This window comes from Nannocystis pusilla (assembly GCF_020073745.1).
GTDB lineage: Bacteria > Myxococcota_A > Polyangia > Nannocystales > Nannocystaceae > Nannocystis > Nannocystis radixulma.
The window spans coordinates 228,268-689,640 of sequence record NZ_JAIRAU010000001.1 but is presented as its reverse complement, the minus strand read 5'-3'; the positions used below and the strand labels follow the sequence as shown (position 1 = coordinate 689,640).

349 protein-coding genes and 4 tRNA genes (1 of these 353 only partly in view) are annotated in these 461,373 nt (G+C 71.8%); 195 read left to right on the top strand and 158 right to left on the bottom strand.

The annotated features are described in order from the left end of the window. Positions 1–514, top strand: partial view of a hypothetical protein gene (locus tag K7C98_RS02720; RefSeq protein WP_224189910.1) — the 3' portion only. 416 nt of this gene lie to the left of the window's left edge; 514 of the gene's 930 nt are visible here — the last part of the coding sequence; its start codon lies beyond the left edge, outside the window; its stop codon occupies positions 512–514. A gap of 22 nt (positions 515–536) precedes the next feature. Here K7C98_RS02720 and K7C98_RS02715 read toward each other — a convergent pair whose 3' ends face one another. Continuing rightward, positions 537–794 carry a hypothetical protein gene (locus K7C98_RS02715; RefSeq protein ID WP_224189909.1) on the bottom strand — a complete coding sequence of 86 codons (258 nt, stop codon included), beginning with the start codon at positions 792–794 and terminating at the stop codon, positions 537–539. Positions 795–1,190: 396 nt separating this feature from the next. Here K7C98_RS02715 and K7C98_RS44575 point away from each other — a divergent pair, with 396 nt between their 5' ends. Beyond that, positions 1,191–2,108, top strand: coding sequence for a M23 family metallopeptidase (locus K7C98_RS44575; protein ID WP_224189908.1), 918 nt, complete (start codon positions 1,191–1,193; stop codon positions 2,106–2,108). A gap of 28 nt (positions 2,109–2,136) precedes the next feature. On the opposite strand, the gene K7C98_RS02705 is transcribed toward K7C98_RS44575, so the two are convergent. The 3 genes from K7C98_RS02705 to K7C98_RS02695 all read right to left on the bottom strand — a co-directional run bounded on the left by K7C98_RS02705 (position 2,137) and on the right by K7C98_RS02695 (position 6,349). Next, the gene (locus K7C98_RS02705; RefSeq protein ID WP_224189907.1) at positions 2,137–3,540 is read right to left on the bottom strand and encodes a hypothetical protein; all 1,404 of its coding nucleotides are present in this window, start codon (positions 3,538–3,540) and stop codon (positions 2,137–2,139) included. Between the two features lie 117 nt (positions 3,541–3,657). Then, positions 3,658–5,406, bottom strand: coding sequence for a DUF4215 domain-containing protein (locus K7C98_RS02700; protein WP_224189906.1), 1,749 nt, complete (start codon positions 5,404–5,406; stop codon positions 3,658–3,660). 355 nt (positions 5,407–5,761) lie between these two features. Next, complete coding sequence (locus tag K7C98_RS02695; RefSeq protein ID WP_224189905.1) at positions 5,762–6,349, bottom strand: TetR/AcrR family transcriptional regulator; 588 nt, start codon at positions 6,347–6,349, stop codon at positions 5,762–5,764. A gap of 429 nt (positions 6,350–6,778) precedes the next feature. Here K7C98_RS02695 and K7C98_RS02690 point away from each other — a divergent pair, with 429 nt between their 5' ends. The 3 genes from K7C98_RS02690 (at position 6,779) to K7C98_RS02680 (ending at position 12,541) form a co-directional block, all read left to right on the top strand. Next, positions 6,779–7,786: an efflux RND transporter periplasmic adaptor subunit gene (locus K7C98_RS02690; protein WP_224189904.1), complete on the top strand. Its 1,008-nt coding sequence runs from the start codon at positions 6,779–6,781 to the stop codon at positions 7,784–7,786. Next, entirely contained in the window at positions 7,783–10,887 is a 3,105-nt protein-coding gene (locus K7C98_RS02685) for an efflux RND transporter permease subunit (protein ID WP_224189903.1), read from the top strand. The genes K7C98_RS02690 and K7C98_RS02685 overlap by 4 nt, the downstream gene beginning before the upstream one ends. 73 nt (positions 10,888–10,960) lie before the next feature. Then, positions 10,961–12,541, top strand: coding sequence for a TolC family protein (locus tag K7C98_RS02680; protein WP_224189902.1), 1,581 nt, complete (start codon positions 10,961–10,963; stop codon positions 12,539–12,541). Positions 12,542–12,701: 160 nt separating this feature from the next. On the opposite strand, the gene K7C98_RS02675 is transcribed toward K7C98_RS02680, so the two are convergent. The 4 genes from K7C98_RS02675 to K7C98_RS02660 form a co-directional block, all read right to left on the bottom strand. Beyond that, positions 12,702–13,508 (bottom strand): SDR family NAD(P)-dependent oxidoreductase, encoded by an 807-nt coding sequence (locus K7C98_RS02675; protein ID WP_224189901.1) that lies wholly within the window; start codon positions 13,506–13,508, stop codon positions 12,702–12,704. Positions 13,509–13,591: 83 nt separating this feature from the next. Then, entirely contained in the window at positions 13,592–16,528 is a 2,937-nt protein-coding gene (locus K7C98_RS02670) for an AAA family ATPase (protein WP_224189900.1), read from the bottom strand. After that, a complete protein-coding gene (locus K7C98_RS02665; protein ID WP_224189899.1) occupies positions 16,525–17,583 on the bottom strand; it encodes a hypothetical protein in 1,059 nt (352 codons plus the stop codon). Before K7C98_RS02665 ends, K7C98_RS02670 begins: the two co-directional genes overlap by 4 nt. Before the next feature lie 3 nt (positions 17,584–17,586). After that, positions 17,587–18,678 (bottom strand): trypsin-like peptidase domain-containing protein, encoded by a 1,092-nt coding sequence (locus K7C98_RS02660; protein WP_224189898.1) that lies wholly within the window; start codon positions 18,676–18,678, stop codon positions 17,587–17,589. 206 nt (positions 18,679–18,884) lie between these two features. Between K7C98_RS02660 and K7C98_RS02655 the strand changes: the two genes are divergently transcribed. The 3 genes from K7C98_RS02655 to K7C98_RS02645 all read left to right on the top strand — a co-directional run bounded on the left by K7C98_RS02655 (position 18,885) and on the right by K7C98_RS02645 (position 21,943). Beyond that, positions 18,885–19,046 (top strand): hypothetical protein, encoded by a 162-nt coding sequence (locus K7C98_RS02655; protein WP_224189897.1) that lies wholly within the window; start codon positions 18,885–18,887, stop codon positions 19,044–19,046. Between the two features lie 723 nt (positions 19,047–19,769). Then, positions 19,770–20,357, top strand: coding sequence for a hypothetical protein (locus K7C98_RS02650; RefSeq protein ID WP_224189896.1), 588 nt, complete (start codon positions 19,770–19,772; stop codon positions 20,355–20,357). Between the two features lie 350 nt (positions 20,358–20,707). Then, positions 20,708–21,943 carry a hypothetical protein gene (locus tag K7C98_RS02645; protein WP_224189895.1) on the top strand — a complete coding sequence of 412 codons (1,236 nt, stop codon included), beginning with the start codon at positions 20,708–20,710 and terminating at the stop codon, positions 21,941–21,943. 143 nt (positions 21,944–22,086) lie between these two features. Here K7C98_RS02645 and chrA read toward each other — a convergent pair whose 3' ends face one another. Beyond that, entirely contained in the window at positions 22,087–23,286 is a 1,200-nt protein-coding gene (gene chrA / locus K7C98_RS02640; protein ID WP_224189894.1) for a chromate efflux transporter, read from the bottom strand. A gap of 262 nt (positions 23,287–23,548) precedes the next feature. Here chrA and K7C98_RS02635 point away from each other — a divergent pair, with 262 nt between their 5' ends. From K7C98_RS02635 to K7C98_RS02595, 10 genes are all read left to right on the top strand, one after another. Beyond that, positions 23,549–24,097 (top strand): TlpA family protein disulfide reductase, encoded by a 549-nt coding sequence (locus K7C98_RS02635; RefSeq protein ID WP_224189893.1) that lies wholly within the window; start codon positions 23,549–23,551, stop codon positions 24,095–24,097. Positions 24,098–24,196: 99 nt separating this feature from the next. Next, positions 24,197–25,411, top strand: a complete 1,215-nt coding sequence (locus K7C98_RS02630; protein ID WP_224189892.1) for a lanthionine synthetase C family protein — start codon at positions 24,197–24,199, stop codon at positions 25,409–25,411. A 291-nt stretch (positions 25,412–25,702) separates the two neighbouring features. Next, the gene (locus K7C98_RS43320) at positions 25,703–25,831 is read left to right on the top strand and encodes a hypothetical protein (RefSeq protein ID WP_263429142.1); all 129 of its coding nucleotides are present in this window, start codon (positions 25,703–25,705) and stop codon (positions 25,829–25,831) included. Between the two features lie 128 nt (positions 25,832–25,959). Further along, complete coding sequence (locus K7C98_RS02625; RefSeq protein ID WP_224189891.1) at positions 25,960–26,445, top strand: hypothetical protein; 486 nt, start codon at positions 25,960–25,962, stop codon at positions 26,443–26,445. A gap of 26 nt (positions 26,446–26,471) precedes the next feature. Further along, positions 26,472–28,004, top strand: coding sequence for an acetyl-CoA hydrolase/transferase C-terminal domain-containing protein (locus tag K7C98_RS02620; RefSeq protein WP_224189890.1), 1,533 nt, complete (start codon positions 26,472–26,474; stop codon positions 28,002–28,004). A gap of 135 nt (positions 28,005–28,139) precedes the next feature. Continuing rightward, positions 28,140–28,976 (top strand): 2-oxo acid dehydrogenase subunit E2, encoded by an 837-nt coding sequence (locus K7C98_RS02615; protein ID WP_224189889.1) that lies wholly within the window; start codon positions 28,140–28,142, stop codon positions 28,974–28,976. A 39-nt stretch (positions 28,977–29,015) separates the two neighbouring features. Then, positions 29,016–29,537 (top strand): GNAT family N-acetyltransferase, encoded by a 522-nt coding sequence (locus tag K7C98_RS02610; protein WP_224189888.1) that lies wholly within the window; start codon positions 29,016–29,018, stop codon positions 29,535–29,537. 415 nt (positions 29,538–29,952) lie between these two features. Next, positions 29,953–30,462, top strand: a complete 510-nt coding sequence (locus K7C98_RS02605; RefSeq protein ID WP_224189887.1) for a hypothetical protein — start codon at positions 29,953–29,955, stop codon at positions 30,460–30,462. A 66-nt stretch (positions 30,463–30,528) separates the two neighbouring features. After that, positions 30,529–31,371: a hypothetical protein gene (locus tag K7C98_RS02600; RefSeq protein ID WP_224189886.1), complete on the top strand. Its 843-nt coding sequence runs from the start codon at positions 30,529–30,531 to the stop codon at positions 31,369–31,371. 27 nt (positions 31,372–31,398) lie between these two features. After that, positions 31,399–32,094 (top strand): hypothetical protein, encoded by a 696-nt coding sequence (locus tag K7C98_RS02595; protein WP_224189885.1) that lies wholly within the window; start codon positions 31,399–31,401, stop codon positions 32,092–32,094. Between the two features lie 40 nt (positions 32,095–32,134). On the opposite strand, the gene K7C98_RS02590 is transcribed toward K7C98_RS02595, so the two are convergent. The 3 genes from K7C98_RS02590 to K7C98_RS02580 are packed head-to-tail and all read right to left on the bottom strand — an operon-like array spanning position 32,135 to position 35,659. Then, complete coding sequence (locus tag K7C98_RS02590) at positions 32,135–33,496, bottom strand: sigma-54-dependent transcriptional regulator (protein WP_224189884.1); 1,362 nt, start codon at positions 33,494–33,496, stop codon at positions 32,135–32,137. Next, complete coding sequence (locus K7C98_RS02585) at positions 33,496–35,217, bottom strand: protoglobin domain-containing protein (protein ID WP_224189883.1); 1,722 nt, start codon at positions 35,215–35,217, stop codon at positions 33,496–33,498. Before K7C98_RS02585 ends, K7C98_RS02590 begins: the two co-directional genes overlap by 1 nt. Positions 35,218–35,263: 46 nt before the next feature. Then, positions 35,264–35,659: a response regulator gene (locus tag K7C98_RS02580; protein ID WP_224189882.1), complete on the bottom strand. Its 396-nt coding sequence runs from the start codon at positions 35,657–35,659 to the stop codon at positions 35,264–35,266. A 497-nt stretch (positions 35,660–36,156) separates the two neighbouring features. Between K7C98_RS02580 and K7C98_RS02575 the strand changes: the two genes are divergently transcribed. Together K7C98_RS02575 and K7C98_RS02570 are read left to right on the top strand one after the other, a co-directional pair. Further along, complete coding sequence (locus K7C98_RS02575) at positions 36,157–36,759, top strand: hypothetical protein (RefSeq protein ID WP_224189881.1); 603 nt, start codon at positions 36,157–36,159, stop codon at positions 36,757–36,759. 160 nt (positions 36,760–36,919) lie between these two features. After that, a complete protein-coding gene (locus K7C98_RS02570) occupies positions 36,920–38,317 on the top strand; it encodes a sigma-54-dependent transcriptional regulator (protein WP_224189880.1) in 1,398 nt (465 codons plus the stop codon). 4 nt (positions 38,318–38,321) lie between these two features. Here the strand turns inward: K7C98_RS02570 and K7C98_RS02565 are convergent, their stop codons facing one another. Beyond that, complete coding sequence (locus K7C98_RS02565; RefSeq protein ID WP_224189879.1) at positions 38,322–38,759, bottom strand: universal stress protein; 438 nt, start codon at positions 38,757–38,759, stop codon at positions 38,322–38,324. A 104-nt stretch (positions 38,760–38,863) separates the two neighbouring features. Continuing rightward, complete coding sequence (locus tag K7C98_RS02560; protein WP_224189878.1) at positions 38,864–41,401, bottom strand: cation-translocating P-type ATPase; 2,538 nt, start codon at positions 41,399–41,401, stop codon at positions 38,864–38,866. A 478-nt stretch (positions 41,402–41,879) separates the two neighbouring features. On the opposite strand from K7C98_RS02560, the gene K7C98_RS02555 reads away from it, so the two are divergent. Further along, positions 41,880–42,722 (top strand): universal stress protein, encoded by an 843-nt coding sequence (locus K7C98_RS02555; protein WP_224189877.1) that lies wholly within the window; start codon positions 41,880–41,882, stop codon positions 42,720–42,722. A 239-nt stretch (positions 42,723–42,961) separates the two neighbouring features. After that, positions 42,962–44,710 (top strand): ATP-binding protein, encoded by a 1,749-nt coding sequence (locus tag K7C98_RS02550; protein WP_224189876.1) that lies wholly within the window; start codon positions 42,962–42,964, stop codon positions 44,708–44,710. Here the strand turns inward: K7C98_RS02550 and K7C98_RS02545 are convergent. Further along, positions 44,664–45,338, bottom strand: a complete 675-nt coding sequence (locus K7C98_RS02545; protein ID WP_224189875.1) for a PAS domain-containing protein — start codon at positions 45,336–45,338, stop codon at positions 44,664–44,666. The genes K7C98_RS02550 and K7C98_RS02545 overlap by 47 nt on opposite strands. 211 nt (positions 45,339–45,549) lie before the next feature. On the opposite strand from K7C98_RS02545, the gene K7C98_RS02540 reads away from it, so the two are divergent. Then, positions 45,550–46,692, top strand: a complete 1,143-nt coding sequence (locus tag K7C98_RS02540; RefSeq protein ID WP_224189874.1) for a cysteine desulfurase family protein — start codon at positions 45,550–45,552, stop codon at positions 46,690–46,692. 67 nt (positions 46,693–46,759) lie between these two features. Further along, positions 46,760–48,079 carry a cytochrome P450 gene (locus K7C98_RS02535; protein ID WP_224189873.1) on the top strand — a complete coding sequence of 440 codons (1,320 nt, stop codon included), beginning with the start codon at positions 46,760–46,762 and terminating at the stop codon, positions 48,077–48,079. Between the two features lie 4 nt (positions 48,080–48,083). Here the strand turns inward: K7C98_RS02535 and K7C98_RS44570 are convergent, their stop codons facing one another. The 4 genes from K7C98_RS44570 to K7C98_RS02515 form a co-directional block, all read right to left on the bottom strand. Beyond that, the gene (locus K7C98_RS44570; protein WP_224189872.1) at positions 48,084–51,890 is read right to left on the bottom strand and encodes a PEGA domain-containing protein; all 3,807 of its coding nucleotides are present in this window, start codon (positions 51,888–51,890) and stop codon (positions 48,084–48,086) included. A gap of 3 nt (positions 51,891–51,893) precedes the next feature. Then, positions 51,894–52,952: an AAA family ATPase gene (locus tag K7C98_RS02525; protein ID WP_224189871.1), complete on the bottom strand. Its 1,059-nt coding sequence runs from the start codon at positions 52,950–52,952 to the stop codon at positions 51,894–51,896. A gap of 2 nt (positions 52,953–52,954) precedes the next feature. Further along, the gene (locus K7C98_RS02520; protein ID WP_224189870.1) at positions 52,955–55,318 is read right to left on the bottom strand and encodes an SIR2 family NAD-dependent protein deacylase; all 2,364 of its coding nucleotides are present in this window, start codon (positions 55,316–55,318) and stop codon (positions 52,955–52,957) included. Between the two features lie 528 nt (positions 55,319–55,846). Beyond that, on the bottom strand, positions 55,847–56,434 hold the full coding sequence (locus K7C98_RS02515) for a hypothetical protein (RefSeq protein ID WP_224189869.1): 588 nt from the start codon (positions 56,432–56,434) through the stop codon (positions 55,847–55,849). A gap of 654 nt (positions 56,435–57,088) precedes the next feature. Between K7C98_RS02515 and K7C98_RS02510 the strand changes: the two genes are divergently transcribed. Both K7C98_RS02510 and K7C98_RS02505 read left to right on the top strand, forming a co-directional pair. Beyond that, positions 57,089–57,472 (top strand): TfoX/Sxy family protein, encoded by a 384-nt coding sequence (locus K7C98_RS02510; RefSeq protein WP_224189868.1) that lies wholly within the window; start codon positions 57,089–57,091, stop codon positions 57,470–57,472. A gap of 325 nt (positions 57,473–57,797) precedes the next feature. Next, positions 57,798–58,196: a VOC family protein gene (locus K7C98_RS02505; RefSeq protein WP_224189867.1), complete on the top strand. Its 399-nt coding sequence runs from the start codon at positions 57,798–57,800 to the stop codon at positions 58,194–58,196. A 465-nt stretch (positions 58,197–58,661) separates the two neighbouring features. Here the strand turns inward: K7C98_RS02505 and K7C98_RS02500 are convergent, their stop codons facing one another. The 5 genes from K7C98_RS02500 to drmD are packed head-to-tail and all read right to left on the bottom strand — an operon-like array spanning position 58,662 to position 75,273. Continuing rightward, positions 58,662–64,577: a DEAD/DEAH box helicase gene (locus K7C98_RS02500; RefSeq protein WP_224189866.1), complete on the bottom strand. Its 5,916-nt coding sequence runs from the start codon at positions 64,575–64,577 to the stop codon at positions 58,662–58,664. Further along, complete coding sequence (locus K7C98_RS02495) at positions 64,568–65,269, bottom strand: RNA ligase family protein (RefSeq protein WP_224189865.1); 702 nt, start codon at positions 65,267–65,269, stop codon at positions 64,568–64,570. Before K7C98_RS02495 ends, K7C98_RS02500 begins: the two co-directional genes overlap by 10 nt. Beyond that, a complete protein-coding gene (locus K7C98_RS02490; RefSeq protein WP_224189864.1) occupies positions 65,266–65,817 on the bottom strand; it encodes a hypothetical protein in 552 nt (183 codons plus the stop codon). Before K7C98_RS02490 ends, K7C98_RS02495 begins: the two co-directional genes overlap by 4 nt. Continuing rightward, a complete protein-coding gene (locus K7C98_RS02485) occupies positions 65,810–72,037 on the bottom strand; it encodes an AAA family ATPase (protein ID WP_224189863.1) in 6,228 nt (2,075 codons plus the stop codon). The genes K7C98_RS02490 and K7C98_RS02485 overlap by 8 nt, the downstream gene beginning before the upstream one ends. Next, positions 72,034–75,273 (bottom strand): DISARM system SNF2-like helicase DrmD, encoded by a 3,240-nt coding sequence (drmD, locus tag K7C98_RS02480; RefSeq protein WP_263429215.1) that lies wholly within the window; start codon positions 75,271–75,273, stop codon positions 72,034–72,036. The genes K7C98_RS02485 and drmD overlap by 4 nt, the downstream gene beginning before the upstream one ends. A gap of 452 nt (positions 75,274–75,725) precedes the next feature. Between drmD and K7C98_RS02475 the strand changes: the two genes are divergently transcribed. The 4 genes from K7C98_RS02475 to K7C98_RS02460 are packed head-to-tail and all read left to right on the top strand — an operon-like array spanning position 75,726 to position 79,826. After that, positions 75,726–76,727, top strand: a complete 1,002-nt coding sequence (locus K7C98_RS02475) for a DUF2169 family type VI secretion system accessory protein (protein WP_224189861.1) — start codon at positions 75,726–75,728, stop codon at positions 76,725–76,727. Continuing rightward, on the top strand, positions 76,724–77,761 hold the full coding sequence (locus K7C98_RS02470) for a hypothetical protein (RefSeq protein ID WP_224189860.1): 1,038 nt from the start codon (positions 76,724–76,726) through the stop codon (positions 77,759–77,761). Before K7C98_RS02475 ends, K7C98_RS02470 begins: the two co-directional genes overlap by 4 nt. Next, positions 77,758–79,080 carry a PAAR-like domain-containing protein gene (locus K7C98_RS02465; protein WP_224189859.1) on the top strand — a complete coding sequence of 441 codons (1,323 nt, stop codon included), beginning with the start codon at positions 77,758–77,760 and terminating at the stop codon, positions 79,078–79,080. The genes K7C98_RS02470 and K7C98_RS02465 overlap by 4 nt, the downstream gene beginning before the upstream one ends. Continuing rightward, positions 79,074–79,826, top strand: a complete 753-nt coding sequence (locus K7C98_RS02460) for an SMI1/KNR4 family protein (protein WP_224189858.1) — start codon at positions 79,074–79,076, stop codon at positions 79,824–79,826. Before K7C98_RS02465 ends, K7C98_RS02460 begins: the two co-directional genes overlap by 7 nt. 125 nt (positions 79,827–79,951) lie before the next feature. Here the strand turns inward: K7C98_RS02460 and K7C98_RS02455 are convergent, their stop codons facing one another. Further along, on the bottom strand, positions 79,952–80,260 hold the full coding sequence (locus K7C98_RS02455; RefSeq protein WP_224189857.1) for a MerR family transcriptional regulator: 309 nt from the start codon (positions 80,258–80,260) through the stop codon (positions 79,952–79,954). Between the two features lie 522 nt (positions 80,261–80,782). On the opposite strand from K7C98_RS02455, the gene K7C98_RS02450 reads away from it, so the two are divergent. From K7C98_RS02450 to K7C98_RS02430, 5 genes are read left to right on the top strand one after another with little or no spacing between them, the layout of a single operon-like run. Further along, positions 80,783–81,172, top strand: coding sequence for a hypothetical protein (locus K7C98_RS02450; protein ID WP_224189856.1), 390 nt, complete (start codon positions 80,783–80,785; stop codon positions 81,170–81,172). Then, positions 81,169–81,528 (top strand): hypothetical protein, encoded by a 360-nt coding sequence (locus K7C98_RS02445; RefSeq protein ID WP_224189855.1) that lies wholly within the window; start codon positions 81,169–81,171, stop codon positions 81,526–81,528. Before K7C98_RS02450 ends, K7C98_RS02445 begins: the two co-directional genes overlap by 4 nt. 36 nt (positions 81,529–81,564) lie before the next feature. Beyond that, positions 81,565–81,903, top strand: coding sequence for a hypothetical protein (locus K7C98_RS02440; protein WP_224189854.1), 339 nt, complete (start codon positions 81,565–81,567; stop codon positions 81,901–81,903). Positions 81,904–81,939: 36 nt separating this feature from the next. After that, on the top strand, positions 81,940–82,275 hold the full coding sequence (locus tag K7C98_RS02435; protein WP_224189853.1) for a helix-turn-helix transcriptional regulator: 336 nt from the start codon (positions 81,940–81,942) through the stop codon (positions 82,273–82,275). Continuing rightward, complete coding sequence (locus K7C98_RS02430) at positions 82,235–83,362, top strand: hypothetical protein (protein ID WP_224189852.1); 1,128 nt, start codon at positions 82,235–82,237, stop codon at positions 83,360–83,362. The genes K7C98_RS02435 and K7C98_RS02430 overlap by 41 nt, the downstream gene beginning before the upstream one ends. 5 nt (positions 83,363–83,367) lie before the next feature. Here K7C98_RS02430 and K7C98_RS02425 read toward each other — a convergent pair whose 3' ends face one another. After that, positions 83,368–85,074, bottom strand: a complete 1,707-nt coding sequence (locus K7C98_RS02425; RefSeq protein ID WP_224189851.1) for a hypothetical protein — start codon at positions 85,072–85,074, stop codon at positions 83,368–83,370. Positions 85,075–85,202: 128 nt separating this feature from the next. On the opposite strand from K7C98_RS02425, the gene K7C98_RS02420 reads away from it, so the two are divergent. The 3 genes from K7C98_RS02420 (at position 85,203) to K7C98_RS02410 (ending at position 89,022) form a co-directional block, all read left to right on the top strand. Next, the gene (locus K7C98_RS02420; RefSeq protein ID WP_224189850.1) at positions 85,203–86,111 is read left to right on the top strand and encodes a hypothetical protein; all 909 of its coding nucleotides are present in this window, start codon (positions 85,203–85,205) and stop codon (positions 86,109–86,111) included. A 133-nt stretch (positions 86,112–86,244) separates the two neighbouring features. Beyond that, complete coding sequence (locus tag K7C98_RS02415; RefSeq protein WP_224189849.1) at positions 86,245–87,543, top strand: serine/threonine-protein kinase; 1,299 nt, start codon at positions 86,245–86,247, stop codon at positions 87,541–87,543. 33 nt (positions 87,544–87,576) lie between these two features. Then, positions 87,577–89,022: a hypothetical protein gene (locus K7C98_RS02410; RefSeq protein WP_224189848.1), complete on the top strand. Its 1,446-nt coding sequence runs from the start codon at positions 87,577–87,579 to the stop codon at positions 89,020–89,022. A 65-nt stretch (positions 89,023–89,087) separates the two neighbouring features. Here K7C98_RS02410 and K7C98_RS02405 read toward each other — a convergent pair whose 3' ends face one another. Both K7C98_RS02405 and K7C98_RS02400 read right to left on the bottom strand, forming a co-directional pair. After that, complete coding sequence (locus tag K7C98_RS02405) at positions 89,088–90,284, bottom strand: TlpA family protein disulfide reductase (protein ID WP_224189847.1); 1,197 nt, start codon at positions 90,282–90,284, stop codon at positions 89,088–89,090. Positions 90,285–90,515: 231 nt separating this feature from the next. After that, positions 90,516–91,796, bottom strand: a complete 1,281-nt coding sequence (locus K7C98_RS02400; RefSeq protein ID WP_224189846.1) for a hypothetical protein — start codon at positions 91,794–91,796, stop codon at positions 90,516–90,518. A 1,173-nt stretch (positions 91,797–92,969) separates the two neighbouring features. On the opposite strand from K7C98_RS02400, the gene K7C98_RS02395 reads away from it, so the two are divergent. Together K7C98_RS02395 and K7C98_RS02390 are read left to right on the top strand one after the other, a co-directional pair. Further along, complete coding sequence (locus K7C98_RS02395; RefSeq protein WP_224189845.1) at positions 92,970–93,617, top strand: ParA family protein; 648 nt, start codon at positions 92,970–92,972, stop codon at positions 93,615–93,617. A gap of 1 nt (position 93,618) precedes the next feature. Continuing rightward, the gene (locus K7C98_RS02390; RefSeq protein WP_224189844.1) at positions 93,619–94,185 is read left to right on the top strand and encodes a hypothetical protein; all 567 of its coding nucleotides are present in this window, start codon (positions 93,619–93,621) and stop codon (positions 94,183–94,185) included. Here K7C98_RS02390 and K7C98_RS02385 read toward each other — a convergent pair. Beyond that, positions 94,179–95,489 (bottom strand): hypothetical protein, encoded by a 1,311-nt coding sequence (locus tag K7C98_RS02385; RefSeq protein WP_224189843.1) that lies wholly within the window; start codon positions 95,487–95,489, stop codon positions 94,179–94,181. The genes K7C98_RS02390 and K7C98_RS02385 overlap by 7 nt on opposite strands. 101 nt (positions 95,490–95,590) lie before the next feature. Here K7C98_RS02385 and K7C98_RS02380 point away from each other — a divergent pair, with 101 nt between their 5' ends. Then, on the top strand, positions 95,591–96,526 hold the full coding sequence (locus K7C98_RS02380) for a helix-turn-helix domain-containing protein (RefSeq protein ID WP_224189842.1): 936 nt from the start codon (positions 95,591–95,593) through the stop codon (positions 96,524–96,526). Between the two features lie 5 nt (positions 96,527–96,531). On the opposite strand, the gene K7C98_RS02375 is transcribed toward K7C98_RS02380, so the two are convergent. Further along, positions 96,532–97,110 (bottom strand): hypothetical protein, encoded by a 579-nt coding sequence (locus K7C98_RS02375; RefSeq protein WP_224189841.1) that lies wholly within the window; start codon positions 97,108–97,110, stop codon positions 96,532–96,534. Between the two features lie 307 nt (positions 97,111–97,417). Here K7C98_RS02375 and K7C98_RS02370 point away from each other — a divergent pair, with 307 nt between their 5' ends. The 6 genes from K7C98_RS02370 (at position 97,418) to K7C98_RS02345 (ending at position 101,547) form a co-directional block, all read left to right on the top strand. Then, positions 97,418–98,035: a hypothetical protein gene (locus K7C98_RS02370; protein WP_224189840.1), complete on the top strand. Its 618-nt coding sequence runs from the start codon at positions 97,418–97,420 to the stop codon at positions 98,033–98,035. A 176-nt stretch (positions 98,036–98,211) separates the two neighbouring features. Then, entirely contained in the window at positions 98,212–98,910 is a 699-nt protein-coding gene (locus K7C98_RS02365; protein WP_224189839.1) for a Mu transposase domain-containing protein, read from the top strand. Then, the gene (istB, locus tag K7C98_RS02360) at positions 98,894–99,655 is read left to right on the top strand and encodes an IS21-like element helper ATPase IstB (protein WP_096327095.1); all 762 of its coding nucleotides are present in this window, start codon (positions 98,894–98,896) and stop codon (positions 99,653–99,655) included. The genes K7C98_RS02365 and istB overlap by 17 nt, the downstream gene beginning before the upstream one ends. Before the next feature lie 260 nt (positions 99,656–99,915). After that, positions 99,916–100,071 carry a helix-turn-helix domain-containing protein gene (locus K7C98_RS02355; RefSeq protein ID WP_224189838.1) on the top strand — a complete coding sequence of 52 codons (156 nt, stop codon included), beginning with the start codon at positions 99,916–99,918 and terminating at the stop codon, positions 100,069–100,071. A 214-nt stretch (positions 100,072–100,285) separates the two neighbouring features. Further along, complete coding sequence (locus tag K7C98_RS45410; RefSeq protein ID WP_224190595.1) at positions 100,286–100,462, top strand: helix-turn-helix domain-containing protein; 177 nt, start codon at positions 100,286–100,288, stop codon at positions 100,460–100,462. Then, positions 100,459–101,547, top strand: coding sequence for a tyrosine-type recombinase/integrase (locus K7C98_RS02345; protein ID WP_224189837.1), 1,089 nt, complete (start codon positions 100,459–100,461; stop codon positions 101,545–101,547). The genes K7C98_RS45410 and K7C98_RS02345 overlap by 4 nt, the downstream gene beginning before the upstream one ends. 34 nt (positions 101,548–101,581) lie before the next feature. Here K7C98_RS02345 and K7C98_RS02340 read toward each other — a convergent pair whose 3' ends face one another. From K7C98_RS02340 to K7C98_RS02330, 3 genes are all read right to left on the bottom strand, one after another. Further along, positions 101,582–103,891 carry a DUF4215 domain-containing protein gene (locus tag K7C98_RS02340; RefSeq protein ID WP_224189836.1) on the bottom strand — a complete coding sequence of 770 codons (2,310 nt, stop codon included), beginning with the start codon at positions 103,889–103,891 and terminating at the stop codon, positions 101,582–101,584. 697 nt (positions 103,892–104,588) lie between these two features. Further along, entirely contained in the window at positions 104,589–105,896 is a 1,308-nt protein-coding gene (locus tag K7C98_RS02335) for a PQQ-binding-like beta-propeller repeat protein (protein WP_224189835.1), read from the bottom strand. Between the two features lie 336 nt (positions 105,897–106,232). Beyond that, positions 106,233–106,793 (bottom strand): hypothetical protein, encoded by a 561-nt coding sequence (locus K7C98_RS02330; protein ID WP_224189834.1) that lies wholly within the window; start codon positions 106,791–106,793, stop codon positions 106,233–106,235. A 346-nt stretch (positions 106,794–107,139) separates the two neighbouring features. On the opposite strand from K7C98_RS02330, the gene K7C98_RS02325 reads away from it, so the two are divergent. From K7C98_RS02325 to K7C98_RS02315, 3 genes are read left to right on the top strand one after another with little or no spacing between them, the layout of a single operon-like run. Further along, positions 107,140–107,934, top strand: a complete 795-nt coding sequence (locus K7C98_RS02325) for an RNA ligase family protein (protein WP_224189833.1) — start codon at positions 107,140–107,142, stop codon at positions 107,932–107,934. A gap of 31 nt (positions 107,935–107,965) precedes the next feature. Then, positions 107,966–109,084 (top strand): AAA family ATPase, encoded by a 1,119-nt coding sequence (locus K7C98_RS02320; RefSeq protein WP_224189832.1) that lies wholly within the window; start codon positions 107,966–107,968, stop codon positions 109,082–109,084. Positions 109,085–109,124: 40 nt separating this feature from the next. After that, positions 109,125–109,769, top strand: coding sequence for a ubiquinone biosynthesis protein COQ4 (locus K7C98_RS02315; RefSeq protein ID WP_224189831.1), 645 nt, complete (start codon positions 109,125–109,127; stop codon positions 109,767–109,769). Positions 109,770–109,772: 3 nt separating this feature from the next. Here the strand turns inward: K7C98_RS02315 and K7C98_RS02310 are convergent, their stop codons facing one another. After that, entirely contained in the window at positions 109,773–110,777 is a 1,005-nt protein-coding gene (locus tag K7C98_RS02310) for an ornithine cyclodeaminase family protein (protein ID WP_224189830.1), read from the bottom strand. Between the two features lie 341 nt (positions 110,778–111,118). On the opposite strand from K7C98_RS02310, the gene K7C98_RS02305 reads away from it, so the two are divergent. Continuing rightward, on the top strand, positions 111,119–112,078 hold the full coding sequence (locus tag K7C98_RS02305) for an NAD(P)H-binding protein (protein WP_224189829.1): 960 nt from the start codon (positions 111,119–111,121) through the stop codon (positions 112,076–112,078). Positions 112,079–112,091: 13 nt separating this feature from the next. Here K7C98_RS02305 and K7C98_RS02300 read toward each other — a convergent pair whose 3' ends face one another. Then, the gene (locus K7C98_RS02300) at positions 112,092–112,928 is read right to left on the bottom strand and encodes a hypothetical protein (protein WP_224189828.1); all 837 of its coding nucleotides are present in this window, start codon (positions 112,926–112,928) and stop codon (positions 112,092–112,094) included. 238 nt (positions 112,929–113,166) lie between these two features. Further along, complete coding sequence (locus K7C98_RS02295) at positions 113,167–114,309, bottom strand: saccharopine dehydrogenase family protein (protein ID WP_224189827.1); 1,143 nt, start codon at positions 114,307–114,309, stop codon at positions 113,167–113,169. A gap of 55 nt (positions 114,310–114,364) precedes the next feature. On the opposite strand from K7C98_RS02295, the gene K7C98_RS02290 reads away from it, so the two are divergent. Further along, positions 114,365–119,458: a protein kinase domain-containing protein gene (locus tag K7C98_RS02290; RefSeq protein ID WP_224189826.1), complete on the top strand. Its 5,094-nt coding sequence runs from the start codon at positions 114,365–114,367 to the stop codon at positions 119,456–119,458. Positions 119,459–119,831: 373 nt separating this feature from the next. Here K7C98_RS02290 and K7C98_RS02285 read toward each other — a convergent pair whose 3' ends face one another. Further along, the gene (locus tag K7C98_RS02285; protein ID WP_224189825.1) at positions 119,832–120,311 is read right to left on the bottom strand and encodes a host attachment protein; all 480 of its coding nucleotides are present in this window, start codon (positions 120,309–120,311) and stop codon (positions 119,832–119,834) included. Positions 120,312–120,563: 252 nt separating this feature from the next. On the opposite strand from K7C98_RS02285, the gene K7C98_RS02280 reads away from it, so the two are divergent. The 3 genes from K7C98_RS02280 (at position 120,564) to K7C98_RS02270 (ending at position 122,698) form a co-directional block, all read left to right on the top strand. Then, positions 120,564–121,361, top strand: coding sequence for an ABC transporter ATP-binding protein (locus K7C98_RS02280; protein ID WP_224189824.1), 798 nt, complete (start codon positions 120,564–120,566; stop codon positions 121,359–121,361). 88 nt (positions 121,362–121,449) lie between these two features. Next, positions 121,450–122,331, top strand: coding sequence for an ABC transporter permease (locus K7C98_RS02275; RefSeq protein WP_431312825.1), 882 nt, complete (start codon positions 121,450–121,452; stop codon positions 122,329–122,331). Between the two features lie 100 nt (positions 122,332–122,431). Then, positions 122,432–122,698 carry a hypothetical protein gene (locus K7C98_RS02270; protein ID WP_224189822.1) on the top strand — a complete coding sequence of 89 codons (267 nt, stop codon included), beginning with the start codon at positions 122,432–122,434 and terminating at the stop codon, positions 122,696–122,698. A 230-nt stretch (positions 122,699–122,928) separates the two neighbouring features. Here the strand turns inward: K7C98_RS02270 and K7C98_RS02265 are convergent, their stop codons facing one another. After that, positions 122,929–123,354: a SiaC family regulatory phosphoprotein gene (locus tag K7C98_RS02265; protein ID WP_224189821.1), complete on the bottom strand. Its 426-nt coding sequence runs from the start codon at positions 123,352–123,354 to the stop codon at positions 122,929–122,931. Positions 123,355–123,550: 196 nt separating this feature from the next. Here K7C98_RS02265 and K7C98_RS02260 point away from each other — a divergent pair, with 196 nt between their 5' ends. The 3 genes from K7C98_RS02260 to K7C98_RS02250 all read left to right on the top strand — a co-directional run bounded on the left by K7C98_RS02260 (position 123,551) and on the right by K7C98_RS02250 (position 127,061). Continuing rightward, on the top strand, positions 123,551–125,050 hold the full coding sequence (locus K7C98_RS02260; protein WP_224189820.1) for a WGR domain-containing protein: 1,500 nt from the start codon (positions 123,551–123,553) through the stop codon (positions 125,048–125,050). A gap of 155 nt (positions 125,051–125,205) precedes the next feature. Then, complete coding sequence (locus K7C98_RS02255) at positions 125,206–126,099, top strand: DMT family transporter (protein ID WP_224189819.1); 894 nt, start codon at positions 125,206–125,208, stop codon at positions 126,097–126,099. A 239-nt stretch (positions 126,100–126,338) separates the two neighbouring features. Then, on the top strand, positions 126,339–127,061 hold the full coding sequence (locus tag K7C98_RS02250) for a hypothetical protein (RefSeq protein ID WP_224189818.1): 723 nt from the start codon (positions 126,339–126,341) through the stop codon (positions 127,059–127,061). Between the two features lie 86 nt (positions 127,062–127,147). Here the strand turns inward: K7C98_RS02250 and K7C98_RS02245 are convergent, their stop codons facing one another. Continuing rightward, the gene (locus K7C98_RS02245) at positions 127,148–130,276 is read right to left on the bottom strand and encodes an efflux RND transporter permease subunit (protein WP_224189817.1); all 3,129 of its coding nucleotides are present in this window, start codon (positions 130,274–130,276) and stop codon (positions 127,148–127,150) included. A gap of 10 nt (positions 130,277–130,286) precedes the next feature. Next, positions 130,287–131,600, bottom strand: a complete 1,314-nt coding sequence (locus tag K7C98_RS02240) for an efflux RND transporter periplasmic adaptor subunit (protein ID WP_224189816.1) — start codon at positions 131,598–131,600, stop codon at positions 130,287–130,289. A 94-nt stretch (positions 131,601–131,694) separates the two neighbouring features. Here K7C98_RS02240 and K7C98_RS02235 point away from each other — a divergent pair, with 94 nt between their 5' ends. Further along, positions 131,695–132,363 (top strand): TetR/AcrR family transcriptional regulator, encoded by a 669-nt coding sequence (locus K7C98_RS02235; RefSeq protein ID WP_224189815.1) that lies wholly within the window; start codon positions 131,695–131,697, stop codon positions 132,361–132,363. Between the two features lie 173 nt (positions 132,364–132,536). Here the strand turns inward: K7C98_RS02235 and dusA are convergent, their stop codons facing one another. Beyond that, positions 132,537–133,544 carry a tRNA dihydrouridine(20/20a) synthase DusA gene (gene dusA, locus K7C98_RS02230; protein ID WP_224189814.1) on the bottom strand — a complete coding sequence of 336 codons (1,008 nt, stop codon included), beginning with the start codon at positions 133,542–133,544 and terminating at the stop codon, positions 132,537–132,539. Positions 133,545–133,607: 63 nt separating this feature from the next. Then, positions 133,608–134,255, bottom strand: coding sequence for a hypothetical protein (locus K7C98_RS02225; protein WP_224189813.1), 648 nt, complete (start codon positions 134,253–134,255; stop codon positions 133,608–133,610). Between the two features lie 274 nt (positions 134,256–134,529). Between K7C98_RS02225 and ligD the strand changes: the two genes are divergently transcribed. Then, positions 134,530–135,441 (top strand): non-homologous end-joining DNA ligase, encoded by a 912-nt coding sequence (ligD, locus tag K7C98_RS02220; RefSeq protein ID WP_224189812.1) that lies wholly within the window; start codon positions 134,530–134,532, stop codon positions 135,439–135,441. Positions 135,442–135,524: 83 nt separating this feature from the next. Here the strand turns inward: ligD and K7C98_RS02215 are convergent, their stop codons facing one another. Beyond that, positions 135,525–137,060, bottom strand: coding sequence for a hypothetical protein (locus K7C98_RS02215; RefSeq protein ID WP_224189811.1), 1,536 nt, complete (start codon positions 137,058–137,060; stop codon positions 135,525–135,527). A gap of 400 nt (positions 137,061–137,460) precedes the next feature. Here K7C98_RS02215 and erpA point away from each other — a divergent pair, with 400 nt between their 5' ends. After that, complete coding sequence (gene erpA / locus K7C98_RS02210; RefSeq protein ID WP_224189810.1) at positions 137,461–137,856, top strand: iron-sulfur cluster insertion protein ErpA; 396 nt, start codon at positions 137,461–137,463, stop codon at positions 137,854–137,856. An 11-nt stretch (positions 137,857–137,867) separates the two neighbouring features. Continuing rightward, positions 137,868–139,262: an FAD-binding oxidoreductase gene (locus K7C98_RS02205; protein WP_224189809.1), complete on the top strand. Its 1,395-nt coding sequence runs from the start codon at positions 137,868–137,870 to the stop codon at positions 139,260–139,262. Positions 139,263–139,294: 32 nt separating this feature from the next. Here K7C98_RS02205 and K7C98_RS02200 read toward each other — a convergent pair whose 3' ends face one another. Continuing rightward, positions 139,295–139,483: an addiction module protein gene (locus tag K7C98_RS02200; protein ID WP_224189808.1), complete on the bottom strand. Its 189-nt coding sequence runs from the start codon at positions 139,481–139,483 to the stop codon at positions 139,295–139,297. Between the two features lie 459 nt (positions 139,484–139,942). Then, on the bottom strand, positions 139,943–141,019 hold the full coding sequence (locus K7C98_RS02195; RefSeq protein WP_224189807.1) for a type I glyceraldehyde-3-phosphate dehydrogenase: 1,077 nt from the start codon (positions 141,017–141,019) through the stop codon (positions 139,943–139,945). A gap of 217 nt (positions 141,020–141,236) precedes the next feature. Between K7C98_RS02195 and K7C98_RS02190 the strand changes: the two genes are divergently transcribed. Continuing rightward, entirely contained in the window at positions 141,237–142,802 is a 1,566-nt protein-coding gene (locus K7C98_RS02190) for a hypothetical protein (protein ID WP_224189806.1), read from the top strand. Between the two features lie 78 nt (positions 142,803–142,880). Here the strand turns inward: K7C98_RS02190 and K7C98_RS02185 are convergent, their stop codons facing one another. The 3 genes from K7C98_RS02185 to wecB all read right to left on the bottom strand — a co-directional run bounded on the left by K7C98_RS02185 (position 142,881) and on the right by wecB (position 146,563). Continuing rightward, positions 142,881–143,078, bottom strand: a complete 198-nt coding sequence (locus K7C98_RS02185; RefSeq protein WP_096329524.1) for a hypothetical protein — start codon at positions 143,076–143,078, stop codon at positions 142,881–142,883. Positions 143,079–143,843: 765 nt separating this feature from the next. After that, positions 143,844–145,316, bottom strand: a complete 1,473-nt coding sequence (locus tag K7C98_RS02180; RefSeq protein WP_224189805.1) for a glycosyltransferase family 4 protein — start codon at positions 145,314–145,316, stop codon at positions 143,844–143,846. A 53-nt stretch (positions 145,317–145,369) separates the two neighbouring features. After that, a complete protein-coding gene (gene wecB, locus K7C98_RS02175) occupies positions 145,370–146,563 on the bottom strand; it encodes a non-hydrolyzing UDP-N-acetylglucosamine 2-epimerase (RefSeq protein WP_224189804.1) in 1,194 nt (397 codons plus the stop codon). Between the two features lie 33 nt (positions 146,564–146,596). Between wecB and wecC the strand changes: the two genes are divergently transcribed. The 11 genes from wecC (at position 146,597) to K7C98_RS02125 (ending at position 163,097) form a co-directional block, all read left to right on the top strand. Beyond that, positions 146,597–147,868, top strand: a complete 1,272-nt coding sequence (wecC, locus tag K7C98_RS02170; RefSeq protein WP_224189803.1) for a UDP-N-acetyl-D-mannosamine dehydrogenase — start codon at positions 146,597–146,599, stop codon at positions 147,866–147,868. Next, positions 147,865–149,478 (top strand): heparinase II/III family protein, encoded by a 1,614-nt coding sequence (locus K7C98_RS02165; RefSeq protein WP_224189802.1) that lies wholly within the window; start codon positions 147,865–147,867, stop codon positions 149,476–149,478. The genes wecC and K7C98_RS02165 overlap by 4 nt, the downstream gene beginning before the upstream one ends. A gap of 37 nt (positions 149,479–149,515) precedes the next feature. Next, a complete protein-coding gene (locus K7C98_RS02160) occupies positions 149,516–150,109 on the top strand; it encodes a nitroreductase family protein (RefSeq protein WP_224189801.1) in 594 nt (197 codons plus the stop codon). Positions 150,110–150,352: 243 nt separating this feature from the next. After that, positions 150,353–151,093: a site-2 protease family protein gene (locus K7C98_RS02155; protein ID WP_224189800.1), complete on the top strand. Its 741-nt coding sequence runs from the start codon at positions 150,353–150,355 to the stop codon at positions 151,091–151,093. Positions 151,094–151,157: 64 nt separating this feature from the next. Continuing rightward, complete coding sequence (locus K7C98_RS02150) at positions 151,158–152,603, top strand: TIGR03790 family protein (RefSeq protein WP_224189799.1); 1,446 nt, start codon at positions 151,158–151,160, stop codon at positions 152,601–152,603. A 274-nt stretch (positions 152,604–152,877) separates the two neighbouring features. Then, positions 152,878–153,090, top strand: a complete 213-nt coding sequence (locus K7C98_RS02145; RefSeq protein WP_224189798.1) for a hypothetical protein — start codon at positions 152,878–152,880, stop codon at positions 153,088–153,090. Between the two features lie 15 nt (positions 153,091–153,105). After that, positions 153,106–153,237, top strand: coding sequence for a hypothetical protein (locus K7C98_RS43310; protein WP_263429138.1), 132 nt, complete (start codon positions 153,106–153,108; stop codon positions 153,235–153,237). 157 nt (positions 153,238–153,394) lie between these two features. After that, complete coding sequence (locus tag K7C98_RS02140; protein ID WP_224189797.1) at positions 153,395–156,163, top strand: YncE family protein; 2,769 nt, start codon at positions 153,395–153,397, stop codon at positions 156,161–156,163. Positions 156,164–156,402: 239 nt separating this feature from the next. After that, positions 156,403–158,481, top strand: a complete 2,079-nt coding sequence (locus K7C98_RS02135) for an ATP-binding protein (RefSeq protein ID WP_224189796.1) — start codon at positions 156,403–156,405, stop codon at positions 158,479–158,481. 6 nt (positions 158,482–158,487) lie between these two features. After that, positions 158,488–160,770: a cation:proton antiporter gene (locus K7C98_RS02130; RefSeq protein WP_224189795.1), complete on the top strand. Its 2,283-nt coding sequence runs from the start codon at positions 158,488–158,490 to the stop codon at positions 160,768–160,770. An 83-nt stretch (positions 160,771–160,853) separates the two neighbouring features. Further along, entirely contained in the window at positions 160,854–163,097 is a 2,244-nt protein-coding gene (locus K7C98_RS02125) for a cation:proton antiporter (RefSeq protein WP_224189794.1), read from the top strand. A gap of 77 nt (positions 163,098–163,174) precedes the next feature. On the opposite strand, the gene K7C98_RS02120 is transcribed toward K7C98_RS02125, so the two are convergent. From K7C98_RS02120 to K7C98_RS02095, 6 genes are all read right to left on the bottom strand, one after another. Continuing rightward, the gene (locus K7C98_RS02120) at positions 163,175–164,965 is read right to left on the bottom strand and encodes a formylglycine-generating enzyme family protein (protein WP_224189793.1); all 1,791 of its coding nucleotides are present in this window, start codon (positions 164,963–164,965) and stop codon (positions 163,175–163,177) included. Between the two features lie 155 nt (positions 164,966–165,120). Then, a complete protein-coding gene (locus K7C98_RS02115; protein WP_224189792.1) occupies positions 165,121–167,031 on the bottom strand; it encodes an IgGFc-binding protein in 1,911 nt (636 codons plus the stop codon). A gap of 542 nt (positions 167,032–167,573) precedes the next feature. Continuing rightward, complete coding sequence (locus tag K7C98_RS02110) at positions 167,574–167,750, bottom strand: DUF1328 domain-containing protein (protein WP_224189791.1); 177 nt, start codon at positions 167,748–167,750, stop codon at positions 167,574–167,576. A 258-nt stretch (positions 167,751–168,008) separates the two neighbouring features. After that, a complete protein-coding gene (locus tag K7C98_RS02105) occupies positions 168,009–168,203 on the bottom strand; it encodes a CsbD family protein (protein WP_096329507.1) in 195 nt (64 codons plus the stop codon). 216 nt (positions 168,204–168,419) lie between these two features. Continuing rightward, a complete protein-coding gene (locus K7C98_RS02100) occupies positions 168,420–173,396 on the bottom strand; it encodes a translocation/assembly module TamB domain-containing protein (protein WP_224189790.1) in 4,977 nt (1,658 codons plus the stop codon). A 16-nt stretch (positions 173,397–173,412) separates the two neighbouring features. Beyond that, complete coding sequence (locus K7C98_RS02095) at positions 173,413–175,386, bottom strand: BamA/OMP85 family outer membrane protein (protein ID WP_224189789.1); 1,974 nt, start codon at positions 175,384–175,386, stop codon at positions 173,413–173,415. Between the two features lie 323 nt (positions 175,387–175,709). On the opposite strand from K7C98_RS02095, the gene K7C98_RS02090 reads away from it, so the two are divergent. The 5 genes from K7C98_RS02090 (at position 175,710) to K7C98_RS02070 (ending at position 179,184) form a co-directional block, all read left to right on the top strand. Then, positions 175,710–176,573 (top strand): YihY/virulence factor BrkB family protein, encoded by an 864-nt coding sequence (locus K7C98_RS02090; protein WP_224189788.1) that lies wholly within the window; start codon positions 175,710–175,712, stop codon positions 176,571–176,573. A 40-nt stretch (positions 176,574–176,613) separates the two neighbouring features. Then, complete coding sequence (locus tag K7C98_RS02085) at positions 176,614–177,639, top strand: histone deacetylase family protein (RefSeq protein ID WP_224189787.1); 1,026 nt, start codon at positions 176,614–176,616, stop codon at positions 177,637–177,639. 80 nt (positions 177,640–177,719) lie between these two features. After that, a complete protein-coding gene (gene queD / locus K7C98_RS02080) occupies positions 177,720–178,088 on the top strand; it encodes a 6-carboxytetrahydropterin synthase QueD (RefSeq protein WP_224189786.1) in 369 nt (122 codons plus the stop codon). Positions 178,089–178,351: 263 nt separating this feature from the next. After that, the gene (locus K7C98_RS02075) at positions 178,352–178,687 is read left to right on the top strand and encodes an ArsR/SmtB family transcription factor (RefSeq protein WP_224189785.1); all 336 of its coding nucleotides are present in this window, start codon (positions 178,352–178,354) and stop codon (positions 178,685–178,687) included. Next, on the top strand, positions 178,684–179,184 hold the full coding sequence (locus K7C98_RS02070; protein WP_224189784.1) for an SRPBCC family protein: 501 nt from the start codon (positions 178,684–178,686) through the stop codon (positions 179,182–179,184). Before K7C98_RS02075 ends, K7C98_RS02070 begins: the two co-directional genes overlap by 4 nt. 61 nt (positions 179,185–179,245) lie before the next feature. On the opposite strand, the gene K7C98_RS02065 is transcribed toward K7C98_RS02070, so the two are convergent. Next, positions 179,246–180,457: a metallophosphoesterase gene (locus K7C98_RS02065; RefSeq protein ID WP_224189783.1), complete on the bottom strand. Its 1,212-nt coding sequence runs from the start codon at positions 180,455–180,457 to the stop codon at positions 179,246–179,248. Between the two features lie 286 nt (positions 180,458–180,743). On the opposite strand from K7C98_RS02065, the gene K7C98_RS02060 reads away from it, so the two are divergent. The 3 genes from K7C98_RS02060 (at position 180,744) to K7C98_RS02050 (ending at position 183,301) form a co-directional block, all read left to right on the top strand. Then, positions 180,744–181,502 carry an EI24 domain-containing protein gene (locus tag K7C98_RS02060; protein WP_224189782.1) on the top strand — a complete coding sequence of 253 codons (759 nt, stop codon included), beginning with the start codon at positions 180,744–180,746 and terminating at the stop codon, positions 181,500–181,502. Positions 181,503–181,830: 328 nt separating this feature from the next. Further along, positions 181,831–182,010: a hypothetical protein gene (locus K7C98_RS02055; RefSeq protein WP_224189781.1), complete on the top strand. Its 180-nt coding sequence runs from the start codon at positions 181,831–181,833 to the stop codon at positions 182,008–182,010. Between the two features lie 265 nt (positions 182,011–182,275). Then, entirely contained in the window at positions 182,276–183,301 is a 1,026-nt protein-coding gene (locus K7C98_RS02050; RefSeq protein WP_224189780.1) for an aldo/keto reductase, read from the top strand. Between the two features lie 79 nt (positions 183,302–183,380). Here K7C98_RS02050 and K7C98_RS02045 read toward each other — a convergent pair whose 3' ends face one another. After that, positions 183,381–183,812 carry a host attachment protein gene (locus K7C98_RS02045; RefSeq protein WP_224189779.1) on the bottom strand — a complete coding sequence of 144 codons (432 nt, stop codon included), beginning with the start codon at positions 183,810–183,812 and terminating at the stop codon, positions 183,381–183,383. Between the two features lie 370 nt (positions 183,813–184,182). Here K7C98_RS02045 and gyrA point away from each other — a divergent pair, with 370 nt between their 5' ends. Genes gyrA through K7C98_RS02015 form a run of 6 tightly spaced genes read left to right on the top strand, consistent with a single transcriptional unit; the run spans position 184,183 to position 190,080 of the window. Beyond that, the gene (gyrA, locus tag K7C98_RS02040; protein ID WP_224189778.1) at positions 184,183–186,768 is read left to right on the top strand and encodes a DNA gyrase subunit A; all 2,586 of its coding nucleotides are present in this window, start codon (positions 184,183–184,185) and stop codon (positions 186,766–186,768) included. Positions 186,769–186,826: 58 nt separating this feature from the next. After that, positions 186,827–188,176 carry a glutamate-1-semialdehyde 2,1-aminomutase gene (gene hemL / locus K7C98_RS02035; protein WP_224189777.1) on the top strand — a complete coding sequence of 450 codons (1,350 nt, stop codon included), beginning with the start codon at positions 186,827–186,829 and terminating at the stop codon, positions 188,174–188,176. Positions 188,177–188,187: 11 nt separating this feature from the next. Then, on the top strand, positions 188,188–188,496 hold the full coding sequence (locus tag K7C98_RS02030) for an AtpZ/AtpI family protein (RefSeq protein WP_224189776.1): 309 nt from the start codon (positions 188,188–188,190) through the stop codon (positions 188,494–188,496). A gap of 2 nt (positions 188,497–188,498) precedes the next feature. Further along, positions 188,499–188,915 carry an ATP synthase subunit I gene (locus tag K7C98_RS02025; RefSeq protein WP_224189775.1) on the top strand — a complete coding sequence of 139 codons (417 nt, stop codon included), beginning with the start codon at positions 188,499–188,501 and terminating at the stop codon, positions 188,913–188,915. Positions 188,916–188,917: 2 nt separating this feature from the next. After that, positions 188,918–189,706 (top strand): F0F1 ATP synthase subunit A, encoded by a 789-nt coding sequence (gene atpB, locus K7C98_RS02020; protein ID WP_224189774.1) that lies wholly within the window; start codon positions 188,918–188,920, stop codon positions 189,704–189,706. A gap of 41 nt (positions 189,707–189,747) precedes the next feature. Further along, positions 189,748–190,080: an ATP synthase F0 subunit C gene (locus K7C98_RS02015; RefSeq protein ID WP_224189773.1), complete on the top strand. Its 333-nt coding sequence runs from the start codon at positions 189,748–189,750 to the stop codon at positions 190,078–190,080. A gap of 521 nt (positions 190,081–190,601) precedes the next feature. Here K7C98_RS02015 and rimK read toward each other — a convergent pair. The 5 genes from rimK to K7C98_RS01990 form a co-directional block, all read right to left on the bottom strand. Then, the gene (rimK, locus tag K7C98_RS02010) at positions 190,602–191,513 is read right to left on the bottom strand and encodes a 30S ribosomal protein S6--L-glutamate ligase (RefSeq protein WP_224189772.1); all 912 of its coding nucleotides are present in this window, start codon (positions 191,511–191,513) and stop codon (positions 190,602–190,604) included. Further along, on the bottom strand, positions 191,510–191,962 hold the full coding sequence (locus K7C98_RS02005) for an ATP-dependent zinc protease family protein (protein WP_224189771.1): 453 nt from the start codon (positions 191,960–191,962) through the stop codon (positions 191,510–191,512). The genes rimK and K7C98_RS02005 overlap by 4 nt, the downstream gene beginning before the upstream one ends. Before the next feature lie 148 nt (positions 191,963–192,110). Next, positions 192,111–192,542 carry a hypothetical protein gene (locus K7C98_RS02000; RefSeq protein WP_224189770.1) on the bottom strand — a complete coding sequence of 144 codons (432 nt, stop codon included), beginning with the start codon at positions 192,540–192,542 and terminating at the stop codon, positions 192,111–192,113. 155 nt (positions 192,543–192,697) lie between these two features. Further along, positions 192,698–193,315 carry a hypothetical protein gene (locus K7C98_RS01995; protein ID WP_224189769.1) on the bottom strand — a complete coding sequence of 206 codons (618 nt, stop codon included), beginning with the start codon at positions 193,313–193,315 and terminating at the stop codon, positions 192,698–192,700. A 3-nt stretch (positions 193,316–193,318) separates the two neighbouring features. Then, positions 193,319–193,723: a YkgJ family cysteine cluster protein gene (locus K7C98_RS01990; protein WP_224189768.1), complete on the bottom strand. Its 405-nt coding sequence runs from the start codon at positions 193,721–193,723 to the stop codon at positions 193,319–193,321. Positions 193,724–193,789: 66 nt separating this feature from the next. Here K7C98_RS01990 and K7C98_RS01985 point away from each other — a divergent pair, with 66 nt between their 5' ends. From K7C98_RS01985 to K7C98_RS01970, 4 genes are all read left to right on the top strand, one after another. Further along, entirely contained in the window at positions 193,790–195,175 is a 1,386-nt protein-coding gene (locus tag K7C98_RS01985; protein ID WP_224189767.1) for a metal-dependent hydrolase family protein, read from the top strand. Positions 195,176–195,195: 20 nt separating this feature from the next. After that, a complete protein-coding gene (locus K7C98_RS44565) occupies positions 195,196–195,798 on the top strand; it encodes an NUDIX hydrolase (protein WP_224189766.1) in 603 nt (200 codons plus the stop codon). Continuing rightward, the gene (queG, locus tag K7C98_RS01975) at positions 195,717–197,342 is read left to right on the top strand and encodes a tRNA epoxyqueuosine(34) reductase QueG (protein ID WP_346660261.1); all 1,626 of its coding nucleotides are present in this window, start codon (positions 195,717–195,719) and stop codon (positions 197,340–197,342) included. The genes K7C98_RS44565 and queG overlap by 82 nt, the downstream gene beginning before the upstream one ends. 303 nt (positions 197,343–197,645) lie before the next feature. Then, positions 197,646–202,742, top strand: coding sequence for a protein kinase domain-containing protein (locus K7C98_RS01970; RefSeq protein ID WP_224189764.1), 5,097 nt, complete (start codon positions 197,646–197,648; stop codon positions 202,740–202,742). A 109-nt stretch (positions 202,743–202,851) separates the two neighbouring features. Here the strand turns inward: K7C98_RS01970 and K7C98_RS01965 are convergent, their stop codons facing one another. After that, positions 202,852–203,601, bottom strand: coding sequence for a patatin-like phospholipase family protein (locus K7C98_RS01965; RefSeq protein ID WP_224189763.1), 750 nt, complete (start codon positions 203,599–203,601; stop codon positions 202,852–202,854). Between the two features lie 7 nt (positions 203,602–203,608). Further along, positions 203,609–206,803, bottom strand: a complete 3,195-nt coding sequence (locus tag K7C98_RS01960; protein ID WP_224189762.1) for a hypothetical protein — start codon at positions 206,801–206,803, stop codon at positions 203,609–203,611. Between the two features lie 265 nt (positions 206,804–207,068). Here K7C98_RS01960 and K7C98_RS01955 point away from each other — a divergent pair, with 265 nt between their 5' ends. Continuing rightward, entirely contained in the window at positions 207,069–207,428 is a 360-nt protein-coding gene (locus K7C98_RS01955; protein ID WP_224189761.1) for a hypothetical protein, read from the top strand. Between the two features lie 100 nt (positions 207,429–207,528). Here K7C98_RS01955 and K7C98_RS01950 read toward each other — a convergent pair whose 3' ends face one another. The 3 genes from K7C98_RS01950 to K7C98_RS01940 form a co-directional block, all read right to left on the bottom strand. Further along, the gene (locus K7C98_RS01950; protein ID WP_224189760.1) at positions 207,529–208,323 is read right to left on the bottom strand and encodes a CorA family divalent cation transporter; all 795 of its coding nucleotides are present in this window, start codon (positions 208,321–208,323) and stop codon (positions 207,529–207,531) included. Positions 208,324–208,439: 116 nt separating this feature from the next. Continuing rightward, positions 208,440–210,083: an ATP-binding protein gene (locus K7C98_RS01945; protein WP_224189759.1), complete on the bottom strand. Its 1,644-nt coding sequence runs from the start codon at positions 210,081–210,083 to the stop codon at positions 208,440–208,442. Between the two features lie 53 nt (positions 210,084–210,136). Then, the gene (locus tag K7C98_RS01940; RefSeq protein ID WP_224189758.1) at positions 210,137–210,616 is read right to left on the bottom strand and encodes a hypothetical protein; all 480 of its coding nucleotides are present in this window, start codon (positions 210,614–210,616) and stop codon (positions 210,137–210,139) included. A gap of 89 nt (positions 210,617–210,705) precedes the next feature. On the opposite strand from K7C98_RS01940, the gene K7C98_RS01935 reads away from it, so the two are divergent. Beyond that, complete coding sequence (locus K7C98_RS01935) at positions 210,706–211,869, top strand: cytochrome-c peroxidase (protein ID WP_224189757.1); 1,164 nt, start codon at positions 210,706–210,708, stop codon at positions 211,867–211,869. Positions 211,870–211,942: 73 nt separating this feature from the next. Here K7C98_RS01935 and K7C98_RS01930 read toward each other — a convergent pair whose 3' ends face one another. Further along, positions 211,943–212,392: a c-type cytochrome gene (locus K7C98_RS01930; RefSeq protein WP_224189756.1), complete on the bottom strand. Its 450-nt coding sequence runs from the start codon at positions 212,390–212,392 to the stop codon at positions 211,943–211,945. 70 nt (positions 212,393–212,462) lie between these two features. On the opposite strand from K7C98_RS01930, the gene K7C98_RS01925 reads away from it, so the two are divergent. The 4 genes from K7C98_RS01925 (at position 212,463) to K7C98_RS01910 (ending at position 217,069) form a co-directional block, all read left to right on the top strand. Beyond that, on the top strand, positions 212,463–213,140 hold the full coding sequence (locus tag K7C98_RS01925; RefSeq protein ID WP_224189755.1) for an RNA polymerase sigma factor: 678 nt from the start codon (positions 212,463–212,465) through the stop codon (positions 213,138–213,140). A 245-nt stretch (positions 213,141–213,385) separates the two neighbouring features. Beyond that, complete coding sequence (locus K7C98_RS01920; RefSeq protein ID WP_224189754.1) at positions 213,386–214,063, top strand: MYXO-CTERM sorting domain-containing protein; 678 nt, start codon at positions 213,386–213,388, stop codon at positions 214,061–214,063. Between the two features lie 14 nt (positions 214,064–214,077). Then, positions 214,078–215,655: a DUF1592 domain-containing protein gene (locus tag K7C98_RS01915; protein WP_224189753.1), complete on the top strand. Its 1,578-nt coding sequence runs from the start codon at positions 214,078–214,080 to the stop codon at positions 215,653–215,655. 82 nt (positions 215,656–215,737) lie between these two features. Then, positions 215,738–217,069 carry a DUF1552 domain-containing protein gene (locus K7C98_RS01910; RefSeq protein WP_224189752.1) on the top strand — a complete coding sequence of 444 codons (1,332 nt, stop codon included), beginning with the start codon at positions 215,738–215,740 and terminating at the stop codon, positions 217,067–217,069. Positions 217,070–217,181: 112 nt separating this feature from the next. On the opposite strand, the gene K7C98_RS01905 is transcribed toward K7C98_RS01910, so the two are convergent. The 5 genes from K7C98_RS01905 to K7C98_RS01885 all read right to left on the bottom strand — a co-directional run bounded on the left by K7C98_RS01905 (position 217,182) and on the right by K7C98_RS01885 (position 223,165). Next, positions 217,182–218,369 carry an MFS transporter gene (locus tag K7C98_RS01905; RefSeq protein WP_224189751.1) on the bottom strand — a complete coding sequence of 396 codons (1,188 nt, stop codon included), beginning with the start codon at positions 218,367–218,369 and terminating at the stop codon, positions 217,182–217,184. A gap of 4 nt (positions 218,370–218,373) precedes the next feature. Beyond that, positions 218,374–218,910, bottom strand: a complete 537-nt coding sequence (gene orn, locus K7C98_RS01900) for an oligoribonuclease (RefSeq protein WP_224189750.1) — start codon at positions 218,908–218,910, stop codon at positions 218,374–218,376. 15 nt (positions 218,911–218,925) lie between these two features. Beyond that, complete coding sequence (locus K7C98_RS43300) at positions 218,926–220,563, bottom strand: vWA domain-containing protein (RefSeq protein WP_263429136.1); 1,638 nt, start codon at positions 220,561–220,563, stop codon at positions 218,926–218,928. 328 nt (positions 220,564–220,891) lie between these two features. Further along, on the bottom strand, positions 220,892–222,175 hold the full coding sequence (locus tag K7C98_RS01890) for a hypothetical protein (RefSeq protein ID WP_224189749.1): 1,284 nt from the start codon (positions 222,173–222,175) through the stop codon (positions 220,892–220,894). Between the two features lie 24 nt (positions 222,176–222,199). Then, positions 222,200–223,165: a threonine ammonia-lyase gene (locus K7C98_RS01885; protein ID WP_224190594.1), complete on the bottom strand. Its 966-nt coding sequence runs from the start codon at positions 223,163–223,165 to the stop codon at positions 222,200–222,202. 56 nt (positions 223,166–223,221) lie between these two features. On the opposite strand from K7C98_RS01885, the gene K7C98_RS01880 reads away from it, so the two are divergent. Then, the gene (locus K7C98_RS01880) at positions 223,222–225,912 is read left to right on the top strand and encodes a hypothetical protein (protein WP_224189748.1); all 2,691 of its coding nucleotides are present in this window, start codon (positions 223,222–223,224) and stop codon (positions 225,910–225,912) included. A gap of 100 nt (positions 225,913–226,012) precedes the next feature. On the opposite strand, the gene K7C98_RS01875 is transcribed toward K7C98_RS01880, so the two are convergent. Beyond that, complete coding sequence (locus tag K7C98_RS01875) at positions 226,013–226,804, bottom strand: hypothetical protein (protein ID WP_224189747.1); 792 nt, start codon at positions 226,802–226,804, stop codon at positions 226,013–226,015. 351 nt (positions 226,805–227,155) lie between these two features. Between K7C98_RS01875 and K7C98_RS01870 the strand changes: the two genes are divergently transcribed. Then, positions 227,156–227,845, top strand: a complete 690-nt coding sequence (locus K7C98_RS01870) for a M12 family metallo-peptidase (protein ID WP_224189746.1) — start codon at positions 227,156–227,158, stop codon at positions 227,843–227,845. 161 nt (positions 227,846–228,006) lie between these two features. On the opposite strand, the gene K7C98_RS01865 is transcribed toward K7C98_RS01870, so the two are convergent. The 3 genes from K7C98_RS01865 to K7C98_RS01855 all read right to left on the bottom strand — a co-directional run bounded on the left by K7C98_RS01865 (position 228,007) and on the right by K7C98_RS01855 (position 235,037). Next, positions 228,007–229,887, bottom strand: coding sequence for an Hsp70 family protein (locus K7C98_RS01865; RefSeq protein WP_224189745.1), 1,881 nt, complete (start codon positions 229,885–229,887; stop codon positions 228,007–228,009). 981 nt (positions 229,888–230,868) lie between these two features. After that, positions 230,869–233,010 (bottom strand): methylmalonyl-CoA mutase, encoded by a 2,142-nt coding sequence (gene scpA, locus K7C98_RS01860; RefSeq protein WP_224190593.1) that lies wholly within the window; start codon positions 233,008–233,010, stop codon positions 230,869–230,871. A 32-nt stretch (positions 233,011–233,042) separates the two neighbouring features. Next, positions 233,043–235,037, bottom strand: coding sequence for a methylmalonyl-CoA mutase family protein (locus K7C98_RS01855; protein WP_224189744.1), 1,995 nt, complete (start codon positions 235,035–235,037; stop codon positions 233,043–233,045). 80 nt (positions 235,038–235,117) lie between these two features. On the opposite strand from K7C98_RS01855, the gene K7C98_RS01850 reads away from it, so the two are divergent. Continuing rightward, entirely contained in the window at positions 235,118–236,617 is a 1,500-nt protein-coding gene (locus K7C98_RS01850; RefSeq protein ID WP_224189743.1) for a pentapeptide repeat-containing protein, read from the top strand. 53 nt (positions 236,618–236,670) lie between these two features. Here the strand turns inward: K7C98_RS01850 and K7C98_RS01845 are convergent, their stop codons facing one another. Then, the gene (locus K7C98_RS01845) at positions 236,671–237,042 is read right to left on the bottom strand and encodes a hypothetical protein (RefSeq protein WP_224189742.1); all 372 of its coding nucleotides are present in this window, start codon (positions 237,040–237,042) and stop codon (positions 236,671–236,673) included. Between the two features lie 187 nt (positions 237,043–237,229). Here K7C98_RS01845 and K7C98_RS01840 point away from each other — a divergent pair, with 187 nt between their 5' ends. From K7C98_RS01840 to K7C98_RS01825, 4 genes are all read left to right on the top strand, one after another. Next, positions 237,230–237,874, top strand: coding sequence for a TetR/AcrR family transcriptional regulator (locus K7C98_RS01840; protein ID WP_224189741.1), 645 nt, complete (start codon positions 237,230–237,232; stop codon positions 237,872–237,874). Beyond that, the gene (locus tag K7C98_RS01835; protein WP_224189740.1) at positions 237,871–238,323 is read left to right on the top strand and encodes a hypothetical protein; all 453 of its coding nucleotides are present in this window, start codon (positions 237,871–237,873) and stop codon (positions 238,321–238,323) included. Before K7C98_RS01840 ends, K7C98_RS01835 begins: the two co-directional genes overlap by 4 nt. Positions 238,324–238,447: 124 nt before the next feature. Beyond that, positions 238,448–240,568: a cation:proton antiporter gene (locus K7C98_RS01830; RefSeq protein ID WP_224189739.1), complete on the top strand. Its 2,121-nt coding sequence runs from the start codon at positions 238,448–238,450 to the stop codon at positions 240,566–240,568. 29 nt (positions 240,569–240,597) lie between these two features. After that, positions 240,598–241,413, top strand: coding sequence for a helix-turn-helix domain-containing protein (locus K7C98_RS01825; RefSeq protein WP_224189738.1), 816 nt, complete (start codon positions 240,598–240,600; stop codon positions 241,411–241,413). A 333-nt stretch (positions 241,414–241,746) separates the two neighbouring features. On the opposite strand, the gene K7C98_RS01820 is transcribed toward K7C98_RS01825, so the two are convergent. From K7C98_RS01820 to K7C98_RS01790, 7 genes are all read right to left on the bottom strand, one after another. Next, positions 241,747–241,894: transfer RNA gene (locus K7C98_RS01820), tRNA-OTHER, on the bottom strand. Positions 241,895–242,067: 173 nt separating this feature from the next. Beyond that, a tRNA-OTHER gene (locus tag K7C98_RS01815) sits at positions 242,068–242,210 on the bottom strand. A 159-nt stretch (positions 242,211–242,369) separates the two neighbouring features. After that, positions 242,370–243,923 carry a TROVE domain-containing protein gene (locus K7C98_RS01810; protein WP_224189737.1) on the bottom strand — a complete coding sequence of 518 codons (1,554 nt, stop codon included), beginning with the start codon at positions 243,921–243,923 and terminating at the stop codon, positions 242,370–242,372. 236 nt (positions 243,924–244,159) lie between these two features. Continuing rightward, the gene (locus tag K7C98_RS01805) at positions 244,160–245,284 is read right to left on the bottom strand and encodes a hypothetical protein (protein WP_224189736.1); all 1,125 of its coding nucleotides are present in this window, start codon (positions 245,282–245,284) and stop codon (positions 244,160–244,162) included. Between the two features lie 41 nt (positions 245,285–245,325). Next, complete coding sequence (prmC, locus tag K7C98_RS01800; RefSeq protein WP_224189735.1) at positions 245,326–246,240, bottom strand: peptide chain release factor N(5)-glutamine methyltransferase; 915 nt, start codon at positions 246,238–246,240, stop codon at positions 245,326–245,328. A gap of 35 nt (positions 246,241–246,275) precedes the next feature. Further along, the gene (locus K7C98_RS01795) at positions 246,276–246,755 is read right to left on the bottom strand and encodes a hypothetical protein (RefSeq protein WP_224189734.1); all 480 of its coding nucleotides are present in this window, start codon (positions 246,753–246,755) and stop codon (positions 246,276–246,278) included. 78 nt (positions 246,756–246,833) lie between these two features. Continuing rightward, positions 246,834–247,355, bottom strand: a complete 522-nt coding sequence (locus K7C98_RS01790; RefSeq protein ID WP_143140227.1) for a hypothetical protein — start codon at positions 247,353–247,355, stop codon at positions 246,834–246,836. Between the two features lie 113 nt (positions 247,356–247,468). Here K7C98_RS01790 and K7C98_RS01785 point away from each other — a divergent pair, with 113 nt between their 5' ends. Beyond that, positions 247,469–250,303 (top strand): tetratricopeptide repeat protein, encoded by a 2,835-nt coding sequence (locus K7C98_RS01785; protein ID WP_224189733.1) that lies wholly within the window; start codon positions 247,469–247,471, stop codon positions 250,301–250,303. Between the two features lie 125 nt (positions 250,304–250,428). Here K7C98_RS01785 and K7C98_RS01780 read toward each other — a convergent pair whose 3' ends face one another. Beyond that, positions 250,429–251,547: a sterol desaturase family protein gene (locus K7C98_RS01780; protein WP_224189732.1), complete on the bottom strand. Its 1,119-nt coding sequence runs from the start codon at positions 251,545–251,547 to the stop codon at positions 250,429–250,431. A 567-nt stretch (positions 251,548–252,114) separates the two neighbouring features. On the opposite strand from K7C98_RS01780, the gene K7C98_RS01775 reads away from it, so the two are divergent. The 4 genes from K7C98_RS01775 to K7C98_RS01760 all read left to right on the top strand — a co-directional run bounded on the left by K7C98_RS01775 (position 252,115) and on the right by K7C98_RS01760 (position 255,223). Further along, entirely contained in the window at positions 252,115–253,059 is a 945-nt protein-coding gene (locus K7C98_RS01775) for a TerB family tellurite resistance protein (RefSeq protein ID WP_224189731.1), read from the top strand. Beyond that, positions 253,056–253,274: a hypothetical protein gene (locus K7C98_RS01770; protein WP_224189730.1), complete on the top strand. Its 219-nt coding sequence runs from the start codon at positions 253,056–253,058 to the stop codon at positions 253,272–253,274. Before K7C98_RS01775 ends, K7C98_RS01770 begins: the two co-directional genes overlap by 4 nt. Before the next feature lie 300 nt (positions 253,275–253,574). After that, positions 253,575–254,345 carry a M50 family metallopeptidase gene (locus tag K7C98_RS01765; RefSeq protein ID WP_224189729.1) on the top strand — a complete coding sequence of 257 codons (771 nt, stop codon included), beginning with the start codon at positions 253,575–253,577 and terminating at the stop codon, positions 254,343–254,345. After that, a complete protein-coding gene (locus K7C98_RS01760) occupies positions 254,342–255,223 on the top strand; it encodes a phosphotransferase family protein (protein WP_224189728.1) in 882 nt (293 codons plus the stop codon). Before K7C98_RS01765 ends, K7C98_RS01760 begins: the two co-directional genes overlap by 4 nt. Before the next feature lie 65 nt (positions 255,224–255,288). Here the strand turns inward: K7C98_RS01760 and K7C98_RS01755 are convergent, their stop codons facing one another. The 5 genes from K7C98_RS01755 to K7C98_RS01735 all read right to left on the bottom strand — a co-directional run bounded on the left by K7C98_RS01755 (position 255,289) and on the right by K7C98_RS01735 (position 262,746). After that, positions 255,289–256,146: a sigma-70 family RNA polymerase sigma factor gene (locus tag K7C98_RS01755; RefSeq protein WP_224189727.1), complete on the bottom strand. Its 858-nt coding sequence runs from the start codon at positions 256,144–256,146 to the stop codon at positions 255,289–255,291. Beyond that, a complete protein-coding gene (locus K7C98_RS01750) occupies positions 256,143–257,303 on the bottom strand; it encodes an NAD(P)/FAD-dependent oxidoreductase (protein WP_224189726.1) in 1,161 nt (386 codons plus the stop codon). Before K7C98_RS01750 ends, K7C98_RS01755 begins: the two co-directional genes overlap by 4 nt. Before the next feature lie 118 nt (positions 257,304–257,421). Further along, complete coding sequence (locus K7C98_RS01745) at positions 257,422–259,821, bottom strand: DUF1592 domain-containing protein (RefSeq protein WP_224189725.1); 2,400 nt, start codon at positions 259,819–259,821, stop codon at positions 257,422–257,424. A 10-nt stretch (positions 259,822–259,831) separates the two neighbouring features. Beyond that, positions 259,832–261,118, bottom strand: coding sequence for a DUF1552 domain-containing protein (locus tag K7C98_RS01740; RefSeq protein ID WP_224189724.1), 1,287 nt, complete (start codon positions 261,116–261,118; stop codon positions 259,832–259,834). Between the two features lie 266 nt (positions 261,119–261,384). Beyond that, entirely contained in the window at positions 261,385–262,746 is a 1,362-nt protein-coding gene (locus tag K7C98_RS01735) for a cytochrome P450 (protein WP_224189723.1), read from the bottom strand. A gap of 136 nt (positions 262,747–262,882) precedes the next feature. Here K7C98_RS01735 and ruvX point away from each other — a divergent pair, with 136 nt between their 5' ends. Both ruvX and mltG read left to right on the top strand, forming a co-directional pair. After that, positions 262,883–263,338, top strand: a complete 456-nt coding sequence (gene ruvX, locus K7C98_RS01730) for a Holliday junction resolvase RuvX (protein ID WP_224189722.1) — start codon at positions 262,883–262,885, stop codon at positions 263,336–263,338. Continuing rightward, positions 263,335–264,537 (top strand): endolytic transglycosylase MltG, encoded by a 1,203-nt coding sequence (mltG, locus tag K7C98_RS01725; protein ID WP_224189721.1) that lies wholly within the window; start codon positions 263,335–263,337, stop codon positions 264,535–264,537. The genes ruvX and mltG overlap by 4 nt, the downstream gene beginning before the upstream one ends. Before the next feature lie 69 nt (positions 264,538–264,606). On the opposite strand, the gene K7C98_RS01720 is transcribed toward mltG, so the two are convergent. Then, on the bottom strand, positions 264,607–265,380 hold the full coding sequence (locus K7C98_RS01720; RefSeq protein ID WP_224189720.1) for a hypothetical protein: 774 nt from the start codon (positions 265,378–265,380) through the stop codon (positions 264,607–264,609). 96 nt (positions 265,381–265,476) lie between these two features. On the opposite strand from K7C98_RS01720, the gene K7C98_RS01715 reads away from it, so the two are divergent. After that, the gene (locus tag K7C98_RS01715) at positions 265,477–266,553 is read left to right on the top strand and encodes a PEGA domain-containing protein (RefSeq protein WP_224189719.1); all 1,077 of its coding nucleotides are present in this window, start codon (positions 265,477–265,479) and stop codon (positions 266,551–266,553) included. A 145-nt stretch (positions 266,554–266,698) separates the two neighbouring features. On the opposite strand, the gene bioD is transcribed toward K7C98_RS01715, so the two are convergent. The 4 genes from bioD to K7C98_RS01695 form a co-directional block, all read right to left on the bottom strand. After that, a complete protein-coding gene (gene bioD / locus K7C98_RS01710) occupies positions 266,699–267,403 on the bottom strand; it encodes an ATP-dependent dethiobiotin synthetase BioD (RefSeq protein WP_224189718.1) in 705 nt (234 codons plus the stop codon). Between the two features lie 71 nt (positions 267,404–267,474). Beyond that, the gene (locus K7C98_RS01705) at positions 267,475–268,548 is read right to left on the bottom strand and encodes an SPFH domain-containing protein (protein ID WP_224189717.1); all 1,074 of its coding nucleotides are present in this window, start codon (positions 268,546–268,548) and stop codon (positions 267,475–267,477) included. Between the two features lie 54 nt (positions 268,549–268,602). Then, on the bottom strand, positions 268,603–268,980 hold the full coding sequence (locus K7C98_RS01700; RefSeq protein ID WP_224189716.1) for a hypothetical protein: 378 nt from the start codon (positions 268,978–268,980) through the stop codon (positions 268,603–268,605). 120 nt (positions 268,981–269,100) lie between these two features. Then, entirely contained in the window at positions 269,101–269,589 is a 489-nt protein-coding gene (locus tag K7C98_RS01695) for a hypothetical protein (RefSeq protein WP_224189715.1), read from the bottom strand. Between the two features lie 181 nt (positions 269,590–269,770). On the opposite strand from K7C98_RS01695, the gene K7C98_RS01690 reads away from it, so the two are divergent. The 4 genes from K7C98_RS01690 to K7C98_RS01675 all read left to right on the top strand — a co-directional run bounded on the left by K7C98_RS01690 (position 269,771) and on the right by K7C98_RS01675 (position 276,720). Continuing rightward, positions 269,771–272,857, top strand: a complete 3,087-nt coding sequence (locus K7C98_RS01690; RefSeq protein WP_224189714.1) for an MXAN_5808 family serine peptidase — start codon at positions 269,771–269,773, stop codon at positions 272,855–272,857. 136 nt (positions 272,858–272,993) lie between these two features. Then, positions 272,994–274,160 carry a hypothetical protein gene (locus K7C98_RS01685; protein ID WP_224189713.1) on the top strand — a complete coding sequence of 389 codons (1,167 nt, stop codon included), beginning with the start codon at positions 272,994–272,996 and terminating at the stop codon, positions 274,158–274,160. A gap of 20 nt (positions 274,161–274,180) precedes the next feature. After that, the gene (gene cysS, locus K7C98_RS01680) at positions 274,181–275,761 is read left to right on the top strand and encodes a cysteine--tRNA ligase (protein WP_224189712.1); all 1,581 of its coding nucleotides are present in this window, start codon (positions 274,181–274,183) and stop codon (positions 275,759–275,761) included. A gap of 74 nt (positions 275,762–275,835) precedes the next feature. Then, entirely contained in the window at positions 275,836–276,720 is an 885-nt protein-coding gene (locus K7C98_RS01675; protein WP_224189711.1) for an MBL fold metallo-hydrolase, read from the top strand. A gap of 54 nt (positions 276,721–276,774) precedes the next feature. On the opposite strand, the gene moaB is transcribed toward K7C98_RS01675, so the two are convergent. Beyond that, positions 276,775–277,308 (bottom strand): molybdenum cofactor biosynthesis protein B, encoded by a 534-nt coding sequence (gene moaB, locus K7C98_RS01670; RefSeq protein ID WP_224189710.1) that lies wholly within the window; start codon positions 277,306–277,308, stop codon positions 276,775–276,777. Positions 277,309–277,321: 13 nt separating this feature from the next. Further along, the gene (locus K7C98_RS01665; protein WP_224189709.1) at positions 277,322–278,176 is read right to left on the bottom strand and encodes a hypothetical protein; all 855 of its coding nucleotides are present in this window, start codon (positions 278,174–278,176) and stop codon (positions 277,322–277,324) included. 121 nt (positions 278,177–278,297) lie between these two features. Here K7C98_RS01665 and K7C98_RS01660 point away from each other — a divergent pair, with 121 nt between their 5' ends. From K7C98_RS01660 to K7C98_RS01645, 4 genes are read left to right on the top strand one after another with little or no spacing between them, the layout of a single operon-like run. Then, positions 278,298–279,299, top strand: coding sequence for a hypothetical protein (locus K7C98_RS01660; protein WP_224189708.1), 1,002 nt, complete (start codon positions 278,298–278,300; stop codon positions 279,297–279,299). Positions 279,300–279,321: 22 nt separating this feature from the next. Then, positions 279,322–280,587 (top strand): DUF5924 family protein, encoded by a 1,266-nt coding sequence (locus tag K7C98_RS01655; RefSeq protein WP_224189707.1) that lies wholly within the window; start codon positions 279,322–279,324, stop codon positions 280,585–280,587. Then, positions 280,584–281,870, top strand: coding sequence for a 3-phosphoshikimate 1-carboxyvinyltransferase (gene aroA / locus K7C98_RS01650; RefSeq protein ID WP_224189706.1), 1,287 nt, complete (start codon positions 280,584–280,586; stop codon positions 281,868–281,870). The genes K7C98_RS01655 and aroA overlap by 4 nt, the downstream gene beginning before the upstream one ends. 2 nt (positions 281,871–281,872) lie before the next feature. After that, positions 281,873–283,222: a class I SAM-dependent RNA methyltransferase gene (locus tag K7C98_RS01645; protein ID WP_224189705.1), complete on the top strand. Its 1,350-nt coding sequence runs from the start codon at positions 281,873–281,875 to the stop codon at positions 283,220–283,222. A gap of 18 nt (positions 283,223–283,240) precedes the next feature. On the opposite strand, the gene K7C98_RS01640 is transcribed toward K7C98_RS01645, so the two are convergent. Further along, positions 283,241–283,897 carry an HAD hydrolase-like protein gene (locus K7C98_RS01640; protein ID WP_224189704.1) on the bottom strand — a complete coding sequence of 219 codons (657 nt, stop codon included), beginning with the start codon at positions 283,895–283,897 and terminating at the stop codon, positions 283,241–283,243. A 494-nt stretch (positions 283,898–284,391) separates the two neighbouring features. Here K7C98_RS01640 and boxC point away from each other — a divergent pair, with 494 nt between their 5' ends. Next, complete coding sequence (boxC, locus tag K7C98_RS01635) at positions 284,392–286,065, top strand: 2,3-epoxybenzoyl-CoA dihydrolase (protein WP_224189703.1); 1,674 nt, start codon at positions 284,392–284,394, stop codon at positions 286,063–286,065. A gap of 51 nt (positions 286,066–286,116) precedes the next feature. Continuing rightward, positions 286,117–287,541, top strand: coding sequence for a benzoyl-CoA 2,3-epoxidase subunit BoxB (boxB, locus tag K7C98_RS01630; RefSeq protein ID WP_224189702.1), 1,425 nt, complete (start codon positions 286,117–286,119; stop codon positions 287,539–287,541). Between the two features lie 144 nt (positions 287,542–287,685). Here boxB and K7C98_RS01625 read toward each other — a convergent pair whose 3' ends face one another. The 8 genes from K7C98_RS01625 to K7C98_RS01590 form a co-directional block, all read right to left on the bottom strand. Continuing rightward, complete coding sequence (locus K7C98_RS01625) at positions 287,686–288,375, bottom strand: SDR family NAD(P)-dependent oxidoreductase (protein ID WP_224189701.1); 690 nt, start codon at positions 288,373–288,375, stop codon at positions 287,686–287,688. Positions 288,376–288,409: 34 nt separating this feature from the next. Continuing rightward, entirely contained in the window at positions 288,410–289,489 is a 1,080-nt protein-coding gene (locus tag K7C98_RS01620; RefSeq protein WP_224189700.1) for a hypothetical protein, read from the bottom strand. Positions 289,490–289,507: 18 nt separating this feature from the next. Then, positions 289,508–290,407, bottom strand: coding sequence for a TrmH family RNA methyltransferase (locus K7C98_RS01615; RefSeq protein ID WP_224189699.1), 900 nt, complete (start codon positions 290,405–290,407; stop codon positions 289,508–289,510). 223 nt (positions 290,408–290,630) lie between these two features. Then, positions 290,631–292,211, bottom strand: coding sequence for a hypothetical protein (locus tag K7C98_RS01610; protein WP_224189698.1), 1,581 nt, complete (start codon positions 292,209–292,211; stop codon positions 290,631–290,633). A gap of 55 nt (positions 292,212–292,266) precedes the next feature. After that, positions 292,267–295,221 carry a sacsin N-terminal ATP-binding-like domain-containing protein gene (locus K7C98_RS01605; protein WP_224189697.1) on the bottom strand — a complete coding sequence of 985 codons (2,955 nt, stop codon included), beginning with the start codon at positions 295,219–295,221 and terminating at the stop codon, positions 292,267–292,269. A 202-nt stretch (positions 295,222–295,423) separates the two neighbouring features. After that, positions 295,424–295,915: a PaaI family thioesterase gene (locus K7C98_RS44560; protein WP_224189696.1), complete on the bottom strand. Its 492-nt coding sequence runs from the start codon at positions 295,913–295,915 to the stop codon at positions 295,424–295,426. Continuing rightward, positions 295,912–296,388 (bottom strand): PaaI family thioesterase, encoded by a 477-nt coding sequence (locus K7C98_RS01595; RefSeq protein WP_224189695.1) that lies wholly within the window; start codon positions 296,386–296,388, stop codon positions 295,912–295,914. The genes K7C98_RS44560 and K7C98_RS01595 overlap by 4 nt, the downstream gene beginning before the upstream one ends. A gap of 9 nt (positions 296,389–296,397) precedes the next feature. After that, positions 296,398–296,814 (bottom strand): sporulation protein, encoded by a 417-nt coding sequence (locus K7C98_RS01590; protein WP_224189694.1) that lies wholly within the window; start codon positions 296,812–296,814, stop codon positions 296,398–296,400. Between the two features lie 200 nt (positions 296,815–297,014). Here K7C98_RS01590 and K7C98_RS01585 point away from each other — a divergent pair, with 200 nt between their 5' ends. Both K7C98_RS01585 and K7C98_RS01580 read left to right on the top strand, forming a co-directional pair. Further along, positions 297,015–297,809, top strand: a complete 795-nt coding sequence (locus tag K7C98_RS01585; protein ID WP_224189693.1) for a hypothetical protein — start codon at positions 297,015–297,017, stop codon at positions 297,807–297,809. Positions 297,810–297,959: 150 nt separating this feature from the next. Further along, positions 297,960–299,651: a HEAT repeat domain-containing protein gene (locus K7C98_RS01580; protein WP_224189692.1), complete on the top strand. Its 1,692-nt coding sequence runs from the start codon at positions 297,960–297,962 to the stop codon at positions 299,649–299,651. Positions 299,652–299,714: 63 nt separating this feature from the next. On the opposite strand, the gene K7C98_RS01575 is transcribed toward K7C98_RS01580, so the two are convergent. Together K7C98_RS01575 and K7C98_RS01570 are read right to left on the bottom strand one after the other, a co-directional pair. Next, positions 299,715–299,787: transfer RNA gene (locus K7C98_RS01575), tRNA-Phe, on the bottom strand. A gap of 269 nt (positions 299,788–300,056) precedes the next feature. Further along, positions 300,057–301,925, bottom strand: a complete 1,869-nt coding sequence (locus tag K7C98_RS01570; protein ID WP_224189691.1) for a carotenoid oxygenase family protein — start codon at positions 301,923–301,925, stop codon at positions 300,057–300,059. Between the two features lie 183 nt (positions 301,926–302,108). Here K7C98_RS01570 and K7C98_RS01565 point away from each other — a divergent pair, with 183 nt between their 5' ends. Then, complete coding sequence (locus tag K7C98_RS01565) at positions 302,109–302,507, top strand: hypothetical protein (protein ID WP_224189690.1); 399 nt, start codon at positions 302,109–302,111, stop codon at positions 302,505–302,507. Positions 302,508–302,563: 56 nt separating this feature from the next. Here the strand turns inward: K7C98_RS01565 and K7C98_RS01560 are convergent, their stop codons facing one another. Both K7C98_RS01560 and K7C98_RS01555 read right to left on the bottom strand, forming a co-directional pair. Then, positions 302,564–304,363 (bottom strand): hypothetical protein, encoded by a 1,800-nt coding sequence (locus tag K7C98_RS01560; RefSeq protein ID WP_224189689.1) that lies wholly within the window; start codon positions 304,361–304,363, stop codon positions 302,564–302,566. Between the two features lie 421 nt (positions 304,364–304,784). After that, positions 304,785–306,566: a serine/threonine protein kinase gene (locus K7C98_RS01555; protein ID WP_224189688.1), complete on the bottom strand. Its 1,782-nt coding sequence runs from the start codon at positions 306,564–306,566 to the stop codon at positions 304,785–304,787. A 290-nt stretch (positions 306,567–306,856) separates the two neighbouring features. On the opposite strand from K7C98_RS01555, the gene K7C98_RS01550 reads away from it, so the two are divergent. Both K7C98_RS01550 and K7C98_RS01545 read left to right on the top strand, forming a co-directional pair. Further along, positions 306,857–308,167, top strand: coding sequence for a hypothetical protein (locus tag K7C98_RS01550; RefSeq protein WP_224189687.1), 1,311 nt, complete (start codon positions 306,857–306,859; stop codon positions 308,165–308,167). Positions 308,168–308,286: 119 nt separating this feature from the next. Continuing rightward, positions 308,287–309,294: a PDZ domain-containing protein gene (locus K7C98_RS01545; RefSeq protein ID WP_224189686.1), complete on the top strand. Its 1,008-nt coding sequence runs from the start codon at positions 308,287–308,289 to the stop codon at positions 309,292–309,294. Between the two features lie 101 nt (positions 309,295–309,395). On the opposite strand, the gene K7C98_RS01540 is transcribed toward K7C98_RS01545, so the two are convergent. From K7C98_RS01540 to K7C98_RS01530, 3 genes are read right to left on the bottom strand one after another with little or no spacing between them, the layout of a single operon-like run. Further along, positions 309,396–310,646, bottom strand: coding sequence for a hypothetical protein (locus K7C98_RS01540; protein WP_224189685.1), 1,251 nt, complete (start codon positions 310,644–310,646; stop codon positions 309,396–309,398). Between the two features lie 5 nt (positions 310,647–310,651). Continuing rightward, positions 310,652–311,119: a DUF6484 domain-containing protein gene (locus K7C98_RS01535; protein WP_224189684.1), complete on the bottom strand. Its 468-nt coding sequence runs from the start codon at positions 311,117–311,119 to the stop codon at positions 310,652–310,654. Positions 311,120–311,169: 50 nt separating this feature from the next. Beyond that, positions 311,170–313,392 carry a type VI secretion system Vgr family protein gene (locus K7C98_RS01530; protein ID WP_224189683.1) on the bottom strand — a complete coding sequence of 741 codons (2,223 nt, stop codon included), beginning with the start codon at positions 313,390–313,392 and terminating at the stop codon, positions 311,170–311,172. 152 nt (positions 313,393–313,544) lie between these two features. Between K7C98_RS01530 and K7C98_RS01525 the strand changes: the two genes are divergently transcribed. Next, complete coding sequence (locus tag K7C98_RS01525; RefSeq protein WP_224189682.1) at positions 313,545–315,317, top strand: serine/threonine protein kinase; 1,773 nt, start codon at positions 313,545–313,547, stop codon at positions 315,315–315,317. Between the two features lie 12 nt (positions 315,318–315,329). Here K7C98_RS01525 and K7C98_RS44555 read toward each other — a convergent pair whose 3' ends face one another. From K7C98_RS44555 to K7C98_RS01505, 4 genes are all read right to left on the bottom strand, one after another. Then, positions 315,330–317,168 carry a metallopeptidase TldD-related protein gene (locus K7C98_RS44555; protein WP_224189681.1) on the bottom strand — a complete coding sequence of 613 codons (1,839 nt, stop codon included), beginning with the start codon at positions 317,166–317,168 and terminating at the stop codon, positions 315,330–315,332. Between the two features lie 73 nt (positions 317,169–317,241). Further along, complete coding sequence (locus tag K7C98_RS01515) at positions 317,242–319,227, bottom strand: TldD/PmbA family protein (protein ID WP_224189680.1); 1,986 nt, start codon at positions 319,225–319,227, stop codon at positions 317,242–317,244. Between the two features lie 24 nt (positions 319,228–319,251). Continuing rightward, positions 319,252–319,572 carry a ribosome assembly RNA-binding protein YhbY gene (gene yhbY / locus K7C98_RS44550; RefSeq protein ID WP_224189679.1) on the bottom strand — a complete coding sequence of 107 codons (321 nt, stop codon included), beginning with the start codon at positions 319,570–319,572 and terminating at the stop codon, positions 319,252–319,254. 77 nt (positions 319,573–319,649) lie between these two features. Continuing rightward, positions 319,650–320,405, bottom strand: coding sequence for a TlyA family RNA methyltransferase (locus K7C98_RS01505; RefSeq protein ID WP_224189678.1), 756 nt, complete (start codon positions 320,403–320,405; stop codon positions 319,650–319,652). Between the two features lie 6 nt (positions 320,406–320,411). On the opposite strand from K7C98_RS01505, the gene K7C98_RS01500 reads away from it, so the two are divergent. The 7 genes from K7C98_RS01500 to K7C98_RS01470 all read left to right on the top strand — a co-directional run bounded on the left by K7C98_RS01500 (position 320,412) and on the right by K7C98_RS01470 (position 328,418). Further along, positions 320,412–320,603, top strand: a complete 192-nt coding sequence (locus tag K7C98_RS01500; RefSeq protein WP_224189677.1) for a hypothetical protein — start codon at positions 320,412–320,414, stop codon at positions 320,601–320,603. A 127-nt stretch (positions 320,604–320,730) separates the two neighbouring features. After that, a tRNA-Ala gene (locus tag K7C98_RS01495) sits at positions 320,731–320,803 on the top strand. Positions 320,804–320,951: 148 nt separating this feature from the next. Further along, on the top strand, positions 320,952–321,725 hold the full coding sequence (locus K7C98_RS01490; protein ID WP_224189676.1) for a PP2C family protein-serine/threonine phosphatase: 774 nt from the start codon (positions 320,952–320,954) through the stop codon (positions 321,723–321,725). 13 nt (positions 321,726–321,738) lie between these two features. Beyond that, positions 321,739–322,296 carry an OmpA family protein gene (locus K7C98_RS01485; protein WP_224189675.1) on the top strand — a complete coding sequence of 186 codons (558 nt, stop codon included), beginning with the start codon at positions 321,739–321,741 and terminating at the stop codon, positions 322,294–322,296. A gap of 74 nt (positions 322,297–322,370) precedes the next feature. Continuing rightward, positions 322,371–325,979 carry a methionine synthase gene (metH, locus tag K7C98_RS01480; protein WP_224189674.1) on the top strand — a complete coding sequence of 1,203 codons (3,609 nt, stop codon included), beginning with the start codon at positions 322,371–322,373 and terminating at the stop codon, positions 325,977–325,979. Between the two features lie 82 nt (positions 325,980–326,061). Continuing rightward, complete coding sequence (locus K7C98_RS01475; protein WP_224189673.1) at positions 326,062–327,936, top strand: HEAT repeat domain-containing protein; 1,875 nt, start codon at positions 326,062–326,064, stop codon at positions 327,934–327,936. A 65-nt stretch (positions 327,937–328,001) separates the two neighbouring features. Beyond that, positions 328,002–328,418, top strand: coding sequence for a hypothetical protein (locus K7C98_RS01470; protein ID WP_224189672.1), 417 nt, complete (start codon positions 328,002–328,004; stop codon positions 328,416–328,418). 4 nt (positions 328,419–328,422) lie between these two features. Here K7C98_RS01470 and K7C98_RS01465 read toward each other — a convergent pair whose 3' ends face one another. Next, positions 328,423–329,472 carry a GNAT family N-acetyltransferase gene (locus K7C98_RS01465; RefSeq protein ID WP_224189671.1) on the bottom strand — a complete coding sequence of 350 codons (1,050 nt, stop codon included), beginning with the start codon at positions 329,470–329,472 and terminating at the stop codon, positions 328,423–328,425. A gap of 49 nt (positions 329,473–329,521) precedes the next feature. On the opposite strand from K7C98_RS01465, the gene K7C98_RS01460 reads away from it, so the two are divergent. The 3 genes from K7C98_RS01460 (at position 329,522) to K7C98_RS01450 (ending at position 332,545) form a co-directional block, all read left to right on the top strand. Beyond that, a complete protein-coding gene (locus tag K7C98_RS01460; protein ID WP_224189670.1) occupies positions 329,522–331,018 on the top strand; it encodes a PLP-dependent aminotransferase family protein in 1,497 nt (498 codons plus the stop codon). A gap of 215 nt (positions 331,019–331,233) precedes the next feature. Continuing rightward, complete coding sequence (gene pepE, locus K7C98_RS01455) at positions 331,234–331,938, top strand: dipeptidase PepE (protein WP_224189669.1); 705 nt, start codon at positions 331,234–331,236, stop codon at positions 331,936–331,938. Positions 331,939–331,960: 22 nt separating this feature from the next. Continuing rightward, on the top strand, positions 331,961–332,545 hold the full coding sequence (locus tag K7C98_RS01450; RefSeq protein WP_224189668.1) for a hypothetical protein: 585 nt from the start codon (positions 331,961–331,963) through the stop codon (positions 332,543–332,545). Positions 332,546–332,636: 91 nt separating this feature from the next. Here K7C98_RS01450 and K7C98_RS01445 read toward each other — a convergent pair whose 3' ends face one another. Further along, positions 332,637–333,152 (bottom strand): hypothetical protein, encoded by a 516-nt coding sequence (locus tag K7C98_RS01445; protein WP_224189667.1) that lies wholly within the window; start codon positions 333,150–333,152, stop codon positions 332,637–332,639. Positions 333,153–333,329: 177 nt separating this feature from the next. Between K7C98_RS01445 and K7C98_RS01440 the strand changes: the two genes are divergently transcribed. Further along, on the top strand, positions 333,330–334,199 hold the full coding sequence (locus K7C98_RS01440; protein WP_224189666.1) for an SDR family oxidoreductase: 870 nt from the start codon (positions 333,330–333,332) through the stop codon (positions 334,197–334,199). 85 nt (positions 334,200–334,284) lie between these two features. Here the strand turns inward: K7C98_RS01440 and K7C98_RS01435 are convergent, their stop codons facing one another. Beyond that, the gene (locus K7C98_RS01435) at positions 334,285–337,398 is read right to left on the bottom strand and encodes an efflux RND transporter permease subunit (RefSeq protein ID WP_224189665.1); all 3,114 of its coding nucleotides are present in this window, start codon (positions 337,396–337,398) and stop codon (positions 334,285–334,287) included. A gap of 21 nt (positions 337,399–337,419) precedes the next feature. Then, entirely contained in the window at positions 337,420–338,616 is a 1,197-nt protein-coding gene (locus tag K7C98_RS01430; protein WP_224189664.1) for an efflux RND transporter periplasmic adaptor subunit, read from the bottom strand. A gap of 290 nt (positions 338,617–338,906) precedes the next feature. Between K7C98_RS01430 and K7C98_RS01425 the strand changes: the two genes are divergently transcribed. The 4 genes from K7C98_RS01425 to K7C98_RS44545 all read left to right on the top strand — a co-directional run bounded on the left by K7C98_RS01425 (position 338,907) and on the right by K7C98_RS44545 (position 345,661). Further along, on the top strand, positions 338,907–340,358 hold the full coding sequence (locus tag K7C98_RS01425; protein ID WP_224189663.1) for a TolC family protein: 1,452 nt from the start codon (positions 338,907–338,909) through the stop codon (positions 340,356–340,358). 1,000 nt (positions 340,359–341,358) lie between these two features. After that, the gene (locus tag K7C98_RS01420; RefSeq protein ID WP_224189662.1) at positions 341,359–344,004 is read left to right on the top strand and encodes a PEP/pyruvate-binding domain-containing protein; all 2,646 of its coding nucleotides are present in this window, start codon (positions 341,359–341,361) and stop codon (positions 344,002–344,004) included. Next, on the top strand, positions 344,001–344,756 hold the full coding sequence (locus tag K7C98_RS01415) for a TetR/AcrR family transcriptional regulator (protein WP_224189661.1): 756 nt from the start codon (positions 344,001–344,003) through the stop codon (positions 344,754–344,756). Before K7C98_RS01420 ends, K7C98_RS01415 begins: the two co-directional genes overlap by 4 nt. Positions 344,757–345,373: 617 nt before the next feature. Next, the gene (locus K7C98_RS44545) at positions 345,374–345,661 is read left to right on the top strand and encodes a helix-turn-helix domain-containing protein (RefSeq protein ID WP_224189660.1); all 288 of its coding nucleotides are present in this window, start codon (positions 345,374–345,376) and stop codon (positions 345,659–345,661) included. Positions 345,662–345,711: 50 nt separating this feature from the next. On the opposite strand, the gene K7C98_RS01405 is transcribed toward K7C98_RS44545, so the two are convergent. The 6 genes from K7C98_RS01405 to K7C98_RS01380 form a co-directional block, all read right to left on the bottom strand. Then, complete coding sequence (locus K7C98_RS01405) at positions 345,712–347,304, bottom strand: ABC transporter permease (protein WP_224189659.1); 1,593 nt, start codon at positions 347,302–347,304, stop codon at positions 345,712–345,714. Beyond that, entirely contained in the window at positions 347,301–348,206 is a 906-nt protein-coding gene (locus K7C98_RS01400; RefSeq protein WP_224189658.1) for an ABC transporter ATP-binding protein, read from the bottom strand. The genes K7C98_RS01405 and K7C98_RS01400 overlap by 4 nt, the downstream gene beginning before the upstream one ends. After that, positions 348,203–348,886 (bottom strand): TetR/AcrR family transcriptional regulator, encoded by a 684-nt coding sequence (locus K7C98_RS44390; RefSeq protein ID WP_346660260.1) that lies wholly within the window; start codon positions 348,884–348,886, stop codon positions 348,203–348,205. The genes K7C98_RS01400 and K7C98_RS44390 overlap by 4 nt, the downstream gene beginning before the upstream one ends. A gap of 247 nt (positions 348,887–349,133) precedes the next feature. Continuing rightward, positions 349,134–350,099 (bottom strand): alpha/beta fold hydrolase, encoded by a 966-nt coding sequence (locus K7C98_RS01390; protein WP_224189657.1) that lies wholly within the window; start codon positions 350,097–350,099, stop codon positions 349,134–349,136. A 186-nt stretch (positions 350,100–350,285) separates the two neighbouring features. Then, positions 350,286–351,164 carry a class I SAM-dependent methyltransferase gene (locus K7C98_RS01385; RefSeq protein ID WP_224189656.1) on the bottom strand — a complete coding sequence of 293 codons (879 nt, stop codon included), beginning with the start codon at positions 351,162–351,164 and terminating at the stop codon, positions 350,286–350,288. Positions 351,165–351,166: 2 nt separating this feature from the next. After that, entirely contained in the window at positions 351,167–351,685 is a 519-nt protein-coding gene (locus K7C98_RS01380) for a GbsR/MarR family transcriptional regulator (protein WP_224189655.1), read from the bottom strand. Between the two features lie 604 nt (positions 351,686–352,289). On the opposite strand from K7C98_RS01380, the gene K7C98_RS44540 reads away from it, so the two are divergent. Further along, the gene (locus K7C98_RS44540) at positions 352,290–354,515 is read left to right on the top strand and encodes a redoxin domain-containing protein (RefSeq protein WP_224189654.1); all 2,226 of its coding nucleotides are present in this window, start codon (positions 352,290–352,292) and stop codon (positions 354,513–354,515) included. Between the two features lie 520 nt (positions 354,516–355,035). On the opposite strand, the gene K7C98_RS01370 is transcribed toward K7C98_RS44540, so the two are convergent. The 3 genes from K7C98_RS01370 to K7C98_RS01360 all read right to left on the bottom strand — a co-directional run bounded on the left by K7C98_RS01370 (position 355,036) and on the right by K7C98_RS01360 (position 358,705). Then, positions 355,036–355,827: a hypothetical protein gene (locus K7C98_RS01370; RefSeq protein ID WP_224189653.1), complete on the bottom strand. Its 792-nt coding sequence runs from the start codon at positions 355,825–355,827 to the stop codon at positions 355,036–355,038. 1,168 nt (positions 355,828–356,995) lie between these two features. Next, positions 356,996–358,024, bottom strand: coding sequence for a DUF72 domain-containing protein (locus K7C98_RS01365; RefSeq protein ID WP_224189652.1), 1,029 nt, complete (start codon positions 358,022–358,024; stop codon positions 356,996–356,998). A gap of 75 nt (positions 358,025–358,099) precedes the next feature. Beyond that, positions 358,100–358,705: a DUF938 domain-containing protein gene (locus tag K7C98_RS01360; protein WP_224189651.1), complete on the bottom strand. Its 606-nt coding sequence runs from the start codon at positions 358,703–358,705 to the stop codon at positions 358,100–358,102. 134 nt (positions 358,706–358,839) lie between these two features. Between K7C98_RS01360 and K7C98_RS01355 the strand changes: the two genes are divergently transcribed. The 6 genes from K7C98_RS01355 (at position 358,840) to K7C98_RS01330 (ending at position 365,410) form a co-directional block, all read left to right on the top strand. Further along, a complete protein-coding gene (locus K7C98_RS01355) occupies positions 358,840–359,769 on the top strand; it encodes a hypothetical protein (protein WP_224189650.1) in 930 nt (309 codons plus the stop codon). 114 nt (positions 359,770–359,883) lie between these two features. Then, on the top strand, positions 359,884–360,831 hold the full coding sequence (locus tag K7C98_RS01350) for a hypothetical protein (RefSeq protein WP_224189649.1): 948 nt from the start codon (positions 359,884–359,886) through the stop codon (positions 360,829–360,831). Between the two features lie 73 nt (positions 360,832–360,904). Continuing rightward, positions 360,905–361,933, top strand: a complete 1,029-nt coding sequence (locus tag K7C98_RS01345) for an NAD-dependent epimerase/dehydratase family protein (protein ID WP_224189648.1) — start codon at positions 360,905–360,907, stop codon at positions 361,931–361,933. A 57-nt stretch (positions 361,934–361,990) separates the two neighbouring features. Then, the gene (locus K7C98_RS01340) at positions 361,991–362,431 is read left to right on the top strand and encodes a hypothetical protein (RefSeq protein ID WP_224189647.1); all 441 of its coding nucleotides are present in this window, start codon (positions 361,991–361,993) and stop codon (positions 362,429–362,431) included. Positions 362,432–362,469: 38 nt separating this feature from the next. Beyond that, the gene (locus K7C98_RS01335; protein ID WP_224189646.1) at positions 362,470–364,284 is read left to right on the top strand and encodes an ABC transporter ATP-binding protein; all 1,815 of its coding nucleotides are present in this window, start codon (positions 362,470–362,472) and stop codon (positions 364,282–364,284) included. A 172-nt stretch (positions 364,285–364,456) separates the two neighbouring features. After that, a complete protein-coding gene (locus K7C98_RS01330) occupies positions 364,457–365,410 on the top strand; it encodes a hypothetical protein (protein ID WP_224189645.1) in 954 nt (317 codons plus the stop codon). A 52-nt stretch (positions 365,411–365,462) separates the two neighbouring features. Here K7C98_RS01330 and K7C98_RS01325 read toward each other — a convergent pair whose 3' ends face one another. Continuing rightward, the gene (locus K7C98_RS01325) at positions 365,463–366,263 is read right to left on the bottom strand and encodes a hypothetical protein (RefSeq protein WP_224189644.1); all 801 of its coding nucleotides are present in this window, start codon (positions 366,261–366,263) and stop codon (positions 365,463–365,465) included. Positions 366,264–366,452: 189 nt separating this feature from the next. Between K7C98_RS01325 and K7C98_RS01320 the strand changes: the two genes are divergently transcribed. After that, positions 366,453–368,261, top strand: coding sequence for a serine/threonine-protein kinase (locus K7C98_RS01320; RefSeq protein ID WP_224189643.1), 1,809 nt, complete (start codon positions 366,453–366,455; stop codon positions 368,259–368,261). Further along, the gene (locus K7C98_RS01315; RefSeq protein WP_224189642.1) at positions 368,258–368,869 is read left to right on the top strand and encodes an RNA polymerase sigma factor; all 612 of its coding nucleotides are present in this window, start codon (positions 368,258–368,260) and stop codon (positions 368,867–368,869) included. The genes K7C98_RS01320 and K7C98_RS01315 overlap by 4 nt, the downstream gene beginning before the upstream one ends. Before the next feature lie 61 nt (positions 368,870–368,930). Here the strand turns inward: K7C98_RS01315 and K7C98_RS01310 are convergent, their stop codons facing one another. Then, complete coding sequence (locus K7C98_RS01310; protein WP_224189641.1) at positions 368,931–369,320, bottom strand: TraR/DksA family transcriptional regulator; 390 nt, start codon at positions 369,318–369,320, stop codon at positions 368,931–368,933. A 522-nt stretch (positions 369,321–369,842) separates the two neighbouring features. On the opposite strand from K7C98_RS01310, the gene K7C98_RS01305 reads away from it, so the two are divergent. The 4 genes from K7C98_RS01305 (at position 369,843) to K7C98_RS01290 (ending at position 374,306) form a co-directional block, all read left to right on the top strand. Next, positions 369,843–371,426 carry a GMC oxidoreductase gene (locus K7C98_RS01305; protein WP_224190592.1) on the top strand — a complete coding sequence of 528 codons (1,584 nt, stop codon included), beginning with the start codon at positions 369,843–369,845 and terminating at the stop codon, positions 371,424–371,426. A 259-nt stretch (positions 371,427–371,685) separates the two neighbouring features. Then, the gene (locus K7C98_RS01300; protein ID WP_224189640.1) at positions 371,686–371,982 is read left to right on the top strand and encodes a hypothetical protein; all 297 of its coding nucleotides are present in this window, start codon (positions 371,686–371,688) and stop codon (positions 371,980–371,982) included. Positions 371,983–372,096: 114 nt separating this feature from the next. Beyond that, entirely contained in the window at positions 372,097–372,888 is a 792-nt protein-coding gene (locus tag K7C98_RS01295) for a hypothetical protein (RefSeq protein WP_224189639.1), read from the top strand. A 221-nt stretch (positions 372,889–373,109) separates the two neighbouring features. Continuing rightward, complete coding sequence (locus K7C98_RS01290) at positions 373,110–374,306, top strand: peptide-N-glycosidase F-related protein (protein ID WP_224189638.1); 1,197 nt, start codon at positions 373,110–373,112, stop codon at positions 374,304–374,306. Positions 374,307–374,375: 69 nt separating this feature from the next. Here K7C98_RS01290 and K7C98_RS01285 read toward each other — a convergent pair whose 3' ends face one another. Further along, the gene (locus K7C98_RS01285) at positions 374,376–375,209 is read right to left on the bottom strand and encodes a hypothetical protein (protein ID WP_224189637.1); all 834 of its coding nucleotides are present in this window, start codon (positions 375,207–375,209) and stop codon (positions 374,376–374,378) included. Positions 375,210–375,541: 332 nt separating this feature from the next. Here K7C98_RS01285 and K7C98_RS01280 point away from each other — a divergent pair, with 332 nt between their 5' ends. From K7C98_RS01280 to K7C98_RS01265, 4 genes are all read left to right on the top strand, one after another. After that, positions 375,542–378,106 (top strand): adenylate/guanylate cyclase domain-containing protein, encoded by a 2,565-nt coding sequence (locus tag K7C98_RS01280; RefSeq protein ID WP_224189636.1) that lies wholly within the window; start codon positions 375,542–375,544, stop codon positions 378,104–378,106. Next, on the top strand, positions 378,103–379,716 hold the full coding sequence (locus K7C98_RS01275) for an ATP-binding protein (RefSeq protein ID WP_224189635.1): 1,614 nt from the start codon (positions 378,103–378,105) through the stop codon (positions 379,714–379,716). Before K7C98_RS01280 ends, K7C98_RS01275 begins: the two co-directional genes overlap by 4 nt. A gap of 123 nt (positions 379,717–379,839) precedes the next feature. Next, positions 379,840–380,922, top strand: a complete 1,083-nt coding sequence (locus K7C98_RS01270; protein ID WP_224189634.1) for a hypothetical protein — start codon at positions 379,840–379,842, stop codon at positions 380,920–380,922. A 226-nt stretch (positions 380,923–381,148) separates the two neighbouring features. Further along, complete coding sequence (locus K7C98_RS01265) at positions 381,149–382,372, top strand: hypothetical protein (protein WP_224189633.1); 1,224 nt, start codon at positions 381,149–381,151, stop codon at positions 382,370–382,372. An 84-nt stretch (positions 382,373–382,456) separates the two neighbouring features. Here K7C98_RS01265 and K7C98_RS01260 read toward each other — a convergent pair whose 3' ends face one another. After that, positions 382,457–383,746, bottom strand: coding sequence for a hypothetical protein (locus K7C98_RS01260; protein ID WP_224189632.1), 1,290 nt, complete (start codon positions 383,744–383,746; stop codon positions 382,457–382,459). 411 nt (positions 383,747–384,157) lie between these two features. Then, entirely contained in the window at positions 384,158–384,640 is a 483-nt protein-coding gene (locus K7C98_RS01255) for a hypothetical protein (RefSeq protein ID WP_224189631.1), read from the bottom strand. Positions 384,641–384,839: 199 nt separating this feature from the next. Between K7C98_RS01255 and K7C98_RS01250 the strand changes: the two genes are divergently transcribed. The 5 genes from K7C98_RS01250 (at position 384,840) to K7C98_RS01230 (ending at position 390,825) form a co-directional block, all read left to right on the top strand. Then, a complete protein-coding gene (locus tag K7C98_RS01250; protein ID WP_224189630.1) occupies positions 384,840–386,675 on the top strand; it encodes a cytochrome c family protein in 1,836 nt (611 codons plus the stop codon). An 840-nt stretch (positions 386,676–387,515) separates the two neighbouring features. Then, positions 387,516–387,785 (top strand): hypothetical protein, encoded by a 270-nt coding sequence (locus K7C98_RS01245; protein WP_224189629.1) that lies wholly within the window; start codon positions 387,516–387,518, stop codon positions 387,783–387,785. A 44-nt stretch (positions 387,786–387,829) separates the two neighbouring features. Then, positions 387,830–389,332 carry a hypothetical protein gene (locus K7C98_RS01240; protein WP_224189628.1) on the top strand — a complete coding sequence of 501 codons (1,503 nt, stop codon included), beginning with the start codon at positions 387,830–387,832 and terminating at the stop codon, positions 389,330–389,332. Further along, positions 389,332–390,084: a hydrogenase gene (locus tag K7C98_RS01235; RefSeq protein ID WP_224189627.1), complete on the top strand. Its 753-nt coding sequence runs from the start codon at positions 389,332–389,334 to the stop codon at positions 390,082–390,084. Before K7C98_RS01240 ends, K7C98_RS01235 begins: the two co-directional genes overlap by 1 nt. A gap of 33 nt (positions 390,085–390,117) precedes the next feature. Continuing rightward, a complete protein-coding gene (locus K7C98_RS01230; RefSeq protein WP_224189626.1) occupies positions 390,118–390,825 on the top strand; it encodes a response regulator transcription factor in 708 nt (235 codons plus the stop codon). A gap of 268 nt (positions 390,826–391,093) precedes the next feature. Here the strand turns inward: K7C98_RS01230 and K7C98_RS01225 are convergent, their stop codons facing one another. From K7C98_RS01225 to K7C98_RS01215, 3 genes are all read right to left on the bottom strand, one after another. Beyond that, entirely contained in the window at positions 391,094–392,131 is a 1,038-nt protein-coding gene (locus tag K7C98_RS01225; protein ID WP_224189625.1) for a hypothetical protein, read from the bottom strand. After that, complete coding sequence (locus K7C98_RS01220) at positions 392,128–392,895, bottom strand: hypothetical protein (protein WP_224189624.1); 768 nt, start codon at positions 392,893–392,895, stop codon at positions 392,128–392,130. The genes K7C98_RS01225 and K7C98_RS01220 overlap by 4 nt, the downstream gene beginning before the upstream one ends. Positions 392,896–393,052: 157 nt before the next feature. After that, positions 393,053–393,406, bottom strand: coding sequence for a MarR family winged helix-turn-helix transcriptional regulator (locus K7C98_RS01215; RefSeq protein ID WP_224189623.1), 354 nt, complete (start codon positions 393,404–393,406; stop codon positions 393,053–393,055). Between the two features lie 539 nt (positions 393,407–393,945). Here K7C98_RS01215 and K7C98_RS01210 point away from each other — a divergent pair. Both K7C98_RS01210 and K7C98_RS01205 read left to right on the top strand, forming a co-directional pair. Further along, a complete protein-coding gene (locus K7C98_RS01210; protein ID WP_224189622.1) occupies positions 393,946–395,289 on the top strand; it encodes an MFS transporter in 1,344 nt (447 codons plus the stop codon). A gap of 13 nt (positions 395,290–395,302) precedes the next feature. Next, a complete protein-coding gene (locus K7C98_RS01205) occupies positions 395,303–396,814 on the top strand; it encodes an SLC13 family permease (RefSeq protein WP_224189621.1) in 1,512 nt (503 codons plus the stop codon). Here the strand turns inward: K7C98_RS01205 and K7C98_RS01200 are convergent. The 5 genes from K7C98_RS01200 to K7C98_RS01180 all read right to left on the bottom strand — a co-directional run bounded on the left by K7C98_RS01200 (position 396,754) and on the right by K7C98_RS01180 (position 404,100). Further along, positions 396,754–397,992, bottom strand: a complete 1,239-nt coding sequence (locus K7C98_RS01200; RefSeq protein ID WP_224189620.1) for a sensor histidine kinase — start codon at positions 397,990–397,992, stop codon at positions 396,754–396,756. The genes K7C98_RS01205 and K7C98_RS01200 overlap by 61 nt on opposite strands. Before the next feature lie 9 nt (positions 397,993–398,001). Further along, a complete protein-coding gene (locus K7C98_RS01195) occupies positions 398,002–398,553 on the bottom strand; it encodes a heme NO-binding domain-containing protein (protein ID WP_224189619.1) in 552 nt (183 codons plus the stop codon). Positions 398,554–398,669: 116 nt separating this feature from the next. Further along, the gene (locus K7C98_RS01190) at positions 398,670–401,261 is read right to left on the bottom strand and encodes a DEAD/DEAH box helicase (protein ID WP_224189618.1); all 2,592 of its coding nucleotides are present in this window, start codon (positions 401,259–401,261) and stop codon (positions 398,670–398,672) included. Next, a complete protein-coding gene (locus tag K7C98_RS01185) occupies positions 401,258–403,048 on the bottom strand; it encodes a dipeptidyl-peptidase 3 family protein (protein WP_224189617.1) in 1,791 nt (596 codons plus the stop codon). The genes K7C98_RS01190 and K7C98_RS01185 overlap by 4 nt, the downstream gene beginning before the upstream one ends. A gap of 14 nt (positions 403,049–403,062) precedes the next feature. Further along, positions 403,063–404,100: an alpha/beta hydrolase gene (locus tag K7C98_RS01180; RefSeq protein ID WP_224189616.1), complete on the bottom strand. Its 1,038-nt coding sequence runs from the start codon at positions 404,098–404,100 to the stop codon at positions 403,063–403,065. 356 nt (positions 404,101–404,456) lie between these two features. On the opposite strand from K7C98_RS01180, the gene K7C98_RS01175 reads away from it, so the two are divergent. The 4 genes from K7C98_RS01175 (at position 404,457) to add (ending at position 408,328) form a co-directional block, all read left to right on the top strand. Beyond that, complete coding sequence (locus tag K7C98_RS01175; RefSeq protein ID WP_224189615.1) at positions 404,457–405,572, top strand: hypothetical protein; 1,116 nt, start codon at positions 404,457–404,459, stop codon at positions 405,570–405,572. Beyond that, positions 405,569–406,456: a tetratricopeptide repeat protein gene (locus K7C98_RS01170; protein ID WP_224189614.1), complete on the top strand. Its 888-nt coding sequence runs from the start codon at positions 405,569–405,571 to the stop codon at positions 406,454–406,456. The genes K7C98_RS01175 and K7C98_RS01170 overlap by 4 nt, the downstream gene beginning before the upstream one ends. 203 nt (positions 406,457–406,659) lie before the next feature. Beyond that, positions 406,660–407,199: a hypoxanthine phosphoribosyltransferase gene (hpt, locus tag K7C98_RS01165; RefSeq protein ID WP_346660265.1), complete on the top strand. Its 540-nt coding sequence runs from the start codon at positions 406,660–406,662 to the stop codon at positions 407,197–407,199. A gap of 55 nt (positions 407,200–407,254) precedes the next feature. Further along, positions 407,255–408,328, top strand: coding sequence for an adenosine deaminase (gene add / locus K7C98_RS01160; RefSeq protein WP_224189612.1), 1,074 nt, complete (start codon positions 407,255–407,257; stop codon positions 408,326–408,328). On the opposite strand, the gene K7C98_RS01155 is transcribed toward add, so the two are convergent. The 3 genes from K7C98_RS01155 to K7C98_RS01145 form a co-directional block, all read right to left on the bottom strand. Next, the gene (locus tag K7C98_RS01155) at positions 408,320–409,225 is read right to left on the bottom strand and encodes a hypothetical protein (RefSeq protein ID WP_224189611.1); all 906 of its coding nucleotides are present in this window, start codon (positions 409,223–409,225) and stop codon (positions 408,320–408,322) included. The genes add and K7C98_RS01155 overlap by 9 nt on opposite strands. Positions 409,226–409,301: 76 nt before the next feature. Further along, positions 409,302–410,021 carry a head GIN domain-containing protein gene (locus tag K7C98_RS01150; RefSeq protein WP_224189610.1) on the bottom strand — a complete coding sequence of 240 codons (720 nt, stop codon included), beginning with the start codon at positions 410,019–410,021 and terminating at the stop codon, positions 409,302–409,304. A 106-nt stretch (positions 410,022–410,127) separates the two neighbouring features. Continuing rightward, positions 410,128–410,682 carry a hypothetical protein gene (locus K7C98_RS01145; RefSeq protein WP_224189609.1) on the bottom strand — a complete coding sequence of 185 codons (555 nt, stop codon included), beginning with the start codon at positions 410,680–410,682 and terminating at the stop codon, positions 410,128–410,130. Between the two features lie 166 nt (positions 410,683–410,848). Here K7C98_RS01145 and K7C98_RS01140 point away from each other — a divergent pair, with 166 nt between their 5' ends. The 4 genes from K7C98_RS01140 to K7C98_RS01125 all read left to right on the top strand — a co-directional run bounded on the left by K7C98_RS01140 (position 410,849) and on the right by K7C98_RS01125 (position 417,729). Further along, complete coding sequence (locus tag K7C98_RS01140) at positions 410,849–412,096, top strand: family 3 adenylate cyclase (RefSeq protein WP_224189608.1); 1,248 nt, start codon at positions 410,849–410,851, stop codon at positions 412,094–412,096. A gap of 76 nt (positions 412,097–412,172) precedes the next feature. Further along, positions 412,173–414,191, top strand: coding sequence for a hypothetical protein (locus K7C98_RS01135; RefSeq protein WP_224189607.1), 2,019 nt, complete (start codon positions 412,173–412,175; stop codon positions 414,189–414,191). A 175-nt stretch (positions 414,192–414,366) separates the two neighbouring features. Then, complete coding sequence (locus K7C98_RS01130) at positions 414,367–415,224, top strand: hypothetical protein (RefSeq protein ID WP_224189606.1); 858 nt, start codon at positions 414,367–414,369, stop codon at positions 415,222–415,224. 81 nt (positions 415,225–415,305) lie between these two features. Continuing rightward, entirely contained in the window at positions 415,306–417,729 is a 2,424-nt protein-coding gene (locus tag K7C98_RS01125; protein ID WP_224189605.1) for a hypothetical protein, read from the top strand. A 7-nt stretch (positions 417,730–417,736) separates the two neighbouring features. Here K7C98_RS01125 and K7C98_RS01120 read toward each other — a convergent pair whose 3' ends face one another. The 5 genes from K7C98_RS01120 to K7C98_RS01100 form a co-directional block, all read right to left on the bottom strand. Then, a complete protein-coding gene (locus K7C98_RS01120) occupies positions 417,737–419,149 on the bottom strand; it encodes a ferritin-like domain-containing protein (protein ID WP_224189604.1) in 1,413 nt (470 codons plus the stop codon). 216 nt (positions 419,150–419,365) lie between these two features. Continuing rightward, positions 419,366–420,241, bottom strand: a complete 876-nt coding sequence (locus tag K7C98_RS01115) for a DNA-methyltransferase (protein ID WP_263429184.1) — start codon at positions 420,239–420,241, stop codon at positions 419,366–419,368. A gap of 59 nt (positions 420,242–420,300) precedes the next feature. Continuing rightward, a complete protein-coding gene (locus tag K7C98_RS01110; RefSeq protein WP_224189602.1) occupies positions 420,301–420,915 on the bottom strand; it encodes an L-threonylcarbamoyladenylate synthase in 615 nt (204 codons plus the stop codon). A 30-nt stretch (positions 420,916–420,945) separates the two neighbouring features. Beyond that, positions 420,946–421,980: a class II fructose-bisphosphate aldolase gene (gene fbaA, locus K7C98_RS01105; protein ID WP_224189601.1), complete on the bottom strand. Its 1,035-nt coding sequence runs from the start codon at positions 421,978–421,980 to the stop codon at positions 420,946–420,948. 107 nt (positions 421,981–422,087) lie between these two features. Beyond that, positions 422,088–423,461, bottom strand: a complete 1,374-nt coding sequence (locus tag K7C98_RS01100) for a glycosyltransferase family 39 protein (RefSeq protein WP_224189600.1) — start codon at positions 423,459–423,461, stop codon at positions 422,088–422,090. Positions 423,462–423,901: 440 nt separating this feature from the next. On the opposite strand from K7C98_RS01100, the gene K7C98_RS01095 reads away from it, so the two are divergent. From K7C98_RS01095 to K7C98_RS01050, 10 genes are all read left to right on the top strand, one after another. After that, the gene (locus K7C98_RS01095) at positions 423,902–425,329 is read left to right on the top strand and encodes an aminopeptidase P family protein (RefSeq protein WP_224189599.1); all 1,428 of its coding nucleotides are present in this window, start codon (positions 423,902–423,904) and stop codon (positions 425,327–425,329) included. 210 nt (positions 425,330–425,539) lie between these two features. Continuing rightward, positions 425,540–427,030: an Ig domain-containing protein gene (locus K7C98_RS01090; RefSeq protein ID WP_224189598.1), complete on the top strand. Its 1,491-nt coding sequence runs from the start codon at positions 425,540–425,542 to the stop codon at positions 427,028–427,030. Positions 427,031–427,121: 91 nt separating this feature from the next. Then, a complete protein-coding gene (locus tag K7C98_RS01085) occupies positions 427,122–429,563 on the top strand; it encodes a methyltransferase domain-containing protein (protein ID WP_224189597.1) in 2,442 nt (813 codons plus the stop codon). Continuing rightward, positions 429,560–430,699 carry an FAD:protein FMN transferase gene (locus tag K7C98_RS01080; protein WP_224189596.1) on the top strand — a complete coding sequence of 380 codons (1,140 nt, stop codon included), beginning with the start codon at positions 429,560–429,562 and terminating at the stop codon, positions 430,697–430,699. Before K7C98_RS01085 ends, K7C98_RS01080 begins: the two co-directional genes overlap by 4 nt. Positions 430,700–430,916: 217 nt before the next feature. Next, entirely contained in the window at positions 430,917–433,268 is a 2,352-nt protein-coding gene (locus K7C98_RS01075) for a protein kinase domain-containing protein (protein WP_224189595.1), read from the top strand. Further along, positions 433,265–435,094 (top strand): ATP-binding protein, encoded by a 1,830-nt coding sequence (locus K7C98_RS01070; RefSeq protein WP_224189594.1) that lies wholly within the window; start codon positions 433,265–433,267, stop codon positions 435,092–435,094. The genes K7C98_RS01075 and K7C98_RS01070 overlap by 4 nt, the downstream gene beginning before the upstream one ends. Before the next feature lie 15 nt (positions 435,095–435,109). Then, positions 435,110–435,658 (top strand): hypothetical protein, encoded by a 549-nt coding sequence (locus K7C98_RS01065; RefSeq protein ID WP_224189593.1) that lies wholly within the window; start codon positions 435,110–435,112, stop codon positions 435,656–435,658. A gap of 6 nt (positions 435,659–435,664) precedes the next feature. Then, positions 435,665–436,123, top strand: coding sequence for a retroviral-like aspartic protease family protein (locus tag K7C98_RS01060; protein WP_224189592.1), 459 nt, complete (start codon positions 435,665–435,667; stop codon positions 436,121–436,123). A 13-nt stretch (positions 436,124–436,136) separates the two neighbouring features. Next, positions 436,137–438,389 (top strand): hypothetical protein, encoded by a 2,253-nt coding sequence (locus K7C98_RS01055; protein WP_224189591.1) that lies wholly within the window; start codon positions 436,137–436,139, stop codon positions 438,387–438,389. Positions 438,390–438,544: 155 nt separating this feature from the next. Then, positions 438,545–440,989, top strand: a complete 2,445-nt coding sequence (locus K7C98_RS01050) for an FG-GAP repeat domain-containing protein (RefSeq protein ID WP_224189590.1) — start codon at positions 438,545–438,547, stop codon at positions 440,987–440,989. A gap of 399 nt (positions 440,990–441,388) precedes the next feature. Here K7C98_RS01050 and K7C98_RS01045 read toward each other — a convergent pair whose 3' ends face one another. Continuing rightward, a complete protein-coding gene (locus K7C98_RS01045) occupies positions 441,389–442,879 on the bottom strand; it encodes a long-chain-fatty-acid--CoA ligase (protein WP_224189589.1) in 1,491 nt (496 codons plus the stop codon). A gap of 633 nt (positions 442,880–443,512) precedes the next feature. Between K7C98_RS01045 and K7C98_RS01040 the strand changes: the two genes are divergently transcribed. Further along, entirely contained in the window at positions 443,513–444,484 is a 972-nt protein-coding gene (locus K7C98_RS01040) for a DUF2156 domain-containing protein (protein ID WP_224189588.1), read from the top strand. A gap of 132 nt (positions 444,485–444,616) precedes the next feature. On the opposite strand, the gene K7C98_RS01035 is transcribed toward K7C98_RS01040, so the two are convergent. Continuing rightward, positions 444,617–445,627: a helix-turn-helix domain-containing protein gene (locus tag K7C98_RS01035; RefSeq protein ID WP_224189587.1), complete on the bottom strand. Its 1,011-nt coding sequence runs from the start codon at positions 445,625–445,627 to the stop codon at positions 444,617–444,619. 92 nt (positions 445,628–445,719) lie between these two features. Between K7C98_RS01035 and K7C98_RS01030 the strand changes: the two genes are divergently transcribed. From K7C98_RS01030 to K7C98_RS01015, 4 genes are all read left to right on the top strand, one after another. After that, a complete protein-coding gene (locus tag K7C98_RS01030) occupies positions 445,720–446,877 on the top strand; it encodes an FAD-dependent oxidoreductase (protein WP_224189586.1) in 1,158 nt (385 codons plus the stop codon). 325 nt (positions 446,878–447,202) lie between these two features. Beyond that, the gene (locus tag K7C98_RS01025; RefSeq protein ID WP_224189585.1) at positions 447,203–448,228 is read left to right on the top strand and encodes an aldo/keto reductase; all 1,026 of its coding nucleotides are present in this window, start codon (positions 447,203–447,205) and stop codon (positions 448,226–448,228) included. Positions 448,229–448,654: 426 nt separating this feature from the next. Next, entirely contained in the window at positions 448,655–449,851 is a 1,197-nt protein-coding gene (locus K7C98_RS01020) for a metallophosphoesterase (protein ID WP_224189584.1), read from the top strand. Positions 449,852–450,486: 635 nt separating this feature from the next. Next, positions 450,487–450,939 (top strand): hypothetical protein, encoded by a 453-nt coding sequence (locus K7C98_RS01015; RefSeq protein WP_224189583.1) that lies wholly within the window; start codon positions 450,487–450,489, stop codon positions 450,937–450,939. Between the two features lie 119 nt (positions 450,940–451,058). Here the strand turns inward: K7C98_RS01015 and K7C98_RS01010 are convergent, their stop codons facing one another. Beyond that, entirely contained in the window at positions 451,059–452,414 is a 1,356-nt protein-coding gene (locus tag K7C98_RS01010) for a choice-of-anchor L domain-containing protein (protein ID WP_224189582.1), read from the bottom strand. A 357-nt stretch (positions 452,415–452,771) separates the two neighbouring features. Between K7C98_RS01010 and K7C98_RS01005 the strand changes: the two genes are divergently transcribed. Both K7C98_RS01005 and K7C98_RS01000 read left to right on the top strand, forming a co-directional pair. Beyond that, entirely contained in the window at positions 452,772–454,352 is a 1,581-nt protein-coding gene (locus K7C98_RS01005) for a bifunctional 3-(3-hydroxy-phenyl)propionate/3-hydroxycinnamic acid hydroxylase (RefSeq protein ID WP_224189581.1), read from the top strand. 573 nt (positions 454,353–454,925) lie between these two features. After that, positions 454,926–455,849: a hypothetical protein gene (locus K7C98_RS01000; protein ID WP_224189580.1), complete on the top strand. Its 924-nt coding sequence runs from the start codon at positions 454,926–454,928 to the stop codon at positions 455,847–455,849. A gap of 48 nt (positions 455,850–455,897) precedes the next feature. On the opposite strand, the gene K7C98_RS00995 is transcribed toward K7C98_RS01000, so the two are convergent. Beyond that, a complete protein-coding gene (locus K7C98_RS00995; RefSeq protein ID WP_224189579.1) occupies positions 455,898–456,914 on the bottom strand; it encodes a hypothetical protein in 1,017 nt (338 codons plus the stop codon). A gap of 169 nt (positions 456,915–457,083) precedes the next feature. Here K7C98_RS00995 and K7C98_RS00990 point away from each other — a divergent pair, with 169 nt between their 5' ends. Next, positions 457,084–457,566 carry a hypothetical protein gene (locus tag K7C98_RS00990; RefSeq protein ID WP_224189578.1) on the top strand — a complete coding sequence of 161 codons (483 nt, stop codon included), beginning with the start codon at positions 457,084–457,086 and terminating at the stop codon, positions 457,564–457,566. 395 nt (positions 457,567–457,961) lie between these two features. On the opposite strand, the gene K7C98_RS00985 is transcribed toward K7C98_RS00990, so the two are convergent. Continuing rightward, complete coding sequence (locus K7C98_RS00985; protein ID WP_431312824.1) at positions 457,962–458,546, bottom strand: class I SAM-dependent methyltransferase; 585 nt, start codon at positions 458,544–458,546, stop codon at positions 457,962–457,964. 308 nt (positions 458,547–458,854) lie between these two features. Then, complete coding sequence (locus K7C98_RS00980) at positions 458,855–459,571, bottom strand: hypothetical protein (protein ID WP_224189576.1); 717 nt, start codon at positions 459,569–459,571, stop codon at positions 458,855–458,857. A 77-nt stretch (positions 459,572–459,648) separates the two neighbouring features. Here K7C98_RS00980 and K7C98_RS00975 point away from each other — a divergent pair, with 77 nt between their 5' ends. After that, positions 459,649–460,041: a VOC family protein gene (locus tag K7C98_RS00975; protein WP_224189575.1), complete on the top strand. Its 393-nt coding sequence runs from the start codon at positions 459,649–459,651 to the stop codon at positions 460,039–460,041. Between the two features lie 798 nt (positions 460,042–460,839). Here K7C98_RS00975 and K7C98_RS00970 read toward each other — a convergent pair. Next, positions 460,840–461,043 carry a hypothetical protein gene (locus tag K7C98_RS00970; RefSeq protein WP_224189574.1) on the bottom strand — a complete coding sequence of 68 codons (204 nt, stop codon included), beginning with the start codon at positions 461,041–461,043 and terminating at the stop codon, positions 460,840–460,842. Between the last annotated feature and the right edge of the window lie 330 nt (positions 461,044–461,373).

Here is a 461,373-nt window from a genome sequence, read left to right as displayed (position 1 = left end):
TCTGCCCGGCGACAACATGGACCCCTGCAACCAGGACTGCTTCTTCGACGGCAACTCCGGCATGGGCGAAGACAAGTGCAACTGGAACCTCAAGTGTGACCCGGAGAACCCCGGCGGCGACGTCTGCCCCTACGATCCGAACTTCCAGAACTGCCCCGACATGCAGTCGGAGACCTGCGTGACGACGTGCCAGGTGCCGAACGGCTGCGACTGCTTCGGCTGCTGCACGGTCGAGGTCGACGGCATGACCTACGACATCTTCCTCGGCGACAAGGACTGCTCGCTCGGGGACATCGGCAGCTGCGAGCAGTGCACCAAGAACGACGATTGCGACGAGGAGTGTCACCCGGAGCTGTGCGAGGTCTGCTTCGGCCAGACCGAGCCACCGCCGGGCTGCGACGATCCCACGTGCGAGAACGGGGACTCGTGCACGATCGACATGATGGGCAACAGCGACTGCCCCGAGGGCTACTATTGTTCGACCGGCTGCTGCTTTGCGATCGTGCCCGGCTGAGGCCGACCGGGGGGGCGAACGCTCAGTTCGCCCCCCCCTTGACCCAATTGATCACCATGCACTTCTCGGCGTCCGTGAGGGCGCCGTTGACCGGCATGCCGGCCCCGTTGCCGCCCGGCGCCGGGTTCTGCTGGTTCAGGACCTTGAAGACCAGGTAGCTCTCGGCGACGCCGGTACACGCGGCAGACCGGCTGGCACAGTCGGCGACGATCACGGCGAACGCGGCCAGGCCGAACATCAGCCCCACCGCCAGCGTTGAATCGGCGAACCAGAGGGCCAAGGGTGTGGAATTGCGCTCGGTGAAGTGCATGCCCCGTGTCGACCCGTAGACCGCCCCACGGCCGGACCTTCCAAGATCGCCGCACCGGGCCCCGACGATCCCCCGTGTCGCCGACGAGCTCCTGTCCTGTTCCAAAGACCTCATGCGAGGCGCGCTCGCCGAGGCCCCGACTCTCACCACGTCGTACTCACCGATCACACGGTCGAGCTCGCTGGCATCGCTCGCGTCGTCGGTCTCGCCGTAGTAGTCGACAGCCCACATGAGCTCCCGCAATCACAAGACGGAGGAATCATCACTGCCGACATATCGATGATTCCCGCGAACTCGCCCGCTCACGCGGAAACAGCGCAGGTTGACGCCCGACCATCGGCCTGGCGATCGTAGGTCGCGATGCTGGTGGCGACCCGTCTCCCTGTCCTCGTGTGCGTCGTCGCCGGCGTGCTCGTCACGTCCTGTCAGGACTTCTCACAGCCGGATGCCACCATCACCGCGACCGGCGCCTCGCCGGTCACCGCGAGCGCCGGCCCGTCCTCCGGGGGTATGGAGCCGACCACGTCGGGATCGACGAGCGGCACGACCGGCGGCGAGCCGACCACCACCGCCGACCTCTCCACCACCGCGACGAGCGCCGTCAGCTCGTCCGAGACCACCAGCTCGGGTGCGCTCCCCGATCTGCCCGGGCAGTGCCTCGGGGCCACGGAGCCCTGCGCCGACGCCTCCGAGTGCTGCGCCGACGCCGGGCTGACCTGCAGCACCACCACTCTGGGCATGGTCTGCTGCGGCCTCGAGGGCACCGCTTGCGGCACGCCGAACGGCGAGGACTGCTGCGGCGATCAGCTGTGCGTCGGCGGCACCTGCATCGCCCCCGGCGCGGTGCCCAATTTCCAGGCGCCCTACCCGTGCGGTCAATCCTGGACCTACTCGCATCACGACGCCGAGGTCCGGCGCGCCCTCGACTTCATCGACAACGGCGGCAACACCGACGGCGCGCCGGCCATCGCCGCGCTCGCCGGCGTCGCCACCCGCCATTATCAAGAGGGCGGGGCCGGCAACTACATCGTCATCGACCACTGGGGCGGGTGGCAGACCTATTATTTCCACTTGCAGGCGTTCTCCGTCGAGGACGGCACCTACGTCCAGCAGGGCCAGGAGGTCGGCCTCGTCGGCTCGACCGGCGCCAGCAGCGGCCCGCACATGCACTTCGAGGAGCTGCGCAACGGCGAGGGCCAGGACATCTGGCTCAACGGCCAGCTCCTCGCGCCGTACCCGGGTCAGTACTTCCAACAGAGCCACACCAGCGCGAACTGCCCGTGAACCGGGCGCGCCGGCGAGGTCGGGACGCTCAGCGCGGCGCGTTGCAGCTGACGTTGAACAGCGCGTTCCCCGTGAAGTCCGAGTACGTGTACGGGCGATTGAGCCCGTCGTACTCGCCGACCACCGACAGCGCGTCGACGTCGACCTTCATCACCAGCTCGGGCTCGATGGGGTTGTCGGCCTCGTCGGTCTCCGCGTAGTTGACCGCCCACATGAACCCCTCGGCGTCGAAGCTGACCCCCTTGATGAAATACTGCGTGTTGAACACCGGCCCGAGCGTCAGGTCCTCGATGTGCACCGAGTTGACGCCGTTGTTCGAAGACACCCACATCAGGTCGCCTGGCCCTTCGGCCAGGCCGGCGCCGCTGAAGAAGCCCGACACCAGGTCCCAGGTCTCGAGCTCCGGATCGAAGCGACCCACGCCGACCTGCCCGATCGCGTTCGACGACACCCACACGCGGCCGTTGTGGTCGACCGTGATCCCGTACGGCCCGACCTCCGGCGGCACGTCGAAGATCTTGTAGGCGAAGTTGTCGATGTACACCCGCGCCAGCTTGGCCGGCGTCAGGAACCCCAGCGGCGTGAAGAACAGGTCGCCGTGGAGGTTGACCGCCCCGCCGTAGGCGCCGAAGCTGTCGCCCGAGAACGTCGGGATCGTGATCTGCTTGTCGATGTTGCCGGTCTCGCCGTCGACCAGCGACACGATCACCCCGCCCGGCGCCCCGAGCCCCGGGAACAGCCCCGGCTTCTCGCTCATCACCGTCCACACCTTCTCGCCGGTGGTGTTGCACGACCCGGACTGGATCTGCCCCTGCGTCCACGCCACCGGCCGCTGGTTGCTGGTCGGGAAATCGATGTACCACGCGCGGCACTCCTCCATGTCCCACGGAAGCACGTCGTTCTTGCCGGTCGAGGTCTGGATCCCCGGCACCCCGTTGGTGTCCTTGCAATCGGCGATGTCGGCGTGGAACTTGACCAGCCCGCCGTGGCGGTTGGCCACCGCCACGTCGCCCTTCAGCGACACCGACGTGCGCGACGGATTACCCTTCCCGTCGGGCCGCGTCACGTAGCGCGCCTCCTCGACCAGCGTCTCCATGTTGATCTTCGAGACCGTGCCCTCCGCCGAGTTGGCGACCCACACATAATTGAACTCGCAGCCGCACGCGCCCTCGCCGTCGGGCGCGCCGACGTCGAGCTTCGGCCCCGTGTCGGTCCCCATGCTCGTGGTCGGCGTCGAGTCCGAGCCGGCCTCGGAGCCCTCGCTCGCGCTCCCGTCGCCCGTGGTCGGCACCTGCGTCGTCGCGGTGGTCCCCGTGGCCGGCGACACGGTGGTGACCTCGGTCGCGGTCCCCGAGGTTCCACCGGCATTGTCGCCGCAGGCGACCGACGCGAGACACAGACTGACGAGCGCCACGCGGGCTGAGACCGGCATTGGCGCACGGTACCATCGCCGCGCACACAGGTGGATCCACTCGCGTGTGCGCTACGTCCGCAGAGACGCCGGACGTCTACAGCCGCAGTCCGGCTCACGCCCGCGGAGGCGCGTGCATCACATCGGCTGCACGCCGCAGTCGTCGACCTCGCTCGGGACGCAGCCCTCGCAGTCCCAGCGGAAGTTGTCGAGCAGCGTGACCGAGGCGAGGTTCGCGTCGGCCATGTCGGCGAAGAAGAAGCCGATCGTGATCTCGGCGCCCGGCTGCACGCCGCCCTTGGCGGTGAACCAGTCGGAGCACGCGTGGCCCTCGAAGCCGGTGCCGTTCATCTGCGGCTCGTTGTACGTGTAGCCCTGCTGGATGAAGTAGCTGTCCAGCGCCGTGATCGTGATCGGCAGGCCCTGCGTCGGGTTGTTCGGGTTCGGGATGAAGGTGACGTTGCCGCTGTACGGATCGATCGGCGGGTTGGCGTTCGGGTCGTCCGGCGTCGGATCGACCTGGTACGCGATGAGCAGGTCGTTGTAGCCATCGCCGACCCAGTCGGGCCACTCGGACGAGCAGAACGCGAACTCGAACGTGTAGCCGAAGGTGCCGGCCGGGACCACGGTCTTGAACGTGAAGTAGATGCGGTCCTCGGGGTTGTTGTTGCCCTCGATCCACTGGGCCTGGATCGTGTCGGAGCAGTCGTTGTCGCCGGCCCCGTTGTCGCAGTTCATGAACGGCGTGCCGCCGGCCCCGTTGTTGCTGCCGTTCACCGCCTTGAACGGCGCCGGCAGGGCGTTGCCGTCGGCGTTGGGGGTGCCGTTGTTCCCCACCTGCGAGTTCGGCGCCTCGGTGACGATGCCGTTGACCGGCGGCGAGATGACGCCGCTCGACAGGATCAGCATCGACTCGCCCTCGCGCGGGCTGTACAGCCGCTTCATCGGCGTGTTCGGGTCGTTGTCGTGATCGACCATGTGCGTGCCGAAGCCGCGCGCGACCTGCCAGGTGTTGTTGGCGGCCTGCGGGTCGAACTCGAAGGCGGTCGTGATGATCGAGTTGTTCGGCTGCAGGTCGCAGATGCCGATCGCACGCAGGGCGTTCTTCTTGTCGGCCTTGTCGGTGAGGATCGCGTCGCCGCCGTCGCAGACCTCGTACGCGGCCGGCGCGTTGCAGCTGGCCGGGAAGAACGGGGTGCAGTCGTTGAGGCAGAAGTCGCCCGGCCCGCCGTTGGTCTGGTTGCCGTCGTCACACTGCTCGTCGCCCTCTTTCTTCCCGTTGCCGCAGACCGGCGGGGTGATGTTGCAGTCGTTCTCGCAGCCGTCGTCGGGCGTCTGGTTGCCGTCGTCGCACGCCTCGGGCGGCTCGGTCACCCCGTTGCCGCACTCGGCCGTCGGCGTCGCGGTCAAGCAGTCGGCGCTGCACTCGTCGCCGTCCATCGTGTTGTTGTCGTCGCAGACCTCGCCCGGGTCGACGGTCCCGTTGCCACACACCGGCGTGTTCACGCAGGACGGCTCGCAGCCGTCGCCCTCGACCTGATTGCCGTCGTCACACTGCTCGCCGCCCTCCACGACCCCGTTGCCGCACTCGGGGTTCGCCTCCGTGACGCCCTCGGTGGTCGTGTCCGGCTCGGTGGACGTGCCGTCGGTGGTGCCCTGGGTCTCACCCTGGCTCATGCCGGTGGTCGGCTGCTCGGTGGTGCCTTCGGAGTTGGAGATGCTCCCCTGCGTCGGGGAGGTCTCGTTGTCCGAGGTGGTGTCGCCCGAGGTCTGCGGCGCGCTGTTGCTGGCCGTCGCGCCCGCGGTGTCGCCGGCGTCGTCGCCGCAAGCGGCGAGGGTCGCGGCACAGAGGCCAGTCGTGAAGATGCGAGAGATGGAGTACTTCATGGGGTGTCCTGCGTCGCTCGAGGGAAAGCCCCCGCACGCGAGCTCGGCCACGATTTCTCATCTCGCACTCCCGATCAAGCGGACGCGATGGCCCCGGCGGCGCGGCACGAGCGAGGACGCGCCGGCCGCGACGACGTCGCCACGACGCGCACGGCGGACAGTCCCCACGATGGCCGTCGCGGAGCCGCCGCGCACGCGCCCGCGCGTCGCCATCGGCGGGCCAGGCCCCCACGGAGCGCACCCCCGGACGTCCACAGCCGCGCTCCGACCCGACGACCGGGCGCGGAAATTCCCCGGGGCGACAGCGAAGCGGGCTCGACCGCGGGGACCCCGAGCCCTGTCCCGAGAGACAGCTTCAGCCTCGCGGCTCGATGCCCCGCCAGAACATCTCGACGATGCGCTCGCGGTAGTCGGCCCCGAGCTCCGGGGCCGCGTCGCCGAGCGTGTGCCTCATGAAGTGAGGCACCTGCAGGCTCGAGCTGAACGCCATCGCCAGCGCGGGCGGTGAGGGGGCGACGATGCGGCCCGCTGCCGCCAATTGCGTGAACCACCCGACCAGGGCCAGATGCGGCCGCATGCCCGGCCAGGTCTCCTTGTCCCACTTGAGCACCTTGGCCGGGTGCGCGCCCGCGGCCGACAGCACGGCGAAGCACGGCATCTGCTCGATCATGAAGCTGTCGATCTTCGCCGCCAGCTCGCGCAGCTGCTCGAGCACCGGCCGCGCGTCGGGGCCTCGCTCGATCTCCGCCACCCACGGGGGGTTGTGCGGGAGCAACGAGCGCACCATCAATTCCTTCTTGGTGCGGAAGCGCTTGAACAGGGCCGCCTGCGACACCCCGAGCTCCTGCGCGATCAGATCCGTCGACACGCTCGGCCCGTGCTCGAGGAAGCACCGGCGCGCGGTGTCGAGGAGCTCCTCGTCGGTGAAGGAACGCGGTCGCATCGGGCGATTGGAAGGTGCCACTTATCGAGGAACACGCCATCCTTTGCAATCGCCGGTCACTCACGCTCGCGCCGGTCGCGCACACCTGTGCGTCCCCGCTCGCCTGCGGAGGCCCCGGACGTTCGGCCGACCCGCCGCCGAGCTCAGGGCAATCCCGCACATGCCTTATACTGTTATCTAGACTCCATTTTGCACCCAAATTCAAAGTAAGTGATTGCTCATTTATTTTCCTTGCGCAAGGCGACCCGCCGAGTTAGAACGTGCTCACTCACTAACTAACTCCCCGGAAAGGCGCGCGTTCGCGCCTGACCCAAGTCGCCTGACATTGTCATCACCTGTGGCGTCGCGGCCATCGGTCGATGCATTGCGTCGCGTGAATGGTACCCGCGCGCACCCGCTGCAATTCACACTCGAAGCGATCATAGCACCATGACCCACGTGCATCTCTCGCGCTTGCTCGTCACGGCGGCGCTGCTCATTCCAATCGCGTGCGACAGCGGAGGCGAGCCGAAGGTCGGGTTGCCGCCGGTGCGAGGGGCCGACGGCAGCGAGGCGCCCAGGGTGCCCGGGCCGCCGCCGCGGCCCGAGCAGGGTCCGGCGGTCAGCCAGGCGGGGGCCTCGGTGGCCGGCCGCTACGTCGCCACCGCCCTGCCCAAGCACAGCGCCGACCTCAGCCCGCGCATGAGCGGCACGATCACCGCGGTGATGGCCGAGGAGGGCGAGCGGGTCAAGAAGGGCCAGCAGCTGTTCCGCCTCGACGCCCGCGCCAGCCGCCTCGGCATCGCCCAGGCCGAGGCCGCCCTGGAGGGCGCCACGATCCAGCGGGACAACGCCCAGCGCGAGCTCGAACGCCAGCAGCGCCTGGCTCAGAGCGGCACCATCTCCGCCGCGGTGCTCGAGCGGGCCGAGGCCGCCTTCACCTCCGCCAGCAACGGCATCGAGCAGGCCGAGGTCATGCTGTCGATGGCCAGGCGCAACAGCGGCGACTCCACCGTCGCCTCGCCGATCGACGGCGTCGTCACCAAGAAGCTCAAGAGCGTCGGCGAGACCGTGACGATGATGCCGCCGACCGTCGTGATGATCGTGCAGGACCAGTCGGTCATCGAGCTGCGGGCGCGGATCCCCGAGAGCGCGCTCAAAACCATCCGCGAGGGCCAGACCATCACCGCCCACTTCAGCGCGCTCGAGCTGGCCCGCAGCGCCACCGTGGTGCGCATCCAGCCGACCGTCGACGCGACCACCCGCACGATCGAGATCGTCGCCGACGTCGCCAACGCCGACAACTTGCTGCGCCCCGGCATGTACGTCGAGGTCGAGCTGGCCCCGCCGGCCGCCGAGGCCGTCGTCGCCGACGCCGCCGCGCCCGCCCCCGCGAGCAAGGCCCCGGTCGCCCGCGCCAAGCGCAAGCAGCCCGCCGGGGCGGAGGACAAGCTGTGAAGATCGCCGAGGTTTCGATCAAACGGCCCGTGTTCGCGGCGATGCTGATCGCCGCGCTCATGGTGTTCGGCCTCTACGCGCTGCCGCGGATCGGGGTCGAGATGTTCCCCAGCGTCGAGTTCCCGGTGGTCACGACCACGGTCGTGTACCCCGGCGCCGACCCGGCGACCATGGAGTCCAAGGTCGCCGACCCGATCGAGGAGGCGCTGCAGTCGCTGAGCGGCGTCAAGCGCATGACCTCGCGCAACTACGAGGGCGTGACCGCCGTGATCCTCGAGTTCGAGCTCGAGGTCAACGTCGACCAGGCCGTGCAGGACGTCCGCGACAAGGTCGCCGCGATCGAGCGCGAGCTGCCGACCGGCATCGACCCGCCGACGATCCAGAAGCTCGACGTCGGCGCCACGCCGGTGCTCTCGGTCGCGCTCGCCGGCGACCTGCCGATCGGCGAGCTGACGCGGATCGCCAAGGACGAGGTCAAGCAGCGGATCCAGCAGATCCCCGGCGTCGGCATCGTCGACGTCATCGGCGGCCGCGAGCGCGAGATCAAGGTCCTCGTCAACCCCGCGCGCATGACCGGCTTCGGCCTCACCGTCGACGACGTCATCAACGCGGTCAAGGCCGGCAACCTCGAGCTGCCCGCCGGCTACATCAAGAGCGGCGGCAACGAGCTGACCATCAAGACCAAGGGCGAGATCAAGAGCGCCGAGGAGATCGGCGACATCGTCATCGTCGGGGTCGGCGGCGCCGCCATCCGCGTCAAGGACTGCGCCGACGTCGTCGACGACGTCGAGGACGCCCGCTCCGCCTCCTTCCTCGACGGCAACGCCGCGATCGGCCTGATCGTCCGCAAGCAGAGCGGCGCCAACGTCGTCGCCCTGGCCGAGCAGATCCGCGAGGAGCTCGACGAGATGGCGCCGCTGCTGGCGAAGCACGGCGTCCGGGCGGCGATCCCGACCGACAACTCGGTGTTCACCGAGCACGCGATCCACGACGTGCAGTTCGACCTCGCGCTCGGCGCGGCGCTGACCGTCCTGCTGATCTTGATCTTCCTCCACGACTTCCGCGCGACCTTCATCGCCGCGGTGGCGATCCCCACCAGCATCGTCGCGACCTTCGCGTTCATGGACTACCTGGGGTTCACCTTCAACAACATCTCGATGCTGGCGCTGTCGCTGTCGATCGGCATCCTCGTCGACGACGCGATCGTCGTCATCGAGAACATCTACCGCCACCTCGAGATGGGCAAGGGCCGCATGCGCGCCGCCCTCGACGCGACGTCGGAGATCGGCCTCGCCGTCATCGCCACCACCCTCTCGCTGGTCGCCGTGTTCGTGCCGGTCGCCTTCATGAAGGGCATCATCGGCCGCTTCTTCTATCAGTTCGGCATCACCGTCTCGGTCGCCGTCCTGCTGTCGATGCTCGTCTCCTTCACCCTCACGCCGATGCTGTCGTCGGTGCTGATGCGCCACGGCCACGAGCACGAGCCCGGCTGGTTCGCCCGCGCCTTCAACGCCGCCTTCGGCGTGTTCGAGCGCATCTACACCGCCGTGCTCGGCTGGGCCCTGCGCTGGCCGTGGACCACCGTGCTGCTGGCGGTCCTCTCGCTGGTCGGCTCGGTCGCCCTCGTCACCCGCGTGCCCGGCGAGTTCATGCCGAGCCAGGACCGCTCGCAGTTCGCCGTCCAGGTCGAGCTGCCGACCGGTACCGGGCTCGAGGCCACCATCGACACCGCCGAGGCCGTCGCCCTCGACCTGCGCGAGCACCTGCCCGGCGTCCTGCGCACCTTCACCACCATCGGCGGCGGCCAGCAGGCCCAGGTCAACAAGGCCGAGATCCAGGTCATCCTCAACGGCCGCCACGACCGCGGCTTCAGCCAGCGCGACGCCATGCAGTGGGTCCGCGACCGCATGGCCGGCATCGACGGCGTGCAGGTCACCGTCGCCGAGATCAGCCCGATCGGCGGCGACGGCGGCCGCAGCCAGCCGATCCAGTTCTCGATCCGCGGCAACGACCTCGCCGAGCTCACCGCCGCCGCCAACGCCCTGCGCGACGAGCTGGCCCAGACCGGCAAGTTCGTCGACCTCGACGTCACCTTCCGCGGCGGCAAGCCCGAGCTCGCCGTCCACGTCGACCGCAACAAGGCCGCCGACCTCGGCGTCCCGATCGCCTCCGTCGCCCGCACGATCCGCTCGCTCATGGCCGGCGACACCATCTCCGACCTCAAGGACGGCGCCGACATCTACGACGTGATCGTGCAGATGCCCGAGGCCCAGCGGGCCCAGATCGAGGCCCTCAGCAACCTCAAGGTCCGCGCCACCACCGGGCAGATGATCGACCTCGCCAGCGTGGTCCGCGTCGAGCGCGAGTCGGGCCCCAGCGAGATCGAGCGGCAGAACCGCCAGCGCCAGGTGCTGCTGCTGGCCAACCTGAACGGCGCCACCCTCGGCGAGGCCCAGCAGATCCTCGACGAGGCGGCCTCGCGGGTCGTCCCCGCCCACCTCACCACCGGCTACATCGGCAACGCCGAGATGATGAAGGAGTCGTTCGCGGCGATGCTGCTCGCGCTCGGCCTGGCGATCGTGCTCGTCTACATGATCCTCGCCGCCCAGTTCAACAGCTTCGTCCAGCCGGTCGTCATCATGATCTCGCTGCCGCTGTCGGTGATCGGCGCCTTCGGCGGCATCTACCTCGCCGGCATGACCCTCAACGTCTTCTCGTTCATCGGCCTCATCATGTTGATGGGCCTCGTGACCAAGACGGCGATCTTGCTGGTCGACTTCGCCAACGAGGAGCGCGCGCGCGGCCACGAGATCGTCCCGGCCCTCGTCAGCGCCGGCCGCGTCCGCCTGCGCCCGATCGTCATGACCGCCGCCGCCACCATCTTCGGCATGGTCCCCGTCGCGCTGGCCCTCGGCGAGGGCGGCGAGGCCCGCTCGCCCATGGCCGTCATCGTCATCGGCGGCATGATCACCTCCACCGTCCTCACCCTCGTCGTCGTGCCGGTCTCGTACCTCCTGTTCGACCGCATGGTGACCGCCCGCTCGACCCGCTGGATCGCCCGCAAGCTGTTCGGCGACGCGCCGGCCGAGTCGCTCGACTAGTCGCCCTCGAAACCTGTCCCTCAGGACATCCGGACGTCGTCCCCGCGACGACCGTCAGATCGAGCATTGCCGCATGATCGCCATCACCACCCTCCTCGCCGCCGTCCTCGCCGCCCCGCCGCCGCCCGCGAGCGCCGTGCCCGACCCGCGCGCCGCCGTGAGCGCGAGCGACGCCGAAGTCGTGGTCGACCTCGCCGAGCTCGACAAGATCTTGCGCGAGAGCCCGCTCGGCAAGGGCCTCGCCCCGGTGCCCGGCGGGCTCACCGTGAGCGCCGTCGCCGAGCGCACCGAGTCGGCCTCGCCGTCGCTGCAGATCAAGCAGGAGGCGATCGAGCGCGCCGCCGCCAAGGTCGACCAGGCGATCATCAGCTTCCTGCCGCAGATCGGCGTCAAGGCCGGCTACTCGCGCATGAGCAAGGCCGCGATCAACTTCGGCGGCGGCGCCGGGGTCGGCGCGCTCAACGGGCCGGCCGACGGCCAGGCCGCCGCGCCGATCGTCATCGGCGACTGCCCCGGCGGGGCCGGCCAGTGCGCCCTCGATCCGACGGGCGCCCCGCTCGTCATCACGCCGCCGTTCAAGCTCCAGATCCCCCTCAACTCCTACTCGCTCTCGGCCAACCTCTCGGTCCCGATCTCCGACTACATCCTCTCGCTCGCGCCCGCGCGCAAGGGCACGCTCGCCGCCCGCGACGCCGCGACGTACGCCCGCGACGCCGAGCGCGTCAAGGTGCAGACCGACGCGCGTCTCGCTTACTACAACTGGCTGCGCGGCGTCGCCTCGCTGCTCGTGATCGAGGACTCGCTGCAGCGGACCCAGTCGCGCCTCGTCGACGCCCAGCACCTGTTCGACGCCGGCTCGGCGACCCGCGCCGACGTGCTGCGCGTCGACGCTCTGGTGTCCTCGCAGCAGGCCGCGATCGCCGACGCGCAGGCGTTCCGCAGGGTCGCCGAGCGCAACCTCGCCGTCATGATGAACGAGCCGCTCCGCAGCTACGACATCGGCGAGGACATCCTGACCCCGCCGCCGAGCCTCGATCCGCTGCCCGACCTCGACGACCTGATCGCCGAGGCCCAAAACAACCGCCTCGAGATCCGCTCGCTCGAGCGGGCGGTCGACGGCATGCATCAGAACATCCGCGCCACCCGGGCCCAGTACTACCCGCGGCTCGACGCCTTCGCCGACGCGCTGTACGCCAACCCCAACCAGCGCTTCTTCCCGCTGTCCCCGGTGTGGCGCGGGTCGTGGTCGGTCGGCGTGCAATTGAGCTACACGATCAACCAGTCGCTGCGCACCAAGGCGCAGGTCCGCGAGCTCAAGACCAACAAGCGCGAGCTGGCGCTGCAGGCCGAACAGATGCGCCGCGGGATCGCCATGGAGGTCGCGCAGGCCTACCACGACCGCGAGCGCGCCCTCGCGGCCATCCAGCTGACCACCCGCAGCCTCGCCACCTACATCGAGGCGTACCGCGTCGCCAGCGAGAACTACAAGCAAGGCGCCGCGACTACCAACGAGATCATCGCCGCCGAGGGCGAACAGGTCCAGGCGGCCCTGCGCGCCGTGAATTCGCGCATCGACCTCCACGTCGCCACCACCCGCCTGCTCTACGCCACCGGCCGCCTCAACCCGAAGTCCGGCGGCGCCCGCTCGCCGTAGCGCGCGGGTTCCTGTCCGCTTCGTCGACACCATGTACGCCGTGCAGATGACCGTCGAGGGCGACCTGCCGCAGGAGACGGTCGACGCGATCGCCGGCGAGCTGCGCGACAGGTTGTCCGCGCTCGAGAACACGCCCCTCGAGCTGACGGCGCTGTGAGCGTCACTCGTTCAGCTTGTACTCGTCGCGCAGCAGCCACTCGAACGCCGACTCGGGGATCATCTTGCGCGCGCGCGGCACCCACACCGCGTCCTTGCCGAGCCGGTAGCGCAGGCGCGGCCGCTTCGCCGCGAGGATCTGCCACAGCAGTCGGGCGAACAGAATCGGGTCGGGCCCCGACTGCTCCGCGCGGGCCATGATCTCGATCGCCCGCTCGCGCGCCGTCGCGTACTCGGCGAGGCCGCCCGCGACGCGCTCGCGCCCCGCGGTCGCGCCGGTCTTGAAGTCGCCCGGCTCGATCAGCGACACCTCGATCCCGAACCGGCGCACCTCCTGCCGCAGGCCCTCGGAGAGCCCCTCGATCGCGAACTTGCTGGCCGAATACAATGCGTGGAACGGCAGGCCGATGAGCCCCGCGAGCGACGAGACGTTGACGATCCGCCCCTCTCCCTGCGCGCGCATGATCGGCAGCACCGCCCTCACCATCCGCGTCATGCCGAAGAAGTTGGTGTCGAACTGCGCCTTCGCCTCCTCGATCGCCGTCTCCTCGACCGCGCCCGCCAGCGTGTAGCCGGCGTTGTTGACGAGCGCGTCGATGCGGCCGGCGCGGCGCGTCACCTCGGCGACGCACGCCGCCACCGAGGCGTCGCTGCGCACGTCGAGCGGCAGCATCGTGAACCCCTCGCCCGTCGCGCCCTCGCGGCGGCTGGTGCCGAAGACCGTCAGCCCGCGCGACGCGAGCAGCCGCGCCCCCGCCGCGCCGAAGCCCGACGACGCGCCGGTGATGAGGACGACCGCTCCGCTGCGCATGCGCTGCCTCCCGAAGGTCCGCGGAGATTATCCACAAGGCGCGCGGCCGGCAACGCCGTCGAGCGCTGGCGCCTCGTGTCCCCTCAGCGCGGGCGCTCGAGCGCGGCGAGCAGGCTTGCGAGCTCGTGGCGGACCACTTGAGAGGGGGCTGCCGTGATGAGCCCGCGCAGCAACTCGTCGAGCATCTCTCGGTCGGTCACCCAGCGGAGCAGCTGGGCGACCAGCCGCGATCGATCGGCGGGCCTGGAGACGATGGCCTCGAGCTCGACGCTCAGCGCTTCACGGCAGATTGCACGCAGTTGATCGATGGTGAACGCGTAGACGACGAGCGTCGAGAGGCGCGCCGATTCGGACTCCATCATCGACCGCAACTGCGTCGGCCGATGCAGCGGAGCCTCGAGCTCGGCGTGTTGCAAGATGTCCACCGAGCGCTTGAACAGCTCGCTCGTCTTGCGTGCGACGGAGATCGCGCGCTCGCCGTAGATTCCTTCCCTGATCCGCTTGCGCGCGAACTGGCGCAGCTCATGGTCGTTCTTGTACCGCGCGGCCAGGTCGTCCTGTCCCACGTGGCTGAGCGAGTCGATGAACGCGACCAGCTCCTTGCGACCGATCGCATCGAAGGCGTCGTCGCCGAGCAGATCGACGGCGGCGGCGAGCCAGTCCGGGTTGCGCTCGCCGACCTCGGCCGCCAGCTCGCGCACGAGCGAGGGGCGGCCGGCGAGTTTATTCCACTGGATCTGCGACAGCAGGCGGTCGATCTGCTCCTGCTCGGTCTGCGCCTCATCCATGCGACGCTGGCGCCGCAGCACTCGCAATCGACGTACCTTCACTTGCAGGACCAATAGGGGATCGCTCGAGCCCTCGGACCACCGACTCGCCTTGTCGAGGTAGGCCAGCGCGTCGTCCGATCGGCTGCGCTCCGCCGCCCAGGCCATCAGCAGGAACAGCTCGACCGCGCGTTCGGGGTCGCCAGGGTGCAGGCGTGATTCGGCGTCGAGCAGGACCTCCGAGGCGCTCGTGACGAGACCGAGCTGCAGCAACGCCCGGGCCTCGAGCAGGTCGACGGGGCTCGCGGCGGTGCGCTCGGAGCGTTCGCGCAGGACCTTGAGCGCCTCCTGAGCCTGACCCGCGCCGAGGAGCCGCCGGGCCGTGCGCGCGGCCTGCTGCTCCCACGCCGCCAGCTCGACCTGCGCGCGCTCCTCCGGCGACACCGACACGCTGAGCTTGCCCGCCAACCACATCCTCGCCCCGGACGCCGGCGGCAGCTCCTCGAGCGCCCCGCGCAGCAGCGGCGCCGCCTCGGGATCCCACCTGTCCTCGAGGACATCTATTGAGTGCTCGAGCCGAAGGCGATGATAGATCTCCTCCGCCCGCGCCGTCGGTCCGGGCTTGTCGAACCAGTAGGCGACCGCGCGCGCGTCGATCTCTCGCGCCGTCGCGGTCAGCGGCGGCGGCAGCCCTGCGAGCATCGCCCGTCGCACGTCGCCGCGGTGCCGCAGCGACCCGTCGCCGTCGCGCTGCACCAGCGCCACTTCGCGTGCCAGACCGTCGAACAGCTCCTGCGCGCGCCGCTCCGAGATCGCCCCGAGCCCGCACGGAGTCGCGAGGACCTCGCGGACCACCTCGGGCGTGACGCGGCGGACGACCAGGCCCGGCACCGCCAGCCGCGCGACGTCGGGGTCGTGGATGTGCCCGAGCGTGCGCGCGTACAGCCGCGCCTGAAACGCCTCCGCGTGGATGTTGCCGAGCCACCCCTCGTCGGCCGCCACCCGCGCCGCCCCCTCGCGGGCGATCAGCGGCGCGGCCAGGCGCAGCGTCAGCGGGTTGCCGCCGAGGCGTGCCGCCAGGTCCGCGACGATCGCCGCCTCGACCGGGGCCACCGCCGGCTGGACCGCGAGCGTGCGCCCCAGCAGCTCGGCGGCGGCGGGCTGCGGCAGATCCGGCAGCGCCAGCACCGTGCACGATTCTGCAGCAGCCCCGCGCGGCGGCACGCGACCACACACCAGCACGCGCAGGTGCGGGTTGGCCCGCGTGAGCTCGGCGAGGAACCGCATCAACAGCGTCTCGACCTCCTCGCCGAGGAATTGTGCCTCTTCGAAGGTATCGATGATGAGCGACATCGCCGTGTTGCCGGTCAGCCGCGTGAACCACCGGATCGCGTCGTCCAGCAGGCCCTGGCGATCGATCGCCAGCTCGAACGCCTGGTCGTCGAGCGCGTTGCTGGCCCGCGTGATGCGGTCCGCCAGCCCCGCCGACAGCCGCTCGAGCGAGCGATCCTGTCGCACGAGTTGCCCCGCGATCAGGGTGAGGATGCTGAGCGGCTGCTCGGGCGAGCAGGCCGGGTGATCGAGGTCGATGTACGTGCGCAGCCGCCTGGCCTCGCCGCGTTCGGCCGGCCAATCGAGCAGCACTCGCGCGATCAGCGTCGACTTGCCCGAGCCGCCCGGCCCGCACAGGAACAGGATCGGCGGCCCCTCGCCGGTCCCGGCGAGGTGCGTCCCCAGCTGCTGCAGCTCGCCCTCGCGGCCGACGAAGAACTCGTCGGCCAGTCGGCGCAGCGCCACCTCCTCGGCGCGGCGCTCGATCTCCGCGCGCACCTCCTCCGCGCGCGGCACGTCGGCGACGATCCCCGCCAACCATTGACTCACCGGCAGCAGCGCCGCGAGCTCCTCGTGGTCGAGCTGCGAGAGGCGCAGCGGAGCCGCGTCGTCGGCCAGCAGCCGCTCGAACATCTGCTGCGCCGGGCTCTGCACCCGTTCCGGATTGGCCGCCAGCGCCGCGCGCATCGCCGCCCGCGAGCCGAGCCGCTGCAGCTCGCGCTGGCGCCCGCCCGTCGGCAGCGACCACTGCGCCGCGCCGGACCGCGACACCCGCACCAGCTCCGGCAGCAGCTCGAGGCCCGACGTCGTCGTCGCGCCCCCGTCGGCCGGCGCCAGGGTGACCGGGTCGAACGCCGCCAGCACCGCCGCCGCGCGGCGCAGCCCCGCCAGCCGTGCGTCCTTCGCCGCGTCCCCGCTCACGGCAGCAGCTCCTTGGCCACCAGGCCGGCCTCGCGGGAGATCGCCAACATGGCCTCATGGTCATATGGCCATTGTGTGTCCTTGACGATCCGCTGGACCAGCGCCGCCGTCTCGGCCTCGGTCTTCGGGCGCGAGCTGCGGGCCACGCACTCGCGGACGTACCCCTCGACGTCGGCGCGCGACAGCCCCTCGACCTGCTCGTGCAAGATCCGCCCGCGGGTCTGGCGGATCGTCCGCGCGTCGTAGCCGAGCAGGATCAGGAACAGCCCCGGCAGCGCCTGGGCCGCCGCGCGCTTGAGCAGGTGCGGGACCAGGAACCCCGTCACGCCCGCGCACGTCGTCGGCGCGCTCAGCCCGTCGAGGCCGAGCCAGACCGGCCGCGGCATGCTGCGCAGCGCCGGCTCGAGCCACAACGCGAACTTCAGCGCGACCTTCTCGGCGCGCGGGTTGTCGGCCAGCACCTGGCGGCGCAGGCCGTCGACGTCGAGGTCGAGCAGCGTGGCGATGCTCTCGCAGACCTCGTGCAGCCCCTCGTCGCCCGGCAGGTAGCCCTCGCTGAGGTCGAGGTAGGCCGCGCGCGCCTCCTGCTCCTGCGCCACCGCCTGGATCAGCTGCCACGAGAACGTCTTGCCCGACGCCGGGCTGCCGTGCAGCGACAGCGCGTGGTAGCCCGCGTGCTCGCGCGACGCCTCGACGAGGTACTGCCGCAGCGACGTGCGATCGATGAACGCCTCGGGCGGATCGGCGGACACCAGCAACGTCTCGTGGACCCGTCGACCCGGGTTCTTGACCCCCGGCAGCGGCTCGAGCAGGCGCGCGAACGCCTCGCGCAGCTCGGGGTTCGGCTGCACCTCGCCGATCGCCGCGGCCAGCTCGGCCAGACGGGCCTCGTACGCCACGACCAGGCGGAACGCGATCTCCGCCAGGTTGTTGCCGATCGCCACCTGCGCGAGCTGTTGATCGAAGTGCTCCTTGAGCGCGCGCTCGAGGATGAACACCGTGCAGTGGCGCTCGATGATCTCGCAGAACCGGCGGATCCGCATCCCTTCGTGCATGCGTCACTCCCACAGCCGCGCGAGCTGGCGGTCCGCGAGCTCGCCCGCGCGCGTCGTCAGGTCGGCGACGATGGCGGCGATCGGGATCGCCTGGTTGAAGCTCGGCGCCCACGCCGGGTCGCCGGCGTGGTGGAGGCCCACGCACTCGAGGTCGGCGTCGAACACCGGCGAGCCGGACGAGCCGGGCAGGGTGCTCGCATTGTAACGGGTGCGCAGCTCGGCCCACTCGCACGCCAGCGCCGCGCCGATCGACAGCTGCAGCGGTGATTGCGTCGCGCCCTCGGGCTGCGGGTGCTGCAGGATCAGCACCGGGTCGCGCGCCGCCACCGGGCGGGTCGGCGCGCGCAGCGTGAGCCATCCGCGGCGGATCTCGCCGTTCGTCGTGGCTACCGGTTGCTCGCCGACCGGCTCGGCCAGGCGGATCAGCGCATAGTCGAGCTCCGTCGCCTCCGGTCGCTCCGGCGGCGTCTGCAGGTCGCCCTCGCTCCACCGTCGCACCAGCGGCGCCGTCTCGGCGATCGCCACGCGACGGCCGGGGTCGACCGTCAGCTGGCCGTTCATCCGCTTGTAGTCGAACACGCAGAACACCCCGGGCGGCCGCGGCTCCGCCAGCAGCGGCAGCACCACGTGGCAATTGGTCATCACGATGTCGGGCGCGACCAGGACCCCGGTGCCGTTGTAGTCGCCGACGACCACGCGGCAGACCCACCCGCACAGCTCGCGGAAGCGGTCGAGGAATCGCCCGACGTCCTGGAACGAGCTGCGCTGATTGACGATACTCTCGAGGTTGCGCGCCGTCTCGCGGTCGAACGGGAGCGTCGCCTCGCCGCCGGCGATCGCCATGCGCCCGGCGAACTCCGTCAGCTTCGGGCCCTGGCGCTCGGCCACCGCCGCCGCCACGAAGTCGGCGATGAAGCCCTCGCGGTTGATCTTGTCGATCACGCGAAACAAGATCTCCTCGAAGTCCTGGCCCATCGCATAATTGTGCAGCTTGCGGTCGAGCCGCCCGAGCATCATCATCTGCAGCGACGTGGGGTCGTAGACCTCCTCCAGCGCGAGGCGGAGCAGGCGTTGGTCCGGACCGGAGAGCATCATGGGCGTGCATCCTGCAATGCGTGCAGGCTCGCCATGGTACCCCCGGGCGCGCGCCAGCGGCAAGCGCAGGCCGGCGGCCGCGATCCAGGCACGGCGTTCAGGCCCGCCGCCGCCCGGCACGAGCCCCGAAGCCCACCTGCGCCTGCGATCGGCGGGGCGGGTTGCGACCATATCGCGATGCCTGCGGTGTCACGCTCGCCCACCACGTGGACGCGGACGGACTCCTCGAGCACTTCCGCTTCGTCCACCAGAGCATGCGGGACCACGCGTGGGTGCACGGCGCGGGCGCCTCGAAGGCGTCGTGGACCCCGCTGGCGGGCGAGCTGCACCTGCGAGCCACCGCGGCGGTCACCAACCTGAACTCGTAGCGCGCGACGACTGAGGACCGGCTCTCATCTCGGGAGACTCGCGGCCCATGGACCCCAGCCCGACCGAGCGGCGCGTGCTGTTCGTCCGGATCGCCGGCGGGTGCGCGGCCGCGACGGCAAACCATAGCCGCACGAATGCAGCGAATGCTCGCGCGCGACTACTACGATGCGCCGGCGAGCTCCAGCCGGCGGCGGCCATCCTCCGGTGGTCCTCGCGGGGCGTTACCCTTTCTTCATGGAAGGGGCATCCGCGCCTGAACAAACGTCGCGCGATCGTCGAGTCGGTCGTCGCCTGGGGCACGCGTATCCCACAAGGGTGGCGAGTGTGCGGGCGTCGTGATCACTCGACGTTCCGAGGCCGACGAATTCGACCTCGAATGGCCATACGCGCGCTCGTGCCCGACTTCACGTGTCCGGACGAACGTCCACGCACACTCCTCGCAATGGTGCACTCCTACGATTCGGCGGTCGGCGCGCGAACGCGGAGTCGGCGCCGGGCTCATGCATTATTTTTGCGCATGGAGCCACCTCAGACTTGACAAGTCGCGGCCACAATTGAAATGTGTCGATGTTGCGGTCGGCGGATCGATCGCACTGCGATGATTTCGATCGGCGGCTCGATCGTGCGAGGCATTGCGAGCAATGCACGCGCGGCGGCGAATGGGGCTGTCACGCCCGCCCGGGCCGTCTGCACCGTGAAACCGGAGAGGGAGAGCATCATCCATGAGTGAGCCAGGCTTCCAGCGCGCGCGCTACTACCGGGTCTCGGCCAAGGACTGGCCGATCGAGAAGTACATGCTGTGCGACAGCGCAAGGGACGCGGCCGAGGAGTTCGCCGCCTTGTTCGACCTCGGCGACCTGTTCGATCGGGTCGAGATCATGGTGTCGCTGTCCGACGCGCGCGGCAATTGGCGCTCGCAAGAATTCACGGTCCGCACCACGCACATGCGGGTGTACGAGGCGGTCGAGGTCAAGGAGCTGAGCGAGCCCGAGCCGGAGGAGATCCTCGAGTTCGAGGAGCTGGGGGAGATCCGCGACGTCGCGCTCGACGACGTCGCCGCCGGCCCCAGCGTCGACGAGCCGGTCTGCGAGCCCGCGCCGGCCGCCGCCGAGTTCGATGACCTCGACGAGCTCGACGAACCGACCGTGCTGAAGCTCGTCGCCGCGGCGGACGAGGCCGAGCTGCCGCCCGACGACGAGCCGGACGACAACTCGAGCTCCGGTCTGCGCCGCCTGGCCGGCATCGCCTCGCGCGGCTACGGCACCCTCATCAAGGGCCTGTTCGGCCGCCGGCGCGGTCGCGCAGCCTGAGCGCCGGCCAGGCGCGGGTCAGGGGCTGCGGGCATTCGTCGAATGTCCTCGAGGACATGTCCCTGGCCTCGACGACATCGGCGCGTCCGCGTCAGCCCTCGATCGCCTCGCGCTCGGACGCGCCGGGATCGATACTGCCGCGTGGGCTCCCGCCGCACACGGCGTCACCCGGGCGTGGCGGCACATCCTCGTCGCCCAGTCTTGCGCGCTCGTCTCCGATCGACGTTGCCGAGCCGACGAGCTGCTGGGCCTGACACCAAAGTCGTGAGCGTCCGCGGGGCGCTGCTGCGCGCGGTCGCGGCCGGTCCGCGCGGCGTGCATGGCGAACGCGACTGAGCTAAGGTCGCGCCATGGCTTCCATTAACAATTCTTCTTCGATTCAAGCGCTGACCCTCGCCCTGGCGGGCGCGGCGGCCGTGGTGCCGAGCGAGGCCGAGGCGTGTTCGCCGGGCTACTGCGCGTACACCGACGCCTGGCAGTCGCTCGAGCCGATCAACGCCCAGGCGATCCCGACCGACGGCGTGCTGCTGCTGCAGGGCGCGCGGTCCGGCTCCTCGCCCGAGGAGGACTGGCTGGACAAGGTCGAGCTGACGGTCACGCGCGACGGTCAGCCGATCGCCGGCGCGGTCGAGGCATCCCCGGTCCGGGACGTGCTGCTGTGGCGGCCGGCCGCGCCGCTCGAGCCCGGCGATTACAAGGTCGTCGGCAGCCTCGACAACCCCGACGAGGACATCGGCTACGAGTATTGCGCCGTCGACCTCGAGCTCGACTTCGACTTCGCGGTCGAGGCCGGGCCCTCGGCCCCGCTGTCTCCGCCGCAGCTCTCGGCGCAGCCCTTGCTGGACGTACGCGAGAGCGATGCCCTCGAGAACCTCGTGTGCTGCGACGGGGCGATGCCGTACAGCTACGTCTTCGACTGCGGCGGCTCCGACGAGTACGTCGGCTGGGACGAGGGCTTCTGCACCGGCCTCCGCGCCTTCGGAACGTTGCGCGTGCAGGTATCGATCGCCACCGACCTGCCGCAGGCCACCTCCGCGCTGGTCATGCGCGAGCTGCTCGTCGACGGCTCACCCCAGCGCGGAGCGCTCCTCGACGCGCAGACGGCCGGTCTGACGAAGCCGTCCTGCATCACGGTCCGACTGACCAACCTCGCCACCGGCGAGAGCGTGGAGAGCGAGGCGAGCTGCCACGGCGACGAGCCCGAGGTCGCCGCCCAGCTCGGCGATCACGCGATCGATCCCGGCCCCGCCCTGGCCCAGGAATGCTCGCAGGGCGCGTACACGTGCGAGATCAACCAGGAGGCCTGGGATCCCGAGAAGTGCGCGCCGTGGCCCGCCGACGAGCCCACGAGCGGCGATCCGACCGAGGGGCCGACCACCGGCGAACCGACCAGCGAAGGCAGCGAAGGCAGCGGCGAGGGCGGCGACGAGAGCGAGGGCACCGACGGCCCGGCCTCGGGCGGCGCCGACGAGTTGGTCGAACACGGCTGCGCGTGCGACAGCCGCGCGCCGAGCCCGTTCGGGGCGCTGGCCTTGCTCGGACTCGGCTTGCTGCGCCCGCGCAGGCGCCGGCGCCCGCCCCGGTGAGCGCGGGAGAGACGGGAGAGGTCGCGCGCGACGACTCGAGGCGAGCGCGCGCCGCGACTCGCACATGTCTGCGAGGACAGGTCGCTGCCGACGACCGGGGTGAGCACGCGCCGACCGGCAGGTGCTCCCATGGCTGTCCGCCGTCAATTCGCCGCGTGGAGCGCCCAGCCTGCCGCTGCGCCGCCGAGGATCAGCCAGGTCGAATTGACCTTGAAGCGGACGAGCAGCAGGCCGCTGGCGACGGCGAGGCCCGCGGAAGGGACATCGACCAGCGCCGCGCGGCCGAGCTCCAGCGTCACGACGGCCATCAGGGCGAGCGAGGCGACGTTCACCCCGTCGAGGAAGGCGGCCGAGGCCGGTGATGCGCGCAGGCGGGGGACGAGCGGGCCGCTGAGGGCGACGAACACGAACGCCGGCAGGAATATGCCCGCGGTGGCGACCAGCGCTCCGCTCGCGCCGGCGAGCACGTAGCCGATGAAGGTCGCCGTCGTGAACACCGGGCCGGGGGTGATCTGGCCGACGGCGACGGCGTCGAGGAGTTGCGCCTCGGTGAGCCAGCCGAGGCGCTCCACGAGGTCGGCGCGGAGGAACGCGAGCAGGACGTAACCGCTCCCGAACAGCACCGCGCCGGTCTTCGCGAACACCGCGAACAGCCCCGGCAGCGTCACGCCGTGGGCCACGCCCGTCGCCACCGCCGGCGCGAGCGGCAGGATCAGGCTCGCCGGCCCCGCGCTCCGTCCGCGCGCCGCGGTCGACGCGACGAGGGCGGCCACGCCGGCGGCGAACAGCACCGCGACCTCGTGCGCGCCGAGCACGACGAGCAGCGCCGCCGCGCCCGCGAGCACGCGCAGGCCGGTGGTGCGCGCGGCTCTCGGCGCGAGGCCCAGCAGCGCCTGGACGACGACGCCGAGGATCACGGGCTTGACCCCGTACAGCAACCATCCCACCGCCGGCACCGCGCCGAAGCGGACGTAGGCCCAGGCGAACACGCCCGTGATCGCCGTCGCCGGCACGATGAAGGCGAGGCCCGCGACCGCGAGGCCCGCCCAGCGGCGCCGCTCCCAGCCGATGTGGATCGCCATCTCGGTGCTGTTCGGACCGGGGATCAGGTTGGTCGCGCCGAGCAGGTCGAGGAAGCGCGCCTCGGTGAGCCACTTGCGGCGGTTCACGACCTCGTCCTGCATCATCGCGATGTGCGCGGCCGGCCCGCCGAACGCGGTCACGCCGAGCCGCGCGAACAGCACCCCGAGCTCGAGCAGCGAGGTCGCGGCGGCCAGCTCACCCGGCCGCGCGCTCGCGGGCGGTGGTGACGGATCGAGCTGCGTCTCGCTGTCGGCCGCCATCGCTCATCGCCGTCCGCCGCCGCGGCGCGCCTGCAGACGGGCCCATCCGACGGGCATGTCCTGCGGGACATGTCCGTCGAGCCGCGCGAGCGGACGCTTCGGTTCGGCCGGGCTCACCGGCTCGACCGTAGTGCCACGCCCGGGACATTTCAACTCACCCTCGCTCGTTCTCCGCGCTGCGGTCGGTCACCTGTTCCCCGGCCCGCCAACAGCGGCCTCGACGGCGCGCTCCGGTTTGCTATCGTGCCGCCACATGCCCGCGGTGCTGCCTCGCTCCCTCGCCGTCGCAGTCGTGCTCGCCGCGACGGCCTGTCGCTCCGGCCCGGCGACTTCGTCGCCACCTTCCTCGCAGGACCAGGAGCCGCCGATCCTCGTCGGCGACCTCGAGCGCGCCGACGTCGAGCGCCAGGTGCCCGGGTGGATCTCCGACGCGGAGATCGACGGCGAGGCGGCCGCGAAGTTGAAGAGCGTGCCGCCCGACGCCGAGGTGACCGTCCTCTTCGGGACCTGGTGCGGCGATTCGCGGCGCGAGGTGCCGCGCCTGTGGCGAGCGCTCGACGCCGCCGGCAGCCCGCTGCCCTTCGCGCTGAAGCTGGTCGGCGTCGACCTGCAGAAGACCGTGCCCGGGCTCGACAAGGCGGCGCTCGACCTCAGGTACGTGCCGACCGTGATCGTCGTGCGCGACGGTCGCGAGGTCGGGCGGATCGTCGAGAGCGCGCCCGCCGGCATCGAGCGCGAGTTGCTCGCGCTGCTCGACGGCAGCAAGACCGGGCTCGTCACCGGTCGCACCGACCTCGCCCCGTCCTCGTAGCGTTCCTCGGCCGGCCGCCTCGGCGCGCGCTCCGCCGTCCGGCCCTGCCGGGTCCCGACGACGGCGACGCCGCGATCTGCCGCGTGATAGGGTCGCGCGGTGTTGTTCGAGCCGCAGCGACACGAGCCGGTCACCGACCTCGCGTGGGACCCCGCGCGGGCGCACGAGGCGGTGCGGGCGATCGTCGCCGACGCGGAGGCTCAGTTCACGGAGGACGGCTGGTGGCCCGAGCATCCGCTCGACAGCGAGGGGCCGCCGCCGCCGGACAACCACAAGTCGCTCTACCTCGGCGCGGCCGGGATGCTCTGGGCGCTGTGGTACCTCGCGCGCGAGCGGGCGGTGACGCTGCGCGGCGCGCCGGAGCAGCACATCGGGCGGGCGTACCAGGCGTACCTCGCGGCGCCGGACACCGGCGAGGTCGTCCCGTCGTACTTCCTCGGCGAGGTCGGCATCCTGCTCGTCCTCTGGCAATTGACGCGCTCGCGAGCGGCGGCGGACCGGCTGTCGGCGGTCATCGCTGCCAACATTCCCAACCCGACGAACGAGGCGCTGTGGGCCGCGCCCGGCACGATGGTGGGCGCGTGGCACATGCTCCAATGGACAGGTGCGCCGCGCTGGCGCGACCTGTTCCGCGCCAACGTCGAGCAGCTGTGGCGGACCTGGGCGCCGAGCCGGCACGCCGCCTGCCACCTGTGGACGCAGGACCTGTACGGCCACATCCAGCAATACCTCGGCGCCGGACACGGGTTCGCCGGCAACGTGTATCCGTTGCTGCGCGGCGCCGCACTGCTGACCGCCGAGCAGCGCGAGCAGCTGTACCGCCGCTGCGTCGAGGTGCTGCGGGTCACCGCGATCCACGACGACGACGGCGTCAACTGGCCGCCCGAGGTCGACCCGCTGCCACCGGGCCGGGCGCGCAAGATGTTGCTGCAATGGTGTCACGGCGCGCCGGGCATCATCACCGCGCTGACCGACTATACGCCCGGCGTGTCGGCCGAGCTCGACGCGCTGCTGCTGCGCGCCGGCGAGGCGATCTGGCGCGCCGGGCCCCTGCGCAAGGGGGCCGGGCTGTGCCACGGCACGGCGGGCAACGGCTACGCGTTCCTGAAGCTGCACCGCCGGACCGGCGATCCCTCGTGGCTGGCGCGGGCGCGGGCGTTCGCGATGCACGCGATCGTGCAGAGCGAGCGCATGCGGCAGGAGCACGGCCGCGGTCGCCACACGTTGTGGACCGGCGACCCGGGCGTCGCCGTGTACGTGTGGCATTGCTTGACCGTGCAGGACGGCATGCCGGCGCTCGACATCTTCGCCTGACGTTCGAGCAGCAGATCGAGCGCCGTCGATCGTCGCGCGCGCCGCTCTCGGCCTGGACGTCGACCGCTCGCGTCGAGTTCGCTCCTCCCTCGCGGCCGCTGCGCCGACACGGCCGCGTTCGCCATCCTCGCTGCCGTGACGTCACCGGCGTGCCGAGCCGCACGATCTGCAGGGATACGCAAGCCAATCGCCAGGGCTCGCGGTCGAGGCCGCCGGAGCGGCGCGGCGGTCGGTTTGACGAATGGTATGACCCTTGCTGGTTCGCGCGACGAGGATCATCGAATGACCATCATGACCGCCTTGATCGCCTCGTTCCCCGGACTCGTGACCACCATGCTCGGATGGCTGTGCGGCGCGCTCGTCATCATCGGCGTGTTCCTGTTCAACCGCAGCCGCATGCGCGACCACTCGCGCGAATGACCGGCAGCGCGGCTCGAGCGGACCGGCGCAACAACTGCGCCGCGGCGCACCTCGTTCGCCTGCGGAGCGAGCCCGCGATGAAATGGCAGCCGGATCGCCTGGCATGCGGCTTGCTGACCTTGCGGCACATGCACGCCGCCCTTCGCTGTCTCTTCACGACCCTCCTGTTCGTCGCCGCCTGCGACGCCCCGCCGCCGGCGCCGCGCGTCGAGGTCCACGACGCCAACCCGAGCGGCGACCGCAAGGGCCTGTCGACGTGCCTCGACGATTGCACGGCGCAACGCCTCGGCGCCACCGACGCCGCCACCTGTCGCAACAATTGCGAGGTCGCGTTCAAGGTCACGCCCACCGCCGACGAGCCCGAGCTCGACGCCGCGGTGAAGTGCCTCGACGAATGCAAGCAAGAATCGCCGGGCGACGCCGCCTGCGTCGACGCGTGCAAGCAGACGGCGCGGCCGGCCGAGGCCGAGTTCCCCGGCGTGGTCGACCGCCTGGGCGTGTGCGTCGACGCCTGCCACGCCGACCGCAGCCTGAACGCCGACGATCGCTGGACCTGCCTGCGCAACTGCTCGCAGACGGCGAAGCTCGCCGACAAGCCGCCCGCCTCGCCGTGACCGCTCGTGGTATCCGTGAGGGCGCCATGACGAGCGAGCTCCACGAGCGGATCGAGTGCGAGGCGCTGCGGCGCAAGCTCATGCCCGTCGAGGAGGCGGTCCGGCTGGTGCGGAACGGCGACGTGCTCGCGGTCAGCGGATTCACCAAGGCCGGCGAGCCGAAGGCCTTCCTGCCGGCGCTGGCGCGTCACCTCGCCGGCCTCGGCCCCGACGCGAGGATCACGTTGTACAGCGGCGCCTCGCTGTCGGAGGAGGTCGAGGGCCCGCTCGCCCCGTACATCGCCCGGCGCGGGCCGTACATGGCGAGCTCCGCCTCGCGCCGGCTGATCCACGCCGGCAAGATGGACTACACCGACGTGCACCTGTCGCACTTCGCCCGCGGGCTGATGTACGGGTTCTACGGCGACATCGACCTCGCGGTGGTCGAGGTGAGCCGGATCCGCCACGACGGCAGCGTCGTGCTCTCGGCGTCGGTCGGCGTGTCCGCCGAGGCGCTGGCGCGCGCGCGCGCCGTCGTGCTCGAGGTCAACACCGCGATCCCCGACTTCACCGGCGTTCACGACATCGTCCTCCCGCCCGCGCCGCCGACGATCGGGTGGCCGGTACCGGTCACCGGCGTGCGCGACCGGATCGGCCTCCCCCACGTGCCGCTCGACCCGGCCAAGGTGGTCGCAGTGGTGCATTCGCGGCAGCCCGACTTCCCGGTGCCGTTCCGCGCCGACGAGGCGGTCTGCACCCACATCGCCGATCAGGTGATCGCGTTCCTCGGCGAATGCCGCGACCGCTTCGACTGGCATCACTGGGTCCCGCCGCTGCAATCCGGGGTCGGCAACATCGCCAACGCGGTGATCGCCGGGCTGGCGCGGTCGCCGTTCAAGCGCCTGCACTTCTGGACCGAGGTGTTCCAGGAGGGGCTGCTCGGGCTGCTCGCCGACCGCGACCGCTTCGCCGGCGCCTCGGCGGCGGCGCTCTCGCTCGCGGACACCTCGCCCGCGCGGGTCGCCGCGCTGCTCGCGGCCGCGCGCGGCGACCTCCTGCTGCGGCCGATGTGGATGTCGAACAACCCGGAGGTCATCGCGCGCCTCCACGTCGTCGCCATGAACACCCCGCTCGAGGTCGACATATACGGCCACGTCAATTCGACGCACGTCGAGGGCTCGCGGATCGTCAACGGGCTCGGCGGCAGCGGCGACTTCTTTCGCAACGCCTACCTCAGCATCGCCCACACCCCGTCGGTCCGGACGCTCCGCGACGGCCGCACGGTCTCCTGCGTGCTCCCGTACGTCGGCCACGTCGATCACACCGAGCACGACATCAAGTGCGTCGTCACCGAGCACGGGTACGCCACCAACTTCTCGATCCGCTCGCCCCGCGCCCGCGCCCGCGACATCATCGATCGCTGCGCGCACCCCCACTTCCGCCCGCTCCTTCAGGAATACCTGGCGATCGCCGGCGAGGGCGACGAGCCGCGGCTGTCGCCGATGGACCGGCTCGAAGGCTGGTGGCGGCAATACGACGCCGCGTGCCTCGCGTTCCCCCGGGCGGGCGCGACGGGCTGAGACCTCGCTGCCGCGCGCCGGCGCCTCCGCCGCTCGCAACTCGCCCACCGGACCGGGCCGGCGCTCCGACCCGAGGTCCTCGCGCCCCGCACGAGTCGCGCGGCCCGGCGCCGCGACCTCCGCCAATTCGAGGGCATGCGCAACGTCCGTCTCCGACCGGCCGGCGACCTCCCGATCTTCCGTCGACTCGCGCTGGCCGCGTGGGACGACCCGCGCGACCCGTCGATCCACGGCACGCTCGAGCTCGACGCCACCGCCGCGCTCGCCTATTTGGAAACCCTGCACGCGCGCACCGGCGAGCGGCCGACGCTGACGCACCTGGTCGGGCGAGCGCTCGCCGTCGTCCTCGCCGAGCGCCCCGAGCTCCACGTCCTCGTGCGTCGCGGTCGGCTCTATCCGCGCGAGGACGTCGACATCTTCTTTCAGGTCGCCTTGACCGACGATGCCTGCAGCACGTCCGACCTCTCGGGGCTGGTCCTTCGCAACGCCGATCGCAAGTCGGTCGCCGCGATCGCGCACGAGTTCGGCGAGCGCCTCGCGCAGATCCGCCGCGACTGCGACCCGCACATCGCCGCGATGCGTCACCGGCTGGCCGCGCTCCCGAACGGGCTGCTGCGCCCGGTCCAGGCCGTGCTCGACGTCCTGCAGTACCGCCTCAACCTGCGCCTCCCCGGCCTCCCGCGCGACTCGTTCGGCTCGGCCGCCGTCACCACCGTCGGCATGTTCGGCATCCGCTGGGCCTACGCGCCGCTGTTCCCGCCGGCGCACTGGCCCATCATCCTGCTCGTCGGCGCCGTCACGCCGCGCCCGTGGGTCGTCGACGACCGCGTCGAGGTGCGACCGGTGCTGCCGCTGCACGCGACCCTCGACCACCGCGTCGTCGACGGCGTCCAGGCGGCCCGCCTGTCGGCGCGCATCGAGGAGCTGCTGACCCACCCCGAGCTGCTCGACGCGCCCGCCGACTCGCCCTGAGACGCGCGCTCGGCCGCGCGACGCGGCATGATGCGCTCGATGCCCCTCGCCAGCGGTCCCCGCGTCAGCATCCATGCACCGACGGAGAGCGACGAGTCCGAGTTCCTCGACGCCGTCCACGCCAGCCGCGAGCTCCACGACCCGTGGGTGGCCCCGCCCGCCTCGAGCGTCGCGTTCTCCGCCTATCTCGCGCGCCTCCGGGAGCCGACCCACACCGGATTCTTGCTGCGGGCGGAGGGACGTCTGGTCGGGGTCGTCAACATCAACAACATCGTCATGGGCGCGTTCCGCTCGGGCCACCTCGGATACTTCGCCTTCACCGGCAGCGAGGGGCGCGGCTCCATGACCGGGGGCCTGCGCCTCGTCGTCGACGCCGCCTTCGGCGAGCTCGGCCTGCACCGCCTCGAGGCGAACATCCAACCCGGCAATGTCCGATCGATCGCCCTCGTCCGCCGGCTCGGCTTCATGCGCGAGGGCTTCTCGCCGCGCTACCTCTTCATCGCCGGCGAGTGGCGAGATCACGAGCGCTGGGCGATCACCGCCGAGGACTGGAGCCGTTGAGCTGGCGGAACACGTCGATCAGGCATGTCCACCGGTCATGCCGATCCATGTATGGATATTATGACATGTCCACACGGACATGTTAATTCAGTCACTCTCGCTCCCTCATGTCGCCGCCGTCAGGCGGATGGAGGCCCGACCTGCGGGCCCACGCCCTCGCGGGCGAGCTCGCGGACGAGACGGGCTGTGCGGCACGAACACGTAGCGCCGGTGCTGCGACCACAGCTCGCGCAGGCGGAAGACCCGCGGTCACCGCGACCCGCAGCGGCCCGCCGGCCGCGTCCCGCTGCTGCGCCCGGTCCAGCGCGCGCTCGGTCCGCCTGTCGGGCGGAGCCTGGGGGTCCGCGAGCCGCGATGCAAAAATCTTCGAGGCCTCGCAATTTTTCCGGCCGGTTCGGCGACTCAACCCCGGGCCATGGATACGCACTCGTTACGCAACCTGACCTTCCTGATGTCACTGGGCGGCCTGTCGCTGGGCTGCCCCCCGAAGGAGGAGACCACGACCGACGCCACGACCGACCCCACGACCGGCGCCACCGACTCGAACGCCCCGACGATGGGCGGCACGGACGGCGCGTCGGAGACCGACACCGGCATGAGCGACACGACGAGCGCCGAGCCGACCTCGTCCAGCACCACGGAAGGCACCACCGGCGCGGCCGAGCCCGATTACCCGCTGTGCAAGCAGCTCGCCGAGCGCTACGTCGAATGTGACCCGGAGGCTGCTTCCTACTTCGATTACCTCCTCATGGATTGCAACATGTTTTGGGCCAAGGGCGAAGAGGACGGTCCGACCTGCCTCACCGCTCTCGAGGAGCTCATGACCTGCATCCTGAACCTCGACTGCAGGCAATTCAACGGCGACGAGGAGCAGTGCGCGACGGAGTCGGACGCCGCAACCATGGCGTGCCCCACCGCGTACTGAGCGCGATCACGACACCACGAGACGCCTGCATCCTCTCCGACAACCACGATCGATTCAGGGACACTCATGCTATTCGTCTCCGGCACCAAGCGAAGCGGGACCTCGATGTGGATGCAGGTGTTTCGCGCAGCCGGCCTCCCCGTGCTCGGGGAGGCCTTCCCGCGCGGCTTCACCGGCATCCAGGAGGCCAACCCCGACGGCTTCTACGAGACCCTGCTGCGCCACGGGATCTACTACCGGACCAACCCGAACCCGACCACGGGCGAGTACTTCTTGCCGGACCACGTCGAGGGCTATGCGGTCAAGGTCTTCATCCCCGGGGTGATCCGCAGCGAGCGCGCCTATATCACCCACCTCGTCGCCAACGTTCGCGAGTGGCGCGAGTACGAGGCGTCGATCCTGCGCCTCTACGCCATCGAGCGCGAGGCCTTCGCGCGCGCGGGACAGCCTGTCCCCGAGGACAGCTCATACTTCCCTCCGGCGTACGAGTGGTGGATGGAGAACTTCGCCCTCGTCCGCGACATCAGCCTGCGCCGCTATCCCGCGCGCCTCCAGACGTACGACCAGGTCCTCGCCGATCCCGCGCGCGTCGTCACCGAGGTGCTGCGGTGGGTCGGCCGCGGCGACGTCGACGCCGCGGTCGCCGCGATCAAGCCCGGCCGTCGCACCCAGCACCGTTCCGACTCGAACAGCGTCCCGCCCGCGCTCGCCCGCGTGTTCGACGACCTCTACGCGGCCGTCGCGGCCGGCGGACCTGTCCCGGCGTCGCTGTTGCGTCAGCTCAATGACACCAACCGCCAGCTCCTCCCGGAGCTCGGCGAGCTTCAGCGCAAGGTCCTCGCGGCCCAGGCCCGCCGGCCGCCCGGCCCGACCCCGGCCCGGCCCGCGGGTCTGCCCGCTCTCGATTGACAGTTTCCAACAAGAGAGGATCCGATGATGCGTACACCCTACCTCCTGACCCTGACCCTCGCGCTGGCCTGCACTGCCAAGGGCGATGGCTCGACCACCGACGAGACCACCACGGACCCTGCGAGCAGCACGACGTCGGACGACCCGTCGACGACCGGCACACCGACGACCGGGCCCGACGCACCGACGAGCAGCACCGGCGACGCCACCACCGGCGACGCCACCACCGGGGGCGTCGAGGACGCCATCTGTGCCGCCCTCTGCGCGCACGAGGTCGAGTGCGACTCTCCGTTCGCCGAGGGCTGCCTCGAGAACTGCGCACAGGCGCGTGCGATCGCCGCCTATCCTGGCGAGGCCTGCCTCGCCCTGCAAGACGAGATCTTCGCCTGCCAGACCGCCGCGAGCTGCCAGGAGCTGTTGGACCCGGGGGCGAGCCCGTGCGAGGCGGAGAACAACGCATTGATCAGCGACGCGTGCACCAGCGAGCAGTGCGACGCCTACGCCGCGCGCTTGTTCGAGTGCAACTTCATCGACGAGGACTGGCAGATCTCGCGCGCGTACGAGTGCACCTACTTCGTCGCCGAGGCGAGCCTGGTCAGCGCGGCCTGCCTCGAGGCGACCGAGGCGTCGATCGCCTGCGTGTCCGGGCTGACCTGCGAGCAGATCGACGCGGGCGACGGCTGCGACGCCGAGGAGCAGGCGAGCGACGAAGCCTGCCTGTAAAGCTACTACCTGCCCGAATGGACAGGCACGGCGGAGAGCGTCACCGCCGTCCGTACGTGTGCAGGCGGTACTGGATCGTGCGCACGCTGATGTCGAGGATCTCGGCCGCGCGGGCGGTCGAGCCGCCGACGGCGTCGAGCGTGGAGAGGATCGCGTGGCGCTCGATCTCCGCCATCGTCGCGCCGGGGATCCGCACCCCGCCCTGGACATCGGGGGCGCCCTCGAACGGCAGATGGTCGGCGTCGATCACGTCCGCGTCGCACAGCACCACCGCGCGCTCGACCGCGTTCTCGAGCTCGCGGACGTTGCCGGGCCAGGTGTGGCGGGCGATCTTCGCCTGCGCGCGCTCCGTGAAGCCGCGGATCGACGCGTGGTTCTCGGCGACGAAGCGCTGGAGGAAGTGCTCGGCCAGCAGCAGCGCGTCGCGGCCGCGCAGGCGCAGCGGCGGCAGCTCGATGTGGACGACGTTGAGGCGGTAGAACAGGTCCTCGCGGAAGCGGCCCTCGCGGACCTCCTTCGCCAGGTCGCGGTTGGTCGCGGCGACGACCCGGACGTCGACCTTGATCGACTCGCCGCCGCCGACGCGCTCGAACGTCCGCTCCTGCAACACGCGCAGCAGCTTGACCTGCAGCGTCGGCGAGATCTCGCCGATCTCGTCGAGGAACAGCGTGCCCTTGTCGGCCTGCTCGAAGCGGCCGATCCGCTGGCGGTCGGCGCCGGTGAACGAGCCCTTCTCGTGGCCGAACAGCTCGCTCTCGAGCAGTGACTCCGCGAGCGCGGCGCAGTGCAGGGCCACGAACGGCTGCTTCGCGCGCGGGCCGAGGGCATGGATCGCGCGCGCCAGCTCGCCCTTGCCGGTCCCGCTCTCGCCGGTGAGCAGCACCGTCGCGCGCGCCCCCGCCACCTGCTTGGCCGTGCGGTAGACCTGCTGCATCGCCGGGCTCGTGCCGAGCAGCCCCTGCAGACCGCTGCCGTCGCGCTCGCGCAATTGTCGGCGCAGGTTCTCCGCCTCGCTCCGCAGCGCTCGCCGCTCCATCGCCCGCCGGATCGCCAGCACCAGCGCGTCGATCTCGACCGGCTTGGTCTGGTAGTCGTCGGCGCCGGCCTGCATCGCCGCCACCGCCGAAGCGACCTCGCCGAACGCGGTGACCACGATCACCGGGATGTCGCGGTCCTGCTCGCGCAGCCGCTTCAGCAATTCCATGCCGTCCATCTTCGGCATGCGCAGGTCGGTCACCACCACGTCGGGCACGAACTCGGCGGCGGTGCGCAGCGCGGCGGCGCCGTCGGCCTCGATGCGCACGTCGAAGCCCTCGTGGCGCAGGAGCTTCTCCAGCCCCTGGCGCGCGCTCGGCTCGTCGTCGACGACGATGATTCGCGGCTTCTGCTGCTCCTGCGCCATTACGTGGCCTCCGCGCGCGTCTTGTGCGCGCTGTCGGGCGGGCCGTCGAGCGGCAGCACGATGCGGAAGATGGTGGCTCCGCGCTTGCTGTCGACGTCGAGGGTGCCGCCGTGGTCGGTGATGATGCGGTACGAGATCGACAGGCCGAGGCCGGTGCCCTGCGGCTTGGTCGAGAAGAACGCGTCGAAGATCGGCGCGGCGTCGGGGATCCCGGGGCCGTCGTCCTCGACCTCGAACGACACCGTCTGCGGCTGCCGCCGCGCCCGCAGGACCACCCGGCCCGCGCCCGGCTCGCCGGCGACCGCCTCGATCGCGTTCTGCGTCAGGTTGAGCAGCACCTGCTCGAGCTTGGCCGGGTCCGCCTCGAACTCGACCGGCTGCGGCGGGACGTCGAGCGCCACCTCCACGCCGTGCTGCTGCGCCTGCGCGGCGACCAGCTGGGCCGCGCGCTCGAGCAGCGTCTGCACCGACACGCGCTTGATCAGCAGCGGCTTCGGCCGCGCGAACGCCAGGAACTCGGTGACGAGGCTGCCGAGGCGCCGGATCTCGTCGGCCACCACCCCGACGGTCTCGATCAGCTCCGGGTGCGCGCCGGACTTCTTGAGCGAGCGGTCGAGGTACGTGACGTGCAGCTGCGCGCCGTTGAGCGGGTTGCGGATCTCGTGGGCCAAGCCGGCCGCGAGCGTGCCGATGGCCGCGAGCTTCTCTTGCTGCTTGGTGCGGGCCAGCAGCGCCTTCTCGTCGGTGGTGTCGCGGCCGATGGCGAACACGCACACGTCGTCGCCGCTCGACGGCGCGTGCGTCAGCTGCCACAGCACGCTGCGACGCTGACCGGCGCGCGTGGCGATCCCGGTCTCGATCGCCCGGCTCACCACATCTTCGCGCTCGCGCGCCTCGACCTGCGCCGCCGCGAAGCCGCGCAAGATCTCCCGCAGCTCGGCGCCCTCGCCGGTCTCGTCGATCGCCAGGCACTCGAGCAGCGAGCGGCCCATCACCTCGTCGCGGGCGAACCCGGTGATCCGCTCGGCCTCTTGATTGAACAGCAGGATCGAGCCGTGCGCGTCGAGGCCGACGATGATCACGTGCGCGAGCTCCACCGCGTTGACGTAGCGGTGCTCCGTGCGCGCCAGCGAGGCGCCGAGCGCCTGCCGCTCGAGCCGCTCGACCTGCTGGATGCGGGCGACGAAGTTGTCGCGGTAGCTCTCGAGCATGATCGCCAGCTCGAGGTCGAGGAGGCGCGAGATGGCGTCCATGACCGCGAGGCCCGCCGGGCCGTTGGCCTCGGCGATCCGCAGCAGCGACGAGCGGATCAGCGCCATCGCCGTGAACATGTAGCGCTGCGGCAGCCCGACCTTGACGTGGACCCGGCCGATCTGCGCCGTGTCCTCGAAGTAGGCCTCGTCGTAGCGGCCGCCGAACAGCCGCTCCATCCACAGCACCAGCGACCGCTGCAGCCGCGCGATCTGGGCCTCGCCGGTGAACACCGCGTGCGCCTCGTCGTGCTGGCGGATCCGGTCGTAGAACTCCTGCGCGATCCGGCCGAAGTGCGGCGCCGCGACGTCGCGGAACGAGCGCAGCAGCGCCGCGTCCTCGGCGGCGAACGCGACGTAGCGCTTCAGCTCCTCGAACCGGGTCTCTGCGGCGGGGGGATCGCGGGCTGGTAGACCGGGGTGCGGCAGAGGAGACCGTCGCTCTCGCTGTGTCCGCGTGAAAATTACCATCGCCACCTGCACGGCCACAAGGCCCGGCGTTGCCGCGCTCCTCGCCTCACGTGACGGCCTCCAGCAGCCGCAGCAGCCCCGAATAATCGATCGGCTTGGTGACGATCCTGCACCGCGGCGCGGGCCCCAGCGCGAGGCGGTCGGCGACCTGCGGGTGCGCCGTGACGATCACGAGCGGCAGCGTCGGGTGGCGCGCGTGGATCCGCCGCAGCGTCTCCACCTCGCCCGCGCGCGCCGGCGACACGTCCATCACCAGCACGTCCGGCCGCGGGCCGTGCTCGATGCGGCTCTCGGCCGCCGCCGCGTCCGCCGCGACCTCGACGAAGAAGCCGTCGACCCGCAGCAGCTTGACCAACACCGTCGCCGTCTTCGGCTCGCCGTCGACGACGAGCACCGCGACCGGTCGAGCCGTCGCCGCGCCGGCCTGGACCGGTTGAGTCATGGAGCATCGGGTCATGGTATGTGAGCCGGTCCGGGAGCACATTGAGCAAGCGTCATGCCATCGTGCGCGCGCCATCTTTCAGGGCCCGCCTGCGGACCGTCGCCGTCACCCGCGCGAGCGCCTTGCGCGGCCGTGCAGGACCTGCACGTCGCGCCGTATGGCCCATCGCCGACGATGAAGCTCCCCCCGCGTCAGTTCTCGCCCGCCCCCCTCGCGCGACGATATCCGCGGCGCGCCGCCATCGCACGCGCAGATCCTGCACACGAATGCACGCAGTGCACGCACGATCGGTCGCGGTCGCCACGGGGGCGATTCATCACAATCGACGGCCGGCGTGTCGCTCGCGGACCGTCTCGCCCGCGACCATCCCGGCGATCCGCCGCTCGTTCGTCATTCACGCCATCCGACCACGGCGCTCGCCGCGACCGCGAGGCGAGTCTCGCCTGGTCCGCCGGCGATGGCCCGCGCTCCCGCGCGTGGCATGAAAGGAGCCGCCGATGTGGCTCGCCCTCGCCATGTTCCTGGCCCCCGCTCCGCGGGTCGATGCGGTCGCGCCGACCTCGCCCCGCGTCGAGGCGCCGCGGCGATTCGAGGGCGTCGTCGTCCTCACGGCAGGCGCGCTCGCCGGCGCGGCCGGCCTCGGCCTCGGCCTCGCCAGCGCGCAGCAGGTCGCCGCTGTGGACCGCTGCGTCGAGTGCCCGCCGCGCCTGCCGGCCATGGCGCTGGCCGCGGTCGCGCTCAACACCACGAGCCTCGGCCTGCTGACCCTCGGCGCCGGCGTCCGCGGGCGCGTCTGCGGCTCGCGCAGCCCGTCGCGCGCGGGCGCGGCCCCGTGGATCTCCGTCGGCGGCCTGACCACCACGGGCGGCCTCCTCTTCGTCGCCGCCGGGCTCGGCTGGCAATTCGCCGAGAGCTCGCGCGCCTCGGCGACGCCGTGGACCCTGCTGCAGATCGGTCTGTCGAGCGTGGTCGCCGGCTCGAGCCTGCTCGTGTACGGGCTGGCCTACCGCAAGTACGCGCCCGACCGCGAGCTCCGCGTCGACGTGGTCCCCACGGCCGCGCGCGGCCACCTCGGCCTCGCGCTGGTGGGTCGGTTCTGAGCGCCGCGCAAGGCGTGCACCTCGACGCAACCGCTGCACCCCGGGTCCGCGCGATCGTTGCGTCCGCACCGGCCTCCGATCTGGCACGGAGGTTGCTCGACCACGGCGGCCGGCTGCTGCCACACCGGCGCGCCACACCTGTCCCTGAGGACATGTTACGATGCCGAACCCCAGCCCCGCCGCTCCCCGGATCCTCATCGTCGACGACGAGCCGAACGCCCGCTCGGCGCTGTCCGCATTGCTGCGAGAGGAGGGGTACGAGGTCCAGTGCGCGGCCGACGGCTACAAGGCGCTCGGGCGGGCCGACGAGTGGCGGCCCGACATCGTGCTCACCGACGTCAAGATGCCGGCGCTCGGCGGCATCGAGCTGATGGCCCGCCTGCGCGAGCGCCTGCCCGAGGTCGCCGTCGTCGTCATGTCCGGCTTCGGCTCGGTCGAGGGCGCCGTCGAGGCGATGCAGCTCGGCGCCGACGACTACCTCAGCAAGCCGCTGAACCTCGACCAGGTGCTGCTGACGCTGCAGCGCATCGTCGCCGGCCGCGCCGTCGCCGGCGGGCTCAAGGAGGCGCGCGCGACCGCGGGCGCCGCCGACACCGCCGACCTCGTCGGCCAGAGCCGGACCTTCCGCGACCTGCTCGAGCTCGCCGCGCAGGTCGCCGAGGCGCCGGTCGCCCTGCTCATCACCGGCGAGCGGGGCACCGGCAAGCAGCACATCGCGCACCTCGTCCACCAGCTCAGCGGCCGCGCCGGCCGGCTGGTGCGCGTGTGCTGCAGCACCGCCGACGAGGCGACCCTCGCCGACGAGCTGTTCGGCGCCGAGGGCCGCGTGGTCGCGGCCCATCGCGGCACCCTCCTGCTCACCGACGTCGACGCCCTGCCGCTGGCCTTGCAGGCGCGCTTGCTCCGCCTGCTGCAGGAGCGCTGCGTCACCCGCCTCGGCGGCGCCCGCCTCGAGATCGACGTCCGCGTGATCGCCACCACCAGCCGCGACCTCGCCGCCGCGGTCGCCGGCGGCGGCTTCCGCCAGGACCTCGCCGAGCGGCTCGAGGTCGTCGGCCTGCGCGTCCCGGCCCTGCGCGAGCGCCGGGACGACATCGCCCTGCTGGCGACCCACTTCGTGCAACGCCACGCGCGCAAGCTCGGCAAGCAGGTCACGAGCTGCGCCGAGCGGGTGCTGCAGATCCTGTTCGGCCTCGACTGGCCCGGCAACGTGCGTCAGCTCGAGCAATGCATCGAGCGGGCCGTCATCCTCGCGCGCGGCCGCGAGATCGAGCCGCGCGACCTGCCGCGCGAGTTCACGGCCGGCGCGACCGGCCAGCGCGGCGCGCCGGCGATCCCCGGCGCGACCCTGTGGGACATCGAGCGCTACGCGATCCTGCAGACGCTCGAGCACACCGGCGGCAGCACCAGCAAGGCCGCCAGGATCCTTGGCATCTCGCCGCGCAAGATCCAGTACCGGCTCAACGAGTACGGCGCCGCCAGGCCGGGCACCGCGGAGCGACGCAGCGAGCCCTCGCCCCGCGCCGACGACGACGGTCGGCCCGCCGCCGGCGCTTGACCGTTCACGCGCTGCGCGACGGGCGGACGACCATCACGCTGCAATGCGCGTGGTTGACGACGCGCGCCGCGGTGGTCCCGAGCAGGCGATCGAGCACGTCGAAGCCGTGGCTGCCGAGCACGATCAGGTCGCAGGCGAGCTCGTCCGCGAGCTCGCAGATCACCTGGGCAGGTCGCCCCACCCGCACCAGGTCGCGGCCGGGGAGCGGCGGCGACAGGCGCCCGCGCAGCGCCGCGAGGTCGCTGTGGGCGTCCTCGGTGAGCTTCTCCGTCAGCTCGACGCCGGACAGCGCCCACGCCTCGATGGGAACGCCCGCCGGCACATTGATGGCACGACCCAGGTGAAGCGCCGCCCCGTACATGCGCGCCAGCTGCTCGGCGTGGCGAAACACGAGATCGGTGCGCGGAGATCCGTCGAGGGCTGCGAGGACTTGTTTGTACATGCGGAGTCAACCATGGACCTGCGGACGCGAGACGAACAGGACCGGCCGCGCGAAAGTTGTGCCGCTCGCCCGCCCGACGCGTGGGTCGACGACCGCCGATACGTTCAGCTCGCCCGCGCGAGCCGCCGCTTGAGCGCGTGAAATCCCATCACCCCGAGCGGCCCGAGGATCGCCCACTGCGCCAGGTCGACCGCGGACACCGCCTCGAAGTGAAACATTCGCCGCAGCGCCGGGACGCCGACGATGGCGAGCAGCAGCGCCATCGTCCCGAGCACGACCCCCCACAGCGCGGGGTTGGGGGTGCGGAGGGCGCGGAGCAGCGGCATCGTCGTCGAGCGGTGGATGAGGATCAGCCCGAGGTTGCCGAGCACCAGGGTCACGAACATCACCGCCTGGGCCGCGCCGAGCGGGCGACCGAGGTGGAAGTGATAGAACCACAGGCCGCCGAGACACACGACGAGGGCGATCGCGCCCTGGGCCAGGCACAGCACGATCGTGCGGCGATCGAGCAGCGCCGCGGCGGGCGGGCGCGGCGGCCTGCGCATGATGTTCGGCTCCGCCGGCTCGGCCTCGAACGCCACCGAGCAGGCGGGGTCGATCACGAGCTCGAGGAACACCACGTGGATCGGGTGGAACAACATCGGCATGCCGAAGAACATCGGCACCAGCGCGATGCCGGCGATCGGCACGTGGACCGCGACGATGAACCCGAGCGCCTTCTGCAGGTTGTCGAAGATCCGCCGCCCCTCGGCGGCCGACGCGACCAGGTCGGTGAAGTCGTCGCGCGTCAGCACGATCGCGGCCGCCTCGCGCGCGACGTCGGTGCCCCGGCCGCCCATGGCCACGCCGATCTGCGCCGCCTTGAGCGCCGGGGCATCGTTCACGCCGTCGCCGGTCATCGCCACGACCTCGCCCGAGGCCTGCAGCGCGCGCACGATCCGCAGCTTCTGCGCCGGCAGCACCCGCGCGCACACCTCGACCCCGCGCAGGCGCGCCGCGAGCTGCTCGTCCGTCAGCTCCGCCAGCTCGCCGCCGGTCACCAGCCCCTCCGCCGACAACCCGACCTGCCCCGCGATCGCCCGCGCCGTGCCCGGCGCGTCGCCCGTGATCATCACGACCCGCAGGCCCGCCCCGCGACACTCCGCCAGCGCGGCCGAAACCTCGGCGCGCGGCGGATCGTGGAGCCCGAGCAGCCCGACCCAGCGGAACTCGTAGTCGTTCGTGCGCGCCCGCGGCTCGCCGGCGAACTCGGCGCGCGCGACCCCCAGCACCCGCTGGCCGCTCGCCGTCATCTCCTCCAGCGCCGCCCGCATGGCGGCCAGCGCCGCCTCGTCGAGCCGGCACAGCGTCGCCACCGCCTCGGGCGCGCCCTTGGCCGCGACCACCGACGTCTCCGCATCGGTCCGCCACGCCTGCGCGAACACCAGGAGCTCCGGGCTCAGCGGATATTCGCGCAGGAGCTGCCAGCGGTCGTGCTGCTCGGCGCGGGCCGGCTGGTGTTCGCGGACGAACCGCCGGCACGCGGCGTCCATCGGGTCGACCGCGTCGCGCTGACTGGCGAGCGCGGCGACCTCGACGAGCAGCGCCACCGATTCGACCGGCGGCTCGTCGGCGTCGGCGCGCCAGCGAGCCGCCTCGGCGCGCAGCTCGACCAGCGTCATGCGGTTTTCGGTCAGCGTCCCGGTCTTGTCGACGCACAACGTCGTCGCCGCGCCGAGGTTCTCGAGCGCGGGGATCCGCCGCACGAGCACGTTGCGCCGCGACATCCGCCACGCCCCGAGCGCGAGGAAGACCGTCAACACCAGCGGGAACTCCTCGGGCACCAGCGACATCGCCAGCGTGATGCCGGACAACATCCCCTGCAGCCACGCCCCGCGGACCAGCCCCGCCACCAGCACCACGACCGCGCAGCACGACACCCCGAGCCCGCCGAAGATCCGCACCAGGCGGCGGATCTCCCCCTGCACGCGCGACGGCGCCGCCTCGAGCTCGGCCAGCGAGGCGCCGATCTTGCCGATCTCGCTGCGCGCCCCCGTCGCGGTGACCTCGGCCACCCCGTGACCCTTGACCACCAGCGAGCCGCTGAACACCCGCGCGTCCGCCTCGTCACCGGCCGCGTGCTTGTCGACGGGCACCGACTCGCCGGTCAGCAGCGACTCGTCGACCGCCACCGCCTCCGCCTCGCGGAGCACGCCGTCGGCCGGCACGCGGTCGCCCTCGTGGAGCAGCACGACGTCGCCGCGCACCACCTCGGCGCCGGCGATCCGCCGGCTCACGCCGCCGCGCTCGACCAGCGCGCGCGGGCTCGTCATGTCCCGCAGCGTCGCCACCGCGCGCTCGGTGCGGTGGGCCTGGATCACGCTGATCGCCAGCACGAGGACCACGCACGCGAGCAGCGTGATCGCCTCGCGCAGGTCGCCGATCACGAAGTAGATCGCGCCGCACGCCAGCAGCAGCAGGAACATCGGCTCGCGCAGCGCCTCGCCGAGCAGCACGAGCAGACCGCGCTGCTGATCGCGAGCCAGGCTGTTGGGCCCCTCCGCGGCCAGTCGACGCGCCGCCTCGGCCTCCGTGAGACCGCCGAGTGACGATGTCTCCGCCGGCGTCATGGTGTCCTCGCGCGACCGGGCCCGTCCTGACATGCGCGAAGGGTGAAGCAATTCCCGCTCCAGGCGACGCGGCCGCCGACCGCGGCGGGCAAGCCGGGTCATCCCGACGATCGGGCCGACGACGCCGCTCGCCCCGCGGCGCCTGCGGAGCACCGGAGCCCACGCCCGGCGGAGTCGAGGGCGGCGCGCCGCACACGACACCGGGGCCGGCCCTCGGATCGCGGCTCGCGTGGCTGTTCACACATGTCCGAATGAACATCTCATTCTCCGCCCGCGCGGGCCTTCACGCTCGCCGCGCCGCGGTCGGCCCCGGTCCACGAGCCGCGCGCGACCGCCGGCGCAGGAATCGCCGAGGCCGCCGGCGCCGCGGGTCTTGCACGCGCCGTGCACGGTTTGCGCCCCGGCCCCGGCCCTGCCCGCCGAGTCGGCCGAATCTCCAACGATTCTCTCGCCCGACCGTCGAGGTGCGGCGATTGCAACCTCATGTCCGGCGACAGGAGCACGCATACGAATGGCGACAGCACGGCGATGGATCCTCGGCCTCGATCTCGGCGCGCGCTCTCGCGGAGCCGTGGCGTTCGCCCGCTGGCTCCGCGAGGCCGGCGAGCCGGTGACGAGCGTCCACGTGCTCGAGACGTGGACGCGCGGCTACCTCCGCAGCGACGACTACGAGCAGCTCCACGCCGCCCTCGCCCGCGCCACCGGCGAGATGGGGCTCGCCTCGCCGGACGACATTCAGGTGGTGGAGGCCGACCGCGCCGAGGTCGGCCTCGCCCGCGCCGCCGAGGGCGCGACCGGCCTCGTCATCGGCCGCGCCGCGCCGAGCGAGGGCCGGGCGTTGATCCGCCTCGGGGCGACGGCGCGGCGGATCTTGCGTGGACTGCCGGCGCCGGTGATCGTGGTGCCGCCCGAATGGACCGTCGCCGCGGCCGGCCCGGTGCTCGTCGCCACCGACCTCGAGGACACCAGCGCCGGCGCCGTCGCGTTCGCCCAGGAGCTCGCCGCGCGCCACGGTCGCGCGCTCGAGCTCGTGCACGTCGGCGCCGCGCTCGACAACGAGTTCATCGACGAGCTCGACCCGCGCTGGCTCGCGGCCCGCGAGATCTACCGCGCCGACGTCGTCGACGCCGTGCGCGAGTGGGCCGCCGAACGCGGGCTCGCGGGCGCCACCCGTCACGTGCTCCACGGCGACCCGCCGCAGGCGCTCGCCCGCCTCGCCGAGGCCTGCGAGGCCGCGATCGTCGTCGTCGGTTCGCGCCGCCTCGGCACCGTGGCCCGGGCGTTTCTCAGCAGCACCGCCTCGACGCTGGCGAGCTTCGCCGCGTGCCCGGTCGCGGTCGTGCCGTCGCGCTGACCGCTGCGATGGCGATCGACTCGTGCGTGCGATGGCGCGGTCGTTGCGCACGAGCCTCGCATCGCCCCCTTCCACGCCGCGCGCCGTCAGGCGGGGCGAGCGCGACCGGCGAGCGCACGACCGTGAGCGAGTGACACGCGTGGCCTCGCCGCACCTCCCGCGGAGTGAAATGCGCCGAGGACACGGGTGCGACGGAGCTCATTGCGCGTGCAAACAGTGGCACCTACTTCTTCGGGGTCATGCCACGGAAGCGCACCTCGGTCGTGGCGACCCTGCTGCGCGTCGGCCTCCTGGGGAAAGAGGACTGGGACGTCGCGCTGCATCAGCTGCTCGAGATCGCGTGCGATCTCATCGGCGTCGAGCGGGCGAGCTACTGGAGCCTCCGCGCCGACCCTTCGTCGCTGGTGTGCGAGCTCGGGTATGTCGCCACCGAGAAGCTGCTCGAGCGCGGGCATGTCGTGCGCGAGCGCGACCACCCGGAGTACTTCGCGGAGATCCATCGGGTCCAGGTGCTCGACATCGCCGACACGCGCGCCGACCCACGCAGTCGATCTCTCGGCGAGTACCTGACGATCCACGCGATCCGCTCGATGCTCGACGTGCCGGTGTTCTCGCGCGGCGAGCTCATCGGCGTCCTCTGCCACGAGCGCCTGCGCGAGGGGCCCTGGAGCTCGCGCGAGTGCGAATTGGCGTTGACCATGAGCCACATCCTGTCCTCCTTGATCGAGGCACAGGCGCGCACCTGGGCCGAGGAGAACGAGCGCCGGGCCACGTTCCTGGCCCGGGCTTCGACCGCCGTCGCGCAGGCGCTCGACCTCGACGAGGCGTACGCGGCCGCGGTGCAGCGCGCCATCCCGACCCTCGGCGAGCTCGCCACGCTGATCCGGCTCGAGGGCGAGCAAGCGCGCTGCGTCGCCACCGCGCACGTCCGGCCCGAGCGCCGGCGCCAGGTCGAGGAGATGTGCGCGCAGTACTGCCACGGCATCACCAGCTCGGGCATCGGCTTCAGGGCGCTGCGCGAGCGGCAGTCCCTGCTCGTCCCGTGCGTCGACGCCGACACGCTGCGGCGGCTCGGGCTACCGCGCCGGCACATCGACGCGTATCTGCAGCTCGGCGTCCGCAGCACCATGTCGGTCCTGCTGTTCGCCCGCGACGTCGTCACCGGGGTGATGACATTCGCCAGCGACAATCGCCACTACGACCGCGACGACCTCCGCTTCGCCGAGGCCTACGCGCAGCAGCTCGGCGTCGTGCTCGAGAACACGCACCTGCTCGCCCAGACGCGCGAGGCGCTGCGCACGCGCGACGACTTCCTCGTGCTCGCCGGTCACGAGCTGCGGACCCCGATCGCCGCGCTCAAGTTCGCCGTCGACCTGCTGCGCCGCAGGTTGCCCGCGCCGGTCCTGCCGGGGGTGCAGCGCTCCGTCGAGACGATCGCGCGCCAGGCCACGCGCATGTCCCGGCTGATCGACCTCGTGATCCTCGCGCCGCTGCAGGAGGGTCGCGCGCCGCCCCCGCCGACGCTCGAGCGAGTCGACCTCACCGAGCTCGTGCGCGACGTCCTCCACGACTGCGCCGACCTGCCGGCGCAGCGCGGCTGCACCGTCCGCTTCACCGCCGCGGGGCCGGTCGTCGTGCGAGGCGATCGCACCGGCCTCGAGGTCGTCGTCACCAACCTGCTGAACAACGCCGTGAAGTTCGGCGCCGGCCGACCGGTCGAGGTGAGCGTCGGCGACGACGACGGCCTCGCCACCGTGATCGTCCGCGATCACGGCATCGGCATCCCGCCCGAGCGGCTGCCGCACATCTTCCGTCGCTTCGAGCGCGCCGTCCCGCGCAGCTTCGGCGGGCTCGGACTCGGGCTCAGTATCGCTGCGAGCATCGTCACCGGGCTCGGCGGTGAGATCCGCGTCGACAGCCGCGCCGGCGAGGGTTCGACCTTCACCGTCGCGCTGCCGACCCCGCCGCCGCCGTCCTCCAGTGCGTGAGGCGCCTCGGCCCCGTCACGCGAGCATCGCCTGTTCGATCGGCAAGGTGAAGCGGAAGCTCGTGCTCGCCTCGCGGCTCTCGGCCCAGATCTGGCCGCCGTGGGCCTCGACCAGGCCGTGGGCGATGCAATGCGACGGTCTCGAACGACGCCGTCCCGTCGCCCGCGCTCCGCGGCTCGAGCTTCGCCGCGACCTCGGCGCGCCGCGCCTCGGCGACGACCTCGAGCAACGAACGCCCCGCGATCTCGTGCGCGCGCCAGCCGTACATCCGCTCGGCCGCGGCGTTCCAGGTCGTCACGATCCCGCTGCGCGTCACCGTGGCGATCGCCTGATCGGCGACGGCGACGAGGCTGCGCCAGCGGCGAATCTCGCCCGCGAGCACGTCGTGATCACCCGCGCTGGCCCCACCGCGGGCGCTCACCCGCAGCGCCCGGCCGAGCGCCACCGCCGTGCCCGCTGTCGCGACCAGCACGAACGCGGCGGCCCCGGCCGCGCGAGTGTCGACCATCACCAGCCCCAGGCTGGCCGCGAGGATCGTCAGCAGCCTCGGCCCGCCAATTGCCCGTATGTGTGGTCCGATGCGCGTGTACGCGTGCCTGAGGCGGTCGAATGGCGCAGGCGAAGCCATGAGGGATGCCCCCGAGAATGTGAACAGTGTAGGCGAGGCCGCACGAGAGGCGATGACGCGCGTGCCTCGCCGCCAGCGCTCGCTCGCTCGCCCCGGCGCCTCGACCGACCGTCGCGCGACCGGCCGAGCACGTCGCTCGCAACACGAGCACGATGACGGCGAGCCGTCGCGTGGTTGACGATCGCCGCCCCGCCGCCCGAGACTCGGACCCGTGAGCCCGGACGCCGTCATCTACCTCGATCACAACGCGACCACGCCGCTCCTGCCCGAGGTCGTCGACGCGATGCTGCCGTTCCTGCGCTCGCACTTCGGCAACCCGTCGAGCGGCCACGTCTTCGGCGCTCGCGCGCGCGAGGCCGTCGCCCGCGCCCGCGAGCAGGTCGCCGGGCTGCTCGGGTGCGACGACGACGAGGTGCTCTTCACCTCGGGCGGCACGGAGGCCAACAACCTGGCGATCCGCGGCGTCGCCGGGCGGCACGCGCGACCCGGTGCGATCGTCACGACCGCCGTCGAGCACCCCGCCACCGAACGGCCGTGCGCATGGCTCGAGCGCCAGGGCTGGCAATTGACGCGCGTGAGCGTCGACGCCGGCGGTCGCGCCCGCCTCGAAGAGGCCCGCGCGGCGATCGCCAGAGGCGCGGTCCTCGTCACCGTGATGCACTCGAACAACGAGACCGGCGCGCTGCAGCCGATCGCCGAGCTCGCGCATCTGGCCCATGAGACAGGCGCCTTGATGCACACCGACGCCGCCCAGTCGCTCGGCAAGGTCGCCGTGCGGGTGCGCGAGCTCGACGTCGATCTGCTGTCGGTCGCCGGCCACAAGCTCTACGCGCCGAAGGGCGTCGGGGCGCTCTACGTCCGCCGCGGCACGCCGCTCGCGCCGGTGCTGCTGGGCGCCGGCCACGAACGCGGGCTCCGCCCGGGCACGGAGAACGTCGCCGGCATCGTCGGCCTCGGCGCGGCGTGCCTGGCCGCGGCCGGAGATCTCGCAACGACGTCAGCGCGGATCGAGCGGCTGCGCGACCTGCTGTGGGACAAGCTGGCGAGCGCGGTGCCCGGGCTCGGTCTCAACGGCCACCCGCAGCTGCGCCTGCCGAACACGCTCAACGTGCGCTTCCCGAAGGTCCCGGGCAGCGCCGTGCTCGCCGGGGCGCCCGAGATCGCCGCGTCGACCGGGTCCGCCTGCCACGAGGGCCACGAGAGCGCCTCCGCGGTGATCGTCGCCATGGGCGTGCCCGCGGACGCGGCGATCGGCTCGGTGCGCCTGACCCTCGGCCGCGGCACGACCGAGGAGGAAGTGACGCGCGCCGCCGCAGCCCTGAGCGCCGCGTGGCGGCGAGCCACCGGCGAATGAGCCGACGACCGCGTCGCGCGATCTCGTGCCATTGGCAGGCCCGCCGGCATCCACGACACTGCCGGCCATGCCGGCGCTCCCACCTGGACCACGCTCGACGCTATGGACCAGCTTCGCGGTGATGCGCGAGCCCATCGGCGCCATGACGCGGGCCCGCGACAAATACGGCGACCCGTTCACGCTCCCGCTCGCCCACGGCAACCTGGTCCTGACCGCCGACCCGCGGCTCGCCCGCGAGGTGTTCGGCATCACCGACGTCGACCTCTTCGACACCTTCGGGAGCACCACCCTCACCCCGCTGTTCGGCCAGCACTCGCTGCTTTTGATGGCCGGCGAGCCGCACCGGCGCGAGCGCAAGCTGCTGCTGCCGCCGTTCCACGGCGAGCGCATGCGGGCCTTCGGCGCGACGATGGCCGACGCCACGCGACGGGCGCTCGCCACCGTCGCGCCGGGCCAGGAGTTCCGCGCGCTCGACCTCGGCCTGAAGGTCTCGCTCGAGGTCATCATCCGCGCGGTCTACGGCGTGGAGGAGCGCGCGCTGGTCGAGCGTCACACCGCGGCGCTGGTGGCCATGCTCGACGCGGCGCTGCCGATCTTCAACGCTGCGGAGGTGTTCCAGCGGGCGCCGTTCGGGCTCGGGCCGTGGGCGAAGTTCCTGCGCAGGTCGGACGAGGTCGACTGCTTGCTTTACGAGCAGATCGATCGCGTGCGCGAGCGGGCGAGCGAACGCGACGACATCCTGTCGATGATGCTGAACGCGCGCTACGAGGACGGCTCGCGGATGACCGACCGCGACATCCGCGACGAGCTGCGCACATTGCTGATCGCCGGCCACGAGACGACCGCCACCACCTTCGCCGCCGCGCTCGAGGAGCTGCACCGGCCCGAGAACGCCCACGTGCGCGCGCGCCTGCACGACGAGCTCGCGCACGCCTCCGACGCGCCCGAGGAGCTGGCCAGGCTGCCCTACCTCGGCGCGGTGATCGACGAGACGCTGCGCCTGCACCCGGTCGTCGAGATGGTGCTCCGCCGCCTGCGCCGCCCGTGGCGCCTCGGCGACCACGAGCTGCCCGCCGGCACCGCCGTCGGGGTCGCGCTGCCGCTCGTGCACCGGCGCGCCGACCTGTACCCCGACCCGACCCGCTTCGAGCCGCAGCGCATGCTCGACCGCAAGCCGGGCGCGTCGGAGTTCGTCCCCTTCGGCGGCGGCAACCGCCGCTGCCTCGGCGCCGCGCTGTCGCTCTACGAGCTGCGGATCGCCCTGGCGGTGACGATGCGCGAGGCGACGCTGGCGCTGCGCGAGCCGAAGCCGGTGCCGATCGTCCGCCGGCGCATCACGCTCGGACCGGAGACCGGCGTGCGCATGCAACGTGTCGTGGGTGGCTGAGAATTCACTTCGAGGACCTCGACTTGCGCTCGAGCTTCGCTTTCTCGGCGGCTCGAACGATCCCCAGGACGACGCGGACGCGCTGGATGTCCGCCTCGCCGAAGGCCGGGTCGACGGACGCCTCGGTGATGAACCTTTCGTAGTAATGCACGGCGAGGCTCGGGTATCCGGCTCGCTCGTACGCGCGACCGATGCTGGACAGGAGCTCGGCGCGGGCCTTCGCCGCGTACGCGCGCTGGAACGACGCCACGGCGCCGACGTAATTCCCCTCGCGGTACTTCGCGCGCCCCGCCAGGAACTCCGCATCATCGCGATGCGGCTGCACCGGTCGCACGATTGGATCGTCCTGATTCCCGCGCGCCGACTTCTTGACGGCATCGACGCCGGTCTCGTCGTCGCCGGGGGTCGAGCTCGCGTCCGTCGCCTCGCCCGCGTCCTTCTTGTTGACCGGACCCGCGGGCGGCAGGAGGTCGAACGCGATCTCCGTGGTCGGCGCCTTCTTCTGGGTCTTCGTCGCCGGCTTCGCCGCTTTCTCCTGCGTGACGACCAGCGGCTGCAAATCATACCACAAGGTCATGTCGCGCTCCTGGACCTCGATGGTCTTGCGCATCGCCTCGTACCCCGGGGCCATGACGACGAGCTCGTGGGACCCGACGTTCAGCGGCAGCTCGATCGGCGTGTCGAAGACCTGTCCGTCGACGAGCGCCCGCGACGTCGGCGTCGTCTCGATGCGGACGAACGAGAATCGGCGGTCCGGGTCGAGCGTCGGCGCGAGCGCCGAGATCCCCGCCCTCGCCTCGAGGTTGGCGGGATCGAAGTCACGCACCACCGCGTAGATCCGGAGCGCGAAGTTGTTGTCGCCGTTGTCGACGGCCGTGCTCGCCGCGGCGAGTCGCAGCTCCACCTCCGCCCGCTCGCGCAGCTCGTTGGCGAGGACAGCGAGCTCCGGGTCGGCGGCGAACTCCTGCGCGCGCCTGTCGAGCTGGGCCAGCGCCTGGACGTACTCGCCCTCGTCGAGCAGCACCGCGATCTTGTCGAGCAGCGCCGGCAGGTCGACCTCCTCGACGACGGCGGGGTCCGCCGTCGTCTTCACCGGCTCCGGCGCAAACAGGCTCGTCACCCCGTACGCGAGCGCCACGCCGACCATGAGCGGCACGGCCTGGTTCAGCAGGCCCCGCAGCCACGGACGGGCGAACCATCCCGGTCGCGGCGCCGCCTCGGCTTCGTCAGTCATCACGGCGGCGAGCCGCGCGCTCCGCCTCGCGCGCCCGTGGGCGATTGCCGTGAGGCCCAGCCCGAGCGCCCCGACCAGCCCCGCAGCGACCGCGCGCGCCTCGAGCTCGAGCAGCAGCGTCGCCCACGCCGCGCCGGCGAGGCCCGCCACGGACAGCAGCCGCGGCAGGTCCCGCCGCACCCACCACGGCCGGCCGAGCAGGTGCGTCAGCAGTACCGGCCCATCTGTCCCTTCGACCATGTGCTCCTGGACCGATCGCCACTCATGGCCCGGCCCCGGCAGGCGGCCGAGGTGCGCCGCGAGCAGCGCCGCGAGCTCGGGCGCCTCGGCGTTGGCGAAGAACGGCAGCAGCTCGTGCGCGCGGGCCGGCTCGAGCACCGCGCGGTGGAACGCGAAGCGCATCGCGCAGCGGTCGCTCATCCCCCCGGACGTCGGGGTCGCGGCGGCGATCTGCTGCATCACCAGCTCGCGGGCGCGGCGCTCGGCGGTGGAGAGCTGGCCCGGCGCGAGCCCCTCCGCGGCGCGCAGCTCGTCGAGGAGCGCGCGCACGAGGTCGGGCGAGATCGCCAGGCGGCGGCCGTCGGCGCTGATCGGGTTCTCCTTCTCGCTGCGCAGCCAGTCGAGCAGGCGCTGCACGTAGCGCGGGTCCGGCAGGGCCAGCCGCAGGTCCTCGAAGCTGCGGCGGAACGCGTCGAGCTGGGCCCACGTCGGGTCCGGCACCGAGGCCGCGAGCGCGGCCCAGCGGCGCAGGTGGGTCAGCACCTCCGGCCACGGCCGCAGGCCCGGCTCGAGCGCCGGCATGCCTGTCCGATAGGTCATGTGCATCGCCATCGCCCGCAGGCCCTCGGCCGTGAACGGGAAGCGCGCGACCCCGGCGTCGCGCAGGCGGTTCACGACCCTGCGCGCCTCGCCGTCGCGCTCGGCCAGCGGGCGCGGGTCGAGGTCGAGGACCGCGCGAGCCGGCCACGCGCCGAGGTGACGCAGCCACGGCATCGCCCCGGTCTTCTCGGCGAGGTCCGTCATGCGCGTGACGATCAGCAGCGGGGCGCCGTCGCTGCGCCGCGCCAGCGCCCCGAGCTCGCGGCGCGCGGCGATCTCGGTGCGCAGCGCGTCGACATCGGCGTCGACCGGGCGCGCCTCGACGAAGCGCGGGCGGTGCTTGAAGTCGTGGCGCTCGATCTTCACGCCGAGCCGGTGCCAGCGGGTCAGCACGAACAGCACCGCGTGGAAGTACGGGTGGCTGCCGGTCTCCACGTCGACCAGGACGGTGATGTGGTGCTGCTGGCGCCCCGGCGCGAGCACCGGCGTGAACTGGCCGGCGCGGCGGCTGGTCGCGTCGAGGGTCGCGTCGACGTCGAGCTCGTCGCCGCGGGTGAGCTCGGCGACGCGCCCGAGGATCGTCGCGGCGTCGTCGATCGCCGCGAGCGGCAGCGGAGCGACCCGCTCGACCGCGTACGGCAGCGCCTGCGCGTCGTCGTCGCCGGCCTGCTGCCGCCGCAGGTCGAGGGCTCGCCGCCGCTGCTCGTCGCGCGCGACGACCTGCCGCCGCCCCGCGCCCAGCCAGCGGATCCCCACCGCCGCGAACAGCAGCGACACCAGCCACAGCGCGACGCCCGTGGCATAGCGCGCGCCCGGCCGCGCCTCGGGCTCGCCGCGCAGCACGTCGTCCAGCGCGGCGGCCGCGGACGACTCGGCGGCGCGGGAGCTGTCCTCGCGGACATGTTCCTCGTCCGGCTCGCGGGCATCATCGCCGGCGCCGCTCGAACCCTCGAAGGACAGGTCCTCGCGGACATCCTCCTCGGCGCCGGCCGAGCCGCCGGATGACATGTCCTCGCGGACAGGTCCGACTCGAGCATCCTCGCGCGGCCCGGGGGTCACCGGCTCGATGGCGGGCTCCGGCGTCGATCCCGGCGGCTGCGCCGGCGCGGCGCGTGGCCCCGATTGCTTACTGTCCTCGCGGACAGGTTGATACACGACCGACGGCTGGGGCCCCTGCGCCGGCGCCTCCTCGTGCGACCGCGGCACGCCGCTCTCGATCGCCGCGGGGAGCGGCTCGAGCCGCGCCGCCAGCCAGCGGACCGCCACCACCGCGCCGACGACGAGCACCACCGCCGCGGCCGCGCTCACCACCGCCATCGACCAGCCCCACACCGGCCGCGGCAGACGGTGCAGGCGCCGGAGCGAGTCGGCCGCGCGTGCCCGGACGCGGGCGACGAGGCGCTGGCGTCGACTCGCCGGCGCCGTCGACGGCACGAGGACGATGCTCGGCCTGGCGCGCGGACCGGCCTGCTTCGCCTCGATCTCGCGGACCGGCTCGTCGCCCGCCAGGTAGCCCTCGGGGGCTTTAAAAAAGACCTTCAAGCGCGCGTGGACGGCCTGCCACTCGCTCTGGTCGCGCGCCAGCACCGAGGCGATCGCCGCGCACTGGGAATCATACGACCATGGTTCGCCGGCCTCCGCATCGGCGGCCATCTCCTCGAGCAGCGCCTCGACGGCCAGGGTGGCGCGCAGGTCGAGGCCGAGCGCGCGGTCCTGCTCGAGGCGGCGGAGGAAGGCGTGCAGCGTCGGCGCGTCCACGGCTCACCCCAGCGCGTGGAGATCCTCGCGCAGCTTGATCAGGCAGCAGAGGGAGGGCAGGTCGTGCCACGTTCGCGTGCGCAGGCGCGACGACGCCGGGTCGAGGTCGCCGGCCAGCGTCGCCAGGCGAGCCAGCGCGTCGGCGGGTTCGTAGGTCTCGCCGACGACGTCGAGCCAGTCGAGCAGCTCCGCGGTCGACGGCTTCTTGTGCAGCCCCGGCTGCGCGCGCAGGCCCATGAACAGGCTCACCGCGTGATCGAGGTACGGCTCCTCGCCCGCCGTCGCCGTGTCCTTGCGGCGCTCGCGGAGGATCTCCGACAGGCGCTCCTTCCCGGGGAAGCGGATGTGACAGAAGACGCAGCGGCGCAGGAACGCGTCGGGGAGCTGGCGCTCGACGTTGCTGGTGATCACGATGATCGGCCGCCGCTCGGACGCCGCGGGCGGACGCATCACCCGCTCGATCGGGCGCTGCTCGGCCCCCCACGGCGCGAAGTTGGTGACGACGGCCTCGCCGGGGCTGGCGCTCGGGATCTCGGGGATCTCGAACTCGTTGCGCTCGAGCTCGCGGAGCAGATCGTTGGGCAGGTCGCGCGGCGCCTTGTCGATCTCGTCGATCAGCACGACCTGGCGGATCGGTGCGACCAGCGCGAGGCCGAGGGGCTGCAGCTCGACGTAGCGGCGCGGATCCTGGGCCTCCTCGCGCGCCGCGGGTCCGCCGTGCTGCGCGTCGCTGAAGCGGCGCAGGGCGTCGTAGTGGTACAGCAGATCGCGGGCCCGCGTGTCGCTGCGGACATAGCACTCGCGGATGCCCTGCTTCGCCTCGCGCCGGCCGTCGAGGTAATTGGCGATCACGTGGGCGAAGTCGGTCTTGCCGCAGCCCGGCTCGCCCGTGAGGAGCAGGGGCATGCCGAGCGTGATCGCGGCGTTGGCCGCGGCCAGCAGGCCGTCGTCCGGGAGGTACGGCTTGCGGTCGCGGCCTTCCAGGCCGTTCGGGGGGATCCGCGGCTTGCTGGTGCGACGGGTCCGCAGCGGCGGGAGTGCGGGCGGTGGATTCGAGGTCATGGTCAGGCGAGGGAGGGGCTCAATTCGCGGTAGAGGTCGTCGGCGAGGTCGCGATAATTCTTGGCGTCGCCCAGCGCCTGGTGCCGCGCGTAGACGGCGTCGCAGCGGGCGCGCAGCGCCGGCGTGAGGGCCTGACCGCGGTCGCTCAGGAACTTCTCGAGGCTCTCGCGCACCTCGCTGGCGGTCGGAAAGTGGAGCTCGAGCACCTTGCGCTCGCCGCCCGCGACCGCGCGCAGCGCCTCGTCGACGGCGTTGAACAGCTCGTCGGCGCCGGTGTCGAGCAGCGGGTGCTCGACGGCGAGCAGCACGCGCACGGCCCGATGCGGCGCGCGGAGGGTCGCCAGGACGGCCGTGAGGCGGTCGCGGAGGAACTCGACCAGCGCGTCGCGCTCGCCCGGCGTGAGGCCGACGAGCGGCGCGGTGTTCTTGCCGCGCACGAGGAACATCACCGCGTGCTGGGCGAGCGCGCGTTGCAAGTACTCGGCGAGCGGCCTGCCCTTGGCGAACCCCATCGCCCGGCGGAACGTCTCCTCCCACTCCTCCGCGGTCTGCAGGCGCACGTGGTCGCGCTCGAACATCACCTCGCAGACCTGATGCTCGCGGCGCACGCCGTCGCTGGCCTCGTCGTCGAGGAAGCGGTGGGCGCGGTCCATGAACAGCGCGATGTGCTGGCTCGGCGTGCCGTGGAGCAGGAACAGCAGCGGACCGTCCTTGCCGTCGCAGGCGCGCGTCAGCGCGTTCCAGGCGCCGTCGCGGTCCAGCAGGCGACAGAACAGCGAGTAGCTCTCCGCGCCCTGCGGGGCCGCCGGGGCCGCGAGGATGTGACGCGCCAGCGCGTCGAGCTCGTGGCCGCGGTCAGGCCGCGCGTCGCGCAGCGACTGCAGCAATCGCGGCGTCACGAGGTCGTGCCGCGCCAGCCGCTCGGCCACGCGCGAGCACGCGACCGCGAGCTCGCCGAGAAAGTCCTCGTCGTGGTGACATTGCGCGGCGAAGCCACGCAGCCACGCCGCGAGCTCGTCGCGCGTGAACAGCCGCGCGAGCATCCCCGCGAGCGCGACCGCCGGCGAGCCAGAGGGCACGTAGATCGCCGCCGGCGCGGTGAGCTCCGGCGCGGTCGCCACGGGCCCGGTGGGCGCCGCGGGGCCCGGCGGGACCGGTCGTGCCGCGGGTGGCATCGACATCACGGGCGGCGGCGGCGCGACGATCGCGACGGCATCGCAGGCCTCGACGCCGAGCTCCGCGAGCTTGCCGAACAGGCCCCGGTCCCCCGCCTGCAACAACGATCGCAGGCCGCGGAAGTCGGGCGCCGGCGCCTCGAGCTGGAGCTCCCGCGCATGGACACGCGCGCCCCACACGTTGACCTTGACGCCGTAGCTGTCGAGCAGGTCGTCGAGCTCGACGCCGCGACGCCTGGCCGTCCGCTCGTTCGCCGGCGCCGAATACTGCACGGTGAACGCCACCGGCCGCTCGGCCGCGAGCGCGAGCCGCTGCAGGAACCGCGGCACGTCCGCGTGTCGCGGCAGCTCGGCGACCGAGACCGCGACGTCCTTGAGGCGACGGCGGAGCGGCGGCGTCAGCTCGGCCACGATCGCATATCCGCCGCGGATCCCCAGCTCGCGCATGTCGTCGAGCACGAGGTCGAGGTCGGGGTCGTTATGGCCGTAACCGATCCACAGCAGGCGATTGCTCTGGAGCAGCGAGGCGACCGCCCGCCGCGTCGCGCTCTGGCGAAATTCGCCCACGTAGTCGGCGCGCGCGGCGATGATGTCGTTCGGGTGATCGAGGTCGCCGTGGATCTTGAGCACCAGCGGCTTCCTCGCGGCCAGCAGATCGGCGACGTCGGAGCTCGACCACGAATATACCTTGACGTCGCCGGCGGCGGCCTCGAGCAGGTTGTCGTAATTGGTGGTGACGACCGCGCGCAGGCCGAGCTGCATGAACATCCGGTGACTCGCCGTCGGCCACGGCTCGACCGCGCTCGGGCCCTCCGTCACCCGCCACGGCCTCGCGTCGGTGCGCTCCTCCGCCGCCCGCGCGAGCAGCTCGGGCAGCACCTCGAACCGGCGCCGCTGGAACAGCTGGCGCGCGACCGCACCGGCGAATTCGCCCGCCAGGACGTCTTGCTTGAGCAAGTTCGCCGCCTGCAGCGGCTGTCCCTCGCAGATCTGCCACGCCCACGCGATGTCCTTGCGCTCGTTCGGGTGGGTGTCCCACGCCTCGTCGCAGATCGCCCGGATCAGCTCGATCCACCCCGGCAGCCCGGCCGCGCAGGACAGCCCCGATCCGACGATACCGACGACATCCCGGCTCTTCAGGCTCTTCACGAGCTCGGGCGCGGGTTCAGGGAGCGACGCCTCCGGAGACATGGATCTCGACGTTACCGGCGCGTCTCGTGGCCGCGCAAGGGCTCCCGCGCGCCCGATTCGTCGCCTGCGCCGGCCACAGACCGAACGCCGCACGGTGTGCGCTATCGCTCTCGCCTCGACACCGAGCATTGCTCGTCCCGGCAGCAGCCCATTCGCACGGCGCAGTGGATGCGCGGCAGGCCACGGCGGTCGGACGTGTCAGGGATGGCTGGTTCGCCCACACCGCCGCAGAGCGCGGCGACGAACCCGCGTCGCGGCCGGTGACCGCCGCTCGTGACGCGAAGCGACGGATCTCTCCGTGGCGCTGGCGGGCGAGCGAACTCCTGCGTCGCTGGCACGAAGCCGCTCGTCGGCGCCGCCACGCAGGCTGCGCGCGGCTGTCTCATGAGACAGCCACGCGCAGGCCGCGTCGACATGGCGCTCGCACGCGCATCCGCGCAAGGACCCGACGATCTCGAGCCGTCGCCGTCCATTCGTGCCCGGACGCGGCGACGCGCGGCGAACGGCGCCGCGCATCGCCGATTCGGCTCACGACTCGCAGCCGCAGCCGGTCTCGTCGGTGAACGGCGCCTCGTCGCCGAAGCACTTGATCAACATCGCGGCGCATTGCGCCGGATCGTGGCTCACGTAGCGACGCCCGCTCCGCGCCGATTGCGGCGCCTGGTCCTCGCAGATCCCGATGCAATCGGCCCCGCCCTTGAGCGGGTCGCAGTCGTCGCTCGGGTCGTCCACGCACACCTGCCCCTCGGGGCAGGCCGTGCCGGCGAACCCGCCGCAATACGTCACGTCCTCGCAGAACCCGATGCAATCGGCCCCGCCCTTGAGCGGGTCGCAGTCGTCGCTCGGGTCGTCCACGCACACCTGTCCCTCGGGGCAGGCCGTGCCGGCGAACCCGCCGCAGGTGGTGGCGGCGCGGAAGGTGGCCTCCTCGCAGATCCCGATGCAATCGGACCCGCCCTTGAGCGGGTCGCAGTCGTCGCTCGGGTCGTCCACGCACACCTGCCCCTCGGGGCAGGCCGTGCCGGCGAACCCGCCGCAATACGTCACGTCCTCGCAGATCCCGATGCAATCGGCCCCGCCCTTGAGCGGGTCGCAGTCGTCGCTCGGGTCGTCCACGCAGACGAGGTCGCCCGGGCAAGGAGTGCCCGCGAAACCGCCGCAAGGAATGGGCAGTTCGCCCTTCCGCTGCGTCACATCCTCGGAGTCGCACGCAGCGAATGCGCCAAAGGCCAGAGTGAGATGGGTGAAGTACCTAATGTATTTTCGCATGATTCTCCGTAGACCCTTCGAGTATGGAAGGGTTATGGAAGATATGGCCAGCCCGCGCCACTTGGTACGACCAATCTCTGCAATCGATCGAGAGGAACATCCGCTCGAGCGCGTGAAACATCGGAACAATGAGCGTGAACGATCACCCGCTGCTTTGCAGCGATTCGCTGCAGGGCCCGGCCTGACAGCCCCAGGAGGCTGAGGCCCCCAAAGTACAACGTTCCGGGCGCCGGAGCGCCTCGCAATAGGGCGAGCGCCGCCTGGCTCCTGCTCTCGGCGGTTCCGACGGGATCGGCACGAGGCTCGATTGGACCGTGCTGTCCGACGGAATTGTTCGCCCTCGCGACCGACGTGCTCTGCCCCTCGACAACTGGATGCGCGTCGTGGTCATGCTCCTGTCCTCCGAGCCTTTCTCCGGCTGGCTGGCGAACCGTCACGCCGCCGATTCGCGGTCCGCTGCCCCCGCGATTGGGCTACGCTCCCGGCTCACGGAGGACGACGATGCCATACGACCAAGGAGTGGCGGCCCGGCTGCGGGCGGCGGTGATGCGAGCGCGACCCCAGGCCCTCATCGACGAGCGCAAGATGTTCGGAGGCCTCGCGCTGCTGCTCGACGGCAGCATCGCCTGGGGGGTGTTGAAGAGCGATCTGGTGATCCGCGTGCCCGACACCGCCACCGCGCTGCGGCGGCCGCATGCGCGGCCGTTCGACTTCACGGGTCGACCCTCGCGCGGGCTCGTGTACGTGGCACCGCCCGGATTCGCCGACGAGCGCGACCTCGATGAGTGGATCGCGCTCGGGATCGCGGGGGCACGAGCGGCCGCGGCGACCAGGCGGCCCGCATCGCGCGCGAACGCAGCGAAGGCCCGGGCTCGCGCGCGGTAGAGAGTTCTCATCCATCGCCGCGGGGCCGCTGCACCGGCACCAGTCGCTCGCCCACGCACGATCCGAACCACCGGTGCACAGCTCGCAGGAGAAGCCGAAGATTCCCACGGGGTTGAGCGGCAGCTCACAGAGGGCCGGGAGGACCTGCTCGAGGTCCTGGATCGAGAGCGGTTGTCACGTCAGAGAAATGAACGATTCCACATGGTTGCGAAAATTCGCCGGCGCTGGCGTCATCGACCGATGAGTTTGTGGAAGCCGGGAGGTCTGTACGATCGGAACGATGCGGCGGGTATCTCGACCGCGCCCGCCTTCCCCGGAGACCGACATGGCACGCAAGTTCTTCGTAAGCCTCCCCGTCCGCGACCTCCCGAAGTCGATGGCCTTCTTCACGGCCCTCGGCTTCGAATTCGACCCGAAGCTCACGGGCGACCACAGCGCTTGCATGATCATGAGCGAGGGTGCCTCCGTGATGCTGCTGACAGAGTCGTTCTTCGGCGGCTTCACGAAGCGCGAGCTCTGCGACACGCGCACGCAGGAGGAGGCCCTCTTCTCGTTCTCGGTCGCGAGCCGGTCCGACGTCGACGCGATCGTCGCGAAGGCGGTGGCGCACGGCGGCGTATCCGCGGGTCCGCCGGAGGACCACGGCTTCATGTACGACCACGGCTTCTACGACCTCGACGGCCACGGATGGAACGTGGTGTGGTCGGACCCCTCGGCGACGTGACGCTCGCCCGGTGGTCCGGAGCCGTGCATCGGTCACGACCAGCGCGAGCAGGCGCTGGTTGTGGTCGACCTCGCGGCGTTCGGCCGATTCGTCGGAGGTCGCGCTGGAGCTCGCAGATCGCCGAGGGTCGGTGGTGGGTGGCTGCCGTGGCGAGCCACCTCCGCCTCAAGGATCTGCAGACGGCGAGCGACCATGTCGATCGCCGTGGCGGCAGTTCCGGACTCTCGATTTGAATTCGACCCGGCCTCACTGCTCGAAGCAGTAACTACGCGGATTTCTCAACTCTTTGATCACACTCGCAAATTCGCCAAACTCCGCGTAGACATTCACGAATTCGCGCTAAATGTGAGAGCCCGCGAGTCCCCGAGGCTCGCGGGCGTCGACCTGTGTCGTGGAGAGATAGTGGAGACGCTCCAGTTTCGGGCAAAGCCACTCGCACCGCTCGGAGAACAGAGAGCGACGGGTTCACTTATCTTCGATAAGTCCAAGAAGCCTTGCCACCGCGACCACATCGTCGTCGGGTGCCAGCGAGATGGGGCGATGAGCCGGGTTGTTGCTCATCGGCACGAGGCTTCGGCCCTCAGGCATCTCCACGAGCCGCTTGAAGGTGAACTGACCGAGGTCGGGGTCGACCGTGTCGGAACGCCGCACGAGGATATCTTCGCCGACGGCCGGGGGCGACGTGCTGGACGCACTAAGGTGCTGCCACAGACACCAGGCCCCATTCGGGACCACCCGGTCCATGGAATCGCCGACGACCTGGGCGACGAACTGACCCGGCTGCGGCGAGGCCCCTTGTACCCGCGCGAAGCCGATAGGTTCTGGGCTCTGCCCGTCCGAGAAGGCGCCAGCGGCGATGCGCAGGTCGTAGATCGGGACAGCCGCGGCTTCGTCCTCGCCGCAGCGGATGAGGCGGAGAGCTGGGCGTCCAGCCCGCGTCGCGCTCGCCTGTTCGTACCAGCTCGTGTCGTCCCGGAGCTCGCGCTGCCTCTCCTTGCCGACCAGATACTTGGCGATCCGCGCGATCTTCTGGACCATGGCGTTCTTGTCGTCCAGCTCGAAGGAAGGTACGACGACGACCGCATAGTCGAGGCTATCCAACTTCGCTCGAATGGCCCGGTCCCGCTCGGCCTGTTCGGGGTTGCCGTGGATGTGCCCTGCCATACCGTCGAGGTAGATGCAGAGGCCCGGCTCGTGGTCGTTCTCGCCCTCGTAGAAGAAGTCGGGGAGCGTTGCGCCGTAGCCGGCGCCGAGGTCAATGCGGTGCTGGCAGCGCGGCGCCGGCAGACCGGCGGCGGCCAGCAGGCGCTTGAAGCGGGTCTCGATGTGGGTCTGTGGCTGCCCGGTGGTGGAGCTGGTCGAGGGCAAATTTTCGGGGAGCTCGCGGGCCTTGATCAGAGGCCCGCTGGCGCTGCTCAGGACCTTGAAGGCAACGTGCCGGTTCAGGTGCTCGTGGTAGAAGCGGTTCCGGTACGTCCGCAAGCAGTCGATGCACGATGTCTCGCACGCGCCAGGGCACTGTTCGAGCAGCTCTAGCGCGGCCGCGCGGACCTCGATCCAGCGCTCGGTCAACTGCTCCAACAGGCCCGACCCGCCGGGCATCGGGTCGTAGAGCAGCACGTCGCAGCGGTCGGCGCCGAGGTGGCCGAGCGCGAGGACCTGGAGGTCCTCGACCTCCATGTCGAGCACCCGCGCCGCGCCCATGCGGATGGCCTCGGCCACGCTGAAGCCCACGGTGCGATCCTCTACGTCGTGCCATGCGAGGACGTCGACTTCGACGTCAGCGAAGAAGCCGGTCGGCCTGACGATGTGGGCGCACCGCTCCTGGTGGAGCTTCTCGAAGTCCTCCCGGGACTGCTGGCTGGCAAAGGGTGAGTGCGATTGGCCGCAGGCGAGGCACAGCGGGAAGCCGATACGGTTCTTGACCTCGTTGCGCGGACCCACGTTCACGAGCCGAAGATGCACCCCGCGGCGGAAACGGATGTCCAGACTCCCCCACGTCCACACCGCACCACCGCGGTGATAGCCGCGATCGGAGCCGTAAACGGCCACGGGCATCTGAAAGCGAAACTCCTCCTCGTCGGAGATCTGCGACTGCGAGGGCAAGATGACGTCGCAGATCGGGACAGCGCGGATCTCTTGCTGTCCGAGCGGAGCCACGGGGGTGTCGACGCCGACCTCCTGGACCACTTGTTGCTCGACCACGACACGGAAGCGCAGAGTCTCCTCCGGCGTGAGTTGGTACCGGCGCGGCACGAAGCGAAAGCCGTTGGCGTAGATGGCGTTGCCCGGGACGTACTCGCGGAGGGCGAGGGTCGGCGCTCGCGGGAGCTCGAAGTCGTCGAGCCCGTCGGTCATGCGCGGAGGCTCGGCGGTGCCGACGATGCTCCCGGACTCGAGCCCGTAGCCCGGCAAGAAGCCCTCCCGCGCGAGGGCTGCCATCGTGTCGGAGTCCTCGGGGCCGCCCTGTGCGCTCCTGCGCCTGTGGGTGAGCGTGCCCTTGAGGCGGGCGATGATCTTCTCGCAGCGTCGCTCGTGGGCCTTGTCCTCGGGATCGAGGGTGCCCTTCTTGAGCTTGACCTCGCCGAGTCGCCGGAGCTCGCCGACTGCCCAGTCGAGTCGCCGCTTGAGGCGCCGCAACACCGCCTGCAGCGACTCCGGCATCTCGTACACCACGCGCTCGAGCAACGCGGGGGTGACGGCGGCGGCGTCCTCGGCGGGCCATGCTTCGGTGAAGGCGCGTGTCACCGCGGCCAGGACCGCGGTGCGGTGGGTGTGAATGAGCGGGCCGAGTTCGGACACGTCGAGGACCTTGTCGAGGATCTCGCCGCCCGGTGTGAACAAATAGGGGCTCAGGAGCGCCGGGAAGCACCTGCTCAGCGTGCCCTCGATCGTCTGCTTGGTGGCGAGATCGGCGGCGCGCGCGACGCCGTGGAGGGCGGTGAGCACGGTGGCATGCACGTGCTTGCGGATCATCACCCCGTTCTTGAGGTTGAACCGCGGCGGTTCGACCTGCCCGCCGAGTAACTTCAACGGCTCGCGGAAGTAGGCCTGGTCGAAGCCGATCGCCTGGGCGTACGTCACATCCACGGCCATGCGGTGTCGCCGGCCGGCGCGGCCGGCCCGCTGCCAGTAATTTGCGGCAGTCGGGGGCACGTTGCGCATGAGCACCGCGTCGAGCGAGCCGATGTCCACGCCCAGCTCGAGTGTCGGCGTGCAGACCAGCGTGTTGAGTTGTTCCGCGTCGCCCTTGAACTGGTTCTCGATGCGCTCGCGCTTCTCGTGGGGCACCTGGGCCGAGTGCTCGGAGACGCGTAGCATCGCGTAGTCGCCGTCGAGTACGCGCAAGTTGAAGTCGTCGGTATCCTCGGCTTCCCAGGCGACACGCCCGCCGCACCTCCAGGCCGTGCAGATGCCGGTCGGCCCCTTGCGTACCGTGGTGCGGCGGCACTTCTCGCAGCGGTAGCGCCCGGTGTGGCGGTGCATGATGAGCTTGCTGCTGTCGATCTGCAGGGCGCCCGCGCTGCCCTTCAGGGGCTTGCCCCAGCCCTCCAGGACCACCGGCACCAGGAGCTTCGCCTGCTGGAGCGCGTGCCACAACTCCTCAAGAAACGTAGCAAGCGCACGTTCGGGCACCCCCCACGCGGCGATGGCGTTCCACATCTGGGTCGGCTGAGTGCCGACCCACTGGGTCACGCGCGCCGGCTCATCGTCGAGGCCGCGCGAGAGCTTGACGCCCTTGGGCCCGCCGGGGAAGGTCGGCATGTAGCCGTACTGGATCTGTTTGTCGCCGCTGTTCCAACGCCGCTCGAAGAGCTTGGTTGGGTCACGTAGCAGGCGACTCCGGCGCATGTGATCCAGCAGCGCGGCGATGCCCTCGACGAGGGCGTCCGGGGCGAGACCCAGGAGCGGGGCCCACTTCTGCACGAACGCGAGGTCGGGCCCGAGGCCCTGATAGGTCACCTTCAGGCGCCCCCACGGCTCCAGGCCCAGGCGCTGCTTCACGCCGGTGGCGAGCTCGCGGAGGAGCTGGATCCGCAGGAAGTACAGCCGCTCTTCGCGGTGCTTGGTGCCGCTCTCGTCGAAGGGCACGACCTGCCAGACCTCGGGCAGCAGCGCGCGAGACAGGTCGCGATCCTTCTCGAGGACGCCGTCCAATGTATAGACCACGTCGCCGATCGAGGCGCCGCCGTCCGGGATCTGCTGGGACATGAGGGCGCGGAGCCGGAAGCGACGGGCGTGATCCTGCATCCATCCGGCCTGGAACGCGGCATCCTGCCGGTTGTCGGCGAATACGAGCAGGCGCGGGCGCTCGGACAGGTGCAGCATCGACTGCGCGAGCACGTGAACATCCGAGACGCTGACGGCGCGGACCGGGCGCGCTGGTTCGCGGTACCTGCCGCCGCGAGGGCGCTTTCCGGGCGCCTGGCAGGCGATGCAAGAATGGAGCAGCCCGGGGTACTCCTTCTTGTAGCGGACCACCTGGACGGCAATCAGCGACGCCTGCGTGTTGCAGACCGCGCACGCGTGGCGACGGTCCTCGTGCAGTGATCCGCAATGATGGCACACGAACATCGGGTGAAGCCGTCGATGCTCGTAATCGTGGCCGGAGGGCGGTAGGACGTCGCCGTCCTCGTCGACCTCCTCGGTGTCCTCTTCTTCGTCGGGCCGGACGACCATACGGTCGACCATCAGGACCCGGGCCCCATTGACGGCCGGGGGCAAGTGCTCCCACACGCGGGCGGTGCCGATCCGGTCGCCGCCGGTGGGACCCGCCTTCACGCCGGCGAGGAGCCCGAAGTCTTTCACCCACGTCTCATAATAGTGCTGGCCGCACGTCGTGCAGGTCATCACCGGGAAGCGCCGGTAGGCCTCCCCCAGCTCGGCGGCCGCGTCCTCGCCTGCGAGCCACAAGCGTGCCGCGCCGTCCGGCTGTGACAGGGTGACGACGGCGCCGCCGACTCCGCGCACGAACGAATGCACGACCGGCCGCAACAGCGGGTCGTGCCCGCTACGGCCGGTGGCCGCGCCGAGCGCGAGCCAGGCCAGCAGCTCTGGCTCTGGCACCGGGCGACCCACGGCCTCCTCGAGCAATGTGGGCAGCTCGGCCAGCGCACGCGGCCGGGCGAGAGCCGCGGCGAGCTGATAGACGAGCTCGTTGCTGGCGAGCTGGGCGGCGAGGGCCGCCTGCCAGCCTACGCGCGGCAGCCTGGCCCCGCCGAGGGCCACGAGCTGGGCCGAGATGGCGTCGGCGACCTCTGTGTCGGGAGCGTCGACCGCTCGGAGTAGCGCAGCGAGCACGGCGTGGGGGTCGTCGGGCGGGCCGGCGGGAACGCTTCGCCGCTCGTTCCACCGCAATTCATCGTAGTCCTCGCGCACGAGGGTGACGCGCCCGCCGTCTACGCCGAAGAAGCGCCGGGCGAAGTCTCGCGCGTCGTTGTCACCGCCCTTCGGGTCGGCCATGGTGGCCGACGCGGCGATATGGCGCACCTCGGCGTCGGCGCGGCCGCAGAACGTCCGCAGGCGGCGAATGAGACAGGCAGTCTCGGCGCCCTGGGCTCCGCGGAAGGTGTGAGCCTCGTCGAACACCAGGAATTCGAGCGGCGCGTTGGCGAAGATCCCGACGTCCTTGCCGCGGGTCAGGAGCAGCTCGAGCTGCTTCACGTTGGTGAGCAAGATCCGGGGCTGCCCGCCCTCCATGCGCATCGCTCGACGGCTCGCGCGCTCATCCGGCGGCACGAGCGAGATCGCGTGGCCGGCGGCGCGGATCTGGTTGAAACGCTCGTTGTAGGCCGCGTTGGTCGAACCGGCCGGCATGCGCTCGCCGCGGACGCCGGACTCGTCCTCGGGGGTGGTCCCCACGTACATGCCGAAGGGGATGCCGCGGCCGGCGAGCAGTCCGCGCAGACGCTCGAGCTGGTCCTCGGCGAGGGCGTTCATCGGATAGATGAGGACAGCGACGACGCCGGGGGGCGCCCCCTGCTCCTTGAGCTCGAGGCAGCGGCTGATGATCGGATAGAGGAAGGACTCGGTCTTGCCGGAGCCGGTGCCGGTCGAGATCAGGGTGGTGTCGCCGCGATGCACCGATCGGATCGCGACCTCCTGGTGCGACCGCAAGCGCTCGTACGGGACCACCGAACTCATACCTGGGTGAAAGACGCCGTCGTCGATGAGCTGCTGGACCGTCGCGCCTTGCTTGAAGGGGCGTGAAAGGCTGACGAAGGGACCCTTGCGCAGGGGGGTGTCGCGGGTCTGTTCGAGGCGGAGGAGGGCGCGGAGCTGAGAATAGAGATGCTGGTCAGCGAGCGGATAGGTCGTGAGCTGGTAGTGCAGGAAGTCGTCGACCACTCGCTCGGTGAACGTAATCGGATTTAATGCCACTTGTCCCCTCCCGCGTTGCTGGCGAGCGTGTTGGTCCGGAGCGCCCTCCGCGACCAGTGCTCGTCGATGGCCTGGGTGAATTCGCGTCTTACGAGCTTGGCCCGCGCGACGAGACGGTTGCCGTCGTCGCGGCGAAGGTAGAGCCCCTCGGCCGGGCCATCGCACAGCTGCGAGTGGCCGAGCAGCGCGGTCAGGCCGCGCTCGTCGAAGCGACCGGCGCCGAGGCGCGGCACGAGGGCGAGTCCGAGGCTGTGGACGAGCTCGTCGCGCCGGGCGGCGCTCCAGAACTCGCCGGCGCCGCGGTCGTACACGTCGAAGGCGAGGAACCAGTCCGGCAGCCGCGTATACTGAACGCTGTGGACGGCGTAGCACCACTCGCCGAACAACATCAGGTCGGGGAACAGCGCGTCAGCGAGCGGGTCGCGCCGCGGGTCGAGCCAGCGCCGCAGCGGCTTGAACTGGCCGTGCGGGGCGTCGAGGTCGATATAGGTGCCGCGGTTCTGGGCCCGCAGTTCGCCGTCCTCGTCGACGGACAGGCCGAGGTTGGCGCCGTCGACCTTCTCTTCCACCAGCACGTCGCCGCTCAGGAGCTCGCGCGCCTCCTCGGGCGAAAGCACCTTGTCGTCGCGCGGCTGGCCGGCGCCGAGCCAGGCGAGGTGCGGCGTGTGCGGGAAGCGGAAGAAGTCGGTCACTTGCCGGCCTTCCGCGCCTTGACCCGGGCCCACTCCTCGCGGCACCAAACTTCAATGATTTGGTGCACGGAGATGCCGAGCTCCGCAAGTGTCCCGTCATGCAACAGGTCCAACCAATCCGTGTCGCAAGCGTTGGCAATCGGCGCGCCGGACTCCACCGCCGCGGCGACCATCCGCCGATCAGCGTGATCAAAGACCTTGTGGCCAGCGTCGTGCGGGATCCACGGGTCCCCGTTCTCGTCTGGCTCGACGTAGACGGGCCGATAGTGACATTTGGTGAGCTTGTTGGCGATCACCATGCGGCCGTACTCGTCTTTTTCGATCTTGTTGCTGTACTCTTTTTCGATGAAATGGTGCAGGACGTCGAGGACGACGTAGGTGCTCGGATCCTTGTTGACCGCTTCGAGCCATGAGAAGACCTCCCAAAGCTCCTTCTCAGTCGTCACTGGGACGGGGTTTTCGTCGTTTGCAATCCTCCGTGGCGGGCGTCCCTGTTGGGCCGTCGTGGCGATGATGAGAACATTGGTATCGATGACCCACTCAGCCACGTGCCCTCCTTTTTACCATCATGTGCTCGAAGACCTTGTGTGTCTGCCGCTCGACCTCGCCGATGGCGTCGCCGAAGAAGTTGTCGGGCCAGTTGTGCACCCGGCCGTACTCGTCGGCCTCCAGGGTCGTCAGCTTCGACGACGGCTCTTCGCGGTCGACGAAGTAAAGGGCACAGTCGTCGCGGCCGACCTTGCCGTCAGCGATGAGGAATTGCAGGCGCCGGAACAAATGCTCGGAGTGGGTCTCGAGCAGGACCTGGAGCTTGCGCTGCTTGGCGACCTCGACGAACATGTCGGCGAGCTCGGCCTGGGCCATCGGGTGCAGGTGGGCCTCGGGGTCCTCGCACAGGACCACCGAGCCCTCGGGCGCGAAGTGCAGCAGGACGATCACGGGGAGCACCTGCGAGACGCCGTAGCCGACGTCGATCAGGTTCGAGCGGTTACCGCCGCGGAGGACCTGGATCTCGTAGCGGCGGCTCCGGCCGTGCTGCGTGACCTCGATACCGTCGGCGAGGTCGAGCCGCTTGAGCCAGGCGGAGACCGCCGTCTTGAGCGTGCCGCGATCGCGGCCGGTCTCGTTGCTGATCAGGGCCTGGATCGTCTCCTGGCCCATCGAACCGAGGCGCGTCGGGTCTTGCTGCAACCAGGCGACCTCGCGGGCGGGGGGCGGGCGCATCGGGCCGAGGTAGTGGAACTTCTTGAAGGCGTCCTTGACCGCGACCATGGCGGCGCGGAGCTTCGGGGCCAGGGTCGGGCCGAGGTCGTCGAGGGCGCGCTCCGACAGCTCGATCGCCCGTCCGGGGCGGTAGTCCTGCTTGGGCTCGTGGACCTTGCTGGCGCCGTCCCAGTTCGGCAGGCGAAAGCGCGGGCTGGCGAGCTGGTAGGCGTTGTTGCTGCTGTAGCTGACCTCGACCTTGTCGTCGCCGAGCCGGTAGACGAGCGAGGCGATGACGAGGCGGTCGTTGGTCTCGCGGAATCGTATATCGACAGAGATGCCGTGCTCGGGGAGATCGAGGCCGACGCCGAGCTCGCGGCCGGAGTCGTGGCCGTGAACGACATCGAGGAAGCTGCCGAGGTCGAGGCCATCCGTCGCCGAGTCGAGCTGGAGCTGGGTGCCGGCGTCGGTCGCCTCGATGGTCTGTTTGAGCATCCGCAGCGGCTGCAGGATGCTGGTCTTGCCGGCGGAGTTGCGGCCGAGGATCAGGGTGACTGTTTTGAGGGGGATCCCGGTGGTCCAGTGCTCCTCGCCCCAGTTGCGAAAATTCAGTAAACGGATCTGCGAGATGGTCATGGCGAGAGGCTCCGGGGCTGCGAGCGAGACGGCAGGCGACGGATCCGGGGCAGGCACGAGGAACGAGAGCTGCGATTCGGCGGCCGTCGTCGCGGCTTTGGCGTGGACGTCGACCTTGGCTCGAGCCGCGCCAGGCTCGGCCCGCGGGCCAGACGCGGCGCTGCTGTCTTCCGTCGGTCGCTCGACGGGCTGGGCGGGGGCGGATGACTCGGGCTCGGGCTCTTCGGCGAAGCGGCGCTCGAACTCCTCGTCGCCGAGGAGCGCCCGCGCGTGGCGCTCGCACTCGGCCCAGCTCTCCTCGGGGGTCTGGGCGAGCTGCCAGTCGAGGAAGCGCGGGCCGAGGCGGCTGGCGACCGGCTGGGATACGCGGGCGCGAGCGTCGTGGCCGAGGCCGTGCTCTGCCAGGCAGAGGGTGTCGGGCAGCATCCAGCCCTCGCCGCCGTTGAGCTCGGAGAAGGCGCGGATGGCGGCGTCGCGGTCGCCAGGGTGTTCGGCGAGCAGGCGCCCCAGGGCGTCGAAGGCGACGAGGGTGAGGACGGTGTGGCGCAGCTCGGGATCCTGGTCCCTGTCGACGCGCCAGAAACCCTTGGGGTCGAGCGTGCGGCAGAAGGCCTTGTCCGACAGACGATCCTTCGGGTGATCGCAGTCGCGCAAGACCCAGCGCAGGTCGTCGCGCGAGAGGTTGTAAAGGGCGGCGACGACGGCGTCGAGGATGCAACGCAGCCGCAGGCGCTCGTGCGGCGTGATGGCGCGACGCGACCATTGAGCCCAGAGCTCGCGCGGCCACCACGGCGCGAATCTCGCAAGCGGCATGCCGAGCAACGTCGTGACGTGTGACAACGATAGCGCGAGGGCGGGCGGCGGGAGCGGCAGCTCTTCCACCACGTAATAATTCATGTGGGTGCCGGATATACGGATTCTGGCTGTAAAGTCGAATGCGAAGGTGTTCAGCACGCTCGAGAGGGGGAGCGCATTGTCCGTGGTGAAAATCCCGATCACGTTACCGCAAGGGAGGTCCGGGACGAGCGCCGCGATGGAGGTTCGCTCATCGGTCGATCGAGCGATGTCGCGAAATCCGAGCTTCAGGTCATGGGTCGCCTTTTCATTCCCACGATAGTCGGTCTGCTGAAGTAAATATCGTGGCACCCACGACTTATGCGACCACGACAACTCCCCCCACGATGCCTTCTCAACCGTGAGCCACCCCTTATAGGATGGATCGTGCTGATGAATCATCGAGCCTTGGTAAAGCGGCAGGAGCACGTCGTCCTCGGGGCCGATCCAGCGGCCGTATTCGTCCGGCTTATAGCCCGCCTCGTCGGCCTTGTCCCGCGGGATGAAGAGCTTCGAGTCAGCCGTCATGTGGAACTCGGTCCCGTACTGGATGCCCCAGCCATCTGGGCCGTTGTCGCCGAGGATCACGCTGTTCGCGTAGATCTTTGTGAGCACCTCGAGGTCGCGCTCGCTGCGGATCTCGAGCACCGAGAGGCTCTTGGGGCTGAAGGCGTGGACGCGCTCGGCGGGGTACGCGAGGGCACCCTTGGCCTCGGCCCAGTCCTCGAGCTCGTGGCGCATGAAGGCGGCCTGGAGCGTCAAGGTCTTGCCGCCCTTCTCGGCGATGGTGACGGCGAACTTGAAGCTGCGGTGAATGTCGAACAGCTTGTTTCGGTTCTCGAAGCCGTAGAGCCAGCGCCACTGGCAGCGGTCGAGGAGCAGGCGGCGCAGGCTGACCGAGCCCTTGTCGGTGTAGAGGCCGCTGGGGGTGACGAGGCCGAGCTGGCCGCCGGGCTTCAGGAGCGCGTGGGCCTGCTCGACGAACAGCTTGTAGGTGTTGAGGTCGGCCGAGCCCTGGTGGCGGAAGGCGTGCTCTGGGTCGGCGTAGCCGGTCCTACGAGCGCGCTGGCCGGCCCATTTTCGATGGAGCTTGCGCGACTCGTCGACCTTGCGCGGCACGAGGATGATGTGCGGCTTGCCGCCCTCGTCCTCGGTGTCACCGAAGGGCTCTGCGGCGTAGCGGACGAAGTTGCCGGCGTCCTTGAAGCGGCCGACATAGTCGAGCCATTTGCGCTCGCGCTTCGGGTCGGCGGCGAACAGCTCGCGCTGGCGGGTGAGCGCCTCTTGCTTTCCGTACGAGCGATACAGCGGGTCGAGGTCGCTGAAGAACTCCTTGCTGTTGGGCTTGCGTATCTCCCACGGCGGGTTGCCGACGATCGCGTCGAAGCCGGCGCCCTTTTTATTGAAGACGTCGGGGAATTCGAGCTCCCAGTGGAAGAAACGCCGCGAGTGCCGCAGCTCGCGTGAAATCGCGCGAGCTGCTTCCGAGGGCGCGCCGAGGGTCGCCGGGGTTGGGGCCTCGGCGAGTTGGTCGAGCGGCCAGAACCACAGGGCGCACCACAGGTCGCAGGCCTCGCGCACACGCGCGAGGTCGGGGTCGGGCTCGACCTGATTGTGCCACATCTCGGCCCGCTTGTGAGGCATCGACGCGGGGACGTTGCGCAGGCGGCGGTAGAGCTCGCGCACGCGAGTGAGGGCCTTGTCAATCGTGTCGTCGGAGACCTCGGCCGCGTCGGTGCGCTGTTGGCCCGAGATACGCTCGACTTGCTGCTCGAGGACGTTCTTGCGCCTGTCCTTGAGGACAGTTGCCCATTTGTTGCCCTCGTGGGTCACGCCGCGCCACTTCTCGTCGGGGCTCTGGCGCCACCACGCGAGCAAGGGGTAATCGCGGAAGCGGTCGATCCAGGCGCCGACGAGGGCGTCGCCGCAGCGGAGCTTGTGGTCGAGGAAGGTGAAGGGGAGCTTGCGGTCGAGGGTCTCGACCCACAGGGCGACGCGCGCCAGCTCGGTGGCGAGCGGGTCGATGTCGACGCCGTAGAGGCAGCGCTCGACGACAGCGCGGCGGACGAACGCGGTGAGGCGCTCGTCGAAGTTGTCGGTGGCGAGATCGCGGTCGGCGTCCGGCAGGCGGTCGCAGTCGACCATGGTGTGGCCGTTGACGACGTGGATTCGTTTGTGGAAGCGGAGCGACTCTACGACCAGCTCGGTGAGCACGCGCAAGGCGGCGACCAGGAAGCTACCCGAGCCCATGGCGGGGTCGCAGAGCTTGAGGTCGAGGAGCACCTCGGGCAGGTGGATGACGCCGTCGGCGTCGTGGGTGAGCGGCTCGAGGGTGCGCCGCACGGTCGGCTGGGTGAGCTGGGGCCGGGTGTAGAAGGTGCCGGCACCCTTGCGGGTGCCGCCCCAGCGGACGAGGTAAAGCTCGCCCGGGAGCTTGATGTCGGCGAAGAGCCGGTCGGCGGCGCTGTCGAGCTCGGCGAGATATTCGGGGTTCTTGTCGGCGTTGCGACCGGCTGGCTTTTTGACCAGCTTGCCGACGACGACGGCGCGACGGCTCCACTCGACGGCGCGGCGGCGGGCCTCGGCGTGTTCGTCGTCGTCAAGAGGGGCCTCGGCGGGGCTGTCGGAGACCTCGGCGGCTTCGGCGGCTTCAGCGTCGTCTTCGCCCTCGGCGTCCTCACCCTCGGCCTCCTCGTCCTCGGCCTCCTCGGCATCGTCCTCGCCGGCGGGCTTGTTCGTCACCTTGGCCTTCTCGACGAGGGCGGCGAGGGCCTTGTCGGTCATGCCCTCGAGCTGGTCGAGCGGGAGCGCCGGCTGGTTACCGAGATTGAGGAAGAGGATCGGCTGGTCGCCGGCGCGGTGGAGCTCGTAGTCGAGCAGGCCCTCGTAGAGGATGCCGATGTACTCGCTGGTCAGCTCGGTGAAGTTGACCGGCGTCGGCAGGCCCTGCTGCATGGTGCGCGTGATGAGCTCGAGGATCCGGTAGACGATCTCGTCGCTCGGCGGATGTTCGAGTGACTCGATCCGGGTGAGCGCCCGCTGTACGCCGTCGCCTTCGGGGTCGCCGGGCTTGAACAGGTCGCCGCCGTACTTCGGGAGGTTCAGCGCCGGGTGCGGGGAACCGCCATGGAGCAGCTTGAAGAGGGCGAGGACTTGGCTCCACGCCGATACTCGCTCGCGGCGGCGCTCGCCGGTGAGGCGGCCGAGGCGGTCGAACAGCCCGCCGAGCCCGTAGGCCTGGTGATAGACCGGGTTGTCGATGGGGAACAGCTCGCGGGCCTCGGCGAAGAGGATCACGACGAGCCGCATGACGAAGTGACAGGCGGCGTTGTAGGTGTCGGAGCTGGCGTCGGGATCCCAGGTGGGCGCGAGCGCCGACTGGCGGCCCTTGAGCAGGATCTCGACGGCCTTTCGGACCCGCTCGCCGAGCGCGCTCGAGAGCTTCGCTTGGCCCCGCCGCGTGGTGCGAATGGCCTCGAGCAGCCGACCGCGCTCGGCGCCGTCGCGGTCGAGCGCCGGGCGAGCGACGATCCGGCGGAACACGTGGAAGGTGCCGGAGAGCTGGTCGGCGTCGAGCCAGCGATCGGCGTCCCACTCGACCCAGGCGAGGTTGTCCTCGTCGGCCCACACGAGGCGCCACTCGCGGCCGTTGGTGAGGAGCGCGAGCGGAGCGCCGCGGCGTCGACGACGACGGAGGTACTCCACGACGTGGGCGACAGCCTGCTTGCCTTTGCCGACGCCGATCCGGGGCGTGTGCGTGACGAACAGCGGGAGGCTATCGCCGGCCGCTGTCTCCCACACGCGCTGCGGCTTGAGCCGTGTGCCGTCAAGCAAGGTCTCGGCGTCGGGGTCCTTGACGGCAGCGCCCTTGCGCCAGCCGATGCCGAGGCCGCAGGCGTCCTCGAGCACGACGTCAAGCAAGGCGCTCAGGGCCTCGCCGTCGGGCTCATCCGGATCGAGTGCGATGAGGGCCGCGCGGAGGCGCTCGGCGAGGCGGTAGGGCGCCGCGTTGGGCTCGGGCAGGCGCTCGAGCTCCACCGGGGAGAGGAGGTTGCCGCCGTGCCGCAGCGAGATCCAGGCCTCGTGCGGGCTCACGCCGCAACTCCCGGCGTCCGGATCTCGACGGCGACCGGATAGACGTGCGCATCACCTCGCAGCGCATATCGTCCGGGGAGAATGTGCTTCAGGGTCCGCTCCTCCTCGGCCTTCAGGAGCTCGAGTACGACCTTGTAGTGGGTCGCGCGCAGAGCGAGCTCGACGTCGATGTCAACGAGTTTTCGCTGGGCGGCCTGTTCGTGCTCGGCGTACAACTCGAGCTGGTGCCGCTTGGCCTCTTCCGCCTTGCGCTCCTTAAGCAGCTTTTTCTGGTCGCTGTCGCTCATGGCTTTCTTGAGCTCGCGTTCGCGTCGCTCGAAACGCTTCTTCTCCTGCTCGCGGACGACCTTGCTGGCGGCGGCGAGGCGGGCTTTCAAGGCGGCGGTGAGCTCGCGCTGAAGGCGCTGGACGTGTTTTTTTACCTCGTCCGCAACTCCGTCCCACAGGACGCGCGCGGCGTCGCGGTCACCAGGGGTCGGCGACGCTGCCCACCTGGCCGCAGCCCGTTCCGGGAGCGGCTCGCCGAGACTGTCGCCGCGTATCGGCAGGGCGATGGTCCGGACCCAATGGTGGCAGGGCTCGCGCAGCTCGTTGACCGCGAGCTCCTCGACAGTAAGCAGGACGAGGGCGTCGGCACCGGCGGGGACCGGGCCCTGGCGCGCGATCCACCGCGTCGCCGCGCTCGGGCCACCGGGGAAGCGGAAGCTGGCGAATGTGGACATGACGCGGTGATAGATGGCATCGCCCAGGTGGAGCAGGCGCGAGTCGGGCTCGGGGACGTAGACCGGCCGACCGCTGCGCCGCTGGACGTAATGGGCAGGGTCGAACACCAACGCTGGCATGGCGCCGTCAGAGCTATCCTCACGCAGGGTCTGCTCGACGAGTTCTCGCCACAATCGCGGCACTGGAGACACGAACCTGTCACGGCCCTGGCCGTCAGGCTTCAAACGCGGGCGTCCGAGGTCGATTGCCATTGCTGTTTCGAGCGTCTCGCGGATGCTCTCGGGCGAAAGGTCGAGCTCGGAGCGGAGGGAATTGAGGCGGGCCTCGTCGTCCTTGCCGGGGAGCGCCGGGCCGGCGGGGAGATCTTCGACGATCTCGGCGTTGGCCTGCTGCGCGCCGCTGACGACGCGCTCAAGGCGCTGCTCGCTCTGCACGATGTCCTCGTCGTGCTCGAAGTGGGCGAGGATCGCATCGGCGAAGATCTCGTCGGTGACAACGCGGTCCTCGCGGGTCTGGCTGCGCTTGCGCAGGACCTTGGCCATGAAGCGCATCGAGGCGTCGTCGTTACTGTCGAAGTGAAAGACGTGGACGTCTCGCTCCTGGCCGTGGCGATCGAGGCGACCGTTGCGCTGCTCCATGCGGCCGGGGTTCCACGGGATGTCCCAGTGGAGGAGGTAACGCGCGGCGCGCTGGAGGTTAAGACCTTCGCCGGCCGCGTCGGTGGCGAGGAGTACGCGCGCCGGGCCGCGCGGGTCGTTGAAATGGCGCTTGATGTGGTCGCGCTGGACGTCGTTCATGCCGCCGTAGAGCGCGAGCAGCCAGTCGCCATCACCATAACGGAGGTGCAGGCGGGCGCGTAGATAGTCGAGGGTGGCGAGGTACTCGGTGAACACGACGAGGCGCTCGTCGTCGCGCCACCTCTGGTCATTGCGAAGCTTCTCGTCGATCAGGGCCTCGAGCGCACGCATGCGTGCGTCGACCTTGACCTGCGCGGCCTGGTTTGCGACCGCGATCGCGTGTGCGTCAGGGTCGAGCCCGGGCTGCACGCGGGTCACGCCGATCGCCTGCACGAGCTCGGTCACGTGGGCGAGCTCGGCGGCCACCTTCTCTCGCCACGGGCGAAGCCATGCGCCGACCGTACGCTCTGCGAGGCGCTGGCGGCTCTCACGCTCGCCGTCGTCCTCGGTGTCGTCGGCCTGAACGGAACGCAGTCGCACAACGGCGGCAGCGGTAGCGTCGTGGTCTGGCTGGTCAAGGCCTTCGATGAGAGCGAGCCAACTCTGGCCGAACGGCCACGGCCCGGAGAGCAGTCGCTTCTGCAGGACCTCGGTAGCGAACATCGCCGCGGTGCGGTCCTGGGCGCTCGCTCCGCCGAGCGAGCGCTTCAGGGCGCGCTGGAAGTCGCGTACCGCGAGGTGCAGGTCACGCTCCTGGGCGCCGAAGCGGAGCTGAGGCAGGGCCTCGACGAGGCGCTCGGAGAAGCGGGGCGGCTCGTTCGCGGCGGTGTAGCAGGCGTTGATCTCGCTCTTGAGCCGGCGGATGACGGTGTGGGCGACGCGGCGACGGTCCTCATCGCCCAATTCCGACTTGCGTGTGAACCGGACTGGATCCAGCGCCTCAAGCAACCCGGAGAACGAGAATGTGTGGCCATTATGGGGAGTGGCCGTCAAGAAGACGCGGTGCTCGAACCACGGGGCGATGAGTCGCAGCATTCGCGCGACGTCAGAGTCGGCGCTGACGCTGGCCGCCGGGGCGAGGTTGTGCGCCTCGTCGACGATAAGCAGGTCCCAGCGCAAGCGGCCGTCGTCGCCAGGCTCGGCGGCGCTGCGGAATTGCTCGAGAACGTCGGGCTGTTTCAAATAGTGATAGCTGGTGATCAGGCGCTCGTGCGTGCGCCAGGGGTTGGCGTCGACCCCCAGCTCCTTGCGGAGCTTGAGCGTCTCGCCGCGATCGACGACCTCGAAGGAGAGCGCGAACTTGTCGACCATCTCGTCGCGCCACTGGGTGCGCAGCGAGGCTGGGCAGAGGATCAGCACGCGGCGGATCCGGCGCCGGAGCATGAGCTCGCGCAGGATCATGCCGGCCTGGATGGTCTTGCCGAGGCCAACTGCGTCCGCGAGCATCAGCGCGACGCGCGGCATCTCCAGCGCGCGCAGCACCGGGACGAGCTGGTAGGCCTCGGGGTGAATGGCGCCGAACAGCGGCGAGGCGAGCGGCGGCCGATCCTCGTCGAGGCCCGAAAACGGCAGCGAGGGCGTGAGCGCCGACCAGCGCGTCGCGCGGACCATGGCGTCGAACTCGCGCACGTCCATGGGACTGGTGTCCCCGACGCGCGGGAGCGCCGACGGCTCGAGCACATCCGTCCCCGGCTCCACTTCCCACAGGAGCTGGTCGGTCTCGGCGCCGATGCCGTCGCTGTACTCGACCTCGACAAGGTGGTGGCGGCCATCCTCGGCGTCGAAAGGCCGGACGCCGGTGATCATCGCCCGACGACCGCGGACGACCGCCATCATGCCCTCCCTAGGGAGCGCGCTCTGCAAGGGTTGAGTGGTGGACATCGGAGGCTTGCCCCACGGAGGCTGCCCCTGCAGACGCCCGCGAGGGTCTCCTGTGTAGCAGCGTGGGGTTTTTTGAACAACCGGCGCGGTCCATCGACCTCCTGGGCGCGCCTACACCGCCGCCCTCGTACACTCGTCGACCTCGCCTCGATCCACCGCGAGGCGCTAATTCCCGGCCCTTTGCAGCAAAAAGCCCGCGACCACCCCCTTGCGGCGGACAGTCTGGTGATCGACTGGGGCTGCTGGCTGGAGCGGACGGTCTCCGACTCACCTGAGCGCCGGAGCCCGGTCCAGTCTGGCCCATGTAGTCGAAGTCGGCTCGGCCGGCGCGGCGAACTCGCTAGAGGGGCGGCGATGCGCAAGGGCGAGCAGCGGCGGGGTCGTGCTAACCTCGGGGCCCGACTGCGATGTGGTGCCTGACAAACCGGACCTCGTATGCGGCCGCGCGCAACTGGATTCGCGACCGGGACGGGGTCCATTGGTGGCTCGTCGCCATTCGCGCCACCTACGACGTCGACCATCGCGGTCGGCTCACGCTACTCGACGAGCAGGTCCCTCCGGTCCTTGCGCCCGAGCACTTCGGCGAGGCGGGGCGTTCGAGCCTGCGCTACGACTCCGACTTGCTCGAGGCGAAGCCCAGCGCCGATGTCCTCGTGCACGGCTCCGTCGTCGCGCCTGGTGAGCGACCGGCCGCGAGCGTCCCCGTGACGCTCCGGCTGGGGTCCGTCGAGAAGCGCCTCGTGGTCCACGGCGAGCGGGTCTACCGTGACGGCGTCCTGGGGCTGACGACCACCTCGCCACGCCCCTTCGTCCAACAGCCGCTGCGATACGAGTCGGCGTTCGGCGGCGGCGATTTTCGCGACCCCGACCCCGCGCGGTGGCGATTCGACGAACGCAACCCGGCGGGCCGTGGCTTCGCGGTCAACGCCGCCGACGTCGAGACTCCGGCACACACCATCGAGTACGCCTCGGGGCGCCCCGAGACGACCGGGCCTGCGGGGTTCGGTCCCATTGATCGCGGCTGGCTCCCGCGGCGCAAGCTCGCCGGAACCTACGGCGCAGCGTGGCTCCGCGAGCGCAAGCCGCTCCTCCCCCGCGACTACGACCCGGCCTTCGCGCTCGCGGCCCCGCACGACCAGCGCCCGTCGGCGCCGCTCGTCGGCGGAGAGCGGATGGCCGTGTCGAACATGACCCCCGAGGGCATGCTGGTGGTCGAGCTACCCCGCAAGCGCTTCACGCTGAGCTCCCGCTTCGGAGCGACCGAGCGTGAGCACGGCACACGGCTGACCACGGTGCTGCTGGAGACCGACGAGCGCCGTCTCTCGCTGATCTGGCAGAGCGCGCTACGGGTCCGCGCCAGCGACGTGGACTACCTCGACGAGACCTTCATCGAGGAGGCGTCGGCATGATCGACCTGCTGGGCATCGGCGCCCGAACCCCGGTCGGTCTCACGGCGCCGGCCAGCGCCGCGGCGATCCGGGCGGGCATCAGTCGCCTCCGAGAATTCGCCTTCGCCACGATGCGAGGCGAGCCGCTCATCATCGGCGCCGACGCCCGGCTGAAGGACGCCCTGCAGGGGCCCGCGCGCATGGTCGAGCTCGCCACGTCCGCCGTGGCCGAAGCCCTCGCCGACTTCGCTCCGGGCGCGGTCCCCGAGTGTGAGCTCTGGCTGGCCCTCCCGGAGCAGCGTCCTGGTTTTGACGACCACGCTGCGGCCACCGTGGCGCGTGCGAGTGCCGACGCGGCGCGCCAGCGAGGATTTCGCACTCGAGCGACGATCGGCGGTCGAGGCCACGCCGGCGTCATGCAGTGCGTGCGACGGATCCTCGCCGTCGAGGACGCCGAGCGCCTCCATGTCGTCGTCGGCGTCGACAGCTACTGCGACGACGAGTGCCTCGTCTGGCTCGAGCAAGCGCGGAGGCTCGCGCAGGACGGCGTGCGTGGTGGGTTCACGCCCGGTGAAGCCGCGGGCTGCCTCGTGCTCGGGCGACGGCGACTCGGAGCGCTGCTCAAGCGTCGGCCCCTCGCGACGATCTCCGGCGCCGGCGTCCACCAGGAGACGCAGCTGCGCGACAGCGACGCCGGGTCCTTCGGGCTGGCGATGAGCAAGGCCGTGCTGGATGCGGCCGCGGGCCTGGACCTGCCCGCGCACGCGGCGGACGCCGTGTACTGCGACATCAACGGCGAGCGCTACCGCAGCGAAGAGTGGGGTCTGTTCGCCACGCGGGCTCACGCGGCCCTGCGGTCCCTGCAGTATCAGACCTTCTGCGGCAGCATCGGCGATGTCGGCGCCGCCTTCGGCGCGATCGCCAGCATCGCCGCCGCACAGTCGTTCGCCCGCGGCTACGCTCGAGGACCCCGCGCCCTCGTGATGGCCGGCTCGGACTCCAGCACCCGCGGCGCGATGTTCTTGCACGACCCTCGCCTCGAAGGACGCCCATGAAGACGCTCGTCAACGCGCCCAAGACCCCGGTCACGAAGGGCAGCCAGGGCGTGGCCGCGGCCACGATCCCCAACGTCTGCAAGATGCCGGGGCCGCCTGCGCCCTTCGTCCCCACACCACTGCCCAACATCGGCAAGAGCGGCAGCTCTCCCAAGGGTTATTCGAAGAACGTCACGATCGAGGGCAAGCAGGTCGCCGTCAAGGGCGCGACCTTCGGGTCGACGGGCGACATGGCCAGCAAGGGGACCGGCGGTGGCCTGTTCTCCGCCAACACGCACGGCCCCACGAGCTTCGTCGGCCCGGGCTCGCTCGACGTCAAGATCGAGGGCAAGAACGTGCAGCTCCTCGGCGACCCGATGCTCAACAACTGCGGGCCCAGCGGAAAGCCCCCCAACGCCGCCACGCTCGTCGGCGTGCTGCAGAAGGCGGGCCTGACCGCGGTGGTCGGTGACGAGCCCTGCCCCCTGTGCCGCAAGCAACACGGCTTCAACGGCAAGCTCGAGGAGGACGAGGACACCAAGGGGGCCGCGGGGCAGCTTCAGGCCGCCATCGACCGGGCCATCGAGAAGGCGCGCGCGGCCAACGCCCCGCGGCTCGCCGCGGTGCAGGCCGAGATCGCTGCGCTGAAGACGGAGATGGCGGCGCTGCCGAAGAAGCAGCGTGCTCCCTACAGGCAGCAGATCGACGCGCTCGAGAAGGAAGAACGCGGGCTCGCGGTCAACTTCACGGGCATGATGGGCGTCGTCAAGTGCAAGGACGACGGCCTCATCTTCGCCGGGACGAGCCTGTTCCAGTACTCCGACATCCAGGCCGAGATGCCCGGCGCGTGGCACTCGCCCACGCCCTCGGGCAGCCTCGCTAACAAGCCGGACCGCAACGACTTCAAGACCGACGTCCTCGACTTTGCCAGGTACGGCAAGGGCTCGCTGAGCTCGTGGCCCGTGGAGTGGGAGAAGCTCGAGCTACTCGCTAAAAAATCCTATCGAGGCGAAACCGACGAGATGTTCTACCCTCCGGGGAGCTGCGCGGCGCAGCAGATGGCGCTGCTGGCCATGAACCACGGCGACCGCCCCATGGGCCTCACCGAGCGCTACTACACCACAAACCCCGCGGCGAAGCTGTCCAAGCTGTGGATCCGCAAGCCCGGCAAGGGCGGCCCCAAGCGCGCCCGCCTGGCCACAGCTGAAGAGCTCGGGCCGGGCAAGCCGATCCCCCCGTGCGGCACGTGCCAGGTCATTCTCACCATGCTGATGTGCGCCGAGGGTGAGATGCATTGCGACCACAAGACCGCCCACCCCGGAGTGTGTCACAAATGCTAGAGGCCGAACTCGAAGCGCTGCTGCTTCGCATCGTCCCCAACCTCGCGCGCGACTGGTCGGGGGCCTCCCCGGAGGATCTCGAGGAGCTCGAGGAGCGCGTCGAGCTCACCGGGCACGACTTCCCCCCTTTTTATCGGTGGTTCCTCTCGCGCCTGGCCGGCAGCGTGGGCGCGCTCCACCCCATGCTGCGAGGTTTCACCGCCGCGAGCGTCCTCGAGGCCTACCGAACCGGCAGCGTCGACATCGGTCCGACGCAGTTCCTCATCGGGCGTATGCCCGACGCCCTGATGCCGCTCGACGTCTACTACGACCTGGCGCACCCGCTGCGGGACGACGCCATCGTCTTGAGCGCGATCCTCGATGCAGGCCCCGAAAAATGCACCAGCGAGACCTTCCGCGAATGGATCGCAGCCGGGGCCATGACCAGGTTCTGCGTGATGACCGCGCCCCACCGATGCTTTGGCGCTTTCGTCGACTCGGGGAGAGCCGCCGCCGCTCAGCTCGAGACCGTGATGGCCGGGCTCGGCTTCACCAGCCCGATCACGACTGGTCCCTTCTGCCGACTTTACGAACGAGGCGACATGACGCTCGTCGCCGAGTCCACGGTCAAGCCCGAGAACCTAGGCATCCTCATCTACGAGATCGGTGGCCCCAGCGTCGCCGCCATACGCCGGCTCTTGGGGGAGATCGGGCGCGGCACCAGGCTCCAGATCGACGCCGACCGCTGGGCGACGCGCTCCAGATAAGCGCCGCGCCATGCCCCCTGGCGCTGTTGAAATTCAAGATGGCGGCCTCACGCGAGTCGAGCAGATCTTCATACCGGCTGAGAAGGTCGTGGCCAGGCCAGCCGCGTTGCCGTCCAGCGATTGCCTCAGCGACGCGGCGCGTTCGCAGCGCTCCCCTCGCTACGCTGGAGCGCATCGCACTCGGCCAACGCGGCGAGCACCTCGGCGATCGTGAACCCCGCCGCGCGCCGGTGCGCGATATAGCGCGCGCGCTCGACGGCCCAGGCGGGGAAGCGGTTGAACACGCCGCCCGGCGAGCCCTGGGAGACCTTCGTCGGCGCTGGTAAGAGGCCCTGAGCCACCCAGGCCGCCACGGTCCGGCGCGTGACGCCGGCCGCCCGCACGATGTCTTCGGTCGTGGCGAACGCGGGGTCCAGGCGGCGGGGCTGCGTCACGGTCGTGGAGTGTAAGCCGGGCCGGGGGCGACGCGCCACTTGCGGGGCGCGTCGCTCGAGGATAGCTTTTCATTTCCCACTGAAAGGAGATTGAGTTCTCATGGCTCGGATCCGTTCCACGCCTACCGTCACCCGCACCTCTGCCGGCCGTCTGTTGTTCTCCAGCGAGGACCGAAACCTCGCCGCCAACCTCGCGGCGCTCGTGCGCTACGCCGTCGAGTCCGCGCCCAGCGCGGAGAGCTGCGCGGCCCGGCTCGGGGTCTCGATGCAGAAGCTCCGCCAGCTCGCGTGCGCTGCGGGCGTGCCCCTCGAGTTCGGTGCGGCCAAGTCTGCCTCCGCCTCCTCGCCGGTTCCCGGCCGGTCGGCGTCGACGGCGCCCGCTGTACGGCCGCGTTCCTCCACGTTTGCCAGCTCGGTGTCGAGGCCCGTCGCGCAGAAGGGAGGGCGGCGATGAAACCTGCCGCTGCCGGAGAGGCTCTCCCCTCGCGGCCCAAAATTCGATGGAAGGCGTCCGGCCCCGCCATGCGCAACCGCGACGGCACGGTGGACATGGGCGGGACGATCCACGTCGTGCGGCAGGACGACGGGCGCTACACCGTCAAGTACGCCGGGAAGGTCCGTGCCGCGAACCTCGACGACATCGAGACCGCGAAGCAGTGGGCGCGCGACCACGTGGCGGCGTGGGTGGAGGAGGCGGCAGCCGCGCGCAAGATCCAGGAGCAGAACCTGGCGCGCAAGAACGCCGAGTACGCGGCGCACCAGGAGCGCCGCAAGAAGGTCGCCCGGGAGCTCCAGGAACTCGGTGTCCTCGCGCGTGCTGTGCCAGGCCTCATCGTCCTCGACACGTACGTCGCCGAAGACCTAGCCGAGCGGCTCCGAGACGAGCGCGCACGACGGGAGGCCCAGCCATGACGCTCGACCCGGCGACCGAGCCCGACGTCGACATCGTCACGGAGGAGGCGCCGGCGCCCCCGCTCGGAGCACCTGCGGATTTCCGGGAGCGGTTGGTGCTGGCGCTCCGCACGACCGAGCCGAAGGTCCTCGAGGCCGCCGAGGCAGGCTACCGCGGCATCTACCGCTCCAAACACGACTACATCGTCGAGCGGGTCGCCGAACACCTGAACCCGAGTCTTGCCTGGGTGCTGGCGTGCGCCGTCCCCGAGAGCCTTCAGCGTGGCTACGAGGCTGGGGCAGTGGTCGTGTGGTCGATCCCGCTCGGGGAGGGCACCTGCATGGTCTTCGAGACGCGACTGCAGCCCTGGGCCTGACGACCCGGGCCGCGCCTGGCGTACACTCCGCGGACCGTGACGCCGCCGCCACGCAACCTCGATCCGTCGTTCGCCACGACCGAAGACATCATGAATGCCGCCGGCATCACGCGGAAGACCGTGGCGGCGTGGGTTGCTTGCGGCTTCTTGCCCGCGCCGATACGGGTGTCGCAGGGCACCGTCGGCGGCGTGTTCAACCGCTTCCCGGCGTGGGCGGTCGAGCGGGCCCGCTTCGTCGCGCAGCGCCGGGCGGCCGGCTTCACGCAGGACGAAATCCTCGAGATGCTGGCCGAGCTCGACGCGCGACAGGGCATCTCCGGCAAGGCCGCGGCGCCGCCGCGGAAGGACAAGGGGCGCAGCAGCGGCCGGAAGTAGCGCGAACGCCGTCTGGCGGCGTATCCTCGCCGAACCATGACCGAACGCCGCCGGCTGGACCCGTCGTTCGCCACGACCACGGACATCATGGAGGCCGCGGGCATCACCCGCCGTACCGTCACCGCGTGGATCAACGCCGGGCTCTTGCCACGGCCGATCAAGATCTCGCTCGGCAGCCCCGGCGGGGTGTTTAACCGATTCCCAATGAGCGCGCTCGGACAGGCGCGCTTCGTCGCCGCCAAGCGGGCCGAGGGCCTGTCGCTCGAGCAAATCGCAGAGCTGCTCGCCGCACAGGCTGGTGCTGCCGCACGCTCTAAGGTACGATCGCGCGATGCCGCGCCCAAGTCTGCTCGCGCCACTCGCCGTCGCTAGCGTGGCGATTGGGTGCGGCGACTCGACGGCGACGACCGGCTTCACGACCACGCCAAGCACGACGATGCCGTCGCTCAGCACGAGCGGCGTCGACAGCTCCGGCGGCACCAGCAGCACGAGCACCAGCACGAGCACGGGCTCCGGATCCGGCGGTGAGGACAGCACGGCAGGCTCGAGCAGCACGAGCATGAGCGGCGTCTCCGACGTCGGGTCGGTCCCGGACTTCCCGACTACGCCCGGCTGCAAGGGCAAGATCGACCTCTTGTTCGTGATCTCGTCGAACGAGGAGATGGCCTACAAGCAGGTCCAGCTCCAGGAGGCGTTCCCGGAGTTCGTCAAGATCCTCGAGGCCGACTTCGCCGACTTCGACTACCACGTGATGGTCGTGGACGCCGGTGGGGACACGACCTTGGATTTCTGTGACATCTGCTACTCGTGCTCCCAGGTCATGTGCGACGGCCCGGGTTGCTCGCAGTGGGATGGACCGCCGGACTACCCGTGCGACGAGATCTTCGAGGAATGCACCGCGGTCCAGGGCGCAGGCGTCACAGTCATGGGCAACTTCGAGGCATCGAACAAGCGTTGCCTGCCCGCCGATGGCCCGCGCTTCATCACCAAGGACGACCCGGATCTCGAGGGCACGTTCGACTGCATCTCCAAGCTGGGCGCGGGACCGAAGACGCCCGCTGCCGCGCGCATGATGATGCGCGCGCTCGAGCCGGAGATCCTGAGCAAGTGGGGCTGCAACAAAGGCTTCCTTCGGCCCGACGCGCTCCTGGCGATCGTGCTCGTCTCCGGCGACTACGACAACAACACGCCAGGCACTCCGGCGGACTGGTATGAGGCCGTCGTCGAGGCCAAGCAGGGCAACGAGGACGCCGTCGTCATCCTCGCGCTGTCCCACGATCTCGACGTGCCGAACCCGAAGTGCGAGGGCCCCGACTTGACGAGCTCACTCCGCCTGCTCGCCGACGCGGCGGAGCACGGGCACTTCGGCAGCATGTGCGAGCAGAGCTACGTCCCATTCATGAAGGACATGGCGGGGACAATCCTCGAGCTGTGCTCGATCTTCATCCCGCCACAGTGAGAGAATCACCCGCGGATCATCCCCGTGATCCACTGCATGGCGCCGTCGACCTCCTCCGAGCCGGTCCACGCACACATGTACCCGCACGCGAGCCCGAGCACGCGGTCCTGGCCGTTCGACTGGCCGTTGCGCTTCAGGTACTCGACGCGGGGCGAGGCGGCGTCCTCGACCGCGAAGATCCAGATGTTGTCGCCACCCTGGTTCTCGTTGACCGTGGCACCGACGATCGTCGCGCCTTCCATGTTGGTGCCGATCCCGTAGCAGGTCGCTGCGCCGGGCGTGAGCTCGAGCCGCGGGGCCTTCTCTTCCTCGAGGTCCTCACTGAGCCAGCGGATCAGGATCTGCGGCTTGTTGGCCGGGTTCTCGGGCTTGTTCTGCGCGTAGCCGCAGACCACGAGGCCCGTCTCAGAAGGCGCGGAGGCGAAGATCGTGTCGTTGTCCATCTTGTCGGCCGGCGACGTCCACTCGCCGACGCGCTTACCCTTGCCCTCGTAGGTCAGCACCACTCCGCGGAGCCGTTGCTCCTGGATCACGGGATCCACCACCTCGCGTGTGCCCGCGACCGCGACGCGGCCGCTCGGTAGCACCGCGACCGCGTGGCCGCGCTCGCTGCGCTTGTAGGGAGGATCGTCCGTAGGGTCCTTGAAGATGTCGGGCCCGAACGCCTGCTTGTCGGGGCTGTAGACCCACATCGCCATGTCCCAGACGTCGGGCCCCTTCGCCACCCGCACCGCCCCTGCGACGTAGATCGAGCCGTCCTTCGTGATGCCTGTGCCGCGCGCCTCCGTCCCGATCGGTCCGAGCACCTCCCAGATCAGCCCGCCGCCGGATCCGAAGCGCGCGACGTACATCCGCGGTTCGCCGTCGACCTGCGCCGTGCCGACCGCGACGATGTTGCCCTCGGCGTCCACCGCGAGCGCGTTCAGGCCGAGGTTCCCGGTCTTCAGCTCCGCGCGCTGGGTCCAGTCGGTGTGCTGCTGAGTCCACCCGTCGCTCGTGGCGATCCACGTGCCCGACTTGTCGTAGCGGCGCAGGGTCGCCAGGATCTGATTGTTCTCCCAGCGGACGCCGGCGCCGATCGCGTTGTTGCCGTCCAGCGCGACCGCCCCGCCGCTGCTGAACTGGCCGTCGTTCGGCTCGAGAGTGGTCCAGACCGTGCTGCCCGGGTCCTTGATCAGGCTCGGTTGGTAGATGGACGCCTCCGCGGTCTGGCCGGCCGCATCACGCACGACCACCGACAGGTTGCTGCCGGGGTTGTTCGTCGGGCCGCTCGTGACCGGGAAGACGAAGGGCGCTCCTGCGGGGCCGGTGGCGATCACCACGCCGTCGTCCAGGAGATCCGCCTCGACCGCGTCGGCGCTCGTCTTGTAAGTGACGACGGTCGGCCCGACCTCGAACGCCTCCGGCGGATCGCACGCGAGATCTTCGATCCACGGCGGGGGATCGCTCGGCTCGCCCGTCGACGGCGAGGTGCCGCCCGAGGTGTCCGTGTCCCCGCTGCCGCTCCCGGTGAACGCGTCGGACGTCATGATGCCGGGCCCCGAGCTGCTGCCGGACGTGCCATCCGCTCCTTCTCCGGTGCTCCCGGCGTCCGCCTCGCAGTAGGTCATGGAGATGCCGCAAGCCGCCAGATCCGCCCCGTCGAAGCACCCGGGGGTCAGCAACGCGGCAGCATGGATCACGAGCAGGGGGCGGCGCACGGTCCGGATCATGCCTTCCACAGTAGCGCAAGTTCGCCCCCCGTGTCAGCCGGGGGCGGGCAACCGCATGTGATATAATTGCCCACTGAAAGCGCAAACGTGGCGTGTTGCCTGGCGGAGATCCGGTACCATCCGCGGTCATGATGCTTCTTCCCGTGTTCCTGACGGTGCTGCTGGCCACGGCCCCGGCGCCCGCCGAGCCGTGGCAGGTACACGCGGCCGAGTGCCAGCGGCGCAAGGCCGCGGGGGAGCACGCCGAGGCGGGCGACGCTTGCCGCCGGGCGTTCGAGGCCGTGCCCGAAGGACCGGCTTCGTTCGATCAGCGCTCTCTGCTCGCGTTCTCCGCCGTCCGCCTCTACAAGAAGGCGCACAAGGCCAGCAACGACGTCGCACCGCTCTGCAGCGCCGCCACGCTTCTGCGAACGTTCGAGGCGCAGCTCGCCACTCTCCCGCCCGACGATCGTCCAGGAGATCGCGCCGGTGTCGCCGACGCCCTGCGAGAGATCGAGCCGCGGATCGCCGGCATGTGCACGGAGGGATCCGCGGACGATTTGGTCGCTGTCGGTCGTCCGGACGGCAAGCCTAAAACCGAGCCTGCGGCCTCACCCGCTCAAGCGCCGGCGGTGGTGGTCGTCCAGCCCGCGCGTCCCGCGAAGACCTCGACGACCGACCGTCCGGCGATCCGGAGCGGCGAGCGCCGCCTGCTCCGTATCGCCGGATGGACCACGCTCGGCGTCGGGCTGGCCCTCGGCGGTGGGATGCTCGCCATGCTCGTGAAGGGAGCCGCGATGGACGTGCAGGTGGACAGCCTGAATGCCACGTACCCCGCCGGCACCATGATCTCTCACGCGGAAGCGCAGCGCTTCCATGACCTCACACGCCAGGGAGAACGCGCCAACGACCTGGCGCTCGGCCTCGGTGTCCCTGCGCTCGCTCTGTTCATCTCCGGCGTTACGCTGCTGGGGATCGACGCGCATCAACGGCGCACCGATCGCCGCTTCGCGGTGCATCCTGGCCTGGCGGGGCTCCGCCTCACGATGGAGTTCTGAGCATGTTCACGGAACCGGATCAGGGCTTCCGACCGCGCATCGCCCACGATTTCACCGGCGAGACTCTCGGAAGCCGATACCACCTCGACTACCGGATCGGCTACGGCGCCGCCGCCTCGATCTACGCGGCGACGTGCAAGAACACGGGGCGATCTTCGCACTCAAGGTGCTCCACCCCGACCACGACGACGACGCAGTCGAGGTCCAGCGCTTCAAGCAGGAGGGACTGCTCGCCGCGCAGATCCGGCATCCGAACCTGATCCCGGCCTACGACGCCGGGTGGCTGGGCGGGCGCCACTTCATCGCCATGGAGCTCGTCGAGGGCAAGACGCTGGCGGACGTGCTCAAGGACGGGCCGATCTCGTGGGAGCGAAGCGCCTCGATCGTCTGCGATGTGCTCGCGGGGCTCACGGCGCTCCATGAACGAGCGGTCGCCCACCGCGACATCTCGCCCAACAACTGCATCCTCGAGTCCATCGGCGGGTGCGAACGCGCCCGCCTCTCCGACCTCGGCTATGCCCGCGTGGTCGAGGGCATGTCCGAGGCCGAGGGCCTGAAGCTCGGCGTACCGCCCGAATCGGTGCCGACGATGATCTTCGGGACCCCGTACTTCATCACCCCGGAACGCCTGCGCGGCAGCCCAGGAGACTTCCGGGCCGACATCTACTCGGTGGGTGCGCTGTGGTACACGATGCTCACCGGCGAGGCGCTCCCCGATCCGCGCGACTCGGACCCGGTTGCCGTCGCACAACGGCTCGATCTTCCGCCGACGCTGCGCGCCGTGCTGCTCGGCGCGGTCGAGATCCGCATGCGGCGTCACCACAGCGCCGCGTCGATGGCCGACGTGATCCGCAAGGTGCTCGAGGATATCCGAGCTCCATCGAATGACGCGATCCACAAGATGCTCTCGGACCTCCACGGCCAACGCCGACGCGCGCGACGCATCAAGATGTTCGCGCCGCTGTTGGCCATCCCGGTCTGGCTCGCGGTCCAACCCGAGCCGACCTCGCCCGCCTGTCCCGACCCGAAGGCGCTCGTGGCATCGCCGGTGGTGGCTGCCTGTCCCGAACCGCCTGTCGCCACGCCTGTAGACCCGGAGCCTGCGATACGACCGGAGCCCACGCCTTCAACCGCGACTCCGACCACGCCGCCGCCGGAGTGGAAGTCCGATGCGCAGGTGTTGGTGGAGATGCACGCCGACGAGCCGCACGTTGCCTCTCGCCGTGAGGTGGCTGCCTCCGCGCGCGTGTTCAATCTCCGGCGCGCACTGGCGAAGTGCAAGCCGCCCGGACCGATGTCGATCGAGATAGCGATCGTCCCTGGCGAGAAAGCGCAGATCGACGGTGAGCCTGCCGAGGGCGAGCTCGGGCGCTGCGTCGAGGGCGTGCTCGCTTCGCACCCACCGAAACGTGCCGAGACGATCAAGCTCTAAATCAGCGATCGGTCTGAAGGTCACGAGGGACTTTTGCGCCGTCATGGCCGCGCGGGGCCGTGCCGATGGACATCGTGTTGCACCCGGACGTCGGACGCCACGCGGGGCTTAATACCCGCGCCGAACACTGTTCTTGCGCAGGACGCGAGCCCTTCAACAGACTGGCGTCGGACGGGCCTTTCGGCTACGTTCCCGCTAGCCAGCATGTCGTCTCTCTGCGTCTCCATGATGATGTTGCTGCTCGTGGCGCCAGCGGGCCCCACGGCGACGAACGCGGGCGCGCCAGCCGAGACGACCAGGCCGGCCGCATCCAGCGACAGGGCCGAGCGGACCACGCAGGCGGCCGATTTCTTCGAGGGCGGCCGCTACGTCGAGGCTGCGCTCGAGTTCGAGGCGCTCCGACGCGATTACCCCAACGAGCCCTCGCTCCTGTTCAACGCCGCCGCGAGCCGCGATGCCGCCGGTCATTTCGCACATGCGGTCGCCTACGTGCGCGAGTACCTGGCACGTACAGACATCGGGCCCGACGATCGCAAGCAGGGCGAGGAGCAGCTCGAGGAGGCGGCCCGCAAGGTGACGCCGGTGACCGTGACGGTCACGTTGCCGCTCGAAGGTCCGCAGACAGTCAGCGTGGTCGCGCGGCATATCTCCAACAGCCCCGCGGACTTGCGACCCGAGCTCTCATTTCCGCTGTCGAACCCGCGGCAGCCGCTGAAGCTCGAGCTCGACCCCGGCGCGTGGGTCGTGCGGGTGGAGGGTCCCGGCTATCAGCCCGTGGAGCAGCAGGTCGCCGTCGGCTCCGCGCCGCTGGCGATCTCGCTACGACCCGAGCTGGCTCCCGTCGTGCGACCCGAAGCGCCGCAAGCGCGCATGGTGCCGCCCAAGGTCGTGAAGGACACCGCGCGCGGGCTCTACATTGGCGGTGGTGCGGTGGCGGCGGTCGGGCTCGGGCTGATCGGTGGCGGCGTGGGGATGATCCACGGCCAGCGGATCAAGACGTGCGACGATCCTACGCTCGCCGACTGCCGGCGCCGATTTGCCAACGCGTTCGTGATACGCAACGTCGGCTCGACGCTGCTCGGCGCGGGCGCCGGGCTGGCCGCGAGCGCGCTCGTGTGGCGCGCGAACGATGCGCGCCAGCGCATGATCGCATGGAGCGCCCTCGCGGCGGTCGGCGGCGTGGGCGTCATCCTGGGCGAGGTGTTGGCGGTCCGGAGCCCGATCCCGTTCAGTCGTGACAACACGAATCCGGAGGCCGCGCTCGCGGGCTGGCCCGAACACTGGAGAGAGCACCGTCACTCGGCGCTGCCGGCCCTCGGGGCGACCTTGCGCGGGCTCGGCGTCGGTCTACTCGCGGGCGCGGTGACAGGGCTGATCGTCCAGCGCAAGCACCTCAGCCCGGGTGGAGCCCGAACAATTCGCGTCGATCCCAGCGCCGGCCCGGGTCACACCGGCATCGTGCTCTCGGGCAGGTTTTGAGTCGCCGAGCGGCTGGTGCCGAGCGGCACGCGCGAACGGTCGTGACTGCGGCGCCGCAACCATGCTCAGGGCTGCAGGGCCGCGCGGCAGCGAGGCGGCTCCCTGGGGCGCAGGCTCTTGCATACGAAACGGTCGGCGCACGGGCAGTCTTGGCAACAAGTGGTCCGGCTCTCGTGGGGGTCGCAGACGTTGTTGCCGCACGTGGATGAGGACGCTGGCGCGGACACCTGCAGTTCGGGGAGCTTCTGCAGCCGGGAGCACTTGCCATTGCGGAGCTGGGTCTTCGGCGGGCACGTGGTCGGCAGGATCTCGGGCGATGTGACGGCGACGGGCACGGCGGGCTCGGGCTCGACGACTTCTCCGGTGCCGGGGAGGTCGCTGCTGCGACGGCGCAGCGGCCCGCAGTCCTCGAAGCTGTGATGCGCGGCGGTACGCTCGATCGCCTCGCAGCGCCCGTTGCCGGGCCATTCCCGCGTGCACCAGGCGCCAGGGCGGGTGTCCGCGAGCTCGGCGCGGAGCTGGTCGATGATGGGTTCGAGGGCGGCAAAGTCGGCCTCGCCGAGCTGTTCGAACTTGGCCCAGCGGACCCGGCGGTTGCAGTCGAGCACCAGCGTGACCGGCAGGTTGCCGCGGTAAAGGCCGCCGTTGTCGCCGACGGCGAGGGTGGAGGCGAGAGCGTCGCTCATCGTGCGATCGGCGAGGCGGATCGGCGCGGGCGGCATGACGCCGGCATAATCATGATAGGACCGCAGCGGATCGGTGTGGTCCTTGATCTGGATCGGCACGAAGCGGACGTCGTCCCACTCGCGGTGGCGAGTGAACATCGCCTTGAATTCGGGCAGCTCGGCGAGGCATGGATCGCACCAGGTCGCCCACAGGTTGACGACGTGGATCGTCCGCGGCGGCAGGACCTGCGGCGAGCCGAGGCGCAGGGTGTCGAGCGGGAGCTTGCCGGCCTCGCCCGGGGGCAGCGCCTCGAGGTTGAGGCGCATCGCCGGCGAGATGTCCATGCCCGAGGCGCCGAGGTAGCCTGACTTCGCCGGATCCTGGCGCGGCGCCTGCACGGGCTTTGGAGTTGCCGGCTCTTCGGTGAACTCGGCGGGGGTGCAAGCATTTCGTCGCTCCGCGTACAGCCGCACGAATTGCTCGTGCTGGTCAGTCCGCCGATCCATCACCCATAGGGCGATGATGAGCCCCAGCCCCGTGAACACGAGGTTGATGGCGGACCATCCGAGGTAGAGCCTGGTACGATCGGTGCTCACGTCACGGCTCCTGCTCGCATGCGGCAGCGAGCCGGGGCAGCATCATCGTCGGGGTGCATCGTGGGCTGTTCGGATGCGGTATTCATCCAGAACCCCTGGGCATTCTTGCGGCGTCGCGCGCTACGGCGCCGGGGCTGTCGGAATGACAGTCGGGAAACAAGCTGAGCAGCACGACCAGAGTCGCGTGAGGAGGAAGGCGTGCGGGAGCTTGGGCGCGCATGGGCCTGGGCGTCAGGGAGTGTTTTGGAAGCAGTAGAGGTGGAGGGCTCCGAAGCAAGAGACGGGGTTGTCGTCCGCGTCGTTCAGGTCCGCCCAGTCGGTGTTCGTCGCGGTGGCGTCGCCGATGCGGCCTTCCGGGTCGAACTCTGGCGTTGTCCAATTGTCGCAGTGTTCGGCGCTCGCCGTCGCGCCGGCGGCAGTCGTGTTGGACCAGGTGTTCTTGGGCGACCCCGGCGCCGCCCCGTTCTCGGTGAGGTTGATGGCAGCCGCGAGGGTGCCGTCGGTGAGGTCGGACCAGCCCTTGGCGACGGGAGTGCCATCGACGAGCTGGTACCAGCCGATGAAGGCGGTGTCGAAGCGCGTGGAGGGGGAGCCGGTGTCGTCGCTGAGCCAGGCGCGCCAGGCGTCGGCGGGGAGGTTCGGGTTGGCGGTCATGCCGGCCGTGCCGCACTTCATGTCGGCGCCGGCGAGGCCGCCCAGCTCACCGTCGAACTTTCCGCTCGTTACGAAGACGAGGCGGGGCTTGATGCACTCGTTGCTGCACGCGTCGTCATCGATCGCGTTGCCGTCGTCGCACTCTTCGCCCGGCTGCGGGATGCCGTTGCCGCACGTGGTGCAGTTGTTGCGGCACTCGTCGTTATCGACCATGTTGCCGTCGTCGCACGATTCGCCGGCGGCGGGGTTGTGTTGGCCGTCGCCGCACTCGACCGCGGTGCAGTCCGCGTCGCAGGTCGACGTGGCCGAGCCTTCGTCGCAGGTTTCAGGCGCGCTCACGATGCCGTCGCCGCAGGTGCAGTCGGCGCAGGTGGTGTCCTCGTTCGCCTCCTGGCAGACTCCGTCGCCGCAGTGGGGGGCTTGGCCCGTGCACGCGGTGTTGCAGGCGAGTTGATCGGGAGTGTCGTCGTAGGCGTCGGAGTTGTCGTCGCCGTCATCGCAGGTCTCACCGGCCGCAGCGTTGAGGACGCCGTCACCGCACTCGACCGGCGTACAGTCGGCGTCGCAGGTCTGGGTGCCCTCGCCTTCGTCGCATGCCTCCGGCGCTTGCACCGACTGGTCCCCGCACCAGCCGGGATAGAGGCCGGTGCAGGCCGCGTTGCAGTGCTTCTCGGCGGTGTACTCGTCGGAGTTGCACACGCCAGCGCCGCAGTCCTCGCCGTCGTCGCAGGTCTCGCCGGGGTCGACCACCGCGTTGCCACACAGGCCCCCGGTGGTCGAGGAGTCGGTGCTGGTCTCGGTGGTCGTGTCCGTCGTCGAATCGTTCGTGGTACTCGGATCGACGGGGGCCCAGCACACGGCGGTAATGCATTTGCCCGGGATGTCGGCGCAACCCAATGGGCCTGGGAGGACGGCGGAGAGAACGACGACTGAGAGCGCGGCACGTCCGGAGGCGAACATCGGGCCCGACCTTATCGAACGAGACGCTACCGTGCAAGACGCGATCGGTCCCGAACGACGTTCGGCGGCATTTCTCAGGATCTCGGGAGGCCCGTGTCGGGCGGCCGCCGGAGCAGGTCGTCAGGCCCGTGCCTGAACGTCCGGTTTGCGCATGGACGCGCTCGCGCAGAGCTGAGGGCGAGGCAAACGTTTTTTTGTTGGTCCCGTGCCGAGGTGAGCGATGATGGCCGCATGATCTTGGCGGCTCTGCAGGGCCATGTCGGCCGCCACGAGGCGCTCGTCGGAGGCTCCTGCGTGCGGGGCTCTGCTCGTCGCCACGCCTGTCGTCCTCGTGTTGGTGCCGCTCGTGGACAGCGTCGTCGCTCTCTGCTTGGCGACGAGTGGCGCCACGTGTGTGGGGCCAGTGGCCGCCGCGCCGCGGCCCTCGTGGTGGCCATGGGCGTAGCCCGCGAGCGGGGCCCTACAGGCGGCATCTGCCTGCCATCTGACCCGCCTGGCGGGCCTGATCTGGCAGTACGACGCCGACCAACAGCGGTGTCACCTGCCTGCAAGTCGGCGTGCGATCGATGGCCGACAGGTGGGCGCCTACCGGCGGGATGAGGCGCGTCAGCTCGTCGCTCGCCTGTGCGTCGGCTCGCCCGCTGGCTGTCGGCTCCGCGTCGCGACCTGGCGTCGGATGTCGTCCGCTTGCTGGTCGCGCCGCGCGCTAGAATCACCTGCCAGTGCGGCGTTCACCGAACAGCCGGCGCATGGCAGGCGTGCCTTCAGGGCGCGGAGCCTCGACGGCGAGCGCGCGCGGCGTTCCGCGGGGAGCACCAGGTGACCGTCGACCAGGTCCCGCGGGGATCCCTGGCCGCGAGCGTCGAGCGCCCTCGAGAGCCATCACCGCGAGACTGAGCGTGTCCAACAACCGGCGCGCGCTCCATTCATCGCGCGGCGTCCTCGTGGGACGATTGGGCACGGTTGTGATGCAGCGCGCGTGGGACGTTTGGGCACGATCGTGATGGTCCGCGATCTCGAGGAGGACACACGACCCTGGCGGCCAGACGTATCCCTCATCAGGATGACAACATGAAGACCATCATCGTGTACAACAACAAGGGTGGCATCGGAAAGACGACCTTCTCCGTGCACCTCGCGCTGTTCGCCTCGGAGCGGCGGATCAGGACCCTCGTGGTCGGGCTCGATCGCCAGGGCGACATCTGCCGCTGGCTCTCCGGCGGCGACGAGCACCTCATGAACGAGCACTTCTTCCGCGTGAACGAATGCCTCCAGGTGCTCTACAGCCCGATGGAGCTGCCCCAGGACCTCGCCAACTTCGACCTCGTGATCGCGGACTGCCCGCCGCACGTCGAGATCGTCGATCAGGTCGACGCGGACCTGTGGCTCGTGCCGATCGACGGGCGTCTGGCGATGGAGAACATGGGGAACGTCTACGCTGCGCTGCGGCGGGCCGAGGGGATGATCTTGATCGTGCTGAACCGCTGCGATCTCATCGGTAAGCGCGCGCTCGAGGGACTCCGCGAGGCCGCGCACCAGATCCCCCACGCCACCGTGCGAGACGAGCCGATCCCTTCATCGGCGGCGATCGCCAAGGCGTCGGAGTACTTCCGCCCGGTGTGGAAGGTGCCCTACGGCAAGGACACTCAGGGCGACCGCGCGATGCAGGCGATGTGCGGCGACGTGCTGAAGATGTGCGGGTTCGAGGGGAGGCTGTGAGATGGCGTCGAAATCGTCCAAGAACAGCGACCTCCGCTATGGCATGACAGGCTTCGCGCATGCCAGGCAACCAGCGGGAGCCCATCCGGTGGCCATCGTGGCGCTGAAGGAATGCGGGAACATCCGGGAGGCGACGAGTCCCCCTGTCGAGCCGCTCGCCAGCGAGTCATCTGCGCTCGGGTCCGTCGTTGACACCACCGCGACCGAGGTGCGGACCGTCGCCCAGGGCTCCGCTCGCGCGCACACTCCCGCCGCCATCGAGCCGCCGATCCGATCGGAGACGCCCGCTGTAGCTGCGAAGCAGGAGGAGGCGAGCGAGGGCACGAGCCGACGTCGAGCGCGCCGGACCTCCGACGACTACAAGCTGCCGCCGCGGGGAGCCCGAAAGCAGCGGCCACGATCGCATCATTTCCGGTTTCCGGAGGAGATCGGCGCCTACCTCAACACGCTCGCCGAAGCGTTTGACTGCACCCGGACTCACGTCGTTTGTTCGGCGATCCGTTCGGAGTGGCAGCGCCTCCGCCGCAAGCAGGCGAAGGATGCGAAGAAGGCCTCGACCTCTCACTGATCCTGGCGGTCGCCGACGCGACCCTTGCCCGCGCGCGTAGAGAGTCGAGCGATGCACGTCGCGTTCGGTTCGCTGAACCACTCCACGTGGTTCTTCCAGTACGCGATCCGCTTGACGACTGCGCGCTCGAACAGCGGGGATCGAGCGGCGAGCCAGTGCAACGCGCCGCGGCCGGCGCGCTCCTTCGGTGGTGTCCGCATGTCGCCTTGCTCAAGGACCCAGGCGAAGACTTCCGTGTGCGTGCCGACCACGGGAGTCCTGCGACCCCTCGCGTGCGCGGCTACGAGGGCCCAGACCAGATGCCGCGCGTACTCGGTGCCGAGCTCGTCCCGGGCGGCGCGCACGAGCACCGCGAGGTGGTCGCGGATCGCCGGATCCAGCTTGGGCTGGCGTGCGATCGCGTCGGCGACCGTCTCGGGCGTGAAGGGTCGCGGCCGCTCGAGCAGCACGACCGGGACCTCGTCAGGCAGAAGCTCGTGGCCGTTCGCCTGGCTGGCTGTCCCTCGGAACAGGCATCGTGCAGCGCCGTCCTCGCCGACGAGGACGAGGGCGACGTCGTCGTCACCGAGAAGACAAAGGTAGACCTCGCCGAGCGGCGTATGCACGAACCCGGCAAGTCCCGGAAGCCGGACGTACTCGAGCCGATGCGGCACACCGCGGACGCGAACGGCGAACGGCTCGTCGCCGTCGTGCAGGTCGTTCGCTAACTCGTTGGTCAGGTTGCCGCGCCAGAAGTTCGCTAGCGCCGTCAAGTTGTAGTCGGGCCCGAACCCGACCAACACGAACGCGCCCGTGGGGCTGACCAGGAAGAGAGCGTGGTCTCCGTGGAGGTCCGCTCCGAGCGGGCGCACGCGCGCTTCGTAGCCGGCGCCGAACCCCTGCGACCGCGCGCTCTCATGGTTCTTCATCCTCCTGAACTGCGTCAGATGAAGCCGTCGCTGCGGGCGTCCGGGTCGAGCAGGCTCGTCTTCGGTGACGAAGGGCGCGCCATGAGGGCCGCCTCTCCGGCAGATCTGCTGCGCGCGAGCCTGCAGTGCCAGGAGCTCTCCGCGGCCAATGATGCGGGAGCCACCCCGCGGCCAGCGGAACCGGAGCTTCATCTCGCGGCTCCGTGCGCGCCCCGACTCGATCTTGATGTCGTAGTCCTTCCACCACGCGTAGTAGTCGCTCCCGTGGCGTTCCCACTCGAGGGCGACGGCCTGCGACGTGAACTGCCGCCAGTGCCGCAGCAAGTATGTGAACGGCTCCTCCTCGCTCGGAAAGTTGAAGAGCTCTCGGAGCCGTTGCTGGATCTCGAGCATCATCGATGCACTCCTTCCGGGTCGGAGGCCCGGAGATCTCGTTGTTGGCAACTATCTGGAAACTCTAGCAGGGCCATGGCCTTACTTGCCAGATTGATCTAGCTGTGCGCTTTGAAGCGCAGAATTCATGGGAATCTAGGCTGGCAGATAGCTCCGTGAGCGAAAATAGACTCTGGCAAGACGCGGGTAGCCCGGCGATCGAGGTCCTATCCTCACCACATGGGAGGTTGGAGATGATGCGCGAGGAAGGCTTCAAGACGCTGATGGAGTACGTCCGCGGGATGATCCGAGGCGAGCGCCCGGACATCGACGTGGTGACGGCGCGGGCGCTGGAAGCCCTGCGCCGACAGCCGCTCGCGGTCTTCCTGGCCGAGCTCGCGGCGTCGGGCTGCAAGATCCGCAGCGCCCGCGGGAACACCTCCGGCGACGTGATCGACCTACTCGAGCAGGTGCGGGTGCAAACTGGCGTTTCGAAGCAGGAGTTGTCTCGGCGCTCCGGCGTGTCCCGCGGGCACATCATCGCGTTGCTCGGCGACGGCGCCAACCCCACGCTCCAGACCATCGTCCGCCTGGCGATCGGGCTCGGCTTCCCGCTCGAGGTCGTCTGCCAGGCCGGGAGCGACCTCGACGACGGCAAGGTCGAAGACGAGTCCCTATCGAGGATGGACGAGGCCCCGCCCGCGAGCGAGGGCGCCGCGTGGGGGCAGGTCGGCACCTTCGGCGCGACGATGGCAGGCGCGACGTTGCTCCCGCAGTTGTCCGGGGACCCTCGCGCCGCGTTCATCGGCTGCGGTGTGCTCGGGGCCGCAAGTCTGGGCGTCGCAGTGTTCGTCGAGGATCCGGCCGTGCGTCGTGCGTCCGGTCTCGTCGCCGCCGGCCTGCTCACCGGCGCGGCGATCGGCGGCCTCGTCGGTCTCGTACGCGCGCATCGCAGCGCGCAGCAGCAAGGAGTGTTAGCGCCGGCCAGGATCCGCGTGAATTCGCCGACGAGACATGCGACCGGTGACGCAGCGGCTCGGCGGCTCTTGCCTGATGTGTAAGCCAGCTAACCAAGCGGGCCGAGGGTGAACCAGACCAGCTGGTCCTTGGGTTGAATTCGCGGACGGGAACGGCGCTGCGGGTAGAGAGGTGCAGCCGTCCAGAAAAGGGTGAGCGCTGCGGTGTGTGGCAGCCCGCAGCGCTCGGTGTCGAAGATGGCCCAAAGGCCAGACGAGGATCGACGGGGTGAAGGTACCGCGGCGATTTCAGGAAGGCAAGCGGATGTCGGCGGCGGGGTGGAGACGCCCTCGACGAGGACGAACGGGGATTCCGAGCCTTTCTGTGTGGGCGGTGCCGACGGCTCGTCGTGCTGTGCCGGCGGTGCGATCGGGGCGACCTGTACTGTGGGCCAGCCTGTGCTCGGGTGCAGCGGCGAGAGTCGCTGCGCCTGGCCGGTCGTCGATACCAACAAACTACCGCTGGCGCCCATCGGCACGCCGCGCGCCAGCGACGGTACCGCGAAGCGCTCCGGCAGAAAGTGACGCATCAGGGTCTTCCCGCAAGCGAGGGCGTCGGCAGGCTCCGGGGTGACGCGGCCGAGACCACCACGGAGGTGGTCGGCGCGCGCAGGAGCGAGGAACCACATGCTGGAAAGACCATGGCGCTCGGAACTCGTCCTGAAGGACAGCCGAGCGAGGCTGACCGTGAGCTCGCGATCGCGGCGACTGCTCGAAGCGGACCTGCCGTACCTGGGCGAGGAGAGGCTGGCGCTGCGGCACATCCTGGAGGGCCTGGCCTTGTGGCAAGGCCCGCCGCTCATGCTTGCGTGCGATGTGGACGCGGGTCTGACGGATGGATCCGGCAGCGCCCGCGCCGTCCCCGGGCTCCTCGTGCCCCCAAGCCCCCCTGGTGCGGGCGTCGATCGGCGTCCGCGTGACGGACCGAGGTGAGCCATGAAGCGCATGACCCCCGAGATCGAGGCGGAGATCGTGCGTCTCCACTCTGCGGAGCACTGGCCGATCGGGACCATTGCTCGTCAGCTCACGATTCATCACAGCGTCGTCCGCCGCGTGCTCGGGCGCAAGGAGCTCATGGGGCCCACGCTGAGCGAGCGGCCGTCGATCGTCGATCCGTACCTCCCCTTCATTCGCGAGACGCTCGCCGCATACCCGACGCTGTCCTCGAGCCGGCTGCTCGTCATGCTCAGGGAGCGCGGCTATCCCGGCCAGAAGTCGCGCCTGCGCGAGGTCGTGGCGCGACTGCGGGCCCGCCCGAAGGGCGAGGCATACCTGCGACTCCGGACCTTGCCCGGCGAGCAGGCGCAGGTCGACTGGGCCGACTTCGGGACGCTGAAGATCGGCCGCGCCGAGCGCCCGCTGATGGCATTCGTCGTCGTCCTGAGCTGGTCGCGTCGACTGGTCGCGCGCTTCTACCTCGGGCCGCAGATGCCGGTCTTCCTCGCCGGCCACGTCTACGTCCTCGAGCGTCTCGGCGGGGCGCCGCGGGAGCTGCTCTACGACAACCTCAAGAGCGACGGGGTGACGCCATTCGCTTCAACCCCACGCTGCTGAATCTCGCCACCCACTATCGCTTCGCCCCGCGGGCATGCGGGCCGCGGCGAGGCAACGAGAAGGGTCGCGTCGAGCGTGCGATCCGCTACCTTCGTGAGGCATTCTTCGCGGCCCGACCCTTCGACGGACTGGACGACCTCAACGCCCAGCTCGAGGCCTTCTGCGACGGCCCCGCGATGGATCGGCGCTGGCCCGAGGAGCAGACCCGCACCGTCCGCGAGGCCTTCGCCGAGGAGCAGCCGCGGCTACTGCCGCTGCCGGACGCGTCCTTCCCGTGCGAGACGCACGTGCCGGTGCAGGTCGGCAAGACGCCCTATGTCCGCTTCGACCTCAACGACTACTCGGTCCCGCACCGCTACGTCGAGAGCGAGCTCATCGCCGTCACCGGCATCGACCGGATCCGAATCGTCGACGGCGTGAACGTCGTCGCCGATCACCCACGCAGCTACGACCGCGGCGCGCGGGTCGAAGATCCGCGCCACGAGAGCGCGCTCCTCGAGCACAAGGCCGCCGCCAAGCAGCACCGCGGCACCGATCGCCTCGTCGTCGCCGCGCCCAGCACCGGGACGTTTCTGATCCGCGTCGCCGAGCGGGGCCACAACCTCGGCACCGCCGTCGCCCAGCTCCTGCGCCTGCTCGACGAATACGGCGCCTGTCCTCTGGAACAGGCGATCGCCGAATGCGTCCAGCGCGATGTCGTCCACATCCCCGCCGTCCGCCAGCTGCTGCAACAGGACCGGCACGCGGTCCCGCGACTGCCCGGCGCCCAGCCCCAAGATCCGCGGCTCCGCGACATCGTCGTGCGACCGCACGCGCTGGCCGATTACGACCTCCTCACCGGCACCGACCAGGAGAACGATGACGACGAACCATGATGACCCTCTCCGCCGCCGCGCCGCCGCGCTCGGGCTGCACGGCGTGCTGACGCACTGGCACACCCACGCGCGCGAACCGTGGCTGCAGCGCCTCATCGAGATCGAGGAGGTCGAACGCAAGCGCCGGAACTACGAGCGGCGCCTCCGCGACGCGCAGCTCTCCGCGATCAAGCCGCTCGCCGAATTCGACTGGAAGCACCCGAAGAAGATCGACCAGGGCCACATCCAGGAGCTCTTCCAGCTCCACTTCCTCCGCGATGCGACCAACGTCGTCTTCATCGGCCCCAACGGCGTCGGCAAGACCATGCTCGCGCAGAACCTCGCGCTGCACGCCCTCGGCCTCGGGCACACGGCCCGCTTCGTCTCGGCCTCCGCGATGCTCACCGATCTGGCCTCGCAGGACGGCGCCCTCGCGCTCAAGCGTCGACTCCATCGATTCGCCAAGCCTGAGCTCCTGGTCGTCGATGAGGTCGGCTACCTCAGCTACTCCGATCGCTCCGCCGACCTGCTCTTCGAGGTGCTCAATCAGCGATACGGCCGGGTCTCCACTGTCGTGACCACCAATCGGCCATTTAGCGAATGGAGCGCGATCTTCCCCAATGCCACCTGCGTCGGCACCCTGGTCGATCGACTCTGTCACCACGCCGAGATCGTCGAGATCGCCGGCGACTCCTACCGCCTCAAGGAGGCCAAGGACCGCCGCTCACGCCGCTCGCAGCGCGCCAACGCCGTCGCGGCGGAGTAGCCCGCACCACATCGCTCAGGCCGGCGCCCCGCGGGACGCCGGCCTCGGCGCGCGCGCTGACCGGCGAAAACAGGCGCGGCGAAACGCGTCGGCGAGATGCATCGGCGAAGTACGTCGGCAAACTCTGTCGGCGGAACGCGTCGGCGAAATCTGTCGGCGAAACATGTCGGCGTATTCGCGCGGATCGTGCCCGGCGATAACAAGGAGAGGCCCATGCCCGCTGAGACGACGCTCCGGAGTACATCGGGTCCAGCGAGGCCATGAAGATCACCGGGTTCTCGCGCACGACCTTCTACCGCCGGGTCAAGGACGGCGACATCCCGTGCGTCCGGGCGATCCATCGCTGGATCTTCCACCGCGAGACGCTCATCGCGTGGCGCGAGAAGCTGCTGGCGCCCTCACGATCCGCGCCCTGAGCCGCTCGTCGTCGTGCATCTGCATCCGCTCGTCCGATTTGTCGGTCAAGCACTTCCGTCGAATCAGGAGGGATCCGTGTACAACTCCGATCCTTGCGGCAAGGGACCGTCCCGAGTGCGACATGTCCATTCGGACAGGCGCGCTGAGATCGCCCCTGAGCGCCGTTCACCCGTCGTGAGTTCGCGTGAGGCGTCGCCGCTCCCGCCGCCGCTGATGACGGTCGAAGAGCTCGCCGCACTGCTCCACACGAGCAAAGGCGCGGTCTATGCCCGCCATGCCCGTGGCGGGATCCCAGGCGGCGTGCGTCTCGGTCGGACCTTGCGCTTCGACCCCCGGATCATCGCACAATGGCTCTCGGCGAACAGTGCGAGCGCGGGAGGTCGGTCATGACGATCAAGCTGCGCCCGTGGAAGGGAAGGAAGAATGAATTTGAAGTCGACGTCATCGTCAAGAACGCAAGAGGTGACGAGCTCAGGAGCCGGGTCAAGGCGCCTGTCACCGGCAAGACCAGCGTCGAGCGGTGGGCCAGGAATCTGGAGCAGGAGCTGCTCGCGCGGCTGCTCGCGCCGGAGCCCGAGCCCGAGAAGCCGCCACCCCCGACGTTCGAGGAGTTCGCCAAGACCTTCCTCGACCTGTGCCTGGCCGACCGGCTCGGGACCAACACGCTGATGAACTACGACGTCCATCTGCGCCTGTACCTGCTCCCGGTGCTGGCTCGGCGGCGACTCGACGAGGTGACGCCCAAGGACATCACCGCGATCAAGAAGTCGCTGGTCAGCAAGTCGCACAACATGATGTGCGAGGTGCTCAAGACCCTCCGCCGGCTGTTCAACCGGGCGATCGCGGAGAAGGAGATCAAGTGCGCGCCGGTGGACTTCGAGATCCCCCGCCGGAAACGCAAGCCCGCAGTCGCGTATGACGACCAGGAGCAGGTGGCACTCCTCGCTGCGGCCGAAGCGCTCGGTCCGATGTTCGTCGTCGTCGTCCTACTGGGCCTCGACGGTGGTCTGCGCCGCGGAGAGATCCTCGCGCTCAAGTGGGCGGACGTCGATTTCAAGCGACGGCTCGTCACGGTCCGCCACAACATCGTGCGCGGCAAGCTCGATGTCCCCAAGGGCAGGACCGAGGATGAGGTCGGCTTGACTCCGCGCCTCGCCGAGGTTCTGCGGAGTTTCCCAGCCACCGGCCCCTTCGTGCTCGACAACAGCGGGGGCCACTTCAAGGAGCACCGCATCAAGGGGTGGATGAAGGCGCTCGTGAAGCGCGCGGGTCTGCCCTGGCGCGGCACCCACGTCCTCCGCAAGTCGTGCGGCACGCGGATCGCCGAGGGCGGTGGTGGGGTGGCGGCTGTCGCCAGCCACCTCCGCCACAAGGATCTGCAGACCGCGAGCGACTACGTCGATCGACGCCGCGGCAGCGCTGGCGCGATCCACGCCTTGGAGACGTCGGGGAGACGCACTTCCGAGCACTCGTAAGTGCTCGGAATTTTAGCATGAATTTGGCTTTTATCTACTGCTCGAAGCAGTAGATTCGATTCACATCATCACAAGTTTGGTCGACGCGATCGGTCCAGTCGCCGGAGACGCTGTCGTTGCGGCCTTCGCGGGCCCACCAGAAGATGATGCCGCTACTCGTCCAGGCGTCGCAGTTGTTGCCCTCGCTGGAGCCGTCGTGGTTGGTGCCGGTCCAGACGTCGGCCTGACCGAGGTAGACTCCGAGCTCGGTGAGGTTGAAGGCGACGTCGATGCTGCCGTCGGTGAGGTCGGGCCAGGACTGCGCGATCTCGATGTTGTCGAGGCGGCGGTAGCCGCTGGCGGACTTGGTGAGGAAGCGGTTGTTGGGGTTCAGGCTGTCGGTGCTGAGCCAGGCCTGCCAGGTCCCGCCCAGGCCCTGGGCGTTGGCCAGGCCCTGGCACTTCTGGTCGCCGCCATTCAGGCCGCCGAGGTTGCCCTTCCACGCCTGGCTGCTGAGGAACACCCGCTTCGGCACCCTGCACGTGGGGCTGCAGCCGTCGTTGCCGACCAGGTTGCCGTCGTCGCACTGTTCGTTGCCGCTCCACACCGCTCCGTCGCCGCACTTGGCGATCTTGCAGGTGTTGATGCAGGCGTCGTTGTTGCTGCCGTTGCCGTCGTCGCACTCCTCGGCGCCCTGCTTGAAGCCGTCGCCGCACTTGGGCAGCAGGCAGGCCAGGGTGCAGGCGCCGTTGTTGTTGTTGTTCTGGCCGAGGTCGCACTCCTCGTTGAGCTGCTTGATGCCGTCGCCGCAGGTGGCCTGCTTGCACGCGTTGGTGCAGCTGTCCTCGTTGCTGTTGTTGCCGTCGTCGCAGGCCTCGCCGGGGCCGACGTGGCCGTCGCCGCAGAACTGGACGGTGCAGTCGGCCTTGCACGGCTTGTCGTTGCCGTTGTTGGCGCCGTCGTCGCACTGCTCGGTGCCGGCCCACACCAGGCCGTCGCCGCACTCGGCGTCCTTGCAGGCGAGGGTGCACGCGCCGCCGTCGTTGTTCTGGGCCCCGAGGTCGCACTCCTCGGCGATGCTCGGCTGCTCGTGGCCGTCGCCGCAGAACGGGACCAGGCACTGGTCGGTGCAGCCGTCGTCCTGGTTGCCGTTCTTGCCGTCGTCGCACTGCTCGGCGCCCTCGGTCAGGCCGTTGCCGCAGAACTCGAGCAAGCAGGTCGCGCTGCAGCCGTCGTTGCCCGTCAGGTTGCCGTCGTCGCACTCCTCGCCGGGGCCCTTGTCGCCGTCGCCGCAGGTGTTGTTCTGACAGCTGGCGTTGCACGCCTGGCCCGGGCCGTTGCCGCCGCCGAGGTCGCACTCCTCGGGCGATTCGCCGATGCTGTTGACGAGGCCGTCGCCGCACACGCCGACCCGACAGCTCGCGGTGCAGTCGCCCTGGTCGGAGTTGGCCTCGCCGGCGTCGCACTCCTCCTGATTGCTGTCCTGCACGAAGCCGTCGCCGCAGGCGGCCAGCGTGCAGACGTCGGTACACTCGTCGGTGTTGACGGCGTTGCCGTCGTCGCACTGCTCCGCGGCCGCGACCTCGCCGTCGCCGCAGGTGGCCAGCGCGCACTCGTTGCTGCACTCGTCGTTGTCGACGTCGTTGCCGTCGTCGCACGCCTCGCCCGGGCCGACGAGGCCGTCGCCGCAAACATTGGTCTCGCACTGCGAGGTGCAGATATTGTTGTCGCCGTTGTTGGCGCCGTCGTCGCAGCCCTCGCCGGGGCCGAGCACGCCGTCGCCGCACACGTTGGGCACGCACATCGCCGTGCAGATGCTGAGCGGCGTGCCGTTGGCCGCCCCGTCGTCACACGCCTCGTCCGGGCCCTTGTCCCCGTCGCCGCACGTGTTGAGCGTACAGTCGGCCTTGCACGCCTGCCCGGGCCCGTTGGCCGCCCCGTCGTCGCAGGCCTCGCCGCCCTCGAGCAGGCCGTCGCCGCACACCGCGTCGGGGCCGGTGGTGCCGGTCGTGGTGTCGGTGTCGGTCGCCGTGCCCTCGGTCTCCGTCGCCGTGCCCTCGGTCTCCGTCGCGGTATTGGCGGTGTCGGTCTCCGTCGCCGTGACCCCCGTGTCGGTGGTCGCCGCCGTCGCGGTCTCGGTCGTCGTCGCGCCGTCGGTCATGCCGATGCCGGTGGTCGGCACATTCGTCGTCGTCGGCACCGTATCGCTGGTCGGCGCGGTCGACGAGCCGTCGCTCGTCGCATCGGTGCCCGTCGTCGTTTCGGGCGTCGCGGAGGTCGTCGACGTGTCGTCGGAGCACGCAGAGACCAGCGCCAGCAGGGAGACCAGGGCGTAGGACGGATACACGGAGCTTTGAAAACGCATTCGCGGACGCTACCGGCTGGCTCGTCCGCCCGCAACACCCGCACCGGTCGAGGCCCCAGGACGATCGGGTGCACCGACGCACGCGCCGCCCCGCTCAGGGGGACGCCGAGCGGTCCGTGTTCGCGGCCGGCAGACGATCGACCTCGGCGATCGGCGAGCTCCGACAATCCTGAGGCTCGCTTCGTCCTCGTCGGCGTCGAACGGTTCGTCGGCCCGCTCGCGACTGCGACCAGCGGCGAGCCGGCGCGCGTGCCGATCGTGCGTGCCAGCGGTGCGCACGCCGCCGGGCCGCGCCGAAGGCCGCGAGCCTCGACCGCGGCATCGTGATCGCCATTCGGCTCGTCGCGCCGATGACCGGGGTGGAGCGGGTGCGGCGAGGCGGCGAGGTCGAAGCTCTCTGTCAAATGTGAAAGGAGCCGCTCCCGGGTCGAGAGCTCGACCTTGAGCGAGAACAGCGACTCGGTGACGGCGAACATCAGGCCCCCGGGCAGGTCGGCGCGGGCGCGCACGCCGAGTACGCCGACCGCCGGTCGGCTGGCGCCAGGAGCCGGCGGCGGGCGCGAAGCTGCACCGAGTCAGGGTCATGGCATCGCGCGCCCGCGGCGGGCGATTGCGCGCCTGCTGCCAATCGCCCCCGGCGGCTCGCCGCTCAATCACAGCACCGCGGCGAGCCCGGGAACCACGAGCGCGACCCTGGCTAGGGGCTGAAGATCGCCAGCCAGACGTCTTCGACGGAGTCGTCGTCGTCCATGCTGCCGCCGGCGATGATGCGATCCGCGGCGTCGATCGCCACCGTGATGCCGAGGTCGAGGCCAGGGCCGTTGACGGTCCTGGCCCATCGGAGGGCGCCATCGGGGGTCAGCTTGCACAGCTGGATCCCACCGGAGCCGTCGCCGATCACGACGATGTCGCCCTGGCTGTCGACCGCCACGTCGCGGGCGCTCTTGCCGGGGCACTCCTCCGTCGACCACACCGGGTCGCCGGTGCTCGTGAGCTGACGGATGCCCATGCCCTCCAGGGCGCGCGACGCCACGAGCACGAGGCCCCCCGCGTTGCCGGCGATCCCACGAATGAACCCGTCGGGGGCCGGCAGCGTGCTGTTCCACAGCGGCCCGCCGTCGCCCGGGGCGAACGCCGCCAGGTACGCCGGATATTGTTCGTCCCCCGCGTGCCGCGAATAGCCGACGACGACCGCGTCCGGGGTGACCGCGAGGGCGGGCCCGAGCGGCCAGTGGGAGTCGAAGCCGGCGACGAGCGTGTGGCTGGCCGTCCACGCCTCGGTCCCGTCGGCGGCGTAGCGGCGCGCCCAGAGGCTCGAAGACTCGTCCGGCTCGACGCCGAACCCAGCCACGATGACGCCGTCTTCGACCGCGACCGCCTGCGTGAGGTATTCGTAGCCCAGGCCGCTCCGGATGGTGTGCTCCCATTCGACCACGCCATCGAACGACAGCTTCGCGGCCCATCCGTCGTGCTCGTCGATGTCGCCGGGGAAGCCGCCGGCGGCGTAGAGCGACGATTCGCCGACTGCGACCCCGAGCACGAGGCCGTACGAGCCCGGCTGGAACGACTGCGACCACACCGGCTGGAGTTGGTCGTCGAAGCGCGCGACCCACGCGGCGAAGCCGGGGGCTCGACCGCCGACGAAGATCGATCCGTCGTCGCCGACGGCGACGGCACGTACCGCGTCGTAGTCGTCCGTGGCCGGGTGGTGCTCGAACAGCAGCTCGCCCGACGGCACGCAGTCGTTGTTGCAGCCGTCACCGTTGATCGTGTTGCCGTCATCGCAGGCCTCGCCGTCGTCGACCTGGCCGTCGGGGCAGGTCGTCAGACCGCCGGTGGTGGTCCCGGTGGTCGGCGGATCGACGGTGCTCGTCCCGGAGCTCGAGGTCGTGGGCGCGCCCGTGGTCGGCTCGATCGTCGTGCTCGTCGCGTCCGTGCTCGCGAGCTGGTGATCGGTGTCGCTGTCGCCGCTCGACGCCGGACAGGCAGCGCACGCGGCGAGCACAAGAAGGAGAGAGCGAGAATCGTGACAGGTAATGATATGCATGCGGAGATCCGACGGCCGGCGCGAGCGCTGCGAATCAACGGAGCGAATGTCCCATGGCACAGCCGCGGCGGCGTGCCGCGACGAATCACGAGAGTGCGCGGGCTCGACCATCCGCGTGATGGTAACACATTTGGCGACACTTCCACACGCGCAGATCTCGCAGATCGTCGCTGGCGCGCCGATCTGGCTCCGTGGGCTCGTTCTGCAGGGCGTTCGCCGCCCTCGCGCGCGTCCGCGGGCGGGCGAATGCGCGCCTGCTCTGTTGCCAATCACCCCCGAAGGATTCGCCGCGAATCACAGCAACACGGCGAGCGCCCACGCGACCACCAGCGCGATCCCGACCCCGATCTTGAGCCACTCGGTGGGCGGGCGCGTGTCGACGTCGTCGGCGCCGTCGGCGTCGTCGGCCAGGGGGGCGACGCCGCGGGCGGCCTCGGGGTGCTCGGCGCACACGCGGGCGAACAGGGCGCGCACGCGGTCGCGGACGCGCCCGGCGATCGCGTGGTTCTCTTTGGCCCGCTGCAGCGCGAGGAAGTCGGTCCACACGCCGTCGAGGATGCCGTCGAGGCGGCCCCACTGGCGCAGGGTCTCGGGGTCGTCGTCGGCGGCGATCCGCAGCCGCCGCATGGCCTGCTTCATGGCCGCCTGGGCTGCCAGCAGCTCGTCGCCGGCGTGCGCGTTGTCGCGGCGGGTCTGGTCGCCGAACAGCCCCTCGCCGGTCGGCAGCCCGAGCAGGTCGAGCCGCTGCTGCCGCTTCAGAAACTGCGTCGTGCCCTGCACCGACAGCAAGATCCGGTCGGCCGTGCGCAGGTCTTCAAGGGCGGCGCGAATGTCCTCGGCGGTGAGCTGCGACATGCCGGCGCAGCATAGCCGGGCGCCCGGCGCCTCACCACGAATTGACATCCGACATGTTACATGTCCCTACGAACATGTCCGCATGTTTAGCTCATGCCCGCGCCTGCGCGCCTCCCCGGGCGGCGGCTTGACGACTGTCGCGACTTCGGGCATCTTGTCCGCCGCCTCGAGGTTACACCTCATGTTCGTTTCGGTCCGTTGAGCGCCCGCGCGCGCTCCCACCCCGGCAGTCGCCGTTCGCAGCCGTGTCTGCTCCACGCCTCAGGGCCGGGAGCATTCGCCGGCGCGAGCGGGGCGACGCCGGGGTCGACCGGGGAGCGGCCGGCGGCGCGAAGGAGCGTCCGTCATGTCACCGCCCATTCTCAAATATCCCCGCACCCGCCACCTCGAGGGCTCCCGCTTTCAGCACGGCGACCACGACCTCGACGAGGTCCCGTTCCGCGACATCCGCGGGCGCTTCGTCGTGGTCGAGGAGAAGATGGACGGCGGCAACGCCGGCATCAGCTTCGACGAGCACGGCCAATTGCTGCTACAGAGCCGCGGGCACTACCTGGTCGGCGGCGGCCGCGAGCGCCACTTCGACCTGCTCAAGCGCTGGGCGGCCGCCCACGCCGAGGACCTCTACCTGGCCCTCGGTGAGCGCCACGTGATGTACGGCGAATGGCTCTACGCCAAGCACACCTGCTTCTACGACGCCCTGCCCCACTACTTCATGGAGTTCGACATCCTCGACCGCGAGACCGGCGAGTTCCTGTCGACCGCGCGCCGGCGCGAGATGCTGCGCGGCCTGCCGGTGGTGTCGGTCGAGGTGCTGTGGGAGGGCCACCCCGACAGGCTCGGCGACATCACCCGCCACGTCGGGCCATCCCGGTTCAAGACCCCGCGCTGGCGCGACAGCCTGATCGCCGCCGGTGAGGCCGCCGGCGTCGCGGCCAGCCAGGTCGTCGCCGAGACCGACGGCTTCGACGACATGGAAGGCCTCTACATCAAGGTCGAGGAGGAGGGCCGCGTCACCGCCCGCCTCAAGTGGGTCCGGGCCAGCTTCCTCAACGCGATCCTCGACAGCGGCAGTCACTGGCTCGACCGGCCGATCGTCCCCAACCAGCTCGCCGACGGCGTCGACCTCTGGGCCCCCGCCTGAGGCCGCGCCGCCGCGCCCAGGAGACCCCGCCATGCTGCTCCCCTACCCCTGCCCCGCCGATCCGCGCGTGTCGACGGCTGTCCCCTGGGACAGCTTGTCGGAGCCGTGGATCGCCCCCATGGCGAGCTGCCCGCAGGACCCGGAGCACCACGCCGAGGGCGACGTCTGGACGCACACCAAGATGGTGTGCGAGGCGCTGGTCGGCCTGCCCGGCTGGCAGGCGCTGGCGCCGGCCGACCGCGAGGTGGTGTTCGCCGCGGCGCTGCTGCACGACATCGCCAAGCCGGTGTGCACGCGCATCGAGGACGGGCGGATCCGCCAGCCCGGTCACTCGCCGCGCGGGGCGCTGATGGTCCGCGCGATGCTGTGGAAGATGGGCGTCGCGCCGGCCGTGCGCGAGCGGATCGCCGCGCTCGTGCGCACGCACCAGATCCCGTTCTTCCTCATCGACCAGGACGACGCCCGCCGCCGCGCCGCCAAGATCAGCCAGACGGTCCGCTGCGACCACCTGGCCCTGCTCACCCGCGCCGACGCGCTCGGGCGGATCTGCCGCGACGTGCACAAGCTGCTCGACAACATCGACCTGTTCGTCGACTTCTGCGCCGAGCACGAATGCCTCGACCGGGCGTGGACGTTCCCGAGCGCGCACACGCGATTCGTCTACTTCCGCAGCGAGGGCCGCGACCCGCGGTTCGCGGTGCACGACGACACGCGCTGTGAGGTCGTGCTGATGTCGGGCCTGCCCGGCAGCGGCAAGGATCACTGGATCGCCCACAACCTCGACCTGCCGGTGGTCTCGCTCGATGCCCTGCGCGAGGAGCTCGACCTCGATCACACCGGCCCGCAGCACGCCGTGATCCAGGCCGCACGCGAGCAGGCCCGCGAGCACCTGCGGCGCGGCCAGTCGTTCGTGTGGAACGCGACCAACCTGAGCCGCGACCTCCGCGGCCGCCTCATCGACCTGTGCGCCGATTACGGCGCCCGCGTCCGCATCGTGTTCCTCGACACGCCGTACCGGCGGGTGCTGCGACAGAACCGCGAGCGCGCCGCCCAGGTCCCGCTGGCGGCGATCGAGCGCATGCTCGCCCGCTGGGAGCCGCCCGACCTGACCGAGGCCCACCAGGTCGAGTGGATCGTGCAGGACGAATGACGTCAGGTCGCGGCCCGACGCGACTACGATCGGACCCGCGATGACGAGCGAGACCCCGTCCCTGTGGGCGCGCCTGCGGCTGCTGCGAACCCTGCGCGCCGATCCCTCGCGGATCGGCGACGCCTCGGTGCTGCAGAGCGACCTCATGGGCGCGCGCATGCGCGAGGAGATCCGCCAGCAGGTCGAACACCTGTGCGCGCGCAGCCATTGCGACCGCCTGCGCCCGCGGCTCGACCACGAGGCCCTGCGCCGCCTGCCGCCCGGGACGTTCGGCCGCGCCTACGCCGAATTCTGCGCCGCCCATCGCATCGTACCGGCCACCATCAGCGACGCCTTCGACGACGACACGCTGCGGCGCAACCCGGCGATCGCCCGCTACATCTGCCTGCACGACATGTTCCACGTCCTGCTCGGCTGCGACACCTCGCTCCCGGGCGAGCTGCGGATCACCGCGTTCATCATGGCGCAGCGGTGGTTCGCCGCCGGCGAGCTGTTCCTCGCGCTGCTCCATGTGCTCGGGCCGCTGGCGCGACCGCATCAGGCGCGCGAGGTCCTCCGCAACCTCCGGCTCGGTCGCGCGCTGGCCCGCCGCGCGCCGATGCTGCTCGCCGAGCCGCTCGAAGATCTGCTGGGTCACGAGCTCGCCGACGTGCAGCGGCGCCTCGGCCTGCCGGTCACGGCGTGACGTTCAATCGAGCCCGCGGCGGCGACCGCCGAGCTCGACCTGCACGCCCACGCCGGTGGCGAGCGCGCGCCCGTGCAGGTAGTGCGCGACGGCGACATCCTCGACGCCGAGGCCGAGCGATTTAAATAGGGTGATGTCGTCGTCGCTGCGCCGGCCCTCGCACGCGCCGCACAGCAGCTCGCCGAGCTCGCCGAGGATGTGCGCGTCGTCGACGGCCCCCTCGGCGCGGGCCAACAAGAAGTCGCCGGACTCGGCCAGCACCGACTCGCAGCGGTCGACGTACAGCCGCGCGCGCGCCACCGCCTCGGCGTCGAGCTCGCGGGCCGAGGGGACGCACGCGCCGACGGCGTTCACATGTGTCCCCGGGGACAGCCAGGCGCCGGCGAGCACCGGCTCGCGCGCCGAGGTGGTGGTGCACACGATCGACGCCCCCTCGACCGCCTCGCGGGCCGAGCCCGCGGCGCGCACCTCGACCGGGAAGCGCTCGCCGGCCCGGCGCGCGAACACCTCGCGGCTGGCCGCCGTGGCGCTGTAGACCCGCACGCGCCGGAGCGGCCGCACGCACAGCATCGCCTCGAGGTGCGTCCACGCCTGCGTGCCGGCGCCGAGGAGCGCCAGATCGTCGGCTGTCTCTCGGGACAGGATGCGCGTCGCCACCGCCGAGACCGCCGCCGTGCGGATCGCCGTGACCTCGGTGGCGTCGAGGATCGCCCGCGGCGCGCCGGTGTCGGCGTCGAACAGGGTCACGAGGCCCTGGTGCGAATCCAGCGGGGTGCCGTGATTGCCCGGGAACACGGCCACGACCTTGAGCCCGAGCGCCCGCCGCGAGTGCAGCGCCGCCGGCATCATGCCGAGGATCGCGCCGCCGGGCAGTCGCATGCCCCAGCGCAGCGGACTGGTCGCCTCGTCGCGCGTCAGCGCCGTCAGCACCTCGGCCATCTGCTCGATGCATTCCGCCATCGGCAAGAGCTGGCGGATCTCGCGTTGCGTCAGAATCACCGCTGTCATCGGCCGGCGACGGTCGCACGGGGCCGCCGCGCCGACAAGCGCACGCGAGCGAGCAGGCGCGCGCCCGCGCGAGGCGATTCGTGCGAGATCGCTCACCCCCTCGGCAATCGTGACAGCGAGCGCGACCCGCCGTCCAGGCAATCACCTCACCGATCGCGGCATACCATTCGTCGTCCCAGCTCGAGGCCGTCGGCGGTCCACCAGCGAGACAGCAGCCGAGCGCCCGGTCCGGGCGACATGTGTGATTCGCCGCGGTCATGGACCTCGGCGGGCGAGCGGCCGTTCCCCGCGAGCAGGCGCGGCGGTGCGTCCTGCGGTGCGCGTGCTATGCCGTCGCGACCATGGCGCGGATCCTCCTCACCGGCGCCACCGGATTCATCGGTCGCGCGGTGCGGCCGGCGCTCGAGCGGGCCGGCTGGCAGGTCCGCGGACTCAGCCGCGACGTCGGTCGCGCCCGGGCGCGCTGGCACGACCTCGATTGGGTCGAGGGCGACGTCGCCGATCCCTCGGCCTGCGCGCGCGCGCTGGCGGGCTGCGACGCGGCGCTGTACCTGGTCCACGGGCTCGGCGGGGGCGCCGATCTTCGCCGGCGCGAGGTCGCGGCGGCGCGGGTGTTCGCCGCCGCCGCGAGCGCGGCCGGCGAGCTGCGACGAATCGTCTATCTCGGCGGCGTGGCCCCGGCCGGCGCGGCCTCCGAGCATTTGCAGAGCCGGCTCGCGGTCGGCGAGGCGCTGCGATCGGGGCCGGTGCCGACGATCGAGCTGCGCGCCAGCATGATCGTCGGTCACGGCAGCCTGAGCTGGCTGGTCGTCCGCGACCTCGCGGCGCGCCTCCCGGTGATGGTGCTGCCGCGCTGGCTGCGGTCGCGCACCGAGCCGGTGGCGATCGACGACGTCGTGGTCGCGCTGACGCGGGCGCTCGCGCTCGAGCGGACCGACAGCGCGTGGTTCGACATCCCCGGCCCCGAGGCGCTCACGGGCAAGCAGATCCTCGAGGAGACCGCGCGGGTGATGGGCCTGCGGCGGCCGACCTCGCTCGACGTCCCGCTGCTGACCCCGCATCTGTCGGCGCTGTGGGTCCGCTTCGTCACGCGCGCCGACTGGTCGGTGGCTCGCAGGATCGTCGTCGGCCTCGAGCACGACCTGTTGGCCGAGAGCGACCGCTTCTGGACCTTGATCGATCACCCCGTGCGCGTCCCGTTCGCCGAGGCGGCCCGCCGCGCGCTCGCGGCCGAGGAGCGCGAGGGCCTGCCGGTGCGCGGCGCGTGGGGCGTGGTCGAGCGCATGCTCGCCACGCATTGATCACACCGTCACTTCATTCGTGCCAGGGCTCCCACATCGTGCGCAGGCTGACCAGCGCACCGGTGGCGCCGGTGATCTCGGCCTTGTAGGTGGTGCCGCCGGTGAGCCTGAGCCCCGGGTCGTTGTCGTAATGGCGGCCGACCCACGTGCCCGGCGCGATCGGATCGGTGGAGCCGCGCTCCCACCAGCACTCGAGCTCGCAGTCGAAGAATTCGCAGGTGCGGCGGCACTTCCACCAGTCGGTGGTGAAGGTCGCCGTCTGCGTGCCCTCGCGGCCCTGCAGCGCGACCGCCTCGTACTCGCCGGAGTTCATGTCCGACGTCGATTCGGCCCACTCCCAGCCCTGCGTGCAGTGCGTCCGCTCGACGCGGGTGCAGAACGTGTCCTTGAACCACTTCTGCTCCCAGTCGTCGCGCGTCGGCGAGACGGTGACGACCGGCAGATTCGGCGGCGCGACCGGCTTCGGCGACGCCGGCTCGTCGTCGACCTCGCGCTCGGCCTGGCGGTCGAGCGCCGCGGCCAGCGCGGGCGGCATCGCCTGGCCGGGCGCCAGCGTCGTCCACACCGCCGCCGCGCCCTCGCGCATCAGCTCCGGCGTGACCACCCGCTTCGGGTCGTCGACGCTGCCGCGCTCGAGCACGCTGATCATGCCGGCCTCGAGCTCCTCGAACACCACCACGTGGCCCTTGCCGAGGTCGAGCTCGGCGAGCACCCGCGGGCCCATCGGGGGCGCGGGCGCGGTGCCGACGGCCACCGTGGCCTTCGCCTGGGCCGGCGCCTCGTCGGGCGTCTCGGCGGGATCACAGCCGGCCAGCGCGACCGACAACATCATGGCTGCGCGTCGATGCATGCGACGCCTGACCTTGACACACTGACCAGCGGGCGCAAGCGCAGATCGGCCCCGATCGGCGAACTCGACGACGCGGATCTACCCCGTCGCAGTGATCGTCCGCGACCGCCGCGACCCGCGCGTGTCGAGTCGCCGCCGGCGATGCAGCCGCGCCGATGTCACATCGACGCGACGTCCTCGAGCCCGGCGATGTCCGAATCGCCGTACATGCCGGAGACGTTGCGGAAGCACGGCCATCTCACCGCACCGTGAAGCTCATCCCCGCGGCCTGCAGCCGCGCGATCAGCAGCTCGCCGCAGGCGGCCGCGGTGGTCGACACCCCACCTGTCTCTTTGAACATATTACGCTGCAGCACCAGACACAGGGCCGTCTCGCCGGCCATCTTCGCCGTCTCGTCGTAGCCGGGGTCGCCGCCCGAGACCTCGGTGATCACCGGCGCGTCGCTCCCCGCCCGGCCGACGAAGGTGACCTTGAACCAGCTCTTCGCCCGCACCTCCGGCGCGGGCCCGCTGCCCGGCGGATTCATCCGCGTCAGCAGCCGCCGCACCGGCCCGATCTTCGCCGCCCCGATCAGCGCGCCCGCCCCCGCGAGCGCGAGCGGGACCTGCCACAGCCACGGTAACGCGACGTAATGTGCGTAGCTGAATTCGGGCCCGTAGTCGCCGCGCAGCCGGGCCGAGCGACGAGCGATCTGCGGGTCGATGGTCGGCAGCGGCAGAGCCCAGCGCCCGAGCTCGCGCTGGAAGTGGATCGCCGGCCGCTTGCGCGCGCCGGGCCCGCCCGCCCGCGACTTGCGCGGCGGCGGCGGCGAGGCCAGCACGCCGAGCGCGGACGCGAGCGTGCCGCCCGAGAAGCCGCCGCGACCCTCGAGGTAGCCGGCGATCGCGAGCGGTCGGTCGCGCGGGAGCGCCCGCGTGGTCCACAACACCCCGAGGTCGGTGGGGATGCTGTCGAAGCCGCAACACGGCAGCACCAGCACGCCGCGGGCGCGCGCGGCGTCGTGGTGCAGGTCGATGATGCGGTCGACATACGCGGGCTCGCCGGTGAGGTCGAGGTAATCTGCACCCTGCTCGACGCACGCGCGCACCACCGGCTCGCCGAATTGCACGTAGGGCCCGACGGTGGTCAGCACCACCCGCGTGCTGGCGGCCATGCGCGCGAGCGCGGCGGGGTCGTCGACGTCGGCGACGACGATCCCGACCTCGCGCCCGAGCTGCGCGGCCAGCCGCTCGAGTTTGTCGCGGGCGCGACCGGCGACGGCGAGCCGCAGCTGCGGCGGGGCGTGGGCCGCGAGATAGGCGGCGATGAGCCGACCCACGAAGCCGGTGGCCCCGAAGATCGTAATGTCCCAACTCCTCGTGGTATCGACGGGCGGCGTCACCGCGGGAGGATACCCTGTTTCGCGCGCGGCACCTGACGCTACACTCGCCTTTGCCTTGAGCCACTACCTCGTCGTCGAACACCTGCACGACGGCGCCGTGTTCTCCCTCGACCGCGCGCTCGACACGACCGACAACCGGCCGGTCGTGCTGAAGCGGCTGCCCGCGAGCCGCAGCGACCCGCACGAGCGCAGCCGGCTGCGCCGCGAGTACGAGATCTTGCAACGCCTCGAGGTCGCCGGGGTGGTCCGGGCGCGCGCGCTCGAGGAGGAGGACGGCGAGCTGCGGCTGGTCCTGGCCGACTTCGGCGGCGACACGCTCGACGCCCGCCTGCGCCGCGCCCCGCTGACGCTGCCGGAGTTCCTCGACCTGGCGATCCAGCTGGCCGAGATCGTCGACGCGATCCACCGCCGCGGCGTGGTGCACAAGGACATCAAGCCGCGCAACATCCTCGTCGACCACGCCGGCCAGGTCCAGGTGATCGACTTCGGGATCGCCTCCGCGGCCCCGCGCGAGCTCGCGGTCGCCGGCCCGCCGCGCGTGCTCGAGGGCACGCTGGCGTACATCGCCCCCGAGCAGACCGGGCGCATGAACCGACCCGTCGACGCCCGCAGCGACCTCTACTCGCTCGGCGCGACGCTCTTCGAGATGCTGACCGGCGCGCCGCCGTTCGTCGCCACCGACCCGGTCGAGCTGGTCCACGCCCACATCGCCCGCGCGCCGCGGCCGCCCGGCGAGCTGGCCGGCGGGATCCCGGATGTCCTTTCGGACATCGTCCTCAAGTTGCTGGCCAAACAGGCAGACGACCGCTACCAGAGCGCGAGCGGGCTGCGCCACGACCTCGAGCACTGCCGCGAACGCCTGCGCGCCGGCGCGGCGCCGGCCCGCTTCCCGCTGGCGACCCGCGACGCGCCGGCCCGCTTCGAGCTGCCCGCGCGGCTGTACGGGCGCGAGGAGGCGGCGACGCTGCTGTCGTGCGCGTACGCGCGGGTGGTCGAGGGCGCGGCCGAGCTGGTGGTCGTCGCCGGGCCGCCGGGGATCGGCAAGTCGGCGCTGGTCCACGAGCTCGACCGCGAGATCGCCGGCCGCAGCGGGCGCCTCGTCGCCGGCAAGTTCGAGCAGCTGCGCCGCGACCAGCCGTACAGCGCGGTCCGGACCGCGCTCGTGCAGCTGGTCGAAGGCATGCTCGCCGACTCGGAGGAGGGCCTGGCCCGCCGGCGCCTCGCGCTCGAGCGCGCGCTCGGCCGCCTCGCCGGCCCGCTGCTCACGCTCCTGCCCGAGCTGCAGCCGGCCCTGCCCCGCGTCGCCCCGTCCGGGGTCGACGGCGACACCCCGGGGGCCGCACGCGGCCGCCTGCACCGCGCGGTGCGAGGGCTCGTGCGCAGCTTCGCCGACCCGCGCGCCCCGCTGGTGCTGCTGCTCGACGACCTGCAGTGGGCCGACTCGGCCTCGCTCGAGCTGCTGGTCGCGCTGCTGACCGGCGAGAGCACGCCCGGGCTGCTCGTGATCGCGACCCTGCGCGACGAGGCGGCCTCGCCGGCGCTGCAGGCCACGCTCGCCGCGCTCGACCCGGTGTCGCGCCGCATCGACCTGCGCCCGCTGAGCGGCGAGGACACCCAGGCGCTGGTCGCCGACGCCCTCCGCCGCGCGCCGGCCGAGGTCGCGTCGCTGGCGGCGCTGGTCCACGACCGCACCGGCGGGGTGCCGCTGTTCGTCGGCGAGTACCTGCGCGACCTCGTCCACCACGACCTGATCGCCTTCGACCCCGAGCGGGCCCGCTTCGCCTGGGACGAGGCCGCGATCGCCGGCGCCGCGGTGTCCGCGGATGTCGTTACGGTCATGGTTGAAAGGACACGCTCTTTGGGACAGGCGACGAGGGAGGCGCTCGGCCGTGCGGCCTGCGTCGGCGGCGAGTTCGACGCGGCGCTGCTGGCCGACCTCGCCGGACGGCCCGAGAGCGAGGTCGCGGCGGCTTTGGTCGAGGCGGCCCGCTCGGGCTTGATCGTCGCCTGCGGCGGGCGCTGGCGGTTCTTCCACGACCGCGTGCAGCAGGCGGTCGAGTCGCTGCTCGACGACGGCGAGCGAGCGGCGATCCACCTCGCGCTCGGTCGCCGGCTGCGCGGCGCGGACGCGGTCGACGAGCGCCACCCGCGGCTGTTCGAGATCGCCGATCACTTCAACGCCGCGATCGGCCAGGTCGACGACGCGAGCGAGCGCAAGGCGCTGGCCCAGATCGATCTGGCGGCCGCGCGTCAGGCCAGGGCCGCCGGCGCGTTCGCGGCCACCGTCGCCTACGCGAGCGCCGGCGCGGCGCTGCTGGCCCCGCTGGCCGGCGAGGCGCCGCACGACATGTTCGCGCTCGGCCTCCTGCGCGCCGAGGGCCTGTTCCTCGGCGGCGACCACCCCGGCGCCGAGGCCTCGCTCGCGGCGCTGCTCGAGCGAGCGACCGAGCCGCGCGAGCGGGCCCTCGCGTGCGAGCTGTGGGCCGCGCTCGACCTCCACGTCGGCCGGCTCGCGTCGGCCGTCGAGCGCGGCCTGACCGGTCTGGCGGCGATCGGCTTCGAGACCCCGCGCAAGGTCGGCCTGCCCGGCGTGATGCTCGAGTTCATGCGCACGCGCTCGGCGATCGCCGGCCGCTCGCCGCGGGTGCTGGCCGACCTGCCGCCGCTGACCGACCCGACGATCCGCCTGGCGCTGCGCCTCTACTTCGTCACCATCGGCGCCGCGTTCCAGCTCGACACCATGGCGATGATGGCGATGACGCTGCGGGCGACCCGGCTGTCGCTGCAGCACGGCACCTCGAGCCTGTCGGCGGCCCAGTTCCTCAGCTACGGCATGCTGCTGGCGATGGTCCAGCGCGATTCCAGGCTCGGCGACGACTACGGGCGGTTCGCGCTCGAGGTGCTGGCGCGCTACCCCGACCGCGGCGTCGAGGCGGTGGTGAAGTTCCTCTACGGCTCGATGATCCAGCCGTGGCTGCACCCGTTCGCCCGCGCCGTGCCGATCTTGCGCGAGGGCGTCCAGGCCGGGCTCGACTCCGGGCAATTGATGTACGCGGCGCTGTGCGCCAGCTCGCTGGTCAGCACGCGCCTGCAGGCCGGCAGTCCCCTGGAACAGGTCCGTCAGGACATCGAGGCCGGGCTCGAGCTGACCCGCACCGTTCGCGTCGACTCCGCGACCGCGCACTTCCAGAGCGCGGCTGCGACGATCGCCGCGCTGACCGGCGCGCCGCTCGAGGTCGGGCCCGTCGACCCGGCGCGCGAGTCGGAGGAGATGGTGGTGGTGGCGCGCGCGGTCCAGGGCGCGATGGTCCACGCGATCTTCGGCCGCGTCGCCGAGGGCCTGGCCGACAGCGACCGCGCCGAGCCGGCGGCCGCGCGCCTGCTCGGGCAGGCGCCGCTCTACTGCGATCACCTGTTCTTCCGCGCGCTCCTGCTGGCCCGCCGCGGCCCGCCCGCGGGCGCGCTCGGCCGGCTCCGCCTGCGCCGCACGCTGCAGGCCACCGCCGACAAGGTCGCCGGGTGGAGCCGCGCCTGCCCGGCCAACTTCGAGGCGCGCGCCCACCTGCTGCGCGCCGAGCAGGCCCGCGTCGCCGGCGACGGCGCGGCGGCGCTGCAGGCCTACGAGGCCGCGCTCGCGGCCGCGGTGCGGCACGGCCGCCCGCACGACGAGGCGATCGCCTGCGAGGTCGCGGCCCGCTACTTCGAGGTCGCCGGCCTGCGCGACGCCCAGCAGGTCTACCTCCGCCGCGCCCGGCGGGCCTACCTGCGCTGGGGCGCGCTGGCCAAGGTGCGGGCGCTCGAGCACGGCCACGCCGGCCTCGACCGCCGCGGCTTCGACCTCGACGTCCGCGACACCTCGGACCGCGGCCTGAGCCTGTCCCCGAGGACATCCAGCTCCGACTCGACGGTCAGCCGGGTCGGCCACCTCGACTTCGCCACCCTCTTCAAGGCGACCCAGGTGTTCGCCAACGAGCTCGACCTCGGCCGCCTGCTGGCCGCGGTCATGCGCCTCCTGGTCGAGGACGGCGGGGCCGAGCGCGGCGTCCTGCTGCTGGCGCGCGGCCCCGGCCTGGCCGGCGCGCACATGTACGTCGCCGAGACCGAATCCCACCTGCCGCTGCACGACGTCCCGCTCGCCGAGCTCGACGTCGTACCGGCCGCCGTCGCCATCCTGGCGCACCGCAGCGGCCGCCCGCTGGTCGTCGACGACGCCGCCGAGGATGTCCGCTTCGCCGCCGACCCGTACGTCGAGCGCGTCCGCCCGCGCTCCCTGCTGGCCGCCCCGCTGGTCCACGGCGGCGAGCGCCTCGGCGTCCTCTACCTCGAGAACAACCTCGTCGCCGGCGCCTTCAGCCCCGAGCGCAGCGAGACCCTGCGCCTGCTCGCCGTCCAGGCCGCGATCGCCATCGACCGCGCGCTCCTGTTCGCCCGCCTTGAAGAGGCCCGCCGCGCCGCCGAGGCCGCGAGCGAGGCCAAGTCGCGCTTCCTCGCCAACATGAGCCACGAGCTGCGGACCCCGCTCAACGCGATCCTCGGCTACGGCGAGATGCTGGCCGAAGAGGCGGCCGAGAACGGCTACGAGGCGATGCTGCCCGACCTCGGCAAGATCCAGCGGGCCGGCGGGCACCTGCTGGCGATCGTCCGCGACATCCTCGACCTCACCAAGATCGAGGCCGGCCGCGTCGAGCCGGCCCGCGAGGCGATCGACGTCGCGGCGCTGCTCGCCGACGTGGTCACGATCGCCGCGCCGGACCTCGCCCACACCGGCAACCAGCTGGTCCGCGACTGGCCCGCCGACCTCGGCGTCATGTTCGGCGACCCCACGCTGGTGCGCCAGATCCTCGTCAACCTGCTCGGCAACGCCGCCAAGTTCACGTCCGCCGGTCAGGTCACCCTGAGCGCCGCGCGCGACGAGCAGGCCGTCCGCTTCGTCGTCGCCGACACCGGCATCGGCATGACCGCCGAGGAGCTGGCCACCGCCTTCGAGCCGTTCGTCCAGGTCGACGCCTCGTCGACCCGCCGCTTCGGCGGCGTCGGCCTCGGCCTGACGATCTGCCGCCGCCTGGCCGAGGTGATGGGCGGCGCGCTGAATGCCACCAGCGAGCCCGGACGCGGCTCGGTGTTCACGCTCGAGCTGCCGCTCGCGTGAGCCGGCGGCGCCGGAACTGACATGTCCGCGAGGACATGTCGATGGCGCCCACCGCCCGCCGCGCGCGCCGACGGCCCTCCACGTCACTGACCTGTCCCGAAGAACATGCACGAACACCCTGGGCAGAGCCCCCAGGGGCCTCGCCCTGCCCGGACTGCGCCCGTCGCCCGCGCCAGGAGCGCGGCCCGGCCCGCGAGCCTAGATCATTTAAAATGATGTCCTGAAGGACACATGAACACTCGGACCGGCGCCGCGCCCGCAGATCCGGCGGCGAGCGCACAAGCGCATCAGGACATGTCCCCGAGGTCACCCTCGAGAGCATGTCCTGATGTGCCTTCGGGCTCCGCCGCGGGCGCGCCCGATGTTCGTCGCGTCACACTGCCACGGAGGTGGCCATCGGCGAGCGCAGCGCGTCGCCGAGGCGCGCCGCCACGTCGTCGTCGGGGAGGTCGATCCAGTCGTGGACGATCTCCGCCTGCACCCGGGCGTAGGCGCGGGGAGACAGCGCCCTGCGCAGGTCGCCCATCGCGTGCGACGGTGCGACGAGGATCACACGCTGGGCCAGGCGCTCGGCGATCCCGCGGTCGACGAGCGCGGCGATCTGGTTGCTGAACTCCTGCTCCGCCTTGTCGTGGGGGTTGCTGCGCGGCTCGAACGCGTGGCGAGCCACGGCGCCGGCCGAGGCGCGGGCGCGGCCGGGCCGATCGTCACCGAGCTCATGGCTGAGCTCGCGCCCGCTGGTGAACCCGTCGCCGAACGGCCGGGTGAGCGCCGCGCCGGGTGCCTCCTGCACGAGGATCCGGCTGCGAGAGCCGTCCATGAGCACGATCCATGTCGGAGTGTAGGGCTTCATGCTCGAAACCCTGATCGCGGTAGCTCCGTGCGGCCACTGGAAAAATTCGGGTGGCGCGGAGCCGCGCGACTCCAGCGGAGGCCGCGGCTACCCTGGTGAAGGCAGCGAACGGGATCCCCGCGCCGAGCGGGCTCTACGGGCCACAGGAGCCGGCTGACGCCGATCCTACGCGGTTTTCACAGACCTCGCCGGACTTCCGTGTATTGACCAATCGTTCAGCATAATGTACGCCTGACGAACGCCGAGGTCCCGATGAGCGCCGTTTTGCCGCACGCCCCGCTGTCCTTGTCGAGCCCCTCGCCCGCCCCGGTGGCGCTGCGCCTCGACGGCGTGACCAAGCGCCACGGCGCCGGGGGCGACGCGGTCGTCGCCCTCGACACGATGTCGTTCACCGTGAAGAAGGGCGAGTTCGTGTGCGTGGTCGGGGCCTCGGGCTGCGGCAAGTCGACCATGTTGAACCTCGTGGCGGGGCTCGACACGCCGACCGCCGGCAAGGTGGTCGTCGCCGGCGAGCGCCCGGCGTTGATGTTCCAGGAGTCGGCGCTGTTCCCGTGGCTGAGCGTCGAGGAGAACGTGGCCTTCCCGCTGCAGATGCAAGGCCTGTCGCGGAAGGCCCGCGCGGCCCGGGTGGCCGAGCTGCTCGGGCTCGTGCACCTCGAGAAGTTCGCCCGCCGGCGCCCGCACGAGCTGTCGGGCGGCATGAAGCAGCGCGTCGCCCTGGCCCGCGCGCTGGCCCAGCAGGCCGAGCTCCTGCTGATGGACGAGCCGTTCGCCGCCCTCGACGCCATGATGCGCGACCACCTGCACAGCGAGCTCGAGGCGCTGTGGCAGAAGACCGGCCTCACCGTCGTGTTCGTCACCCACAACGTCCGCGAGGCCGTGCGCCTCGGCGACCGCGTGCTCCTGCTGTCCTCGCGGCCAGGTCGCCTCGTCGCCGAGTACGAGGTCGACCTCGACCGTCCGCGCCGCATCGAGTCGCCCGAGGTCGCCCGCCTGGCCCGCACGATCACCGACCGCCTGCTCGAGGCCGCCCGCCATGCCGCAGCGTGAGCTCGCCGGCGACGTCGCAGCCGCCCGCCCGCACCTGCACGCCCTGCCAGGCGGCGAGCAGGCGCGCGAGGGACATGTCCTGATCGACATGCCCGAACGGTCAGCCCACGAGGACCCGCTGCGCGCCGGCCTGCGCGCCGCCACCGGCGAGGGCGAGCCCGCGGCCGGCGAGCGGCCCGCTCGCGCCCGGGCGCTGTGGGCCAGCGCGTGGCCCAAGCTGGCCGCCGTCGCGCTCGCGCTCGCGCTGTGGGAGCTGGTGGTGCTCAGCGGCTGGCGGCCGGAGTACGTGCTCCCCGGCCCCCGCGCGGTGCTCGGCCGGCTGTGGGCCGACCTGCTCGCCGGCGACATCGGCGTGGCCGCGGCGATCACGATGAAGCGGGCCCTGCTCGGCTACGCGATCGCCCTGGTCGCCGGCGTCGGCCTCGGCCTCGTGCTCGCGCGCGTCAAGGTGCTGCGCACGGCCGCGGGCTCGCTGCTGACCGGCCTGCAGACGATGCCGAGCGTGGCGTGGTTCCCGCTGGCGATCCTCCTGTTCCAGCTCAGCGAGGCGGCGATCCTCGCCGTCGTCGTCCTCGGCGCGGCGCCGTCGATCGCCATCGGCCTGCTGACCAGCACCGACCAGGTCCCGCCGCTGCTCGTGCGCGCCGGCAAGGTCATGGGCGCGCGCGGCCTCTCGCTCTACCGCCACATCATCATCCCCGCCGCCCTGCCCGGCTTCGTCGCCGGCCTCAAGCAGGGCTGGGCGTTCGCCTGGCGCAGCCTCATGGCCGGCGAGCTCCTCGTCATCATCGGCCACGCCCCCTCGATCGGCGTGCGCCTGCAGTTCTCGCGCGAGCTCAGCGACGCCGAGGGCCTGCTCGCGTGGATGATCGTCGTCATGCTCATGGGCGTCCTCGTCGACGGCCTGGTGTTCGGCGTGCTCGAGCGGAAGATCCGCGAGGGCCGCGGCCTTACGGCCGAACACGCGTGAGCGGCGGGCACTTTTCTAAAAAGTTAGAAAGAAAGAGAAGCCCGGGAGACGCGGCGACCACGGTTTTGACGCCGCGCTGTGGCCCTGCTAGCTTGAGGTCATGGCTTTTAAATGTCTTAGTCTATGCGGGTGTGCGTTCATCGCGGGGCTCCTCGCCGGCGGCTGCGACGACGATGACGAGTCGGGCCTGAAATGCGCCAAGGGCTGGCAGGCGGCCTCGATCTGCTGCATCGAGCCCGACGGCGACGGCGAGGAGACCTGTCAGGACGTGTGCGCGAAGAAGTGCGAGTCCGACGCGGACTGCAACGCGGAGGGCGACCGCTGTCAGGGCGGCGTGTGCGGCCCCGACGACGACTGCTCGCTGTAGTCGGCGCCCTCGCGCCGGCGCTCGGAGCCGGACGAAGCTGCGCCCTCCACGAAGTCCTTGAAGTCCACGCGTCCGGTGATTTCTGCCGGCTCGGAGAACCCCTCAACAATAAAGGTACTGACAGCGCCCGTGGCGTGAATCCCTGCGGGAGCCCGGCGATCCGTCGACCTGGACCTCCCGCGTCAATCTTGCGAACGAACTCGGGCTATCTCGAATCCCGACCCCGGCTTTCACAGCGCCGCGCCGAGCATCGCCGAGTGATTCACCGCCGTGCTCGCCACGCGGATCGCCAGCCCCGACATCATCGCCAGGTCACCTGCCACATCGATCATGTCCTCGTCGCCAGGGTCGATGTACCAGGTCGCGCGGACCTGGGCGCCGCGGCTCGCCCACTTCTTGAGGCGGCGGAGCAGCGCCAGCAGCTGCGGGCGGGTCGCCGCGCTGAAGAACGTCAGGCGCAGCTCGAACACCACCGAGCCCGGCGGGTTGCCGACGAGCGCGTCGAGCCAGAGGATCAGCGGCGCGTAGAACGAGGCCGCGTCTTCGGGGTGGCTCTCGCCTTCGAGGCGCATCAGCCCCAGCTCTCCGTCGAAGTCCACGCGGGGGGTGGGGAAGCTCCCGCTCTGGGCCGGCAGGTAAAGGCGCTCTGCTACCAAGGGGATTCCCTCCTCGACGCCACCATCACTGAATCACCGGCCATGGGCAAGAGCCCCCAACGGTGGGGTCCCCCGAGCTCCAGGTGTGGAGGTCGTGCGGAGATGACCGTCACCACGTGGAGGGGCGCGGCCACGCGCGCGGCCGTGCGGCGACGTCCGAGGGTGTACCTTCGGCATGGACTCCAGGAGCCATGAGATGAGCGACGAGCGGACGTATCTCGAGCTGTCCGAGGAGGGCGGCGGCTCGCACAAGTTTTACGAGGTCATCGTCAGCGGCAAGCAGGTCGACATCCGCTACGGGCGGATCGGCGACGCCGGACAGACCCAGAGCAAGAGCTACGCGAGCCCGGCCGAGGCCCAGAAGGAGGCGCAGAAAGCCATCCAGGGCAAGCTCAAGAAGGGCTACGCGGCGGCGGTCCAGGGCATGCGCAAGAAGCGAGCGGTCACCCAGCGGCCCGTGGCGGTCAGCCGGGCGGCCGCGGCGGGCACCACCCGGGCCCCGCTGCTGTGGCGCTACGACAGCGGAGACCGCGCCTTCGGCGTGTTCGTCGACGACGAGCTGTGCTGGGTCGGCGACGACGACGGCCAGATCTCCGCGCTCGACCACGACGGCAAGGTCGTGCGGCGCATGAAGGTCCCCGAGGGCGTCATGAGCCTCGTGCGCGACGGGCAGTGGCTCTACTGCGGCTGCCAGGACGGCAAGGTCTACGACCTCTCGGGCGCCCAGCCGTTCGAGGCCTACGAGATCAGCGAAGACGTCAACATCCTCTGGCTCGACATTCACGACGGCTCGCTCGCGGTCAGCAGCAACGACGGACACGTCACGGTCCTCGACCACGACTGCGACAAGCTGTGGGCCAAGAAGAGCGCCGGCGGCGGCGGCTGGATGGTCCGCTGCGACGGCGCCGGCATCTACCACGGCCACGTCGACGGCATCACCGGTTACGACTGGAGCGGCAAGAAGCTGTGGGCCAAGAAGACCGAGGGCAGCGTGCTGTTCGGCTGGCAGGAGGACGGCGAGGTCTACGCCGGCACCAGCTCCGACCACGTCGAGGTGTTCACCAAGGACGGCGTCCCGGGTCGGCGCTACAAGTGCGACGACAGCGTGTTCTCGTGCGCCGCCGCGCCCGGCGGCAAGTACGTGTTCGCCGGCGACAACGCCTCCTCCGTCTATTGCTTCGACCGCGCCGGCGCGCGCCTGTGGAAGCTCGACACCACCTGCGGCTCGGCGCTGTCGATGCAGTACCACGCCGACAAGCTCTACATCGTCACCGGCGACGGCGCCTTCGCCTGCATCGACGTCAGCGAGGCCGCGATCGCCCGCGCGCGCGAGGGCAAGGTCCCCGACCTCAAGCTCGTCAAGGCCGAGCGCGGCGTCCAGGTCGCCACCGTCGGCCAGGCCCTGCCGGTCGCCGCCGCCGGGGCCGCGGGCGTGCTCGTCGAGTGCATCGAGGAGGGCGGCAAGGTGCGCGTGCGGCCGCTGTCGCCGGGCTTCGACGGTGAATTCAACGTGCAGTTCCCGCGCGACATCCGCACCCCGGGGACCCGCTATCTCGTCGACGGACTGACCCTCTCCGGCAGCGGCGGCTTCTACCGCGTGCGCGGGCAGATCCGGGTGGCCCCGGCGGCGGCCGGCGAGGCGGCCGGTCCGGTCGTCGCGCCGGCCAAGAAGACCGCCAAGAAGGTGCGCGCCTGAGCGGTCACCTGACCGCCGCCTCGCATTCGCGGGACATGTCCTGAAGGACATCTCATTCCCGCCTCACGTCTCCGCCCCCTCGTGCGCTCGCGCCGGCGGCGGCGCAGGCGACGGGCTTCGGACCGCGCGGCCGCGTCGGTATACTCGCCGCGCACGTGGCCGCACTCGGGTACATCCTGCTCTGCCTGATCTGGGGCTCGACCTGGCTGGCGATCAAGCTCGGCCTCGACGCCGGCATGCCGCCGCTGCTGGGCGCCTCGGTGCGGTTCGCCATCGCCGCCGCGCTGCTGCTCCCGGCCGCGCGCGTGCTGGCGCCGGCCGCCTTCCGCGACCGCACCGCCTGGCGCCTCGCGCTCATGGTCGGCCTGTTCAGCTTCGGCTTCGGCTACGGTTGCACCTACGTCGCCGCGCTGTGGATCCCCTCCGGCCTCGGCTCGCTCACCTTCGGCTTCTTCCCGTTCTGGGTCGCCGTGCTCGCGCACTTCATCTTGAAGGAGCGCCTCACCGTGCCCAAGCTGCTCGCCATCGCCGTCGGCTTCGCCGGGCTCGCGCTGCTGTCCTACGGCAGCCTGCGCGAGCTCGGCCGCGACACCGCCTTCGGCGTCGCCATCGTCACCTTCTCCGTGTTCGTGCAGGGCTTCCCGCAGGTCGTCGTCAAGCGCGACGGCAAGGACGTCCCGACCGTCTTCCTCAGCGGCGCCGGCATGGCGATCGGCAGCATCGTCCTCTTGCTCGTCGCCGGCGCCGCCGGCGAGTGGTCGCGGCCGTTCCCGTGGAACGCCACCGTCACGGTCTCGGTCGCCTACCTCGCGGTGATGGGCTCGATCGTCACCTTCATGATCTACTACGGCCTCCTGAAGCGGCTGAGCGCCACCCTCATGGCCCTCGTCGCCCTCATCACCCCGCCGATCGCCGTCGTCCTCGGCAGCATCTACCGCAGCGAACAGCTGGGTGCCCTCACCCTCACCGGCGGCGCCCTCGTGCTCGTCGGCGTCGGCATGTTCCAGCTCGAGGAGCGCCGCGCCGCCCGTCTGCGCCGCGGCCGGTGACCCGGTCGGGCGGCCTGCCGCCCGCCTCCTCACCCGCGACATGCGCCTGCGAGGCCGCGAGCGCAGCGCCGAGACCACCGACATCCTCTCCGAGCTGCGGCACTCGTGTCCTCCAGGACATGTCTATTCAGACACTCACATCATTCTCGCCGCTCGCGCGCGAGGCCGCGCGGCGCATGGTGCCGCTCCGATGAATTGAGCGGCCCGCTCGCCCGCGAAGCGCGATACAGTCGGCCGATATGGAACCTTCGACCTGTCGCAGCCTCGCCTTCTTGTTCTCGCTCGGGGCCCTACCGGTCGCCTGCAAGTCCGAGAGCCACGACACCACCGACGGCGGCACGGGAGGGGCCTCGGACGCCACCGACGGCGCCACCTCCACCGCCCCGCCGACCACCTCGACGGGCGGCGCCACCATGGGCGACAGCACCACCGGCCCGGGCACGAGCGAGGGGACGGACACCACCACCGGCGGCGCGCTCGAAGCCTGCGAGGCGTACGTCGCCTACCGGCTCAAGTGCGACCCCGGAGCCACGGGGACCGAGGCCGAGCTCCTGGCCGACTGCACCATGGTGCGCGACCTGGTCGAGACCACCTACGGCCCGACCTGCCTGGCCTTGCACGACGCGGTGAATCACTGCCTGGCGGCCAGCGACTGCGACGCTCCGGACGCGTGCGCGGCGGAGATGGACGCGGCGAACGGGTGCCTGCCGGAGGCCGGCCCTGCGTGCGTGGCGTTCGCCGCGAAGGAGGCCGAGTGCTCCGGCGAACCCGTGCCCGCGTACGCCGCCGGCTCGTGCCAGGCCTACATCAACAACAACGTCTATTACGGCGGGGCCCCGTGCGGCTCGGCGCTGGAGGAGTGGTACGTGTGCCTCGTCGACCTGCCGTGCCCGCAGTTCCAGATGCGGGCCGGCTGCGAAGCCGAGCAGGAGAAGATCGCCGAGGCCTGCGGCGGCGAGTAGCCGCGGTGCTTCAATCTGAATGAAAGGCCATGTCCATCCGGACATGGCCCTATGCACCTGCTCTATCGGACAGGCTCACCGCCGGCTCAGTGGTCGCCGGGCACGGGCACCTGCGCGACCGTGCGCGGCGGCGGGTCGCGGCGGGCGACCACCACGTAGAACACCGGCACCAGGATGATGCCGAGGAGCGTCCCGGCCGTCACGCCGCCGAGCACGGCGATGCCGATGGCGTTCTGGGCGCCCGCGCCGGCGCCGCTGGACAGGGCCAGCGGCAGCACGCCGAGGCCGAAGGCCAGCGAGGTCATGAGGATCGGTCGCAGGCGCTCGCGCGCCGCCTCGAGCGCGGCCTCGACCCCGCTCTTGCCCTGCTCGCGCAGCTCCTTGGCGAACTCGACGATGAGGATCGCGTTCTTGGCCGACAGGCCGATCGTCGTGAGCAGGCCGACCTGGAAGTAGACGTCGTTGGCGAGCCCGCCGAGCTTGGTCGCCACGAGCGCGCCGGCGACCCCGAGCGGCACGCCGAGCAGCACGGCGATCGGGATCGACCAGCTCTCGTAGAGCGCGGCGAGGCAGAGGAACACGACCAGCAGCGACAGCGCGTACAGCATCTGCGCCCCGGCGCCCGACATCCGCTCCTCGTACGACAGGCCCGACCACTCGTGGCCGATGCCGTTCGGCATCTGCGTCATGAGCCGCTCCATCGTCGCCATCGCCTCGCCCGAGCTGTGGCCGGGCGCGGCCTCGCCCTGGATGAGGATCGTCGGATAGCCGCCGAAGCGGTCGAGCTTCGGCGAGCCGAAGGTCCAGCTGCCGCTGGCGAACGCCGAGAACGGCACCATCTCGCCGGCCCGGTTGCGCACGTACCAGCGGTCGATGTCGTCCGGCTGCATGCGATACGGCGCGTCGCCCTGCAGGTACACCCGCTTGGTCCGCCCGAGGTCGAGGAAGTCGTTGACGTACGCCCCGCCCCAGGTCGCCGCCAGCGTCGCGTTGATGTCGGCCAGCCCGACGCCGAGCGCCGCCGCCTTCTCGCGGTCGACGTCGATCTTGTACTGCGGCGTGTCGTCGAGCCCGCCCTGGCGGACCTTGGTCAGCGCCGGCTCGGTCGCGGCCAGCTGCAACAATTGGTCGCGCGCCGCGATCAAGGCGTCGTGACCCAGCCCGGCGCGGTCTTCCAGCTGCAGCTGGAAGCCGGACGCGTTGCCGAGCTCGGAGATCGCCGGCGGCACGAACGCGAACACCGTCGCCTCCTTGATCTTGCTGAAGGCCATCGACGCCCGCTGCGTGATCGCGCTGGCCCGCTTCTCGACCGCCTCGCGCTCGTGCCAGTCGCGCAGGCGCACGAACGCGAGCCCCGAGTTCTGCCCGCGGCCGCTGAAGCCGAACCCGGAGATCGACAGCACCGACTCGACCGCGTCGCCCTCCTGCTGCAGGAAGTAGTCGGTGACCCGCTCCATCACCACCCGCGTGCGCTCCATCGTCGAGCCCGGCGGCAGCAGCACCTGCACGGTGAGCGAGCCCTGGTCCTCCTCCGGCAAGAACCCGGTCGGCAGACGCATGAACAGCACGCCCACGCCCGCGGTCAGCAGCAGGAACGCGAGCATCGCCAGCCGGCGCCAGCGCAGCAGCCCCGCCAACCCGCGGTGGTAGAGCGCCGCGGTGCGCTCGTACGAGCGGTTGAACAGCCCGAAGAACCCGCGCGTCGCCAGCCCCTGGCCCTTCTTCAGCAGCATCGCGCACAGCGCCGGCGTCAGGATCAACGCCACCGCCACCGACAGCGCCATCGACGACACGATCGTGATCGAGAACTGGCGGTAGATCGTCCCGACCGAGCCGGCGAAGAACGCCATCGGGATGAACACCGTCGCCAGCACCAGCGCGATGCCGATCAGCGCCCCCGTGATCTGGTCCATCGAGCGTCGCGTCGCCTCGCGCGGCTCGAGCCCGGTGTCGTGCATGATGCGCTCGACGTTCTCGACCACCACGATCGCGTCGTCGACCAGCAGGCCGATCGCCAGGACCATGCCGAACATCGTCAAGGTGTTGATGCTGTAGCCGAACGCCGCCAGCACCCCGAACGTGCCCATGAGCACCACCGGCACCGCCAGCGTCGGGATCAGCGTGGCGCGGAAGCTCTGCAGGAACAGGTACATCACCGCGAACACCAGCACGATCGCCTCGGCCAGCGTCTTGATCACCTCGCGGATGGAGATCTTCACGAACGGGGTGGTGTCGACCGGATAGACGGTCTTGAGCCCCGGCGGGAAGAACTGCTCGAGCTCCTGCAGGCGCGCCCGGATCGCGTCGGCCGTGTCGAGCGCGTTGGCGCCCACGGCCAGGCGGATGCCCATCGCCGCCGTCGGCTTGCCGTTGTAGAAGCTCTCGACGTCGAAGCTCTCGCCCGCGAGCTCGACGCGGGCCACGTCGCGCAGCCGCACCTGCGAGCCGTCGGGGTTGACCTTCAGGTAGATCGCCCCGAACTCCTCCGCCGTCTGCAGCCGCGTCTGCGCCGTGATCGTCGCGTTGAGCTGCTGGCCCTTCACCTGCGGCAGGCCGCCGAACTGCCCGGCCGACACCTGCGCGTTCTGGGCCTGGATCGCCGCCACCACGTCGAGCGGCGTCAGCTTGTACGACACCAGCCGGTCGGGGTTCAGCCACACGCGCATCGCGTACTGCGAGCCGAACGCCTGCACGTCGCCGACCCCGCGCACGCGGCTGATCGGGTCCTGCAGCGCCGACACCACGTAGTCCGCGATGTCGTTGCGGGTCATGCTGCCGTCCATCGACACGAAGCCGGCGATCATCAGGAAGTTGCTGGCCGACTTGACCACGCGCACGCCCTGGCGCTGGACCTCCTGCGGCAGCTGCGGCATCGCCAGCTGCAGCTTGTTCTGCACCTGCACCTGGGCGATGTCGGGGTCGGTCCCCGGCTCGAAGGTCAGGGTCAGCTGCGCCGAGCCGGTGCCGTCGCTCGACGACGACACGAAGCGCAGCCCGTCGAGCCCGACCATCCGCTGCTCGATGACCTGGGTCACCGTGTCCTCGAGCGTCTTGGCCGAGCCGCCCGGGTAGTTCGCGCTGACCGAGATCGTCGGCGGCGCGATCGCCGGGTACTGCGCGACCGGCAGGGTGGTGATCGCCAGCCCGCCCACCAGCACGACGATGATCGCCAGGACCATCGCGAAGATCGGCCGATCGATGAAGAACCTCGACACGCGCGCGCTCCTACTGCCTGGCCGACCCGGCCGCGGTGTTGCTCGGCGCCGGCGAACCCGTCACCTCGGCGGCCGCATTCGTCTCGGTTCCCGCGCTCGCCGGAACGGCCGCCGCGGCCCCGCCGTCGCCCGCCGAGGCGTCCGTCGGCTGCTTCGCCTCCGGCGTCGTCTCACTTCCGACGGTGCCCTTCGGCAGCTCCTCCGGCGCCGCGGGCACGGTCGTGACCTCGGCGCCCGGGCGGGCCTTCTGCACGCCGTCGAGGATCACCTGCTCGCCGGCGACCAGCCCCGACGTCACCCGCCACGCGTCGCCGACCACGCGGTCGGCGACCAGCTTGCGGCGCTCGACCTTGTTGTCGGCGCCGACCACCAGCGCCCACGCCTGCCCGCGCGTGTCGCGGGTGACCGCGCGCTGCGGCACCAGGATCGCCTGCGGGTCCTGGCCCTGGTCGATGCGGGCGCGCACGAACATCCCCGGCAGCAGCTCGCCGCGCGGGTTGGGGAACACCGCGCGCAGCAGCACCGAGCCGGTGCCCGTCTCGACGGTGACGTCGGTGAACTCGAGCGAGCCCTTCTCGGCGTAGGTCGACCCGTCCTCGAGCAGCAGCGTGACCGTCGTCGCGCCGGGCGGGCGCAGCTTGTCGCTCTCGAGCTCGCGGCGCAGCCGCTGCAGCTCGGTCGTCGACTGCGTCACGTCGACGTAGACCGTGTCGATCTGCTGGATCGTCGCCATCAGCGTCGCCGGCGACTGCTGCACGTACGCGCCCTCGGTGACGAGCGAGCGCCCGATCCGCCCGCTCACCGGCGCCGTGACGGTCGTGTAGTCGAGGTTGATCTTGGCCGACTTCACCGCCGCGCGACCGGCCGCGATCTCGGCCTCGACCGAGCGCAGCGTCGCCGCCGAGCGCTCGGCCGTCTCCACGCTGACCGCCCCCGAGTTGCTCATCAGCTCCTCGTCGCGCTGGGCGATGTCCCGCGAGGTCGCCAGCCCCGACTGCGCCCGCTGCAGGTTGGCCCGCGCCGACTGCAGCGTCGCCACGTAGGGCGCCGACTCGATGCGGTACAGCGGCTGGCCCTCCTTCACGTCGCTGCCCTCGACGAACAGCCGCTGCTCGACGATCCCGCTGACCCGCGCGCGGACCTCGGCGACCCGCCGGGCTGAAACCCGCCCCGGCAGCTCGCGGGTCAGGATCACGGGTGTCGGCACGACCGTCATCACCGTCACCTCGACCGGCCCGGGGGCCGACTTGGGGGCTGCCGCCCCTGGCGAACCACAGGCCGCGAGCGTGAGCAGGACCAGGAAAAGAACTCGACGGGCGAGCATGGAGCGAATTGCGCGGCGTCGGCCGCGACCGCACAAACAATGCTCTGCGGGTGCTTGACGGTCAAGACTGTACCGTTCAGTTTAATCGCGTTCGATGACTCACCCAGACAAGGCGGCCCGCCCGTGCGGTTTGGAGCACTCGCCGAAGCGGCGCCAGATCCTGGCCGGCGCGCGCGAAGTGTTCGGCGAGATGGGGTTCGAGCGGGCCAGCGTCGACCAGGTCGCTGCACGCGCAGGGGTCTCGAAGGCCACGGTCTACAACCACTTCCTCGACAAGAAGACCCTGTTCGTCGCCTGCTTCTCCGAGGAGGCCGACGCGCTGCGCGACGCACTTCGCTGCAAGCTGCTGCGCAGCGAACCGGACGGGGAGATCGGTCCGGCCCTGCAGGCGGTCGGTGAGCACCTGGTGTCGCTGCTCCTCGCACCGGCGATCGTCGCGCTCTACCGCAACACCAGCGCCGAGGTCGCGCGCTTCCCCGAGCTCGGCGCCCTGCTGTTCGAGCGCGGCCCCGCGGCGATGCACTCGGCCATGGCCGAGTACCTGCGCCGCTGGCACGACATCGGCGCCGTCCACCTCCCCGACGTCCACGCCGCCGGCGTCCAGTTCTTCATGCTCTGCAAGGGCGACCTCGCGGTCCGCTCGCAGTTCGGCGTCCTCCCCGACCCGCTCGAGCCCGCGATCGTCGCCACCGTCCAGCGCGCCGTCGCCGTGTTCCTCGCCGCCTACGGCGCGGCGCCGGCCTCGCCGGCCGGCGCCTCCTGAACCCCGGCCGTCCCGGCCCGCCCCATGGGACATGCCCTTTCCGACATGCTCCAAAGGACGAGTGCAGACTCACACGTCCCGCAGGACATCCCGCTCACCTGCCCCGAAGGACATGCCCCGCTCCGCGCCGCCGCGCGCACTCCCTCACATGCCCCGAAGGACATGCCGCGGCTTCACGACTCCGCGGCCGCGCGGTGCTCCGCGGCCCGCTCGTGGGCCCGCCGGACCGCCGCGAGCGCCGCGTCCATGCGCACCGTCGGCGGCCGGTCGTCGCGCGCCTCGCTGAGGATCCGCCTGAACTCGCGCGCCCCCGGCTGGCCGGTGAACAGCCCGAGCACGTGCCGCAGCACCGCGGACGCCTTGCGCCGCGGGTAGGCCCGCAGGTGCGCCTCGGCGTGCTCGCCGTAGCGGCGCGCCACCTCGAACCGGCTCGGCGCGCCCGCGGCCTCGGCGAAGAACCGGCGGTCGACGTCGGCGAAGCAGTACGGGTCCTCGTACGCCGCGCGCCCGATCATCACCGCGTCGACCCCCGCGCGCAGGTGCTCCGCCGCCGCGTCGAGCGTGCGCACCCCGCCGTTCAGCTCGATCACCAGCCCCGGCCGCTCCGCCTTGAGCCGGTACACCTCCGGGTAGCGCAGCGGCGGCACCGTGCGGTTCTCCTTCGGCGACAGCCCGCCGAGGACGGCGATCCGCGCGTGCACGGTGAAGCGGTCGCAGCCCGCCGCCGCCACCGCGTCGACGAACTCGAGCATGTCCTCGTAGCGCTCGCGCCCGTCGATGCCGATGCGGTGCTTCACCGTCACCGGCAGGTTCACCGCGGCCCGCATCGCCGCCACGCAGGCGGCCACCCGGCTCGGCTGTCCCATGAGACATGCCCCGAAGTTCCCGCCCTGGACGCGGTCGCTCGGGCAGCCGACGTTGAGGTTGACCTCGTCGTAGCCCATGCCCTCGGCGATCCGGGCGCACTCCGCAAGCGCCTGCGGGTCGTCGCCGCCGAGCTGGAGCGCCAGCGGCCGCTCCGCCGGGTCGAAGCCGAGGACGATGTCGCGCTCGCCGTGCAGCGCCGCGCCGGTCGTCACCATCTCGGTGTAGAGCAGCGCGCGCCGGCTGATCTGGCGCACGAGCCAGCGGAAGTGGCGGTCGGTCCACTCCATCATCGGCGCCACGCTGAGCGCGCGCACGAGCCCTCGCCTGCCCGCCTGCACCGGGCTGCTTTGACCGATCGCGCCGGCCCCGTCAACCCCTCACGCGGACGCCATGCAGCCGCGCAGCACCTCTTCGGCCGGCGCCGACAGCGTCACCGACGCGTCGACGCGCAGCTCCATGGCGCCCGCGAGCACGGTCACGTGCAACGTCGCCGGCTTGCCGTCGAGCTGCGCCGGATCGGTCAGCCCCGCCGGCAACGACACCGGCGCGACCCCGAACGACCCGGCGAACGACTCCTCGCAGCCGATGTGATAGTCGACCTCGTCGCTGAAGAAGTGCCCGGCGGCATCGAGGTCGAAGCCCTCGACGTCGACCTCGACCGCGAACATCACCTCGCTCGCCATCGGGTCCCAGCCGCCGAGCGACGGGTAGAGCCCGAACATCCACTCCCCGTCGCTGCCGCACTCGAGCGGCCACGTCGACCCGTCGACCAGCTTCTCGCCGCCCACCGCGTACAGCGCCAGGAACGGCGTCGCCGCGGCCGCCTGGAACCCGTGGCAGTAGCTCACCGGCGCCTCGCCGGTCGTCCCGCCCGGGTCCGTCGCCTCGTCCGCCGCCGTGTCCGCGCCGGTCTCGCTGTCCTGCTCCGCCGCCGAGTCGGTCGCGCCCGCCGTCATTCCGCCGCTGTCGTAGTTGCACCCGGCCGCAACGATTGCGAGCCACGCCGTCCGGAGGTTCCGCCGCATGGGGCAAGAGTTCGCGCGCTTCCGCGATCTGCAAGTGACGCAGGCGACGCCGCCGCCGGCGCGGGCCGCCCGCCCCGCCATCACTGTTATGTGACCCGTACGACATGTCCCATCGGTCATTCATGTCATCACGGGCGAGCTCGACCAATTGCTCCACCTGTCCGTTCCGCCATGTGCCGGATCGGCCGCGCGCGGCGGCGCGCCGCGCGTCTGCGCGCGTGGCATCCCCGGGGCGAAAGAGGGACCATGCGACCCTCACGGGGGAGACGGGCGCTTGGGAAAGGCGATCACGACACTGGAGGTCGACGGCCAGAGCATCGAGGTGACGAGCCCGAACAAGCTGCTCTACCCCGACGAGCAGATCAGCAAGGGCGAGCTCGTCGACTACTACCGCGACGTCGCCGGCTTCATGGTCCCGCACCTGACCGGCCGGCCGCTGACCCTGCACTGCTTCCCCTCGGGGATCGCCGCCCGCGGCTACTTTCAGAAGGCCGCGCAGGAGCACTTCCCCGCCTACGTCCACCGCCTCGCCGTCGCCAGCCACAGCGGCGAGACCGTCTACGCCGTGGCCGACAACGCCGCCGCGCTGGTCTTCCTCGCCAGCCAGAACTGCCTGGTGTTCCACCCCTGTCATGTCCTGAGGGACAGGCTCGACCGGCCCGACCTCGTGATCATCGACCTCGACCCGAGCGACGACGACTTCGCCAAGGTCCGCCACGGCGCCCGCCTCCTGCGCGACCTGCTGCCGGCGCTCGGCCTCGTCCCCTTCGTCAAGACCACCGGTTCGCGCGGCCTCCACGTCGTCGCGCCGATCTACCGCGAGCTCGACTGCGACGGCGTCAGCGAGTTCGCCCGCAAGGTCGCGCAGTACCTCGTCGCCACCGACCCCATGCGCTTCACCATGGACATCAACAAGAAGAAGCGCGGCGACCGGGTGTTCGTCGACTATCTGCGCAACGGCCAGGCCCAGACCGCCGTCGCGCCCTACAGCGCCCGCGCCCTCCCGCGCGCCCCCGTGGCCGCCCCGATCGGCTGGGACGAGCTCGACGACCCCGAGCTCGACGCCCGCCGCTGGCACATCCGCAACGTCCGCGAGCGCCTGCGCGACCTCGGCGACCCCTGGGGCGACATCCACCGGCACGCCCGCTCGCTCGCCGACGCCGCCGAGGCCCTGGCGAACCTCTGAGACGCGAGACGCGCCGGGGCCCGCTCACCTGCGCGAACGAACCCCGTCACCCGCCCACGGGACCACCTGTCCCGTGAGACAGCTTACTCCTTCTTCGCGTCGGCCTGGGCCTTGAGCTGCTTGAGCAGCTTCTCGCCCTCGTCGATCGCGTCGTCCTCTTCGGTGCGCTGGTCGCCGGCGAGGACGGCCGTGTTGACCTTGATGTTCTCGAAGCGGGCGAGCATCTGGAAGATGGCCAGGCGCGACGCCGGGGCCGGGCCCTCGGTGTCGAACTCGTCGTTCTTGGCCGGGATCTTGATGTCGCCGGCGGCCCCGTCGACGATGCACTTGTGGGCGATCTTGAGGGCCGCCTCGGAGTCCTTGACCTTCGACGGCACCCCGTTGAGGAGCGGGAACTCGGAGTTGAAGCTGTACAGCATCGTCTCGAGCGCCGCCGTCCCGCCGCAGCTGGCGTACAGCGGGTCGTACTTGTCGGGCACCGTCGCGGTGCCGATGTCGATCGAGCCGTCGAGCCCGCGCTTGGCGAAGTCGCTGCCGGCCGTCGACAGCAGCTGGAAGTCGGTGAGCAGCTGGCGGAACAGGAACGAGTGGAGGAACGCGCGCTTGAGCTCGGTGCCGCCGAGCTTCTTGCTGAACACGAACACGAGGTCGTTGTAGCCGCCGCCGAGGTCCTCGCGGAAGAAGCCGTAGCCGATCTTCTTGTCGATGGCCACGCCCCTGGCCCGCTCGGGCACCAGCGGTCCGCCCTCGATCGCCCACAGCGTGTGCGCCTCGCCGAGGAAGTCGACGCGGTCGCGCAGCTCCTTGTAGTTGGTGAGCATCGTCAGCAGCTTCTCGTCCTTCTCGATCGCGTCGGCCCAGTCCTTGAAGGGCGCGTCGACCGAGTCCTTGAACGGCCGCGGCGGCACCTCCTCCTGGCCGAAGTCCTTGGCGATCTTCTTCAGCACGCTGCGGAACGGCTCGTCCTGGCCGACGAGGCGGCGGGCGTACATCTTGACGCCCATCCACTTCTTCCAGATGTCCTGCTTGCCCTCGGTGTACTCCTTGCGCATCGCCTCGGCGGTGCTCTTCGCCTCGCCGGACAGCTCGCCGATCGCCTTGTCCGCCTCGGGCGAGCCGAAGAAGCTCAGCAGCTTGAGCTCGGGGTACGCGTCGAGCACCTTCGTCTTGGTCTCTTCGCCGTAGCTGTACTTGAGCTTCTCGACCAGCAGCGCGTACTCCTTGCGCGCGTTCTTGCGGAACGTCCACGCGTCGGCCTCGGCCACCCCGAGGATGATCGCGCGCGCCTTGTCGGCCTTGGTGAGCCCCTTCTTGACCGTCACCACCGCCAGCACGCCCGGCTGGAGCACGTAGTTGCGGCCGTTCATCGGCTCGACGTCGCCCTCGGTCACGGCGGGCAGGCGCTCGGTGTTCGAGTAGATCTGGGTCAGCAGCGGCCGCAGCGCCTCGCGCATCTCGTCCGGCGGGATCTCCGGGATCGGGACGCCCTTGTCGTCCTTGCGGCCCGCCTTCGCGTATTCCATCTCGCGCTCGAGCATCTCCTGGCGGCTCTCGCCGCAGGCGGTAAGCGCGCCGGCGATCAGCGCGAGCGTGAGGGTCGTGGCGTGGGTTCGTCGCATGCGTTCTCCGTGCTCCGGCCGACTTCGTGCGGCTGCGGCAAAACTGCCGCATCGCCACGGTAGGGGAAGGCCGCCGTCGCTGTCAAACACCGACCTGCCGCCCATTCTCACCTGGCCGCGCAGCGCGGGTGAAGGATTTCGCTTTACTTGCCTCTGGCCATCGCCTGGCCGGCCGCCCCGGCTCACCGGCCTTGTGCGAGGTCCCGGCGCCGCGGCGTGCTGGATCGCCCGCGCTGTCGTCATTCGCATCGCGCCGCGAGGAATGGTCGGCACGATCCGCCTGCACTGCGGGCGGCGATCGCCGCGGCGTGGCATGCCGCACCCGGGTCCGCGGCGCGGCAGGCTTGACCCGCCCGGCCCAGCGCACCATTCTACCCGAACGTCAACTTTGGGAGCCCTGATGTCTGCAGCTACCGAGACCGCGCCCGCGACGCCGACCCAGCACGAAGCCCACGACCCGCAGATGGCGGGCGCACTCGAGGTCACCGAGACCGCCGCCGCGAAGATCCGCGAGATCCGGGAGACCGAGGCGATCGAGAGCACGTACGCCCTGCGCGTCAAGGTCATGGGCGGCGGCTGCGCCGGCTTTCAGTACGACCTCTACTTCGACGAGCCCGCCGAGGGCGACAACCATTTCGAGAGCCAGGGCGTCAAGCTCGTCTGCGACGCGATGAGCTTCATGTACCTGATGGGCACCAGCATCGACTACGTCGAGGGCCTGCAGGGCGCGGGGTTCAAGTTCAACAACCCCAACACCACCGGCTCGTGCGGCTGCGGCAGCTCGTTCTCCGTCTGATCTGAGCGTCGATGGCCGGCCTCGACCTCGCCGCGCTGCACGAGCGGATCCGCGCCGAGCTCGGTCCCGAGGTCTTCGTCGCCGATCGTGAGCCGTACGCCCGCGACGACGGGGCCGAGGGCCCGTTCTTGCCCGGCCTGGTCGTGCGTCCGCGCGAGCGCGCCGAGGTCGCCCCGCTGGTGCGCCTGTGCCACGAGCACGGCGTCCCGCTCAGTCCGCGCGGCGCCGGCACCGGCACCGTCGGTGGATGCCTCGCCGACCACGGCGGCGTCGTCCTCGACCTCGGCGGCTTGCGGGCGATCGTCGACATCGACGAGCGCAGCATGCTGGCGCTCGTCGAGCCCGGCGTCCTCACCGCCGAGCTGCACCGCGCCGTCGAGGCGCGCGGCCTGTTCTACCCGCCCGACCCGGCGAGCCTGAAGATCTGCAGCATCGGCGGCAACGTCGCCACCAACGCCGGCGGCCCGCGGGCGTGCAAGTACGGCGTCACCGGCAACTTCGTCCTCGGCCTCGACGTCGTCACCGGCACCGGCGCCGCCCACGAGATCGGTCATCGCTCGATCAAGGGCGTCACCGGCTACAACCTCGCCGGCCTGCTCGTCGGCTCCGAGGGCACTCTCGGCGTCATCACGCGGTGCGTCCTGCGGCTCGTCCCGCGCCCGCCGTTCGCCGTCACCCTGCTCGCCTCGTTCGCCGACGAGGCGGCCGCGTGCGCCGCGGTCCACCGCTGCCTCACCGGCGGCGTCGCCCCGGCCGCGCTCGAGCTGGCCGATCGGACATGCACCGAACTACTCGCGCGCAGCGGCAGCCTCGCCGTCGATCTGCCGCAGGGCGCGCGCGCCCTGTTGTGGGTCGAGCTCGACGGCGACTCTGCCGGCCTCGACCGCGCACTGTCGCGGGCCGGCGACCTGTGCCGCGAGGCCGGCGCGCTGGCCGTGGCCGAGGCCACCGACCCGGTCACCCGCGAGCGTCTGTGGGACGTCCGACGCGCCCTCAGCCACACCCTGCGCGCGCACTGGCCGAAGAAGATCAGCGAGGACGTCGCGGTCCCGCTGTCCCGCCTGCCCGACCTCGCCGCCGCCGCCCGCGAGATCGGCGCCCGCCACCGCATCGACGTCGCCAGCTTCGGCCACGCCGGCGACGGCAACCTCCACGTCAACTTCCTGTATGACCCAAAGGCCAGCAGCGACGTCGGCGAGCGGGTCGACCGCTGCGTCGCCGACCTGTTCGGCGCCACCATCGCCCTCGGCGGCACCCTCTCCGGCGAGCACGGCATCGGCCTCAGCAAGCGCCCCTACATGCCGCTCGAGCAGTCGCCCGAGCTGCGCGCCCTCCAGCTGGCGCTCAAGCGGGCCTGGGACCCGCAGAACATCCTGAACCCCGGCAAGGTCTTCCCGCCCGCCTGACCTGTCCCCGGGGACAGCCTGATCCGCGCGCCTCAGCGTCGCTTGCCGAACAGCTCCGCCCGCACCTGCTCCCAGGGGACGGACCCTGCGCGCCCGGCATCATGCTCCGCGGCGCGCCACAGGACCTCGGCCTCCCAGGCCGCCTCGATCTCGGCGAGCTCCTCTGCGCTCGGCTCCGGCTCGTCGACGAGGCTCTCGGCGGGTCTGGTGGGCGCTCCCATCGACCTCTCTATACCACGGCTCTCCGCCCTGGGCCGGCCGTCCTCGAGTTTTTGCGCGAAAATGCGCACGAACGCCGCCTGTCGCTATCCTCGCCCCGATGTCTCTGCCGGTGCGTCTGTCGGACTTCGCCACCGCCGATCTGTCCGCGCTGTATGCATTCCGGGACAACCTGCACCCGCGTGGCAATCATCTCCGCCGCCTTCAGCTCGACCGCGCGATCGATCGATTATTCCGGCAGATCCAGGAATACCCGCTCGCCTATCGCCGTGGCGCGGGAACATTCGCCGTATCGTCACCTCGCGGTTTCTCCTGGCGATCTATCATGTGGTCATGCCTGACCACATCCTCGTCCTGGGGATCGCCGACCAGCGCCAGGACCGCGGCGGCTCCGCTTCACCAGACGCTGAGCGGCCCCGTCGCCGCGCGACGAGGCCGCCCGTACTCATGCCATTCGCGGCTCAGCTCTTGCTGCCGCGATTGGCCACGATCCAGTTGCCAGCGATCGCCGCGAGGTCGAGCACGCGGCCCGAGTAGCCCCATTCGTTGTCGTACCAGCCGACGATCTTCACCAGCGCGCCGAGGCCCATGCAGGCGTCGACGTCGACGATGCTCGAGTGGGCGTCGCCGAGGATGTCGCTCGACACCAGCGCCTCCTTGCGGACGTCGAGCACGCCGCGGAGCGCCTCGCTGGCGGCTGCCTCGCGCAGCGCCTCGATCACGCGGGCCAGCGAGGGCTCGCCCTCGAGCAGGCAGACCACGTCGTAGAGCGAGCCGTCGACCACCGGCACGCGCACCGCGGTGCCGTCGCACTTGCCCTTGAGGTTGGGCAGCACCTCGGAGATCGCCTTGGCCGCGCCGGTCGACGTCGGCACGATGTTGACGGGGGCCGCACGGCCGCGGCGGAGGTCCTTGCCGGCGAGGCCGTCGACCAGGCCCTGGCCGGCCGTGTACGCGTGCGTCGTGCCGACGAGGCCCCAGCGGACGCCGAACACGCGGTCGAGCACCGCCAGCACCGGGGTCAGCGCATTGGTCGTGCAGCTCGCGTTGGACACCAGGCGGTCCTTCGCCGGGTCGAACGTCTCCTCGTTGACGCCGACGACCAGGGTCTTGTCGACGTTCTTGCCGGGCGCCGCCAGGATCACGTGCGACGGCCCGCCGTCTTGCGCGCGGTGGCCGGCCATCTGCTCGCCGCTGGTGAACTTGCCGGTCGCCTCGATGACGATGTCGACGCCGTGAGCGGCCCAGGGGATCTTGCTCGGGTCACGCTCCTTGAACAGGGCCACCGAGGAGTCGCCGACGTGCAGCGCGCCGGCCTCGGCGCGGGCCTTCGGCAGGTTGTTGCGGTGGACCGAGTCGTGGCCGAGCAGGTAGGCCAGCTCGTCGGCGTCGGCGAGGTCGTTGGCGGCGACCACTTGCATCGCCGGCCCCTTGCGCACCCCTCCCGAGGTCGCGAAGTCGGCGCTCCGCGCGAGCGCGTGTCGAAGCACGAGCCGCCCGATGCGGCCCATTCCGTTGATTCCCAGGCGGATCGTCATGACGCGGCGGAGGATAGGGCAACCCCCCCGGCCTCGCAATGCCGCCCACTTGTCCGCCACCGCGTCCGCGGGCCGCGACGTCCGATCGCCCGCGCGAGCGAGAATTCTCGTCACGGCCGCTCGCCCCGAGAATTCGCGGGGCCCGGCGATGACGAGAATTGAAGCCGTGAGCCCGCGCATGCGTCCAGCGCGCTCACCTGCTACCGTAGCCACGCTGATGCCCGGACCTCGCCACGTCGCTCTCGCCGCCGCCCTCGTCACCGCCACCGCCCTGGCCGCGCCGGGCTGCAAGAAGGCCCCCGCGCGCGCCACGACCTCCGCGACCCCCGGTCTCCCGCGCGCCCGCACGCCTGCCGGACCGCCCCTGCCGGCCCCGCATCAGCTGTCCCAAACGCCAGATGCCGGTGCGTTCATCGCCCGGCCCGCCGAGGTCCTCGCGGGCATCGACGCCTACCTGCCCGAGGCCCCCTCGCTCGCCGCCGTCGCCGAGTTCACGCTGCGCACGCAGGTCCCCGTCGAGCTCGCCGACAGGCTGGCCCCGCAGATCGCCGGCGACCGCCCGTGGGCCGGCGTCCACGTCGCCGGCGAGGACATCATCGCCCTCCCGGTGCGACCGGGCTCGGCCGTCGCCGACGCGCTCAAAAGCTTCCCGGCGAGCGGCGACTTCGGGGCCGTCGAGCTGCCGGCGCCCGCGATCGACAGCACGCCGCGCGACGACAAGCCGCCCGGCCCGCGGCTCGCCTGGCTTGACGGACAGACGAACAACCTCGTGTTCGCCGACACCCTGCAGGGCCTCGCCACCAGCCGCGAGCTGCCCGCCACCTACGGCTCGCGCCCGCTCTGGTTCACGCTCGGCGACGCCCGGGCGCGCGCCGTCTCGCCCGCATTCCCGTACGCGCGGGTCGCCGCCGCCGGCCAGGGCCTGCACTCGCTCGACATCGACGTCCTCGAGGCGCCGGGCAAGCCGCTGCCCAGCTCGCCCGACCTCGGCGCCGGCGCGCTGACCGGCATGCTCAAGGTCCCCGAGCTCGCGGTCGGCGTCAGCACCCGCTGGCCCGGCCACAAGAAGGCCGTCGCCGACGCGATCAAGCAGATGAACGCCGGCGTCGACCGGGCCGGGTTCGCGGCCAAGCTGATGCTCGACCCGCTGGTCGACCAGGCCGCGAGGGCGCTGCGGCGGTGGAACGGCCGCGTTTTGCTCGGCAGCGGCCCGGCGCAGCACCTCCGGATCGGCCTCGGCGCCGACGACCCTGCCGCCGGCTTCCGCGACCTCGTCGGCTGCCTGCGCACGCTGGTCGACAACCTCAGCCTCGCGCGCATGTTCGCGGATGTCCCCGGGGCCAGCTTCAAGAAAGTCGGCGACAACCCCACCGTCTACCTGCTCACCGTCGACGGCGTCGCGCGCCACGTCCCCTCCGTCGGCAAGTCGCTGCTCGACGACAAGGGCCGGCTCCGCGTCGCCATCGCCGCCAACGAGCGCGCCGGCGGGCTCCTCGTCGTCATCGGCCCCGAGCCGATCCCCGTCGTCCAGCGCTGGGCCAAGGCCGCCGCCGAGGGCGAGCCGGCCAGGGAGTCGACGGGCGACATCCTCGCCGCCGTACTCGGCGCCGGCCCCGAGCAGCTGCGAGCGCTCCTCGCCAACCCCACCTCGCAGTCGGCGCTGGTGACGAGCGCGCTCAAGCTCGCGGCCGACCGCCCGCCGACGCTCATGGTGTTGCAGCGCAAGCCCGACCGCTACTTCGCCACCGTCCGCGGCCCCGAGCCCGAGAGCCCGAAGAAGTAGCGCCCGCACGCCGCGTCACTCGCGGCCGAATTCACCGTCGACGTCAGCCCGGACGGCCGTCCGGGCCAGCACGTCGCGCTAGTCCTCGTCCTTGGGCTTGCGCTCGAAATCGGCGAGCCCGACGTTCGGCACGAACGCGAGCGCCTCCGACACATAAAGCCCGGTGTGCAGGATCAGGTGCGTCACCGTCCGCACGAGCACGCCGCCGGGTACTTCGGCCGCGTACGCGGCGCCGCGGTTGCCGTCTCCTTCGTGCCTGATCTCGACCCACTTCATGAGGACCTGGCCGGACTATAGACGAGCGCCGCGGTCGCGGCCAAGCCGCCCGCAATTCCGGAGATCCCCGGTCCCCCACGCCGCAATCGGGGGCGCGAGGTCCACGCCCCCCAATTTCTTGCGCAGCCAGCGTGAAACCCCTCTGCGCCTCAAACCGCGTCAAGTCCCCGGAAATCCCGAGGGCCTCGCGGACCCGCGCATCAATGCCATGAGCAGACGTCAGCGACCCGCGAGGTCGAGGGGGGGCTCGTCCTTGCGGGTCGCGTGGGGTGCGGAGCTCCGGCGGTTTCGCGCCGGCGAGTGGTTCACCGCGACGAGCTCGGGTCGCGGTTGCATCGGTCCGCGCCGGATCGAAGCGGCCTCGTGTCCGAACGGACAGCTGTCATCGATGTCCGGCACGGTGATCATGGTGTTGCGAATGGTATGGTCATAGGATTGCAGCGATCCTTGCGGCTACCTCCCTTCGTCGCGGTGGCTCGTGAATTGTGCATGGACTCCGCTGCCTCGCCACGGCCGGACATGACCGGGGCCACGCCCTCCGGCGCCGCGGCCCCACCCCGGCAGATCACGTCGAGCGCCGTGTCTGTCGCCGAATGGCTCGATCCGCCGGCGCCTCGTCGGGTCGCCGCGGCCCGGCCGTGTGCTCTCGATTACGACGACCTCGCGCGTCCATCGATCCCCGGACGTCTGACCGGCGAGGCGACCCACGACACGCAAAACCGACGCGCGGCCGCGGCGGCGCGGCCCTCTCGCTGACGCACGCTGCTATCGATGCTCGGGCGCCTGATCGGCGAGGAGGCCCACGACACGCTCGAGCAGCACCAATTGCTCGGGCTGCAGCTCCGGCAAGCGAGCCACCAGCGCCAATCGCAGCTCCGCGCCTTGCGGCAGCGGCAGGCTGAGGAAGCCCCACGCCCGCGAGTCGTCGCCGCACTTCACCGCCGTGTCCGTCCCGCGCCGCAGCTCGAACCCCGGCACCCCGATGCGCGCCAGGATCGGCGCCAGCGACGGGCTCAGCTCGCGCCAGCGCGCCAGGGCCGGGTCATCAGTGTCTTTAAAGACATGTCCCTTTCGCCTTGTCTCTTCGGCCAGACGATCGAGGTCGGCCAGCAGCTCGACCACCGCGCGCCGGCGGTCGCGCAGCACCAGGCGGTCGCCGGTGAACGCCGGCAGGTGGCGCAGCAGCTCGTGGTAGCCGAGCAGCCCGGCGACCACCAGCAGCCCCGCCCCCGCCCCCGTCAGCGTCCACCAGCCGCCGACGCCGATCACGTTGAGCAGCGCCAGCCCCGAGAACAGCGCCGTCGTCAGCCACAGCACCGCCACCCCGCGCCCGTGCGTGAAGCCGCGGGCCAGCAGGCGGTGGTGGATATGATCGCTGTCGGGCGCGAAGATCGGCTGCCCGCGCGCGGCCCGGCGGGCGATCGACAGCCCCATGTCGAGCAGCGGCAGCGCCAGCACCAGCAGCGGCAGCGACACGTCGATGATCGCCAGCCGCTCCGGCACCGGCGCGATCTGCAGCAGCAGCGCCGGCAGCAAGAAGCCGAGGAAGTAGCTGCCCGCGTCGCCCATGAACACGCGCGCCGGGTGGCGGTTGTGCACGAGGAACCCGAGCACCCCGCCCAGCGCCGCCGCGCTCACCCACCCGATCGCCAGGTCCGGCTGCGGGTGCAGCAGCGTCGCCGCCAGCACCACCGCGAAGCCGATCGCCGTGTTGCCGCCCGCGAGGCCGTCGAGCCCGTCGCTGAGGTTGATCGCGTTGACCGCCGCCACCAGGAACCCGAGCGTGAGCACCGGCTCGATCGCCGCCAGCGGTCCGAGCAGCTCGGCCAGCGCCGGCCAGCGCAGCCCGACGGCGAACACCGCGATCCCGGCCGCGAACAATTGCAGCGCCAGCTTCACCCGCGCCCGCGCGCCCACCAGATCGTCGTAGAGGCCGACGAGGCCGCACAGCATCGCCCCGAGCAGCGCCCCGCTCAGCGGATTGCGCGACAACCACTCGTGGACCAGCGAAAGCTCGCTCGTGCCGACCAATCCGCGGAATGCCACCGCGCCGATCGCCACCATCATCACGAATCCGCCGACTCGCGCGATCTCGCCCTGATGGACCTTGCGCAGGCTGATCTCGCGGTCGGACCGGCCCAGCGCGCCCCAGCCTCGAATGGCCCACGGCATCGCCAGCGCCACCAGCACGAACGCCACGACGCCGGCGATCCACAGCACCCACGTCTCGGCGGTCACGGGACACCCCCGGCATTCCCGCGTCCACGTGCGCCGACGTTCACCCGGCGATCCTACCTCATGTCCGTCGTAGCCCGCTCGATCCGGGCCTCCGGCCACGGCGTCACCGCCGCGGCCGGCAATCCGAGGCGGCGACGCAGCGCCGCGGCGCAGCGCGAAGCCGCGCGACCGTCGCCGTACGGATTCTTGCGCGGACAGACCGCCGCGTAGGCTGCCGGATCGTCGAGCCAGCGCCGCGCCGTGGTCACCAGCAGGTCGGTGTCATAGCCGACCAGCACCGCACAGCCTGCCGCCACGCCCTCCATCCGCTCCGTCGCCGTGCGCGTCACCAGCACCGGCTTGCCGAACTCCGGCGCCTCCTCCTGCAGCCCGCCCGAATCGGTGATCACGAACATGCAGCGCTTCAGCAGCCACACCGCCGACATGTACTCGAGCGGCTCGAGCAGGAACACGTTGGGCAGCCCGCCGAGCAGCCCGCGCGCCGCCGATTGCACCGCCGGGTTCAGGTGCACCGGGTACACGAAGTCGACCTGGGGATAGGCGCGGGCCAGCGTCGCCAGCCCGGTGCACACCGCCGCGAGCCCGCCGGCGAAGCTCTCGCGGCGGTGGCCGGTCACCAGCACGAACGGGCGGCCCTTGGCGAAGCGCACCAATTCCGGCGCGGGTGCTCCTTCGAGCGGCAGGCGGCTCGAGGCCCAGCGCAGCGCGTCGACCACCGTGTTGCCGGTGACCTCGATCGCCTCCGGGGCCACGCCCTCGGCCAGCAGCGCCTCGCGGGCGGAGGGCGTCGGGGCCAGGTGCAGGCTGGCCAGGCGGGCGATGAGCTGGCGATTGGCCTCCTCGGGGAACGGCGCCGCGAGGTCGAGGGTGCGCAGGCCGGCCTCGACGTGGGCGACGGGGATCCGGCGATGGAACGCCGCGAGGGCGCCGGCCAGCGCGGTGGTGGTGTCGCCCTGGACGACCACCCAGTCGAAGCGCAGCGCGTCGAGCACCGGGTCGATGCCGTCGAGCAGGCGCGCCATCAAGCTCGACAGCGACTGCGCCGGCGTCATCGCGCTCAGCTCGACCTCGCACTGCAGCCCGAACGTGTTCAGGATCGGCGGCACCAGCTCGCGGTGTTGCCCGGTGCAGCACAGCGACACCTGCCAGTCGGTGTACGTCCGCAGCGCGCGCTCCACCGGCGCCAGTTTGATCACCTCGGGGCGAGTGCCGAGAACGATGAGGATCCGGGGCCCAGTGGACGGCATCGGCGCGACCCAGATAGCATGCCTGAAAAGCCGGTGACCGCCTCACTTAACGATCCCCAACCCGACAGTTCGCCTGCGCTCGATCTCGACGTCTGCGTCGTCGGCCTCGGCTACGTCGGCCTGCCCACCGCCGCCGTCCTCGCCACGCGCGGTCGTCGCGTCGCCGGCTTCGACCTCCGGCGCGACGTCCTCGACACCATCAACGCCGGGCGGATCCACATCGTCGAGCCCGAGCTCGACGCACTCGTGCGCGCCGCCGTCCTCGCCGGCACCCTGCGCGCCGTCCCGGAGCCCGTCCCCGCGCGCAATTTCCTGATCTGTGTACCCACACCGATCACCTCCGACCACCGCCCCGACCTCGCCGCCGTCGAGGCCGCCAGCCGCGCGCTCGTCCCGGTGTTGCGTCCCGGCAACCTCGTCGTCCTCGAATCGACCGTCCCGCCCGGCACGCTGCGCGACCTCGTCGCCCCGATCTTGCGCCAGAGCGGACTTGTCGTCGGCAAGGAACTGTTCCTCGCCCACGCCCCCGAGCGCGTGCTGCCGGGCGCCGTCCTGCGCGAGGTCGTCGAGAACGAGCGCATCGTCGGCGGCCTCACCGACGCCTGCACCGACCGCTGCGCCGAGTTCTACGAGGGCTTCGTGCGCGCCGAGGTCCACCGCACCAGCGCCGAGGTCGCCGAGTTCACCAAGCTGGCCGAGAACGCCTACCGCGACGTCAACGTCGCCTACGCCAACGAGCTCGCCAACGTCAGCGCCCACCTCGGCCTCGACGTGTGGGAAGTGATTCGCCTGGCCAACCGCCACCCGCGCGTCCAGATCTTGCGCCCCGGGCCCGGCGTGGGCGGGCACTGCATCGCCGTCGACCCGTGGTTCATCGCCGCCAGCGCGCCCGAGCACACCCCGCTTATCCGGGCCGCGCGCGGCGTCAACGACGGCCGGCCCGAGCGGATCCTGGGGCAGGTCCGGCGCCTGGCCGGCAAGCTGCGCGCGCCGACGATCGCCGTCCTCGGCCTGTCCTACAAGCCAGACATCGACGACCTGCGCGAGAGCCCGGCGCTGCACATCGCCGAGGCCCTCCACCGCGAGCAGCTCGGCGAGGTCCTGCTGGTCGAGCCGCACCTCCAGAGCTCGCCGATCGCCGGCTGCCCGCTCGTCGGCCTCGACGACGCTCTGGCCCGCGCCGACATCCTGGCCGTCCTCGTCGCCCACCGCGAATTCCGCCGCCTGCGCTCGGCCGACCTCCTCCGCGTCATGGTCGTCGACGCGGTCGGCCTCCTGGCCGGCGCCGACAACAAGCGCGTATGACCACATCCCGCCTCTTCCGTCACGGCGCAGGCACGCTTTTCCGCACGGCGGCGCACCTGCCTCCGCGGCAGATCGCCTACCAGCTGCGCAGGCGCCTCGGCGGCCCCGCGCGCCGGCCCAGGGCCACCAGCCTCGAGGGCGTCACCGGCCTCTTCGCCCGCATGCCCGCGCCCACGCCCGAGGGCGAGCCGGGCCCCGACGGCGTCTGTCTCTTGAGACAGCCGCCGCACGACCCCCTGCGCGCCGGCTGGGACCCGCCGGTCGGCATGCTCTACCTCTACACCCTGCATTACCACGGCTGGCTGCAGCGCCTCGCGCCCGACCGGGCCCTCGCCACCATCGAGCACTGGATCGCCAACCATACCGCGGGCGTCGGCTGGGAGCCCTACCCCACCGCCGTGCGCGCGCTGCATTGGCTCGGCTGGCTCTCGGGACATATCGACGATCTCGACGGCATGACCCGCCGGCGCCTGCTCGCCTCGCTCGCCGGTCAGCTGCGCCACCTCGAGCGTCACCTCGAGCACCACCTCGACGGCAATCACCTGTGGACCGACCTCGCCGCGCTCGCCTGCGGCGCGCTCGCCCTCGACGGCCCGCGCGCCCACCTGCTCGCGCCCGCGGTCGCCCGCTTCGCCGCCGTCACCAGCGACCAGCTCGCCCTCGACGGCTTCCACCGCGAGCGCACGCCCTCCTATCATTGCTTGCTCGCCGAGCAGCTGGCCGGCGTCGTCGCTCTCGGCCCCGAGCGCGCCGAGCCGCGGGCCGCCCCGGCCCTGCGCGACAACCTCGCGCGCATGCTCGCCGTCCTGCCCGCGTTCACCCACCCCGACGGCGACGTCGCCCTGCTCGGCGACAGCCAGCGCGGCCTCGTCACCCCCGCCGCGCTCGCCGCCCGCTGCGGCACCAGCCTGTCTCAGGGGACAGATTACAACGCCCCCGCCTCCGGCCTGTTCCGCCGCGCCTGGGGCCCGTGGACGCTGCTGTGGAACGCCGGCGGCCTCGGCATGCCGCAGCAGGTCGGCCACATCCACGGCGACTGGCTCGGCTACGAGCTCTCGCTCGGCGGCGAGCGGGTGGTCGTCGACGCCGGCGTCGGCACCTACGAGGTCGGCCCCGAGCGGACCTACGCCCGCAGCACCCGCGCCCACAACACCGTGACCGTCGGCCCCGGCGACCGCGATCAACATGAACTCTGGGCCAGCCACCGGATCGGCGGCCGCGGCGAGCTGTGCGACCTGTCCTTCGCGACCTCCGAGCTGTCGGCCGGCGTGCGGGGCTTCCGCGCCGCGGCCGTGCATCACCGCCGGCTCGCCTGGGACGGCCGCCTCCTGCGCTGCATCGACCGCGTCGTCCCCGACCACGGCGAACCTGTCCCTGCGACCATGCGGATCCACCTCCCGCAGACCTGCGCCCTCGCGGTCGACGGCCCCCGCGTGCGCGTGTCGACCCCGGGGGGGCGCGGCTTCGTCGTCCGCGGCCCCGCCGACCTGCGCTGGCAGGTGACCGCGGCGCCCGGCTGGACCGCGATGTCGAGCCCGGCGCCGCGTCACTGCCTCGCGCTCCCCGTCGGTCCGGGCGGCCTCGAGGTCGGCTTCGCGCTCGACGTCTGAACCTCTTCGTCCACGCGCTGTGCTAGACCCGTCGCGCATGACCGCGACACTTCGCACGCCCGACGCCGCCGTTCATCCCATGTTCCTCGACCGCTGGTCGCCTCGCGCCTTCAGGCCCGAGCCGCTGACCGACGCGCAGCTGGCCAGCCTGTTCGAGGCCATGCGCTGGGCCCCGTCGTGCTACAACGACCAGCCCTGGCTGGTCGTCTACGGCCACGGCCCCGGCACCGACGACCACAAGCGCGTGTTGAGCTGCCTGGTCCCGTTCAACCAGTCGTGGGCCCACGCCGCCCCGCTCGTGCTGATCCTGTTCGCCCGGCGCCGCTTCGCCTCCTCCGGCAAACCCAACCGCCACGCCGGCTTCGACTGCGGCAGCGCCTGGATGTCCCTCGCCCTGCAGGCCCACGCCCTCGGCCTCCACGCCCACGCGATGGCCGGCTTCGACGAGGCCAAAGCCTACACCGAGCTCGGCGTCCCCGAGCCCGACTTCGAGGCGATGGCCGCCATCGCCGTCGGCGTCCACGGCGACCCAGCCGACCTCCCCGAGCCGCTGCGCGCCCGCGAGACCCAGAGCGGCCGCGTCCCCGCCGCCAGCTTCCTCCACCGCGGCCGCTACAGCCCGGCCGCCTGATCCGCTGTCTCTGGCAACATGTCTAAACGGACATGTCCCTTAGACATTGATGACCTCGCGCGGGCGCCAGCTCACCCGCGCATCCCCGATCGCACCGGTCACTTGGCCCCGCGCAGACCTCCGCGAGCGCCATCACCGCCGGCCATCTTTCAAGAAATTCGACGTGCGTCGGGTCGCCGTCCGGCTGCTCGGCGCGGCCCGCGACCTTGACCCTGGCCGACGCGTGCGCATGGTGGCCTCATCATGCAATGGTCATGGTCGCTTGGCCGACTGTTCGGCATCGACACGCGGGTCCACGCGTCCTTCGTCCTCGTGCTCCTCTGGGCGGTTCTGAGCAGCTACGACGGCGGTCCGGCCGCCATCGCCTACGGTCTCGCCTTCCTGCTGGCGGTGTTCGCCTCGGTCGTGGCCCACGAGTTCGGCCACGCCTTGACCGCGCGCAGCTTTGGGATCTCGACGCGACAGATCTTGCTCCTCCCGATCGGCGGCGTCGCCCAGATCGAGGGCGCGCACATGCCTCCGCGCGAGGAGTTCATGGTCGCCGTCGCCGGCCCGATCGTCAGCCTCCTGCTCGCCGGCGCGTTCTTCGGGCTCGCCGCGCTCACCGGCGACCTCACGCCGCATCATTTCCTCGGCGCGCTCGCGTGGGCCAACCTCGGCCTCGGCGTCTTCAACCTCTTGCCGGCCTTCCCGATGGACGGCGGCCGCGTCTTCCGCGCTCTGCTGTCGGCGCGCATGGGCCCGCTGCGCGCCACCGAGATCGCCGCGACCGTCGGCAAGCTCGCCGCTTTCGGCCTCGGCGCCTACGCGATCGCCAGCGGTCGCACGATGATGACCCTCGTCGCCATCTTCCTCTACTTCGCCGCCACCGGCGAGGCCAACCTCGCCGCGCGTCGCTTCGGCCGCGGCCCCGCCGACCCCGCGCTGTGGCGCAGCATGAGCGGCTTCCCGCGCCGCGGCGGCCCCGACCGGCGCGGCCGCTGAGGCTCGCTGCCGCTGCCTCCGGCCCCCACGGCTCGCGTGGGGGTCGGCTGTTACGATGCCCGCGATGCCTCTGCCCGCGCGCGGCCTCTCTGCGGCCCTCCTCGTCGCCTCTGCCTGCAGCCCGAGCACCGGCGGCACCGACGGCGTCGTCGCCGTCGCCGGCACCGACCCCGGACAGACCACCTCCTCGACCGGTCCGACGACCACGAGCGGCGATCTTCCGCCCACCACGACGGCCACCACCGAACCTGTCTCTTCGACCAGCTCGACCTCTCTCGAGCCGACCGGCAGCACCACCGCCGTCGAGCCGTTCGCGCCGACCGTGCTGCTCCCGCGCGCCTCGATCGAGCCCGAGGAGCTGGCCGTCCTCGCCAACGACCAGGATCCGCAGTCGATGGCCGTCGCCGCCTATTACATGCAGGCGCGCGGCCTCCCGGCCGACAACCTCGTCGTCCTCAGCTTCGCCCCGCCGGGCGACGCGCTCGCGGCCGACGTCTTCGCCGGTCTCAAGGGACAGCTCGACGCCGCCCTCGGGCCCGACATCCAGGCGCTGGCGATCGCCTGGACGAAGCCGTACCGCGTCGACTGTCAATCGCTCGTCAGCGCCCTCGCCCTCGGCCACGACCCCGACAAGTACTGCAGCCAGCCGTGCAGCGAGACCGCCCCGAGCGGCTACTTCGATTCCCCCTCGCTGCGTCCGTTCACCGATCACGGCCTGCGACCGGCGATGCACCTCGCCGGCACCTCGCTCGAGAACGTGCAGGCCGTGATCGATCGCGGCGTCGCGGCCGACGGCACCGCCCCGGCCGGCACCGGCTACTTCGTGCGAACCACCGATCCCGATCGCAGCGTCCGCTGGCCCGCCTTCATGGCCACCGTCGACCAGTGGAGCCCCGACAAGATCGCCATGGAGTACATCGACAACGCCATGGGTACGGGCTCGAACGCGCTCGAAGGCGAGACCGACATCCTCTTCTACTTCACCGGCCTCGCCGACGTCCCCGCGATCGCCGACAACACCTACCTGCCCGGCGCTGTCGCCGACCACCTCACCTCGTACGGCGGGCAGATCTGCGACAGCGGGCAGATGAGCATCTGTCGCTGGCTCGAGGCCGGCGCCACCGGCAGCTACGGCACCGCCACCGAGCCGTGCAACTACCCGGCGAAGTTCCCCGAGACCACCGTGTTCGTGCCGCACTACTGGCGCGGCGAGACGCTGATCGAGGCCTACTGGAAGTCGGTGAATTGGCCCGGCGAGGGCGTCTTCGTCGGTGAGCCGCTCGCGCGCCCGTTCGCCGGCGCCGCCGTCGAGTTCGACCCCGACGTCCTGTCGCTCCGGGTCCGCACGACCCAGTTCGCGCCCGGCCTCACGTACACCATCGAATCCGGGCCGAGCGAGCAGGGCCCGTGGACCGCGCTGGGCGAATTCACCCCACCCGTCGACATGGTCCACGAGGTCGACATCCCCGGCGCGACCGAACCTTTCTACCGGATCGTCGGCCCCGGCTGAACTGCTGACATTGCCGGGTGTTTCACCGCCCGCGCGACGGTTCCGCACGAGTGCGCGGCGATCCGGCGCCGCGGCGGCCGTCGCTCATCGAACATCGTTATTGACGGGACTTATTCCCTGCAGCTCGCAGCGAAGTGGCTGCCCCGGGTCGAGGGCGCCCTGCGAGGTCGAGGTCGAGGTCGGCGGGCGGCGGTTCGCCATCGACACCGCTCGGCCCGACTACGATCATTGCTTCGGCGTCGCTCCCCGGCGCGCCTCCTGGCAATGGCTCGCGGTGCAAAATGACGACCTCACGCTCGCCTCGCTCGTCAACCACGGCTCGTACGCGCAGCGTTATACCCAGGTGTACTGGCAAAGATCGTGGCACCGCCTCGACCCCGACGTCGACTTCGACGACGACCGCGACCATCCGGCGGCGTCGTGGCGGGTCCGCTCGCGCGAGCTCGACCTGCTCGTGCGGCCCCGGCGCGCCATCGCGATCATGTGAGCATTCCCGCCACTCGTGCCCTTCCTCGTCGCTCTCCAGCACAATGAATTGTTCGTCGAGGTCGAGGGCGAAGTGCGTCTCGGAGGGGCCCGCGTGCCGCTTCAGGGCCTCACGGGGGTGGCGGAGGAGCACGACGGACGCTGGTGATCGGAGCGCCCTCGTGTTCGGGACGGCCCCGATGCCGCGCGCTTCGCACTGCACATACATGTGCTCTTGGTTCAGTCTTCACATGACATTCAGAATCATCACAGACCCATCAATCAGTCCTTGTCGACAGCGGCGGCGCCTCGGTAATGTGACTGTGATGGAAACTCGCAATCTGTGCATCAGTTCGCTCGTCACGCTCCTCGCCATAGGCGGCACCGTGGAAACAGCACGAGCCGCGACCCCGTTCGCCGCCTTCGAGAGCGGACAGGTGCGTCCACTTGCAATGAACCAGAGCCGCACCCGGCTCTACGCGGTCAACACCCCCGACAACCGCCTCGAGGTCTACAAGATCAAGTCGAACGGCAACCTCGAGCACGCTGCGTCGGTGCCCGTCGGGCTCGAGCCCGTAGCCGTCGCCGTGCGCAACGACGACGAGGTGTGGGTCGTCAACCATCTCTCGGACAGCGTCAGCATCGTCGATGTCGACGACGACCGCCCCTATGTCAAGCGCACCTTGCTGGTCGGTGACGAGCCACGGGACATCGTGTTCGCCGGCCCCGGCAAGTCGCGGGCCTTCGTCACGGCGGCGCACCGCGGCCAGAACGCCCCGTTCGACCCGCAGCTGACCACCCCGAGCGTCGGCCGGGCCGACGTCTGGGTGTTCAACGCCAACAGCCTCGGCAACAGCCTCGGCGGCACGCCGCTGACGATCGTCAACCTGTTCAGCGACGTCCCGCGCGCGCTGGCCGTCTCGCCCGACGGCAGCAAGGTCTACGCCGCCTCGTTCATGTCGGGCAACCGCACCGCGGTCGTCGCCCTCGCCCTCATCCCCGACACCGGCGAGGCCGACGGCGGCATCCCGCTGCCGAACGTCAACCACGCCGGCATCCCCGAGCCCGACATGAGCCTCATCGTCAAGTACGACGGCGCGCACTGGGTCGACGAGCTCGGTCGCTGGTGGGACGACCAGATCAAGTTCAACCTGCCCGACAAGGACGTCTTCGTCATCGACGCCAACGCCGCCACGCCGGGGCTGCTGGCGGGCAACGCCGGCTTCTTCACCGGCGTCGGCACCGTCATCTTCAACATGATCGTCAACCCGCAGAGCGGGAAGGTCTACGTCTCCAACACCGAGGCGCGCAACGAGGTCCGCTTCGAGGGCCACGGCAATTTTGCGAGCACCACCGTCCGCGGCCACACCGTCGACAACCGCATCACCGTGCTCGGCAGCGGCAACGCGGTGCACCCGCGCGACCTCAACAAGCACATCGACCGCGACGACTGCTGCGACGAGATCCCCAACGACACCAACGCCCTCAGCGTCTCGCAGACGCTCGGCATGGCGATCACCAGCGACGGCCAGACGCTCTACACGGCCGTCCTCGGCAACGACAAGGTCGTCCTCTACGACACCGGCGACCTCGAGAGCGACGACCACTTCCCCGACGAGATCGACCAGATCGCCGTCAGCGGCGGCGGCCCGACCGGCCTCGTGCTCGACGAGCAGCGCGACCGGCTGTACGTCCTGACCCGCTTCGACAACGGCATCTCGATCATCGACACCGACGACCGCGAGGAGATCGGCCACGTCACGATGCACAACCCCGAGCCGCCGTCGCTGGTCGCCGGGCGCCGCTTCCTCTACGACGCCGCCCTGACCTCGAGCAACGGCGACCAGGCCTGCGCCTCGTGCCACATCTTCGGCGACAAGGACGAGCTCGCGTGGGACCTCGGCGACCCGGACGGCGACGTCGTCGATCCGCCCAACATCCTCAAGGACGAGTTCTTCGACTTCCAGGTGCCCTTCCACCCCAACAAGGGGCCGATGACCACCCAGAGCTTGCGCGGCCTCGACAACCACGGGCCGATGCACTGGCGCGGCGACCGCAACGGCGAGGGCCAGGGCGCCAACGTCCAGCCCGACGGCGGCGCCTTCAGCGAGAGCGCGGCCTTCAACGCCTTCAACGTCGCCTTCGAGGGCCTGCTCGGGCGCCACGCGCCGCTGACGCAGCAGCAGATGCAGGCGTTCACCGACTTCCAGCTGCAGGTGATGTACCCGCCGAACCCGATCCGCGCGCTCGACAACAGCCTCAACGCCGACCAGGCCGCCGGTCGCGACTTCTTCATGAACGTCGAGACCTTCTCGTTCGTGCCCCAGCGCAAGTTCACCTGCGAGGGCTGCCACGTCCTCGATCCCGACGCCAACCCCGGCGAGCCGCACCCCGGCTTCTTCGGCAGCGACGGCGAGATCGTCGGCGGCGAGTTCTCGCAGACCTTCAAGATCCCGCACCTCCGCAACATGTACACCAAGGTCGGGACCTTCGGCTTCCCCGGCGGCGATCCCGTCTTCAACACCGAGGGCGTCAGCGCCTTCTTCGACGACACCCACAAGGGCGATCAGATCCGCGGCTTCGGCTACACGCACGACGGCTCGAAGGACACGCCGATGCGCTTCTTCAACGCCTTCGTCGCCACGCCCATCACCCCGAACGGCTTCACGAACTTCGAGCAGATGCGCCAGGTCGCCGAGTTCACGTTCGCGTTCGACACCAACCTCAAGCCGGTCGTCGGCCAGCAGATCAGCCTCACCGCCAGCAACGGCGCCGTCGTCGGCCCGCGCATCAACCTCCTGCGCCAGCGCGCCGACGCTGGCGACTGCGATCTGATCGCCAAGGCCCACGTCGGCGGCCTCGAGCTCGGCCTCTACTACACGGGCGGCGCGTATACGACCAGCTTCTCGGCCATCCCCCCGCTCGCCGACATCGCCGTGCGGCTCCTGGCCCAGACGGGCCGACCGGTCACGTACACCTGCACGCCGCCGGGCTCGGGCTTCCGCCTCGGCGTCGACCGCGACGGCGACGGTCACCGCGACGGCGACGAGCTGCTGCATCACAGCGACCCGGCCGACCCGAACGACACGCCCTGAGCGGCTTCGTCGGACCCCGTGGTCCGCGACGCGTCACCGATATGTCCCCGGGGCCATGTCGTCCGCTCGGGACTGACATGTCTCTCGGGACAGCCATCGAGGCTCACCCCACCGCTCCGCGATCGCGCGGCGCGCAGGTGTGCGCCTGTTCAGGGAGCCGCTGATCCGCGCTGTCGGCGCGAGGACGCACATTTCGTCGCCTTCATCGCCGGGAGGTCGCGAGCTGATATCCTCGGGCCGTGATCCTCGACCCTCAGCTCGCCCGGCTGGCTGAGTGGTTCGCGGCGCTCCAGGGGCGGGCCGGCGAGCTGCTCGACCAGCGTTTGCACGGAGATTGCCTCGGCGGCCTCGAGCAGGTCGCCTTGACGCTGGAGCAGCAGATGCAGCCGCCGACCGCGCCGGAGGAGACGCTCGTCACTCTGGCCGACGACGACAACCGGCACCCGCTGTCGCGTACGCGCTGGCGGGCGGTGCTGGAGCACGACATCCGCCCCGCGATCCACGCCGCCCGCGACACCCTCGCCGCCACCGCCGCGGCCTTCGACGGCGGGCTGGCGGCGGCCGGGCTGCTCACCGACCTCGCGCGCACGGTCGCCGACGAGCCCGAGCTGTACTTCATCGACCGCGCCGCCGAGGACTCCGGCGTGACCGAGAAGGCCGGCCCGGTGCAGATGGCGATCCCGCTGCGCCGCTGGCTCGACGAGATCTTCGCCGTCCCCGTCCGCGGGCTGATCGAGGAGCTGACGCGGCGCGCGGCCGCGCTCGCGCGCGAGGCCGCGGCCGAGCTCGAGCGCATCGAGACCGTCCTCGACTATCACCTCTTCATCGTCGAGGACAGCCGCGAGGCCGAGGCCCGCGACGAGTCGGCCCACACCGGCCTCGGCCACGCGATCCGCCTGGTCCGCGCCCTGTCCGAGCGCAGCGCTCGCGACGTCCGGCGCCTGTTCGGGTGGTTCGTCGGCGAGAGCTCGGCGCGCATGGACGACGCCCTCGCTCCCCTGCGCGCCCACCGGCCCGACGAGGTCATGCAGCAGCTGGCGGCGCGCGAGGCCCGGGCCCGGCCGTCGTGGCTCCGCGCCCAGCGCGACCGCGCCCGCGTCGGCGCCTCGGCCATCTACACCCGCGCCGCGCCGCTGGTCCGCGAGCTGGCCCAGGACGTGCGCCGCACCATCGCCGGCGAGGGCCCGCGCGTCGGCTACTGGGACCTCTTGATCGCCGGGGACGACCGCGCGGGCCGCCTGCCCGCGATCTACCGCCGCCTGTTCGGCGAGGTCCCGCTCGGCCTGTCCGACCTCTACCAGCCGCGCCCGCGCCTCGAGGTCCCGTGTCGCAAGGTCTTCGAGACATGGCTCGAAGGACAGCGCACCGCGCTGCTCGTCACCGGCGATCGCGGCGCCGGCAAGCGCACCCTCGTCAACCGCGTGCGCGCCGAGCTGCACGGCGAGCTGCCCGTCCACTGGATCTCCATGGGCCCGCACCTCGCCAGCGAATCGCGGCTGTGCGCCGCGATGTGCGAGGCCACCGGCACCCCCTACGCCACCAGCTTCACCGAGTTCGCGCAGCTGCTCCCGCTGGTCGGCGGGCGGCGGGTGCTGATCCTCGAGAACGCCGAGCAGCTGTTCGTGCGCACGCCCGAGGGCCTCGCGCGCATGCAGGGCTTCCTCGACATGGTGCGCGCCACCGACGAGGCGCTGCTGTGGATCGTGCTGATGGCCGCGCCGGCCGCCACGTTGCTCGCGACCTGCCTGCGGCTGCCGCTGTACTTCGGCCAGGTCGTCGACGTCGCCGCCGAGAGCGGCCGCTTCATCGAGACGATGATCCGCTCGCGCCACCGCGTCAGCGGCTTCGGCCTGCGCTTCCGCGAGCGACGGGCGCCGGCGCTGCAGCGGCTGCGGCGCCCGTTCACCCGCGCCGACATGCTGCCCGACCCCGGCGAGGAGTGGTTCATCGACCTCGAGCGGATGTGCGGCGGCAACCTGCGCCAGGCCCTCGACTACTGGCTGCTCTCGGCCCGGCTCGACGCCAAGACCGAGCACGACATCCTCGTCCGCCCGCTGCCGCGCCGCCGCGGCAACGCCCTCAACGACCTGTCGCTGCCGCAGCGGCAGGTGTTGGTCAGCCTCGTGCAGCACGGCGCGCTCACCGAGGGCCAGCTGCAGGAGATCGTGCGCACCGCCGGCGGCGGCATCGGCCCCGAGATCGACGACCTGCGCCGGCGCCACCTCGTCGACCAGGGCGGCCCCGGCGGCTTCCTCACCCTCCGACCGACGGCCGTCGGCCCGGTCACTCACGACCTCCGCTGGCGCAGCATGATCTGATTCACCATGTTTCTTGGTTCGCCCACCGAGCACCTCACCGAGCCCGCGCTGGAGCTGTCCCGCACCGGCCCGACCATCCTTCAGGCGCTCGACCACCACGCCGTGGTCATCCTGCTGCTGCAGCTCGCGGTGTTGCTGGCGGCCGCGCGGCTCATCGGCGAGCTGATGCGCAAGGTCAAGCAGCCGGCGGTGATCGGCGAGCTCGCCGCCGGCGTGCTGCTCGGGCCCTCGGTGCTCGGCGTGCTCGCGCCCGAGGTCCAGCAGTACATCTTCCCCCCGGTGCAGCACCAGGCCGACCTGCTCTCGGTGGTGTCGTGGCTCGGCGTCCTGTTCCTCATCGTCGTCACCGGGCTCGAGACCGACATCGGCCTGATCAAGCGCCGGGGCAAGACCGCGCTGCTCATCTCGAGCTGCGGGATCAGCATCCCGCTGCTGGCAGGCGGCGCTTTCGGCTGGTACCTCCCCGACGCCTACCTGCCGCACCCCGAGAAGCGGCTGGTCTTCAGCCTGTTCATGTCCGTGGCGATGGCGATCTGCGCCGTCCCGGTGATCGCCAAGGTCCTGATCGACCTCAAGCTGATCCGGCGCGACATCGGCCAGCTGATCCTCGCCTCGGCGATGATCGACGACACGGTCGGGTGGATCTTGCTGTCGGTGGTCGCCGGCCTGGCGACCGCGGGCAGCGTCGACCTGCTGTCGGTCGGCGAGGCTGTCGGCGGCGCGCTGCTGTTCCTCGGCGTCATGCTGACGATCGGCGTGCCGATCGTCGGACGCATCGTCTCCGGCGTCGACAAGCGGATCGGCGGCGCGAGCGCCCAGCTCTCGCTGGTCATCGCCCTCGCGCTCGGCTGCGCCGCGCTCACCCACATGATGGGCATCGAGGCGGTCCTCGGCGCGTTCGCCGTCGGCATCCTGGTCGGGCAGGCGCCCCGCTTCCGCCGCGAGGTCGGCCACAACCTCGAGCTGACCTCCGACGCCTTCCTCGCCCCGATCTTCTTCGCCTCCGCCGGCGTCAAGGTCGACCTGTGGAGCGTCGCCACCCCCGAGGTCGCGACCATCGGCCTCGCCGCGCTCGGGCTGGCCTGCGCGTGCAAGATCACCGGTGTCTACGCCGGCGCGTGGATGGCCGGCCTGCACCACTGGGAGCGCCTGGCCATGGGCTTCGGCATGAACGCCCGCGGCGGCATGGGCCTGGTCGTCGCCACCGTCGGCCTCGGCCTCGGGATCCTCACCATCGAGCTGTATTCGATCATCGTCGTGGTCGCGATCATCACCTCGCTGATGGCGCCGCCGATGCTGCGATGGGCGCTGTCGCGGGTGAAGATCGGCGAGAGCGAGGCCACCCGGCTCGAGGCCGAGGCGATGGCTGCGAGCAGCTTCATCCGCCAGATCCGCCGCGTCCTTCTGGTCAGCCGTCACGCTCACAGCGTCGATCTGCCGGCGCAGATCATCGGCTACCTCAGCCACGAGCAGCCGATCGAGGTCACCGCCGCGTACGCCCGCCCGCAGGCGGTGCACAACCCGTGGTGGAAGTTCTGGAGCGCCCGCGGCCGCCGCTACGGCGCCGTCGGGGCGCGCGCGCTGGCCCGCATGGCCCGGCCGCTGCGGCTGCTGAAGGGCTCGCGACCCGAGCTCAAGCTCATCAGCGACCCTGACCCGGCCGAGCAGGTGCTGGTCGAGGCCCAGCGCGACTACGAGCTGCTGGTGCTCGGGGAGACGCACCGCGGCACCGAGGCGCTGTTCGGGCCGATGGCCGATCGCATCATTCACAAGGCCCCCTGCCCGACGCTGATCGTGCGCGAGCCGTCCGTGGCCGGCGGGGACGACGCCGAACGCGGGGCGAAGCTGCAGGCCACGCTACCGGCGCTCTACCGCGTGTGGTCGCCGAAGAAGATCCTCGTGCCGACCGTCGGCACCGAGTACAGCAAGAACGCCGTCGAGCTCGCGGCCGTCCTCGCGGCCAGCACCCGGGCCGAGGTCACGATCGTCCACATCTCGCGCACCGGCTCCAACGACGTCGACACGGCGCGCCCGCACGAGATCGGCGCGCAGATCGTCGCCCGCGAGGCCGAGCGGGCCAAGAAATTCGGCGCCAGCGTCGAGACCGTCGTCCTCGAGGGCGCCCGCCCCGAGGAGGATATCGTCCGCCTCGCGGCGCAGGGCAGCTTCGATCTCATCGTGCTCGGCAGCAGCTTGCGCGCCGTCGCGGCTCGCGCCTTCTTCGGCCACCGCGTCGAGAACGTCCTGAAGAACGCGCCCTGTCCGGTCGTGCTGCTCAGCGCCGGCTGATGGGTCTGCGAGGCCCCGTCGGGTGCCGGCGTGCGCGGATTCGTCGAGGTGACGCAGATCGATTCGTGATAAACAGTGTGAGCATGTCGAGTTCTGCGTTCTTGCTCACCGAGCCGGCGGCCCTGGTCGCGGCCGACGGCGAGGCCGTCCTCAGGTCTCTCGGGCACCACGCCGTGTTCCTGCTGCTGTTGCAGCTGGCGGTGCTGCTGGCGACGGCGCGCCTGCTCGGCGAGATCATGCGCAAGCTGAAGCAGCCGGCGGTGATCGGCGAACTCGCGGCGGGGGTGCTGCTGGGGCCGTCGGTGCTCGGCGCGCTGGCGCCGGAGCTGCAGCACTACGTATTCCCGCGGGACCAGCACCAGGCCGATCTGCTGTCGGTGGTGTCGTGGCTCGGCGTCCTGTTCCTCATCATCGTCACCGGCCTCGAGACCGACATCGGCCTGATCAAGCGCCGGGGCAAGAGCGCCCTGCTGATCTCCAGCTGCGGGATCTCCATCCCGCTGATGGCCGGGGCCACGTTCGGGTGGTTCTTGCCCGACATCTATCTGGCCGCGCCCGACAAGCGGCTGGTGTTCGCGCTGTTCATGGCGGTGTCGATGAGCATCTGCGCGGTCCCGGTGATCGCCAAGGTCCTGATGGACCTCAAGCTGATCCGCCGCGACATCGGTCAGTTGATCCTCGCCTCGGCGATGACCGACGACACCGTCGGGTGGATCTTGCTGGCGGTCGTCGCCGGCCTGGCGACCGCCGGGAAGGTCGACCCGCTGTCGGTCGCCGAGGCGGTCGGCGGCGCGCTGGTGTTCTTGGGCGTGATGCTGACCGTCGGCGTGCCGATCGTCGCGCGCATCATTTCCGGCGTCGACAAGCGGATCGGCGGCGTCAACGCCCAGACCTCGCTGGTCATCGCCCTCGCGCTCGGGGCCGCCGCGCTGACCCATCAGATGGGCATCGAGGCGGTCCTCGGGGCCTTCGCGATCGGGATCCTCGCCGGCCAGGCGCCGCGGTTCCGGCGCGAGGTCGGGCACACGCTCGAGGTCGTCACCGCCGCCTTCCTCGCCCCGATCTTCTTCGCCTCCGCCGGCGTCAAGGTCGACCTCGCGCGGCTCGCCAACCCCGACGTCGCGCTCGTCGGCCTCGCCGTGTTGGGGCTCGCCTGCGCGTGCAAGATCACCGGCGTCTATGTCGGCGCCGCCTTCGCCGGCCTCTCGCACTGGGAGCGGCTGGCCATGGGCTTCGGCATGAACGCCCGCGGCGCCATGGAGATCGTCGTCGCCACCGTCGGCCTCGGCCTCGGGATCCTCACCATCGAGCTCTACTCGATCATCGTCATGGTCGCGATCGTGACCTCGATGATGGCGCCGCCGATGCTGCGATGGGCGCTGTCGCGGGTCAAGATGGGCGAGAGCGAGGCCAAGCGGCTCGAGGCCGAGGCGATCGCCGCCAGCAGCTTCGTGCGCCAGATCCGGCGCGTCCTCCTGGTCAGCCGGCACGCCCACAGCGTCGACCTGCCGGCGCAGATCGTCGGCTACCTCAGCCACGAGCAGCCGATCGAGGCCACCGCCGTGTACGCGCGCCCGCAGGCGGTGCGGACCCCGTGGTGGCGGTTCCTGAGCCGCCGCGTGCGCCGCTACGGCGCCGTGGGCTCGCGCGCGCTCGAGCGGATCGCCCGGCCGCTGCGGCTGCTCAAGGGTTCGCGGCCCGAGCTCAAGATCGTCAGCGACGCCGACCCGGCCGAGCAGGTGCTGGCCGAGGCCCAGCGCGACTACGAGCTGCTGGTGCTCGGCGAGGTCCACCGCGGCACCGAGTCGCTGTTCGGGCCGATGGCCGACCGCATCATCCACAAGGCCCCCTGCCCGGCGCTGATCGTGCGCGAGCCGGCGCGGCGATCGAGCGACCGCCCCAAGCTCTACCGCGTGTGGACGCCGAAGAAGATCCTCGTGCCGACCGTCGGCACCGAGTACAGCAAGAACGCCGTCGAGCTCGCGGCTGTCCTCGCGGCCAGCACCAAGGCCGAGGTCACGATCGTCCACATCTCGCGCACCGGCTCCAACGACGTCGACACGGCCCGCCCGCAGGAGATCGGCGCGCAGATCGTCGCCCGCGAGGCCGAGCGGGCCAAGAAGTTCGGCGCCAGCGTCGAGACCGTCGTCCTCGAGGGCGCCCGCCCCGAGGAGGACATCGTCCGCCTGGCCGAGCAGGGCAGCTTCGACCTCATCGTGCTCGGCAGCAGCCTGCGCGCCGTCGCGGCCCGCGCCTTCTTCGGCCACCGCGTCGAGAGCGTGCTGAAGAACGCCTCCTGCCCGGTCGTCCTCCTCAGCGCCGGCTGATCCTGCGCTCCGGGACATGCCCTCCAGGGCATGCCCCATTGGACATGCCCGTTTCGATATGCCCTTCCGCCAGGTCGTCAACGCGCGCAGCGGAAGCCGACCGTCCCGTAGCCCCACTGCGGGCTGAGGCCGTAGCGGTACGACGCGCGCAGGAAGCCGGGGCCGTCGTAGTAGCTGCCGCCGCGCACCACCTTGACCTCGCCGCGGTCCGGGCCGCGGGGGTTGCGGTTGAACGCGCGGCGGTAGGTCTGCTTCGCGTACCAGTCGGCGACCCACTCCGACGCGTTGCCGGCGAGGTCGTGGATGCCCTCCGGGCTGGCGCCTGCGGGGCGCTGGCCGACGGCCGCGGTCGCGGGCCCGCACTCGTGCGTGTGGGCGCGCTCGCACGACGGCGGCGCGTCGCCCCACGGGTACTGCGCGCGGGCCTCGGCGCCCCGGGCCGCGCGCTCCCACTCGGCCTCGGTCGGCAGGCGCTTGCGCTTCCACGCGCAGTAGGCGGCCGCCTGCTCCCACGTCGCGCAGACCACCGGGTGGTCCTCGCCGAGGAACTCCGCGGCCAGCGGCGCCCCGCGGACGAACGCCTCGCCGGTCCACACCTCGCAGCGCGACAGCGCCACCTTCGAGCAGCCGCCCCCGCGCACGCACGCCTCGTAGTCCTTCCACGTGACCTCGTCGACGTCGAGCGCGAAGCTGTCGAGCCAGACCGCGTGGGCCGGCTTCTCGTCGGCCTCGCATGCGGGATCTCGGCGGGCCCGGCAGCCCATCATGAAGCGCCCGCGGTCGATCTTGTTCATGCGGTCGTCGACGAACACCCCGCCGCTCTCGGGCGGCCCCGCGTCGTCGACCTGCCCCCCGGCCGATCGCGCACCTGCCGGCACCGGCCCGCGCTCGTGCGCGTCGCGGGCCAGCGTGAGGTCGGCACCGCGCGCTTGCGGTCGCGCGGCGCCCTGCGAACCTGTCCGGAGGACCAGGTCGACGTACGCCAGCGCCTCGGCGGCGCGGACCCGGCCGTCGCCGTCCGCGTCGGCCCAGCCGCGCAGCGCCCCGAGCAGCAGGTACGACAGCGCCGGCGCGTCGGCTCCGGGCAGCGTCGCCCGGCAGCCCGCGCCGACCCCGGGCGTGAACACCACCGTGTCGGTCGGCTCGAGCCCGCGGCGCGTCATGTCCTCCTCCACGCGCTGCCGCGTCGCGGCCACGAGGTCGCCGAGCGACCCCGACCCCGGCACCGCCGGGGCGCCCGGGCCCGGCGGACCGCGCAGCGGCGGCGACGGCAGCGCGGGCGCGGCCAGGCCCGCCGCTTCGGGTGCACCTGTCCCTTCGGGCAGACAGCCGTCGAACACCGCGATCAGCTCGCGGTGCAGCCCGTGGCCGGCCGTCCGCAGCAGCGACTCGACCGGCACCCCCGCGGTCCAGTCGCGCGTCGTCACCCCGGCGGTCAGCAGCGTCCCCATGGCGGCGCCCGGCCGGCTGCCCGCGTGCCCGACGAACACCAGCCACAGCATCGCGTCGCGCCCGACTCGCCAGTGCATCGCCGACAGCGCCTCTCGCACCGCCTTCACCGTGACCTCGCTGCCGCGCAGCCAGCGGATCTGCCGCGCCCGCAGCCCGCGGACCTCGTGCAGGTAGCGGTACCACGCGCCCGCGACCGCGTGCGCACCTGGCCGATCGGCCATGAACGCGTAGTCCTCGACGCTGACGATCAGCGCCGCGTCGCGCCGGCCGTCGGGACGCGCCGGCAGCGGCGCGGCGACGTCCGGCCACGCCTGCGCTCCCCCCTGTGCCTGCGGACGCACGCTGCGCGGCAGCGCCGGCGCGCACGCGAGCGCCGCGGCGACTGCGGCCAGCCCGGCGATGACGCGCGCGGACATCGGCCGCCGATCTTAGGGCCTTTCACCCGCCCTCGCCAGCGTCGGCGCGACGGGCAGCCCCCGTCTCGCGCACACCTCGCGGCTCTCCGAGCCCACATCTCCGGCGCGGGACCGGGGGCATGTCCCTTCGCACATGCCCCCGGGGACAGCTCACATCACTGCGGGTTGATGACCTTCAGCCGCATGCCGCCGGGGTAGGCGTACGAGGTCACGTCGGTGTAGCCGACGCTGACGATGCCGAACGGGTCGGTGCTCTCGGCGAGGTGGCCGCCCTGGCCGATCTTGTAGTCGGCCACCTCGTAGCTGCCGACGGTGTAGTAGTTGCCGACGGTCACGCCGTCGACCTTGACGTCGGCGCCGCCCGCCTGGCGGATGACCTGGACGTAGTCGTGGGTGTAGCCGGTGCCGGTGGCGAACGCGTAGCGGTCGAGGAACTGCTCGACGGGGATCATCTGGTACATCGCCGGGTCGCCGGTGCCGGCGCCGCCGTTCTGGCTCTCGAGGTACTGCACCGGCAGGAACGGCTTGTCGCCCGAGAACATGAAGCTGACGTTGTTGGCGACCACCAGGTCCTTGTACTGCCCCTTGTTGAGGACGAAGGGCGTGCCCGGCTGGACCGGGTTGGTCGAGATCGTCGTCGCGTCCTCGCCGGCGAACACGCGCCAGTAGTGCTTCTCGTTGCCGCGCTTCGGCGAGTGGGCGCCGACGTAGGTCTTGCCCCAATAGTCGAGCGGCAGCATCTGCTCCTCGATGTGGTCGCAGTAGCCGACGGAGGAGGTCGGCACGTTGACGCACTCGACCGCGCCGACCACCCAGATCGGCTTGTCGGCCTCGATGTAGGTGCCGGACACGTCGCTGCCGGCCGCCGGCCCGCGCACCTGCAGCGTGTCGAACCGGTTCATCGCCACCTGTCCGGTCGCGCCTGCGTTCACCGCCGGCACCCCGTTGCCGGCCAGCGTGTTCTGCGGCGGCGTCCACTTGACCGTCGTGCCGTCCTGCAGCGCGATCACGTTGAAATAGCTCGGGTACTGGTTGTGCGTGTCCTTCCACGAGGCAATGATGTAGTTCTGCCGCAGCGCGTACTCGGGCAGCAGCATCGAGGCGTCGTTGGTCGCCTGCTGGCCGAGCGGCGAGTGGAGGTAGGCGATGATCGGGATGTTGCTGCTGACGCGGTAGACCCCGCCCTTGCGCAGCTCCGACTTCTTGTCGAGCGCCGGGTTGTTCATCGTGAACGTGAACGTCATCCCGGGCGCGAGGTTGATCGGCGCGCCCTGGGCCTGCTCGACGTTGGTCCCGTTCGGCACGAAGTACAGCTGGACCTGCGCCGTCTTGGTCGGGTGCGTGTTGCCGACGATCAGCGAGTCGGCCTGCCCGTCGTTGAAGTTGTCCATCTTGTGACCCAGGAACGAGCAGCCGATCGAGCTCGGCGCCGTCTGTACGAGGTCGCACAGCTCGGTGCAGCCGCCGAAGTCGCACTGCTGGGTCGGGCTGCACGCGACCGGCGGATCGTAGCCGTCGCCGTTGGCGTTGCAGATCTTCTCGGCGTCGAGGCCCTCGCACTGGACCTGCCCCGGGTTGCACAGCTTCGTGCCGCACGCCCCGTCCTTGCAGGTCTCGCCGTTGCCGGGGCAGGGCTGCGGCTCGAAGCCCTGACAGTCGTCGGCGCATACCAGGATCTGGTCGCCGTCGCACCCGTTCAGATCGCCGGGGTTGCACACGCACGGGCCGTCGGTCGTGCCGGGGCTCTCGGTCGTGTTCGTCGCAGTGACCGGCCCGGTGGTGTCGCCGGTCGAGCTGGTGCCCACGCCGCTGGCCTCGGTGGTCAGCGCCTCGGTCGTGCCCTCGCTCGCGCTCGCGGTGCCCGTGCCCTCGCTGCCGCTCGACGTCGTCGGCGCGTCGGTCGAGGTCGCCGCGTCGGTCGTCATCGGGCCGACTGTCGCCGCCGTCACTCCGGTCACCCCCGTCACGCCGGTCGCCCCCGCCGTGGTCCTCCCGTCGTCGCCGCACGCAGACAGCAGCGCCGCCGACATCGCCCCGAGTCCGAACAAACTCCTGCACTTCAGCATCGCCCACGTGTGCCACACGCGGCCGAGCCACTCAAACGCAAAGTTGCGTGCACGCCACGCTGCACGGGGATTTGCGGCCAAACCGAGGATAACTGCCGGCCTGCATGTGTGGCCATTCGCTCGCTCGCGCCCGTGCGCTCGCCTCGCAATCCGCGTCTGCAGGTCGATTGTGGTGACCACGGACAGACGACCGCGTCACCTGTCTCTCACGACAGATGGCGTTCGGGGCAGGTCGCCCCAAGCGACGACTTCTGCGAGCGCAGAACATGCCTCCCGAAAGCACGACCCGGCGGGGTCGGCGCGTCGCGCCCCCTGCGCCCGGCACCTGCCCCTTCGAGCATCTGCGGCACCCGCACGCCCGCGGTCGAGCCCGCTACTCGCACCCGCGAGCAGCGCCCGACGGTTCGAGCCGTCGCTCGGACATCCACCCGGGATTGACGCTCCTACGAGCGCTGCCGGCGGGCGCTCACCTCTCGCGGGACCACCGCGCGCCGTCCGGCGCGGCCGTCCCCTCGCGGGACAGCGCGCGCCCGGAGGACGCGTCAGCCGGCGATCTTCTTGCCGGCGACGAGGCCCGCCACCAGCATCACCGCGAAGATCACGATGAAGACGAAGAACAGCACCTGGGCGACGTCCGAGGCGGCGTTCGCCACCCCGCCGAAGCCGAAGATCGCGGCGATGATCGAGATGATGAAGAAAACGGCAGCCCAACGAAGCATGGTCATTCCTCCTGTCTTAGGAGTGGTTCATGATCGCCGGCCGGTCAACCGCGCTCCGGCCGAATTAATCAATCGATTCGCCGTCCCATAAACATTGTGCACAGCTCACCGATTGGCGCGTTCGCGACAGCGAGCCCAGCAGAGCCCGTATTCCGGCCCCTTTTGACTGTTTTTAAAAGTGCCGCGCCCGCCCCCGATCGCGTGAGGGGGCGGGCGCGACGATTCAGCCGGCGGCTGCGTGTCGCCGGCGCTTCGTTGCTATGGCAGATGGAGGTCCTCGAGTTTGCGTTGAATCGCCTCCTTTCCGTCGCCGAAGCGCTCCTGGATGATGCCGTACAGCTTGTCGGCCGAGCCCTCTGCCTTGAGGAAATCGTCGTCGGTCAGCTCGCCCCAGATCCGCTTGGCCTTGCCCTTCAGCTGATCCCACTTCCCCTGCGCTTGATCTTGATTCATCGATCGCATGTCTTCGCTTTCTCCTGCCCACAGTGTGATCGCGGTTGCAACCGGCGCGAACCGGATTACGCCCGTCGAACGCTGTTTTCACGGCCATTCCGGCGCTCACGCGGTCGCGCGCCTGGCGACGCGGCAGGCCCGCCGCGGTCGGCGCCCGGGGCGCTGCAGACATCGAGAATGCATCACCTGGCCTTGCGGGCATTCACCGCAGCAGCGTCAGCGGCGCGCCGTGTTCTTGGTCGTGCCCTTCGCCGGCTCGGCCGCCGCCTCGCCGGGGGCCTGCGTGCGGCCGAAGCTGCGGCGCCAGAACAGGTCGAGCCCGCCGACGGCCGCGTCGCCGAAGAACGTCTCGACCGACCACGACGGTCGGAACCGGTACTCGAACGAGCCCTGGATCCGGTTGGTCCGCGCCGGCGCGTTGTGGTGGTACGTCGTCTCCGCGTAGATCTTCTTCGTCAGGTGCTTGCCGACGCTGAGCACCGGCTGCGTCACGTCGTCGGCGAAGCCGAACTTGATGCGGTCGATGCCGAGCTTCTGGTCGGCGAAGCGCGACAGCGTCGGGTTGCTGAAGTTGACCAGCAGCCCGGCCGCGCTCGCCTGCGTCTTCTTCGGGTCGCTCTCCTGCGTGTCGGCCGTGCCCGTCAGCAGCAGCGCGAAGATCTGCCCCTCGGTCAGCGACGGGCGCGAGCGCAGCTTCAGCTCGGGCCGGCTGAGGCGGCCGCGGATCGCCACCGTGACCTCCGCCTGCGGCGTCGTCGTGTCGGCGGTGAGGTCGAGGTACGGGTCGACCGTCGAGCCGTCCTCCGGCAGGAACACGCGGCCCTGATCGATCGTGAAGCGGTTGCCGAGCAGCTCGAAGCGGCCGCGGTCGGAGCGGAAGCCGCCGGTGACCTCGGCCTCCTCGCCCTTGCGGTGCAGCGCGAGCGCGCCGCTCCAGTTCATGTCCATCGACGGCCCCTTGATGTGCACCGGCGACTTCAGCCGCACCTCGAGGTCGAGGTGGCTGGTGTCGACCTCCTCGAGGTCGACCTCCTCCTTCGTCGGCGGCATCGTCCTCTCCTCGGCGATCACCACCGGCGGGACCCGGTCGGTCGCGCCCGGCTGGCTGCCGAGAGCCGCCTGCAGCCCGGGCAGCGGCCCCGTGACGATCTTGACGTTCTCGTTCTCGGGCAGCGGTTCGGGCGCGCGCGTCGTCAGGTCCGACACCCACACCTCCGCGCCGTCGACGTCGATCGCCACGCCGAGCCCCTGCGGGCCGCGCTTGATGCCGGCGCGCACCTTGGTGTCGACGATCATCTGCGGCAGCCCGGGGCGGACCACCGGGAACTTGCTCAGGGCCAGCGAGGCCTCGGCGTTCAGCTTGCCGCCGCCGGCGAACGTCGCCGCGCCGCTGGCCTTGAGCCGGCCCTCGCCGCTGGTCGCCGTCAGGCTGGTCAGCTCGAGCCGCGGCCCGTCGGCCGCGAGCGAGAAGTTCAGGTCGCGGAACCGCTGCTGCAGCGCCACCACCGTCACGCCGCCCTTCTGCAGCCGCGCCGCCCCGCGGAACGTCGGCTTGCCGAGCGCGCCGCGCACCTGGACCTCGCTGGAGAAGAAGCCGGTGAAGTCGTAGATCGCCTCGGGGAAGAACCCGCTGAGGTAGCGCAGGTCGGTCGCCTTCGCCTCGAGGTCGCCGCGGATCGGCGTCGCCAGCAGCTCCGCCTCGCCGCGGCGCAGCTCCGGGATCGACGCCGTCGCGTCGGCGGTGAACGACAGCGAGCCCTTCTCGTTGCGCCGGCCGAGGCTGCCGCGCACCGTCTGTTTGACGTCGTCGACCGCGACGTCGATCTTGAGCGGCAGCCCGCCGAGCACCTTGTGCCCGATCTCCCCGGCCACCGCCGCCTTGCCGCGCACGTGCTCGGCGTCGACGTCGGCCTCCGCGTGGACGTCGAGGGCGATCAGCGCCTGCTGCGGCAGCGGGCTGAACGGCTCGAGCGCGTCGTGGTCGAGCCCGATCACGTCGAGCCGGACCTTGCCGGGCCGCTCGGTCGCCCACTCGACCCCGCCGGTCGCGAGGTCGACGTCGAGCGGCACGCGCCCGTCGAGCTCGATGCGGGTGTTCTTGCCGAGCCTGCCGCGCCCCGCGAGCTTCGCCCCGCCGTCGCGGTAGTCGAGGTCGACGCGCAGGTTGCCGACCGGCTGGCCCTTGAACGACAACCTGTCCGCGCGGACAGCTCCCTGCAGCTTGGGGTGGCGGCCCGCGCCGTCGAAGGTCACCCCGCCGGTGATCCGCCCGCCGAGGTTGAGCCCGAGCAGCGGCTCGAGCGGCGCCAGCTCGAGCTCGCGCAGGTCGAGGTTCAGCGCGTACCAGCCGTCGCGACGCCAGCGCACGCCCGCGGCGTCGAGCGCGACCGGGGCCAGCGCGCGGACCTGGAAGCGCCCGACCTGACCGCCGCCGCCCGAGAGGTCGACCGCGACGCCGCCGTCGCGCATGGTCGCCGCCAGCGAGACCGAGCCGAGGGCGATCCGCCGGTGCATCAAGCCCTCGCCGCGCAGGTCGGCCTGCAGCGCCGGCGCGGTCGCGGGCCCCGTCAGTTCGGCGCGCAGCGTCAGCGTGCCGGCCGCGTCGTGCCCGGGCGCGATCGCGTCGAGCTGGCGCGCGACGTCGAACTCGTCGAGCTGCAACAGCCCCCGGTGCTCGCGCTCCTTGTGCCAGGCGAAGCGCCCGCGCAGCGGGTCGAGCTCGATCGGCACCTGCACGTCGAGCCGCGCCCGCCCGCCGCTGCGGTGGACGTCGACCTTGCCCTGCAGCCACTCGCCGCGGTGACTGACGCTGACCGCCACGTCGCCGACCGGCGCCTCGCCGACCCTCAGGTCGTGCGCGCGCCACTCGGTCAACAGCCGCGGCGTCGCCAGGTCGCCGGTGCCGTTGGCCTCGAAGAGCGCCATCCCGTCGACCCGCCCGGCGAGCTCCGGCCGCGCCAGCCACGGCCGCAGCCGCGCCAGCCGGACGTCCTGGGCCCGCAGCTCGATCTTCGCATAACCGTCCTGCCCGATAGACCCTGTCCGTTGCGACATGTCCACATGGACCGGCGCCTCGGCGACGACCCGCAGCCGGCGCGCCAGCGGCCCGCGCAGCTCGGCCTCGACCTCGGCGCGCCCGCCCTCGAGCTTCGCCGCGAGCTCGAGGTCGCCGAGCCGCCCGCCGCGCAGCCCCGCGCGCGCGACCCTCACGTTCGCCGCGAGCGCCGGCGCCTCGGGCCGCCCGTGCACCCGCACCTTCGCCGACGCCACCCCGGCCGGCCGCAGCGAGCGCGGCAGCAGCGGCCGCAGGCGCGCCAGCGCCAGCCCCGACAGATCGACGTGCAGATCGCTCGGCTCCTCGGCGTCGACGATCCCGTCCACCGCCAGCCGGCCGCCCGCGACCTGCAGCGCCAGCCCCTCGACCGCGAGCCGCGAGCCCGACAGCACCGCCCGCGCCGGCCGCTCGAGCTCGGCGTGGAAGCCGGCGTGGTCGGCCGCCAGCGCCCGCAGCTCCGCGCCGATCTCCTGACCTGTCCGAACAGACAGGTCGACGTCGACCCGCGAGCCCGGCCCGCGCAGCCCCGCCTGCAGCGTCGCGTGCAGCGGCGGCAGCGCGGCCGGCACCGGCGGGGCCACCGGCCCGGCCGGCAGCTTCTCGACCCCGAGCCGGAGCTCGCCGCGCTCGACGGTCTGCCCGCCCGCGCGCAGCCCGTCGACCGCCAGCGCGAGTGTCCCTTCGGTCATGTTCTTCAGGACATCGACGTCGATCCGCGCGTCCGCGACCTCGACCCCGGCGGCGTCGACCCGGCGCAGCTCGAGCGCGCCGGCGCAGCGCAGCTCGGGCCCGGTGCACGCCCCGCGGCCGCGCAGCGACCCTTCCACCGGCGGCACCTCCGCGAATTGCCGCGCCACCGCGGCCGGCCGCGCCATGTCGACCACCGACAGGCGCCAGTCGAGCCGCCGCAGCCCGCCGTTCATCACCACCACGTCGACCAGCGCCCCGATCCCGGCGGCGTCGAGGGCTGTCTCGAGGGCCAGGCCGTTCTCGGCCACCACGCCCTCGACGTCGAGTGACACCCCGCCGAGGCGCGCGCACTCCGGGCAGCGCAGCCCGCCGGCCACGCCGATCCGCCGGCTCGCCAGCTGCCGCGCGTGCAGCTCGAGCGTCGGCCGCACGCGCCCGAGCCGCGCCGCCGTCCACGGCGCCAGGTCGACGTCGGCCGCCAGCGTCACGTCGGCCTGCGGGGTCCCGCGCCACGCCCCCGTGCCCGCCAGCCGCAGCGCGACGCCCGGCGCCAGCGCGACGCGGACCTCGGCCGCCATGTCCTCCGGGTCACCTTCGCCCGCGACCGCGAGCTCGAGCGTGCCCGCCGGCGCCATCAACTTCTCGACTGTCCCTTCGGGCAGGTAATCGGCCAGCCCGGCCAGCGCCGCACGGGCGCGCAGGTCGAGCAGCCCGCGCCAGGCGCGGACGTCGAGCCGCGCCTGCGGGATCTCGAGCACTGCCGTGTCGAGCTCCACCCGCAGCCCGTCGACCATCGCCACCGGCGCCGCCCAGCCCGCGCGCAGCGTCATCGCCTCGAGCTCCCGCTGCCCGAACAGGCGCCCGCGCCCCGCCAGCAGCTCCGCCTCGGCCACCCGCCCGGCCCCGCGGGCCCGCAGGTCGAGGTCGAGCGCCTCGACGATCGGCGACCCGTCGGCCATGAACACCGCGCCGTCGCGCAGCCGCAGCGTCGCCGCGATCGCCAGCGGCAGATCGGGGCCGGGCGGCAAGGACATGTCCTTCGGGACATCATCGCCCGGCGGCGCGATGTCGGCGAAGCCGCCGCCGAGCCCGGGCAGGTACACGCGCGGCCGCTCGAGCGCCAGCGCGTCGACCTGCAGGTCGCCGGCCAGCAGCGCCCGCGGCGTCCACTCGACCGCGAGCGCGTCGGCGGTGATCAGCGCGCGCCCCTCGCGGTCGGCCAGCGTCACCCCGCGCAGCGCGAACGAGCCGAGCAGCGTGCCCTCGGCGCCCTCGATCGCGACGCTGCCGGCGATCGCGTCGTTGTAGATCGGCAGCCCGATCCGCAGCGCGAGGCGCAGCCCGAGGTTGGTCGTCAGCAGCAGCAGCAGCGCCGTGACCACGACGAGCAGGGCCACCAGGCCCCCCTTGAACGTCGCTCGTGCGATCCTGCCGATCCGCGTCGCCATCACACCCCCGCGATGTTCAGAATGCTTCACCGAGGCCGAAGTGCACGGCCCAGATCTTCTGCCCCAGCGCGTACTCGGTCTGGTTGAGGCGGAAGCCCACGTCAAGGCGGAACATGCCGATCGGCGTGTCGAGGCGGACACCGGGCCCGGCCGAGTAGTTGAATTGGTCCAGGGCGAACTGATTGACGCCGGCGCGCACGTCGCCGCCGTCGGCGAAGACGACGAAGCTCAGCATCTCGGTGGCGCGCACGCGAGCCTCGATGTTGGCGAGGATCATGGTGTTTCCGCCGACGGGGATCCCGCGACAGTCGGCCTCGCCGGGCACGCAGCCCGCGGGGAACATCTGCGGCGACAGGCGCCGCAGGCCCCAGCCGCGCACGGTGTCGGCGCCGCCGAGGTAGAAGCGCATGTCGATCGGCGCCCCGCCCTTGGCCCCGTACGGCACGATCCACCCCATCTCGAAGCGACCGGCCAGCGTGAGCCGCCAGTGCGGCGTCCAGTACAGGCGGACGCTCGGGCGCACGCGGTGGGCGCTGAAGTCGCCGCCCAGGCCCATGATGTCGTAGACGACGCCGAGGATCGCGCCGTTCTTCGGCCGCAGCACCGAGTCGGTGAGGTAGATCCGCAGCGACGGCTCGAGGTAGCTCAGCGTGTACGGGTCGCGGAAGTCGAGCCCGAGGATCGACTTCTCGCCCTTGAGCGTCGGCGACACGTTGAAGAAGTCGACGAAGCGGAAGTTGTAGGCCAGCTCGGCCTCGACGAAGCGGGTGAAGAAGCGCGACAGGCCGGCCCGCAGCGTCGGGCTGTAGAACTGATAGCCCTCCCAGATCCCCAGCTCGAACGACGGCGACAGCGACGCCACCGTGCGCTTCTCGATCAGCCCCTTCTGCCGCAGCGTCGGCTCGAACTTGACGATCGGCCCGTGCTCCTGCGGGTTGAACATGCTCGGCAGCTCGGCGTAGCCGGCGCGGGCGCGCAGGTCGAGGCGGGTCAGGTTCTTGAACAGGTTCTTGTGGGTGTAGAGCAGGCTGGCGCGCTGCTCCCAGCGCACCGGGTCGAGGCCGAAGCCGGCGCCGAGCTTGATCGACTGCGGCTTGGCCGGCCGCGCCTTGACCACCAGGTCGATCGTCCCCTTCTTCGTCTCCGACGGCCGCTCCTCGACGGTGACGGTGTCGAACACGTCGAGCCCGTAGGTGTTCGCCTCGACCTTCTTGACCAGCCGCGGGCTGTACGGCTTGCCCGGCGCGTAGTCGACCTCGTTGGCGACGAAGCGCTCCGGCACCGGGCCGAGGCCCTCGAAGCGGACCTCGCCGATCTTGTAGTGAGGGCCCGGGCGGATCTCGAAGCGCACGCGCGCCCCCACGCCCGGCTGCACCTCGGCCGCCTCCTTGACCTCGGCCTCGGCGTAGCCGGCCTCGCGCAGCGTCTCGAGCAATTGCTCGACCGAGCGGTTCAGCAGCGGGATCTCGAACGCCCGCCCGGTCACCAGCGCGACCCGCTTGCGCAGCGCCAGCTCGCTGACCTTCGGGTCAGGCACCTCGGTGCCCGGGCGCCCGTCGGGGAACTCGAGCGCGATCGTCTCCACCAGCGTCGGCTCGCCCTCGCGGACGATCACCTCGATGGTCGCCTTGCCCGGCGCGCGCTCGCCCGGCGTGCGGGTGAACACGCGCACCCGCCCGGCCTTGACCCGCGGGGTGATCGACACCACCTCGGCGTCGTAGTAGCCGTGCGCCTTGTAGACCTCGACGATGCGCGCGGCGTCGACCGGGATGTTGGCCGGCAGGAACGCGTAGCGGTCCTTCCACGGCAGGCGCGACGTCTCGCCCATGTGCAGGTACTGCAGCAGCTCGTCCTCGGTGAATCGCTCGACGCCGACGAACTTGACGTCTTTGATGTACGCGTCGCTGCCGCGGACATCGTCGAGCTTGCTCGAGCAGCCGACCACGACCGCGAGCACCAGCCCGAAGAGACATGTCCACATTGGGCGCATGACGCGCGAACTATGATCCCGGCCGGTCTCAGGCGCCACGCGCACAATCGGCGTACCCGCGTCGAAGACCGGTCCCGGACCGTTCACGCGTCGCGTGGGTCGCAAAGCGCGCAAAGTCCGCGAGGCCGGCGCGCATCGACTGTTCGAAAGGACATGCCCATGAAGACATGTCTCTTGCGACGAATCCGCGCTGACGTCCACGAATAGCGCGGCCTCGCGGCGACGCTGGCCGCGCCCGCCGATCTGGATCACAATCGCCGGGCCGGCTCGGAGCGACCATGCGGAGACTGCGCGAAACCTTTCTTCTGCTCAAGGATTCGGCCGTGGAGTTCGCGGGCGAGGACCCGTTCACGCAGGCCGGGGCGCTGTCGTATTACACGATGCTGTCGCTCGCCCCGTTCCTGCTGCTGCTCGTGGCGCTCGTCGGGCTGGTGTACGGCGAGGAGGCCGCGCGCGGCGAGGTCGTCGAGCGGCTGGAGCACCTCATCGGCGGCGAGGCCGCCACGGTCGCGCAGGACATCCTCGCGCACGCGCACAAGGCCGGCGGCGGCCTGGTCTCGGCGGTCGTCAGCGGCGTGGTCCTGCTGGTCGGCGCGACCACGGCGTTCGGCCAGCTGCAGGCGGCCCTCGACCACATCTGGGACGCCGGCCCGCGCGCGACCGGCTGGCGCAACACCGTGCGCGGGCGCCTGCTCGGCCTCGTCCTGATCCTCGCCTTCGGCGCCGCGGTGATCACCCTGCTGGTGGCCGGCTCGATCGTCTCCGGCCTGTCGGCGATGCCCGGCGCGTCCGACCTCGGGTGGTTCTGGCGGCTCGTCGACCTCGGCGTGTCGCTCACGGTGATGACCGGCCTGTTCGCGCTGCTGTTCAAGCTCCTGCCCAACGCCGAGGTCCGCTGGCGCGAGGTCCTGATCGGCGCCGCCACCACCTCGCTGCTGTTCACCGTCGGCCAGTGGGCCATCGGCGTCTACCTCGGTCGCGCCGCCGTCGGCTCGGCCTACGGCGCGGCCGGCTCGCTGGTGGCGATGATGGCGTGGGTCTACTACTCGTCGATCATCGTGCTGTTCGGCGCCGAGGTCACGCAGGTCCACGCCCGGCGCTCCGGTCGCGCCATCGTCTCGTGCGCCCCGCGGAAGCCCGCCGGCCAGGCCGCCGCCGGCGACGTCGCCCTGGCGCCGAATCGGTAGCGCCCGCCGGCCGCGGCGACTATGCTGCCGCGCCATCGCCATGCCGCACGAGACGCTCTTAGTCTGCGACGATCGCATGCTCGACCACGAGCAGAGCCCGCACCACCCCGAGAGCCCGGCGAGGCTGCGGGCGATCTGCGAGCGCCTGCGCGGCGCCCCGATCGCCGGCACGCGCTGGGTCTCGGCCCCGCCGGCCACGCGCGCGCAGATCGAGCGCGTCCACCACCCGATCTACATCGACGCGGTCGACTCGGCCCGCGGCGTCGCCTTCGACCTCGACCCCGACGTCCTCCTCAGCGCCGGCAGCGTCGACGCCGCCTACCTGGCCTCAGGGTCAGGTATCGCCGCGGTCGAGGCGGTGGTCGCCGGCGCCGCCCGCCGCGCCTTCGCGCTCGTGCGCCCGCCCGGGCACCACGCCGAGAACAGCGCGGCGATGGGCTTCTGCGTGTTCAGCAACGTCGCCGTGGCCGCCGAGCACGCCCGCGCCGCGCTCGGCCTGTCGCGCGTGCTGATCGTCGACTGGGACGTCCACCACGGCAACGGCACCCAGCACCTGTTCGAGGGCCGCCGCGACGTCCTGGTGTTCAACACCCATCAATCGCCGCACTACCCCGGCACCGGCGCGGCCGAGGAGGTCGGCGACGGCGACGGCCGCGGCTTCACCGTCAACGTGCCGCTGCCCGGCGGCCTCGGCGACGGCGACTACGCGGCGGTCTACCGCGACCTCCTGACCCCGATCGCAGAGCAGTTCGCCCCCGAGCTGATCCTCGTGTCGGCCGGCTTCGACCCCCACCGCGACGACCCCCTCGGCGACATGCAGGTCACCGCCGACGGCTTCGCCCACCTGTGCGGCGTGGTCTGCGAGCTCGCCGACCGCCTGGCCGAGGGCCGCGTGGTCCTGTTGCTCGAGGGTGGCTACGACCTCCGCGGCCTGGCCGACAGCGCCTACGCGTGCACGGCCGTCCTGGCCGGCAGCACCCCGCCCGGCGGGAGCCCCGCGAGCCCCCGCGGCGAGGCGGCCGTCCGCCGCGCCGTCCAGGCCCAGGCCCCCTACTGGCGCCTGTAGAGCCCCCGCCGCAGGCCGTGAGCTCGCCCAGCTCGGCGCCCGCGCCGGCTTCCGTTACTCTCCGCCACCCGCGCCGAGCCATGGACATTTTTAAACAGTTCCGCTTCGAGGCCGCCCACCGCCTCCCGAACGTCCCCCCGGGCCACAAGTGCGCGCGGCTGCACGGCCACTCGTTCTTCGTCGAGATCCACGTCGAGGGCCCCGTCGGCGAGCCCAGCGGCTGGGTCCTCGACTTCGCCGACATCGCCGCCGCCTGGCAGCCGCTGCACGCGCTGCTCGACCACAACTACCTCAACGAGATCGAAGGCCTCGACAACCCGACCAGCGAGCTGCTGGCCCGGTGGATCTGGCGCCGCATGCTGCCGGCCCTGCCGGGCCTGTCGCAGGTGGTGATCCGCGAGACCTGCACCTCCGGCTGCATCTACCGCGGCGAAGACGAGCCCCGCTAGCTCCGCTGCAACGACATGTCCTCGGGGATATGTCTCTCGAGTCAAGCGCCCAAAGGACATGCTCCGAAGAGCATGTCCTTTAAAACTTTTAATCGCCGACATCACCGGACCCGTCGCCGACGGCCGGGTGGGCGCCTCCGGCCGTCGACCCGGAGCCCCGTCCGCTCGCCGAGGCCTGGTGAAGCCACCCGCGCACCTTGCGCTGCAGCCAGGCGGCCGCAGAGCGGCTTGACGCCCCATATGTTCGTTGCTACTTACCGTTCGTGCCCACTTACCAAGCCAACCCCTGGGACGCGCTGGGCGACCCGAGTCGGCGGGCGATCTTCGAGCACCTCGCGGAGCGGCCCCACTCGGTGGGCGAGCTGGCCGAGCGGTTGCCGATCAGTCGTCCGGCGGTCTCGCAGCACCTGCGCGTGTTGAAGGAGGCCGGGCTCGTGGCGTACCGCGCCGAGGGCACGCGGCGCGTCTACACCATCCACACCGCAGGCATTGCCCGGCTGCGGGCCGACCTCGACCGGTTTTGGACGCTCGCGTTGTCGGCGTTCAAGGCGGCGGCCGAGGCTGACGACGACGACGACGACGACAAGGAAGCATCATGAACCAACCGATCCCCGTCCCCTCCCTCGAGGCGCGCGACCTGCTCGTCTCCAAGCGCATCCACGTCGCCACCACGCCCGAGCGGGCCTTCCGCGTGTTCACCGAGAAGGTCGGCACCTGGTGGCCGCTCGTCAGCCACCACATCGGCAAGGCCGACCCCGCCACCGCGGTGATGGAGCCGTTCGCCGGCGGCCGGTGGTTCGAGCGCGGCGTCGACGGCAGCGAGTGTCTCTGGGGCCATGTGCTCGCCTGGGAGCCGCCGACCCGCCTCGTGCTGAGCTGGGAGATCAGCTGCCAGTGGGCCTACGACCCGAGCCTGCAGACCGAGGTCGAGGTCCGCTTCGTCCGCGACGGCGACGGCACCCGCGTCGAGCTCGAGCACCGCCTGCTCGAGCGCTACGGCGACCGCGCCGAGGACATGGCGCGCACGCTCGGCGGCGAGGGCGGCTGGGGCAGCATCCTGCAGTCGTTCGCGCGCACGGCCGGGGCCGCGGGCTGAGCGACGCGCCCGCGAGGAGCGGCCCCCACCGCTCCTCGCGCCGCAGCGGACGCGCCGGCGCTCACTTCATGAACGTGCGCGAGTACAGCTCGTTGCCGTTCTTGTCGTAGATGACGCCGGTGAAGCTGTTGTCGTTGAGCTCGACCCACGTGAAGCCTTCCATCTCGGGCACCTGGAAGTGCATCGGGTTGCTGCCCGGCAGGCCGTTGGCCTTGCTGCCGGCGCCGGCGACGATGAACTCGGTGCCGCAGGTCGCCTGCAGCCACTGCATCGTGTGGTCGTGGCCGCAGATATAGACGTCGATCTTGCCGCAGACCGACTCCTCCATGAACTCCTTGACGTTGTCGCCGGCGACGAAGGGCAGCGGGATCCCCTCGAGATCCTCGTAGTTGCCGGCGTTGCCGTGCTCGCCGTTGGAAAGATAGGGGTGGTGGCCGAAGGCGATCTTCCACGTCGCCGTGCTGGCGGCGACGGTCTGGTCGAGCCAGGCCTGCTGGTCGTCGGAGCTGCCGTTGAACGGGTCGGTCATCACCTGGTTGGTGTCGAGGCCCCAGAACTCCGCGTGGGCCTGCGTCCACGAGTAGTACTTGTCGGGCATCCGCCACAGCTCGCTGTGCTGCGTGTACTCGACCTGGTAGTCCGACTTGTTGTTGTCGAAGTCGACGCCGATGCCGTTGCCGCCGTAGTCGTGGTTGCCGAGCACCGCGTAGATCGGGAACGTGATGCCCATGTACGGCAGCTCGAACTTCTCCTGCCACTGCGGGTCGTCGACGCCGTCGACGCCGCTGTCGTAGAAGTTGTCGCCGGTCAGCATCGCCCAGTCGCAGCCGCGCTGCTCGCACACGGCGATGATCGCGTCGGCGACCTGGTACTGGTCCTCGTTGCCCTCGCCGACGTCGCCGAGCACCACGAAGCGGACCAGGCCGGACGCGCCGCCGGTGGTGGTGTCGTCGCTCGTGGTCGCCGTCGCGGTCGTCGTGTCCGGCGTCGTCGTCGACGTCGCGGTCGTCGTCGTCGTCGGGTTGGTGGTGGGGCCCGCGGTCGGGTCGGGCTCGGTGGTGTTGGTCTGGCCGCCCGACTGGGTCCCGCCCGTCGGGTCGGTGGGGCTCGGCTCGGCGGTCGGGTCGGGGCTCTGCGTCGCCGTGCCGTCGCTCGACGGTGCCGTGGTGTCGACATTCTGGGTGCCCGCGCCCGTGCCCCCGTCGTCGCTGCAACCAGTGGCGAACACCGCCGCGAGCATCGTCCCACGCGCAATTCGGCTGACCAATTTCATGTCCATCGTCCCCTCAGGCCGCGGCAATATACACGAGCGGCCGAGCGTCGCGCGCCGGGAAGGCCACCGCTGCGCGGGCGCCCGGGCATCGTCGACGCACGTGCGCAAGCTCGCGGGTTCACGCTGCTCGCTTCGGGTGTGGCCTCGCCGCGACGGCGGTCGGTCGTCCATCGGGGGCACGGCGCCGGGACCGGCGCGAAGGGTCCGCGCGCGCGAAGGGGCCTCGCCGCGCAGCCCTGCCCGCCCGCGCGACCCCGACCGCCGATTCGTGCTACTCGCGAGGTTGATGTCGTCCGCCCAGGCCGTCCCCTCGAGCCTCCCGCGCGGCCTCCAGCTGGCCGGCCGCGGGCTGCGGCTCGCGCTCGCCAGCACCGAGGTCCGCCGCGCCTACCTGCGCCTGGCCGCGGTGCTGGTCGTCCTCGCGGTCGCGCTGACGGTGGCGCTCGGCGGCCTGTTGTGGTGGATGGTACCTGTCGATGGGGACATGTCCTGGACGACATGGCTCGGAAGATGGGCGCTGCGGCTCGGCGGCGGCGCGCTGGCACTGGTGGCCGCGCCGATGCTGGCTTTCTTCGCCGTCAGCATCGGCCTCCCGTTCCTGGCCGACGGCGTGTTCATGGCCGGCATGCGGGCGACCGACCAGGCGCTGGCGACCCGGCTCGAGCGGCCCTCCGAGCTCGGGTTCGTGGCCGCGACCGTCGGCAGCATCAAGCGCGCCGTGCACTTCCTCGGCGTCACCGTGGCCCTGTTCGCCCTCACGCTGGTGCCCTTCGTCGGCCCGCTGCTCGGGCCGCCGCTGCAGCTGTGGTACGCCGCCCGGACCTTCACCTGGGAGCTCCTCGACCCGTACTTCGAGCGCGTCGGCAGCGACTACGCCCACCAGCGGAGGATCGTCCGGGGCCATCGCGCCACCCTCGCCGGCTTCGGCCTCCCGTGGGTCGCCGTGATGGCGCTCCCGTTCGTGGGCCCTCTGCTCTTTGGTCTCGCCCAGGCGGCGGTCGCGGCGGTCGTCGCCGACGAGCTCGAGGCGGGCGCGGCGCGCTGAGGCTGTCCGCGGGGACAATCGGACAGCAGTCCGGGCGATCGTCCGCGACCTGTCGTAAGGGACAGGTCACGAGCAGCGCCCGCCGGAGGCCCTCGAGCCGCGATCGGGACGGCGCTCGAACCGCGTTCGTCAGGCCCCTGAGGGGCGTGGACGCGGCCCCCCAGGCCGACCGGTCCCACGAGGCCTTCCAGCCCTGTGCACACGACGTGGGATAAACACCGCTATGTCGGCGCGGAAGCCAGCCTACAGGCCCGTTCTCGGCAAATTGATCTTGCTCGAGCTTGGCAAGCTTCTTGCTGTTACAGACCTTGCCCCCCCTGGAGCCGCCATGTCCGCGAAGACCGAAGTTCCCTGGGTTTACCTGTGCCTCAAGGTGCAATACGCCTTTCCGCAGGTCGGTGCCCGCCTGGCTCTGGGGCTTGCCCACACCTGGCCGGCCAACGACAGCGCCGAAGTGCCCGCTCCCGCCGCTCCCGGCAAGCTCGGCGCCCGCCGCGACAGCGCCTAGACTGCTGTCTACCGCCCCCGGAACGGCAAACCCGCCCCTGCTCTCACTCCATGGCCGCGCCCGGGCGGCCAGCTTCCCGGCCCTCACGGGCCCCTGTGCTTCCATCTCCGACTGAAGACCGCGCGTTGCGCTGACGGCCGAGTCCGCCCGCGCCCCGCCCGGACAGAGGATCGACCGACCCGGCCACGATCGGGCCGGCGGCCGTCAGACCGGCTCCAGTCGCCCGTAGAGTCCTTCCGCCCGCGACCGCGCGGGGGAGGACCCAATGGAGTACCGCAACCTCGGCCGCAGCGGCCTGTCGGTGTCGACCCTCTGCCTCGGCACCATGACGTTCGGCGAAGCCGACGAGAATTCGTTCATGCACAAGGTCGGGTGCGACGAGGCCACCTCGTTCCGCATCATGAACCTGGCCCTCGAGGCAGGTGTCAACTTCTGGGACACCGCCGACGTGTACGGCCAGGACGGCCTCAGCGAGCGCGTGATCGGCAAGTGGTTCGCCGAGACCAGGCGCCGCGACGAGGTCGTGCTGGCGACCAAGTTCCGCTTCCGCATGAGCAAGGGCGCCAACGGGACCGGCGCCTCGCGGCGGCGGATCGTCCGCTGCGTCGACGACTCGCTGCGCCGGCTGCAGACCGACCGCATCGACCTCTACCAGATCCACATGCAGGACAGCGACACGCCGGAGGAGGAGACCCTGCGCGCGCTCGACGACCTGGTCCGCGCCGGCAAGGTCCTCTACATCGGCTGCAGCAACTACGCCGCCTACCGCCTGGTCGAGAGCGTGTTCACCAGCGAGGCCAGGAACCTCGAGCGCTTCGTCAGCCTGCAGGCGCAGTACAGCCTCGTCGTCCGCGACCTCGAGCTCGAGCTGGTGCCGGCGTGCGTGCGCCACGGGCTCGGCATCCTGCCGTGGTCGCCGCTCGCCGGCGGCTTCCTGTCCGGCAAGATCGAGCGCGGCGCGCCGCCGCCGCCCGGGACCCGCCTGGAGAAGTGGAAGGAGCGGATGGCCGCCTTCGACACCGACCGCAACTGGCGGACCATCGCCGCCGTGCGCGCCGTCGCGGGCGAGCTCGACGCCACCCCGTCGCAGGTCGCCCTCGCCTGGCTGCTGCACAAGCCCGGCGTCACCTCGTGCATCTTCGGCGCCCGCACCGAGGACCAGCTGCGCGACAACCTCAAGGCCGCCGACCTCGAGCTGTCGAGCGAGCAGCTCAAGGCCCTCGACGACGCCTCGAGCGCCCCGCTGCCGTACCCCTACTCGATGATCCGCAACATCCAGGGCCGCTGGTAGCCGGCCGCGCCGCCGCCGAAAGCGAGAAGGGACAGGTCCCCGAGGACCTGTCCCTTCTTTCATGTCTTCAGAGACCGACTCAGTGCAGCCACTCGTGGCGGCGCGCCCGCTCTTGCAGCGCCTGGACCGAGTCGTTGGTGTAGTCGCCGATGATCTCGCGGACGACCGCCTTCTGCAGCGAGCCCCTGGCGACCTCGCGCATGCGGCCGACGAAGTCGGCCGGGGCCGCGATCACGAGGCGGCCGAACTGACGCTGGTGCTGGGCCTGCGTCAGCCGCTCGACGATCTGGCGCACGAACTTCGAGTCCTGCTCCTCGGCCGCGCCGCGGGTCTCGCTCACCAGGTCGCGCCGGCCCGACGAGCTGCTCTGGCCGCCGCGCCGCTCGTAGCGCGGTCGCTCCGGACTCGCGAGCGTCTCGATCGGGGTCAGCGTGGGCTTCATGCGCGAGCCGTTGACCTCGAAGAGCAGGGCCTGACTGCGATCCGCGACGACGAACCAGGTCGATTCCATTCCGGTACCTCCTCATTTTCGATGCTGTGGCAGGCCGGGGGGCCGTACAAGCCGGAACGGGCCCCCCGGCCGCGTGAATAACCGCGGGGCCGGGCCCGCCCATTCCCGCCTGGCGATCCCCCACCGCGCGTGGCAGACGTCGCACCCGGCCGGCAAAACGTCGTTCTTGCTCGTGAATTTCCCGCCTGAGGTCGGCGCGTCGCGACGTGAGCGGGCGCATCTCCGGCGACACCTCGCAGACCACCGCTGCGGGCCTGCGAGCGGCCTCCAGGCGGCTCAGCGCGGGAGGCGCCGCCGCGGCCCGCAGCGGCCTGCAAAAGCGCGTAGCCGCGTCGGCAGGCCCGCGCTATCCTCCCGCCCCTCACGGCGTATGGCGAGCGAGCAGAAAACCGGGATCAACATCGAAGACGAGATGCGTAGCTCCTTCTTGGACTACGCCATGAGCGTCATCATCTCGCGCGCGCTGCCCGACGTCCGCGACGGACTCAAGCCGGTCCACCGGCGCGTGCTCTACGCGATGGACCAGCTGCGCAACACCCACGCGCAGCCCTACAAGAAGTCGGCCCGCGTCGTCGGCGACGTCATCGGCAAGTACCACCCGCACGGCGACGCCTCGGTGTACGACGCCCTGGTCCGCCTGGCCCAGGACTTCGCCATGCGCTACCCGCTGGTCGACGGCCAGGGCAACTTCGGCTCGATCGACGGCGACGCCCCCGCGGCCATGCGTTACACCGAGGTCCGCATGAAGCGGCTCACCTCGGAGCTGCTGGCCGACCTCGACAAGGACACCGTCGACTGGGCGCCCAACTACGACGACAAAGAGCTCGAGCCGACGGTCCTCCCGACCAAGATCCCGAACCTCCTGCTCAACGGCGCCGTCGGCATCGCCGTCGGCATGGCGACCAACATCCCGCCGCACAACCTGCGCGAGATCGTGGACGCCTGCATCGCCCTGGTCGACGACCCCAAGCTGCCCGCGCGCGATCTGCTGCAGATCGTCACCGGCCCCGACTTCCCGACCGGCGCCCAGATCATCGGCCGCGCCGGCATCCGCCAGGCCTACGCGACCGGCCGCGGCAGCATCACCCTGCGCGCCCGCTGCACGATCGAGGAGGACGAGAAGGGCCGCGAGGCCATCATCGTCCACGAGATCCCCTACCAGGTGAACAAGGTCCGCCTCATCAGCCACATCGCCGAGCTGGTGCGGGAGAAGAAGATCGAGGGGATCAGCGACCTGCAGGACTACTCCGACCGCACCGGCATGCGGATCTGGATTCAGGTCAAGCGCGACGCCTCGGCCCAGGTCGTCCTCAACTCGCTCTACAAGTCGAGCGACCTGCAGGTCAGCTTCGGCGTCAACATGATCGCCATCGCCGGCGGGCGCCCGCAGGTGCTGAGCCTGCACGAGTGCCTCACGCACTTCATCGACCACCGCCGCGTCGTCGTCACCCGCCGCTCGCGCTACGAGCTGCGCAAGGCGCTCGAGCGGCGCGAGATCGTCGAGGGCATCGGCGTCGCCATCGACGCGATCGACCGCATCATCGCCATCATCCGCGCCGCGCCCGACCCGGACGCCGCGCGCGAGGCCCTGTGCGCCGAGCCGCTGTCCGGCTTCTCCGGCTTTTTGGCCCGCTGCGGCCGGCCCGAGGCCGAGGTCGAGGCGGCGAAGGGCAAGCCGTACCACCTCAAGCCGGCCCAGGCCAAGGCGATCCTCGACATGCGCCTGCAGCGGCTCACCGGCCTCGAGCGCGAGAAGGTCGAGGGCGAGTACAAGGAGCTGTGCGCCACGATCGCCTACCTCGAGAGCATCCTCGCCTCCGACTCGATGCTGATGCAGGTGATCCGCGGCGAGTTGGTCAGCATCCGCGACGAGTACGGCGACGAGCGCCGCACCGAGATCGTCGACGACGAGTCGGAGATCGAGCCGATCGACCTCGTCGCCGACGAGCCGATGATCGTGATGCTGACGAATAACGGCTACATCAAGCGGCTCCCGGTCGGCGAGTACCGCGTGCAGGGCCGCGGCGGCACCGGCGTCAAGGGCGGCGTCGGCCGCGACGCCGCCGACTTCGTGGTCGAGCTGTTCGAGGCCAGCACGCACGCCCACGTGCTGATGTTCACCAACACCGGCCGGGTGTTCCGCACCCGCGTGTTCGAGCTGCCGGCCGGCCGCCGCGACCACGCCGGCAAGGCGCTGGTCAACTTCCTCGACCTGCGCGACGGCGAGCGCGTGCTCGGCATGGTCCCCTACCGCGACGAGGACCTCGAGGGCGGCCACTACTACGTCGTGATGTGCTCGCAGCAGGGCTACATCAAGCGCACCGCGCTCGACGAGTTCGCCAACATCCGCTCGACCGGCATCATCGCCGTCACCATCGAGGACGGCGACCAGCTGATCGACGCCCGCCTGACCAACGGCAAGCAGCAGATCATGCTCACCTCGGCCCAGGGCATGGCGATCCGCTTCGTCGAGGACGACGTGCGCCCGATGGGCCGCACCGCCCGCGGCGTGCGCGGCCAGGACCTGCGCGAGGGCGACGCCGTCGTCAGCATGACCGTGCTCGAGCCCGAGAGCGAGCGCTCGATCCTCACCATGTGCGCCAAGGGCTACGGCAAGCGCACCGCCGCCTCCGACTACAAGGTCCAGAACCGCGCCGGCCTCGGCATCATCACGATCAAGGTCACCGAGCGCAACGGCCCGGTCGTCGGCACCCTGGTCGTCGACCCCGACGACCACGTCATGGTGGTCACGAGCCGCGGCAAGGTCATCCGCACCACCGCGGCGTCGATCAGCGAGATCGGGCGCAACACCCAGGGCGTCCGCATCATCCGCACCGGCGAGGACGAGCGCGTGGTCGCCATCGAGCGCATCGTCGACCGCGAGGAGGAGGCCGGCGAGGCCGCCGAGCCGGCCGGCGAGGCCGAGCCCGGCGTCGACGAGTCCGCCGACGAGTAGCCGCCCGGGGCCGCCGCTCATCTGGCCCCGAGAACATGCCCCAAAGGACCTGCTCCCGATGACGACACCGCCCGAGTTCTGGACCCAGATCCCCGGCGACGGCCGCGCCGGCGCCCGCAGCCGCGCGCTGTTCAACGCCGCCCAGTTCGTCATCCCCGGCGGCGTCAACAGCCCGGTGCGCGCCTTCAAGGCCGTCGGCGGCGACCCGCCGTTCATCCGCGCCGCCCGCGGGCCCTACCTGCTCACCGAGGACGGCGTCACCCTCGTCGACTACGTCGGCACCTGGGGCCCGGCGATCCTCGGCCACGCCCACCCCGAGGTCGTCGACGCCGTCTGCCGCGCGGCCCGCGACGGCCTGTCCTTCGGGGCATGTACGGCCGGTGAGGTCGAGTTCGCCGAGCTGCTGGCCAGGCTGGTTCCGGCGCTGCACGGCGGCATGGTCCGCCTGGTCTCCTCGGGCACCGAGGCGACCATGAGCGCGCTGCGCCTGGCCCGCGGGTTCACCGGCCGCAGCAAGATCGTCAAGATCGACGGCGGCTACCACGGCCACGCCGACTTCCTCCTGGTCGCCGCCGGCTCGGGCGCCGCCACGCTCGGCATCCCCGGCAGCGAGGGCGTGCCCGCGGCCACCGTCGCCGACACCCTCACCGTCCCGTTCAACAGCGTCGACGCGGTCGAGCAGGTCCTCGAGCAGCACCGCGGCCACGTCGCCGCGATCATCGTCGAACCTGTCCCCGGGAACATGGGCTGCGTGCCCCCGCGCCCCGGCTACCTCCAGGCCCTGCGCGACCTGTGCACCCGCGAGGGCGTGGTCCTGGTGTTCGACGAGGTCATGACCGGCTTCCGCGTCGCCCTCGGCGGCGCCTCGCAGCGCTACGGCGTCACCCCCGACCTCGTCTGCCTCGGCAAGATCGTCGGCGGCGGCCTGCCGGTCGGCGCCTACGGCGGTCGCCGCGACATCATGCAGCACGTCGCCCCGCTCGGCCCGGTGTACCAGGCCGGCACGCTCAGCGGGAACCCGGTCGCCGTGGCCGCCGGCCTCGCCACCCTGCAGGTCCTCGCCCGCGACGACATCTACCCCGCGCTCGCGGAGACCTCCGCCACCCTCGCCGCCGGCCTGTCCGCGCGGGCCGCCAGGGCCGGCGTCCCGGTGGTGATGAACCGCGTCGGCGCCATGTTCACCGGGTTCTTCCGCGGCGGCGAGGTCCACGACTACGACGACGCCAGGGCCAGCGACCTCGCCGCGTTCGCCGAGTTTCACCGCGAGATGCTGACCTGCGGCGTCTACCTGGCGCCCTCGCAATTCGAGGCCAGCTTTGTCTCGGCCGCCCACGACGCCGTCGCCGTCGAACACACCCTCGCCGCCGCCGAGGCCGCCTTCGCCGCGGTCGCTCGCCGCTACGGCTGACCGATCTCCCCATGACCGAGCGCCGCAAGAGAGAGCCGCTGCTCAAGCAAGCGCGGTGGTTCCAGCTCGCCGAAGCCGGCTCGGTCGGCATCGAGATGGCCGTCGCCATCGCCATCGGGGCGTTCGGCGGCATGTACCTCGAGCGCCACGTCACGCACTGGGCCCCGTGGACCACGTACATCGGCCTCGGCGTCGGCATCGGCGCCGCGGGGCTGGCGGTGTTCCGCACGGCCCGCAAGTTCAGCGCCCGCATCGAGGCCGAGGAGCGGGCTGCTGCGGGGCAAAGTCACGAGTCGACCGACGACCCCGAGGTCCGCTAGCCGTGCGCCCCGCCACCTGGGATCTCGTGCGGCGTCGCGTGTATTTGTGGACGCTCACGCTCACCGCGATCGCGGCCGGTCTGGCCGGCGCGCTGGCGGGCGCGGAGCAGGCGTGGAGCGTCGTCGCCGGGGCCGCGATCGGCCTCCTCAACCTCGCATCGCTCGCGCGGGCCGTGGTGCGTCTGGTGGCCGAGGTCCAGGCCGACCCGCAGCGGGGCCCCGGCGGCGGCGGCGGAGCGGGGCTTGCACTGGTGCGCTGGCCGGTCGCTGCTCTTGCGACCGTCGCCGTCCTTTGGTACATGCCCGGCCGACCTGAGGGGCTCGCAGCAGGGGTCCTGGCGGCGTTGGCCGCCTTCTGCCTGGCGGCGCTTCAGAGCCGCGCGGACCTCTCAAGCGACGATCCCGAACCGGACGCCTGAACATGGGTGATCACGACAGTTGGTACACGCTCCTGATGCCCGAGTTCTGGGCCCACCTGGAGTCCAGCGCCGCCGAGCATCTGGCCCGTGACAAGGCGTTCCTGATCTTCGGTGCCACGCACTTCACGCTGGTGCACGTCGCGGGGGCCGTCCTCGCCTTCGTGTTCCTGATCATCGCCGCGCTGCGCTACCGCGCCAGCTTGCAAGACAGCTCGCGCGGGGTGATCCCGCCGCGCAACTTCGGCCTGGCGGCGATGGTCGACGGCTTCGTCGGCGCCGTCTACAACCTCTCGGCCGACGTCATGGGTGAGGAGGACGCCAAGCGGTTCCTCCCGCTCACCGGCACGCTGGCGCTGTTCATCTTCGTCTGCAACATCCAGGGCCTGATCCCCGGCATGTTGCCGCCGACCGACACGCTGAAGACCAACCTCGTCTTCGCGCTGATCGTCTTCATCGTCTACAACGTCGCCGGCGTGGTGCGGAACGGCTTCGGCTACCTCGCCCACTTCCTCGGCCCGAAGATCGGCGGCTTCCCGTGGCTGTTCTTCCTCTTCCTGCCGATCGAGATCGTCAGCCACATCGCCCGTCCGGTCTCGCTGTCCTTGCGCCTCACCGGTAACATCGTCGCCGACCACAAGGTCGTCGGCGTGGTCGCCCTGATGGTGCCGCTGCTGGTCCCGCTGCCGTTCCTGCTGCTGGGCACCGTCGTCGCCATCGTCCAGACCCTCGTCTTCACCCTGTTGACCATCATCTTCATCGGCCTCGCCGTCGAGCACGCCGAAGAGCACTGAGCCCCCTGACCTCGCGGCCCTGGCCGTTTCGGAGCTGTCCCATGCGCAACATCACCAAGATCGCCTCCTTCCTGTTCACCTTCCTCGTCCCCGCGATCGTCCTCGCTGCCCCCGCCGAGACCTCCGGCTCCGAGCGCTCGATCTACGGCTTCGCCATGGCGGTCGCCATCGGCCTCGCCGCCCTCGGCGGCGGCCTGGGCCAGGGCCGCGCCGTCGCCTCCGCCCTCGAGGGCATCTGCCGCAACCCCAACAGCGCCGGCAAGGTCCTCGTCCCGATGCTCCTCGGCCTCGCCTTCATCGAGTCGCTGGTCATCTTCGCCCTCATCATCGCCTTCACCCTCGGCGGCAACATCGCCCCGACCATCGGCGGCTGAGCCCGGCCCACGCCGCGCTCTTCGGCACCCCACGCGCCCCTCGGACCCCCCGGTCCGCGGGGCTTCGTGCTTGGGTCCTGTCCCCTCGGCCATGTCACCCCGCCATGACGCGAACGACTCGCCGCGGTCGAAGGCTCGCCTCGCTAAAGGCTCGCCGCGCTGAAGCACCGCGCCATGACGCGAACGCCTCGCCGCGCTAACAACTCGCCGCGCTGAAGGCCGCGCCGTCATGACGCGAGAAGCGTCTGTTCGGCGGCCAGCCCTGGCCGCCGAACAGGCGCAGCCGATCTGCTCCACAAGACAACCTCGCATCGAAGCCGACCTCGGCGCGGCGGCCTCTCACGGCTGCAGCCGTGCCAGGGGTCCGGGGAAGGGTCGGACGCGAATACGAGGGCAAGATGACCACGACGAAGTCGGGGTCATCGGCACGCTGAACTCGCGGCCGACCCTTCCCCGGACCCCCCGCGAGGCGCAGTCGGCAATTCGCGAGGCCAGACCCCCCGGCCCCCGACTCGCCGCCCTCAGTAAGGACTGGGCGTCTCGCTCTTCTTGTCGGTCCCCGCCACCGACCGCTCGATGTAAGCGATGATCGTGTCGGCGACGTCGGTCTCGGTCGTGCGCTCGATGCCCTCGAGCCCCGGCGACGAGTTGACCTCGAGCACCACCGGCCCGCGGCGGCTGCGGAGGATATCGACGCCTGCCACCTTGAGCCCGAGGATCGACGCCGCGCGGACCGCCGTCGACCGCTCCTTGGGCGTCAGCTTGATCTTCGTCGCCTTCCCGCCGCGGTGCAGGTTCGAGCGGAACTCGCCCGGAGCGCCCTGGCGCTTCATCGCCGCCACCACCCGGTTGCCGACCACGAACGCGCGGATATCGGCGCCCTCGGCCTCCTTCACGAACTCCTGCACCAGGATGTTGACGTCGAGCCCCCGGAACGCCTCGATCACGCTGCGGGCCGCCGCCGGCGTATCGGCCAGGACCACGCCGATGCCCTGCGTGCCCTCGAGCATCTTCACCACCACCGGCGGTCCGCCGATCACCTCGAGCAGGCCCTCGATGTCCTTGATCGAGTGGCCGAACCCGGTGATCGGCAGGCCGATGCCCTTCGCCGCCAGGATCTGCATCGAGCGCAGCTTGTCGCGCGAGCGCGAGATCGCCTGCGAGCGGTTCGGCGTGAACACCCCCATCATCTCGAACTGGCGGACCACCGCCGTGCCGTAGAACGTGTTCGACGCCCCGATCCGCGGGATGATCGCGTCGACGTCCCTGAGGTCTTCGCCGTGGTAGACCACGTGCGGCCGGCTCGACGTGATGTTCATGTAGCAGCGCAGGTAGTCGACCACCTGCACCTCGTGCCCGCGCTGCTCCGCGGCTTCGCGGAGGCGACTGGTCGAGTACAGCGACGCGTCACGCGACAAGATCGCGATCTTCACGACACCCTCCGCAGCTTGTGACCGCAACAGTAGCTCCGCATCGGGTCGACGAGGAAGCGGCCGCGCACCGCCTCGCGCCCGAGCAGCATGCGAAAGCCGAGCAGCGCGCGGTTCGACAGCGTCAACTCGACCCCGAACTCGTGCTGGCCGACCTTGATCGTCGTCTGCACCACCGGGCGCAGCTCGCTGTGGCCGCCCGACGTCCGGACCACGCGCTCGTCGACCAGCGCCGCCTCCGACACCACCGCGTCGTCGTCGTCGTACTGATGGGGATGGACGCGGAAGCGGACCCTGGCGTTGGGCAGCTTCTCCACGCCGAACGCGTGCAGTGCCGAGGTGCGGGCGCCGGTGTCGACCTTGACCTTGAGCGCGTCGATCCCCAGATCCGGCAACGCGACCCATTCGCGCCAACCGAGCACCACCAGGGCATCGACCCCGAGCGTCGTCATCACCACTCGCTTCACCTCGTCGGCGCAGGCGCCAGTGCTAACGCTTCCCGAACTCGATGACACGGTCAAGCAGACGCCCCCCGGCGCAACGTAGCGCGCACGGGGGGCGTGGGACCTCACGGGATGGTGAGGAGGCGAACGTGTCTGCTCACTCCGCGGCGAACTCGACATCTTCGCCGTGCGTGTCACACGGGGGCGGCTCGTCGGGCTCGGCCGCGAGCACGTCCGTGGCCGCCGCGGGGACCTCGCCGGCGTGCGTCGGGCGCGGCCGGATCGTCAGACCCTCGCCCGCGCCCGGCTCCTGCGTGTGAGTGAACACGATCGGGATGCGGAGCTCCTTCATGCCCTCCGGACGCTCGTGCGGCCGGTGGGTCACGAACCGCTCGGTGGTCAGGTCGAACCCACCGAGCGCCATCTCGGCGTCGAGCGCGTCGAGCTCCTCCGCGGACATCGTCTCGAGGTCCTCGACTGTCACGCCGAGCGCCTCGTACGTGGCGGCATCGTCACAGCCGGGCGCGACCACGATCGCGGCGGCCAGGGCGGTCAGGGTGAGGGTGCGGATGCGGGTGATGATCGACATGGCTCAAGATCCTTTTGTGGTCCGCTGCTGGACCGGATGCCGCGCCCTGTTCAATCTCCGCGCCGTCGCGCTTGTCGCTGAAATTATTCAAAAACCGCCTGGAAACCCGGGCCGCGCCGCAACACCCGTCGCCAGCCAGGGCCGAGGCCGGCCGGCTACTCTGGTTGCCACACGCGGGCGGCCGCGTCCGCCACGTTTGCGCGGATCTCCGCGCTGCGGGCCAGCAGCTCGAACGCCGCCGCCGAGAGCCCGAGCCCGAGCGCCATGAGCAGCCCCAGACCGAGCGCCGTCGGCAGGCGCGAAAAAGGCGCCGTGACCACCCGCAGCCCCGGAATCAACGCTCCGGCCGCGGCCAGGTAGTTGGCGAAGCTCATCCCGAACGAGAACCCGACGAACCACAGGAGCCGCTGCATTTGCGGCCACTCCGCCGGCGCGCGCGGGTCGACCACCCCGAGCGAGACATCGAACGCCGCCAGCGCCACCAGACCGAAGTACGTGAGTGCCAGCGTGAACGTGTAGCGGACCGGCCGCGAATCGATCGCCATCCACAGCGGCGTTTCGCGCGAGCGCTCGCCGTGATCGATGCGGCCCTCGATCGCCCCGGCGAGCAGCAGCAGCGGGCAGCCGGCCCACAGCATCCCCACGTGGACCTGCGCCGGGATCTGCGCCGCGAAGCCGTCGAACCGCGACAGCACCATCGCCGCGAACACCAGCGTGAACGCCCAGAACAGCGGCGCCGCGGCCCCGGCGGACAGGTCCTGCTCGCGCCGCACGCCTCACCCCGTGCGCCGGTTCATCGTCCGCCGCGTCGGGTACGGCAGCCCGGCCGCCGCGCGCAGCCCGGCGCAGATCTCGAGCGCGTCGGTCGGCCGCCACTTCATCGGGAAGCCCACGCACTGCGTCGGCTTGAGCGCGTGCACTTCACACGTGTTCTCGGGCGTGAGGAACACGCACGAGCGTAGCGGGTCGCCCTGGTCGATCAGGCAGGTCGCCCCGTCCTCGCGGCGCCACGTGTAGCGGGCCACGAACGCCTCCTCCGCGAGCCCGAAGTGGGCCGCCAGCCGCGCCACGTCGTCGGGCGTCAGCGCCACGTCGCCGTCGCCGCGGCAGCAGTTGCCGCAGCGATGGCACTCGAACTCGGACACCGCGTAGGGCCACTCGGTTTCAGGAGGCGTCGCCATCCGCCCGCGACTATCGCCGCGCTCGCGGCCCGCGTCGAGCCCCTTGCGGCGTGGCATCATCCCCGCGTGTCACCCCGCCTCCTCCTCGCCTGCGCCCTCCTCACCGCCTGCGCCGCGAGCCCCGCCGCCCCGCCCGCGCCCGCGGCCGTCTGTCCGCTCCCCGACCGCGACGCCCCGGTCGTGCGCGCGAGTGACATGACCCCAAAGACAGCCGACGGCGACGCTTTGCTCCTGCGCAACGCCCGGCTCATCGACGGCAGCGGCGGTGCTCCGCAGGTCGGCGTCGACGTCCTCGTCACCGGCGGCCGGATCTCCGGCATCGGCAAGGGCCTGCAGGCGCCCGAGGGCGCCGCCGTCATCGACCTCGGCGGTCGAACCCTCCTGCCCGGCCTCATCGACGCGCACACCCACCTGCTCGGCGAGATGGCCCCCACGCACGCCGAGAGCGTCATGCGCGACGTCCAGGAGAGCGACGCCGACCGCGCCCTGCGCGGCGTCGCTCACGCGCGCGCCACCTTGCTGGCCGGCTTCACCACCGTGCGCGACGTCGGCGGCACCTTCGCCATCCGCAGCCTGCGCGACGCCATCGCCGACGGTCGCGTCAGCGGCCCGCGGATCGTCGCCGCCAACCACGCGATCGGCATCACCGGCGGTCACTGCGACGACACCAACGGCCTGCGCCCCGACATCTTCGGCGGCCCGCCCGACTTCCGCACCGGCATCGCCGACGGTCCGGACGAGGTGCGCAAGGCCGTGCGCCACCAGATCAAGCTCGGCGCCGACGTGATCAAGGTCTGCGCTACCGGCGGCGTGCTCAGCTCGGGCGACGGCGCCGGCGACCCGCAGCTCACCGTCGCCGAGCTGACCGCGATCGTCGACGAGGCCGGCCGCGCCGGGCGCAAGGTCGCCGCGCACGCCCACGGCACCGAGGGCATCAAGGACGCCGTGCGCGCCGGGGTCCACAGCATCGAGCACGGCAGCCTGCTCGACGCCGAGGCGATCGCGCTCATGAAGAAGAAGGGCACCTTCCTCGTGCCCACCGTCTACGTCGGCCGCGTCATCGAGCAGGCCGCCGACGGCGGCAAGCTCGCGCCCGACAGCGCCGCCAAGGCCCGCTTCATCGCCCCGCGCATGCGCGACAGCTTCGCCCGCGCCGTCAAGGCCGGCGTGAAGATCGCCTTCGGCACCGACGCCGGCGTCTTCCCTCACGGCGACAACGCCCGCGAGTTCTCGGTCATGGTCGACCTCGGCATGGCCCCGAAGGACGCCATCGTCGCCGCCACCCGCTCGGCCGCCGAGCTGCTCGGCCTGCGCGACCTCGGCCAGGTCAAGCCCGGCTTCATCGCCGACCTCGTGGTCGTCGACGGCGACCCGCTGGCCGACATCCGCCTGCTCGAGCGACCCGCGCTGGTCGTGCAGGGCGGCCGCCCGGTGCGCCCCCCCGCCTGGTGATGTGCCAAACTCCGTCGGGCGTGCATCACCTCCCGCGCGACCTCAGCCTGCGGCTCGACGCGATCTCCGGCCCGCTGCCCGATCCCGCCCCGTTCCGCCACGCCGCCGTGCTCGCCCCGATCTTGATCGAGGCCACCCCCGGCGACGGCCCGCGCCTCCTGCTCATCGAGCGCGCCAGCAACCTCCGCAGCCACCCCGGCCAGCTCGCCTTCCCCGGCGGCAAGCCCGACCCCGGCGACGCCGACCTCGTCGCCACCGCCCTGCGCGAGGCCTGGGAGGAGGTCGCCCTGCCTCCGGGACAGGTCACGGTCCTGGGCCGCCTGAACCCCGTGCCGGTCCCCACCGGCTACGTCATCATCCCGTTCGTCGGCCTCGTCGACGGCCCCTTCGTCCCCACCCACGCCGAGGCCGAGGTCACCGCCGTCCTCACCCCCGCGCTCCGCACCGTCGCCGACCCCGCCGTCTACCGCTTCGCCGGCGAGCGCGAGTGGCAGGGCCAGCGCTACGAGCTGCACGAGTTCCAGATCCACCAGCCCCCGCTGTGGGGCGCGACCGCCCGGATCGTCTACGACCTCCTGCAGCGCCTCGACCTCGCCCCCCCGCGCCCGCCAGACCCGCCGTGAACCCGCCTGTCCCCAAAGACAGAATTTTTAAAAGTGCCCCCGAGGACAGCCCAGGCGAGCGCGCAACTCCACCTGTCCCCGAGGACATATCACATGTCTCCGCGGCCACCTCACCCGAGGCCGGCCCCCGAGCCGAGCCTCCGCGCTCCGCGCCACCTGCACCTGTCCCCGCGGACACCTCACCCGAGGCCGCCCCCGCTGGCCCCCAGGCCTCGCCTCCGCGCCCCGCTCCACCGGAACCTGTCCTCGCGGCATCATCACATGTCTCTGCGGACACATCACCCGAGGCCGCCCCCGCCGGCCCCCGGGCCTCGCCTCCGCGCTCCGCGTCACCGGCACCTGTCCTCGCAGACACATCACATGTCTCCACGGACAGCCCCGTCCTCACCCCCGCGATCCTCGCGCGCCTCGCCGCCGTCGCCGAGGCCAACGGCCTGTTGCGGCTCGGCGCCGTCCGCCTCGACGACCCCGGCTTCGCCCCGGCTCGCGCCGCGCTCGACGCCTACGTCGCTGCCGGCAAGGCCGGCGACATGGACTTCATCCCGCGCACCCTCGAGCTGCGCAAGGACCCGGCCGGCATGCTCCCCGGCGCGCGCACCCTCCTCGTCGCGGCCGTCCCCTACGGCGGCGAGCCGGGCCCGATCGCCCGCTACGCCCGCAGCCGCGACTACCACACCGTCGTCCATCAGCGCCTGATCGCCCTCGAGGCGGCGCTGCACGCCGAACTCCCGGGCGTGCGCAGCCTGATCTGCGTCGACACCAAGCCCGTCCTCGAGCGCAGCGCCGCCGCCCTCGCCGGCCTCGGCTTCCTCGGCAAGCACGGCTGCCTCATCGTCCCCGGCCTCGGCAGCTACGTCCTCCTCGGCGAGCTGCTGTGCACCGCCACCTGGTCCGAAGACCAGCCCCGTCCGCTCGCCGGCGCCCCGTGGGACGCCTGCGGCGCCTGCACCCGCTGCCTCGACGCCTGTCCCACGGCAGCCTTCGACGCCCCCGGCGACCTCGACCCGCGGCGCTGCCTCAGCTACCTCACCATCGAGCACAGGGGACATGTCCCCGAAGACATGTCTGAAAAGTTCGGCGAGCGGCTGGCCGGCTGCGACGTGTGCCAGGAGGTCTGTCCTTACAACGCCGGCCTCGGGCGGGTCGCGCGGATCCCCGCCGCCGCCTGGCTCCCGCCCGCCCCGCGGCCCGCGCCGAGCGTCACGGCCATGGCCGCGCTCGGCGGCGCCCAGTACCGCGGCTTCGTCAGGCACACCGCCTTGCGGCGGATCCCCCACCGGCTCATGCGCCGCAACGCCCTCCTCGCGCTCGGCAACCGCAGCGGCCCCGCCGATCGCGGTGAGCGTCACGCCTTCGCCGCCGGCTTGCTCGAGCCCGACCCGCGCGTCCACGACGCCGCTCGCTGGGCCGCCGGCCGCCGCGGCCTCGACGAATCGGACCTCGCGCTCGAGCTCGAGGAGATCCGTCGCCAGCGCGAGGCCGCCGCCGCCGCCGCCCTCGCCGCCGCCGAGGCGCGCGAGGCCGACGACGACGACGACGATTGAGCCGGATTACGCGAGCGGTCGGATCCTGTTTCACCGGCCTCGCGCCTCGCCTGCTTGCAGACCTCGCGAGCAGCACCGACGCACTTCGTTTCGCGGCGCTCCGCGACGCATGACCGCGGGCATCGGCAGCAGGTGCGCCGGCTGACCACGACCACGTCGCCGCGGCGCCACCGCGCCTACATCCTCGTTCGATCTGCGGCGCGACCCACATCGCCTGCGATGGTGCGGCGCGAGTTCGTCCGGCGGCGTTTGCATCACCGCGGCGCGCGACGTTTCGTGGGACACTCGCTCCCCCGAGCGCGCGTGCTGACGACGGCCGACTACGACAGTCCCGAGCCGCTGTACGGCGGTCGACGCACGCTCGTCGTGCGCATGCGGAGGAAGCGGGGCAGCGGCACCGTCGTCGTCAAGTGTCTGCGCGACCCGTCGCCGCCGCGGCTCGAGGTGGCGCGCTTGCGGCACGAGTTCGGTTGCATGCGCAAGCTCGACAGCGACGCCGTCGTGCGGCCGATCGAGATGACGCACAGCAGCCAGGGCGTCGCCCTCGTCATGGAGGACTTCGGCGGCGTCTCCTTGCATCAAGAGCTGCAGCGGCGGCGCGAGCCGCTCGAGCTCGGCCTCGTCCTGCAGATCGGCGTGCGCGTGTGCGACGCTCTCGGCGCCTTGCACGACGTCGGCCTCGTGCACCGCGACGTCAAGCCGCACAACATCATCGTCAACTTCGCCACCGGACGCGTCGCCCTGTCCGACCTCGGCATCGCCGCCGCGCCGACCGGCGAGCCGAGCGGCGAGTTCGTCGGCTCGCCGCACTTCGTCTCGCCCGAGCAGACCGGGCGGATCGCCCGCGGCGTCGACCACCGCAGCGACCTCTACTCCTTCGGCGTCACCCTCTACCTGCTGTGCACCGGCGTCCTCCCGTTCGCCGGCGACGACCCGCTCGAGCTCGTCCACTGCGCGATCGCCCGCGTCCCGACCCCGCCGCACGTCCTCGCGCCGAAGCTGCCCCTCGTCGTCTCACGGATCATCGCCAAGGTCATCGCCAAGGATCCCGAGCGCCGCTACCAGAGCGCCCGCGGCCTGCGGGCCGACCTGCAGCGCTGTCGCGACGCCCTCGCCGCCGGCGGCGAGCTCCTCGACTTCCCGCTCGGCCAGGACGACGTCGCCGAGGCCTTCCAGATCTCCGAGGTCCTCGTCGGCCGCGAGCCCGAACTGCTCGCCATCGACGGCGCCGCCGGCGGCCTCGCCGTCGTCCACGGTCCGCCCGGCAGCGGCCGCTCCGCGCTCGTCCGCGGCGTCGAGCGTCGCGCCGCCACCCGCGGCCATCAGCTCGTGCGCTGCGTCGGCGACGCCGACCTCGCCCGCACCTCCCCGTACGGCCCGCTGTGGCTGCTCCTGCGCGAGCTGCTGCGCCGCCGCCTGTCGGCCTCCGAGGCGGCAGCCGCCGAGTTCCGCGACAGGGTCCGCGAGCGCCTCGACGATCAGCTCGCGCTCGCCCTGCCGCACCTGCCCGAGCTCGCCGCGCTCGTCGACCCCGGCCCCGCGCCCGACCGGCTCCTCCCCGGCGAAGCCGACCAGCGGCTGCGCCTCGCCCTCCTCGCCCTCCTGCGCCTGTGCGCCGAGCTCGAGGGCGAGCTCGTGGTGTTCGTCGACGACGTCCAGCACCTCGGCGTCCCCGCCTTGCAGGTCATCGCCACCGCCCTGCTCGAGCGGCGGATCGCCCGGATCTCCTGGGTCTTCACCGCCCGCCCCGGCGACCTCACCGGCCCGCTCGCCGACCTGTGCCGCGACGTCCCCGCCGCCGGCCTGCCGTTCACCTCGATCGCCCTGCGCCCGCTGAGCGTCGCCGAGGTCGAGCAGATCGTCGGCGACACGCTGAGTCCCGCCGTCGCCGACGCGCCCGGCCTCGCCGCCTTGCTGCACGCGCGCAGCCTCGGCCTCCCGCGCGTCGTCGCCGACCTGCTGCGGACCGTCGGCCGCGACGCCTTCCGCTACGACCGCGACGCCCACGTGTGGCGCTGGGACGCCGCGATCGTCCGCTCCGCCGCGCTCGCCGACGACATCTTCGCCGAGCTGGCCGCCCGCGCCGCCGCCTTGCCCGCGGCCACGCGCGAGGTCCTCGCCCTCGCCGGCTGCGTCGGCCCCCGCGTCCCGCTCGCCGACCTCGCCGTCGCCGCCCGTCGCCCGCTCCCGGCCCTCGCCGCCGACCTCGAGGCCGCCGTGGACCACGGCCTCGTCCGCCGCGACGGCGACGACGACGACGCCGCCCTCGCCTTCGCCGCCCCCGGCCTCGCCGCCGTCGTCGCCGCCGACCTCGACGCCCCGCGGCGGGCCGAGGTCCACCTCGACCTCGCCCGTCACATGCTCCAACGGACATGCCTCAAGGGGCATGAACTTTTCACCATGTTGGAGCACTTCGCGCGGGCCGGCGCGCTGCTGCGGGACCGGGGCGAGCGGCTCGTCGTCGCCGAGCATCACCTCGCCGGCGGGCGCGAGGCCCTGAGCGGCGGCGCCTACGCCTACGCGATCGACCTCCTGCGCCGCGGCGTCGACCTGCTCCCGCCCGACCCGTGGGCCGCCGCCCCGCGCCTCACCTTCGAGCTGCACCGCGCCTGCGTCGAGGCCGAGTACCTCGGCGGCCAGGTCGACGCCGCCCTCGCCCGCTTCGAGCCGCTGCTGGCCGGCGCCGCCGACGAGCTGGAGCGCATGGATCTGTTCGGCCTGCGCCTCGACCTCGAGCTCGCCGTCGGCGACCTCTACGCCGCCTTCCACTCCGGTCGGCGGGCGCTCGCGCTGTTCGGCGTCGACATGCCCGAGCGCGTCGGCCCGGCCCAGATCGCCCTCGAGATCGCGCGCACCCGCTGGGCCTTGCGCGGGCGCAGCCTCGCCGACCTCGAGGCCCTGCCGGTCGCCACCGACCCTCGCGTCCTCCGCCTCGAGCAGCTGCTGCACCGGCTCGTCGGCCCGGCCATGCTCGCCGACCCGGCCTGGCTCACCCTGCTCATGCTGCGCCAGCTCGGCGCGCTGCCGCGGACCGGCCTCACCCCGTACTCGACGCAGGCCTGCGTCTACTACGCCTCGGTGCTGATCGGCGGCTTCGACGACATCGCCGGCGGAGCCGCCTACGCCGACCTCTCGCGCCGCATTCAGGCCCAGCTGTGCGACCCCTACACCATCGGCCGCCTCGACGAGCACCACGGCATGTTCATCACCCCGTGGACGCAGCCGTGGTCGGAGGCGCTCCGCGAGCTGCAGGACGGCGCGCGCAAGTCGGAGGCCAACGGCGACGCCGTCATCGCCGCCTTCTCGCTGCTCTCGCTCCCGGTCACGATGTACCTCGCCGGCGAGGAGCTGACGCGCGTGCGCGCCGTCCGGGCCGAGAACCGGGCCACCCTGCAGCGCCGCCTCGGCCCCGACTTCTACGAGTGTTACCGCATCGAGACCGACCTGCTGCTCAACCTCCTCGACGAGCCGCACGACCCGCGCGACGGCCCGGTCTGGCGCGAGGACGAGTTCCTCGCCGCCCGCGAGCGCTTCCCGGTCGCCCAGCTCGTCTATCACAAGAGCCGCGCCAACCTCGCCGTGCTCGCCGGCGAATTCTCGCTCGCGCTCCCGCACGTCGAGGCCGCGCTCGCGCGCGTGCAGCTGCTCTTCAGCAACGTCGTCCTCGTCGACCTCCACTTCCTCGCCGCCCTCTGCTACGCCGGCCTCCTGCGCGGCGCCGGCCCGCTCGAGCGCCTGCGCCTGCGCGCCAAGCTGACGCGCCAGCTGGCCAAGCTCGACAAGTACGCCGCCCACAACGAGGCCAACTTCGGCGCGCGCCGGCAGCTCGCCCACGGCGCCGCCGCGCGCAGCGACGGCCGCCCCGGCGACGCGCTGCTCCGCTACAACCGCGCCATCGAGCTCGCGCGTCGCCACGGCTCCCCGCACCTCGAGGCGATCGCCGGTGAGCACGCCGCGCGCCTGTGCTTCGAGACAGGTGACGACAGCGTCGGCGCCACCTACCTCCACGGCGCCTTGCGGGCCTACGACCGCTGGGGCGCGCGCGCCCGCGTCCGCGCCCTCCAGCGGGAGTTCGCCGCCCACGTCCCGGCCGAGGTCGACGTCTCGACCACCACCGCCAGCAGCACCACCCCCTCGAACCCCGGCTCGGCCAGCGCGCGGCTCGACCTCGCCAGCGCGCTCAAGGCCGCCCAGGCGATCAGCGGCGAGATCGCCCTCGACCGCCTGCTCCGCACCCTCGTCGCCGTCGTCATGGAGAACGCCGGCGCGCGGCGGGTCGTCATCGCCCTGCGCCACGACCAGCACATCTTCGTCGAGGCCGACGCCACCCTCGAGCCGCACGCCGTCGCCGTCATGCAGGGCGTCAAGCTCGGCGCCTACCCGCGCCTGCCGCGGTCGCTGCTGGCCTACGTCGCGCGCACGCGCGAGCCCGTGGTCCTGCGCGACGCCACCGGCGAGGGCCCCTTCGTCGGCGACCCCGACATCATCGAGCGCGGCCTGCGGTCGGTCCTGTGCGCCCCGATCGTCCATCACGGCCAGCTCATCGGCCTCCTCTACCTCGAGCACGAGCAGGCCACCGGCGTGTTCACGGCCGGGCGCCTCGACCTCCTGCGCCACGTCGCCGCCCAGGCCGCCGTCTCCGTCGAGAACGCCCGCCTCTACGCCGGCCTCGCCGCCGCGCGCGACCAGGCCGTCGCCGCCGCCGGCACCCAGTCGCGCTTCCTCATGCGCATGAGCCACGAGCTGCGCACCCCGCTCAACGCGATCATCGGCTACGCGGAGCTCATCGACGAGGAGGTCGACGAGCGCGACCCCGAGGCCGTGCGCGGCGACCTCCGGCGGATCCGCGGCGCCGCCGATCGCCTCCTCCGCACCCTCAGCAACATCCTCGAGCTGAGCAGCGCCGAGGGCGGGCGGATCGCCGTCAACCTGCAGACCGTCGACCTCACCGCGCTCCTGCACGCCGCGCTCGTCCAGGTCGAGCCGCTCGCGCGCGAGCAGCACGACACCGTCGTCCTCCAGCTCGCCCCCGACCTGGGAAGCGTCGCCACCGACCCCGGCAAGCTCGAGTACTGCCTCGTCTCGCTGCTCGACAACGCCTGTCGGTTCACCCGCCGCGGCCGCGTCTCCCTCGCCGCCGAGGTGTCCGCCGGCGGCGTGCGAATCACCGTCGCCGACACCGGCATCGGCATCGCCCCCGAGCACCTCGGGCGCCTGTTCCAGCCGTTCTCGCAGATCGACGACTCGCCCACCCGCCGCTACGACGGCGCCGGCGTCAGCCTGGCCGTCACGCGCCACTTCTGCGACCTCCTCGGCATCCGCCTCGGCGTCACCAGCGAGCCCGGCACCGGCACGACCTTCGTGCTCGAGCTCCGGCGCGAATTCCACGCCCCCGCCTGAGCAACGTATCAATATAGACATGCCTTTGAGGACACGCCCCATCGGACATGTCCTTTGATGAGTGCGAGCGAGCCCGCACGGTCATCGCGGGCGCGTCCCGTCGTCAGCTTCAGCTGCGCGCTGCCAGCCAGCCGGTCATCGCCGTGTGGGCCCGCTTCAGCGCCGCCGGCCCGGCGTCGAGGCGGAACGGCGTCACGCGCGGCAGGTCGTCGATCACCAGCATCCTCCGCCCTGGCCCCACGAACATGTCCTTTGGAACACCCGGCGTCAGCCCGCGCCACGGGCTGCGCGAGCGCAGCGCGTGGTGGAGCGCGCGCTCGCCGGGCTGCAGCGCGCACAGGCCGAGGCGGTCGGCCACTCCGCCGTCGAGCAGCAGGCGGCCCTCGTGGCGCAGCGGGCGGAACATCAGCGGCACCGTGCACGACGCCTGGATCGCCGGCCCGAGCGGCCCGCGGTCGACCGCGCGCACGCGCCTGGACACCACGTCGTAGACCACCGCCGCGAACGGCAGCCTGCAGTCCTCGACGCGGATCACCCCGCGCGCGTCGAGCAGGGAGCGCAGCTTCGCCGCGAACTTGCCGCCCTTGAGCAGCCCGCCGAGCGGCAGGCCCGGGTCCCAGAAGTCGACCCGGCGCAGGCGCAGCAGCTCGTCGGCCAGCTCGGTCGCCGACAGGCCCGAGGCCCACAACCCGCCCGCCAGCGCCCCCGCGCTGACCCCGACGATCCGCCGCGGAGCCAGCCCGGCCTCCTCGAGCGCCTGCAGCACCCCGGTGTGGGCGAAGAAGCCGAAGAACCCGGCCGACAGGGCCAGCGTGAACGGCTCGGCGGCCAGCCAGTCGCGATTGGAGGCGTGTTGCATGGATGACTCAAGGGACATGTGCGTACAGCAAGGCGAGGACACGATACCCGGCCACCAGCTCGTCGGGAAGCCCCGCGCCGTCGAGCCCGCGCTGACGCGCCTCGGCGAACACCTGGGCCAGCGCCAGCGCCGCGGCCGCGAACAGCGCGTCGTTCGGCGCGTCGTCGACCAGCGCGCGCTGGATCTCCGCGTTGCGGCGGCCGAGCTCGATCGACCACGCGCGGCCCTCCACGTTGCCCAGGCGGGCCGCCTGCCACGACAGGATCGCCCCCTCGACCGCCAGCGGCCGCGTCAGCGCCTGCCGCAGCAGCCCCTCGAGCCGGCGCGGGCCCGGGGCCAGCCGGCGCAGCGGGTGCTGCTTCAGCGTCCCCGCGCACATGTCCGCAAGGACATGCCCGTCGAGACCTGGCCGTTCGCGCATGAACTCCGCGACAGGTGACCCGGGCGCCGCGCAGCGCTCGCGGAACGCGTCGAGCCCGGCCCGCTGCGGCGAGCCCGGCGCGTGCAGCAGCCGCTCGCGCAGCGCCGTGCGCACCGCCTCGCGGGCCAGCCGCTTCACCTGGGCCGCCAGGCGCTCGCTGCCGACGCGCGCCCCCTCGCGGGTCAGCGCCAGGCGCCCGCCGATCCAGTCGAGCGGCGGCGGCAGGTCGAGGTCGTTGATGTGCAGCCCGCCGCCCCACACCGCGATCTTGCTCGGGCGCGCCTCGACGCGCAGGGCCCCGAGGTACAGCGCGTCGGCGACCGGCAGCACCGCCAGCGACGTCGGAGCCGCGCCCGCGCGGCGCAGCGGCGCCCGGCTCGTCCGCGTCGCCGGCATCGCCGTCGTCGCCGCGGCTGCCGCCGCCAGCGGATGACCCGCGGCGTGCAACAGCCGCGCCTCGCCCGGCGTCACCAGCAGCACCGGCCCCGCCAGCGCGCGCGTGCTCGACCCCGGCGGCAGCAGCCCCAGGCCCTCGGCGCGGGCGTCCGAGCGCGACACCGTGCGCACCGGATCGAGCGTGCGCGGGTCGTAGCGGGTCCACAGCGCCATGTCGACCACCTCCGGCGCCGCCTGTCCCAGCGCCTCCGCCACCAGCAGGTGGGCCCGCAGATCGGCGCGGGCCCGCGGTGGCCGCGGCGTCGCGATCGCCCGCTCGATCGCACCTGCTCCGAGGACCAGCCGCCGCTGCCCCGCCGCCGGCGCCGGCTGCAGGTGGCCCTCGGCCACCGTCGGCATGTCCCAGAGGACAGGCTCGCCCGCCACCCGCTCGACCAGCGCCCGGCCCTCGCGGCTGAGCGCCCACGGCTCGTGGCGCGGGTCGGGCGAGCGGAAGGTGGTCCAGCGCTGCTTCGGATCTTCGACCACGATCCCGCCGGCGTCGCGACACCTGACGAGCGCCTGCTGCAGCGTCACCGGCTGCCCGGCCATGTCGTGTCCGACCGCCAGCGCCAGCAGCGGCGACTCGTCCCACGCCAGCTCCGCCGCCTCGCCGCCGGCCGCTTGCCGGTAGCGCACCCCCAGCGCCGCCCCCGTCAGCGCCCCCGCCCGCGCGCGCACCAGCGGCAGCTCCCACGGGCTCTTGTGGGCCAGCGCCGGCGCCAGCAGGCGGTCGATCGCCCGCGACGCCGCCGCTCGGCAGCGCTCCGCGATCGCGTTCAGCAGCTCCTTCTCGGCCCGCAGCCCGTCGATCGTCAGCGCCTCCGCCGTCTCGCCGATCAGCTTGGCCACCAGCGTCACCCCGGCGATCGTGCGCCCCGCCTCGCGCACGTGGGCGACCCGGCGCTCGTGGAACAGCAGCGCGATCGCCCCCTCCCCGGCCGACGCGAACCGGTGCACGAACGCCGCGAGCTCGACCCGCAGCCGCGCCCCGGTCGACGTGCGCGCCGTCGCCTCGGCCCCGAGCTCGACCTGTACTGGGGGCAATGCGCTCTTGTACAGGTTTGAAAGGTCAGCTCGCTCGAGCTGCGGGCTCTCGCCGAGCGCGCGCGCCGGCACCAGGCGCGCCTCCGGGATCGCCGCGCGCACCAGCGCCAGCTCCGACGGCCACAGCGCGAACACCCGCGCGCGGATCGACGACGGCACCGACTCGGCGTGGTGGGGCCACACGTACACCAGGTCGCGGCCCTGGCGGCAGCGCTGGATCACCTGCTCGATCGGCGCCGGCCGGCCGCTCAGCGTCGGCACGTGGCGCAGCTCGCTCGGCCACTCGACCACGAACCCGCCGCGCTTGCCCGGGAAGCTGTGCGCGCGCGCGTCGAGCAGCCACGCCGCCAGCAGCTCGCAGTTTGCGTCGAGCGCCACCGACGCCTCGTCGGCCGTCAAGCGCACGCGCGGGCACTCGATCCACCCGGCGAACTCGCCCGGCGTCAGCCCGAGCCGCGTCAGCGCCGGCGCCAGCGACACCAGCCGCACCCCCTCGCGCACCAGCCACGGCCCGCCGAGCTGCGGCTCCCAGCCCCACGTCCCGACCGGCGCGTCGGCTGTCCCGAGAGACACCTTCATCCCCGGCAGCGGCCGGCCGAGCTCGATCCCCTTGCCCGCCGTCTGGGCCGGCTCCGACCCCGGCAGCGCCGCCAGCCACAGCTCCGTCAGCGCCGCCTCGGCCCCCGCCTGGCGCGCCAGCCAGGTCGTCAGCCGGCGCCCGAAGCCCGGCCGCGGCCACCGCACCTCGACCTCGAACGCCTGCGGCGGGCAGCGGCCCGCCCCGCGCTGCTCGCCGTACGGGTCCTGGCCCGCCGCGTGGCTGTCCTTCCGGACGTATCGCACCGCCCCCGCCGCCGTCCGCACCTCGACCGCGATCGGCCCGCCGGCGAGCGCCTCGTTGACCCCCGCGCCGACCAGCCGGCGCCACAGCGAGGCCGAGGAGCCCGCGGCATGCCCTGCCTCTTCGGACATGTCCGAATCACCATCCGCCGCCGCCAGCACCAGCCCGCGCAGGTCGACCTCCGCGTAGTCGAAGCCCGCCGTCGAGAACGCCAGCGTCAGCACGCGCACCTCGCCGTCGTCGCACTCGCGGGCGAAGCCTCGCGCCCTGAGGGCCACCGCGTTGGCGGCCCGCACCAGCGGCAGCGTGAAGTGCCACGCACCCGGGCGCGGCAGCTCGCGCAGGCGCAGCACCGCCTCGGTGCGCGCCACGGTGAACGCCCGCAGCGCCCCCGCGTCGCCCTCGGCGCGGCAGATCCGTCCGAGCGCCGCGGCCACGCTCGGGTGCAGCTCGCTCACGCCCGCGCCTCCGCGCGCCGCGAGCCGTCCGCCGTCGTCCCCCGCACCGTCACCGCGCCGAGTCTACCGCAAACCCGCGCCCTCGCGCCGAACGCGGCGATCTCGTCGCCGCGCAGCCACGCCTCGCGCGGGCGAGCACGACCACGGGCGACGGCGCGATGCATACGCTCACAAGCCTCGCGGCCGCGCTTCCTCGCACCTCGCGGCGAGGCGACTGCAATGAACCCCGGTGGGCGGCCGGTCACGTCGCGACTATCCTCGCCGCATGAAGAAGATCACTGTCCTGTTTCACGCGCCGATACCGGTCGGCCATCGCGTGCAGGTCGTCTGGTACGAGTGCCTGCAGGGCGGAATCTTCGGCGCGACGTCGGCGCTCCTCGAGCACGAGCCCCAGATCATCGACCTCGTCACCGGCATCGAGTACGTCTCCGACAAGCTGACCGGCACTTCCGGGGAGAAGGTGGCCCTCAAACCGCTCGCGGTCGGTCCGGGGGTCGATGCGCGGGCGAAGCCGAGGTACCAGCTCGTCGGCGTCGTCCAGCGCTGTCGCATCATCAACCACCGGACCTTCGGAGAGCCCGAAGTACAGACCGAGCTGACGATCGCCCCGCAAACCGAACCGTGAGCCAGGCGAGCTCGCGCGAGCGTTCCAGCCGACCGGGACCTCGAGGTTCTGCAGCGCACCAGCGCCTCCGAACCGCCTGTCCCTTCGGACGTTTTTCTTCTCAGCGCTTGCCCTTGCCGGCCTTGGCCTTGCCCTTGCCCGGCGGCTTCGGCTCCTCGGCCGGCTGCGGCCGCGGCATCGACGCCTTGATCCACAGCCCGAACGCGAAGCACAGCGCCAGCGTGATCCAGAACGTCTGCGGCGCCGGCCACGACTCGAGCCCGTGGCGCAGGTTCATGCCCAGCAGCGTCGCCACCGCCGTCACCGGCAGGAACACCGCCGCGATCATGTTGAGGCGGTGGGCCGCCTCGAGCATGTGCTGGGCCCCGCGCGCCTGCTCCTCCGCCTGACGCGCGCTGGTGTAGCGCAGGCCCTCCTGCGCGTGGGCGTGGATCAGCTCGAAAGCCCGCTCCGCGTCGCCGGCCAGGTCGCGCGTCGTGATCAGCCCGCGGTCGGTCTTGGCCGCCTCGCGGGCTTCTTGCAGCGCGCGGTGCATGTTCCGCGCCGTCCGCAGCATCGGCCCGGCCGCCTGGATCAGCGCGAACCACTCGTCGGCGGTGCGGGCATGATCGCCGCGCGTCTCGAGCTTGTTCGCCGCCTCGATGAACGTCTCGACGTGCGCCATCAGCGTCGAGATCCCCGGCGGACCGCCCGCGCTGCACTGCCACGTCCCCTCGGGGTTGCGCCAGAACATCTTCGCCGCCCGTCGCTCCGGCGTCTCCGGGTCGGGCAGCTCGTGCAGGATCAGCAGCACGTGGCCCGCGTGGCTCATCACGCGCTGGCGCCCGGCCTGATGGCCCATGCGCTCGCGAAACACCTCGGGGACCTGCCACTGATGCGGGATCGGGCTCGACATGCGGCGCGAGTATCCGCCGGGCGGCCGGCAAAAAGAAGCCCGCGCCTCCGGTCAGGACCCCGCGGGTCCGACCGCCGATCGTCCACGCGTCGACCCTCGCCGATCGCCACCGCGCATCAATTCGTCGCGCCCGTCACCGCCGCGTCGATCGCCTCCGCCACCCGCTCCGGACTCGGCGCCTCGAGCAGCTGCGCGCGCACGGCCAGCGCCAGCCCGCGGCTCGCCGCTCGCGGCTCCGCGGCGTGGCTCTTCGCCGCCGCGCGCAGCAGCGGCTCGCCGGCGTCGAGCCACAGCGGCGCGCTGCGCCAGGTCGCCGCCGCCACCGGCTGACCTGTCCACAAGACCAGGATCCCCTCGGCCCCGCGTCCGAGCTCGATCCCGACCCCGCCACGCGGTCCCGCCTCCGCCGCCGCCACGTGCAGCCGCACCGGCGCCCCCGCGGCGGTCAGGCCCGCCTCCACCGTCGCGCGCAGGCTCTCGGCCTCGCCGGCGGCCTCGCGGACCAGCGCGCACGAGCGCCCGAGCTCGGCAAGCGCCAGACCTGTCCCTTCGACCAGGCGTCCGAGCCACTCGAGGTCGCCTGTCTCTGCGGCCAGCACCGGCACCCTCGCCGCCGCGGCCGCCGCGAGCAGCCGGTCCGGCGCCGCCTCGCCGCTCGCCGGCGGCGCCCACAGCACCGGCCGCGCCAGCGCCTGCAGCTGCGCCAGCGACACCGCCGCGCCCGCGAGGTCGCGCAGCAGCGCGCGCCCCTCGAGGCGCGCGCCGAGGTGGCCGCGCTCGCGGGCCAGGTGGGCGTGCAGGTACGCGTAGTGGTCGTGGCGGGCGCGGGTCCACGGCCCGGGCTCGGCCGCCGCCTCGGCTGTCTTTTCGACCAGGTGCTCGCGCAGCCCCGCGATCGCCTGCGCGATCTTCCCCAGCACCGCCGCGCGGCCCGGGTCGTCGACCACCTTGTCGCGCGCCATCGTCGTGCGCAGGTGCGGCGAGTCGGCCCACACCTGCAGGTGCTCGAGCGTCGGCCCCGGCGGCGGCTGCAGGTCCGCCAGCAGGTCCGCGGCTGTCCCCTGGGACAGCACCAGCCCGCGCCGCAGCAGCACCGCCTCGGGCGGCACCGCGAACGCCACGTGGATCGCCGAGTCGGCCTGCGCCTCGACCATCGCCAGCGGGCCGGGCGGCGCCGGGGCGTCCTGGATCAGCTCCGGGCCCTCGCCCGAGCTCACGTCTTCGAACGACAGCTCGAGCCGGCAGAACCGGCACCAGCGCCACAGCGAGTCGCGCACCGCCTCGGCGATCTGGGCCCGCTCGGGCGCTCGCCCGCGGCGCAGCAGCGTCACCGTCGTGCCCTCGAACGGCTCGGCGAGCGGCCGCTTGTCGAACCGCCGATCCGGGTAGAACGTCAGCTCCCACGCCTCGCCGGCGCGCCCGGTCTGGACCACCACCGCCTCGGGCTGCCAGGCGAACACGCTGACGAAGCCGATCCCGAACCCGCCGGCCATCGTGCGGTCGTCGGCCTTGCTCGAGGCGAACAGGCGCGTCAGCCCGCCGTCGATGATCGCCTCGTCCATGCCCGCGCCGGCGTCGGCGACCCGCAGCTCGAACACAACCTCGTCGGGGTCCGCCTCCTCGCCGGGGTGCACGTCGAGCGCGACCTCGGCGCGGTCGCTGCCGGCGTCGAGCGCGTTCTGGACCAGCTCGCGCAGGAAGTCGTACGGCCCCTCGAACTGCGCGACCAGCCGGTCGAGCAGCGCCGCGATCGCGCTCACGCCCGACCGACCTGTCGTTTGGGGCCTGTCCTCAAGCGCATGTCCTCAGGTACTCATGTCTCTTCGGCCAGGAGCGCCGCCAGCTCGGGGTCGGCCTGCAGCAGGTCGCGCACGTCGCCGGCGACGTCGAGCTCGAGCGGGCTGGAGATCGCCGGGCGCCCGCGCAGGCCCCAGATCCGCTTCGACTGGTAGCGCACCGCCCCGAGCGGGTCGCCGTGCAGGAGGATGCAGGCGTCGAGGCCGTGATCGGGCTCGCACGACTCGGTGCGGATCTTCACGGACTTGTCGTCCTGCAGCAGCCGCATGCGGGCGCGACCGTCGTGTTCGTCGGGCTGCCACTCGAACAGCTCGAAGGTCCCGCGCAGCAGGGACCCGTGGTAGAGCGCGCCGAACTGCCGCCGGCCCTTGGCCTCGAACACCACGAGCGCCCCGACCACGTCGTCCGCCTTCTTCGGCACGCTCGTCAGCCACACGCGGTTGGTCAGCGGCAGCTGATTCTCGGCGCCGTCACCGCCCCCGCTGCACGCGGCCATGGATGTCAGGGAGACCCCGAAGAGCGCCAGGGTCGCAGTTTGCAGAATGCGCGAAATGCTGGTCACGGTGCGCTATGGTCGCAACAGTCATGGTTCGTCGCAAGCGTCCCGTACCAGTTCCCTGCTCTGGCCCGTTGCTCCTGCTCGGGCTCGCTGTCGCGGCCGCCGGCTGCGAAGGAAGCGCCAACAAGGCCGCGCCGAAGGTCGCGGAGGTCAAGGGCGAGGTCAAGACCGACACCAAGACCGACGCGGCGAAGAAGAAGCCGAGCCGGCCGGTGCCCTCGGCCGCGCAGCTGCTCGAGACCGCGAAGAAGTACTTCGCGCCGCTGCCCGCCGTCGCCGAGTCGGCCAACAACCCGATCACCCTCGAGAAGGTCGCGCTGGGGCGGATCCTCTACTACGACACCCGCCTGTCGAAGAACCACGACCTGTCGTGCAACAGCTGCCACAAGCTCGACGACTACGGCGTCGACCACGAGGCGACCTCGCCGGGCCACAAGAAGCAGCGGGGCGAACGCAACACGCCCACGGTCTACAACGCGGCGATGCACATCTCGCAGTTCTGGGACGGCCGCGCGACCGACGTCGAGGACCAGGCGCTCAAGCCGGTCACCAACCCGGTCGAGATGGCGCTCGCCGACGAGGCCGCCTGCGTCGCCTCGGTCAAGTCGGTCCCCGGCTACGCCGAGCTGTTCAAGACCGCCTTCCCGGGCGACGCCGACCCCTGCAACCCGCGCAACATCTCGCTGGCGATCGGCGCCTTCGAGCGCGGCCTCGTCACGCCGGCGCCGTTCGACGACTTCCTGAACGGCAACATGACCGCGCTCGACTCCGACGCCCTCCGCGGCCTCGAGCTGTTCATCGAGCTCAACTGCGTCAGCTGCCACACCGGCCCGACGCTCGGCGGCACCATGTACCAGAAGCTCGGCGCCGTGAAGCCGTACGAGTCCAAGGACCTCGGCCGCTTCAAGATCACCGGCAAGCCCGAGGACAAGTTCGTGTTCAAGGTCCCCGGCCTGCGCAACGTCGCCAAGACCGCGCCCTACCTGCACGACGGCTCGGCCCAGACGCTCGGCGACGCGCTCGACGTCATGGCCGAGTACCAGCTCGCCAAGGGCAAGCTGTCCGACGACGAGAAGACCTACCTGATCGCCTTCCTCGACAGCCTCACCGGCAAGATCGATGAGGACTACATCAAGCTGCCCGAGCTCCCGGCCAGCGGGCCCGACACCGTCAAGCCCGATCCGAACTGACCTGGCCTCGCGGCCATGTGATTCCCGGCGCGGCCCGGACATGTCCCTGGAGACATGTCCGGGCCGCGCCTCGTCACGGGTGCAGCACCACCTGCGCGGCCGAGTCGGCGTCGAGCGGCGCCGGCCCCGGATCGATGTTGTTGGCCTGGAGGTCGAAGGCCAGGATGTCGAGGTACGCCGCGTCGCCGAGGCTGCCGGGCGCGTTCGGCGGCATGTGGGCCTTCATCCACTGGAACACGTCCCCGGCCGTGCGGAACTCGACGTCGCGCTGGCCGCCGCTCGCCGCCTGCGGCAGCGCCGACTCGCCGACGAGCGCGGGGGCCCGGCCGCCCTCGCCGCTGGCGCCGTGGCAGCTCGCGCAGTGCTCGCCGTAGAGCGCCTGCCCGCGCCGGGCCTGCGCCGCGAAGCTCGGGGCCTCCGCCGGCGGCGTCGCGCCGGCCGAGGATTTCGCCGGCCCGCACGCCGGGGCGAGGGACAGCAGGAGGAGGGACAGGCTCGTGGACAGCGCCGATGTTCGGGTCATGCCCATTCGAGTCGGGACCCCCGCGCGGCGTTACACCGCGCCGCGCCGCTCGTGCGAGACTGCGCCCCGCATGCCTCCCGAGCCCATCGAGCCCCTCAGCGACGAGCAGGCCCTCGCGCGGGTCCGCGCCGGCCAGGTCGACCGCTTCGAGGTCATCATGCGCCGCAACAACCAGCGGCTCTACCGCGCGGCGCGGGCGATCGTCGGCGACGACGCCGAGGCCGAGGACGTCGTCCAGCAGGCCTATCTGCAGGCCTACCTCAACCTCGACCGGTTCGCCGGCCAGGCCCGCCTGTCGACCTGGTTGACCACGATCGCCGTCCACGAGGCGCTGCGCCGGCGCCGTCGCAGCGACCGCGTCGACCTCGCGTGGGACGACGAGCCGCCGCCCGCCGACGCCGCGTTCGCCGACGAGCCCGCGCCCGACCTCGCCCTCGATCGCCGCGCCCTCGCCGACCTGCTCGTGCGCACCCTCGACGCGCTCCCCGAGAGCTACCGCCTCGTCCTGGTCCTGCGCGACGTCCAGGAGCTCGACACCGCCGAGACCGCCGCGTGCCTCGGCTGCAGCGCCGAGGCCGTGCGCGTCCGGCTGCACCGCGCCCGCCAGCTCGCCCGCACCGAGCTGCTCGCGCGCGCCGGGGCCAGCCTGCGCGACGTGTTCGCCTTCGCCGGCGACCGCTGCGACCGCATCGTCGCCGCCGTCCTGGCCCGCCTGCTCGCCGCCGCCGCCGCCGCCGAGCAGGCTTGAATGTTCAGACATGTCCACGAGGACATGCTCATGACGACATGTCCTGGGGGACATTCTCATAACGACGCGGAGCCGCCGCCCCTCGACCGTCCGCGGGCACCGGCGCGGGTGTGACCGCGACATCGCGGTCACACCCGCGCACGCGACCTGTCCTTTCAACCATCTCGACCGCGGCCGGCGGCCGCGTGACCGCGGCATCGGTGTCACACTTGACCGGCCCGAGCGGCCTTGCTACCCCCATCGGCATGCGTTCGCTTATTCTTGGTTCGACTGCTCTCCTGTGCCTCGTCGCCGCCCCGGTGTCCGCCGCCCAGCCCGTCACCACCGGTGAGAGCGACAGCGACATCCCCGTGGCCTCGCTCGCCATCGTCACGCCCGAGACCGGCGCGGTCATCGACGGCTCGCCCGACGCCGTCGTCCCGGTCACCATCGAGTTCGAGATCTTCCTCGGCTCCCAGGTCTCCCTCGTCGTCGACGACCAGGCCCCCGTGCTCTGTTCCGACGACGACACCTTCACGTGCACCCTCGAGGTGACGCTGGCCCCCGGCCTCCACAGCTTGCGGGCCGAGGGCGACAGCGGCCAGTTCCAGGACTCGCACGAGATCTCGATCGAGGTGAAGGACATCGGCGCCGAGACCGAAGGCCCCGCGACCGACAGCGAGACCGGCGAATCCCCCACCGAGACCGCCGGCGACAGCGAGGGCGACAGCGAAGGCGACACCGACCCGACGACCGGGCCCGTCGACCCGAGCGGCGCCACCGGTGCCGACCCCGACGGCAGCACCGACGGTGACACCGATGGCGGCGGCAGCAGCGGCGACAAGGAGGGCTGCGGCTGCAACGCGGCCCCCGGCGCGCCCGACCTGCTCGGCCTCGCCCTCCTCGCGCTCGTCGGCCCGTGGCGCCGGCGTCGGCGCGCCTGATCGCGGAGCCGGCCATGCGACGTCGCGGCTGCACCTGGCGCACACGCGCGCTCGGCGGGGCGCTCGCGCTCGTCGCGTGCGCGCCCGAGGCCGTCGCGCCACCTGTCCCCGAGGTCATGGTCCATCGCCTCACCGCGTTCGAGTACGCCGGCACGGTGCGCGACGTCCTCGGCGTCGAGGCCACGCTCGCGCGCGAGTTCCCCGGTGATCCGCCCGCGCTCGGCTTCGACACCGTCGCCGCCGCGCAGCCGCCCTCGGCGCTGCTGGTCCAGCTCTATCAGCACAGCGCCGAGGCGATCGCCGGCGCCGTGCTGACCTCCGAACCGGCCCGCGCGGCGCTGTTCGTGTGCGAGCCCGATCCCGCCGATCCGCCGCCGTGCCTGCGCACGATCGTCGACTCGCTGCTGACCCGCGCCTGGCGGCGCCCGCCGACCGGGGACGAGCTCGTCCGCTACCTCGCCCTCGTCGACCCGGCCGACCGCGACCCCGGCCTGCGCCGCGTGCTCGAGGCCGCCCTGCTGTCGCCCAACTTCACCTTCCGCTGGGAGCGCGACGGCGGCCCGCCCGGCGAGTCGCACTGGCTCGACGACTACGCCCTCGCCGCGCGCCTGTCCTACTTCTTGTGGAGCAGCGCGCCCGACGAGGACCTGCTGACCCTCGCCATGGTCGGCGCCTTGCAGCACCCGGACACCCTCGCCCGCGAGGTCACGCGCATGCTCGCCGACCCGCGCGCCGGCGGCTTCGTCGACGGCTTCGCCGGGCAGTGGCTGTACTTCCGCGGCCTCGACGACATCTTCCGCGACGCCCACCGCTACCCGCACTACGACGACGCCCTGCGCGACTCGATGCGCGAGGCCATGCGCCGGCGCTTCCGCGAGTTCCTGGTCCCCGGCCGCGACCTCCGCGACCTCCTGCTCGACAGCCACGCCCACGTCGACGCCGAGCTCGCCGCGCTGTACCGCCTCGACGACGACCTCGCCGGCGACGGCTTCACGCGCATCGACCTCGCCGCGCACGAGCGCCGCGGCCTGCTCACCGAGCCGGGCCTCATGACCGTGCTCGCCTATCCGTTCGCCAGCTCGCCGACCCGTCGCGGCCGCTTCGTGCTCGAGCAGCTGCTGTGCTCCCCGTTGCCGCCGCCGCCGCCCGACGCCGCCGCCCAGGCCGGGAGCGACGCCAGCACCGCGCGCGAGCGCCTCGAGCAGCACCGGGCCAACCCCGCCTGCGCCGGCTGCCACGCCGTCCTCGACCCGATCGGCCTCGCCTTCGAGCACTACGACGCCGTCGGCGCCTGGCGGGGCAGCGAGCACGGCGAGCTCATCGACGCCGCCGGCCAGCTGCTCACCGGCGAGCGCTTCGACGGCGCCCCAGGGCTCGCGACGATCCTCGCCGACGACCCTCGCTTCACCCGCTGCGTCGCCACCAAGGTCATGACCTACGCGCTCGGCCGCGAGCTCGTGGCCGACGACGCACCTGTCCTCGAGGACATCCATTCCCGGTTCGTCGCCGCCGGCCGCGACCTCGTCGCCCTCATCGTCGCCGTCGTCCAGAGCGATCCGTTCCGGGCCCGCCGGGCCCAGGAGGCCCCGTGAATTCGGCCTCCACGGCCGCCCGATCGATCATGTCCACAAGGACATGTTCTGTCGCCCAGCCTCACGACCCGCGGGAGGTTTCGTGAAGTCCTCGACCCGTCGCGTCCTCTCGCGCCGCGCCTTCCTGGCCGGCGGCGCCGTCGCGGTCGGCCTGCCGTTCCTCGACGTCATGCGGCCGCTCGCGCGCGGCGCCGAATCGATCGCTCCGCGGCGGCTCCTGTGTTACTTCGTGCCCAACGGCGTCGTCGGCGACGCGTGGTTCCCGGTCCCGCACGCGACCCTGGAGCTGTCGCCCTCGCTGGCCGCGCTCGCGCCCGTGCGGGATCGCGTGCTCGTGTTCAGCGGCCTCGCCAACGCCCCCGGCATGCCTGACGCGCCCGGCTCGCACGCCTCGGGCACGGCCGCCTTCCTCACCGCCCGCAAGGCGCGGCGCTCCGAGGTCGACCTGCACGTCGGCGTCTCGCTCGACCAGCGCTTCGCCGCCGCGATCGCGGGCGCCACCCCGCTCGCCTCGCTGCAGCTCGGTTGCGAGGGCGGTGGGTCCTTCGGCGCCTGCGACATCGGCTTCGGCTGCGCCTATCACCGATCGATCTCCTGGTCGACGCCGACCACGCCCCTGCCCAAGCTCACCTCCCCGCGGCTCGCCTTCGACGTCCTGCTCGCCGGCGACGACCCCGGCGCCGGCGCGGCCGCGCGGGCGGAGCGACGCGCCAACCGCCGCTCCGTCCTCGACGTCGTGCTCGCCGACGTCCACGACCTCGAGGGCGACCTCGGCGTCGGCGACCGCGTCCGCCTCGACGCCTACCTCGACGGCCTGCGCGCGCTCGAGCGGCAGGTCGACGCCCCGGTCGGCCTCGGCGCGTGCAAGGCCGCCGCCTCGCCCGGCGAGCCGGCCGACTTCCTCGCCCACGTCGACATGATGACCGAGCTCATGGTCCTCGCGCTCGCCTGCGACCGCACCCGCGCGCTCTCCTTCATGCTCGGCAACGCCGCCAGCAACCGCGCCTTCCCGTTCCTCGGCGTCGAGGGCGGCCATCACGACCTGTCCCATCACGCCGGTGACCCCGCCAAGAAGGCCGCCCTGCGCCAGGTCGACGCCTGGCAGGTCGCCCAGTTCGCGCGCCTGCTGCAGCGCCTGGCCGACACGCCCGACGGCGACGGCGACCTGCTGCGCTCGACGATCGTCCTGCTCGGCAGCGACGTCGGCGACGGCAACAACCACACCCACCACGACCTGCCGATCGTCGTCGCCGGCGCCGACGACCTGTGGGGCGGCGGCCGCCACCTCATGTACGCCACGGGCACCCCGCTGGCCCGCCTCTACGTCTCGATCCTCCAGGCCCTCGGCCTGCCCGACACCAGCTTCGGCGAGGACGGCGATCGCCCCCTCACCGGCCTGCGCCTCGACGCCTGAGCACCGGGCCATCCGGCCATGTTCTCAAGAGCATGCCCTCAATGACATGTTCATCCAAGCATGTCCCGAAGAACACTCACGGCTTGGCCTCCAGGTCGTTATCGCGGCGCCGTCACCGCGAGCCCCGCAGCGCGGCCTCGACGGCAGGGTCGCGCCACGCGAGCGCCAGCCACAGCGCGGCTGCGAGCGCGAACGCGGCCGCGAGCGCGAAGGCCCATTGCAGCCCGAACTCCGCCGCGTGTCCGGCCGCGCCCGAGCCGACGAAGCGCGCCGCTCCGTAGCACAGCGCCGCGTACAGCCCCTGCACCGAGTTGCGGAAGTCCGGCCTCGCCTTGTGGTCGAGCACCATCGGCGGCAGCAGGTACAGGCTCAGCACCACCGGCCCGTGCAGCACCTGCGTCGCCAGCACCGTCGTCGGCGTCGCCACCACGGCCAGCAGCGCCATGCGCCCGGCCATGCACGCCGCCCCGAACAGCATCAGCGAGCGCACGCTCGCGCGGCGGAGGATCGCCGGCGCCAGGAAGATCCACGGCAGCTCGAACAGCACCCCGAGGTTCGACACCAGCCCCACCCACGCCGGATCGATCCCCACCTCGACCACCAGCCGCGGGTAGAAGGCGTAGAACACGCTGATCGACGCGAACAGCAGCACCAGCGGGGCGATCAGCGCGAGCGTCGGCGGTCGCCGCAATTCGGCCCACGCCGCCGCCGTCGGCACCGCCGCGCTGCGCGGCTCCGGCGGCACCCGGGGCAGCAGGCGCGCGCACACGGCCGCCAGCAGGGCCGCGGCCGCGCTGACCAGCATCGCCGCGCGCCCGCTCGCCAGGCCCGAGTACATCACCGCGAACAGCACGAACGCCGGCGCCATGAAGCCGAGGCTGCCCCACACGCGCAGCGCCCCGTAGGTCGGCGGCGGCGTCCCCGTCGCGCGCGTGCGGGCCATCTCGGCGAACGTCAGCCCGTCGAGCAGCGGCGTCAGCGGCGTGTAGGCCAGCCCGAACGCGGCCGACAGCAGCAGCGCCGCCGCGAACCCTTGGGCCCACGCGAACGCCAGCAGCACCGCGCACGACAGCAGGTAGCCGGCGGCCACCAGCGTGCGACCGGGCAGCTTGCGGTCGGCCAGGGCCGCCATCACCGGCGGGGCGAGCACGACCGCGAGGCCGTAGCAGCCGGTGATCCACCCGATCTGGCTGTCCGGTAACTTCAGGTCATGTCCCAAGAACACTGGCACATAGGGCAGGTATGCCCCGACCACCGCGTACAGCAGGAAGTAGTGCAGCTTGAACGCGGCCGTGCGCATCGGCTCAGCGGAACACGTGCTCGCGGTAGAACCGGAGCTCCGCGATCGACTCACGGATGTCGTCGAGCGCGCGGTGGGTCTCGCGCTTGGCGGGCGCGCTGACGTTGGGGTACCAGCGGCGGACCAGCTCCTTGACCGACGACACGTCGATGTTGCGGTAGCTGAGGTGACCGGTGAGCGCGGGCATGTAGCGGATCAGGAACCTGCGGTCGTGGCCGATCGAGTTGCCGCACAGCGGCGACTTGCCGGGCGGGCAGTGGCGGCGGACCAGCTCGAGCACCTGCGCCTCCGCGTCGGCGAGCGACACCGTCGACGCCTGCACCGCCGCCGTCAGCCCGCTCGCGCCGTGCTGGCGCGTGCACCACTCGTCCATCGCCGCCAGCACCTCGTCGGGCTGGTGGATCACCAGGTCGGGGCCCTCGGCGACGACGTTGAGGTCGCCGTCGGTGATGATCGCCGCGATCTCGAGGATCTGGCAGCGGTCGGGGTCGAGGCCCGACATCTCGAGGTCGATCCACACGAGCGGCGGCGCGGCGTCCATGGCCGCGCGACTCTACTACGGCTCTTGCAGGGCCGCGAGCATCTGCTCGATCTCCGCCAGCTCCTGATCGTCGGGCAGCGCCGCCTTCGCCGCCTTCAGCCGCTCCCACGCCGCGTCGATCGCCTCGGTGTGGCCCGCGTGGTACTGGATGGCCCGCAGCGCCTCGGCGTACGCCAGCACCGCCTCGCCCTTGGCCACCCAGCTCGTGTCGCCGGACAGCAGCTCGGTCAGCTTCCACTCGGCGGTGGCCTGCTTGGGCTCGCCGGTGAGGGCGTCGGTCCAGCCGATCTGGACCGCGATCGCGCCGTTGTGGTCGAGGTCGGCGACGCAGGGGCGGAGCCGGCGGTGCAGCACCACGCGGTCGTTCGGCGCCGCGGTCACGTGGTCCTGGCCGACGACCTCGACGTCGGGCGCCGAACCCACGGCCTCGAGCTGGAGGCCTGGCGGCAGCGTGACGTGGACGTCGACCGACGACGCGGTCAGGCCGACCAGGCCGACGAAGCGCGCGCCGAGCTGGTTCTCCGCCGCCTCCGGGCTGCCGACGTAGACCGAGGGCCCCGCGCCGGCCACGCCGATGGCGTTGATGAGGTCGTCGCGGTACAGCGCCGGGTCGCCGACGCCGACGGCGATCGCGTGGATGCCGGTCTTGAGCGGCTCGTCGGCGGCGCGCTGGGCCAGCAGCAGCAGGTCGTCCTGCGTCGCGGTCGCGCCGCCGTCGCTGATGAAGACCACGCGGTTGATGTCCTTCGGGACATATTGCTGGTCAGCCGCGGCGTAGGCGGCGCTCAGCGCCTGCGTCAGCTCGGCCGCGCCGCCGACGGTGAACGTGTCGATCGCCTGCAGCAGCTTGGCGTCGTTCGGGCCCGACACCATCATCGGCGGCAGCAGCACCGAGCCGATCTGGGACCAGCTGACCACCGCCACCGAGTCGCCGACGCGCAGCTGGGCGGCCAGCACGTGGCTCGCGCTCTTCAGCAGCTCGAGCGCCTTGCCCGCCATCGACCCCGAGTTGTCGAGCGCGAGCGTCAGGTGCAGCGACGGGCGCTCGGTCGCGGTCATCTCCGGCCCGCGGACCGCCACCTGCAGCTCGAACATGTCCCCGAGGTCATCCTGGCTCGCGCGCAGCTGCGCGGCCGCCAGCAGCTGGCCCGGCGGCGCCAGCGGGTAGGCGAACGTGTAATAGTTGAGGAACTCCCACGGCCGCACCTCCACGCCGGTCAGCGAGGGCCACGGCCCGAGCATCGCCTGGCGGGCGTGCGCCGGCGACGACATCGCGTCGGCGTCGCGCACGGCCAGGCGCCACGCGGTCGTCTCGTCGGCGGCGCACAGGTCGGCTTCGGGGACGTTCTGCGGGTCTTTCTCGTCGCTCGGCGACGGCTCGTCGAACTGCGGGGGGGACGGCTCGTCGCCGGTGCCCGAGCTCGAGACCGGCCCCGTCTCGTCGGCGCCCGTCGTGCTGCCCCAGCCGGTCGGCTCCTCGGTGCCGTTGCCGCCCGCCGAGTCGGCCGAGCCCGACGCGGCCCCGGACACGTCGCCGAACCCATCCGTGCCGCTGCCTCCGCTCTGCGCCTCGTCGAGCCCGGCCGCCGACGAACAGCCGGCGAGCAACGCCGACAGTGCCGCGACGCGGACGGTGTCCGCCGCGCGAACCAAGCGACCAGAGGTTGACGAGCACGCAGGGGGGGACCCGCGAAGGGAGGACATGGCGACCTCAGACAAGGAGTAAGATCAGTGGGGGCCCGAAGACCCGAAAAGAAGACCCGAAAAGAAGACCCGAAAAGCAGACCCGGGGAGTAGACCCGGAAAGGCAGTCCCGAGGCTCGGATTTTTGCGCCCAGAGAGCCGAGGGGGCGCGCTGAAATGACGTTCGAGCCTGGCTGCAAGGGGCCGCACGCGGCCCTTCACCAGTATATCGGGCCTGGCGTCGACGCGCCAACCTGCGGCCGTGGGCGGGCGGGCCCCGGCGAGCGCAGACCTGGCGTCACACGGCGGGTCTGCCGAGCACTCTGTCGAGCGCGGCGCGGATCCATGCGATGTGATCGTAGTCGGCGCGGCTGCTGATCGGCTGCGGCGCGACGATCCGCGCGACCACATGTCCGGGTGGGTCATGCGGCTCTGCCGGGCGCTCCACGAGGTGGATCTCCACTTCTTCCGGACACGCGCTGCACCGCGGCAACGCGACCTGGCCCGCGTAGGCGTCCACGCAGTCGCGATAGTGCAGCCCGATGACCTCCGGGGCCTCGACCGCGAAGCCCGAACGGTCGAATTCTCCCAATCGCACCATCACGAGCCCGAGCCCGTGCAAGAAATAGGTCGCCTGCTGCAGCGCCGGCAGGTCGCGCGACAGCCCGTCGAGCTCGAGGTCGACGCTGCCGAAGCGCCGCATGCCGCGGGTCGTGAGGCGGACCGCATCGGGCTGGTGCGAGTCGATGAACGGGACCACGGCGACCTGGTCGGCGATGTTGCCGAGGCTGGCCTGCAGCCGGCGCGCAGCGAACGCCGCCGGCCCGACCGTCTCGAGCGTGTCGGGGTCGTGCACGAGCGCGCCCGTCTCGCCGGCCACCGCCCGCACCAGCGCCTGCAACAGCCGGAGCCCGCGGACCCCGTTTTGGTTGCGGTAGAGCACGCGCAGCAGCACCAGCTGCGTGCGCTCCGGCAGGCTGGTCCGCTCCTCGGGCTCGAGCGCCCGCGTCAGCTCGGGGTCGAGGAGCAGCTTGGCCTCGATCGCCTCGGCCGGCAGCGCCTCGATCTCGAGCCCGAGCAGGTCGGACGTCGCCCACACCCGCGCCGCCGCCTCCGGGTCGCTCGGCTGCTCGTCACTGGCCTTCGGGACAGCTTCGCCCGGCCCGCGCAGCGCGCTCAGGTCCGCGCGCGGCGGCGTGGCCACCAGGTCGAGCAGCAGCTCGACCTCCGCGTCGCCGACGCTCTCGGCGAACATCCGCCGCACGATCGCCTGCAGCTCCTCGCGGGTCGGGGCCGGCCCGGGCGGCCCCGTCAGCAGCAGCACGTAGCCGAACGAGATCCGGTCGGCGAACACGACCCGGTGCGCGGCCGCCTCGGCCCGCCGCACCTCCTCGGCCGTCGGCTCCGGCGACGTCGGCTCCGGCGGCGGCGCCTCCTTCTCCTTCTCCGGCGCCGGGGTCGGCTCGACCGGCGGAGGCGCCTCCTTCGGCTGCGCCTGTTCGACGGTCCGCCCGCATGCCAGCGCGCACGTCAGGACATGTCCCCAAAGACATGTCCGTTTAAACAAGGTCCCTTGCGTCATGTCCTTCACGACCTGTCGCAAAGTTCACACCGTCTCCGCGTGGCGGGCCAGCAGGTCGGCGACCAGCGCCGGCTCGACGTTGCCGCCGGACAGCAGCACCCCGACCCGGCGCCCGCGCAGCGCCCCGCCGAGGGCCGCCGCCACCCCGGCCGCGCCTGACGGCTCGACCAGCACCTTCGCGTGCAGCAGCAGGCCGACCACCGCTCGCCCGAGCGCGGCGTCGTCGACCTCGAAGCTGCCGCGGACCGCTCGCCGGGCGATCTCGAAGTTCTGCCCGCCGACGCGCACCGGCTTGAGTCCGTCGGCCAGCGTCGGCCCGGGCGGCACCGGCACGCGTTCGCCGGCGCGGAGGCTCTGGGCCAGCGCGTTGCAGGTCGCCGGCTCGGCGCTGTAGACCGCCACGTCGGCCGCCTCGGCGACCAGGCAGGCCCCCGCGATCAGCCCCCCGCCGCCGACCGGGACGATCAGCGCGTCGAGCTTCGACCCGCGGGCCGCGACCTCGTCGAGCAGCTCGAGCGTCGCCGTGCCCTGGCCGGCGATGATGTCCGGGTCGTCGAACGGGTCGACGATCGCCCCGCCGGTCTGCTCGCGCACCGCGAGCGCCGCCGCGCGCCGCTCCTCGGACGTGGTGCCCGCGAACACGATCTCGGCCCCGAGCGCCCGCACCCCGGCGACCTTCACCGCCGGGGCGTCGACGGGCATCGCGATCGTCGCCTTGACCCCGAACTCGCGGGCCGCCAGTGCGACCGCCTGCGCGTGGTTGCCGGAGCTGAAGGTGATCACCCCGCGGCCGCGCGCCTCGGGGCTCATGCGGCCCACCGCGTGCAGCGCCCCGCGCGCCTTGAACGCCCCGATCCGCTGCAGGCACTCCGCCTTGAGCCACAGCTCTGTGTCGGCCAGCGCGTCGAGGGCCGGCGAGCGCAGCACCGGCGTCCTCACGACCTTGCCGGCGAGTCGCTCGGCTGCCGCGCGCACGTCTTCGACGGACATCGTCACGCGGGCCAGGCTACACCGGCGGCCGCGGCTTTGGTACGACTCTCCCGCTCGTGGCCTCAAGACCCGTCTTCCGCCCGCCGACGTGGGCGCTGTTCGCACTCGCCGCCCTCGCCGTCGTCGCGCTCAGCGCCTGGTCGATCGCCGCTTGCGGCCCGTGGGACCCGTGGGAGACCCATTACGGTGAGGTCGCGCGCCAGATCCTCGTGCGCAGCGACCCGCTCGACTTGTGGTGGAAGCCCGGCGTCGGCCCCGACGGCAACGCCGAGAACACCTTCTGGTCCAAGCCCGCACTGCCGTTCTGGCTGATGGCGCTCAGCATGAAGCTGCTCGGCGTCGGCCTCGGCGCCGCTCCGGACGAGATGGTGCGGGCGCCCTGGCCGGAGCTTGCGATCCGACTGCCGAGCATGCTCACGGGCCTCGCTTGCGCCGGCTTTCTCGGCTGGTCATGCGCCCGCCTGCTCGCCGCCGCTCGCCCCGACGACCGCGCCCGGGCCACGCGCGCCGGCTTTTACACCGCCCTCGCCCTCGTCACGATGCCGCAGTGGGCCATCGTCAGCCGCCAGGCGCTGACCGACATGTTCTTCGTCGCTCCGGTCACCGTCGCCATGGCCGCCTGGGGCCTCGCCTGGCTCCGCCCCGACCGCCCGCTCCGGCGCCGCCCCCTCGTCGACCTGCTCCCGCGCCGCCTCCGCGTCCGATTCGTGAACCGAGCTGTCGGTCCCGAGGGCCATGTCTCTTCCGACATGCCCGATCGGTCAGCCGCGATCACCGCGCCCGCTGGCCCGCCCCCACCGCGCGCGACCGTCGAGCTTTCATCCCCGTCAGCTTCGCACCGCGCGCCCGCCGATCCGGCCCTCGCCGGGGACGACGGCCCCGCCCGCGCGTCCACCGACCTGTCCTCTCATACAGCCTCGCCCGCCGGGTCATCCTGCGCGCCGCGCGACCTGTCCTCTCCTACAGCGTCGCCGCCGGCGACCGCCGCGCCTCGCGCGTCCGACCTGTCCGCTCATCCAGCCCCTTCTCCCGCCGATCTGTCACCCGTCGACGCAGCTCGCGCGCCGGACCAGTCCGCGCTCCCCGCCGCGGACGACGCGCGACGCGTCGAACTCACGGCTGGGCTCGCTGGCCGATCTCCCGCCTCCGGCTGGCGCGCGCGGCTGGCAGCCTTCGCTCGCCGGGAGCTGCCGTGGGACCGGGCGTACCTCGGCTTCCTCGTCCTCTTCCTGCTCGCCGTCGTCGTCCCGATCGTCGCCCTCGACCTCCACGTCAGCAGCGACTACACCGTCGCCCGCGTCTCCCGCTTCGTGAAGAAGCCCGGCGTGCCGAACTTCGGCACGCTGGTGAAGATCCACCTCGTCATGCTCGGCTACGCCGCCGTGGCGCTGCTGGTGCTGCTGCGGACCCTGCGCTGGCGCACGCGCGCGCAGGCGTGGATGGGCGTCCTCTACATCGCCGCCGGCGTCTCGCTGGTCGGCAAGGGCATGATCGGCCCCGGCCTGGTCGGCCTGCTCGTGCTGCTCCACCTGCTCGTCAGCGGCCGGCTCACGTTCGCCAACCTGTGGCGCTGCGGCCCGCTGACCGGCCTCCTGCTGTTCGCCCTCGCCTCGCTGCCGTGGCACCACGCGATGTGGATCTACCGCGGCGACTCGTGGCTCAACGAGCTGATCATCGTCAACAACCTGGCCCGCTTCGGCAGCGGCGAGCAGGACCAGGCCGTCGGCGGCTTCGCCTACTACCTGCGCACCCTCGGCATCGCCGCCCTCCCGTGGTCCGCCGCCCTCCCCGCCGCCCTGTGGGCCGCCGCCCGCCGCCTGCGCCCCGAAGATCCTGCAGGACATGTCCCCAGCGACATGCTCTCTCCGACAGGTCCTCATAGACCTGCCCCTTCGGCCAGCCCGAGCACCATCGCCACGATGGACGTCGACCTCGCCGACCCGGCCCCCACCGCACCGCACCCGGCCTCCTCCTCCTCCGAGGTGTGGCGCTTCGCCCTGCTGTGGTTCTGCGCCACGCTCGCGCTGCTGACCACCAGCGTCACCAAGTACTACCACTACCTCCTGCCGGCCCTGCCCCCGTTCGCCCTGCTGCTCGGCTTGTGGCTGAGCGAGCCGGCCCCGCCGGTCCGCGACCGCAAGCTCGCCTGGGCGGCCGCGGGCCTCGGCACCGTCCTGCTCGCGCTCGTCCTGCGCGACGCGATCGTCGAGCCGGCGTGGATCACCCACCTCACGACCTACCTCTACGATCACATGTGGCGCAACGGCGCGCCCGAGACCACGGGCCTCGTCGCCTGCGCCTTGCCGTTCGCGCTCGGCCTCGGGCTGTGGGCCGCGCGGCGGCAGCAGGCGGCGCTCGTCGCCATGCTGCTGGCCGGCTTCATCACGCTGCACTACACCCTGAACAGCTACTTGCCCGCCGTGTCGGAGCACTGGTCGCAGCGCACCGCGCTCCGCCACTACTACGACCACCGCGGCCCCGACGACCCGCTGGCCAGCTGGTGGTTCTACTACCGCGGCGAGACCTTCTTCACCAAGGCAGCGGTGTGGGTGCGGAAGGAGGCCGACCGCGAGGCCCTCGGCGAGCTCGTCGACGCCAACCGCGGCCAGGGCCGGAGCGTCTGGCTCATCACCACCGGCAGCCACAGCGCCCGCGCCAGGAGCTCGCTCCCCTCCGACGTGCGGGCCAAGGTCGAGGTCGCCTACGAGAACGCCCACTACACCCTGCTCAAGATCCCTGTCCCCTAGGACCTGTCGCAACGGTCAGTGAGCTCTCGCCTCGCCCTCCGCGTCAGCAGCATGTCCCATGGACCATGCCCTCACGGACATGTCCTGAAAAACATGTCCTTCAGGCCCGCAGCGCCGGTCGCTCGCGCGCCGGGGGCAGCGCCGCCACCACCTCGCTCGCGCACGCCTCGAAGCACTTTTTAAAGGCCGTCTCCTGCGTCGTTTCGAGCTGCTTGGCGGCGGTGCGGCGGGACAGGCCCTTGCGGTGGGCGTCGAGGGCCAGCGCGTAGCTGGCCTCCGGCAGGGACAGCCCGGCCCGCATGTTCCGCAGGTCGATCCCGCAGCCGCCGCCGCAGCAGGCGTTCTCGAACATATAGGCGCCGTTGGCCACCCACACCCCGAGGCCGAGGGAGATCGCCGCCAGTTCGGCCGCCGCCTCGCCGTCGATCTGGGCGACCGCCGGCGACGGCGTCGGTTGTATCCACAAGCCGATCCGTCCCAGCTCGCGCGCCAGGTTGCCGAGCAGCAGCGTCGGCGCCTTGAACACCTGCGGCATCACCACCAGAGCGAGTTCGGACCCGCGCACGAACGTGTGGATCAAGTGTCCCGCGGGATCGCCGAGCACCTTGAAGCCCGGCGGTACTGCCGCGGAACCGGCTCCCGGCGGCGCCAGCGTGATCTCGACATCGCCCTGGCCGATGTGTTCTTGTGCCACGCACACCAGGTCGAACAGCGCGTCGAGGTCGCGCGGCGCGGCCTTCTTCAGCGGCGACTCGGACACCCACTGCTGCTTGCGGGCGGGTGGGCCGAGATGCGCGACCACGGCCGCGAGGCTCTGCGCCAGCCAGGTGCGGGTCTCCGGGTCAGGGACGAATTCTGGAGCCTTCGCGGCCCGCTCTCCGAACTGCAGCATGTCCAGCGCCAAGATAGCAGCACCCGCGCGCGCTCGCAGGTCCGCCGTGACGTCCGCGGCCTTGCGGCGGCGTCACGTACGCGAATCGTGGGCCGCGAACACGCCTGCGGACCCGGGCCGCAGGACCGCGAGCACGGCCGCCGGAGCCGCGGATTCGGCGGCGCGAGCACGGCCACCCGAGAGGCGCGGACACCTGTGTTGCTCGCGGCACCATGACGACGAGGACCCGAGGTCTCCGTTCGCTGCACGCTCGTGTTCACCCGTGCGATGTGCTGCGCACCCCTCGGTGCGCACCGCGCAGTTTTCTTCCGCTGCGTTTCGGGTACTGTCGATCCTCGGGTGATACTGGCCTTGCGTCTTGGTCGGCACGTCGGTCCGCGCTTCGCAGCGCTGGCGGTCCTCTTGTTCACCGCGTTGTGGCTCACGCCCGTGCGCGCGGCCGACAAGCACGTCGTCCCCGACATCCGCGGCGAGTCGCAGCCCGACCTCCGCGCCGGTCTCCGCCTCGTCCGCCTCCCGCTGACGGTCCACGTCGCCACCGGCGGCGCCAAGGTCGTGTTCGACCTGCGCCGCCTCAACCGCGCCGTGTGGCGCGCCAACGAGGCCCTGCGCGCCTCCGGCATCGAGGTCTACATCGCCCGCGTCGAGCTCCTGCCCGACGGCTTCGCCTCGATCCGCCACCGCCGCGATCGCCGGCGCCTCGCCACCTTCGCCCCGCCCGACGGCACCGTCCACGTCTTCCTCGTCGGCAACCTCGAGCTCGGCGGCTCGCTCCGCGCCGACCGCAGCGTCCGCGGCCTCCACTGGCGCTACCGCGGCCTGCTCGGGCGCATGCGCAACCGCGAGTACCTCATCGTCAGCAACGACGCCCCCGCCACCACCTTCGTCCACGAGCTCGGCCACCTCTTCGGCCTCGAGCACGACACCTCGCACCAGAACCTGATGTGCTCCTGCCGCCAGGGCCCGCGCCAGATCTTCACGCCCGCCCAGGGCCATCGCATGCGCACCGGCGCGCTCGCCTTCGTCGCCCGCCAGCCCTGAGCTCCTGCTCCCGAGAACATGCCCGGACGAGCATGTTCTCCTGGACATGCTCTCCACGACATGTCCCCTAGAACAGCCCGGCCGACCACCGTCAGCCAGCGTTGCTCGCCGTCCTCGAGCGCACTCGCGACCGCCTCACCGCCGCGATCGCCCCCGCCTCGCTACTCGTCGTCGTCCTCCACCACCTCGCCGACCTCGTCGAGCGCGTTCGCGGCCTCGGCCCGGACGCGCGCCGGCGGCGGAGCCACGACCGGCTGCAGCCGTGCGCGGGGCGGAGGCGGCGCGGCGATCGCCGCCCACTCGCCGCCGAGCGGTTGCAACACCGCGGCCAGTCCGTCGATGGCGGTGCGCACCAGCTCCGCGTCCCCGCTCGTGAGGACCGCCCGCGCGTCGCGGAGCCCGGCCTCGACCGTCGTCCGCAGCTCGGGCGCCAGCTTGTCCTGCTCGCCGAGGATCCGCTCGCAGCGCTGCACCATCCCCTCGAGCCGCGTGCGGCGCTCGTGCGCCTCGCGTTCGGCCCGCGCCTCGGTCTCGCGCGCGCGTGCGGCCTCCACCATCGCCGTCAGCTGCTCCTCGCCGAGCCCCCCGCGCTCGCGCACGTGCAGCCGCGCCTCCTTGCCGCGCAGCAGCTCGCGCACCGACAGCTCGAGCACCTGGTTGTCGTCGACCCGCAGCTTCACCTCGATCTCCGGCCGGCCCGTCACCACGAAGCTGGCCAAAAGATCATCTTCATCGGCCCCGCGCTCGCCCTGATACAGCCGCGCCTCCGGCGAGGCCCGCCCGTCGCCCGGCGTGTTCAGCACCACCACCGTCTCGGCCGGCACCGCCGCGCGGGCCGTCAGCAGCGTCTGCACCTCGCCGCCGCTCAGCTTGACCAGGAGCGGCCGCACCAGCGCCTCGAGCACGCGCACCTCCGGGTGACGCGACGCCAGCAGCCCGGCGAGGGCCGCCGCGCCGCGCGCGACCGTGTCGACCGCGTCCAGCTTGCTCGACGGGATCTTTTTAATGATAGCCTCGACGCGCTCGTGCAGCGCGGGGATCCGGCTGGTCCCGCCGATCAACATGACCTCGCCGATCCGCTCGAGCGGAACGCCTGACTCTTCGAACACCTTGGCGACGAGCCCCGCGATCCGCTGGACCACGTCGCCCGCCAGCTTCTCGAGCCGCGCCTGCGTCAGCTTGGCCGCCAGGTGCTTCGGCCCGGCCTCGTCGGCGCTGAGGAACGGCAGGTTGACCTCGACGTCCTTGCGCTCCGACAGCGCGATCTTCGCCTTCTCGGCCGCGTCGCGGATCCGCGAGCGCACCAACTCGGCGTCGCCGCCCTCCTCGCCGCGCTCGCTCATCAGCCACTCCACCACCCGCCCGTCGATGTCTTCACCGCCGAGCGCCAGCCCCCGCTGGGCCAGCACCGCCACCTCGCGCTCCTTGATCTCCACCACCGCGCAGCTCACCCCGCCCGCCCCGGCGTCGACCAGCACGATCACCTCGTCGTCGACACCTGTCCTTTCGGCCTGGTACAGCAGCGCCGCCGCCGTCGTCGGATGGACCAGCCGCCGCACCTCGAGCCCTCCGAGCCGGCACGCGTGCAGCAGCGCCCGCCGCTGCGCGTCGCCGAAGTGGACCGGCACCGTCACCACCGCCTGCGTCACCGCCTCCCCGAGCTGCTCCTCGGCGATCGCCCGCACCTCGGCGACCTGCGCCGCCACCAGCGCCTGCGGCAGCAGCGAGTGCTCGCCGAGCTTCACCGACGCGTCCCCGTGCTCCGCCCGCACCAGCGCCTGCGGCTGCCACACCCCCGGCGTCACCGCCTCGAACCGGCGCCCGAGCAGCCGGTGCACGTACAACTGGCTCATGTCCGGCCGCAGCAAGGCCATCCGCCGCGCCCGGTCCCCCACCACCACCCCGCCCTCCGCGTCGATCGCCACCGCCGCCGGCAGCACCATCACGCCCTTGCCCTGCAGCAGCGCCGACGCGCGACCGTGCTCGAAGATCCCCACCGTGCAGCGCGTCGTCCCCAGATCGATCCCGATCGCCGTGCTCATGCGCCGCGCACTCTTACAATTGGCGCCATAGCTGTCAACCACTCCATAAACTGCTCCGAAGGACATGTCCCGAAGTATCGACCTCGCTCCAGCGCTCGCTCCGCGAACGCGGCACCTCGCACGCTCCTCGCGCCGAGCCCGACGGCCCGTCGACATAAACCAACGACGACGGAGTGACGTATCTCGGACGAACCGCCGTCCGCCCGATCGCGCCGCACTCACCGCCGCTCGCTGCCCCTGCGACGCCTTCGCCGGCGGGCACGGAGCCGCCGACTCGCTCTCCACTCGCTGAACCTCCCGCACGCCCACGAGCGGAGCCCGCCACCCTCTCGACTCGCTGAACCCTCCCCACGACCAAAGCGTGCCCCGCCACCCTCTCCGCTCGCCGAACCTCCCCACGCCCAAAGCGTGCCCCACCTGAACCTCCCCACGTCCAAAGCGTGCCCCGCCACGCTCTCCGCTCGCCGAACCTCCCGCACGCCCACAAGCGGAACCTGCCACGCTCTCCGCTCGCCGAACCTCCCGCACGCCCACAAGCGGAACCCGCCACGCTCTCCGCTCGCCGAACCTTCCCGCACGCCCACGAGCGGGGCCCGCCACGCTCTCCGCAGGCGGGCACGGAGCGGCGGACTGGGGCGCAGGCGGGAAGGAGTCGCGTTTCACCGCGCGCAGGCGCACAGTCCTTCGCACGCGAGACTCATCTGTCTTTCAAGACATCTCCTGTTCGAAGAGACAGCGCCGAGCACGTGAAACGGAAGGGGCCCGCCGTCAGCGGGGGCCCCAGTCCGCCGCTCCGTGCCCGCCGTCACCCAGGCCTTCAGGCCCCGCGCCTACGGACACGCCAAGCTCTGACTCGCTCGAGCAAGCCTCCAGGCCCCGCGCCTGCGGACACGCCAAGCCCTGGCTCGCTCGAGCAGGCCCCGCGCCTACGGACACACCAAGCGAGGTCGAGCCGCGTCTCCGACGGACCTGGGCAGCCCACTACGCCGGAGCAGCATGATCGAGCCGCCGCGCCAGCTCGTCGATGATCGCCTCCGCCGCCGTCGTCAGCACCGTCCCCGGCCCGAACACCGCAGCCACCCCCATCGCCTCGAGCGCCGCCACGTCCTGCGGCGGGATCACCCCCCCGACCACCACCATCATGTCGTCGCGGCCCAGGCGCAGCAGCTCCGAGCGCAGCTGCGGCACCAGCGTCAGGTGGCCGGCCGCCAGCGACGACACCCCGATCACGTGCACATCGTTCTCGACCGCCTGCATCGCCGTCTCGGCGGGCGTCTGGAACAGCGGCCCGATGTCGACATCGAAGCCCATATCGGCGAACGCCGTCGCGATCACCTTCGCCCCGCGGTCGTGTCCGTCCTGCCCCATCTTCGCCACCAGGAGCCGCGGCCTGCGCCCCTCTGCGCGCGCGAACGCCTCGGCCCGGGCCTGCACGCGTGCCACGCTGCGGTCGTCGTCCACCGCCGCACTATAGACCCCGCGGATCGTGCGCGTCACCGCCTGGTGTCGGCCCCACACCTGCTCGAGCGCCGCGCTGACCTCGCCCACCGTCGCCTTCGCGCGCACCGCCTCGATCGCCAGCGCCAGCAGGTTGCCGTGCCCCGTGCGCGCGCAGCTCGTCAAGGCTGCCAGCGCCGCCGTCGTCGTCGCCTCGTCGCGCGAGCGGCGGAGCTCGTCGAGGCGGGCCAGCTGGGCCGCGCGCACCGCCGAGTTGTCGACCACCAGCACCTCGAGCGGCTCCTCCTTCGCCAGTCGCTGGCGATTGACCCCGATCACCGCCTGGGCGCCGCTGTCGATGCGCCCCTGCGTCCGGGCCGCCGCCTCCTCGATGCGCAGCTTCGGCAGGCCTTGCACGATCGCCTGCGCCATCCCGCCGAGCGCCTCGACCTCCTCGATCAAAGACCATGCCTTTTCAGCCAGCTCGTGCGTCAGCGACTCGATGTAGTAGCTGCCGCCGAGCGCGTCGATCGTGCGGCACACCCCCGCCTCTTCTTGCAGGTAGATCTGCGTGTTGCGGGCGATCCGCGCCGAGAAGTCGGTCGGCAGCGCCAGCGCCTCGTCGAAGCTGTTGGTGTGCAGCGACTGCGTCCCGCCGAGCACCGCGGCCAGCGCCTCGACGCACGTGCGGGCCACGTTGTTGTACGGGTCCTGCGCCGCCAGGCTCCACCCCGACGTCTGGCAATGTGTCCGCAGGGCCAGGCTCTTGTCGCTCTTCGCCCCGAAGCTGCGCACGATCTTGGCCCACAGCAGCCGCGCCGCGCGCAGCTTCGCCACCTCCATCGCCAGGTTCATGCCGATGCCGAAGAAGAACGACAGTCGCGGCGCGAACGCGTCGACGTCGAGCCCTGCGCGGACGCCCGTGCGCACGTACTCGAGCCCGTCGGCCAGCGTGTACGCCAGCTCGAGGTCGGCCGTCGCCCCGGCCTCCTGCATGTGGTAGCCGGAGATGCTGATGCTGTTGAAGCGCGGCATGTGCTTCGCCGTGTAGGCGAAGATGTCCGCCACGATCCGCATCGACGGCTCGGGCGGATAGATGTACGTGTTGCGGACCATGAACTCCTTTAAAATGTCGTTCTGGATGGTCCCGCTGAGCTGCGCCGGCCGCACTCCTTGCTCCTCGGCGGCGACGACGTAGAGCGCGAGGATCGGCAGCACCGCCCCGTTCATCGTCATCGACACCGACATTTGGTCGAGCGGGATGCCGGCGAACAGCACCCGCATGTCGAGGATCGAGTCGATCGCCACGCCTGCCATGCCGACGTCGCCGACCACGCGCGGGTGGTCGGAGTCGTAGCCGCGGTGGGTGGCCAGGTCGAACGCGATCGACAGCCCCTTCTGCCCGGCCGCCAGGTTGCGCCGGTAGAACGCGTTGCTCTCCTCCGCCGTCGAGAACCCGGCGTACTGGCGGATCGTCCACGGCCGCTGGGTGTACATCGTCGCGTACGGCCCGCGGGTGAACGGCGGCAGCCCTGGCAGCGTGCGCAGGCACCTCGGGTCGAGCTCGGCCAGCGCCGCCGGGCCGTACGCCGGCGGCACCGCGATGCCCTCCGGCGTCGTCCACGCCTGTCCTTCAGCACCTGTCCCTTGAGCCACAGACGGCTGCGGCAGGTCGTCGTAGGCCATCAGGGCCAGGTCGGGGAACGGCCGGGTCGTCGTCACGCCAGCACCTCCAGGCGCTCTTGCACCGCGCCGAGCGTCGCCAGGGCGTCGGTCCCGGCGGCGATGAAGACATCGACGCCCGCGGCCGCGAGCGCCTCCACCTGATCTTTGGGCCGGCCGGCCAGCACCACCACGTGCGCCCCTGCGGCCCTGAGCCCCGGGATCAGCTCCGGCACCGCCGCGGCGTAGCGGGCATCGGCCCCGCAGATCACCGCGACCCGGGCCCCGCTGTTGCCGAACCGCGCCGCCGCCACCTGGATCTCCTCCGTCGCCTCGACCTCGACCACCTCGAAGCCGCCGACCGGGAAGTACCCGCGCGCGAACTCCACCCGCGGGCGCACCTCGCTCGCCGTCCCGAACGGCACCAGCGCCACCTTCGGCGAGCCGGCCGCCTCGACGCGGGCCCGCAGCGCCTCGAACGGCGCGGCCAGCCGCCCGCGCTGGAGCGGCGTCGCCTGCTCGCCCGGCCCCGGCCGCGCGAACCGCCCCGGCCTCGCCCCGCCGGCCAGCGCCACTTGCACTTCGGACATGTTCATCAAACCATGCCCGTTCGGCCATGCCCATTCGGACATGTCCTGGCGGACACCCTCGCCCGGCCGCGCCCCTTGCGGCTCGAGCGGCGGCCCCATCGGCCGGGCCGCGTAGCGGCTCGCCCCGACGATCGGCAGCCGCAGCGTCGCCGCCGCCTGCGCCTGCGCCTGCGCCACCGCGGCCACCCGCTGCTGCGCCGCCCCGGCGCGCAGCGACGCCAGGAGCCCGCCCTCGCCCTCGATCGCCCGCAGCCGCTCCCACGCCGCGCGCGCCAGCGCCTCGGTGGCCCGCTCGATCGTGTGACTGCCCCCGGCCGGGTCGGCCACCGCCCCGAGGTGCGACTCGTCGCGCAGCAGCAGTTGCGTGTTGCGGGCCAGCCGGCGCCCGAGCTCCGAGGGCTCGCCGAGCCCCTCGTCGAGGGCCGGCAGCGCCAGCGAGTCGGCCCCGCCGAGCGCCGCCGTGACCCCCTCCGTGGTCGCCCGGATCAGGTTGACCCACGGGTCGAGGTTGCTCAGCTCGCGCCGCGACGCGCGGGCGTGCAGCCGCATCACCTGTCCTTCGGGACCGACGCCGCAGGCCGCCGCCACGCGGGCCCACAGGCTCCGCGCCGCCCGCAGCTTGGCCAGCTCGAGCGGCAGGTCGCGCCCGACCGCCAGCACGAACACCAGCGCCTCTGCGGCCGCGTCGACCGCCACGCCCGCGCGCCCGAGCCCGCGCAAATGCTCGAGCGCGGCCGCCAGCGCCCCCGCGATCTCGTCGGCCGCGCTCGCCCCGGCCTCGTGCCACGGCGTCGCGTCGACCAGCGCGGTGCGCAGCCGCGGCGCCGCGGCCCGGGCCCAACCTGTCAGTTCGGCCATGTCCTGATAGACATGCTCGATCGACCACCCGATCTCCCCGCCCGCGAGCAGCAGCGCCAGCGGGTCGCCGGCGACCGCCCCGCGCAGGGCCGCGAGCGCGACTCCGCGCCGCTGCGCCTCGGCCGCCAGCGCCGCCGCCACCGGCAGCGCGCGCACCCCGGCGTCGATCACGAGCTCCGCCTGCGCCAGGTCGACCCCCGCCACGAGCGCGGCGACGTCCTCGGCCCCGTCGATCGCCACGCCCCGGCCGCCCGCGCCCGAGCCGGCCGCGAGCGCCTCGTCGAGCACGAACCACGCCGCTTCTGTCCCGCGGGACAGGTCCTCGGCCGCCGCCGCGCCGGCGTCGGCCGGGCGCGCCTGCCGGTACTCCTGCGCGATCGCCCAGCCGCGGCGCGCTCGCGCCAGCAGCGGCCCGCGCGGCGCCGTCGCCCCGACCTCTTCCGCCGTCACCAGCGGCGTCAGCTCGAGCCCCTCGGGGGTGCGCGTCACGAGCTTCTGGGTGGGCGCGCCCCCCAGCTCGCGGGTGGCCAGCTCGCGCCAGTCGGCGAGCGTGACCGGTGGGAATTCGCAGAGGCCTTCGCGGGTCGCGTCGTCGTCCGCCACGCGCGGATGATACGCCGCGGCGCGGCGACCAGCTATAGTCCGCCCCCGCCCCCGCCCTCGCGATGACCAAGCCACCGCCCGTGACCTCACCCTCGTCGCCGCCGCCCTTCCGCCCGTCGCGCAACCCGATCGTGCGCCTGGTGCTGTGGTTCACCGAGCCGTCGATGATCAAGGGCATGGCGGTGGGCGTCGTGCTCGCCCTGCTCGGCGGCGTCGCGCTCAAGCTCGACGCCGCCTGGTACATCGCCAGCGGGCTGATGCTCGTGCTCGCGGCGCTGGTCTTCGGCGCCGTCGTCGGCCACTACCTGTTCGAGGCGCGCCGCAAGCGCTTGCAACGCCACGGCCTCGACATGCTGCGCCAGGCCGGCACCGAGCTGCCCGGCCTCGGCGACGAGCTCGCGGTGGTGGTGCTTCAGCGCGACATGAGCCACCTCCCGGGCATCTGGGAGCGCCTCCGCCGCATACGCCCCGCGGTCGAGGAGGTCGCCGGACTCGGCCTCGCCGCCTTCTTCCGCATGGCCGCGCTGTCGGCCCTGTTCGCCGTCCTCGGCAGCGCGATCAGCTTCGCCGTGTTCCTCACCTCCTTCATGCAGGTCGAGCGGATGACCGAGCAGAACGAGCTGATCAAGGTCCAGACCGACCTCACGATCAAGCAGCTCGAGTTCGAGGAGAAGCGCCAGGCCGTCGAGATCGCCCTCAGCATCGCCGACCGCCGCCAGACCACCGCCCGCGAGGTGTTCGCCGCGATCACCAACGACCCGAGCAAGGGCTCCACGTCCGACAGCGACCGCAGGAACCTGACCCAAGGGACACGTCTCCTCATCACCGCCACCGTCTCGCAGCTGCACCCGTACAAGGGCGTCGACCCGGTCAACAACAGCGTCACCGAGCAGATCAAGAGCCCGGAGCAGGAGCAGATCCTCCGCTACCTCTCGGCCGTCAACGTCGACGTCAGCGAGATCGACCTGTCGCGCGCCTTCCTCGACCACGTCGACCTGCACAGCACCGAGCTGCCGCAGCTGCAGCTGCCGGGCGTCAGCATCAAGCAGGCCGCCCTCTACGACGCCAAGTTCCCCGGGGCCAACCTCGCGCTCGCCGACCTCTCGGTGTCCCAGCTCGCGCGCACCGACCTGAGCGGCGCCAACCTCACCGACGCCAAGCTGGTCGACGCCATCCTCGTCGACGCCGTCCTCACCGACGCCAACCTCGTGCGCGCCGACCTCACCCGCGCCAACCTGCGCAAGGCCGTGCTCAACAAGGCCCAGCTCGGCAGCGCCAACCTGGCCGGCGTCGACTTCGCCCAGTGCGACCTCGCCAGCGCCGACCTCACCGACGCCGACCTCGCCCTCGCCGACCTCAGCGCCCTCGACCGCGCGCCCCTGGTCCCCAAGATCCGCGCCGCAGCCTCGTGGTGGCTCGCCGTCTACAGCGACGACTACGCCGCCAAGCTCGGCGTCAGCCCCGACCAGAACGCCAGAAACCGCGAGGCCCTCACCCGCATGCGCGCCGCCCCCACCGTCGACGAGGCGCGAGCGATCGTCGCCGAGGCCAAGCGCGCCGCCCCCAGCGCCCCGGGCTGACCTGTCCCGCGGGACAGCAGGGCCCTCGCTGTTCGACCTGCCCTTCGGGACAGTTACTCGACGCGGCGACACTCGCCGGTCGCGCCCTCCTCGACGAGCTTGGCCAGCAGGACCTCCAGCTCGGTCCGGATCCCGCTGGCGAGCCGCTCCAGACGCGCCCGCGCCTCGGCGGGCCTGTACCCCAGCTCGTCGCGGATCACCCGCAACACGCGGATCGGCACGCGACCGAGATCGGTCACCGCCAGGACCCATCGTCCGTTCGCCGCCAGGATCGCCGCCCGCGCCGCGGGATCGCCCGCGTCGCTGTCCGCCTCCTGCATCATTCCGCAGCGGTCACAGCGGATCGATTCGGACCACCACACGCTCCCCTCGCGCCGGCACACGTGGTGGTACACCTGAATCGCCGCCGCGCACCGCGGACACATCGCCGCGACCCTCGCGTCCTCGCCCGACATCGCTACCGGTCCCCTCGCGACGAGATCACGCCCGGCATCATCGCACCTGCATCGACGACGTGACCGCGCGTCTTCGCGCATCTCATGGATGACCCTTGACGCCCCCCTATCTCCACGCTAACCATTAGACCACTCGGTCTGACCGACCGGTCCAGCCATGCCGCTTCCGCGCTTCGCCAGCCTCGCGCCCGAGCGGCGCGCCGCGATCCTCGGCGCCGCCGCCGAGGAGTTCGCGCGCGCCGGGCTCGAGGGTGCCAGCTACAACCGCATCATCGCCCGCGCCGGCGCCAGCAAGGGCGCGATGTACTACTACTTCGACAACAAGGAGGACCTGCTCCTCACCGTCGTCGCCGACCTGGCCGAAAGGTCAGCCGCGGCGATCGGCGAGCCCGGCGAGTTCACCGACGCGGCCGGCTTCTGGCGCGAGCTGCGGGCCCTGTGCGCGCGCACCGTCGCGTTCTTCCTCACCGACCCGGTCGTCGCCGGCCTGGCCAAGCGGGTGCTCGCGGCCAGCACCGAGTCCGCGCTCGGTCGCGCCGTCGCCGAGCACACCCGCCGGCTCGAGCGCTACACCGCCGACCTCCTGCGCGCCGGCCAGCGCGTCGGCGCGGTGCGCACCGACCTCCCGGTCGAGTTCCTCGCCCACCTCCTCTCCGGCGTCGGCGAGGCCGTCGACCGCTGGCTGCTCGGCCGCGCCGAGCAGCTCGTCCCGACCGAGCTCGCCGCCTTGCCCGACCAGTGCGTCGACCTGTTCGCGCGCCTCGCCGCGCCTGACCCTTTCACCAGGAGCTCCACGACATGACCCAAACACCATCCTACGTCGCCGTCGACTGCCCGCTCACCCTCGCCGAGGGCCTCGAGGAGTTCGCGGCCGCCAACCCCGGCCTGCTGCCGCCCGGCGACGGCGAGCTGCGCGAGTTCATCCGCGCCCACGACGCCTGCCACGTGCTGTTCGGCCTCACCACCGCGCTCGAGGACGAGGCCGTCGCCGACACCTGGACGATCTTCGGCTCCACCGTCCCGCTGCGGCGCTACGCCTCCTACCTCAAGCACCCGGACATCCTCGGGCTCGTCAAGGACGTCGGCTGGTGGCGCATGGCCGTCGGCACCGCGCGCGCCCTCCCGCGGGTGCTCCGCGCGATCGGCCGCGCCCGCCGCATGAGCGCGCCGTGGCCCTTCTTCGACTACGCGAAATTCCTCGACGAACCGATCGCCGCGCTGCGCAGCCGCTACAACGTGCGCCCGGTCTAATACCGCGACCTGGCCTCGCGCTCGCGGCGCCTCCGGGGCCTCCCGGGCGGGGGCTTCGGCCCCGATTGACGGCCACGGCCGCGCGGTGATAAGCGATAACTTAATCACCGACGAACGAGGGTCCATGGCGTATCTCCTCCATAGCCCGCTCTGCCTGTTGATCGCGCAGCTCGTCGTCATCATCGTCACGGCGCGCGTGCTCGGCGTGTTGGCGCGGAAGATCCACCAGCCGCTCGTGATCGCCGAGGTCGTGGCCGGCATCCTGCTCGGGCCCTCGCTGCTCGGGCTCGTCGCGCCCGACATCAAGGCCGCGCTGTTCCCCGCGGCCTCGCTGGGGATCCTCGGCATGCTCAGCCAGGTCGGGCTGATCCTCTTCATGTTCCTGGTCGGCCTCGAGATGGACCTCGGCCTGCTGCGCGGGCGCGGGCGCGCCTCGGTCCTGATCAGCCACACCAGCATCGTCGTCCCGTTCCTGCTCGGGACCGGCCTCGCGTTCTACGTCTACCCGACGCTCATGCCCGAGGGCGTCGCGTTCTCGTCGTTCACCCTGTTCATGGGCGCCGCGATGAGCATCACCGCCTTCCCGGTGCTCGCACGGATCCTCACCGAACGCCGCCTGCTCCGCACCAAGGTCGGCGCCGTCACGATCACCTGCGCCGCCGTCGACGACGTCACCGCCTGGTGCATCCTCGCCTTCGTCGTCTCGATCGTCCGCGCCACCGCGCTCACCGAGGCCGTCGTCACCACCGTCCTCGCCGTCGGCTACACGCTCGGCATGCTGCTGCTCGTGCGGCCGTTTTTGGCCCGCCTCGCCGCGCGCAACACCGGCCGCGAGGGCCTCACGCAGAACATCGTCGCCGTCACCTTCGTGCTGCTGTTCCTGTCGGCCTGGGCCACCGAGCTAATCGGCATCCACGCCCTGTTCGGCGCCTTCTTGATGGGCGCGATCATCCCGCGCGAGGGCGGCTTCGCCCGCATCCTCGCCGAGAAGCTCGAGGACATCGTCGTCATCGTCCTGTTGCCGACCTTCTTCGCGCTCAGCGGCCTGCGCACCCAGGTCGGCCTGCTCGACACCGCCGAGGCGTGGGTGCAGTGCGCGCTCATCATCCTCGTCGCCTGCGTCGGCAAGTTCGGCGGCAGCTACGTCGCCGCGCGCGTCACCGGCCTCGGCTGGCGCGAGTCGGCGGCGCTCGGCATCCTGATGAACACCCGCGGCCTGATGGAGCTGATCGTGCTCAACATCGGCCTCGAGCTCGGGGTGATCTCGCCGACCCTGTTCACGATGATGGTGCTGATGGCGCTGGTCACCACCTTCATGACCACGCCGATCCTCCAGGTCGTCTACCCCCCGGAGGCGCTGGCCAAGGACCTGCTCGAGCCGCCGCTGGCCGACAAGCGCGTCACCTTGCCCGAGGGCTTCAGCGTCCTGATGTGCGTCGCCCTCGACCGCTCCGGCCCCGGCATGGCCCAGCTCGCCGGCGCCCTGGTCGGCAAGCAGACCGCCTCCGACCGCCTCTACGGCCTGCAGCTGCATCGCCCCGCCGAGCGCACCTCGAGCCTGCTCGAGGACGAGGACGCGGCCGAGAGCCCGAGCGCGCTCGAGCCGCTGCTGGCGCGCAGCCGCGACCACGGCCTCGCCGTGCGGCCGATGTCGTTCGTCTCGCGGGAGCCCGCGCGCGACATCTGCAGCGTCGCCGAGGTCAAGGACGTCGACCTGATCCTGCTCGGCTGGCACAAGACCCTGTTCGGCCAGGCCTTCCTCGGCGGCACCGTCCACGACGTCTTGAAGAACGCCCAGGCCGACGTCGCCGTCCTCGTCAGCCGCGACCTCCAGGCGGTGCGACGCGTGCTGGTGCCGTTCTGCGGCTCGCCGCACGGCCGGGTCGCCGTCCGCCTCGCGCGTCGCATGGCCTACGCCGCCGGGGCCGAGGTCACCGTCCTGCGGATCCGCTTCCGCAACGCCGACGCGCCGCACGTCGACGCCTTCCTCGCCGACATCGCCGGCGACAGGGTCAAGGTCGTCGAGGCCGTCGACGACGGCAACAGGGCCACCGACCTGGTCGTCAAGGCGGCCCAGGGTCACGACCTCGTGGTGCTCGGGTCCGCCCCGCTCCCGATCGACCAGATCCTGTCGCACTGCCCGGCCTCGTTCCTGGTCGTCCACCACAGCGAGCGCCCCGGGCCGGTGCATCGACGCCCGCGTCCGCTCACCGAGCCGTCGACCGACGCGACCGCCCACGCCTAGCCGCGCGTATCATTCCCCGCGAGCCCCCCATGCACTTCGGCGCCACCCTCCGCCTCCTCCGCGTCGACGCCGGCGTCAGCCTCCGCGCTCTCGCGCAGAAGATCGGCGTCTCGAGCGCGTACCTCAGCCGGGTCGAGAACGGCCACGACCAGGCCCCCACGCCCGACCGCCTGATCGCCATCGCCCGCGCCCTCGACCTCCCGCCGACGCTCCTCATCGACCTCGCGCAGCGCGTCTCGCCGTTCGTCGCCCGCTACCTCGAGGATGTCCCTTCGGCCAGCTTCTTGTTCCTCGAGATCGCCCGCCGCAAGCTCAACGCCGCCCAGCTCGCCCGCGTCCACGCGTTCCTCGACGCCGAATTCCCGGCCTGGGGCGCCGCCTCGGCCCCCGCGGTCCCGCGGCTGCACGAGCTGCTCACCCCCGAGCGCGTGATCCTCAAGCTGTCGTGCAGCTACCTCGGCGACGCCATCGACCTCGCGGCCACCCGCCTCGCCGGCGCCGCCCCGGGCCTGCACGCCACCACGCTCGCCGCCGAGATCCGCGAGCGCGAGCGCGAGTCGCCGACCGGCGTCGGTCACGGCGTCGCCGTCCCGCACGCGCTCGTCCCGGAGCTCGAGCCGGTCGCCGCGCTCGTCACCCTCGCGCGCCCGCTCCACGTCCCGACCCCCGACGACCTCCCGCTGCAGGTGCTGCTCGTGATCGTCGGCGGCGGTCGGGCGCCGCTCGAGATGCTGGCCCGGGCCGCTCGCCTGGCCACGCCGGGCACCGTCGCCGAGCTGTGCCAGGCGACCACGCCCGAGGCCGCGCTCGCGCGCGTGCGCCACGTCGAAAGCGAGTTCGGCTGACGTGACCGAGCGCGACGCCGCGCTCGAAGATCTACCGCTGAAAAAAGGCGGGCCGCGACGAGGTTCGAAGTGACGCTCTTACCACGCGCTCTACCAGGCTGAGCCACCGCTCGCGCGGGCTGGATTCGAACCAGCGACCTCGTGGTCCCTTGGATGTAGTCACTCCGGCATTCGCGACCCAAAAAGAAGGCGGCTGCGACGAAGAATTTGGGCGAGACGTGGATCTGGAACGGATGTAGTCCCGCCCGGGCATTCGCAGCCAAGAAGGTGGACCTCGACGAAAGGTACGGAGACGTTCGTGCTCTACCAGCTGAGCTACCGCCCCGTGCGAAGTGGAGCGGGCCGGACTCGAACCGGCGACCTCGTCATTAAAAATGTAGTCCCCGCGGGCATTCGAGGCCCGAGCTCATGTGACAGGAGAAGGTGGACCCCGACGAGGGTCGAAGAGACGTTCGTGCTCTAACCGCTGAGCTACCGCCCCGTACGAGTGGAGCGGGCTGGATTCGAACCAGCGACCCCGATCTCCAAAAGATGTAGTCCCTCCGTGCATTCGGAGTCCAAAACTCGAGGTGTGCGTGTGAAGAAAGTGGGCCTGACGAGGAGTGAAGAGACAAGCGCGGTTCGCTCTGCCGCTGAGCTACCTCCCCATGAGCACGGGGCGGGCCGGATTCGAACCGGCGTCCTCACCGTCAAGATGTAGTCCCTCCGGCATTCAGGCCCGGAGAAGGTGGGCATCGACGAGATCTTTAAAAGAAGAAGAGACGACTGGCGCGTTCTGTCCGCTGAACTACCGCCCCTCGCGGGGTGGGCCGGATTCGAACCGGCGGCTCGCCTTGGAGATGTAGTCCCTTCGGCATTCGAGGCTCGAAGAAAGCGGCTGCGACGAGGAGGTGGGCGAGACGTGGATCGGAAAAGATGTAGTCCCGCCCGGCATCCGCAGCCAAGGTGTCAGGCGTTCACAGGGTGATCGCCTCGATCGCGCGGACCCAGTGCTCGCCCGCGAGGCCGCCGCGCGCGAACGCGGCGACGAGTGAGAAGACGTCGTCGGAGAAGCCGCCGACGTTGAGGATGTCCTTGCGGTCAGGTGCTTGCGTGGTCGCGCCCGGCTGGATGTCGATGCAGACCAGCTGCGCCTTCGGGTTGCGGCGCTTGAAGACGCCCCACTCCTCCATCACCTGCGTCCCGCGGCGGTACGTGCTGCGGGTGTCGATCCACGACTCGTTGTCGGACACGAAGATCACCAGGTCGCCCTTGGCCTTGCGGCGGTTGAGCTCCTGCAGGGGCACCGCGCAGTTGGTCCCGCCGGACGGGAGCTTCGCCAGGCGCTGCGCGTTGGTGAGGACGCTGTCGTGGCCGTCGATCTTGCACGGCACGACCTTGTCGTGGAACGGGATGACCTCGGTGTCTCGGTTCTTGCGCAGGAAGGCCGCGGCGATCAGGGCCGCCGCGTCGATGCAGCGCACCGCCGTGGTCGCGCCCTTGCGGTGCCCCGTGACCGGGGAGTGCATCGAGCCCGAGACGTCGAGCAGGACGTAGATCTGTCCGTCGACCGCGGGCACGTTGTGGATCGCCGCCTCCATCGCGTCGTGGAGCGCGTCGCGGATCTTCTTCGGCACCTTGGTGTCGGCCTGCTTGTAGGCCATGAGCAGCTGATACGGGAACACCCGCGCCTTGCGGACCTCCTCGGGCGCGGCCAACTTCTTGGCGAGCGCCTTGGTGAGCGCCGCGTCGTCGAACACGCCGTGGCGCAGGAAGGTGTTGAGGTTCATGCGCAGCATCTGCCAGCCGGCGCGCGAGGCGATCGCCCGCCACGCGCTCTCGCGCAGCGGCGAGCCGGTGAGCAGCTGGAACGGCACGTCGGGGACCAGGTCGGAGCGGCCCGCCTTGAAGTCCTCGAAGGTGCGCACGCACTCGGGCAGCGCCGCGGCGTCGTGCTGCCGCCCGAGCAGGTAGCCGTAGAGCGCCCGCCGGGCGTCGGTGGTCGGCTTCGGGTGGACCATCCGCAGCACGTCGGTCAGCGCCGGGTCGTTGCCGACCGAGTCGCCGAACACCTGCGCGTCGCTGCGGCGCTCGAGCCACTGCCGCACCAGCCGCTTCGGCCGCGACCCGAGCGAACGCCGCCCGGTCGCGCCCGACCGCACGATCTGCACGAAGTTGCGCAGCATCTTGCCGTTGTCGCAGACACGCCCGAACACCTTCTCGAGCAGCTCGCCGTCGCGGCTCGCCAGCTCGGCCAGCAAGAGCGCCGGCATGTCCTTCATGTGGCTGTGCTGCCGCGTGTACACGGCCGCCTTGGCCACGAACTCGCCGTTCACCTTGCCGACCAGCGCCCGCACCGCGTCGAGCTGACCCTGACCCGTGGTGTAGAAGGTGTTGCTGAGGCACCCGGTCGCGGCGTACTGCGCCAGCGCGTGCTTGTCGCTCAGGGCGTACGCGCGACCACCGGCCTCGTTCACCGCGTCGGCCACGGGAGCGTGCTTGCGGGTGGTGAAGATCGAGAGGTTGACCATGACGGGCTCCTTGTCCACCCCCTTGAGCAGGCACCGGACCGGCCGCTGGCACAGGCGGAAAAGTTTTTTGGTTTCAAGACATTGAGCCGTTATCACCGGGTAAGAATCGTAAATAAAATTTTATCTCACTCTATCTCCATTTATATCCTCATCTCAATGCCGTGCAGGCGCATGTCCTTTGGGACATCTCGCTTCGCGCGCGCACCTCGAGCTCGCCCGGCTCGCGCTCGCGAGGGTCAGCGCTTCGGCGAGTCGGGCTTGCCGTCGAGGTCGGGGCGGCCGTCGAACAGGTCGCGACCGATGGCGATCGCGCGCTGGATCATCTCGTTGAGGGAGGACGAGCGCGCGAGGTCGGGGTCGCGGGCGCGGACGTGGTCGACCACCTGCTCGACCTTCACCGCGCCGCCCTGCTTCAGCTCGTGCAAGATCGCCATGAGCATCCGCTCGCTGCGCTGGCGCTCGAGCTCCGCGTTGCGGCGGACCACGATCGCCCGCGCCAGCAGCAGCCCGAGGATCACGACCAGGAGCGCGAGGATCCACGCGATCGTCTCGCCGATCCGCGCGCCCTGGTGGAGCGTGGTCTCGACGCGGCCCCAGAAGCGCTCGCGGAATTTCTCGTACTGCGGATCGGTCTCGACGAGATCGAGCGCGTCGACGGCCCCGAGCACCGCCTCGCGGCTGACCTCGCGCGAGACCTTGCCTGCTGCCGGGGCCAGCTCCTCGCTCAGCGCCTCGCGCAGCGCCGGCGCGATGTCCCTGGCGATCGTGGTGCGCAGCGCCGGCCCGAGGTTGTCCTCGATCACCCGCTGCATCCCCGGGCCGAGGTTGCGCTCGAGCACCGCCTGCGTCGCCGGCCCGAGGTCGTCGCGCACGCCCTCGCTCAACGTCGTGACTGTCCTTCGGGTCAGGGCCTCGGCCAGCGCCGCCGCGCCCTGTCGCGTCGACGGCGACAGCGCCGACCCGATCGCCTGCTCCACCGCGCGCCTGGTGGTGTCGACGACGGCCGGGCTCACGTCCTCGCGCAGGCCGTCGCCGACGGCCTTCGACAGCGCGCCGACGTAGTCCTCGCTGAGCTGCTTGACCTTCGCCACCCGCTGCTCGTCGGTGAGGCCGTCGAACGCCCCGGCCGCGACCTGCTCGGCCAGCTCGCGCGCGGCCTTCTGCACCTCGGGCAGGTCGAGCAGGCCGTCGATGCGCCGGCGCACCTGCGGGTCCTCGAGCGCGTCGAGCGTCCCGTCGATCGCCGCCGGCACCGACCTGCGGACCAGGCGCTCGGTACCTGATGCGCAGGACATGTCCCAAAGGACAAGCCCGAGCGCGACCGCGAGCGGCCGGCGACCCGCGAGCGGTCGGGAGGTCATCCGCGTCAGGATAGGAGAGCCGCGCTCCGGCCGCCAGTTCGTCAGTGGATCGGCGGCGAGCCGCTGACGACGCGGTCGATCCCGGCCGCGTCGCGACGGACCTCGACCGACTGGTAGCCGCGGGCGAGCATGTGCTCGCGGGTCGCCTCCGCCTGACCGAGCCCGATCTCGAGGAACAGCCGGCCTTCGGGCACCAGCACCCCGGGCGCGGCGCAGGCGTCGACGAGCCGGCGCACCAGATCGAGGCCGTCCTGACCGCCGTCGAGCGCGAGGCGAGGCTCGTAGTCGCGGACCTCGGGCTGCAGCTCGGCGAGCTCGGGCGAGGCGATGTAGGGCAGGTTGGCGGCGATCGCCGCCAGGCCGCCCTCGGGGAGCTTCACGCCGCGCAGGAGATCGCCGCGGACGAACTCGACCTGCAGGCCGAGGCTGGCCGCGTTTTCGCGCGCGACCGCGAGGGCGTCGGGCGAGACGTCGACCGCGGTGACCTCGACGTCGCGGCGCGCGTGCTTGACCGCCAGCGCGATCGCCCCCGAGCCGGTGCCGACGTCGAGCACGTGCAGCGGGTACGGCGGCGGCGGCGGCGGCAGCAGCTCGAGCAACCAGTCGACCAGGTGCTCGGTCTCTGGCCGCGGGATCAGCACCCGGCGATCGACCGCGAGCTCGAGCCCGAGGCCGTGGAAGCCGCGTTTGCCGGCGATGTAGGCCACCGGCTCGCGTGCCAGCCGCCGGCGGATCAGCTCGCGCAGCGCCGTCCGCTGGGCCTCGTCGACCAGCGCGTCGTAGCGGAGGAAGATCTGCATGCGCGAGCAGCCGAGCGCCTGCGCCACCAGGTGCTGCGCGTCGGCGCGGGCCTCGCCGAAGCCGGCCCGCTCGAACCGCTCGACGGTCCAGTTCAGCACCTCCTGGACGGTCCAGAGCTGCTGGCGCGCGGGGCGTGAAGGCGACGTGGAGGACATCGGCGGGCGCGAGAGTGTAGCCGGACCGCGCGGTCTCAGGGCGCGGCGGTGTGGCCGCGCGCCGGGACGCCGAGCTGCCGCCGGAGCTCGGCGACCGTCAGCTTCAGCGCCGCCGCGGCGCCGCGTCCGTCGACGTAGAGGCTGCGCTGGCCCTTCGCGGCGCGGAACGCCCGCAGCGTGCGCAGGGGGGCGATGAACACGCCGCCCAGCACCGCGGTGAGGTTGATCATCCACAAAAATGGCGTGTTGCAGCCGGCGCGCAGCTCCCAGGCCCCCATCTCCGACTCGCCGGCGAGGTCGGTGCCGTAGCCGGTGAGCACGTGGTGGAGGTCGTGGAGCGCGACGACCTGGCGGCGCGCCGGCGGGTTCGGCAACTTCAGCGTGCGGCCGAGGATGTGGAACGCGAACGTCGGCGACGAGTACTCGGCCGTCGAGAAGCCGTTGCGCTCGAGGTACAGGTCGCGGGCCTCGCGGAGGGTCATGTGGGACGGCACGTGCGTGACGCGCGACGGCATGGCTGCTCCTCGTGTCGCCCACCTCGCGGGCGAATGCCAGCCTTCACGAGGGCGCCGCGGCGCGCGCGCGCGCACGCCTCACGACGACGCCTTCGCCGGCTCCTCGAGCGGCGCCTCGATCTGCGCGACCATGCGCCGGAGCAGGCCCTCGACCATCAGCGCGCGCTCGCCCGAGTCGTAGACGCCGTCGTGGTAGCGGGCCTGGATGTCCTCGTACTTCTCGCGGGTGTCGTTGATGAGCTGCTTGTAGGGCTTGCGGCGGGCCAGGACTTCTTTTTGGTTCTGCCAGAAGAACGAGACCATGGCGGCGACGGTGAAGCCGGTGAGGGCGACGCCGATCGGGCCGCTGACGATGTAGGCGAGGCCGTAGCGGAGGGCGACGACGCCGCCGACGCCGACGGCGAGCTCGCGGATCCCGCTCTTCTTCATCTTGCCCCAGGCCATCGGCAGCAGCTCGCCGGAGGCCAGCACCAGCGCCACGAATTCCGGCCGCTTGGCCCCGCGCTCGTAGGTGTCCTTGATCACCTGCTGCATGAAGGCGTCGAAGCTCTCGTACACCTCGCTCGGGTAGGCCGTGTGACTGCTGCTGCTGGCTGCCATGCGCGCCAGCATAGCAGAGCCCTCGGTTCCCTTTGACACGGCCGCGCGCGGCTCGCACAATTCCCGCCCGCATGCCGCGCTCATGGTCGTCCCGTCCGCGCGCCGCGTGGCCCGTGCGCTTGCTCGCGGTCCTCGCCGCCGCCACCGCCGCGTGCCGCACGGCGCCGCCGTCCGAAGGCCCGCCCGCGAGCTCCGACCTGTCCGAACGTACAGCTCCGCCGGCGCTCGATCTGGAGGGCCTGGAGGGCCCGCAAGACGGCGGCGACCCGGTCGCGAAGCAACCGGCGAAGCGGCCCGAGCCCGCCGTCGTCACCGATCTGCCCGGCGCCTTCGCGGCGCTCGAGAAGGGCAACCCCGAGGGCGCCGCGTCCTTCCTCGCCGGCGCCCTGCGCCAAAAGCCAGGTGACGAGCGGGTCCGCCTCGCGCTCGCGCACGCGCACCTGGCCACCGGCGCCACCGACCTCGCCGCCGCGGCGCTCGACCTCAAGGCCGGCCAGCCGGGCCCTGTGCGCATGCGCCTGCTGGCGCGCGTGCTCGAGGCCCGCGGCGATCGGTCCGGTGCGATCGCGCTGCTGCAAAAAGCCGCCGGCGATCCGGCCGAGCTGCCCGCGCGCGGCGAGCTGCTCAGCCTGCTCGTGGCCGCGGGCCAGGACAAGGACCCCAAGGCCGTCGCGCTGCGCGAGGAGCTCTACGACGCCTACGACGCCGGCAAGGCCAAGACGGTCGAGCAGCTGGTGGCGGTGGCCCGGGCCGCGCTGGCCCGTGGTTCGACCGGCGCCTTCCACGACGCCAACATGGTGCTCGGCGAGGCGGAGAAGCTGCCCCTCGAGACAGGTTCACTCGAGCCCGGGTTCATCCTGCGCGACCGGGCGCTGCTGCTGCGCGGCGCGATGTTCCGCGAGAAGTACGCCGCGTCGGAGGCGATCGAGACCTACGAGCTTGTCTTGCAGCGCGACGCGTGGCACGCCGAGGCGCTGGCGGGGGTCGCCGCGGCCCACCTCGAGGGCTTGCGGCTGGCGGCCGCGAGCGAGACGGCGCAGCGGGCCCTGCAGGTCAACCCGCGCCAGCTCGACGCGCTCGCGGTGCTCGCCAAGGTCGCGCTGGTCGAGGGTCGGCGCGACGAGGCGACCGCGCGGGCGCAGGGCGACATGCTGGCGACCAGCCCCGGACACCCCGACGCGCTCGCGGTGCTCGCCGGCGCCGCGCTGGCCCGCGACGACGCGGCCGCCTACGCCCGCCTGCGCGACCTGGCCGCCGCCGGCAACCCGCTCCCCTTCTGGCTCGCGCTCGCCGACCTGCTGGTGTCGATGCACATGTACGAGCAGACCCATACCGTGCTCGAGGAGGCGGCCAAGCGCGCGCCCGACAACGCCTACGTGCAGTCGGCGCTCGGCCTCAACCTGCTGCGCCTCGGCAAGGAGAACGAGGGCCGCGCCGCGCTCAAGGCCGCGTGGAAGCGCGACCGCTTCAACGAGCGCACCCGCAACACCCTCGACCTCTACGACCAGCGCATCGACCCGCTCTACACCGACATCAGCGACGGCGACCTCAGCCTGCGCCTCCTCAAGGAGGACCAGGAGTATGTCTCTCCGGACATGTTGGCGATCATCGCCCGCGCGCGCGCCAGCCTCGACAAGCGCTACTCGCTGCGCCCGACGCCGCTGCGCATCGAGGTGTTCGCCGACCCGAGCGACTTCTCCGTGCGCACCATCGGCGTGCCCAGCCTCGGCGCCGTCGGCGTGTGCTTCGGCCGCCTGATCACCGCCGTCGGCCCCTACTCCGGCACCCACAACTTCCACCAGGTCGTGTGGCACGAGCTCGCCCACGTCTACGCCGTCCAGCTCAGCAAGGGCCGCGTGCCGCGGTGGTTCACCGAGGGCCTGTCCGAGTGGGAGTCCGAGCTCGCCGACCCCTCGTGGGCCCGCGAGAGCGCCGAGCTGCTGGCCGCCTCGCGCCGCAAGGGCACCCTGCGCCGCCTGTCCGAGCTCGAGCTGGCGTTCCTGCGCGCCGACTCGGCCCAGGGCATGGAGGTCGCCTACACCACCGCCGCCTACGCCGTCCGCTACCTCGGCGAGACCTACGGCCTGCCGCGCCTCATCGCCATGCTCAAGGGCTACGGCGAGGGCGCCACCACCGAGGCGCTGATGGAGAAGCACCTCGGCAAGCCGCTGGCCGTCGTCGAGAAGGAATTCGAAACCTGGCTCTTCGGCCAGCTCGACGCCAAGGTCAAGGGCTGGGAGCCGGCCAAGAGCCGCGGCGACAAGCCCGACGAGCGCGACAAGCTGCTCACCGAGGCGCTCGGCCACGCCCAGAAGAAGGACATGAGCTCGGCCGCGCGCTCGCTGCAGCAGCTGATCCAGGGCCGCGGCGACGGCTACGTCCCGCGCATGACCCTCGGCGAGGTGCTGCTGCAGGGCCCGAGCTGGAAGCAGGCCGCCGAGCACTACACCAAGGCGCGCGGCTTCCGGCCCGAGTCCGTCGAGCCGATCATCCGCCTCGCCGAGGTCGCCCGCCGCGACGGCGACGTCGCCCGCGAGAAGGCGCTGCTGCGCGAGGGCCTGGCGATCGACGGCATGAGCTACGACCCGGCCGCGCGCCTGCTCATGCTCGCCGCCGTCACCGCCGACGCGCCGGGCCGCGACTACGCGCTCGACCGCGCCGCCGCGATCGCGCCGCTCCACCCGCTCACCCTCGGCGGCCAGGCCCTGCGCGCCGCCGCGGCCGGCGACAAGCCGCGCGCTCGCAGCCTCAGCGACCGCGCCCTCAAGCACATGGACGACGGCCCGCTCGCCAAGGGCCCGGTCGACACCCTCGTCGTCCTCGCCCTCGCCGCCGAGGCCGCCGGTGACGGCGCCCGCGCCAAGATCCTCGCCGCCCGCGCCGCGGCCGAGCCGAAGCTGCCCGCCCCCGCCAAGCAGGCGATGGAGCGCGTCCGCACCGCCAAATGAGCGGCCCGAGAGGACATGCTCTCAACAACATGTCCTTTCACACATGTCCTAGGCGGCATGTCTCCCCGGACATTCACCCGCACGAGCCCCAGGCCCGGCATCGCCACGGCCGACCTCGCGTCCACTCACCGCCCGAGCACCAGCCCGGCGACCGCCACCGTCGCCGCCAGCCGGCCGACCTCGAGCGGCAGGGCCCAGCGGCGGCGCTCCGCCAGCCCGGCGAGCGCGACCGCCCCGGCGGCCACCGTCGCGCAGGCGAGCGCGGCCAGCCAGGTCGGCCAGGCCGCGGCGGCGATCAGCACCGTCATCGTCGCCGCCACGATCACGACCGCCTGCAGCAGGATGTAGACGGACATGCCCCGAGAGACAGGCGCCGACCAGCGCGCGGCCGCCCGCGCCGCCAGCTCGGCGGCCGGCAGCGGCCCCGTCGGCCCGCGCGGCGTCCACCCCGGGTGCGCGAGCAGGACGAGCGCGCGCTCGCGGAGGTTACGACCGGCGCGGACCCGCCGCCCGAGCTCGACGAATTGCTCGAGCTGCGCCCACAGCGGGTTGAGGCTGCGCAGCCGCTTGGTCGTGCCGTACACCGTCGGCTCGTCGACCGGCGCGAACGTGCCGAACAGCCGGTCCCACACGATCAAGATCCCCCCGTAATTCTTGTCGAGGTAGCGCGGGTTGACCGCGTGGTGGACGCGGTGGTGCTGCGGCGTGTTGAGCACCTGCTCGACCGGGCCGAGGGGGCCGATCATCTCGGTGTGGATCCAGAACTGATACAGCGAGTTGATCGCCTTGCTGACGAAGAACACCAGCGGCGGCACGCCGAGCAGCGCCAGCGGCAGCCCGAACACCACCAGCGTGCTCGCCGTGAAGACGCCCTGGCGCAGCGCGACCGCCAGGTTGTAGTCCTCGCTGTGGTGGTGCACCACGTGCGTCGCCCACAACACCCCGACCTCGTGGCTCGCGCGGTGCCACCAGTAGTAGATGAGGTCGACCGCGACCAGGGCGAACACCCACGTCGTGACCGCCCCGGCGTCGAGCTCGAACAGCCGCCACTCGTGGACGAGGAAGTACAGCGCCGCCAGGCCGGCCGCCGTCAGCACGCCGAACAGCTGCTGGACCACGCCGCAGCCGACGTCCGAGACCGACACGGACAGGCGATAGAGGTCGCGGCCGGCCCTGCGGGCCAGGAAGTACTCGAGGACGATGAAGGCGACGAAGACGGGGATCGACCAGGCGATGAGCTGCACGACAGTCGGCCTCCACGAGATCATAGCGCGACGACCACTCACGCGACCGTCCGCCGGTCCCGCCGCGAGTGACCACGCCCGCCCCCGCGAGCACGCACGTGGGCGACCGCGACGGCACGCCCGCGCCGCCGTCGTCCTCGACCAGTCCCAAAAGCCAGGTCATGATCGCCGTGGCGTCGAGATCGGCGCACGGGGAGGTCGCCGCGCCGCCCCCGACGTCGACCCGGCGACCGGCGCGCGCCCTCGATGGCACCGTCGTCACCGCGGTGATGACGACTGTCGGCGCGCTCGCCGAGTGCGCGCGCGCCGGCGTCCGTGTTGCGCGCGATCTCGCACTTCCGGCCGGGAATGCGGCCGGATGCCCGCTGCTCGCCGGTTCGTGGGGCCCCGCCCGCGGACTCTCGTCCGCGTCACCGGTCCGCGGCGCGATCGGCATGCTCGCGCGCATGTCGTCGCGTTCATGTCGCGACGGCACATCGCGGCAGGCGGATCGGCGAGGGCCGGGCGACCGACCTCTCGTGGGACCGGGTTGCGCCGCGGTGCCGGCCTGGTAGCGTCAGCCCCGCCATGGCCGCGCTGTTCCCGTTCACGACCGACGAGGCGAATGCCGTTCTCCGGGCCCTGAAGACCGTGGCGATGGCCGACGGCACGTTTGCGATCAAGGAGCAGTCACTGCTGTCGGCCTCGGCCGGGCTGCTCGGTGTCGAGGCCGACGCCGACGCCGTGCCGACGATCACCCCGGAGGAGCTCGCCGCCGCGATCGTCGACCCCGAGCGGCGCCTGATGGCGCTCAAGGCCTGCCTCGTCATGGGCATCGTCGACGGCCAGGTCTCGCCGGAGGAGTGGCGCGTGCTGTCGGCCTTCCGCGCGGCGCTCGACGTCGAGGAGTCGGCGATGCAGGTGTTCCACGGCCTGGTGCAGCAGCACCGCCAGCGCACCCAGTACGAGCTGCAGCGCCGGCTCGGCTCGCCGCAGGCCGGCACCCTGTACGCCGCGCAGGGCTGGCAGGGCGTGCTCAACTTCTTCACCGAGGACCTGCTCGCGCTGCCCAAGACCCGCGAGAACAGCGAGCTCGCGTGGCGCTATCGCCGGATCGGCCTGTTGCCCGAGGGCACCCTCGGCCGCGAGCTGTGGCGGTACTACCGCGAGCGGCAGTTCGCGTTCGCCGGCGAGCTGGGCGGCGTGCCCGAGGCGCTGGTGCACCACGACATCACCCATATCCTGGCCGGCTACGAGGGCGACCTCGAGGGCGAGCTCGAGACCCTGGCGTTCATCGCCGGCCTGCGCCGCGAGGACCCGTCGAGCGCGCTGTTCCTGGTCCTGCTGCAGCACGCCGTCGGGGCGCGGCTCGGCGCCGACAACAGCCTCAGCTTCCAGCCGGAGCGGATCCTCGCCGCGCGCGAGCGCGGGCGCGCGACCACCGAGGACTTCACGCGCCGCGCCGACTTCTGGGACGTGATGGATCAGCCGATCTCCCTGCTCCTCCAGCGCTTCGGGGTGCCGCCGCGGTGAGCGACGCGCCGCAGGTGTTCGACCTCGCCGAGGTCGACGCCGACGCGCCCGAGGTCGTGCTCGCGTGGGTCGAGCGCCTGCGCGCCGCCGCGGCCCGCGGCCCGGTGCTCGTCCGCGCCTGCCCGCAGATGCTGGCGCACACGCTCTACAAGGCCGCCCTGCTCGGCGACGCGATCGTGCTCGAGTCGGTGCGCGACGAGGAAGCCTACGGCTGACGCGGCCGGCCTGACGCAAGCGATCGCCGCCGCGAGGCGAGGCGTCCCCCCTGTCGGTCGTGCTCGGCCTCTTGCCGTCGGCCCTGGCCCACGCTCGAGGGTCTCTGCGCGTGCCCCATGAGCGACAAGACGCTCTGCCTTCTTCAGTCACTGCGCCGCACGGTCCAGCTTCTGCGACGCGGCCGCGCGAGCTCTCCGCCGCGACCCCCGAGCCCCGCGCGGTGTTTCGCCTGCGACGCGTGTCTCGCCGCCTCGCCGGCCCGCGGGCGCGCCGGGTCCGCCATGCTACGCTGCGCTGCGATGTCCTCCGCAGCGCGAGCCTTCGCCCGAGCCCACGACCACGCCCAGGTCACCCGGCGGGCCCGCGGCGCATTGTTCGCCAGCGCCGCGATCACCCTCCTGCTCTACGCCGTCCCGTTCGGCGGCCTGCTCATCTACCCGCTGCTCCTCCTGTCCACGCTCGCCCACGAGCTCGGCCACGGCCTGGCGGCGCTGGCCACCGGCGGCACGTTCGAGGCGTTCTACCTCTGGCCTGACGGTTCGGGCATGGCCGTTCATACAGGTCCCGAAGGACATGCTCTTCAGGCTGTCGTCGCCGCCGGCGGGCTGATCGGCCCGGCCGTGGTCGCCGGTCTGTGCTTCGCCCTGGCCCGGCGCGAGCGGGTCGCCCGCGTCGTGCTCGGCCTGCTCGGCCTCGGGTTCCTGCTGGCCGTCGCGCTCGTGGTCGAGAACCCGTTCGGCTTCTGGTACATCGGCGGCGTCGGCGTCCTCCTCGTCGCGCTCGCCGCCCGCGCCCGCGCCGCGGTCGCCCAGACCGCCCTGGTCTTCCTCGCCGTCCAGCTGGCCCTCAGCGTGTTCTCCCGCGCCGACTACCTGTTCACCGCCAGCGCCCAGACCTCCGCCGGCGTCATGCCGTCCGACTCGGCCCACATCGCCGCCGCGCTCGGCGGCTCGTACATGCTGTGGGGCGCCGTCTGCGGCCTGTTCTCGGTGCTGGTGCTGGTCCTCGGCCTGTGGCTGTTCACCCGTGGCAGCAGCCGCGTCGACCTGGCCAGCCTGCGCCGCCGGTGACGCGCGTGACCCCCGAGCTGCGCGCCCTGGCCTCGCGGGCCCTCGATGGTGTCCCGGAGGACATGTTCTCCTGGACATGCCTCAAAGAACGCTCGAAGAGCGCGACGGTGTGGCGAGCCGAGAGTTCGTCCGGCGCGCTGGTGCTCAAGCAGCACCGCCACCCGCGCCCGTTCGCGCAGGAGCTGCGGGCCTATCGCGACTGGCTGCCGCGGCTCGACGCGACGCGGACGGCCGATTCCCCCGCCACCCGTGTCGCGCGCCTCCTCGCGTTCGACGCCGCCGCCCGCGCGCTCGCGTTGACCGCCGCGCCCGGCGAGCGCCTGTCCCTCGGGCCATCCGAGCTCGTCCTCTCCGCCCACGCCGCCGCCGGTCGGTTCGCCCGCGCCCTCCACTCCTTGCCGGTCGCCGACGACGACCCGCTGCCCCTGCGCGACGGCGTGTCCGCCCGCCTCGACGAGTGGCACGCGCGCGCCGCCGGCCTCCTCTCTCCTTCCGAGCGCGACGCACTGCAGCGCCTTTCCGATCGCCGCGACGCCTTCGCCGGCGTGCGCCGCGTGCCGTGCCACCGCGACTTCACCCCCGACAACTGGCTCCTCGCCGGAGAAGACCTCCACGTCCTCGACTTCGAGCACGCCCGCCTCGACGCCCCCGAGGCCGACCTCGTCAAGCTGCGCGCCGACGTCTGGCCCGCCGACCCCGCGCTGGAGCACGCCTTCCTCGCCGGCCACGGCCCGCTCACCGGCGACGCCGCCGCCCGCCTCGACGTCCTGCTGGCCCTCCACGCCGTCGCCACCCTCGCCTGGGCCGAGCGCCACGCCGACCCCGACTTCCGCGCCCTCGGCCGCCGCGCCCTCTCCGCAGCGCTCGCGTCGGCCTGAGCGACCTCACGAACATGCTCGAAGTAGCATGTCCCTTCGAGCATGCCCTTTAAAACATATGCGGATCAGTGCAGCCGGGCCAGCTTGTCGGGGTTGGCCACGAGGTGCACGCCGAAGATCGTCTCGCCGTCGGTCTCGATCGACAGCGTCGACACCACCACTCCGTCGTGCCGCAGCACCACCGAGAGCCAGCCGTTGATCTCCGCGAACGAGATCGTCGCGTCCGCCCCGCCCTTCTTGGCGAAGCCGATGAGCATCCGCCCCACGCGGTCGGGCCCCGCCACGACCTTGCGCGCCGCGCGGGCCCGGCCGCCGCCGTCGGACCACGCGACCACGTCGTCGGCGAGCAGCCGCTGCAGCCCTTCGAGGTCGCCCTGCGCGATCGCGCCGAGGAAGGCCCCGAGCATCTGCTCGTGTTGCTGGCGCGAGCGAGCGAACCGCGGCCGCTTCGAGCGCACGTGCTCGCGGGCGCGGTGGGCCAACTGGCGGCACGCCGCCTCCTCGCGCCCGACGATCTGCGCCACCTCGGCGAACTCGTAGTCGAAGACCTCGCGCAGCACGAACACCGCCCGCTCGAGCGGGCTCAGGGACTCGAGCAGCACGAGGAAGGCGAGCGAGATCGACTCGAGATCCGGCGGGTCGGCGACGCGCTCGGTGGGCAGCGGTTCGGGCAACCACGGGCCGACGTAGGTCTCGCGCCGGACTCGCGCCGACTTCAGCTGATCGAGGCACAGCCGCGAGACCACCGTCGTCAGCCACCCGCCGGGCGCGGTGATCGTCGCGTGCTCGGCCGCCTGCCAGCGCATGTGCGCCTCCTGCAGCACGTCCTCGGCCTCCGCCGCGCTGCCGAGCATGCGATAGGCCAGCCCGAACAGCCGCGACCGGTGGGCCCCGAACAGCTCCGCCGCCTCCGCCGGGCTCACGGCATCACCTCCGCGGCCACCAGCGGCTGCGGCTGCCCCTTCAACCAGCGATACCCCCACCAGCCGCGCTGCTCGGCCCGCAGCGCCAGCAGGGTGTAGCGGCACACCCGCTCCTTCACCCACGCCGCCACTCGCCCGGTCACGATCCGCTCCCGTGGCCGGTCGGCGGCGTCCATGAACTGCAAGATGCCATCCCGCCGGCCCAGGCTCACGCAGGAACCCCCATCGCCGAAGCTGAACTCGCGCACCTCCCCGCCGGTCAGCTCGGCGATCGCCGTGTCGGCCGCGTGTGCCGCCATCGGCATCGCCGTCTTGCACCCGGCCGCCAGCCAGCCGCCTCCGGCCGTGGCCCGGGCCGCCGCGTCGCCGGCGACCAGCAGGTCCGGCCGCGCGTGGAGATAGCGGTCGACGATCACCCGGCCATCGGCCGCGCTCGGCAAACCGGTACCGGCCAGCAGCGGCATCGCCCGAAAGCCCGCCGCCCAGGCGCACAGGTCGAAGCCGACCGGCCCCGCCTCGGTCTCGAGCCGATCCGCGGCGACCATGGTCACCCGCGTGTGCTCCCGGACCGCCACGCCGAGTCGCTTCAGGGCCGAGCGCGTGTATTCGCGCGCCTTGCGGCTCAGCGCCGGCATGATCTCGCCCGCCGACACCAGCTCGACCTGCAGGCCGGGGAGCGCCTCCGCCAATTCGCTGGCGATCTCGACGCCGGTGAGGCCGCCGCCGCACACGGCAAGCCGGCCGCCGCGCGCGGCAACGCGCCGCGCCTCGGCAAACAGCGGGCCGACCCGGTCGCCGTCGATGGCAAACGCGTGCTGGCGCGCGCCGGGCACGAGGTCGAGGTCCACGGAGCCGCCGGTGCACACGATGGCGCGGTCGAATTCGAGCACGCCGGCGTCGGTGAGGAGGCGTCCGGGCGCGACTTCGTTCACCCGCGCGTGGACGAAGCGGACCGCCGTGCCGGCGACGAGCTCGGCGACCGGGTGCGCGACGCCGCGGCCGGTCGCGGCCTGCTCGTGGAGGCGGACGCGCTCGACGAGTTGGTCGCTGGCGCCGACGAGGGTGACGGCGACGCGGCCGCGGGCGATCCGCGCGGCGCGGAGGGCCGCGAGCAGACCGGCGTAACCGGTGCCGATGACGACGAGATGCGGGATCATGCGGGGTTCTCCTGGTTCACCGGCATGACGAGGCAGCCCCGGCGCCGCGTGACACGGGATTTTTCACCGCCTCGCCGCGCGCGTTCGCTCGCACCGTCGCGCGACCGCGAGCGCGACGCTAGTAGAGGATGCAGAAGCCGAAGCTCGTGGTGCCCTGGGCCGCGACCTCGGCGTTCTGCGGCTCGCCGCTCCACACCAGGAGGTCGCCGTCCTGCGTGTACTCGGCGCTCCACGCGTTCTGCACCTTGCCCAGCCGCGGGAGCACGACCTGCCAGGTGATCGGCGCGTCGGTCGTGTTGATCACCGTGACCGTGTTGCACTCGCCCTTCTTCCACTGCGAGTCCTGCGTGACCTGCGTGTCGATGCCCGGCGACGTCACCGGCCCCGACTCGGCGCCCGTCGTCCCGCCGCTCGTCGTCGTCTCGTCGCCCGTCGTCGTCTCGCCATCCGTGCCTGGATCTCCGCCCGTCGTCGTCTCGCCGCCGTCCACGACCGCCCCGCCGCGCTCGCGGAAGAACCGCGTGCCGACCAGAGCCAGCACCAGGCTGTCGAGCCGGCCCTCGGCCGCGACGAACGCCGCCATCAGCTCGTCCTGCACGCACTGCAGCTCGGTCTCCGCGTCCGAACCGACCGCGTAACGGGCCCACTGCAGCGTGTAGCACGCCTCGACGTCGGGGCTGCCCGCGAGCAGCTGCGCCAGCTCGTCGGCGCCGTCGAAGGCCCCGTTGGTGTGGTCCGTCAGCACGATCTCGCCGCTCGCGTCGATCGGGTGGATCCCGTCCATCGAGCGCGTGCGGCCGACCGCGTCGTAGTGTTCGAAGCCGAAGCCGATCGGGTCGATGCGCGAGTGACAGCCGGCGCACGTCGCCTCGCTCGCGTGCTGGATGTAGCGATCGCGCGTGCTGAGCTCCGGATCGACCGGCGGCGGCGAGGTGTCGAGCGCGGGCGGCGGCGGCGGCATCTCCTGGCACAGCAGGCGCTCGCGCACCAGCTTGCCGCGGTGGATCGGCGACGACGACGTCGGCAGCGCGTGCGTCGTCATCACCCCGCCGTGCGTCAACAGGCCCGAGGCAGCCCCGGTGTCGACGCGCTTGAAGCCGGCCGGATCGGCCTCACCCGCGCCCGCCTCGACCCCGTAGTACATCGCCAGCGCGTCGGTCATGTACGAGTAGTTCGCCGTCAGCAGCTCGGTCAGCGAACCGCCGCTGCGGTACACGGCGGCGGCGAAGCGGTGCGTCTCGCCGAGCATCGCCTCGCGGATCTGCGGCGTCAGCTCGGGGTAGAGCGTCGCGTCGCGCGGGACGGTGCGCAGGCGATCGAGGTGCAGCCACTCGTCGACGAAGCGGTGGAGCGTGGCGTCGGCGTCGGCGCCGGCGAGCAGCCGGTCGGCGTGCATCCGCAGCACTTCCAGATCTTTCAAGCTGCCGTCCTCCGCCGCAGCCATCAGTGCGTCGTCCGGTGGGCCGCCGACGATCAGATACGACAGCTCGCCGGCGAGCTCGTGCGCGGAGAGCGGGTAGACCCCGTCGCCCGCGTGCTCGCCGAGCTCCGTGCGGTAGAGGAACCCCGGCGACTGCAACATCGCCGCGATCGTCCAGCGGATCCCGCCGGCGAATTGCTCGACCGCGGCGGCCTCCTTCCACAACGACCGATAGCGCGCCTGCTCGTCCGCCGTCAGCGGCCGGCGGAACACCTGCTTGCCGAAGCGGGCGATGAATTCGTGCGCGCACACCTCCTCGCCGATCTCCTGCGGATCGCAGCCGAGCCGCGCCGGCAGCTCGGCCACGATCAGGTCGGCCACCTTCTCGGCCGCGTCGCGATACTGGTCGGCGAGCAGCCCCGAGACGACCAGCGCCCCGGCGTTGTTCGTGTAGCCCTGGACCACCGTGTCGGCCGCGAAGCCGAGCCCGAGCTCCGTCGGCGCGCCGAGCACCGCCTGCAAGCTGCGGTTGTACTCGACGTGGCTCAGGCGTCGGACACGACGCAGACCGCCCCCGTCGCAGCCCACGGCGCCCTCGCCGTCGGAGCCCGTGCACGAGAACGTGCCCTCGCTGCGCGCGACGAACTCGGCCAGCACGTCGTAGGCCTCGGTATCGGGCGCGACGACCATCCCGCCCTTGTGCATGTCGGGGTGCTGGTTGGTCGGCTTGAGCAGCAGCAGCGAGACCCCGCCGTCGTCGACGAGCGCGACCTCCCTGGCCGCGGCGAAGTTGTGCTCGAGCCAGCCCTCCTCGCTCTCGGCCCAGAGGACCATCCGCGAGTCCTTCGCCAGGCCCTCGAAGTTGTGACAGCCGACGCAGGCCGTGCCGAGGATCGGCGCCCACACACGGGCCTCGAAGAACTGCATGTCGCTGGGACAGCCGCCGCCGTCGGTCGGATCGACGTCGCCGCTCGTGCCCGTGCCCGTCACGGTGCCTGTCGTGTCGCCGTCGGTCTCGCTGCCGGCCGCCCCGCCGTCGTTCTGACAGGCCGCGAGCGCCAGGAGGAGCGCCACGTGACTCGCATGAATCGTCCGCATGATCGCCTCCTCACACCAGACCCGGCAGCGGGCCGGCGCCGACCTCCGGGTTGCCGAATGTCTCATTGGTCAGGCCCATCGCCTGACACAGCGAGACCATGAGCTTGCCGTGCGACTCGCCGGCGAACTTGAGGTAGCGCCCGGTCTGCCAGCGCCCGCCCGCGCCGCCGGCGAGCACGAACGGCACGCTGACGCAGTTGTGCATCCGCGAGTCGCCCATCTCCTTGGCCCACAGCACCACCGAGTTGTCGAGCATCGAGCCCTGCATGTCGGCCTCGGGCGTCGTCGCCAGCTTCTGCACGAGGTACTTGAACTGCTCGGCGAACCACCGCTCGCACGCCACGAACTGGGCCACGCCGGCCAGGTTCTTGTCGTCCATGTGCGACAGCGAGTGGTGCCCCTCGCTCACGCCGAGCCACGAACACACCGTCGGGCTGACGGTGTGCGACAGCTGCAGCGAGGCCACCCGCGTCATGCCGCACGCCAGCGCCGCGACCATCATGTCGATCTGCGCCGTGGTGGTCGCCGGGAATCTCGCGTTGTCCTGGGTGTCGCCGGCCGCGGGCGCCCCGGGCAAGGCGCAGGCGGTCGCGCCCGACAGGCCTTTTTCGAGCTGGGCCAGCGCGTCGAGGTGGGCGTCGAGCTTGGGGCGCTCCTCGCTGCCGAGCCGCCCGCGCAGCGCGGTGGCCTCGTCGACGAGCAGGTCGACCACGCGCTGCCGCCGGGCCCGCAGCGCCGCCGCGGCGTCCTCGCCCCCCATCAAGTCGCCGAACAGCCGCCCGTACACGTTCACCGGGTCGTCGTCCGGCGTGACCCACGTCTTCGGGGCGCTGTACGACATCCGCGTCTGCGTGCTGCCGCCCCACAGCGAGGTCTGGACGCCGAACTCGAGCGAGGCGAAGCGCGTGTCGCCGCCGACCGCCCTGGCCACGAACTGATCGATCGACAGCCCGCCCGACTCGTCGCCGGCGGCGCCGCTGGCCGTCAGCATCGCCGCCATGCCGCCCTTGTGATTGTCGGCGCCGAAGAAGTCGAGCCCCTCGACGACGATCAGCCTGTCCTGGACGTCCGCCAGCGGCTCGAGGATCGACCCGGCCGGGAAGGTGAACTCGGTCTCGCTCCCGCTCGGCCGCCAGTGCTGCGGGATCGTGCCGTTGGGGCTGAAGAACACGATGAACCGCCGCGCCACCGGCCCGCCCTCGGCGCGGCTGCTCGGCGCCGACAGGAGGTTGACGAAGGGCGCGGCGACGAGACCGATCCCGAGGCCGCGCAAGAGGCTTCGACGACGTATCGACATGAGGCTCGCCCGTCCATAGCGAGCAGCGTCCGACTGTCGACGCTGCCCAGCCTGGTCACCTTGGCGGGCCGTGTAGTCGCTGTTACGCGCTCGCGCCGGCTCCGCTCACGCAACCGGCGCCGGCCCGAGCTCGCGGTCGATCTTCGTCATGGAGATACATGTCCTCGCGGACATAGGACGCTCGCCCCTGTGATCACGAGCACAACAGTCGCGCGAGATGCTCCTTCAAACATGTCCACACGGACATGTCATTTCGACCATATCCATCACTCGCGCGGGCGCACGTGCATGCAGATGCTCGCGCGCGGGCCGACGGGGATGTTGTAGCGGTGGCGCGCGTCGCTGTTCGCGGGCACGGGCGTGAAGTCGTAGCGCAGCGCCAGGCGCGACAGCACGATCTTCGCCTCGAGCAGCGAGAAGTGCTGGCCGACGCAGCTGCGCGGGCCGGTGATGAACGGCAGCCAGCGGTGGCCGACCGGCTCGTCGCCGAGGAAGCGGTCGGGGCGGAACGCCTCGGGCTCGGGCCAGTGGCGCGGGTCCTTGTGCAGCGCCTGCATGTGCACCATCACCTTGGTGCCGCGCGGGATGACGAGCGCGCCGAAGGTGTCGTCGACGGCGGCCTCGCGCACGACGATCGGCACGATGTTGTACAGGCGCAGCGCCTCCTTGAGGCACGCGCCGGCGAAGTCGAGGCGCTTGAGCTGCTCGTAGTCGGGCACGCCGTCGCCCGTGAACACCAGCGCGGCGTCGGCCCTCAGGCGCTCGAGCTCGGCCGGCTGCTGCGTCAGCGAGTGCAGCGTCCACGTCAGCATCGCGCTCGAGGTGTCGTGGCCGGCGAACAGCATGGTCTTGAGCTCGTCGCTGACGAGCCGCTCGCTCTCCTCGGACCAGCCGCCGTCGTCGAGGTTGGCGAGCAGCATGTCGAGCATGTCGGCCGGCCGCGCCCCGGGGTCGGCGCGCCGGGCCTGCAGGCGCGCGCGGATCTTGCCGAGCAAGAACGCGTCGAGCTGGGCCAGCGAGCGGTCGTAGCGGAACTTCGCGGGGGTCGGCAAGAAGCCGCGGTAGGGCTGCCACACCCGCTTGTTGGCCTCCTCCACCAGCGGCTCGTACAGCCGCGGCAGCACGTCGTCGCTCTGGTGCGGCGGCATCTGCAGCGTCGCCTCGGCGATCACCTGCAGCGTCAGCCGCCGCATCTGCGCCCCGATGTCGACCGGCCTGCCGCTGCGCGCGTGCGCGTCGAGCACCGCCCCGAGCCGGTCGACCGCGCGGATCGACACCTCGGCCACGTTGCGCAGCGCGTCGATGCGGAACGCCCGCGCCAGCACCGCCCGCTGGCGCTTCCACAGCTCGCCGTCGCTGGTCAAAAGGCCATGTCCGAGGATGTCGAGGAAGGCGCCCATGGCGCGCAGATCCTTGACGTAGTTGTCGGCGGCGCCGACGATCACGTGCCGGATGAACTCGGGGTCCGAGGTGACGAGGTAGCTGGCGCCGGGGATCTGCAGCCGCACCGTCGGCCCGCGCTCCCGCAGCCAGCGCTCGGTCACGTCCCACGGGGCTCCGGCCATGAGCGCGGCCATGTGGCCGACGAGAGGCAGCTTCTGCGGCGCCTGCGGGACCTGATCGAGCATGCGGCGCAGCATCGTCGGCGAGACCGGGGGCGCGCAAGACCAGCCCCGACGGGCTGTGCGGTGAGTCCGCGCGAGATCACTCCTCGCTCGTGAAATTGCCCGGGGCGCGCCCCCCTGTGCTAGAAACCCGGGGCCCATGCGCGCCCTCGGCCTCGACGTCGGCAGCAAGACGATCGGCGTCGCCGTGTCCGACCCGAGCGGCACGATCGCCACTCCGCGCGAGGTCCTCACCCGCCGCGGTCACGCCGAAGACGCCGCCGCCGTGGCCGCCCTGGTGCGCACCCTCGAGGTCCGCGACGTCGTCGTCGGCCTGCCGCTCGAGCTCGACGGCTCCGTCGGCCACCGCGCCCGCCAGGTCCAGCGCTTCCTCGCCGCCCTCGAACCCGCCCTCGCCGAGCTGCCCGGCTCGCCGCGCGCGTGGACCTGGGACGAGCGCTTCAGCACCGCCGGGGCCGAGCGCGCGCTGCTGCAGGCCGACGTGTCGCGCGCGCGTCGCAAGCAGGTCATCGACGCCGCGGCCGCCCAGTTCATCCTCCAGGGCTGGCTCGACGGCCAGCGCCGCAAGGACATGTCCAAGGAGGCAGGTTCATGACGGGGACCGCCCAGGCGCCGGCCAGGCGCCAGCGCCTGCCGTGGTGGCGACCGCGGCGCTCCCGATGGCCGCAGTACGTCGCCCTCGCGGTGGTGGCGATCACGCTCGTCGTCGGCGGCGTGTGGCTGTCGCGCACGTACCAGCGGGTGATCGAGTACCCGGACCGCCCCGGGGTCGGCAGCGCCGAGCCGATCGCCGTCGAGGTGGCCAAGGGCGCCAGCTTCCCGCAGGTGCTCGCGCAGCTGATCGAGGCCGGGGTGATCCCCGAGGACGAGGGCCTCTACTTCAAGCTGTTCGTGCTCCACCGCGGCGCCGCCGGCAAGATCACCGCCGGCGCACACGGCTTCCGCGGCGACATGACCCCCGAGCAGGTCCTCGCCGAGCTCGTCAGGCCGCAGCGCACCGAGGAGACGCGGGTGACGATCCCCGAGGGCCGCAACATCCTCGAGGTCGCGGACATCCTCGCCGTCGCCGGCTACGGCGACGCGTCGGTCATCCTCGAGGCCATGCGCGACCCGGCCCTGCTCAAGGAGCTCAGCATCGAGGGCGAGAGCGTCGAGGGCTACCTCTACCCCGACACCTACAAGTTCCCGACCGCGGCCACGCCCCAGCAGGTCATCCGCCGCATGGTCGAGCAGCACCACAAGGTCTACGACAACCTCAAGCGCAGCCATCGCGAGGCGCTCGAGGAGCTGCGCAAGACCCTCGGCTGGGGCGACCGCGAGATCGTGATCATGGCCTCGCTGGTCGAGAAGGAGACCGCCGCCAAGCACGAGCGGCCGCTGATCGCCGGGGTGTTCCTCAATCGCCTGCGCTTCCAGTCGTTCCAGCCCAAGCGGCTCGAGACCGACCCGACGATCATCTACGGCTGCACGGCCGCGATCAAGAAGTCGGCCGCCTGCCAGCAGTTCGAGGGGCGGATCCGGCGGATCCACCTCCGCGACCCCGACAACCCGTACAACACGTACACGCACGAGGGCCTGCCCCCCGGCCCGATCACGAACGCCGGCAAGGCCGCGTTCGAGGCCGTGCTGGCGCCGAAGAAGTCGCGCTTCTTGTACTTCGTGTCGCGCAACGACAAGACGCACCAGTTCTCCAAGACGATCGCCGAGCACGAGGCCGCGGTCGAGAAGTACATGCGCCAGGGCGCCGTCGGCGACGGCTCCGCCGCCGGCGCGGCCGATCCCGGCGCGGAGTGAGTCGGCCCGACTGCCGCTCACGAGCTGCGCTCGCGAACATGTTCCTTAGAACATGTTCTCGTGAGCTCGTCACCTGCTCTCTTGAGCAGGTGACGTCTCGTCGGCGGCGAACGCCACCGCGCTGAGGGCCCAGCGTTCGCCGGTGCGAGCGAAAGTCAGGCGATGGGCCGGCGCTCGCGTCACGACGGTGACGCGGCGTTCGCCGAGCGGCTCGCGGGTCGCCACCTCGAGCGGGCCGGCGAGGGCCGCCAGCAGCTCGGGCAGGCGGTTCTCGGTGAACAGCAGGTGATCGTCGAGCCCGCGGGTGAGCCCGGCGAGGGCCTCGGCCCGGGCGTCGGGGGCGGCGTCGGCGTCGCGCACCGCCGCGGCGAGGCCCTGCAGCTCCGCGACGATCTGCTCCGGTTCACCGGCCAGTCCGCGCTGGCGCACGAACTGATTGCCGGGGCGAGCGATCGCCGTGCGTATCGCGTCGAGCTGACCGCGGGCGTCGCGGGGCGCGTCGAGGGCGATCAGCTCGCTGGGCTCGCCGACCCGCTCCAGGCGCTCGCGCGGGTTGTTCTGGTCGAATTCCCACACCTCGAGCCGCGGCGCCGTGCCTTCGCTCGCCACGGCCACGCCGATCTGGGCCCGGCCGCGCTGACCGTCGGCGAGCTCGAACACCGGGCGCACGGCGAGCCCGGGCGGGATGCTGTCGCGCAGGGCCGGGGCGTACAGCCACGGCTCGGGCGCGCTTGCGGGGGTCTGCGCGGGCTGCGGACGGGGTCCGTCGGCGGTGGATCCTTGCGGGCATCCGGGCGCGAACGCGAGCGACGCGACGAGTGTGGCGGTGCGGAGGGGGGTCAACGGGGCTTGCTCAGGGTGGGATGGTGGAGGGGCTCAGGTCAAGCGTGATAGCCTCGGGAGGAGATGGACCTCGCGCGACGGAGCCTTGCGGTGGCGATGGCCGCCAGTGTGTGCCTCAGCACTTCGGGGATCGGCGAGGCGATGGCAGCGGCCCCGCGGCCTGCGCTGGCGATCGCGGCCCCGAGCGAGGGCCCGCAGCAGCAGGGCGCGAAGCTGGCGATCTTGCCGCTCGTGATCGAGGGTTCGCTCAGCGGGACCGATCAGAACTCGCTCACGCAGGCGCTCAGCAGCGGACTCCAGCGCGGAAACTTCGCCGTGCTCACCCCCGACCAGGTCGTCGCCGCCGACAGCGGCGCCGCCAGCTGCGACAACGCCGTCTGTTACAAGTCGATCGCCACCAAGACCGGCGCGCAGTACATCGTCCGCGCCGCCGTCACCGTGCGCGACCGCGACTACAACGTCCACGTCGACCTGTTCAACGGCGCCGACGGCCAGCGGATCGCCGCGACCCAGGATGGTTGCGAGATCTGCGGCGTCGTCGACGCCAGCGGCCTCATCGACTCGGCCGCCGCCACCTTGCGCCTCAAGCTCGACGCCCTGGCCAAGGGGCCAGCTTCCTTCAAGCTGCAGACCGACCCGCCCGGCGCGCTCGTCACCATCGACGGCGAGATCGCCGGCAGCACCCCGCTGAACCGCCCGATCGTCCCCGGCAAGCACCTGATCCGGATCAGCAAGGAGGGCTTCATCGCCCTCGAGCGCGAGGTCACCTTCGTCGAGGGCGTCGGCGAGGAGCTGCAGTACTCGCTCGAAAAGCTGCCGAGCCGCCTGCCCGGCAAGGGCTGGGGCTACGCCTCGATCGCCGTCGGCATCCTCGGCATCGGCGGCGGCATCGCCCTCACCGCCCTCGACGGCCGCAACTACTCGTTCGACTGCGCCGGCGAGAACGTGATGAACCCCGGCATCACCGGCGAGAAAGAGTGCAAGTTCCTCTTCAACACCAAGTGGTACGGCCTCGCCGCCACCCTCGCCGGCGCCGCGCTCCTCACCCTCGGCACCGTCATCCTCGTCAACTCCAAGCCCAAGACCGACAGCGGCGACAAGCGCGCCGCTCGCCGCGGCGTCCGCCAGCTCGGCATCGGCCCGGGCAGCCTGATCCTCCGCGGACAATTTTAGAAGAAAGATGCAGCCCGGAGGACATGTCCTGGGGGGCATGTCCTGTGGGCCACCTCGGGTCACCGTCCACCGGTCGCGTGTGCAACCAGCGGTCTCCGCGTCCACGCGCGAGGCGCAATGACAGGTCTGGAGAGACAGCCCGCGCTCACGCGGCGAGCATCCGCGTCCACGCGTCCGTAGCGATCCACGACGTCTCGCTCGCCCCGTGCGGCATCACTCCCAGGCAGGGCAATCCGCTCGCCGCCGCGATCACGGCCGGGTTGTGCGTACGCGCCGCGTCGGCGCCGCCGTGCGTATCGACGAGGAAGAACCCGCGCGGAGGCAGCCCGAGCTGGCGCAGGGCGAAGATCGTCAGCAGCGCGTGGTTGACCCCGCCGAGGCCGAGCCGGCCGACCACCACCGGCGCGGCCCGGAGCCCGGAGATCCACCCCGGCAACCACGTCCCGCCGGGCATGGGCACCCACAGCCCGCCGGCGCCCTCGACCAGCGTCACGTCGGGCCGGTGCGCCGCCTCGAGTGATTCCAGGGTCGATCGGGCATGTCCGATCGACCCTGCTTCAAGCGGCATGTCCTGAGAGACATCCAGTTGCGGCCCGGAGACGAAGGCGCGCGCGTCCTCGACGATCCCGGGCGCGAGCGGCTCCGCGAAGCGCAGCGGGCAGATCTCGCCGGCCGTGACGCCCAGGTCGCTGGCGGCCACGAGGCGCTCGGGGTCTCCGGCCGGGCCGGCGGGGCCGCTGGCGGCCGGCTTGAACGGCAGCACGCGCAGCCCGGCGCTCGCGCCCGCGCGGAGCAGCGCGCACGCCAGGGTCGTCTTGCCGCAGTCGGTGTCGGTGCCGACCAGGAACACCCGCGGTGGGCCTGCGGACCCGGCCTCAAGCCGAGCTGCAGGCCGGGCGGGCGAAGGCGGGTCCGCGGGGCTCAGAAGGCCTCGAGCAGCTTGGCGCGCTTGGCCTTGTACTCCTCTTCGGTGAGGAGTTCGGCCTCGAACGCGGCCTTGAGCTTGCGCAGCTTGGCCTCGAGGCTGTTGTCGTCGGCGGGCGGCTGTTGCTGCGGCGGCTGCTGCTGGAACTGCTGCGGCTGGTGGAACTGGCCCTGCGGGTTCATCGCCCCGGCCATGCCGCCCATCATCTGGGCCATCATCTGGCCCATGCCCATGCCCATGCCCATACCCATGCCGGCCCCCGAGGCACCGCCGGCGCCGGGGTTGCGGGCCGCGTCGCGCATCACGTTGAGGCCCTCCCAGGCCATCGTGTTGTCGACACCGCGGGCCGCCTGAGCCGCGGCCGCGTCGAGCGCCTTCTCGATCTCCGGCGGCAGCGAGATGTTCTCGATGACGAAGCTGGTGAGCAGGAGGCCCAGCTTGCCGAACTCCTCGGCGAGGTCGCCCTTCACCGCGTTCTCGAGCACGTTGTAGTGCGCGGCCATGTCGGCCACGCTGAGGTCGCTCTTGCCGGCGGCGACGGTGAACTTGCTGACGAGCTGGCGCTTGAGGTAGTCGGCGATCGAGTCGGTGGTGGTGAGGCCCTGGGTGCCGACGATCTCCTTGAAGAACACGCCGGGGTCGGAGATCTTGAAGTTGTACGAGCCGAAGGCCCGGATCCGCACGCGACCGGGGCGGCCGCCGACCGAGAACTCGGGGTCACGGATGAGCACCGGGTTGGCCGTGCCCCACTTCTGGTCGACGTACTGGCGCAGGTTGACGAAGTAGATCTCGACCTTGAAGGGGCTGCTGAAGCCGTACTTCCAGCCCTTGAGGCGCGACAAGATCGGCAGGTTCTGCGTGCTGAGCGTGTGGGTACCCGGGCCGAACACGTCGGCGAGCTGCCCCTCGTTGATCAGGATCGCGGCCTGATTCTCGCGGCAGACCAGCTTGGCGCCGTTCTTGATCTCGTGGTCGTCGTCGGGGAAGCGGTAGACCAGCGTGTAGTTGGTGTTGTCGAGCCACTCGATGATCTCGATGAACTGGCCCTTGATGAAGCTGAGGATGCCCATGGGTCGCTCCGGTGCTGCTGCGGGTGATTCGAGGGGTTTACGCGGCCGGTGGTCTCACGCCAGGCCCGCGGCGAGGGCCTCTTGCTCGAGCTCGACGAACTCGACGTTGCTCAGGCCGAACACGTCGGCGAGCTCGGCGAGCGCGAGGCGCTCGGGCAGGCTGGTGCGCCCGTCTTGGTGGACCAGGGCGATCGCGGTCTTGAGGAAGATCCGGCGCAGGTAGGTCTTGTCGAACACCTGCACCGCCTCGAACTTGCTGAAGCTGGTGCCCTTCAGGTCGTCCATCGTGATGGTCGCGCCGGCCTCGCGCAGGAATTCGGCGATGAGCGCCGCCTCCCGCGGGTCGATGCCGTCGACGCTGGCGAGGTGGTGCAGACCGCGGGCGAACACGTCGATCTCCTCGGGGGTCATGCTGCCTTGCTGGCTCTCCATGGCCGGCAATGGTACGGGCACGAACCCGCCGCCGCCAGCGTCGGCCGCAGATAGAAAACGCCCGCGGTCCACCTTGGACCGCGGGCGTCGCACGACTCGACGCCACCAAGCAAAGGACGTCTAGAGAACCTCGAATTCGCGGGTGAGCAGCAGTTGCGCGGGCTCGTCCCCCGCGAGGGTGAACACTTCGACCTTCCACCGGCCGCGCTCGTCGGGGTTCAGCGGATGGCTCGCCGCGAGCGCGAGCGTGGTGGTCGGCGCGAGGACGCCCGGGACCTCCTCGCGCGACTCCCCGTGGGTCCACACGAAGGTCACGGGGCGCGGCTCGAGCAGCCGGTCGGCGCGCAGGTGGAGGTGCACGGAGCCGGCGTCGGCGGGGAACTCGGCGGCGTCGACCAGCGGCCCGGCCGGCTGGGCCGCCAGCACGGCAGCCACCTGGACCGCCTGGCCGACCGCTCGCGCCGGCGTCGCCGCGAACGCGGCCTGCGAGGACGACAGATCGGCGCGGAGTTGCCCGTCCGGCAGGATGTGCTCCGGAGTGATGGGCGCGTCGACGCAACCGACCACGAGCACGGCCGCGACAAGAGAGAGCAGGTTCGTGGTGCGCAAGCAGAAAACTTGACATGCCTGTCCCGTGCCAGGGGGCATGATCAGTGTTTCAAGCGACTTGGCCCGCGGCGCGAGATCCGCTCGCGACGAAACTCATCATCGCCGCGACGATTCGTAGATTTGCGGCGCGGGCCCCCACATCGGCCATCGGCTGGGGCTGGCGACCGTTATGCTAGCGCCGATGGTCGCTCGTCGCCTCGCCGCGGGTCTCGCCTCCGTACTGCTCTGCGCGTGCTCCGCGAAGGAATCGGGCTCCGCTGCGGCCGCCGCTCGCCCCGCCGAAGAGGCGAACGCGCCCGAAGTCGACGTCGCCCAGCTCCAGCTCGACCGCCGCCGCTTCCCGCTGACCGTGTGGACCGCGTTCGTCGTGCAGCAGGAGTACTTCGACAAGGAGCGCTTCGACCCGCGCGAGCAGTTCACCGAGGCGCTGCGCCACCTCGGCCTCAACACCCCCGAGTTCTTCGCCGCCGTCGCCGGCGACACCGCCACCGTCACGGTCGCCGACTTCCGGCGCGAGTTCTCGCTGGCCGGCCTGAGCGACCTGGCGAGCGTCGCCGACCGCCTCGAGGAGGTGCTCGCGTTCGTGCAGGACAGCCTGCGCCTCGACGCCGAGGCCACGCACAAGGTCGAGTACGCCGCGATCAACGGCATGCTCGCGCCGCTCGACCCGCACACGATCCTCCTCACGCCCGAGGAGCACACCGACCTCGGCGTCAAGACGCGCGGCCAATTCGGCGGGATCGGGGCCGAGATCCGCGAGGACGAGCGGCGGATCCGGATCGTCAAGGTCCTGGCCAACAGCCCCGCCGCCGCGGCCGGGCTCAAGGACGGCGACCTCCTGCTGCAGATCGACAAGCAGAGCACCGTCAACCTGCGCTCGTCCGACGCGCAGCTGCTGCTGCGCGGCCCGGTCGACACCAAGGTCACGGTCAAGGTCCAGCGCGGCCAAGAGACGCTCACGCTGACGATCACCCGCAAGATCATCCGCGTCGACAGCGTCACGAGCGCGCTCCTGCCCGGCAAGATCGCCTACCTCGAGATCTCCACCTTCCAGGAGAACACCGGCGAGCAGGTGCGCAAGGCCATCGCCGAGCTCACGCCGAAGGGCGAGGCGCTGCGCGGGCTCGTGCTCGACCTGCGCGACAACAGCGGCGGCCTGCTGACCCAGGCGGTCGAGGTCGTCGACGCGCTGGTCGCCGAGGGCGAGCTCGTGATCGTGCGCTCGGCGATGGGCCGCGAGGCCGAGGACGCCGCGCCCGAGGTCAACCTCCCGGCCGACGCCGCCGTGGTCGCGCTGATCAACGAGGACTCCGCCTCGGCGGCGGAGATCGTCAGCGGCGGCGTCAAGGCGCTCGGCCGCGGCGTGGTGATCGGCCGCCCGAGCTTCGGCAAGGGCACCGTCCAGCTGCTCAAGCCGCAGAACTTCTACGGCCGCGAGCTCGCGCTGAAGATGACGATCGCCGAGTACCGCGTCGCCGGCGACACCAAGATCCAGACCGTCGGCGTGCGCCCCGACCTCGCGCTCTACCCGGTCGAGCTCAGCGACATCGTCGCCGTCGCCAACTACTTCGACACCGAGCGGTTCGAGCGCCGGCGCGAGTCGACCCAGGTCGCCCACCTGCCCTCGGCCAAGCACGAGGCCGCGTTCGCCGGCGAGGCCGCCGCCGCCGGCGAGCCGCGCCTGCGCTACTTCGCCGGCCGCCAGGGCACCCGGCTGCCGCGTCCGGCCGAGGGCCCGGCGGCGCTGGGCGACCCCGAGGTGGCGATCGCCCGCGACGTCGCCGACGCACTGGCTGGCCTTTCGGACAGCAAGCAACGCGCCGCCCGGCTCGCCGCGCTCACCGGCGAGATCGCCGCGCGCGAGGACCAGGCGATCGCCGCCGGCATCGCCGCCACCAAGATCGACTGGACCGGCGCGCTCGGGGCCAGCAGCGACCCCACGCTCGCGCTGCGCGCCCGCGTCGTCGACGACAAGAAGATCGCAGCCGGTCAGCCGTTCACGTTGCGCGTCGAGGTCACCAACACCGGCGCCGAGGCGGCCGAGCGCGTGCACGTGATCACCGACTGCCTGCGCGACGAGCTCGACGGCATCGAATTGCTGCTCGGGCGCATCGAGCCCGGCGCCACCGTCACCCGCGACGTCCGCCTCTACGTCATGGCCTGGCACACCGACCTCGTCGACACCTTGCGCGTCGACGTGCACGCCGGCGAGCCCGCGCCCGCGCCCGACGCGACGACCACCGTGCAGTTCGACATCGCCGGCCTGCCGCGGCCGCGCTTCGCCTACGACTACTGGATCGTCGACGACCCCGAATTGGCGGCCGCCGCCCCGCAGCGGCCGAAGTCGCCGCCGATCCCCGGCGAGCCGCCGTTCGCGGTCAAGGGCAACGGCGACGGCCTCCTCCAGCCCGGCGAACAGGTCTTGCTCGCGCTCGAGGTCCGCAACGACAGCGGCGCCGACAGCTCCGACGCGCGCGCCCTGATCCACAACCTCTCGGGCGCCCAGGTCCTGCTCGAGGAGGGCTTTTTGCAGCTCGGCAAGATCGCCGCCAGGGGCAGCGTGCGCGGCGCCTTCGGCCTCAGCGTCAGCGAGCAGGCCGACCCCGCCAAGCCGGTCGAGCTCGAGGTCATCGTCGCCGACGTCGTCGTCCGCGAGAGCGTGCGCCACAAGTTCGACGTCCCGCTCGGCCCGCCCGCGTCCGGCTTCGTCGCCGCGCCCGCGCGCGTCGTCGCGGGCGAGGAGCCGGTGCGCCTCTACAACGCCGCCGACAGCCACTCGCGGCAGTTGTCCGAGCTCGCCGGGGGCACCGCGCTCGACATCCTCGGCAGCGCCGGCGGATGGAGCGCCGTCGCGGCCGGCCCGGGGCGGCGCGCCTGGCTCCCGAGCGACCTGGTGAAGACCGGCGGACCCGCCGGCAAGGGGGCCGCCAAGTTGCCGGACCGCCCGGCGCTGTTGGTCCAGCCGCCCGTCATCGAGGTCGAGCCGGTCGCTCCGGTCGCCACCACCGACGCGGTGGAGATCCGCGGCACCGCGCGCCACGAGGGCCGGGTCCGCGACGTCGTCGTCGCCGTCAAACCGCCGGGCACCGCCCAGGTCGAGCGCAAGCTCGATTACCGGGCCAATCCCGCGCACCAGGGCGACGCCGCGCGACGCCTCGAGTTCTCCGCGCAGGTGCCGCTGGCTCCGGGCAGCAACCGGATCCTCATCACCGCCCGCGACGGCGACGACATCGAGGCGACCCGCGAGGTCTGGGTATTTCGTCCGTGACGGGGGAACCTCTCCCCACCGCTACAGTCCCAGGGGCGCAAGTGATATCGTCGCGGGCCCCCGGCCCCGGCTTCTCCGGCTCTGATCGTGCGAGGTTGTCGTGAGCGAAGCGACCGATCCAGCAGACGACTCTCCCATGGCCGATGCCCCGCGTCGGCGCCGCTCTCCCCTGATCGACGTCGCGGTGGTCGCGCTCGGCGGCTACATGCTCTTGTGGATGTTCGGCGACGTCCGCTACTTCCTCCAGGGCAGCGAGCCGCGCGACCTCGGCGACGCCGCCACCTTCGTCGAGAAGGGCCTGGCCGAGGACCTCGACGACACCTTCGTCGTCCTCCGCGGCACCCCCGACGTCCAGCACGCCGCGCGCCTCCGCATCGAGCCCAAGGGCGGCGGCGGCGGGCGCACGATCGGCTACCTGCGCATCATCGAGGGCGGCGGCAGCCTGTTCGCCGCCATCCCGCGGACCACCGAGGCCGCCCCGCAGCAGTTCGAGGGCGTGTTCGAGGGCCGCATGCGCCGGCTGTCGGAGTCGCCCAACTTCCCCGCCATCCAGCAGCACTTCGACGGCGAGCGCATCGTCGAGGAGCGCGACGCCACCCCGCAGGCGCTGCTCGACGCGCTCGGCAAGCGCCAGGGCGACGGCCTCACCGTCGTCGACACCGCCGGCCAGAGCATCACGCTCGGCACCAAGGCCAGCGTCACCCTGGTGGTCGAGCAGCCCGACGTGCAGATCCAGCTCGGGCACCGCAGCTTCGACTCGGCCGAGGCCGCGGAGGCCGCCGTCGCCGCGCTCGGCTTCCCGTACCACGCCCCGCGCGAGCAGAGCAGCACCCGCTTCTACAGCTTCTACGTGCGTCTCCCGCCCGGCGAGCGTGAGTCGGCGCAGGCCAAGCTGTCGGTCGTGGCGATCATCCCGCCCGACGCCAAGCCGGCCGACCCGAGCGTCGGCGCCGCGATCTTGCCGTGGATCACCAGCTATCCGGTGGCCGCGAGCGACATCACGGCCGAGGGCGGCAAGTTCAGCTTCGTCCCCGGCGACAACGCCAAGCCCGGCTTCCTCGTGCAGGACGGCAAGCTGGTGCCGCGGCCGCTGCAGGGCGGGCGGCTCGTGCTCGATCCCGGCGAGGTCCGGGCCGTGCGCCTCGACCGGCCCGTGGTCGTCGACCCCGCCGGCTATGTGATCGACGTCGGCGTCCGCCCGCGCGACCGCTGGCTCGAGGTTGCGATGTGGTGCCTGGTGCTGCTGGTCGTCGGCTGGAACATCACCAGCCTGGTCGCCGGGTGGCGCGCGCGCCGGGCATGAGGCACACTGCCTCGCCCGAGATGAGTACGACGCCGACGCTGCTTCTTTACGACACCATGAGCGGGGCCAAGCGCCCGCTCGAGCCGATCGAGCCGGGACACATCGGTCTCTACCTGTGTGGCCCCACCGTCTACGATCTGAGCCACGTCGGCCACGCCCGCTCCGCCATCGTCGCCGACACCGTCGTGCGGTTCTTGCGGGAGCAGGACCTGCGCGTCACCTTCGTCCGCAACGTCACCGACATCGACGACAAGATCATCCGGCGCGCGCAGCTGGAGGGCATCAGCGCCGGCGAGGTCGCCGCCAAGTACACGGCGGCCTACCACGAGGACCTCGACTCGCTCGGCTGCCTCCGCCCCGACGTCGAGCCGCGCGTCACTGGCACGATCCCCGAGATCGTCGCCCTCATCGAGCGGCTGGTCGCCAACGGCCTGGCCTATGAGTCAGGTGGCGACGTGTACTTCCGCGTCGCCGCGTACCCGGCCTACGGCGCGCTGAGCAAGCGCAGCCTCGACGACATGCAGGCCGGCGCGCGGGTCGAGGTCAGCGAGCTCAAGGAGAACCCGCTCGACTTCGCGCTGTGGAAGGCGGAGAAGCCCGGCGAGCCGGCGTGGCCGAGCCCGTGGGGGTCCGGGCGGCCGGGCTGGCACATCGAGTGCTCGGCGATGAGCAAGGTCCACCTCGGCGAGACCTTCGACCTCCACGCCGGCGGCCGCGATCTCATCTTCCCCCACCACGAGAACGAGATCGCCCAGTCGCAGGGCGCGTGCGGGGCCGGCACCTTCGCCCGCCACTGGATGCACAACGGCTTCGTCGACTTCGCCGGCGAGAAGATGTCGAAGAGCCTCGGCAACTTCTTCACCATCCGCGAGGTCACCGCGCTCTACCCGCCGGAGGCCGTGCGGTGGTTCCTGCTCGGGGTCCACTACCGCTCCGGCATCAACTTCGACGTCGAGGTCCCGTGCCCCGCCTGCGCGGTCCCGCTCGACGCCGAGCAGCAGCAGGCCAAGGCCTGCCCCGCGTGCGGCGCCGAACTCGACCGCAACAAGCTGCGCGCCCACGTCCGCTTCCCCGGCCTGGAAGAGGCCGACGAGCGGGTCGCCTACATCTACGACACCCTCGCCCGCGCCCGCCGCGCCCTCACCGAGTCCGAGGATTCGCCCGAGAACACCGTTTCCGCGGCGGTCGGCGGCATGCTCGCCGCGTTCACCGCGGCCCTGCGCGACGACCTCAACACCGCCGCGGCGGTCGCCTGTCTGAGCGAGCCCCTGCGCGAGATCAACCGCCTGCTCGAGGCGAAGAAGAAGGGCGGAGCTGCCGGCCGCACGGCCACCCTGCGCCGCTTCCTCACCGACTTCCCGGCGGTGTCGCGCATGCTCGGGCTGTTCGCCGCCGACCCGGAGACCTGGCTGCTGGAACGGCGGGCCCGCAAGGCCGCGCGGCTCGGGCTCGACGTGGCCGATGTCGAGCGGAAGGTCGCCCTCCGCGACGAGGCGCGGGCCAAAAAAGACTGGAAAGAGGCGGACCGCCTGCGAGCTGAGTTAAGCTCGATCGGGGTCCTGGTCCGGGACGGCGTCGACCGCTCCACCTGGTCCCTCTGAGCCCGTCCTCGCGGCCCCGCGGCCCGAGGGCTTGCATCGCCGCATCCGAGCGCTTCACTTCATCCGACAAGGTCGTGTCCGCCAGCCGTCAAACCATCACGCTGCGCCTGTTCGGGGCGGGCGGCGCGTTCTCTCGCCGCTACGGGACGACCTGCTCGATGGTCACCCTCCGCGACGGCAAGCGCTGGCTGATCGACTGCGGGCGCCAGGCGCCCGACCAGCTGCACGCGGCCGGCTACGCCTGGCACGACATCCACGGCCAGATCATCACCCACTGCCACGGCGACCACGTCTTCGGCCTCGAGGACTTCGCGTTCGTCCGCTACTTCGAGACCCACGACGAGGTCATGGCCTCGAGCCGGGGCGGCCCGCTGCCGAAGTACATCTCGCACAGCGCCGTGCGCGACGAGGTGTGGGAGACGCTGGCGCCCTCGCTGCGCTACCTGCAGGACGGCCGCGGCAACCTGCGCGCCGGCACGCTGCAGCACTTCTTCGACGTCATCGAGCCGGCCGCCACCGAGGCGCCGCGCAAGAACCCGTGGAACCACTCCGAGACCTTCGAGGTCGACGGCCTGCGCGTGGTCACCCGCGAGAACGAGCACGTGCCGGGCAAGCCGTCGTGCGCGCTCGAGCTGAACGTCGGCGACGACGTCGACCCGAAGAACCCGCGGATCGCCTGGTGGTCCGGCGACGGCACCGTCGACGCCGCGTTCCTCCACAGCATCGAGCCGCGCACCAGCATCTACTTCCACGACTGCACCTTCATCGACTACCCCGGCCAGGTCCACGGCTTCTTCGACAAGCTCGAGGCGCTGCCCGAGGCGGTCCGGCGCAAGCTCGTGATCATGCACCACGAGGACAACCTCGAGCTGTACCGCAGCCGCGTCGAGGTGGCCGGCTTCCGGATCGCCCTGCCCGGCCACGTCTACGACCTGATCGGCGGCCAGCAGCTCGTGTAGCTGTTCAAAGGAGCATGCCGGAAACGGCATGTCCTCGAGAGCATGCCCGAAAGTTCATCCCTCGCGCTCGCCGCGGATCCGCGGCAGCAGCTCGACGAAGTTGCACGGCCGGTGGCGGTGGTCGAGCTGCTGCAGGAGGATCTTGTCGAACGCGGTGCGCACCGCCCCGGTCGAGCCGGGCAGCAGGAACACGTAGGTCGTGCCGCACAGGGCCGCCTCGGCGCGGCTCTGGATCGTCGACGTCCCGATCTCCGAGAAGCTGATCCAGCGGAACAGCTCGCCGAAGCCGGGGATCGGCTTGGTCACCAGCGGCGCGAGCGCCTCGGGGGTGACGTCGCGCGGCGTCACCCCGGTGCCGCCGGTGGTGATGATGACCTCGACCTCGGGGTCGTCGATCCACGACTGCAGGGCCGCTCGGATGGCGTTGCGGTCGTCGCGGACGATCGCGCGCCGGATCACGCGGTGGCCGGCCTCGACCAGGCGGTCGACGGCGAGGCGGCCGGAGGTGTCGGTCTCGAGCGTGCGGGTGTCGGAGACCGTCAGCACGCCGACGTGCACGGGGATGAATTCGCGGGCCGGGCTGGTCATGGCGGTGTCTCTTCTAGAACCCCTGGATCTCCGGCGCCACCACGAATTCGAGCTCGCGGATCGCGGCCGGTTCGCCGAACGTGTTGAGCTGGATGTGGACGGTGCCCGGCTGGCCGGTGAGGGTCTGTGGGTCGGCGATCGCGTCGGGCACGATGATGGCGATGTACATGTGCTCGAGCGTGTCCATGCCGTCGTTCAGCGGGTAGAAGCCGACCGAGTAGTTGTTGAGGCGGGCGAAGTGGCCGCCGAAGCCGACGTTGTGGCCGTCGATGTCGACCCACATGTCGACGTTCGGCATCCTCGGGTTGTCCCAGTCGTTGGGGTCCTCGGTGATGACGAAGTTCTTGCCGCGCAGCGCGAACGGCAGCATCAGCAGGCCCTGGCCGCCGCGGACCACCGTCATCGTCCCGCCGTCCTCGAGCTTGCGGTAGACCGGCGGCAGGAACGGGTCGATCGGGTCGAACACCGCCTCGCCGATCTCGAACTCGACATCGGACACGATCCCCTCGTCGTCGCACGCGGCGATGTCGGGGAACGCCGCGGCGAAGTTGCGCAGCTGCGCGTCGCACAGCGCCAGGCACTCGGCCGCCGCCGTCTCGTCGCCCTGCCAGCAGCTGCCGTTCGCGCCGTGGGTGGCGTCGGCCTCCGCGCCGGCCTCGCCGTCGATCTCCTTGAGGCACGCCACGTAGCGCAGGCACACCTCGGGGACGTCGCCGTCGGTCGTCGCCTCGCTGGTGTGCGTGTCGCTGCCGGCCGTCGCCTCGGTCTCGTTGTAGACGCGGAGCTCGCACGCGCCTCCAACCAGCGCGATCCCGGCGGCCAGCGCGATCCCGGGGACCCGCGCAAGAATCGGCGGGATAGTTGTCATTCGCCGGCATGCGGGCATAAGCCAGTTCATGGGCGTGATGGTGCGACAGCCGCGGAGCGGCGGCAACACACATCGGCGGCCGCGCTCGGCCGGCGCGGATTTTCGCTATGATGGCGCCGCCTTGCTCGCCGCCGGTCGTCGCCGTCGTACCACCGCCTCGCTGCGCGCCGCGCTGGCGTTCGCGCTCGGCCTCGCGAGCGGCTGTTACAGCAACGAGTACCTCGACGGCCTGTGCGCCAACACCGGCGTCTGCCCCGACCCGCCGCCCGAGAGCCCGGTCGCGTTCCGGATCACCTCGCTCGAGCTCGTCGACCCGCACACGTACACCTTCGACACCGTCCTCGGCGTGTGCACCGACTCGACCGCCACGCTCAACGGCTTCATCGCCCAGAGCGTCGCCAACTACGACGTCAGCAACGCGCTCGTCCTGCGCCCGCTCGACCCCGAGAGCGCGGTCGTCAAGCTGCAGTACGTGTCGGCGCTGTGCATCGCCGGCGAGCCGACCAATTGCACCGACCGCATGGTGCCCACCACCCACACCGTCGACGTCGACGCGTTCAACCGCGACGCCGGCAGCTGCGGCACGGCCGCGCCCAACTCGCTCAACCCCGGCTACGACGCCCCGCAGCGGGCGCTCGCCCCGTGCATCGTCAGCGAAACGATCCCAGGCACGCCCCTGCGCCTGGCCGCGCAGACCGGCATGCAGCCGCTCGACCTCGCCCTCGTCGAGGTCGAGATCGCCGCCGCCTACGCGCTCGACGACGAGCCGCAGAGGCTCGTCACCGGCTCGCTGCGCGGCTTCTTGCCGGCGGCCACGGCGATGCTGTCGGCCGGTCAGGCCAACGGCATCAGCTTCGTCCCGTGGAACGTGCTCGCCGGCGGCGCCGGCTGTCAGGTCGACGCGATGAACACCATCAGCGACATCGACAACCACGGCGTCTACGGCCAGGGCGTGTGGATGAACTTCAACTTCACCGCCGAGCGCGTGCAGTGGGCCACTGACCGCCCCGAGCCCATGGCCGAGACCGGCGGCGACAGCGAGACCGACGCCACCGGCACCACCGCCGTGACCACCGGCGCGACCGGCGACGCCTCGTCGACGACGGTTGGCTTCGGCGCCTGAATCGCGCATCCTCACAGGCCGGATGGCCGAGACGCCGCACGAACCGCCGCCCCAGCCGAGCGACACGAGTCCGACTCCGCCGACCCTGGGGCCGACCGGCACGCCGCCGACCGGCACGCCGATCGCCGCCGCCCCGACCGAGTCGCTGAGCCCCGAGCTGCAGGTCGCCGCGGCCGAACTGGCGCAGGTCGGCGAGGACGCCGGCGAGGTCGCAGATGTCCCGAAGGACATGTCCGCCGGCGACATCGCCACCGTCAAGCGCTTCGCCAAGATCCGCGGCTTCTTCGCCAAGCACGGCCACCTGCTGTGGTGGCTGCACTCGGCCTACGCCATGACCTTCGGCGCCTTCGTCATGATGTACGCCGCCGAGGGCTACGACCGCGCGCGCTGGATGGTCGTGCTGCTGTGCGCCGGCTGGCTGGTGATCGTCATGTTCTTCCGCCACTTCGGCCAGGGCCGCGGGCAGAAGGACAAGGTCACCGACGCCAAGTCGAAGCTGCGCTTCTACGTGATGACCACGGCGCTGAAGAACCTCTACCAGAGCATGCTGTTCTTCCTGGTGCCCTTCTACTGGAAGGCCGCCACGCTCGACGCCGACAACCGCTTCTTCCTCTACCTGCTCGGCCTGCTCGCGCTGCTGTCGACCGTCGACGTCGTGTTCGACCAGGTCCTGATGCGCTACAAGGCCCCGGCCTCGGTCGTCTACCTGTTCATCCTGTTCGCCTGCCTCAACCTGGTGTTGCCGGCGATCTTCCCCGACACGCGCACGCTGATCACCCTGCTCGCCGCGGCCGCGCTGGCGACCCTGGTGTTCTTCACCATGCACGTGCCGTTCAAGAACCTGCTGCGGCCGCCGTGGTTCCTCGCGCTGCTCGCCTCGGTCGGCGCGGCGATGTTCTTGGCCTACGCCGGCCGGCGCGGCATCCCGCCGGTGCCGATGTACGTCTCGGTCGGGGCCGTCGGGCCCACGCTCCTGCCCGACGGCCGCCTCAGCATGCACGTCAGCGCGCTGCACGAGTCGCTCATCCAGGAGATGCACGCGCTCACCGACGTCGTCACGCCCGGCGGGCGCGGCGACAACCTGCTCCACGTCTGGCGCCACCGCGGCCTCGAGGTCCAGCGCGGCGCCAGCGAGCCGGCCGTCGACCCGCCGCCCGGCAGCGTGCGCCTGCGCTCCACGCTGCGCTCGTTCCACATCCCGTCCGACCGCACCGGCCCGTGGAGCATCGACGTCGTCACCGAAGACGACCAGTTGGTCGGCCGCGTCGAATTCGAGGTCATACAATGACGAGCGAGATCCGCGTCCGCCCCCCGCCCGGCCCGATCGTGGCCGCCCTCACCCCGCCCGGCTCGAAGAGCCTGACCAACCGCGCGCTTGTCCTTGCGGCCATGTCCGACGGGACATCCACGCTGCGCGGCTGCCTCGACTCCGAGGACACCCAGGTCATGCGCGCCGCGCTGGCCCGCTGCGGCGTCGCCTGCGAGGCCAGCGAGGACGCCACCGAGGTGCGCGTCATCGGCGTCGGCGGCCCGCTGCCGCGGGTCGACGAGCCGGAGCGGCCGATCGACGTCGCCACCGCCGGGACCGCCGCGCGCTTCCTCGCCGCGCTGTTCGCCGCCTCGCCGATCGCCTGCGTCGTCGACGGCAGCGCGCGCATGCGCGAGCGGCCGATGGAGGGCCTGCTGCAGGCCCTGCGGGCCCAGGGCGCCGACATCCGCTGCCGCGGCGCCGACGACATGTTGCCGTGCGAGATCCACGGCGCCCAGCTGCGCGGCGGCGAGATCCGCCTCGCTCGCCCGCCGAGCTCGCAGTTCATCTCCGCGCTGCTGCTCGCCGCCCCGCTCGCGCGCGAGCCGATGCGCGTCGTCCTCGAGCAGGGCACCCCGGCGCGGCCCTACGTCGACATGACCCTCGCCTGCCTGCGCGACTTCGGGGCCGACGCCCGCTGGCTCGAGCAAGATGTCCTTCAGGTCAGCCCGGCCACCCTGCGCGGGCGCGACTACCAGGTCGAGCCCGACGCCTCGGCCGCGACCTACTTGCTGTCGCTGGCGGCGATCTACGGCGGCGAGGTGCGCGTGCCCGGCCTCGGCCGCACCAGCCAGCAGGGCGACGCCCGCTTCTGCGACGTGCTCGGGCGCATGGGCGCGAACGTGCTGCAGGGCCCGGAGATCACCATCGTCCGCGGGACAGGTGCGCTGCACGGCGTCGACCTCGACCTGTCCGACATGCCCGACACCACCCTGACCGCCGCCGCGCTGGCGCTCCACGCCGCCGGGCCGACGCGGATCCGCGGGGTCGACGTGCTCCGCCACCACGAGAGCGACCGGATCGCGGCCGCCGCCAGCGAGCTGCGCAAGCTCGGCGCCGAGGTCGTCGAGCACGAGGACGGGCTCGACATCACCCCGCCGGCGCAGATCGTCCAGGGCGCGGCGATCGACACCTACCGCGACCACCGCGTCGCCATGGCCTTCAGCCTGGCCGGTCACGTCACGATCCGCGACCCCGGCTGCGTCGGCAAGACCTTCCCGAAGTTCTTCGAGGTCCTCGCCGGCCTCGGCATGGTCGAGTGACGGTGCGCGCCGGCGACCTCCTCAGCCTCGACCTCGACGTCCTCGGACCCGAGGGCGAGGGCGTGTCCGAACAGACAGGTACCTTCGTACATGTCGCCGGGGGCTACCCGGGCGAGCGCGTCGAGGTCCGGGTCGAGCACGCCTCGCGCCAGGCCCCGCGGGCGCACGCGCGGCTCGCGTCGCTGCTGCAGCCTCACCCGGGGCGCCGGCCCCCGCCGTGCCCGCACAGCGACGCCGGCGCGGCCCCGCGGGCGCACGCGTGCTCGGGCTGCCCGCTGCAGGCGCTCGACCTCGCCGTCCAGCGCGAGCTCAAGCGCGCCGCGCTGGTCCGCCGCCACGGCCTCGACCCCGGCCCGCTGGTCGCCGGCCCCGACGAGTGGGGCTACCGCTGGTCGAGCAAGCGCGTCGTCACCGGCACTTCAGGACATGTCCTCGTGGGCAGCTACCACCGCGGCTCGCACACCCCCGCGGCGATGGACGACTGCCGCGTCGACCACCCGGCCATCGCCGCGGCCGCGCGCGAGCTGCAGGCCGCCGCCTCGGCCCTGGAGATCGCGCCCTACGACGAGGCCGCCGGCGCCGGCGACCTGCGCTACGCCTGGTTCAAGACCGACGGCCGCGACGTCCTGCTCACCCTCGTCACCGCCGCCCGCCCGAGCCGCGCCGCCGAGCTCCTGCCGACCCAGCTGCGGCTCCCCAGCGGGATCGCCTGGAGCGTGCAGGGCGGCCGCGGCAACGCCGTGCGCGGCGAACCGCCGGTCCTGCTGCGCGGCTCGCCTGTCCTTACGGTCAGCCTCTCCGGCGTCCCGGTCGAGGTCGGCCCGCTCGGGTTCCTCCAGCCCAACCCGCGCGTCGCCGAGCTCGCCTATCGCGACCTCGTCGCCGACGAGGGCGGCGCCGCGCACCGCGGCGCCCTGGCCTTCGACCTCTACGCCGGCGCCGGGGTGACCACCGCGCTGCTGCGCCGCGGGTTCGCCGAGGTCGCCCCGTGCGAGGTCTATCCCGAGAGCGCCGCCGCCCTCGGCGTGCCCGCCGAGCCCGCCGAGGTGTTCCTCGCCCGCCAGCGGGCGGCCGGGCGCGCCCCGGAGCTCGTCGTCTGCAACCCGCCGCGCGGCGGCATGGGCCCGGCCGTGTGCGCCGAGCTCGTCGCCCTCGCCGCCCCGCGCCTGCAGATCATGAGCTGCAGCGCCGACGCCCTCGTCCGCGACCTCGCGGTGCTGCAGGCCGGCGGCTACGTCCTCCGCCGCCTGCGCGCCTACGACACCCTGCCGCACACCCCGCACCTCGAGCTCGTCGCTTGGCTGTCCCTTGAGACAGCCACTTCAGAACATGCCCCTTCAGGCATGTCCTGAAGGGCAGTCATCGTCGGGCTACAGCTCGGCCTCGATCTCGCGCAGCAGCCCTGGCAGCGCGCGCAGGTCGGCGGCCAGCCAGCGCGCGCCCGCGGCGCGCAGCTCCTCCGCGGTGCCCATCCCGTGCAGCATCCCGATCGTGGGGATGCCGTGGGTCGCGGCGCCGGCGACGTCGTGGTGGCGGTCGCCGACCATCACCAGGCCCTCGGCGCGGCCGGCGAACGACTGCAGCGCGCGCGCGATCACGGCCGCCTTCGGCTCCGAGTCGAGGGCGAGCGAGCGGCCGCAGATCGCCCGGAAGTGCTGGGCCACGCCGAGCGCCGCGAGGATCGGGCGCGCGAACACCTCCGGCTTGCTGGTGGCGACCGCCAGGTCATGGCGCGCAGCCAGCTCGGCCAGCACCTCGGCGAGGCCCTCGGCCGGGCGCGTCTCGTGCACGGCGGTGGCCGCGTAGCGCTCGCGGTAGTGCGAGATGAAGCGGGCGAGCAGCTGCGGGTCGTCGCCGATCACCGACTGCACGCTCTCCTCGAGCGGCGGACCGATCAGCGGCCGCAGCGACGCGAGCGGCAGCGGCGGGTGCCCGATCGCCTGGAGCGCATGATTGAAGCAGGCGGCGATCGAGGCCAACGAGTCGACCAGCACGCCGTCGAGGTCGAAGAGGACGCCGCGGAGCACCACCGCTGTCTAGCACCTGCGCCGGCCCGAAGTCGCGCGTGCGGGAGATCCAGACCCATGGGACAGATCGCGTGCGGATGCACACGATTACGTCGTGAGGCGTAACGGCGGCCGTCGCACGCCTTGCGACGCGTGTCATCTTCGCGACCGTGATCGTCGGCTCGATCGCTGCGACGCGGGAAGTCGTGACGCGACGCGGCGAGTCAGCACACGAATTGTCTCAAAGGACAGGTCATCGTCGACCGGTCCAGCGCGCTCGACAGTCCTGCGAAGTCGCCGTAGAACGGCGTTGGAGCCCGAAATTCCGCGTTCCGTGCGAGCGCACACGCGTGCGAGTCCACACGATTTTGCGTCGATCCGCGGACCGCTCGAGGTGCGCGCGACGATCGCCACGGAGCTCCCCCGGCCCACCGCACGCGCCTCGCGAACCGTGCGAGAGCACACGATGAAGTGCGGCACACGAAGCGACGAGCCCATGTAATTTTTTGTCTGCGATGGACGCTTCGCCGCAGCAACATCCTCCCGTCGAGTTCGAGACCGATCCCTCGCGTTACCGCCACTGGCAGGTGCAGTACGACGGCGCCGTCGCGAAGGTGCTGATGCGGGTCGACGCCGCCGCGGGCCTGCGCCCCGGCTACGAGCTCAAGCTCAACAGCTACGACCTCGGGGTCGACATCGAGCTGGCCGACGTGGTCCGGCGCATGCGCTTCGAGCACCCCGAGGTGCGCACCGTCGTCGTCACCTCCGGGCACGACAACGTGTTCTGCGCCGGCGCCAACATCTTCATGCTCGGCAGCTCGACGCACGCGTGGAAGGTCAACTTCTGCAAGTTCACCAACGAGACGCGCTGCGAGATCGAGGACGCGACGGCGCACAGCGACCAGGTCTACCTGGCCGCGCTCAACGGCACCTGCGCCGGCGGCGGCTACGAGCTCGCGCTGGCGTGCGCCGAGATCTACCTGCAAGACGACGGCAACTCGGCGGTCAGCCTGCCGGAGGTGCCGCTGCTCGGCGTGCTCCCGGGCACCGGCGGGCTCACGCGCGTGGTCGACAAGCGCAAGGTCCGGCGCGACCGCGCCGACATCTTCTGCACCACCGCCGAGGGCGTGCGCGGCAAGCGGGCGCTGCAGTGGGGCCTCGTCGACGCCGTGTTCTCGCGCAGCCGCTTCGAGCAGGAGGTCGCCAAGAAGGCCAAGGCCTCGGCCGAGCGCAAGGTCGAGCTGCGGTCCGGCGAGCGCGTCGGCGTCGCGCTCGGCCCGATCACACCTGACCGCGGGGACAGCCGTCGCACCTACCGCCACGTCGTCCTCACCTGGGACGCCGCCGCTCGCACCGCGACGATCACCGTCAAGGGCCCGAGCGCCGAGGACGTGGCGGTCGTCGAGAAGGGCGGCGCGGCCATCCACGCCGCCGGCGACCAGCTGTGGGCGCTCCGGGCCATGCGCGAGCTCGACGACGCGCTGCTGTGGCTGCGCTTCAACCTCCTCGACGTCGGCCTCGTCCTCCTGCGCACCGACGGCGACCCGGCCCGCGTGGTCGCCCACGACCGGGCGCTGCACGCCGCGCGCGAGCACTGGTTCGCCAACGAGGTCCTGCTGCACATGGCCCGCGTGCTGCGCCGGCTCGACCTCACCAGCCGCTCCTTCTTCGCCCTCGGCGACGCGCCGACCGCCGCGTTCGCCGGCTGCCTGCTCGAGCTCGCGCTCGCGGCCGACCGCTTCTACCTGCTCGACGACCCGGCGGTGCGGGTCGGCCTCAGCCCCCTGAACTTTGGCGCATTGCCGATGAGCCATGGTCCTTCGCGCCTGTCCGTGAGGCTAGCCGCCGACCCGGGCAAGGTCGCCGAGCTGCGCGAGCGGCCGGAGCTGCTCGACCCCGAGGAGGCCGACGACGCCGGCCTCGTGACCGTGCGGCTCGACCAGATCGACTGGGACGACGACACCCGCGTCGCCATCGAGGAGCGCGCCAGCATGTCGCCCGACGCGCTCACCGGCATGGAGGCCAACCTGCGCTTCGTCGGCGCCGAGAACGACACCAGCAAGATCTTCGCTCGCCTCACGGCCTGGCAGAATTGGATCTTCATCCGGCCCAACGCCACCGGACCCGAGGGCGCGCTCAGCCTGTACGGCAAGCCCCAGCGCCCGCACTTCGACCTCAACCGCGTGTAACGCCTCTCGCCCGCTTTCGCCCCCCGATCGCTTTTGGAGCACCGGATCCCCATGGTCAGCAACAACGTCGACCTCAACGCCAAGATCCCCAACAACGTCGGGCTGTCCGACGACGTGAAGCTGCAGCGCGCGCTCGAGAAGTGGCTGCCCAGCTACCTCGAGTGGTGGAACGACATGGGCCCGTCGGACTTCGCGCAGAAGAACGTCTACCTGCGCACCGCCGTGTCGGTCGACAACGACGGGTGGGCCCACTACGACTACGTCAAGATGCCGGACTACCGCTGGGGCATCTTCCTCAACCCGCGCCAGGAGGAGTCGCTGATCCGCTGCGGCGACGACGCCGGCAAGGCCGCGTGGCACGAGGTACCCGGCGAGCACCGCAACGCGCTGCGCCGCATCATCGTCACCCAGGCCGACACCGAGCCGGCCAGCGTCGAGCAGCAGCGCCTGCTCGGCCACACCGCGCCCAGCCTCTACGACATGCGCAACCTGTTCCAGGTCAACGTCGAGGAGGGCCGTCACCTGTGGGCGATGGTGTACCTGCTGCACAAGTACTTCGGCCGCGACGGCCGCGACGAGGCCGACATGCTGCTCGAGCGCCGCAGCGGCGACCCGGACAAGCCGCGGATCCTCGGCGCGTTCAACCAGCCGTGCGACCACTGGCTGAGCTTCTTCGCGTTCACCATGTTCACCGACCGCGACGGCAAGTACCAGCTCGCGGCGCTGGCCCAGAGCGGCTTCGACCCGCTGGCGCGCACCACCGAGTTCATGCTGACCGAGGAGGCGCACCACCTGTTCGTCGGCGAGACCGGCATGGACCGCATCGTCAAGCGCTCGGCCGAGCTGCAGCGGCTCGACCCGAACGGCGACGTGCGCAACCAGGGCGGCATCGACTTCGACCTGATCCAGCGCACGATCAACTACTGGTACACCTACTCGCTCGACCTGTTCGGCGGCGAGATCTCGAGCAACGCGGCCGACTTCTTCGCCACCGGCCTCAAGGGCCGCTACCGCGAGGACAAGTACGAGGAGCACCGCGCGCTCGACGGCACCTACCGCCTGCCCGTCGTCGAGGACGGCCGCCTCGGCGAGCGCGACGTGCCGCTGCGCAACGCCATGAACGAGGTCCTGCGCGACGCCTACGTCCACGACTGCGAGCGCGCGCTCCGCAAGTGGAACCGCACGCTCGAGGAGGCCGGCTCGCCCACGCGGCTGTCGCTGCCGAGCCGCCGCTTCCACCGCCACCAGGGCATCTACGCCGACCACGCGTTCGACCCGGCCGGCAACCTGATCGGCAAGGACGCGTTCGAGGCGCGCCGCGGCGAGTGGCTGCTGACCCAGAACGACAACGACTACCTGCTGTCGATCATGAAGCCCTCGCACGAGCCCGGCAAGTTCGCCAACTGGATCGCCCCGCCGACCCGCGGCATCGAGGGCCAGCCGGTCGACTTCGAGTACGTCCAGCTGCGCGACTGAGCCGCCGCTGAGGCGCGCGCGCGGCCTCGGTCCTCGCGGACCGGGGCCTTTCGCGCTTCAGGGCCGCGCCCGGCAGCCGCCTGGCGAGAAGGACATGTCCGTTCCTACATGTCCTTCTCTAAGGCCGCGAGGTGCCGCGGCCGCTCAGGAGCGGCCGTAGACCGGCACGATCGCGCCGCTGGTCACGCTGAGCGCCGGCGACACGAGGGCGTGGACCGTGCGGGCGATCTCGGCCGGCTTGGTCCAGCGCGAGGTGTCGGCGTCGGGCATGGCCTTGCGGTTGGCGGGCGTGTCGATGAGGCCGGGGGCGATCGCGTTGACGTTGATGCCCTCGTCGCGCAGCTCCTCGGCCATCTGAGCCGTGAGCCCGGCCACGGCCGCCTTGGACATCGTGTAGGCGGCCACGCCCGCGGCCGGCTGGGCGACCGCGCGGGCGACGGTGTTGACGATCCGGCCGCCGCTCTTGCCGGTGGCGCGGATCTTGGCCACCGCGGCCCGGCTGCACAGGAACGCGGTCACCGCGTTGAGGGTCCACTGGGCCTGGACCATCGCCAGCGTGGTGTCCTCGACCTTCGCCCACGTGAACCCGCCGGCCAGGTGGACCGAGGCCCACAGCGACGGCAGCCCGGCGTAGACCGCCTCCACGGCTGTCTCCTGGGACAGGTCGACGCGCGGCAGGTAGCGCGCCCCGGCGACGGGGTCGGCCGGTCCGTCGTCGATCGCCGGCACGACGACCGCCGCGCCGGCGTCGACCAGCTCCTGGACGACGGCGCCTCCGAGCGCGCCGGCGCCTCCGGTGACGACGATGGTGAGTCCTTCGAGATCGCGCTGCATGCGAGAGTGTCCTTCCTTGTGATTCTCGTCCGGCCTACCCGCGCTGGACGAACACCTTGATCATGTGCCACTCGATGTGTTCGACCTGCTCCGCGCTGGCCTTCATCTCGTTGTCCTCGACCATGCGGCGGATCAGCTCGGTCACCTCGGCCTCGCTCTTGGGCGGCGCCTTCTCGACGTCGCTCAGCTCGTGGCAGCTGCCGCACACCGTCTCGTAGGTCTTGCGCGCCGTCGCCTCGTCGATCGGCCGGGCCGCGGCCGGCTCGCTCGCCGCGGCCGGCTCGCTCGCCGCAGCCTGGGCCGCGCCGGTCAGCGCCGCCTCGGCCTGCTGGCGCTCGACCGCGGCGGCGCGCCGCTCCTTGAGCGAGCGCTGCAGGTCGCGCGAGATGGCGATCAGGTAGGCGGTGACGGCCCAGCCCTCGAACTCGGAGATCGGCTCGGTGAAGCTCGGCTTGATGACCATGCGGTCGACGGTGCCGACCCAGTCGAGCGGCGAGCGCGGGCGGTCGAGGATCGTCTTGAGGTCGTGACAGGCGACGCACTTCTTGAGCAGCACCTGCCGACCGGCGCGCAGCGACTCGGCGGTGGCGAGCTCGGCGATCGGCGCCTCGGGCGGCAGGTCGGCGGCCTGCAGCAGCTTCTGCACGCGGTCACGGTTCTCGTCGCTGTACACGTCGCCCATCTCGCTGGCGAGCGCCATCTCGCGGAACGCGTGCGGCATCGACAGCCCCGCGAGCATGATCGTGCACGCCAGCAGCCCGGTGCCGAGCGCCGGCATCCACTCCTCGAGGTGGCGGAAGAACCGCAAGATCGTCACCTTCACCAGCAGGATGAAGCCCACGCCCATGCCGAGGCACATGTGCGCGACGGTCCGCGCCGGCCACTCGACCTGGTAGTTCCACATGCGCGGCACCATCTCGAACATCAGCACGATGTAGATGAGGATGTAGAACCAGCCGAGCTGACGATGCAGGCGCATCAGCGACGGCGGGGCCGCGCTGGTGCGCGTGGCTTTGTCGAACGGAAAGCCCCAGAGGTAGTACATCAGGAACACGGCAGCCGTGCCGACGACCAAAAACAGGATCCCGAGGGAGGCGCTGAGAATGACGTCCATGTCGTTCGCCTGTCCGCATCATAACCCCGGCGCCCGCGCCCCGGCGAGGGCGTGCAGCAGGATCGCGGTGGCGGCCGCGACCCCCAGCGAGTCCACATCGGGCGCCATCGGAATGGTGACCTCGTCGTCGCTGACCGCGCGCAGGGCCTCCGGCAGGCCCTCGCCCTCGCTGCCGACCAGGATGGCGAGCCGCGCCGGCCGGACCACCGCGCCCAGCGGGCGTGCCCGCGGGCCGAGGGTGGCCGCCAACACCGTGGCCCCGGCCCCGCGCAGCCGCTCCACAGTGGCGACGAGGTCCGACACGCCGGCGATCGCCTGCGCGAAGCCGTTGCCCGCCGCGGCGCGGATCGCCCGCCGGCTCAGCGGGTCGGCGCCCCTGCGGTCGAGCAGCAACAGGTCGACCGCGAACGCCCGCGCGGCCCGGACGATCGCGCCGACGTTGGCCGGGTCGCACAGACCCTGCGCCACGGCGATCGTGTAGGACGGGCGCGCCAGGGTGTCGCTCACCAACATGTCCTCCGCGACACTGCTTTTTAAACATGGCTCGGAGGACATGTAAGACCAGCGCAGCGCCGGCGGCCGCAGGCCGCAGGCCGCGACGCCGCGGTGGAAGTTGAAGCCGACGGCCGCGCGCACCACCGGCTGTTCGCCGACGACGAGCGGCACCTCGGGCCGGGCCGCCAGCGCCGGGCCGAGGCGCGCGGCGTGGCTCTCGGTGGCCAGCACCGACGCGACCGGGTAGGCGCTCCGCAGCAGACGCTCGACCACCAGATGGCTCTCGGCGATGAAACGCCGCGGGTCGGGGCGCTGGCCGAGCGCCTGCAATTCGCGGTAGTCGGCGAGGCGCGGGTCGTCCGGATCGGCGACGCGGACCAGGGGCATCGCGGCCTTGTACGCGAGGTCGCCGAGCGTCGTCATGCCGATAGGTCCTTGATGACTTCAGGTCCTTGATTTCGACTTTGAACTGACCCGTGGTCATGAACGGCTGCAAACCTCATTGCTCCAGGTTTGTGCACTCTGCCGTTCCCGGCATACCCAGCCGGATGCCGGCGACGCAGAAGCAGGATGGATCCGATGCTTGCCGCTTCCGGCAGGCGCCCCAGGTGGAGCGACCCGCCGCTCCCGGTATGTCCATGCCAGCTCAGCGGCGACAGAGCGTGTGCCAGGTGCGCACCCAGGTCGCGCGGCTTGCCGTTCCCGGCATACCGGCGCCCGCGAGCAACGCCACGCACGCCGGGAACACCCACGCCTCGCCGGTCTCGGCCGCTGCGATGGCCGCCCGGACGTCCGGGTGCTCGCGGCCGAGGTAGAGCGTGGCCGGCTCCCCGGCCACCCGCGGCGAACCCGAGCCGGCGCACAGCTCGACGCGCTCCGGCGCACCGGACCCGCCGCGAACGGCCGCGCGCAGGGTCGCCAGGAATTGCCGCTCGGCCGGCGAGAGCGCCGACTCCGGCAAGGGTCGGCGCGCGCCTCCGAAGGCCTGCCAGAAGCGCCGCCAGCCGCGTGCCAACCCGGCCGAGAGCGGCGCTCGCTCGTTTCCGCGCGGCGGCGGCGAGCGAAACCGCAGGTTTAATAATTCGGCGAGGATCCCGCGGTCGGCTGTGCCGAGGAGCAGCACGGGCGGGCCCGGCAGGGCGAAGTCCTCGGGGTTCTGCTCGGGGTCGAGGGCGAAGGCCGGCTCCGGCCGGGCGAGCGCCGGCAGGGCCTCGATCGGCAAGAAGCGCCGCTCGTCGCGGCCGACCAGCGCCGGCACGACCGGCAGGGCGAGCACCTCCGCCGCGCGCCGACGCGCTCGCAGCGCCTGCAGCAGCAGATGCAGCACCCGCGCCTGGCTGGGCGCCGGCAGGCTCGGCGAACGCGCCCCCGTCGCCAGCATCAGCTGCACCCCGGCGTCGACGATCGCCTCGAGCGCGGGCGCGATCGCCTCGCGCAGGTCGGCCGCGGTCGCGGCGGGGGTCAGCTCGCCGGCCGCGAACTTGTCGGCCAGCTCGACCACCGCCTCGAAGCAGGGCGCGCGCGTGACCCCGACGTGGGTCGAGATCACGCCGTGGACGAGCAGCCAGATCCGCGCCGGCTCGCCGCGGTGGGCCAGGGCCACGCTGCCGCGCAGCTTGAACTGCGGCAACTCGAGGTCGACGCGGGCGAGGAAGCGGCGCAGGCCGTCGCTGATCGCCGCCCCGTCGACGCGCACCGCCGCCGGGGCGAACCGGGCGACATCGGCGAGGTAGCTGCGCGCGCGCGACGGATCGATCTCCGCCCCGCGGACCGTGAACTCGGTCCCGCGGCCACCGCCCGGATCTGCACCTTCGGACAGGTTCGATCGACCCTGCCCCGAAAACTCCAGGCGGCGGGCCAGGCCGTGCCCGCGGGCCACGATCTCGACCCGCCCCGGGCGCAGCGCCGGCAGGGCCAGCAGCGCCAGGGCCCCGGCCGCCTCGAGCGCGAGCAGGGCGCGATGGCGCCGCTCGGCCTGACCGCCGGCGTCGAGCAGGTCGGCCACCGCCAGCAACAGCTCGCGCCCGATCGGCGCCCCGTCGTCGCGCACGCGCACCGAGGCGCGCCCGAGCTCGACCTCGACCGTGCGCGCCCCGGCCGACAGCGATCGCCGCACCAGCTCGGCGGGCAGCTGCCAGGGCCCCTGCAGCTGCGCCGTCGCCAGCTTGCGCAGCTCGGCCTCGATGTCGATCGCCAGCAGCTGGCGCAGGTCGACCGTCTCGCTCACGCCGGCCTCCTGCCGAGGTCGTCGCCGGACATGTCCGCAAGGACAGCCTGCTCGCTCACCCTGCCCTCCCTCTCGCCGCCTCGTGCACCGCCTCGCGGGCCGCGTCGCGCAGCAGCCTGGCCGTGCGTTCGGAGCCGAGGTCGAGGCGGTCGAGCAGGTAGTCCATGGCCGCGAACACGGCCGCGGCCGGGCGGGTCGCCAGCACCCCGGCGGCGTCTTGCAGCCACGGGTTGCGGGCGCCGACGACCACCACCCTGCGGCCGCGCAGCGGCGACTTGCGCAGGCGCAGCGGCGCCAGGTCGAGGCTGCGCAGCTCCTCGCTGCCGAGCGACGCGCTGGCGAGCACCTGCCACGGCTCGCCGGAGGCGACGAGGCGCGCGCTCACGGCCGCCAGCAGCGCGGTCTCCTCGGTCCCGGCGAGCAGCGCGTCCCACAGGTCGAGGTCGGTCGCGCCGAGGGCATCGGCCACCGCGCGGGCCTCGGGTCGCTCGTCGTCGAGGACCGCCGCGTCGCCGGCCAGCGCCTCGGCGGCCAGCGGCGAGCGCCGGCGCGTGCGGTAGAGCCGGCCGCGCGCCGCCAGCCGCTTGGCCTGCGCCAGCGACAGCGCCCCGCCCGCGGCCGTCGGCACCAGCGGCCGCTCAAACACCGCCGGCACCGCCTGGAACACCTCTGGCTGCTGCAGCGCCCCCTGCAGCAGCCGCGACAGGTCGCCGCTGGCGTCGAGCGCGACCCGCCGGCGCGTCCGCTCGCGCAGCAGCCCGAACGCCGCCAGCCCGAACAGCCCCGCCGCCCCGACCGCCAGCCCCCACGGCAGCGCCGCTCGCCGCTGTGACATGTCCGCAAAATCATGTCCCATCGAACCTGCCCTTGCGACCATGTCCGTCTGCGCCGGCTCGTCCGGCGAGGCAGCGGTCTCGAGCGCCTCGACCACGGCTGTCCCCTGGGACACATCGATCTCGCCCGGCTCCTCCGGCCCCGCCGGGGTCCCCAGCGCCAGCCCCGTGCTGGCGTCCGCCACCGCCCACTCGCCGTCCTGCCCGCGGTACTCGGCCCACGCGTGCAGCCACGAGTTCACCCGCCCGCCCTGACCGACGAACCCGATCGCCAGCCGCGACTCGACCCCCGCCTCCTGCAGCAGCGCCGTCAACAGCCCGTTCTGCACGTCGCAGTCGCCCTGACCGATCTCGAGCGCGCGGGTGATGAAGTGCTCGCCGGCCAGCGCCCGGTGCTGCGCCGCCACCTCCGGCGCCGTGCTGTAGGCCACCAGCTCGCGGGTCAGCCGCGTCAGCGCCGACACCCGCGCCGCGATCGAGCGTCCGCGCAGCGCCCTGGCCTCGCGGCGCAGCTCCGGCGGCAGCAGGCCCGACGAGACCGCCCGCGTCGGCGGGCCCGCCTGCGCCGGGGCCGTGCGGTAGGTCAGCGTCGCCTGCGACGGCGCCGTCAGCAGCAGCAGCGCCTCCTCGTCGGCGCCGGCGGCCAGCGGCGCCGGCGCGCCCTCCGGGTGGTCGGCGTCGACCAGCAGCGCGCTGCCGGCGACCACGCGGTGGCCGGTGGGCACCGGCACCCGCATCGGCCCGGCCGGCGCGTCGAGGCGCAGCTCGACCTCCGGGCACACCTGCCCCTCCGAACATGTCCCGAAGGCATAATCACCGCGCGGCTCGGGCACGCGCGCCTCGTCGGCCTCGCCGAGGCGGCGGAAGATCAGCGCCGCGAAGTGCAGGCGCAGGTCGGCCGGGCGGAACGTCAGCGGCGGCTCGCGGGCGCCGGCGCCGGTGAGCACGTCGACCTGCGGCCCGCGGTAGCGCCCGGCCAGGTCGGCGTAGCGGGCCGGCAGGTTGGCGCTGGCCGTTTCGCCATGTTCGATGGGACCTGTCCCATAAGACTCACCGGGCGCGGGCCGGAAGCGGGCCCAGATCCGGTCGCCCCACAGCGCGTAGGCGGCCCCGCCGGCCAGGGCCGCGCCGAGCAGCGCGGCCAGGACCATGCGCACCGCCAGCGAGCGGCGGACCAGGTCGCGCAGGGCCGCCCACGGGCGCTGCCACAGCGGCAGCGGGCGGGCGGCGTCGAGCTGGCGGGCGATCAGGCCCTCGAGCTCGCGCTGGGCCAGGTCGACCAGGCGGCGCAGCGCCTTGTTGTCGCGCGCGTCGGAGCGCGACAGCATCAGCTCGAGCGCGTCGCTCTCGAGCAGCGCCTGCGGGGCCAGGCGGCCCGGCAGCTCGGTGAAGTGCACGCGGCTGTTGTCGGTGCTGCGGCCGCCGGCGACCACGAAGTCGGCCAGCGACGCCGCCGAGCGGACCCGCAGCCCGCGCGAGAACAGCTCGACGCGGGCCGCCCCGCCGAGCGCCACCACCCCGCGCACCCGCCCGCGGCGGAAGCTCGCGCTCGGGGCCGGCAGGGCGAACGGCTGGTTGACCTTGCGGCCGTTGACGGTGACGACGAGCGGCCGCTCGGGGTCGTCGCGGGTGGCGAGGAAGCGGGCGTTCTGGAACGCCGCGTCGAACACCCGCCGCTCGAGCGCGTCGTCGACGGCCGCGCGCTCGAGCTCGATCTCCGTGCCGGGCAGCGTCGGCGGCGCCCCGCGGCGCGCGGTCGCCAGGTCGCCGTCGAGCTCGAGCGCCCACGCGCCCGACCGGTCCTCCGGGTCCTGTGAGTTCGGGTCCGGCCGCCGCGCGCGCGAGCGGATGGCGATCCGCTCCGGCTCGAAGCGCAGGACCGACCAGAAGCCGACGCCGAAGCGGCCGACCTGGTCGCGGCGCGACTCCTTGCTCGAGGCGTACAGCGCGAACAGGTAGCGGCGGGCGTGGGCGAAGGTCATGCCCTCGCCGTCGTCGCGGCAGCGCAGGACCCACCGGCCGGCCCGCGACTCGGCCACGAACTCGACCCTGGTCGCCCCGGCGTCGCGGGCGTTCTGCAGCAGCTCCCGCACGAACACCCACGGGTCGGGCCCATAGCGGTCGGCCTCGGCGCGCGCGCGGGCGCGGAACTCGGACCCGGGCGGCGCGCTGGTCATCGAGCGACCTCGAGCCGGCCGTGGAGCGACGGGGACACCGCTGCAGTGTACCGGCTCGCGCGGCCGGGACGAGCGCGCGGTTTTCGAGCCGGGCGACCGGGCGCGCGGCCCCGCTTTCGGGCGTCCGAACCTGCCGCGCCGCCCCTCGTCTGCCCCTCGACGATCTTCCGCGCCCGCGTCAGGGCACGCGCGAGGACCTCGGCTACGGCTCGCTCTTGCCGGCTTCGACTTCGCTGTGGACCAGGAAGTGCGCGCTGGCGACGGCGATCGGGCGCGAGCGGTCGTCCTGCCACGCCTCGACGCGGACGTTGGCGACGCGGCGGCCCTGGCGGGTCGGCACCCCGCGCGCGAACGTGTCGACGGGTCGCCCGGAGCGCAGGTACTCCACCGTGAGGCCGATCGTCCGCGGAGCGGCCGACAGCTCGCTCTCCCACAGCAGCTGGAAGATCGCCGTCGACTCGAGCAACGCGCACAGCGCCCCGCCGTGCAGCGCCGGCAGCATCGGGTTGCCGATCAGGTGCTCGCCGAACCGCATCACCCCGAGCAGCTCGCCGGCGTGCGGGCCCTCGGGCGCCAGCAGCAGCGAGATCCCCATCGTCTGCGCGTACGGCACGTACGCCGCCAGTCGGGCCGGGTCGCCGGCCGCGCGGGCCTGGGCGACCGCCTGTTGCAGCTTCGAGGTCGGCGCGGTCACGGCGTCGCCTCCGAGCGGCTCTGCGTGCGCGTGCCGAGCATGAAGGTCCCGGCGCTGGTGGCGATCGGGTCGTCCTCGCTGTCGTGGAACGCGACCCCGCGGACGAACGCGACGTGGCGGGTCACCTTGTAGCAGTGGGCGCGGGCGATGACGTCGCGCCCCGGCGTGGCCGGCTTGAGGTAGTCGATGCGGAGGTCGAGCGTGGCGATCGCCATCGGCTTGCGCAGGGCCTGGAACACCGCCGCGCCGCAGGTCGCGTCCATCAGCGACGACACGGCGCCGCCGTGGAGCACGCCGGTCTCGGGGTTGCCGACCAGGCGCGCGTCGTAGGGCAGGAAGATCTCGGCCCGGCCGTCGCCGACGGCCCGGAGCTCGAGGCCGAGCGCGTTGTTGTGGGGCACGGCCCGCATGAAGCGCTGGCCGAGCTCGCGCAGGCGCGCGAGCTCTTCCGCGTCGAGGGTCTGGTCGGACATCGATCGTGGTTATGCCACGACCTCGACCGGCACGGCGTGCTTGGGATTGAGGCCGGGGATCTCGGTCTCCGCGACCAGCACGTAGCGGAGCGCCTCCGCGTTCGGCGCCAGATCGGCCGGCAGCGTGAGGACCACCGGCAGCGACATCTCCTCGCCCTTGGCCAGCAGGAGCCCGCCCATCGGGATCGTGATGCTCGCGTGCTGCTGCCAGAACGCGAAGTCGCCGCGGCCCTGCGCGGTGTACACCATGCGCTCCTCGTCGAAGTGCAGGCGGACGTCCTGGACCGTGACGTCGTAGTCGCCGCCGCGCAGGGTCACGCGGGCGTGCAGCTCGGCGCCCGCGCGCACGGGCGTGTCGACCTGCGACAGCTCGATGGTCGCCTTGCCGATGCCCACGATGCTCTTGAGTCGGTCGAGGATCTCCATGCCTCCGAGTTAGCTAGCCCAACCCGGTCCGCGCGGCACGTGAAAGTCGATTCATACGTCCGCGGGTGCGCACGCCGTCGCGGCGCGCGTCGTCGAGGCCGTCGAGCCGCAGGACCAGCGAGGTCTGCCGTTCTCGGTCCCGCGCCCCGGGCCGGTTCCTTGAGCGGTCGGCGAGGCCGCGCTACAAGCTGAACTGCGCCATGCGTGCATTCCCTCATGCCCTGCTGGTCCTGTGCGTCCTCGGCCTCGCGTGCAACCGGTCCAGGTCGGACGGGCCAGCGGCCGCGGCGCCCGGCTCCGACGCGCTCGTCGGCGGCCCCGGAGACGACCCGTGCGCCGTCTACATCGAGCGGGCGGCCCCGGGCGTGCGCTGCGAGGCCATCGACGCCGCCCGTTGCACCTGCGAGTTGGTCGCGGCGGTGAGCGCTTCGGCGCCCGATCCCGCCGCGAATTCGAGCAGCGCATCCGGCGCACCACCCTCGCCGGCGCCCGACTCTGCCGTCGCCAACCTCGAATTCGCCAAGGGTCCGCAGAACACGATCGTGCAGTGCGTGAGCGGCCCGTGTCCCACGCGCTCGGCCGACTTCATCACCGGCGCCTACCCGCCGATTGCGATCCCCGCCGGCGGCGCGAGCGTGCAGCTCGAGTTCCGGGCGATGCACTACAAGCCCTACGTCGGCACCTACAACCTCGTGCCGGGCCGCAACTACATCGAGTTCACGCTCGAGCGGGAGTTCGGCGCGCCGGTCAGCGCCGCGTTCCAGTTCGAGGGCGCGCCGGCCGGCACCACCGTCGAGTGCGTCAGCGGGCCCTGCGTCGACAACAAGGCCCACGCGATCGACAAGTTCCCCGAGCTCCCGCTCAAGGACGACGGCGCGACCTTGCTGCTCCGCTTCAACGCCCCCGGCTACCGCACCGCGATGACGTCCTTCCAGGTCCGCCGCGGCACCAACGCCGTGCCGGTGTTGATGGAGAAGGCCCCGCTCGGCAAGTGAGCCGCGAGCCGGGCCCGTCGCCGGCGACGCCTGCCCCATGCGCCATGTGCGATCGCTCAGGTCGGTCGCACGCCCGTCGTGCTGCGCGACCCGCCGCAGGTGCGATGCCTCGAGCGAGCCCCGCCGCCTTCGCTTATGCTTCGCCGCCGCATGTCGACCCGACCGACCGCCCCGGCCGAGGCCGCGGCCGAGCTGCCCGCCGAGCGGCGTGAGGCCCTCGCGCGCGCCGTCGCCGACCCCGGCTTCACGCCCGGCCGCGCCGACCTGCGCGACGTCGTCGAGCTGCTGGCCGGCGACGACGAGCTCGCCGTCCACGTCGAGCGGGCCCTCCTGCGCGCCGGCGCCGCGGCCGGCCCGGCCCTCCTGCGCCGCCTGCCGGGCGCCACCCCGCCGCTGCGCCCGCGCCTGGTCCGCGTCCTCGGCCGCCTGCCCGCCGACACGGCGATTGACGTGTCTTTAAAGACATGTCTCGACGACCCTGACCCGAAGACCAGGCGCAACGCGATCGGCGCGCTCGGCAAGCGCGGCGGCCCGGGCGTCGCCGCGGCGCTGCTGGCCCGCGCGCGCGAGGAGACCTCGCTGCCGCACCTGCGCAGCCTGGTCGAGGCGCTCGGCAAGGCCGGCGACGCCGACGCGCTGGCCTGGCTCGACGGCCTCGTCGCCGACGACGCCGAGCTGCAGCGCCTGACCGCCCGCGCCCGCCTCATGCTCGCGCGCAGCCTCGGCCGCGGCGAGGTCGGCTCGAGCATCGACCTCGACGCCGTCGCCGCGAGCCCGCGCCCGCTCGTGCTCGCCTGCCGCCCCGGCCTCGAGCCCCTGCTCGTCGACGCCCTCGGCCCGACCTTCGCCGCGCGCGCGCAGGGCCCCGGCCGCGTCGCCGCCACCCTCCGCGGCCCGCTGCGCGAGCTGCTGGCGGTGCGCCTGTGGACCGAGGTCGGCCTGCCGCTGCAGCCCCTGCCCCGCGGGACAGATCTGCCTGTCGCCATCGCCGAGCTGCTGACCGGCCCCGACGCGCGCCTGGCCTTTAATACATATACCAAAGGACAGCCGCGCTATCGCCTCGCCTGGGCCCGCGGCGGTCACCGTCGCGCGCTCGTCTGGCAGGTCGCCGCGGCCGCCGCCGAGCGCTGGCCCGAGCTCGTCAACGATCCGCGCGAGACGACCTGGGAGGTCGTCGTCGACGACGGCGATCCGCTGCGCGCCGAGCTGCGCCCGCGCCGCTGGGGCGCGGCCCGCCCTGGCGACGGCGAGGACACCTCGATCCTCGAGTTCGCCGACCCGCGCTTCGCCTACCGCAGCGGCGACGTCCCCGCGGCCTCGCACCCGACCATCGCCGCGGCCCTCGCCCGGCTCGCCGAGGTGCGCGAGGGCGACGTCGTCTGGGACCCCTTCGTCGGCTCCGGCCTCGAGCTGTGCGAGCGCGGCCTGCTGGGCCCCTGCGCCGCCCTCCTCGGCACCGACCTCGACCCGCGCGCCCTCGCCGTCGCCGCGACCAACCTGCGCAACGCCGGCCTCACCGCCACGCTCACCGAGGCCGACGCCACCACGCACCGGCCGGCCGGCGTCACCCTCGTGATCACCAACCCGCCGATGGGCCGCCGGGTCCACCGCGGCGACGTCGGGCCGCTGCTGACGGCCTTCGTCGCCAACGCCGCGGCCGCCCTGGCCCCCGGCGGTCGCCTCGCGTGGATCTCGCCGGTCCCGCGGACGACCGACCCGGCCGCCCAGGCTGCCGGCCTGGTCCTGCGCCGCTCGCTCACCCTCGACATGGGCGGCTTCACCGGCCAGTTGCAGCGCTGGGACAAGCCGCTGCGCCCCGCCCGCGCCCGCGGCCGCGCCTGAGACCCAACGCGAAAGAGGCGGAGCGCCGGGCGCTCCGCCTCTTCTGCTTCGTCTTCTCTTGAGTGCCCAGGGACGGAATCGAACCGCCGACACGGGGATTTTCAGTCCCCTGCTCTACCAACTGAGCTACCTGGGCGCGGGGGCGCAGTGGTACGAGATCCGGGGCCGGGCGTCAAGCGCCTCTTGGGCCCCGGCGACCCCTCGTCGTCTGTGCAGTGCAGCAAGTGGAGATGTTTCTCACTCCCCGCCCGGGTTCGCACGGGCGTCGCCATGCCGCGTCGAGCGCCGTATGTGCATAGCCCTGGCTGCGCCTCGCGAGGGCACAGGAGCCATTCGCAATACTCCGCCGAGTGGCGACAATTCGCAATTCCCGAATCGTCGCCGGTCTGGAAGACCATCGATTCGTCAGAACTTCGGGAACACCGCCGTCAGCAGCAGCGCGTCGACGTCGTCGCTCCGCATCACGCGGCCGAGCGTCTCGTTGAAGATCTCCGAGAACGCGAGCGAGCCGAGCGCGCGGGTGCGGATGAACTCGAGGTCGAGGTCGCCGCGGATGTCGACCTGGTAGTCGCGGCGGCTCGGGGTCAGCGTCGGCACCCACGAGCCGTGGATGGTGAACGCGAAGTCGAGCTGCGGGTGGCCGAGGCGGACCACCGGGCCGCGCGTGATGTCCTCGGCGTCGAACAGCCACACCTCCTCGCCGGTCGAGCCGCGGGTGCGCGGCACCGTCTCGGACGCGTGGGCGAGCACGGCGATATAGCCGTCGCGCGGGTGGCGGGGCCCGCCGCGGCGCGGGATGAAGTTCGGCGACAGCAGGCTCCAGCCCTTCGGCGCGGTGTAGCTGCGCATCGTCGCGTTCACCGTGTCGATCTCGAGCAGGCGCGGCGGCTCGCCGTCGGTCAGCGGCAGCGCGGCGAGGTCGACGCGCGGCGCGTAGGCCGTCAGCAGGCGGGCCGGCATCAGCTCGGGCGCGAACCCGCTGGTGTTGTAGTACATGACCTCGATCGGCTTGTCGCGGCCGCGGCGCGCGTATGTCCCGAGAGCCAGGCCCCAGGTCTCCCGGCCCTCGACGTAGCGCGACTCGGCCCGGCCCGACGGCACGTGGATCTGGTGGATCCCCAGGCGGCCGCGGGCCAGCGCGCACGGGATCTGCATGCCCGCGACGTCGATGCCGGCCTCGCCGCCGCTGAGCAGGTCCTCGCCCTCGTGGATCCACTCCGACACGTCGAGCGTCGGCGTGTGCGGCACGATCAGGCGCACGAAGTCGCCGTCGTCCTCGAAGTCGGCGTAGAAGTGCACCGACTCGCCGGCGAGCTCGATCCGGTGGGCGATCACCGGCGTCGGGTGGTCGGCGAACCCGCCGCTGCGCGGGCGCAGGTCGCGGCGGCGGATCGCGTAGATCACCGTGGTCGGCCGCTGCGTCCGCATGGTGCTCGCGCCGAGCAGCTCGCGCAGGGGCTCGACCGGCAGCACCTGCCCCAGCACGTCGAGCGCCAGCTGGCGCATCTCGACCACGAACGCCGAGTCCTGCACCAGCACCCAGTTGCGGGTCACCTGGACCTGGTGCACGCACTGGTAGATCTGGATCGCCTCGCCGTCGCGGTCGATCAGGTTGAAGTGCTCCAGCTGTCGACCTGTCCAGCGGACCAGGTGCGAAAAGCCAGGTCGCCCGCCCGGCGCCGGGTTGCTGAAGTTGACGGTGAACAGCTCGCCGGTGGTCTCGTCCTCGGCCGGGTGGGCCGTGCTGAGCACCAGCGGGAACGCCCACGGGACCGGGATCGAGCCCAGCCACTCGTCGGCCTTGCCGATCGGCGTCACCAGCTCGAGCGTGACCGGGTCGAACTCCCACGGGCGCCCGGCGTCGGTCGTCACGATCATGCGGTCGCGCAGCGGGATCGGCGAATTGCTCAGCACCGTGCGGACCCCGAGCAGCGGCGAGATCCGCGACAGGCCGATGTCGCGGAACTCCATCAACTCGCCGAAGTTGGCCGCGGCGCGGTCGGCGTAGTGACACGGCGGCCGCATGATGTTCTGCGCCAGGCGTACGCGCTCGGGCCCGAGGTCGAAGCGGTACAGCGTGCCCTCGCCGGTGAACGCCGGGCGGCCGAGCGAGGCGATCGAGCCGGCGACGAACAGGTGCCCGTGGATGTCCGGGGGGAGCGCGCCGTCCAGCACCTTCAGCTCGAGGTGATCGGCCCGCCCGTCGATGTCCTCCGCGCCGCTGCTGAGCATCGACGTGGGCATGACGCGGCTCGGCCCCTCGGGGATCTCCATGGTCTTCATCGTCACGGATCAGCGACACGAAGCGGCCCGATCGCCCACCGCGCGCTCGTGTGGATCCTCAAGGCTCCAGCGGCGCGAACCCGCGCCCCGGGACATGTCTCCAAAGACACACGTCGATCGCGTCACTTCTGGCTCAACACCTCGCTGTGCGCGTCCTGTCCGCAGTCCGGGTCGATGACGCGGATCAGCACCGCGTCGGCGATCGGGTCGAATGTGATGATGCAACTGCGGGGGGCTCGACGAGCCGAACGAGAATTGTCGGGCGGCGAGGAAGTCACCGAGGAGGTCGGTGTTGCCGCCGGTGACGGCGATCTCGCGCGCCCTCGCGACGACGTGGCTGACGAAGCAAGTGTGGAAGTCACCCGACAGGAACCAGACGTCGTCGATGCCCTCGGCGGCGATGAATTCGAGCAGCTCCTGGCGCTGGGCCGCCGAGTTGAGCACGACCTCGAAGTGACACGGGCTCGACTGCATCTCGCGGGGCGCCACCAGGAGCGGCCCGCCCTGGGCGAGGCGCATGCGTTTGCGACGACAGAAAAGATGTCCCAGAGGACATCTTTCCTACTGCCATGATTCAAACGACGGGGCCGGCAGCTCGACCAGCACCCGTCGCTCACGCGCTCACGCGCTCACGGGCAAGGCACGTAATCGGTGCTGATGGCGTTGACCACGCCGTTCGCGTAGACGTCGCAGCCCTCGCCCGCGTCGCTGAACGAGACGTGATCGAGCGTGACCTCGGCGTTCGTGGCGACGTAGAGCTGCCCGTAGTTGCCGGCGCCGCCGTGGGCGATCTCGGCGTACGTGAAGACGTTCTCCGGGCCGACCGAGCCGTCGTTGATGTCGATCTCGAGCCAGTCGCCCGGGGCGGGCGCCGGCTTGGCCGAACCGAGCCGCACGGGGTTGTCGGCGGTGCCGTCGAGGCGGAGGGCGCCGTTATTGTCGACGCTGAGCGTGGCGCCCTCGCCGAGGCGCAGGTCGACGCCGGGGTCGAGGACCAGCCGCGCGGAGCCGGCCTGGACGCCGACGCTGAAGCCGTTGGGGGCGAGGAAGGGCACGCCGAGGGCCTGCCAGGTGGCGTCGTGCGAGACAGCCTCGGCCTCGATGATGATGCCGTCGACGGGGTTGGGCCCGTAGGTGCCGGGCTGGAGCTGATCGACGGCGTCGGCGTCGATGCGCAGCGCGCCCGCGGCGTTGTCGACGATGGTGTTGCCGGTGAAGTCGCGCAGCTCGCCGTGGTTGGAGATGCCGACGTCGTCGCCGCTGCGGATCGTGCTGTTCGTGATGGCGATCGAGGCGCCCTCCTCGACCCACACCTGTCCGTAGTTGCCGCCGCCGCCGTGCTCGACGATGACGTACTCGAAGCGGTTGAACTCGTCGGCCGACGCGGCGTGGACGTCGATCTCGACCCAGTCACCCGGCGCCCCGGAGGTCTTGCTCGAGGTGATCGTGATCGGCTGCTCCGCCGTGCCGACCAGCGTCAGGCCGCCGTTGTTGCCGACCGTGAGCGTGGCGCCGTCGCCGAGCTTGATCACCGCGCCGGGCTCGACGGTGAGCTGGGCCGAGCCGGCCTCGGTCTCGACGCTGAAGCCCTGCGCCGCGACGTACGGGGCGTCGTGCGTCAGCCAGGTCTGGCTGGTACGCACGGCGCCGGACGTCACGTGGATGCCCTCGACGGCGTTCGGCGCGTAGGTGCCGGCGCCGAGCTGGCCGACGCCGTCGGGGGCGATCTTCAGGGCGCCGCTGGCGTTGTCCTGCAGGGTGTTGCCGACGAAATTGCGCAGCTCGGCGTCCTCGGCGACGACGAGGCCGAAGTCGCCCGAGTTGCGGATCGTGCAGTCGCTCAGCTCGATCGAGGCGCCGGTCTCGACCCACAGGGCGCCGTAGGAGCCGCCGCCGCCGTGCTCGATGACGACGTGACGGAGCACGTTCTCGGGGCCCGTCGAGTCGGCGTGGATGTCGATCTCGACCCAGTCGCCGGGCATGCCGCTCGACTTGGCGGAGGTGACGATGATCGGATCTTCGGCGGTGCCGACCCAGTGCACCGCGCCGCCGTCGGCGACCGCGATCGAGGCGCCGTCGGGGACCTTGATGACGCTGCACGGCTCGACGGTGAGGAGGCCGCCGACGTGGATACTGCCGCCCAGCACGTGCACGCCGGAGGGCCAGGTCTCGGTGCCGACGTCGCCGGCCTCGTGCTCGAACACCGGCGCGTCCGGCTCGTCGCGGCAGGCGGCGCCGGCCCCTCCGGTCGTCGGCGCGGTCGACTCGGTCGGCACGTCGGTACTACCGACAGTCTCGCCGCCACTCGTCGTACCGTCGGTGATCTCGCCGGTGCCCGTACTACCCGTAGTCTCGCCGCCGCCCGGAGGACAACCGGCGATGACGAATGTGAACAGCACCGAACAATAAGGATGTATCTGACGTCTCATGCGCCCGGATGGTGGACCACCGGCGCGAAGCGATGCAAGCTGCGCGCGAGGCGCTAGAGCGATCATTCGCGAGCGACAACGATCGCCGCTCTCAATATTGGCGATCGCTGTCGTGATTTACGATTGGCTCTCATGTCGCGCTTGCGATCGTCCTCCTCGCCCCCGCGCTTGCCGACTCCTTGCAGTGCGCGCCGGGCTGACGCCGCCCTGGGACGGCTCCCTCGACGAGTTCGCAACCGCACGCGACGCGCGAGCGCGGCCCCGACCGCGCGCGCGGGCCTCGCGACGTGCGTGACGGCCCCGCCGCGAGACGTCGGCGATCGAGACGTCGTGATGGATCGCAGGCCGCCCCGCGGTGCGGGATCCGCCCGCCTCGCCGACCCGCGCCGGAATTGCGCCTCGCGGGGCGAGGCCTCCGCGCTCAGTAGACCTTGAAGCTGTAGTCGAAGAACGCGTGCTTGAAGCTGCTGCCGGCCGGCACGTTCAGCTTCGCGTCGCGGAACAGCGCGATCATGCACGCCGCCGCGGGGTCGCCCGCGGGGCGGTCGACCGGCTTGATCTGGGTCAGGCGGCCGTCCTTCGTCAGCATGAACTTGAAGGTGATGCTGGTCTCGACCTCGACCCCGTTCTGGCGCCCGCACTGGGCCGCCGCCGGGCGGAAGGGCCGCAGCAGCTCGTCGATCTGCGCCTCGCCGACGGGGGTGACCTCGTTCGGGTCGTCGACGATGTCGTAATTGACCTGCTCTTTGATACCTGTCTCGGAGGGCCTGTTCATTCGGCCAGCCTTGAGCGCGGTCGGCCCGGGGTCCTGGGGGGCCGGCAGCGGGTCGGGCGGCGTGGTCGGCAGGGCGACCGGCGGTACCTGCTCGGGCTCGGGTTCGGGCTCGTCGGGGGCCGCCTCGAGCGGCGGGTCCAGCGTGGGCGCGGGCGGAGTGGTCTCGAGCACGCGCGGGTCGGTCTGGGCCGAGGGGGTCTGGTCGGCCGGGGCGATGGCCGCGGCCGGCGCTGCCACGGGCGCGGGGCCCGGCGGGGGCGCGCCGGTGACGTACTCGAGGCCGGGCGTGCCGGCCATGACCCAGGCGATGAGGCCCGCGGCGATCAGGGCCAGGACCACGGTGACGCCGACGCTGCTCTCTTTGACGGGCGCGGTGCCGCTGCGGGACGTGGCGGCCTGCGGTTGCTTGCGGATCGCGGAGATTTCGGCGCGGCCGACGCGGGTGTCGTCGAGCAGGGCGAGGCGCAGTTCCATGATGTTTTGATAGCGCTCCTCGGGGGCCTTGCTCAGGGCCTTGAGGATCACCCGCTCGACCACGCCGGGGATGTTGGCGTCGGGCGCGACGCGCCGCGGCGGGATCGGCGTGTCGAGCAGCTGCATCGCCAGCACCGTCGTCTGCTTGCCGCTCTTGAACGGACACGAGCCGGTCAGCAGCTCGTAGAGGAGGACGCCGACCCCGTAGATGTCGACCCGCGGGTCGGGCTTGGACCCGCGGATCAGCTCCGGCGCCATGTACTCGGGGGTCGAGAGCAGCACGCCGCCCGCGAGCAGGCCCTCGGGCAGATCGTCGTCGACGATGCGCGCGAGCCCGAAGTCGACCACCTTGACGAAGTCGTCGCTGGTGGCGTGGCGAATTCGGTAGACGTTGCTCGGCTTGAGGTCGCGGTGGATCACTCCTTGCGCGTGCGCCGCTTCGAGCGCGTCGCAGATGTGGAGAAACATCGGCAGCACGCGCGTCCACGGCAGCGGCCCGTGGCGGCTCAAGGTCTCGCGCAGGCTCTCGCCCTCGAGGTACTCCATCACGAGGTACGCAAGCCCGCCCTCGAGCCCGTAGTCGACCACGTCGCCGATGTGCGGCTGGTGCAGGCGCGAGGCGATGCGCGCCTCCTGGACGAACCGCCGCTGCACGACGTCGAGCGCCGCGCGGTTGAAGTTGGCGTTGCGCAGGACCTTGACCGCGAACCGCCGGTCGCCGCCGCCGGTCGCCCGCGCCTCGTACACGGCCGACAGGCCGCGCCCGCCGAGCGCGCGGACCAGGCGGTAGTTGCCGAGCACCTGGTCGAGCAGGTCGTCGGGGTCGTCGACTTCGACCTTGGCGTAGCCCTGGCCGCTGCGCGACGCCGGGTCCGCCTCCTGCGCGAGGCTGGGGATCTTGATCACCCCCGAGGATTCGCCGGGGGCCGGCTCGTGCGAGTTGGACGGGTCCATAAGGCGAGAGCGACGGACTGGAGCGCCAGCATAACCGAGGGGGGCGACGTGGATCGAATCCGCGGCCAGAACGCGGCGAGGTGGGCGTTATCGCACAACGCTTGCGGCGAAGAAAGCAGCTTGCTCCGGGACGCGATGCGAAGCTGTCCTTTGGGCCAGAAACTCGCGCGCGCGCGCGTCCGGATCCGTCACGATTCTTCGACCCTGCCGCGAGACGCGTGCGCACACCTACCGGGTTCGGACTCGGCTTGTAATCACGAGGTTCGTCACGCATCGTACTCGAGTCCGTGATGCTCCGGTCTCGCAGCGCCGCGTTGTCCCTGGTCTGCTCCGGCGCGCTGGCGCTCCTCTGCGCCCTCGCCCCGGCCCCGGCGAACGCCGCCCCGGTCGGCCCGCCGCCCAAGCTGCCCGACATCGGTCCGCCGCCGACGCTGCCCGACTTCGGCTCGCAGAACGTCCCGCCGACCAGCCCCGGCCCGAGCACGCCGCCCCCGACCACCGCCCCGACCCCCGTCAAACCCGCCCCGGGTCCGCCGGTGATGCGCCCGACGGTGCGGCCCTCGGCTCCGGCCCCGACCCCCGCGCCGACCCCGGCCCCGACGCCGCCGCCCGCGGCCATCCCGGCGCCGGAACCGATTCCCGAGGCACCTCCGCCGGCGAGCGCGCCTGCCACTCCACCCGCGGGCGCCGGTCCCGTGCCGACGCCGCCGGCGCCGACACAATCTGTCTCTTCAGCCAGCCCGCCGGGCGCCGACCCGGCGACGAAGGCCCCGATGATCGAGGGCGCCGACCCCGTCGCGCCGGAGAGCGCGGCGGCGAAGCCGGCCGAGCCGAAGTCACAGGAGGAGATCGAAGAAGAGGCGGCCCGGGCGCGGCGGAAGCAGCCGAAGAAGTGGCGCCACGCCGGCCTCATCGTCGAGCCGCGGTTCGGCACGCTGGGCTGCACGCGGCAGTTCTGCGCCAGCAGCGGCGGCCACCACGAGCGGCCCGGCGCGCTGCTCGGCGGCTTCATCGGCGGCAACTTGCTCGGCCTGCTCGACATCGGCATCGAGGCCCAGTGGGGCACGCTGCGGCCGGGCGACCTCAGCAACAGGAACGCCGTGACGCTCTACGGCATCGACCCGGCGCGCCTCGAGCAGGCGCTGTCGCAACGGCTCGGCAGCGAGGTCGACGTCGACTTCAACCAGCTGATCGTCAGCACCGCCAAGGCGCGAGCCGTCAGCGCCGGCCCGGCGCTGCGGATCCACTTCATCCGCAAGGGCCGCGGCATCGCGTACATCGGCGCCGGCATCCACTACCAGCTGTGGCGCAACCGCTACGAGACCGCCGGCGGCCCCACGCGCATGGACTTCCACGGCTTCTCGGCCCCGTTCCGCGTCGGCGGCGGCGCCTTCGTCCACCCGAACATCGCCGTCACCGGCGAGTTCGCCTACAACTACGCGTTCTACGTCATCACCGGGGTCAGTCACCCGGAGCTGTCCGGCGTGGCCCCGCTGACCCTCATCGAGGGCGCGGCGCTCGACGCCGGCGCCAACATCCGCAAGGGTCTGCCGCACTTCTGGTCGTTCGCGGTGAGCGTCCGCTTCCGCCTGGGTCTGTGAGCTCGCCTTCATCGTTCCGGCCCGCAGAGCCCTCGCTGGCCCACGAGATTCGGACCGCGCTCTCCGCGCAGCGCGGTCGTATTTGACGCTCGCGGGACCCCGCTCTAAAGTCCGCGGCGATGCTCCGCGGTCTCGTTCACCGTCTCGCCCCCCTCGGCTTCGCCTCCACGCTGGCTCTGTCGGCCCTCGCCGCGTGTGACGGCGCCAGCTCGGCCCCGCCGACCATCGAGGTCTCGAGCGAACAGCTCAAGCCGGGCGGCGTGTTCATCACCTACGTCAACGGCTGCGAGAAGGGCTGCGACCAGCTCGGCCGCGGCGACCTCGTGCTCGAGCTGAACGGCCAGCCGGTGTCGACGGCCAAGGACCTGCGCGTCAGCCAGATCGCAACCGGTCAGCCCGTCAAGCTCAAGGTGCAGAAGAAGGGCGGCCAGGTGATCGAGGTCGAGCTCGTCGCCACCCCGAGCGACAAGTTCGCGCCGATCAAGGAGGCCCCGCCGTTCTGGTCGGTCGGCGCCGCCGAGCTCGACAAGGCGCCGCAGTGGGCCCGCCGCAACCTGTTCGGCCACGCCAGCCTCATGGCGATGTTGATGAACATGGACGGCGGCGTCACCGACGGCCGCCAGATGGTCGGCAAGAAGCGCCTGATCCTGTTCTGGGACTGGGCGACCCGCGAGGAGCAGGCCCAGGCCGCCAACATGCTGCGCGTGCTGCAGATGGCCCGCGACGACCTGCAGAACTCCGGCGTGGACATCATGTTCACCCACGTCACCTTCCCCTCGAACAACCTCGGCGACGGCACCCCGCGCGTCCGCCCGATGAACGACACCGGCCTCCGCGAGTGGGAGAAGACCAACGGCCTGCCCGACAAGGGCCCGCTGCCGACCTACCGCTACCCCAACGCGACCGAGTACCAGGCCGCCCGCGAGCTCGGCCTCGAGGGCGCGACGACCTACCAGCAGTACCTGCGCCAGTCGCCCGCCATCGTCCTCCTCGACGAGGACGGCATCGTCCGCTGGCACTCCGAGGGCATCCAGTCCCCGCCCCCCGGCGACGAGCTGGCCGGCAAGGGCAAGGACGACCAGTGGACGATCATCCAGGCGATCGAGTTCTCCAAGAAAGAGCTGTGAGCCGCTAGCCTGGCGCTTTTGTTAAAAACAATGGCCCTTCGGACCTGTCCGAAGGGCCATTGTCGTTTCCGCACCGGATCGGCGGGCGGCCCGGCGCGACTTCATCCGAGCCCGAGCGCGCGCCGGAGCTCGGCCAGCTGCTCCCGCTGGCGCGCCGCCGCGGCGCGCGGTTGCAGGCGCAGCAGCACCCCGCGCGGCGCAGCGAGCTGCAGGTCGAGCAGCAGCGCTGCTCGCCGGCGCATCGGACCCGCGACCAACCCCTTTAAAAAGATCTCCGCCCGAATGCGCGGGCGGCCGTGCAAGTAGCGCTGGCCGTCCTCGTACTGGCCGCGCCGGCGCAGCCACCACTGCATCGTCGGCAGCGGATCGGGCCGCGGCAGGTCGTCCTCGGGCGTGTGCTCGAGCGACTCGTCCTCGACCGCGAGCGTCAATCCCTCGTCGTCGAGCGCGACGCCGGTGAGCGCCTGCATCATCTCGCCGACGAGCGGCCCGGCCGTGGCGTCGTCGAGCCACTCGAGGCAGGCGTCGACCCACTCGGGCGCGCCGACGTGGCCGAGCGCGTGGATGGCGGCCGGCCGGCGCGACGGGTCGGCCAGCAACGCCGCGACGGCGGCGTGGTCGCCGGTCTGACCGCGCAGGGCCAGCAGGAGCAGCGCCAGGTCGCCGTCGGGCTCCTCGGCGCGGGCGCGGACCCGCGTCCACGTCGGCGCCGGCGCGAGCACCAGGCCGGCGGCGATCGCCGCGTCGACGACCCCCGGATCGTCGTCGGCGAGTCCGGCGTGGATCGCCCGCACGTGCGCCGCGCCGCTGGCCTCGCCCGCGAGCGCGCGCAGGCCGAGGCTGCGCAGCGACGGATCGTCGCTGGCCAGCAGGACCGACAGCGCCTCGCTCACCGACTCGTCGCGGAGCAGCAGCGCCTCCGCGGCCGCGGCGACGATCGCCTCGTCGACGTCCGCCAGGCACGCCTGAAGCCGCGGCACGAGGTCGGCGCGGTCGCTGCACGCGAATGCACGCACCAGCGCCGGGCGCTGCTCGGGCAGGTCCTGCAGCACCGTGAACAACGTGTCGAGCGCCGATTCGAGCGGCCCGAGCAACAGCGCCGACGCGGCCGCGCTCACCCGCGTCGACTCATCGGACTCGAGCGCCGGTACCAACAATCGCTCGGCCGCCGCCGCGCCGCCGATCACCAGCCCGTCGAGGTGGGCGTGGAGGCGCGGCTCGACGATCGTCTCGACCTCCTCGAGCGTGTAGTTCGGGGCGACCAGGCTCTGCTCCCACTGGCCCCACAGGAACTCCGCCTCGTCGAGGTGCTCCTCGAGCACGTCCCACAGCGGCTCGTCCGCGTCCAGCATGAGCATCAATTGATCTGCACCGAACCGCCCTTGATGCGGTTCGTGCCCTTCGCGCGGGTCTCGACGTAGGCGCCGCGGATCACCAGCTTGCCGTCCTTCTTGAGCGAGATGCTGGCCTCGCCGCAGCGCAGCTCGACCTCCTCGGTGCCGGTGAGGACCACGCGCTTGCCGTCGACGCGGGCCTCGCGGGCCGAGCCGGGCGCCTGCACCAGGCCGACGATCAGCGGGCGCGCCGGGTCGCCGCCCTCGAACATCAGCGCGGCCGGCTGGCGGGTCGAGACCGCGAGCTCGAGCGCGCGCGCGTCGAGCTCGACGAGCAGGCGCGCGGGCACCGGGCCGGCGGCGTTGCCGGGGAAATCGACGAGCAGCGGCTCGGCGCCGGTGAGCCAGCCGAGGATCGCCGCCGGCAACGCGGGCGCCGGGGCCTGGGGGGCGAGCGGGACGACGCGGGATGTGGAGCGACGCGCGGCCATGGCTGTACCTCGATGACGTGGGGAGGGATCTGGCCCGGAGGGCCGTGGGGTCAGTTCAGCTTGATCTTCGAGCCCTTGACGACGACCTCGCCGCTGGCCTTGACGCTGAGCTTCTTGGCCGAGATCGTGATGTCGCCGTTCTTCTTGACGACGATCGTCGCGTTGCCGCACTGGATCGACAGCTGATCGGCGGCGACGATGCCGGCCTTCTTGCCGGACGCGACGTTGAGGTTCTCGCCGGCGGTGATGTTGACGTGCTTGCCGGCGCTGAGGGCGATGTTCTTGCCGGCGCTCTCGGTGATGTTGTCGCCCGCGCTGACGCTCTTGGCCCCGCCGACGCTCTCGGAGCTGCTCTGGCCGACGCTGAGCGAGTGCGCGAGCCCGACGGTCACGCCCTTGGCGAGCCCGACGTTCTCCATCATCGCCCCGCCGACGGTGACCGAGTACGCCGCCCCGACCGCCAGCGTACTGGCCGCGCCGACGGTCTCGGTCTTGGCGACGCCGATCGACTCGGTCTGGTTCATCGCCACGGTGAAGGTCGCGCTGGCGCCGACGGTCTCGGTGAGGTTCGCGCCGACGTCGATCGCCATGTTGGCGCCGATCTGCTCGACGTGCATCTTGCCGACCGAGATCGATCGGTCGTTGCCGACCGCGATCTTCTCGTCGTGACCGATCTGGACCGTGCTGTCGTGGCCGACGGTGCGCGACTCGTCGTTGCCGACCGACTGCGACTTGTCGTGCTCGATGACGATGTTCCAGTCCTTCTGGCCGTGGAGGAAGATCTCCTCGCTGCCCTTGGCGTCCTCGAAGCGCAGCTCGTTGGAGCCGCCGCCGCCGGGGCTCGATTCGGACTTGATCGTGCTCTTCGTCTTGTGGTCGGGCAGCGGATACGGCGGCGTGTTGACGCCGGTGTAGATCCGCCCGGTGATGATCGGACGATCGGGGTCGCCCTCGATGAAGTCGACGATCACCTCGTGGCCGACGCGCGGCAGGAACATCGCGCCGAAGCCGTTGCCGGCCCACATCTGGCTGACGCGGACCCAGCACGAGCTGCCGTCGTCGAACGCGCCGCGGCGGTCCCAGTGGAACTGCACCTTCACGCGCCCGTGCTCGTCGGTGTGGATCTCCTCGCTGCCCGGGCCGACCACCGTCGCGGTCTGCACCCCGCGCACCGTCGGCTTCGGGGTCAGCCGCGGCGCGCGGTACGGCAATTCGGCGGCCGTGCACTCGAAGTGATTGGTATAGGAGAACTCGCCGTGGGCGCCCTCGTCGAGCACCTGCGTCTGCTCGCCGCGGTGATCGACGCGCAGCAGGCGGTACTCGCCGGCGAGGTGCGGCCGCGACTCGTCCTCGACGTGGAAGAAATAGCCGGGGGTGAGGCGCGGGCTGTCGCTGTCGCCGGCGCCGACGCGCCGCGTCGCCTGCAGCGCCTCGAGGCGCAGCCGGGCCTGGCGCCCCGCCGTCTCGGGCCCGCCGCGGCCGCCGACCTGGAAGCCGCCGGGGTAGTCGTAGAGCTCGCGCGCGTCGCCCTGGCCCTCGCCGCTCTCGACGCCCTCCTCCGGGCGGTGGAGGTTGCGGTCGCGCAGCGAGACGCGCTGCGGGCGGATGCTCTCGCCGACGGTGAAGTTCAGCAGCCGCTCCCGCTCGCGCGCGGCGGCGAAGCCGAGCCGCGGGTCCTCGGCGATCGGGCTGCCGCCGTCGGCCTGGTCGGTGATCACGAGGACGTGTCTGTCCTCGTGGTGCTCGAAGAAGTAATAGATGCCGTCGGCCTCCATCAATCGCTGGATGAAGTCGAGGTCGCTCTCGCGGTATTGCACGCAGTAGTCGCGCGGGGCGTAGCTCCCGTGCAGCTGCAAGCGGACGTGCGCGCGCGGGACCCCGGCGGCCTCGAGCACCTTGGCGACGATCTCCGGGGTCGTCTGGCCCTGGAAGATCCGGCTGGACTGGCGCTGCTGCAGCGTCCAGATCGCCGGCACCAGCGTGACCTCGTGCAGGGTGTAGCTCGACGACTCACCGATGTAGCGGGCGTCGCAGACCAGGCCGTGGACGTGGCGCGGCGCCTCGCGCCCGTGGATCGTCAACGCCGCGGCCTGGCCGACGAGGTCGGCCAGCGGAATGGTGACAGACGCGAGCTCGAGGCGGAACGAAAACAGCGAGGAGACCAGCTCCTCGCCGGTGAAACGGACCACTCGCAGCTCCTCGGCGCAGCCGTCGACCGCGAATGTGAACATCGATCGATTGCCCAGCAGGGCGATGTTGCCACTCTCGGTCATGCGCGTGCGAACGAAGGGAAAAAGCTACTACAGGCGCACCAATCCGACAAGGCTGGGGCCACGCGCGACGAAATCGCGCGATTGGCGAGAGCGCGACTTCGGCCGCGCCAATGGGTTGATCGCGCGGAGAGATCCATGGATGCTCCCCGGACGTGACGGGCACCGGCGAGGCCAGAGCGAAGGTCGGAGACGTGCTCGCGCAGCGCTGGGAGCTGCGCGAGGTCCTCGGCGCCGGCCCGCTCGGCCGCGTCTTCCTCGCCTGGGACCGCGAGCGCCGCCAGACCTGCGCGCTCAAGCTGTTCGACGGCGCCGTGCCCCCGCCCGAGGCGTTCCGCCGCTACGGCGAGGCGCTCCGCGCCGCCGCGGGCGTGGCTCACCCCGCGCTCGTGTCGCTCCAGGCGCCGGTCGTGGCCGGCGGGCCGCGATTCGTCGTCGGCGAGGCGTTGAAGGGCGTCGACCTCGAGGGCCTGCGCTCCCGCGAGGGCCCCGTGGCGTGGTCGCGGGCCGCCGAGATCGCGGGCGCCTGCGCGGACGCGCTCGCGGCCGTTCACGAGGCCACTGGGCTCGCGCATCGCGCGCTCAAACCAGGGAATGTGTGGATCACCGAGGCCTCGCAGGTGCGGCTCCTGGACTTCGGAATCGCCGAGCTCGCGCTCACCCCGGCCGCGCCGCGGGCCGGCGGCGTATTCGTCGAATACCGCGCGCCCGAGCAGATCGAGGGCGGCCCCGGCGACGCCCGCTCCGACGTGTTCACGCTCGCGGTATTGCTATTCGAGCTGATCGCCGGAGTGCCCCCATTCAGCGGACCGTCGGCGTTCAAGGCGGCCCACCGCACGCTGCAATCGCCGCCGGAGCTGACGGCCGAGGGCGTGCCGGCGCCGGCGCGGCCGCTGCTGGCCCGCGCGCTGGCGCGGCGGCCCGAGGAGCGGTTCGCGGGCGCGCGCGAGTTCCTGCGCGCATTGACGGTGGTGCGGCAATCGGTCGGCGCGATCACGCCGCGCGCGGCCGCTGCGAAGAGCGAGCCCGTCGCCGACGAGGCGACCGTCCCGCCGCCCGTCCCCGATTCGACGACCCAGATCCGGATCCCCGTGGCGCGCCCCCGGCCGCCGACTGCAGCGCCCCCGCGCGGCCCGGACAGCGCCTCGTCGTTCGCGGCACCGCTCGCGCCGAACACCGCCGAGGCGCCCCCCGCGGGCGAGCCTGCCCTGCTCGGGCACGGGATCGACCCGCCCGTCGCGACGGGACCGGCGACGGCGAAGCCGGCCCCGCTCGAGCCGCTGCCCGACGCACCCGCGCAGGCGATCGGGCCGCCGCGCGTCGAGCCCGAGGCGAGCACCGAGCGGGACGTCCGACGCCCTGCCGCGCCCGAGGCGACGCTGGCGCTGCCCCGATTCGACGCGGCCCCGCGACGCCCCGAAACTTTCGACGAGGACGCGGCGACGACCGCCCTTCCCGTACTGGCGCCGCGCAGCGGCTCTGCAGCGCCTGTCCTTCCAGACAGGCCGAGGCAAGCCGACGCCGACGAGAGGACGGTGGCGATGCCGGAGCGCCGACCGCGTGCGGACGAAGCCGCCGTCGCCGATGGCGACTTTTTTAAGAGAAATCATGACATGTCCGCGAGGCCAGGCGCCCGGGCCGTCGAATCGACGGTCGTCCTGGCGGACGCGACCCACGTCGACCGCGCGGCGCCCCGCCTCGACCAGGCGACGCTCGCGATGTCCGGCGTCCACCCGGCGCACGGCCGGCCCGGCCCCGGCGAATCGACGGCAGGCCTTCCTGGCCTGATGGACATGCCCCAAGGGGCACGTCAACCGCAGGCGCCGCCGGAGGAGGCGAGCTTGGTCTCGCCGCGCGGACTGATCGCCGTCAACGTCGTCCTCGGGGCGCTGATCCTCGCCGCGCTCGTCGTCTTGCTGGCCCGCTGAGCGGCGGCGCCTTCACTCCGCGGGGTCGGCGGCGGGCGGCGCGGGCGGCGGGCTCTGGCCGCGGCGGAGCGGGTGCTCGAGGATCGGCAGGCGCTCGTGCTCGCTGCGCTCGACGAGCAGCTCGAGGCCGTCGAGCAGCAGGTCGGGCGAGCTCACGCTGACGTCGACGGTGTTGCTGAGGATCCCGTCCATCCCGGTCTCGGCGGCGAAGCCACCGCTGGCGCCGGGGGCGATCCGCAGCGGCAGGGCCGGGGCGCTCTGGCCGACGGCGCGGATCCGCCGGAGCACGCGCATCGACACCGGGGCCAGCAAGGCGCCGCGCACCAGCGTCTTCTTGCCCGACGCGTCGAGGCGGTAGATCTTGGCCGGCAGCGGCAGCCCGACCTTGCGACCGGTGCTGAAGCTGGTCGCGCCCTCGCGGGCGACCGGGCCGAGGATGTTGCCGTCGCGCAGCGACTCGACGATGTACGCGTACTCGTAGCCGTCCTCGCGCGCGCGGCGGAGCAGCTCCTTCTCGAGCGCCTTGCGCGGCGAGCCGCGCTTCTTGGAATGAAGGGTCAGGTTGGAGATCGTCGCGCCCCACGCCAGGCCGGGGCTCAGGCGGGCGCGGCCGTTGCTCTCCTTGCGGTGCGTGTTGGGCGTGCGCGTCATCAGCAGGTCCTGCAGCACGCCGTTCTTCACCAGGGTGAGCGGCTTGGGGACGAAGCCCTGGGCGTCGACGGCGACGCGGCCGAAGCCCTCGCGCGGGTCGTCCTCGAGGTCGAGGAACGCGGGCAGGACCGACTTGCCGAGGCTGTCTTGCCAGTGCGGCTCGAACTCGCGGACGCGGCCGTTCTCGCCGAGCGGGGCCGGGGCGCCGCCGGTGTGCACCGCGATCGTCGAGGCCAGCAGCTGCGCCGAGGCCGGCCCGGCGAACAGGATCGGGCCGTCGTAGTCGTCGTCGAGCATCGGCGCCTCGGCCATCTGCGTCAGCTCGGTCAGCACGCCGTCGACCAGCTGCTCGCCGCGCTTGCGCAGCTCCTCCGTGGCGCGCGGCAGCTCTTGCAGGTGGATCGCCGCCCCGTGGTCGAGGTGCATGCCGTCGAGCGCGCGCGTGTCGGCCATCACCGCCAGCACCGCGCGGTCGCGCTGCTCGTGCAGGACCACCCCCTCGCTGGTGATCGTCGTGACGTGGCTGCGCAGCACCTGCACGAACACGTCGCCGTTGTCGATCGCCGGGTGGTCGGCGAACCGCTTGCTGAGCGCGCGCACCAGCTCGCGCAGGCCCTCCCGGTCGAGCGCGTCGGTCGGCTTCGCCGGCACCGGCTGGCGCACGATCGGCTCCGGCTTGCCGCTGAAGTCGGGCGGCAGCGGCTCGCCGGCGAGGCGGGCCAGGATCGGCAGCTTCTGCGCGTAGGTGCCGGTGGCCCGGCGGAACGCCTGGTCGAGCGCGAGCCACAGCTTGTGCCGGGTCAGCTCCGCAGATGGCCCGAGGGACAGGTTGAAGCGGGGCCACGCGCCGTCCTGGCCGAACACGCCGGTCTGGTCGCGCTCGGGCGTGCCGACGCGGATGTCGACGCCGGCCGCCGCCTGGTCCTCGTGGACGTCGGTGATGATGCCGCCGAAGCTGCCGTCGATGCTGAGCACCTCGGCGCGCACGACGTAGACCGTGGCGTGGTAGGGCGCCGGCGAGTCGGGCAGGCGCAGGCCGGCGAGGCCGCGGGCGATCTCCTGCTCGACCGCCGCGATCTCGCTCTCGGCCGCCTCCGCGCCGGGGCTCGCGGGCGCGGCGGGCGGCGGCGCGGGGGTCGCGGGCGGCGCGGCGGCCGGGGCCGCCGGGGCGAGCAGGAGCGCGAGCAGGGCGGCCTTCACGGCGATCTCCTCCGGGATGGCGCGAGGGACATGTCCTTCGCAGCAGGCTCCGCCCCGCGCGCGCCGGGGCCCATCACCGCGGCCTCCGTCGAGCTGGCGTCAAGGGCATGTCCTTCGCGCCAGGATTGGACGAGATCGCCTTCGGCTTGGCGGCCGCGGGCGCCGGGGTCTTCGCCTCGGGCTTGGCGTGCGGCGGCGGCGGCAGCAGCGGCGGCTTGCCGCGCTCGTGGGTGGCGCGCTCGATCTCGAGGTTGCGCAGCAGCAGCGACGGGCTGACGGCCGACACCGGGACCTCGCCGGACTCGGCGACGCACATGCCGTTGAAGATGCCGGGGGAGTCGCCGGTGGCGACGATCGTCTCGAAGGCGGCGATCGGGGTGCCGACGATGTCGACGCCGCGGACCAGCTCGTCGGGGCGGCCGTCGGGCCACACGCGGTAGACCAGCAGCGGCATGACCTTGAACGCCTGCGGGCCGGAGCGGTCGGTGATGGTGTAGCCGCCCTGGATGTCGGAGAACCACAGGCCGTAGGGCTTGTTCTGGCGCTTGACCTCGTCGATGAGCGCGCGCCGCAGCTCGCGGTCGGGGATGGTCTTGCGGCTGGTGACGATGAGGTTGCCCTGGCGGGCCACGGCCTGGTTGCCGCGCTCGCGCCGGCCGTGGCCGTTGCTCTTGGTGAACGGCAGCACCGGCGAGCGGCCGAGGAGGAACGCGCGCAGCTTGCCGCGCTCGACCAGGACCACGCGCTCGGCCGGCACGCCCTCGTCGTCGACGTGGTAGTGGCCGGACAGCGGGACCCCGCCGAGGGTCTCGGCGGTGGGGTCGTCGACCATGTCCAAAAAGACAGGTAGCACCCGCTTGCCGATCATGTTGGCGAAGGTCTGGCCCTCGAAGTCGTCCTTCTGGCGGTGGCCCTCTAGGCGGTGGCCGAAGATCTCGTGGAAGAACACCCCGGCGGCGCGGCCGGCGAGCACCGCGGGTCCGGCGTAGGGCTCGGCCAGCGGGGCCACGCGCAGGGCCAGCAGCTCCTCGCGCAGGCGCTTGGCGGTGGCCATCAGCACGGCCTGGGCCGGCAGCTGCTCGGGGTCCCGGGCCTCGAAGCTCTCGAAGCGGTCGAGCGTCATGCCGTCGTCGGCCTGGGTCCTGGCCTGCAGCATCAGGCGCAGGCGCACCTGCGAGCCCTGGATCCGGGTGTTCTCGCTGTTGACGTAGGCCCGGTTGTCGACCCACGCGAGGAACACGACCTGGCTCTCGAGCACGTGCGGGTCGGCGGCCAGCGCGGCCGAGACCTCGCGCAGGCGCGGCTCCCACTGCTTCGACAGCGCCGCGAGGTCGAGCGCGACCGGCGGCTCGGCGTGGATGTTCGGCTTCTCCTCGCTGAAGTCGGGCGACGGCGGCTTGTCCTCGGCCTGGCTCTTCAGCTGCTCGGCGCTCTCGGCCTCGCTGAAGGCCGCGAGCGCGTCCTTGTACTGCTGCTCGGTGTACTGCCACAGCGCCTGCGACAGCGCGAGCGGGTCGTTCTGCACCGACACGAACATCCCGCTGCCGAGGCCGTTGCCCGGCCCGTAGTTGGCGTCGCCCGGGTGGCTGTTGTCGAGCTGGCGCGAACCGACGCGCACGTCGACGTCGACCGTCCGGTCGGTGTCGGTCCGGTTGCGCACGATCTGCCCGTCCTGCGCCTCGAGCCACAGGTGGTCGCGCGCCACCAGGTCGTAGGCCAGGAAGTAGGCCGGCACCTCGGCGTCGTCGCCCTGCAGCTGGGCCAGGTTCTTGAGTGTCTCTTGGGCCAGGAAATCAAGGACAGGTTCAGGCAGGCCGACCGGCGCGCGCGTGCGGGTGATCGCGTGCTCGCGCGCCGCGCCGCTGTTGGCGTCGCCCCACACGTCGCTGGCCGGCGACGTGGTGGTCTGCCGCGGCGGGCAGGCCGTCAGCAGCAGGCCCGCGACCAGCGCCGTCAGGCCGCGCGGACGCCGGCGAGCGCGAGGACCCGGATGATCCGGTGGTGCAGCGCCCGCCTGCGCGCGGAGGTGCGCCGGGGTCGCCGCTGGTCTGGCCGACATCCGCCGCATCATAGCCGACATCGGTCAGCGCCGCGGGAGCTCGATCCGCGGCTTCTTCGGATCGTCGCGCGAACGGCGGCGGTAGAGCACGATCACGCGGCCGATCACCTGGACGGCGGCGGAGCCGGTCTGCTCGGCGAGCTGTTCGGCCGCCTCGCCTCGCTCGCCTTCGAAGTTCTGGCCGAGCTTGACCTTGATGAGCTCGTGGTCTTCGAGGGCGATGCTCGCGGCGCGCACGACTTCGGGGGAGATCCCCTCGACGCCGACCTGCACCACGGGGGCGAGGTGATGGGCGAGCGACTTGAGGAAGGCGCGGCTATGGGCGCCGAGGACAGGGCGGTTCACGCCGGGGAGTGTACCCGGCGCGGGCGGCCGCGGCCGTTCGGCCTGCCCCGCGCTCCGGCGCGGTCGCGCGCGCCGCCTCACGCCCCGTGACGCAGCCACACCAGGAATTCGCGGTTGCCGTCCTGGCCCTCGATCGGCGAGTCGCACAGGCCGGCGCTGCGCAGGCCGAGCGCCTCGGCGGCGGCGACGACCGCGCGGCAGGCCTCGGCGTGGTCCTCGGGGTCGCGGACGATCCCGCCCTTGCCGACGCGGCCGGGGCCGAGCTCGAACTGCGGCTTGATCAGCGCGACGATGTCGGCGCGCGCGGCCAGGAACGGCAGCGCCGAGGGCAGCACCTTGGCCAGCGAGATGAAGGAGCAGTCGGCCACGGCGAGGTCGGCGGCCTCGGGGATCGCCTCGCGCGCGAGCGTGCGGATGTTGCTGCGGTCGAGCACGACGACCCGCGGGTCGCTCGCCAGCTTCCACGCCAGCTGGCCGTAGCCGACGTCGATCGCGTAGACCCGGGCGACGCCGGCCTGCAGCAGGCAGTCGGTGAAGCCGCCGGTCGACGCGCCGACGTCGAGGGCCACCCGGCCGGCGACGTCGAGGCCCGCGGGGGCGAAGCGGTCGAGCGCGCCGCGCAGTTTGAGTCCGCCGCGCGACACGTAAGGATGGTCGGCCACGCGGAGGCGCACCGGCGCGTCGGCGGCCACCAGCGCGCCGGGCTTGCTCTCGGTGTGGTCGCCGACGACGACCTTGCCGGCGATGATCAGCGCCTGCGCGCGCGAGCGGGAGTCACACAGGCCGCGGTCGACGACCAGCTTGTCGAGGCGGACGCGAGGAGGTTGCGGCACGGGGCCATGTCGTATATCGCAAGCCGCGTGCTGTGCACCTCGTCCCTCGGCGATCTCCGCCCCGGCGGCCTGGAGCGCGCCCTGCAGTGGTTCGTCGCCCCGCTGGACGGCCCGGTGGCGCTGTCCTTGCTGATCGTGGTCGTGTGTGGGCTGCTCGGGCTCGCGTGGCGCCGGCGACACCGGCCCCCCCGGGCGTAGGCCCACGGCACGCAGGTCCGCGTGATGTTTCGCCCATCGCCGGCGCCGTCCGCGAGGGTCGCGGCGGCCTCGTGGCGCTTGCTTACGCAAGTCACTTCGGTTAGCTTCCCGGGCCTCCAAGTTCTCCGGGGCAGTAGCTCAGCTGGGAGAGCGGTGCGTTCGCAATGCACAGGTCAGGGGTTCGATCCCCCTCTGCTCCACTCGAATCCGAGCCCGAAGTCGACCGACTTCGGGCTCGGGTCGCTTTCGGCGGCCCGCTTCGCTCGCGCGACGCCCGCGATCATGGCTTGAACCGGCTGCGCCGAGGTGCCAGGATCGGCGGACCTCACGCTCGCAGCCTCTCGGCTCATGTACAAGCTCTTCAAGCGCACATTCTACCCGGGCCACTTCGAGGTGCAGATGGCGGGCGCGTGCGACACCGGGATGTCGCGCGAGCACAACGAGGACGCGATCTCGATCCAGGAGGACGACGGTCGCGGCTACTACCTCGCCGTCGTGTGCGACGGCATGGGCGGGCACAACGCGGGCGAGCTGGCGTCGGCGCTCGCCGTCGAGAAGATCACCGCCTACATCGACAACAACTTCCGCAAGCAGGGCCCGCGCGAGCTGCTGTACCACGCCTTCCTGCTGGCCAGCACCGCGATCACCGAGTTCAGCGCCAAGAGCCCCGACACCGAGGGCATGGGCTGTACCTGCGTGATGGTCATGGGCATCCGCGACAAGATGTGGGTCGCGCACTCGGGCGACAGTCGGGCCTACCTCGTCGACAAGAAGGCCGCGACGCCGATCACCCTCGACCACACCATGGTCCAGGAGCTCGTGAGCAAGGGCGTGATCACCAAGGAGCAGGCCGCGGTGCACCCCTACCGCGGACGGATCTCCCGCTGCCTCGGGCACGGGCGCTCGAAGGGCGTGCCCGACATCAACGCCGGCATCATCGAGACCGGCGACAACATCCTGCTGTGCTCCGACGGCCTGTCGGATGTCGTGCCCAACGACGAGATGCACAGCATCATCACCCAGCACCACCCGCAGGAGGCCACGCGCCGGCTGGTCAACGCGGCCAACCGCCACGGCGGGCCCGACAACATCAGCGCGGTGCTGCTGCGCCGCGTGTGTTGAGCAGGCGACACCGATGTCGTGGGCGCGGCTGGGGCTCGTGGGGCTGTGCGCGTGTCGCCCGGCGGCGCCCGTCGAGCCGGCGCCGGAGCCGCCGCAGCTAGCCGAGCCGGCGCCTGCGCCCGAGCCCGAGCCCGAGTCTGTGGCGCCGGCCACGTACGAGCTCGACGGCAATCGCCTGGTCTTGCCGCGGCCGATCGAATTCGCGGCCACCTCCGACATCCCCGGCCGTGGGAGCGAGATCGCGCTGGGGTACGTCCGCAGCTACTTGCGGGCCAAATCGTCGGTGACGCAGGTTCGCATCGAGGGTCACTTCAGCGGGCCCGACGCGCAGGCGATGTCGGAGCGGCGGGCCCTGGCGGTCGCGCGTGAGCTCGTGCGCATGGGGATCGACTGCAAGCGGCTCGTGGCTGTCGGCTTCGGTGACAGCAAGCCGATCGCCGACGGCTCCACGCCTGCCGGTCGGGTGCAAAACATCCGGATCGAGGTCCACAACGTCGCATTGCTGGGGCGGCTCATCGCCGGCATGCCCGCCGATGGCGGCGGCAGGCCGGCCGGCGACCCGTGCTCGTGACATTTGCTTCGCGGGTCTCGCGGCCGTGACGAGGTTTGCAATGGCCTCGCCGCCTTGCTACCAAGCGCAGACGCATGTCTGCGGCCCATGACGACACGGTCCCGATCCCTCGCTTCGACCTGGCGGCGCGCCGGCGCACCCTGCCGCTGCTGCGGGCCATGCAGGAGCGCGTGCTCGTGTGCGACGGGGCGATGGGCACGATGATCCAGGCGCGCACGCTGACGGCCGACGACTACGGCGGCTACGACGGCTGCCCCGAGATCCTCGTGCGCACGCGGCCCGACGTCATCCGTGACATCCACGCCGCCTACTTCGAGGCCGGGGCCGACTGCGTCGAGACCGACACCTTCGGCGGCATGCCGCACGTGCTCGCCGAGTTCGACCTCGGCGACGAGTGCTACGCGCTCAACCGCCGCGCCACCGAGCTGGCCAAGGAGGTCGCGCTTCAGTACTCCACGCCCGAGCGGCCGCGCTTCGTGCTCGGCTCGATCGGCCCCGGCACCCGCCTGGTCTCGCTCGGGCACATGAGCTTCGACGACCTGCTGGCCGGCGTCATGCGCCAGGCCGAGGGCCTCATCGACGGCGGCGCCGACGGCCTCCTCATCGAGACCTGCCAGGACATCCTGCAGGTCAAGTGCGCGGTGCTGGCGGTCAACCGCGTCGCCCGCCAGCGCGGCGTCGAGATCCCCGTCATCGTCCAGGTCACCGTCGAGACTACCGGCACCATGCTGGTCGGCACCGACACCGCGGCCGCGCTGGTCGTCATGGAGTCGCTGCCGGTCGACGTCATCGGCCTCAATTGCGCCACCGGCCCCGACCTCATGGTCGAGCACGTGCGCCACCTCGGGCGCACCAGCACGCGCATGGTCTCGGTCCAGCCCAACGCCGGCCTGCCGCAGAACGTCGACGGCCGCGCGGTCTACCACCTCACCCCGGCCGAGCTGGCCAAGGCCCACCGCCGCTTCGCCGAGGAGTTCGGCGCCGGTTTGGTCGGCGGCTGCTGCGGCACCACGCCGGCGCACATCAAGGCGATCGCCGAGGCCGTCGCGGGCGTCAAGCCGCTGCCGCGGCCGGAGCGGTTCACGCCGCAGCTGGCCAGCCTCTACGGCGTCTGTCCTCTCGACCAGGACTCGGGCCCGCTGCTGATCGGCGAGCGCACCAACGCCAACGGCAGCCTCAAGTTCCGCGAGATGCTGCTGGCCGAGGACTGGGACGGCATCGCCGAGCTGGCCAAGGAGCAGCAGGCCGAGGGCGCGCACGTGCTCGACGTGTGCGTCGCCTACGTCGGCCGCGACGAGGTCCGCGACATGAGCGAGTGCCTCAAGAAGATCGTCCCGGCGGTGTCGCTGCCGATCATGATCGACACGACCCAGCTCGACGTGCTCGAGGCCGCGCTCAAGCTGATCGGCGGGCGGCCGATCATCAACTCGATCAACCTCGAGGACGGCGAGGGCAAGTTCGACAGGATCGCCGTGCTCGCCCGCGAGTACGGCGCCGCCCTGGTCGCGCTCACCATCGACGAGGTCGGCATGGCCAAAGACGCCGAGGGCAAGCTGCGGATCGCCAGGCGCATGCGCGACCTCGCGGTCGAGCGGCACGGCCTGCAGGAGTCCGACCTCGTGTTCGACCCGCTGACCTTCACGATCGCCCAGGGCGAGGAGGACAGCCGCAAGCTCGGCCTCGAGACGCTCGAGGGCATCCGCCTGATCGACACCCAGATCCCCGAGGCGCGCACGATCCTCGGCCTGTCCAACATCTCGTTCGGCCTCAAGCCCTACCCGCGGCAGATCTTGAACTCGGTCTACCTGGCCGAGGCGCGCGAGCACGGCCTCGACGCCGCGATCCTCAACGCCAAGAAGATCATCCCGACCCACAAGCTCAGCGAGGACGACCTCAAGGTCACGCGCGACCTGATCTACGACCGCCGCGCCGACGGCTACGACCCGCTGTTCGCGTTCATCGACCGCTTCGCCGGGGCCAAGAAGATCGAGTCGGGCCCGGCCGAGGACTCGCTGCCGCTCGAGGAGCAGATCAAGAAGCGGATCGTCGACGGCAACAAGGTCGGCTTCGACGTCCTGCTCGACCGCGCGCTGCAGGTCTACCCGCCGCTGCAGATCATCAACGAGATCTTGCTCGACGGCATGAAGACCGTCGGCGAGCTGTTCGGCGCCGGCAAGATGCAGCTGCCGTTCGTGCTGCAGTCGGCCGAGGCGATGAAGACGGCCGTGCGCCACCTCGAGCCGCACATGTCGAAGTCGGCCGGCCCGAGCAAGGGCTGCATGGTGCTCGCCACCGTCAAGGGCGACGTCCACGACATCGGCAAGAACCTCGTCGACATCATCCTCAGCAACAACGGCTACAAGGTCGTCAACCTCGGCATCAAGCAGACGATCGAGGCGATCCTCGCTGCCGCCGCCGAGCACAAGCCCGACACGATCGGCATGAGCGGCCTCCTCGTCAAGTCGACCGTCATCATGAAGGAGAACCTCGAGCGCATGCGCGAGCTCGGGTACACGATGCCGGTCGTCTGCGGCGGCGCGGCGCTCACCCGCGGCTACGTCGAGCACAACCTGCAAAACGCCTACAGCGGCCGCGACGAGGACCTGGCGGCCGGCGAGGCCGCGGGCGACGCCTCGCCGCAGCGGCAGGCCGAGTCGCGCCCGCGCTCGCGGGTGTTCTACGCCAAGGACGCGTTCGAGGGCCTGGCGCTGATGGACGAGCTGTGCGGGCACGTCTCGCCCGACAAGATCAACCTGACCGCGCCGAAGCGGATCAAGGCCTATCGCCAGACCACCCAGGAGGAGTGGGAGGCGCACATGCGCAAGGCCATGGAGACCTACGTCAAGAGCGAGGTCCAGCCGGCCACGCGGATCCCCAAGCCGCCGTTCTGGGGCGCGCGGGTGGTCGGCGCGGAGGAGCTGCAGCTCGGCGAGATCTTCCGCTACATGAACAAGAAGGCCCTCTACGTCGGCCAGTGGCAGTACCGCCGCGGCAAGATGAACGAGGAGGAGTACGAGGAGCTGCTCGAGAAGACGGTCGAGCCCAAGTTCCGCATGTGGTGCGAGCGCGCCGCCGCCGACAAGATGCTGCAGCCGCGCGTGGTCTACGGCTACTACCCGTGCCAGGCCGACCGCAACGACCTGCTGATCTACCCCGCGCCCGGCGAGCCCGACGACCGCACGCCGCGGGTCAAGATCACGTTCCCGCGCCAGCTCGACAAGGGCCGGCTGTGCATCGCCGACTTCTTCCGCAGCGTCCGCTCCGGCGAGCGCGACGTCATCGCCCTCACCTGCGTGACGATGGGCGAGGTCGCGACCCAGCACTGCCAGGAGATGTTCGCCGCCAACCGCTACGACGATTACCTCCACTTCTACGGCCTCGGCGTCGAGGGCGCCGAGGGCCTGGCCGAATTGTGGCACAAGCGGGTCCGCCGCGAGCTCGACATCGCCCAGGACGACAGCACCGACATCAAGGGCCTGTTCGGTCAGCACTACCAGGGCTCGCGCTACAGCTTCGGCTACCCGGCCTGCCCCCGCCTGGAGGACCAGGTCCACCTGTGCAAGCTTCTCCGCACCGAGGACATCGGCGTCACCCTCACCGACGAGGGCTTCCAGCTCGTCCCCGAACAGTCGACCAGCGCGATCATCGTCCACCACCCCGACGCCAAGTATTTCAATATTTAGTGCCCGCGCCATTCGCTGCAGGCCGGCGCGGGCGGCTTCTCGCCGCCCCGCCCGACTGCCATGATCGACCCCCATCGTCCCCATGGGCAAGGTCGATTATGAGAACCTCCTCGGGCGCGCCCAGGCGCTCGCCTCCTCGCCGGCCGTCGACCAGGCGCTCGCCGCCGACATCGTCAGGCTCCTGACCGCCGGCTCGCCGCAGCTGCGCAAACAGCTCGCGGAGCTCGTCCACGACCTCGAACGCAAGGCGACCGCCGCCGCCCTCGCTACCGCCGTCGACGCCGAACCTCCCGGCCCGCGCCGCGCCGACATCCTCGCCCTCGCCCGCCGCGGCCCGGCCGCCCGCGCCGAACTGCCCACATTATTAAAAATTCTCGACGGTGATGACGAGGAGCTGCGCAGCCTCGCCGCCGAGGCGATCGGCGCCGTCGCGCCCGGCGACGTCGAATCGCTGCCGCGACTGCTCACCGTGCTGTTCCAGCAGCCGCACCTCGACCTGCGAGCCAGGCGATACGCCCGCGCCGTCGCCTCCGTCGGGCCCGCCGCCGCGCCCGAGCTCTGCAACAAACTCGAGACCGGCGATTCATCGCAGCGCGCGCTCGCCGCCACCGCCCTGTGCGTGCTCTTCGTCGATTCACCGCAGTCGACCGCGCTGCCGCTCCTGCTGCGCGCGGTCGACGACAAGGAGCTCGGCGACGCCCGGGCCCACGCCGTCGCGGCGCTCGGCGCCCTCGCTGGAACTTCCGAGGTCGTACCACCGAAGCTCGGCGAGCTGCTCCGCGACCGCGACGTCCGCGTCAGTCGCGAGGCCGCCGTCGCCCTCGCGCGCATCGGCGCGAATGGGTCAGCCCTGCTGCTGCAAGCCTGCGCGAAGAAGACCCGCCCGCCCGCGCTCAAAAAGCTCGGCTGGGTGCTCGACGATCCGCCGCACGCCCTGCCCCTGCTGTTGCTGCTGCTCGGCGACGAGGGGCGCGACCTCGCCGACGACGCGACGCGCGCCCGGATCCAGCACTGCATCGGCCAACGCAGCAGCGCGCCGGCGCTCCTCTTGCACCGATTGGTCCGCGACAGGGACAGGGAGACCCGGCTGTCCATGGCGCTGAATCGAGCCGCGCCGCCCGAGATCTTCGCCATCCTGGCGAAGGATAAAATCGACGAGGTCCGCCGCCTCGTCGCCGACAATCGTGCCACTCCTGCGGTCGTGCTCGCGACCCTCGCCGCCGACAAGAGCGACGACGTGAAGCTCACCGTCGCCGAGAACCCGAACACCCCCGCGGAGGCGCTCGAGCTGCTCGTGAAGTCGAAGCTCCCGAAGATCGAGCGCCTCGTAGCGCGCCACAAGAACACCCCGCTCGCGCGGCTCGAGGCGTTCGCGGTCCACAAAGAGCCGCTCGTGCGCTGCGCCGTCGCGGGCAACCCCAACCTCCCCTATCCCCTGCTCGAGCAGCTCCGTCAGGACAAGACGCTCGAGCTGTCCGAGGCCGTCGCCATGCACCCGCACGCGCCCCTGAGCGTGCTCGAGGGCCTCGCCCGTCACCGCGAGCGCCGGATCCGCGCAGCCGTGGCGCTGAACCCGAAGTCGCCGACGGCGCTGCTCTGCGAGCTCGCCCAGGACAGTTCATCCGAGGTGAGGCGCAGCCTCGCCGAGAACCCGAGCACCCCGGCCGCCGTCTTGCGAGCGCTCGCCTCCGCCGCCCTGTACAAGGTCGACGAGGCGCTGGTCGACAACCCGCGCACCCCGCCCGCCGCGCTGGCGTTGCTCGCAAGCCGCGAGGAGGCATCGACCCGCCTCGCCGTACTCGCGCACGACAACCTCCCCGACGACGTGGTCGCGCGGCTCGCCACCGACACGGAAGCCCGGGTCCGTGCCACCGCGCTTCTGCGCATGGACCCGCGCCGCCCCTCCTGGGTCCATGTCGAGCCGTCGTGGGCCGAGTTCGGCGACCGCGGCGAGTAATCATTCACCCGGTTCGGCCCACGGCTTGCGATCTCGGCGAAGGGACGTCATCCTCGTCGATTGCAATGCGCCGCTGCGCCCTCCTCGCCCTCCTCGCCATCACCGGCTGTTACGCGCCCCTGGAGGACGAGGCCGACCTGTTCATGGTGCCGCCCGGCGTCGACGCCCTGGTGTGGGGCGTACCGCCCGGCGAGTACGACTACCTCGAAGGCGAACCCCTGGTCGTCCACGCATTTTTCAATTTCAGCGGCAAACTGAAGCGGCCGACCTGCGAGATCGCCGTCGCCGGCGACACTCCGACGATTCAGACCTCCGTCAAGTACAGGCGTCGCAGCGACGGCGCCCTCTGGCACGCCCAGGCGGTGTGCCAGACCGGGCCGCTGGACGCCGGCACCTATACGATCGTCTTCGACGGCCGCGAGCGCACCTTGACGATCCCCGGCACCGTCGAGCCGCCGTCCTTCTTGATCTTCGAGCCGTGACGATTCACCGCTTCAGCACCATCTCCGTCCCCGGCAGCTCGACCCGCTCGCGGAACCCGAAGTCTTCATAAAAGCGCTGGGCGTCCCGCGTCCGCAGGTGCACCCGCCGGCAGCCGCGCACCTGCGGGTGGTCGAGCAGCAACCTCACCAGCGCCTTGCCGAGCCCGCGGCCGCGCCACGGCCTCGCCACCGCGATGTCGAGCAAGTAAGCCCAGCGCGCCCCGTCGCCGAGCGCCCGCCCGGTTGCGATCAATCGGCCCTGCTCGTCCCGCGCCCCGACCCACGCCGACGAGGACACCTGACATCGCACGATCCTGTCCCGCGGGACATCCGCGTTCCAGTACTCGCCCTCGAGCAGCGCGACCGCCTCCGGAAGATCGCCCGCCCCGAGCGCGCAGCACAGCCGCGCCCCCTCCGGACACTCCTTTCTCGACAGAAATTCGGGCGCCGGCACGTTCGGGTTGGCTGCACGCACCAGGTCGACCGCGCGCGGGTCGCCGGGTTCGCCGCGCTGCCACAGGAATCGCAGCACCCTGGCGAGATCGTCGGCGCTGCGGTTCTGCCCCAGCTTGGCCTTGCCGTCGACCCGCTCGAGCCGCATGCGAATCACCGCGATCCCGCGCACCGCCCCGCGATAGCGCGGATCGTCGGCGGTGATCGGCGCGTACCCGCCTTCGGGCTGGTACTTCTCCATCAACGCTTGCAGCATGCGCGCCTTGGTGGCGGAATCTTCGACCGCCTCGAGCGTCCCGTGGGCCTGCGCGCTGCGGTAATACGTGGTCGCGGGGCAGGCCCGCTCGGGGTCGAACACGTGGCTGGGGATCGTCGCCACCATCTCGTCGGCGGCCATCACCGCCGCCTGCCCGACCGTCTCCGACTTCTCGCCGACGGGAGCCGCGTGAAAGTACAGCGCCTCGTCGAGCACCACCGCGTGGAGCGTGCGCAGCACCGGCTGTCCGCGCTCGCCCACGCTGGCCAGGCGGATCACCGGCGCCGTCGCCAGCAGCGCGATCGCCTCCTCGCGCGTCATCCCGAAGAACTCCTGCTTGCGCATGCCTCGAAGGTGACCGCACACTGGTCCATGAAAAAGGTCCAGTTCTTCCATGTCTGCTAGACCAGTTCGTCCGTGGCAGATCGCCGTCGACCTCGACCCGTCCGGCGATCTGCCGCTGTTCGTGCAGATCGCCCACGCCGTCTCGGCCGACATCCGGCGCGGCCGCCTGCGGCCCGGCGACCCGCTGCCCGGCAGCCGCAAGCTCGCCGAAGATCTCGGCGTGCACCGCAACACCGTGCTCGCCGCCTACCGCGAGCTCGAGTCCGAGGGGTGGATCGACAGCGCCCGGGCGCGCGGCACCTTCGTCTCGCGCACGCTCCCCGAGCCGACGCCGCGGCGCGCCGGCCAGGCGCTGCGCACGGGGGTCCCGGCCCGCCCCGCGTTCGACCTCGCGCCGGGCCCCGAGGGCTACTTCCCGCTGCCGCGCGCGCCCGGCCTCCTCACGCTGCCCGGCGGCGTGCCCGACGTCCGCCTCGTGCCCGCCGCCAGCCTCGCGCGCGCCTATCGCCGCGCCCTCGCGCGCCCCGACCTGCTCGGCTACGGCGACCCGCGCGGCCTCGACGAGCTGCGCCGCGCTCTCGCCGACATGCTCGCCGCCACCCGCGGCCTCGCCTGCGGCCCCGACGACCTCATCGTCACGCGCGGCAGTCAGATGGCCCTCTCGCTCGTCGCCCGCGCCCTGCTGCGCCCCGGCGACGTCGTCACCGTCGAGGATCCCGGCTACCGCCCCGCGTGGGAGGCCCTGCGCCTCACCGGCGCCAGGCTCGTGCCGATCGCCACCGACGCCAGCGGCCTCGACGTCGACGCCCTCGCCGCATTGCTCGCGCGCGAACCGGTGCGCGCCGTCTACATCACCCCGCATCATCAATACCCGACCACCGTCACCCTCGCCGCCGGTCGTCGCTTGCAATTGTTGGCCCTCGCCCGCGCCCATCGCCTGGCGATCCTCGAGGACGACTACGACCACGAATTCCACTACGAGGGCCGCCCCGTGCTCCCGCTCGCCAGCGGCGACGCGGCCGGCTCGGTCGTCTACATCGGCACGCTGTCGAAGGTGCTCGCCCCTGGCCTGCGGATCGGCTACCTCGTCGCGCCGCAACCATTGCTCGAGCGCGTGGTCGCCGTGCGCTCCTACACCGATCTCAACGGCGACCGCACCCTCGAGGCCGCCGCCGCCGAACTGCTCGTCAGCGGCGAGGTCGGTCGCCACATTCGCCGCGCCCGTCGCACGTACCAGGCCCGCCGCGACGCCCTGGTCGATGCATTGACCCATCGCCTCGGCGACGTCCTCCGCGTCACCCCGCCGAGCGGCGGCATGGCCCTGTGGGCCCGTGTCCATCGCGTCGACCCCACCGCCTGGGCCCGCGCCGCCCAGGGCCGCGGCGTCGCGTTCCAGGTCGGCCGTCAATTCAGCTTCGAGCAGCGCCCGCTGCCCCACGTCCGCCTCGGCTTCGCCGGCCTCGACGAACGCGGCCTCGGCGAGGCCGTCCGCCGCATGTCCCTCGCGCTCGCCGACCTGCGCAAGCAGCGCAGCGATGATTGTTAGAGACAGTATTTCCTCTCTGCACAATATTTCCTTTTTGGGAAATCAGTGGATTTCAGGAAATATTCTCTCGCGCATACACCCCCCGCGGATCGCGACCTCAAGCGATGGGAACGACGAGGAGTTCGAGGCGATTCCCACGTTCTGCGCGACCCTCGGGGAGCTCTTCGGCTCGTCGGCATGAGTGCGCCCTCGCGTGTGATAGCCTGCGCGTCGTCATGCCTCGCCTCCTGCTCGTCAGCAACTCCACGCTCCACGGCTCCGGCTACCTCGACCACTGCGCCGCCGCGATCGAGCAGTTCCTCGGCCGCGGCGTCGCGCGGGTCTTGTTCATCCCGTACGCGCTGCACGACCGCGACGACTACGCCGCGCAGGCGCGGGCGCGTCTGGTCGCGCTCGGCTACCAGGTCGACAGCCTGCACCACGCCGCCGACCCGCGGGCCGCCGTGCTCGCCGCCGAGGCCGTGTTCACCGGCGGCGGCAACACCTTCCGCCTGCTGAACCAGCTCTACGCCGACGGCGTGCTCGAGCCGCTGCGCGAACGTGTCCTTTCGGGCATGCCGTACATCGGCTCCTCCGCCGGCTCCAACATCGCCGGTCTGACGATCGGCACCACCAACGACATGCCGATCGTCCAGCCGCCGAGCTTCCGCGCGCTCGCGCTGGTGCCCTTCAACCTCAACACGCACTACCTCGATCCCGACCCCCGCTCGACGCACATGGGCGAGACCCGCGAGAAGCGGATCGAGCAGTTCCACGAGGAGAACCCGCAGGTCGTGGTCGGCCTGCGCGAGGGCTCGCTGCTCCTCCGCGAGGGCCCGCGCCTGAGCCTGCTCGGCGTCACCGGCGCGCGGATCTTCCGCGCCGGCCAGAAGCCCGAGGAGGTGCTCCCCGGCGCCGACCTGAGCGAACTGCTCGCGTGAGCGGTGCTATGTTGGAGCGGCCATGTCCGCCGTTCGCTATCGCGTCGAGTTCGCCGGACCGCGCTTCATCACCGTCGAGCGCCTCGGCGACCCGCCCGGCTGGTCGCTGCGCGTCGATGCCACCGAGGGCCTCGAGTCGCTGCTGCCGCGCGGCTGGGTCCACGCCCTCGGCGACGACCTCGTGCTCCTCTTCACCGAGGGCGAGCACACGCGCACCGGCGCCGCCCATCACCACCAGGTCCACCGGCTGACCCGCGACGGCCGCCTGTTGTGGTCGCTGCACGCCCGCGCCCTCGGCGAGCCCGTGCTGCACGACGGCTACCTCCTCCTCCCCGCCGCCCCGATCGCCGCCCGCGCCGTCGACGAGGAGCTGCCCGCGCTGCAGCTGCAGGTCCGCGACCCCGAGACCGGCGCCCTGCTCGCCACCTTCCCGATCCAGGCGCCCTCGATCCTCCGCAGCGCCTACCGCCACGCCGCCCGCGCCCTCGGAGCCCGCCTCAGCCCCGCCCCCCACGGCGTCCACGTGGCCGTGTCCGCATGGTTCACCGGCCCGCTCGCCCCGCCCCGTGGCGCCGGCGCGTTCGACGTCCTGCTCAAGCTCGACTGAATCCTCTCTCGACGGGCATGTCTCTTGAGACATGTCTCTAGCCACATGCCCTTCAGGGCACGTTCTTTCCGACATGTTCCTTGGACAAGGGTCAGTCGTCGGCCGCGCTGCCGGCGAACTCGCCCCAGCGCGGCAGGTCGAGCATGAGGCCGGCCCTGCGGCAGCGGCCGCGCCACTGGCGGAGATGCGACTCGAGCTGTTCGAGCTCGCGCTCGAGCTCGACCAGCTTCGCGGGCGCGGGGGCCTTGCGCAGCTCGGCCGCGCGGCGACGCAGCGCCTCGCCGCGGCCGACCAGCTCGCGGTCGCGCGCGACCAGGCGCTCGCGCGCGGCGTAGAACCCGTCGGCCGCGCCTTCCTCGTCGTCGTACGCCTCGTCGTCGCTCGGCCCGGCGTCGTCGACCTCGCGGACCATCCGCTGCAGCTCGGCGCGCAGCTTCTCGCGCTCGCGCTCGACCTGCGCCGCTTGCACGAGCACGGCCACCCGCGAGCCGCGGAAGTCGCGGGCGATGCTGCGCTCTACGGCCTCGCGGCGGCGCAGCAGCGCCTCGCCGTCGGCCTGCAGCTCGTCCTCGATCGCGCTCATCGCCGACCTCGCGACGTTGTACATGTCCCTAAACCCATGTTCCAAGCGCCACCTCGGCGGTGGCGCCGCGTGCGGACGACGGCGGCTCGAGTCGCGGGCATGACCCTGAAGTTGTAGCGGATCTGCGGGCCCGGCGGCGCCCCTACCGGGGCCTGCGCCCCCCGTGGCGCCGTGGGAATGAAGCTGCTATGGGTTCGCGCCATGACGATGCAAGGGAAACACGTGTTGATCACGGGCGGCAACACCGGGATCGGCAAGGCCACCGCCGTCGAGCTGGCGCGCATGGGCGCGTCGGTCACGATCACCTCGCGCGACCCCGCGAAGGGCGAGGCCGCGGTCGCCGACATCCGGCGGCTGAGCGGCTCCGACGCGGTCCAGGTCATGGGCCTCGACCTCGCCTCGCTGGCCGACGTGCGCCGCTTCGCGGGCGAGTACCTGGCGGGCCACCCGCGCCTCGAGGTCCTGATCAACAACGCCGGCCTGATGTTGAGCGACCGCAGCGAGACCGTCGACGGCTTCGAGACTACCTTCGGCGTCAACCACCTCGGTCACTTCCTGCTGACCCACCTCCTGCTCGAGCGCCTCAAGCAGAGCGCGCCCTCGCGGATCGTCGTGCTCGCGTCCGACGCCCACCGCATGGCCCGCGGCCTCGACTTCGACGACCTGCAGGCTCGCCGCAAGTACAGCGGCCTGCCGGTCTACTGCCGCTCCAAGCTGGCCAACCTCCTGTTCACGCTCGAGCTCGCCGAGCGCCTGCGCGGCACCGGCGTCACCGTCAACGCCGTGCACCCCGGCGTCGTCCGCTCCGGCTTCGCCCGCGACGGCGACACCCGCGGGCTCTACAGCTTCCTCTTCGGACTGGCCGGGCGCTTCATGCTCAGCCCCGAGCAGGGCGCGCGCACCTCGATCCACGTCGCCAGCGCCCCCGAGCTGGAGACCACCACCGGCCTGTACTTCGCCCGCTCCAAGCTGCGTCACCCCACCCGCTACGCCCTCGACCGCAACGCCGCCCTCCGCCTGTGGGAGATCTCCGAGCAGCTCACCGGCATCGCCACCTCGGCCGCCGCCTGACCCAAGAGACAGCTCACTCCGCGCCGAGAGCAGCGCGACCGGACGCGCCGTCAGGCCCGTCCGGTCGCGTGCTCTCTCGCCCGGCTTACGAGCGCTCGCTGCCGAGCTGCGGGCCCTCGGCCGACTCGACCACGACGCGCTGCTCGCGGCGCAGCGTCATCTTGAGGATCGCGGGCAGCAGGAACATCGTCATCAGCGTCGACGCGCCGATGCCGAACACCACCGTGGTGGCCAGCGGGCGCTGCACCTCGGAGCCGGCGCCGGTGGCCAGGGCCATCGGCAGGAAGCCGAGCGCCGCGACCGCGCCGGTGGTGAGCACCGCGCGCATCGTGTGCACCGCGCCCTTGACCAGCGCCTCGTCGAACGGGTGGCCCTCGTCGATCGCGTGGCGGACGTCGTTGGCCATGACCACCCCGTTGAGCACCGCCACGCCGGCGAGGGCGATGAAGCCGACCGCCGCCGGGATGCTGAACGCCATGTCGCGGATGATGAGGCCGACGAGCCCGCCGATGAGCGCGAACGGCACGATCGCGAACACCGCCGTCGCGTAGCGGATGTCGCCGAAGTTCCAGAGCAGCATGCCGAAGATCAGCAGCAGGCAGATCGGCACGACCACCGCGAGGCGCTTCGACGCGCGCTCGAAGTTCTCGAACTGACCCGCCCACTCGACCTTGTAGCCCGGCGTGATCTGGACCTTCGCGGCCACCGCCGCCTGGGCGTCGTTGACCCACGACAGCAGGTCGCGGCCGCGCAGGTTGACCTCGACGCGGACCACGCGGATCCGGTTCTTGCGCCGGATCTGCGCCGGGCCCTCGGCCTCGACGATCGTCGCCACCTCGGACAGCGGCACGCGGTGGCCGTCGACCGTCTCGACGAACAGGTCGCCGAGCGCCTCCGGCACCGGCGCGCGCGGCGGGATCAGGAGGCGCGCGTCGAACCGGCGGATGCCCTCGTAGACCAGGCCGAAGGTCTTGCCGACGCGGGCGGTCTCGATCGCCAGCAGCGCGTCCTGCATGCTGACGCCGTAGCGGGCCAGGCGGCCGCGGTCGGGCCGCACGGTCAGCTCGGGCATGCCGAGCACCTGTTCGACGCGGAGGTCGCCGGTGCCCTCGATCGGCCGGACCGCGTCGGCGATCTGGTCGGCGATGTTCTTGAGCTCGAGCAGCTCGTTGCCGGCGACCACGATCTGGATGTCGGCGCGCGAGCCGCTGATGATCTCGTTGTTGCGGTCCTCGATCGGCTGCGACACCGCGACGAAGGTGCCTGGCACCTGCGACTCGATGTCGTTCTTGAGGATCACGCTGAGCTCGTCGAGGTCGTGCGCGGTCGTCCACTGGTCCTTGGGGAGCAGCGGGATCGTGATCTCCGTGCGGTCCTTGCCGACCGGCTCGATCGCCACCTCGGCGCGACCGGTCATCGTCAGCGTCTTGAGGATCTCCGGGTACTTCAGGAGGAGCTCCTGCGTCTGGTAGTCGAGCCGCTTGGCCTCCTCGAGGTTGATCGACGGCGGGCGGCGGATGCTGACGACCATGTCGCCCTCGTCGATGCGCGGCACGAAGTCGGCGCCCTTCTCCTTGAAGATGTAGCCGGAGACGAGCAGCGCCGCGGTCGCGCCGAGGATCAGCGGCCAGCGCAGCCGGACCGCGTGCGGCACCGCCCGCTTGTAGCCGCGCGCGATCGGGTTGAGCCAGCGCGCGCCCTCCTTCTTGAGCGGCGGCACGAACAGCGCCAGCAGCGCCGGCAGGAACACCACCGAGTAGATGAGCGCGCCGAGCAGCGCGAACGCCATGGTGGTGGCCATCGGCTTGAACAGTCGCCCCTCGACCCCCTCGAGGCTGAGCAGCGGGATGTACACCAGCATGATGATCGCCACCGCGAACGCGACCGGGCGCATCACCGTCCCGATCGACGTGGTGTAGGCCTGGGCCCGCTCCTCGCGGGACATCTGCTGGCCGACGAAGGTGGCGATCAGCGCCTCGAGCACGACGATCGGGCCGTCGACGAGGAAGCCGAAGTCGATCGCGCCGAGCGACATCAGGTCGCCGGCGATGCCGGCGTAGTGCATGCCGAACAGCGCCACCGACATCGAGGCCGGGATGCCGAGCACGCACACGAGCGCGCCGCGGACCGTGCCGAGGAACAGCACCAGGACGACGAACACGACCAGGGCGCCCTCGGCGAGGTTCTTCAGCACCGTCGCCAGCGTGCGCTCGACGAAGTTCGCGCGGTCGTAGACCGCCTCGATCTGCACGCCCGCCGGCAGGTCGGCCTGGATCTCCGCCACCCGGTCCTTGACCGCGTAGATGACGTCGCGGCTGTTCGACCCCAGCAGCATCATGATGATGCCGGCGACCGCCTCGTCCTCGCCGTTGAAGGTGACGACGCCGTGGCGCAGGGCCGAGCCGTCGCGCACCTCGGCGACGTGGCGGACCAGCACCGGCTGGCCGTCCGAGACCTTGAGGACGACGTTGCCGATGTCATCGATGCTGGTGAACGTGCCGACGGCGCGCAGCGTGAAGCTCTCGGCCGTGCGGTCGATGTAGCCGCCGGACACGATCGCGTTCGAGCCGGTCAGCGTGTCGCTGAGCTCGCGGATCGTCATCCCGTAGGCGGCGAGGCGGTCGGGCTGGACGATGACCTGGTACTGCTTCAGCTCGCCGCCGATCGAGTTGACCTCGATGACGCCGGGCACTCCGCGCAGGCGCGGCACGATCTCCCACTCGAGCATCGTGCGCAGCTGCTTGCGGGTGTGGACCGGCGAGCGGACCACGAACTGGAAGATCTCGCCGAGGCCGGTCGACAGCGGCGCCAGGATCGGCGTGTTGATCGTCGCGGGCAGGTCGCCGCGCGCCTGCATCATGCGTTCGAACACCAGCTGGCGCGCGAACCACGGGTCGGTGCCGTCGCGGAAGACGACGGTGATCGACGAGATGTCGGCGCGCGAGACGGAGCGCAGCTCGTCGAGCCCGGGCACCCCGTTGAGGGCGTTCTCCATCGGGAAGGTGACGTTGCGCTCGACCTCGAGGGCCGACATGCCCGGCGCCTCGGTGATGACCGTGACCTGGATCGTCGAGATGTCGGGGAGCGCGTCGATCGGCAGGTTCTTCGCCGCGATCGCGCCGGCCACCAGCAGCGCGGCGAGCAGGCCTGCCATCAGGTAGCGCAGGCGGATGGAGATATCGATGAGTGCGCCCAGCATTGGAGTGCCTGTCGCCTCTCGCTAGCGGAACAGCTCGGACTTGAGGGCGAACACACCCTCGGTGACGATGCGCTCGCCCGGCTCGAGACCTTTCTTGATCTCGACCAGGTCGGGGCCCTGCGCGCCGATCTCGATCGTGCGCGGCATGACGGACCGCTCGCCGACCTCGACGAACACCGTCGGCTTGCCGTCGACCTGCACCATCGCCTTGCGCGGGATCGCCAGCGCCTGCTTGCGCGCCGCGCCCGGCCGGATCCTCGCGTTGACCGCCTGGCCCACGCGCAGCTTGCCGGCCTCGTTCGGGACCACCACGCGCACCTCGGCGCTGCGGGTCACCGGGTCGAGCACCGTGCTGACGAACGTCACCGTGCCGGTGAGCACCTCGTCGGGCGTCACCTGCGAGGAGATCTCGACCGAGTCGCCGACCCGGATGTTGACCACCTCGCCCTCGAAAACGCTCAGGCGCACCCACAGAGTGCTGCGATCGGCGATTGTGAACGCCGTGTAACTTGGTTCGACCGCCTGACCGCGGAACACTCGCACGCGGACCACGTCGCCCTCGATCGGCGCGGTCAGCGACATGACCCCGAGCGCCGCCTTGTCGGACGTCCCGCCGCCGAGGGCCTGGACGCGCTGTTTGGCGGCCCGCAGCTCGGCGCTGGCGACCGAGACCTCGGCGCTGGCCAGGTCGGCCGCGCGCTGCGAGGCGATGCCCTCCTGCAGCAGCCGTCGCTTGCGCTCCTTGTCGCGCTCCGCCAGCTCGGCCTTGGCGACCACCGCGGAGATCTCCGCCTGGGCCTTGCCGAGCTCCGCGCTGTCGAGCGTGGCGAGCACGTCGCCCATCTCGACCTTCGTGCCCTCGATGACCTTGACCTCCTTGACGCGCCCGGAGATGCGCGAGCCGACCTCGGCGATCCGCAGCTCGTCGAACTCGAGCACGCCGGTCACGTGGACCACCGGCGACACCTCGGTCATCTCGACCGTGCCGGTCTGCAGCGCGGCCTTCTCGGCGAACACCTCGGGCAGCTTGATCACGCCGTCTTCGAAGTACGGCAGCTCGGGCGGCTTGGCGGCGGCGTCGGCCTCGGAGGCCTCGCCGTGGTTGCAACCGAGCGGGGTCGCCACCGCGAACACGAACAACAGCACGAAGTAGCGCCGCGCGTGGTCGAGGAGGGACAGCCAGCGCGAGGCTCGACCGGGGCTTGGGGAATTGCTCATCGGGGACACGTCCTGGGAGTCTTTAAATTGCCCGCCCCCGCCGTGCTGGTGAGTGGCGCAGGGCCCGGCCGGCGGAATTCGCATCTCCTCCGTAAATGGCCCTGGGATGGCGTTTCAGACATCATTGCTTACATTACGGAGACTTCATGTCAAGGTTTCACCGGCCCCCAGCGGCCTCCTGGCGTGTTTAAACTCTCGAGCCGAACAAGGATCTTGGCAACCTTGAACCCCGCGTGTAAGAGTCCGCGGGCTTGACAGCGCGCGACGAACTCGTCCGCACTCCGATTCGCATGCCACGCCGCACAGCTCTCTCACGGACCTCGACGATGATCACGCTGGTCGTGGCCACGGCCTCGGCATCGCTCGCGGCTCCGGCCGGAGCCGCGCCCGCGCGCCCGACCAGGCCAGCCGACCAGCCGACGCCGCTGCTCGCGCCGCCCTCCGAACCGGCGCATCAGACGATCCCAGAACCCGTCGTCGCCGGCGCCCAGGTCCTCCCCCTCGACACGATCCTGAAGCACGCCGAAGAGAACGCGATGCCGGTCCGCACCGCGCGCACGCGCCTCGAGCTCGGCGACGCCGCGGTCACCGGAGCCAAGCCGCTGCTGCCCGACAACCCGCAGCTGTACGTCGGCATGGGCGCGCGCATGAATCCGATGTACCCGGACGACACGCAGTTCGAGCTCCAGGCCACGCTGCAACAGCCGATCGAGATCGGCCGCGAGCGCAGCCTCCGCATCAAGGCCGGCCGCGAGTACCGCGAGTACCTCGACAAGGAGCTCGCGCAGGTCCGCTGGACCACGCACGCGCAGGTCCACTACGCCTACAACACCGCGCTGATCGCCAAGGAGCGCGCACGCACCGCCGCGCGCACGCAGCAATTCGCCGAGCGCCTCCTCGACATCGCCAGCCGGCGCCAGCAGGCCGGCGAGATCTCACGCCTGCGCGTGCGCGTCGCCGAGGGCGAGCTCGCCCGCGCCCGTCAGGCCAAGCTGGCCGCCGACCTCAATTTCCGCCTCGCGTGCATCCACCTCGCGGAGATGGCCGGCTGGCCTTCGGGACAGATGATCGCTCCGGCCGGCGAGCTCGGCGACCCGATCAAGGTCCGCGACCCCGAGGACCTGATCGCCAACGTGCAGAAGGACCACCCGGCGCTGAAGGCCCGCGAGGCCCAGGTCGAGCTCGGCGAGGCCCGCGCCAAGTCGGCCCGCCGCGATCGCCTGCCCGAGCCGTGGATCGGCGTCTACGCCGGCCGCGAGCGCGAGCCGGGCCTGATGCCGGCGAACACCCCGGCCTCGCGGATCGTGCTCGGCATGATCACGATCCCGCTGCCCTTCTTTAAACGCAACCAGCTGGCGCGGGCCCAGACCAAGGCCGAGCTGAGCGTCGCCAACACCGAGCTCGAGGTCACCCGCTACCAGCTCGCGCTCAACGCCCGCCGGGCCGTCGACGCCATCAACACCGCGGCCGAGCGCGTGCGCACCTACTCGCGCGAGGTCGTGCCGCGCTTCGAGGAGAACCTGCAGCTGCTGCAGCGGGCCTTCGAGCTCGGCGAGGTCGACATCATCGAGGTGTTCGTCGCCCGCGAGAACTTCCTGCGGATCCAGACCGAGGCGCTCGACGCCTACGGCACCTACTTCGACGCCATGTACACGCTCGAGACGATCATCGGCCAGGAGGCGACCACCCTCGCCGCCGCCGGCCCGACGCGCTCGACGCCGCCGCCGACGACTCCGCGCTGACCTGTCCCTCGAGACAGAGCCGCGCGAACGCCAGCGCCGAAGAGGGTCGCGGGTCCGGAGAGGCGGGGCCCGCAGAGGCTCGAGTGGAGGCTATCCTTCCGCAGAGCGAGCGCGCGTCCGGGGAGGCGGGGCCCGGAGAGACTCGAGAGGGCGGACGAGGGGCCGTGCGACGCGAGACCTGCCATGCCTTGTCCGCAGTGAACCCTCTCAAAGCGCCCCAAACCCCGGCCCTCCCGTTTCCTGGCCCGGACCGCGTTTCAAGGGGGTGAAGTTGCGCCCGCCCATGCCCTTCTCAGCCCGATCCTGCTTGGCAACTGCTCTTGGTGGCAACGGTCCGGCAACGGAGGTCGCGCCGCGCGACTCGGTCGATACCCCCTGGCCACCGCGCGCGAGTTGCTCGACAGCGGTGGCGACGACGGCTGTCCGTCGACCTTCTCGACATGATCGGCGGGGGCACGGCGCGAAACGGCGGTTGTGGAGCCGGCACGTGTAATGAAACCAGAGCCACTGGACGTCGCCGTGGACCCGTGCACTCGCGCTGCTGCTCGGCGGCGACGACCGGGCTGACTGACGCGCACGGCGAGCCGCGCGCGTGCGAGACGATGCTGGTGCTGCTCAACACCCGCTTCGCATGGGACTCCTCCGTTGCGCCTCTGGGAGCTGGCGGAGGAGCCGTCATCCCGCGAGCGGAGGCGTCGTCGCACCGCGACGTGGGCCGCAAGCTCCTTCGTCGCCTCGGGCGCGAGGCCACCACGTCACGCTCGCCGGTCATCCACCCGCGGCAGCCATCGCCGACGCGCGTGTCACGACGCGGTCCGTCGACATCGCGCCGGGCGGAGCATCTCGGAATAGACAGGATAAAAACTGACACCCGACGGCCGGCACCGCAGGCGAGAGGGGTTTACAACCCCCACATCAATCGTTTGATCTTTCGTAAAGCTTCGCCTACGCTGTCTTTCGATTGACCAATTTTCGAATCTGGTCAATCCATGAGGTTGCCATGGAGCCAGTCAATGTTTTGCCGCTGGCAGCGCAGACCGCGAGCCTCGACCAGGTCGGGGGCAAGGGGGTGTCGCTGGCCCGGATGGCGATCGCCGGGCTGCCGGTCCCGGACGGCTTTCACCTGACGACGGCGGCCTATCGCCGGTTCGTCGCGGAGACCGGGCTCGCGGCGGTGATCGAGGCCCACGCGGGCGAGGCGGCCGGCGACGACGCCGACGCGCTCGCGCGGGCCTCGGCGGCGATCGCCGCCCGGTTCGCCGCGGCGCCGCTACCGGACGAACTCGCCGCGGCGCTGCGCCGGGCCTACGCGGCGCTCGGCGGGGGCGCGGTCGCGGTGCGCTCGTCCGCGACCGCCGAGGACTTGCCCGAGCTGTCGTTCGCCGGCCAGCAGGAGACCGTGCTCGGCGTCCGCGGCGACGCGGCGCTCCTGGCCGCCGTGCGGCGCTGCTGGGCCTCGCTGTGGAGCGCGCGGGCGATCGCGTACCGCCGTCACATGGGCGTCGACGCCGGCGCGATCGCCATGGCGGTCGTCGTCCAGCGCCTGCTGCCGGCCGACGTCTCCGGCGTGCTGTTCACCGCCGACCCGACGACCGGCGCGCGCGACCGACTGCTCGTCAACGCGAGCTTCGGCCTCGGCGAGGCGGTCGTCGCTGGCGAGGTCGCGCCGGACACCTACGTGCTCGCCCGCGAGACCGGCGAGACCCGCGAGGTCGTGCTCGGCGCCAAGACAGTGATGGTCGTCCCCGACGCCCAGGGCACCGCCGTCCGCGCGGTGCCCGAGGCGCGGCGCGGCGAACCGGCGCTCGCGCCCGACCAACGCGCCGCGCTCGCCGCGTTGGCCCTGCGCGTCGAGGCGCTGTTCGGACATGTCCCTCAGGACATCGAGTGGGCGCTCGTCGACGGGCAGCCGTGGCTCCTGCAGGCGCGCCCGATCACCCACCTGCCGCCGCCGCCGCTCGGCGAGGTCGACTGGGCGCCGCCGATCCCCGGCTCGGCGTGGATCCGGCGGCAAGTCGTCGAGCACATGCCCGAGCCGGTGTCGCCGCTGTTCGAGGACCTCTACCTCGGTGAGGCGCTCGAGCGCGGCGCGGCGGCGATGCAGGCGGCGATGGGCGTGCCGCGGCGGATCGCCACCGGGCTGATCGAGCCCCCGCCGTTTGCGACCGTGCACGGCTTCGCGTACATGCGCGCTGACATGAAGCTGCGCCTGTGGATGATCCCGCTGGTACTGCTGGCGATCGGCGTCGGCGTCACGAAGATGCTGCGCAACGCCGGCGTCCGCTACTGGCGCGACGACGGCCTGCCGACCTACCGCGCGGCGATCGCCCGCTGGCAGGCGCTCGACGTCGCCACCGCCGCCGACACGATGCTGCTGGAGGGCGTGCGGGAGCTCGCCCTCGCCGACGCGCGCTACTGGTACGCCTGCACGCTCGCCGTCGGGACGGCGAAGTCGACCGAGGACATCCTGACGCGGTTCCTCGGACTCGTCGCCCGCCGCAAGGACCTGCAGGGCAGCGCATTTCTCCGCGGCTTTCCGTCGCGGACGCTCGAGGCGCAGGCGGAGCTCGAGGCGATCGCGGCGCGCGTGCGCGGCTCGGACGCGCTGCGCCGGCTGTTCGCCGCGACGCCGCCGCAACGCCTGCTCGCCGCGCTCGCGCGCGACCCCGAGGGCCGCCCGGTCGCTGACGCGATCGCGGCCTACCTCGCGCGCCACGGCCACCAGATCTACAACCTCGACTTCGCCGCGCCGACCCAGCTCGACGAGCCGCTGCCGGTCCTCGTCAGCCTGCGGGACATGTCCCAGGGGCCAGGAGACGACCCGCATGCGCGCCTCGGCGCGCTCGCGCGCGCCCGCGACGCGCTCACCGAGGAGGTCGCCCGCGCGCTGGGACCCATCCGCCGCCGCCTGTTCCGCCGGGTCCTTGGTATGGCCCAGCGCTTCGCCCCGCACCGCGAGGAGGCGCTGTTCCACGTCGGCGCCGCGTGGCCGCTGCTGCGCCGGCTCGCGCTCGAGCTCGGCCGCCGGCTCGCGGATGTCGGGTCGCTCGCGGCCGCCGACGACGTGTTCTTCCTGACGCGGGCCGAGCTCGCCGACGCGAGCGCCGCGCAGGCGCGAGGCGAGCCGCGGCCGGAGCTTCTCCGCCTCGCCCGGGAGCGCCGCACGCTGCGAGCCGCGCGCAAGCGGCTGCATCCGCCGGCGGCGGTGCCGGTCGACTTCTCGTTCAAACTTGGGCCGATCGACGTGTCGGACCGCGAGACGCAGCGGCGCAACGCCGACGTCGGCAACACACTGCGCGGGTTCGCCGTCAGCCCCGGGCAGGCGACCGCGCCGGCGTGCGTGATCGTCTCGCCGGCCGAGTTCGGCGGGATGCGGCCGGGGGCGGTGCTCGTGTGCGCGACGACGACGCCGGCCTGGACCCCGCTGTTCGCCCGGGCGAGCGCGCTCGTGACTGATATCGGCGGGGTCCTCGCGCACGGCTCGATCGTCGCCCGCGAGTACGGCATCCCAGCGGTCATGGGCACCGGCAACGGGACGCGGAGGATCTCCTCAGGGCAGCGCGTCACGGTCGACGGCGACGCGGGCGTCGTGACGCTTCACGAGCCGCCGGCCGCCGACGACAGCAGCGAGGGCGCCGGCCGATGAGCAACGCGACCGAGGCAGGCCTTACGCCGCTGGAGCAGACGCGCCGGCGCCGGGCCGTGCGGATCCTCGACGCCGCCGCCGATTTGCTGCTGCGCCGCGGCTATCAGCACGTGACGATCGAGGACATCGCCCAGCAGGCGGAGATCGGCAAGGGCACGATCTACCTCCAATGGAAGACCAAGGAGGCGTTGTTTGCCGCGCTGATGCAGCGCGAGGCGGTGGCGATGTGGCGCGCGCTGCTCCAGCGCACGCGCGCCCGGCCGGAGGAGGTGCTGTTTCATCGGACGCTGCGGTCGATGCTCGAGATCCAGGCCGGGGCGCCGATCGCCCGCGCGATGTTCACCGAGGACCGCGACCTGCTCGGCAAGCTGCTGCGGAGCGGCGCGACCGCGCAGTTGCGCGCGCAGCAGCAGGACTTCCAGCGCCAGATGCTGATCTGGATGCGCGAGCAGGGGCTCTTGCGTACCGACCTCGACCTCGACGCGCAGGGCCACGCGATCCGGGCGACCGTGAAGGGCTTTCTGCTCGCGGAGAGCCAGCTCGGCGCGTTCAAGCCGCCGCTGCACGTCCGCGCCGACGCGCTGGCGTACACGATCCGCCGCGCATTCGAGCCCGACGAGTTGCCGACCGGCGCCGCGCTCGCGGCGAGCGCCGCGCGAATGATCGAGATCATGGAGCGCCTGTGCGTAGCCTTCGAGCGGGCGATCTACGGGCCGGCCGACGGTGACGCGGCGAGCAGCGGCCGCGGGTGAGCTCGACGAACTCGCCGCCAGCACGAGAAGATCGAGGAATCGCCGATCGAGGTGATGAACGCGGGCCCTGACATGCCCCTGGACACCAACAAGTCCGAGGCGGGTCGTGCGAAGAATCGCCGTCTCGAGTTCACTCTCATCGACCATTGAGACTGCATCGCGCCTCTCATCAGCCCTTCGCCGCTGCGGCAGCGTGCTCGAATCCACGCGCTCGAGCACGGCAGTGGTAGGCGGCCGAACAAGTCGGAACCCTTCGGCTTGTCTCGGTGGCCGAGCGGCCGCCGGCCCCCGAGCTTGCCCCGGCGGCCAGTCCAGGCCGGCCTCAGGGGCCCCGTCACCGCGTGAGCACGGGCGATCGTCAGGTGGGGGCCAGTGTCGCCGATCCTGTCGCGTCGCAGGCTGTTTGGGACCTCGCTAGCGGACGGCCAACCCGCGGTGAGACGCGACAGCGAGCGTCTCCCAACCCTCATCAGGACCTGGCTTTGCGGCAGCACGTGAGCGCGGACCGCTTCGTCGCAGGCGCCGAATCGCCCGAAAAACCCGCGAGCGCAACGGCTCCGAGTGGCGCCTTCGGTCCGTGAGGACTTGGAGGCGCTGGCTCGGAGTGGGCGCGCCTCGTGCTTCGGGCAAAGCTGGTGTTGCTCGCTGCCGAGGGGCACTCGAACCAGGAGATTGCGCGGAGATTGGGCTGCCACGTGGACACGGTGAGGGTGTGGCGTGGGCGCTTCGCGCGTGATGGGCGAGTCGTGACGCTCGAGGATCGTCCCCGAAGCGGACGGCCTCCTCGGGTGTCGCCGGTGACGCGCTGCAAGCTCATCAAGCTCGCCTGTGACAAGCCTGCCAGGCGGCCAGCAGAGCCGTTCGACGTGGACATATGCGACGTTGGCGATGCGCCTGCTTCATGAGACAGGTATCAAGCTCGGCGTGTCCGAGGTGGAGCGCGGGCCGCAACGCGTCACCGCACGTCGCGAGCGCGAAAGGCCAGTCCCCCCGCCGCCAGCAACCCGGCGGCCACGAGGGCCAGCGCGAGTGGGTGCAGCGGATTCGGCGCGAGCATCGGGTGCGTGTACGCCAGCGGATTGAGCCACGGTCGCCCGATCACGCCGGCCTCCCATAGCGACACCTGCATGGCGAACAGCCCCAGCAGACACCACGCGGCGGCCGCCGCCGGACGCGGCGTGCGGCCGAATAGGAGCATCGCCAGGCTGGCCAGCACCCAGGTCGCCGGCACATGGACCAGCGCCGCCCCGACGCCGTGCGCGAGGCGATCGGGTCGACCGGTGGCAAGCGCGTCGGTGAGGCCGACTGCGACGCCGATGACCAGGGCGAGGACCACGGGACCCCCGAGGGCGAACAGCGCATGGCTGCTCCACCAGCGGAGCCGGCTCGCGGGGGTTGCCAGGATCCAGGCGAGGTGGCCGGCCTCCTCCTCCGCGCGGCTCCGCAGCGCCGCCGCTATCGCGTGGCCGCTTACGAGGAAGGCGACGAGCACGTAGATCATCAGCGCGAGGAAGGCATCGCCGAGGCTGGCCTCGCGCAGGGGCGCTAGCCAGGCCGCCAGCGCGGGGCTCGACGACAGCAGGCCGGTGAAGCTGGCCGCCACCCACCCGAACGCCGCCCCTAGCAGCCCGAGCATGACCGCGACGCCGACCAGCAGCCCACGCTGAAGTCGCCAGGCCAGCCCGATCACGCCGCCGAGACTCGCTGGTGCCGTGGCGGCGCCCGACGCCGTCGGCAACAAGCCCGCGCCGAGGTCACGACGGGCCGACAGGGCGAACGCGAGCGCCATCAAGCCGGCGACGGCCGCGGCGAACAGCGTGACGATCCACCACTGCTCGCCCGCGTAGGGCCGCACCTCTCCGGCCCACCCGATCGGCGTGAGCCACACGAGCCGCGCCAGCGCGCCGTCGACCGGGCCGGCGTGGCCGATCATGCGGAGCGCCCAAGCGACGGCCAGCGCGAGGAGTGCCAGCCGGCGCGCCGCGCTGGCGCTGGCGCCGATCTGGGCCGCCACGGCCGCCACACCGGCGAACAGCGCCCCCGAGGCGGCGACGACCAGCGCCAGCGCCACGCTACCCTCGACCGCGAAATTGCAGAGGCCGATCAACAGCGTGGCCAACCCGACGCCGATGATGAGGTCGACCCCGACCACCACGGCGAGCGCCGCCGCGAGCGGGGCCTGGCGCCCGACCGCGCCCGCGCCGATCAGCTCGCGGCGGCCGGCGTCCTCGTCGGCGCGGGTGTGGCGGATGACGAGGAAGATCGCGCCGAGTGCGGCGGCGAAGAGGAGCTGAAGAAGCGACCGCCACGCCACCAGAGCCTCGCCGGTCGTGCCGTGGATCGGCCCGTGGAACGCCAAGACCAGCACGTTGCCGGCGGTGTCGCGCACGAACTCCTGGATCTGCGCGTCGGTGGCGAGGAGGCGGCGGAGGGCCGCCGCGTTGAGCAGCGGGAACGCGACCGTGATGACGGCCCAGGTCGTCAGCGCGACGCGGCTGCGGCGGAGCGCGAGGCGGATCAGCGCGCCGGTGCCGGTGAACTCGCTCATGGCTGCGCCTCCGTCGCGTGATCGGGGCGATAGTGGCGGAGGAAGATCTGCTCGAGGGTTGGCGGCTGGACAGCGATGCTGCGGATGCCGAGCGGCGCCAGGCGACGGAACAGCGGGTCGAACGCGTCAGCCTCGACCTCGCAGCGGAGCCGGAGACCGTCGACCTGCAGCGCGTGGGCGCCGGGCAGCGTCTCCGACCAGGCCAGCGGCGCGCTGAGCTCGACCTCGACGGTCGTCCGTGTGAGGTGCCGGAGTTGGTCGAGCGCGCCCGTCTCGACGATCCGCCCGGCGCGGATGATGCTCACCCGCGCGCAGGTCGCTTCGACCTCCGAGAGGATGTGGCTCGACAGCAGGACCGTTCGGCCGGCGCGTCGCGCCTCGTCGATGCACTCGCGGAACACCTCCTCCATCAGCGGGTCGAGCCCGGAGGTCGGCTCGTCGAGCAGCAACAGCTCGACGTCGGCCACGAACGCGGCGATGAGCGCGACCTTCTGTCGGTTGCCCTTCGAGTAGGTACCCGCGAGCCGCCGCGGATCGAGCCCGAAGCGCTCGATCAGCTCGGCGCGCCGCCGCGGATCGAAGCCGCCACGCAGGCGGCCGAGCAGGTCGATGACCTCGCCGCCCGACAGGTCGGGCCACAGCGTGACGTCGCCGGGCACGTACGCCAGGCGGCGGTGCAGCGCGGGCGCCTCGCGCCACGGGTCGCCGCCGAGCAGCCGCACCTCGCCGGCGTCGGCCCGCACGAGCCCGAGCAGGACCCGGAACGTGGTCGACTTGCCGGCCCCGTTGGGCCCGAGGAACCCATGGACCTCGCCTGCGGGCACCACCAGGTCTAGGCCGTCGAGCGCCAGGACCGGGCCGAATCGCTTCATGAGACCGCGGGTGTGGATCGCGTCCGTCATGGTGTTCTCCTCTTCTTCGTCAGATTTTCGCGGTGCTCGGCCAGGGCGCGGCGGATGTTCGCGCCTGTCTCCGAGGACAGGTAATCACTCATCGCCGTGTACACGTCGAGCATCGCCTCGCTGACCACGTGCGCCTGGCCGGGCGCCAGCGGATCGACGCCGAGCCAGCGGACCAAGTGGGCGTGCAGCACGAGCGTGCCGAGGTGCATCGCCGCCATTGTCCCCGCGCGCTCGTGGGTGACGGCCGCGCCGGCGGGGAAGCGCTCCGGCCAACTCTTGTTCAGCCACTGGGCCGCCATCTCGGCCCCGCGATCGAACAGCGTGGCTACACCGGGCGAGTCGTCGACCAGCGCACGGGCGATGTAGCGGACGCCGCGTTCGCTGGCCGCGTACATGCTCGCTAGCAAGTCGCCGCTCGTGATCTCGCCGTCGATGCCGCGCTGGGCGTGGGCCGTGATCGCCTCGAGCACGTGGGCGTCGCACGCCTCGCGGATCCCGTCCTTCGACCCGAAGTGGTGCTGCACTAGTCCCGCGGACACTCCGGCCCGCGCGGCGATGTCTCGAATCGACGCGCCGTGCACGCCGCGCTCCGCGAACAGCTCGAGCGCTGCGTCGCGGATGCGGGCGCGCGCGGTCCGATCGTCCGGCTCAGGCGGTTCTCGTCGGCGAGTTGAACGCACGTATTGGATACTATACGATCGTATTGCCAAGCGCAAGTCGAGGCCCTGACCGTGCCACGGGAGGTCGTTCAGTCTGTATCGGCGGCCGGGCGGCCCCGGATCGCCCGCGGGGCGAGCGGAGCGCCGTCCGTGTCGCCAGCCCCCGCTGCGCGGCACTCACAACGGCCGCTCGGTGAGGGCTGGTTCTGTTGCCCCCGTGCTACTGCTGTGATCGCGGCCTCGATGGACGCTCCGGATGACGCCGCGTTCAGGGCGGCGGTCGGTCGTGCGACGGTGCGGCCTCCGCGATCACCTCGCCGAGCAGCTCCGCCGCGCGCTGTGCGTGCTCGGGCTCGGTCAACAGCGACATGTGATGGCTGGCCTCGACGAACACGTGCCGGCCGCGCGTGGACAGTCTCGCTATCTCGGAATGCAGTTGCTGGCCGCGCTCCAGGATTTCCTGGCTCATCCCCTCCATCGGCTTGCTCGAACTGATGACGACGACGGGACGGGCTCCGAGCGAGTCATTGGTCCGGACGGCGCGCATCGTCGCGTCCCAGGCGCCGAACTCGGCGGCCGAGCTCGAGAGGTGGCGCGCCGCGGAGTTGAACATGCAGGCGGCGCGGTAGTCGTCAGCGGGCAGGCCGACGTGCAGGCGTCCGAGCGGGTTGGTCAGCCGCATCAGGCCGAAGTGCGACAACTTCGCGGCGACCGCGAGGATCTTGGTGACGCGCTCGTGAGCCGCGCGGGCCTCGGGTGGGAAGCGCTCGAGCTGATCGGGGTGTGAGGGGTCGACAAAGCCGAGCCCGACGACGGCGTCGGGGTAGCGCGAGGCGAAGATCCGGATCAGTGCGCCGCCCAGCGAGTGGCCCACCAGCACGTACGGCCCGGGCTCGCCCGCAGCCGCGAGGAGCGCCCGGAGCCGCGTGACCGCGGCGATGCCATCGTGGGAGGCAGCGTCCTCACTCCAGCCGAGGCCGGCGCGGTCGTAAGAACAGACGCGGACGCGTTCGGCCAGGAGCGGCTGCACCCGCGCCCACACCTGCGCGAACCCGAAGGCACCCGCCTCGAGGACGACTGTCGGCGCGCCCGCGCCCGTGCAGTGGATATGCATCGCCGCGCCGTCGACCGCGACCATGCGGCCGGGCGGCGCCAGGGCGCGTCGATCGAGCGCCTGCCCGATCTGCTGGTAGGCGGCGCCGACCAGAGCCAGTGCCACGAGCACCGCGAGCACGCCGAGGCCGAGCTTGCGGAGCCACTTCCCGATGGTCCTGAGTGTCCCGTTCATGCACCTTCCTCCTGATTTCGACGGCCGGTGACTCCGATTCCGAGGAGCTCGAGCATGAGAGCGCAGCGTGTTCGGCTCGTTCTTCTTAGTGGTCGCGCTGCCGGGAAGCTGCGCGCGCTCCGCAACGTGTGATCAGCGCTTCTCGGCATGCACGAACCGCTCGAGCTCCGACACCGACAGGTCGCGGCGGGATGGCTCAATGAACCGCGTCATGTACTCGCGGCTGCCGACTTGCTCGCGCTCGGCCCAGCCGTATTCACCGAGCAGGCCGCCCACGTCCTCCGGCGCGATGCCGAAGTGCCACACGTCGTACTTGAGCTTCATATCCTGGTAAAGAGCCTCCGCGCCGTAGAAGTTGGTCCCGGCGAGGAAGTCTGCGCGAACGTACGTGAAGATCAGCTGGCTGCCCACGGCGGCCCGTGAGAGGGCGCGGAGAGTGCTGCGAAAGCCGTCCTCGGTAAGGTACTGGGTGACAGCCTCCCACACCACCATGAGCGGCCGTTCGAAGCGGAGGCCGCTGTTTTCGAGAGCGGTAGCGAGGTCGTCGGTCTGGAAGTCAACCGGCACCAGCGCCACGCGCTCGGGCTCCGCGCCGAAGATGTCGCGCAGACGTTCGCGCTTGTACGCGATGTTCACCGGCAGGTCGACCTCGAACGCCGCGGCGCCGGCCGGAACGCCCAGCCGGTACGCCCGCGTATCGAGGCCGGCGCCGAGGATGACGACCTGATCGATTCCGGCGGCGATCGCCTCTGCGACCTTGTCGTCGGCGTAGCGCTTTCGACAGAGGACCGACCCCCACATGCCCGGCGCCTTTTTCTCGGCGGCGCGAATGAGCCCGTAGCGAATAAAGCTCCACTTGCACAGGCGCACGCCGAACCTCATGCCCGGCGGCAGAAAGCGAACGGCGAGCTCGTCGCGGACGATGCGCTGCGCCTCGGGGTAGGACTGCTCGGCAGCCGCGATCACCATCGGGCCGAACGCGGTCTGAGCTGCGTCGGGTCGCTTCGCCATGGTTATCTCCTTCGGGCACGCGCCGCGGAGGGCGGCGCTACGTCCGCAAACACTCTTTCGATCCACTTGAAGACTTCGTATGCAGTGCGGGCCCGGGCCGCGCGCTTCGGCGACGCGCCGACCAGCTCGACGCCGGCCTGGACGATCTCGCCGAGCGCCCGCAGCGAGGCGACCTGCCGCAGCACGACCTTCTCCCATGCGTCGTCGTCGACCCGGTAGTACACGGTCCGGCTCCCCGGCCGGGTAACCTGGGAAACGAAGCCGACAGAGCCCAGCAGACGCAGGTTCGTGGTCAGCGAGGCACGGCTGGCGCCGATCGCTTCGGCGATCTCGCCGGCCGACTGCTCGGGGGGGTCGCAGATCGTCAGCCAGCCTAGGCAACGGCCGGCGATCATCGGCAGACCGTCCTGATCGGCGCAATACTTCGCGATCCGCTCGACCCACTGCAGCTCGGCTTCGTGTCTCGATGTACTCCGTCGCGTCATCTTCAGCTCGCGTTGATGTGCTAGCCATTTCAGCATGAGCTGAAATGGCTAGCAACATCAGAATAGGTAGATGTGTGCAACACGCGCCACACCGTGCAGCATGCGCGCTCGTGCTTGTCTCGACGGCCGGCCGGCCGCCGGCTGCCGAGCTTGGCGCGGCGGTCTGTCGGGGCTGGCGTAAAGGCCTGATGCGCGACGGTGCGATCTCCCGGTTGTCTCGAAAATTCGTCTCGATTTCGTCGCGAATTTGGCTCTTTTCGAGACATCCCACCGTAAACGGGCCCGCAGGGGTGTCTAACTCCGCCTGTACACGATTTCACCAATATCTATTCTGATCGCCATTTGAATCGAGAGCTAGCCCCGGAAAATCTGCGTTCTGACTGAAACAACATTCCAGATCCGACAGCCGGGTCCACCGCCAACGGCCCGCCGAGCTTGTCGGCGCGTTCAGGCACCCGCGCCGAGCCCGGGCCTCGGTCACAGCAGCCAGCACCCACGGCGGGACCCGAGGCCGAGGACAGTTCCGCCGTCCGCCGAGAGCGTCGAGCGACGGTCCCTCCGCTGAAGGAGCTCGTCGACGCTGCGCGCGATAGCTCCGTGGCGCTTTGAGATCGGCGAGCTCCGCGGCAACATGTCGGACGTGGGACTCCACTCCAGCACCGAAGACATCGATAGAGCGATCGTGCCGCGAATTCGGTCGCGGCGCATCCTTGGGGTGACGGCTGCCCTCAGCGCTGTCTTGCTCGCGTGTCAGCGTCCGGCTCCGTCGGCAGAGGAGCGACCAGACGAGGCTGATCGTGCGGAGGTACGCGACCCGCAGGCGAGCACGCGTGCGGCCGACGAGATCCGCGACCTGCTGCTGGAGGAGCGCATCGAGGCCGCGCGAGCTCGCGTGGACGTGCACGTCGCGGCTTTTCCCGACGACGTCCGGCTGCGCTGGCTCGCGGCCGTGGCCGCGCTCGCGGACAGCGACCTTCAGGCGCTCGCGGTGCACCGCGCGACGCTCCCCGACGGATCCGGGTGGGCGCTCCTGCTGCGCGCGCAGGAGCGCTCGGGCATGCTCCCGCGGCAAGAGACGGCCGCGCTGATCGCGGACGCCCGCAGACAGCTCGGCGATCACCCCGACGCGGTTTGGCTGCATGCGCAGGTGCTGGCGATGCAGAGCGACGAGAGCGGGCTCGCTGCGCTCGCGGCGATCCCCGGTCTGCCGGACAGCGTGCGGGACTTCGTGCACGCGAAGCACGTCGGACTCGCGCTCTTCCGCCTCCAGGCCGCGCCGCCGCCGATGCGACCGAGCCTCGAGCATGTGCAGGAGCTCGTGGCCCACGCCGAGCGGACCGCGCCCTCGGGCACGCTCGCCGTCGCCGCAGCGGCCGAGGGATGGCTGGGCCTCGACCGGGTCGACCTGGCACTCGAGCTCGTCGAGCGGGCGCGAGCGCGGCGTCCCGACGCGCTGGCCTTCACCGTTCTGCGCGCGCGGGCTCGCGTGCGGCAGGACGCCTCGCTGCGCGACGCGGTGGTTGGCGACCTCACGGCGCTCGCCGACGAGTACCGCGCCGATCCGGATGCGCTCGGGCGGCTCGTCGCCGGCCTGTTGTCGCTCGAGGCGGCCGAGGCCGCGCGAGCCATCCAGGACGACGTGCGCCGGCGCCTCCCCGGTGCGCGTGCGGTCGAGCGCTGGGACTTCGACGCGGCGGCGGTGTTCGGCGCCGCGGGGGACTGCAGGCTGGCGAAGGCGAACGGCACGCTGCCCGCGGCGGACAAGCTGGCGCAGGCGCGCGCCCCCGTCGACGCCTTCTTTGATCGGCCGGGGATCCGCGACGCGTCGCTGCGCGCGGCGACGGCGGCCGCGCTCGTCGAGTTTCTGCAGTGCGAGCCGGAAGCGCCGCTGCAGCGGGTCGAGGCGGTGGCGCGCGCCGTGCTCGAGGCGCCCTTCATGCGGCTCGACGCCGTGGCGTCGGTGCTCGTGGCGAGCCGTGGTGGCGACCTTGAGCTCGCGCGTGCACTCGCCGAGCGCGCGGTCGCGCTGGCACGCGAGACGCCATTTGAGTTCGAGATTGTTCTTACACCCGACGAGCACGAGCAAAACCGACGGGCCGCGCAGGCGTACGCCCACTATGCCCGCGGGCTCGTGCACCTGCGCGCAGTACGGCTGGAGGAGGCACGGGCCGACATCTCGCGTGCACACGAGCTGCGGCCGACGCAGCCGGACATCGCGCTGCTCACCGCCGAACTGGCCGAGCGCGACGGCGACATCGGCCGCGCCGAGCAGATCCTCGCGCGCGCGATCGTAAGGGAGGGCGCGCGGGCACGGGCGTGCCAGGACCGGTTGCTCGAGCTCATGCGCGCACGCGGCGGGAAAGAGGTCGATCTCGATCGCACGATCGCGCGGCTCGACCGCGAGTGGAAGGACGAACGGATCGCAGAGGTGCTCGCCGCGCGGACCGCTGCGCCGAAGCCCCTCGCGCCGTTCGAGCTCGACCTGCGCGGCGGCGGCCGAATCACGAGCGACTCGCTGCGTGGGCGCGTCACCGTGGTGATAGCGACCGAACCATGGTGCGCCTCATGCAAGCTCGAGGCGCCTGAACTGGCGAAGCTGCAGCGACGCTACCGGGGACGCAAGGATGTGCAGTTCCTGGTCGTGTCCAGCGATCCCGACGGGATCGCGGCGCTGCACGAGGGCGCGGGGTTCCACACGGCGATTGCAAAGGACGATGGCTGGCGGCGTACCGTCGGCATCAACGCCTATCCGACCCACCTGTTCATCGATCCCGCCGGCCGCGAGGTCTTCCGTGAGTCCGGCAACTCCACCGAGATGCACTTTACCCACCCGGCGCTGATCGAGGCACTGAGGCGCGAGCGGTAGAATCGGCTCCACTGCAGGGCGCCGAGGTGGCATGTACGCCGGCATCTCCGCCACGTCGGCCTGTCTCGACGGCCGGGCGACCGCCGGCTGCGGAGCTTGGCCCCGTGGGCGTCCAGGCAGGCGCGAGAGACTCGATGTGCGATGGCGCGATCTCCGGGTTGTCTCGAAAACTGGTCCCGATTTTGTCGCGATTTGGGCAACTTCGAGACAATCCCTCGTAAACTGGCCCGTAGGAGGGTCTAGCTGGGGTTGTACACCACATCACCAAAATCCGCGAGGACGGCACGCTCGCCCGGGCAGACAGGCATCGTTGGTGGCGTAACGGGTCCACACGGGCCGCAGCGACCCCCTCGCGGGCGTCCCGCGGGCGGGCCCCGCGTCCGGCCCGCGGGCCACGGCGCGACGAGGTGGCGCGGGGTTCAGCAGTGATCACGCCGCCTTGATGAGCAGCCCCGCGCGGCCGCGCGGATGCAGAGCCGGGCGCAGGCCGCAGGTCGCCCCGCTCACGGCGAGCGGCGCGTCACTCGCCGACGCGGCGGATGAGGGTGGAGAACCAGACCTCGGGGGCGTCGAACACCGAGCAGATCTGATCGCCCTCCTGGACCTGATCGAAGTGCCGGCGGGCGTTGGCGACGCTGATGCGGAGCCCGCCGATCTGCGCGTGGTGCCGCGAGAACACCTGGATCTCGCCCTCGTCCTCGTGGGTGACCTGGACGGCGAGCTTCTGCGACATGTTATCGCAGGTGACCGGCGTCTGGCACACGCCCTCGACCTTGGAGGCGACCAGGGGCGCCAGGAATGCGAGGACGTCCGGCGGCTCGAGCTCTTGGGCGTTCACGCTGGCGAGCAGCAGGGTGCCGTTGGGGTCGCGGACGGTGAACCACTGGTCGATGCCGAAGGACATCACCGAGCGGTACTCGAGCGCGACCTCGTCGCCGATGGCGAGCAGCGGATCGGCCGCCTCGTCGAGCGTGAGATCGACGTTGACCTCGGTCCCATCGCACAGAAGCCCGATCTGGTTCGGCTGCGAGGTGAGGACCGCGCACGTCTCGCTGAAGGCGGTGATGCCGTCCTGCTGCGGGAGCGGCGGGTCGAAGGAGATGCTCGCCTGCTCCTCGCTCGGGTCTGCTGGATCCTCGCACAGCGGATCGATGGGGTCGCCGGTGGTGGTGCTGGTCTCGGGCTCGGCGGTGGTCCCGGTGGAGGTGTCGCTGGCGTCGGTGGTCGAGTACTCGCCGAGGTTGCCCTTCGGCGGGTCGCAGGCGGAGAGGAGCAGGGCAGGGATAAGGAGGGCGAAACGATGGAGGGTCATGGCGCGTGGTTTCCCGTCAGGTCGTCGATTCTGTGAGGGGGCCGCTCGCGGCGCGGACGTCGACGTGCGTCGGCGGGAACCGAGCGCCCCTCAGCGTGCCCCCCGAAGAGGGCACGCTCGGGAGCTGGCGGCGGACCGCCAGCGGCGCGCTGCGGTGAGCTGGCATGCGACGGTGATTTCCCGGCGCTCGGCGTTTCCGTGAGGGCGTCGCGAGAAAAAATGTCGGCGGCTCGGGCCGCACACGCGGGGCGATGGCGAGGTAGTCTCCGGGGCATGGGATCGGTCGTCCTCGTGCTCGCCGTTGCGCTGCCTGCGCAGGGCGTCGACGTGCGCTGGCGCGGCGACCCGCGCTGCCCCGAAGCGGACTTCAGGGCAGCCTGGCGCGCTCTCTGGCCGAGGCGAGCGAGCGGCGACCGGTCGAGGCCACGGCCGACGAAGCGGGTCCGCGTTCGCGCGGCGCGCTAGCGATCCTTGCCAGCGCGACGGCCCGCGGCGCAGGATCCGGCATGCCCGGCTCGCTCTCCGCTCCTGTCTTCCGGGGCACATCGTCTCGCAAGCCGGTCCTGTCTCCCGGGACATGTCGTCTCGCAAGCCGCTCCTGTCCCCCCGGACATGTCGTCTCTCAAGCAGCCTCTGTCTCCCGGGACATGTCGTATCGCCACCCGCTCCTGTCCCCCGGGACATATCGTATCGCCACCCGAACCTGTCCCCGGGACATATCGCCCCCCGCACGGCGAAAGGCGGGGCCGGCGACGTCCTCCGCAGGGCGGACGAGGGGCCGTGCGGTGGGACGCAGCGAGGGGCCCCATGCCTGACGCGCAGACGCGGGATGAATCTTCGGACATGCCCCATCGACCACTCCGCGTCGAGCATCTGGCATGGCAGGTCTCGCGTGGCGAGGGACCCGCCGCACGGCCCTCGTCCGCCCTCTCGAGCATCTCCGGCCCCCGCCTCTCCGGGCGCGCGCTCTCTCTGCGAAAGACAGCCTCTCCGGCCCCCGCCTCCCCGGACGCGCGCTCTCTCTGCGAAAGACAGCCTCTCCGGCCCCCGCCTCCCCGGACGCGCGCTCTCTCTGCGAAAGACAGCCTCTCCGGCCCCCGCCTCCCCGGACGCGCGCTCTCTCTGCGAAAGACAGCCTCACCTCGACAACCGGCCCCGAGCCACAGCCTCACCCCGAGAACCCGCCGAGCTCGACGATCCGCGCCGCCAGCTTGGCGATCGTCCGCGGCGACGAGCCCTCCGCCTTGTTGTTGACGATCACGTAGACCGGCAGGTCGAGCTCGGTCTGCAGGCACACGTGGGCGACCTCGTCGCGGTTGCCCGGGTCTTCGTCGACCAGCGCATCGAACGGGTCGTAGCGGGCCTCGGCGCGCTCGTAGTTCATGCTCGGGTGCAGCATCCAGCGGCACACCAGCGCCGTCGCCTGGTCCTGGCGGGTGCGGGCGCGTTGGGTCCGCGCCGGCGGCATGCTCGGGTAGACGTTGATGCAGTGCACCGCCCCGAACTCGGCCAGCGCCGCGGCGTAGGCGCCGGTCATCAGCTCGCGGTTGCGCAGCTCGACCGCGTAGAGCGGCCCGCGCGGCAGGCCGTCGAGGAAGCGGCGCAGGCGGTCGACCAGCCAGCGCGGCCCGCCGAGCGCGCCGAAGTCCTGCGGGGCGAACTGGAACAGCAACGGTCCGAGCGTGTCGCCGAGGCCCTCGACCGCCGGCGCGACCACGAACTCGCTGGCGTACACCGGGTCGAGGAAGCGCTCGTTGGGCTGCCCGCGGACCTTGCCGTAGCGCTGGTGCTTGGGCCACACCGCCGTCGTGCAGGCCTCGTGCGCCTTGACCAGGAAGCGGAAGTCGGCCGGCACCGCCGCTGCGTAGGCCGCGAACTCGTCGGTCCGCGGCGGCGCGTAGTACGAGCGGTCGATGCCGGCCGCGCGCAACAGCGGGTGGCGCGCGTACGCGGCCAGGCCCTCGCGCGCCAGGCGTTGTTGCGTGTGAGGCAGGTCGTAGACGATCCCGGCCCAGCCCGGGTAGGCCCACGAGGAGGTCCCGAAGCGCATGTTCTTCGGCAGCCGCTCGGCCAGCGCGGCGAGCTGGGCCGGTGGGGCCGCGGGCCCGATCGGCGCGCTGCGCTTGCCGGCGCCGCGGTCCGCCGCGGGGGGCGGATCGAGCGAGGGATCGGCGAAGAGATCGAGCTGCGGAGCCATGCGCGACTTTGCGCAGGATACCCGCCCCGGCCCGCCCGCGCAAGCGCAGGCCACCTGCCCGAAAGGGCATGTCCTTTACGACCTGCGGAACACCAGCGAGAAGTTGTTGCTCGGCATCGGCACCAGCTCGGCGAGCGCGAGCCCGTGAGCCGCGGCGGCCGCGGTGACCTCGGCCTCGTCGCGCACGCCCCACGCCGGGTCGCGGGCCCGCAGGTCGGCGTCGAAGGCCGCGTTGCTCGGCGCCGTGTGCCGGCCGCCGCGCTTGATGGCGCCGTAGAGGTAGAGCGGCGCCCCGCTCGGCAGCACCCGCGCCGCGCCGGCCATCAGCGCCTCGCACGCGGCCCACGGGGCGATGTGGATCATGTTGATGCACACGATCGCCTCGGCCTCGGTCACCGGCCACGGCCACGCGCCGACGTCGAGCCGCAGCGGCGGGAGCAGGTTAGCCGGGCCCTCGCTCGCGACCCGCGCCGCGATCGAGGCCAGCGCCTCCGGAGCGACGTCGGTCGGTTGCCAGGAGACCCCCGGAAAGGCCCCGGCGAGGTACACAGCGTGCTCTCCGGTGCCGCTGGCGATTTCGAGCACGCGCCCGGTGGGCGGCAGGACCCGGGCCAGGACCTCCGCGATCACCCCGCGGTTGCGGAGCGCTGCAGGCGACGACCGTGCATGAGATTGCTGCATCGCCGCGATCGTATCGCAAGCTGACTCGTGGTTTTTGCAACTTGCGAGGATCGGCGGCACCACCCTGAACGTGAGTCGGGCCCCATCGGGGCGGGCGGCGCCGAGCGCGGCGTGGCGTGCTATCGTGCCTGACGATGAGGCCTGTCCCCTGGCTCATGTCGCTCCTCGCTGCGTCGCTCGGCGCCGCCGCGGGCTGCCTCATCGACCTCGGCGCGCGCCCCGACTGCGGCGACGGCTACATCGACCCGCTGGCCGGCGAGGACTGCGAGCCCGACTCGCCCGACAGCTACGCCGACAGGTGCACGGCGCTGGGGAAGGTCGCCAGCCCGGCCGCGTGCAGCCCCAAGACTTGCACCTTCGACGCCGCCGGCTGCTCGGCCTGCGGCAACGGCGTCGTCGACGCCGGCGAGGAGTGTGACCCTGAGGACATGAACCAACCGACATGTCCCGGAGAAGGGGTCGCGGTCTGCCGCGACAACTGCACCGTCGACGTGTCGGGCTGCGAGGCCTGCGGCAACGGCGTGGTCGACATCGACGAGGAGTGCGACTACGCCGCCGACCTCGACAACATCGCGCTCCAGGTCCCCTGCACCGAGCTCGACTCGCCGGCCGGCATCACCCGCCGCTACGGCTCGGGCAACTCGAACAAGTGCACCAGCAAGTGCGAGTGGGACCGCTCGGCCTGCTCGTACTGTCAGAACGACAAGCTCGAGGGCGAGGACCTCGTCGGCGACCTGTACGTCGACTTCGAGCAGACGATCATGCCGGTGCCCGAGGTGTGCGACCACGAGCAGGCCGACAAGGAGGCGCTGGTGGCCCACTGCCAGGACGCCTGCGGCAGCAACTACCGCGTCGAGTGCAAGTTCAAGTGCGCCGACGACTGCCAGGCGTTCAGCACCGCGGCGGTCCCGCTCGAGCAGCTCGACTGCTGTACCGCGCGGGGCGAGGCCTGCCCCTACCTGGCGGGCAAGCTGATCGACGGCCGCAAGCCCTGCTGCTTCGATCCCGGAGAGGGCGGAGAGCCCTGCGAGAAGGCGCTCGGGGGCCTTCACGTCTGTCGCTGAAGCGCCAGAGCCGCAAGGCCGGGTCCGCGCCTCGGAGGGGCCCAAAGCGCCGTCCGGGTGTCCTTGTCGCCGCGCCCGCCCCGAAGACCTCCGCATGTGCTAACTTGCCGGGCGATGCGCCCGCTGCTCGTCGTCACGCTCGCCGCCGTCGTCGGCTGCATCGTCGACCTCGACCCGCGGCGCGACTGCGGCGACGCCTACGTCGACGAGCTCGCCGGCGAGGAGTGCGAGCCCTCGCAGGCCGAGAGCCTCGCCGGCTACTGCCCGGCCGGCGAGATCCCCGGGCCCGGCGCGTGCGATCCGACCACCTGCCGCTTCGTCCCCGACAGCTGCACCCGCTGCGGCAACGGCGTGCTCGACCCCGGCGAGGCGTGTGACCCGAAGGACACAAACCAACCGTCATGTCTCTTCGGCGGGGTCGCGCAGTGCCGCAGCGACTGCACGATCGACCAGTCGAAGTGCGCGCGCGGCTGCGGCGACGGCGTGGTCGACGTCGACCTCGGGGAGGAGTGCGACCTCGGGCCGGTGAACGACGTGACCGACAAGGCCGCCCCTGTCGACTGCCGCGAGCTGCCGGGCCCGACGGCCGGGCGCCCCTACGGCTCGGGCGTCTCCACCGACTGCGTCAAGTGCATGTGGGATCGCTCCAACTGCCGCTACTGCGGCAACGAGCGGCTCGAGAACCTCGACGTCGTCGCCGACGAGCAGCTCCACATCGACTTCGACAGCAAGATCAAGGCGCTCCCCGAGGTCTGCGACGGCGATCAGGCCGACCCGAAGGCGCTCAGTCAGTACTGCCAGGACCGCTGCGACGCCGGCGGCTTCACCGTCGCGTGCGCGTTCACGTGCGCGGACAAGTGCGACGAGTTCCTCGAGCCCGCCGACGACCCCGCGGAGCTCGCGTGTTGCACGCCCTCGGGCTCCGCCTGTCCCAACGACGAGAAGGGCGAGCTGTACAAGGGCCGCCTGCCGTGCTGCGGCGTGCCGGCGTCCGACCCCCCCGTCGATCGCTGCAGCGAGGACTGGACCGGCAACACCCTGTCGCTCCGGGTCTGCCCGTGAGTCGCGCACCGCGCCGCCTGTGCGAGTAGCCACAGCCGTCGCCGCGCGGGTCCGGCTACCATCGCCGCCGCGCATGACCGCTCCTCGCAATTCTCTCGTCACCGGCGGCTGCGGCTTCCTCGGCCGCTTCCTCGTCGACGCCCTCGTCCGCCGCGGCGACCGGGTCACCGTCCTCGACCACAAGGTCGACCGCTGGCGCGACGACGTCCAGTTCGTCGCCGGCGACATCTGCGACCCCGAGCTGGTCGCCCGCGCCTGCGCCGGCCAGGGCGTCGTGTACCACAACGCCTCGCTGGTCCACACCAAGCACAGCCGCGTCGAGCAGGTCCGCGCCGTCAACATCGACGGCACCCGCAACGTCCTCGCCGCCTGTCGCAAGGGCCAGGTCCCGAAGCTCGTCTACGTCAGCTCGGCCAGCGTCGTCTACGAGGGCCGCGACATCGAGCGCGGCGACGAGACCCTGCCCTACGCCCGCCAGTGGCTCGCGCCCTACGCCGAGACCAAGCGGATCGCCGAGGAGGAGGTCCTGAGCGCCAGCGGCCAGGGCGGCGTGCTCACCTGCGCGATCCGTCCGCACATGATCTTCGGGCCAGGTGACACCCGCCTGCTGCCGGCGATCCTCACGCGCGCGCGCACCGGCAAGCTCAAGTTCACCGTCGGCGCCGGCGACCGCCTCAACGACTTCACCTACGTCACCAACATCGTCGACTCGCTGCTGGCCGCCGACGAGCGCCTCGTGCCCGGCTCGCCCGTGGCCGGCAAGGCCTACTTCATCACCAACGGCGAGCCGATGAACTTCTGGGAGTTCGTGCGCCGCGTCCTCGTCGGCCTCGGCTACTCCCCGCCGCGCCTGCGGATCCCCTACGCCGTCGCCTACGCCGCCGCGTCCGCGCGCGAGACCTTCGACACCCTCGTCCGCGGCGGCACCCTCCACGCCGAGGAGGGCCTGTCGCGCTTCTCGATCCGCTACATCTGCACCCACCACTACTTCAGCTACGCCCGCGCCACCGCCGACCTCGGCTACCAGCCCCAGGTCGCCCTGCTCGAGGGCATCCGCCGCACCGTCGAGTACTTCCGCGCCCAGGGCTCCGCCGCCGTCTGAAGCCCGCTCGCGCCGCGCGTCTGGGCGTGCGCCTCGACCTCCGCTAGCGTCAGCCTCGTGTCGATCTACGGTCCGCCCGCGCCGCCGCCGCGCAACCTCGCGAAGCGGGCCTCCGTCCGGCTCACGCGGCTCGTCCTCGGCATCATCATCCTCGGCGCCCTCACCTACTGCACCGTGCTCGCGGTGCTCTCGTTCCGGCGCAACGACGGCGAGCACCTCGCGGTCGAGCAGGCCGAGACGATCCGGCTCGACGCCGAGCGCCGGCGCGAGGCCATGCGCCTGCAGACCGCCGACATCCTGCCGCCGATCCCCGCGCGCCCGGACTTCGCGATCCCCGCGCCGCTGCAGACGGCGGAGCCGCTGCCGCGCCCCCTCGCCCCGGCCGTGCCCGCCGGGGCCGGCGAGCGTGAGCCACCCCTGCCGGTCGAGGCCGCCGAGCTCGTGCCCGCGCGGCCCGTCGAGCCCGAGCGCCTGCAGACCGCGGAGATCCTCCGCTGACCCGTCAGACGCGCGCGCCTCTGCGTCACACTCCACGCGTGGCCGCTCCGCCCGACGAACCTGGCCTGCGCCGCTTCCTCGGCGTGTTCCGCTACGGCCGCCGCGCCGTCGAGCTGGTGTGGTCGACCAGCAAGCCGCTGACCGTCGCCCTCGGCGCGCTCACCCTCGTCGTCGGTCTGCTCCCGGCCGCGGCGGCCTACGTCGGCCAGGTGATCGTCGACGCCGTCGTCCACGCCGCGCAGGTCAGCCACGACCCCGCGCCGGTGCTGCGGCTCGTCGCCGTCGAGGCCCTGCTCGTCGTCCTCCTCGCCTTCGCGCAGCGGGCGATCGCCGTCTGTCAGTCGCTGCTGCGCACCCAGCTCGGCCAGCGCGTCAACGTCATGATCCTCGACAAGGCGCTGACCCTCGACCTCACCCACTTCGAGGACGCCGACTTCTACGACAAGCTCACCCGCGCCCGCCGCGAGGCCTCGAGCCGCCCGCTGAGCCTCGTCAATCGCACCTTCGCGCTCGTCCAGAACGGCATCTCGCTGACCAGCTTCGCCGCCCTGCTGTTCGGCTTCTCGCCGTGGGCCGCGCTGATCCTCGCGCTCGCCGGCCTGCCCTCGTTCCTCGCCGAGGCCAAGTTCTCGGGCGACGCCTTCCGCCTGTTCCGCTGGCGCGCCCCCGAGACGCGCATGCAATATTATTACGAGACGGCGATCAGCACCCTCGATTACGCCAAGGAGGTCAAGCTCTACGGCCTCGGCCCGCTGTTCCTGCGCCGCTATCAGCAGATCTTCCACGACCTCTACGCGGAGGACCGCAAGCTCACCCTCCGCCGCGGCCTGTGGAGCGGCGCGCTCGGCCTCGTCGCCACCGGCGCGTTTTATGGCGCGTACATGTGGATCGCCATCGCCGCCGTCGCCGGCCAGATCTCCCTCGGCGAGATGACGATGTACCTGCTGCTGTTCCGCCAGGGCCAGAGCGCCGTCTCGGCGATCCTCGGCGCCATCGGCGGCATGTACGAGGACAACCTCTACCTCTCGACGCTCTACGAGTACCTCGCGCAGGACGTCGCCGCGCCCTCGGGCACCGCCACCGCCGGCCCCGACCCGAGCGACGGCATCCGCTTCGAGCACGTCGGCTTCACCTACCCCGGCGCGGCCGCGCCGACGCTGCACGACGTCTCGTTCCACCTCCGCCCCGGTCAGAGCCTCGCGCTCGTCGGCGAGAACGGCAGCGGCAAGACCACCCTCATCAAATTGCTCACGCGCCTCTACGACCCGACCGCCGGCCGGATCGTCCTCGACGGCCGCGACCTCCGCGAGTGGGACGCCGCCGCCCTGCGCCGCCGCGTCGGCGTCATCTTCCAGGACTTCGCCCGCTACCAGCTCAAGGTCGGCGAGAACATCGGCGCCGGCGACGTCACCGCCTTCGAAGACCGCGAGCGCTGGCGTGAATCGGCGCAAAAAGGCATGTCCGAAGACTTTATCAAAGACATGCCGAAGCAGTACGAGACCCAGCTCGGGCGCCTGTTCAAGGAGGGCCGCGAGCTGTCGGGCGGGCAGTGGCAGAAGATCGCCCTCTCGCGCGCCTTCATGCGCAGCGGCGCCGACGTGCTGGTCCTCGACGAGCCGACCGCCGCGATGGACGCGGAGGCCGAGGCCCAGGTGTTCGAGCACGTGCGCAACCTGTCGCACGACCGCATGGTCATCCTGATCTCTCACCGCTTCTCGACCGTGCGCGCGGCCGACCACATCATCGTCCTGCACGGCGGGCGGATCCTCGAGGCCGGCGACCACGAGTCGCTGATGCAGCGCGGCGGCCGCTACGAGCGGCTGTTTTCATTACAGGCCCAGGGCTACCGCTGAGCTTCGGTGGCGAATCACCGCGGCGACGGCCATCGCCGGGCAGCGAATCACCCGCATGCGCGCTCGCTCGCCGAAGCGAGTGTCATGGATCGATTTCGTGCCTGCGGCGCCGTCACACTTTCTCAACATCCGACCGATACACCCGTGACGCTCACAGGGCGAGGAGATAGCAATGGGTATCGGCAAGTCATTCAAGAAGGCCACCAAGAGCATCAAGAAGAGCACGAAGAAGGTCACCAAGGGCGTCTCGGACGCGACCAAGAAGGCCACCGACGCGGTCTCCGACGCCGCCGAGAAGGGCGTCGACGCCGTCTCCGACGCGGCGAAGCAGGCGGCAGACGCGGCGGCGAAGGGAGCCCGCGAGGCCGAGCGGATCGGCGCGAAGGCGGCGGCGATCGCCGACAACGCCTATGACGACGCGCTCCGCCTCGGCGAGGCGGCGTGGAACGAGACCGTCGCGGCGCTCGAGCGCTGGTTGACGGATGGGCTGACGGAGATCTTGCTCGCCGCCGCGGAGGCGTTCGTGGGCCGCTCGGGCGCGCTGATCGACGCCATGGTGGCAGGCGGTCGCGCGCTGCTGGCCGACCCGAAGGCCGCCGCCGAGTTCGAGCGGGTCGTCGTCGCCGCCGCCGGCAAGAAGATGGAGGCGGGGGCGCAGGAGGCGATGCGCTCGCTCGTGCGCCGGCCGGAGCTCCGCGCCGTCGTCGACAAGGCCGGCCAGTTCGCCACGCTCTCGCTCGGCCTGGCCGGCAGCGCGGCCTACGGCGCCGGCGCCGAGGGCTGCTTCGGCTACGCGGCGCGCATGCCCGAAGCGACGGTGATCGGCGGCTTCTACGGGGTCGGCGGGGTCGCGGTCTCGGTCGGCGGGTCGACGTCGGCGCAGCTCGGCGTGTGGTCGCCACGGCCCGCCGACCTCAAGGGCCCCTACTTCGCGGTGACCGTCGAGGTCGAGGTGAAGGGCGGCGGCGGCGTCCAGGTGATCTTCGCCCTCCCCGCCGACGAGGCCGGCTGGCTGGCCCTGGTGAGCGGGAAGATCGACCCGTGGCCGGTCGGACTCGTGGTGTTCCTCGGCGGCGGCGGCGAGCTGAGCGCGAGCGTCAGCGGCGGCTACACCTGGGTGTTCTGAAATAGCTACATGTCCTTTGGGGCATGCGACGTCTCGCCGCCGTTCGGCCCGCTCAAGGCGCCGAATTCGCCGGCCTGCACGATTCGACATGCCCCAAAGAACATGCTCGCTTGCGCTGTGACTCGAGCGTCCCCACGCCGAGCGCGGCGGCCTCCAGGCACACCTCGGCGTGGCCGGCGTCGCACGCGGTCTTCGCCAGCGCCCGGCGGGTCGCCAGCGATTGCGGGGTGGGCATGCCCGCCTCCGCGTCCGCGATCTCGAGCCCGAGCAGCGCCGGCGCGCAGCAGCTCGTGTCGCCCGTCTTGCACGCGGTCGCCTGCGCGGCGGCCGTGCAGCTCCGGATCGGCGCGCACCCTTCCGGCCCCTGGTTGGCCATCCCCGCCGGGCAGCCCTTCGCCAGCGGCATCGGCCGGCAGAACTGCTGCTGCACGCAGGCGATCGCGTGGGTCTGCTTCGCCGACAGCGAGCTCGTCTCGCGGGTCTGGCGCAGCAGCTTGCACATCTCGAGGTCGCCGGCGCGGGCGAACAGGGCCATGATCTCGATCTTGACGTCGGTGTGCTCGGCGCTGCCGTGCGCGAGCTGCCTGGCGCGAGCGACCAGCGCCTCGCCAGCTGCCATCAGCGCCGCCTTGTCGCCCGCGAAGGGCGGCAGCGGCTCGCACGTCGCCGGATTCGCCTGTGCGGCGACAGGCGCGGCCTCCGTGGTCGTCGAGACTGTCGCAACCGCGACGGCGAGCGCCGCCGTCCATCGCCGGGTCCTCGACCACCGCGACGCGAGGTCCGAGGTCCCGGGGCCGCGCGGGGGCTGGCGCGGCGACAGCATCGTCAAAACGTGGGCGAACGGGTGCGTCATGAACTCCTCCAGTCGGCCGCCGGGTCGCGCCCGGCCGGCTCGCACCTCCCTCGTCCCGCGACGGGGGCGGAACAATTGGATGTTTTTTAAAAAGAAAAAGAATGAGATGCGCGAAATTGATCCAATTGTTTCGCGGCGCCGCGGGACGCAAGGAGCACGGGCCCCGCGAGCCCGCAGCGGAGTATCGTCATGCTCTCTCCCCCTTCCCTCGTCGCCACCCTGCCGCGGCGCGGGCGTCACCCGGACATGCACCACCCGGACACCGAACTCGCCGATCGGCTGCTGCAGCGGCGGGTCAAGGCCAGGCTGTTCGGCGACCTCGACGACGCACCCCCGCCGCGGATCGGCGCGTACCAGCTCGATCGGCGGCTGGGCGCCGGCGGGATGGGGGTGGTCTATCAGGCCTACGACCCCGCGCTCGAGCGTCCGGTGGCGATCAAGGTGATGCACGCCGAGCTGCGCGGCGCGGCCGAGCAGATCCGCCGCGAGGCGCGGGCGCTGGCGCGGCTCGCTCACCCGAACGTCGTCTCGGTCCACGAGATCGGCGAGCACGACGGCCAGCTCTTCGTCGCCATGGAGTACGTCGACGGCGAGACGCTCGGCGCATGGCTCGCTCGCCACCCCGTGCGTCCGCCCCCGGCGTGGCGCCGCGCGCTGCCGGGCCTCGCCGCGGTCGACCGCGGCGGCCCCGACCTTCGCCCGGTCCTCGAGCGCTTCATCGAGGCCGCGCGCGGGCTGCAGGCCGTCCACGCCGCCGGTCTGATCCACCGCGACTTCAAGCCGGACAACGTGCTCGTCGGTCGCGACGGCCGGGTCCGCGTGGCCGACTTCGGGATCGCCAGCACGCTCGACGCCGCGACCGCCGAGCTCGCGATCACCGCGGACATCGCCTCGCCGCTGCGCACCCGCGCCGGCGAGCTCGCCGGCACGCCGGCCTACATGGCACCCGAGCAATTCGCGGGCGAGCCCGTCGACGCGCGCGCCGACCAGTTCGCGCTGTGCGTCGCGCTGTACGAGGCGGTCTGCGGCGCGCGACCGTTCGCCGGCGACAGCGTCGCCGGCCTGCGAACCTCCGTCCTCGCCGGCGCCGCGCGCCCCGCCCCGCGCTGGCTGCCCGCCCCGTTGTCCGCCCTGCTCGCGCGCGGCCTGCAGCGCGAGCCGGCGCGCCGCTTCCCCGACACGGCCGCCCTTGCGGCCGCGCTCGAACGGCTCCTGCGCCCGCGTGTCGCCCGCTGGGCGGTCGCGGCGGCGCTGACCGCCGCCGCCGTCACGGGGACGCTCGCCAGCGCCGGACTCACCAGCTCGAATGGACATGTTTTTACAGACATGACTTCAGAGACAGGATCGACTCTGGTCGAGCGGCTGTGGGCCGCGGTGCCGGCGGTGTGCATCCCGCAGCTGCCGTTCACCGGCGACCGGGACGCGCTGGTGGCCGCGACCGCGGCCGTGCGCGAGCGGATGAAGTCGCACCCGACCGACAGCGCGCCGTACCTCGACGCCAAGCTCGAGACCATCGCGCTGCTGCTGCGCGCCGGTGAGACCACCGCGTGCACGGTGGCGTCGGCGACGCGGACGAGCCCCCTCGACCAGCGTCAGGCGCACACGCTCGCCTGCCTCGAGCGCCAGTTCTGCGCCCCGCTCGTCACCGCCGCCCCGTGCCCCGACGGCACGCGGAACGACGGCCCGAACGGCTGCGAGCCGATCGCGGCCTGCGGCGTCGCCGGCACCGAGGCGCAGAGCCGGGCCTGCCTCGCCGGCGAGGCCGACTGCTGCAAGCACGCGCTGATCGTCGGCGAGTACATGGACCTCGAGGCCGGGATCGCCGGCACCCCGGAGTCGAAGGCCCGGCGACGGGCCCTCGCCGAGGCCGGCTGCGCGCGCGGCTACGCCTGGCTGTGCGCCGAGGCGGCCACGCTCGACCCATCTGGCCCCGGGGTCATGCGCGATCGGGCATGTTCCCTGGGCTATGCCACGGCGTGCGCGGAGGCGGCCCCGTGAGCGGCGGCAGCGACGGCGAGCTCCTGGCCGCCTGGCAGGCCGGCGATCGCCGGGCCGGCGCCGCGCTGTTCGACCGCCACTTCCGCGCGGTCGCGCGGTTCGTCCGCGCCAAGCTGTGGTCCGAGGACGACGTCGACGACCTGGTCCAGTCGACCTTCGTCGCCTGCCTCGAGGCGCCCGCGCGCTTCCGCGGCGAGGGCAGCTTGCGCGGCTACCTGCTCGGGATCGCCTACCACAAGCTGCAGAAGCTGTACGCCGAGCGGGCGCGACGGCCGATCGACGTCGAGGAGGTCAGCGTCCACGACCTCGGCCCCGGGCCGAGCACCGCCCTCGCGCGGCGGGCCGAGCAGCGGCTCCTGCTCGCCGGGCTGCGGCGGCTGCCGCTGCAGTTCCAGGTCGTGCTCGAGCTGTCGTTCTGGGAGGACATGACCGCCGGCGCGATCGGGGCCGTCCTCGGCGAGCCCGAGGGCACCGTGCGCACCCGCCTGCGCCGCGCCAAGGAGCTGCTCGCCGTGCAGCTGCGGCGGCTCGGCGCCGCGCCGGCGCTGCTCGACAGCACCCTCGGCGACCTGGCCCGGTGGGCCCGCTCGCTGCGCGCCGAGCTGTGAGTGCGAGCATGTCCTTTCGGACAGTCACGCACTCACCCGCGGTCGACACTCCTCGGTCCAATCAATACGCCTCGCGCAGCTCGGCCCGTTCGCGCGCCTCGCGTTCGCGGATCTCCTGCGCCTCGACCGTCAACCTCGCGGTCGGCTGGGCCCACAGGCGCTCGAACGGAATCTCCTCCTCCGTGTCCTCGCAGATCCCGTAGGTCCCCGCTTGCATGCGGGCGAGCGCGTCCTCGACCTCGCGCAGGCGCGAGCGGTCGTGGTCGGCGATGCTGAGCTGCGCCACCTGGGCCGCCTCGGCCGCGGCGAGGTCCTGTTGGTCGCCGACGTCGGGCGTGGGCGGTGCGGTCGTATCGGCGCGGTGCCCGAGCTCGCGGTGGAGCAGGGTCGAGCGCTCGTCTTCGAGGCGCTGCTTCAGGCGGGCGAGCTGGTCTTTGGTGAGGTGGTCCATCGCGGCGAGAGCGTAGTACCGTTCGGTCGTGGACGCAGCGCTGGCCGCTCTCCTCGCCGAGGTCACGGGCGACCTCGTCCGCGGCCGGGCGAACTGTGATCCTCGCGGCGCCGGCTCTCGGCCGACAGCGGCCTACGACGTTCCGCAGCACCGAGAGTCACAGAACCGGTGGTTCGGCGCCGCATCACCGGAGGAGATCGCCACGCGGGCCGCCTGGGACGCGATCCCCGACGAGGTGTGGCGATTCACCGTGCAGCCGCTGCGGGCCGCCGCGGCCGCCGCTCCCGACGCCGGTCACTGCGCGATCGCCGGCTCGGCCGCAACTTCGGCGAGCGCTGCGTCACCCTCACCCGCGCCGGCGACCATCCCGATCGCGGGTACGCGATCCACGGCGGCGACGGCAACCTCGAGCTGCTGCCGCTGCCGCCCTCGGTGCTCATCGACGTCGGCCCGACGACGACACCCGCGCCGCCGCCCTCCCGCCGATCGCCAGCGCCAGGTCGGCGTGATACACCCGTCGTCGTGAACACCGCGCGCGACTTCGACTACGACTTCATCGTCGTCGGCTCAGGCTTCGGCGGCAGCGTCTCCGGGCTCCGCCTCACCGAGAAGGGCTACCGCGTCCTCATGCTCGAGAAGGGCGGCGAGCTCGGGCCGGCCGAGTTCCCGAAGACCAACTGGAACCTCAAGCGCTGGCTGTGGATGCCGAAGCTCGGCTGGCGCGGCCTGTTCCAGATGACCTTCTTCCGCCACGTCACCGTGCTCTCGGGCGTCGGCGTCGGCGGCGGCTCGCTGGTCTACGCCAACACCCTCCCTGTCCCGAAGCGCAGCTTCTTCGACTCGCCGTCATGGTCGAACCTGGCCGATTGGTCAGGCGAGCTCAAGCCGCACTACGACACCGCACTCCGGATGCTCGGCGCCACCGCCAACCCCGCCGTCACCCCGGTCGACCGGGTCATGCGAGGCGTCGCCGCCGACATGGGAAAGAGCGTCGAGCCGACCCAGGTCGCGGTCTACTTCGGCGAGCCGGGCAAGACCGTGCCCGACCCGTACTTCGGCGGCAGCGGCCCCGAGCGCACCGGCTGCATCTACTGCGGCGGCTGCATGCTCGGCTGTCGCTACGGCAGCAAGAACAGCCTCGACAAGAACTACCTCTACTTCGCGAGGAAGCGGGGCCTGGAGCTGCTGGCCGACACCGAGGTCACCGCCGTGCGGGCCTTGCCGGGCGGTGGGTATCGCGTCGAGGCGCGCAGCGGCGCCGGCCTGCTCGGCAAGCAGGCGCGCAGCTTCACCGCGCGCAACGTCGTCCTCGCCGGCGGCGTGCTCGGCACCGTCGAGCTGCTCCTGCGCATGAAGCAGGACCCCGAGGGTCTGCCGAAGCTGTCCGACCGGCTCGGCGAGAGCGTGCGGACCAACTCCGAGTCCTTGATCGGCGTCGTCGGCGGCCAGCGCGAGCACGACCTCTCGCGCGGCGTGGCGATCGGCTCGATCATCCAGCTCGACGAGCACTCGCACGTCGAGCCGGTGCGCTACTCCGCCGGCAGCGGGTTCTGGCGCCTGCTGCTCGCCCCGCACGTCCCCGGCGAGAAGGCCCTCGTGCGCCTGTCGCGGTTCGCCGGCGCCTTCCTGCGCCACCCGATCAAGCTCGCGCGCGCGCTGCTGGTGCCCGACCTCGCCAAGTTCTCGATCATCCTCCTCTACATGAAGACCGCCGAGGGCACCCTGCGCTTGCGGCTGGGGGCCACCGGGCTCACCACCGACCTCTCCTCCGGCAAGGCGCCGACCGCCTCGATCCCCGAGGCCACCGACATCGCCCGCCGCGTCGCCGACAAGATCAAGGGTTACTCGATGTCGCTCGTCACCGAGACCCTGTTCAACATCCCGACCACCGCCCACATCCTCGGTGGTTGTTGCATGGGCGACTCCGCCGAGACCGGCGTCATCGACCACCAGCACCGCGCCTTCGGCTACGATGGCCTCTACGTCATCGACGGCTCGGCCGTCTCGGCCAACCCCGGCGTCAATCCCTCGCTCACGATCACCGCCCTCGCCGAGCGGGCCATGAGCCGGATCCCCGCCAACGTCGAGGTCTCCGCCTCCGCGTGAAATCAGTTGCCCCGCGCTCCGATCGGGGCGAGCGTGGCAGCGACATGCGAGCGGCACGGCGACTCCTCCTCCCCTTGCTGCTGTGGGGCGTCGCGGCGTGCGGGAATGACACGGCGACGCCGGAGAAGAAGACATGGTTGCTCGGGACCTGGTCGAGTCGAGGTGCTGGAGCCGTCCTGGACGATTGCAGCGTGCGCCATCTGGAGTTCTGGAGGACGGGACGCTCCTCGACGGCGGGATTGGCTGTTTCAGCGTTCGCATGCCCGTCGAGCTGGAAGACGAGGAGTTTGCGTGGGAGGAGGCCGGCGAGGACGAGGTCACCGTCGACCGCGGTGACCAGTACGAAGATCGCTGGCACGTCACTCCTGGCGAGAATTGCAACCGCCTGCTCGTGCAGCCGATGCACGGCGGCGAGCCCATCGGCGGGCCCCGGATTTATCATCGCGGCGTGGTCTGCGTCCACGTACTCCCGATGTGTCCGGAAGGACAGGGGGAGTGCCACATCTACGAATCGAAGTGGTGCGACGCCCCGCCCCCGGCGTGCGAGGCGCCCTGACGCAAATCGCGGCTCGAACATCACCTCGGACCGTGCCGCGCTGACGAAACCGCTCGCTTGCCAGGGGCTCTGCTTTGGTGTCTAGTCGATGCTGCTGCTCGATCGGCTCCCCGCATGAAAATCCTCGACCGCGAAGTCTTCCTCGGCCGGACCGCGCGCGAGCTCGTGTGCATCGCCGGTGGTCTCGCCATCATCACCTTCGAGGCCGTGCGCCCGCTGCCGATCGACTGGCCCAACATGGCGGTCTACATCGGCGCCACCCTGCTGTTCGCCCTGCGCTTCTACGCCGCGCGGGCCGCCGCGGTGGCCACCTGTCTCGGCGCCGTCGTCCAGCAGTGGCCCAACCTGCGCCTCGGCGAGGTCGACTGGGAGACGCTGGCCCTGTTCCCGCTGCTCGCCTTCGTCGTGCTCGCCTCGTCCGACCTCGTCGACCGGTTCGAGCGGGCGCCCTCGCGCGTGCGCTGGCTGCCCAACCTGTGGGCCGGCTTCACCGCCGCGCAGACCCGTGTCCTGCGCTGGTCGGCCTACGCCGCCGGCGCGCTGGCGGGCCTGCTCGACCACATCACCGAGAACGCCGCCGGCGACGCCGGCTGGGCCCGCGGCTCGATGATCGCCCTCACCGTCAGCCTCGTGCTGCTGTGCGCCGGCCGGGCCGTCGCCTTGCTGCTGCTGTGGGCCACCAGCCTGGTCGCGGCCGTGCACCTCGTCCCGCTGGTGCTGCCGGCCGAGGCCACCCTCGCGCTGTTCGGCGTCGCCAACTTCGCGCCCGCCGGCACGCCCCTGTTGCCCGAGGCGATCACGCCGGCCCACGTCTACATCCTGCCGGCCACCGGCCTCGCCGTCGTCGCCCTCGCGCTCACCACCCCCACGGTCGTCCGCCTGCTCCGCCGCACCCTGTTCGGCTGACCCTTCGCACAGGTGCGAAAGACCAGCCGTTCGTCGACGGCTGGATCGCGTGACATGTCCCTGAGGACATCTCATCCTCGGCTCGTCGCCTCGCCGGCTCGATGGCCGCCGCGCAGCCGGCTTCCGGGGTTTCGCTCACGCGCGGGCGAACGGGCGTCATCGGGGTCTCCGTCCCCCTCACGCTTGCACCCGCGTGCGGGCACCGGTCTACTCGCGAAGGCATGCTCCGAGTCGCCACGAAGCACCTGTCCTTTCATACCTGTCTGATGATACTCGCCGCCTGCTCCCCGAGCGGCGGCAAGACCACGGCGGCGACCGCCGCCGAAACAACTGACGGGCCGGCCACCACCGGCACCGGCCCCGAGGGCACCACCGCCCCGACCACGGGCGCGCCGACCTCGACGACCACGGGCGAGCCGAGCTACGGCGAGCCGTTCAGCATCACCGTCCTGGACAGGGCGTGGATCTCCGGCATGGACGGGTGGAACACGCAGCACCAGGACGTCGCCTACGACCTCGGTCCGGCGAGCTTCGCCAGGGTCACCCTCGTCGTCGACCTCGAGAGCGACTGCTACCCCTGGCAAAAATGGCAGGACAACCCGCCGCCGCAGGGCCAGTACTGGCCGGCCTCGTGCGACGCGTTCGACCGCACCATGGGCTTCGTCAGCGACCCCGCCGCCGGCCCTGCCGACCCGCCGGGCTTCGAGCTGCTGCGCTCGATCACCCCGTTCGGCGGCCCGGCCCACCTCGAGGCCGACATCACCGACTTCGCCAACATGCACCCGGGCGCGCACACGCTGCGCTCGTACATCAACTCGTGGCCCGACGGCGCCGGCCAGGTCAGCGGCTCGGCCGGCGGCTGGCACCTCAGCGTGCGCATCGACGTCGAGCCCGGCCCGGCCCCGCGCAACGTGCTGGCCGCGATCTCGCTGTTCAGCGGCGACGTCGGGGTCGACGGCGCGACCACCGAGGTGCCGTTCAGCCTGCCCGAGGGCGTGACCAAGGCCGAGCTGGTCTACACCGTCAGCGGCCACGGCGGCGCCAGCGACAACATCGGCGACTGCATCGGCCCGGCCGAGGAGTTCTGCAAGCGCCGCCACCACATCAGCTTCGACGGCGCCGTCATCACCGAGTTCGACGCCTGGCGCACCGACTGCGGCGACCTGTGCACGATCACCGACAACGACCTCGGCGTCGGCCCCGGCAAGTTCTGCCTCGAGAACCCGTGCGGCGCGATCGGCTCGGTCCAGGCCGCCCGCGCCAACTGGTGCCCCGGCGACGTCGTCGCCCCCCTGCGCGGCCCGATCACCCCGGCGCTGCAGGACGGCCCCGACCACGAGTTCCAGTTCGCCATCGACGGCGTGGTCGAGAACGGCTCCTGGACCGTGTCCGCGGCGGTCTACGCCTACGGCCCGTGAGCTGTCTGCGAGGGCATGTCGTATCGAACATGCCCTCTTGCGCATGTCTCCGAGAGCATGTCCTTTTCGTCAGTTGGCGCGCCGCAGCTCGGCGCGCCGGCGCAGGCGCTCGGCCTCGTCGCAGCGGCCGAGCGCCTCGAGGCCCTCGGCGAGGATCCGCGCGAACGGGCCGCGGAGGTCGCCGCGGCGGACGGGCAGGCGGTCGTACCAGCGCAGCGCCTCGGCCATGCCGTCGCTCGCCTGCGTCGGCTCGGTGCAGGCTGCTCGCAGGGACAGCTTGGCCAGGCGCGCCACGCACAGCACCAGGTGGCTGGCGCTCTCGCCACCGAGCGTCGCGTCGTCGAAGCTGTCGCCCTGCAGCAGCGGGAACACCCGGCGGACGAACGCCAGGTAGCGGCCGAGGTGGCGGCCGGCGTCGGCGAGGCAGGCGACGTGCGCCGCGAACTCCTCGTCGAGCAGCACCTCGAGGCACGGGCGGTCGGGCCGGCGGCGCTTCCACACCTCGACCGCGAGCAGGCCGAGCAGGTCCTGGTCGGGCTCGGCGAGCGTCTGCGTCGTCCACACCTCGGCGGCGATGCGCCACGCCGACGAGAATTCGGGCGCCTCGTCGACCACCGCCAGCGCCTTCGGCAGGCGCAGCCCGCTCAGGCGATCGACCCACGCCAGCAGCGAGCGGTCGGGCAACGCCGCGATCTGGCCGATGCGCAGAAAGCCGGGGCAGCGCAGCTCCCACACGCCGTCGTAGCGGTACTCCTCCTCGAGCTGCGCCGCGTAGGCGGGGATCTCCTGCTCCGCGGCGACGCTGGCGATGCTCCGCTCGCGCTCGGCGAAGCTGGCCGCGCCGAGCCACCGCCGCATCAGCGCCGTCTCCACCGCCGCCGCCACACGCGCCTGCGCCCGCATGCGTCCACGCTCCACCGCTCGCACGGGGCGCGGTCGCCCTCGCGGGACGCGCTGCGGAAACCTGGCCATGCCCGGTCTATGGGGCGGCCTTCGCGGCGCGGCAACGCGCACCGTCAAGCGACGTGCGCAGTCCGACGTTCACGGGCCAAAGCGCGCTGGCAATGGCGCTGCAGCGACGCCACGAACGTCGCTCGGCCCGCACGCCGCGACGCTCGTCGGATCTGTGACGAGCGAAGCAACGGTCGGCCTCGCAGGGCGCCGCGGACGCCTGTCCACGCGCCGTTCGCCCCTTGAGCGGCGCGCCCGCTTCGTGGAAAGCTCGGCGTAGGATAATGACGCCGTTCCACGCAGCGACCGCGGCCTTGATCGCGCTGGGCTCAGCGATCCTGGCGATGGGGGCGAAGCGGACGCTGGCGTTGTTGAAGCTGCGTCAGGTCACCCCTCACGCCGGGCAGTGGCGGGTCCTGCTTTACCTGATCGTCGTCTTCATCGCCGCCTATGTCGCCACCGCGATCGTCGTCTTGATGGGCTGGCTCGAGGCGGTGGTGGCGCTGACGGGCGTCCTCTTCCTCGGCGGTGGCATCTTCGTCTACCTGGCCGCGCGCGCCAGCTTCCGCACCATGCAAGCGCTGGTGAAGTCGAGCATGACGCAGCGCCAGGTCGGCGACATGCTCGAGGCGCTCAGCCACGCCGTCCTGCTGGTCGACGACCGCGGCGTCGTCCGCACCGTCAATCGCAAGCTGTGTGAAATCACCGGACAGCCGGCCAGCGCATTGGTCGGCAAGTCGATCATGCAGGCGGTCGGGCTCGAGAACCCGTTCGCCACCTCGGCGGTGAAGAGCAGCATCGACATGCCGCACACCCACGAGCACGAGCTGCGCCGCCGCGACGGTCTGACGGTGCCGGTGGCGGTGGCGATCGTCCCGGCACACCGCGGATTCGTGTGTGTATTGACGGACATCCGCGAGGACCGGCTGCGCCGGCGCCAGCTCGACGACGCGGTCCGGATCGCCGAGGAGATCTTGCGCGCCCGCAACGAGTTCATGGCGCTCGTCGCGACCGAGCTGCGCGACCCGCTGGGCCAGCTGTCGCGGGCCTCTCGCGCGCTCGTCGACGCCCCGCCCGAGGCCGACGTCGCCGCCATGGCCCGCAAGATCGGCGTCGCCGGCGAACAGCTCGAGCGCGTCGCCCAGAGCCTCCTCGACATCGGCCGCCTCGGCGGCAGCGCCGAGGGCGCCAGGGTGTTCCACCCCGCGACCCTGCTGCGCGAGGCCGCCGAGGCCCTGTCGACCCCGGCCGCCCGCGCCGGCGTGGTCGTCCGCCATTACGTCGAGAAGGGCGTGCCCACGACCTTCTACGGCCGCGAGGCGCAGATCCGGCAGATCCTCGGATTGCTCGGACAGAACGCGATCGCCCGCGCCCCCGGCGGCGAGATCCGGATCGCCGTCGAACCTGTCCCCGGGGACAAATCATCACACCAATTGCTGTTCTCGGTCCGCGACACCGGCTATCCGCTGACCGACACCACCGCCGACCTCGAATTCGACCCCTTGACCAGCGGCGCGCGCAGCCAGGGCGGCCGGCTCGACCTGGCGATCTGCCGCCTGTTGGTGCTGTCGCTCGGCGGGCGCATGTCGGCCGGCAACACCACCGGCAACACCGCCACCGTGTTCTTCACCGTGCAGGGCGGCGTCGCCCCCGGCTCGCAGCAATCGACGATCGTCAACGCGCTCGGCGAGACCCAGGCCGCCGCCTCGCTCAGCGGCGGCTGGCACAACTCGTTCGAGGCGTCGGCGCGGCTGGCCCGGCTCGCCATCCCCGACGCCGACGCCGACGCCGAGGTCGAGCCCGAGCGGCGCACCGGCTCGGTCCTCGTCGTCGACGACAGCCCGACCAGCCGCGAGCTGCTGGCCCACCAGCTCAAGCAGGCCGGCAACAAGGTCGAGGTCGCCGGCACCGCCAGCGAGGCGCTCGACCTGGTGGCGCAGCAGGAGTTCGACGTCATCCTCCTCGACGTCCTCCTGCCCGACAGCGACGGCATCGCCGTGCTCGAGGAGCTGCGTGAGAAGGGCGCGCTCGAGCGGCTCAGCGTCCTGATGATCAGCGCGGTCGAGGAGACCTCGAGCGTGGCGGCCTGCATCGAGCGCGGCGCCGAGGACTTCCTGCCCAAGCCGGTGAGCCCGGCGATCTTGCGCGCGCGCCTCGGCGCCTGCCTGGAGAAGAAGTTCCTGCGCGACAAGGCCCGCCACCACCTGGTCCAGCTGGCCGCCGAGGGCCGGCGGGCCAACGACCTGCTGCGCGTGCTGCTGCCCGACCCGATCGCCGACGAGCTGCAGTCGACCGGCGTCATCGCCCCGCGCCGGCTCGACAACGTCGCCGTGGTGTTCGCCGACATCGTCGGCTTCACCGCCTACTGCGACCGCCACAGCCCCGAGGAGGTGCTCGTCAGCCTGCAGGACCTGTTCACCCGCTTCGAGCAGCTCGCGCTCGAGTTCGGGGTGCAGAAGATCAAGACGATCGGCGACTCCTTCATGGGCGCCGCCGGCCTGTTCACGACCGTCGACGAGCGCCCCGCGCTGCGCTGCGTGCAATTCGGCCGCGCCATCCTGGCCGCCAGCGCCGACCTGTCGCCCCACTGGAACCTGCGGATCGGCATCCACGTCGGCCCGGTCGTCGGCGGCGTGGTCGGCACGCGGCAGTACTTGTTCGACATCTGGGGCGACACCGTCAACACCGCCCAGCGCATCGAACAAAACGCCCGCGTCGGTCAGGTGTGCATCAGCGCGGCGGCGCGGCGCCAGGTCGAGCCCGACTACACGACCGAGAGCCTCGGCCGCAGCGAGATCAAGGGCAAGGGCGAGGCCGAGATCTTCGTCGTCGTCGGGGGCGCGAATTGAGCGCCACCGCCGTCGCCCTGCTCGTCGCCGTCGTCCTCGTCCTCGCGCTCGCGACCGCGCTGGTCCTCGTGATCACCGGCGGTCGCCGGCGCGACGCGGCCGCCCGCGCCGAGGTGGCCCGGCTGGTGGCCGACAACAACTCGCTGCGCGAGCGCGGCGAGGCCGCCCACGAGACCGCCGAGCTGCGGGCGCGCATGGTCGCCCACGTCAGCCACGAGCTGCGCACGCCGATGCAGGCGATCATGAGCCTGCTGGCGCTGCTCGACGATCACAGCCTGCCGCTCGAGCAGCGCCAGCAGCACCTGAACACCCTGCGCGGCTCGTCGGAGGACCTGCTGCTCCTCATCGACGGCCTGGTCGAGACGGCGCAGATCGACGGCAAGCGGCCCTCGCCGCGCGCCGACGAATTCTCGCCGCGGGCCACGCTCGAGCAGCTGGTCGACCTGCTCGGCCCGAGCGCGCGCAAGCGGGGCCTCGAGCTGCGGGCCGCGCTGGCGCCCGACCTGCCGCCGCGGCTGCGCGGCGATCGCCTGCGCCTGCGCCAGATCGTCATCAACCTGATCGGCAACTCGATCAAGTTCACCCGCCAGGGCCACGTCGAGCTGCGCGCGAGCGCCCGCGTCGAGGGCGGCGTGGCGCGGCTCGCCGTCGCCGTCGGCGACACCGGCGTCGGCATCGCTCCCGACGCGCTCGACAAGTTGTTCGTCGAGTTCGCCCGCGTCGGCGACCTCTCGCTCGAGGGCACCGGACTCGGCCTGTCGATCTGCAAGCAGCTCGTCGAGGCGCTCGGCGGTCGCCTCGACGTCGACAGCGAGCCCGGCGTCGGCACGACCTTCCGCTTCGAGCTGAGCATGCCGCTCGCCGCCGCCCCCGCGGCCGAGGCCGAGGCCGCCGCCGACACGCGCCCGCGCGTGCTGGTCGCCGACGACGACAGCGCGGGTCGCGAGCTGCTGGTGACCGCCTTGCGCCGCGGCGGCTACGCGGTCGACGGCGTGGCCGACGGCGCGGCCGCGGTCGCCGGCGCGCTCGCGCGGCCGTACGTGGCCGTCATCCTCGACGTCCAGCTGCCCGAGCTCGACGGCCCCGGGGCTGCGCGGCAGATCCGCGACGTGCGCGGCGACGTCGCCCTGATCGCGCTCACCGGTCACACCGAGGTCGACGTGCTCGGCCGCTGCAAGGGCGCCGGCATCGATGCGATCCTGATCAAGCCGGTCAAGCTCGAGACGCTGCGCGCCACCATCGCGCGCGTCGCCGCCGAGCGCTCGCAGGCCATCGACCTGGCGGTGATCCGCGGCTACGTCACGGCCGAAGACCCCGCGTTCGTGCCGGGCCTCATCGACGTGTACCTCCGCGAGGCCGCGCGCGACCTCGACGCCATGCACGAGGCCGCCGAGCGCCGGGACATCGCCCGGGTGGCCCAATTGGCCCACCGCCTGAAGGGCAGCTCGGCCGGGTTCGGCGCGCGATTGCTGGCAGAACGGTGTCAGTCGCTCTATGCCGCCGCCTGCGCGGGGCAGGGCGCGAGCGACGAGTTGGCCGCGGTCGCTCGCGAATTCGCCAGAGTGAAGACCGCGCTTTCGGTCGAGCGGACCCGCCTCATATCATCGTAGTCGAGACGTCGTGCGCACCCGCGTGTGACGGCCCGCACCGCGCGGACAATGGTCCAAGCGATCGGGCGCATATAGAACTGCATGCATCGTCTCCTCGCATCGACGCTCCTGGTAGGCACCGCCGTGGCGGCCTGTGGCGGCAAGCATGACGGCGACTCGGCCGGCGAGGGGGCGACCGGCGGGGTCTCGCCGAACCTGACGAGCGATGATTCGACGGGCGGGATCGAACTGCCCGGCTCCGGCGCGCTGGGCAAGCTCGACCTGCCCGAGGAGCTCCCGGGCGACCGCCCGGGCGTCGGCGGCTGCAAGAAGGCCGATTTCCTGTTCGTCATCGACAACTCCGGCTCGATGGCCGGCGAGCAGGCCAACCTGATCGCCTCGTTCCCCGGCTTCATCGCCACGATCACCCAGACGATCGCCGCCCAGGACTATCACATCATGGCGGTCCCGACCGACGACGGCGCCTCGGCCGGCCTCAGCACCAAGTGCGGCGCCACCAGCTGCGTGTGCAAGCCGGCCCCGGTGTGCTGCCCGAAGACCTGCGAGCTGTTCGGCAAGGACTGCAACGGCGACCCGTGCGACGCCCTGCCGCTCTCCGAGTGCGACCAGATCTACGGGCGCGGCAACATCTACAACGCCGACGGTGAGCAGTGCGCGCTCGCGGACGATCGCCGCTACATGACCGCGAGCCAGCCGAACCTCGCCGAGACGTTCGAGTGCGTCGCCAACATCGGCACCTTCGGCAGCGGCGCGGAGAAGCCGGCGCTGGCGACGCTCGAGGCCGTCAGCGCGGCGCTCAACGGCCCCGGCGGCTGCAGCGAGGGCTTCCTGCGCAAGGACGCGATCCTCGTCGTCATCATCATCACCGACGAGGAGGACGACAACACCGTCGACGGCGAGGGCTCGCCGGGCGAGCCGGAGGAGTGGCACGCGCAGCTCGTCGCGGCCAAGGGCGGCGACGCCGACGCGGTGGTGGTGCTCGGGCTCGTCGGCGACGGCAACTTCGCCGACGGGGTGTGCCCGCCCGACAGCGCCCCGAACAACGACGGCGTCGGCGCCGAGCCGGCGCTGCGGCTGCAGCGCTTCGTCGACATGTTCGAGAACGGGGTCATCGGCAGCGTCTGCGCCACCGACTACACGCCGTTCTTCTCCGAGGCGGTCGGGGTGATCGACTTCGCCTGCGACGAGTTCGTGCCCGTCGGCTAGCGGCGGCCGGCCCGCAATCGGCGGAGCCGCCGCCTGCCCACATTCCCCCCGAAACCTCGTACTACCCGCATTCATCGGCGCGCGTCGATCGGCGCTCGACTCGCATTCGGCGGGGCACCCGCCACATTGCGCAATCATGGACAATCACGAGTGACGGCCCACACGCATCGATCGGGCTCATGCATCTATCGCCCGGGTCCTGGGGTGAGTGATGCTCCAGGCGATGATGCGACGCCCCGCTCGATTCGCCGTCGAACCATTCCTCGCGCTCGCCGTGATCGCCGCTTGCGGCGACAGCGGCGGCAACGCCTCCGGCCCGAGCCCCGCCTCGGCCACCGGGATCACCGGCGCCACCGGCCTCACCAGCGCCGGCGGCGGGACCACCTCCGACGCCCCGGCCGGCGATACGACCGCGGTGCCGACCACCGGCGAAGCCAGCGTCGGCGGCACGACCGAAGGCCCGCCCGACGGCCTGCCGAAGCTCGACGTCGACAGCCCGCTGACCGGCGGCGGCGAGACCACCGGCATCGGCCCGGCCAGCGCCGGCTGCAAGAAGGTCGACTTCCTGTTCGTCGTCGACAACTCCGGCTCGATGCAGGACGAGCAGGCCAACCTGATCGCCTCGTTCCCCGGCTTCATCGCCACGATCACCGAGACGCTCGAGGCCAAGGATTATCACATCATGGCGGTGTCGACCGACGACGGCAAGAACACCGGCATGAAGAGCACCTGCACCAACGGTAGCTGCAGCTGCACCCCGGCCCCGGTCTGCTGCGAGAACGCCTGCGGCCTCTCGGGCAAGACCTGCAACGGCTTCGACTGCAACAACCTGCCGATCTCGCAGTGCCACTACGAATTCGGCACGGGCAAGGAGTTCGACGCCAACGGCAAGCACTGCATGCTCGCCGACATGAAGCGCTACATGACCGACAGCCAGCCGAACCTGGCCGAGACCTTCGAGTGCATCGCCAACGTCGGCACCTACGGCAGCGGCGACGAGAAGACGATGCAGGCGCTCGCCGCCGCGCTGAGCGACGCCCAGAACGGCGCCGGCGGCTGCGACGAGGGCTTCCTGCGCGACGACGCGATCCTCGTCGTCACCTTCATCACCGACGAGGAGGACGACATGGGCGACGACGGCAAGGGCTCGACCGGCGATCCGGCCTCGTGGTACAGCGCCGTGGTCGCCGCCAAGAACGGCGACGAGAAGGCCGCGGTGGTCCTCGGCCTGGTCGGCGACAGCAACCTGCCGATGGGCACCTGCCCCCCCGGGGTCGACCCCAACAACGACGACATGGGCGCCCAGGACGCGCCGCGCCTGCAGAGCTTCGTCGGCATGTTCCCCAACGGCGTGATCGGCAGCGTCTGCGCCACCGACTACACCCCGTTCTTCCAGCAGGCCGTCGGCATCATCGACCTCGCCTGCGACGAGTTCGAGCCGCCGGGCTGACCGCTCGGCCATGTTTTGATGGACATGCCCTCGGAGACACGTGCTCCGAAATCCTCTGAGGGCCCCCGCTCGCGCCGGGCGTGCTCACTGCGGCCTGATGCCGCAGCTGTCGACCTCGTTCGGGACGCAACCCATGCAGTCCCAGCGGAACTTGTCGATGATGCCGACGGTGTCCCACACGGTGTCGCCGAGGTCGAACACGGAGATGGCGAGGGTGAAGCTCTCGCCCGGCGCGGCGGAGCCCTTGGCGGTGTACCAGCCGGTTGCGGCGCCCTCACCGTCGCCGGGGAAGCCGGTGCCGGCGAGCAGCGGGTCGCCGGGGAGGATCGTCATGTACGGGTCGAGCGCGGTGACCGTCAGCGGCTGCTCGTCGATGAAGGTGACGTTGCCGGTGAAGGTCTCGCTGGTCGACCAGACGATCAACATGTCGTTGACCGAGGCGTTGACGTAGTTCGGCCACTCCTCGGTGAAGTACACGAAGTCGAGCAGGTAGCCGTGGGTGCCCTGCGGGACGTCGAGGTCGAACGACATGTAGAAGACGTCGTTGGCCACGCCGGCGCCGATGCCGTTCCACTGGTTCGAGATCGTGTCGGAGCAGTCGTGGACGCCGTCGCAGTTCATGAAGGGCGTGCCGCCGGCGCCGTTGTTGCTGCCCACCTCGTGGTGCATGATGCCCGGGAGTTGGTTCAGATCGTCCGGGTTGCCGTTCGACTGGCTGTCCTGGCCGTTCTGCTCGACGAGGCCGCCGTCGGCCTCGAGGTTCGGGAAGGTGCCCGAGCCGATCACGAGGAACCGCGAGCCCTCCTTCGGCGCCCACGCCCACTGGTTCGGATCCATCGGATCCTTGGCGGTGCCGAAGTGGGTGGCGACGCGGTAGCTGCTGGTGTCCGGCGCCATGATCACCGGGTTCTTGATCGGGATCGCCATCGCCGGGTTGTCGGAGCAGTTGAGGCCGATCGCCTTGAAGATGTCGTCGCCGGCCTCATCACACGGCGGCTGCGTCGCCGGCGCTTGACAGTCGTCAGGGTTGTCGCCGGAGGTCCCGTTGTTGCCGGTGGTCGTGTCGTCGGAGGTCGACGAGGGGCCGTCGGTCGTCGTCGCGGTGTCGTCGGTCGTCGTCGCGGTGTCGTCGGTCGTCGTCGCGGTGTCGTCGGTCGTCGTGCCGGTCGCGGTCACGTCCGCGGTGGTGCCGGTCGGCTCGGTCGCCGACTCCGAATCACCCATCGTCCCCGACGGGGCGGTGGTGCCGGTGGTCGGTTCGTCCACGCCGGAGGTGGTCATCCCGGGGCCGGTGGGGTTGATCGTGGTGATGTTCGCGGTGTCGGTGACCGAGGGGCCGCCGTCATCGCCGCAGGCGGTCAGAGTGAGGGTCAAGCAAGCAGAGAAGGCAAGGGTTCGGGTATGACGCATGGTGGTGTCCGCTGCCGCCTCGCGTGGAGGGCGCTCGTCATGAGCGGCCGGTGAGGTGGTCACGCCACCTTAGCCTGCTTTGCGGCGACGCATCTGTCGTCCGCGCAATCTCCCGATGAAGTGAGATCGCGACGGGGATATCTCCGTGAGGGCGACCCGGGCGAGTGACTTCGCCAACTTCGATCGCGCCGCGTGGACCCAGGAAGCGGTGTCCAGGAGCGCCGGTGAGCTCGCGGCGCACCTGGCTTTCGGGTCAGCTGTGGCGGAGCGTGCCGATCGGCGGAGAGCGTCGCCGGCCCCGCTTGTCGCCGCGCGGGAGGCTCACCGCCTGGCGACGAGTGCCGCGCGAACGACATCAGCGTGGGCAGTCGCTGACTAATCCGGGAACGCCCGCGAGCACTGGTCGAGCAGCCACGGCAGCTCGGCGTTGCGGTCGCCGAGCAGCACCGTCACGCAGGCGGTCGCGCGCGGGCTGGTCTCGCGCTCGCACGCCGCCTGATCGGCCGCGCGGCTGGCCTGCAGCAGCTTCAGCGCCGCCCCGTCGGGGTCGATCTCGCGGTAGAGCGCGTCGGCGGCGGCGAACATGCCGGCGCAGGCCTGCTTGCGGTCGGTCGGCAGCGGGTCGGGCAGTCGCGGCGTCACCTGTCCCTTGAGCAAGGTCGCCTCGCCGTCGTAGTCGGGCTGGTTGGCGAACCCGCGCGCGTCGTTGTTGGCCGTGCGACCCGAAGGAGGGCTCGCCTGGGCCGCCGCGGGCGGCGGGGCGTCGCTCGTCGTCGGCGAGGCCGAGCGGCCGTCGGGCGCCGGCGTACAGGCGAGGGCGAGGACCGCCGCGAGGAGAGCGTCGCGCGCGCGAGGCATGCGCCGGGAGCATAGCCGCACCCGCCCCGGACGTCTCCATCCGGCCCGCAGCTGTGCGGTCGCGACGAACCACGCGTCGCCCCGCGAGCGACATCCCGAGCGGCCCGAGGTCCGCGCCGCTCCACACCTCGCGCCTGCGCGTGTCCCGGCATCCGCGCCCGCGTTGGCCCGGCCGGGCATGACCGATAAGATGCCCGCCATGACGGCGGTCCCTCGTGGCGCGTGGCGTACGGTCTCTCTCGCACTCGCGGCGCTGGTGCCCGCCGGGGCCCTCGCCGCGACCGAGCCGGGCAGCCTGCAGAACGCGCTCGAGAAGTCGGCCGACTGCACCAAGTGCCACGCGTTCGTCAACCCGGCCGGTCACGCCGGCGAACCCAACGTCTCGCCGATCGCCTGGGCCGGCGGCATGATGGCCAACGCCGCCCGCGACCCCGTGTTCTGGGCCGGCGTGGCGATCGCCGCCCAGGACATGCCCGGCGAGACCACGAGCTGCGTCCGCTGCCACGCGCCGCGGGCCTTCCTCGCCGGACGCGACGACGCCACCGCGATCGACGACCTCGAGCCCGACGACCTCGCCGGCGTCGACTGCGACCTGTGCCACCGCATGATCGACGACGGCGTGACCGCGCTGGGCGACGCCCGCTACACGATCGACGACGTCGTCGGCGGGGCCGGCGACGTGCCGAAGCAGGGCCCGTGGTCGTACGACGGCGGCGACAAGCCGATGCACAGCTGGGTGGTCGGCGACCTGCTCGGCCGCTCCGAGCACTGCGGCACCTGCCACGACGTGACCACCGGCCGCGACCGCCTCGACGCGCAGGGCCAGCCGATCGGTGCCAAGTTCAACGAGCAGCGCACCTACAGCGAGTGGCTGGCCAGCGCCTACGCGGTCGAGGGCGCCGATTTCAAGTCGTGCCAGGACTGCCACATGCCGGCGGTCGACGACGTGGCCGGCTGCGCCGAGTTCAACAGCCAGGAGATCTTCCACGCCACCGACGGCCGCCGCCACGACCTCGCGGGGGCGAACCGCCGCATGGTGGAGATCTTGCAATCGCTCTACGGCGACGCGGGCAGCGGCGACATCGACGACGCGTACTTCGAGCTGGCGCTGGCGAACATCGACAGCTCGCTCGGCGGGGCCGCGACGCTCGAGGTCACGGCTCCGACGGCGATCGATCTGCAGGCCGGCGTCGCCGCGTGGGGCGTCAAGGTCACCAACAACACCGGCCACAAGCTGCCGACCGGCTACTCCGAGGGCCGCGTCATGTGGCTCGAGGTCACCGCCAGTTACATGGACCAGGTCGTGTACGGCTCCGGCCGCTGGCTGCCCGGCCAGGGCCTCGAGAACGACCCGCAGCAGCGCACCTACGAGGCGATCGCGGTCCACCAGCAGACCGGCGTCACCAACCACCTCCTGCTCAACGACTACTGGCAGGTCGACAGCCGGATCCCCCCCAGGGGCCTCCAGGCCGGCGTCGAGACCGACCCCGTCGGCGACCGCTACACCATGCTGCCCGACGAGACCTGGCCGCACTGGGACGAGGTCACCTACGCCTTCGACCCCGCCGAGGTCGTCGACCTCACCCCCGGCGCGGACGACGTCCTCGACCTCCGCGTCCGCCTCCTCTACGTCATCAACACCCCGGCCTACCTCGAGTTCCTCGCGAGCGAGAACGTCACCAACAGCGCCGGCGCCGACGCCCAGGCCCTGTTCCCCGCCGAACCTGACCCATTGGTCCTGGCCGAATGGACAGCCTCGGTGCCGGCCACCGGCCTGGTCGAGGAGGCGACGACGTCGAGCTCCGGCGACGAGCCGACCACCGGCCCGTCGCCGACCACCGACGCGCCGACCACGAGCGCCGGCACCGGCACGACCGCCGACACCACCGCGACCGACGCGAGCGGCGACGCGACCGACGGCGCCACCACCAGCCCGCAGACCCCGACCGACGAGGGCTGCGGCTGCCGCGGGAGCGGCCCCGGCGGCGCGCTGGCGCTGCTGCTGCTCACCGGCCTGCGCCGCCGCCGGCGCTGACCTGCATCATCCTCCGGAGGATCGCGCCTCGAGGACCACCGGCGCTGCCGCTGCGATTCGCAATCACGCCATTCGTCGTGCCACGATTCGCACTGCGAGCATTTCGCGTCGACGATCCGTGCTCACGCGCTCTCACCATTCGCAATGGCCTTTTGCAAGCGCGCGGAGATCCGCAGCCGCTCCGGGTCGCTCTTTTAAACACCGCGTGTCGCCGCGCGCTCGCGTCCGCACCGTCGCCGGCGGTCCCCCCACTCGAGCTCCGTGGGCCAGTTCGCCGTCGCGCTCGCCCCGGCCGCCGGCCGCGCCACCTGCCCGGTGAGATCTTCATGGATACAATGAACCCGGCCGGGCAGCCGTCGCGCCTTGCGCGCGTGAAGTATGAACGCCGTCCAGGCGGTTCTGCTCGCGAGTTGAGTTAAGGCGCGCTAACACAGGTCTGAATTTTCAGGACAATGTTTTCTCCACTTTGACCTGCCATGGGGTCCTTGCGCTGTAATTCGGGTCGCCCGCTCGATCGCGCCCGGGCGGCGGTGAAGCGGCCGCCATCCCGGCGCCGACGGATCGGGTCGCCGCGCCGTGCCGCGCCGCGCTGTCACATTCCCCGGGCGCATGTTTGACATGTCCTTCGAGACATCATTTCGCCGCGCCGCGAGGATGAGCGGAGGTTCATCCGGCCCGGCCACGCCTCCGCCGCAGCCCCGGTGAACCGCCTTTAACTCGACCGTCTGCGCGGCCGCTCCTACCTTGATTGCGTCGAGTCTCGCCAATCGAGGCGCCCGCGGGCTGCGGCGCCGGGGAGCTCCATTGCCGTCACTCCTATCATCATTCCTCGCCGTCCCGGTGCCGGGCCCGCCGCGGGACGTCGCGCCCGTCGACCTCCTCGAGGTCGCCGCGGCGACGCCGGGCCCGCCGGCGCACCACGGGCTCGACGCGGGGCTGACCGAACGCGAGGGCGTGCGCCCGCGCCCGGCCGCGATGCCCGTCCGCCTGCTCGCATTGCCCGGGCTCGGCGCGGCGGTCGGCGCATTCACGGCACGCGCCGGCCGACCGCGCCCCGCCCCGCCCCGCGAGCGCCTCGCGCTCGCCCTGCACGTCCGGGAGGTCGAATGACGGCACCGACCTCCAGCCGCCCGCGTCGTTCGGAAGATCCGGCGGTGCGATCATTCCTTCGTCTCGTCTCTCCCCGCTCCGTCACCGCCGCACCTGGCGAGGGCGGCCCGGCGCCGCTGCTGGTCGCCGCGGTCGACGACCTCCCCGAGCTCCCCGGCGACGCCTTCGTCGCCGCGCTCAGCCGCGAGACCAGCGCCGGCGCGCGCGTGCTCGCCTACCACGGCCGGCGCGACGACGACCGCGGCGTCGTCCTCACCGCCGCGCTGGTGCGCTCGCGCGGCCTCGCGGTCATGCGCGGGCGGGCCCGCCACGACCGACCGCTGCCGAGCGTGCGCGGCCCGCTCGGCGCCCACGAGCGCCTGCTCGAAAGGACATACGGCCTCCAGCTCGCCGGACCGCCGCCCCGCCGCCTCGACGACGACATCCTCGACCCGCGCGACATGTGGTTCTGGCCGGCCGCCAAGGGCCCGACGGCCCAGGGCCGGCGCGCCGAGCCGGGGCAGCTCGTCGACCGCGGCCCGCTGCGCCTGTACTGCCGGGGCGACCGCGTGCGGGCCGTCGAGCTGCGCGCGCTGCCGGAGCGCGACGTCGAGGCCGTGCTGTGCACCCGGCCGCTCGGCCACCTGCCCGCGCTGATCGAGACCCTGCGCGGCGAGGGCAGCGTCGCCCGGGCCTGGGCCCACGCGCTGGCGATCGAGGGCCTCGCCGGCGGCCCGTTCGACCTCGCGTGCGCCGTGCACCGCGGCGTCGGCCTCGAGCTCGAGCGGGTCGCCTGCCACCTCGCCGGCCAGGCCCGGCTCGCCCGCGCGATCGGCTTCGGCGTCGGCGCGGCCGAGCACGAGCGCCTGCACGCGGTCGTCCGCGACCTCCTGATGCGCCTGTGCGGCAGTCGCCACGGCCACGGCCACGTCCGCCCCGGCGGTGTGCGCGAGCCGATCGGCGCCGCCCGGCTCGCCGACGTGCGGGCCACGCTCGCCGACTTCCGCGACGCCTTCGCCGGCTGCAGCGCCGACATGATGGGCCTGCGCTCGGTGCTCGATCGACTCGACGGCGTCGGCGCGATCGCCCGCCGCGACGCGCACGACCTCGGGCTCGTCGGCCCGCCCGCGCGCGCCTGCGGCCTGCCCCACGACCTCCGGCGCGACCTCCCGGGCGAGCTGTACCGCCGCCACGCGCTCGACGTGTTCGTCGAGTACGACGGCGACTGCCTCGCGCGCGCCTCGATCCGCGCCCGCGAGATCGAGGCCGCCGTCGCGTGGATCCTCGCCTGCGTCGCCGAGGCCGTCGGCGCGCGTCCGACCGCGCTCGCCGGGCTCGCCCCGCGTCACCTGGCGATCGCCGCCGTCGAGGGCGCGCGCGGGCCGATCGTCCACCTGCTCGAGACCGACCGCGACGGCCGGCTCCTCGACTACCGCGCCCAGGACCCGGGCATGTTCGCCTGGCCCGGCCTCGCCGCCGCCCTGCGCGGCGGCTCGCTGACCGACTTGCAGGTCTGCGGCCACAGCTTCGACCTCTCGCTGGCCCACGACGGGCGAGGAGCCCGGTGATGCTGACGGTCCTCCGCGGCCCTCGTCCTGCCCCGCGCGCCCTGCCCGACCCGCGCGCGGCCGTCACCCCCGGCCTCGCCGGCCTGCCTGTCCTCAAAGACAGCTCGTGCCCGACCGCCTGCAGCGCTTGCCTGCCGGCCTGCCCCGCCCAGGCGCTCGCGCGCACCTCCACCGCGGTCGCGCTCGACCTCGGGCGGTGCGTGTTCTGCCGCGATTGCGCCGCCGCATGTCCCGAAAAACATATCACTTTCGGCCCCGAGCACCGGCTGGCCAGCGCCACACGTCGCGGCCTCGTCGTCGGGCCCGAGCGGCGGGCCCCGCCCCCGGTCGCCGCCGACGCCGCGCTGCGCCGGCGGTTCGGGCGCTCGCTCAAGCTGGTGCGCGCCGTCCTCGGAGGTTGCGACGGCTGTGATTGCGAGCTGCGGGCCTGCGGCGACGGTCACTTCGACATGGGGCGGTGGGGCATCGAATGGGTCGACGAGGCGCGCGGCGCCGACGGCCTCGTCGTCTTCGGGCCGGTCGAGGCCGAGGCCGACGACGAGCAGCTGCGCCGCACGTGGGCCGCGATCGGCGGCCCCCGGCTGCTCATCGCCACCGGCGCCTGTGCGATCGGCGGCGGCCCGCACCGCCTCGGTCCCGCGCGCGCCCGCGGCTTCTTCGCCGAGAACGCCCCCCAGCTCTACGTCCCCGGCTGTCCGCCGCACCCGCTCACCTTCGTCGACGGCCTGCTCGACCTCCTCGGCGCGCCGTAGCGATTCGCCCTCACCTTGGAGCTCCGTCCGTCCATGCCGGCACCGCACCCCGTCCCCAACCCGGCCAAGATCCTCGTCGTCGAGGACAACCGCAAGCTCGCCAGCTTCCTCTCGCGCGCGCTCTCCGAGGAGGGCTACGTCGTCGACCTCGTCGACGACGGCGCGGTCGCGCTGTCGCAGGCGCGCAGCATCGAGTACACGCTCGTGATCCTCGACTGGATGCTGCCCTCGCTCGACGGCATGCAGGTATGCCGCGGGCTGCGCCTGGCCGGCAAGTCGGTGCCGATCCTGATGCTCACCGCCCGCGGCGAGATCAACGACCGGATCTCCGGCCTCGACGCCGGCGCCGACGACTTCTTGCCGAAGCCGTTCGACCTCAGCGAGCTGCTGGCCCGCGTGCGCGCCCTCGGCCGCCGCGGCCAGCGCGACCGCTTCCTCGAGGTCGGCCAGCTGCGCATCGATCGTCAGGACCGCGTCGTCACCTTCGCCGACCGCAACCTCGAGCTGACCCACCGCGAGTTCATGCTGCTCGGCTACCTCGCGCGCGAGGTTGGCCGCGTGGTGTCGCGGCTCGAGCTGCTGCAGAACGTGTGGGAGACCACCTACGACCCCGGCACCAACATGATCGACGTCCACATCAAGAACCTGCGGACCAAGCTCGGCGAGCACGCGAGCATGATCGAGACCGTCAGGGGCGTCGGCTACCGCTGGCAGGACGAATCGAAGGACCGCGTGGCTTAGCGCCCCTCCTCGCGCCTTGCCAGCCTGTCGGAGCCCGGCGCGAGGATCACTCGAAAGGGCCAGGTAGCGACCACTCAACGGAGCCTGGCGCTGCGGAGGGCGCCTGCGGCGGCGTCCCACCAGTACAGCTCGTCGCGCCTGCTGGTTTCGACGTTCCGGCTGCGCGCGCTCGACCTCGGCCAGCTCCAGCCCCTCGGCGCGGACCAGCGCCGCCTCGATCGTCGTCGGGGCGCGCGAGTCCGAGGGCGCGCGAGTCCGGAAGTGCGTCCTACGGCGTGTTGACCGCGCGAAGCGCCGCGGCGTGGGTGGCCACGCCGGCCACGGCCGGGGCGCCCCACAGGATGTTGCCGCGGAAGCCGATGTAGAACATGCCCGCGGCCGGCGTGCGGGCCTTTTCGGGCACGTCCTCGCGCGCCAGCGGGCTGTCGAATTGACCGCCGAGCACGATGGCCCCGAACCCGCCGAGGCCGATGCCGACGTCGGCCACGAAGCCGATCGGGCTGCGGACGTTGTCGAAGCGGCCGCTCACCTTGTCGGTGCCGGCGACCTTGAACGCCAGGCCGCTCGAGAACTCGATCGTCGGCGACCAGCGGGTGCGCTTGAGCCAGTAGCGACCGGCGAAGCCGACGTTGCCCCACACATCCTTGTTGTCGCTGGCGATGATGCCGCCCTTCGGGCCGAGCGACACGCGGGTATACTTGAACGACCCGCGCGACTCGACCAGCGTCGGGATGCTGACCCACACGTCGTATTGCACGCGGGCCGAGCTCCAGCGGTACACGTCGCCGGGCGAGCCGACATCGCCCTGGCGGATGCGGTAGGCGAAGCCCGAGGTCGCCTGGACCTCGACGACGAGGCCGCAGGTCGGGTCGGCGATCAGGCAGCGCCAGCGCGACTTGCGTTCGCTGGTCGGGGGGGTCGCCTCGAGGCCGTGGCGCGCCCGCAGCTGCTGCATGTCGGCCTCGCTGTAGAACGGCGGACCGGCCTGCTCCTTCGCCTCCGCGGCGGTCACGGGGGCGGCCGGCGGGTCCTCGACGGTCGGCGCCGGCACCGGCGGCTCGGCGGCCGCGGGCGGCGGGATGGGGCCGGCGGGCTCCCACGCCGGCAGCGGCGCCGACTTCGGCGCCTGCACCGGCACCTCCGTCGTCGTCGTCGTCGTCGAGGTCGACGTCGAATTCCCGGTGGCGGTCGACGTGGTCGTGGTGGTGGTGGTCGTCGTCGGCGACTGCACCGGCGGCGCCGCCGGCACCTGCGCGAGCGCCCACAGGGCGCCAGAGAGAGAAGCGACAGACAGGAGCGCCGTCATTGCCCCATCGCTCCTCCGGCCAGCAGACCGAGCAGGACCAGACCGATCGCCGGCAGCGCGGGGATGGCGTGGGCGCGGAAGCCGGTGATCACGCGCGTGTCGCCGTCGAGGAAGTCGCCGCTGACGAAGAAGCCGCCCCAGCCGGCCCAGCCGGCCGCGACCTCGATGTGCGTGCCGTTGTACCAGCCGATGTACGTGAGCACCGACGAGCGGACCACGCCGACGGTCAGGTCGACGTGGAAGGCGTTGCGCTTCTGGCTGAGCCAGAGCTGGTTGACGAGGCCGAACCGGTAGGCCGTCGTGTGCGGGGTGGTCTGCACCACCTGGTCGGCGGCGTCGACCACCGAGCCGGTGTTGGCGACCACCCCGGTGCCGCGCGACCAGCTGGCGATCAGGCCCACCGACCACGGGTTCCAGCGCTTGCGGACCAGCGTGATCGGTCGCAGCGAGAAGCCGCCGCGGAAGTTGTAATGCGCGTAGGGCAGGTCGACGCCGCGGTCACCGGCGATCGCGTTGACGCCGATGCCGACGTCGACGCTGGCGATCAGCGCGGAACGGCACTGCGCGTCCTCGACGAAGCAGAACGCGCCCTTGCCGACGGAGAAGCGCGGCGGCGCGGTCGCCGGCGGCCCGCTCGGAAACTCCGTCTCGCTCGCAGCCGTCGGCGCGAAGAACGGCCCGTGCTCGGGGGTCGGACCCGAGGGCGCGGGGGCAGGCGCCTCGACGAGGTGGACGAGGGCGAGCAGGAGGACGGCCGTGGTCACCGAAAGGACCCCCAGAATGCAGAACTCGCGCGGGACTTACAACCCATCCGCGATCGGACCTGCAGGGAACGGTCTGAGCGGTCTCCGTGGCACGCGACGACAATTCGCGCATGGTGCGCGACCGCGGCTCGCCGACCACGACGGCGCAATCGCGGCGTCAGTCGCCCGCCAGGCGGCTGGCCCCGCGCGCGATGGCCTTGCCGATCGACACGCCGAGCAGCTCCTCCGCGTCGCGCTGGGCCGCCTCCCACGCGGGCGCGACGTCGGCGATGAGCTTCATGCCCTTCTCGGTGATCTGGATCTCGTGCGAGCGCGCGTCGTCGATGTCCGCCAGCTTGAGCCAGCCGCTGTTGCACATGCGCTCGACGTTGCGGCTCACCGTCGACGCGTCCATGTGCATGCGATGCGACAGCTCGTTCGGCGTCAGACCCTGGGCCTGCATCACCACCACCAGCGTGTCGCGCTCGGCGCAGAAGCTCCGGCCGATGCACGCGACGATCCGCCGCGTCATCCCCGGGACATGTCCCGAAGGCCAGGCGCCACGCAGTGGTTCGCCGGCGACCGCCGTGGTGGCGGACGACCGCGAAGACGCGGTGGACGAGCTCCTCGCGGACAGTCACCTCGTCGGTCACGCGAGCCGCATCGCGCCGAAGTTGGCGAAGCTGTCGTGCGCGGGGCTCGTCGAGGACGGCGAGTGGGACTACACCGCGGTGGCGAGGCGGCTGCTCGCGGGCAAGGGCCTGCTGCGCAGAGGCGCGGTCGGGCGGCGGCGCAGGGCGGCCGCCGAGCGGCTCGAGGTCTCAACCGCGCCTTCGTCCTGTCGACGGCCCTGCCCTTCCACATCCCGACGGAGCTCCGTCAGGTCCGGGGCATCGATTGACGGTGGCGCGGCGCTCGCCGCCGTGGTCGCCGGACCGCGGAGCGGGCAGCCGCGAGGCTCAGCAGCGGCAGGCCCGGTGAACGACGCCGGGCCGGGCGGTGCCGCGGCCGCCGCCGGTCGCCCGGAAAACTTGGCCGCCGGCCCGCCTGCCGGTATGACCGTGCGAGCGCTTGAGCACCGCCGCCGCACCGCCCGACCCGTCCTCGGGGCCCACCGAGCGGCCGCCGACCCGCCGCGCGGGCACCGTCGCCTGGACCGCCTCGTCCTACTTCGGCGAGGGCCTGCCGTGGTCGATCCTCCACCAGGTCGCCGCCGAGTTCTTCACCGCCGCCGGGCTGCCGGCCCGCGAGGTCGGCTTCACCTCGGCGCTGCACTTCACCAGCAGCCTCAAGTTCGTGTGGAGCCCGATCGTCGACCTGATCGGGACCCTGCGCCAGTGGATCGTCGCCACCCAGTTCGGCCTCGGCCTGCTGATGGCGGTGCTCGCGGTGCTCGCCCACAACATGGCCTCCGGGACAGGTTCCGGCACGGCCGTGATCTGGCTGGTGCTCATCGCCATCGGCCTGCTCAGCGCGACCCACGACATCGCCTGCGACGGCTACTACATGACCGCGCTCGGGCGCGACGACCAGGCCCGCTACACCGGCATCCGCGTCGCGGCCTTCCGCGTCGCCATGCTGGTCGGCTCGGCGGGCCTGGTGTTCCTCGGCGGCCGCGTCCACTGGCTGGCCGGCTTCGGCGTCGGCGCCGTCCTCATGGTCGCCCTCGCGGTGGCCCACCGCGTGTGGCTGCCGCGCGTGGCCGTGGCGCGGGCGCTCCCGCAGGCGACCGCGAGCGACCCCGAGGCCGGCTGGCGCGCCCGCATCGCCCACGTCCGCGGCGCCTACTTCAGCTTCCTGCTGCAGCCGCGGGCCGCGATCGTGCTGCTGTTCCTGCTCAGCTTCAAGCTCGGCGACGCGCTGATGTTCGGCATGTCGAAGGTGCTGTTCCGCGAGCTCGGCATCGGCACCGCCGACCGCGGCGTGCTCAACGGCTTCGGCACCGCCGCCAGCATCGCCGGCGCCATGCTCGGCGGGCTGTGGGTCGCGCGCGTCGGCCTCGGTCGCGCGCTCCTGCCGATCGCCCTCATCATGGCGGGCACCCTGCCGCTCTACCTCTGGCTCGCGGCCCCTCGCCTGCCCGCCGACCTGCTGCTCGGCCTCGGCGCCCCGCTGAGCCTCGCGCACACGCTCTCGCCGCCGCTGTGGCACGTCGGCACGATCCTCGTCATCGAGCAGCTGTGCGGCGGCCTCGCCACCGCCGCGCAGACGATCTTCATCATGCGGCGCTGCCACCCCGATCACAGGGCCGCCCACTTCGCCTTCGCCACCGCCATCTATTCGCTCGCGCAGACCATCTCGGGCACCTACAGCGGCTTCCTGTACGAGGCCCACGGACCGGTGGTGTACTTCTCGATCGCCGCCGTCGCCTGCATCCCCTGCCTGGTCCTGATCCCGTTCCTGCGCCAACAATAGTCGAAGTCGCCGCATGGACCGCGCCGCCGCCCGCTCACCGTTCGACGTCGTCCGGCGCAAGGTCGGCGCCGTGCTCGCGCCGCTGGTCTTCTTCGGCCTCCTGCTCGCGCCGACCGGCCTGCCCGACCCCGCCCACCGCCTGGCCGCGATCTTCGCCGCCACCGTGGTGCTGTGGGTGTGCGAGGTCATCCCGCTCGGCGCCACCGCGCTGATCGCCCCGGCGCTGGCGGTGGCGATGGACGTCACCCCCGCGGCCAAGGCGTTCGCGCCGTTCGCCAGCCCGCTGATCTTCCTGTTCCTCGGCGGCTTCATGATCGCGCTCGGCCTCAGCGAGCAGGGCCTCGACCGCCGGGCCGCGCTGTGGCTGCTCGCGCGCGACTGGGTGCGCGGCTCGCCGGCCCGCGCGCGCGTGGCCGTCGGCATCGGCGCCTTCGCCTGCTCGATGTGGATCTCCAACACCGCGACCACCGCGATGTTGATCCCGGTGGCGCTCGGCCTGTGCGCGGCGATCCGCGGCGCCGCCGGCTCCGAAGACCAGCCGAAGTTCGACCGCTTCGCCCAGGGCACCCTGCTGACCCTCACCTACGCCTGCTCGATCGGCGGCGTCGCCACCCCGATCGGCACCGCGCCCAACGTCATCGCCCTCGACTTCCTCGAGCGGCAGGCCGGCATCCAGCTCGACTTCTTCCAGTGGATCAGCTTCGGCCTGCCGACCGGCCTCGCCACCCTGGCGCTCGTCCTCCTCTACGCCGAGCGCCGCTTCCCCGCCCCGGTCGCGCGGCTCGACCGCCTCACCGTCGAGGTCAAGAAGCAGCTCGACGGCCTCGGGCCGATGTCGCCGGGCGAGCGGCGGGCCGCCGCGGTGTTCCTGCTGGCCGTCACCGGCTGGCTGTTGCCCTCGGTCCTCAAGATCCTCCTCGGCGCCGCGCACCCGGCCGCCGCCTGGGCCGACCGCTGCCTGCAGGAGGGCGTGGTCGCCACCCTCGCCGGCGTGCTGCTGTGCATCATCCCCGGCGGCCGGCGCCGCGACGAGCCGGTGCTGCCGTGGGCCAAGGCGATGCAGCTCGACTGGTCGACCCTCTACCTGCTCGGCGGCGGCTTCTCGCTCGGCGCGATGATGTTCGACACCGGCCTCGCCGAGGCGGTCGCGCGCGGCTTCCTCGCCGTCGCCGGACCGATCGCCAGCTCGCCGTTCGGTCTGCTGGCGGCCAGCACCTTCCTCGTGCTGTGGCTGACCGAGGTCACCAGCAACGTCTCGACCACCAGCATGATGGTCCCGGTGCTGATCGCCATCGCCCAGGCGGCCGGCATCGACCCGCTGCCGACCACCCTGTGCGTCACGATGGCCGCCAGCTTCGCCTTCACGCTGCCGGTCTCGACCCCGCCGAACGCGATCGCCTACGGCACGGGCCTCATCAAGATCCAGACGATGATCCGCTTCGGCATCGTCCTCGACCTGCTCGGCTACCTCGTGCTGCTGGCGTGCGGGGCGCTCTTGCTGCCGGCTCTCGGCCTCGGGCTTTGATTGCGCCCGAGCGGCACGCGGACGGTGAAGCTCGAGCCGAGCTCGTGCTCGCTCTCGACGCGGATCGTCCCGCCCATCGCCTCGACGAACCCGCGGGCGATCGCCAGCCCCAGGCCCGACCCGCCGAAGCGGCGGCGCAGCGAGCTGTCGGCCTGGTAGAACGCCTCGAACAGGCGCTGCTGCTGCTCCGGCTTGATGCCGATGCCGGTGTCGTGGACCACGAACTCCACGTCCCCGTTCTGCTCGACGCGCACCGCCAGCCCGACCTCTCCGAGCTCGGTGAACTTGCACGCGTTGCCGAGCAGGTTGAGCAGCACCTGGCGGATCTTCTCCTGGTCGCCGAACAGCGGCGCGTCCTGGTCTTCGGGCCAGACGAGCGCGACCCCGCGGCGCAGCAGCGGCTCGACCGACGCCCGCACCGTGCGCAGCAGCGTCGCCAGCGAGAACACGTCCTCGCTCAGCTCGAGCCGCTGCGCCTCGATGCGCGACAGGTCGAGCACGTCGGCCACCAGCCCGAGCAGCGTCTGCCCCGCCAGCTGGATCCGCTGGAGGTCGTCGCGCATCTCCTCCGGCGTCGCCTCGCCGACCTCGTCGAGCATCAACTCGCTGTAGCCGAGGATCGCGTTGAGCGGCGTGCGCAGCTCGTGGCTCAGGCTGGCGATGAACGAGCTCTTGGCCTCGCTCACCTGCTCCGCCTGCTGCTTGGCCGCCTGCAGCTGCTGCGCCTGGCGGCGCAGCTTGTCGGCCAGGATGTTGGCGTCGGCGATCGCCGTCTGCGTCGACTTCATCGCCACCAGCATCTCGCTGGTCGGGTCGTGCAACGCGAAGTCGCGCAGCGTCAGGTTCGAGCGGCTGACCTGGCTCGTCTCCGTCAGCCACGGCGTGCCGACGAACAGCGCCCCGCCGTCGACCTCGACCACCTCGCCGCGCAGGCGCAGCTCGAGCTCGCGGACCTTCAGCAGCACCACCGAGTCCTGCCGGGCCAGCAGCGCCGCCAGCGTCAGCTCGGGCAGCACCGGGCGCTCGACCGCGAACAGCTCGTCGAACGGCTTGCCGGCCGCGTCCCCGGGCATGAGGCGGCGCAGCGAGCGTCCGAGCTCGAGCGTCTTCAGCTCGTCGTCGACGAGGATCGAGAACGGGAACAGCCGCTCACATTGCTCGCGAAACAACAACAGCATGGCGAGCCTCTAGGCTGCGGCCTGCAGCTCCACGCGAAAGAGGTCGAAGCCGTCGCGGTCGCGGCCGTGCACGTGCTCGACCGCCACCTCCTCGGAGAAGCCGCGCGCCAGGCCCTTGAGCAGGCCGACCACCATCGGCGCCAGGCCCTCGCGGCGCGAGTGATACTCGAGCTCGAGCGTCCGCGGCCCCGCGTCGCGGACCACGAAGCTCGGCGGCCGCAGCTGGGGGAAGCTGAGCCCGACCCGCGTGTGCATGTTGTCGAGGTTGCCCAGGAACTCGCGCATCGACGCGCCGAACATCGCCATCAACTCGCCGTAGCCCTGGCGCGCCGTATAGAGGATCCAGTGCTCGCCGAACGCCTCGAGCAGGGCCGCCGGCGGGCGCCCGAGCACCTCGCTGGCGGCGCCGACCAGCTTGTACGTGACCTCGTCGGGGTAGGCCTCCATCGACACGAAGCCGACGGCGTCGACCCCGGCCTGCTCCTGGATCCGCGCCCACATGTCCTCGCCGTAGCGCGAAACCACCAGGTCCTCGACCGCCTTGTTGACGAGTCCGTACATCCTGTCGCCTCCGCGGACGCCCCCGCGCCCGTCGACCTCGAGTGTCGGCCAAGTACCGGCCCCGGGGCAACGCGGGGACGCGCGGGGGGAAGCCGGAGCGAATGTCGCGCCGGGTCTCACACCGCGATCGCGCGCATCATCACCAGCGGACCCTCGGGGAAGCCGTCGCCGCGCAGGTCGACCTCGCCCTCGATGTGCCACAGGTTGTCCTCCTCGGGGTCGACCAGCACCTGCGTGACCCGCCAGCGCTGGTCGGCGACCGCCTCGATGCGCGTGTACTTGGGGAACCGCGCCCCGTGGTCGAAGCGCAGCGTCGGGTACTCCGCGTAGTACTCGGCCATCGCCTGCGCGAAGCGCTCCGGCGGCCACGGATCGTCGGGGTCGGCGCGCGTGCCGACCGCCGCGTCCTCCCAGTCGCGCTCGGCGAGCGCGCGCACCAGCGCGTGCATCTCCGCGCGCACGCGCGCGGCGAACGCCCTGGGATCGGCCGACAGATCGCGCGGCCCCGCGGGCGCGGCTTCGCCCTCGAGCACCGGCGGGTGCAGCATGCGCTCCCACTCCTGCAGGAGGCTGGTGTCGACGTGCTCGAACATCGCCCGCATGAAGCCGATGACGTCGTGCACCTCGTCGGTCTTGGCCGCGTCGGGCACGGTCTGCACGAGGAGCTTGTAGGCCTGCATCAAGTAGCGCAGCAGCACGCCCTCGCTGCGCTGCAGCCCGTACTCCTTGACGTAGTCGTTGAACGCGGCGTAGCGCTCGACCATGTCGCGCACCACCGACTTCGGGCGGATGTTCTCCTGCCCGACCCACGGGTGGAGCGCGGAGAACTCGTTGAAGGTGTCGTAGATGAAGTCGGCCAGCGGCTTGGGGTACGAGACCTTCTCGAGCTCGGCCATGCGCTCCTCGTACTCGACCCCCGCGGCCTTGAGCTCGCCGATCTTCTCCGAGCGCGCGCGGTGCTCCTGCGCCTGCAGCACCACCTGCGGGTTCTCGAGCAGCGACTCGACCAGCGACACCACGTCGAGCGCGTAGGTCGGCGAGTCGAGCGGCACCCGGCCGAGCGTGTCGAGCAGGTAGAGCGACAGCGTGTGGTGGAGCGAGAAGTCCTTCTGCAGGTGCTCGTCGAGCCGGACCGCCCGGCCGCCGCCGCCGTCCTTGCGCGCGTCGAGCGGCACCAGCTTGACGATGCCGGCCTTGCGCAGCGCCCGGAACAGCGTCGCCGCCTCGCGCCGGTGGCGGGTCTTGGCCCGCGCCTCGTCGTGCGCCGCCGCGATCAGCTCGATCAGCCGGCGGTAGCCGCCGCCCCACGCGTTGATGTTGGCCGGCGACTGCAGCAGGCTCAGGATCATACCGTGCGACACCACGAACCGCGACTGCAGCGGCTCGGGCTCGCGATCGATCAACTTCTCGAACGTCGACCTGTCCCAGGGGACATAGCCCTTCTCGGGCGGCTGTCGGCGCACGAACTTCTTCTTCTTCGGGTCGGCCGCCGCCTTGGCCTCGAGCTTCTTGTTCTCGATCACGTGCTCCGGCGCCTGGCAGACCACGTAGCCGTGATCGTCGAAGCCCTTGCGCCCGGCCCGCCCGGCGATCTGCTTGAAGTCGCGGGCCCCGAGGATCCGCGTCTGCTCGCCGTCGTACTTGCACAGCTTGGTGAACAGCACCGTGCGCAGCGGGATGTTGACCCCGACCCCGAGCGTGTCGGTGCCGCAGATCACCCGCAGCTTGCCCTGCTGCGCCAGCTTCTCGACCAGCAGGCGGTACTTCGGCAGGAGCCCCGCGTGGTGGACCCCGACGCCGTGCTTGAGGTAGCCCTGGATCTCCTTGCCGTACGGCGTGTCGAAGCGGAAGCCCCCGATCGCCTCGGCGATCGCCGCCTTCTCCTCGCGCGAGCACAGGTTCGTGCTCATCAGGTTCTGCGCCTCCTCGGCGGCCTCGCGCTGGGTGAAGCTGACGATGTAGATCGGCGCGCGCGCGCGGTCGAGCAGGTAGGCGATCGTCTCGTGCAGCGGCGTCTCGCGGTACTCGAAGTCGAGCGGCACCGGCCGCGTCGCCGAGCGCACCACCGCGACCTCCTGCTTCGTCAGGCGCCTCAGCCCGTCCTCGACCTTGGTCGTGTCGCCGAGCGTCGCCGACATCAGCAGGAAGGTCGTGAACGGCAGCGCCAGCAGCGGGATCTGCCACGCCATCCCGCGGTCCCGGTCGCCGTAATAGTGGAACTCGTCGAGCACCGCGTCGTCGACCGGCGCCATCCGCCCGTCGCGCAGCGCCATGTTGGCCAGGATCTCCGCGGTGCAGCACAGGATCGGCGCGTCGCGGTTGACGCTGGCGTCGCCGGTCATCATGCCGACGCGGTCGGGCCCGAACTCGCGGCACAGCGCGAAGAACTTCTCGCTGACCAGCGCCTTGATCGGGCTCGTGTACACGCTGCGGCGCCTGCGGGCCAGCGCGGCCAGGTGCATCGCCAGCGCCACCAGCGACTTGCCCGAGCCGGTCGGCGTGTTGAGCACCACGTGCTTGCCGGCCAGCAGCTCGAGGATCGCCTCCTCCTGCGCCGGGTACAGCTCGAGCCCCGTCTCGGTGACCCAATCGAGAAAGCACTCGAGGATCGCGTCCGACGAGGTGTTCTTGTCGGGCTGCTCGATCAGCCGGGCCGCGAACTCCCGCAGCTCGCGCGGGCCGGCCGTGATGTTGTCGTTGGCGCTCACTGCGGCAAGATCTCGCCGGCGAGCGGGTAGTTGGGGCGGATGTCGACCGGGATCTGGCCGAGCCGGTCGAGCGAGGCCTGCAGCAGCGGCGTGATCTTGCCGTGCTCGTCGAGCAGCTTGTCGGCCGCGGCCTTGTCGCCGCTGTGCTGGATCAGGCAGATGTCGCGCACGAGGTCGCTGATCGCCTGCTCGAGCTTGACGAGGTCGACCTTGAACTTGCCGCTCGCGCTGTCGGGCACCACCGCGCCGGCGGCGATGAAGCGCCCCAGCTGCAGCGCCGCCCCGCGCCCGTGGGCCTCGGCCACGCCGAAGCGGGCGCTGCGGAACAGCCCGGCGAAGTACGACAGCAACACCTTGTCCTTCAGGTCGGCCGCGAGCTCGCCCTTCTCGATCATGAAGAGCACGTTGTACGCGCCCATCACGTCGGCCTTGGCCTCCTCGAGCGGCGAGTAGCTGGCCGCGAGCGCGACCCGGACGTCGACCTTCTCCGCCGTCTTGTCGGCCCCCGGCTGCGGGGCGACGAACGCGGGCCCGAGGCTGTGCGACAGCTCGTGGAACAGCACCTGCAGGAAGAACGCCTCGCCCGACAGCGACGACACATGGTCGGGGTGCAGCACCTGCTCGCCGATCGGGCGCATGATGACGTCGAATTTGGTCTGGATCAGGTTGCGCAGCAGGACCTTCTTGGCGCCCTTCTCGGCCCGCACCTTCTCGTCGTTCGGCAGGTTGAACGCGATCGTCTGCACCGACTTGCGCGCGTCGCCGGCCGAGAACACCAGGTCGACCACGCGGATCGGGCTCTCGCTGCCGCGCTTCGTCTTCACCTCGTCGGGGATCGGCAGGTGCTGCTCCATCTCCGGCAGGTACTTCTTGTACTTCGCCAGCGCCGCCGAGGCCTTCGGGTCGCTGACGGTGACGAACGCCTCGAACGCGGCCTTGAGGCCGAGCAGCTCGTCTTCGTAGGTCTCGTAGGGCCCGATGGTGATCTCGACGACGCTGTCGAGGTCCATCCAGTCCTTGTCGGACTGGTAGTAGTCGTCGGTGCGGAACGCCTGCGCGCGCGAGCGCAGGAACTTCGTCAGCGAGCGGTTCTTCGTCAGCTTGGCCGCGTCCTCGAGCGCCTTCGCGGCCGGCCCGAGCCACTCGCCGTACTCGGCGCTGTAGGGCCGCGCCTCGAGCTTGTCGCCGGCGCGCACGATGACCGTCGTCAGGCTCTCGAACGCCGCCTTGTCCTCGGGGTGCTCGGCGACCCATTTTTTGAACGCGTCGGCGCTGAGGTCCTCCGGATAGAAACCCGCGCCCGGCGGGTGCGCCAGCGTGGTCGCGAACGGCGCGTAGTGCTCCTGGCGATCCCACGGCCCGCGCATGACCGTGAAGTAGTCGAGCTTGACGATCCCGAGCTCGCTGGTGTCCTTCTCGAGCTCCGCGCGCAGCGCCGGGTTGCCGGCCCACGCCTGGCGGTCGAAGATCGGGTCCATCAGCCGCGCCGCCTCGATCAACTTGTCGAGCGCCGCGCGCTCCGCCGGCGGCAGCTGCGACACGTCGGTCGTCAGCGGCGAGGTCACGAACTGGTCGATCTTGTCGTGCAGCAGCTCGGCCGGGCTCTTCAGCTTGAGCTGCGCCTGCTTCGCCGGCGTCGCCTCCGCCGGCTCGTCCGCCGCGTCCGCGTCGTCCTTCGCGGCGTCCTCCACAACCTTGCCTGCAGCCCGCTCGCCCTTGCTCACGTCGGGGTTTTGGCACGCGGCGAGCGCGAGCGCCACGAAGATGGTCGAGCGGACAGGCGGCATGGGCCCGCAGGATACTACCCGCGACCGGCCCCGTCGAGCGCGCGGTAGAGGTACGGCAGCGACACGTCGAGGCGGTAGCTGGTGTTCGAGTGGTCGTCGGGGAACTCCTCGTACACGTGGGCGATGCCCAGCGCCGACAGCCGCCGCACCAGCGCGCGCGCGCCGAAGTGGGCCTGGAATTGGTCGCGCGAGCCGGCGTCGATGAACAGCCCGTGCAGCCGGCGCAGGTTGGCCTGCGCCTCCGGCGTCTCGATCATGCGCAGCGGATCCCAGCGCAACCACCGGGCCCACGCCTCGGCGTCGAGCTCGGCCGTGTGCAGGTCGACCGGCAGGCGCACGCCCATGTACGCGCCCGGGTCGGGGTCGTAGGTCGCCGCCATCGCCAGCAACATCAGCGGCAGGTGATCGCCGCCGCCCCACTTCGGCGCGGCCGCGAACGCCTTCAGCCAGCCCTCGACCCCGCCGCTGCGCGCCAGCGCGGTCACCAGCCTGGGCATGTCTGGCCGATAGGCCAGGTCGAAGTTGCAGTCGCCGGCGTGACAGCCGACCGCGCCCCACACGTCCGCGCGGCGCATGCCGTGCACCAGCGCCCCGTAGCCGCCGCTCGAGTGGCCGAACACCGCCCGCCCCGCGCGCCCCGGCCGGACCCTGAACTCGCGCTCGAGCCGCGCCGGCAGCTCGTCGGCGAGGAAGTCCTCCCACCGCCCGAGCGCGCTCGAGTTGATGTACTGATTGCCGCCCAGCGCCGTGAAGCCGTCGGGGAACACGCCGATCACCGGCCCCATCGCCCCGCCGGCGATCAGCCGGTCGAGCCGCTGCGGCATCGACTCGCCGAACCCGGTCCACCCGAGCCGCTTGAGCCCCGAGCTGCTGTACCCCGCCAGGTCGACGAAGATCGGGTAGCGCTCGTTGCCGCGGTCGTAGCCCTCGGGCAGGTACACCGCGACCGCCCGCGACGACGGATCGCCGACCACGTTGGCCGCCAGCGCGGGCGAGTCGATCTCGATGGTGACGGTGGTGCCGCGCGGCAGCGCGTAGTTGTGAGTCGGCATATCGGCCCGCGAACATAGCACGCGCGGCCGCTGCAGCGACCTCGAACCATCCGACGGCCCCCGCGAGCTGCCGCCGCCGCGACGGGCGACCGCTCGCCGGCAGAGCCCGCGCGCCGCTGCACCTCGCGGCGGCCAGCTTCGAGGTCGCCGTCCACGCACAACATGTCCCCGAGGACATGTCCATCGCACCATGCCGCGATCCTCCGCGCGCCGCCTTCCCGCACCTCCTTCGGCCGCCGGTACCGGTCGCACAGCGAGAATGCGGCGCATCGTGCGGGAATCCCGCAGCCGAGATAGCCCCTAACGGCAGCGCGAAGGGGCTTGGCGCGGAAACGCTCATCGGATAATGACCTCTCATGAGCCAGAAACAGCACCGCAGCGCCCAGCGTCGCGCCGAGAAGCGACACCGCCGCGAGGTCGAGCGCCGGCAAGCCCGGACCCTCGCCCGCAAGCAGAACCCTGCCACGAAGGAGCGCCTCGACGCGTTCGAGGACGACGACGTCCCGAGCGCCGACGAAGAGACTTCCGTTCATCCGTACCTGACCCAGCGCTGGCGCGAGCGTGAACACCTCCTCCCGCGCGCGCTCCGGCGCTTGCGGCGGGGGATCGATCGCTTCTGGACGCACGCCGAGGTCGCCACCCTCGACGAAGACAGGCTGCTCGGCGGACTCGCCGAGCGCGGCCTGGTCGTCACACGCGCCGACGTTCTGAGTCACATCGCGCGCATGCCGGCGGGAGGCTCGGCCTGGCGGATGTCGCGGATCCACTGGCTCCCCGCGATCACCGAGCGCGTGCTGTCGGCTGCCGATCGCGACTTCCTCGGGTTGGCCGCGGTCGAGCTGTGGCGCCGTCTCCGTCCCGACGATCCGCCGCTCGAGTCCTTGCTCGCGCTCGTCGCCGACGCAGAGGACCTCCGCGCCGACGACGACCTCGCCGGATACCTCGAGAACCTCGTCCGCTTCCTCGCAGCGGCGCGCGACCGCGTCGACCCCGACGCACCCGGCGAGATCGGCGGCGTCCGTCTCCCCCTGGGAACCCTGCGCACGCGCATGATCCTCGTCGCCGTTCGGCTCTTCGAGCAATGCCCCGAGCTCGCCGCCGACGCCGCCGCCGTCGCCGAGCGCTGGCTCGACCTCGTCTTGACCGATGACGACGCCCACGACCGCCGCATCGTCCTCTCCACCGCCGCGCACATCTACGAGGAGCTCGGTCGCCTCCAGGACGCCGAACGGGTGCTCCGCGGCGCCGTCGCGCTCGCTCCGGACGACCTCGTCGCGCGCAAGCTGCTCGCCTTGCATCTGCACGAGCACGCTGCCGGAGATCGGGCCCGCCTCGTCGAGGCCCTCGCCCTGTGGGACAGCATTCGCCCGCCGCCCGACCACTCCGAGGTCGATCGCTTCACCGAGATCCGCGACGAGATCGCGGAGAGCCTCCGCCTCCATGACACCCCCGGCGCAGGGGCCTCCTCATGAGGGCCTCCGACCGCCGCAAACAAACCCCGCGGCCGCGTCACCCCCGGCAGGAGGCGCCGCGCCGCGAGCCCGAACCGACGCAGCTCGTCGACGTCGTCGTGCTCTCGCTCGCCGAGGACTCCGCGCGGGTCCGTCGCCTCGACGACGGGACCATCGTCAGGCTACGGGTGCCGGATCTCCGCGCCATCGTCCCGGCGCTGCGGGTGAGCGTCCAGTGCCGCGCCCCTCGCGGCAACGCTCCGCCGAGAACCCTCGTCGGCCACATCCTCCACGCGCGCCTCGACCTCGACGCGCTCGCGCTCCCGCCACGCCCGCCGATCGAGTTCGGCCCGTGGCCGATGGACGACGAGCTCGATCACCTGCCGGACGATGTCGTCGCCCACCTGCGCGCGCGAGCACGAGACATGTTCGAGATGCACTCACCGCCGCCGGACGACGAGGACATCCTCTTCGCCGCGCTCGACCACCGCGAAGCCGACCGCCCGCTCGCCGCACATGAACTGCTCATGCGCCTCGTCGAGCGTGACCCCGGCAACATCGACGCGCACCGGCACCTCGGCAACCTGGTGTTCGACGTCCTCCTCCCGGTCGCGCGGACGCACTACGAGATCGCCGTGCAGATCGGCGAACGCCAGCTCGGCCCCGGCTTCGACGGGATCCTCTCCTGGTATCTCCACGGGAATCGAGCGTTCCTCCGCAGCCTCCACGGCCTCGGTCTGTGCCAGTGGCGCGGCGGCGACTTCCACAGCGCCGAAGCCACTTTCCGTCGCATGCTCTGTCTGTGTCCTGAAGACGGGATCGGCGCCCGCTTCCTCCTCGTCGACGTTCGCGCGCGCAAGTTGTGGGGCGACGGCGCCGAAGGCGACGGCGAACCGCCATTCTGAGCGGCACCCCCGACTCCTTGTCGTCGACCCGGACCCCGCCGCCGTCGCACCGGTCGACCCCCGCCTCGAGCGTCGGTGCAGCGAATCCTGCTCGTGGCCCGCGAGGGCCCGCCGGCGCCGGCTGACGCGCGCCGGGCGCTCGTGTATCCTCGCGCGCACGAGCGCGCATGACACACACGACGACGGACATCTGGCAAGGCGGCCTGACCTCGGACCTCTCCAAGATCCTCCTCACCGAGAAGCAGATCCACGACCGGGTCGCGCAGCTCGGGCGCACGCTGGCGAGCGAGTACGCCGACAAGGACCCGCTGATGGTCGGGATCTTGAGCGGCAGCCTCCTCTTCATGGCCGACCTCGTGCGGCACATGAACATCCCGCTGTCGATCGACTTCATGGCCGTCTCGTCGTACGGCGACCGCACCACCTCCTCGGGCGAGGTGCGGATCTTGAAGGACCTCGGCAGCGCCGCCACCGGCCGGCACATCGTCCTCGTCGAGGACATCGTCGACAGCGGCCTGACCCTCGATTACCTGTGCGACATCTTGCGCACGCGTCACCCCGCCTCGCTCGAGATCTGCGCCTTGCTCGACAAGCACGAGGCGCGCAAGCGGCCGCTGCAGGTGCGCCACGTCGGCTTCCCCTGCCCCAACGAGTTCGTGGTCGGCTACGGCCTCGACTACCGCGGCCACTACCGCAACCTGCCCTACATCGGCGTGCTCAAGCCGGCGATCTACACCACCTGACTCTCCGGTCCTGTCCCTTGTGACCTGCTCTTAACGCCCTGGCTTGAAAGACAGAATGCCCGCCGCGCCGACCCTCACGCTCGCGCAGATCCAGAAGCTGCCGAAGACCGACCTCCACGTCCACCTCGACGGCTCGATGCGGCTCGACACGATCCTCGAGCTCGCGCGCGAGCGCGGCGTCGCGCTGCCGGCCGCCACCGCCGAGGGCCTGCGCGAGGCGATGCACCTCGGCCAGAACGCCGGCAGCCTGGTCGCCTACCTCAAGGCCTTCGACGTCACCCTGCAGGTGCTGCAGGACGAGGAGGCCCTGTACCGCGCCGCGTTCGAGCTGGCCGCCGACGCCGCGGCCGAGAACGTGCGCTACATGGAGGTCCGCTACTCGCCGATGCTGCACACCCGGCGCAAGCTCGGCCTCACGCGCGTGGTCGAGACCGTCCTGCGCGGCCTGCACGAGGCCCAGCAGGTCCACAACATCGAGAGCAACCTGATCCTCTGCGGGATCAGGAACATCTCGCCCGAGTCCTCGCTGCGCATGGCCGAGCTCGTGGTCGCCTACAAGAACCGCGGCGTGGTCGGCTTCGACCTCGCCGGCGCCGAGTACGACTACCCGCCCAAGGCCCACCACGAGGCCTTCAACCTCGTGCGCCAGAACAACATCAACGTCACGATCCACGCCGGCGAGGCCTACGGCCCGGCCTCGATCGCCCAGGCGCTGCACGTGTGCGGCGCCCACCGGATCGGCCACGGCTGTCGCCTGCGCGAGGACGGCGACCTGCTCCGCTACGTCGTCGACCACCGGATCCCGCTCGAGTGCTGCCCGTCGTCGAACGTGCAGACGGGCGCGGTCAGCAGCATCGCCGAGCACCCGCTGCGGCTCTACTTCGACCTCGGCGCGCGGATCACCGTCAACACCGACAACCGCCTGATCACCGACACCACCGTCTCGCGCGAGCTCCACCTGCTCCACACCGAACTCGACTTCGACTTCGCCGCCCTGCGCCAGGTCATCCTCAACGGCTTCAAGAGCGCCTTCCTGCCGTACCACGAGAAGCGCCGCTTCATGCGCGCCACCGCGGCCGAGCTCGACGAATTCGCCGCCACCCACTTCGGCGCCGCCGACTCACCCTGACGAAGCGGTCGCGGCGGCGAGGGTGAGGCGGTGCAACGCGACCAGCCCGTCGCGGTCGAGGGTGTCGCTGACGTACCCGCCGGCGAGCACGAAGGCCACGGCGATGTCCCGCCGGCGGCACCAGTCGAACACGAGGCGCTCGCGCTCGGCGAGCAGCTCGCCGGTCACGCCTGCGAGCGCCCCGTCGCCGCTGTCCTCGTGCAGGTCCATGCCGGCGTTGTAGATGCACAGGTCGAAGCGGGGCGCCTCGCGCTCGAGCGCGGCCAGGCGCGCGGCGACGGTCGGGAGGTACGCGTCCGCGCGGTCGACGAGATCGAGCGTCCAGCGCGGACTGGGGTCGTAACGGTCGTAGTCCTCGGTCGAGACGTCGACCTGCCACACGCGAGGGTCGTCGGCGAGCAGCGAGTGGGTGCCGCCGCCGCAATGCGCGTCGAGGTCGAGCACGAGGATGTGGCGCGCACCGTGGACGCACGCGGCGCGAGCCGCCAGGGCCAGGCCGTTGAAGGTACAACTCCCCATGCCGTGGCCGCGACGGGCGTGGTGCAGGCCGCTCGACAGCGAGCCGGCGCAGCCCTCCGCGAGCGCCGCGCGGGCGGCCGCGACCGTGCCCCCGTTCGAGGCCCGCACCATCGTCCACAGCGCCGGATCCCAGGCGAAGCCCTGCGACTCGGCCAGCTCGAGCGGCACCCCGCTGCGCACCGCCGCGACGTACGTGGCGTCGTGGACCTCGCACAGTTCGGCCTCCGACAGCAGCTCCGGCGCGCGCGGCTCGATCCCGACGAGCGGCGCCTCGACCAGGGACTGCCATACCCACGACGACTTGCGCGTGGTGTCGAATTCGTGGCGAGCCAGCACGTAGTCCGGGCTGAAGTACACGGGGACGTGGCGACGAGGCATCGCCTGGACTCTACAGCAAGGGCACGGCCGCCCGCACCGGGATCACGGTCACCGGCGCAGGCGTGACTGCGAGCGCTCAGTGAAAGACGACCTGACCGGAGCCGGTCCTGTCGATGTCGCGGTCCTCCGGCTCGCCCCACACGTGGACCACGCCGGAGCCGGTCAGCCGGACATCGATCAATTCGCTGGCGGTCAGCTCGATCCCGGCCGAGCCGGACGAGCGAACCACGACGGTCTCGGCGACCAGCTCTCGGGTGAAGATCTCGCCCGAGCCTCTGCTCTCGAGCGACACGTCGCTGACGTGTCCGCCGATGCGCAGCTCGCCCGAGCTGGTCGAGCGCACCTCGACCGTCGGCGCGGTCAGCTCCGCGACGACGAGCCCGCCCGAGCCCTGGAGGAGGATCTGCGACAGCTCCGCCACCTCGCCGAGGACCTCGACGTGCCCCGACCCGCTGTTCTCGACCGCGAGCAAGCGCTTGACCGCGACCTCGACCCGGCAGTCGCCCTCCGGGCGCAGCGACCTCAACCCGGGCGAGTCGATCCACAGCACGTCGACGTCGACGTAGGCCTCGATGTCGTCGACGAGGTTCGAGTCGCAGATGATCCGCACGCCGTCCTCGTCGGCGAGCGCGATCTCGACGTCGATCGAGGTCGTGTTGTGGACGGCATCGAACCCGTGGAGCGCGCGCTCCTCGACCACGACGTCGCCGTTGCCCTCCAGCGGCAAGCAGCCGGGCAGGGCGAGGGCGACGACGGGGAGCAGGCGCGAGAGAAGGAGACGACACGAGAGCGGCATGACGGGCGGTGCAACACCGCGCGCCGGCACCGGCGTCACCGGCAGGCTGTGAGCGCGAGCACAACCGACAGCGCTCGCGCGCGCGACATCGCAGCGCGTCGTCGACTCACTGCACCTGCACGTACACGAAGTCCTGGCCCGGGTGGTCGGCGTCGGTGCCGGCCAGCGCGTGACAGGTGACGCAGATGTTCTTGGCCGGGCCGCTGTCGCCGAGCCCGTCGGCCACGATCCCGTCGTCGTCGTGCGGCGCCGGGTGGTCGTCGGGCACCTCCTCGTACCAGTACCAGCTGCCGCCCTCGCTGCCCGGCTTCACCCGGCGATAGACCGCGTAGCCGATGAGCTCCGCCCCGGCGGCGTCGTAGAGCTCCTTGACCGCCGCCGCGTCGACCGGGTACTCGCCGTCGCCGTGGGTCGCCAGCACGTCGTTGGAGCAGATCCGCTGCTTCCCGTGGGGCGAGACCGTGATCGTCGCGTCGTGCGCCCCCGACTCGCACGCCCATTGCTTGTAGTGGCCCTCGGCCAGCCACGCCCGCATGGCCACCTTGCCGCTCGTCGGCGGCACCTGCCTCGCGTCGTCGCCCGCCGTGTCGGTGCCGCCGCCGCCGTCGTCGCCGCAGGCGGCAACGAGAGTGAGTGCGACGAGACATGTCCAGATCTTCATGAAGTCCTCGCTCGAGTGATGTCCACGCGACCGCCGGTCGCAGCGCGCCAACGCCGGCCCCGAGCAGGAGTTACGTGCATTCGACGTCGCCGCAGACGTCGCCCGCGCGCCGCATGACGCTTGTCAACGCCGCCCCGGCTTGCTACCCACGCGCGAGCCGCTCGCCTTGGTCACCAAGCTCGCCCGCACGCAGTACTCGCCCGCGCTGTTCGACCTGGCCCAGGACATCGTCGGCGGCCTGCCGCTGCGCCTGCTGGGGCGCTGGCTGGAGAGCGACCAGACCGAGGCCGACGCCATGCGCCTGCTCGAGGCCTGCCGCGTCACCGGCTACAACGTCGTCAGCGACTCGACCGGGCTCACGCGCCTGACGGCCGAGCGCGGCCTGATGGAGATCCTCGCCATCATCGATCAGCCCAAGGCGATCGTGCACGCGCTCGGGTCCGCGATCGGCGGCGAGGGCGTGGGGATCTGGGCCGCCGACAACACGCAGATGTTCTACCCCGCCGCGGTCGCGGCCGAGCGCCTGCTCGCCGCCCTGCTCACCGTGCAGGACGAGGTCGCGCGCCGCTGCGCCGTCAAGATCGGCCTCGCCGCCCACTTCGGCGACTTCTACGGCGCCGGCGGCGGCCTGTACGGCGACGAGTCCGACGCCATCGAGGAGCTGGCCGAGGATCACATCGGCGGCGGCGAGATCGTCGTCAGCGAGGCCGTGGTCCGCCGCCTGCCGCCCGCGCACGGGTTCGCCCTCGTCGCCCGCGGCGCTGCGGCCGGCCTCGGCGCGCTGTGGCGCGTCACCGACGGCCCCCGCCTGTCCCTCGGGACATCTTCTTCCAAGCGCTACCCGATCCCCTACTCCGACGCATTCTACGCCGACCTCGTGCGCTTCGAGGGCCGCCTCGGCGACCCCGAGCTGGCGCGCGAGATGACCGCCAAGTACACGCAGCACAAGGTCGTCGTGCTGGTCGAGCGCCAGTCCCAGGACGCCGACAGCCGGGCCGTCGCGCTGTTCAACAACCTCTCGCTGTCGGCGACGATGAAGGACGCCGGCCTGCGCCACCTCGCCGAGGCCCGCGGCGTCGAGGTCAAGGTCAGCGGCCCGCTCGGCATCTACACCTTCGACGACCCGGCCCGCGCGCTCGCGTTCGCCCGCACCTTCCGCCGCGAGCTCGCCGCCGGCGGCATCGCTTGCCGGATCGGCGTCGACCTCGGGCCCGTGCTGGTGTTCGACCTCGCCGGCGGCGGCAAGGACATCGCCGGCATGCCGGTCAACATCGCCTCGAAGATGGCGCAGGACCGCGGCGAATGGGGCAAGGTCTACCTCAGCGACCGCGTGCACGCCCGCGTCGACGCGCCCGAATTCCGCGAGCTGCGCTTCCACGTCTCCGGCGTCGAGCTGCGGGCGTTCGAGGGCTGATCCGCGGCCAGCCGGCGATCGCCTCGGGAGCCCCGCGATACCTCCCGCCGCGCGCCGGGTGTTATCCTGCGTGATCGTGCGACTGCGAGACCTCGCCGTATCGGCGCTGCTGCTCGACGGATGCCGGCCCGTCGCGCCCGCGCCTGCGCCCGCGCCCGCCGCGATCGACGAGCCGCGCGGCTGCGACGGCAGCCTCGTCACCGACGAGATCCGCGCGAGCGAGGCCAACCTCGCCAGCGCGTTCGTCTGCGACCCCCGGCCCGACGCCGCGAAGTGGGTGAGCAGCCCGAACACCTTCGCGGGGCGGCCGGAGCTCCCGCGCACCGAGCCCCCGCCGCTCGACGTCAACCAGCCGCGCTTCGCCCTCGTGTTCGACGGCCGCGAGGGCCCCCGGCTGGGGCACGCGCTGGCGACCCTGCGCTCCGAGGCCGACTACCGGATCTTGCTCGCCTCCACCGCCGCTCCGCCGGGGGTCGCCGTGCACGCCCCGCCGACCGCGGCCGGCGTGACCGAGCTGCTCGCCGTGCTGCGCCGCGAGCTCGCGCCCGGGGCCATGCTCGTGATCGTCGCCGCCGAGGTCGTCGAGACCCCCGACGACCCGTGGGGCTGCATCCCCCTCGCCGACGCCTGCTACCCGCTCGGCACCTTGAGACATGACCTCGAGGGCATCCGCGCCGGCGCCCGCGCCGTCGTGCTCGAGCAGGCCCGCCCGCGCCTGGCCTTCGCCGCGCTGGCCGACGCCGCCAGCGTCGTCACGACCTTCCCCTCGGGACAGGTCGGAGCCGCGGCCGCGCGCGCGTTCTGGTCCTCCGGCGTCCCCGACGGCGACGGCGACGGCGTGATCGCCCTGCGCGAGCGGGCCGCGCACGCCCGGCGCCGGGCCCCCCAGGCCCGCTTCGTCGATCCGCTCGGCGTCCTCTCGTTCGCCCGCCGCTCGGCCCGCGCTCGCGGTCGCGACCCGCTCGAGGTCCAGGGGCGCGCCGAGCTCGATCGCGCCGTCGCGACCCTGGCCCCCGGCGAGATCGCCGTCGTCAACCTCTCGACCACCTGGTGCGCCGCCTGCGAGCCGTTCCGGGCGGAGTTCGCCGAGCTGTCCCGCAGGACAGGTGGCGCCCTGCGCTTCATCCACGCCGAGACCGACGAGCAGTGGCAGGGCTTCGGCGCGCCCTCCTATCCCGCGGTCGCCTTCATCGCCCCGGGCGGGCGCTTGCTCGGCGTCGCCGCCGATGCCCACGACCCGCTGGCCAGCCTGGCGATCGCGCAGCTCGACGCGATCGACGATCGGCTCGCGCATCACCGCTCCCAGCTGCGCAGCTCGGACGCGCCGGTCCGCAGCCGCGCGGTGCGGGCGATCATCGCGTTAGGTGCCCCGGGCGCGGCGCTGGCGCCCGACCTCGCGCGCGACCTCCACGACGAACCGGTCGCCGCGATCGTCCTCGACATCTTGCTGGCGCTCGGCAGCTACGGCCCCGCGGCCCGCGAGTTCGCGCCCGAGCTGCTCGCGCTGTTCAACCACGCCGACGAGTACGTGCGCTCGCTGGCCGTGGTCACGCTGCAGCGCGTCGGCGCCGATCCGCGCGCGCTCGCCTGCCCGCTCGTCGCCCTCGTCGCCGACCCGAGCTCCGGCGTGCGCAAGGCGGCGACGGAGCTGCTCGCGGCCCACCCGTCGCTCTTGCCGTCGCTGCTCCCGGCCTTGCGGGTCGTGATGGAGGACGCCGTGCCGGGCATTCGCATGGCCGCGCTGGTCGCGTTCCGGCGCCTGCCGTGGGGTGACGCCGCCGCCGAGGCGTTGCCGACGCTGGTGCGGCTGGCCACGCCCGGCGAGCCCGAGGGGCAGCGCGAGGAGGCGATGGCGGCGATCGTCGACCTCGGCCCCCGCGCGGCCGCGGCGGTGCCCGACCTCGCGCGCCTGCTCGCCGACCACGAGCCCGCGATTCGCCGCCAGGCCGCGCTCGCGCTCGGCAATTGCGGCGCCGCGGCCGGCTGTGCGGTCGCTGCATTGGCCGCCCTCGACGGCGACCCCGATGTGCACACCCGGCGCAAGGCCGCCGAGGCGCAGGCCCGGATCGCCGCCGCCGCGCCGACTGCCCGTTGAGGTCCTGGCATTTCGCCACAATGTGCTTTGTCCGTCCGACCGCGCCGGCACGAAGCGCGCTCGAACGGCTCCATTCTCCGGAATTTCGCCGTTCCGTCGCCGACGTCCGAGCGCGGCCCGATGTGCCGAAACGGGTCCGATCGACGCATCATTGATGCATGCTAACAATATTGCCATGCACATCACAACTCGTATCGAACTCGGTATCCTCCTCTCCGGCTTGCTCGCTTGCACCTTCAAGGCCGAGCTGAGCACCGGCGACTCCGACCCCGGCACGGAGGGCAGCGAATCGTCGAGCCCCGACACCGACGGCGCCACCACCACCTCCGCCGGTTCGCCCGGCTCGCTCTCCGCCACCTCCACCATGCCGGCCCCGACCAGCTACGACCCGGAGGGTGAGACGACCGGCACCACTCTGGCGGAGCCCGGCAGCGACACCGAGTGGGCCGGCACCACTCTGGTGGAGACCGGCGACGCGAGCGACACCTGGGCCGGTACCACTGTGGTGGAGACCAGCACCGGCTCCGACACGCACGTCACCACGACCCCGTACACGACCGGCGAGCCGGAGCCGTGCGAGGGCGAGGCGGTCCCGCTCGACGTCGAGGTCTTGTCGTACGTCGAGTCGCAGATCGAGGTCGGCCCCGACGGCACGACCGGCGACGACGACGACCCGAACCTCCTGTACGTCCGTTTCTCCGACCAGACCTTCACCTGCGCCGACCCGCACGAGCCCGTCGCCTGCGGCCACCACTGGGATCTGTCCTTGCGGCTCCCCTCGGCCTTCCAGGCGCCCGGCCTCTACTCCCTCCAATTCGCCGACGTCCAGCCGCACGGCTTCGGCCGCGAGACCGGCCCCGACTTCGGCAGCGAGGATTGTGACGGCAGCACCGGCATCGCCCAGGGCACGCTGCAGATCGTCGCCATCGACGAGGACAAGGTCGTCGGCCGCCTGTGCCACGTGACCTGGCCGGGCCACGACAACGAGTTCGCGCTCGACGGCAGCTTCATCGCCCCGCGTTGCCCGCAGTGATCGCCCGAGTACAGTCCGAACGCCTGCGGGCCGGCCGACCTTGACACGTCGGGCATTCGCAGGGACGATCGGGTCCTGCGAATGCTCCGCCGTGTTTGCCTCGCCGCCGTGGTCCTGGTGGGCTGCGGTCGGCCCCACGTCGCCGCGCCGCCGGTCGCCGCCGCCCTGCCGGCGCCGGAGCCCGAATCTTCGCAGCAGCCCGACGTCGTCCCGGAGCGCGGGCCCGGCATCTGCTCCGAGAGCGGGTGGTGCTGGCACCATCCGCTGCCTCAGGGCAATACGTTGACCTCGCTCGCGGGCACCTCGGCGACCCAGGTCTGGGCCGTGGGTAACGACACGCTGCTGCGATTCGACGGCGAGCGGTGGGAGCGGATCGCCGACGCGCCTGCCGACGTGTGGCTCAAGCAGCTCGCGCCGCGGGCCGCCGGCGGGTTCTGGGCGCTCGGCCAGCGCTGGCACGCCCAGGGCGACCAGGGTCTGCTGTACGCCTGGGACGGCCGGCAATGGCACGACACCGGCCTCGTCACCGCGTCGTCGGACGCCATGTGGGTCGCGGGCGACCGCGACATTTGGTTGTTGAGCGAGGCAGGCCGGCTGTCGCGCTGGGACGGCGAGGCCCTGCGAGACGGCCCCGCGCCGCCGACCGCCGAGGGCAACGCGCTCGCGGGTACGGACGAGCGCGACGTCTGGCTCGGCGCGGACGACGGCCTGTTCCACTGGGACGGCCGGCGCTGGACGAGGGTCCGGCGCGAGGACACCACCGGGCTGCTGGTCCGCGCGCCGGGCGACGTGTGGGCCGCCGATCTCGCGGCCGTCCATCACCTCGAGGGCGGAGCATGGCGCTCGTGGCCGCTGGCGCACGACCTGCTGCGGCGGCTGTACGACGGCGGCGACGGCAGCGTGTGGCTCGTCGATTCGCAGCAGGTCCTCCGCTTCAGCGCGGGCGAGTGGCGCACGATCGCCGCCAACGACAGCCGCCTGCGGGCGCTGTGGTCCGCGCCCGACGGCACCGCCTGGGGCGTGGGCGACAAGGGGATCCTCTCCCGCTGGGACGGCGAGCGATGGACGCAGTCGATCGATCGCCGGTGGCTGCACCCGCTCCACGCCATCTGGGGCATCGCGGACGACGACGTGTGGGCTGCCGGCCGGGAGGGCCTCGTCGCCCACTTCGACGGGCGCGCCTGGACCCGCGTCGCCCTCCCCGAGGCTGCCACCATTCGCGCCGTGTGGGGTTCGAGCGCCAATGACGTGTGGGCCGTCGGCGATGGCATCTTTCACTGGGACGGGCGCGCATGGTCGAAGGCCGACGTGCACCTGTGGGACACCATGGACGCGGTCTGGGGCACCGGCCCGCGCGACGTCTGGGCCCACGGCACCGACGGGGTGCTGCACTTCGACGGCTGCTGGTGGTCGGCCGAGCTCGCCGTCGGGTCGTTCCGTCGCGCCCGCGGCGGGGCCACGACGGCCGAGGGCGAGCCGGTCTTGCCGGCGCTCCCCGGCCTGCTGCGCAAGCGGGGCGGCGCGTGGGAGATCGCCGCCGACTCGCCGCAAGGTCGCATCGTCGAGCTCCACGGCACGCCGCGCACGGGTCTATGGGCGCTGCAGGCGGCCAGGAGCGGGCAAGCGCTCCTGCGCCTCGACGCCGGCGATATCTGGACGCCGCTGCCCTTGCCCGCCGCCGCGAAGGAGGTGGTGCGATTCCACGTGCAAGCGCCCGACGCGCTGTGGATCGTCGACAGCGACGGCGGCGTGTACCGCTGGGACGGCGCGACCTGGCGCGACGAGGCGCAGGACCTCACCCGGTTTCATCCGGCGGCCATGTGGGTCAGCCCGGGCGGCGACATCTGGCTCGCCACCTTCAACGACAACGCCGGGCTGCTGCGCAAGCCGGCTGCCAGACGCACGGCCCGGGCCGCGGCTGCGGCTCCGCCGGCCCCACCGGCCCCGACGTGCGGCCCCGATCCCACCGCGGTCGCGCTGGCGGCCGAGCTGGTGCACGTCGACGCCGGCGATCTTGCGAGCTCCGGCTCCGTGTCGCCTGCGGACGCGCGAGAGACCGCGCGCGTCTGGCTCGAAGCGCTGCGCAACACCCAGGTCCTCACGCTCGCGCGCGTCAGCGCCCTGCCGCTCGCGGTCCAGGGCTTCCGTCCCTGCGGCGACGCCCCGGGGGTCGGCCGGGACGTCGAGGAGTTCCGCGACCTCCTCGACTGCGTGCTCGCCGATTCGGTCAAGCACTACGTGCCGCGCGAGGCCCAGGGCGAATGGACCCCACGCGCGCGCGGCCTGTCCGGCACCTTGAAGGTCATCCGCCCCTCGGGCCTGGCGCGGCGGATGGCGCGCTACCGTCCTACCATCGACGCGCTGGCCCGCGCGGGCCATGTGCTCGTGCAGGCGCGCACGACCGACAACAACGGCATGACCATCCACTTCGCGGTGGCCGTCCGCGCGACCCGCTCCGGGCCGCGCGTGGTCGCCGTCTTCGTCGACCAGCTGTTCGAGGAGTGACCGCCCCTCAGGCCGCGGCGGCCTGTTCGGCGCGGCCGAGCAGCGCGTCGGCGGCCGGGCCGACCACACCCGCGAGCGCGTCGCGGCACAGCGTGATCTGCTCCTCGGGCGACAGGCGCCCGTGCGCGCGGAGCATCTCCGGGTCGGCCTCGGCCGGCCACGGGCGGGCCGTCACCGGCTCGCGCAGCGCCGCGGCGAACGCGTCGCGCACCGCCTCGCGCACCGCGGGCGAGCGCCCCAGCGCCCACTGCACGAAGCGCCAGGCCAGCTGCGCGTGGCGGCCCTCGTCGACGGCGATCTGCTTGAGCGCGCTGCGGACCGCGTGGTCGCGGGCCTGGATCGCCGCCACCTGGGCCACCAGCGCCGCCAGCGTCTCGCCGACGCACCCCTCGCGCACCGCGGCGGCGGCCAGCGCCGGCAGGTCGCTTTCGCCTATCACTTCGGACATGTCCAAACGACCCGGTCCCATCGGACAGCCGGCATAGGCCCCCGCGAGCGCGTAGCAGGCGCGCGCGTGGGCGATCTCGTCGGCCATGGCCCGCTGCGCCCCGTCGATCAGGGCCGCCGGGGCACCGACGGCCAGCAGCTGCAGGGCGAAGCGGGCGAACGCGGCCACCGACGCGTGCTCGTCGGCCGCGGCGGCGCCCCATAGGTCGGCCAGCGCCAGGCAGGTCGCGTCGTTCAGCCCGGCCAGCGACGGCTGCATCGCGCCGCCCCAGTCGCCGCGGCGGATCGTCGGCGCCACGCGGCCCTCGCCGGCGACCATGAACGGTCGGCCCTCGCACACCATGCCGTCGCCGTGGGCGATGAAGTAGCAGCACTGCCCCGGCACCGCCGGCATCGGGTCCGGCCCGCACTGCACGATCAGCTCGACGTAGCTGCAGAACGGGTCGCCGGTGGCCGCCGTGTTGGCCCAGCCCTGCTCGCACACCTCGTCGCAGGCGGCGCAGTCGGGCAGGCCGTCGGGCACCGGGAAGCACACGTACTGCTGCATCATCCCCGGCGGCGCCGGCTCGCACGTGAACTCGCCCTCGGTGTCGCTCGTGGTCCCGGTCTCGCCGGCGGTGGTCGTCGTGCTCGTGCTCGTGCCGACCGGTCCGGTCTCGACCACCGTCGTCTCGCCCGCCGTCGTCTCGCCCGCCGTCGTCGCCGCCGTCGTCGTGCCGGGTTCGCCGCTGGTGGTCGTCGCGCCCGTCGTCGTCGTGCCCGTCGCGCCCTCCGTGCTGCCGGTCACCTCGCCCGAAACGTCGGTCGTCGCGCCGGTGGTGAGCCCCGTCGTGGCCGTGCCGGTCGACGACGTCGAGCCGCGATCGGTGTCCCCGGTGCTCTCGCCGCCGCTCGGCCCGCAGCCCGCGAGCAGCCCCAGGCCGGCCATCAGCTCGACGCGGAAGGCCCGCAACACGTCAAGATAGGTGCGCATGCGGGTAACCTAACCAAGCCGGCACGACCACGCCACCGAGCTCATGCGATACACGCCACGACACCGATGTCGTGACTGACCCCCTGTGAATTGCGGCGAGGTTCAATCACACCAGGAGCGGCGCCCGCGGACGCCGTTCAATTGCCACAGCACACGCGCCGCGCAATTACGCGCACCTGTCCAATCGGACATTTGACCGATGCACGGACATCACGCCTAACCGGCCTCGTCCGCGGCTTCTACCGCGTTCACGGCCGCGACGACCGGCGCTGCGACCAGCTCGATCGGCGTCGTGCCCTCGATCACCGGCGCGGCGAACTCGAGCCGGCGCCGCATCACTTCGACCGCCTCGGCGTTCTGGTCGACGAGCACGACGTCGCGACCGTGGCGCAGCGCCGCCTCGCCGAAGCTGCCGCTGCCGGCGAAGAAGTCGAGCAGGAGGTCGCCCGGGCGCGAGTGGACGAGCACGATCCGCTCGAGGATCTTGAGCGGCTTCTGCGTCGGGTAGCCGGTCTTCTCGCGGCCTTGCGGGCTGACGATCGTCTGCCACCACACGTCGGTCGGCGTCTTGCCGCGGGCCGCCTTCTCCGGCCCGACCAGGCCCGGGGCCATGTAGGGGATGCGATCGATCGCCTCGTACTCGAACGTGTAGCGCCCCGGGTCGCGCGCGTACCACAGGATGTTGTCGTGCTTGGCCGACCAGCGGGACTTCGAGCGGCCGCCGTAGTCGTAGGACCACACGATCTCGTTCATGAAGCAGTCGCGGCCGAAGATCTGGTCGCACGCGACCTTCGCGTAGTGGACCTCGCGGTAGTCGAGGTGGAGGAAGAAGCTGCCGTCGGCCGTCAGCAACCTGCGGGCCTGCTCGAGGCGGGGCCACAGGAACTCGAGGTAGTCGTCGAACACGTCGGCGTAGCGGCGCTCGCCGAGCTTGATCGTGCGGTAGCGCAGGCCCTTGAAGCCGGTGCGGTCGCCGTCCTCGTCGCGGACCGTACGCAGCTGCGCGCGCCGCTGGGTCTGCCCGGTGTTGAACGGCGGGTCGATGTAGATCAGCGAGAACCCGCCGTCCGGCAGCCCCGGCAGCACGTCCATGTTGTCCCCGAGCACGATCCGCGCCCGCGACCGCGACGGCGGCGGCGCCGTCTCCTCGCTCACGGGCGGAAGTCTCCCTGGCCCTCGCGCAGCACCTCGACGTCGTCGCCGATCATCCGCAGCACCGTCGACGGGTCGGGCCACAGCGGCCCGACGTCGACCGTCACCGCGACGTCGCGGGCGTGGCGGTTCTCGAGCTCCTCGGCCTCCTCGAGCTCGGGCGTCTCGTTCTCGCCGGGCGTGACCGAGCCGGTCAGGAGCGGCTCGCCGAGCTCGCCGATCAGCATGCGGCACACCAGGTGGTCGGGCACGCGCAGGCCGACCTCGTGGTGGCGGTTGTGCATGCTCTTCGGCACCTCGGAGGTCGCCTGCAGCACCAGCGTGTACGGCCCCGGCAGCAGGCGGCGGACCAGGCGGAAGTGCGAGGTGCCGAGCACGCCGAAGCGGCCGACGTCGGTCAGCCCCGACACGATCATCGTCAGCGGCTTGTGCGAGCGCTCGTCGAGCCCCTTGAGCCGGCGGATCGCCGCGATGCCCTTGGCGCTCGACATGGCGCAGCCGAACGCGTACCCGGTGTCGGTCGGGTACACGATCACCTGACCTTTCTTCAGCGCGTCGACCGCGGGCTGCAGCTTGCGCGGGTTCGGGCGCTCGGCGTCGACGTGTACCCGCATGGTGGCAATTCCTCGGTGACGGCGGTTCGCTCAGCGCCCCAGCAGCGTCGTGCCGGTCGAGCGGAGGTCGGCGCAGGCCTGCTTGACGCGGGCCTGCATCAGCTTCTCGGCCGCCTTGAGGTACGAGCGCGGGTCGTAGTGCTTCTTGTTGCCGACCTCGCCGTCGATCTTGAGCACGCCGTCGTAGTGCTTGAACATGTGGTCGGCGATCGGCCTGGTGTAGGCGTACTGGGTGTCCGTGTCGATGTTCATCTTGACGACGCCGTACTCGAGGGTCTCGTGGATCTCGCTCAGCTCGCTGCCCGAGCCGCCGTGGAACACGAGGTCGAAGCGGGCGGCCTCGCCGAATTCGCGCGCGACCGCGGCTTGACCGTCGCGAAGGATAGTCGGCTTGAGCTTGACGTTGCCCGGCTTGTACACCCCGTGCACGTTGCCGAACGTGGCGGCGAACATGTAGCGACCGCCCTTGACCTCGCGCAGCGCCCGCGCCACCGCGACCATGTCCTCCGGCGTGGTGTAGAGCTTCTCCGCCGGCGCGCCCTCGTTGTTGACCCCGTCCTCCTCGCCGCCGACCACGCCGGCCTCGACCTCGAGGATGACGTCGAGCTCGGCGCACTCCTGCAGCAGCGCGCGCGCGACCTTCATGTTCTCCGCCAGCGGCAGCTCCGAGCCGTCGAACATGTGCGACGAGAACAGGTTGGGCAGCCCGGCCGCGCGCCGGCGGCGGGTCTCGGCCAGCAGCGGGCGCAGGAACTTGTCGACCTTGTCGGCCGGGCAGTGGTCGGTGTGGATCGCCACGTAGTGCGGGTGCCGCTCGGCCACCCGGTGGATGAACTCGGCCAACGCGATGGCGCCGAGCGCCATGTCCTTCACGCCCAGCCCCGACGCGAACTCGCCGCCGCCGGTGCTCACCTGCAGGATGCCGTCGCTCTTCGCCTCGCTGAAGGCCGCCAGCGCGGCGTTGATCGTGCTCGAGGAGGTGATGTTGATGGCCGGGTAGGCGAACTTGTTCGCCCTGGCGTTGTCGAGCATGCGGCAGTAGGTGGCGTAGTCGGCGACGGGCATGGTTCCTCCGGGCTTGGCGGGGCCAAGGGGTAACACACCTCTCGCGCGGCGGCACGCCCCACGGCCGCCCGCCGCGCGCGTGCGCTCGTGAGCGGCCGCAGCGGCGTTCAGGCGGGCGACTTGCCGGCCCGCCTGGCCCGCCACGCCCGCCACGCCGGCAGCGCCACCGCGGCCGCGTAGAGCGCGAGGATGATCGACACCGGGTCGTACGGCGTGCGCAGGCGTGGGTCGCCGAAGAAGATCGCGGCGATGATCATCGCCCCGACCAGGCACACCGCCAGCACCGCCAGCGACGGGTCGCGCCGGATCCCCCGCAGCGCCAGGCCGATGCCCACCAGCGACGGCAGCAGCACCACCGTGTTGAAGAAGTAGCGGTAGATCTCCGCGACCACCAGCGTGTGCTTGTGGCCCTTGCTGGTCTCCGGCCACTGCCCGGCGATGAACCACTGCAGCATCATGTTGACGAAGCTGTAGCGGACCTGCTCCAAGAGACCGGTGGCCGCGTAGCACTTGGCCCGGATGTCGCGGTGCACGAACGGGTCGCCGATGTAGCCGACGAAGCGGATGCTGTCGCCGCCGAGCGCCGGCCGCAGCGCCAGCGGCGACCACTCCGGGACCCAGTTCTTGAGCGTACGGAAGCCCGGCAGCGTGACGCGGCGCCCGTTGGTCTGGTCGTCCTTCTTCTCCGCCGTGGCCCGCTCGCGCTCGGTGCGATACGCCTGGGTATTGATGTTGTGACAGCGCCCGGCGGTGAGGTTCATGTTGGCGTTCTCGGCGATCCCGCCCCAGTAGCCGGTGTGGTAGTGGAAGCGCCACAGGCTGAAGCCGAACGCCAGGAGCAGCGGCAGCGCCACCCCGGCGAGGTGGTGCCACTTGACGTGCTTCAGCCGGCGCACGTTGACCAGCCACACCAGCAGCACGAGCACGTAGAACACCGCCGCCTGCGGCCGCAGCATGAACGCGACCGCCGAGGCCACCCCGGCCGGCCAGGCGCGCTTGCCCTCCTGGAAGCACACCACCAGCCAGTACAGCGACAGCAGCTGCGCGCACAGGAAGGGCGTCTCCGACAGGAAGAACCCGGTGGTCGACAGATTGGGGAACCACACCAGCGCCGCGATCCCGGCCGTGCGCGCCTGCCAGCGCTCGGTCAGCACCCTGCACGCCAGCAGGTACGTCAGCGGCACCGCCAGCGCCCCCAGGAGCCCCCACAGCAGCGCCCCCGACGTCATCGGCGCCTGCGTCCCGAACAGCCGCAGCGGCGCCGCCAGCAGCATGTGCGTCCCGTACGCCTGCCACGCCAGCGTCCGCGTCGGCGCCGGGATCCCCCCCTCGGCCAGCGCCGTCGCCCGCTCGGCGTACAGCCGCATGTCGCTGTACAGGTACTCGCCCGGCGGGTGAACCCACAGCACCCAGACCAGGCGCGTCAGCAGCGCCAGGCCGAACAAGATCCACAACAGACGCCGTTCCGGGGGTTGTCCCACGCGCGCGAGGGTACTGGCCCCGGCCCCCGCCGGGAAGGGGTCCGAAGCCGCACCAGCGCGCGGAGTCGGCCTTATTACCACCGACGACCGTATTTTAACCTGTCCCTCGCCCTCGCAGCGCCGGCCCGCACTTCCTCGACGGCTCACGCCAATCGCATTCGAGCCACGCTGTGCATACTCATCGCAATAGGTCAGTGATTCATCAGATCCGTCGGATCGTACATTTGAAAAGTGATCCATGGTCAATGCCCTCGAGATCGTCATGCCATTCGCCACCGTGGTGGCGATCGACCTCGAGCCCGTCGGCTCATGACGATGCTCCCGCCGCATCGGACCTGACCGCGTGACCACCGATCGAAGCGCGGCGCCCTCTGCCACCAGCGCACATCGCGCCCGACCTCGCTGCGTGCATCACAGGCGTTTGCGGTAAGCTCCCGCGCATGTCCGTCCTCGTCCCGCCGCAGCCGGCCGCGGTCTACGTCTCTCGCCGTTCGCGGCTGACCCGCGCCCTCGCGGGCGAGCCGGCGATCTTCTTCGCCGGCGATCTCGTCCCGCGCAACTACGCGGCCAACATCTACCCGTACCGCGCGCACAGTCACTTCCTCTACTTCACGGGGGTGCACTGGCCGGGGGCCGTGCTGCTCGGCAGCGGCGACGCGTGGGAGATCTTCGCCGCGCCGCCGGCGCCCGACGATCCTTTGTGGGTCGGTCCGAGCGCGACCTGGGACGAGCTCCAGGCCGCCACCGGCGTCCGCAAGATCCGCCCGCTCGCCGAGCTGCGGACCGCGCTCGACTCGTTGCGGGGCGTCGCCACCTTGCCGGCGATTCACCCGCGCACGCGGGCCCGGCAGGCCTCGCTGCTCGGTCGGCCCTGGGGCGCGCACGACGAGTCCGAGGCCGGGGCCGTCGCCCTCGCCGGCCGCGACGCCGACCTCGCCGACGCCGTCATCTCGTTGCGCCTGCAACATGACGCGCCCGCGCTCGAGCTGCTGCGCGAGGCCGCCGAAGCCGCGCGCGCGGGGCACCTCGCCGGCATGGCGGCCACGGCTCCCGGGCGGCGCGAGTCCGACGTGCGGGCCGCGATCGAGGCGGAGTTCGCCGCCCGCGGCATGGCGCCGGCCTACGGCAGCATCGTCACGGTCCACGGCGAGGTCCTTCACAACGAGCACAGTCATCACCCGCTGAGGGCCGGCGATCTCCTGCTCGCCGACTGCGGCGCCGAGTGTCACGGCTGGGCCAGCGACGTCACGCGCACCTGGCCGGTCTCGGGCGCGTGGAGTCCGACCCAGCGGGCGCTCTACGACCTGGTCCTGCAGGCCAACCAGGACGCGACGGCGATGGTGCGCCCCGGCGTCCGCTACCGCGACATCCACCTGCGGGCCTGCCTCACGCTGACTCGGGGCCTGGTCGACCTGGGGATCTTCCGCGGCGACCCCGAGGGTCTGGTCGAGCGGGGTGCGCACGCGCTGTTCTTCCCCCACGGCGTCGGCCATTTGCTCGGGCTCGACGTGCACGACATGGAAGATCTCGGCGACCGCGCCGGCTACGCCGCCGGCCGGGGTCGGAGCGGCCAGTTCGGCACCCGCTACCTCCGCCTCGACCGCGACCTCGTGCCCGGCATGCTCGTCACCATCGAGCCGGGGCTCTACCAGGTCCCGGCGATCCTCGCCGACAGGGCCCTCTGCGGCCCCTTCGAGGCCGACCTCGACCGCGAGCGCCTGGCAGCCTACGCCGACGTCCGCGGGATCCGCATCGAGGACGACGTCCTGTGCACCGAGGGAGCCCCGGACGTCCTCACCGCCGCCATCCCGCGTGACGCCGACGCCGTCGCGGCCGTGGTGGGCGCGCAGGCGGGGCGAGCGGCCTGAACTCGGCCGCGGCCCCTGGTCGGCCGTGCAGGCCCGACGGACCCGGGTCCCGCGCGCGGCCGCCCGCTTCCGCCCCCCTGGCGCCCGCCGGCGCCGGGTCACCCGAGGACCCCGCGGATGCGCGGTTTGTTTGCCCTGGCGCGTAGTCAGCGCTAACTCCTCGTGTTACTTTGCCCCCTGCGCCCCTCGCGGCGCCCCTAGGAGTCGACGATGCACCTCCGCCCCCTCGTCCTTACCACCGCCTTCGTCACCAGCGCCCTCGTCGGTTGTTCGCGTGACGAGTTCGCCCCGTGGGGCTTCGCCCAGGACGTTTCGCTCGAGTGTTCGGCCCCGGCGCGGGGGCAGGTCGGCGTCGCCTACTCGTACACGCCCGAGGTGAGGACCGGCGTGCAGCCGTTCAAGTACTCGGTCGACCCGTCCACGCCGCTGCCGCCCGGCCTCACGATCGACGAGGACACCGGCACGATCTCCGGCACCCCGACGGCGGAGGGCATGTATCCGCTCAAGATCGTCGTCGTCGACGGCCGCGACGTCGAGTCCGTCATCACCTGCGGCGACATCGTCATCGACCCCGGCGCCGGCATCGACTGCCGCGACGAGAGCGTCGACCCCGGCGACATCCCCGACGGCTTCGTCGGTTACGTCTACAACTACCAGCCCACGGCCGCCGGCGGTCGTCCGCCGTACACCAACTGGACCGCGACCAACCTCCCGCCGGGCCTGACGATCGACCCGGCGAACGGCCTCATCTCGGGCACGCCGACGGAGACCGGCGTCTTCACGGTCACGCTCACGGCCACCGACGCCGACGGCCAGGAGCTCGCGGGCGAGTGCGGTGTCCTGGAGATCCGCGACCCGATCGTGGTCGACACCGACTCGCTGCTGGCGGCCTATCCTGACGGCTGCATCAGCTACGGCGAGACGCTGTCGGGGCTCATCGACAAGGGCATCGTCATCCCGGTCAAGGACGCGTCCGTGCCGCCGGTCTGCTCGCTGGTCGCCGGGCGCGGCAACGGCAGCCGCAACTTCGACGGCAACAAGGACACGCCGGACAGCTTCCCGCCGGGCATCGCCGTCAGCGCCGACACCTGCGAGCTCTCGGGCACCGTCGACAGCAAGCTGCGCTTCGGCATCTACGCGTGGATCACCACCATCGAGCAGTCGGGCACCAAGGCCTACCTGCCGTACTGCGCCCCGCAGGACGTGCAGGCCGGCACCGCCTACCCCATCGCGCGCACCGACGGGGGGACGGACAAGACCCTCGCGCCCGGCCACGTCGTGTTCGACGTCGACGCGGTCAACCCGCCGACCTTCACCTTCGGCAACGACACGCCGGACCCGCAGGTCCGGGTCGAGTACACCGAGGACTGCGCGGGCAGCTGCTTCTACGCCTACATCTTCTCGTACAACGCGCTGTCGGCGGCCGCTTCGGTCAGCGCCAGCCCCTCGGCCAAGTTCCCGGCCATGGGCTTCGACGGCTTCACCCACGCCATCCGCGTCACCGAGTCCGACGAGACCTTCCTGCGCAACTACGGCGGTCGGGCCTTCGTCACCAACATCAGCTACGACTACTGCATGTCGCAGAACGAACAGGACTGCGGCAACAACGAGACCGACCCGGACGCCAAGGCGGCGCTCATCCGGGCCAACGGCGACGGCAGCAACTACGAGTTCGGGCTGATCGTCCTGCCCGCGAACTGAGCCCATCCGGGCCGATGCCATCCATCCCTTGAGCACACAAGACAGTCGCGGCGGCGGAGCTGCGGGGCTCCGCGACCGAAGGGTCGCCCGGGTGCTCGACCGCGAGATCTCTCCGGTCTGGCACGATCGCTTCGCACGGCTCATCGTCCGCAACCTGCCCAACCTGCCCGAGGTCCTCGCGCTGGACATCCACTGCGGGACCGGGCGCGGGACGGGCGAGCTTTTGCACCGCCTGGGCGCGGGCGCCAAGGTCCTCGCGATCGATCCCGACGAGGGTGCGCTCGAGATGGCGAAGACGCGGATCCGCGCCGAGTGGAAGAACCGGGTCTACTTCAAGCCCGGCCACTTCGACGACGTCACCGCGATGGCCGACGACAGCTACAACCTCGTCGTCGCCAACCTCGTGCTCGGCGAGTCGGTCGACCTCGAGCCGGCGCTGGGCGAGATGATCCGCGTGTGCAAGATCGGCGGGCGGATCCTCGCCACCGTGCCGCTGCACGGCACCTGGGAGGAAGTCGAGGACATCTTCGCCGAGATCTTGCGCGACGCCGGCATGACCGCGGCGCTGCGTCGGCTCGAGGCGCTGCGGGCGATCCGTCCCACCGGTCCGCAGCTCGGCAAGATGCTGCGCAACCTCGGCGCCGTCGAGGACGACTACGTCATCGAGCACGAGCGCTTCCAGCTGCTGTTCCCCAGCGGCCGCGAGTTCCTGTTCGCCCCCGTCATCGAGCACGGCCCGCTGCAGATGTGGAAAGCCGTGATCGGCAAGGACGGCGCCCCGCAGGAGCTGTTCTGGCGCCTCAAGGAGGCGATCGACGCCTACTACGCCGGCCACGTCCTCGCCGTCACCGTGCAGGCCGGCCTGATCCACGTCGAGGTCGCCAAGGGCACCGCGCGGCCGGGCCCGCGGCTCGCCGCGCGCTTCTGGCGTCACTACCCCGAGCTCGACAAGCTGTGGGGCGGCCTCGCCGTCGGCTACGCCCGCGTCTCCGACCCGATCCTCCCGTTCAGCGACGCCGACTTCAGCGACTTCGACCTCGACATCGACCTCGACGAGTCCGACCCGCGGCGGCGCACCGGCGCGCTGCGGGCGCTGCGGACCGGCCGGCAGCCGGTCGTCGAGACCCCGTCGCCCGAGGATTTCGGCCTGCGCTTCCGCCCGCGCGACCCCGGCGAGGCCTCCGACATTCGCCCGCTCGACGCCGAGACCTCCGGCCTGCGCGCCCGTCCGCCGGGCTCCGAGGCCTCGGGCCTGCGCACCCTGTCGCAGCTGCGCGACTCCGAGATCTCGTCGGTCCGCCCCGCCGGCTCGTTCCGGCCGGTCCCCGTGGCCGTCGACGAGGACGACTTCTCCGAGCTCAACAACCCCGACACGCGCTCGCACCGGACCGTCTCCCCCGCGCCGAGGGCCCCCGAGCCCGCCCCGACCAGCGAGCACGACGAGGACCTGTCGCGCCTCGCCGAGACCGAGGACGACTTCTCCGAGCTCAACGACATCCCGCTCCTCCCGCCGCGCCGCCAGACCTCCGGCAGCGTGCGCCGCTCCTCCGAGTCGTCGGCCACCCGCCCCATCCCCGCCGACCTCGTCCGCGGCGACAGCGAGAGCAGCACCCGTCGAGCCCTGGAGGAGCTGGCCCTTCGGCCAGGTGACTCCGAGCGCAGCAGCGAGTTCGTGGCCCCGAGCCGCCGCTCGATCTCCTCGCCCACGACCGCCGCCCGCCGCCCCGCCTCCGCTCCGATCGCCGAGGCCCGCCGCCCGACCTCCGGTCCGATCGCCGAGGCCCGCCGCCCCGAACCCGACGCCGCCGCTTCCGGCAAGCGCCCGATCGCCGACGCCGAGTCCTCCGGCCGGCGCCCCGTCGACGCCGAGTCCTCCGGCCGGCGCCCTGCCGCCGAGGAAACCTCCGTCGCCCGGCCGCTCCCCGACGCCGCCGCTTCCGGTCGGCGGCCGATCGCCGACGCCGCCACTTCCGGCAGGCGGCCCATCCCCGAGCTCCGCCGGCCCGGCCTCTCCGGCCCCACCGAGGCGGCCGAGCCCGAGCCGCGGCCGCCTGCACCGGCCGAGCGAACCCCGTCCGCGCCGGCCGCGGCAGCCGCCCCCGAGATCCGTCGCCCCGCCTCCGGCGCCCGGCCGGCCGCGGCCGACACCAGCGCCCCGCGAGCGGCAGCCGCCGCGCGACCGGCCGCTCCGCCCGAGGCGCCCAGGCCCAGCCTGCCGTCGTTCCGCCTGCCCGAGCGGACGGCCGCGAGCACCGGCACCAGCGGTCTGTTCCGCCCGCCCTCGTTCAAGCCGCCCGGCGAGGACAGCCTGCCGCCGGTCAAAAACGCCTTCAATCAAAATAAGCCGCCGCCCGGCGCCGGCGAGAGCCAGGTCGACGACGAGGAGGAGCCGGAGGAGATCGACGAGCTCGAGCACGTCGACGAGATCGAGCCCGACGACGAGCCCGCGCCGGTGGTGACCGCCCCGCGGCCGCCCCCGCCGAAGGCTCCTCCGCCGCGTCCGCCGAGCCTCAGCCCGGACAAGAAGAAGTGACCCGCCTCGCCCGCCTGGCCGCCGCCCTCGCCCTGTCCTTGCTCGCCTGCGGCCAGCCTCAAGGGACAGGTCCGAACAAACCTGTCCCGAGTGACATGGCCCCAAGGCCAGCCCTCGAGGCGGCCCCCGCTCCCCCGGCGCCCGCGGGCCCGCCCGTGCGCAAGGACGGCACGGTCTACGCCGAGACGCAGCAGATGGGCACGCGCGTCTCGATCAACGTGTACGTCGGAGACCGCGCGGCGGCCGACGCCGGGGCCGCGGTCGAGGCCGCGTTCGCGGAGATCGAGCGCATCGAGCAGATCATGAGCGAGTGGCGCCCGAGCAGCGAGCTGTCGCAGCTCAACGACGGCGCCGGCGGCCCGATGCGGCCGCTCAGCGAGGAGCTGTTCGCCGTCCTGAAGCGCAGCAAGGAGATCGCCGAGGCCACCGGCGGCGCCTTCGACCCCACGTTCTACGCCGTCGGTCAGCTCTGGCACTTCGACCCCGGCAGCCGCCCGCCCACGCGCGAGGCCATCCAGGACAAGCTCCCGCTGGTCGACTGGCGCTCGATCGAGCTCGACCCCGCGACTCGCAGCGGCCGCCTCGCCAAACCTGGCATGAAGGTCGGCCTCGGCGCGATCGCCAAGGGCTACGCCGTCGACCGCGCCTCCGCCGTCCTGCGCGAGCGCGGCTTCGTCGACCACATCGTCGAGGGCGGCGGCGACACCTACGTCTCCGGCACCAAGGCCGGCAAGACCTGGATGGTCGGCATCCAGCGCCCCGACGGCCCCGGCTCGATCGCGGCGATCCCCGCCCGCGACCGCGCGGTCGTCACCTCCGGCGACTATCAGCGCTTCCTCGATTTCGAGGGCGTCCGCTACTCGCACATCCTCGACCCGCGCACCGGCTTCCCCGTGCCCGCGGACCGCAGCATGCAGAGCATCACCGTGCTCGCCCCCGACACCACCGACGCCGACGCCTACGCCACCGCCGTCGCCGTCATGGGCGTCGAGCGCGGCCTCGAATTCATCGGGTCGCAGCCCGGCCTCGACGCCGCCCTCATCACCCACGCCGGCGAGCTCCGCGTCACCCCCGAGCTGGCCAAGATCCTCGTCTACCCGCCCGACAAGCCGCCGCCCGCTCCGCCCGCGCCCTGATCCGCGCGCGTGTCGGGGCCCGGCGACGGTGGGAGCGACGGGTTCGCAGTTTTTGCACCGAGCCTCCGCGTGAGCGGCGGCGCCCCGGCGCACTTCTGCGATCCCCGACCGGCTCGCGCACGCCCGGCCGCGCTTGCGCGAACTCGCGCGGAATACGCGTCCTTCGATCGACGGCGCGGCGCTGGCGGCCTGCAAACTGGCCTATTCTCCTTGCGGAATGACCGAGCACGGCCGCACTCGCGGGCCCGCTGGGGTCGACGAACCCCCGCCCGCATCGCGCTCCAGCCCGCTCGCCACGGGTGCGGCGGGGCCTGTCTCCGCGGCCAGCTCGGCCTCCGACACCACCGATCCTGTCCTTCCGGCCAGCTCGTCCGACGTCACCGAACCTGTCCCGGCGGCCAGCTCGATCGCCGCCACCGTCGGCACCATGCTCGAGCCGGAGCAGGCCGGCGGCGAGCGGACGCGGGTGCGGCTCGTGGCCGGCAGGGTCGTCCCCGGCACGCGCTACCGGATCGTCCGCTGGCTCGGCGAGGGCGGCATGGGCGTCGTCTACGAGGCCGAGCACTGTGACATCGAGCGTAAGGTGGCGCTGAAGATCCTGCGCTACGACCTCAGCCGGCGGGCCGACATGGCGGCGGTGTTCCGCGCCGAGGCGCGGGCGGCCAGTCGCACCGGTCACCCCAACATCGTCGAGATCTACGACTTCGGCGAGCTCCCGGACGGGCGCCTCTTCATCTGCATGGAGCTGCTCGAGGGCAAGGACCTCGTGCCCGCCAGCGAGACCGAGGTGCGCCCGCCGGCCGAGGTCGTCGCCATCTTCCGCCAGCTGTGCAAGGCGCTGGGGGCCGCGCACAAGGCCGGCATCGTCCACCGCGACATCAAGCCCGAGAACATCATCCTCGTGCGTCGAGGCGGGCGGGACGGCGTCGTCAAGGTCGTCGACTTCGGCATCAGCGCCGTCCTCGGCCAGGAGCGGCGCGGCAAGATCGCCGGCACCCCGCACTACATGGCCCCCGAGCAGATCCGCGGCCACGCCTTCGACGGCCGTCTCGACATGTACGCGGCCGGCTGCGTCGCCTTCGAGCTGCTCACCGGCAACCCGCCGTTCCCCAGCGAGGCGCTCGAGGAGGTCCTGCAGGCCCACGTCGACCACCCGCCGCCGCCGTTCCGGCAGGTCCGGCCCGACCTCCAGCTGCCGCCGCAGCTCGAGCAAGTCGTGCTGCGCTGCCTGGCCAAACAGCCAGACGATCGCTACGCCGACATGGCCGAGCTCGAGGCCGCCCTGTGCGAGGCCCAGATCGCCTGCGGCCTGCGCACCGCGTGGGACGACCTGCCGCTGCCCGAGTGCGCGCCCGACCGGCTCGAGAAGCTCAAGGCGCGCATGCCGAGCCCGCAGGCCGTGCCGCGCCGCTGGCTGTGGCCCGTCGTGGCCGGCGCCTCGCTCGTGGCCGCCGGCGTGGCGATCGCCGTCGCCGCGCGCACGCCCGACCCGCCGGCGAGCGAGCGCTCGCGCATCGACGCGATCGCCGAGGAGGCGCTCGTCGCCGCCAGCCACACCTTCTACGTCGCCCCGCCGCCCGGCCAGCCCGACGTCCCGACCGCCTACACCAAGGTCCTCGAGCTCGAGGCCCTCACCGGCCCCGCCGCCGGCCTCGCCGACGCGCGAGCCGCCGAGCTGCGCGGTCAGTTCGCCGCCGGCCTCGTCAACCTCGGCGACAAGTACTGGGACGTCACCGGCGCCCGCCCGTTCGCCGTCGAGTATTACATCTGGGCCCGCGCCTTCGAGCCCGACCACCCGCGGGCCGTCGAGCGCAGCGGCATGACCCCCGGCGCCTTCACCCGCTTCCAGGAGAAGGCGCGCAACGCCAGTTGGTCGCTCGGCGAGCTGCAGGCGCTCGGCCTCGTCGGCGCCCTCGCCGAAGGCGACGACGCGCGCCGGCAGCAGCGCACCCTCGCCGCCTACGAGGACGCCTCGCAGCTGTCGATCTCCCAGCACCTCGACCTCGACGCCGGCCTCCGCGGCGCCGGCATCGAGCTGCCCGCCAGGCTGCCCGCCAAGGCCCCCGCACCGGCGCCCGAACCACCGGAGCCCGAGCCGCCGCCCGAGCCCATACCTGTCCCCGAGGACAGCACCGGCGGCCCCGCCGACCTCGCCGCGCAGGCCGACGCCGAGCGGCCGAAGAAGGCCACGCTCAAGTCGAACCGCGACCCCGCCAAGTCCAAGCGGCTGGCCGACGACGGCGTCGCCGCGCTCAAGGCCGGCCGGCGCAGCGACGCCGAGAGCCTGTTCCACCAGGCCATCGCGTACGACAACCGCAACGCCCGCGCCCTCATGGGCCTGTCGGACATCTACTTCGACACCGGGGCCAAGCAGAAGGCCGTGCAGTTCGCCGAGCTCGCGGTCGAGGCCGCGCCGCAGTCGAAGTCGTACCACATCAAGCTCGGCGACGCCTACTTCGTGGTCCTGCGCTACCGCGACGCGCTGGCGCATTACGAGAAGGCCCGCGACCTCGGCGACGACAGCGCCCAGGGTCGCATCGACAAGGTCAAGAAGCTCATCGGCCCATGACGACCCCCGAGATCCTCGCCACCCAGGTCGACCTCTTCGGCCTCATGACGGTGCTCGGCGAGCACCTCTATTCCACCCCCTTCGTCGCCCTGCGCGAGCTGGTCCAGAACGCCCACGACTCGTGCGTGCGTCGTCGGCTCGAGGATCCGCAGGCGTTCGAGCCGGAGATCCGCGTCGTCTGCGACCCGGCCGCCGGCACCCTCGCGGTCAGCGACAGCGGCGCCGGCCTCACGCGCGACGAGATCGTCCGCTACCTCGCCACCATCGGCGCCGGCTACACCCGCAAGCTGCGCGAGCAGCACGACACCGACGACCTGATCGGCCTGTTCGGCCTCGGCTTCCTCTCGGCCTTCGTCATCGCCACCCGCGTCGCCGTCACCACCACCTCCTATCAATCGCCGGACACCACCCTCCTCTATCAATCGCGCACCGGCGAGCGCTTCAGCATCGAGGCCGTCGACGCGCGCCCCGTCGGCACCACCGTCACGCTCCACCTCAAGGACAACTTCCGCGAGCTCGGCGACGAGTCGGCCCTGCGCGCGCGCCTGCAGCACTACTGCGCCCTCCTGCCGCTGCCCGTGTTCGTCGGCCACGATCCCGTCGCCGTCAACGCCCAGCCGGCCCCGTGGCGGGTCGCCGACGCCCACCCGGCCCGCGCTCGCGCCATCCGCCTCGAATTCGCCCGCCGGCTCGAGCGCCGCTTCGACCCGCTGTGCACCATCGACGTCGCCCCGCAGGACGGCGCCGACGTGCGCGGCCTGCTGTGGATCCACGACGCCGCCACCTACGGCACCTCCGACAACCGCAACCTCCACGTCTACGTCCGCGGCATGCTGCTCGACGACGACGCCCGCGAGCTGCTGCCCCCGTGGGCCGGCTTCGTCAGCGGCGCGATCGAATCGGCCCGCCTCACGCCCACCGCCTCGCGCGAGGACCTCCAGCGCGACCCGGCCTACCGCGCCGTCGCGGCCGCGATCGCCGAGGCCCTCGTCGCCGGCATGAAGCAGGTCGCCGAGCACGAGCCCGAGGCGTGGCGGCGCGTCCTCGTGCGCCACAACGAGGCGCTGCTCGGCGCCGCCCTGTGCGACGACCGTCTGTTCGACCTCCTCGCCGACGAGCTCACCGTCCCCACCAGCGAGGGCGACCTCGCCGTCGCCGTCGTCCAGCGGCGCGGCCAGGGCAAGCTGTACGCCAGCCTCAGCCCGCGCGGCGGCTTCGAGGAGGTCCTGTTCCGCGCCCTCCGCGTCCCCGTCGTCGTCGGCACCCGCTACGGCGCCCTGCCCTTCGTCCGCCGCCACGCCGAGCGCCGCGGCGGCGCCGTCATCGAGCTCGGCACCGCCGCCGGCAACAAGCGCGTGTTCCCCCCGGCCGAGCTCCCGGCCGACGCCCTGGCCTTCCTTTCGAACATGCTCACAAGGCCAGGTCAACGCCTGATCGCCGCCCGCTTCGCCCCCGCCGAGCTCCCGCTCGTGCTCGTGCCCGACCGCGAGGCCGAGCTCAAGCGCCGCGTCGAGAGCGACGAGGCCGCCGGCCGGATCGCCGGCGGCGCCCTCGGCCTCATGCGCATGTTCACCGCCAAGATCGACGCCAGCGTCGACGCCGACCTCTACGTCAACCTCGACAACCCCGCCATCGCTCGCCTGCTCGAGCACCGCGCCGACGTCGACGTCGGCCACCCCGGCGTCAAGCTCCTCCGCGCCCTCGTCGCCTTCGTCGCCGGCGCCAGCGAAGCCGCCGCCAACGAGGCCGACGGCCTGCACACCGCCCTCGCCGAGTACGGCAAGGCCGTCTGCGAGCTCCTCGACACCCCCCGCCCTGCGCGCTAACCTGCGCGGCGGACGATGCAGCCGCACCCGCAGCACTCGCCGCGTGGCACCGACGCCTCCTGGGCCCCCGCCGAGGCCAAGCCGCGCAAGCGCGCGAAGAAGCCGGCGACCGGGCCGAAGAAGTCGGCGAAGAAGTCGGCCGCCAAGAAGTCGGCGAAGAAGAAGCCCCCGACCGCGGCAAAGAAGAAGCAGTCGACCACGAAGTCGGCCGCCAAGAAGCCCCCGACCACGAAAGCACCCCGTGGCGCGTCGCCTGCCGTCGCTGCCCTCGAGCGCAAGGTCGCCGACCTCGAGCAGAAGGTCGCCGAGCTCTCGACCCTCGTCGCCGAACTGAAGTCCTCCCGCGATCCGTTCGACGGCGACGAAGTGATGGAGAACCCGTTCGCGTGGATCCGCCGCGATCCCTCCATCGCGCAGTACCACGGCCAACACGTCGCGCTTCACCCGACTCGAGGCGTCGTCGCGCACGCGTTTCAGCTCGACGCGGTCGTCGCCGAGGTCCGCGCCAGCGGCCTCCCGCTCGATGACATCGTGCTCGACTTCATCGCCGACTCGCCGTTCTGACCCGCCATGGACCCGCGTCACGGCCCCGCACATCCGTTCACGGAGACGGCTCACTCGGGCTTCGGCGTCCTCGTCCAGCCGATCGTCCATGTGCAGCTTCGCGCCGACACGTCGCACGATTGGTCGATACAGATCGCGGCCATCGTCGACACCGGCGCCTCCATCACCCTGATCCAGCGCCCGTACCTCGGATATGTCGCCGGACTCGACGCCGGGCAGCTGGGACCGCCAGTGCACTTCGCCTCGGCGACGGGCACCGCGACCTGTCGTGCCGCCCGCGTCGACCTCAGGATCGGTCTCCCACCCCAACCTGGTGAGCTGCTGCTGTCGCAACGAACGGTCTACTTCACCGATGCGAGTCTGCCGAGGCCGATCCTCCTCGGCCAGCGCGGCGTCCTCGACGCGCTGCAACTGGTCCACACCAATTGCGGGCCGCACCCCTCCTTCCGTCTCAATCTGCGCTGAAGGACATGCCCTCATGGACATCTGGCAATGGGTCCACGACATCGATCCCGAGCTGCGGCGCGGCGGCCAGCAGCAGCTCGCCGACCTGATCCGGCGCCTGCCTGCGGCCACCGTCGACGACCACCACGAGCGCGTCGACGCCCTCGCGCCGGAGGCCCTCGCCCTCGCCCGGGCCGCCGGGCTCCCGTGGGTCGAGGTGTTCGTCCGTCACTGGCACTTGCAGAGCCGCGTCCTGCACCGCAGTCAGGGTGACATGGCCCTGGGCGAGGCCGTCGCGCTCGTCGACTTCGCGCACAGCGAGGCCGCGCGGGGCTGTCCGCAGGCCGTGTGTACCGTGCAAGATCTGGCCGCCTGTTACTCGCAGGTCGACGGGCCCGGCTGGGCGCCGGAGCGGGCCAGCGTCGCGCGGGAGACGCTCGCGCGCATCGATCCGTCGTGGCCGTGCTTCACCTGCATCAGCTGCGAGCTCGCCGGCGCCTTGCGCGAGCAGGGCGACCCGCGGGCCTCGCTCGAATTCCTCGACGTCCAGCTCAAGCAGCTCGTCGGCGCCGGACAGGGCCGCGAGCGCACCTCCCTGTTGCCCGAGCGGATCGCCTGCCTCATCGAGCTCGGGCGCATCGACGACGCCCTCGCCGCCTGTCAGGACGCGGTCGCCAACGGTCGCCGCGACGAGAGTCAGCGGCGGGCCCGGCAGATCGACCTCGCGCGGATCTACGCCCGCCTCGGCCGCGGCGACGACGCGCGCCGCCACCTCCCTGTCCCCGAGGACATCTTACCGACCCCCAGCCACTACGAGCCCTACACCGACGCGCTCGTCCACCTGGTGCGGATCGGCGCGCGGAGCAACGACGTCGAGCTCGGGCGGCTGCTGCAGCGCTTCATCGCCCGCCTGCAGCGCAACGGCTCGCACCGCCTGCCCTTCGTCATCGCCGCCGCCGCCGCCGAGCTCGCCGTCGGGCGCGGCAGCCCGGCCGTGGCCGCGCTCCACCTCGCCACCATGGAGCGGCTCGCCGCCCGCCTGCGCCGCCCGGGCGACGCCCCCGAGCGGCTGGCGCGGGTCCGCCTGTCCCTCGAGACAGCCCTCGCCGCCCCCCGCCAGCAGCGGCCCGACGATCCCGAGGAGCGCCTGCGCGAGTGCATCGAGGCCAGCGTCGTCCGCCCCGGCGACGCCGAGCTCGTGCGTCGCCACGCCGTCGCCCTGCTCGGCCTCGACTTCGCGCGCGAGGCCGCCGACCTGCTCGAGCGCCACGTCGACGCCCACCCTGACGACGACGACGCCGTCACCCTGCTCGAGATCGCCTACCGCGACGCCGACGACGACGACCGTCATCGCGCGCTCGGCGAGCGTCTGCTCGCCAGCGCCGACCCGGTCAAGCAGCGCCACGGTCGGTGGGTCGCCGCGCGTCGGCTCGCGCGCGCGCGCGACTGGGACGCCAGCAACCGCCACCTCGAGCACCTCGCCGGCGAGCCTGGCGACGCCGTCCCCGCGCGTCTGGCCCGGGCCAGCAACGCGCGCGCCCAGGCCGACTGGCCCGCCGTCCTGCGCCTGCTCGACGAGGCCCTGCAGCTGCAGCCCGACCTCGATCCCGGCCCGCACGACTGGGACCGCATCGTCGCCGCCACCTTCCTCGGCGCCTGGGACCGCGTGCGTCACAGCGCCGCGCGCCTCGACATGGCCTTGCCGGGCGACGGCCCGATCGACGAGCGCTGGGAGCTGTGCCGGATCCGCGTCGAGCACCCGAGCGGCAAGATGCAGGAGCTGTACGCCACGCGCACCGGCCCGGTGACCGCGCGGCTCCTCCAGATCTCCCGCATCGATCAGCCCCAGCGGCTGTTCGATCAGGTCGTGTTCGACCCGCGGCCGCTCGGCAGCCACCAGGACGACGAGGACCGCCCGGTCTATCTCTACGCCGAGCTCGGCCCGCTGCAGCGCGCCGGGTATCGCGCCTTCAGCGTCGACGGCGTGCACCCCGGTGAGGGCCCGATCGCTGTGCTGCGACGGGTCGTCCAGAGCCTGCGCGGCAGCTTCCAGGTCCAGAGCGGCGACCGCTACCGCGTCACCTCGCCTGCGGGCGACGAGAAGCCCGGCCTCTACGCCTTCGTCGCGTTTGCCCCCGACGCCGACCTCCGCGCCGCATCCGACGCGCTCGCGACCAGCGTCGCCGACTTCGCCGATCCGCTCGTCTGGCCCGAGCTCGCCGAGGCCGCCGGCGACCAGCCGCGCGCCGAGCAGCACCGCGAGCTCGCGCGCGCCTGGGCGCTCTGAGCCGTCGCGACTGTCGCGCGCGTCACATTCTCCGCGACGACGGTCGCGCGCGAATCAGTCCGCCTCGCCTCGCAGACGTCGCCCGCCATTCACCATTCGCGACGCGCGGCCCTCGGCTATCATCGGCCCTCTCTCTAGCCCCGATAGGTGGTCTCATGGCCCGCGCCACGCGAACCTGCGCCTCGATCTTCTCCTCGTCCGTCCTCCTTGCGACTGCCTGCGGCGACAACTCGTCCGCCAACACCGACAGCGGCGTGTCCGGCACCCAGGGCACCCTGCCCGTCACCACCGACCAGACCGAGCCCACCGCCGGCAGCGACGGCACCGTCACCGCCACCGCCACCGAGGGCACCGGCACCGACAGCGCCACCGGCGTCCCGACCGGCCCCGGCTCCGCCACGGAGCCGGACACCGTCACCGACACCGGCAACACGACCTCCGGGACATGCTCCGAAGACCAGATGTGCAGCGGCGTCTGCTGCGGTCCCGGCCAGCTGTGCGACAACGGCGAGTGCGTGCCGGACTGCGGCGGCCCGCCGCCGTGCGGCGCGGCCAAGGAGTGCTGCGCCGCCGATCAGCTGTGTTACCTCGGCGCCTGCGTCACGCCCGGGCCGGCCTGCAGCGACCAGGTGTGCGCCACCAAGCCGACCGCGGACACCTGCGGCGACGGCTTCATCTGCGACCCGAACGCCGGCCTCTGTCTCCCGAGCCAGGCCGACCCGACGTGTCAGTACATCCCGCCGGCCAACGTGTTCAAGCCGACGCCGCTGTTCACGTGGGGCAAGCGCAAGGTGATCGCGTGCAACGCCGACGCCGACTGTCAGGTCGCCGAGGTCTGCACCGACCAGGTGTGCACGCCGACGTGGAACCACCTGATCCCGCAGGCGGACGACATGCCGAACCATTATCAGAGCTCGTCGATCCCGATCGTCGTCGACCTCAACGACGACTGCGTGCCCGAGATCATCTTCAACACGTACAAGGGCCAGGACTACACCACCGACGGCATCCTGCGGGCGATCCGGGGCGACGATGGGTCCAAGGTGTGGACCGTCACCGACGCGATGTACCGCACCAACAGCAGCGCGAACCCTGCCGCCGGCGACATCGACATGGACGGCCGGGCCGAGATCGTCGTCAGCGGCGCGGGCAAGTACCTGATCGCCATCGACAGCGACGGCACCCCGCTGTGGCGCTCGGAGAACTTCGCCGGCAGCAACTCGAGCGGCTCGGTGGCGATCGCCAACATGGACAACGACGGCGCGCCGGAGATCGTGTTCGGCCGGGCGATCTTCAGCAACGAGGGCAAGCTGCTCTACGAGGGTCCCGGCGCCCAGGGCCAGGGCCTGAACGGCCAGGGCCCGATCTCCTGCCTCGCCGACCTCGACGGCGACATGCGGCCCGAGCTCATCGGCGGCCGCACCGCCTACAAGACCACCGGCACGGTCGCCGGCGACGACTTCGCCGGCTCGGTGCTGTGGACCTCCAACGTCGCCACCGACGGCTTCTGCGGCGTCGCCGACTTCGACGTCGACGGCAAGCCCGAGGTCGTGCTCGTCACGATGGGCACCGTCCGCGTGCTCAACGGCCAGACCGGCGTGCAGATCGCCACTGCCAACATTCCCCAGGCCGGCACCGGCGGCCCGCCCAACATCGCCGACTTCGACGGCGACGGCGTGCGCGACATCGGCGTCGCCGGCTCCGCGCGTTACACCGTGTTCCAGTTCGACGGCATGGCGCTCTCGCAGCTGTGGACCGCCGCCACCGAGGACGACAGCTCGCAGGTCACCGGCTCCTCCGTGTTCGACTTCGACGGCGACGGCCGGGCCGAGGTCGTCTACAACGACGAGGCGTACATCCGCATCTACCCCGGCGTCGAGCCCGACTGCGCCATGAACCCGCCCGGCCCCGGCTGCAACAAGAACATGACCGACGCCGAGGTCCTGTTCCGCGACCGCAACTCCTCGCGCACGCGCACCGAGTACCCGGTGATCGCCGACGTCAACGGCGACTTCAAGGCCGACATCGTGTTCTCGACCAACAACGACAGCAACGCCGCGCTCGTCACCGACGCCGGCATCGAGGTGTTCAAGGACTCGCTCGACAACTGGGTGTCGACGCGGCCGGTGTGGAACCAGCACTCCTATCATATCACCAACGTCGGCCTCGTCGGCGAGATCCCCGTCGTCGAAAATCCCAACTGGGCCAGCTTCAACAGCTACCGCAACAACGTCCAGGGCGCCGCCGACTTCTGCGCCCCCGACCTCGTGCCCTACGACCTCACCTTCGAGGCCGAGGCCTGCGCCACCGGCCTCAAGCTGTCGGTGTGGATCGCCAACCAGGGCTGCCTCGGCGTCGGCCCCGGCGTCAACGTCGCCTTCTACGAGCAGAACGTCGGCCTCCTCGGCGTCGTCGCGACCAAGGGCCCGCTGGTCGCCGGCGCCGCCGAGCAGGTCTCGCTCGAGTACGCCGGCGCCTTCGACTCCGTCACCGTGTGGGCCGCCGTCGACGACGACGGCACGGGCAACGGCGTCCTCAACGAGTGCGTCGAGGACAACAACAGCTCGCCGATGGACCAGGTCTGCATCCCGCCGGGCTGACCGGCGACGACGTCATCGTCGAGCATCGTGCACGTGGTCGCGCCACCCCTTCAAATAGCTCTTATCGCGGGTGCTCGACCACAATGCCTCGTACGGGCACGGAGGGACCACTGGTCATTCCGGCCGGACGTGCACGTGCACGCCTGATCACGGTTGTTCGGGCCCGTCGCGGATGAGAAGCTTCGATGATGACGAGCGGTGGACACATACTGTCCCGGGATGACCGGCACGACGACGACGCCCCGACCGTCATGCTCCCTTCGTGGCCATGGAATACGTGGAGGGGCAGACCCTGCGGAGGTGGCTCAAGGCCGGGCCGCACCTGCTGAGGCACACCGCGGCAGGCTCGACGTAGGCCGCGAGCGGCGCGAGGGCTGCGGACCGGCATCGCGGCGGCCGTCAGCGCGAGCCCGCGTCCCTGTCCCGAAGGACATCCTTCATGACCTTCCCCCCGGCGTTGCGGGGGAGCGCGTCCATGACGACGATCGCCTTCGGTTGTTTGAAGCGCGCGAGGTGAGCATCGAGGTACGTCCGCAGCGACTCGAGGTCGAGCGCCGCACCCGGTCTGAGCACGACCGCCGCCACCGGGACCTCGCCCCACTTCTCGTCGCGTCGGCCGTACACCGCGGCGTCGAGGATCTCGGGGTGAGATGCGAGGGCGTTCTCGACCTCGGCGCAGTACACATTCTCGCCGCCCGAGATGATCATGTCCTTCTTGCGGTCGACGACCCACACGTACCCTTCCTCGTCCTGGCGGACGAGGTCGCCCGAGTGGAACCATCCGCCCGCGAACGCGGCGGCCGTCTCCTCGGGCTTACGCCAGTATCCCTGCATGAGGGTCGGTCCTCGATACACGATCTCGCCGACCGCCCCCCGGGGGACGTCGTTCATGTCGTCGTCGACGATGCGGTACTGGATCGTCGGGATCGGTAGGCCGACCGAGCCGAGCTTGCGAAGGGAGTCGGCGCCCCGGAGCACGCAGGTGATCGGTGACATCTCCGTCTGCCCGAAGACCGCGACGTTTCGGGCGTTGGGGAAGGTCTCCTCCATCTGCCGGAGCACCGTCTCCGACGCCGGCGCGGCCCCCCAGCTGATCACCCGCAGCTTGCGCCCCTTGTGCCTGGCGTCGGGGTGGGCGCAGATCGCCCGCCACTGCGACGGCACATTGAAGACGATGGTCGCTCCGCACTTCTCGTAGGCGTCGAGCAGGGCGCCCGCGTCGAAGCCCCCGAGCGGATGGATCACCGTGGGGATCCCCAAAAGGAAGTTGGCGGCGATGGAGCCCAGGCCGGCGATGTGGAACAGCGGCGCCGTCATGAACGCGACGTCGGTCTCCGTGAAGATCTCCATCGCGCGGATGCAGGTGAGGGCCTGCGCCGTCATGTTGACATGGTCGAGCATCGCCCCCTTGGGCCGGCCGGTCGTCCCCGAGGTGTACATGATGAGCGCGGGGGTACTCTCGGGGACATCTGCCGCCACGAACCCCGCCGGGTCCTCGGCCACGAGGTCGTCGAAGCGCTCCATCCCGGCCTGCGCCGAGCCGAGGACGATCACCCGCTTGAGCCGGCCGGTGCTCTGCTTGATCGCGGCGACCAGCGGGACGAGCGGCTCGTCGACGATGAGGACATCGCCGTCGGCGTCGTCGATGATGTAGGCGATCTCGGGCGGGGCCAGGCGCATGTTGATGGGGACGGCCATCGCGCCGAGGGTGTTGATCCCCATGATCGCCTCGACCACCTCGGTGCGATTGAGGACCAGCATGAGCACCCGGTCTCCGTGCCTCACCCCCCGCCGCTGCAAGGCGGCCGCGAAGGCGGTGATGCGCTCGTGGGCCTGCTTCCAGGTGGTGACGACGTCGCGGTGGATGAACGCCGTCTCGGCCGGTCTCATCGCCGCATGGCCGGCGATCTGATTCATCCAATGATTGCGACGTTGGGCGACCGGGATCATGCGCTGCTCGGTGTTCACAATTTTCGCTCGCTGATTGGAGGATCGGAGCATGAACCATCGCATAACTTGTCAACGACAAGCAAGTTTAAAAAACCTCCCCGTCAGGGCCTTTGTAGAGGAGGAGGAGGCCTGGGCCGGCCCGCATGATGCATGGTCGGGCGATGCGGACCTTGAACATTGTAAAGTTCCGCGGCGTACGGGGGGGCATGGGATCGCTGCTCGCGTCGGCGGTGGTCGGGTCGACGAGGAGGCCGAGCGCTCGCCGAGCCGAGGCCGCGACGTCGAGTCGACTGAATTCATCTCCTCGAGAGCACAACATCCGCCTCCTCGGCGTCGCCTCTACCGACAATCACTCGCTATATTCATACGACCCCTTCCGCCGCCTCACCGCATTCGCCCGCCGCCACGGTCACCCCCGCGCCCGGCCAATGACCCGAGGGCAGGTCTGCACCCCCGTCTCCTCACGGTCCCGGCCGCGCGTCGCGCCGACGCCCGCGTCGCGCCACCCCCGTGACAGCCCGTCGACGTGGTGCTAGGGTCACCAACCAGCCGACTGCCAGGCAGTCGGCTCCTATGCCGGATCCCAGTCGTCCCCTCGACACGACCGTACAACCCGAACCCTGGACCATCGAGCCGCTGGCGCTCGACCACAAGCCCGTCTTCGACCGGGCTCTGGCAGCAGCCGGCGTCTCGCTGTCGGACTACAGCTTCGCCAACAACATGTGTTGGCAGCTGTCGCAGCGGCTGTTCATCGCCTCGCTCGCGGGCTCGTTGGGCCTGTTCGCCGAGCGCGACGGCGTGCTGTCGATGCCGCTGCCCCCGCTCGGTCCGCCGTGGCAGCAGGCCGCCGCGCTCGAGGCGTGCGTCGCCCTGCTCGAGCGGGCCAACGACGGCGCCCTCGTCGGCGAGCTGCGCTTCGTCAGCCCCGAGTTCGTCGCCCGACTGCGCGAGCACGGCGACGGCTGGCTGCGCGGCCACGCCCTCGAGGTCCTGCCCGAGAGCCCCGACTTCTTCTACCGCCGCTCGGAGATGGTCGAGCTCCGCGGCGCCCGCTACAAGTCCAAGCGCAACGACATCAACCAGCTGCTGCGCACCTACCCCAGCGCCCGGGTCGAGCCGCTGCGCCAGGGCGACGCCGAGGCCGTGCGCCTGCTCGGGCACCTGTGGCTCAGCCAGCGCGGCGACCACGAGCGCGACCACGCCCGCGACGAGGAGGCCTTCGCCCTCGCCGCCGCCATGCAGCACTTCGACGCCCTCGGCCTGTTCGGCGTCCGCCTCGTGATCGGCGACACCCTCGCCGGCATCACCCTCGGCGAGCGCCTGCCCACCGGCGTCGTCAACGTGCTGTTCGAGAAGACCGACCTCGACGTCCCCGGCGCCTCCCAGTTCATCTTCCGCGAGTTCTGCCGCGGCCTCGACGACGACGCCCTGATCAACACCGGCGACGGCGCCGGCTCGCCCTCGCTGGTCCGCGCCAAGGAGAGCTACCGCCCGGTCCAGCTCGGCGACAAGTACCTCGTACGGATCTGGCGCACGAGCCCGTGACGCCGACGGGTGCGACGCGCCCCCACGGCGGCGCGCAGTCCCGCTCCCATCAATGAGCGGTTCCGCACACTGCGATCATTCTCGGCGGCAATGCCGGTACCGCGAATCGAGGCGCCTGCCGTCATTCGCCGCTCACGCCGATTCGCCGCGCTTGCGCCAGCCCTGCGGCGTCTCGCCGGTCCAGCGCTTGAACGCGCGGAAGAACGCCGCCGGCTCGGCGTAACCGAGCAAGAACGCCACCTCGGAGGCGCTCAGCGAGCGGTCGGCGAGCAGCTGCAGCGCGCGCGCGTGGCGGGCCTCGTCGACCAGGCCGGCGAAGTTGGTCTGCTCGTCGAGCAGCCGCCGGTGCAGCGTCCGCTCCGACACCGCCAGCCGCCTGGCCACCGCCGCGAGCCGCGGCTCGCCCTCGGCCAGCGCCCCGGCGATCTCCCGCCGCACGCGATCGGCCCAGCTCGCCCCGTCCGGCAATCGTGCCAGCATGTCCTCGGCCCGCCGCGCCAGGTAGCCGAACAGCCGCGGGTCCGAGCGCGGCAGCGGCACCGCCAGCACCGCCGCCGGGAACCCCAATTGCAAGAGCGGCGCGTCCCAGGCCACCGGGCAGGCGAAGTGCTCCTCGACCGCCCGCGGGTCCGGCGGTCGTGACATCGGCAACGCCACGAACGACAGCTTCGCCGCCGCGCCCGCGATCGCCCGCATCATCGCCGCGACCGCGGCCGCCTGCGCGTACACCGGCTCGCGCAGCCGCGCGAACGCCGGCACCATCGCGCGCACGAACACCACGTAGTCGCCCGCCGCGTCGCGCCGGCGCTCGAGCTGCGGCACCAGCCCCGGGTACAGCACCGCGCCCACGCGCTGCTGCCACGCCAGCGCCTCGCCGACGGTCGCCTCGTGCTGCATCGCGTAGCCGATCACGCCCAGCGCCGGGATCCCGATCCGCGCGCCGACCTGCAGCCCGTCGCCGCGGCGCGCCAGGATCTCCCACATCTTCAGGTGATGCTCGAGCGGCACGCGCCCGTCGGGGTCGGCCAGCCATTCGTCCTCGAGCCCGGCCTCCTCGCGGATCGCCGCGACGTCGGCCCCGAGGCTCGCCGCCGCCTCGAGCACCTGCATCGTCATCGCCGCCAGGACCGAGGGGCTCGCCATCCGCGGCGCATTGTCGGCGGTGGCGGCGAAAGCCACAAGCGTGGCGACCGCGGTCATCCCGACCCACCCCGCGCCGATCCATCGTCATGGCCATGAACCTCTCGCAGCTCCACGTCCTCATCGTCGGCGGTGCCACCGGCGGCGCCGCCACGGCCCTCCTCCTCGCGCGCGCCGGAGCCCGCGTCACCTTGCTGGAGAAGGTCGCGCAACCTCGCGCCGTCGGGGCCGGCATCGCCCTGGCCGAGAACGGCCTCGCCGTGCTCGAGTCGGTCGGCCTCGGTCCCGCGATCGCCGCTCACGGCCGCGCCGTCGGCATCCCCGCGATCGTCGACGCCCGCGGCCGGCGCCTGCTCGCCCCGCCGCAGCCGACCCCGCAGGTGCGCATGTTCCGGCGCAGCGCCCTGCAGGGTCTGCTCCTCGACGCCCTCGCCGCCGAGCCGCGCATCGAGCGACACTTCGGCGCCGAGGTCCTCACCGCCGAACGCGACGGCCGCCTGACCGCCCGCGTCGACGGCCGCAGCGTCGAACACCGCGCCGACCTCATCGTCGGCGCCGACGGCGTGCATTCGCGGGTGCGCGCCTCGGGCAACTTCGGCGCCCACGTGCATGCGCCGGGCATCCCGTACCTGCGCGCGCTGGTCGACGTCGACGCGGCCCAGGGCGTCGAGGCGTGGACCGGCGCGGGGATCTTCGGCAGCTTCGCGGTCGAGGGCGGCACCTACTTCTTCGCCTCCGCCGGCGCGCGCGCCTGCCGTCGCGCGATCGAGCAGCGCGACCTCCCCAGTTTGCGCGCGGTGTGGGCCCGCACCTATCCCCCATCGATCCCCCTGCTCGCCGCCGTGCGCAGCTTCGACGACCTGATCCTCAACCGCGTCCTTCGCGTCGAATGTCGACAGTGGGTCGACGGCCGCCTCGTCCTGCTCGGCGACGCCGCCCACGCCATGGCCCCGAACCTCGGCCAGGGGGCCAACAGCGCGCTCGTCGACGCCGCCGTCCTGCTCGACGAATTGCGCCGCGCCCCCGACCTCGCCGCCGGCCTCGACCAATATCAACAGCGCCGTCGGCCCGCCGTCGCCCACGTCGCCCGCACCTCCGCCAACCTCGGCGCCCTCGCCGAGCTCACCAACCCCCTCGCCCGCTGGCTGCGCGACCGCCTCCTGCTCCCGCTGGCCTCCCGCCTCGGCGGCGACCGGACCTCGCGCGTGATGCAGGAGACCACCGCCACCCTGCTCGCCATCGGCCGCGCCTGAGCGCGATCGGCAGCAGCGCCGCCTCCGCTCGCTCCACGCACTCTGTCTTTTCGGACATGCTCAAAAGTACAGCAATCAATAACGCGGCGGGAGTGCATCTCGCCCGCGACCTTCGGCGCAGCGCTCACGAGCACCAAGCGGACCGCGAGCGGGGCACCTGCGCTGGCGGCCCTCCGCCGCCATCGTCCATCCCCCGAGCGGACCTCGCGCAACCGCACCTGGACGTCCGCCGGCTCGGCCGCGAAGCCGCGGCCGGATGTGCCTCGCCGCGGGCCTGCTCGACCCCGGTCAGATCGGCCGCGGCCGGTGCTACGGATCGCGCCTCATGGAATACCGACGACTCGGAGCATCAGGTCTCAAGGTCCCCGTGCTGAGCTTCGGCACCGGCACGTTCGGCGGTGTGGGCAAGCTGTTCAGCGCCTGGGGTGACACCGACGTCGCCGCCGCGCGGCGGCTCGTCGACATCTGCATCGACGCCGGCGTCAACATGTTCGACAGCGCCGACGTCTATTCGGCCGGCGCCGCCGAATCGATCCTCGGCGAGGCGATCAAGGGCCGCCGCGATCGCGTGCTGATCTCGACCAAGGCGACCTTTCGTGTCGGCGACGGCCCCAACGACGTCGGCTCCTCGCGGTTTCACCTGGTGCGCAGCTGCGAGGCCGCGCTCAAGCGCCTCGGCACCGACCACATCGATCTGTTCCAGCTCCACGGCTTCGACGCCCTCACCCCTGTCGACGAGGTGCTCTCCACCCTCGACGACCTCGTGCGCGCCGGCAAGATCCGCTACGTCGGCTGCTCCAACTTCTCCGGCTGGCACTTGATGAAGTCCCTCGCCGTCGCCGACCGCCACGGCTGGCCGCGCTACGTCGCCCACCAGGCCTACTACTCGCTCATCGGCCGCGACTACGAGCACGAGCTCATGCCGCTCGGCCTCGACCAGGGCGTCGGTGCCGTCGTGTGGAGCCCGCTCGGCTGGGGTCGGCTCACCGGCAAGCTGCAGCGCGGCAGGCCGCTGCCGAAGGACAGCCGCCTCCACGGCTCCGCCGAGTTCGGCCCTCCGGTCGGCGACGAGCACCTCTTCCGCGTGCTCGACGTCGTCGAGGAGGTCGCGCGCGAGACCGGCAAGACCGTCCCGCAGGTCGCGATCAACTGGCTCCTGCAGCGGCCGACCGTCGCCACCATCGTGCTCGGCGCGCGCAACGAGGACCAGCTGCGACAGAACCTCGGCGCGGTCGGCTGGAACCTCTCGCCCGAGCAGGTCGCCCGGCTCGACGCCGCCAGCGAGGTCACCCTGCCCTATCCGTACTGGCACCAGCGCGGCTTCGACGAGCGCAACCCGCCGCCGGTCTGAACCAGCCGCCGCGGGCGGCGCACTGCCTGTCCGATGGGACAGCTGATTTCCGCGCCGCGCCCTGTCGTCGGGGCGCCCGACGAAGCGGTGGAGCCGAGGTCTCGGCCTGCGATCGCCATCGAGCCCGCCGCCGCCGCGATCGCGAGGCCCGGCGAGATCACCCTGGCGCTTCAGGTCTCCCCGCGCCGGAGCCTTCTGCGAGCGAGGGCGGCGCGCGGCGCTCGTCTGTCGCCGCTGTCAGCCGCGCCGCGATCACGGCGGACGCGGGCGCCGTGCCTCGCACCGCGACGGCTCGCGCGATCGCGTCGTGGTGCCAACATATCGCGACAGTAACCTGTCGCATCGGACAGTGTGACAGCCTCCTCATGAAGCCGCGCTCATTCGCCCGACCGTGTCGCCGCGCTCGAACGCCGCTACGATCGGAGCATGGAATTTGCTCGTCGCGGCCACCCGGGCCTTGTCGCCGTCGTCGCGTGCATGTCTTCGTGCCAGGAGCCGCTGCAGGACTACCCCGGCACGCCGCCGCTGATGGCGGACGACGAGCAGGACGAGGATGGCGAAGGCGGCGGCCCCGAGGACCCGCCGCTCGACCCGTGCAGCGACGACGCGCGGCTGTCTGGTGCCGACGTCGACGACCTCGCGGGCGGCGCGTGCGAGCGGGAGGACGAGCCGCCCGAGCCCGAGCCCGCGCCGCCGTCCGAGCCGCCGTCGCTGCCGCTGTTCGTCGAGGGTTCGACCACCTTCGTCGTCCTCCCGGACACCCAGTACTACTCGCTGCGCTACCCCAGCATCTTTCACAGCCAGACCTCGTGGATCGCTCGCAACGCCGTCGAGCGCAACATCGCCTACGTGTTCCACCTCGGCGACATCGTCCACACCAACAGCGCCACCGAGTGGAAGACCGCCAGCGCGGCGATGGCCGAGCTCGACGGCCTCGTGCCCTACGGCCTCGTCCCGGGCAACCACGACTACGGCCCGAAGGGCAACGCCTCCACGCGCGAGACCCGGCTCAACGAGTGGTTCTCGTTCGACGACGCCGAGCTGATGCCGAGCTTCGGCGGCGCCTACCAGGCCGGTCGGCTCGACAACACCTTCCACCTGTTCGAGGCCGGCGGCCACGCCTGGATCGCCCTCCTGCTCGAGTGGGGCCCGCGCGACGAGGTCATCGACTGGGCCAACGTCGTGATGGACATGTACCCCGACCGCCTCGGCATCCTCGTCACCCACGCCTACCTCAACAACGACGATCGCCGCTACGACCACACCGACGCCGAGCACTCGCAGGCCTACAACCCGCACCTGTACGGCACCGAGGGCGGCGTCAACGACGGCGAGGAGCTGTGGCAGAAGCTGGTCCGCCAGCACCGCTTCGCCCTCACCCTCAACGGCCATGTCCTCGGCGACGGCGCCGGCTACCTCGCCAGCGTCAACGACCACGGCAAGGTCGTCCACCAGATCCTCTCCAATTACCAGCACCGCAACTTCGGCGGCGAGGGCTACCTCCGCCTGCTCGAGCTCCTGCCCGACGGCCGGACCATGCAGGTCCGCACCTACTCGACGATGTACGACGACTACCTGTCCGCGCAGGACCAGATGTTCACCTTCGTGCTCGACGTCGACTGACCGAACACGCCGGCGCCGAGCAAGCCCACTCCCTGAAGTCTCTGCTTGCTAGCCAATCCCGTCGAAGCGACGCTCGAAGCCCGGCGCCGAGCGGTCCCGCTCCGTCAAGTCTCTGCTCGCGAGCCAATCCCGTCGAAGCGACGCTCGAAGTCCGGCCTCGAGCAGAGCCCGCTCCGTCAAGTCTCTGCTCGCGAGCCCCTCCCGTCGAAGCGACGCTCGGGGCCCGGCGCCGAGCGGGGCCCGCGACGCTCTTCATGGTGGCGACGGCGCGGCGAAGCGGGGCGCAGGCGGGACGGAGCCCACTTTACCGCCGCAGGCGCCCGTCCGTCGGACGCGTGCCGATGGACTCGCGCAGTCGGTCGTCATCGCAGCGACGGCGCCGAGCACGTAAAGTGGGAGGGAGCCCGCCGTCGCGGGGGACCCGCTTCGCCGCGCCGTCGCCACCGCGACGATCTCCACGGCCCCGCGCCTCCAGACGCCCCAGGCCGACGCACGCCCCAGGCCGACGCACGCCCCAGGCCGACGCACGCCCCAGGCACGCACCAGGCCGAGGCCAACAGGAGCAAGCCGGCGCGCCCCCGCTCCGAGCAAACACGCGCCGCGACCGGGTGCAGCGGACGTGCGAGCATCCCCGCATGCACGAGTGGCTCTACCGAGCGAGCAACGCCAAGGCCGACTCCACCTCCACCCAGATCTTCGCCGACGAATTCGGCTTCATCTGTCGCAGCGCCTTCGCCGACGTCGCCCACGCCCAGATGATCGCCAACGTCGCCAAGGTCGACTTCGGCGACGTCGTCCACCTCTACTTCATCGACTCCGAGGGTGGCGGCTGCTCGCTCGGGGCCTATCGCGTCGTCGGCCCGCACCGTCACCCGCGCGGCCAGCTGTTCGGCGCCGCCGTCCCCAGGACCAAGCTGCGCACTGTCGCCGACGGGCCTCTCCGCGACCGCCTGCGCGACGGCTCCGGTTACGCCGTCGACCCGCGCGTCGGTGAGTTCTGCGGCTGGCCTGTCGTGCGCGACGAGCACGTCTCGCCGAGCTACGTGCGCGACCTGTTCGTCGGCCGCAACACCCTCGTCCCGCGCTGACGACCCCGCCCGGCGGAAGCGTGAAGCGTCTGCTCGCCGGCCGGCCTGGCCCGCGAACAGACGCTCGCAACCTCGTGACGACCGTCACCGCCTCGCCGGCGGTCGGGCGCGCGCCGGCGTCACTGCGGCTGCGGCTCGACCCCGCAGGACTCGACCTCGCTCGGGATGCAGCCCTCGCAGTCCCAGCGGAATTTGTCGATGAGGCCGATCGTGTCGAGGACGTCGTCGCCCATGTCGAAGATGGAGATCGCCACCGTGAATTTCTCGCCGGGGGCAGCCGAGCCCTTGGCCGTGAACCAGCCGGTGCCGGCGCCCTCGGTGTCTCCGAGGAAGGAGTCGGGGAAGCCGGTGCCGGCGAGCAGCGGGTCGCCGGGTTGAATGGTCATGTAGGGGTCGAGGGCGGTGACCGTCAGCGGCTGCTCGTTGATGAACGTGACGTTGCCGGTGAAGGTCTCGCTCGTCGACCACACGACGAACATGTCGTTGTACGCGTCGCCGACCCAGTTCGGCCACTCCTGTGAGAAGTAGGCGAAGTCGAACAGGTAGCCGTGCGTGCCGAGCGGGACCTCGAGGTCGAACGACATGTAGAAGACGTCGTTGGCCGTGTTGTTGAAGGCGATGTTCCACTGGTCGTCGAGGGTGTCGGAGCAGTCCTGCGTGCCGTCGCAGTTCATGCCCGGCGTCCCGCCGTTGCCGTTGTTGCTGCCCTTCTCGTAGGTCATCACACCCGGGAGGTCGAACTGATTGTCGGGGTTGCCGTTCGGGGTGCTGACGTTCTCACCGGGGATGAAGCTGTCGGGCTCGATCAGGCCGCCGTCGGCCTGGAGCGCGGGGAACGTGCCGGTGCCGATGACGAGCAGGCGCTCGCCCTCCTTCGGGCCCCACATGAAGGCGCCCGCGTTCATCGGGTCCATCGCGCTGCCGTAGTGGGTGGCGACGCGCCACGCGCTGGCGTCGGGCGACGTGATCACCGGGTTGGAGATCGGGATCGCCATCGACTTGTTGTCCGAACAGTTGAGGCCGATCGCCTTGAAGGGGTCGTTCGCGTCGGTGTCGCACGGCGGCTGCACCGCCGGGGCCTGACAGTCCTCGTCGCCGCCGCTCGTCGTGTCGATCGGGCCGGTGGTGTCGACCGGTCCGGTGGTGTCGGTCGTGCCGGGATCGGTCGTCTCGCCGGTCGTCGTCGTCTCCACCGGGCCGGTCGTCGTCGTCGTCTCGTCACCGGTCGTCGTCGTGCCGGCCGTCGTCGGCTCGCCGGTCTCGGAGCCGCCCTCCGTCATCGAAGCGGACCCGCTCTCGCTGGTGGTCGGCGCGCCGTCGCTCGCGCTGTCGGTGGTGGTCTCACCACTCGTCGGGCCGCCGGAGAGAGAGAGCTCCGTGCCGCCCTCCGTGGCCGTGGCACCGGGATCGGTGGTGCCACAAGCGAGGCCGATGGAGGCGAGACCGAGGAGACGAACGATGGAGGTACGAACCATGGCCGCAGCTTACCGACTTGCGCGCCGACGCACAGCCGTCCGGCGAGGCGGACGGTGCGAGTGACCTCATCCTGCGCCACCTCCGATCCATGTGCTGGAGTTCGGCGCCGCTGGCCATCGCCATATCCTTGCGCCGCCGACAGCCGCTCCGAGAGCCTCGGATCTGGAGCTCAGCGTAACTCCGACGACCGACCGCTCTCGGACACCGCGAACCGCACAAAACGCGCCGCCTCCGCCCACGCCTGCCGCGCCAGGCCGGCGATGGTCCACCCCTGCTCGAGGATGGCCGATTCGGTGCCACCGGGTGTCTTCCTGTGAACATTCACGACCGGTACCCGCGCGCCTATCTTCCACGGAATGGATACACCGACCTTCGACGTCGCGGTCCTCGGCTGCGGGCCGACCGGAGCCGTCCTGGCCAATCTCCTGGGCGAGCTCGGCCTCCGCGTCGTGGTGCTCGAGCGAGAGCCGGACGTCCACCCGATCCCGCGGGCCACCCACATCGACGAGGAGACCCTGCGCAATTTCCAGGCGACCGGTCTCATCGCCGATCTCCTGCCGCACACCGACGAGTTCGGCCACGTCGAGGTCGTCGACGAGGACGGCGCCCCGCTGCTCGTCGAGCGAATCGCCGATCTCGCCAGCCCACACGGCTATACCGGCTCGCGCTTCTTCGATCAACCGGCCTTCGAGCGGATCCTCCGCGACGGCCTGCGCCGCTACGATCCCGGCGTCCGGCTCGAGCTCGGCATCGACGTCCTCGGCATCGACCCCGCGCCCGACCACGTCGTCCTCGTCGCGCGCCGGACCGACGGCGAGGTGCTGCACGTGCGCGCCGACTGGCTCGTCGGCTGCGACGGCGGCCGCAGCCTCACCCGCGGCACGCTCGCGGTGAGCATGACCTCGCTCGCCCCGCGGCGTCACTGGCTGATCATCGACACCCTGCTGCGCGACATGAGCGACGACGCCGGCCTGCCGCGCCACTTCCGCTACCGCCTCGAGCGCGCGCGGCTCAGCATCTTCGCCCGCGGCTTCGGCCGCAACCGCCGCTGGGAGTTCCAGCTCGGCGAGCACGAGGACACCCCCGACGACGCCACCGTGCGCGCCTGGCTCGCCCGCGACATCGACCCCGAGCGCCTGCAGATCACCCGGATCGCCAAGTACGCCCACAACGCCCTCATCGCCGGCAAATGGCGGTCCGGTCGCCTCCTCCTCGCCGGCGACGCCGCCCACATGATGCCGCCCTCCGCCGGCCAGGGCATGTGCGCCGGCGTCCGCGACGCCGTCAACCTCGCGTGGAAGCTCCACCGCGTAATCACCGGCCGCGCCGCGCCCGACCTGCTCGACAGCTACGAGCGCGAGCGCCGGCCCCACGTCGAGCAGGTCCTGCGCGGCAGCCTCTTCATCGGCGACCGCATGCAGGCCGACGACGCCTTCCAGCGCTGGCGACGGCGCCACCTCCTCCGCCTGCTCGGCGCCGTCCCGCCGCTGCACGCCCTCGCCCGTCGCGCCAGTTTGCGCCGCCCGCCGCTGCGCCACGGCTGCTTCGACCCCGCCTCGTCCTTGCACGGCCACCCGCTGCCGCAGGTCCGCGTGCATCACGACGGGCGCGACGGCCTGCTCGACGACCTGCTCGGCTATCGCTTCGTCCTCGTCATCCGCCCCGAGTGCGTGACCCGGCCGCTGCGCGAGTGGGCCCGCGCGCACGACGTCGCCGTCGTCCGCCCCGGCGTCGAATTCGAGGAGCACGACGGCGGCCTGCTCCGCTTCATGCGCCGGCGCGACCTCGACTTCGCCCTCGTCCGCCCCGACCGGCAGATCTTCGGCGCCGGCCGCGTCGAGGACCTCCCGCGCGTCCAGGCCGCCTTCGACGCCCGCTTCGTCCCAGTCGCGCCGCCGCCCCCGGTCCCCTCACGACATGTCCTCACGGACATGTGATCACGCTGCGCCCGGAGCCCCAGATGTCCCTCGTGACATGTCCCCCGCATCAGGACCACGGTGGCCCTCGAGTCCTGGACGCGGGTCACAAATAGATCGTGTTGCATTCGACCCGCGTGCGAAATCGAGATCTGCGCCGCGACCCAACGCCCGCGCGAGTTCGAACCGCCCCCGTGCGCCGTCTCTCCCCTGTCCTTACGGCCGCCGGCGGCAGCGCCGCACGGACGTCGGGCTCCTGGGCTGGAGAATCGGGCCTCACGCGCACGCCTGACGTTCGGGCCAGAGAACGCCGAATATCAACCGTCCCGGGGAATCATCGCTCGTGGGGCCGGGAGGCGACGCGCGCAACTCGAGATCGTGGTTGCAACTCGAGCGACCCATCACACCTCCGTGCTCATGGCACGAATGCATCTCTTGGCGATCGGGCTCGCGGTCTCTGCGTGCGGTGGGGGAAACTCTGATGATTCGGCGACAATAGGGGCAACGAGCGGTGACTCGTCGGATTCGCTGGAACCATCGACCACAGCGGACCTTCCCACGACCGGCGTGTCGGCCACGGAGGGCATGGACGCTTTGACCCAAGGCACCGACTCGCTCTCGGACTCCGACTCGGGGGACAACGCGACCACCACGAGCGCGTCGGCGTCGTCGGGCACGAGCGTCAGCGGCTCGACGGAGACGTCCGATGGCGACGGCGAGGCCAGCCGCGGCAGCGGGATCGACAGCGACAGCGACGCCACCGACAGCAGCGACCCCGAGACCAGCAGCGGCGCCACCACCGACAGCAACACCAGCGGCGGCCCCGACAGCGGCTCCGGCACCGACAGCGGCTCCGGCACCGACAGCGGCTCCGGCGACAGCGGCACCGCTGGCGACAGCGGCACCGACGGCGACAGCGGGAGCGACGATACGGGCCTCTCCGACGGCGGCGGTGGTTGCGGCTTCCGCACGCACACGCAGGGCGGCTGGGGGACAGCTTGCGCCGGCGACAACCCGGGCTGCTACCGCGACAGTCACTTCGCGGCCGCGTTCCCGGACGGCCTCGTCGTCGGTTGCGACGTGTATGCGGCGACCCTGCTGAACAGCGCCGCCGTCGAACGCGCCCTGCCGACCGGGGGGACCCCACGGGCCCTCCTGCCCGAGGAAGAGACCTCCTACGACGGCTCGGACGCCGACCCCACCGTCAACACCGTCTTCTTCGGCCAGGTCATCGCACTCGCGCTGAACGTCGCGTTCGACGCCAACGACGACTTCAAGCAGGACGCCGACCCGGTCCCGCTCGGAGAGCTCGTGATCGTCGATCCGGCGAGCGCGTGCCTCGGCATGAGCGTCGCCTCCGTGCTCGCCGAAGCGAACCTGGCGCTCGGCGCCTGCCCCTCTCCGCTCTCCCCGGCAGACCTCACCGCCTGCGCCGCGTTGATCAACGAATCGTTCTCCGACAGCGAGGCCCTGTGCAGCGATCGCCTCGCTCTCCCCGACGACGACTCCTCACGATAATCGTCGGTGCCGCCGCGACCGCGTCGCCGAGACCTTCGACGGGGCCGCTCAGCGCTCGGTGCGGGCGCGCATGTTCGCCAGCATCTCCTCGCTCCAGGCCACGAACTTCTGCGCGTTCGCCTCACTGAGGTCGGCGCGCACCTCCACCCGCAGCCACGATTCGTCGGCGCGGAACGAGAACGACAACCCGCTGCCGTCGCTGCTCGGCGCCGACGCGGCGAACTTCGCCGCCCCGCGCTCGGCCTGCTCCGCCTCGCCGGCCGACGCGAAGCGCAGCCCGATCCGCAGCACCACCACCGGCTCGGCGCCCGGGGCCGGCGCCGCCGTCGCCAGCGTCAGCCCCGAGCTCGCCACCTCGGTGAAGAACGACCCGTAGTCGTGCGTGCTGGCCATCCACATCCCGAGCGACGGATCGATCACCGCCAGCAGCGACAGCAGCTCCGGGCTCGGCGGCCCGCCGCTCCAGCGTTCCAGCGGCACATCGCCCTCGATCACCACCACCGCCCCGTCGCCGTGCTTCCACCAGCCCGCCCGCGCCACCATCGTCTGCTCGCGCGCCAGCACCGTCACCTCCTCGTGCTGCACGCCCGTCATCCCCAGCCCCGGCAGCAGCGCCTGCAGGCAGCCGCGCTCCTGCTCGCGCGTCATCGACCCGAACACCACGTTGGCCGCCCGCTGCGACTCGCCCTGCTTCACCGTGTAGATGCGGTCGATCGCCGCCACCAGCGGACCGCACGCCGGGAACTCGCCCACGATCGAGTCCTCGGCCCAGCGCGCCAGCGGCGTGTTGTCGCGCCCGACGCCGCCGGAGATCTCGACGACATCGGCGGGAAACCACCCGATGTCGCGCCACAGCGCCGCGTCGATCCCCTCCGGCGCTGGCGTGGTCACATTCGCCAGCGTCGCCGTCAGCGGCGGCGCGGGCGGCATCTCCGCTCGCTCCGGCTCGCTCACCTCGACGGACATCTCCTGCACCACCGCCTGCTCCTGCGAGATCTCCTCGAGCCGGCTCGGATTGGCCGTACATCCCACGAGCGACAGTCCGACGATCGTGCTGCGATTCACGCTGACCTGTCCTCTCCGCCGAGCCGGCAGCCTCGCCACCGTACCACGGCGAAGCTGCGCGAATTCGCCCTTACCCCTCCCAACCCGCGTCCGTGACCCTGCGAACAATCGTTCGCCCCTCGTCGCCTCGATCTGTCGGCCGAGTCGCGTCGCTATCACGGCGCCGCTTATGTCTGCGCCGAAGCTCCCGCTCGTCGTCCCTCCCGCGACCGCCGTCGCCCACGCTGCCGCTCAGTTCCCCGCTGTTCCGGCCGCTCGCCTGCGTTTTCGCGCCCACGACGAGCCTGGTTGCTTCTACATCGACGTCCACGACCCCGGCGCCGCCCCGCGCTCCTATCTGGTGTTCGCCTCCCCCACGCCCGATGGCTCCCGGCTGGAGTTCCGCGACCTCGGCGACGTCGCCAGCGTCATCGCCGGGGTGCTCGTCGTCGGCCTCGCTGCCGCCACCTGGCACACCTTCGGCATCCTCTCCCTGCTGCTCGCCCTGCCCTGCGGCGTCCTGCTGCGCGTCGCCGCCGAGTCGAACGCCGGGACCGCCGAGCAGGACGAGGTCTTCGCCGCCCTCGTCTCCGCCTTCGAGCCGCTGCGCCCCCCTGGTTCGCCGTATCGCGCCATCCGCCCCTCCTCGCGCGTCCTCGGCACCCACGGGTGACCGCTCGCGGGCGACGCTCCCACCAGCACCGCCCCGGCGCGGCCCGCATCCGTCGCGCCGCGCCGGGATGAGGCCCATCGGCCGGCTCCGCCCCGCCGAGCCCGGGCGCGCTCTGCCGATTCGCCCCGCGGTCCCTCTCGCGTCAATCACCGCACCGCCTGTTGCGTTCGCGTAATTCTCACGACCACCAATTCGGCCATTTCGCGCGCCAGCGGCCGCGCCGCGCTCTCCGTGATGCTCTCCACCAGAGACCACGCGCGCGAACGACCGGACGCCCGCGCGCGCCCCGTGATTCGCCGCACCATCGATTCGCTCCGCGCGAATGACCTCACCAGGCTCAGCCGCGCGACGATCGTGATTCGTCACACCGCGAGTACCCACAATTCTCGCGCGCATCACTGCGCGCACCCGACGAGTGCCACGAACTGGCGTTCATGGCTCGAGAACGCCAGCTTCTTCGCCCACGTCGTCGGCAGCTCGCCCACCTCGGCGCGGCTCCTCGGCCGCGCCGCGACGGCGAACCCGGCCGCCGCGTACGCCTGCACCAGCTCGGCCCGCCGCGCCTCCGCGGCCGGCCCCGGCAACGCCTGCACGGCCAGCGGATCGCCGGGCCCGTAGCCGAACACGATGTGCAGCGCCGCCCCGGGCTTGCACAGCCCGCGCAGCCGCGCCAGCGCGTCCGCCTCGGGCAGCGCCACCGCGCGCAGCAGCGAGCCCCAAGGCAGCAGCACCGTCAGCGAATCGACCAGCCCCGCCAGCTCGCCCGGCGCGCGCTCCAGCGGCAGCACCCCGAACAGCGCGTTGGCCAGCCCGCCGCGGGCCGGCTTGGCCGCCGCCTTGCGCGACGGCTCGCGCAGCCCCTCGGCGCTCGCGTCGACCCCGATCACCAGCGTCGACGGCTCGAGCCGCGCGCGGCGCTGGACGTACGTCCCATCACCTGTCCCGAAGTCCAGGTGCACCGCGCGGTGTCGGGCCGCCAGCTCGGCCAGTCATCAGCGGTCGACCCAGTGCTCTTTTTTGCCTTCGACGCGGTGCACCCCGCGAGAACCGCCCCCGCGCCGCTCTATTCCCGGCCTCGACAGCCCGCCTGCATCCGTGCCCGACCTCGCGACCGCCGAGTCGCCCGCCGGCGAGTGGCAGTTCGCACACGGCGTCCTTCGCGGCCGGCACCGCCCCGTCGAGCTGCCGACCATCGACTTCTTCGCGCGCTGGACCTCCGCGCGCTCCTGTCCCGGAGGACAGCTGATCGGCTGCGATGGCCACCACCTCGTCGACGGCCGCCTGCCGTCTACGACCCGCCGCCGCCCTCGTTGCCCTTCGGTCCCACCCGCAGCCCGCGGCACGCCAGCACCAGGCGAGCGCGCTCGGCCTCCTTCGCCTCGACGTCGATCCCCGCGATCTTGAACTCGACCCGCGCCACCACCGACTCCGTGTCGGCCGCCAGGTACTCGAGCGTGCCCTGGCGGTCGACCAGCGCCTCGGCCGCCGACCAGTCCGCCTCGCCCTCGACCGTCAGCGCCACGCGCTGCAGCCCGCGTCGTCCGAGCGTGATCGTCAGCGCGTCGATCTGGTCGACCTTCTGCGGCGGCGCCTCGGGCCCGTGCAGCTGCACCCGGCAGGCCGCGATCGCCGACGCATCGCCGCGCGAACCGCCCTCCGCCGACGAGTCGCGGAGCTCCACCGCCCTGGCCTCGATGCGCAGCCACAGCGCCCCGCCCTCCGCCGCGTCGAGCGCCGGCATCCCGACCTCCGCCACCCTCGCCTCGGTGAGCACGAGTCGCTCCACTTCGCGCCCCTCCTCGTCGAACGCCACGATCGCCGCCTCGCGCGGCTCGTCGTACATGCTGCCCTCGACCCACTCCCAGAACACCGACTCCGGCTCGAGCAGGACCGCCCCCCCCTTGTGGCGCAGCCACGGATTCACGTCGAAATAGCCGTCGCCCGGGGCGCGCACCCAGCCCGCGTGCAGCGTGTCGTCGAGGTCCAGCGCGTACTTCTTCGCCATCCGCCGCCAGGTTACCACGCGTCCCGTCGCGCGAGCGCGCGGCGTCGACCTGCGCCATTCCGCGCTACCCTCCGCGCATGAACCTCAATCAGGTCACGCTGCCCTCCGCCGACGTCGCCCGCGGCGCCGCGTTCTACCGCCGCCTCGGCCTGCGGCAGATCGTCGAGAACCTGCCGAAGTACGTCCGCTTCGAGTGCCCCGACGGCGGCAGCACCCTCTCGCTGCACCGCGTCGACGCCCTCGCCGGCGCCACCCGCGTCGTCGTCTACTTCGAGTGCCCCGACCTCGACGCGCGGGTCGTCGAGCTCAAGCGTCAGGGCCTCGCCTTCGACGCCGACCCCGTCGACCAGCCGTGGCTGTGGCGCGAGGCCTACCTGCGCGATCCCGACGGCAACGTCGTTTGCCTGTTCTGGGCCGGCGAGAACCGCCGCAATCCCCCATGGCGCCTGCCCGAGCCGCCCCACGAGTGAGCGCATTTTCAATACACCCATCGCACCTGTCCTCGAGGACATCCACACACACATCGATGCCCTTCGGTGCCGCCATCAACTCGACACTGGCGATCCCACATCTGTGCGAACAATCAATCCCCTCAGGCTCCGCCCTACATCCCTGAATCCATGAATTGTCGAGAGCATCCAGCCCGACGCGCTCGCCCCCCGAAAGCCACGCCCGGTGAGGAGCGGGGCACGCGGTGCGACGGAGACGCAGTTCCTCGCGCGCAGGCGCCCCGGCTCTGTGCCCGCGGGCCCAACCTGTCCCCATAACACCTCGGCCGAAGCAATGCGCGCCGAGCACGTGAACTGCAATCCGCGAAGACCCTCGGGCTCCACCCTACGTCCCTGAATCCATGAATTGTCGAGAGCATCCAGCCCGATGCGCTCGCCTCACGACCCACGCCCGGCGATGAGCGGGGCCCGCGACGCTCGCCGCAGGCGGGCACGGAGCGGCGGATTGGGACGCAGGTGGGACGGAGACGCAGTTCACCGCGCGCAGGCGCCCCGGGCTATGCCCGCGAGCCCAACCTGTCCTCACGAACATCCAGTCCGAAGCGACGGGCGCCGAGCACGTGAACTGGTAGGGGCCCACCGGCCGCGAGGGACCCGATCCGCCGCTCCGTGCCCGCCGTCACCCAGGTCTACCAGGCCCCGCGCCTCCGAACGCGCGACCGAATGAGCGCTACCCGGTCCCGAGCCTCCGCACGCGCGCCCCTCGGGAGGCAAACCTGTCCGAACGAACATCTCGTCAAGCACCCGGTTCGAACCAGGCTATCGCCGGCTCTTCTTCTCGATCACCCGGAACGTCACCCGCACCTTGCCGGGCCCGAGCGAGCGGCGCGCATCCATCGCCAGGATCTGCTGGTGCTCCGCCTCGTGCGCGGCGCGGAACGCCGCGATCTGCTCGTTGAGCTCCGCGTCGCTGGAGAACGCGAAGTCGTGGTTCAGGGTGACCTTCTCGGGCTTCTTCGGCATCGCTGCGGCCGCGGGCACGCTACCTGCTGGCGCTCTCGCGCGCAAGCACCTTGCCCGTGATCACCGCCTGGCCGGGTGGACGTCGGTGTCGCAGGGTGACCGCGCCTGCGGCCGGCCTCGCATACACGGGCGCCGTGGTCACGACAATCGATACCTCACGGTCTTATGAATCGCCACGCGGGCGGCCGCTGCGCGATCGTTTGACCAATCAACAAATGTCCGCCGCGGACACGCGACGGACGGTCTGCGCCGGGCGACGGCGCCGGCCTTTGGCCTCATGCTGCAGCGCACAGCCCCTGCCTCGCATGCCCCCTCAAGGAATGAGCATGC

Coding starts and splice junctions, on each gene's coding strand:
- K7C98_RS02705 (WP_224189907.1), bottom strand. CDS start 3,540: ATGCCGGTCTCAGCCCGCGTGGCGCTCGTCAGTCTGTGTCTCGCGTCG.
- K7C98_RS02700 (WP_224189906.1), bottom strand. CDS start 5,406: ATGAAGTACTCCATCTCTCGCATCTTCACGACTGGCCTCTGTGCCGCG.
- K7C98_RS02695 (WP_224189905.1), bottom strand. CDS start 6,349: ATGCGACCGCGTTCCTTCACCGACGAGGAGCTCCTCGACACCGCGCGC.
- K7C98_RS02690 (WP_224189904.1), top strand. CDS start 6,779: ATGACCCACGTGCATCTCTCGCGCTTGCTCGTCACGGCGGCGCTGCTC.
- K7C98_RS02680 (WP_224189902.1), top strand. CDS start 10,961: ATGATCGCCATCACCACCCTCCTCGCCGCCGTCCTCGCCGCCCCGCCG.
- K7C98_RS02675 (WP_224189901.1), bottom strand. CDS start 13,508: ATGCGCAGCGGAGCGGTCGTCCTCATCACCGGCGCGTCGTCGGGCTTC.
- K7C98_RS02665 (WP_224189899.1), bottom strand. CDS start 17,583: ATGCACGAAGGGATGCGGATCCGCCGGTTCTGCGAGATCATCGAGCGC.
- K7C98_RS02660 (WP_224189898.1), bottom strand. CDS start 18,678: ATGATGCTCTCCGGTCCGGACCAACGCCTGCTCCGCCTCGCGCTGGAG.
- K7C98_RS02650 (WP_224189896.1), top strand. CDS start 19,770: ATGAGTGAGCCAGGCTTCCAGCGCGCGCGCTACTACCGGGTCTCGGCC.
- K7C98_RS02645 (WP_224189895.1), top strand. CDS start 20,708: ATGGCTTCCATTAACAATTCTTCTTCGATTCAAGCGCTGACCCTCGCC.
- chrA (WP_224189894.1), bottom strand. CDS start 23,286: ATGGCGGCCGACAGCGAGACGCAGCTCGATCCGTCACCACCGCCCGCG.
- K7C98_RS43320 (WP_263429142.1), top strand. CDS start 25,703: ATGACCGCCTTGATCGCCTCGTTCCCCGGACTCGTGACCACCATGCTC.
- K7C98_RS02625 (WP_224189891.1), top strand. CDS start 25,960: ATGCACGCCGCCCTTCGCTGTCTCTTCACGACCCTCCTGTTCGTCGCC.
- K7C98_RS02620 (WP_224189890.1), top strand. CDS start 26,472: ATGACGAGCGAGCTCCACGAGCGGATCGAGTGCGAGGCGCTGCGGCGC.
- K7C98_RS02615 (WP_224189889.1), top strand. CDS start 28,140: ATGCGCAACGTCCGTCTCCGACCGGCCGGCGACCTCCCGATCTTCCGT.
- K7C98_RS02610 (WP_224189888.1), top strand. CDS start 29,016: ATGCCCCTCGCCAGCGGTCCCCGCGTCAGCATCCATGCACCGACGGAG.
- K7C98_RS02605 (WP_224189887.1), top strand. CDS start 29,953: ATGGATACGCACTCGTTACGCAACCTGACCTTCCTGATGTCACTGGGC.
- K7C98_RS02600 (WP_224189886.1), top strand. CDS start 30,529: ATGCTATTCGTCTCCGGCACCAAGCGAAGCGGGACCTCGATGTGGATG.
- K7C98_RS02595 (WP_224189885.1), top strand. CDS start 31,399: ATGCGTACACCCTACCTCCTGACCCTGACCCTCGCGCTGGCCTGCACT.
- K7C98_RS02590 (WP_224189884.1), bottom strand. CDS start 33,496: ATGGCGCAGGAGCAGCAGAAGCCGCGAATCATCGTCGTCGACGACGAG.
- K7C98_RS02585 (WP_224189883.1), bottom strand. CDS start 35,217: ATGGTAATTTTCACGCGGACACAGCGAGAGCGACGGTCTCCTCTGCCG.
- K7C98_RS02580 (WP_224189882.1), bottom strand. CDS start 35,659: ATGACTCAACCGGTCCAGGCCGGCGCGGCGACGGCTCGACCGGTCGCG.
- K7C98_RS02575 (WP_224189881.1), top strand. CDS start 36,157: ATGTGGCTCGCCCTCGCCATGTTCCTGGCCCCCGCTCCGCGGGTCGAT.
- K7C98_RS02570 (WP_224189880.1), top strand. CDS start 36,920: ATGCCGAACCCCAGCCCCGCCGCTCCCCGGATCCTCATCGTCGACGAC.
- K7C98_RS02565 (WP_224189879.1), bottom strand. CDS start 38,759: ATGTACAAACAAGTCCTCGCAGCCCTCGACGGATCTCCGCGCACCGAT.
- K7C98_RS02560 (WP_224189878.1), bottom strand. CDS start 41,401: ATGTCAGGACGGGCCCGGTCGCGCGAGGACACCATGACGCCGGCGGAG.
- K7C98_RS02555 (WP_224189877.1), top strand. CDS start 41,880: ATGGCGACAGCACGGCGATGGATCCTCGGCCTCGATCTCGGCGCGCGC.
- K7C98_RS02550 (WP_224189876.1), top strand. CDS start 42,962: ATGCCACGGAAGCGCACCTCGGTCGTGGCGACCCTGCTGCGCGTCGGC.
- K7C98_RS02545 (WP_224189875.1), bottom strand. CDS start 45,338: ATGGCTTCGCCTGCGCCATTCGACCGCCTCAGGCACGCGTACACGCGC.
- K7C98_RS02535 (WP_224189873.1), top strand. CDS start 46,760: ATGCCGGCGCTCCCACCTGGACCACGCTCGACGCTATGGACCAGCTTC.
- K7C98_RS02525 (WP_224189871.1), bottom strand. CDS start 52,952: ATGACCTCGAATCCACCGCCCGCACTCCCGCCGCTGCGGACCCGTCGC.
- K7C98_RS02520 (WP_224189870.1), bottom strand. CDS start 55,318: ATGTCTCCGGAGGCGTCGCTCCCTGAACCCGCGCCCGAGCTCGTGAAG.
- K7C98_RS02510 (WP_224189868.1), top strand. CDS start 57,089: ATGCCATACGACCAAGGAGTGGCGGCCCGGCTGCGGGCGGCGGTGATG.
- K7C98_RS02505 (WP_224189867.1), top strand. CDS start 57,798: ATGGCACGCAAGTTCTTCGTAAGCCTCCCCGTCCGCGACCTCCCGAAG.
- drmD (WP_263429215.1), bottom strand. CDS start 75,273: ATGATGGCGGTCGTCCGCGGTCGTCGGGCGATGATCACCGGCGTCCGG.
- K7C98_RS02475 (WP_224189861.1), top strand. CDS start 75,726: ATGTGGTGCCTGACAAACCGGACCTCGTATGCGGCCGCGCGCAACTGG.
- K7C98_RS02470 (WP_224189860.1), top strand. CDS start 76,724: ATGATCGACCTGCTGGGCATCGGCGCCCGAACCCCGGTCGGTCTCACG.
- K7C98_RS02465 (WP_224189859.1), top strand. CDS start 77,758: ATGAAGACGCTCGTCAACGCGCCCAAGACCCCGGTCACGAAGGGCAGC.
- K7C98_RS02460 (WP_224189858.1), top strand. CDS start 79,074: ATGCTAGAGGCCGAACTCGAAGCGCTGCTGCTTCGCATCGTCCCCAAC.
- K7C98_RS02450 (WP_224189856.1), top strand. CDS start 80,783: ATGCGCAACCGCGACGGCACGGTGGACATGGGCGGGACGATCCACGTC.
- K7C98_RS02445 (WP_224189855.1), top strand. CDS start 81,169: ATGACGCTCGACCCGGCGACCGAGCCCGACGTCGACATCGTCACGGAG.
- K7C98_RS02435 (WP_224189853.1), top strand. CDS start 81,940: ATGACCGAACGCCGCCGGCTGGACCCGTCGTTCGCCACGACCACGGAC.
- K7C98_RS02430 (WP_224189852.1), top strand. CDS start 82,235: ATGCCGCGCCCAAGTCTGCTCGCGCCACTCGCCGTCGCTAGCGTGGCG.
- K7C98_RS02425 (WP_224189851.1), bottom strand. CDS start 85,074: ATGATCCGGACCGTGCGCCGCCCCCTGCTCGTGATCCATGCTGCCGCG.
- K7C98_RS02420 (WP_224189850.1), top strand. CDS start 85,203: ATGATGCTTCTTCCCGTGTTCCTGACGGTGCTGCTGGCCACGGCCCCG.
- K7C98_RS02395 (WP_224189845.1), top strand. CDS start 92,970: ATGAAGACCATCATCGTGTACAACAACAAGGGTGGCATCGGAAAGACG.
- K7C98_RS02390 (WP_224189844.1), top strand. CDS start 93,619: ATGGCGTCGAAATCGTCCAAGAACAGCGACCTCCGCTATGGCATGACA.
- K7C98_RS02385 (WP_224189843.1), bottom strand. CDS start 95,489: ATGATGCTCGAGATCCAGCAACGGCTCCGAGAGCTCTTCAACTTTCCG.
- K7C98_RS02375 (WP_224189841.1), bottom strand. CDS start 97,110: ATGTGGTTCCTCGCTCCTGCGCGCGCCGACCACCTCCGTGGTGGTCTC.
- K7C98_RS02370 (WP_224189840.1), top strand. CDS start 97,418: ATGAAGCGCATGACCCCCGAGATCGAGGCGGAGATCGTGCGTCTCCAC.
- K7C98_RS02365 (WP_224189839.1), top strand. CDS start 98,212: ATGGATCGGCGCTGGCCCGAGGAGCAGACCCGCACCGTCCGCGAGGCC.
- istB (WP_096327095.1), top strand. CDS start 98,894: ATGACGACGAACCATGATGACCCTCTCCGCCGCCGCGCCGCCGCGCTC.
- K7C98_RS02355 (WP_224189838.1), top strand. CDS start 99,916: ATGAAGATCACCGGGTTCTCGCGCACGACCTTCTACCGCCGGGTCAAG.
- K7C98_RS45410 (WP_224190595.1), top strand. CDS start 100,286: ATGACGGTCGAAGAGCTCGCCGCACTGCTCCACACGAGCAAAGGCGCG.
- K7C98_RS02345 (WP_224189837.1), top strand. CDS start 100,459: ATGACGATCAAGCTGCGCCCGTGGAAGGGAAGGAAGAATGAATTTGAA.
- K7C98_RS02340 (WP_224189836.1), bottom strand. CDS start 103,891: ATGCGTTTTCAAAGCTCCGTGTATCCGTCCTACGCCCTGGTCTCCCTG.
- K7C98_RS02330 (WP_224189834.1), bottom strand. CDS start 106,793: ATGTCGCAGCTCACCGCCGAGGACATTCGCGCCGCCCTTGAAGACCTG.
- K7C98_RS02325 (WP_224189833.1), top strand. CDS start 107,140: ATGTCACCGCCCATTCTCAAATATCCCCGCACCCGCCACCTCGAGGGC.
- K7C98_RS02320 (WP_224189832.1), top strand. CDS start 107,966: ATGCTGCTCCCCTACCCCTGCCCCGCCGATCCGCGCGTGTCGACGGCT.
- K7C98_RS02315 (WP_224189831.1), top strand. CDS start 109,125: ATGACGAGCGAGACCCCGTCCCTGTGGGCGCGCCTGCGGCTGCTGCGA.
- K7C98_RS02310 (WP_224189830.1), bottom strand. CDS start 110,777: ATGACAGCGGTGATTCTGACGCAACGCGAGATCCGCCAGCTCTTGCCG.
- K7C98_RS02305 (WP_224189829.1), top strand. CDS start 111,119: ATGGCGCGGATCCTCCTCACCGGCGCCACCGGATTCATCGGTCGCGCG.
- K7C98_RS02300 (WP_224189828.1), bottom strand. CDS start 112,928: ATGCATCGACGCGCAGCCATGATGTTGTCGGTCGCGCTGGCCGGCTGT.
- K7C98_RS02285 (WP_224189825.1), bottom strand. CDS start 120,311: ATGAAGCCCTACACTCCGACATGGATCGTGCTCATGGACGGCTCTCGC.
- K7C98_RS02280 (WP_224189824.1), top strand. CDS start 120,564: ATGAGCGCCGTTTTGCCGCACGCCCCGCTGTCCTTGTCGAGCCCCTCG.
- K7C98_RS02275 (WP_431312825.1), top strand. CDS start 121,450: ATGCCCGAACGGTCAGCCCACGAGGACCCGCTGCGCGCCGGCCTGCGC.
- K7C98_RS02270 (WP_224189822.1), top strand. CDS start 122,432: ATGGCTTTTAAATGTCTTAGTCTATGCGGGTGTGCGTTCATCGCGGGG.
- K7C98_RS02260 (WP_224189820.1), top strand. CDS start 123,551: ATGAGCGACGAGCGGACGTATCTCGAGCTGTCCGAGGAGGGCGGCGGC.
- K7C98_RS02250 (WP_224189818.1), top strand. CDS start 126,339: ATGGAACCTTCGACCTGTCGCAGCCTCGCCTTCTTGTTCTCGCTCGGG.
- K7C98_RS02240 (WP_224189816.1), bottom strand. CDS start 131,600: ATGCTCGCCCGTCGAGTTCTTTTCCTGGTCCTGCTCACGCTCGCGGCC.
- K7C98_RS02235 (WP_224189815.1), top strand. CDS start 131,695: ATGACTCACCCAGACAAGGCGGCCCGCCCGTGCGGTTTGGAGCACTCG.
- K7C98_RS02225 (WP_224189813.1), bottom strand. CDS start 134,255: ATGCGGCGGAACCTCCGGACGGCGTGGCTCGCAATCGTTGCGGCCGGG.
- K7C98_RS02215 (WP_224189811.1), bottom strand. CDS start 137,060: ATGCGACGAACCCACGCCACGACCCTCACGCTCGCGCTGATCGCCGGC.
- erpA (WP_224189810.1), top strand. CDS start 137,461: ATGTCTGCAGCTACCGAGACCGCGCCCGCGACGCCGACCCAGCACGAA.
- K7C98_RS02205 (WP_224189809.1), top strand. CDS start 137,868: ATGGCCGGCCTCGACCTCGCCGCGCTGCACGAGCGGATCCGCGCCGAG.
- K7C98_RS02200 (WP_224189808.1), bottom strand. CDS start 139,483: ATGGGAGCGCCCACCAGACCCGCCGAGAGCCTCGTCGACGAGCCGGAG.
- K7C98_RS02195 (WP_224189807.1), bottom strand. CDS start 141,019: ATGACGATCCGCCTGGGAATCAACGGAATGGGCCGCATCGGGCGGCTC.
- K7C98_RS02190 (WP_224189806.1), top strand. CDS start 141,237: ATGCCCGGACCTCGCCACGTCGCTCTCGCCGCCGCCCTCGTCACCGCC.
- K7C98_RS02185 (WP_096329524.1), bottom strand. CDS start 143,078: ATGAAGTGGGTCGAGATCAGGCACGAAGGAGACGGCAACCGCGGCGCC.
- wecB (WP_224189804.1), bottom strand. CDS start 146,563: ATGCCGTCCACTGGGCCCCGGATCCTCATCGTTCTCGGCACTCGCCCC.
- K7C98_RS02165 (WP_224189802.1), top strand. CDS start 147,865: ATGACCACATCCCGCCTCTTCCGTCACGGCGCAGGCACGCTTTTCCGC.
- K7C98_RS02160 (WP_224189801.1), top strand. CDS start 149,516: ATGACCGCGACACTTCGCACGCCCGACGCCGCCGTTCATCCCATGTTC.
- K7C98_RS02155 (WP_224189800.1), top strand. CDS start 150,353: ATGCAATGGTCATGGTCGCTTGGCCGACTGTTCGGCATCGACACGCGG.
- K7C98_RS02150 (WP_224189799.1), top strand. CDS start 151,158: ATGCCTCTGCCCGCGCGCGGCCTCTCTGCGGCCCTCCTCGTCGCCTCT.
- K7C98_RS02140 (WP_224189797.1), top strand. CDS start 153,395: ATGGAAACTCGCAATCTGTGCATCAGTTCGCTCGTCACGCTCCTCGCC.
- K7C98_RS02130 (WP_224189795.1), top strand. CDS start 158,488: ATGTTTCTTGGTTCGCCCACCGAGCACCTCACCGAGCCCGCGCTGGAG.
- K7C98_RS02125 (WP_224189794.1), top strand. CDS start 160,854: ATGTCGAGTTCTGCGTTCTTGCTCACCGAGCCGGCGGCCCTGGTCGCG.
- K7C98_RS02120 (WP_224189793.1), bottom strand. CDS start 164,965: ATGTCCGCGCGCGTCATCGCCGGGCTGGCCGCAGTCGCCGCGGCGCTC.
- K7C98_RS02115 (WP_224189792.1), bottom strand. CDS start 167,031: ATGCTGAAGTGCAGGAGTTTGTTCGGACTCGGGGCGATGTCGGCGGCG.
- K7C98_RS02110 (WP_224189791.1), bottom strand. CDS start 167,750: ATGCTTCGTTGGGCTGCCGTTTTCTTCATCATCTCGATCATCGCCGCG.
- K7C98_RS02105 (WP_096329507.1), bottom strand. CDS start 168,203: ATGAATCAAGATCAAGCGCAGGGGAAGTGGGATCAGCTGAAGGGCAAG.
- K7C98_RS02100 (WP_224189790.1), bottom strand. CDS start 173,396: ATGGCGACGCGGATCGGCAGGATCGCACGAGCGACGTTCAAGGGGGGC.
- K7C98_RS02095 (WP_224189789.1), bottom strand. CDS start 175,386: ATGCGCCCAATGTGGACATGTCTCTTCGGGCTGGTGCTCGCGGTCGTG.
- K7C98_RS02085 (WP_224189787.1), top strand. CDS start 176,614: ATGCCGCACGAGACGCTCTTAGTCTGCGACGATCGCATGCTCGACCAC.
- queD (WP_224189786.1), top strand. CDS start 177,720: ATGGACATTTTTAAACAGTTCCGCTTCGAGGCCGCCCACCGCCTCCCG.
- K7C98_RS02070 (WP_224189784.1), top strand. CDS start 178,684: ATGAACCAACCGATCCCCGTCCCCTCCCTCGAGGCGCGCGACCTGCTC.
- K7C98_RS02065 (WP_224189783.1), bottom strand. CDS start 180,457: ATGAAATTGGTCAGCCGAATTGCGCGTGGGACGATGCTCGCGGCGGTG.
- K7C98_RS02060 (WP_224189782.1), top strand. CDS start 180,744: ATGTCGTCCGCCCAGGCCGTCCCCTCGAGCCTCCCGCGCGGCCTCCAG.
- K7C98_RS02055 (WP_224189781.1), top strand. CDS start 181,831: ATGTCCGCGAAGACCGAAGTTCCCTGGGTTTACCTGTGCCTCAAGGTG.
- K7C98_RS02050 (WP_224189780.1), top strand. CDS start 182,276: ATGGAGTACCGCAACCTCGGCCGCAGCGGCCTGTCGGTGTCGACCCTC.
- K7C98_RS02045 (WP_224189779.1), bottom strand. CDS start 183,812: ATGGAATCGACCTGGTTCGTCGTCGCGGATCGCAGTCAGGCCCTGCTC.
- gyrA (WP_224189778.1), top strand. CDS start 184,183: ATGGCGAGCGAGCAGAAAACCGGGATCAACATCGAAGACGAGATGCGT.
- hemL (WP_224189777.1), top strand. CDS start 186,827: ATGACGACACCGCCCGAGTTCTGGACCCAGATCCCCGGCGACGGCCGC.
- K7C98_RS02030 (WP_224189776.1), top strand. CDS start 188,188: ATGACCGAGCGCCGCAAGAGAGAGCCGCTGCTCAAGCAAGCGCGGTGG.
- atpB (WP_224189774.1), top strand. CDS start 188,918: ATGGGTGATCACGACAGTTGGTACACGCTCCTGATGCCCGAGTTCTGG.
- K7C98_RS02015 (WP_224189773.1), top strand. CDS start 189,748: ATGCGCAACATCACCAAGATCGCCTCCTTCCTGTTCACCTTCCTCGTC.
- K7C98_RS02005 (WP_224189771.1), bottom strand. CDS start 191,962: ATGACGACGCTCGGGGTCGATGCCCTGGTGGTGCTCGGTTGGCGCGAA.
- K7C98_RS02000 (WP_224189770.1), bottom strand. CDS start 192,542: ATGTCGATCATCACCCGCATCCGCACCCTCACCCTGACCGCCCTGGCC.
- K7C98_RS01990 (WP_224189768.1), bottom strand. CDS start 193,723: ATGGCGACGCCTCCTGAAACCGAGTGGCCCTACGCGGTGTCCGAGTTC.
- K7C98_RS01965 (WP_224189763.1), bottom strand. CDS start 203,601: ATGCAACACGCCTCCAATCGCGACTGGCTGGCCGCCGAGCCGTTCACG.
- K7C98_RS01955 (WP_224189761.1), top strand. CDS start 207,069: ATGAAGAAGATCACTGTCCTGTTTCACGCGCCGATACCGGTCGGCCAT.
- K7C98_RS01950 (WP_224189760.1), bottom strand. CDS start 208,323: ATGTCGAGCCCGATCCCGCATCAGTGGCAGGTCCCCGAGGTGTTTCGC.
- K7C98_RS01940 (WP_224189758.1), bottom strand. CDS start 210,616: ATGGCCGCGTGCAGCGGGGGCGGTGACGGCGCCGAGAATCAGCTGCCG.
- K7C98_RS01935 (WP_224189757.1), top strand. CDS start 210,706: ATGGTTCGTCGCAAGCGTCCCGTACCAGTTCCCTGCTCTGGCCCGTTG.
- K7C98_RS01930 (WP_224189756.1), bottom strand. CDS start 212,392: ATGACCCGAACATCGGCGCTGTCCACGAGCCTGTCCCTCCTCCTGCTG.
- K7C98_RS01925 (WP_224189755.1), top strand. CDS start 212,463: ATGCCTCCCGAGCCCATCGAGCCCCTCAGCGACGAGCAGGCCCTCGCG.
- K7C98_RS01920 (WP_224189754.1), top strand. CDS start 213,386: ATGCGTTCGCTTATTCTTGGTTCGACTGCTCTCCTGTGCCTCGTCGCC.
- K7C98_RS01915 (WP_224189753.1), top strand. CDS start 214,078: ATGCGACGTCGCGGCTGCACCTGGCGCACACGCGCGCTCGGCGGGGCG.
- K7C98_RS01905 (WP_224189751.1), bottom strand. CDS start 218,369: ATGCGCACGGCCGCGTTCAAGCTGCACTACTTCCTGCTGTACGCGGTG.
- orn (WP_224189750.1), bottom strand. CDS start 218,910: ATGGACGCCGCGCCGCCGCTCGTGTGGATCGACCTCGAGATGTCGGGC.
- K7C98_RS01890 (WP_224189749.1), bottom strand. CDS start 222,175: ATGACGCAAGGGACCTTGTTTAAACGGACATGTCTTTGGGGACATGTC.
- K7C98_RS01885 (WP_224190594.1), bottom strand. CDS start 223,165: ATGTCCGTCGAAGACGTGCGCGCGGCAGCCGAGCGACTCGCCGGCAAG.
- K7C98_RS01875 (WP_224189747.1), bottom strand. CDS start 226,804: ATGCTGCAGTTCGGAGAGCGGGCCGCGAAGGCTCCAGAATTCGTCCCT.
- K7C98_RS01865 (WP_224189745.1), bottom strand. CDS start 229,887: ATGAGCACGGCGATCGGGATCGATCTGGGGACGACGCGCTGCACGGTG.
- scpA (WP_224190593.1), bottom strand. CDS start 233,010: ATGGCCTACGACGACCTGCCGCAGCCGTCTGTGGCTCAAGGGACAGGT.
- K7C98_RS01845 (WP_224189742.1), bottom strand. CDS start 237,042: ATGTGTCCGCGGTGCGCGGCGGCGATTCAGGTGTACCACCACGTGTGC.
- K7C98_RS01840 (WP_224189741.1), top strand. CDS start 237,230: ATGCCGCTTCCGCGCTTCGCCAGCCTCGCGCCCGAGCGGCGCGCCGCG.
- K7C98_RS01835 (WP_224189740.1), top strand. CDS start 237,871: ATGACCCAAACACCATCCTACGTCGCCGTCGACTGCCCGCTCACCCTC.
- K7C98_RS01830 (WP_224189739.1), top strand. CDS start 238,448: ATGGCGTATCTCCTCCATAGCCCGCTCTGCCTGTTGATCGCGCAGCTC.
- K7C98_RS01825 (WP_224189738.1), top strand. CDS start 240,598: ATGCACTTCGGCGCCACCCTCCGCCTCCTCCGCGTCGACGCCGGCGTC.
- K7C98_RS01810 (WP_224189737.1), bottom strand. CDS start 243,923: ATGGTCAACCTCTCGATCTTCACCACCCGCAAGCACGCTCCCGTGGCC.
- K7C98_RS01805 (WP_224189736.1), bottom strand. CDS start 245,284: ATGACCTCCCGACCGCTCGCGGGTCGCCGGCCGCTCGCGGTCGCGCTC.
- prmC (WP_224189735.1), bottom strand. CDS start 246,240: ATGTCCTCCACGTCGCCTTCACGCCCCGCGCGCCAGCAGCTCTGGACC.
- K7C98_RS01795 (WP_224189734.1), bottom strand. CDS start 246,755: ATGCCGTCGCGCGTCACGCACGTGCCGTCCCACATGACCCTCCGCGAG.
- K7C98_RS01790 (WP_143140227.1), bottom strand. CDS start 247,355: ATGGCAGCCAGCAGCAGCAGTCACACGGCCTACCCGAGCGAGGTGTAC.
- K7C98_RS01775 (WP_224189731.1), top strand. CDS start 252,115: ATGGCCGCGCTGTTCCCGTTCACGACCGACGAGGCGAATGCCGTTCTC.
- K7C98_RS01765 (WP_224189729.1), top strand. CDS start 253,575: ATGTCCTCCGCAGCGCGAGCCTTCGCCCGAGCCCACGACCACGCCCAG.
- K7C98_RS01750 (WP_224189726.1), bottom strand. CDS start 257,303: ATGATCCCGCATCTCGTCGTCATCGGCACCGGTTACGCCGGTCTGCTC.
- K7C98_RS01745 (WP_224189725.1), bottom strand. CDS start 259,821: ATGCGGACGATTCATGCGAGTCACGTGGCGCTCCTCCTGGCGCTCGCG.
- K7C98_RS01740 (WP_224189724.1), bottom strand. CDS start 261,118: ATGTCGATACGTCGTCGAAGCCTCTTGCGCGGCCTCGGGATCGGTCTC.
- K7C98_RS01735 (WP_224189723.1), bottom strand. CDS start 262,746: ATGCTCGATCAGGTCCCGCAGGCGCCGCAGAAGCTGCCTCTCGTCGGC.
- ruvX (WP_224189722.1), top strand. CDS start 262,883: ATGCGCGCCCTCGGCCTCGACGTCGGCAGCAAGACGATCGGCGTCGCC.
- mltG (WP_224189721.1), top strand. CDS start 263,335: ATGACGGGGACCGCCCAGGCGCCGGCCAGGCGCCAGCGCCTGCCGTGG.
- K7C98_RS01715 (WP_224189719.1), top strand. CDS start 265,477: ATGGCCGCCAGTGTGTGCCTCAGCACTTCGGGGATCGGCGAGGCGATG.
- K7C98_RS01705 (WP_224189717.1), bottom strand. CDS start 268,548: ATGGGCATCCTCAGCTTCATCAAGGGCCAGTTCATCGAGATCATCGAG.
- K7C98_RS01700 (WP_224189716.1), bottom strand. CDS start 268,980: ATGGAGAGCCAGCAAGGCAGCATGACCCCCGAGGAGATCGACGTGTTC.
- K7C98_RS01690 (WP_224189714.1), top strand. CDS start 269,771: ATGGTCGCTCGTCGCCTCGCCGCGGGTCTCGCCTCCGTACTGCTCTGC.
- K7C98_RS01685 (WP_224189713.1), top strand. CDS start 272,994: ATGGCCGATGCCCCGCGTCGGCGCCGCTCTCCCCTGATCGACGTCGCG.
- cysS (WP_224189712.1), top strand. CDS start 274,181: ATGAGTACGACGCCGACGCTGCTTCTTTACGACACCATGAGCGGGGCC.
- moaB (WP_224189710.1), bottom strand. CDS start 277,308: ATGACCAGCCCGGCCCGCGAATTCATCCCCGTGCACGTCGGCGTGCTG.
- K7C98_RS01665 (WP_224189709.1), bottom strand. CDS start 278,176: ATGACAACTATCCCGCCGATTCTTGCGCGGGTCCCCGGGATCGCGCTG.
- K7C98_RS01655 (WP_224189707.1), top strand. CDS start 279,322: ATGGCCGAGACGCCGCACGAACCGCCGCCCCAGCCGAGCGACACGAGT.
- aroA (WP_224189706.1), top strand. CDS start 280,584: ATGACGAGCGAGATCCGCGTCCGCCCCCCGCCCGGCCCGATCGTGGCC.
- boxC (WP_224189703.1), top strand. CDS start 284,392: ATGGACGCTTCGCCGCAGCAACATCCTCCCGTCGAGTTCGAGACCGAT.
- boxB (WP_224189702.1), top strand. CDS start 286,117: ATGGTCAGCAACAACGTCGACCTCAACGCCAAGATCCCCAACAACGTC.
- K7C98_RS01625 (WP_224189701.1), bottom strand. CDS start 288,375: ATGCAGCGCGATCTCGAAGGACTCACCATCGTCGTCACCGGAGGCGCC.
- K7C98_RS01620 (WP_224189700.1), bottom strand. CDS start 289,489: ATGGACGTCATTCTCAGCGCCTCCCTCGGGATCCTGTTTTTGGTCGTC.
- K7C98_RS01615 (WP_224189699.1), bottom strand. CDS start 290,407: ATGACGACGCTCGGCGACCTCGCGTACAAGGCCGCGATGCCCCTGGTC.
- K7C98_RS01605 (WP_224189697.1), bottom strand. CDS start 295,221: ATGACCAGCGCGCCGCCCGGGTCCGAGTTCCGCGCCCGCGCGCGCGCC.
- K7C98_RS01595 (WP_224189695.1), bottom strand. CDS start 296,388: ATGTCCGACCAGACCCTCGACGCGGAAGAGCTCGCGCGCCTGCGCGAG.
- K7C98_RS01590 (WP_224189694.1), bottom strand. CDS start 296,814: ATGGAGATCCTCGACCGACTCAAGAGCATCGTGGGCATCGGCAAGGCG.
- K7C98_RS01585 (WP_224189693.1), top strand. CDS start 297,015: ATGCGTGCATTCCCTCATGCCCTGCTGGTCCTGTGCGTCCTCGGCCTC.
- K7C98_RS01580 (WP_224189692.1), top strand. CDS start 297,960: ATGTCGACCCGACCGACCGCCCCGGCCGAGGCCGCGGCCGAGCTGCCC.
- K7C98_RS01570 (WP_224189691.1), bottom strand. CDS start 301,925: ATGGAGATCCCCGAGGGGCCGAGCCGCGTCATGCCCACGTCGATGCTC.
- K7C98_RS01565 (WP_224189690.1), top strand. CDS start 302,109: ATGACGCGGATCAGCACCGCGTCGGCGATCGGGTCGAATGTGATGATG.
- K7C98_RS01560 (WP_224189689.1), bottom strand. CDS start 304,363: ATGAGACGTCAGATACATCCTTATTGTTCGGTGCTGTTCACATTCGTC.
- K7C98_RS01555 (WP_224189688.1), bottom strand. CDS start 306,566: ATGGACCCGTCCAACTCGCACGAGCCGGCCCCCGGCGAATCCTCGGGG.
- K7C98_RS01550 (WP_224189687.1), top strand. CDS start 306,857: ATGCTCCGGTCTCGCAGCGCCGCGTTGTCCCTGGTCTGCTCCGGCGCG.
- K7C98_RS01545 (WP_224189686.1), top strand. CDS start 308,287: ATGCTCCGCGGTCTCGTTCACCGTCTCGCCCCCCTCGGCTTCGCCTCC.
- K7C98_RS01540 (WP_224189685.1), bottom strand. CDS start 310,646: ATGCTGGACGCGGACGAGCCGCTGTGGGACGTGCTCGAGGAGCACCTC.
- K7C98_RS01535 (WP_224189684.1), bottom strand. CDS start 311,119: ATGGCCGCGCGTCGCTCCACATCCCGCGTCGTCCCGCTCGCCCCCCAG.
- K7C98_RS01530 (WP_224189683.1), bottom strand. CDS start 313,392: ATGACCGAGAGTGGCAACATCGCCCTGCTGGGCAATCGATCGATGTTC.
- K7C98_RS01515 (WP_224189680.1), bottom strand. CDS start 319,227: ATGTCGGCCAGACCAGCGGCGACCCCGGCGCACCTCCGCGCGCAGGCG.
- K7C98_RS01500 (WP_224189677.1), top strand. CDS start 320,412: ATGTCGTATATCGCAAGCCGCGTGCTGTGCACCTCGTCCCTCGGCGAT.
- K7C98_RS01490 (WP_224189676.1), top strand. CDS start 320,952: ATGTACAAGCTCTTCAAGCGCACATTCTACCCGGGCCACTTCGAGGTG.
- K7C98_RS01485 (WP_224189675.1), top strand. CDS start 321,739: ATGTCGTGGGCGCGGCTGGGGCTCGTGGGGCTGTGCGCGTGTCGCCCG.
- metH (WP_224189674.1), top strand. CDS start 322,371: ATGTCTGCGGCCCATGACGACACGGTCCCGATCCCTCGCTTCGACCTG.
- K7C98_RS01475 (WP_224189673.1), top strand. CDS start 326,062: ATGGGCAAGGTCGATTATGAGAACCTCCTCGGGCGCGCCCAGGCGCTC.
- K7C98_RS01470 (WP_224189672.1), top strand. CDS start 328,002: ATGCGCCGCTGCGCCCTCCTCGCCCTCCTCGCCATCACCGGCTGTTAC.
- K7C98_RS01465 (WP_224189671.1), bottom strand. CDS start 329,472: ATGCGCAAGCAGGAGTTCTTCGGGATGACGCGCGAGGAGGCGATCGCG.
- K7C98_RS01460 (WP_224189670.1), top strand. CDS start 329,522: ATGTCTGCTAGACCAGTTCGTCCGTGGCAGATCGCCGTCGACCTCGAC.
- pepE (WP_224189669.1), top strand. CDS start 331,234: ATGCCTCGCCTCCTGCTCGTCAGCAACTCCACGCTCCACGGCTCCGGC.
- K7C98_RS01450 (WP_224189668.1), top strand. CDS start 331,961: ATGTCCGCCGTTCGCTATCGCGTCGAGTTCGCCGGACCGCGCTTCATC.
- K7C98_RS01445 (WP_224189667.1), bottom strand. CDS start 333,152: ATGTACAACGTCGCGAGGTCGGCGATGAGCGCGATCGAGGACGAGCTG.
- K7C98_RS01440 (WP_224189666.1), top strand. CDS start 333,330: ATGACGATGCAAGGGAAACACGTGTTGATCACGGGCGGCAACACCGGG.
- K7C98_RS01435 (WP_224189665.1), bottom strand. CDS start 337,398: ATGCTGGGCGCACTCATCGATATCTCCATCCGCCTGCGCTACCTGATG.
- K7C98_RS01430 (WP_224189664.1), bottom strand. CDS start 338,616: ATGAGCAATTCCCCAAGCCCCGGTCGAGCCTCGCGCTGGCTGTCCCTC.
- K7C98_RS01425 (WP_224189663.1), top strand. CDS start 338,907: ATGCCACGCCGCACAGCTCTCTCACGGACCTCGACGATGATCACGCTG.
- K7C98_RS01420 (WP_224189662.1), top strand. CDS start 341,359: ATGGAGCCAGTCAATGTTTTGCCGCTGGCAGCGCAGACCGCGAGCCTC.
- K7C98_RS01415 (WP_224189661.1), top strand. CDS start 344,001: ATGAGCAACGCGACCGAGGCAGGCCTTACGCCGCTGGAGCAGACGCGC.
- K7C98_RS01405 (WP_224189659.1), bottom strand. CDS start 347,304: ATGAGCGAGTTCACCGGCACCGGCGCGCTGATCCGCCTCGCGCTCCGC.
- K7C98_RS01400 (WP_224189658.1), bottom strand. CDS start 348,206: ATGACGGACGCGATCCACACCCGCGGTCTCATGAAGCGATTCGGCCCG.
- K7C98_RS01385 (WP_224189656.1), bottom strand. CDS start 351,164: ATGGCGAAGCGACCCGACGCAGCTCAGACCGCGTTCGGCCCGATGGTG.
- K7C98_RS01380 (WP_224189655.1), bottom strand. CDS start 351,685: ATGCTGAAATGGCTAGCACATCAACGCGAGCTGAAGATGACGCGACGG.
- K7C98_RS01370 (WP_224189653.1), bottom strand. CDS start 355,827: ATGACCCTCCATCGTTTCGCCCTCCTTATCCCTGCCCTGCTCCTCTCC.
- K7C98_RS01365 (WP_224189652.1), bottom strand. CDS start 358,024: ATGGCTCCGCAGCTCGATCTCTTCGCCGATCCCTCGCTCGATCCGCCC.
- K7C98_RS01360 (WP_224189651.1), bottom strand. CDS start 358,705: ATGCAGCAATCTCATGCACGGTCGTCGCCTGCAGCGCTCCGCAACCGC.
- K7C98_RS01355 (WP_224189650.1), top strand. CDS start 358,840: ATGAGGCCTGTCCCCTGGCTCATGTCGCTCCTCGCTGCGTCGCTCGGC.
- K7C98_RS01350 (WP_224189649.1), top strand. CDS start 359,884: ATGCGCCCGCTGCTCGTCGTCACGCTCGCCGCCGTCGTCGGCTGCATC.
- K7C98_RS01345 (WP_224189648.1), top strand. CDS start 360,905: ATGACCGCTCCTCGCAATTCTCTCGTCACCGGCGGCTGCGGCTTCCTC.
- K7C98_RS01330 (WP_224189645.1), top strand. CDS start 364,457: ATGGGTATCGGCAAGTCATTCAAGAAGGCCACCAAGAGCATCAAGAAG.
- K7C98_RS01325 (WP_224189644.1), bottom strand. CDS start 366,263: ATGACGCACCCGTTCGCCCACGTTTTGACGATGCTGTCGCCGCGCCAG.
- K7C98_RS01320 (WP_224189643.1), top strand. CDS start 366,453: ATGCTCTCTCCCCCTTCCCTCGTCGCCACCCTGCCGCGGCGCGGGCGT.
- K7C98_RS01310 (WP_224189641.1), bottom strand. CDS start 369,320: ATGGACCACCTCACCAAAGACCAGCTCGCCCGCCTGAAGCAGCGCCTC.
- K7C98_RS01300 (WP_224189640.1), top strand. CDS start 371,686: ATGCCCGTCGAGCTGGAAGACGAGGAGTTTGCGTGGGAGGAGGCCGGC.
- K7C98_RS01295 (WP_224189639.1), top strand. CDS start 372,097: ATGAAAATCCTCGACCGCGAAGTCTTCCTCGGCCGGACCGCGCGCGAG.
- K7C98_RS01290 (WP_224189638.1), top strand. CDS start 373,110: ATGCTCCGAGTCGCCACGAAGCACCTGTCCTTTCATACCTGTCTGATG.
- K7C98_RS01285 (WP_224189637.1), bottom strand. CDS start 375,209: ATGCGGGCGCAGGCGCGTGTGGCGGCGGCGGTGGAGACGGCGCTGATG.
- K7C98_RS01280 (WP_224189636.1), top strand. CDS start 375,542: ATGACGCCGTTCCACGCAGCGACCGCGGCCTTGATCGCGCTGGGCTCA.
- K7C98_RS01265 (WP_224189633.1), top strand. CDS start 381,149: ATGCGACGCCCCGCTCGATTCGCCGTCGAACCATTCCTCGCGCTCGCC.
- K7C98_RS01255 (WP_224189631.1), bottom strand. CDS start 384,640: ATGCCTCGCGCGCGCGACGCTCTCCTCGCGGCGGTCCTCGCCCTCGCC.
- K7C98_RS01250 (WP_224189630.1), top strand. CDS start 384,840: ATGACGGCGGTCCCTCGTGGCGCGTGGCGTACGGTCTCTCTCGCACTC.
- K7C98_RS01235 (WP_224189627.1), top strand. CDS start 389,332: ATGCTGACGGTCCTCCGCGGCCCTCGTCCTGCCCCGCGCGCCCTGCCC.
- K7C98_RS01230 (WP_224189626.1), top strand. CDS start 390,118: ATGCCGGCACCGCACCCCGTCCCCAACCCGGCCAAGATCCTCGTCGTC.
- K7C98_RS01225 (WP_224189625.1), bottom strand. CDS start 392,131: ATGACGGCGCTCCTGTCTGTCGCTTCTCTCTCTGGCGCCCTGTGGGCG.
- K7C98_RS01215 (WP_224189623.1), bottom strand. CDS start 393,406: ATGACGCGGCGGATCGTCGCGTGCATCGGCCGGAGCTTCTGCGCCGAG.
- K7C98_RS01205 (WP_224189621.1), top strand. CDS start 395,303: ATGGACCGCGCCGCCGCCCGCTCACCGTTCGACGTCGTCCGGCGCAAG.
- K7C98_RS01200 (WP_224189620.1), bottom strand. CDS start 397,992: ATGCTGTTGTTGTTTCGCGAGCAATGTGAGCGGCTGTTCCCGTTCTCG.
- K7C98_RS01195 (WP_224189619.1), bottom strand. CDS start 398,553: ATGTACGGACTCGTCAACAAGGCGGTCGAGGACCTGGTGGTTTCGCGC.
- K7C98_RS01185 (WP_224189617.1), bottom strand. CDS start 403,048: ATGCCGCCTGTCCGCTCGACCATCTTCGTGGCGCTCGCGCTCGCCGCG.
- K7C98_RS01180 (WP_224189616.1), bottom strand. CDS start 404,100: ATGCCGACTCACAACTACGCGCTGCCGCGCGGCACCACCGTCACCATC.
- K7C98_RS01175 (WP_224189615.1), top strand. CDS start 404,457: ATGAGCCAGAAACAGCACCGCAGCGCCCAGCGTCGCGCCGAGAAGCGA.
- K7C98_RS01170 (WP_224189614.1), top strand. CDS start 405,569: ATGAGGGCCTCCGACCGCCGCAAACAAACCCCGCGGCCGCGTCACCCC.
- add (WP_224189612.1), top strand. CDS start 407,255: ATGCCCGCCGCGCCGACCCTCACGCTCGCGCAGATCCAGAAGCTGCCG.
- K7C98_RS01155 (WP_224189611.1), bottom strand. CDS start 409,225: ATGCCTCGTCGCCACGTCCCCGTGTACTTCAGCCCGGACTACGTGCTG.
- K7C98_RS01150 (WP_224189610.1), bottom strand. CDS start 410,021: ATGCCGCTCTCGTGTCGTCTCCTTCTCTCGCGCCTGCTCCCCGTCGTC.
- K7C98_RS01145 (WP_224189609.1), bottom strand. CDS start 410,682: ATGAAGATCTGGACATGTCTCGTCGCACTCACTCTCGTTGCCGCCTGC.
- K7C98_RS01130 (WP_224189606.1), top strand. CDS start 414,367: ATGCACATCACAACTCGTATCGAACTCGGTATCCTCCTCTCCGGCTTG.
- K7C98_RS01125 (WP_224189605.1), top strand. CDS start 415,306: ATGCTCCGCCGTGTTTGCCTCGCCGCCGTGGTCCTGGTGGGCTGCGGT.
- K7C98_RS01120 (WP_224189604.1), bottom strand. CDS start 419,149: ATGCGCACCTATCTTGACGTGTTGCGGGCCTTCCGCGTCGAGCTGATG.
- K7C98_RS01115 (WP_263429184.1), bottom strand. CDS start 420,241: ATGGACGTGCTGCCGGGGCTGCCGGACGGCGGGTTCTCGCTGATCTAC.
- K7C98_RS01110 (WP_224189602.1), bottom strand. CDS start 420,915: ATGCGGGTACACGTCGACGCCGAGCGCCCGAACCCGCGCAAGCTGCAG.
- fbaA (WP_224189601.1), bottom strand. CDS start 421,980: ATGCCCGTCGCCGACTACGCCACCTACTGCCGCATGCTCGACAACGCC.
- K7C98_RS01095 (WP_224189599.1), top strand. CDS start 423,902: ATGTCCGTCCTCGTCCCGCCGCAGCCGGCCGCGGTCTACGTCTCTCGC.
- K7C98_RS01090 (WP_224189598.1), top strand. CDS start 425,540: ATGCACCTCCGCCCCCTCGTCCTTACCACCGCCTTCGTCACCAGCGCC.
- K7C98_RS01075 (WP_224189595.1), top strand. CDS start 430,917: ATGACCGAGCACGGCCGCACTCGCGGGCCCGCTGGGGTCGACGAACCC.
- K7C98_RS01070 (WP_224189594.1), top strand. CDS start 433,265: ATGACGACCCCCGAGATCCTCGCCACCCAGGTCGACCTCTTCGGCCTC.
- K7C98_RS01065 (WP_224189593.1), top strand. CDS start 435,110: ATGCAGCCGCACCCGCAGCACTCGCCGCGTGGCACCGACGCCTCCTGG.
- K7C98_RS01060 (WP_224189592.1), top strand. CDS start 435,665: ATGGACCCGCGTCACGGCCCCGCACATCCGTTCACGGAGACGGCTCAC.
- K7C98_RS01055 (WP_224189591.1), top strand. CDS start 436,137: ATGGACATCTGGCAATGGGTCCACGACATCGATCCCGAGCTGCGGCGC.
- K7C98_RS01050 (WP_224189590.1), top strand. CDS start 438,545: ATGGCCCGCGCCACGCGAACCTGCGCCTCGATCTTCTCCTCGTCCGTC.
- K7C98_RS01045 (WP_224189589.1), bottom strand. CDS start 442,879: ATGAGACCGGCCGAGACGGCGTTCATCCACCGCGACGTCGTCACCACC.
- K7C98_RS01040 (WP_224189588.1), top strand. CDS start 443,513: ATGCCGGATCCCAGTCGTCCCCTCGACACGACCGTACAACCCGAACCC.
- K7C98_RS01035 (WP_224189587.1), bottom strand. CDS start 445,627: ATGGCGAGCCCCTCGGTCCTGGCGGCGATGACGATGCAGGTGCTCGAG.
- K7C98_RS01030 (WP_224189586.1), top strand. CDS start 445,720: ATGAACCTCTCGCAGCTCCACGTCCTCATCGTCGGCGGTGCCACCGGC.
- K7C98_RS01025 (WP_224189585.1), top strand. CDS start 447,203: ATGGAATACCGACGACTCGGAGCATCAGGTCTCAAGGTCCCCGTGCTG.
- K7C98_RS01020 (WP_224189584.1), top strand. CDS start 448,655: ATGGAATTTGCTCGTCGCGGCCACCCGGGCCTTGTCGCCGTCGTCGCG.
- K7C98_RS01015 (WP_224189583.1), top strand. CDS start 450,487: ATGCACGAGTGGCTCTACCGAGCGAGCAACGCCAAGGCCGACTCCACC.
- K7C98_RS01010 (WP_224189582.1), bottom strand. CDS start 452,414: ATGGTTCGTACCTCCATCGTTCGTCTCCTCGGTCTCGCCTCCATCGGC.
- K7C98_RS01005 (WP_224189581.1), top strand. CDS start 452,772: ATGGATACACCGACCTTCGACGTCGCGGTCCTCGGCTGCGGGCCGACC.
- K7C98_RS00990 (WP_224189578.1), top strand. CDS start 457,084: ATGTCTGCGCCGAAGCTCCCGCTCGTCGTCCCTCCCGCGACCGCCGTC.
- K7C98_RS00980 (WP_224189576.1), bottom strand. CDS start 459,571: ATGGCGAAGAAGTACGCGCTGGACCTCGACGACACGCTGCACGCGGGC.
- K7C98_RS00975 (WP_224189575.1), top strand. CDS start 459,649: ATGAACCTCAATCAGGTCACGCTGCCCTCCGCCGACGTCGCCCGCGGC.
- K7C98_RS00970 (WP_224189574.1), bottom strand. CDS start 461,043: ATGCCGAAGAAGCCCGAGAAGGTCACCCTGAACCACGACTTCGCGTTC.